This window comes from Dyadobacter sp. HNCC25DJ183, assembly GCF_056895175.1.
Window position 1 is genome coordinate 288,357 of record NZ_JBXHAP010000001.1, and the last position, 461,373, is coordinate 749,729.

At 48.1% G+C, this 461,373-nt stretch carries 384 protein-coding genes, 1 tRNA gene, 1 pseudogene and 1 riboswitch (2 of these 387 running past the window's edge); of the genes and pseudogenes, 200 read left to right on the forward strand and 186 right to left on the reverse strand.

The features are described from left to right. From AC1XTG_RS01110 to AC1XTG_RS01140, 7 genes are all read left to right on the forward strand, one after another. Positions 1-503, forward strand: partial view of a hypothetical protein gene (locus AC1XTG_RS01110; RefSeq protein WP_484840672.1) — the 3' portion only. The gene continues 160 nt to the left of window position 1, outside the view; 503 of the gene's 663 nt are visible here — the last part of the coding sequence; its start codon lies off the left edge, out of view; the stop codon is at positions 501-503. 68 nt (positions 504-571) lie between these two features. Beyond that, positions 572-2,053: an HsdM family class I SAM-dependent methyltransferase gene (locus AC1XTG_RS01115; RefSeq protein ID WP_484840673.1), complete on the forward strand. Its 1,482-nt coding sequence runs from the start codon at positions 572-574 to the stop codon at positions 2,051-2,053. Between the two features lie 94 nt (positions 2,054-2,147). Next, on the forward strand, positions 2,148-2,741 hold the full coding sequence (locus AC1XTG_RS01120) for a TetR/AcrR family transcriptional regulator (protein WP_056287851.1): 594 nt from the start codon (positions 2,148-2,150) through the stop codon (positions 2,739-2,741). Positions 2,742-2,777: 36 nt separating this feature from the next. Then, complete coding sequence (locus tag AC1XTG_RS01125) at positions 2,778-3,017, forward strand: hypothetical protein (RefSeq protein WP_056287849.1); 240 nt, start codon at positions 2,778-2,780, stop codon at positions 3,015-3,017. Between the two features lie 12 nt (positions 3,018-3,029). Further along, positions 3,030-4,283 carry an MFS transporter gene (locus tag AC1XTG_RS01130; RefSeq protein WP_056287848.1) on the forward strand — a complete coding sequence of 418 codons (1,254 nt, stop codon included), beginning with the start codon at positions 3,030-3,032 and terminating at the stop codon, positions 4,281-4,283. A 320-nt stretch (positions 4,284-4,603) separates the two neighbouring features. Continuing rightward, positions 4,604-5,368, forward strand: a complete 765-nt coding sequence (locus AC1XTG_RS01135; protein WP_031528003.1) for a ParA family protein — start codon at positions 4,604-4,606, stop codon at positions 5,366-5,368. A gap of 5 nt (positions 5,369-5,373) precedes the next feature. Continuing rightward, positions 5,374-5,670: a hypothetical protein gene (locus AC1XTG_RS01140; RefSeq protein ID WP_031528004.1), complete on the forward strand. Its 297-nt coding sequence runs from the start codon at positions 5,374-5,376 to the stop codon at positions 5,668-5,670. A 38-nt stretch (positions 5,671-5,708) separates the two neighbouring features. Here AC1XTG_RS01140 and AC1XTG_RS01145 read toward each other — a convergent pair whose 3' ends face one another. Next, positions 5,709-7,508, reverse strand: a complete 1,800-nt coding sequence (locus AC1XTG_RS01145) for a M64 family metallopeptidase (RefSeq protein WP_484840674.1) — start codon at positions 7,506-7,508, stop codon at positions 5,709-5,711. Further along, entirely contained in the window at positions 7,505-8,005 is a 501-nt protein-coding gene (locus AC1XTG_RS01150) for a hypothetical protein (protein WP_484840675.1), read from the reverse strand. The genes AC1XTG_RS01145 and AC1XTG_RS01150 overlap by 4 nt, the downstream gene beginning before the upstream one ends. Positions 8,006-8,218: 213 nt before the next feature. Between AC1XTG_RS01150 and AC1XTG_RS01155 the strand changes: the two genes are divergently transcribed. Next, positions 8,219-10,210 (forward strand): heavy metal translocating P-type ATPase, encoded by a 1,992-nt coding sequence (locus AC1XTG_RS01155; RefSeq protein WP_484840676.1) that lies wholly within the window; start codon positions 8,219-8,221, stop codon positions 10,208-10,210. Between the two features lie 55 nt (positions 10,211-10,265). On the opposite strand, the gene AC1XTG_RS01160 is transcribed toward AC1XTG_RS01155, so the two are convergent. Further along, complete coding sequence (locus AC1XTG_RS01160; RefSeq protein WP_056287840.1) at positions 10,266-10,544, reverse strand: hypothetical protein; 279 nt, start codon at positions 10,542-10,544, stop codon at positions 10,266-10,268. Between the two features lie 116 nt (positions 10,545-10,660). Here AC1XTG_RS01160 and AC1XTG_RS01165 point away from each other — a divergent pair, with 116 nt between their 5' ends. Continuing rightward, positions 10,661-11,047, forward strand: a complete 387-nt coding sequence (locus tag AC1XTG_RS01165; protein WP_484840677.1) for a helix-turn-helix domain-containing protein — start codon at positions 10,661-10,663, stop codon at positions 11,045-11,047. Here AC1XTG_RS01165 and AC1XTG_RS01170 read toward each other — a convergent pair. Both AC1XTG_RS01170 and pdxR read right to left on the reverse strand, forming a co-directional pair. Continuing rightward, the gene (locus tag AC1XTG_RS01170; protein ID WP_484840678.1) at positions 11,018-12,232 is read right to left on the reverse strand and encodes an MFS transporter; all 1,215 of its coding nucleotides are present in this window, start codon (positions 12,230-12,232) and stop codon (positions 11,018-11,020) included. The genes AC1XTG_RS01165 and AC1XTG_RS01170 overlap by 30 nt on opposite strands. A gap of 27 nt (positions 12,233-12,259) precedes the next feature. Then, entirely contained in the window at positions 12,260-13,720 is a 1,461-nt protein-coding gene (pdxR, locus tag AC1XTG_RS01175; protein WP_484840679.1) for a MocR-like pyridoxine biosynthesis transcription factor PdxR, read from the reverse strand. 79 nt (positions 13,721-13,799) lie between these two features. Here pdxR and AC1XTG_RS01180 point away from each other — a divergent pair, with 79 nt between their 5' ends. From AC1XTG_RS01180 to AC1XTG_RS01190, 3 genes are all read left to right on the forward strand, one after another. After that, positions 13,800-14,429: a pyridoxamine 5'-phosphate oxidase family protein gene (locus tag AC1XTG_RS01180; RefSeq protein ID WP_484840680.1), complete on the forward strand. Its 630-nt coding sequence runs from the start codon at positions 13,800-13,802 to the stop codon at positions 14,427-14,429. A gap of 68 nt (positions 14,430-14,497) precedes the next feature. Further along, positions 14,498-14,731 (forward strand): hypothetical protein, encoded by a 234-nt coding sequence (locus tag AC1XTG_RS01185; RefSeq protein ID WP_484840681.1) that lies wholly within the window; start codon positions 14,498-14,500, stop codon positions 14,729-14,731. A gap of 124 nt (positions 14,732-14,855) precedes the next feature. Next, entirely contained in the window at positions 14,856-15,722 is an 867-nt protein-coding gene (locus AC1XTG_RS01190; RefSeq protein ID WP_484840682.1) for a tetratricopeptide repeat protein, read from the forward strand. 38 nt (positions 15,723-15,760) lie between these two features. On the opposite strand, the gene AC1XTG_RS01195 is transcribed toward AC1XTG_RS01190, so the two are convergent. Next, positions 15,761-19,771, reverse strand: a complete 4,011-nt coding sequence (locus AC1XTG_RS01195; protein ID WP_484840683.1) for an FG-GAP-like repeat-containing protein — start codon at positions 19,769-19,771, stop codon at positions 15,761-15,763. A 165-nt stretch (positions 19,772-19,936) separates the two neighbouring features. Between AC1XTG_RS01195 and AC1XTG_RS01200 the strand changes: the two genes are divergently transcribed. Next, complete coding sequence (locus AC1XTG_RS01200) at positions 19,937-20,200, forward strand: hypothetical protein (protein ID WP_484840684.1); 264 nt, start codon at positions 19,937-19,939, stop codon at positions 20,198-20,200. Here AC1XTG_RS01200 and AC1XTG_RS01205 read toward each other — a convergent pair. Genes AC1XTG_RS01205 through AC1XTG_RS01215 form a run of 3 tightly spaced genes read right to left on the reverse strand, consistent with a single transcriptional unit; the run spans position 20,197 to position 22,057 of the window. Then, on the reverse strand, positions 20,197-20,472 hold the full coding sequence (locus AC1XTG_RS01205; protein ID WP_484840685.1) for a hypothetical protein: 276 nt from the start codon (positions 20,470-20,472) through the stop codon (positions 20,197-20,199). The two genes, AC1XTG_RS01200 and AC1XTG_RS01205, sit on opposite strands and share 4 nt — an antisense overlap. Before the next feature lie 53 nt (positions 20,473-20,525). Next, positions 20,526-21,047, reverse strand: a complete 522-nt coding sequence (locus tag AC1XTG_RS01210; RefSeq protein WP_484840686.1) for a YceI family protein — start codon at positions 21,045-21,047, stop codon at positions 20,526-20,528. A 5-nt stretch (positions 21,048-21,052) separates the two neighbouring features. Further along, complete coding sequence (locus AC1XTG_RS01215) at positions 21,053-22,057, reverse strand: helix-turn-helix domain-containing protein (RefSeq protein ID WP_484840687.1); 1,005 nt, start codon at positions 22,055-22,057, stop codon at positions 21,053-21,055. 186 nt (positions 22,058-22,243) lie between these two features. Between AC1XTG_RS01215 and AC1XTG_RS01220 the strand changes: the two genes are divergently transcribed. Beyond that, on the forward strand, positions 22,244-23,119 hold the full coding sequence (locus AC1XTG_RS01220) for a cytochrome c (protein WP_484840688.1): 876 nt from the start codon (positions 22,244-22,246) through the stop codon (positions 23,117-23,119). Positions 23,120-23,157: 38 nt separating this feature from the next. On the opposite strand, the gene AC1XTG_RS01225 is transcribed toward AC1XTG_RS01220, so the two are convergent. Continuing rightward, positions 23,158-23,997: a sulfurtransferase gene (locus AC1XTG_RS01225; RefSeq protein WP_484840689.1), complete on the reverse strand. Its 840-nt coding sequence runs from the start codon at positions 23,995-23,997 to the stop codon at positions 23,158-23,160. A gap of 140 nt (positions 23,998-24,137) precedes the next feature. On the opposite strand from AC1XTG_RS01225, the gene AC1XTG_RS01230 reads away from it, so the two are divergent. Beyond that, positions 24,138-24,941, forward strand: a complete 804-nt coding sequence (locus tag AC1XTG_RS01230) for a GNAT family N-acetyltransferase (RefSeq protein WP_484840690.1) — start codon at positions 24,138-24,140, stop codon at positions 24,939-24,941. Here the strand turns inward: AC1XTG_RS01230 and AC1XTG_RS01235 are convergent, their stop codons facing one another. Beyond that, positions 24,942-25,685, reverse strand: coding sequence for a thioredoxin family protein (locus AC1XTG_RS01235; RefSeq protein ID WP_484840691.1), 744 nt, complete (start codon positions 25,683-25,685; stop codon positions 24,942-24,944). It abuts the gene before it with no gap. Positions 25,686-25,825: 140 nt separating this feature from the next. Here AC1XTG_RS01235 and AC1XTG_RS01240 point away from each other — a divergent pair, with 140 nt between their 5' ends. After that, complete coding sequence (locus AC1XTG_RS01240) at positions 25,826-27,082, forward strand: putative DNA modification/repair radical SAM protein (protein WP_056287812.1); 1,257 nt, start codon at positions 25,826-25,828, stop codon at positions 27,080-27,082. Then, positions 27,082-27,852 (forward strand): TIGR03915 family putative DNA repair protein, encoded by a 771-nt coding sequence (locus AC1XTG_RS01245; RefSeq protein WP_056287809.1) that lies wholly within the window; start codon positions 27,082-27,084, stop codon positions 27,850-27,852. Before AC1XTG_RS01240 ends, AC1XTG_RS01245 begins: the two co-directional genes overlap by 1 nt. 1 nt (position 27,853) lies before the next feature. Here AC1XTG_RS01245 and AC1XTG_RS01250 read toward each other — a convergent pair whose 3' ends face one another. After that, on the reverse strand, positions 27,854-29,674 hold the full coding sequence (locus AC1XTG_RS01250) for a M61 family metallopeptidase (RefSeq protein WP_484840692.1): 1,821 nt from the start codon (positions 29,672-29,674) through the stop codon (positions 27,854-27,856). Between the two features lie 136 nt (positions 29,675-29,810). Between AC1XTG_RS01250 and AC1XTG_RS01255 the strand changes: the two genes are divergently transcribed. Both AC1XTG_RS01255 and lspA read left to right on the forward strand, forming a co-directional pair. Then, positions 29,811-30,503, forward strand: coding sequence for a 3-keto-disaccharide hydrolase (locus AC1XTG_RS01255; protein WP_484840693.1), 693 nt, complete (start codon positions 29,811-29,813; stop codon positions 30,501-30,503). Beyond that, complete coding sequence (gene lspA, locus AC1XTG_RS01260; protein WP_484840694.1) at positions 30,503-31,015, forward strand: signal peptidase II; 513 nt, start codon at positions 30,503-30,505, stop codon at positions 31,013-31,015. Before AC1XTG_RS01255 ends, lspA begins: the two co-directional genes overlap by 1 nt. A 158-nt stretch (positions 31,016-31,173) precedes the next feature. Here lspA and AC1XTG_RS01265 read toward each other — a convergent pair whose 3' ends face one another. From AC1XTG_RS01265 to AC1XTG_RS01280, 4 genes are all read right to left on the reverse strand, one after another. After that, positions 31,174-32,016, reverse strand: a complete 843-nt coding sequence (locus AC1XTG_RS01265; RefSeq protein WP_484840695.1) for an IS3 family transposase — start codon at positions 32,014-32,016, stop codon at positions 31,174-31,176. Further along, positions 32,013-32,531 carry a transposase gene (locus tag AC1XTG_RS01270; RefSeq protein WP_484840696.1) on the reverse strand — a complete coding sequence of 173 codons (519 nt, stop codon included), beginning with the start codon at positions 32,529-32,531 and terminating at the stop codon, positions 32,013-32,015. The genes AC1XTG_RS01265 and AC1XTG_RS01270 overlap by 4 nt, the downstream gene beginning before the upstream one ends. Positions 32,532-32,611: 80 nt before the next feature. After that, on the reverse strand, positions 32,612-34,879 hold the full coding sequence (locus AC1XTG_RS01275; RefSeq protein ID WP_484840697.1) for an aconitate hydratase: 2,268 nt from the start codon (positions 34,877-34,879) through the stop codon (positions 32,612-32,614). Between the two features lie 55 nt (positions 34,880-34,934). Next, on the reverse strand, positions 34,935-37,706 hold the full coding sequence (locus AC1XTG_RS01280; RefSeq protein WP_484840698.1) for a bifunctional aconitate hydratase 2/2-methylisocitrate dehydratase: 2,772 nt from the start codon (positions 37,704-37,706) through the stop codon (positions 34,935-34,937). 329 nt (positions 37,707-38,035) lie between these two features. On the opposite strand from AC1XTG_RS01280, the gene topA reads away from it, so the two are divergent. The 4 genes from topA to AC1XTG_RS01300 all read left to right on the forward strand — a co-directional run bounded on the left by topA (position 38,036) and on the right by AC1XTG_RS01300 (position 43,305). Next, complete coding sequence (gene topA / locus AC1XTG_RS01285; protein WP_484840699.1) at positions 38,036-40,465, forward strand: type I DNA topoisomerase; 2,430 nt, start codon at positions 38,036-38,038, stop codon at positions 40,463-40,465. A gap of 74 nt (positions 40,466-40,539) precedes the next feature. Then, positions 40,540-41,232 (forward strand): SIR2 family NAD-dependent protein deacylase, encoded by a 693-nt coding sequence (locus tag AC1XTG_RS01290; RefSeq protein WP_484840700.1) that lies wholly within the window; start codon positions 40,540-40,542, stop codon positions 41,230-41,232. A gap of 3 nt (positions 41,233-41,235) precedes the next feature. After that, positions 41,236-42,117: a bifunctional 5,10-methylenetetrahydrofolate dehydrogenase/5,10-methenyltetrahydrofolate cyclohydrolase gene (locus AC1XTG_RS01295; protein ID WP_484840701.1), complete on the forward strand. Its 882-nt coding sequence runs from the start codon at positions 41,236-41,238 to the stop codon at positions 42,115-42,117. 132 nt (positions 42,118-42,249) lie between these two features. Then, entirely contained in the window at positions 42,250-43,305 is a 1,056-nt protein-coding gene (locus AC1XTG_RS01300; protein ID WP_056287790.1) for a helix-turn-helix domain-containing protein, read from the forward strand. Between the two features lie 7 nt (positions 43,306-43,312). On the opposite strand, the gene AC1XTG_RS01305 is transcribed toward AC1XTG_RS01300, so the two are convergent. Continuing rightward, positions 43,313-44,092 carry a hypothetical protein gene (locus AC1XTG_RS01305; RefSeq protein WP_484840702.1) on the reverse strand — a complete coding sequence of 260 codons (780 nt, stop codon included), beginning with the start codon at positions 44,090-44,092 and terminating at the stop codon, positions 43,313-43,315. Further along, complete coding sequence (locus AC1XTG_RS01310; RefSeq protein ID WP_484840703.1) at positions 44,093-45,145, reverse strand: AMP-binding protein; 1,053 nt, start codon at positions 45,143-45,145, stop codon at positions 44,093-44,095. It abuts the gene before it with no gap. 118 nt (positions 45,146-45,263) lie between these two features. Here AC1XTG_RS01310 and menB point away from each other — a divergent pair, with 118 nt between their 5' ends. The 19 genes from menB (at position 45,264) to AC1XTG_RS01405 (ending at position 65,204) form a co-directional block, all read left to right on the forward strand. Next, the gene (menB, locus tag AC1XTG_RS01315; protein WP_056287785.1) at positions 45,264-46,088 is read left to right on the forward strand and encodes a 1,4-dihydroxy-2-naphthoyl-CoA synthase; all 825 of its coding nucleotides are present in this window, start codon (positions 45,264-45,266) and stop codon (positions 46,086-46,088) included. Between the two features lie 44 nt (positions 46,089-46,132). Continuing rightward, positions 46,133-46,546, forward strand: a complete 414-nt coding sequence (locus AC1XTG_RS01320; RefSeq protein ID WP_056287782.1) for an EVE domain-containing protein — start codon at positions 46,133-46,135, stop codon at positions 46,544-46,546. Positions 46,547-46,556: 10 nt separating this feature from the next. Continuing rightward, on the forward strand, positions 46,557-48,107 hold the full coding sequence (locus AC1XTG_RS01325) for a hypothetical protein (protein WP_484840704.1): 1,551 nt from the start codon (positions 46,557-46,559) through the stop codon (positions 48,105-48,107). A 233-nt stretch (positions 48,108-48,340) separates the two neighbouring features. After that, positions 48,341-49,228, forward strand: coding sequence for a class I SAM-dependent methyltransferase (locus tag AC1XTG_RS01330; protein WP_484840705.1), 888 nt, complete (start codon positions 48,341-48,343; stop codon positions 49,226-49,228). 75 nt (positions 49,229-49,303) lie between these two features. Further along, complete coding sequence (locus tag AC1XTG_RS01335; RefSeq protein WP_484840706.1) at positions 49,304-50,503, forward strand: tetratricopeptide repeat protein; 1,200 nt, start codon at positions 49,304-49,306, stop codon at positions 50,501-50,503. 60 nt (positions 50,504-50,563) lie between these two features. Beyond that, entirely contained in the window at positions 50,564-52,507 is a 1,944-nt protein-coding gene (thrS, locus tag AC1XTG_RS01340) for a threonine--tRNA ligase (protein ID WP_484840707.1), read from the forward strand. A gap of 112 nt (positions 52,508-52,619) precedes the next feature. Further along, positions 52,620-53,177, forward strand: coding sequence for a translation initiation factor IF-3 (infC, locus tag AC1XTG_RS01345; protein ID WP_484840708.1), 558 nt, complete (start codon positions 52,620-52,622; stop codon positions 53,175-53,177). Positions 53,178-53,313: 136 nt separating this feature from the next. Further along, positions 53,314-53,505, forward strand: a complete 192-nt coding sequence (gene rpmI / locus AC1XTG_RS01350; protein WP_056287769.1) for a 50S ribosomal protein L35 — start codon at positions 53,314-53,316, stop codon at positions 53,503-53,505. Positions 53,506-53,608: 103 nt separating this feature from the next. Then, complete coding sequence (gene rplT / locus AC1XTG_RS01355) at positions 53,609-53,953, forward strand: 50S ribosomal protein L20 (RefSeq protein ID WP_035333345.1); 345 nt, start codon at positions 53,609-53,611, stop codon at positions 53,951-53,953. A 156-nt stretch (positions 53,954-54,109) separates the two neighbouring features. Then, complete coding sequence (locus AC1XTG_RS01360) at positions 54,110-56,650, forward strand: phosphocholine-specific phospholipase C (protein WP_484840709.1); 2,541 nt, start codon at positions 54,110-54,112, stop codon at positions 56,648-56,650. A gap of 174 nt (positions 56,651-56,824) precedes the next feature. Beyond that, positions 56,825-58,741, forward strand: a complete 1,917-nt coding sequence (gene dnaK / locus AC1XTG_RS01365; RefSeq protein ID WP_484840710.1) for a molecular chaperone DnaK — start codon at positions 56,825-56,827, stop codon at positions 58,739-58,741. A 187-nt stretch (positions 58,742-58,928) separates the two neighbouring features. Then, positions 58,929-59,144, forward strand: coding sequence for a hypothetical protein (locus AC1XTG_RS01370; protein WP_056287763.1), 216 nt, complete (start codon positions 58,929-58,931; stop codon positions 59,142-59,144). Then, positions 59,141-59,965 carry an SDR family oxidoreductase gene (locus AC1XTG_RS01375; protein WP_056287761.1) on the forward strand — a complete coding sequence of 275 codons (825 nt, stop codon included), beginning with the start codon at positions 59,141-59,143 and terminating at the stop codon, positions 59,963-59,965. Before AC1XTG_RS01370 ends, AC1XTG_RS01375 begins: the two co-directional genes overlap by 4 nt. 291 nt (positions 59,966-60,256) lie before the next feature. Then, positions 60,257-61,597, forward strand: a complete 1,341-nt coding sequence (locus AC1XTG_RS01380; RefSeq protein ID WP_484840711.1) for a C10 family peptidase — start codon at positions 60,257-60,259, stop codon at positions 61,595-61,597. Between the two features lie 11 nt (positions 61,598-61,608). Beyond that, positions 61,609-62,130, forward strand: a complete 522-nt coding sequence (locus AC1XTG_RS01385; RefSeq protein WP_484840712.1) for a hypothetical protein — start codon at positions 61,609-61,611, stop codon at positions 62,128-62,130. Between the two features lie 398 nt (positions 62,131-62,528). Next, on the forward strand, positions 62,529-63,773 hold the full coding sequence (locus tag AC1XTG_RS01390) for a Spi family protease inhibitor (RefSeq protein ID WP_484840713.1): 1,245 nt from the start codon (positions 62,529-62,531) through the stop codon (positions 63,771-63,773). Between the two features lie 6 nt (positions 63,774-63,779). After that, a complete protein-coding gene (locus tag AC1XTG_RS01395) occupies positions 63,780-64,238 on the forward strand; it encodes a hypothetical protein (RefSeq protein ID WP_484840714.1) in 459 nt (152 codons plus the stop codon). 26 nt (positions 64,239-64,264) lie between these two features. Further along, positions 64,265-64,726: a hypothetical protein gene (locus AC1XTG_RS01400; protein WP_484840715.1), complete on the forward strand. Its 462-nt coding sequence runs from the start codon at positions 64,265-64,267 to the stop codon at positions 64,724-64,726. A 109-nt stretch (positions 64,727-64,835) separates the two neighbouring features. Continuing rightward, the gene (locus AC1XTG_RS01405) at positions 64,836-65,204 is read left to right on the forward strand and encodes a VanZ family protein (RefSeq protein ID WP_484840716.1); all 369 of its coding nucleotides are present in this window, start codon (positions 64,836-64,838) and stop codon (positions 65,202-65,204) included. Here the strand turns inward: AC1XTG_RS01405 and pgi are convergent. The 3 genes from pgi to AC1XTG_RS01420 form a co-directional block, all read right to left on the reverse strand. Further along, positions 65,183-66,832, reverse strand: coding sequence for a glucose-6-phosphate isomerase (gene pgi, locus AC1XTG_RS01410; protein ID WP_484840717.1), 1,650 nt, complete (start codon positions 66,830-66,832; stop codon positions 65,183-65,185). The two genes, AC1XTG_RS01405 and pgi, sit on opposite strands and share 22 nt — an antisense overlap. An 82-nt stretch (positions 66,833-66,914) precedes the next feature. Then, positions 66,915-67,754, reverse strand: coding sequence for a sugar phosphate isomerase/epimerase family protein (locus AC1XTG_RS01415; RefSeq protein ID WP_484840718.1), 840 nt, complete (start codon positions 67,752-67,754; stop codon positions 66,915-66,917). A gap of 64 nt (positions 67,755-67,818) precedes the next feature. Next, on the reverse strand, positions 67,819-69,012 hold the full coding sequence (locus AC1XTG_RS01420) for a DUF5009 domain-containing protein (RefSeq protein WP_484840719.1): 1,194 nt from the start codon (positions 69,010-69,012) through the stop codon (positions 67,819-67,821). Between the two features lie 220 nt (positions 69,013-69,232). Here AC1XTG_RS01420 and AC1XTG_RS01425 point away from each other — a divergent pair, with 220 nt between their 5' ends. Further along, entirely contained in the window at positions 69,233-71,047 is a 1,815-nt protein-coding gene (locus AC1XTG_RS01425; protein WP_484840720.1) for a glycosyltransferase, read from the forward strand. 12 nt (positions 71,048-71,059) lie between these two features. On the opposite strand, the gene AC1XTG_RS01430 is transcribed toward AC1XTG_RS01425, so the two are convergent. From AC1XTG_RS01430 to AC1XTG_RS01525, 20 genes are all read right to left on the reverse strand, one after another. Next, positions 71,060-72,241, reverse strand: coding sequence for a PP2C family protein-serine/threonine phosphatase (locus tag AC1XTG_RS01430; protein WP_484840721.1), 1,182 nt, complete (start codon positions 72,239-72,241; stop codon positions 71,060-71,062). 31 nt (positions 72,242-72,272) lie between these two features. Further along, complete coding sequence (locus AC1XTG_RS01435) at positions 72,273-73,103, reverse strand: sensor histidine kinase (protein ID WP_056287739.1); 831 nt, start codon at positions 73,101-73,103, stop codon at positions 72,273-72,275. Between the two features lie 38 nt (positions 73,104-73,141). Continuing rightward, a complete protein-coding gene (locus tag AC1XTG_RS01440) occupies positions 73,142-76,861 on the reverse strand; it encodes a sensor histidine kinase (protein WP_484840722.1) in 3,720 nt (1,239 codons plus the stop codon). 30 nt (positions 76,862-76,891) lie between these two features. Continuing rightward, entirely contained in the window at positions 76,892-79,735 is a 2,844-nt protein-coding gene (locus tag AC1XTG_RS01445) for a hypothetical protein (protein ID WP_484840723.1), read from the reverse strand. A gap of 1 nt (position 79,736) precedes the next feature. Then, positions 79,737-80,288, reverse strand: coding sequence for a GNAT family N-acetyltransferase (locus AC1XTG_RS01450; protein WP_484840724.1), 552 nt, complete (start codon positions 80,286-80,288; stop codon positions 79,737-79,739). A 40-nt stretch (positions 80,289-80,328) separates the two neighbouring features. Next, positions 80,329-82,953, reverse strand: a complete 2,625-nt coding sequence (locus AC1XTG_RS01455) for a TonB-dependent receptor plug domain-containing protein (RefSeq protein WP_484840725.1) — start codon at positions 82,951-82,953, stop codon at positions 80,329-80,331. Positions 82,954-82,960: 7 nt separating this feature from the next. Further along, a complete protein-coding gene (locus tag AC1XTG_RS01460) occupies positions 82,961-86,128 on the reverse strand; it encodes a WD40 repeat domain-containing protein (protein ID WP_484840726.1) in 3,168 nt (1,055 codons plus the stop codon). 2 nt (positions 86,129-86,130) lie between these two features. Then, complete coding sequence (locus tag AC1XTG_RS01465; protein WP_484840727.1) at positions 86,131-86,559, reverse strand: ATP-binding protein; 429 nt, start codon at positions 86,557-86,559, stop codon at positions 86,131-86,133. 11 nt (positions 86,560-86,570) lie between these two features. After that, the gene (locus AC1XTG_RS01470; protein ID WP_031528067.1) at positions 86,571-86,891 is read right to left on the reverse strand and encodes an STAS domain-containing protein; all 321 of its coding nucleotides are present in this window, start codon (positions 86,889-86,891) and stop codon (positions 86,571-86,573) included. A gap of 206 nt (positions 86,892-87,097) precedes the next feature. Next, a complete protein-coding gene (gene glgX / locus AC1XTG_RS01475) occupies positions 87,098-89,218 on the reverse strand; it encodes a glycogen debranching protein GlgX (RefSeq protein WP_056287725.1) in 2,121 nt (706 codons plus the stop codon). Positions 89,219-89,221: 3 nt separating this feature from the next. Then, positions 89,222-89,560: an STAS domain-containing protein gene (locus tag AC1XTG_RS01480; RefSeq protein ID WP_056287723.1), complete on the reverse strand. Its 339-nt coding sequence runs from the start codon at positions 89,558-89,560 to the stop codon at positions 89,222-89,224. 117 nt (positions 89,561-89,677) lie between these two features. Next, a complete protein-coding gene (locus AC1XTG_RS01485) occupies positions 89,678-91,501 on the reverse strand; it encodes an AGE family epimerase/isomerase (RefSeq protein ID WP_200942796.1) in 1,824 nt (607 codons plus the stop codon). A 52-nt stretch (positions 91,502-91,553) separates the two neighbouring features. After that, complete coding sequence (locus AC1XTG_RS01490) at positions 91,554-91,979, reverse strand: VOC family protein (RefSeq protein ID WP_484840728.1); 426 nt, start codon at positions 91,977-91,979, stop codon at positions 91,554-91,556. A gap of 7 nt (positions 91,980-91,986) precedes the next feature. Next, positions 91,987-92,556, reverse strand: coding sequence for a DJ-1/PfpI family protein (locus tag AC1XTG_RS01495; RefSeq protein ID WP_484840729.1), 570 nt, complete (start codon positions 92,554-92,556; stop codon positions 91,987-91,989). Positions 92,557-92,618: 62 nt separating this feature from the next. Next, a complete protein-coding gene (locus AC1XTG_RS01500; protein ID WP_484840730.1) occupies positions 92,619-92,951 on the reverse strand; it encodes a nuclear transport factor 2-like protein in 333 nt (110 codons plus the stop codon). Positions 92,952-92,997: 46 nt separating this feature from the next. Next, positions 92,998-93,390 carry a nuclear transport factor 2 family protein gene (locus AC1XTG_RS01505; RefSeq protein WP_484840731.1) on the reverse strand — a complete coding sequence of 131 codons (393 nt, stop codon included), beginning with the start codon at positions 93,388-93,390 and terminating at the stop codon, positions 92,998-93,000. 33 nt (positions 93,391-93,423) lie between these two features. Further along, on the reverse strand, positions 93,424-93,849 hold the full coding sequence (locus AC1XTG_RS01510) for a hypothetical protein (protein WP_056287712.1): 426 nt from the start codon (positions 93,847-93,849) through the stop codon (positions 93,424-93,426). 60 nt (positions 93,850-93,909) lie between these two features. Further along, positions 93,910-95,436, reverse strand: a complete 1,527-nt coding sequence (locus AC1XTG_RS01515; protein WP_484840732.1) for a GMC family oxidoreductase — start codon at positions 95,434-95,436, stop codon at positions 93,910-93,912. 27 nt (positions 95,437-95,463) lie between these two features. Then, entirely contained in the window at positions 95,464-97,170 is a 1,707-nt protein-coding gene (locus AC1XTG_RS01520; RefSeq protein WP_484840733.1) for a thiamine pyrophosphate-binding protein, read from the reverse strand. Then, positions 97,160-97,987, reverse strand: coding sequence for a type 1 glutamine amidotransferase domain-containing protein (locus tag AC1XTG_RS01525; protein WP_439559599.1), 828 nt, complete (start codon positions 97,985-97,987; stop codon positions 97,160-97,162). The genes AC1XTG_RS01520 and AC1XTG_RS01525 overlap by 11 nt, the downstream gene beginning before the upstream one ends. A gap of 537 nt (positions 97,988-98,524) precedes the next feature. Between AC1XTG_RS01525 and AC1XTG_RS01530 the strand changes: the two genes are divergently transcribed. From AC1XTG_RS01530 to AC1XTG_RS01545, 4 genes are all read left to right on the forward strand, one after another. Continuing rightward, the gene (locus AC1XTG_RS01530; protein WP_484840734.1) at positions 98,525-99,484 is read left to right on the forward strand and encodes a GAF domain-containing protein; all 960 of its coding nucleotides are present in this window, start codon (positions 98,525-98,527) and stop codon (positions 99,482-99,484) included. After that, positions 99,481-100,527, forward strand: a complete 1,047-nt coding sequence (locus AC1XTG_RS01535; protein WP_056287702.1) for a sensor histidine kinase — start codon at positions 99,481-99,483, stop codon at positions 100,525-100,527. The genes AC1XTG_RS01530 and AC1XTG_RS01535 overlap by 4 nt, the downstream gene beginning before the upstream one ends. Beyond that, complete coding sequence (locus AC1XTG_RS01540; protein WP_056287700.1) at positions 100,524-101,291, forward strand: LytR/AlgR family response regulator transcription factor; 768 nt, start codon at positions 100,524-100,526, stop codon at positions 101,289-101,291. The genes AC1XTG_RS01535 and AC1XTG_RS01540 overlap by 4 nt, the downstream gene beginning before the upstream one ends. Before the next feature lie 138 nt (positions 101,292-101,429). Further along, the gene (locus AC1XTG_RS01545) at positions 101,430-102,419 is read left to right on the forward strand and encodes a bestrophin family protein (protein ID WP_484840735.1); all 990 of its coding nucleotides are present in this window, start codon (positions 101,430-101,432) and stop codon (positions 102,417-102,419) included. A gap of 42 nt (positions 102,420-102,461) precedes the next feature. On the opposite strand, the gene AC1XTG_RS01550 is transcribed toward AC1XTG_RS01545, so the two are convergent. Together AC1XTG_RS01550 and rluF are read right to left on the reverse strand one after the other, a co-directional pair. After that, complete coding sequence (locus AC1XTG_RS01550; protein ID WP_484840736.1) at positions 102,462-103,166, reverse strand: hypothetical protein; 705 nt, start codon at positions 103,164-103,166, stop codon at positions 102,462-102,464. A 96-nt stretch (positions 103,167-103,262) separates the two neighbouring features. Then, positions 103,263-104,009 carry a 23S rRNA pseudouridine(2604) synthase RluF gene (gene rluF, locus AC1XTG_RS01555; protein WP_484840737.1) on the reverse strand — a complete coding sequence of 249 codons (747 nt, stop codon included), beginning with the start codon at positions 104,007-104,009 and terminating at the stop codon, positions 103,263-103,265. A gap of 159 nt (positions 104,010-104,168) precedes the next feature. Here rluF and AC1XTG_RS01560 point away from each other — a divergent pair, with 159 nt between their 5' ends. Both AC1XTG_RS01560 and AC1XTG_RS01565 read left to right on the forward strand, forming a co-directional pair. Then, positions 104,169-105,467, forward strand: coding sequence for an acetylxylan esterase (locus AC1XTG_RS01560; protein WP_484840738.1), 1,299 nt, complete (start codon positions 104,169-104,171; stop codon positions 105,465-105,467). A gap of 58 nt (positions 105,468-105,525) precedes the next feature. Further along, the gene (locus tag AC1XTG_RS01565; protein WP_484840739.1) at positions 105,526-106,830 is read left to right on the forward strand and encodes a Gfo/Idh/MocA family protein; all 1,305 of its coding nucleotides are present in this window, start codon (positions 105,526-105,528) and stop codon (positions 106,828-106,830) included. Positions 106,831-106,963: 133 nt separating this feature from the next. On the opposite strand, the gene AC1XTG_RS01570 is transcribed toward AC1XTG_RS01565, so the two are convergent. Together AC1XTG_RS01570 and AC1XTG_RS01575 are read right to left on the reverse strand one after the other, a co-directional pair. Continuing rightward, complete coding sequence (locus AC1XTG_RS01570) at positions 106,964-107,320, reverse strand: hypothetical protein (RefSeq protein ID WP_056287689.1); 357 nt, start codon at positions 107,318-107,320, stop codon at positions 106,964-106,966. A 179-nt stretch (positions 107,321-107,499) separates the two neighbouring features. Then, entirely contained in the window at positions 107,500-107,826 is a 327-nt protein-coding gene (locus tag AC1XTG_RS01575) for a tetratricopeptide repeat protein (protein ID WP_056287688.1), read from the reverse strand. Between the two features lie 92 nt (positions 107,827-107,918). Here AC1XTG_RS01575 and AC1XTG_RS01580 point away from each other — a divergent pair, with 92 nt between their 5' ends. The 13 genes from AC1XTG_RS01580 to AC1XTG_RS01640 all read left to right on the forward strand — a co-directional run bounded on the left by AC1XTG_RS01580 (position 107,919) and on the right by AC1XTG_RS01640 (position 120,347). Next, the gene (locus tag AC1XTG_RS01580) at positions 107,919-108,656 is read left to right on the forward strand and encodes an electron transfer flavoprotein subunit beta/FixA family protein (RefSeq protein WP_484840740.1); all 738 of its coding nucleotides are present in this window, start codon (positions 107,919-107,921) and stop codon (positions 108,654-108,656) included. A 29-nt stretch (positions 108,657-108,685) separates the two neighbouring features. Continuing rightward, on the forward strand, positions 108,686-109,660 hold the full coding sequence (locus AC1XTG_RS01585) for an electron transfer flavoprotein subunit alpha/FixB family protein (protein ID WP_484840741.1): 975 nt from the start codon (positions 108,686-108,688) through the stop codon (positions 109,658-109,660). A 228-nt stretch (positions 109,661-109,888) separates the two neighbouring features. Then, positions 109,889-110,482: a bifunctional nuclease family protein gene (locus AC1XTG_RS01590; protein WP_484840742.1), complete on the forward strand. Its 594-nt coding sequence runs from the start codon at positions 109,889-109,891 to the stop codon at positions 110,480-110,482. 135 nt (positions 110,483-110,617) lie between these two features. Further along, on the forward strand, positions 110,618-111,496 hold the full coding sequence (locus tag AC1XTG_RS01595; protein WP_484840743.1) for a cell division protein FtsX: 879 nt from the start codon (positions 110,618-110,620) through the stop codon (positions 111,494-111,496). A gap of 29 nt (positions 111,497-111,525) precedes the next feature. Beyond that, positions 111,526-111,741 (forward strand): DUF3098 domain-containing protein, encoded by a 216-nt coding sequence (locus tag AC1XTG_RS01600; protein WP_056287678.1) that lies wholly within the window; start codon positions 111,526-111,528, stop codon positions 111,739-111,741. After that, a complete protein-coding gene (locus AC1XTG_RS01605; RefSeq protein WP_484840744.1) occupies positions 111,738-112,517 on the forward strand; it encodes an undecaprenyl-diphosphate phosphatase in 780 nt (259 codons plus the stop codon). Before AC1XTG_RS01600 ends, AC1XTG_RS01605 begins: the two co-directional genes overlap by 4 nt. A 33-nt stretch (positions 112,518-112,550) precedes the next feature. Then, the gene (gene truB / locus AC1XTG_RS01610) at positions 112,551-113,252 is read left to right on the forward strand and encodes a tRNA pseudouridine(55) synthase TruB (RefSeq protein WP_484840745.1); all 702 of its coding nucleotides are present in this window, start codon (positions 112,551-112,553) and stop codon (positions 113,250-113,252) included. Then, complete coding sequence (locus tag AC1XTG_RS01615; RefSeq protein ID WP_484840746.1) at positions 113,249-114,175, forward strand: bifunctional riboflavin kinase/FAD synthetase; 927 nt, start codon at positions 113,249-113,251, stop codon at positions 114,173-114,175. Before truB ends, AC1XTG_RS01615 begins: the two co-directional genes overlap by 4 nt. Positions 114,176-114,261: 86 nt before the next feature. After that, positions 114,262-115,644: a mercuric reductase gene (locus tag AC1XTG_RS01620; protein ID WP_484840747.1), complete on the forward strand. Its 1,383-nt coding sequence runs from the start codon at positions 114,262-114,264 to the stop codon at positions 115,642-115,644. A gap of 73 nt (positions 115,645-115,717) precedes the next feature. Continuing rightward, positions 115,718-116,671, forward strand: coding sequence for an ABC transporter ATP-binding protein (locus AC1XTG_RS01625; protein WP_484840748.1), 954 nt, complete (start codon positions 115,718-115,720; stop codon positions 116,669-116,671). Continuing rightward, a complete protein-coding gene (locus AC1XTG_RS01630; protein ID WP_484840749.1) occupies positions 116,671-118,248 on the forward strand; it encodes an ABC transporter permease/substrate-binding protein in 1,578 nt (525 codons plus the stop codon). The genes AC1XTG_RS01625 and AC1XTG_RS01630 overlap by 1 nt, the downstream gene beginning before the upstream one ends. Continuing rightward, entirely contained in the window at positions 118,229-119,386 is a 1,158-nt protein-coding gene (gene egtB, locus AC1XTG_RS01635; protein ID WP_484840750.1) for an ergothioneine biosynthesis protein EgtB, read from the forward strand. The genes AC1XTG_RS01630 and egtB overlap by 20 nt, the downstream gene beginning before the upstream one ends. 16 nt (positions 119,387-119,402) lie before the next feature. Then, the gene (locus tag AC1XTG_RS01640; RefSeq protein WP_484840751.1) at positions 119,403-120,347 is read left to right on the forward strand and encodes an L-histidine N(alpha)-methyltransferase; all 945 of its coding nucleotides are present in this window, start codon (positions 119,403-119,405) and stop codon (positions 120,345-120,347) included. Positions 120,348-120,405: 58 nt separating this feature from the next. Here AC1XTG_RS01640 and AC1XTG_RS01645 read toward each other — a convergent pair whose 3' ends face one another. From AC1XTG_RS01645 to AC1XTG_RS01655, 3 genes are all read right to left on the reverse strand, one after another. Continuing rightward, positions 120,406-120,693, reverse strand: coding sequence for a hypothetical protein (locus tag AC1XTG_RS01645; protein WP_056287661.1), 288 nt, complete (start codon positions 120,691-120,693; stop codon positions 120,406-120,408). Between the two features lie 237 nt (positions 120,694-120,930). Next, entirely contained in the window at positions 120,931-121,494 is a 564-nt protein-coding gene (locus AC1XTG_RS01650; RefSeq protein ID WP_056287659.1) for a TetR/AcrR family transcriptional regulator, read from the reverse strand. Between the two features lie 78 nt (positions 121,495-121,572). Then, positions 121,573-121,980, reverse strand: coding sequence for a nuclear transport factor 2 family protein (locus AC1XTG_RS01655; protein ID WP_056287656.1), 408 nt, complete (start codon positions 121,978-121,980; stop codon positions 121,573-121,575). 311 nt (positions 121,981-122,291) lie between these two features. On the opposite strand from AC1XTG_RS01655, the gene AC1XTG_RS01660 reads away from it, so the two are divergent. Continuing rightward, on the forward strand, positions 122,292-122,813 hold the full coding sequence (locus AC1XTG_RS01660; protein WP_056287653.1) for a DinB family protein: 522 nt from the start codon (positions 122,292-122,294) through the stop codon (positions 122,811-122,813). A gap of 168 nt (positions 122,814-122,981) precedes the next feature. Beyond that, on the forward strand, positions 122,982-123,611 hold the full coding sequence (locus AC1XTG_RS01665) for a hypothetical protein (RefSeq protein WP_484840752.1): 630 nt from the start codon (positions 122,982-122,984) through the stop codon (positions 123,609-123,611). Between the two features lie 3 nt (positions 123,612-123,614). Here the strand turns inward: AC1XTG_RS01665 and AC1XTG_RS01670 are convergent, their stop codons facing one another. After that, positions 123,615-124,988, reverse strand: a complete 1,374-nt coding sequence (locus AC1XTG_RS01670; protein ID WP_484840753.1) for a TlpA family protein disulfide reductase — start codon at positions 124,986-124,988, stop codon at positions 123,615-123,617. A 188-nt stretch (positions 124,989-125,176) separates the two neighbouring features. Here AC1XTG_RS01670 and AC1XTG_RS01675 point away from each other — a divergent pair, with 188 nt between their 5' ends. From AC1XTG_RS01675 to AC1XTG_RS01700, 6 genes are all read left to right on the forward strand, one after another. Continuing rightward, positions 125,177-126,511 (forward strand): MFS transporter, encoded by a 1,335-nt coding sequence (locus AC1XTG_RS01675; protein ID WP_484840754.1) that lies wholly within the window; start codon positions 125,177-125,179, stop codon positions 126,509-126,511. A gap of 27 nt (positions 126,512-126,538) precedes the next feature. Continuing rightward, the gene (locus AC1XTG_RS01680; protein ID WP_056287641.1) at positions 126,539-126,916 is read left to right on the forward strand and encodes a VOC family protein; all 378 of its coding nucleotides are present in this window, start codon (positions 126,539-126,541) and stop codon (positions 126,914-126,916) included. A gap of 97 nt (positions 126,917-127,013) precedes the next feature. Beyond that, positions 127,014-127,436 (forward strand): secondary thiamine-phosphate synthase enzyme YjbQ, encoded by a 423-nt coding sequence (locus AC1XTG_RS01685; RefSeq protein ID WP_484840755.1) that lies wholly within the window; start codon positions 127,014-127,016, stop codon positions 127,434-127,436. A gap of 135 nt (positions 127,437-127,571) precedes the next feature. Continuing rightward, entirely contained in the window at positions 127,572-128,000 is a 429-nt protein-coding gene (locus tag AC1XTG_RS01690) for a DUF1579 family protein (protein WP_484840756.1), read from the forward strand. A gap of 15 nt (positions 128,001-128,015) precedes the next feature. Further along, positions 128,016-128,294 (forward strand): hypothetical protein, encoded by a 279-nt coding sequence (locus tag AC1XTG_RS01695; protein ID WP_484840757.1) that lies wholly within the window; start codon positions 128,016-128,018, stop codon positions 128,292-128,294. 61 nt (positions 128,295-128,355) lie between these two features. Continuing rightward, entirely contained in the window at positions 128,356-128,742 is a 387-nt protein-coding gene (locus AC1XTG_RS01700) for a DoxX family protein (RefSeq protein ID WP_484840758.1), read from the forward strand. Between the two features lie 38 nt (positions 128,743-128,780). Here AC1XTG_RS01700 and AC1XTG_RS01705 read toward each other — a convergent pair whose 3' ends face one another. Continuing rightward, complete coding sequence (locus AC1XTG_RS01705) at positions 128,781-129,764, reverse strand: GlxA family transcriptional regulator (protein ID WP_484840759.1); 984 nt, start codon at positions 129,762-129,764, stop codon at positions 128,781-128,783. Positions 129,765-129,884: 120 nt separating this feature from the next. Between AC1XTG_RS01705 and AC1XTG_RS01710 the strand changes: the two genes are divergently transcribed. Both AC1XTG_RS01710 and AC1XTG_RS01715 read left to right on the forward strand, forming a co-directional pair. Continuing rightward, positions 129,885-130,868 (forward strand): DinB family protein, encoded by a 984-nt coding sequence (locus tag AC1XTG_RS01710; RefSeq protein ID WP_484840760.1) that lies wholly within the window; start codon positions 129,885-129,887, stop codon positions 130,866-130,868. 49 nt (positions 130,869-130,917) lie between these two features. Next, positions 130,918-131,400: a TlpA family protein disulfide reductase gene (locus AC1XTG_RS01715; protein WP_056287630.1), complete on the forward strand. Its 483-nt coding sequence runs from the start codon at positions 130,918-130,920 to the stop codon at positions 131,398-131,400. Between the two features lie 10 nt (positions 131,401-131,410). Here the strand turns inward: AC1XTG_RS01715 and AC1XTG_RS01720 are convergent, their stop codons facing one another. After that, positions 131,411-132,787, reverse strand: a complete 1,377-nt coding sequence (locus AC1XTG_RS01720) for an enolase C-terminal domain-like protein (RefSeq protein ID WP_484840761.1) — start codon at positions 132,785-132,787, stop codon at positions 131,411-131,413. Positions 132,788-132,987: 200 nt separating this feature from the next. Here AC1XTG_RS01720 and AC1XTG_RS01725 point away from each other — a divergent pair, with 200 nt between their 5' ends. The 6 genes from AC1XTG_RS01725 (at position 132,988) to AC1XTG_RS01750 (ending at position 140,567) form a co-directional block, all read left to right on the forward strand. After that, positions 132,988-133,842 (forward strand): polysaccharide deacetylase family protein, encoded by an 855-nt coding sequence (locus AC1XTG_RS01725; RefSeq protein ID WP_484840762.1) that lies wholly within the window; start codon positions 132,988-132,990, stop codon positions 133,840-133,842. Between the two features lie 113 nt (positions 133,843-133,955). Next, the gene (locus AC1XTG_RS01730; RefSeq protein WP_484840763.1) at positions 133,956-136,514 is read left to right on the forward strand and encodes a TonB-dependent receptor; all 2,559 of its coding nucleotides are present in this window, start codon (positions 133,956-133,958) and stop codon (positions 136,512-136,514) included. 52 nt (positions 136,515-136,566) lie between these two features. Next, positions 136,567-137,283 carry an outer membrane lipoprotein-sorting protein gene (locus AC1XTG_RS01735; RefSeq protein WP_056287621.1) on the forward strand — a complete coding sequence of 239 codons (717 nt, stop codon included), beginning with the start codon at positions 136,567-136,569 and terminating at the stop codon, positions 137,281-137,283. A gap of 197 nt (positions 137,284-137,480) precedes the next feature. Continuing rightward, a complete protein-coding gene (locus AC1XTG_RS01740) occupies positions 137,481-138,128 on the forward strand; it encodes a response regulator (RefSeq protein WP_484840764.1) in 648 nt (215 codons plus the stop codon). A 109-nt stretch (positions 138,129-138,237) separates the two neighbouring features. Beyond that, positions 138,238-138,597 carry a BlaI/MecI/CopY family transcriptional regulator gene (locus AC1XTG_RS01745; RefSeq protein WP_056287616.1) on the forward strand — a complete coding sequence of 120 codons (360 nt, stop codon included), beginning with the start codon at positions 138,238-138,240 and terminating at the stop codon, positions 138,595-138,597. Positions 138,598-138,617: 20 nt separating this feature from the next. Next, on the forward strand, positions 138,618-140,567 hold the full coding sequence (locus AC1XTG_RS01750) for a M56 family metallopeptidase (protein ID WP_484840765.1): 1,950 nt from the start codon (positions 138,618-138,620) through the stop codon (positions 140,565-140,567). A gap of 51 nt (positions 140,568-140,618) precedes the next feature. Here the strand turns inward: AC1XTG_RS01750 and AC1XTG_RS01755 are convergent, their stop codons facing one another. Then, the gene (locus tag AC1XTG_RS01755; protein WP_484840766.1) at positions 140,619-141,407 is read right to left on the reverse strand and encodes a mechanosensitive ion channel family protein; all 789 of its coding nucleotides are present in this window, start codon (positions 141,405-141,407) and stop codon (positions 140,619-140,621) included. A gap of 182 nt (positions 141,408-141,589) precedes the next feature. Here AC1XTG_RS01755 and AC1XTG_RS01760 point away from each other — a divergent pair, with 182 nt between their 5' ends. Continuing rightward, positions 141,590-142,192 (forward strand): hypothetical protein, encoded by a 603-nt coding sequence (locus AC1XTG_RS01760; protein ID WP_484840767.1) that lies wholly within the window; start codon positions 141,590-141,592, stop codon positions 142,190-142,192. A gap of 27 nt (positions 142,193-142,219) precedes the next feature. Here the strand turns inward: AC1XTG_RS01760 and AC1XTG_RS01765 are convergent, their stop codons facing one another. The 6 genes from AC1XTG_RS01765 to AC1XTG_RS01790 form a co-directional block, all read right to left on the reverse strand. Next, positions 142,220-143,263, reverse strand: a complete 1,044-nt coding sequence (locus tag AC1XTG_RS01765; protein WP_484840768.1) for an AI-2E family transporter — start codon at positions 143,261-143,263, stop codon at positions 142,220-142,222. A 43-nt stretch (positions 143,264-143,306) separates the two neighbouring features. Continuing rightward, positions 143,307-145,547 (reverse strand): xanthine dehydrogenase family protein molybdopterin-binding subunit, encoded by a 2,241-nt coding sequence (locus tag AC1XTG_RS01770; protein ID WP_484840769.1) that lies wholly within the window; start codon positions 145,545-145,547, stop codon positions 143,307-143,309. 16 nt (positions 145,548-145,563) lie between these two features. After that, a complete protein-coding gene (locus AC1XTG_RS01775) occupies positions 145,564-146,583 on the reverse strand; it encodes an FAD binding domain-containing protein (RefSeq protein ID WP_484840770.1) in 1,020 nt (339 codons plus the stop codon). Next, positions 146,576-147,085, reverse strand: a complete 510-nt coding sequence (locus AC1XTG_RS01780; protein ID WP_484840771.1) for a (2Fe-2S)-binding protein — start codon at positions 147,083-147,085, stop codon at positions 146,576-146,578. Before AC1XTG_RS01780 ends, AC1XTG_RS01775 begins: the two co-directional genes overlap by 8 nt. 146 nt (positions 147,086-147,231) lie before the next feature. Further along, positions 147,232-147,702 (reverse strand): UBA domain-containing protein, encoded by a 471-nt coding sequence (locus tag AC1XTG_RS01785; RefSeq protein ID WP_484840772.1) that lies wholly within the window; start codon positions 147,700-147,702, stop codon positions 147,232-147,234. Positions 147,703-148,078: 376 nt separating this feature from the next. Then, a complete protein-coding gene (locus AC1XTG_RS01790) occupies positions 148,079-148,534 on the reverse strand; it encodes an NUDIX hydrolase (protein ID WP_484840773.1) in 456 nt (151 codons plus the stop codon). A gap of 119 nt (positions 148,535-148,653) precedes the next feature. On the opposite strand from AC1XTG_RS01790, the gene AC1XTG_RS01795 reads away from it, so the two are divergent. Further along, positions 148,654-151,488, forward strand: a complete 2,835-nt coding sequence (locus AC1XTG_RS01795; RefSeq protein WP_484840774.1) for a PQQ-dependent sugar dehydrogenase — start codon at positions 148,654-148,656, stop codon at positions 151,486-151,488. 10 nt (positions 151,489-151,498) lie between these two features. On the opposite strand, the gene AC1XTG_RS01800 is transcribed toward AC1XTG_RS01795, so the two are convergent. The 7 genes from AC1XTG_RS01800 to AC1XTG_RS01830 all read right to left on the reverse strand — a co-directional run bounded on the left by AC1XTG_RS01800 (position 151,499) and on the right by AC1XTG_RS01830 (position 162,054). Beyond that, positions 151,499-152,629 (reverse strand): metallophosphoesterase family protein, encoded by a 1,131-nt coding sequence (locus tag AC1XTG_RS01800; RefSeq protein ID WP_484840775.1) that lies wholly within the window; start codon positions 152,627-152,629, stop codon positions 151,499-151,501. 37 nt (positions 152,630-152,666) lie between these two features. After that, positions 152,667-153,986: a Gfo/Idh/MocA family protein gene (locus AC1XTG_RS01805; protein WP_484840776.1), complete on the reverse strand. Its 1,320-nt coding sequence runs from the start codon at positions 153,984-153,986 to the stop codon at positions 152,667-152,669. A gap of 60 nt (positions 153,987-154,046) precedes the next feature. Beyond that, on the reverse strand, positions 154,047-154,802 hold the full coding sequence (locus AC1XTG_RS01810) for an MBL fold metallo-hydrolase (protein WP_484840777.1): 756 nt from the start codon (positions 154,800-154,802) through the stop codon (positions 154,047-154,049). Between the two features lie 137 nt (positions 154,803-154,939). Next, the gene (locus AC1XTG_RS01815) at positions 154,940-155,725 is read right to left on the reverse strand and encodes an alpha/beta fold hydrolase (RefSeq protein ID WP_484840778.1); all 786 of its coding nucleotides are present in this window, start codon (positions 155,723-155,725) and stop codon (positions 154,940-154,942) included. A gap of 24 nt (positions 155,726-155,749) precedes the next feature. Beyond that, entirely contained in the window at positions 155,750-157,228 is a 1,479-nt protein-coding gene (locus AC1XTG_RS01820) for a DUF1501 domain-containing protein (protein ID WP_484840779.1), read from the reverse strand. 10 nt (positions 157,229-157,238) lie between these two features. Continuing rightward, on the reverse strand, positions 157,239-160,502 hold the full coding sequence (locus AC1XTG_RS01825; RefSeq protein ID WP_484840780.1) for a DUF1553 domain-containing protein: 3,264 nt from the start codon (positions 160,500-160,502) through the stop codon (positions 157,239-157,241). Between the two features lie 184 nt (positions 160,503-160,686). Next, complete coding sequence (locus tag AC1XTG_RS01830) at positions 160,687-162,054, reverse strand: glycoside hydrolase family 140 protein (protein WP_484840781.1); 1,368 nt, start codon at positions 162,052-162,054, stop codon at positions 160,687-160,689. Between the two features lie 89 nt (positions 162,055-162,143). Here AC1XTG_RS01830 and AC1XTG_RS01835 point away from each other — a divergent pair, with 89 nt between their 5' ends. Further along, the gene (locus tag AC1XTG_RS01835) at positions 162,144-163,760 is read left to right on the forward strand and encodes a M81 family metallopeptidase (RefSeq protein ID WP_484840782.1); all 1,617 of its coding nucleotides are present in this window, start codon (positions 162,144-162,146) and stop codon (positions 163,758-163,760) included. 2 nt (positions 163,761-163,762) lie between these two features. Here the strand turns inward: AC1XTG_RS01835 and AC1XTG_RS01840 are convergent, their stop codons facing one another. The 6 genes from AC1XTG_RS01840 to AC1XTG_RS01865 form a co-directional block, all read right to left on the reverse strand. Next, complete coding sequence (locus tag AC1XTG_RS01840; protein ID WP_056287578.1) at positions 163,763-163,993, reverse strand: hypothetical protein; 231 nt, start codon at positions 163,991-163,993, stop codon at positions 163,763-163,765. Continuing rightward, the gene (locus AC1XTG_RS01845; RefSeq protein WP_484840783.1) at positions 163,990-165,267 is read right to left on the reverse strand and encodes a S8 family peptidase; all 1,278 of its coding nucleotides are present in this window, start codon (positions 165,265-165,267) and stop codon (positions 163,990-163,992) included. Before AC1XTG_RS01845 ends, AC1XTG_RS01840 begins: the two co-directional genes overlap by 4 nt. A 33-nt stretch (positions 165,268-165,300) precedes the next feature. Continuing rightward, on the reverse strand, positions 165,301-165,714 hold the full coding sequence (locus AC1XTG_RS01850) for a DUF6157 family protein (RefSeq protein ID WP_056287573.1): 414 nt from the start codon (positions 165,712-165,714) through the stop codon (positions 165,301-165,303). Positions 165,715-165,789: 75 nt separating this feature from the next. Beyond that, entirely contained in the window at positions 165,790-167,106 is a 1,317-nt protein-coding gene (locus tag AC1XTG_RS01855) for a serine hydrolase domain-containing protein (protein WP_056287571.1), read from the reverse strand. A 183-nt stretch (positions 167,107-167,289) separates the two neighbouring features. Further along, a complete protein-coding gene (locus AC1XTG_RS01860; RefSeq protein WP_484840784.1) occupies positions 167,290-168,054 on the reverse strand; it encodes a methyltransferase domain-containing protein in 765 nt (254 codons plus the stop codon). 11 nt (positions 168,055-168,065) lie between these two features. Then, entirely contained in the window at positions 168,066-168,521 is a 456-nt protein-coding gene (locus AC1XTG_RS01865) for a glycine zipper family protein (RefSeq protein ID WP_484840785.1), read from the reverse strand. A gap of 320 nt (positions 168,522-168,841) precedes the next feature. On the opposite strand from AC1XTG_RS01865, the gene AC1XTG_RS01870 reads away from it, so the two are divergent. Beyond that, a complete protein-coding gene (locus AC1XTG_RS01870; protein WP_484840786.1) occupies positions 168,842-169,570 on the forward strand; it encodes a hypothetical protein in 729 nt (242 codons plus the stop codon). A 57-nt stretch (positions 169,571-169,627) separates the two neighbouring features. After that, a complete protein-coding gene (locus tag AC1XTG_RS01875) occupies positions 169,628-170,260 on the forward strand; it encodes an START domain-containing protein (RefSeq protein ID WP_484840787.1) in 633 nt (210 codons plus the stop codon). Positions 170,261-170,273: 13 nt separating this feature from the next. Here AC1XTG_RS01875 and AC1XTG_RS01880 read toward each other — a convergent pair whose 3' ends face one another. Both AC1XTG_RS01880 and AC1XTG_RS01885 read right to left on the reverse strand, forming a co-directional pair. After that, positions 170,274-170,879 (reverse strand): dihydrofolate reductase family protein, encoded by a 606-nt coding sequence (locus tag AC1XTG_RS01880; protein ID WP_484840788.1) that lies wholly within the window; start codon positions 170,877-170,879, stop codon positions 170,274-170,276. A gap of 126 nt (positions 170,880-171,005) precedes the next feature. Beyond that, positions 171,006-171,161, reverse strand: a complete 156-nt coding sequence (locus tag AC1XTG_RS01885) for a hypothetical protein (protein WP_157474823.1) — start codon at positions 171,159-171,161, stop codon at positions 171,006-171,008. A 258-nt stretch (positions 171,162-171,419) separates the two neighbouring features. Here AC1XTG_RS01885 and AC1XTG_RS01890 point away from each other — a divergent pair, with 258 nt between their 5' ends. Both AC1XTG_RS01890 and AC1XTG_RS01895 read left to right on the forward strand, forming a co-directional pair. Continuing rightward, complete coding sequence (locus AC1XTG_RS01890) at positions 171,420-171,842, forward strand: nucleotidyltransferase substrate binding protein (RefSeq protein WP_056287558.1); 423 nt, start codon at positions 171,420-171,422, stop codon at positions 171,840-171,842. Between the two features lie 2 nt (positions 171,843-171,844). Next, positions 171,845-172,177 carry a nucleotidyltransferase family protein gene (locus AC1XTG_RS01895; RefSeq protein WP_082489276.1) on the forward strand — a complete coding sequence of 111 codons (333 nt, stop codon included), beginning with the start codon at positions 171,845-171,847 and terminating at the stop codon, positions 172,175-172,177. Here AC1XTG_RS01895 and AC1XTG_RS01900 read toward each other — a convergent pair. Further along, entirely contained in the window at positions 172,135-173,106 is a 972-nt protein-coding gene (locus AC1XTG_RS01900) for a bifunctional helix-turn-helix transcriptional regulator/GNAT family N-acetyltransferase (protein ID WP_056287556.1), read from the reverse strand. The genes AC1XTG_RS01895 and AC1XTG_RS01900 overlap by 43 nt on opposite strands. Positions 173,107-173,269: 163 nt before the next feature. Here AC1XTG_RS01900 and AC1XTG_RS01905 point away from each other — a divergent pair, with 163 nt between their 5' ends. Beyond that, on the forward strand, positions 173,270-173,860 hold the full coding sequence (locus tag AC1XTG_RS01905) for a helix-turn-helix domain-containing protein (RefSeq protein WP_056287554.1): 591 nt from the start codon (positions 173,270-173,272) through the stop codon (positions 173,858-173,860). Between the two features lie 66 nt (positions 173,861-173,926). On the opposite strand, the gene AC1XTG_RS01910 is transcribed toward AC1XTG_RS01905, so the two are convergent. Next, positions 173,927-174,283 (reverse strand): SnoaL-like domain-containing protein, encoded by a 357-nt coding sequence (locus AC1XTG_RS01910; protein WP_056287552.1) that lies wholly within the window; start codon positions 174,281-174,283, stop codon positions 173,927-173,929. 289 nt (positions 174,284-174,572) lie between these two features. On the opposite strand from AC1XTG_RS01910, the gene AC1XTG_RS01915 reads away from it, so the two are divergent. The 3 genes and pseudogenes from AC1XTG_RS01915 to AC1XTG_RS01925 all read left to right on the forward strand — a co-directional run. Next, positions 174,573-175,703, forward strand: coding sequence for a T9SS type A sorting domain-containing protein (locus tag AC1XTG_RS01915; RefSeq protein ID WP_484840789.1), 1,131 nt, complete (start codon positions 174,573-174,575; stop codon positions 175,701-175,703). Between the two features lie 115 nt (positions 175,704-175,818). After that, positions 175,819-176,895 carry a spore photoproduct lyase family protein gene (locus AC1XTG_RS01920; protein WP_484840790.1) on the forward strand — a complete coding sequence of 359 codons (1,077 nt, stop codon included), beginning with the start codon at positions 175,819-175,821 and terminating at the stop codon, positions 176,893-176,895. Positions 176,896-177,339: 444 nt separating this feature from the next. After that, positions 177,340-177,723 (forward strand): annotated as a pseudogene (locus tag AC1XTG_RS01925) (acyltransferase family protein); the annotation flags it as partial. Positions 177,724-177,729: 6 nt separating this feature from the next. On the opposite strand, the gene AC1XTG_RS01930 reads toward AC1XTG_RS01925, so the two are convergent. Continuing rightward, positions 177,730-177,999 (reverse strand): SymE family type I addiction module toxin, encoded by a 270-nt coding sequence (locus AC1XTG_RS01930; protein WP_484840791.1) that lies wholly within the window; start codon positions 177,997-177,999, stop codon positions 177,730-177,732. A 150-nt stretch (positions 178,000-178,149) separates the two neighbouring features. On the opposite strand from AC1XTG_RS01930, the gene AC1XTG_RS01935 reads away from it, so the two are divergent. Together AC1XTG_RS01935 and AC1XTG_RS01940 are read left to right on the forward strand one after the other, a co-directional pair. After that, complete coding sequence (locus tag AC1XTG_RS01935; protein ID WP_484840792.1) at positions 178,150-178,359, forward strand: helix-turn-helix transcriptional regulator; 210 nt, start codon at positions 178,150-178,152, stop codon at positions 178,357-178,359. 29 nt (positions 178,360-178,388) lie between these two features. Next, entirely contained in the window at positions 178,389-178,634 is a 246-nt protein-coding gene (locus tag AC1XTG_RS01940) for a helix-turn-helix domain-containing protein (protein WP_484840793.1), read from the forward strand. Here the strand turns inward: AC1XTG_RS01940 and AC1XTG_RS01945 are convergent. The 5 genes from AC1XTG_RS01945 to AC1XTG_RS01965 form a co-directional block, all read right to left on the reverse strand. Beyond that, positions 178,631-179,623: a hypothetical protein gene (locus tag AC1XTG_RS01945; RefSeq protein WP_484840794.1), complete on the reverse strand. Its 993-nt coding sequence runs from the start codon at positions 179,621-179,623 to the stop codon at positions 178,631-178,633. The genes AC1XTG_RS01940 and AC1XTG_RS01945 overlap by 4 nt on opposite strands. A gap of 3 nt (positions 179,624-179,626) precedes the next feature. Next, the gene (locus tag AC1XTG_RS01950; RefSeq protein WP_484840795.1) at positions 179,627-180,004 is read right to left on the reverse strand and encodes an ASCH domain-containing protein; all 378 of its coding nucleotides are present in this window, start codon (positions 180,002-180,004) and stop codon (positions 179,627-179,629) included. Continuing rightward, positions 179,982-181,511, reverse strand: coding sequence for a PIN domain-containing protein (locus tag AC1XTG_RS01955; RefSeq protein WP_484840796.1), 1,530 nt, complete (start codon positions 181,509-181,511; stop codon positions 179,982-179,984). Before AC1XTG_RS01955 ends, AC1XTG_RS01950 begins: the two co-directional genes overlap by 23 nt. Continuing rightward, positions 181,508-182,038 carry an ATP-binding protein gene (locus AC1XTG_RS01960; RefSeq protein WP_484840797.1) on the reverse strand — a complete coding sequence of 177 codons (531 nt, stop codon included), beginning with the start codon at positions 182,036-182,038 and terminating at the stop codon, positions 181,508-181,510. The genes AC1XTG_RS01955 and AC1XTG_RS01960 overlap by 4 nt, the downstream gene beginning before the upstream one ends. A gap of 95 nt (positions 182,039-182,133) precedes the next feature. After that, on the reverse strand, positions 182,134-182,379 hold the full coding sequence (locus tag AC1XTG_RS01965) for a DUF3850 domain-containing protein (protein WP_484840798.1): 246 nt from the start codon (positions 182,377-182,379) through the stop codon (positions 182,134-182,136). 346 nt (positions 182,380-182,725) lie between these two features. On the opposite strand from AC1XTG_RS01965, the gene AC1XTG_RS01970 reads away from it, so the two are divergent. Together AC1XTG_RS01970 and AC1XTG_RS01975 are read left to right on the forward strand one after the other, a co-directional pair. Continuing rightward, positions 182,726-183,097, forward strand: a complete 372-nt coding sequence (locus AC1XTG_RS01970) for a hypothetical protein (RefSeq protein ID WP_484840799.1) — start codon at positions 182,726-182,728, stop codon at positions 183,095-183,097. A gap of 272 nt (positions 183,098-183,369) precedes the next feature. After that, entirely contained in the window at positions 183,370-183,687 is a 318-nt protein-coding gene (locus AC1XTG_RS01975) for a GIY-YIG nuclease family protein (protein ID WP_484840800.1), read from the forward strand. Positions 183,688-183,871: 184 nt separating this feature from the next. Here AC1XTG_RS01975 and AC1XTG_RS01980 read toward each other — a convergent pair whose 3' ends face one another. After that, positions 183,872-184,237 (reverse strand): DUF1304 domain-containing protein, encoded by a 366-nt coding sequence (locus AC1XTG_RS01980; protein ID WP_484840801.1) that lies wholly within the window; start codon positions 184,235-184,237, stop codon positions 183,872-183,874. 130 nt (positions 184,238-184,367) lie between these two features. Between AC1XTG_RS01980 and bla the strand changes: the two genes are divergently transcribed. Further along, positions 184,368-185,105, forward strand: a complete 738-nt coding sequence (gene bla / locus AC1XTG_RS01985; RefSeq protein WP_484840802.1) for a subclass B1 metallo-beta-lactamase — start codon at positions 184,368-184,370, stop codon at positions 185,103-185,105. Between the two features lie 128 nt (positions 185,106-185,233). Here bla and AC1XTG_RS01990 read toward each other — a convergent pair whose 3' ends face one another. The 3 genes from AC1XTG_RS01990 to AC1XTG_RS02000 form a co-directional block, all read right to left on the reverse strand. After that, the gene (locus AC1XTG_RS01990; protein ID WP_484840803.1) at positions 185,234-185,980 is read right to left on the reverse strand and encodes a ThuA domain-containing protein; all 747 of its coding nucleotides are present in this window, start codon (positions 185,978-185,980) and stop codon (positions 185,234-185,236) included. 78 nt (positions 185,981-186,058) lie between these two features. Further along, a complete protein-coding gene (locus AC1XTG_RS01995) occupies positions 186,059-187,369 on the reverse strand; it encodes a BNR-4 repeat-containing protein (RefSeq protein ID WP_484840804.1) in 1,311 nt (436 codons plus the stop codon). Positions 187,370-187,444: 75 nt separating this feature from the next. Further along, the gene (locus tag AC1XTG_RS02000; RefSeq protein WP_484840805.1) at positions 187,445-187,831 is read right to left on the reverse strand and encodes a winged helix-turn-helix transcriptional regulator; all 387 of its coding nucleotides are present in this window, start codon (positions 187,829-187,831) and stop codon (positions 187,445-187,447) included. 80 nt (positions 187,832-187,911) lie between these two features. Here AC1XTG_RS02000 and AC1XTG_RS02005 point away from each other — a divergent pair, with 80 nt between their 5' ends. The 3 genes from AC1XTG_RS02005 (at position 187,912) to AC1XTG_RS02015 (ending at position 190,889) form a co-directional block, all read left to right on the forward strand. Further along, positions 187,912-188,802 (forward strand): NmrA family NAD(P)-binding protein, encoded by an 891-nt coding sequence (locus AC1XTG_RS02005; RefSeq protein ID WP_484840806.1) that lies wholly within the window; start codon positions 187,912-187,914, stop codon positions 188,800-188,802. Between the two features lie 149 nt (positions 188,803-188,951). Beyond that, positions 188,952-190,073, forward strand: a complete 1,122-nt coding sequence (locus AC1XTG_RS02010; protein WP_056287515.1) for a Fic family protein — start codon at positions 188,952-188,954, stop codon at positions 190,071-190,073. Between the two features lie 234 nt (positions 190,074-190,307). Then, on the forward strand, positions 190,308-190,889 hold the full coding sequence (locus tag AC1XTG_RS02015; RefSeq protein WP_056287513.1) for a hypothetical protein: 582 nt from the start codon (positions 190,308-190,310) through the stop codon (positions 190,887-190,889). Positions 190,890-190,937: 48 nt separating this feature from the next. On the opposite strand, the gene AC1XTG_RS02020 is transcribed toward AC1XTG_RS02015, so the two are convergent. The 3 genes from AC1XTG_RS02020 to AC1XTG_RS02030 form a co-directional block, all read right to left on the reverse strand. Continuing rightward, a complete protein-coding gene (locus AC1XTG_RS02020; protein ID WP_484840807.1) occupies positions 190,938-194,396 on the reverse strand; it encodes a PVC-type heme-binding CxxCH protein in 3,459 nt (1,152 codons plus the stop codon). 216 nt (positions 194,397-194,612) lie between these two features. Next, positions 194,613-195,854: a GDSL-type esterase/lipase family protein gene (locus AC1XTG_RS02025; protein ID WP_484840808.1), complete on the reverse strand. Its 1,242-nt coding sequence runs from the start codon at positions 195,852-195,854 to the stop codon at positions 194,613-194,615. Between the two features lie 85 nt (positions 195,855-195,939). Next, positions 195,940-197,226 (reverse strand): MFS transporter, encoded by a 1,287-nt coding sequence (locus AC1XTG_RS02030; protein ID WP_484840809.1) that lies wholly within the window; start codon positions 197,224-197,226, stop codon positions 195,940-195,942. Positions 197,227-197,467: 241 nt separating this feature from the next. On the opposite strand from AC1XTG_RS02030, the gene AC1XTG_RS02035 reads away from it, so the two are divergent. Next, positions 197,468-201,352 carry a PVC-type heme-binding CxxCH protein gene (locus AC1XTG_RS02035; RefSeq protein ID WP_484840810.1) on the forward strand — a complete coding sequence of 1,295 codons (3,885 nt, stop codon included), beginning with the start codon at positions 197,468-197,470 and terminating at the stop codon, positions 201,350-201,352. A 10-nt stretch (positions 201,353-201,362) separates the two neighbouring features. Here AC1XTG_RS02035 and AC1XTG_RS02040 read toward each other — a convergent pair whose 3' ends face one another. Continuing rightward, the gene (locus AC1XTG_RS02040; RefSeq protein ID WP_200942793.1) at positions 201,363-201,851 is read right to left on the reverse strand and encodes a hypothetical protein; all 489 of its coding nucleotides are present in this window, start codon (positions 201,849-201,851) and stop codon (positions 201,363-201,365) included. A gap of 123 nt (positions 201,852-201,974) precedes the next feature. Continuing rightward, entirely contained in the window at positions 201,975-203,438 is a 1,464-nt protein-coding gene (locus AC1XTG_RS02045; RefSeq protein WP_056287499.1) for a Gfo/Idh/MocA family protein, read from the reverse strand. A gap of 107 nt (positions 203,439-203,545) precedes the next feature. Between AC1XTG_RS02045 and AC1XTG_RS02050 the strand changes: the two genes are divergently transcribed. Together AC1XTG_RS02050 and AC1XTG_RS02055 are read left to right on the forward strand one after the other, a co-directional pair. Beyond that, a complete protein-coding gene (locus AC1XTG_RS02050) occupies positions 203,546-204,094 on the forward strand; it encodes an O-acetyl-ADP-ribose deacetylase (protein ID WP_484840811.1) in 549 nt (182 codons plus the stop codon). Between the two features lie 60 nt (positions 204,095-204,154). Next, positions 204,155-204,832: a DUF2461 domain-containing protein gene (locus AC1XTG_RS02055; RefSeq protein WP_484840812.1), complete on the forward strand. Its 678-nt coding sequence runs from the start codon at positions 204,155-204,157 to the stop codon at positions 204,830-204,832. Between the two features lie 11 nt (positions 204,833-204,843). Here the strand turns inward: AC1XTG_RS02055 and AC1XTG_RS02060 are convergent, their stop codons facing one another. The 6 genes from AC1XTG_RS02060 to AC1XTG_RS02085 all read right to left on the reverse strand — a co-directional run bounded on the left by AC1XTG_RS02060 (position 204,844) and on the right by AC1XTG_RS02085 (position 212,999). Continuing rightward, positions 204,844-206,139, reverse strand: coding sequence for an amidohydrolase family protein (locus AC1XTG_RS02060; protein ID WP_484840813.1), 1,296 nt, complete (start codon positions 206,137-206,139; stop codon positions 204,844-204,846). 76 nt (positions 206,140-206,215) lie between these two features. Next, on the reverse strand, positions 206,216-207,106 hold the full coding sequence (locus tag AC1XTG_RS02065) for a DUF4097 family beta strand repeat-containing protein (protein ID WP_056287494.1): 891 nt from the start codon (positions 207,104-207,106) through the stop codon (positions 206,216-206,218). Positions 207,107-207,115: 9 nt separating this feature from the next. Further along, on the reverse strand, positions 207,116-207,685 hold the full coding sequence (locus AC1XTG_RS02070) for a hypothetical protein (RefSeq protein ID WP_056287492.1): 570 nt from the start codon (positions 207,683-207,685) through the stop codon (positions 207,116-207,118). Positions 207,686-207,694: 9 nt separating this feature from the next. Continuing rightward, a complete protein-coding gene (locus AC1XTG_RS02075; protein ID WP_056287490.1) occupies positions 207,695-208,198 on the reverse strand; it encodes an RNA polymerase sigma factor in 504 nt (167 codons plus the stop codon). Between the two features lie 190 nt (positions 208,199-208,388). Continuing rightward, a complete protein-coding gene (locus AC1XTG_RS02080; RefSeq protein WP_484840814.1) occupies positions 208,389-210,950 on the reverse strand; it encodes a T9SS type A sorting domain-containing protein in 2,562 nt (853 codons plus the stop codon). A gap of 372 nt (positions 210,951-211,322) precedes the next feature. Beyond that, the gene (locus AC1XTG_RS02085) at positions 211,323-212,999 is read right to left on the reverse strand and encodes a vitamin K epoxide reductase family protein (protein WP_484840815.1); all 1,677 of its coding nucleotides are present in this window, start codon (positions 212,997-212,999) and stop codon (positions 211,323-211,325) included. 150 nt (positions 213,000-213,149) lie between these two features. Between AC1XTG_RS02085 and AC1XTG_RS02090 the strand changes: the two genes are divergently transcribed. The 3 genes from AC1XTG_RS02090 (at position 213,150) to AC1XTG_RS02100 (ending at position 218,499) form a co-directional block, all read left to right on the forward strand. Beyond that, a complete protein-coding gene (locus AC1XTG_RS02090; protein ID WP_229238681.1) occupies positions 213,150-213,908 on the forward strand; it encodes a LytR/AlgR family response regulator transcription factor in 759 nt (252 codons plus the stop codon). A 1-nt stretch (position 213,909) separates the two neighbouring features. After that, entirely contained in the window at positions 213,910-215,118 is a 1,209-nt protein-coding gene (locus AC1XTG_RS02095; protein WP_484840816.1) for a sensor histidine kinase, read from the forward strand. A 303-nt stretch (positions 215,119-215,421) separates the two neighbouring features. Beyond that, entirely contained in the window at positions 215,422-218,499 is a 3,078-nt protein-coding gene (locus tag AC1XTG_RS02100; RefSeq protein ID WP_484840817.1) for a lantibiotic dehydratase, read from the forward strand. Between the two features lie 39 nt (positions 218,500-218,538). Here the strand turns inward: AC1XTG_RS02100 and AC1XTG_RS02105 are convergent, their stop codons facing one another. Further along, positions 218,539-219,405: an Rpn family recombination-promoting nuclease/putative transposase gene (locus AC1XTG_RS02105; protein ID WP_056288570.1), complete on the reverse strand. Its 867-nt coding sequence runs from the start codon at positions 219,403-219,405 to the stop codon at positions 218,539-218,541. A 244-nt stretch (positions 219,406-219,649) separates the two neighbouring features. Here AC1XTG_RS02105 and AC1XTG_RS02110 point away from each other — a divergent pair, with 244 nt between their 5' ends. After that, on the forward strand, positions 219,650-220,072 hold the full coding sequence (locus AC1XTG_RS02110) for an SRPBCC family protein (protein ID WP_484840818.1): 423 nt from the start codon (positions 219,650-219,652) through the stop codon (positions 220,070-220,072). Positions 220,073-220,640: 568 nt separating this feature from the next. Here AC1XTG_RS02110 and AC1XTG_RS02115 read toward each other — a convergent pair. The 6 genes from AC1XTG_RS02115 to AC1XTG_RS02140 all read right to left on the reverse strand — a co-directional run bounded on the left by AC1XTG_RS02115 (position 220,641) and on the right by AC1XTG_RS02140 (position 227,936). Next, positions 220,641-222,749: an outer membrane protein assembly factor BamB family protein gene (locus AC1XTG_RS02115; protein ID WP_484840819.1), complete on the reverse strand. Its 2,109-nt coding sequence runs from the start codon at positions 222,747-222,749 to the stop codon at positions 220,641-220,643. A 104-nt stretch (positions 222,750-222,853) separates the two neighbouring features. After that, positions 222,854-224,140: a hypothetical protein gene (locus AC1XTG_RS02120; RefSeq protein WP_484840820.1), complete on the reverse strand. Its 1,287-nt coding sequence runs from the start codon at positions 224,138-224,140 to the stop codon at positions 222,854-222,856. Further along, the gene (locus tag AC1XTG_RS02125) at positions 224,127-224,711 is read right to left on the reverse strand and encodes an RNA polymerase sigma factor (protein ID WP_056287470.1); all 585 of its coding nucleotides are present in this window, start codon (positions 224,709-224,711) and stop codon (positions 224,127-224,129) included. Before AC1XTG_RS02125 ends, AC1XTG_RS02120 begins: the two co-directional genes overlap by 14 nt. Before the next feature lie 47 nt (positions 224,712-224,758). Beyond that, positions 224,759-225,676, reverse strand: coding sequence for a hypothetical protein (locus AC1XTG_RS02130; protein WP_484840821.1), 918 nt, complete (start codon positions 225,674-225,676; stop codon positions 224,759-224,761). 197 nt (positions 225,677-225,873) lie between these two features. Next, positions 225,874-227,052 (reverse strand): hypothetical protein, encoded by a 1,179-nt coding sequence (locus AC1XTG_RS02135; RefSeq protein WP_484840822.1) that lies wholly within the window; start codon positions 227,050-227,052, stop codon positions 225,874-225,876. 161 nt (positions 227,053-227,213) lie between these two features. Next, positions 227,214-227,936, reverse strand: a complete 723-nt coding sequence (locus AC1XTG_RS02140) for a 3-keto-disaccharide hydrolase (protein WP_056287463.1) — start codon at positions 227,934-227,936, stop codon at positions 227,214-227,216. A gap of 172 nt (positions 227,937-228,108) precedes the next feature. Here AC1XTG_RS02140 and AC1XTG_RS02145 point away from each other — a divergent pair, with 172 nt between their 5' ends. After that, on the forward strand, positions 228,109-230,844 hold the full coding sequence (locus AC1XTG_RS02145) for a VWA domain-containing protein (RefSeq protein WP_484840823.1): 2,736 nt from the start codon (positions 228,109-228,111) through the stop codon (positions 230,842-230,844). 10 nt (positions 230,845-230,854) lie between these two features. On the opposite strand, the gene AC1XTG_RS02150 is transcribed toward AC1XTG_RS02145, so the two are convergent. Continuing rightward, on the reverse strand, positions 230,855-231,964 hold the full coding sequence (locus AC1XTG_RS02150) for a fatty acid desaturase family protein (RefSeq protein WP_484840824.1): 1,110 nt from the start codon (positions 231,962-231,964) through the stop codon (positions 230,855-230,857). Positions 231,965-232,234: 270 nt separating this feature from the next. On the opposite strand from AC1XTG_RS02150, the gene AC1XTG_RS02155 reads away from it, so the two are divergent. Then, complete coding sequence (locus tag AC1XTG_RS02155; RefSeq protein ID WP_056287456.1) at positions 232,235-232,702, forward strand: DUF7678 domain-containing protein; 468 nt, start codon at positions 232,235-232,237, stop codon at positions 232,700-232,702. A gap of 6 nt (positions 232,703-232,708) precedes the next feature. Here AC1XTG_RS02155 and AC1XTG_RS02160 read toward each other — a convergent pair whose 3' ends face one another. From AC1XTG_RS02160 to AC1XTG_RS02175, 4 genes are all read right to left on the reverse strand, one after another. Further along, positions 232,709-233,056, reverse strand: a complete 348-nt coding sequence (locus AC1XTG_RS02160) for a TfoX/Sxy family protein (protein WP_484840825.1) — start codon at positions 233,054-233,056, stop codon at positions 232,709-232,711. A 66-nt stretch (positions 233,057-233,122) separates the two neighbouring features. Continuing rightward, positions 233,123-234,022 carry a lysophospholipid acyltransferase family protein gene (locus AC1XTG_RS02165; protein WP_484840826.1) on the reverse strand — a complete coding sequence of 300 codons (900 nt, stop codon included), beginning with the start codon at positions 234,020-234,022 and terminating at the stop codon, positions 233,123-233,125. Positions 234,023-234,202: 180 nt separating this feature from the next. Further along, the gene (locus AC1XTG_RS02170; protein WP_056287453.1) at positions 234,203-234,574 is read right to left on the reverse strand and encodes a DMT family protein; all 372 of its coding nucleotides are present in this window, start codon (positions 234,572-234,574) and stop codon (positions 234,203-234,205) included. An 89-nt stretch (positions 234,575-234,663) separates the two neighbouring features. Then, positions 234,664-235,461, reverse strand: a complete 798-nt coding sequence (locus AC1XTG_RS02175; protein ID WP_056287451.1) for an SDR family NAD(P)-dependent oxidoreductase — start codon at positions 235,459-235,461, stop codon at positions 234,664-234,666. 148 nt (positions 235,462-235,609) lie between these two features. Between AC1XTG_RS02175 and AC1XTG_RS02180 the strand changes: the two genes are divergently transcribed. From AC1XTG_RS02180 to AC1XTG_RS02245, 14 genes are all read left to right on the forward strand, one after another. After that, complete coding sequence (locus tag AC1XTG_RS02180) at positions 235,610-237,364, forward strand: 7TM diverse intracellular signaling domain-containing protein (protein ID WP_484840827.1); 1,755 nt, start codon at positions 235,610-235,612, stop codon at positions 237,362-237,364. A gap of 229 nt (positions 237,365-237,593) precedes the next feature. Then, positions 237,594-237,911, forward strand: a complete 318-nt coding sequence (locus tag AC1XTG_RS02185; RefSeq protein WP_484840828.1) for a DUF4907 domain-containing protein — start codon at positions 237,594-237,596, stop codon at positions 237,909-237,911. 53 nt (positions 237,912-237,964) lie between these two features. Then, positions 237,965-244,060, forward strand: coding sequence for a right-handed parallel beta-helix repeat-containing protein (locus AC1XTG_RS02190; RefSeq protein ID WP_484840829.1), 6,096 nt, complete (start codon positions 237,965-237,967; stop codon positions 244,058-244,060). 234 nt (positions 244,061-244,294) lie between these two features. Further along, positions 244,295-245,086 (forward strand): tryptophan-rich sensory protein, encoded by a 792-nt coding sequence (locus AC1XTG_RS02195; protein ID WP_484840830.1) that lies wholly within the window; start codon positions 244,295-244,297, stop codon positions 245,084-245,086. Between the two features lie 89 nt (positions 245,087-245,175). Continuing rightward, positions 245,176-247,623 carry a heavy metal translocating P-type ATPase gene (locus AC1XTG_RS02200; protein WP_484840831.1) on the forward strand — a complete coding sequence of 816 codons (2,448 nt, stop codon included), beginning with the start codon at positions 245,176-245,178 and terminating at the stop codon, positions 247,621-247,623. 93 nt (positions 247,624-247,716) lie between these two features. After that, on the forward strand, positions 247,717-247,884 hold the full coding sequence (gene ccoS, locus AC1XTG_RS02205; protein ID WP_484840832.1) for a cbb3-type cytochrome oxidase assembly protein CcoS: 168 nt from the start codon (positions 247,717-247,719) through the stop codon (positions 247,882-247,884). Between the two features lie 26 nt (positions 247,885-247,910). After that, a complete protein-coding gene (gene ccoN, locus AC1XTG_RS02210) occupies positions 247,911-250,061 on the forward strand; it encodes a cytochrome-c oxidase, cbb3-type subunit I (protein WP_484840833.1) in 2,151 nt (716 codons plus the stop codon). Positions 250,062-250,189: 128 nt separating this feature from the next. Then, positions 250,190-251,215 carry a c-type cytochrome gene (locus tag AC1XTG_RS02215; RefSeq protein ID WP_484840834.1) on the forward strand — a complete coding sequence of 342 codons (1,026 nt, stop codon included), beginning with the start codon at positions 250,190-250,192 and terminating at the stop codon, positions 251,213-251,215. Between the two features lie 2 nt (positions 251,216-251,217). Then, a complete protein-coding gene (gene ccoG / locus AC1XTG_RS02220) occupies positions 251,218-252,552 on the forward strand; it encodes a cytochrome c oxidase accessory protein CcoG (protein ID WP_484840835.1) in 1,335 nt (444 codons plus the stop codon). Between the two features lie 143 nt (positions 252,553-252,695). Beyond that, positions 252,696-253,139, forward strand: a complete 444-nt coding sequence (locus AC1XTG_RS02225; protein ID WP_056287433.1) for a FixH family protein — start codon at positions 252,696-252,698, stop codon at positions 253,137-253,139. A gap of 15 nt (positions 253,140-253,154) precedes the next feature. Further along, positions 253,155-253,859, forward strand: coding sequence for a sulfite exporter TauE/SafE family protein (locus tag AC1XTG_RS02230; protein ID WP_229238678.1), 705 nt, complete (start codon positions 253,155-253,157; stop codon positions 253,857-253,859). Positions 253,860-253,981: 122 nt separating this feature from the next. Continuing rightward, positions 253,982-255,346, forward strand: coding sequence for an oxygen-independent coproporphyrinogen III oxidase (gene hemN, locus AC1XTG_RS02235; protein ID WP_056287432.1), 1,365 nt, complete (start codon positions 253,982-253,984; stop codon positions 255,344-255,346). A 108-nt stretch (positions 255,347-255,454) separates the two neighbouring features. After that, complete coding sequence (locus AC1XTG_RS02240) at positions 255,455-256,693, forward strand: PAS domain-containing sensor histidine kinase (RefSeq protein ID WP_484840836.1); 1,239 nt, start codon at positions 255,455-255,457, stop codon at positions 256,691-256,693. 30 nt (positions 256,694-256,723) lie between these two features. Further along, positions 256,724-257,788, forward strand: coding sequence for a response regulator (locus tag AC1XTG_RS02245; RefSeq protein WP_484840837.1), 1,065 nt, complete (start codon positions 256,724-256,726; stop codon positions 257,786-257,788). A 30-nt stretch (positions 257,789-257,818) separates the two neighbouring features. Here the strand turns inward: AC1XTG_RS02245 and AC1XTG_RS02250 are convergent, their stop codons facing one another. Beyond that, complete coding sequence (locus AC1XTG_RS02250) at positions 257,819-259,609, reverse strand: hypothetical protein (RefSeq protein ID WP_484840838.1); 1,791 nt, start codon at positions 259,607-259,609, stop codon at positions 257,819-257,821. 219 nt (positions 259,610-259,828) lie between these two features. Here AC1XTG_RS02250 and AC1XTG_RS02255 point away from each other — a divergent pair, with 219 nt between their 5' ends. From AC1XTG_RS02255 to AC1XTG_RS02280, 6 genes are all read left to right on the forward strand, one after another. After that, positions 259,829-261,220, forward strand: coding sequence for an alkaline phosphatase (locus AC1XTG_RS02255; protein ID WP_484840839.1), 1,392 nt, complete (start codon positions 259,829-259,831; stop codon positions 261,218-261,220). Between the two features lie 100 nt (positions 261,221-261,320). Next, on the forward strand, positions 261,321-261,860 hold the full coding sequence (locus AC1XTG_RS02260; RefSeq protein ID WP_484840840.1) for a RidA family protein: 540 nt from the start codon (positions 261,321-261,323) through the stop codon (positions 261,858-261,860). 171 nt (positions 261,861-262,031) lie between these two features. Further along, entirely contained in the window at positions 262,032-262,739 is a 708-nt protein-coding gene (locus AC1XTG_RS02265; protein WP_484840841.1) for an RNA polymerase sigma-70 factor, read from the forward strand. 50 nt (positions 262,740-262,789) lie between these two features. Then, positions 262,790-263,785: a FecR family protein gene (locus tag AC1XTG_RS02270; RefSeq protein WP_484840842.1), complete on the forward strand. Its 996-nt coding sequence runs from the start codon at positions 262,790-262,792 to the stop codon at positions 263,783-263,785. A 45-nt stretch (positions 263,786-263,830) separates the two neighbouring features. Continuing rightward, complete coding sequence (locus AC1XTG_RS02275) at positions 263,831-267,169, forward strand: SusC/RagA family TonB-linked outer membrane protein (protein WP_484840843.1); 3,339 nt, start codon at positions 263,831-263,833, stop codon at positions 267,167-267,169. An 11-nt stretch (positions 267,170-267,180) separates the two neighbouring features. Next, complete coding sequence (locus tag AC1XTG_RS02280) at positions 267,181-268,800, forward strand: RagB/SusD family nutrient uptake outer membrane protein (protein ID WP_082489268.1); 1,620 nt, start codon at positions 267,181-267,183, stop codon at positions 268,798-268,800. On the opposite strand, the gene thiH is transcribed toward AC1XTG_RS02280, so the two are convergent. From thiH to AC1XTG_RS02310, 6 genes are all read right to left on the reverse strand, one after another. Continuing rightward, complete coding sequence (gene thiH / locus AC1XTG_RS02285) at positions 268,790-269,917, reverse strand: 2-iminoacetate synthase ThiH (protein ID WP_056287413.1); 1,128 nt, start codon at positions 269,915-269,917, stop codon at positions 268,790-268,792. The two genes, AC1XTG_RS02280 and thiH, sit on opposite strands and share 11 nt — an antisense overlap. Further along, complete coding sequence (locus tag AC1XTG_RS02290; RefSeq protein WP_056287412.1) at positions 269,907-270,674, reverse strand: thiazole synthase; 768 nt, start codon at positions 270,672-270,674, stop codon at positions 269,907-269,909. The genes thiH and AC1XTG_RS02290 overlap by 11 nt, the downstream gene beginning before the upstream one ends. Then, positions 270,668-271,858 carry a thiamine phosphate synthase gene (locus AC1XTG_RS02295; RefSeq protein ID WP_484840844.1) on the reverse strand — a complete coding sequence of 397 codons (1,191 nt, stop codon included), beginning with the start codon at positions 271,856-271,858 and terminating at the stop codon, positions 270,668-270,670. The genes AC1XTG_RS02290 and AC1XTG_RS02295 overlap by 7 nt, the downstream gene beginning before the upstream one ends. A 2-nt stretch (positions 271,859-271,860) precedes the next feature. Continuing rightward, the gene (thiC, locus tag AC1XTG_RS02300) at positions 271,861-273,744 is read right to left on the reverse strand and encodes a phosphomethylpyrimidine synthase ThiC (protein WP_484840845.1); all 1,884 of its coding nucleotides are present in this window, start codon (positions 273,742-273,744) and stop codon (positions 271,861-271,863) included. An 83-nt stretch (positions 273,745-273,827) separates the two neighbouring features. Then, positions 273,828-274,031: a sulfur carrier protein ThiS gene (thiS, locus tag AC1XTG_RS02305; protein ID WP_484840846.1), complete on the reverse strand. Its 204-nt coding sequence runs from the start codon at positions 274,029-274,031 to the stop codon at positions 273,828-273,830. A 69-nt stretch (positions 274,032-274,100) separates the two neighbouring features. Further along, positions 274,101-274,196, reverse strand: a riboswitch (TPP riboswitch). Positions 274,197-274,315: 119 nt separating this feature from the next. Further along, entirely contained in the window at positions 274,316-275,206 is an 891-nt protein-coding gene (locus tag AC1XTG_RS02310) for a response regulator (RefSeq protein WP_484840847.1), read from the reverse strand. Between the two features lie 352 nt (positions 275,207-275,558). Here AC1XTG_RS02310 and AC1XTG_RS02315 point away from each other — a divergent pair, with 352 nt between their 5' ends. Together AC1XTG_RS02315 and AC1XTG_RS02320 are read left to right on the forward strand one after the other, a co-directional pair. Next, entirely contained in the window at positions 275,559-276,095 is a 537-nt protein-coding gene (locus AC1XTG_RS02315) for a hypothetical protein (protein ID WP_484840848.1), read from the forward strand. 120 nt (positions 276,096-276,215) lie between these two features. Further along, positions 276,216-277,331, forward strand: a complete 1,116-nt coding sequence (locus tag AC1XTG_RS02320; RefSeq protein ID WP_484840849.1) for a hypothetical protein — start codon at positions 276,216-276,218, stop codon at positions 277,329-277,331. Between the two features lie 74 nt (positions 277,332-277,405). Here AC1XTG_RS02320 and AC1XTG_RS02325 read toward each other — a convergent pair whose 3' ends face one another. Next, the gene (locus tag AC1XTG_RS02325; RefSeq protein ID WP_484840850.1) at positions 277,406-278,014 is read right to left on the reverse strand and encodes a hypothetical protein; all 609 of its coding nucleotides are present in this window, start codon (positions 278,012-278,014) and stop codon (positions 277,406-277,408) included. 131 nt (positions 278,015-278,145) lie between these two features. Here AC1XTG_RS02325 and AC1XTG_RS02330 point away from each other — a divergent pair, with 131 nt between their 5' ends. Beyond that, positions 278,146-279,120 carry a sugar phosphate isomerase/epimerase family protein gene (locus tag AC1XTG_RS02330; protein WP_484840851.1) on the forward strand — a complete coding sequence of 325 codons (975 nt, stop codon included), beginning with the start codon at positions 278,146-278,148 and terminating at the stop codon, positions 279,118-279,120. 72 nt (positions 279,121-279,192) lie between these two features. Here the strand turns inward: AC1XTG_RS02330 and AC1XTG_RS02335 are convergent, their stop codons facing one another. Both AC1XTG_RS02335 and budA read right to left on the reverse strand, forming a co-directional pair. Then, positions 279,193-280,203, reverse strand: coding sequence for an alpha/beta hydrolase (locus tag AC1XTG_RS02335; protein ID WP_484840852.1), 1,011 nt, complete (start codon positions 280,201-280,203; stop codon positions 279,193-279,195). Between the two features lie 40 nt (positions 280,204-280,243). After that, positions 280,244-281,059 carry an acetolactate decarboxylase gene (gene budA, locus AC1XTG_RS02340; protein WP_484840853.1) on the reverse strand — a complete coding sequence of 272 codons (816 nt, stop codon included), beginning with the start codon at positions 281,057-281,059 and terminating at the stop codon, positions 280,244-280,246. A gap of 225 nt (positions 281,060-281,284) precedes the next feature. Between budA and AC1XTG_RS02345 the strand changes: the two genes are divergently transcribed. The 5 genes from AC1XTG_RS02345 to AC1XTG_RS02365 all read left to right on the forward strand — a co-directional run bounded on the left by AC1XTG_RS02345 (position 281,285) and on the right by AC1XTG_RS02365 (position 286,257). Continuing rightward, complete coding sequence (locus AC1XTG_RS02345; protein WP_484840854.1) at positions 281,285-282,493, forward strand: dipeptidase; 1,209 nt, start codon at positions 281,285-281,287, stop codon at positions 282,491-282,493. 126 nt (positions 282,494-282,619) lie between these two features. Further along, positions 282,620-284,629, forward strand: a complete 2,010-nt coding sequence (gene glgB, locus AC1XTG_RS02350; protein ID WP_484840855.1) for a 1,4-alpha-glucan branching protein GlgB — start codon at positions 282,620-282,622, stop codon at positions 284,627-284,629. Between the two features lie 89 nt (positions 284,630-284,718). Then, the gene (locus AC1XTG_RS02355) at positions 284,719-285,417 is read left to right on the forward strand and encodes a hypothetical protein (protein ID WP_229238675.1); all 699 of its coding nucleotides are present in this window, start codon (positions 284,719-284,721) and stop codon (positions 285,415-285,417) included. A gap of 11 nt (positions 285,418-285,428) precedes the next feature. Beyond that, the gene (locus AC1XTG_RS02360) at positions 285,429-286,100 is read left to right on the forward strand and encodes an NUDIX hydrolase (RefSeq protein WP_484840856.1); all 672 of its coding nucleotides are present in this window, start codon (positions 285,429-285,431) and stop codon (positions 286,098-286,100) included. Positions 286,101-286,185: 85 nt separating this feature from the next. Then, positions 286,186-286,257 (forward strand) — tRNA-Arg (locus AC1XTG_RS02365). Positions 286,258-287,185: 928 nt separating this feature from the next. Here AC1XTG_RS02365 and AC1XTG_RS02370 read toward each other — a convergent pair. Together AC1XTG_RS02370 and AC1XTG_RS02375 are read right to left on the reverse strand one after the other, a co-directional pair. After that, entirely contained in the window at positions 287,186-287,566 is a 381-nt protein-coding gene (locus AC1XTG_RS02370) for a hypothetical protein (RefSeq protein ID WP_056287392.1), read from the reverse strand. Next, positions 287,553-288,746 (reverse strand): FAD-dependent monooxygenase, encoded by a 1,194-nt coding sequence (locus AC1XTG_RS02375; RefSeq protein ID WP_157474810.1) that lies wholly within the window; start codon positions 288,744-288,746, stop codon positions 287,553-287,555. The genes AC1XTG_RS02370 and AC1XTG_RS02375 overlap by 14 nt, the downstream gene beginning before the upstream one ends. An 89-nt stretch (positions 288,747-288,835) precedes the next feature. On the opposite strand from AC1XTG_RS02375, the gene AC1XTG_RS02380 reads away from it, so the two are divergent. From AC1XTG_RS02380 to AC1XTG_RS02405, 6 genes are all read left to right on the forward strand, one after another. Next, on the forward strand, positions 288,836-289,828 hold the full coding sequence (locus AC1XTG_RS02380) for a helix-turn-helix transcriptional regulator (protein WP_056287386.1): 993 nt from the start codon (positions 288,836-288,838) through the stop codon (positions 289,826-289,828). A gap of 299 nt (positions 289,829-290,127) precedes the next feature. After that, positions 290,128-290,985, forward strand: a complete 858-nt coding sequence (locus tag AC1XTG_RS02385) for a metallophosphoesterase (protein ID WP_484840857.1) — start codon at positions 290,128-290,130, stop codon at positions 290,983-290,985. A 189-nt stretch (positions 290,986-291,174) separates the two neighbouring features. Continuing rightward, the gene (lgt, locus tag AC1XTG_RS02390; RefSeq protein WP_484840858.1) at positions 291,175-291,984 is read left to right on the forward strand and encodes a prolipoprotein diacylglyceryl transferase; all 810 of its coding nucleotides are present in this window, start codon (positions 291,175-291,177) and stop codon (positions 291,982-291,984) included. A 169-nt stretch (positions 291,985-292,153) separates the two neighbouring features. Then, positions 292,154-292,714 carry a T9SS type A sorting domain-containing protein gene (locus AC1XTG_RS02395; protein WP_484840859.1) on the forward strand — a complete coding sequence of 187 codons (561 nt, stop codon included), beginning with the start codon at positions 292,154-292,156 and terminating at the stop codon, positions 292,712-292,714. Between the two features lie 14 nt (positions 292,715-292,728). After that, positions 292,729-293,874, forward strand: coding sequence for a hypothetical protein (locus AC1XTG_RS02400; protein WP_484840860.1), 1,146 nt, complete (start codon positions 292,729-292,731; stop codon positions 293,872-293,874). After that, positions 293,855-294,985: a heparin lyase I family protein gene (locus AC1XTG_RS02405; protein WP_484840861.1), complete on the forward strand. Its 1,131-nt coding sequence runs from the start codon at positions 293,855-293,857 to the stop codon at positions 294,983-294,985. Before AC1XTG_RS02400 ends, AC1XTG_RS02405 begins: the two co-directional genes overlap by 20 nt. A gap of 56 nt (positions 294,986-295,041) precedes the next feature. Here the strand turns inward: AC1XTG_RS02405 and AC1XTG_RS02410 are convergent, their stop codons facing one another. From AC1XTG_RS02410 to AC1XTG_RS02420, 3 genes are all read right to left on the reverse strand, one after another. Next, complete coding sequence (locus tag AC1XTG_RS02410; RefSeq protein WP_484840862.1) at positions 295,042-295,569, reverse strand: DinB family protein; 528 nt, start codon at positions 295,567-295,569, stop codon at positions 295,042-295,044. A 13-nt stretch (positions 295,570-295,582) separates the two neighbouring features. Next, positions 295,583-296,005, reverse strand: a complete 423-nt coding sequence (locus tag AC1XTG_RS02415; protein WP_484840863.1) for a response regulator — start codon at positions 296,003-296,005, stop codon at positions 295,583-295,585. Positions 296,006-296,097: 92 nt separating this feature from the next. After that, positions 296,098-297,519, reverse strand: coding sequence for an alanine/glycine:cation symporter family protein (locus AC1XTG_RS02420; RefSeq protein ID WP_484840864.1), 1,422 nt, complete (start codon positions 297,517-297,519; stop codon positions 296,098-296,100). A gap of 154 nt (positions 297,520-297,673) precedes the next feature. Here AC1XTG_RS02420 and nhaA point away from each other — a divergent pair, with 154 nt between their 5' ends. Beyond that, positions 297,674-298,990 carry a Na+/H+ antiporter NhaA gene (gene nhaA / locus AC1XTG_RS02425; RefSeq protein ID WP_484840865.1) on the forward strand — a complete coding sequence of 439 codons (1,317 nt, stop codon included), beginning with the start codon at positions 297,674-297,676 and terminating at the stop codon, positions 298,988-298,990. 31 nt (positions 298,991-299,021) lie between these two features. On the opposite strand, the gene AC1XTG_RS02430 is transcribed toward nhaA, so the two are convergent. The 3 genes from AC1XTG_RS02430 to mgtA form a co-directional block, all read right to left on the reverse strand. After that, a complete protein-coding gene (locus AC1XTG_RS02430; RefSeq protein ID WP_056287376.1) occupies positions 299,022-299,699 on the reverse strand; it encodes a potassium channel family protein in 678 nt (225 codons plus the stop codon). A 6-nt stretch (positions 299,700-299,705) separates the two neighbouring features. Beyond that, entirely contained in the window at positions 299,706-301,478 is a 1,773-nt protein-coding gene (locus AC1XTG_RS02435; RefSeq protein ID WP_484840866.1) for a TrkH family potassium uptake protein, read from the reverse strand. Between the two features lie 181 nt (positions 301,479-301,659). Continuing rightward, a complete protein-coding gene (gene mgtA, locus AC1XTG_RS02440; protein ID WP_484840867.1) occupies positions 301,660-304,173 on the reverse strand; it encodes a magnesium-translocating P-type ATPase in 2,514 nt (837 codons plus the stop codon). Between the two features lie 239 nt (positions 304,174-304,412). Here mgtA and AC1XTG_RS02445 point away from each other — a divergent pair, with 239 nt between their 5' ends. Continuing rightward, positions 304,413-305,258, forward strand: a complete 846-nt coding sequence (locus AC1XTG_RS02445) for a universal stress protein (RefSeq protein WP_484840868.1) — start codon at positions 304,413-304,415, stop codon at positions 305,256-305,258. Positions 305,259-305,406: 148 nt separating this feature from the next. Here AC1XTG_RS02445 and AC1XTG_RS02450 read toward each other — a convergent pair whose 3' ends face one another. The 4 genes from AC1XTG_RS02450 to AC1XTG_RS02465 all read right to left on the reverse strand — a co-directional run bounded on the left by AC1XTG_RS02450 (position 305,407) and on the right by AC1XTG_RS02465 (position 311,371). Further along, positions 305,407-306,306 carry a DUF4249 domain-containing protein gene (locus AC1XTG_RS02450; RefSeq protein ID WP_484840869.1) on the reverse strand — a complete coding sequence of 300 codons (900 nt, stop codon included), beginning with the start codon at positions 306,304-306,306 and terminating at the stop codon, positions 305,407-305,409. Continuing rightward, on the reverse strand, positions 306,306-308,648 hold the full coding sequence (locus tag AC1XTG_RS02455) for a TonB-dependent receptor (RefSeq protein WP_484840870.1): 2,343 nt from the start codon (positions 308,646-308,648) through the stop codon (positions 306,306-306,308). The genes AC1XTG_RS02450 and AC1XTG_RS02455 overlap by 1 nt, the downstream gene beginning before the upstream one ends. A 65-nt stretch (positions 308,649-308,713) precedes the next feature. Then, the gene (locus AC1XTG_RS02460; protein ID WP_484840871.1) at positions 308,714-309,700 is read right to left on the reverse strand and encodes a hypothetical protein; all 987 of its coding nucleotides are present in this window, start codon (positions 309,698-309,700) and stop codon (positions 308,714-308,716) included. A 441-nt stretch (positions 309,701-310,141) separates the two neighbouring features. Next, positions 310,142-311,371: an exo-beta-N-acetylmuramidase NamZ family protein gene (locus tag AC1XTG_RS02465; RefSeq protein ID WP_484840872.1), complete on the reverse strand. Its 1,230-nt coding sequence runs from the start codon at positions 311,369-311,371 to the stop codon at positions 310,142-310,144. Between the two features lie 304 nt (positions 311,372-311,675). Between AC1XTG_RS02465 and AC1XTG_RS02470 the strand changes: the two genes are divergently transcribed. Together AC1XTG_RS02470 and AC1XTG_RS02475 are read left to right on the forward strand one after the other, a co-directional pair. Then, positions 311,676-313,292, forward strand: a complete 1,617-nt coding sequence (locus AC1XTG_RS02470; protein WP_484840873.1) for an ATP-binding protein — start codon at positions 311,676-311,678, stop codon at positions 313,290-313,292. A gap of 156 nt (positions 313,293-313,448) precedes the next feature. Continuing rightward, on the forward strand, positions 313,449-313,751 hold the full coding sequence (locus AC1XTG_RS02475) for a hypothetical protein (protein WP_484840874.1): 303 nt from the start codon (positions 313,449-313,451) through the stop codon (positions 313,749-313,751). A 123-nt stretch (positions 313,752-313,874) separates the two neighbouring features. Here AC1XTG_RS02475 and AC1XTG_RS02480 read toward each other — a convergent pair whose 3' ends face one another. Next, positions 313,875-314,516 carry a T9SS type A sorting domain-containing protein gene (locus AC1XTG_RS02480; RefSeq protein WP_484840875.1) on the reverse strand — a complete coding sequence of 214 codons (642 nt, stop codon included), beginning with the start codon at positions 314,514-314,516 and terminating at the stop codon, positions 313,875-313,877. A gap of 95 nt (positions 314,517-314,611) precedes the next feature. Further along, entirely contained in the window at positions 314,612-318,142 is a 3,531-nt protein-coding gene (locus tag AC1XTG_RS02485) for a PAS domain-containing hybrid sensor histidine kinase/response regulator (protein ID WP_484840876.1), read from the reverse strand. 317 nt (positions 318,143-318,459) lie between these two features. Between AC1XTG_RS02485 and AC1XTG_RS02490 the strand changes: the two genes are divergently transcribed. The 4 genes from AC1XTG_RS02490 to AC1XTG_RS02505 all read left to right on the forward strand — a co-directional run bounded on the left by AC1XTG_RS02490 (position 318,460) and on the right by AC1XTG_RS02505 (position 322,116). After that, complete coding sequence (locus AC1XTG_RS02490; RefSeq protein WP_484840877.1) at positions 318,460-319,404, forward strand: hypothetical protein; 945 nt, start codon at positions 318,460-318,462, stop codon at positions 319,402-319,404. Between the two features lie 144 nt (positions 319,405-319,548). After that, on the forward strand, positions 319,549-320,436 hold the full coding sequence (locus tag AC1XTG_RS02495) for a helix-turn-helix domain-containing protein (protein ID WP_484840878.1): 888 nt from the start codon (positions 319,549-319,551) through the stop codon (positions 320,434-320,436). A 63-nt stretch (positions 320,437-320,499) separates the two neighbouring features. Next, entirely contained in the window at positions 320,500-321,486 is a 987-nt protein-coding gene (locus tag AC1XTG_RS02500; RefSeq protein ID WP_484840879.1) for a quinone oxidoreductase family protein, read from the forward strand. Positions 321,487-321,573: 87 nt separating this feature from the next. Next, complete coding sequence (locus AC1XTG_RS02505) at positions 321,574-322,116, forward strand: DinB family protein (protein ID WP_484840880.1); 543 nt, start codon at positions 321,574-321,576, stop codon at positions 322,114-322,116. Positions 322,117-322,128: 12 nt separating this feature from the next. Here AC1XTG_RS02505 and AC1XTG_RS02510 read toward each other — a convergent pair whose 3' ends face one another. Continuing rightward, the gene (locus AC1XTG_RS02510; RefSeq protein ID WP_484840881.1) at positions 322,129-322,764 is read right to left on the reverse strand and encodes a Crp/Fnr family transcriptional regulator; all 636 of its coding nucleotides are present in this window, start codon (positions 322,762-322,764) and stop codon (positions 322,129-322,131) included. 114 nt (positions 322,765-322,878) lie between these two features. Between AC1XTG_RS02510 and AC1XTG_RS02515 the strand changes: the two genes are divergently transcribed. The 5 genes from AC1XTG_RS02515 (at position 322,879) to AC1XTG_RS02535 (ending at position 327,406) form a co-directional block, all read left to right on the forward strand. Then, positions 322,879-323,700 (forward strand): sulfite exporter TauE/SafE family protein, encoded by an 822-nt coding sequence (locus AC1XTG_RS02515; protein WP_484840882.1) that lies wholly within the window; start codon positions 322,879-322,881, stop codon positions 323,698-323,700. 91 nt (positions 323,701-323,791) lie between these two features. Further along, on the forward strand, positions 323,792-325,213 hold the full coding sequence (locus AC1XTG_RS02520; protein ID WP_484840883.1) for an MBL fold metallo-hydrolase: 1,422 nt from the start codon (positions 323,792-323,794) through the stop codon (positions 325,211-325,213). Between the two features lie 80 nt (positions 325,214-325,293). Beyond that, positions 325,294-325,857: a YeeE/YedE family protein gene (locus AC1XTG_RS02525; RefSeq protein WP_484840884.1), complete on the forward strand. Its 564-nt coding sequence runs from the start codon at positions 325,294-325,296 to the stop codon at positions 325,855-325,857. Between the two features lie 20 nt (positions 325,858-325,877). Beyond that, positions 325,878-326,378 (forward strand): DUF6691 family protein, encoded by a 501-nt coding sequence (locus AC1XTG_RS02530; RefSeq protein WP_484840885.1) that lies wholly within the window; start codon positions 325,878-325,880, stop codon positions 326,376-326,378. Positions 326,379-326,467: 89 nt separating this feature from the next. After that, positions 326,468-327,406, forward strand: a complete 939-nt coding sequence (locus AC1XTG_RS02535; protein ID WP_484840886.1) for an NAD(P)-dependent alcohol dehydrogenase — start codon at positions 326,468-326,470, stop codon at positions 327,404-327,406. A 29-nt stretch (positions 327,407-327,435) separates the two neighbouring features. Here AC1XTG_RS02535 and AC1XTG_RS02540 read toward each other — a convergent pair whose 3' ends face one another. The 3 genes from AC1XTG_RS02540 to AC1XTG_RS02550 all read right to left on the reverse strand — a co-directional run bounded on the left by AC1XTG_RS02540 (position 327,436) and on the right by AC1XTG_RS02550 (position 330,211). Continuing rightward, on the reverse strand, positions 327,436-328,602 hold the full coding sequence (locus AC1XTG_RS02540; RefSeq protein WP_484840887.1) for an FAD-dependent oxidoreductase: 1,167 nt from the start codon (positions 328,600-328,602) through the stop codon (positions 327,436-327,438). A gap of 30 nt (positions 328,603-328,632) precedes the next feature. After that, complete coding sequence (locus AC1XTG_RS02545) at positions 328,633-329,379, reverse strand: DUF6597 domain-containing transcriptional factor (protein WP_484840888.1); 747 nt, start codon at positions 329,377-329,379, stop codon at positions 328,633-328,635. A 67-nt stretch (positions 329,380-329,446) separates the two neighbouring features. Beyond that, the gene (locus AC1XTG_RS02550; protein ID WP_484840889.1) at positions 329,447-330,211 is read right to left on the reverse strand and encodes a LytR/AlgR family response regulator transcription factor; all 765 of its coding nucleotides are present in this window, start codon (positions 330,209-330,211) and stop codon (positions 329,447-329,449) included. A 312-nt stretch (positions 330,212-330,523) separates the two neighbouring features. On the opposite strand from AC1XTG_RS02550, the gene AC1XTG_RS02555 reads away from it, so the two are divergent. From AC1XTG_RS02555 to AC1XTG_RS02575, 5 genes are all read left to right on the forward strand, one after another. Further along, the gene (locus AC1XTG_RS02555) at positions 330,524-330,844 is read left to right on the forward strand and encodes a hypothetical protein (protein ID WP_484840890.1); all 321 of its coding nucleotides are present in this window, start codon (positions 330,524-330,526) and stop codon (positions 330,842-330,844) included. Positions 330,845-330,862: 18 nt separating this feature from the next. After that, positions 330,863-332,404 carry a T9SS type A sorting domain-containing protein gene (locus AC1XTG_RS02560; protein WP_484840891.1) on the forward strand — a complete coding sequence of 514 codons (1,542 nt, stop codon included), beginning with the start codon at positions 330,863-330,865 and terminating at the stop codon, positions 332,402-332,404. A gap of 303 nt (positions 332,405-332,707) precedes the next feature. Continuing rightward, positions 332,708-335,509 (forward strand): PAS domain S-box protein, encoded by a 2,802-nt coding sequence (locus AC1XTG_RS02565; protein ID WP_484840892.1) that lies wholly within the window; start codon positions 332,708-332,710, stop codon positions 335,507-335,509. Continuing rightward, the gene (locus tag AC1XTG_RS02570; RefSeq protein WP_484840893.1) at positions 335,506-335,904 is read left to right on the forward strand and encodes a response regulator; all 399 of its coding nucleotides are present in this window, start codon (positions 335,506-335,508) and stop codon (positions 335,902-335,904) included. The genes AC1XTG_RS02565 and AC1XTG_RS02570 overlap by 4 nt, the downstream gene beginning before the upstream one ends. Before the next feature lie 104 nt (positions 335,905-336,008). Then, positions 336,009-338,432: an ABC transporter permease gene (locus AC1XTG_RS02575; RefSeq protein ID WP_484840894.1), complete on the forward strand. Its 2,424-nt coding sequence runs from the start codon at positions 336,009-336,011 to the stop codon at positions 338,430-338,432. A gap of 18 nt (positions 338,433-338,450) precedes the next feature. On the opposite strand, the gene AC1XTG_RS02580 is transcribed toward AC1XTG_RS02575, so the two are convergent. Further along, entirely contained in the window at positions 338,451-339,434 is a 984-nt protein-coding gene (locus AC1XTG_RS02580; RefSeq protein ID WP_484840895.1) for an aldo/keto reductase, read from the reverse strand. 228 nt (positions 339,435-339,662) lie between these two features. Between AC1XTG_RS02580 and AC1XTG_RS02585 the strand changes: the two genes are divergently transcribed. Further along, a complete protein-coding gene (locus AC1XTG_RS02585; protein WP_484840896.1) occupies positions 339,663-340,568 on the forward strand; it encodes a helix-turn-helix domain-containing protein in 906 nt (301 codons plus the stop codon). Positions 340,569-340,633: 65 nt separating this feature from the next. On the opposite strand, the gene AC1XTG_RS02590 is transcribed toward AC1XTG_RS02585, so the two are convergent. The 3 genes from AC1XTG_RS02590 to AC1XTG_RS02600 all read right to left on the reverse strand — a co-directional run bounded on the left by AC1XTG_RS02590 (position 340,634) and on the right by AC1XTG_RS02600 (position 345,051). Further along, the gene (locus AC1XTG_RS02590) at positions 340,634-343,060 is read right to left on the reverse strand and encodes an ATP-binding protein (RefSeq protein ID WP_484840897.1); all 2,427 of its coding nucleotides are present in this window, start codon (positions 343,058-343,060) and stop codon (positions 340,634-340,636) included. A 232-nt stretch (positions 343,061-343,292) separates the two neighbouring features. Continuing rightward, positions 343,293-344,213 carry a helix-turn-helix domain-containing protein gene (locus AC1XTG_RS02595; RefSeq protein ID WP_056287314.1) on the reverse strand — a complete coding sequence of 307 codons (921 nt, stop codon included), beginning with the start codon at positions 344,211-344,213 and terminating at the stop codon, positions 343,293-343,295. A gap of 79 nt (positions 344,214-344,292) precedes the next feature. Beyond that, on the reverse strand, positions 344,293-345,051 hold the full coding sequence (locus AC1XTG_RS02600; protein WP_484840898.1) for an SDR family NAD(P)-dependent oxidoreductase: 759 nt from the start codon (positions 345,049-345,051) through the stop codon (positions 344,293-344,295). 199 nt (positions 345,052-345,250) lie between these two features. Between AC1XTG_RS02600 and AC1XTG_RS02605 the strand changes: the two genes are divergently transcribed. After that, positions 345,251-345,631 carry a YidH family protein gene (locus AC1XTG_RS02605; RefSeq protein ID WP_056287310.1) on the forward strand — a complete coding sequence of 127 codons (381 nt, stop codon included), beginning with the start codon at positions 345,251-345,253 and terminating at the stop codon, positions 345,629-345,631. A 27-nt stretch (positions 345,632-345,658) separates the two neighbouring features. On the opposite strand, the gene AC1XTG_RS02610 is transcribed toward AC1XTG_RS02605, so the two are convergent. From AC1XTG_RS02610 to AC1XTG_RS02640, 7 genes are all read right to left on the reverse strand, one after another. Further along, positions 345,659-347,077 carry an SDR family oxidoreductase gene (locus AC1XTG_RS02610; RefSeq protein WP_484840899.1) on the reverse strand — a complete coding sequence of 473 codons (1,419 nt, stop codon included), beginning with the start codon at positions 347,075-347,077 and terminating at the stop codon, positions 345,659-345,661. A 21-nt stretch (positions 347,078-347,098) separates the two neighbouring features. Next, entirely contained in the window at positions 347,099-347,740 is a 642-nt protein-coding gene (locus tag AC1XTG_RS02615; RefSeq protein ID WP_484840900.1) for a flavin reductase family protein, read from the reverse strand. A gap of 178 nt (positions 347,741-347,918) precedes the next feature. Then, a complete protein-coding gene (locus tag AC1XTG_RS02620; protein WP_484840901.1) occupies positions 347,919-350,003 on the reverse strand; it encodes a sulfatase-like hydrolase/transferase in 2,085 nt (694 codons plus the stop codon). Positions 350,004-350,032: 29 nt separating this feature from the next. Then, complete coding sequence (locus tag AC1XTG_RS02625) at positions 350,033-351,532, reverse strand: RagB/SusD family nutrient uptake outer membrane protein (protein ID WP_484840902.1); 1,500 nt, start codon at positions 351,530-351,532, stop codon at positions 350,033-350,035. A gap of 20 nt (positions 351,533-351,552) precedes the next feature. After that, positions 351,553-354,957 (reverse strand): SusC/RagA family TonB-linked outer membrane protein, encoded by a 3,405-nt coding sequence (locus AC1XTG_RS02630; RefSeq protein ID WP_484840903.1) that lies wholly within the window; start codon positions 354,955-354,957, stop codon positions 351,553-351,555. A gap of 85 nt (positions 354,958-355,042) precedes the next feature. Then, on the reverse strand, positions 355,043-356,095 hold the full coding sequence (locus tag AC1XTG_RS02635) for a FecR family protein (protein WP_484840904.1): 1,053 nt from the start codon (positions 356,093-356,095) through the stop codon (positions 355,043-355,045). 60 nt (positions 356,096-356,155) lie between these two features. Next, entirely contained in the window at positions 356,156-356,761 is a 606-nt protein-coding gene (locus AC1XTG_RS02640; protein WP_484840905.1) for an RNA polymerase sigma factor, read from the reverse strand. A 277-nt stretch (positions 356,762-357,038) separates the two neighbouring features. Between AC1XTG_RS02640 and AC1XTG_RS02645 the strand changes: the two genes are divergently transcribed. After that, the gene (locus AC1XTG_RS02645; RefSeq protein ID WP_484840906.1) at positions 357,039-357,440 is read left to right on the forward strand and encodes a DUF2147 domain-containing protein; all 402 of its coding nucleotides are present in this window, start codon (positions 357,039-357,041) and stop codon (positions 357,438-357,440) included. Between the two features lie 35 nt (positions 357,441-357,475). Here AC1XTG_RS02645 and AC1XTG_RS02650 read toward each other — a convergent pair whose 3' ends face one another. The 3 genes from AC1XTG_RS02650 to AC1XTG_RS02660 all read right to left on the reverse strand — a co-directional run bounded on the left by AC1XTG_RS02650 (position 357,476) and on the right by AC1XTG_RS02660 (position 358,900). Further along, positions 357,476-357,613 carry a DUF2256 domain-containing protein gene (locus tag AC1XTG_RS02650; protein ID WP_439559395.1) on the reverse strand — a complete coding sequence of 46 codons (138 nt, stop codon included), beginning with the start codon at positions 357,611-357,613 and terminating at the stop codon, positions 357,476-357,478. 58 nt (positions 357,614-357,671) lie between these two features. Further along, the gene (locus AC1XTG_RS02655; RefSeq protein WP_484840907.1) at positions 357,672-358,364 is read right to left on the reverse strand and encodes a GAF domain-containing protein; all 693 of its coding nucleotides are present in this window, start codon (positions 358,362-358,364) and stop codon (positions 357,672-357,674) included. Positions 358,365-358,468: 104 nt separating this feature from the next. Further along, a complete protein-coding gene (locus tag AC1XTG_RS02660) occupies positions 358,469-358,900 on the reverse strand; it encodes a response regulator (RefSeq protein ID WP_484840908.1) in 432 nt (143 codons plus the stop codon). Between the two features lie 201 nt (positions 358,901-359,101). On the opposite strand from AC1XTG_RS02660, the gene AC1XTG_RS02665 reads away from it, so the two are divergent. Beyond that, complete coding sequence (locus AC1XTG_RS02665) at positions 359,102-362,095, forward strand: T9SS type A sorting domain-containing protein (protein ID WP_484840909.1); 2,994 nt, start codon at positions 359,102-359,104, stop codon at positions 362,093-362,095. Positions 362,096-362,158: 63 nt separating this feature from the next. On the opposite strand, the gene AC1XTG_RS02670 is transcribed toward AC1XTG_RS02665, so the two are convergent. From AC1XTG_RS02670 to AC1XTG_RS02750, 17 genes are all read right to left on the reverse strand, one after another. Further along, on the reverse strand, positions 362,159-362,533 hold the full coding sequence (locus AC1XTG_RS02670; RefSeq protein ID WP_484840910.1) for a hypothetical protein: 375 nt from the start codon (positions 362,531-362,533) through the stop codon (positions 362,159-362,161). Between the two features lie 148 nt (positions 362,534-362,681). Further along, positions 362,682-363,869: a glycosyl hydrolase family 28-related protein gene (locus AC1XTG_RS02675; protein ID WP_484840911.1), complete on the reverse strand. Its 1,188-nt coding sequence runs from the start codon at positions 363,867-363,869 to the stop codon at positions 362,682-362,684. A 117-nt stretch (positions 363,870-363,986) separates the two neighbouring features. Continuing rightward, complete coding sequence (locus tag AC1XTG_RS02680) at positions 363,987-365,447, reverse strand: RagB/SusD family nutrient uptake outer membrane protein (RefSeq protein ID WP_484840912.1); 1,461 nt, start codon at positions 365,445-365,447, stop codon at positions 363,987-363,989. Between the two features lie 12 nt (positions 365,448-365,459). Further along, positions 365,460-368,552, reverse strand: coding sequence for a SusC/RagA family TonB-linked outer membrane protein (locus AC1XTG_RS02685; protein WP_056287285.1), 3,093 nt, complete (start codon positions 368,550-368,552; stop codon positions 365,460-365,462). Between the two features lie 70 nt (positions 368,553-368,622). Next, on the reverse strand, positions 368,623-370,119 hold the full coding sequence (locus AC1XTG_RS02690) for a PQQ-dependent sugar dehydrogenase (RefSeq protein ID WP_229238670.1): 1,497 nt from the start codon (positions 370,117-370,119) through the stop codon (positions 368,623-368,625). Position 370,120: 1 nt separating this feature from the next. Continuing rightward, positions 370,121-371,182 (reverse strand): dihydrodipicolinate synthase family protein, encoded by a 1,062-nt coding sequence (locus AC1XTG_RS02695; RefSeq protein ID WP_056287281.1) that lies wholly within the window; start codon positions 371,180-371,182, stop codon positions 370,121-370,123. A 41-nt stretch (positions 371,183-371,223) separates the two neighbouring features. Beyond that, positions 371,224-372,240: an NAD-dependent epimerase/dehydratase family protein gene (locus AC1XTG_RS02700; RefSeq protein WP_056287280.1), complete on the reverse strand. Its 1,017-nt coding sequence runs from the start codon at positions 372,238-372,240 to the stop codon at positions 371,224-371,226. Between the two features lie 6 nt (positions 372,241-372,246). Further along, positions 372,247-373,473: an Nramp family divalent metal transporter gene (locus AC1XTG_RS02705; protein ID WP_056287277.1), complete on the reverse strand. Its 1,227-nt coding sequence runs from the start codon at positions 373,471-373,473 to the stop codon at positions 372,247-372,249. 198 nt (positions 373,474-373,671) lie between these two features. Next, the gene (locus tag AC1XTG_RS02710; RefSeq protein WP_484840913.1) at positions 373,672-374,730 is read right to left on the reverse strand and encodes a LacI family DNA-binding transcriptional regulator; all 1,059 of its coding nucleotides are present in this window, start codon (positions 374,728-374,730) and stop codon (positions 373,672-373,674) included. Positions 374,731-374,825: 95 nt separating this feature from the next. After that, a complete protein-coding gene (locus AC1XTG_RS02715; RefSeq protein WP_484840914.1) occupies positions 374,826-376,991 on the reverse strand; it encodes a PKD domain-containing protein in 2,166 nt (721 codons plus the stop codon). Between the two features lie 40 nt (positions 376,992-377,031). Then, positions 377,032-378,483, reverse strand: coding sequence for a SusD/RagB family nutrient-binding outer membrane lipoprotein (locus AC1XTG_RS02720; protein WP_082489252.1), 1,452 nt, complete (start codon positions 378,481-378,483; stop codon positions 377,032-377,034). Between the two features lie 11 nt (positions 378,484-378,494). Continuing rightward, positions 378,495-382,070, reverse strand: a complete 3,576-nt coding sequence (locus AC1XTG_RS02725) for a SusC/RagA family TonB-linked outer membrane protein (protein WP_484840915.1) — start codon at positions 382,068-382,070, stop codon at positions 378,495-378,497. Between the two features lie 373 nt (positions 382,071-382,443). Further along, the gene (locus tag AC1XTG_RS02730) at positions 382,444-383,550 is read right to left on the reverse strand and encodes a FecR family protein (protein ID WP_484840916.1); all 1,107 of its coding nucleotides are present in this window, start codon (positions 383,548-383,550) and stop codon (positions 382,444-382,446) included. A gap of 124 nt (positions 383,551-383,674) precedes the next feature. Beyond that, positions 383,675-384,280 carry an RNA polymerase sigma factor gene (locus tag AC1XTG_RS02735; protein ID WP_484840917.1) on the reverse strand — a complete coding sequence of 202 codons (606 nt, stop codon included), beginning with the start codon at positions 384,278-384,280 and terminating at the stop codon, positions 383,675-383,677. A 25-nt stretch (positions 384,281-384,305) separates the two neighbouring features. Next, positions 384,306-385,133 (reverse strand): class II fructose-bisphosphate aldolase, encoded by an 828-nt coding sequence (locus tag AC1XTG_RS02740; RefSeq protein WP_056287268.1) that lies wholly within the window; start codon positions 385,131-385,133, stop codon positions 384,306-384,308. Next, positions 385,130-386,083: a carbohydrate kinase family protein gene (locus tag AC1XTG_RS02745; protein ID WP_484840918.1), complete on the reverse strand. Its 954-nt coding sequence runs from the start codon at positions 386,081-386,083 to the stop codon at positions 385,130-385,132. Before AC1XTG_RS02745 ends, AC1XTG_RS02740 begins: the two co-directional genes overlap by 4 nt. A gap of 3 nt (positions 386,084-386,086) precedes the next feature. Beyond that, positions 386,087-387,241 carry an SIS domain-containing protein gene (locus AC1XTG_RS02750; protein ID WP_484840919.1) on the reverse strand — a complete coding sequence of 385 codons (1,155 nt, stop codon included), beginning with the start codon at positions 387,239-387,241 and terminating at the stop codon, positions 386,087-386,089. 222 nt (positions 387,242-387,463) lie between these two features. Here AC1XTG_RS02750 and AC1XTG_RS02755 point away from each other — a divergent pair, with 222 nt between their 5' ends. The 15 genes from AC1XTG_RS02755 (at position 387,464) to AC1XTG_RS02825 (ending at position 404,005) form a co-directional block, all read left to right on the forward strand. Beyond that, a complete protein-coding gene (locus AC1XTG_RS02755) occupies positions 387,464-389,503 on the forward strand; it encodes a S9 family peptidase (RefSeq protein ID WP_484840920.1) in 2,040 nt (679 codons plus the stop codon). After that, complete coding sequence (locus AC1XTG_RS02760) at positions 389,484-390,368, forward strand: EamA family transporter (protein WP_484840921.1); 885 nt, start codon at positions 389,484-389,486, stop codon at positions 390,366-390,368. The genes AC1XTG_RS02755 and AC1XTG_RS02760 overlap by 20 nt, the downstream gene beginning before the upstream one ends. A 104-nt stretch (positions 390,369-390,472) precedes the next feature. Continuing rightward, a complete protein-coding gene (locus AC1XTG_RS02765; protein WP_484840922.1) occupies positions 390,473-391,681 on the forward strand; it encodes a hypothetical protein in 1,209 nt (402 codons plus the stop codon). Then, a complete protein-coding gene (locus AC1XTG_RS02770; protein WP_484840923.1) occupies positions 391,678-392,880 on the forward strand; it encodes an NHL repeat-containing protein in 1,203 nt (400 codons plus the stop codon). Before AC1XTG_RS02765 ends, AC1XTG_RS02770 begins: the two co-directional genes overlap by 4 nt. Before the next feature lie 52 nt (positions 392,881-392,932). Continuing rightward, entirely contained in the window at positions 392,933-394,825 is a 1,893-nt protein-coding gene (locus AC1XTG_RS02775) for a hypothetical protein (protein ID WP_484840924.1), read from the forward strand. 30 nt (positions 394,826-394,855) lie between these two features. Beyond that, complete coding sequence (locus AC1XTG_RS02780) at positions 394,856-398,122, forward strand: DUF5107 domain-containing protein (protein WP_484840925.1); 3,267 nt, start codon at positions 394,856-394,858, stop codon at positions 398,120-398,122. A 12-nt stretch (positions 398,123-398,134) separates the two neighbouring features. Continuing rightward, positions 398,135-400,138, forward strand: a complete 2,004-nt coding sequence (locus AC1XTG_RS02785; RefSeq protein WP_484840926.1) for an alpha/beta hydrolase — start codon at positions 398,135-398,137, stop codon at positions 400,136-400,138. Positions 400,139-400,142: 4 nt separating this feature from the next. Next, complete coding sequence (locus AC1XTG_RS02790) at positions 400,143-400,421, forward strand: ACT domain-containing protein (protein WP_056287243.1); 279 nt, start codon at positions 400,143-400,145, stop codon at positions 400,419-400,421. Between the two features lie 75 nt (positions 400,422-400,496). Next, a complete protein-coding gene (gene agaR / locus AC1XTG_RS02795; RefSeq protein WP_056287241.1) occupies positions 400,497-401,261 on the forward strand; it encodes a transcriptional repressor AgaR in 765 nt (254 codons plus the stop codon). Between the two features lie 73 nt (positions 401,262-401,334). Further along, the gene (locus AC1XTG_RS02800; protein ID WP_484840927.1) at positions 401,335-401,559 is read left to right on the forward strand and encodes a hypothetical protein; all 225 of its coding nucleotides are present in this window, start codon (positions 401,335-401,337) and stop codon (positions 401,557-401,559) included. Then, complete coding sequence (locus AC1XTG_RS02805) at positions 401,556-401,912, forward strand: type II toxin-antitoxin system PemK/MazF family toxin (RefSeq protein WP_484840928.1); 357 nt, start codon at positions 401,556-401,558, stop codon at positions 401,910-401,912. The genes AC1XTG_RS02800 and AC1XTG_RS02805 overlap by 4 nt, the downstream gene beginning before the upstream one ends. A gap of 141 nt (positions 401,913-402,053) precedes the next feature. After that, positions 402,054-402,365: a helix-turn-helix domain-containing protein gene (locus AC1XTG_RS02810; protein ID WP_056287235.1), complete on the forward strand. Its 312-nt coding sequence runs from the start codon at positions 402,054-402,056 to the stop codon at positions 402,363-402,365. Between the two features lie 72 nt (positions 402,366-402,437). After that, positions 402,438-402,785: a type II toxin-antitoxin system RelE/ParE family toxin gene (locus AC1XTG_RS02815; RefSeq protein ID WP_484840929.1), complete on the forward strand. Its 348-nt coding sequence runs from the start codon at positions 402,438-402,440 to the stop codon at positions 402,783-402,785. After that, the gene (locus AC1XTG_RS02820) at positions 402,782-403,105 is read left to right on the forward strand and encodes a helix-turn-helix domain-containing protein (protein WP_484840930.1); all 324 of its coding nucleotides are present in this window, start codon (positions 402,782-402,784) and stop codon (positions 403,103-403,105) included. The genes AC1XTG_RS02815 and AC1XTG_RS02820 overlap by 4 nt, the downstream gene beginning before the upstream one ends. 30 nt (positions 403,106-403,135) lie before the next feature. After that, positions 403,136-404,005 carry a HEPN domain-containing protein gene (locus AC1XTG_RS02825; protein ID WP_484840931.1) on the forward strand — a complete coding sequence of 290 codons (870 nt, stop codon included), beginning with the start codon at positions 403,136-403,138 and terminating at the stop codon, positions 404,003-404,005. Positions 404,006-404,024: 19 nt separating this feature from the next. Here the strand turns inward: AC1XTG_RS02825 and AC1XTG_RS02830 are convergent, their stop codons facing one another. Continuing rightward, entirely contained in the window at positions 404,025-404,936 is a 912-nt protein-coding gene (locus tag AC1XTG_RS02830) for an Rpn family recombination-promoting nuclease/putative transposase (protein ID WP_056287225.1), read from the reverse strand. A 386-nt stretch (positions 404,937-405,322) separates the two neighbouring features. Here AC1XTG_RS02830 and AC1XTG_RS02835 point away from each other — a divergent pair, with 386 nt between their 5' ends. The 3 genes from AC1XTG_RS02835 (at position 405,323) to AC1XTG_RS02845 (ending at position 412,434) form a co-directional block, all read left to right on the forward strand. Next, positions 405,323-408,538 (forward strand): SusC/RagA family TonB-linked outer membrane protein, encoded by a 3,216-nt coding sequence (locus tag AC1XTG_RS02835; RefSeq protein ID WP_484840932.1) that lies wholly within the window; start codon positions 405,323-405,325, stop codon positions 408,536-408,538. A gap of 33 nt (positions 408,539-408,571) precedes the next feature. Continuing rightward, positions 408,572-410,047 carry a RagB/SusD family nutrient uptake outer membrane protein gene (locus AC1XTG_RS02840; RefSeq protein ID WP_484840933.1) on the forward strand — a complete coding sequence of 492 codons (1,476 nt, stop codon included), beginning with the start codon at positions 408,572-408,574 and terminating at the stop codon, positions 410,045-410,047. A gap of 101 nt (positions 410,048-410,148) precedes the next feature. Then, positions 410,149-412,434, forward strand: a complete 2,286-nt coding sequence (locus AC1XTG_RS02845; protein WP_484840934.1) for a glycoside hydrolase family 20 zincin-like fold domain-containing protein — start codon at positions 410,149-410,151, stop codon at positions 412,432-412,434. 18 nt (positions 412,435-412,452) lie between these two features. Here AC1XTG_RS02845 and AC1XTG_RS02850 read toward each other — a convergent pair whose 3' ends face one another. Then, positions 412,453-412,872, reverse strand: a complete 420-nt coding sequence (locus tag AC1XTG_RS02850; RefSeq protein WP_484840935.1) for a BLUF domain-containing protein — start codon at positions 412,870-412,872, stop codon at positions 412,453-412,455. 204 nt (positions 412,873-413,076) lie between these two features. On the opposite strand from AC1XTG_RS02850, the gene AC1XTG_RS02855 reads away from it, so the two are divergent. Both AC1XTG_RS02855 and AC1XTG_RS02860 read left to right on the forward strand, forming a co-directional pair. Next, on the forward strand, positions 413,077-415,539 hold the full coding sequence (locus AC1XTG_RS02855) for a TonB-dependent receptor (protein ID WP_484840936.1): 2,463 nt from the start codon (positions 413,077-413,079) through the stop codon (positions 415,537-415,539). Positions 415,540-415,550: 11 nt separating this feature from the next. Further along, positions 415,551-416,891, forward strand: a complete 1,341-nt coding sequence (locus AC1XTG_RS02860; protein ID WP_484840937.1) for a hypothetical protein — start codon at positions 415,551-415,553, stop codon at positions 416,889-416,891. A 78-nt stretch (positions 416,892-416,969) separates the two neighbouring features. Here AC1XTG_RS02860 and AC1XTG_RS02865 read toward each other — a convergent pair whose 3' ends face one another. Further along, the gene (locus tag AC1XTG_RS02865; RefSeq protein WP_484840938.1) at positions 416,970-417,869 is read right to left on the reverse strand and encodes an SDR family oxidoreductase; all 900 of its coding nucleotides are present in this window, start codon (positions 417,867-417,869) and stop codon (positions 416,970-416,972) included. Positions 417,870-418,013: 144 nt separating this feature from the next. After that, on the reverse strand, positions 418,014-420,383 hold the full coding sequence (locus AC1XTG_RS02870) for an ABC transporter permease (RefSeq protein ID WP_484840939.1): 2,370 nt from the start codon (positions 420,381-420,383) through the stop codon (positions 418,014-418,016). Between the two features lie 302 nt (positions 420,384-420,685). On the opposite strand from AC1XTG_RS02870, the gene AC1XTG_RS02875 reads away from it, so the two are divergent. After that, entirely contained in the window at positions 420,686-423,082 is a 2,397-nt protein-coding gene (locus tag AC1XTG_RS02875) for an ABC transporter permease (RefSeq protein ID WP_484840940.1), read from the forward strand. 8 nt (positions 423,083-423,090) lie between these two features. Here AC1XTG_RS02875 and AC1XTG_RS02880 read toward each other — a convergent pair whose 3' ends face one another. Together AC1XTG_RS02880 and AC1XTG_RS02885 are read right to left on the reverse strand one after the other, a co-directional pair. Further along, the gene (locus AC1XTG_RS02880) at positions 423,091-423,765 is read right to left on the reverse strand and encodes a response regulator transcription factor (protein WP_484840941.1); all 675 of its coding nucleotides are present in this window, start codon (positions 423,763-423,765) and stop codon (positions 423,091-423,093) included. Positions 423,766-423,768: 3 nt separating this feature from the next. Then, positions 423,769-425,151 (reverse strand): sensor histidine kinase, encoded by a 1,383-nt coding sequence (locus AC1XTG_RS02885; RefSeq protein ID WP_484840942.1) that lies wholly within the window; start codon positions 425,149-425,151, stop codon positions 423,769-423,771. Positions 425,152-425,310: 159 nt separating this feature from the next. Here AC1XTG_RS02885 and AC1XTG_RS02890 point away from each other — a divergent pair, with 159 nt between their 5' ends. The 3 genes from AC1XTG_RS02890 to AC1XTG_RS02900 all read left to right on the forward strand — a co-directional run bounded on the left by AC1XTG_RS02890 (position 425,311) and on the right by AC1XTG_RS02900 (position 430,266). Further along, positions 425,311-426,084: a GLPGLI family protein gene (locus AC1XTG_RS02890; RefSeq protein WP_484840943.1), complete on the forward strand. Its 774-nt coding sequence runs from the start codon at positions 425,311-425,313 to the stop codon at positions 426,082-426,084. 3 nt (positions 426,085-426,087) lie between these two features. After that, a complete protein-coding gene (locus AC1XTG_RS02895; protein ID WP_484840944.1) occupies positions 426,088-428,874 on the forward strand; it encodes an outer membrane beta-barrel protein in 2,787 nt (928 codons plus the stop codon). Positions 428,875-428,946: 72 nt separating this feature from the next. Continuing rightward, the gene (locus AC1XTG_RS02900; RefSeq protein ID WP_484840945.1) at positions 428,947-430,266 is read left to right on the forward strand and encodes a hypothetical protein; all 1,320 of its coding nucleotides are present in this window, start codon (positions 428,947-428,949) and stop codon (positions 430,264-430,266) included. Positions 430,267-430,313: 47 nt separating this feature from the next. Here the strand turns inward: AC1XTG_RS02900 and AC1XTG_RS02905 are convergent, their stop codons facing one another. Then, a complete protein-coding gene (locus AC1XTG_RS02905; protein WP_484840946.1) occupies positions 430,314-430,685 on the reverse strand; it encodes a hypothetical protein in 372 nt (123 codons plus the stop codon). 118 nt (positions 430,686-430,803) lie between these two features. Next, complete coding sequence (locus tag AC1XTG_RS02910) at positions 430,804-431,154, reverse strand: nuclear transport factor 2 family protein (protein ID WP_484840947.1); 351 nt, start codon at positions 431,152-431,154, stop codon at positions 430,804-430,806. A 222-nt stretch (positions 431,155-431,376) separates the two neighbouring features. Here AC1XTG_RS02910 and AC1XTG_RS02915 point away from each other — a divergent pair, with 222 nt between their 5' ends. Then, complete coding sequence (locus AC1XTG_RS02915; protein ID WP_484840948.1) at positions 431,377-432,636, forward strand: erythromycin esterase family protein; 1,260 nt, start codon at positions 431,377-431,379, stop codon at positions 432,634-432,636. 94 nt (positions 432,637-432,730) lie between these two features. Further along, on the forward strand, positions 432,731-433,390 hold the full coding sequence (locus tag AC1XTG_RS02920; RefSeq protein ID WP_056287182.1) for a carbonic anhydrase: 660 nt from the start codon (positions 432,731-432,733) through the stop codon (positions 433,388-433,390). An 80-nt stretch (positions 433,391-433,470) separates the two neighbouring features. Here AC1XTG_RS02920 and AC1XTG_RS02925 read toward each other — a convergent pair whose 3' ends face one another. Continuing rightward, positions 433,471-434,607: an AI-2E family transporter gene (locus AC1XTG_RS02925; protein WP_056287180.1), complete on the reverse strand. Its 1,137-nt coding sequence runs from the start codon at positions 434,605-434,607 to the stop codon at positions 433,471-433,473. 222 nt (positions 434,608-434,829) lie between these two features. On the opposite strand from AC1XTG_RS02925, the gene AC1XTG_RS02930 reads away from it, so the two are divergent. From AC1XTG_RS02930 to AC1XTG_RS02940, 3 genes are all read left to right on the forward strand, one after another. After that, the gene (locus AC1XTG_RS02930; protein WP_484840949.1) at positions 434,830-438,051 is read left to right on the forward strand and encodes a SusC/RagA family TonB-linked outer membrane protein; all 3,222 of its coding nucleotides are present in this window, start codon (positions 434,830-434,832) and stop codon (positions 438,049-438,051) included. A 36-nt stretch (positions 438,052-438,087) separates the two neighbouring features. Continuing rightward, the gene (locus AC1XTG_RS02935; RefSeq protein WP_484840950.1) at positions 438,088-439,536 is read left to right on the forward strand and encodes a SusD/RagB family nutrient-binding outer membrane lipoprotein; all 1,449 of its coding nucleotides are present in this window, start codon (positions 438,088-438,090) and stop codon (positions 439,534-439,536) included. A gap of 176 nt (positions 439,537-439,712) precedes the next feature. Continuing rightward, positions 439,713-441,281, forward strand: a complete 1,569-nt coding sequence (locus AC1XTG_RS02940; protein WP_484840951.1) for a M12 family metallopeptidase — start codon at positions 439,713-439,715, stop codon at positions 441,279-441,281. A gap of 76 nt (positions 441,282-441,357) precedes the next feature. On the opposite strand, the gene tal is transcribed toward AC1XTG_RS02940, so the two are convergent. The 6 genes from tal to AC1XTG_RS02970 all read right to left on the reverse strand — a co-directional run bounded on the left by tal (position 441,358) and on the right by AC1XTG_RS02970 (position 448,030). Further along, positions 441,358-442,449, reverse strand: coding sequence for a transaldolase (gene tal / locus AC1XTG_RS02945; protein WP_484840952.1), 1,092 nt, complete (start codon positions 442,447-442,449; stop codon positions 441,358-441,360). A 109-nt stretch (positions 442,450-442,558) separates the two neighbouring features. Beyond that, positions 442,559-443,245 (reverse strand): DUF421 domain-containing protein, encoded by a 687-nt coding sequence (locus AC1XTG_RS02950; protein WP_056287163.1) that lies wholly within the window; start codon positions 443,243-443,245, stop codon positions 442,559-442,561. Further along, positions 443,242-443,958, reverse strand: a complete 717-nt coding sequence (locus AC1XTG_RS02955) for a DUF421 domain-containing protein (protein WP_484840953.1) — start codon at positions 443,956-443,958, stop codon at positions 443,242-443,244. The genes AC1XTG_RS02950 and AC1XTG_RS02955 overlap by 4 nt, the downstream gene beginning before the upstream one ends. 143 nt (positions 443,959-444,101) lie before the next feature. After that, complete coding sequence (locus AC1XTG_RS02960) at positions 444,102-445,196, reverse strand: PepSY-associated TM helix domain-containing protein (RefSeq protein WP_484840954.1); 1,095 nt, start codon at positions 445,194-445,196, stop codon at positions 444,102-444,104. 11 nt (positions 445,197-445,207) lie between these two features. Next, complete coding sequence (locus AC1XTG_RS02965) at positions 445,208-447,577, reverse strand: TonB-dependent siderophore receptor (protein ID WP_484840955.1); 2,370 nt, start codon at positions 447,575-447,577, stop codon at positions 445,208-445,210. A gap of 75 nt (positions 447,578-447,652) precedes the next feature. Then, complete coding sequence (locus AC1XTG_RS02970; RefSeq protein WP_056287150.1) at positions 447,653-448,030, reverse strand: hypothetical protein; 378 nt, start codon at positions 448,028-448,030, stop codon at positions 447,653-447,655. A 115-nt stretch (positions 448,031-448,145) separates the two neighbouring features. Here AC1XTG_RS02970 and AC1XTG_RS02975 point away from each other — a divergent pair, with 115 nt between their 5' ends. The 3 genes from AC1XTG_RS02975 (at position 448,146) to map (ending at position 451,237) form a co-directional block, all read left to right on the forward strand. Then, entirely contained in the window at positions 448,146-450,002 is a 1,857-nt protein-coding gene (locus AC1XTG_RS02975) for a T9SS type B sorting domain-containing protein (RefSeq protein WP_484840956.1), read from the forward strand. A 62-nt stretch (positions 450,003-450,064) separates the two neighbouring features. Then, positions 450,065-450,394, forward strand: a complete 330-nt coding sequence (locus AC1XTG_RS02980) for a DUF4174 domain-containing protein (RefSeq protein WP_484840957.1) — start codon at positions 450,065-450,067, stop codon at positions 450,392-450,394. 81 nt (positions 450,395-450,475) lie between these two features. After that, a complete protein-coding gene (gene map, locus AC1XTG_RS02985; RefSeq protein WP_484840958.1) occupies positions 450,476-451,237 on the forward strand; it encodes a type I methionyl aminopeptidase in 762 nt (253 codons plus the stop codon). Positions 451,238-451,350: 113 nt separating this feature from the next. Here the strand turns inward: map and AC1XTG_RS02990 are convergent, their stop codons facing one another. Together AC1XTG_RS02990 and AC1XTG_RS02995 are read right to left on the reverse strand one after the other, a co-directional pair. Further along, positions 451,351-452,088 carry an SDR family oxidoreductase gene (locus AC1XTG_RS02990; protein WP_484840959.1) on the reverse strand — a complete coding sequence of 246 codons (738 nt, stop codon included), beginning with the start codon at positions 452,086-452,088 and terminating at the stop codon, positions 451,351-451,353. Positions 452,089-452,155: 67 nt separating this feature from the next. Then, entirely contained in the window at positions 452,156-453,034 is an 879-nt protein-coding gene (locus AC1XTG_RS02995) for an AraC family transcriptional regulator (protein ID WP_484840960.1), read from the reverse strand. Between the two features lie 84 nt (positions 453,035-453,118). On the opposite strand from AC1XTG_RS02995, the gene AC1XTG_RS03000 reads away from it, so the two are divergent. Together AC1XTG_RS03000 and AC1XTG_RS03005 are read left to right on the forward strand one after the other, a co-directional pair. Next, complete coding sequence (locus AC1XTG_RS03000) at positions 453,119-454,069, forward strand: helix-turn-helix domain-containing protein (protein WP_484840961.1); 951 nt, start codon at positions 453,119-453,121, stop codon at positions 454,067-454,069. Positions 454,070-454,147: 78 nt separating this feature from the next. Beyond that, the gene (locus tag AC1XTG_RS03005) at positions 454,148-454,900 is read left to right on the forward strand and encodes an SDR family NAD(P)-dependent oxidoreductase (RefSeq protein WP_484840962.1); all 753 of its coding nucleotides are present in this window, start codon (positions 454,148-454,150) and stop codon (positions 454,898-454,900) included. Positions 454,901-454,970: 70 nt separating this feature from the next. Here the strand turns inward: AC1XTG_RS03005 and AC1XTG_RS03010 are convergent, their stop codons facing one another. After that, positions 454,971-456,569, reverse strand: a complete 1,599-nt coding sequence (locus AC1XTG_RS03010; RefSeq protein ID WP_484840963.1) for a family 43 glycosylhydrolase — start codon at positions 456,567-456,569, stop codon at positions 454,971-454,973. 257 nt (positions 456,570-456,826) lie between these two features. Here AC1XTG_RS03010 and AC1XTG_RS03015 point away from each other — a divergent pair, with 257 nt between their 5' ends. Continuing rightward, a complete protein-coding gene (locus AC1XTG_RS03015; RefSeq protein ID WP_484840964.1) occupies positions 456,827-457,381 on the forward strand; it encodes an alpha/beta fold hydrolase in 555 nt (184 codons plus the stop codon). On the opposite strand, the gene AC1XTG_RS03020 is transcribed toward AC1XTG_RS03015, so the two are convergent. Continuing rightward, on the reverse strand, positions 457,359-458,633 hold the full coding sequence (locus AC1XTG_RS03020) for a hypothetical protein (protein WP_484840965.1): 1,275 nt from the start codon (positions 458,631-458,633) through the stop codon (positions 457,359-457,361). The two genes, AC1XTG_RS03015 and AC1XTG_RS03020, sit on opposite strands and share 23 nt — an antisense overlap. 270 nt (positions 458,634-458,903) lie before the next feature. Here AC1XTG_RS03020 and AC1XTG_RS03025 point away from each other — a divergent pair, with 270 nt between their 5' ends. The 3 genes from AC1XTG_RS03025 to AC1XTG_RS03035 all read left to right on the forward strand — a co-directional run. Continuing rightward, positions 458,904-459,782: a DUF808 domain-containing protein gene (locus tag AC1XTG_RS03025; protein ID WP_056288509.1), complete on the forward strand. Its 879-nt coding sequence runs from the start codon at positions 458,904-458,906 to the stop codon at positions 459,780-459,782. A 134-nt stretch (positions 459,783-459,916) separates the two neighbouring features. Then, complete coding sequence (locus tag AC1XTG_RS03030; RefSeq protein ID WP_056287118.1) at positions 459,917-460,252, forward strand: PadR family transcriptional regulator; 336 nt, start codon at positions 459,917-459,919, stop codon at positions 460,250-460,252. Then, a protein-coding gene (locus AC1XTG_RS03035; RefSeq protein WP_484840966.1) for an ABC transporter permease crosses the window boundary here: on the forward strand, positions 460,249-461,373 show its beginning. 1,500 nt of this gene lie beyond the right edge of the window; only the first 1,125 of its 2,625 coding nucleotides appear in the window; it begins with the start codon at positions 460,249-460,251; its stop codon lies off the right edge, out of view. Before AC1XTG_RS03030 ends, AC1XTG_RS03035 begins: the two co-directional genes overlap by 4 nt.

Sequence of the window (461,373 nt, forward strand, 5' to 3'; positions counted from 1 at the left end):
TCCGCTTCACGGGCACGCTTGGCGAAATCGTTTTTGCCGATTCTTTTCATCTGCCCCGCCCCACCCGGTCTTTCGGAGCGGTCGATGGGCAGGATTGGGGACAGGATTTTCTGATTAGGTCGGACCTGATGGACTTTGCAGTTGATGTGAAGTCCATGAAGCGCCGGGCGGGGAATCTCGCGGGGGACTATGTGCTCAACATTCCTTCTTCTCAGCTGAACAAGCCGGGTTCAAAAACGACGCATTACTTCTGCATTTCATTTCACCAATCTGAAACAGCCGGCACCGTCGCTTCCTTGCTCGGGTTTATCGATAAGTCGGCGCTGCAAATCGGAGAGATCGGCAGGTTTTATGCCGCTGCTACCAGGCGCGTCAGGGCTGACGGAACTGCATTTACATTCAACGAGGACACTTACGAAATCCTGTTCAGCGAAATTTCCCCGGTGACACCAACCGCCTACATCAGATCATTGAAAGGCTTTCGGATTTGCGCTTTGAAATAAGTAGTTTTAAGCACATTCTGTCCCAAAACCTGTCAGCTGGGAAACTTACCAGGATTTTATTCTCGTCAATGGCATCACAGTCACGCACTTACCAGAAAAAAAAGCTCCTTGGGCAAGTTTACACACCAGCACATATTGTCGAGAAGATTCTTGGATTGTGCGGGTTCTATCAGGCAGATTTAACATCGGCATCAATCCTGGACCCCGCCTGCGGAGACGGCCGTTTCCTGGTCCCGATCGCCGCCCATATCATCGCAACTACACCTCCTGAGCTGCTTCCGGAAAGACTCCGGCAAATCCATGGCTGGGACATCGATCCACTTGCAATTGCAGCCTGCAAAACTAACCTGAACGCATTACTGGAACCACTTGGCATTTCCATTGCCTGGAACTTATCAGTGCGTAATGCATTGACACAGAAGGGTAAGAAGCAGCGGTTTGATTTTATCGTTGGCAATCCGCCGTACATCCGGATACAGCACCTGGAACAACAGCAGCGTACTTATATCAAAGATCATTACGCATTCTGCCGCTCAGGGTCCACCGACGCCTACGTCGCATTCTTTGAGCTCGCTGCCACGCTCCTGTCGAAAAATGGCATATGCGGCTTCATAACGCCCAATTCCTTTTTTATTTCAGAAACCGGCAGGCCACTCCGCTCCTATTTTCAGGAACAGCAAAACTTGATTCACATTACCAATTTCGCCGGGATCAGTGTATTTGAAAATGCTTCTACTTACGCTGCAATAACCGTTTTTGGCAAGAAACAGGCTACGGATTTTACCTTTGAAAAATGCACTTCCACTGACTTCTCATACGCTTCCAGGCGCATTGCATTTGCAGAACTGACTGACCCTTGGCAGTTGTCCGTATCTGCTGCCGAAGTGCGGGAAGGAAGGAAATTGGGTGATATCTGCAAGATTTCAGTCGGACTTACGACGCTGGCAGACGCGTACTACCTGTTCTCTATTTTGGAGGAAAATGACGGGATTGTGTATGCAAAAAACAAAAACGGCGAATTCGCATACCTCGAAAAAGCGCTTCTCAAACCGGTTATCAAAGGCTCCAAACTGAAAGCCGCAACAGATCCTGTTACCGAGTACATTCTTTTTCCATATCAGAAAAATGAATCAGGAAAACAGCAGATTATCAACGAAGAAACGCTGCAAACGCAATTCCCGAAAACTTTCTCCTATTTTCTTAAAGTAAAATCCGCGCTCGATCGTCGTGATAATGGAAAGCCCAATCCTGTTGCCTGGTATGCATTCGGCCGCTCGCAGGGTTTGGACAGCTCATTTGGGAAAAAGATCATTTTTTCTCCGATGAACAAGAAGCCGAATTTTGTGCTGTACGAAAATCCGGATGTTACCGTGTATTCCGGCTACTTCATCAAGTACGACGGCGATCATGAACAGTTGCTGGCTCAGCTCAACTCGCAGCGAATGGCCGATTTTATTGCTGTGGCGGGCAGGGATTTTCAGGGTGGATACAAAGGATACAACAAAAAAGCCATTGAAAATTTCATAGTTACTAGCCTGGTACCAGCCTGATATTCAGTCGGGAAATATTGAAAACAATGCATTTTAAAACTCTTAAATAAACGAACGTTCATTTATATTTGCCTCATGAAAACATGTACAGGAATTGAGAACAAGAGACGTCAATAAAGAAGCACTGATCAGGCAAAAAGCGGTCGAAATGATCGTAAATTATGGTTTTGATGGTTTGAGCATGCATAAGCTGGCCAGGGCGGCGGGTGTATCTGTGGCCACTATTTACATTTATTTTCACGACCGCGAGGATCTGATCCAACAGCTTTACACCGACGAAACCAACAAGATGTTCGACGCAACATTAAAGAACTTTGATCCCGAATCGCATTTTGATGAAGGATTAAGGGTACAATGGCTCAACCGGATGCATTACTGTCTGGAAAATCCTTTCAGCCACACGTTTATAGAACAGTTGCGCCACTCTCCGCTGGTCAGCCGCTCCAATGTAGGTACCCGATTTACTGAGGCAATGGGAAGGTTCGTACATAAGGCGATTGAGCGCAAGGAAATTGTGCCGCTTCCCGTTGAGATTTACTGGTCGGTTGCATTCGCCCCTTTGTATCAGCTGGTTAAGTTCCATATCGCGAAGTCCAGCATGCCCGGCAGGCCGCCTTTTATTTTCGATGAAGAAAAAGTAAACCAGACACTCGGACTGGTACTGAAAGCTTTGAAGCCCCAACCTTAGAAGCACTCAGGATCATCCCGAAACAACTACTTAGCTATGAGCCACCACGTTTACAAAGAAGAATACGTCCTCGTTTTCAGGACGAATGTCAAAAACAAGCGGCATGTTAAATCGATATCGCCGCTGCTGGACGGACATACCAGTATTATCAAGTGGAATATAGACCTGGGAGACATTGATAATGTGCTCAGGATTGAGGCCACGCAGCCGGAATGTGCGCCGGTTATCGCGCTTCTGCAACAGGCCGGTTACGCATGTGAAGAGTTAACAGACTAATCGAATTGATACATGACAGAACAAAAAAAGCCGACTTTCACCGGCTATGAGAAATTTATTATCGCATTGCTGGCCTTCTTACAGTTCACGGTTGTACTGGATTTCATGGTACTGTCGCCGCTGGGCTACATTCTTTTGGAAAAACTCTCGATTACAACCAGCCAGTTCGGGCTGGTTGTTTCGGCTTATGCATTCAGTGCGGGAGCGGCGGGCCTGATTACAGCGGGCTTTGCCGACAAATTTGACCGGAAAAAGTTGCTCCTCTTCTTTTATACGGGATTTGTGATCGGGACTTTCTTCTGCGGCATTGCACCTACTTACCATTTTTTGTTGGCCGCAAGGATTTTCACCGGACTTTTCGGCGGAGTAATCGGCTCGATCGGCTTCGCGATTATAACCGATCTTTTCCCAATACAGGTCCGTGGTCGCGTGATGGGGTTTGTTCAAATGGCATTTGCGAGCAGCCAGGTTCTGGGAATTCCAATCGGATTGTATCTCGCAAAAGAGTACAGCTGGCATGCGCCATTCCTGATGATCGTCGGGCTGAGCATTATCGTTGGTGTGCTGGTCGTATTTTATATGAAGCCGATCAATGCGCATTTGAAGTTGCAAGCGAAGACGAATGCATTCCAGCATTTGGGTAAAACTTTGGCGAAACCTTCCTACCTGCAGGCTTTCGCTGCCACTACCCTGCTCGCCACCGGCGGCTTTATGCTGATGCCTTTCGGCACTGCTTACGGAGTTAACAACCTTGGCATTCAGGAGGCGCAGCTTCCTACATTATATATGGTGACCGGCTTGTGCATGCTTGCATTCAGTCCACTGATCGGGAAGCTGAGTGACAAGATCGGGAAGTACAAAGTGTTCCTCTGGGGCTCCGCCATTGCGTGCGTGATGACACTCATTTATTGCAATCTTGGAGTTACCCCACTTTGGATTATTATCATATTGAACATTCTGCTTTTTGTTGGTATCACAGGCCGGATGATCTCCGCCTCGGCGCTGATGAGTGCTGTTCCCGAGCAGCAAGACCGGGGCGCTTTCATGGGGATCAACTCCTCGGTGCAGCAAATTTCAGGCGGGATTGCTTCCCTGATCGCCGGGTTCATCGTGCACGAAAGCAGCACCGGCTTTATTGAAAATTACCCTTTGCTCGGAAATGTGGTTGTATTCGCCATCGTTGTTACCGCTTTTTTGATGTATCGTATTCATAAGTACGTTACCCACAAAGTACAGCCTACTGCTGCACCGGGATCAGCCATTTAGCTTTTAGCAAACAGTCCACCAGCTCGGCGACATTGTTTTTCCAGTTAACGGAACATCAATAGCCAGCTGGTGGATTTTTTATGTAAAAACTATTTGGATCTAGCGCATTCTTTTTCAGTGAATTGTACTCAGCAATCCAGGATCTTCAAAATAAATTCTTTTTATACTTTTCAATCTTTTAAAAAGATTTATACATTTACAAAGACAAAAACTTTTGAAGCATTTTATTCATTCAGATTAGTAGTAAAATTATTTTACGTTTATTTACGTATCCGATGTGAAATAAACGACAATCATTTTATACTAATAATACTTTTTAAATGAAAATCATCAGTATTGTCAACAACAAGGGTGGTGTGGGAAAAACTACGTCTGCTCAGAGCATTGCTGCCGGTCTCAGCAAATTTGCGAATGCAAGAGTGCTGGTTATTGACCTGGATGCACAAGCGAGTCTTACAAAAAGCTTCGGCATTCAACACGCCGGCTTGAAGAAAGACAGTGGCTCGTTCATCACCGGTGAATATGAATTTGACGAGATTGTTAAGCGTGTTGGCGACATTGATGTATTGCCCGGATCGGCAGAAATGATCCACCGTGAGGACACGATCAGGTCGGCACCCGTTTTTCCATTCAACCTGAAAATTGCATTGGAAAAAGTAAAAGAGTTGTACGATTTCGTGATCATCGACTGCCCTCCTGCCCTGTATGGTAACACGAGGCTGGCGCTTGTTTCCTGCCACCAGTATTATGTTCCGCTGCAGGCTGAGTTTTTAAGTTACGAGGGTTTGAGAAACTTCCTGGTTTACTCTGCCGAGATCAAAAAAATAAGTCCGAGTACAAACCTTGGCGGAGTTTTCGCAACGCGTTACAACCCGAAGATCCGCAAGAAGATCAGCCACGAACTGATCAATGCGACCAGGGAGCAACTTGGTGAAGTATTTATGGATTCGTACATTCGCGATAACATAGCCCTGTCTGAGGCTCAGGCAAACGGCACAACGATATTCGATTACGCGCCCGACAGTAATGGCGCAGAAGATTATTACAAGCTAACTAAAGAAATACTCGAACGAATTAATAACTGACACTTATGGCAAAAGAGAGGAAATTTGATTTTGCGCCACTTCCGCTGGTAGCTGATGTCCAGGAAGAGCCAAACAAACCCACCGAGGTGATTGAGGGAGCGCCAACCAAAGTTACATTCGATTGTGACTACATTCTCATGGAAAACATGAAGGATTACGGGTACTGGGAAGGGCTTACGCAAAAAGACATCATCCTTGAATCTTTAAAGCTGTATTTTCAGGATAAAGAGATCCGTCCGCGGCCAGACAAAATCCGCAACCGCACAAAGGTGGGACGGAAGCCTAAATCACTTACCGACTAGCATTCATAAAAAGTCTCCTCCCGGAGACTTTTTTGTTTTTACTGGACAGCCAGCTTACCCGAAAACTCTCGCTCGCCATTCGTAACCTTATACAAATACACACCAGCCTGAACCGGCAGCTTTAATTCAGTTTCCCGCGTGAAAGTTTTTGTACGGATAATCTTACCTGAGAGATCCAGAAGGGTAAGGGTCGATTTCCCGGAGATATTCGTTGCAACCTTGATAAAGTCACTGGCTGGATTAGGCGAAACACGGACCCATTCTTCCGGATCATTTCCTACCGCTAACAGCCGCTCGACCAGTAAGTCCGTCTCTGCGCTGGCTGAACAACCGCAAACATCAGTTCCTTTCACCGAGTACTTCCCTGAATGTTCCTTGATCGCCAGTGGAATGGTAATCTCTGCACCGGTCGCGGTGAATTCACGTGGCCCTTTCCAGGTGTAGTTACTCGCACCTGTCGCATTCAGGACAACGGTACTTCCTTCGAGATAGGGACCATTATTTGTCACCTCAATCACCGGGAGCGGCAGAACGGTGATCGTAATACTTGCTTTCTGGTCGGTGGCCACGCAGGATGCTGTGTAGGACGCTGTTTTGTCCGGCTGGATCCGGATCGAATTGGCAGTATCGTCGGTTGACCAGCTTACTTCACCCGGGCAGCCGGAGGCAGTAAGCGTTACAAATCCACCCACGCACAAGCTGTCGTCACTTGCATTGATCTTCAATATGGCCGGTGAATTGGAATTCAGGTTCCATTCGATCTTCCTCACGCGCTGCTCCGCTAGCTCTTCCGATCTGCTCATGTGCGTGGAGTCAAAAACGGAGGCTGTCAATTTCCCAGTAGCAGGCAGGTCAGAAGGCGCGAGTGTAATTTCATCGACGCCCGCAGCGATTTTCTTTCCGTCCAGGTCCCATTCAACATGCAACGAATTGGGCGCAGGTTTCAGCAAGCCGAGTCTGAATTTGGCTGGCTCTGTAACCAGGTATTCCGATGCATTGCCTGGCTCTATTTTCTCAACCGGATTGACCAGCGACAGGATCGTTTCAGTTGTCGCTTCGCGGCACACGACACAAAACTGCTGGTTCAGGTATTCCATTAAACAGGTCGCATTCGAGGGCTTATGCCAGGTGGCAGCAGGGCCGTCTTCCCCGTGCTTATAAATCCCTATCCCGGGTATATCAAGCCAGTTTTTCCATTTCACCCGGGAGCGATCGGTTACAGCTGTCATATTCGGCGCTTCCCTTCCATATTGCGGGCCGGCCCAATACTCGTCATTTAATGCAGCAAATGTGTGTCCGATTTCATGCGCACCGATGGTATTGGCGCTTTGGTTCAATGTATGTACCGCAATGGAACCGCCCGAGCCGCCGTAAAACTCTGTATTTACCAGCATTACCGTCAGGTCGTAAGTAGGAAAGTTGGCGGCAAGTACATTGAATGCGACGCCGTAATTAACAGTGACCAGCCGGTGTATTGAGGATCCGAATGTACCGCCGTAGAATGTTTTCTTCTGTGTGACCGGCTGGTCCGGGTAAGCATCGGGCGCAGTACCCGGGTTCGTCACCCCGCTTTCTTCTGAGGGCGTTGGAATGGAGAAAAAATTGAAGTAGTTCCGGTACTTATTATAGGGCGCATAATCGAGAAAAAACTCGGCAAATTTACGCGCCTCCTCGTTGAACTTTGGCAGCTGCTCTTTCGTAAAACCGTCACCTAGTATAACAACATTAATACGATTGTCGACCGGCCCCGATTTGTATAAGGTATCGACGGGGAAAGTTTGCCCGAAAACCCGGGATAAAAGCAGGGTAAATAATAGTGTGGTAAAGGTTCTTTTCATTGTTTCAAATTAAGTGTATAAATCTTGACTGGTTGCTGTCCTGGTTTTACGCTATAAAAATCTAACTTTTCGATATTAGGATCGGCTTGCATGCGCATGGTAAATGAACCTTCCGACGCAAATTGCTTCTTACGCGTGATCGTTCCGGAGGGATCAGGCACTTCCACTTCTCGAAAAAGCGGATGCTCAAAAATCATCGGAAACTCAAATGCGCTAGTCCGGTACCTGGGAACAACCTGTATCTGATAAGGGTACTCCGCCGAACGGCGCCGGTTCTTCAATTTTCCTGTTCCTGACACAGAGCTCACCAGACTGATCTGTTCCAGACTCCCCTTCTCCGGCTGACTGACCAGAAATTCAAGAAAGAGTATCTGATCTGCGCTTTCCGGGTTAAACATCCTCACATCATTTAAGTCCAAAACCGCCGCTCGTTTGCTGCAACCGCCAAAAAGCGAGGCGATGATAAGTACGTATATAAAAGAGAATTTAAGCTGCATGCAAACGTGTGTTCTGTCCTGCCTTAGTAAACTTACATCTTTCCAAAGCAAATTCACAATGGATCAAATGCCGATTATCAAACGTAGGACTCCAAGGCTGATCTAACGGTTGCATTAGCCTGCAACAACATTGCAATTACTTGATTTTCAGCACCTGAAACCCTGTTGCACGCCTTTCAACCCTATCTTTGGAAATCAAACAACGAGTAACCAATGGAATTAGAGAATAAAAATAAGGCACAAACCGAGGCAGATGATTGCTGCTCAGGGCCGAACGCACATCAACACAAAAAATTACACGAACACAGTCACGATCACGATCACGATGGCCACGATCACGGAGATAGCGGTGATACGGGATTGCTGCAAAGTCGCTGGATGCTCTGGCTCAGCCTGGCAATACTGCTCGGTACGCTGTCCGCCACATTCATTTTTAAGATTGAAATTATACGCCCGGTAGAAATCGCATTGATGCTGATCGCCTACCTGCTCGCAGGAAACAAGACCATCCTCACAGCCGGACGAAGGGTAATGCGGGGCGACTTTTTCAATGAGTTTACATTGATGACCATCGCTACACTGGGCGCGTTTTACATTGGCGAGTTCAGCGAAGGTGTGGCGGTAATGATCTTTTACGAGATTGGCGAGCTCTTTCAGGACCTCGCTGTCAGCAGGTCGAAAAACTCCATTAAAGCACTACTTGATATCCGCCCTGATTCGGTTACGGTGATCAGAAATCTGGAAAATGTACAGACCACACCCGGCCAGGTCCGCATTGGCGAGTCAATTCTGGTGAAAGCCGGCGAAAAAGTAGCTTTGGACGGAAGATTGCTCTCCGAATCAGGCGTTTTTAATACCGCCGCATTGACCGGGGAGCCGCGACCGGATGTAATTACGTCGGGTAAGCCGGTGCTTGCCGGCATGATCAATACCGAAAAAGCAGTTGAAGTTGAGGTTACTGCGCTTTTTAAAGACTCCAAATTGTCACGAATCCTGGAAATGGTGCAGGATGCAACTGCTAGAAAAGCACCTACTCAATTGATGATCAGCAAACTGGCTAAGATCTATACTCCGATCGTATTCCTGCTGGCTGTACTGATCATCTTTGTCCCCTATCTTTTCACACCGGATTACAACTTTGATCAATGGCTGTACCGCGGGATGGTTTTTCTGGTGATAGCCTGTCCCTGCGCATTGACTGTGTCCATTCCGCTTGGATACTTCGGCGGGATCGGTCTGGCTTCGCGAAATGGTATCCTTGTAAAAGGCGCCAATTTCCTGGATGTGATGACGAAAATCGATACGGTGGTCTCAGACAAAACGGGTACCCTTACCAAAGGTGTATTTCAGGTCCAGCAAGTGCAAACCACAATGTATGAGGCCGATTTTGTTCAACTGGCCGCCTCGCTTGAAAGCTACTCCACGCATCCCGTCGCCAAAGCAGTAGTTACCTTTGCAGCGGAACAGCGTCTGGACAAACCCGCGCAAGTAGAAGAGTTGTCGGGGCTTGGGTTAAAAGGAGTTGTAAACCAAAAGCAGGTACTTGCCGGCAACCTTCGATTATTAGAAAAATTCTCTGTCACCTTTCCCCCGTCACTTTCGGATATCCCTGAGACCATTGTAGCGGTGGCAGTTGACGGCACCTATGCCGGGCATTTTATTATTGCTGACGAGATCAAGGAGGATGCAGCCGCTACTGTGAGTGAGCTCGCCAAAATGGGCATTGAAACCATTATGCTTTCGGGCGATAAGCAGGCGGTAGTTACCAGTACGGCCAGCCGGCTGAATATAGCCAAAAGCTACGGCGGATTACTGCCTGAAGACAAGGTACGGGTAGTTGAGCAGCTGAAAGCAGAAGGCCGACGCATTGCATTCGTAGGCGACGGCGTCAACGATGCTCCCGTGATCGCATTGGCTGATGCGGGAATCGCCATGGGCGCGCTTGGGTCCGATGCTGCGATTGAAACCGCAGACATTGTGATCCAGAATGATCAGCCTTCCAGGATCGTCTCGGCGATCAGGGCGGGAAAGGTGACACGCAGTATTGTGTACCAGAATATTACGCTGGCAATGGGCGTCAAACTCGCCGTCATGATCATGGGCGCAGGCGGCATTGCCACCCTTTGGGAAGCTGTGTTCGCAGATGTTGGCGTGGCGCTACTTGCAATCCTGAATGCTTTCAGGATCCAGGGCAGGAAAATTTAAGAATGCTGCCGGAGTCAAATGCACCGGCAGCAATCAAACGCCTTTTTACAAGGAATCAGACAATCGGCACAGACCGGATACCCGCCGCTTTTTCAAGCGCCAGTGTGACGCGCTCGATGCGGTCAACATTACCGCGGCTACTGTCGGACACCGCCTGCGCGACGGACGTCAGATAGTCGCCTCCCAGCTTCGTGTTAAAGAAAGGATCATGCGCCGCAAGTACGCCGCGCCAGTTCTTCCCGACAATGTTCCTTGATTTTACAAAACGTATTAAAAGGCGCTCTTTGATGGACAATCCACCATACTCGGAAACTCGTGTCTGCAGTTCGCTCATTTGATGTGAAGTTGTGTGTGTTAATTTTGTAATTTCCGCATTACTAAAAACGGTATATACAAAAGTATATATTTCTTATTACAAAGTCAAGTATTCGTATACTTTAAGTTAAGAAAATGTCAATAGTTGGTCAGAGAATTAGAAAATACCGCAAACTAATGGGATGGAGCCAGGATCTGCTGGCAGAGAAAATTGACAGGAAGGACAAGCAAACTATCTCACATTGGGAAACCGGCAAGAGTGACCCTTCTCTTAAAGAGTTGATCAAATTGGCAGAAGTCCTCAAAGCCACTGTCGCCCAGCTCGTGGGCGAAGCACCTATGTTTGAAGAGCCCAGGGAAAATTATGTGATGCTCAAAAAAGATGACCTCATTGAGTTGCAGCGGAAAGCACTGGAACTTGAAGACGAGCGCATTAAAAACCTGACAGATCAGATTAAAGCATTGAAGCCTTCTGAAACGGAAGAGCCTGAGTCAGCTGAGCCGGACAGTTCTTTGGAATAACATCTTGAATCCCAGCGCGCAGGTAGCATTAACTACTATCAGCGCAAGCCAAAGTACCTGGTAACCCCACATTGCAGCGACATAGCCGCCCAGCGCGGGACCTATGATTTGAGCCACAGCCTGTGCCACAGAGTAAGCAGCGGAATACTTTCCCCTGCTCATTTCGCTTGCGCGGTTCATAACAAAAGTGCTGATGTAAGGAATTGCAAGCATTTCGCCGATTGTAAACAGCAGAACTGCGATTCCTGCAAGGACCACGGGCAACACAAATGGGACGACCAGCGCAAGGAAAGACAATGCACTGAAAACCACGCCGGCCACAATGTAAGCTGAATCCGACCACCGGTCTCTCAGGTTTTGTATCAGGATCATTTCGAACAATGCAATAACTAACCCGTTCATTCCCAGCAGCAACCCGATCGTTGACTCTCCAATGTGCATTTGTTCTTTCCAATACACAGGTACCAGTCGGAACAAAAGCGAAAAGCAAACCATATACAGGGTTACCATAATCAGGAAACGCAGGAAGAACCCGTCGGTCCAAGGTGATTTCCCGAATACCGCGTCAGCTTCGTTGACCGTCGCCTCCCGGTTGATCTTCGCTTTTGGCAGTAATATAATGATCAACACACCGGCAAGCATATACACGATACCGTCAACCTGGAATAGTAAATGGTAATTAATGGCAGCAAGAATGCCGCCCATTGAAGTACCGAAACCAAAACCAATGTTGGTTGCCAGGCGGTTCAATGCATAAGAGCGGGTAAGATTGGCGGTGGTCGAGTAAGCCGCAATGGCGGTACTATTGGCTGGTTTAAAGGCTTCCACAAAAAAAGCGAGCACTATTACCAGCACACAGATCCAGAAAAAACTGGTAATCAGACTAAAAACAATAAAGAAGACTCCGCTGAGGATCAGGCTGAAAATCTGCACCGGCCTGAAACCCCATTGATCTGTAAGGTAACCGCCTGCCATGGCGCCCAACACCGACCCTACTCCAAACAAAGTAATGACCAGCCCGGCCTCGGCGATGCTCCGGTGCAGGCTCTGGGTAATGTACATGCTCATAAACGGAACCGCCATATACCCACATCGATTGACGAGTATGACGACACTTAATAGCCAGGTTTCCCTGCTGAGCCCGCTAAATGCGGTACGATAACTTGCGGCAATTTGACGGTACATAAACTCACGGCATTGATCCTGCAAATCTCACAACAAATCCCTGATAATCGAGACACTTTCTTCCAATTCATTCAGGTTGGAAGATGCAAAGCCCAGCCTGACCATGTTCGCGAAGTCTTTGGACTGGCTGAAACCCGAAGAGAAATACAGGTCTTTCTGCAATGCTTTTGAGGCAAGATGGGGTAAGTCAATGGCGGGATGAAATTTTGCCCAAACTGCCATTCCACCATCAGGAACGTCAAATTGAAGGTAGTTACCGAGCTCAGATTTCAATAATCCGGTAAAATGATCGCGGCGTTGTCGGTATATCCTCACCGACTTTCTTAAATGCCTTTGTATAACACCCGTCTGCATCAGTTCAGCAATTGCATTTTCCAGCATCTGATCGCCTTGCCTGTCAACAATCCGCCTGAGCAGCGCTAATTCAGAAATAATATCCTCCGGTCCCACCAGAAACCCCACCCTGAATGCAGGTGAGATTGTTTTGGTAAACGAGCCGCAATAAAGTACCATCCCATGCTGATCCGCACCCGCGAGCGGCAGTAAGGGTTTACTCAAATAATGGAAATCGTAATCGTAATCATCTTCAAAAATGGCGAACCGGTATTTCGCGGATAACTGCAACAAGGCAATCCGTCGATCGGCACGAAGCGCTACCGTTGTCGGATAGTGGTGGTGGGAAGTCACGTATACCAACCTGACAGGCTTCTCGGCACAAAGCATCTCCAATGCTTTCACATCCAGCCCATACTGATCAACAGGGATCTGCACAACACTCGCCCCAGCGTGAACAAAATTCATGTTAGCCCCAAACCAGCCGGGCGCATCCACGGCCACGCAGTCTCCCGGCTGCAACAATGCGGTACTCACCAGATGTATGCCCATAATGACGCCACGGGTGATCAGGATGTTTTCTGCACTGGTTTTTAAGCCGCGGGTTTCATTGAGGTGCATTGATAGCTCCTGCCGCAGCCAGGCTGAGCCTTTGGTATCCCCATAACCTAATCTCACATACGGATTTCCGTGGAGCAGCTGGCTCCGGTAAGCGCGTGAAAGATCCTCTACCGGGGCAAGTCGCGCGTCGGGAAAACCATCATCCAAATGCAAGCGGCTGCCCGATTTTAACACAGCGCGGTTCAGGTGTGTCAGCTTTCGGAAGGTAAAACCGGCTTTTCGGGAAGTATTGCTATTATCGTGTTCCGGCCTGGCAGGTTTTTCAGGCGCCATTTCGGGCAAGCTGCGCGCGACGAATGTGCCACTTCCGGTTTGACTTTCAAGCCAGCCTTGAGCCAGGAGTTCGTCATAGGCCTGCACGATCGTTCTGCGATGCACTTGCAAAAGCGACGCCAATTGCCGGGAACTTAGCAGCCTGTGTCCCGGCTGCAAAGTCCCGTTGCGGATCAATGCAGTGAGTTGACCGGCGATTTGCAGGTAGAGCGGGCTCTTGCCGGATCTGTCAGGGATAATAAGAGATGAAAGCGGTTGCATAAATTGGACTACCTGAATTCTATATATTGGATCTTTCCAAAAGTCCAATTAAGTCGGAATTTTGAAGAAAAACAAGATCATGAACAACATACCATCCCACCTCATTCCCAGCAGACAGGCTAAAAAAGCCGGCTACGACCGCGCAACGATTGATCCCATTCTCGACGAAGCGCTATACTGTACGATCAGCTTTGTGGTTGACAACAAACCTTTCGCCATTCCCACTGCATTCGTCCGGTATGAGGATAAAATTTACATTCACGGTTCCGTCGGAAGTCATTTTATCAGGGAAATCGAAAAGGGCATTCCGGTTTGCATTTCAGTGATGCTGACCGACGCGCTGGTAGTTGCAAAATCTGCATTCAGCCACTCTGTGAATTACCGGTCGGTGATCATTTTTTCAAAAGCGGAGAAAGTGGAAGATCTTGACACGAAGAGAGCTGCATTTGAGTGGCTTACCAATAAAATAGTCCCTGATTCTTGGGAGTATCTACGGCCGATGACAGATTCGGAAGTTCGCAAAACAACCGCATTGGCATTTTCTATTTCCGAAGCGTCTGCTAAAACGCGGACTGGTATGCCAAATGATGAACCGGAGGACCTGGATCTGGCGATATGGTCTGGCCTGATCCCCACACCTACCCTCCGCCAGGCACCGGTACCTGATGAGAGCAGCAAATTGATTCCACTTCCTAAACATTTGAGATAGGCGTGCAACCTTGGGCGCAGATCGGTCATCTTTCGGAAAAAGGAAGCCAGATTTAAACAATGCAAACCATGTCAGGAAAGGAACTATTCGACCGATACCAATTGGCTGCACTTACGAAAGGACTTGGATCTCAGGAATTTCACTACGGCAACGTATTATATCAGGCATTGAAAATAGAAGGAGAAGAGAAGGTTTTCCAGTTGCTTGAAGCAGCCGAACAAAGCGGAAAGCGGATTATGCTCAGCTATTCAGCGTCGGATCAAACCAATTTAATCGAACCCGACATCGCCATAATCGGCTAAATTCAGAAAAGAGGCTGTCGCAAGGCAGTCTCTTTTCATTCGAATGCAAGAAAATTCTTTTCATTTTCAAAAAGGCATGTTTCTTTTGATCCCGGTTTTCTCTGGGCTGCCTAATTGCGCGAAAATGGAATTTCTTATTGTTATAGCTTTTTTTGGCTACATATTTTACCTCAAAAACTACGCTGATCTGCGTTCCAAGTCGGAGAAAGAGGAAGCCATTCTGTCGGCCGGGATCGGGCTGTATAAGAATGGGAAAAGCGAGGAAGCTTTTCAATACTTTGATCGCAGGTTAGCTGAAAAGTCTAAATCTGCGGTTGCTTACCTTTATCGCGGGCTTTGCAATGAACGTTTAGGTTATCCTTCTCAGGCAGTTTCCGATCTCGAAACCGCGGTAAGTCTTGATGACAGTTTTTACGACATTCAGCTTGAACTGGGCAGATTGTATCTGAAAAACGGGCGTTGGGAAGACGCGCAACTGGCATTCACGAAGGCGATCGCGATATCCGGCGGCGACACTGCCGAACCGTATGAACTCCGCGCCAGCTGTTATTTGAATTCCGGACGAAATGAGCCTGCACAATCGGACCTTCAAAAAGCCCTGGAATTAAAAGCCCGACCTGCTACGAAACATTCAAAAAGTAAAATAAAACAGCCGCTCTTTGATAAACGCCTTCTGGCGAGTACGCTGCTTGTACTGGCGACCAGTTCAATTATCGTATATGTAATTGAAGATGCAGAGGGGATTCACCTTCCGTATCTCGTGGCTGTGTTTTCTGCCATATCAATCGGTTTTGCAGAACCTTACCGGGGCTGGATGCTGGCGATCCTGCAATGTGTGCTGATTTACCTGGGCTACCATTTTTTTGCCACTCCACCGGAGGGAAATGCATTAAAAGAGCTGCACAATTTCAGTCTGTACGGATCGATGATCCTGACATTCGCCGGCAGCTTCCTCGGCGCATTCATGAAGCGAGCATTGAGTATGAAGTAGATACCAGACCTCCTCATCAGCCTGGTATCTCTTTACGTCTACCTTGAAATGAGTATGCTGTGCGAGCTCTGACTTCCATCCACTTTCCTTACCAACACAATGTACTTCCCGGGAGCAAGCTTACTTACGTCCACATCATGCTGTGTATCCGTTTGCAAAACCAGCTTACCATCAGATGTCAGTACTCTCACAAGCGAAGCGTTTCCACCTTCTTTCAGATCAATACTAAACCTATCGCGAGCGGGGTTAGGATACAAGACTACGGATTCACTTGTGGCCACTTTACGCTTTATCGTTTCCGCCATTGGACTAGCTGCGTCGTCAGGCGCAGGCGACACGCCCCCGCCGCCCAGGCTAGAAGACAGGTAACGCCAGGGCCCATACGTTTGCCCGGTAAGAGCCAGTGCGGGATCATACTTCACACGCACCCTGACTTTGGTTGCATTCCCTTGCTTGCTGATTACGTTCTTTAACTCTGTACCCGCCAAGCCTAAACTTGCATACACATTCTGCGAACCAGATGATTGCGTACTGTTGGTGATTACATTGTTAGCCCCTTTCGAAAATCCCTGCCCGGCAGCTTTCGTTTCCCAGACCAACTTACCTTTATTCTGACCCAAGAAGGACTTCGCATAAAGCCCTGCCCCGAAGCTATTTTGAGCAAACTGAGTTTGGTTGATTGGGGTTGTGAGGTCGGTGTTGTAGAGGCGGAGGTTGTTGCGCTCACAAGGGCCACTATTACCATAGCAGACGAATGCTGCGCCGCTTCCAAAATAAGGATCACCAGCGATAATATCACTGTAACCATCAGCATTAACATCACCTGCCCCGGAAACAGACGTACCAAAGGCCGAGTTTTGAACTCCGCTGTTTGCTAAAAGTTTTACGCTTATTCCAACTCCTGTTTTAGAACCGAAGTACAAGTGTGCCGCACCTGTCCATGCCTGCCCACTAAAGTAGGAAGGATTCCCAACAATGATTTCGGCATATCCGTCACTATTTACATCTCCTGCACCTGACACCATTAGCCCAAACTCTGATTGAGGTTGATTTTGCTCAATTAGAACACCTTGGACGCCAAGTCCCTGTGCGGATCCATTATATATAAAAGCGACACCTTCATAATTTTGACCGTTGCTGTAATAGGGAGCACCTACTGCGACATCATTAAATCCATCGCCATTAACATCGCCAACGCAACTTACAGAATGCCCAAAATTGGCATTCGCTTGGTTCACCTCATTCTTGATAAAATTCAATAAACCATTCGAAGATCCGTAAGAGATAAAGAAAGCACCTTCATCAACTTGTCCATTTGAGTATTTGGGTGCACCACAAACTACATCAGAATATCCATCGCCATTCACGTCGCCAGAGGATAATGAAAAGCCAAAAAACGCATTTACGTTATTGCTTTCAACTACCTTTTTCGAATTCTTTACTATACCAGTAGTAGAACCTAAATAGAAAATGACTGCTCCTTCATTAAGTTCAACATTCGAAAATGTCGGAGCACCGACAATAATATCAGCAAATCCGTCATTGTTGACGTCGCCAGCACTTGATACTGCTACTCCCATCCAGGCGCTGGGAACATCTGATTCTAGCCTTGTAGCTACATTGAAAATCCCGTTAGAGGATCCGTGATATACAAATACAGCACCTTCATTAACTTGTCCTCCGTTATACGACTCAGCTCCGACTAATATATCAGCAAATCCATCACCATTTATATCCCCTGCTCCGGATACAGAAATTCCGAAATCTGCTCCTATCTGGTCGCATTCCAGGATTACCTTAGGATTCATCTGAATACCTTCTTTCGATCCGTGATAGATGAAAACAACCCCTTCATCTTCTTGTCCACGATCATAATGCGGTGCACCAACTGCAATATCATCAAAGCCGTCGCCGTTAAGGTCGCCCACTCCCGAAACAGAGTAGCCCATTTTGGAATCTGCTTGACTTTCCATAAGCATGGTGGCTGTAACCAAATCAATACCACCGGCCCCGCCCGTCCAAACAAACACCGCTCCTTCATCATCATGCCCGTTGTCGTAAGTAATCGCGCCAACGATTACATCGCTGTAGCCATCGCCGTTGATATCCCCTGCGCTGGCAACCGAGCTGCCGAACTGCGCGTTGACTTTGTTGCTCTCAAGGGTAGATACAGGGTTGCCATCAAGACCGTTCTTCCCGCCCTGAAACACAAAAGCCGCCCCCTCGTTAGAATGCCCCTTATCGTAATAGTTGGAGCCAACAATCACATCCGCATACCCATCGCCATTCACGTCGCCTGCGCTGGCCACCGAGCTGCCAAACTGTGCCTCCGCCTGGTTCATTTCCAGGATAACGGTTGCTACCGGATTAATGCCCTGGGCTGAGCCGTGGTGCACAAATACCACACCTTCATTAGTTTGCCCCTTATCGTACATATTGGCTGTGACTATGATATCGCTATAACCATCCCCGTTCACATCTCCGGCTGTGCTGATTGAGTGGCCTAAATACGCATTTACCTGGTTGCTTTCCAGGGTAACAGCAGGTACATTGGCATTGATGCCCAATGCAGAACCGTGATAAATGAACACTGCGCCTTCGTCTGTCTGGCCTTTATCGAACAATCTGGCACTGACCATGATGTCACTGTACCCGTCACCATTCACGTCCCCCGCTCCTGACGCCCTGCAACCAAACATCGATTCGGCCTGGTTACCTTCTATTTTCACAGGATTGTTTGCAGTCAAACCCTGAGCAGAGCCGTGGTACACATATGCGACACCTTCGTTTGTCTGTCCGCTATCGTAAGCCTGGGCGCCGATCACTACGTCGCTGTAACTATCCCCATTCACATCTCCGGCAAGGCCCATTGCATTACCAAAGTTGGCCTCGGCCTGGTTACCTTCCAGTATCAGCGAAGCATTCGCGCTGATCCCTGCCGCTGAACCGTGGTACACGAACACAGCGCCTTCGTTGGTCTCCCCTTTGTCGTAAAAAGGCGCGCCTACCAGGACGTCGCTATATCCATCCTTATTGACATCCCCGGCAGTGGATACAAAGCACCCGAACCTTGCACTGGTCTGGTTACCTTGCAGCATAACTGCGTTGCCCAGCTTCAGTCCCGAGGCGCTGCCGTAGTACACCCACGCTGCCCCTTCATCAACCTCACCATTGTCGTACTTGGATGCAGCCACGATCACGTCGCTGTAACCGTCCCCATTGACATCGCCGGCAGTCGAAACCGAGCCGCCCAACCAGGCCTGGGTCTGGTTTACCTCAGGTACCAAAATTGCATTTGCAGGGTTACCATTCGCTATGATCGGGTCGATCGTTACGGGGAATGTGGCGCCTTTTACATCCACTAAAATCGTGATCAGCTCATTTTGACTGGACATTCTGGCTGCAAGCTCATTTCCGTCTGCATCCCAGCATTTCAGGTCTTTGTAGGTTAACGTATTCCCGGCAGCGCCCTCTGGGGATAGTTCCAGCTCATTGTTTCCCAGGTCTGTTACGGCTGCCCCTTCGACGGCAAGCTGCACTTTGACTTGCTCACTTCCCTCCGCCGGTTTCCCGATGATAAAGTTTTGCCGGATACCTGCTTCGCTATTGACATATTGCTCAACAACAGCATCGTACCGGATTTCCGCCGTATTTGCTTCAAGCACAAACCTGGGGCTTTCCGGTTCTATTTGGATCCGCTTACCATCAAGAAATATCCCTTTGTTGACAATCTTGAATTTAAAGTTGTGGCCAACAGAATCTTTCCTGTTGCGGACTGTCAGCGTGCCCGGCTCATAGTAGGCCCGCAGGTTATGCTGCCGGTTAGGACTTTGATAAACATGCTTTTCAGCATCGTAGCTAACGTGGTACTCTCGCTTCGCAAGGCTTTGTTCAATACTGCTGACTGCTGTATCGGGCAGGGAAGAGTTAGCAATAGCCTTAATGGAAGGGCTTTTCGTAGAAAGCGGGCCCGGAATTAAAAAGGAAGATAACCAGGCAAGCACTGCCAGAGAAGGCAGCAGCAGCCAAATTTTGTAGCTGTGTTTCATGTAACGGACGGTTTAAAAGATCGAAAACCAAATAGGTTGACCAAATCTTAAAACCGTAACAACAACATACAAAAGCAATTATCAAAAGGCCAGTTCAATGAGCAGAAGGCAACCTAACTGTTTGGCCTGGTTTTTTCCTACCATTATTTTAAAACATGATTGAAAATGAACGAACCGCTTAGCAGAAGAGACCTGGAAGAGAAGATTTTGTCTAAAAGACAGCAGATCGAGTTTGAGGCAAATAGCCTGAGGTTTGAGAGGGATACGTCTTCCGATAACAGGGAAAATCCGGATGTAATGGAGGAGTCTAAGAACTTTGATGACCCGGCAGAAAATGCCGTCGAATCTGCTGATTTGAAGGCATTAAGATCTGCGGAAAATGACTTGAATGAGCTATTGAAACAGCTTAAAGATCTTGACGAGGATTAAAGAGCCTGGACTCGGTTTTCGAGTTCACGCTTTGTGTGCATCAATGCAGATACCACTTCGTTCCAATTGCCGTGGTTCACTTCAAAAGGATCGTAATTAACCGGCAACCTGCCGATCACATTGAACGATTCTCCTGACTTTAAACGAATTCGCGAATTGAGCCCTACGAGGTTAAATGCGTCAAGCACTTCATGTGCTGTGGCATATGAATATGATTTTGTTGTGCTAAAAACCAACGACCCGTCTTTGTAATGACACTCAATATTTTTCATGGCTTGTAAATGATGCTTTCAAATTTCTCAACAAAATATCATACCAAGGTTTGTCACCGGGCTATTACAGGTACAGAAATCTCCACAGTTGTTGAGTCTGACTCTTTTCCATTGACCTTCCCAATGCCGAAATCTCCCCGGTTTACTTTCAGAATTCCGTAAAATGCAGGTTGTGTTTCCTTGAAAATGAATGGGATAGCAACACGTTTGATGATCCCGTGCATGTTCAGGTCTCCTTCCACGACATATCCGCTGTCAGCTTTAAAAATCTTCACAGATGTGAACCCGATAGTAGGAAACCGCTCCGCGTCAAACCACTTTTCACCTTTTGCGTGTTTATTTTTCAACTCAATCCCCGTATCAATGGAATTTACATCCACAGTTACATCAAACCTGGCACTTTCCGGGTTTAAAGGATCGAAACTGATATCGCCCGCAAGCTGGTTGAATTTTCCGTGCGCGTACTTTCCGTCAAACCGGATCATATATCCTTCTGCAATCTGCCAATCCTTGGAAATGAGGATAGTAAAGGAGCAGAACACTAGGAAGACCAGTAAAACACTTAAATGTTTCATACTTCTTAATAATTTGTGTCAGCCGCTTTCCGCGCGTGCAGGTTAGAAGGACTTATTCCTTTGAATTTTCTAAATGCCGTGGAAAAATGGTGTGCGTACTCGTATCCCAGTTGTGAAGCTACTTCTTCCACAGTGTTCCCCGAATCGAGCAATAAGCACTCTGCATACTCCATCCGCAGCTTACGCAAATACCCGAACACGGTGTCACCGAACAATTCCTTGAAGCCCTTTTTTAGTTTGAATTCATTCAGCAAACAAATCCTGCTCAGCTGTGAAAGCGATAGTTCATCCAGAAAATGGGTGTCCAGATATTGTTTGAGCATTCTCAGTTTTTCAATTTCATCCATGCGAAGTCCGGTACTCTGACCAACCGGCCCGCGGAATTGTCCGATCTGTAATGCAAGCAGTTCCAGCAGTTTGGACTGGATCAAAAGCCCGCTCATAGGAGTGCGCACATTGGAGTTACAGACTTCGTTGATCAGGTTCATCATCAGCGGCGTAATGTCGCGGGTACCTTCTACGGCGACAAACGGCCTGTTATGTACCAGATCATTCTGGATCCTCTCACTCCAGTGATCGTCGCAGCCAATGGAGTCAATGAAAAAACCCTTTTCAATGCTCAGGTGAAACATCTGCAAAGACGAATGAGGCGCGATCCTGTTGGTAAAACCACCTTCCGGCGCATACACAAGATTGTGCTTCCGCGGTCTCATATTGAGTTCATTTCTGATCCCCGAAAAGCGTGTATCCAGATCGCCGGACAGGTGAAAATTAATGTTGATCGTATCAGAAGAAGCCGTGTCCGCCAGCTCCACCAGCTCCTCACTTGACCATTGAATGTTCATCAGATGCATGTGCGGGAGCAGATTGCTCCGGAATTTCAACGCGCCGATTCGGGGATAGTAGCAATCTACAAAACCGTCGGACTGCCTGCCTGATGGCGCCCGCTCCACTAACTGCGGTTTTGGAAAATTGTTGAGGTCGAGGATGTCGTAGGAGTTGTTTACCATAGTAAAAGTTATAATGCTGATTTCATGACTATTTGCCCGCAAATCTATTTTTTTAGATGAACCAGTATTCTAAAAGTTACTAAACGGATCACGTAAAAATCCGTTTTGCGTAGTTATAAATCCGCCTTGCGTAGCCTTCCCGGCCATTTAGAAATGGATCTTTGCCGAAAACTAATTAGCAAAGCCATGATATTGAAGATTTTAAAATGGGTCGGAATTGCCCTGGGAGTGATCCTCGTCGCATTGGTGGCAGTGTACGGTTATATTGCAGTGAACATGAATAACCGCATGGAGCGTACCTACAACTTTGAAGCCGAGCCGCTCCGCATTGCGAGTGATAGTGCAACCCTCGCGCGCGGCCGTCACCTTGTTGCGATCAAAGGGTGCCAGGACTGCCACGCAGCGGATTTAGGCGGTAAAATTATGAACGACGACACGCCTGTGGGGAGACTGGTGGCCAGTAATCTTACAAAAGGAATGGGCGGTTTACCAAAGGATTACAATGAAGCCGACTGGATCAACGCGCTCAGGCATGGGATCGGAAAAGACGGTAAACCACTCATTTTCATGCCTTCCCACGAAACAACGCTGCTTTCCGAGCAGGATATGTCGGCGCTGATTGCATACTGCGGACAAATACCCGCTGTGAACAGGTCTTTACCAGGCAATGCAATCGGGCCTGTCGCACTGGTAATGAGCTTTATGGGAAAAATGCCGCTGCTTTCAGTCGAGAAAATAGACCATCAAAAACCGATGGTAGCAAGTGTAGATTCTGTTGAAGGAATTGAGTTGGGCAAATACCTGGCCGTATCCTGCTCAGGCTGTCACCGTTCGGATATGAAAGGCGGCGAACCGCTAGCTCCCGGCTTCCCGCCGGTTCCTGATATAACCAGTTCGGGGCATGTAGGTAAATGGTCTGCGAAGCAATTCATCACTACACTTACTACCGGCAAAACACCCGAAGGACATGTTCTGAAAAATGAAGATATGCCCTGGAAAATGACTGCACAATATACACAGACCGAGCTCTCGTCGCTTTATAAGTACCTGCGCTCCATTTAAACAAATGCCGGACAAATTCACCTTTGTCCGGCATTTTACTAGTTATTTCCGAAAGCAATCGGCTTGTTATTCCGCGACCATTCGCTCCATGAGCCTACGTAAAGCGCGGCGCCTTCAAGTCCGGCCTCTGCAAGCGCGAGTAAGGTGTGGCAGGCAGTCACCCCTGAGCCACAATGCACTACCACTTGCTCGGGGCCTCGGTTACCGAGCGCTTCCTTGTATTTTGCAGTCAGTTCCTCTACCGACTTGAATTCCCCGTTTTCATCCAGATTGCTCGTATAAGGAATATTCACCGCGCCGGGAATATGGCCGGCGACAAGATCAATCGGCTCACTTTCACCTATATACCTGTAATGCTCCCGCACATCGATTACCATAAAGGCCGGGTCAGTAGAAATTTGGGAGATATAATCAATATCTACAGTAGGCAGCTGCCAACCTGATACGGGATAGTTTGTTGGAGCTGGCTGTTCGGGTATTTTGTCGGTTACGAGTACGCCTGCCTCTTTCAGCGCGTCCAGGCCTCCGTTTACAACATATACTTTGTCGTGCCCGGCAGCTTTCAGCATCCACCAAAATCTTGCAGCTGCATTTGCTCCTTTTTTATCATCATAAACCACAACAGTTTGCTCCGGTGAAATGCCCAGGCGCTCAAGTAATTCGCTAAACTTACCCGGTTGCGGCAGCGGGTGCCTGCCTCCTTTTGCTGCATCTTCGCCTTTGTCCGACAAATCCGTTTCCAGATCAACAAGGAATGCATTTTCAAGATGCCCGGCCTGGTACCTTTCGGCAGCGTCGGCTCCTCCCCTGGCGTCGATCAGGGTCAATGCCTCACCGGCGCGCATTGATTTAAAATTGTCAGCTGTGATGATGTTCATAATGGATTCTTTTAGGAGCAGTAAATAAAGTAGATTTTACTCAAAAAAGTCCAAAAGCGCAATGAAAGAAAAACCGGCGTGTATTTTTGATCAGATGCGGATTTTTAAAGATGTTTACCAAGTCAAGTATATAGTCCTTTATGATCACCACTTCCGATTTTTTGCTGAAAGACCTGGACCAGCTACCGCATTTACAACCACCTGACTGGGGCGATCTCGCACCGCGGTTCCGCTATTTTATTGAATCACCGCATTGTACACCTTTGAAGATCAGCGAAAACAACCAAATCGTGGCCATTGGTACAACCATGCGACATTCCGATTCGGTCTGGCTTGCGTGCATTATCGTTCATCCCGATCACAGGAACAAAGGTCTGGGTAAGCTGATCACCCAAACGCTGATTGCGTCCGTAGATCCGAAACGGTACACAACAATTTACCTCGATGCGACTGAGTATGGATATCCGGTTTACACAAAGCTGGGGTTCACCCTGGAAACCTGCTACGGTCATTTTGTCCGCGAAGACAATGCGCCCATTGAAGATATATCGGCGAACATCATCCCATTCAACACTGGACTTAGCCAGCAGCTATTTCATCTTGACCGCGAAGTAAGTAAGGAAGACAGATCGGGTATCATAAGCGACTTCCTGCAATCCGCAATGGTGTACGTCGAAGCGGACCGGGTACTCGGTTACTACATCCCCGGCTGGGGCGACAGCCCGATTATCGCTTTGGATGACAAGGCAGGTGTCGAGCTGATGAAGCTGAGGTTTCAAACAGAAGCCAAAGCAGTACTCCCGCAACATAACCTGCTTGCGATAAGCACGTTAGAACAATACAATTACCGACAGCGCCGCTTTTCCCGAAGAATGTACCTGGGCGAAAAAAGAGAATGGAGAGCAGATAAGATCTTCAACCGGATCAGCGGCCAATTAGGATAATTATCTCAGCACCAAATCGCTGATCTTGGAGAATTCAGTATGCGGTGCCATAGCGCGTATAATTCCTTTTTTATCAATAAGGATGAAATAAGGCGTTTCGCTGATCTTGTAGCGATGGTTGAAACCAAATGAATCGGGTACCGGAACAAACCCGCAATTGCGTTTGGGAATCGCCTGCAGGCATTCCTCTTCGGTATTCAATGTGGTACCCAGGGAAACGATCTCCACGCCCTTCTTTTTATTCTCGTCAATAAAATCGGAGATCACTTTCGTTGCTGCAAAAGAGTAAAGCGGTTTTTCATATTTCACCCAAAAACCCAGCAGAATATACTTTCCACGCAGCTTTTCTGAATTATATTCCTTCCCGTCCAGGCCTCTCATGATGAATGGGGAAATTGGCTCGCCTATCTCGGGCATGAGGTCGGGGTTATTCATTACGGAACCATCTTCCTGAACATAAATCTGGCTTTTCTTGATCAGTTCAAAGGACGAAGGCTTTCCGTATTTGTCAAAAAACGGGAGCGTCTTGTACATTCCCGGATTTCTTTTCAGCTTTTCATCATACTCCGTGTAAGAAATGCGCTTACCGGTTGCATGATCAATGATTACCGTCTCGCGGTTCATCACGAACTGCTGACTTACCTTTCCATTATAGCGCGTCACCTTTGGCTCCTGCGCCTGGCTGAAACCTGCAACTAAAAAAGAAAAGAAGAGTGTAAATGTAAATTGGACTTTACGGAACATGAAGAGCGTCCTTGCAGTACTTTGATTTAATCAGTATCAAAACTTTGATATTACCAGAAACAATTCCGATATTTATACCGTTCTAATAACTGCCGAACCCACCTCAATATTTTAGATTAAAATAAATTATTGACTGAATTATGTACGAGAGGATCCGAGAGAAGCTGGGAATTTTGGCAGACGCTGCAAAATATGATGTGTCCTGTTCATCGAGTGGAAGTAACAGGAAGAACGAAAACAAGGGACTGGGCGACGCGGAAGGAAGTGGGATTTGTCACACTTACACCGAAGACGGTCGCTGTGTTTCATTGCTCAAAATCCTGCTGACAAACCACTGCATTTTCGATTGTGCTTTTTGTGTTTCCCGGCGGAGCAATGATATCAAAAGGGCTGCATTCACAGTAGAGGAAGTAGTCGAGCTCACGATCAACTTCTACCGCAGAAATTACATTGAAGGGCTTTTCCTAAGTTCCGGTATCTTCAAAAATGCCGATTATACCATGGAAAGGCTCGTTCGCATTGTTAAGAAGCTGCGGACTGAGGAGCGGTTTAATGGATATATCCACTTAAAAACAATCCCGGGAGCGAGCGAGGAGCTGTTGAAGGAAGCAGGAATGTATGCAGACAGAATGAGCATCAATCTTGAAATGCCAACTGAAACAGGGCTGAAAATCCTGGCGCCCGAGAAGTCGCACGAAGAAGTGAAGAAGCCGCTGGGGTATATTCAGAAAAGTATTGCTCAATTCTCGGACGAAAAAGCATTGATCAAGAGTGTACCGAAGTTTGTTCCTGCCGGCCAGAGCACGCAGATCGTCATTGGCGCTACTCCGGACACGGACAAGGAGATTATGCACACAGCCAATACGTTTTACAAGAATTTTTCGCTTAAACGGGTTTACTATTCCGGCTATATCCCGATCAGTAATGACAGCCGCTTACCTATAATCGGCTCGCAACCTCCATTGATCCGTGAAAACCGGCTCTATCAGGCCGATTGGCTTATGCGATTTTACGGGTTCAATGTTCAGGAAATAGTAAATGATACCCATCCTAACCTGGACGTGGACATTGATCCAAAGCTAAGCTGGGCACTTCGGCATTTGGAGCAATTTCCCGTAGATGTAAATACGGCGGATTACCGGATGATCTTGCGCGTGCCGGGAATTGGCGTTACTTCTGCATTAAAGATTGTACAGGCCCGGAAGTTTGGCAGACTTTACCGCGACCATCTGAAAAAGATAGGTATATCCTTTAATAAAGCGCGGCATTTTATCCGCTTTGCCGACAGTCCCATGCAGCTAAATGACTACGAGGCAGGGCATATCAAAGGAATTATTTTGTCCGAAAGTCACAGTAAATACCAGAAAACGGCGCATAGCCAGCTTTCACTCTTTTGATGGAAACATTCGTTTTTGACGGTACGCTGGAAGGTTTGCTGACTGCCGTTTTTGACTGTTACCAGAAAAAGAGCGCGAATGTCAAACTGGTGAGCGAGCAACATTTTCATCCGGATGTTTTTCAGCAGCATTTTACGGTAACAAGTGAGGATGAAAAGGCAAAAAGGGTGTGGGCAGGATTGCGTAAAAAGCTTGATAAGGAGTGGCTGCTGAACTTCTACAAAACTTTCCTTTCCGAGCAGCCGGAAGCGTTTCAGCATTTATTGATTTTCGCCTGCTATATCATTGACAATCCGCAGGGTGCAGAGGAAAATTATGGGCATCCGTCTGTGCTGGCAGTCTCCCAATGGGCGCGGAAAGTGCATCGTGAAAAGCATCGGATGGAGGCATTTATCCGGTTCCAGAAAACTTCTGATGAAATCTTCTACTCGCATATCGAGCCTGATTTCAATGTGCTGCCTTTACTGATCACCCATTTCAGAAATCGTTATGCCGATCAAAAATGGATTATTTATGATTTGAAAAGAAAGTACGGGCTATCCTATGATCTTGAAAAGGTGGAAGAAATTGTGTTTGACTTTTCGGAAGAAATGTCGCCTAGCCTGAATGCATTACCTGCCCAGCTTTTGAATGAAAAGGAAGAGCTTTATACAATTCTCTGGAAGGATTATTTCAAAAATGTAAACATTCCGGCACGCAAGAACATGAAGCTTCACATTCGTCACGTGCCGAAAAGATATTGGAAATACCTGTCTGAAAAACAGCCTTAACCTACCTGATCTTGCTGCTCAGCCAGGCATTTCTGAACTGTTGCATTTCGGGAGTAACAGGCTTGCCGACTGTTTCATTGGTAACAACAAGCAGTCGCGGGTTTTCAGCCAGTGTGATTTCTGTCATTTTTGTTTCTTCCCTGTGCTTGTATTCTACATTGAGTTTGTCTCCTGGCCTATGCGCTTTCAGGATGTTGCCCAGCTCATTCTGAGAACCAACTGCCTTGCCTTCGATTTTCAAAATCTGATCGTCCACATCCAGCCCGGCTGCGTAAAGCGGCGAGCCGATCAATGTGTTACTGGCAATCGTGAGCTCATTACCATCCTTATACCGCATATCCCCGATCCAGGCTTGCCCTTCCGACTGCTTTTTCAATGTCAAACCTGCCTTTGCCAGCAATGGCGCGTAATCCATGGATTCGTGTCCGTTGACATACTTCCGGAAGAAGTCTGCTGCGAAACGCTGATCTTTGGAGTAGGCCGCAAGCACCGCTTCAAGATCAGAAACCACGTAGGGTATCTCCGGCTTTCCGTGCTTGGCCCACACCATCTTCATAAAATCATCCAGGTTCAATCCTCTTGACCTCAGTTCCAGATCCAGCGCCAATGCAATGGACGCGCCGTAAGGATAGTAGGAAGTGTAAAAATTGGGATAATTGGTTTTGTCAATAGCCACACCTGCGTCCACAAATACCGCCATGCAGCTTGCTTCCACGGGAGATATCCGCTTTGCACCTGCTGTATTTTCTTTGGTATTTACCAGAAAAGTAAGTGTCTGACAATAGTCATTCAATGGATCAAAACCGGCGCGGGCGAGGATCAGGTCGCCATAATATTGCGTGAATCCCTCCGCAAACCAAAGCTCGAAGCTCATATTGCTTTTCTCGAAGTTGAAAGGTTCCAACGTTTTAGGCCGGATACGCTCCACATTCCAGGTATGGAAAAATTCGTGTGAAAATACGCCGAGCAAATTATCCGATCCATTGAATGCCACGGGAATGCTGATCATCGTACTGTTGCGGTGCTCCATTCCGTCGCCTCTCACATACGGATTAATGCTTGCCAAAAAAGTGTATTCCGGAGAGTCGAAAACAGGATATTCACCAAAAACCATTTTCGCCTCCTGCGTTACCTTCTTCACCTTATTGGCAAAACTGCTTGCAAGCGAGTCACTTGCATTGGCTTCGAGTGCCAGCCTGAACTTGGATTGCTTACCTCCTGCATTGTCGAGTGTCCATTCTTTCCAGATCAGCTTTCCGATCTTTGTAGGCGAATCCATGAAGTATTGCAAGCCCGGCGCTGTAAATGTATTTGGCTCTTTACCCTTTAATAACTGCGTAGCAATGGTCCATTTGGAATCCTGTGGCAAATTGAATTTAACTTCAATAGGCGCATTTTGCAGCTCTTTGACCCACATGAATGTAGCCGGCATATTTAGGTGCACGCTCGAAGGATCCAGCCCGGCGTAGGTTCCGTCTGCGTGGTTGGCGTAAAGGGTATATTCAACCCGCGCAAAACCGCTGATTCCTGAAACCTTGTAAACATCACCGTCGATCCGCTGCACCGGCAGTGCTTTCCCGGATTTGTCGGTCGCTTTCACATCGTACACGTTCTTGCCGTACTCGTGGGTGGCATACCTGCCCGGCGACGACCGGCTCATTCTGAAAGTCAGTTCCTTTTGGGCTACATCCGAAACGCTGAGCCTGATATTGGCTTCGTGGTGAACCAGGTTGGGAAACGAGACATCGTAGGAAAGTTTTTGTGAAAAGGCATTCCATGCAATGAGCTGCAAGGTCAGGAGAGAAAGTAATTTTTTATTCATAGATCAGAAAGTTGCTTTAACAAAGACCTTCAATTTATACCATAACTTCCATATTTTACAATCTCCTGAATGCATTCAGATTTTAATTACTTAATTTTTCCATCTCAATTCTACTTAAACCTAAAAACATCCTGAAATGATGAAAATTCTGCTGGCGCCAGCTCTTGCCCTCTCCCTCTTGATCTCACAAAATAGTTTTGGTCAGTCGAAAGCAATGTTCAACGGCAAGGATTTGAAGGGGTGGCACGCGGACGTTCCGGAAATGGACAAAAACCCGGATGTAAAATCACCTTTTCTGATCAGGAATGGAAACCTGGTGAGTTTAGGAACGCCCGGCGGACATTTGATCACAGACGATCAATATGAAAACTTTCGTTTTACTTACCAGTACCGCTTTGTAGGCAAGCCTGGCAACTGTGGCGCATTGGTATTTGTATCCAAGCCGCGCGACTTGTACGATATGTTCCCAAAATCCATTGAAATTCAGATGATGCATCAAAATGCAGGAGATTTCTGGTGTATTCAGGAAGATATTACCGTTCCCGATATGGAGAAGCGCCGAGGCCCCAAAGAGAAATGGGGCGTAAACGGAGATAAGCTCCGCCGCATTCCCAACCTGACTGACGGAACAGAAAAGCCACTTGGCGAATGGAATACAATGCGGATCGAATGTGTGAAAAACTCGATCAAAGTGTGGCTCAATGGTGTTATGGTAAATTATGGATACAATGCCACAGCACAAAAGGGGCAGATTGCGCTGCAATCAGAAGGTGCAGAGGTTGAATTCAGGGATGTGATGGTCACTTCTATCAAAACGTTGTCAAAATAATGTCAAAATTCAGTACCAACAGGGTTTTTAGAAATACAGTCATTTTGCTGATTCTTGTCGCCAACATTGGCTGCGACCAGATCTCCAAAGAAGTGATCCGCAAAAACGTGGGTTTCTACGAGACGCGGCGCGTAATCAAAGACTATTTCGTCATTACCTATGTGGAAAATTCAGGCGCATTTTTGAGCATTGGCAGCAACTTGCCCGCCACTATCAAGCTGATCGTACTTTCAGTTATTCCATTGATCGCACTGCTTTTTGGCGTCTATTATATACTTACAAAAAGAAACCTGACCCCGCTCAGCGGACTGGCATTGAGCTTTGCAATCGGAGGCGGTATCGGCAACATCTACGACCGCATGATCCACGGATCAGTAACCGATTTCATGCATATCAACCTGGGTTTCGTACAAACCGGCATTTTCAACATGGCAGACGTGTCCATTATGACAGGAATGTTTATCTTTTTGTATCAATCGTATAGCAGGCAGAGGGAGAGGATGTTGGGGTGAGGTTTTACTTCAGCTGTCGGCTGTCGGCTTTTTGATGTGGGGCTGTTGGCAGTTAGCTATTGGCTTTTAGCTGTTGAAGTACACTTTTATATAGAGTCGAATAAAAAAACGCCGATTGCCGACTGGACTGAACCCCAAAAGTTGGACGAGTTTAGAACTTAACGATCAGTGTGATGAGCCCGGTATTGTGCCGGGCTCATTCCATTTAGATTGAGTCTGATCCTGTCGTTGTTGTAATAGTGAATGTAATCTTTGATGTCTTTTTTGAGCTCATCGATGCTTTGGTATTTGTTCAGGTAGAACAACTCTGATTTAATTGTTCCAAAGAAATTTTCTATAATAGCGTTGTCCAGGCAATTACCTTTTCTGGACATACTTTGGGTGATGCCTTTTGATTTGAGCATTTTTTGATATTCGCTCATTTGGTATTGCCAGCCCTGATCCGAATGTAGCACCAGGTTTTCTGGCTTATTTATCTTTTTAAATGCAGTTTTGAGCATTTGTATGACTTGCTTAAAAGTAGCCGATTCGGACAGGCTGTAACTAATGATTTCTCCGTTAAACAGATCAATGATAGGGGACAGAAAAAGTTTTTTGTCTTTCACCCTGAACTCAGAAACATCCGTTGCCCATTTCTGTAATGGTTTTACAGATTTAAAATCCCTGTTGAGAATGTTGGGCGCAACCCTGCCTATCTGGCCTTTGTAAGAACGGTACCTTTTGAGACGGATTAACGATTTTAGGCCCATAGTCTTCATCAGCTTTAAAACCGTTTTGTGGTTGAGGCTGCTGCCCATCTTCCTGATAGTAATAGTAATGCGACGGTAGCCGAACCTTCCCATATGCCGGTCGTAAACTTGCCTGATCTGCTTTTTTGCGTCCTGGTACTTGCTGGCCTGAGCGCTATTTTTGATATGATAGTAAAAATTACTCCTGGGCATTTCAAAGAGCTCCAAAAGCAATTCAAGCGGATATTTCTGCCTTAACCCATGGATTGTCAACGCTTTCTCTTTTGCGCAGCTTCCTTCTGCCGGATTAAGGCATCCAGCTTTTTTAGCAAGTCATTTTCTGCCCTTAGGCGAAGGTTCTCGTTTTCGAGCTCCTCTAGTCGGGTCAATGGACCGTATGTTTTAATGATCTTGGGTTTGTTTTTCATAGACCTTGGCCTGCCACGGGCCGTACTAAAACCATCTATACCAAACTGCTCATACTGCTTGGTCCAGACATGTAAAGTACTTACACTGGGTATTTGAAATTTGAAGCAGCACTCATTCAAAGATAAACCCTGCTTTTGATAAGCATACACGACTTGTTGCTTAAATTCTTTTGTGTAAACGCGCCCGTACCGGGGCAAAAGGCTTGAACCGCCGAACTGCTCGTAATGGCCCACCCATTTCTGTATACAAGACCTGGCAATCCCAAAGCGCCTGGCCAATTCATTGATACCACCTACCGCTTTATAAGCTTTCACAACCATCAGCCTGAACTCTACACTATGCTTTCTGTTTTTACCCATAAAAATGCCCCCAAGAAGTGTCTAACTTTTTGGGGGCAGTGCAGATATCTGCGCGACTTTTTTACTTTTGGAACTTCTTTTTATGCTCCCACTGACTTGCGAATGATATTCAGAGCTGAGCCTGCTTTAAACCATTCGATCTGTTGCTCATTGTAAGTGTGGTTTACCGGAAATTCATCGGTGGTACCATCATTGTGATGCAACACGATCGTTAGTGGCTGGCCTTCGGCGAACGTTTCCAGTCCTGTGATATCAATGGTATCGTCTTCCTGTATCTTGTCGTAATCGGCATTGTTCGCGAAAGTCAATGCAAGCATACCTTGTTTTTTCAGGTTTGTTTCGTGGATACGGGCAAATGATTTTGTCAAAATTGCACGAACTCCCAGGAAACGAGGCTCCATTGCTGCGTGCTCGCGGGACGAACCTTCACCATAGTTCTCATCACCAACAACGATCGTACCGATTCCGTGCGCTTTATAGTCGCGCTGAACTGCGGGTACTTCGCTATACTGGTTACTTAGCTGGTTTTTTACTTCATTGGTTTTCTCATTGAAGTAGTTAACCGCGCCAATCAGCATGTTATTGGAGATATTGTCAAGATGGCCACGGTATTTCAACCACGGACCTGCCATTGAAATATGGTCAGTTGTACATTTACCTTTTGCTTTGATCAACAGCTTCAATCCTTTCAGATCTGTTCCTTCCCATTCAGGGAATGGAGCAAGCAATTGCAAACGGTCTGAGGTCGGACTTACCAGCACTTGTACCTGGCTCGGGTCCTCTGCCGGTGCCTGGTAGCCTGCATCCTCCACCGCATAACCTTTGATCGGCAGTTCCAGTCCGCTTGGTTCGTCCAGCATCACTTCTTCTCCGTTTGTATTCACCAGTTTATCGGTGCGGGGATCAAAAGTAAGGCGACCTGCGATCGCCATAGCAGTTACAATTTCAGGTGAAGCTACGAAAGAGTGCGTATTGGGGTTACCATCGGCACGTTTTGAGAAGTTCCTGTTAAATGACGTGATAATGGAATTTTTCTCCCCTTTCTCAGCACCGTGGCGCGCCCATTGACCGATACAAGGCCCGCAAGCGTTTGCAAGAACCACACCGCCGATCTGCGCAAATGTATCCAGGTAACCATCGCGGTCCACTGTATAGCGAACCAGCTCTGAACCCGGCGTGATTGTATATTCGGAACTTACTTTGAGCTTTTTGTCAACAGCCTGCTGTGCAAGCGAAGCCGCGCGGCTTACATCTTCATAGGAAGAATTGGTGCACGATCCGATAAGTCCAACGGAGAGTACCTCAGGCCAGCCATTTTCCTTTACCGCAGTCGCGAACTTAGAAAGAGGCCAGGCCAGATCCGGCGTAAATGGTCCATTGATATGCGGTTCCAGCGTAGACAGATCAAGCTCGATCAGCTGATCATAATAGTTGGCTGGATTTGCATAAACATCATCATCAGAACGCAAATGCTGTTGAACTGCATCGGCAGCGTCAGCAACATCAGCTCTTTCGGTAGCACGAAGGTACGCGGCACTTCTTCTGTCGTAAGCGAAAATCGAAGTGGTAGCGCCAATCTCGGCTCCCATATTACAGATCGTTGCTTTTCCTGTAGCTGAAATGCTTTCTGCACCATCTCCGAAATATTCTACAACGTATCCGGTACCGCCTTTTACAGTCAGCTGACCCGCAACCCAGAGGATCACGTCTTTCGCAGCTGTCCAGCCGCTCAGTTTTCCGGTCAGCTTCACACCGATCAGGCGCGGCATTTTCAATTCCCAGGCAAGTCCGGACATTACATCGGAAGCATCGGCACCACCGACACCGATCGCGATCATTCCCAATCCACCTGCATTAGGTGTGTGAGAATCCGTACCTATCATCATACAACCCGGAAATGCATAGTTTTCAAGTACTACCTGGTGAATAATACCCGCACCGGCGCGCCAGAAACCTAATCCGTATTTATTGGAAACAGAGGACAGGAAATCGTAAACTTCCTTGTTCTTGTCAACCGCATTCTTCAAATCCTGTGTTGCGCCTACTTCCGCCTGGATCAGGTGATCGCAGTGTACAGTAGAGGGAACTGCGACCTGTGGCCTTCCGGCCTGCATAAATTGTAAAAGGGCCATTTGGGCAGTTGCGTCCTGCATTGCTACGCGATCGGGAGCAAAGTCCACATAAGACTTCCCTCGCTCGTAGCTCTGAGAAGGCGTTCCCTCCCACAAATGAGAGTACAAAATCTTCTCTGCCAAAGTCAAAGGCCGCCCTACAACTTTACGGGCAGCTTCTACTCTTTCTTCCATGCGGGCGTAAACGCCCTTAATCATATCCAAGTCAAATGCCATATCTCTTATATTATTGCTTATACATTCACAGTTCTCAACAATTGTACCACAAATGTTATCTGCTCAACTGCTTCACCGGAGGCGCAAATTTGGTGAGGTCAATACCCACAACTGCTGCCTTATATTCATCCACATTCGGAATGCGGCCCAGGATTGCAGATAGCACAACCACCGGCGTGGAAGCAAGCAGTGACTCTCCTTTCTTACGTTCTGAATCCTCAACAACCCTTCCCTGGAACAGACGCGTTGACGTCGCCAGTACCGTATCGCCTTTCGCCGCCTTTTCCTGGTTACCCATGCAAAGGTTACAGCCCGGACGTTCCAGGTACATCATATTTTCATACTCTGTACGCGCCGCAACTTTCGGTGCATTGTCGTCGAATTCGAACCCGGAGTATTTCTGCAATACATCCCAGTCCCCTTCTTTTTTCAATTCTTCGATAATATTATAAGTAGGCGCTGCTACCACGAGTGGTGCATTAAACTCAACTTTGCCTTGCTGCTCTTCCAGGTTTCTGAGCATTTGAGAAACAATCTTCAAATCACCCTTATGCACCATGCAGGAACCGACAAATCCAAGGTCAACCTTTTTGTCATCTCCGTAGAAAGAAATCGGGCGGATTGTATCGTGGGTATATCTTTTCGATACATCCTTATTATTCACATCCGGATCTGCAATCATCGGTTCAATGATCGCGTCAAGGTCGATTTCCACTTCGGCGTAATATTTCGCATTAGCGTCGGGTACCAGTGCCGGCTTCTCACCTGACTTGATCTCCGCAATGCGTTTATCCGCTTTGTTGATCAATCCCTGTAAAACCTGCTTGTGGTTCTCCATTCCCTTATCGATCATGATCTGGATCCTGTTTTTCGCTATTTCCAGTGATTCGATCAAAGTATCGTCTTCCGAGATACAGATAGAGGCTTTCGCTTTCATCTCTGCAGTCCAGTCTGTAAACGTAAATGCCTGGTCAGCTGGTAATGTGCCAAGGTGCACTTCGATAATCCGGCCCTGGAATACGTTCTCGCCGCCAAACTTCTGAAGCATTTGCGCCTGTGTGGCATGAACCACGTCGCGGAAGTCCATGTGCTCCTTCATTTCTCCCTTGAATGTCACTTTCACTGATTCAGGGATCGGCATGGAAACTTCGCCGGTAGCCAGCGCAATCGCCACAGTTCCCGAATCAGCTCCAAATGCAACACCTTTCGACATCCTTGTATGAGAATCACCACCGATGATGATCGCCCATTCGTCCACGGTAATGTCGTTCAGTACCTTATGGATTACGTCGGTCATCGAGTGGTATTCACCTTTCGGGTCGCGGGCAGTAATCAGGCCGAAGTCATTCATAAACTTCATCAGCTTAGGAATATTCGCCTGCGCTTTCTTATCCCATACCGATGCGGTGTGGCAGCCGGACTGGTAGGCTCCATCTACAATCGGAGATATCGTTGTCGCCGCCATTGATTCAAGCTCCTGTGCCGTCATCAATCCCGTAGTATCCTGCGATCCCACGATATTTACTTCCACACGAACATCAGAACCGGCGTGCAGCACTTTACCCGGAGTAGTACCCACCGCATTTCTGTTGAATATCTTTTCAACGGCAGTCAAACCTTGTCCTTCATTCGAAATTTCCTTTGAAGGAGCGAATACCGGCGTAGGTTCAATTCCCAATATCTTAGCCGCTACGGTCTGGATCTTTTTACCAAATACAATGGCGTACGATCCTCCGGCGCGGATAAATTCCTTTTTCTGAGGCGTAAGTGCTTTTGAAATATCAATCAGCTCCTGATCACCATTATAAAGTTTCTTTGTCTTTGTATTAATGGTCAGAACAGTGCCGGTAGCCACCGAGTATACTTCTTCCAGAATAGGGTCGTTGTTCTCATTGCGAACCACATTCCCATTCTCGTCGACTTTCTTCACCCAGTTTTTCAGGTCAATACCAATACCTCCTGTCACGTCAACCGTAGTCAGGAAGATCGGAGAGATACCATTAGTACCGCCCACGATCGGAGCAATATTCACAAATGGAACATACGGGCTGGCCTGCTTGCCGGTCCAAAGCGCCACGTTATTCACACCCGACATCCTGGATGATCCCACGCCCATGGTACCTTTTTCGGCGATCAGCATCACGCTCTTGTCAGGGTGCTCTGCCTGCAATGCTTTGATCTCACGCTGAGCTTGTGGTGTGATCATGCATTGGCCATGCAGCTCACGGTCAGAACGCGAATGCGCCTGGTTTCCGGGAGAAAGCAAATCTGTTGAAATGTCGCCCTCGCCCGCAATAAACGTTACAATCTTGATTTCTTCCGGTACTTCGGGAAGTTTGGTGAAAAACTCAGCTTTCGCGTAGCTTTCCAGGATTTCTCTTGCAATCTCACTTCCGCTTTTGAAAGCATCTTTCAAACGGTCTGTGTCCGCATCGTACAGATAAACCTGCGTTTTCAGTACCTCAGCAGCTTGTTTTGCGATAAACAGGTCTTCACCTAATGCAAGGTCGAGCAACACACCGATAGACGGCCCGCCTTTCATGTGCGACAGCAGCTCAAATGCAAATACAGGTGATATCTCCGCAACTATGGATTCTCCGAGAATGATCTCTTTCAAGAACCTGGCTTTTACGCCAGCTGCACTAGTGGTACCTGGTAATGTGTTGTAAATAAAAAAGTTAAGTGAATCAGCGCGGTGCTCATTTTCTGAGTCTTTGATCTGGGCGATGATCTCTCCCAGCAATTCTGCGCCATCAATCGGCTTCGGATGAAGCCCCAGGGTTTTTCTTTCTTCAATCTCTTTAATGTAATCCTGATAGATATTCATGATGAAATCTTTTCAATGTTAAAGGCAGTATATGATGCTTAATAAAACGGGCGAAAGTACGAATTTACCCAATATACGCAGGGGCGTCAAGCGATTTTCGCTGCTATTTAGCATTATTATATACTACTGGTACATATTGATAACCCGGCTCCATTTCTTTTTGTTCTCACCGTCTCTTTAATTCATTCGTTATTTAAAACATCTGACAGGATTGCTTCACTCCTACCCTTATATTTTGCCCCTCCTTTTCCCGCAACTTTGATTTTTTGTTTGATTGTACCCTATATTTGGACGTTCAAAGTGCTACCAGATTCCTTAAATCCAAAACTATGTCGAAAAATCTGGTGATCGTAGAGTCACCGGCGAAGGCCAAAACCATTGAAAGTTATTTAGGGCAGGATTTCACGGTCAAGTCCAGTTTCGGACACGTCCGCGACCTTCCCGAACATGATATGGGCGTGGATGTTGAGCATGAATTTCAACCATCTTACGAGATTTCGTCGGACAAAGTCAAAGTCATTTCCGAGCTGAAAAAGCTGGCCAAAGACGCAGAAGTGTGGCTGGCAACGGATGATGACCGCGAAGGAGAAGCAATTTCATGGCATTTGAAAGAAGCACTTGGCCTGCCTGATGATACTAAACGTATCGTGTTCAGGGAGATTACCAAAACTGCATTGCAGAATGCCATCGCAAAACCGCGTGTGATTGACGCTGACCTTGTTGATGCGCAACAGGCACGAAGGATACTCGACAGGCTTGTAGGATACGAGCTGTCACCGGTACTTTGGAAAAAGATCAGAATTGGGAAATCTAACCTTTCAGCGGGACGTGTGCAGTCTGTTGCAGTGCGGATCATTGTTGAGAGAGAGCGTGAAATAGATGCATTCAGAACAAAGAACAGCTACAAGATAACTGCCCACTTTGACCTCGTAAACGGCAAGGTGCTCAATGCAGAACTTCCCAAAAGCTTTTCTACCGAAGAAGACGCCGTCAAATTTCTCGAAAGATGCATTGGCGCAGAATTTTCGATCAAAAACCTTGAAGTAAAACCAGCTAAAAAAACACCGGCTCCCCCATTTACTACTTCTACATTACAACAGGAAGCTTCAAGAAAGCTCAGCTTTTCAGTTGCACAGACGATGACAGTTGCACAGCGGCTGTACGAAGCTGGTAAGATCTCCTACATGCGTACCGACTCTACCAACTTATCGGAAGAGGCTTTGGAAAAAGCGCGTCAGCAGATCACAAAGGAATACGGACCGGAGTACTATAATAAGAGGATTTTCAAGACCAAATCAGAATCGGCGCAGGAAGCGCACGAAGCTATTCGCCCAACTGATTTTTCAACCTTGTCGGGAAGCAGCGACCGCAACGAGCAGCGCCTTTACGAGCTGATCTGGAAGCGGGCAATCGCATCCCAGATGTCGGACGCGCAACTTGAACGTACTACGGCTACGATCGGCATTTCAAGCACGTCGGAAGAGCTGGTGGCTCAGGGTGAGGTGATTAAATTCGAAGGTTTCCTGAAAGTATATATGGAATCCAGCGACGAGGAAGGTGACGAAGAACAAAAAGGAATGCTACCTCCATTGAACATCGGACAAAAGCTGAACCTGGCAGATATGAAGGCAACGGAGCGTTTTACGCGCAACCCGCCGAGATATACCGAAGCAAGCCTTGTTAAGAAGCTGGAAGAAATGGGCATCGGTCGCCCGTCCACCTACGCGCCTACGATCTCGACTATCCTGAAAAGAGAGTACATTGTGAAGGAAGACAGACCGGGTACAGAAAGAGAGTTCAAGGAGTTTACACTTGCCGCTAACCAGATCAAAAGCAAGGTAAATAAAGAAATATACGGTTCTGAGAAAGCCAAGCTTTTCCCAACGAGCACCGGAATGGTCGTAAATGACTTCCTGGTAAGCCACTTCCAGGATATTATCGATTATTCTTTCACTGCGAGCGTCGAAAAAGACTTCGACCATATTGCCGAAGGACAGCTCGCGTGGCGTCAGATGATCAAGAACTTTTACACGCCATTTCAGAAAAAAGTAGCTGAGGCACGTGAAGAGGCGATCGATAAAAGCCTGACCTCCCGTGATTTGGGTGAAGATCCGACCACCGGTAAAAAGGTATCCGTTCGAATTGGTAAATACGGGCCTTATGTGCAGATCGGTGATGTGGAGGATGAAGAAAAGCCGAAGTTTGCTAGTCTGCAAAAGGGCCAGTTGATGGAAACAATTACGCTGGACGAAGCTTTTGAACTGTTCAAACTGCCGCGCACAGTGGGATTATATGAGGACAAAGAACTGATCGTGAACATTGGAAAGTTCGGCCCATACGTAAAGCACGATGGTAAATACTACTCGCTGCTGAAAACCGACGATCCAATGGCAGTGACCGAAGACAGACTGGTTGAAATCATCATCCAGAAACGCTTGCAGGATAGCAGCCGTACCATCAAGGAGTTTTCAGAAGACCCGGATTGTAAAGTACTGAATGGGAAATACGGACCATATATAGCATTTGGCAAAAAGAATGTAAAAATCCCCAAAGGAACAGATCCGGCTGCATTGACCTACGAAGAGATCGTGAAGCTAGCCGCTGAAACACCTGACAAACCCGCCGGGCGAGGATTCAAAAAGGCAGCACCGAAAGCAGCAGCAGAGAAAAAGCCAGCCGCAGAAAAGAAGCCAGCCGCCAAAAAAGCGACAGCTGAGAAAAAGCCCGCGGCAAAAAAGGTAACCAAAAAGGCTTCGTAAAAGCGTTCAGCTGACATTCGTGTCCATTCGTGCATTCGTGGCAAAACAAAACACACATTAAAACCGCCAAAAGAATGAAAAAGCTAGTAGTACTCTCCGGAGCGGGAATCAGTGCAGAAAGCGGTATCAGTACCTTCCGCGACAATGGCGGCTTGTGGGACAACTATCGGATTGAAGATGTAGCCACGCCCGAAGCCTGGGCAAGAAACCAGGAACTGGTGCTGGATTTTTATAACCAGCGCAGAAAGCAGGCGTACGAAGTGAAGCCGAATGCGGCGCATTATGCATTGGTTGAGCTTGAAAAGCATTTCGACGTCAGCATTATCACCCAGAATGTAGATAACCTACATGAAGTGGCGGGCTCCTCAAATGTGATCCATTTACATGGAGAGTTGTTCAAATCGCGCAGTACCAAAAATCCTGAGCTGGTTTACCAGATGGATTCCTGGGAATTGAAGACCGGCGATTTATGCGAACTCGGAAGCCAGCTTCGTCCGCATATTGTATGGTTTGGCGAAGAGGTACCGATGATGGAGAAAGCAATCGATGTGACCGAGACTGCGGACATTTTCCTGGTAATCGGGACTTCGCTGGCTGTGTACCCAGCCGCTGGCCTGGTACATTACGTGCGGCCTGGGCAACCCATTTACATCATTGACCCTGCCCAGCCTGATATCCGAATAAAACCGAACATGGTTTTCATTCAGGAAAAGGCGTCGACGGGAATGGAAGTTTTGACAAAGCAATATTTATTATCAGATCAATAGCGAATGCAATTACTTGACGGGAAGGCTATTTCCTCCCAAATCAAAGCTGAAATCAAAGAAGAAGTAGAAAAGTGGGTGGCCGGTGGCGGCAAAAAGCCCCATTTAGCTGCTATACTCGTAGGAACTGACGGCGCAAGCGAAACTTACGTGGCTTCTAAAATCAGAAGCTGCGAAGAAATCGGCTTCTCTTCTACCCTCCTGCGCTTCGAACCCACCATTTCGGAAGCAGAGTTGCTGGAGGCGGTAGCGTCGCTCAACAACGATCCCGATGTGGACGGATTTATCGTGCAACTCCCATTGCCCGCACATATCTCGGAAAACACGGTAATGGAAGCGGTAGACCCGGCCAAAGATGTAGATGGTTTTCATCCGGTCAATGTCGGCAAAATGTGCAAGGGACTTCCTGCGTATATTTCGGCAACACCTTTCGGTATACTTGAAATGATCATCCGCGCCGGTATCGAAACGAGCGGAAAGCATTGCGTGGTAGTTGGCCGCAGCCAGATCGTGGGTTTGCCGATGAGCATCCTGATGCAGCGTAACAGCTATCCCGGAAACTGTACCGTGACTATCACGCACAGCAAAACGCAGAATTTGAAAGAGATCTGTCAAAGCGCAGATATCCTGATCGCTGCACTTGGAAGAGCCGACTTTATCAAAGCGGACTACGTGAAGGAAGGCGCAGTGGTCATAGACGTGGGCATTACCCGCGTAGTGGACCCTGCCAAGAAAAGCGGATACACGATTAAAGGCGACGTGGATTTCAACGATGTGGCGCCAAAAGCCAGCTACATTACGCCGGTACCAGGCGGTGTGGGATTGATGACGATCTGCGGCTTGCTGACCAATACATTCAAAGCTGCGAAAAAGGAGATCTATTCCTGATCGATTTCACATAACTATTTTTGAACCGGATAATGAATGCGTCCCGCACGCTGCATTATCCGGTTTTTTGTTGTGCTTTTTGTTTTTTGCTAAAAGATTTGTCAATTAGTAGCAGATTTCAAAGCAGGGATTATGAGCATTGTAAGCAACAACATCAAATATCTACGCAGACTTAACGGACTGACGCAGGAACAATTTGCGCGCAAAATCGCTATCAAAAGATCATTGCTGGGCGCATATGAAGAAGCCCGCGCCAATCCGAATTTGACTAATCTGAAAAATATTGCAGCTTCCTTTGGCATTACGGTCGACAACTTGCTAAAAAACGATCTGAGAAAACTAAGGGAAACACCGGATATGTCGTTGCCACTTGCACAGTCCAAACCTATGACGGTCTCGCATTCAGGCAATGTAACTCCGCCTGCTCAGCAACGCGCTGCCACTTATGCAGAACCGCAGCCTCTGGCCAAAGTAATAGAACAATTTCAGCAGCCCGAACAGCCTTTGCGGATGGTATCCCGGCAGGTTAACCTGAAACCAATCAGCGGAGAAGCTCCACCGCAGCAGCCTGCGCGTAACATGCACTACAAGCAACCGGAACCGCAGCCCGCTTTCAACAGCGCGCCTGCTAATCAGCTGCCTGTATTTAACAATCAATTCCAGACCGGTCAATTTAATGCGCAGCCCGAAGAGCGGCCGAACATCTACCAGAATGTGCAGTGGATTGCTTTGAATATGCAGCAGCATTATCTAGCCAATTTTCAGAATCCCGCCTATCTGACCAATCTGCCTTCTTTTCAGTTGCCCAATTTACCAACAGGCTACTATCGTGCATTCGAGGCAGGTGCGGATTACACTTACCCTGGTGCATTACTGATCGGTACCTTCGTGCGGAACTGGTATGATATTCACGATGGAATGCAGTACGTTTTCGTGCTAAAAAGTGCCGGTATTATCTGTCGTACTGCATTCAATCATGTAAAAACGTCCGGCTACCTGTTGCTGACTTCTGACAATGGAGCAGCTCCTGAGCTTGAAATCCCGTTACAGGATGTACTGGAAGTTTGGGAAATAAAGGCGTTTGTCAGTCTGCAAATCCCGGCACCACAGCCTTCGCTCGAACGCATTTCGCAGCTTGTCGACGAACTCCAGCTGGAACTTAGTCAATACCGCCAGCAGGACATTTAGCAATACACTAAATTTTGCTTGCCAGTGTGCTAAACAGCGCATCTATCTTTTCAAGATCCCTGCTTTTCGAAGTAGTTTCCAAAACAGCTACGCCCATTTGATACCACAAACCGTCGCCGGCTGTGAGGTACTTGCCTCTTTTCGAAGGCTTTGACTCCGATGCATTGTCAGCAACGAATTCCGCGCGGTATACAGTATCCATTATTTTTTGAAGCTGGTCCCATTCAAGCGGGTGAGCAGCGCCGCTGTCTTTGCTAATTGTAAATGTTTTGTTAGCAAACGATGCTTTCAGGTCTATGCGGCTTTTATGATCGCCGTCTATTTCGAGGTATGTAAGTTCAAAAGGCTTTTCGCGGCCGCTGGCTTCGAAGATCGCCTGCATCATTTCCTGCAAGAAGTAAGACCAACGCTCCTTGTCAACAGGATAAATGGTTACCCGCTTTTCATTTTCTTCCAGCTCTATCTCGACGAAATCCTCATACTCGTTTTCTTCACGCTTACGGATTGTTTTGGAACTCGTGAAAATTTCCTCAAACTCTTTCAACCAGATTACCGGAACATTCCCCCTCCATTTATAATCATCGTCGGTGGTAAAACCCTCGTCGTAAATTTCGTCTTCCGAGATCTCGTTGCGATCTGTGTACCGGAGCTCAAAATCGACATCGAGCTTTGTTTCTGATACAATATGCAGTTTTAAAGCATAGTAATGCGAAAAAGGAGCGGGTACCACGTCGGCGGTTTCGTACCTGATAATGTACAGTCCTGGTATTTGAAGATTTTTATCCATTTAAGATGCTGAGACAGTTGAAAAAGACCGGCGTTTGTCAACCTTGCCGGTAGGTGTTTTCGTAAATTGTTGTACAAAGTAAGTATGTTTCGGAGTTTCATAAGCGGAAACCTGCTTCCTTATTTCTTCCATTATGGTGTTTTCGCTGATAGATTGCAATTCACCTTCTATGACCAGCACCAGTTTTTGCCCCAATTTCTGATCAGGCTGCCACCAGGTAAAATGGGCATTTGCGACGTCCAAACGGGCAAATGCAGCTGCCACTGCGGCGTCTATCTTATCGAGTACTATTTTCACGCCGCCCGAGTTGATCACATTATCAGCCCGCCCGATCCATTGAAAAGTATTATCTTCCATGTCTACAAGATCGTTGGTCTGAATAACCTCGCCATTTGTTACGTCACCGGAAACAAAAAGGCATCCCCGGTCATCGGTACCTGCAATGATGCCCGGCAGGAATGTATATTTGGTTTCCTCTTCCGGACAATTCAAACGGCGTAATGCAATGTGCGAGACCGTCTCCGTCATCCCGTAGCTTTGATAAACGGGTACTTTCAATGCGGCAATCTGCATTTGCAAACCCGCATTGACCGGCGCGCCGCCCAGGAGGATTTTACCCAGACTACTTACCTTATCACTGGTCGCGGGGTTTTCGAAGATACTCGCTAACTGCATGGGTACTAACGCGGTGAAGTCAAACTGCGCACCCTCTTCTGTGAGCAGAAGCGGATTGGCGGCGGGCTCTATGATACAGAGTTGCCAGTTCAGTTCCATTCCCCGCACGAGCATCATCAAGCCGGCAATGTACTCGATGTTCAGGCACACCAATGCGCGTGTGCCGGCACTCAGGTCCAACGCTGCTCCGGTGGCCAGTGCACTGGTAGTCATTTGCTTTCTGGTTAAAACAATCGGCTTGGGTGTACCGGTTGAGCCGGAGGTATGCAGGGTAAATTCTGTCTCTCCTGATTTCCATTGACGCATAAAATCATGTGCTTTGCCCAGGTAAACATCCTGCGGCCGCGGCCTCTCCCAAAAATCTGCTGGTAGGAACATCTTATTTGTTTGCTTTTTGAAGGATACCCAAACAATCAGTATTTTCGCACTTTCTGGTGCAAGAATATCCTTCTTTCCGATTCTTCTTGCCTTCTTTTATTAAAATTTCATTTCAGATATGTCCAGTCAAATTCAATGGGAAACCATTAAAGAATACGAGGAAATCCTTTTTACCATTCACGAAGGGATTGCAAAAATAAGCATTAACCGTCCCCATAAGCACAATGCATTCACGCCGCTCACGGTAACAGAGATGATCGACGCAATGCATATCTGCCGCGAGGATCCACGGATTGACGTGATTATCCTCACGGGCGAAGGCGGAAAAGCGTTCTGCTCGGGCGGCGACCAGTCTGTACGCGGGCACGGCGGCTACATTGGTGATGACCACGTTCCCCGCCTGAATGTACTCGACCTGCAAAGGATGATCCGCTCCATTCCCAAAGCGGTGATCGCGATGGTAGCTGGCTGGGCGATCGGCGGCGGACACGTACTGCACGTGATCTGCGATATTTCCATTGCAGCAGAAAATGCGCGATTCGGACAAACCGGTCCGAAGGTAGGCAGCTTCGACGGTGGCTTTGGTGCTTCTTACCTGGCACGTGTGGTAGGTCAGAAAAAAGCGCGTGAGATATGGTTCCTCTGCGATCAGTACGATGCAAAGGAAGCATTAGATATGGGTTTGGTAAACAAGGTTGTTCCGCTTGAAGAACTTGAAGCTACGACGGTAGAATGGTGCAAGAAAATTCAGGAGAAAAGCCCGCTATCGATCAGAATGCTGAAAAGCGCATTCAATGCAGAGCTGGACGGACAAGCCGGGATCCAGGAGCTTGCGGGCAATGCAACGTTACTGTACTACCTCAGCGAGGAGGCTAAGGAAGGTCAGAAATCGTTTCTTGAAAAGAGAAAACCTGATTTCAGCAAGTATCCTAAGTTTCCCTGATTTGTATCCAACCATTTATCCCGTTAAGAACCTAAGAGACGAACATGAATTACTGGCTTGTAAAATCTGAACCCAGCGCTTATTCCTGGGACCAACTTGTGAAGGAAAAGGAAGGAATGTGGGACGGCGTTCGTAATTATGCCGCACGCAATAACCTGATGGCCATGAAAAAAGGGGACCAGGTGCTTTTTTACCACAGCAATGAAGGCAAGGAAGTAGTGGGCCTGGTGGAAGTTTCGAAAGAACATTACCCTGATCCTACTGCCAAAGAAGGCAACTGGGTAGTAGTGAATGTAGTTCCGGTTGAAAAATTCCCGAATACAGTGACACTGGCGCAGATTAAGGCAGACCAACGTTTGAAAGAAATGGCATTGGTGAAGTTGTCAAGATTGTCTGTTGTACCAGTTCGGCCAGAAGAATTTGACGTTATTGTCGGACTAGCCCATGATTCCAAATAGAAACCGCGGATTGAAAACGACATTTTTCCTGTTCGTTCTTGCATTGATGTATGTGCAAGCCGCCGCGCAGAGCGTGAAGCGGATTGAGCTGCCACTATCAGGCAACACTGCGTACCAGACGGTTCCGCTGGGAGAAAAGGGCGTGCTCCTGATTTCCAAGCCGGACCGTGGTACATTCAATGTACAGAAGTTTGATGCGAATCTGGAAAGAGTCTGGTCCATTGACGGGCCCATTGAATCTAATCTTGATTATGTAACGTCTTCTTACGACGGACAGGCTGTGTTTTTGCTTTTCAGCAAGTACCGGAGCTCGCTGTATCAGATCGTGAAAGTGAATGTGGGTCCCGGCTTTGTGGAAACTTTCACGATCAACACGCTCGACCGTTTTGAGATAACAGACTTCAAAACATTGGGCTACTCCGTTTTTATGGCAGGAATGGTGCGCAACGAACCGGTACTGATTTACACGCAGCTCACGACAGCGCAGACGAAGGTTTTGCCTTCGGCGATCAAAGGCTCCAATGCGATCCAGACGGTGGAGGTAGATACGGCACACCATTTGGTAAATGTATGTTTTGCAGTAAAAAAGGGGCGGCAGACCAAAATCGTAGCGCGGTCCTATGAAGAAACTGGTGAATTGTACACGCAGGTTTCGGTAGATCCCGAGGATGATTTCTCGCTGCTGAGCGGCCGTTTACAGGTTTTGAATGATTCCGTCCGGATTATCATAGGTACTTACGGATACCGCAATATGCAAAGCAGCTCCACTGCGGCTTCGCAGGGATTGTATATCAGTAAAATTGTGGGTGAAGAGACCGTTTTTACCAAATACCACAGTTTTACCGACTTCAAGAACTTCTTCAATTTCATGAATGAGCGCCAGCAGGAAAAAATTGAAAGGCGTATCAGGAAAAAGAAAGAAAGTGGCGACGATCTGAAACTCAACTATCGGCTTCTGGTGCATGATATTGTTCCCAAAGACAACCATTATCTGCTTGTCGCAGAGGCATTTTATCCTGAATACAGGTATAATAATAACAATATGATGGGCGGGTTTGGTTATGGAGGTTTCGGCTATCCTTTTGGAATGGGCCTTTATAATCCTTACCTGTGGAACCCTATGTACGGAGGTCGCGGCTACAATCAGCAGGTTTTCGACGGTTTCACCTACACCCACGCCATTGTTACGGATATTGACCAGAATGGAAACCTTGTCTGGGACAACAGTATCAATTTCGATCATGTAAAAAGCATGGACCTGCGCGAAAAGATCCGTGTACAATCCTTCCCAAATGGAAACTCCCGGCTCGTTTACAGCCACAATGGTGCGATCAGGAGCAAAATCATCAAGGGTAATCAGGTAATCGACAGCGACCATATTATCCCGAATGAAACCAATGTGGAAGGCGACAAGGTCCGTAAAACAAGTACCGACGACATTGATTACTGGTATAACAACTTCTACCTGGCTTGGGGCGAACAAAGAATCATCAATGCAGCTGGCGATCCGCAGACGAGAGGAAGAAGAAATGTGTTTTATTTAAACAAAGTCGCATATTGAAGAGCTATTTTCCGCTATATCTGGCAAATGAAATGTAATCCCGCCGCCCCTTCTTCCGTTGGCTGAAGCCAACGGAAATGGATATGTCGGCATGGCCGACATAGATTTCGATACGCGCCAAAAAAATACATTCCCGTCGGCTTCAGCCAACGGACAAGTACGAATACAACAACAACATATCCAAGAACAAGTACAAACAAATACAATAACAAATACAAGCAAATCCAACACACGTGATCCTACTTACACCAGACCAACATACTGACTACCAGCTAATCGATACTGGTGGCTTTGAGAAGCTTGAACGATTTGGACCCTACATAATAACCCGGCCTGAGCCGCAGGCGATCTGGGATAAGTCGCTGCCCGAAAGTGAATGGGAAGATCGATCCAATGCGGTTTTTAAAAAGGACAAGAATTCGCAGGAAAAAGGCCAGTGGGTCACAAAAGGAGATATGCCGGAGAAATGGGTATTCCAATACCGCACTAAATCCCTTCACCTGCGGAGTAAGCTTGCATTATCTTCTTTCAAGCACGTGGGTGTATTCCCAGAGCAGGCTACCAATTGGGATTATATCTCCAAAAAGCTGAAACAGATTCCGGAAGAAAAGCCGAATGTACTTAACCTGTTTGCCTATACCGGCATTGCTTCACTCGCCGCCAAAGCTGCGGGCGCAGATGTAACCCATGTTGATTCCGTGAAACAGGTAATCAGCTGGTCCCGAGAAAATATGCAGCTGAGCGGACTTGATAACATTCGCTGGGTAGTAGAAGACGCGATGAAGTTTGTACAGCGCGAAGTACGCCGTGGCAACCAGTATAATGGGATCATTCTCGATCCGCCTGCATATGGTCGCGGCCCTGACGGTGAGAAATGGTTATTGGAAGAAAGCCTGAATGAAATCCTGCGGCTTTCTGCATTGCTTTTAAAGAAAGAGCATTTCTTCTTTATCATTAATCTCTACTCGCTCGGCTTCTCGGCTTTGATCGTCGAAAACCTGATCAAAGCGCATTTTGGAACAGATATAAAGCATGAGTTTGGTGAATTGTTCATTCCCGATTCATTTGGTAAAAAGCTGCCGCTTGGTGTATTTTCCCGATTCTCCGACCAAAATGATTGAAAGACGGGAAGATTTTCCAATTTTGTATAATACCCTGCTGCACTGCAATGCGTGGTATTACACACTTTTGCTTGTATGAGATTACCTTTTTTGAACTACCTTCTAGCCTTCTTTTCGATCGCTTTCACCGGCTTGCTGCAATCCTGCCAGAGCGACGCCAGGAATGCTACGCGTATTCCGCCGGTAGTAAAAAAATCGCACGCGCAGTGGCAGAATGACGCATTACTTTCCTTAACCGAACTGATCAACCGGGGTATAGATTCTGATGTGAATTATTTCAAAAGAGCCAGGATCTACTTCGACCGGGAGCAGTACACCGAGGCGCTGGACGATATCAATGAATCTATTTACGAGCAGGATAATGTAAGTGATTACTTTCTGTTGCGGGGAAAAATAAACCGGGAGCTCGGCAAGATCGACAATGCGCTGGAAGATGCGCAGCGCGCAGAGGCATTGCAGCAAAGCAGCCCTGAACTTTACGTGTTGCTCGCCGACATTTTACAAGCAAAAAATCGCTTCGGCGAATCGGTCAGCTATCTGAACCAAGCCTTGAAAATGGCGCCTTATGATGGTTCTGCCTATTATGTAAAAGGTATGTTGCAGGCGCGTCAGGGCGATTCGCTGGCTAGTCTGGCGAGCCTGGATTACGCAATCAACGCTAACCCGAGACTGCTTCGTGCTTACCAGCAGAATATCCTTATTTTACGTAAACTAAAAAACATCGATAAAGCGCTGGTAGTGAATGACAAAGCAATCAAACGCTTTCCTGCTGATCCTACCCTGTATTTTGAACAAGGGGAGATTTTCATGGCACTGGCCAGACCCGATACTGCATTGATCAGCTTTCAGAAAGCGGTAAGCCTCAGTCCGGATTATGAAGATGCGCTCTGGCAGGTAGCGAATACCAGCATTCAGCTGCGGCATTATAATAAAGCACTGCCTGCATTGAACAAGCTTTTGAAAAAGAAACCACAGTCCAAAGAGATCAACAATTTGATCGGGTTATGCTACGAAAAGAGCTTTGACTACGAAAGGGCGCGGGAATACTATACCACTGCATTGGCGTTGAGTCCGGGAGATCAGGATGCGCGTTATGGTCTTTACAGGATCAGGCTGCGTGAGAGCGAGGGGAGCTACGATTCGTATTATCCTCAGGAAAATGCAGGATCGGGTTACAAGCTGCTTGATACTGCCCGTGTAAAGATCAATGTACTGCAACCGCGCGGTACTACAAATATCCGCGTTGACTCAACACGAAAAGCTAAAATTGAATAGCTTTGTATTTTACCGCTTGCCGAAAAACCTTTGAATTAAATCCACAGAATAGATTTTTGAATGAAAGACGAGTCTCAAGTAAAAATTACCCTGCCAGACGGTAGTGAAAGATTTTACCCGAAAGGAGTTACTGCCCTCGAAATCGCACTTAGCATCAGTGAAGGACTTGCGCGCAATGTAATCGCGGCGAAAGTGAACAATGAAGTGTGGGATCCTACCCGCCAGATCACGGAACATTCGCTGGTGAAATTGTTGACGTGGAACGACGAAGACGGCAAATCTACATTCTGGCATTCATCTGCGCACTTACTTGCCGAGGCATTGGAAGCATTGTATCCCGGCATTAAGTTCGGTACCGGGCCTTCCATTGAAAAGGGCTTTTACTACGATGTGGATCTGGGCGAACAGTCGATTTCCCAGGAAGATTTTCCAAAGATCGAGGCTAAAATGCTGGAACTGGCGCGCCAGAAAAATGAGTATGTCCGCAAGCCTATCAGCAAAGCAGAGGCGGTGGAATATTTTACCAAAAAAGGAGATGAATACAAGCTGGAACTGATCGACGGTCTCGAAGATGGTTCCATTACTTTATATGAACAAGGCGGCTTTACCGATTTATGCCGCGGGCCGCATATTCCGAATACCGGCTTTATCAAAGCAGCCAAGCTGACCAACATTGCCGGCGCATACTGGCGCAATAAGCAGGACAACAAAATGCTTACCCGCATTTACGGGATTACTTTTCCAAAGCAAAAAGAGCTGGAAGAGTATGTAACGTTAATGGAAGAAGCAAAAAAACGCGATCACCGCAGACTGGGCAAGGAGCTTGAACTATTTGCCTTTTCCGAGAAAGTGGGCCAGGGCTTGCCATTGTGGCTTCCGAAAGGCGCGATGCTGCGTGAGCGGCTTCAATCTTTCCTGAGCAAGGCACAGTCGCGCGCAGGTTACCTTCCTGTAATTACGCCCAACATCGGCAGCAAGGAACTGTATGTTACCTCCGGGCACTGGGACAAATACGGGAAAGATTCATTCCAGCCGATCAAAACACCAAATTTGGGTGAAGAGTATCTGCTGAAACCAATGAACTGTCCGCACCACTGTGAGATATACAAAACCTCACCTCGCTCCTACAAAGACCTGCCACTGCGATTCTCGGAGTTTGGAACTGTATATCGTTACGAACAAAGCGGCGAGCTGCACGGACTGACGCGCGTGCGTGGCTTTACACAGGATGACGCGCACATTTTCTGCCGGCCCGATCAGGTTAAAGAAGAGTTTATTCGTGTGATCGACCTGGTATTATATGTTTTCAAATCGCTTGGTTTCGAGGATTACAGCGCACAGGTTTCGTTGCGCGACCCTAACGACAAGGTAAAATATATCGGAAAAGACGAAGATTGGGAACGTGCTGAAAATGCGATTGTTGAGGCTGCGCAGGAGCGAGGGCTCAGTACCGTGACCGAACTAGGCGAAGCTGCATTCTACGGGCCGAAGCTGGACTTTATGGTACGCGATGCATTGGGCAGAAAGTGGCAGCTGGGTACAATCCAGGTTGACTATCAGATGCCAAAACGTTTCGGACTGGAATATACCGGATCTGACAACCAGAAGCACCAGCCAGTAATGATCCACCGTGCTCCTTTCGGGTCAATGGAGAGGTTTATTGCAATCCTGATCGAAAACACGGCGGGACAGTTCCCGCTTTGGTTATCTCCTGATCAGATAGCGATCTTGCCGATCTCAGAAAAGTTTGCCGATTATGCTGAGGAGGTATTTTTCAAATTGCAAGACAATGATATCCGCGGGTTTGTAGATCACCGAGACGAGAAGATCGGCAGAAAAATCCGCGATGCGGAAGTTACCAAGGTTCCATTCATGCTGATTGTGGGTGAAAAAGAAATGGCAGAAGGGAAAATTTCAGTCCGCCGGAAAGGTGAAGGCGACCTTGGAAGCATGACAGTGGACGAATTTGCCAGCTATTTCAAGAAAGAAGCAGCACTGATTTGATGTTTTTCGGAATTTTTAGTATAATTCATTCAGGAAGGCACTATTTTTGTTGGCGCACTGTTACCAATTTCGATTTTTACACAAGAATACAAAAAACACCAAACCAAGTTATATGGCATTAAGACCCCCTAGTGGACGGTTAAGAGTTCCCGAAGAACCTTATAAAATAAACGAACGAATTGCAGCAAAAGAAGTGCGTCTGGTTGGAGAGAATATTGAGCCAGGCATAGTGGATATCAATACAGCCCGAGCTATGGCAAAGGCGCAAAGCCTTGACCTAGTTGAAATTGCACCTACCGCAGTGCCACCGGTTTGCAAGATTGTCGACTATTCCAAGTTTAAATACGAGCAGAAGAAAAAGCAGAAAGAGATCAAGGCGAAAGCTCAGAAAGTTGTCATCAAGGAGATCCGTTTCGGCCCGAACACAGATGATCACGATTTCGAGTTCAAGCTGAAACATGCTCAAAACTTCCTGAAAGAAGGTTCTAAGGTAAAAGCTTACGTGCATTTTGTGGGACGTACGATTGTCTTCAAAGAAAGAGGTGTGAATCTTTTAAATAAATTTTCGGAAGCGCTTTCGGAATTTGGTAAAGTTGAAATGGAGCCGAAACTCGAAGGAAAGAGAATGACGATCATTCTGGCACCAGCTCCTGCAAAAAGTACCAAGTAACTCATTTACGAGGTTATATATAGATATTGAAGATCGTGTCCATGACGCCAAGTCGCGGACACGATTTTATTTTATAAACATTTTACCTAATTTTGCGCGCTGTTTTATATTTTATCAATTAACAATTCTTTGAATCATGCCTAAAATGAAAAGTGTTTCAGGTGCCAAAAAGCGTTTCAAGCTGACCGGTACTGGAAAAATCAAACGCAAACACGCGTTTCACAGCCACATCCTGACTAAAAAATCGAACAAGCGCAAGCGTGGTTTGGTTAAAACTGGTCTGATCGATGTGTCTAACCACAAGCAGGTATTGGCAATGCTTGGATAATATCCGAAGCCAATAAAAATTAAATAATTCAGGTTTCTTTGTTCAACCCGGTAAAAGGCTTTTAAGACTCAGCAGAGCGCCAATTATCAAAAACAGTTAAAACATGCCACGTTCAGTAAATCACGTTGCGTCACGTGCAAGACGTAAAAAAGTAATGAAGCTTGCGAAAGGCTATTTCGGCCGTCGTAAGAATGTATGGACAGTAGCTAAAAATGCGGTAGAACGCGGTTTGGCTTACGCATACAAAGGCCGTAAACAGAAAAAACGCAATTTCCGCGCATTGTGGATCCAGCGTATCAACGCAGGAGCCCGTGAGCACGGATTGTCCTATTCTGCTTTCATCGGCAAACTGAGTGCATCAGGCATCGAGCTAAACAGAAAAGTTCTCGCTGACTTGGCGATGAATCATCCGGAAGCTTTCAAAGCGATCGTTGATCAGGTAAAATAAAACAGCAATCCCGCCTCTCCGGCGGGATTTTTTTTGCTCCTCCCAGCCAAGTCCGGCATCTTCACAATTAAATAATCCTCCATAATAGCGAAAGCTTGGTACTTTAGCAGCCCTGTCCGGTATTACAGGAAAGTACTAACTCACCTACCCTATTCAATGGAGTCCAGAAGAGCATTTATCAAAAAGGCAACCATGCTGACCGGTGCCGCCGGGATGTTCAGCGTGTTGCCTGCCTCAATCCAGAAAGCCCTTGCTATAGATCCTCAAAAAGGAAGCACTTACCTCGACGCCGAGCACGTAGTGATCCTGATGCAGGAAAACCGTTCCTTTGACCATTCCTATGGTGCGCTCCGTGGTGTCAGGGGCTTCAACGATCCGCGCGCGATCCGTTTACCAAATAAAAACCTCGTGTGGATGCAGACCAATGCATTTGGTGAGACCCACGTTCCTTTCCGGTTGAATATGCGTGAAACCAACGCAACCTGGATGGGCTCGCTGCCGCATTCGTGGACCAATCAGGTGGATGCCAGAAACAATGGAAAATACGATCAGTGGCTGATTGCAAAGCAGCCGGGGCACAAGGATTATGCTAAAATGCCGCTTACGCAAGGCTATTACAATCGGGAAGATATCCCGTTCTATTACGCGCTCGCGGATGCATTTACCGTTTGCGACCAGAACTTTTGCTCGTCGCTTACCGGTACCACGCCCAACCGTCTTTACCTGTGGACTGGTACCGTGCGTGAAAACCCCGATCCGAAACATTATGCCAATGTCAGAAATGAGAACGTAAGTGACGATGCCGAAGCAAGCTGGACAACTTTCCCGGAAAGACTGGAAGACCACGGTGTGTCCTGGAAAATTTACCAGAATGAGCTGAGCATTCCCACCGGCCTGACCGGCGAAGAAGAATCGTGGCTGGCCAACTTCACTGACAATCCGATTGAATGGTTTACACAATATAATATCCGTTTTCACTCGGGATACCAGAAGTACCTGAAATCGCAGCTGGAAACTCTGCCGGGAGAAATTGAGAATGCAAAGGCAAAGCTTAAAAGCGCGGCGCCGGGTAAGGAAAAAGATACCATTGAAAAAGCACTTGCGGCAAAACAGTCGAGCCTGAAACTTGCGAAGGAGGAACTGATCAAATGGAGCCCGGAGAACTTTGAGAAGCTTTCGCAACGCAGCAAGAACATTCACCAAAAGGCATTTACAATTAATAAGAACGATCCGGACTACCGCAGGATTACAACTGTGAAGTATATGGACGGCGATATAGAGCATGAAGCAAAAGCGCCCCTCGGCGATGTGCTGCACCAGTTCAGGAGCGATGTGAATACCGGGCAACTTCCGGCAGTATCCTGGCTTGTGGCCCCGGAGAATTTTTCAGATCATCCTACTTCACCCTGGTATGGTGCTTGGTACGTTTCAGAGGTAATGGATATTCTTACTGCCAATCCTGAGGTTTGGAAGAAGACGATTTTCATTCTTTGTTATGATGAAAACGACGGCTACTTCGACCACGTACCACCTTTTTCTGTCCCAAATCCATACAAAGAAGACACCGGAGCAGTTTCGGCAGGGATAGATTGCAAGACGGAGTATGTAACGCTGGAACAGGATATGACGAAAAAGCCAGCGAAGGAAAGTCGCGAAAGCCCGATCGGACTGGGATACCGCGTGCCGCTGGTGATAGCTTCCCCTTGGAGCAGGGGTGGTAATGTATGTTCAGAAGTCTTTGACCATACATCCATTCTGCAGTTCCTGGAAAAGTTTGTTGCTAATAAAACCGGGAAGCCGATCAAGGAAACGAACATTAGTGACTGGAGAAGAACAATCTGCGGTGATCTTACTTCGACATTCCTGCCTTATAACGGTGAGCAGATCCAGTTGCCTACTTTCCTGGAACGCGACGAATTTATGGAAGGTATCTTCAATGCGAAGTTCAGGAAGTTGCCAAATGCATACAAAGCTTTGTCGCAGGAAGAAATTGACAAGATTAATCAAGACCCGCTCGCTTCTTCTATTTTACCAAATCAGGAAAAAGGAACACGGCCCGCCTGCCCTGTTCCTTACGAGATCCATGCAGATGGCGCGATCAACTCTGACAAAACTGCATTTGAAATAAAACTGGAAGCCAAAAATGACATGTTCAAAGACAGGTCAGCTGGCGCTCCATTCATTGTTTATGCACCGGGTAAATACAAAAATGAAGAGTTTAAAGTCTGGAACTACGCAGTAAAGGCAGGCGATTCACTGAAAGGCTCGTGGAAGATCAGCGATTTTGAAGGCGGAAAATACCATTTGTGGGTATACGGACCGAATGGTTTTTTCAGGGAATATACTGGTACCAAAGCTTCCGGCTCCGTAAAAGTGGGTACGCGCTATCAGCTGGACAGAAATAACAAATCCCATGCGTCACTTGCATTCAGCTTTGCGAATGGAGATAATGAAAACGATACTATAATCACCATCACGGATAATGTGTATGGCGCTGATAGCAAGACGATTGATATGCGGCATTTATCAGAAGGCAATGAGCTGCTCATACCCTTTGATGTAAGCAGCAGTTCCAACTGGTACGACTTCTCCATTACCCTTTCCAGCGACCCGGACTTTTTTCAGCGGTACGCTGGTCACATTGAAACAGGTACCCTCAGCGAAAGCGACCCGTTTATGGGACAGGCGCTGAGCTAGCAATTCAACAGGTCAGGCTGGAACCCCAATGCAATTCCAGCCTGACACTTTGTCACTTCCATTTTCCCTTCTGTATTCTGGTACGGGGTTTTTAGAAAACCTCAGAGCGACCGCAATGCTGGTCACCAAGCTCAACAGAACGAATCAAATTATACTTAACTTTAATATAGAACAATGGGAAAAATTATTGGCATAGACTTAGGAACAACGAACTCCTGCGTGGCTGTCATGGAGGGTAACGAGCCGGTTGTAATTGCAAACAGCGAAGGTGCCCGTACAACTCCGTCTGTCGTTGCATTCATGGATAATGGTGAACGCAAAATCGGAGCACCGGCCAAACGTCAGGCGATCACTAATCCCAAGCATACTATCAGCTCCATAAAAAGATTTATGGGCAAAAAATACGATGACACAACCGGTGAAATGAAAACCGTTGCGTACAGCGTAGAAAAAGGACCTAACAATACACCGCGTATTCCTATCGGGGACAGGCTATATACACCACAGGAAGTTTCTGCATTCATTTTGCAAAAAATGCGACAAACTGCGGAAGACTATCTTGGTCAGGAAGTAACTGAGGCGGTTATCACTGTTCCTGCATACTTCAATGACGCAGAACGTCAGGCTACCAAAGAAGCTGGTCAGATTGCAGGTCTGGATGTGAAAAGGATCATCAACGAGCCAACTGCTGCTGCACTTGCTTACGGTCTTGACAAGCAGCACCAGGATATGAAAATTGCTGTGTTCGACTTGGGTGGTGGTACTTTCGACGTATCTATCCTTGAACTGGGCGACGGTGTTTTCGAAGTAAAATCTACTGACGGTGATACCCACCTTGGTGGTGACGACTTTGACCAGGTAATTATCAACTGGCTTGCTGACGAATTCCAAAAAGACGAGAACGTCGATTTGAGAAGAGATCCAATGGCGCTTCAACGTTTGAAAGAGGCTGCTGAAAAAGCGAAAGTTGAATTGTCGAGCTCAACGCAGACTGAAATCAACCTGCCTTATATCTTCCCTGTTGATGGTATTCCAAAACACTTGGTTCGTACCCTGACACGTGCGAAGTTCGAGCAGCTGGCTGATACATTGTTCCAGAGAATGATGGAGCCTTGCAAGAGAGCGATGAAGAATGCAGGCTACTCTAACAGCGATATTAATGAAGTAATCCTGGTGGGTGGTTCTACACGTATTCCACGCGTACAGGAAGAAGTTGAAAAGTTCTTTGGCAGAAAACCTTCTAAAAACGTTAACCCTGACGAAGCTGTTGCAGTTGGTGCGGCAATCCAGGGTGGTGTTTTGACAGGTGAAGTGAAAGACGTACTGCTTCTGGACGTAATTCCATTGTCACTGGGTATTGAAACGCTGGGTGGTGTATTCACCAAGCTGATCGATGCGAACACAACCATTCCAAGCAAGAAAACAGAAACATTCTCAACTGCTGCTGACAACCAGCCTTCTGTTGAGATCCACGTACTGCAAGGTGAGCGCCCGATGGCTACTCAAAACCGTACGCTTGGCCGTTTCCACTTGTCGGATATTCCGCCAGCACAACGCGGTACCCCACAGATTGAAGTAACATTCGATGTGGATGCAAACGGTATCCTGCACGTTTCGGCGAAAGATAAAGGAACCGGCAAAGAGCAGAAGATCCGTATCGAGGCTTCAAGTGGTTTGACTGACGCTGAAATCAACAGAATGCGTGAGGAAGCAAAAGCCAACGAAGCAGCTGATAGAGCGGAACGTGAGCGAATTGAAAAAGTAAACGCAGCTGACAGCCTGATCTTCTCAACTGAAAAACAATTGAAAGAATTTGGCGATAAGCTTTCAGAAGGAAATAAATCAAGCATTGAAGGTGCATTGGCTGAGCTGAAATCAGCACACCAGAACCAGGATCTTTCAGGAATTGATGCTGCAATGGAAAAGCTGAATGCTGCATGGCAGGCTGCTTCTCAGGAAATGTACGCACAAGGCGGCGAAGGTCAGCCAGGCGGCGCACAGCCGGGAGCAAATCCGGGCAGCCAGGGCGCAACTGACAACGGCAATGCCACTGACGATGTGACGGACGTCAATTTTGAAGAGGTCAAATAAGGCCCGCTCTTAAAAAATCCCCGTCTGTAAAGATGGGGATTTTTTTTACACCCAATAACGAAAAATGGGGCGCGTAAAACTCAAATTGAAACAGTATTCAAAATGAGCTAACTGGCACCAAATTTTAACTAAATACGATACACGAATTCATCAAATCAAAACCTGTTACTAAAATTCAAGCTAACATATGGACGCAAGGATCGCATTACCTGAACTGATGTACTTATCTCCTACTACCCGCGAAAAAGCGGTAGTGATTGCCCAGGAACTTCTCAGATCTCACAACATTTCACCACGCGACGCTGTAGCAAAAGCCATATTGATAGCTAAAAACTGGGCTGTCAAAAAGGTTAACCGCAGTGTTTGGCAAAAACTAAAATCCATCGAAAAAGAAATCATATGATTGGCAGCGAACTGAAATTCAAAGATCAGGTTGCTATTGTAACCGGTTCAAGTTCTGGAATAGGTAAAGCCTGTGCAGTTCATCTGGCAAGTTTAGGTGCGAAGGTTGTAGTCAATTACAGCTCTAATGCAGCAGAAGGCCAGAAAACAGTGGATGAAATCAAGGATAGAGGCGGAGAAGCAATACTTGTTAAGGCTGATGTAAGTCGCGAAGATGAGGTACTTGCCATGTTTCGCGAGACCATCTCCACGTACGGTCGACTGGATGTGCTGGTAAGCAATGCTGGCTTGCAGAAAGATGCACCGTTTCTTGAAATGACATTGCAGGAGTGGCAAAAGGTGATAGATGTAAACCTGACTGGTATGTTTTTATGCTGCCGCGCCGCTGCAAGACAGTTTCTTGCGCAGGAGAAAGAGGCTGGCGAGACTAATCACAGCGAGCTGTCTATTGGTAAGATCGTAATGATGAGTTCTGTACACGACATTATCCCATGGGCCGGACACGTGAATTATGCTGCTTCAAAAGGAGGTATCATGATGTTCATGAAGTCTATCGCTCAGGAACTTGCCCCTCATAAGATCAGGGTTAATTCGGTAAGTCCTGGCGCAATCAAAACACCTATTAACAAGGAAGTATGGTCTGACCCCGGTAAATACGACGAGTTAATGAACCTGATTCCATACAAAAGAATAGGTACTCCACAGGATGTGGCTAAGGCAGTCGCCTGGCTCGCGTCAGATGAGTCTGACTACGTCAATGGAGAGACCTTATATATAGACGGCGGCATGACGCTCTATCCGGAGTTTTCGGATAATGGCTGATTCGTCACCAGAACGATTATACTTTATCCAAATGCAAAACGCGCGGTTTTCAACCGTGCGTTTTTTTGTTTGTAATAGCAACTTACCCGATAATACATTACATCTAAACGTTCCTACACCAATAGTCGCCACTTGCACATCGATAGCTACCGGCTGCACATCGATAATGTCAATAAGTTGCATTATGACTATATCTCATTGAATTTTTGGAATATTATACCGCACTTTGTTCATGCCACGAAGCTGTACAAATGAGTACTTCAGGAGGGCGGAATCTAACATGCTATGATAATGAAAATCAAGTTTTCAGTGCCCTCATTTTTAACATTAGCTGCATTCATTCTTCTTCTTAGTGCATGCTCTCAAAATGATTTATCAGAACCACCTTCAAACGAGAGAACGAATGACAAGAACAAGTTTTTCGTCGACCAGGATGAAGCGGTTAGCCTGCTCGCCGGTGAAAAAGCTACGAAAATTGAACGTAATGCCCGGACAAGTGCCGATGAAAGGCTGTATGTAAAAGCTGTAAGGCGGTTTGATGACAATGCAGGCAAGACGATGTTCTACATTGTCGAGTACGAAGAAGACCAAGGCTTTACGCTCCTTTCTGCTGATAAAAGGATGAAGCCCATCCTGGCTTTTTCGGAGAAAGGCACCTTTAACGAAAAGACAGATAACCCGGGGATCCAGCTCTGGCTTGATATCATCAGGGAAAACTTTGAAGGTGTTCAAAAGCAGAAGGAAGCGCACGTTGACATTATCAATCTGTGGGAACAGCTCAGACAAAACCCAAACGGCAACCGAACCACAGAGGCACCTGTTAACACCCCGGAAGCGAGCTGCGAGTGGTTTGTAACCCATCCCCTTCCGGCGAATTCCACGATTGCGCATTTGACTCATACGCTTTCCCAATGGCGGCAAGGTACAGGCTATAATGCGTATTGTCCGTCAGGAATTAATACATTGAATTGTAGTGGACAGTATAATTGCGGGAAGGCGCCAACTGGCTGTGGACCTATCGCGGTAGCGCAGGTGTTAAGATACCATCGAAAGCAAATCACTACCAATGGGCATACTTACTCGGCATCCATGTTTAATGCGATGCCCACAACGGCGCCAAACAACTGCGTTCCTGTAAATCCAAACCATATTGATTTAGCAAACCTTATACGTGATACCGGCAAAGATTTGGATGCAGTATACAATACCGTAGTTCCAGCATTAGGTATTCCACTATCAGGTTCCGGCTGTCAGACATGGAATATTCCGGGACACATTGATAATTTCTTTTCAAACCGTGGATACACTTCCTTTGATAAAGATTTCTTCACCAACATCGGGATGATAAGCTCCGAGCTTCGCGCCCTCAGACCCGTTATCGTATTCGGATCGAACTGTGCCGCCTGCGCGGCGAAACAACACATTTGGGTCATGGATGGGATTAGAGATTTGTATGCCATTTTCAATGATCAAAATGGATTTTGTTACGAAAATCATTCAGTATACTATCAAATGAACTGGGGTTGGGGAAGTGATCCTGAAAATGAAATCTGGTTTGCTTATGACGGCATAGTCGGTAGCGGCACTTTGTATAACAGTTCAAATATGAGAGCCTACATTGTTAAACCATAATTCGCATTATTATGAAAGTCATAGCACTAATACTAATCATTGGACTCATTGGATGTTTCCCCAAACGATTCTCACCTGAGCCTACTGGTGACGTTGTCCTAGGCGAAAAGCCCGGATATTGGATGTTAGTTGGTTATCAAAAAAAAGGTAAGAAGGAAGATTTAAACAAGATCCCAGGGAAAGCTCTACTTGAAGTGCAATATATCCTTTCAGAAAAAGACAGCTTGGAAGAGCCTCAATATCAGAAAGGTGTCCCATATTACTTCTTTTCATACTTTAATTCGGCATTACACAGGACAGACTCACTACAAGCTGTGCTATATGGTAGTAGGTATGACAGAAAGCATAAGAGGAGCCAATATTGGTATCACATTAACAAAGGATCAGGTTTCGCTGCTTTTCTGGATGTTGAGCTTGGGAAAGAAACGATAACCCACCGCATCGAGCTCAGCAACATTATGAAAAGTGCAACCTACAAGCCCGAGCTGGATTCATTGCGGTACATTTACGAGCCTACTTCAAAATTTAAATAATCCAGCATTTACAACCATCCTTCACTCTTCTGGGGAGAAACTTGTATAACTTGTTTTGATACATCGCATCTGGATACGCAATAGAGACTTCTAATTATAAGGCTGATCTGTCACCAGAACGATTATACTTCATCCAAATGCAAAACGCGCGGTATCCAACCGTGCGTTTTGCATTTGGATGGGACGATTTGCAGCTAAATTTGCTTTTGACATTTATCAAGAAATTTCTACTATATACGTCGCTCCAAAGCTCAATTTGGCACATCTCAACCAAAAATCGTTGTATTATAAAATTACCGAATTGGATTATACGATTAATTTCTCTCACCTTTGTAGCACATCACAAGGTCTTCCGAACGGATCAGATAGGATGATGGAATCTAACACATACTTGTATCATGAGAAACAAACTATCACCAGCCAAGTGGCCCCTCCTCTTATGTTTGTCAATGCTCATCTTCTTTCAATGCAAAAGAGAAGAACCATTAAATACCCCTTCTTCCCCCATTGAGACTCAAAATGATCCGAATTTATTGTCCCTTGTTGAAGCGACGGAGGTAGCTTCTTCTTCCATTACTTCGATGAATCGGTTGAATGCAGATTCCACTGAGGCCAGGCCGACCGACAACAATGTGATTACAGACCAGCTCACGATCGCTGATTCTGTCAATGGGTCACCCCTCCTTTACATCTTCCAAAAGAAACGAGGCTTTGTAATTGTAGCAGCCGATCTCCGTGTGATGCCGATCCTTGCATTTTCTGAGACTTCTAAAATAGATGTAAGAAATATCCCAAACGGAGTTTCTCTGTGGATTGATATGGCCAAGACGAAAGTGAGGGAAGCCAGACGCCTTGGAGGTGAACCTGATAATATCATAGCCAAAGAATGGCAGAAGTTCTTGTCAAGAAAACTTCGGGTTCAGCATACCAATTGCATTGAATGGTATCAATATGGTCAGTTTCAATGCAAGAACAAGATGACAATAGTCGGGCCGTTGCTATCGACAGTGTGGGGGCAAAGAGCACTGTCTACTACCAAACTCAGTACTGCGGGGGATTGTGATGGATGTGGGAGAAGGAGAGCTGGCTGTGGCCCGGTAGCAATGGCGCAACTTGAAGAATTTTACCACCCCGACCTGGCTCGCCCAAGAGAGTCGGACGTTACTTGTACTGCATCCACTGCCGGTGAACATAGCCTTGGTTCGTTAATGAAAACTATGGGTGACAAGGCCAAAGCGAGCTACAACTATATGGGATCCTGCAATACATTTACCTGGCCGGGAGATGTGAAAAGCGGATTGCAAAGCTTCGGGTTTTCTAGCGGAGGGTCGGGAAATGAAGCTTATAATGTCACTCTAATCAAAACCGAACTAAAGACAAACCATCCTGTAATCTTTTGGGGGTCAACCTGCTTAACCTGTTTTGACAATTATCACATTTGGCTCTGCGAAGGATATCAAGTCAACGATTACAGTGAATTCGACTGCTCCACTAAGCAGTGCAAGGAATGGTCATTTACATATTTAAGAATGAACTGGGGTTGGGATGGAGACTGGAATGACTACTACGCTTTTGGTCAATATAATCCAAAAGGCGAAGATTATAACGGCAATATGCATGTGATAACTGGAATCAGACCTTAAATAAATATGAAAAGCTCCAAAACAACTTCTGTGGGTTTCACTTTGATTCTCTGTTTGATCTGTGCTTGTGACCGTGACGATGGTTGGGATGCGGGTGTGCCTTTTGAATCTCGTTTATTCGTTAACTGGAAATTAGAAAAAGTAGTTATGCCAACCCGCGTTCTGTCAGGTACTCAAATTGGATTCACGGAAATAATGAACATTACCAACAAAGATGGCTATAACATCGAAGAAATTTTCAGAAATGACACACTTTTCACTACATATTTTTGGAGAAGAGATCCACCCCCAATTGCGAAAACAAAGCAACAAACCGTATTGATAACGTACCGTTATGGCTTGAAACGCTTTTACAAACTTTATAGCACAGTCGGGCAGCCGTCAACTCTGGAAGCAACCGACTACTTGCCGGAACTCGGTGGAGCCGCAGATACTGTTAAGTTCTACTATAAGCAAGTTTGGTAGTACAGTTATGCAAAACTTCAAAAGCTATGAAAAATGCAACCACATTCTCGGGAATTTTGATTTTCATGTTTTTACTAATCTGCGCATGCGAGCGGGATAATGGCAAAATTGGCGGTGAACCCATTTCAACAAGGCTCAAAGGAACGTGGAATTTAGAAAGAATAGAGACACCTACACGCTCACTGAGCGGATCACAGATAGGCTATTCAGAAGTGCTTAAAAGCTACCATGAAGTGGATGACGAGGTAGAACGAGTCTTTCGAAATGATACACTCCATGCCAAGCATATCTGGACGAGAGTTCCCGGCACCATTTCCAAAGTAAAAACTATGACTGTCTCAATTACCTACCGTGGGAGTGGGCTAAAACGCCTATACAAGATCATCGAAAAAGTAGGCGAGCCAACGAGATTGGAAGCCACCGACTACTTGCCGGAACTCGGTGGAGCAGCTGACTCGGTTAAGTTTTACTATAAGCAAGTCCGGTAGAAGGTAGTGAATGCAGTACAAACAATTTACCAGACAGCTACATTGAAACGAGTGAAATAAGAGCGAAACAGGCTAAATTTGGGCATCTTTTAAATTGTTGCCTGAAAGTATGAAGCGCTTTGCCTCCCTGTTTAAACGTCCCTGGCTTGCCTGGTTCTGGACTCTATTGATTCTTGTTGCCTGCACCTGGCCTGGCAAAGATCTGCCGTCCGCTCCCACTGTAGGATTTGATAAGATTGTACATGCAGGGTTGTTTATTGTTTGGATAACCTTGTGGCTGCTGGTTTATCCGGAAAAAGCCCGCCTGTTTGTAGTACTCGGAATGGCGTATGGACTCGGGCTGGAATTTTACCAGCAGCTTCTGCCATTCGATCGCACTTTTGACTGGTGGGATGCCGTAGCAGATGCTGCTGGTGTAATATTGGGGTATCTTTTTGTGACTTTCGTCTTCAACCGTTACCGCCAGCGCTTGTATTGATTGATAAGGCTGTTGGTTGAACTATCGTGGTTATTAACCGGCCAGTCATTTTGCAGTTCAGGGTAGATCTTGTTTGCTAGCTGTTTCCCAAGCTCAACGCCCCATTGATCGAAACTGTAAATATTCCAGATAATACCCTGAACAAAGATCTTATGCTCGTACATGGCGATCAGGCTGCCTAGTACTTTTGGAGTGATCTTTTTGACCAGGATCGAATTCGTCGGCCGGTTACCCGAGAATACTTTAAATGGTGCGATCGCATCAATTTCCTCAGCAGATTTGCCCGAAGCCTTCAATTCGGCACGTACTTCCTCGTCTGTTTTTCCATTCATCAATGCTTCCGTTTGCGCGAAGAAGTTGGACAAGAGCATTTTATGATGATCACCCAGCGGATTGTGGCTGATTGCAGGCGCAATGAAATCGCAAGGGATCAGCTTGGTACCCTGGTGGATCAGCTGGTAAAATGCGTGCTGCCCGTTTGTACCCGGCTCTCCCCAAATTACCGGCCCGGTCTGGTAAGCTACCGCATTCCCGTCGCGCCCTGTGCTCTTACCATTACTCTCCATATCGCCCTGCTGAAAGTAAGCAGCAAAACGATGCATGTACTGATCGTAAGGCAGGATCGCCTGCGTTTGCGCGTCAAAAAAGTCATTGTACCAAATGCCGATCAGGGCAAGCAGTACCGGAATATTTCTCTCGAATTTGGTAGTCCTGAAATGCTTGTCCATTTCATGCGCCCCTGAAAGCAGCTGCTCGAAATTTTGAAAACCTACATAGCAGGCAATGGAAAGACCAATCGCAGACCAAAGCGAGTACCTTCCTCCTACCCAGTCCCAAAAACCAAACATATTCTCAGGATCAATTCCGAATTTTTCAACCTCAGTCCGGTTTGTTGAAATCGCTACGAAATGCTTTTTAACAAAGTTCTCGTCTTTCGCTTTCTCTAAAAACCAATTGCGTGCACTATGCGCATTCGCCATTGTTTCCTGGGTCGTGAAAGTTTTGGAAGCGATCATAAACAATGTCGTTTCCGGATTAAGCGACTTCACCGTCTCGGCAATGTGCGTTCCGTCTACATTGGAAACGAAATGCACATTCAATCCAGGTTTGCTGTAAGCTTTCAGGGCTTCCGTCACCATCACAGGACCCAGGTCGCTGCCGCCAATACCTATGTTAACCAGATCAGTGATCTCCTTGCCTGAGTAGCCTTTCCAGGAACCCGAGCGGACTTTACCTGAAAACTCTTTCATCTTGTCAAGTACCTCGTTTACATCGGGCATTACATCCTTTCCATCCACCATCACAGGATCGTTGGACCGGTTTCTGAGTGCAGTATGCAACACAGCCCGTCCCTCGGTCACGTTGATCTTTTCGCCGGTAAACATCTGCTCAATGGCCTCGGCCACGCCAGCTTCCTCAGCCAGCTGTACCAGGTAAGACCGTGTGCGGGTCGAAATGCGGTTTTTGGAATAGTCAACCAGGATATCGCCAAAGCGTACCGAGAATTTCTTCGCACGCTCAGGCTCCTCTTCGAAGAGCGATTTAAGGTGTTTTTGAGAAATGGTTTTATGGTGCGTTTTCAGCTTTTTGTACGCGGGCAGTTTATCAAAGGGTACGTTACGGAGCATCGCTTGTCAGATTAGGTAAGATTCAAATCAATTCTGAGCTGCAAAAATAGGGTTTTGTGGCACTTTAAACCATTTTAACGCATTATACTGCATCACAAACCCCCTTGAAGTACCCGACGGACTCGGCTATTCCGGCAAGCGGATCTTTCATATCTTTCTCATATTCAAGCGCGCACACGCCCGGGTATTTCACCTTGCGCAGCATCTTGACGAACGCAGGAATATCGATCACTCCCCTGCCAAGCTCCACTGCTTTTCCGTCTTTTGTAGCAGCTGTTACATTTTTAAGGTGCAGGTCGAAAATGCGTTTGGAATATTTGTTGAGGTCGGCAATGGAATCCTGGTTGTCACGACGGTTGTGCCCCATATCAAAGCAGATTCCTACACGTGGGTCCAGGTCTTTGATCAGGTTGTTGATAGAAGCCGCATTCGGGTACAGCTTGTCTTCGGGCCCGTGATTGTGGATCGCGTATTTGATATCATACTCCTTTACTTTCTGATCCACGTATTTCAGGTCTTCATGATTGGGGATACCGATAATCAGCTTCACGCCTACTCTTTTGGCATAATCGAATGCATTGTCGATATCCTTTGGAGTTTTTGTGTAAATCGGTCCGACAGCATAACCCGTCACACCCGACTCCTTCAGCTTCTCGTGAAATGCGGTGATCTGCTCGGCTGTGCTGTTGTAAGGAAGGTGAAAATCCTTGATACACAAATAATGCACGTCAGTCCGCTTCATCATAGACAGCGCCTCGTCCAGCTTGAAGTTTACAAAGCTGAAACCGGCTATACCCAGCTTGAACGTATCTTCTTTTCTATCCACAACACTGGCCGCCTTGCTCTCGCGGGTTACTGAAAGCAAGCTTCCGGCAACGAGGCCGGCTATTCCTTTTTGTACGAATCTTCTTCTTGAATTCATTTATCTGAAATTTTGATTAGCTCTACATCTATAAAGACGAGGTACTGCGGTTTTACCACCCACTTTATATTTTCAGTCTGATCCCAATTCGATTGATCAGCCCGGTAATGATGATGACGAGCAGTGAAAAGCATAGCGATTTGATCAGTCCGACGATTCCTGTACGCAGGAACAAAGGCAGGCTAAAACTCAGCAAAGCGAGCACCGCGTACCAGATATAAGGTATCAGGTAGCAGGTTAATGTGGCTGTTCCGGCAGGTTTCAAGATGTTGGCCCAGCTCCTGATCTTTTTCAGGTCTACAAGCCAGAACATGAATGCAAAAGCAAGAAAGCTGATCCCGCTGCAAATCCCGACCCAGGCGGGAGTGGCGCGGATCTTGGATATTCCCCAGAATGGACGCGTGCCAAATCCGTAAACCAGCGCCGCAATCCCGAGCGCTATCAGAATCCATATATAGGTTTGGCCAAGCCCACCGCGCGAACCCAGCCGGCGGTAAATAACAGAAGCAGTCACACCCGCCATCACAAAAGCCGGCATTGAGCCGCTGCCGACAATCCAGACGTACTTTCGCACGGGGTCAAGAAAATCCAGCATTCCCGCGAACGCGGCCAGATTAAACAAGACCAGAAACAACCATCCCGCCACGATCAGCGGCAAATTGTCTTTCATCAAAAAATAAAGCACCGCGCAGATCAGGTACGACCAGCCGATCAGCCCCAGTATCCCGTACCAGTGCGCGCCCATCCACGAAGGATTTTCCGGGTCGCCGCCCTTGTATACCACAGCCAGAGCGGCAAGAATAATGTAGCCGAGTATTTTATAGCTGGTAGTACGCACATCATTCTTACCGTACACATTCCAGATCAGGAAGAATGCGATCACCATGGCGATACTCCACACGTGCTTGCTCACCGGCATTGCACTGCTGAGAGCACTTTCCAGGTTGACCAGGTAAATGCCCATTAATAACAATGCGAAGGTTCGCTCGGCAATGTGAAACAGGATGATCCCGTTACTGTCACCTTTTTTCCTGCGGTTGGAAATTGCGAAGGGAATGGAGAGGCCGACGATAAAAAGGAAACACGGAAAAACGACATCGGAAAGCCCCATGGCATCTTCGCTACCTTTGCTGTGCTCCATCCATTGCGGTACGCCTTTCAGCGTCCAGAAATCGTTTACAAAAATCATCAGGAACATCGTCAGCGCTCTGAAAATGTCGATGGAATCCACACGTGCGGTGGCTGAGCTCGTAGTCATCGTGTAACAGGCAGGGGTTAGGATTCCGAATATATCACGAATTTGAACAAATACAGTGCATTTCACGCCGATAATCGCCTCAGAGGCACTTTTTTCGGTTTGGCCCCTCATTTTTTCCGGTTAGCACAATCAGTCTGGCATTGACTTTGCTGAGTAATTATTTTTATTCGAATTATCCTGCGCAGGCAGGTGATTCCTCAACGAAAACTCTCCTTCAGCTTTGAGACCGGAAACATTTCTGCTTGAAATTTCATGGGAAGTCTGCAATCAGGCAGGCGGTATTTTCACCTATATCAAGTCGAAAATCCCGACGATGGTCGATACTTACGACGATCGTTATATGCTGATCGGACCGTATTTTGCGGAAATGGCCGAAAGCCACTTCCGGCCTTTGCAGGAAATCGACCAGCCTGCCCTGGCGGAAGCAGTAGCATTTGTGCGCTCACTTGGGTTTGAAGTCCATTACGGTTACTGGCTGCTCGACGAAGCCCGTCCCAAAGTGCTGCTGATTAATCCGGTCGTCAGCAGGAATGTTTTAAATGAGGTTAAAGGACGTTTCTGGCAGCGATTTGAAATATCTTCTCTCGAAACTGACGAACTGCGCGATCTGGTACTTGGCTTCGGCGAAGTAGCCAGGATACTATTGAAGAAGCTGGTAGACAAGCTCGACGCGGACCAGGACGTGATCGCCCATTTTCACGAATGGATGTCAGCATCCTGCCTCGCCGACCTCGACTACGAAAAAATCAGGATTGCAACGGTCTTCAATGCGCATGCTACATTGCTGGGCAGGTACCTCGCTGCCAACGAAGAGCCGTATTTTCATCACATGCCGTACTACGACTGGCAGCAAAAATCAAGAGAGTACGGGATCTTGCCGCGCGTAGCACTGGAACGCTGCGCAGCACAATCCGCTCACGTGCTGGTTACAAACAGCGAAGTTACCGCATGGGAATGCGAGCTGTTTTTGTCGAGAAAGCCCGAGTACATTATCAGGAACGGAATTCACAGGAAACCGGAGGGAGGCCACGAGGTATTTGAGCTGCATCTCCAAAACAGACAGAAAATTGACTCGACCGTCAAAGCGCTGATCACCCCGAGTTACCCTTTCAAAACAGATAACACGCTCTACTTCTTCACGTCGGGCAGATATGAATTTTATAACAAAGGTTTTGACATCACATTGCGGGCAATTGCGAGACTAAACGAAATGCTGGCAAGCCAGGATACCGATATCTCCATTGTGTTTTTTGTTATTTCAAAACAGCCTTTTTCAAACATCAGACCTGACATACTCGAATCACGTCAGCGTTTTCAGGACTTACAGAAAATATGCAAAAAGATCAGTAAGCAGCTTGGCCCTGACTTGTACTCCAATGTCATCAACAAGCAAAATGCTGCGTTGCCAAACCTGAACACGCTGATCGACGAAGATCTGCACGTCACGTGGCGTGAGGCCAAGGCGCAGTTCAGGCGCGACGGCTTACCTCCTGTCGTTACACACTTGCTCAACGAGCCTGACGAAATTTCCAATTTCCTCTCTGCCCACCAGCTGGATAACCGCGAAGAGAATAAAGTGAAAGTATTTTACCACCCTGATTACATCGAGCGGGCCACTTCTGTATTTTCAATGGATTATTCCGAATTTGTGAGAGGCTGCCATTTGGGGATTTTCCCATCGTTGTACGAGCCCTGGGGATACACTCCGATGGAAGCTGCATTGCAAGGTACGCCGGTGATTACCAGCGACCTGTCTGGCTTTGGTAGGTACATTCAATCCGTCATACCGCCTGAGAGCGAGGACGGGATCAAGATGTTATACCGCCGCTACCATTCTGACGAAGAAGCAGTTGAAACACTGGCGAATATGTTGCTGGATTTTGCTCAGACCTTTGAGCGGGAGCATTATGTGCCGAGGGTAACCCTGCCAAAAACGGTAATAGATACGGTTTGCTGGACAGAGCTGATGCGTTACTATCGCGATGTGTACCGGCTGGCGCTCATGCGTCACCAGCCGGCCGGTGATTTGTATTAAGAGTCAATGCAATCAGTTGGTCAGGTACCTGAGCGACAGCATGGTGATATCATCAAACTGGTTGGCCGCACCGATAAATTCGACCAGGCTTTCCAAGGTAGCTTCGTTCATTTCACGTGCCGAAGTTTTTGTTGAACCTTCGCCGGTTGTGAAGAAATCCTGCAGGTAATGCAAACCGTAACGCGCGCCTGCGAGGTTGTTCGCGTCGGTTACTCCATCTGTATAAAGTACAAACTTATCCCCCTTGTTCAGTGTGAATGAATGCGATTCGTACTCAAACGACGGATCAAAGCAGAGCGCCATTCCACCCAGTTTGGGAACGAGCTCAGTGGTACCATCTGCACGGATGATGATCGGAGGCTCGTGGCCTGCGTCCACATACTCAACAACTCCCGTTTTTACATTCATAATGCACACAAATGCGGTGACGAACATATAAGTGGAATTATCCTCGCTTAGGAACTGGTTTACGATCTTAACCTTTTCACAAATACTGTCGTCATTCCTGTTTGAAAACTGGCTTTTGAAGATCGCTTTGCAGATCGCCATAAACAACGCAGCCGGCACTCCCTTGTCAGAAACGTCACCGATCATAAAGAACAGGTGCTCGGAGTCCATCATGAAATAATCATACAAGTCGCCGCCTACTGCTTTTGCCGGGTGGATAAATGCATGCAGGTCCACGCCCGCCTTGCCGATGTTGGCAGGTACCGTTTTGGGAAGCATCGACAGCTGTATCTCACGTGCCACGCTCAGGTCATTCTGGATCGCAATCAGCTGCTCACGGCCTTTCTCGAAATTGGCTAGCATTTCAATGTGCTCCACCGTTTTCGAAATGGTAATTTCAAGATCCTCAAAATTCACAGGCTTGGTTACGAAATCAAATGCGCCGCGGTTCATCGCCGTGCGGATGTTGTCCATATCCCCGTAAGCCGACACCATAATAGCCTTTAAAAGCGGGTTCTGCTTTTCATTGATTTTGGAAAGAAAGGTCAGCCCGTCCATTCCCGGCATGTTGATATCGGACAGGATCAGGGTAATATCCTCTGTTTCTTCCAGTTTCTGAAGTGCCTCAATCCCGTTGTTTGCAAATACGAATTCATATTTCTTGTCTCTGATCTGCTTTCTGAACAGTTGAAGAATGAGCATTTCCATGTCTTGCTCGTCGTCCACACTTAATATCCTGATGGCCATTTTTTAATGTTTGTTTTGGTAAAAATCCCGTTTAGGCAGGAATGAGTATTTTGAATTCTGTTTTTTCTCCCGGAACCGAAGTCACACTGATCGTCCCTTTATGCGTATCCACAATGCTGGTGTAAGTAAGCGATAATCCCAGTCCCGTCCCTTTTCCCTGCGGCTTTGTAGTAAAAAAAGGCTGAAAGAGTTTGGCTACAATTTCCTCGGGAATACCTATCCCGTTGTCGCACAGCAGTATCTCTACTTCATTGTCAATCCGCCGCGTGGAAATGGAAATCACAGGATCAAACCCCGCCACCTGTTGTTTACGCTTTTCATTAATGGCGTAGCAGGCATTATTGACCAGGTTCACGATCACGCGCCCGAACTCCCCACGCGAGATGCTGACATTCCCTACCGCAGGATCAAGCACATAGTTCAGTGTCACATTAAATTCCCTGTCCTCTGCACGCACGCTCTGATAAGCCAGCTTGCTATACTCTTCGAGCAGCTGGTTCAGGTCGGTCTTTTCGAAAACAGCACCCTCGGAACGCGCCTGTGCGAGCATACCCTGGATAATCCGCTCAATTCGCTTCCCGTTCTCGTTGATCTTCACCAGGTTTTTAGATAAAGTTTCCAACAACTCCCGCTCGTCCGCCACATCGTCCTCACTCAGCTCGTTCAGCGGCTTGCCTACCAGCTCACGCATTTCGTCGATCAGCCCGTTGGACAGGCGCGAGAAATTGTTTACGAAGCTTACGGGATTCTTGATCTCATGTAAAATACCTGCACTCAGCTGTCCGATCTCGGCTAGCCGGTTGAGTTCGATTATTTTCTGCTGATAAATCGCGATGTCCTTATCAGTAATTGCGGGCTCCATATTCGTGTCTATTAGTAGTACGGGTAACTGTCTGCGGGTTATTTGACAATGGGAAGAGAAATTTCAATCTCAGTAAAATCCCCTTCCTTTGAAGTTACCGACATTCTGCCCTTGTGAAATTCTATGATATCCTTGCTCATGTAAAGTCCGAGCCCGGTGCCTTTTGAAGTAGGTTTGGTGGTGAAGAATGGATTAAAAAGCTGTTCTGTTTCTTTCAAAGGGATACCCTTTCCATTATCCCTCACGAAAATCGAAATAGCTCCGTCTGCGCGCCTTGTCGAAATGCGGATTTCGGGTTCAAATACCTTGTCGAACTTTGTCTTTTCAATGACCGCATAACACGCATTGCTGATCAGGTTGGTGAGTACCTGTGCAAATTCGTAAGGCAGCAGACTGACGCGCACCGGCTCCGCATTCAATGCAAAAACCAGCTTGATCTTCGCGTCCTTATATTCCGCCAGCACTTCCTGGATCGCTGATTTCGACTTCGATTCCAGAAAAGGATTAAGATCTGTTTCAAAGAACTCCGTTGATTTCCCTTTGAGCAGCTTCTGCATATCCTTCACAATGCGCGTGGTACTGTTTCCGTGCTCGTATATCTTTTCCAGGTTTTTTTGCAGCATTTCAAAGCCGCTTTCCAGGTCATCTTTTTCATCTTCCGATAAAGTATCCTGATGTTTATCAGTCACTTCCGTAATTTCTTTCAACAGCTTGCCCGACGACTGCGAGAAGTTGTTGATGTAATTCAATGGATTGAGAATTCGGTCCACAATACCCTTTGTAAGACTACCCACAGAAGCCAGGCGCTCCTGCCGGATCAACTCTTCCTGTGTGGATTTCAGGTTTGAAAGTGTGTTTTCGAGATCTTCAAGAATGTTTGTTTTGATATAAGCCCCGATCAAATGCTCTTTCAGGTTCTTGACCATATTAAAGTCGCGCTCACCGAATGCGTTTTCGCGGTCCATATTTTCGAGGGTAATGTAACTTTTTACGTCCCCATCCACCCGGATCAGGATACTGATCAGTGACTTTGGCGAGAATACCTCGCTCACCGACCGGTTTGTATTCTGGTGCCTGAAATTGTTTTTCAAAAATATATCCTCGTAAACCTCGTCTGCACCGGCTACGTAGCGTTGTTCTGCCTCGGCTGCGGAGAGCTGTACATCTTCCACATCGGCACGCTCAATCACGCCAGCCAATGCGATAAACTGGTAACAGTCAGTGGCTTTATTATATATCAATGCAGAAGCGCCGTCCACATTCTGAAACTCACAAAGCCTGTCGAGTACCAGCTGGAACAACTTCCCGGTATTTACTTCTCCATTGATCGACTTCACAAATTCATCAATCCTTTCCAGCTGATCATTCGTCGCAGACAGTTCCTCGGACTGGTGTTCGAGTTCTTCTTTCTGGCTCACCACTTCCTCCGTGCGCTCGCGGATCAGGTTTTCCAGTTCCTCCTTTTCGCGGATTATGGCCCGCAGGCGCCAGCGCACGACATAGTAAATCATGACCGCAAACACGATGGCGTAAAGCGCGATCATGTACCATTGCCTGAACCAGGGTGTTTGTATAAATAAGGGAAATGCAGCCTCTTTGGAGATGTTACCATAAATATCCCGCGCCCGCACCTTGAAAACGTAGCTTCCGGAAGGCAGCCCGCTGTATTCCTTCCGCGCAATGGTACTCCACTCTGACCAGCCTTTGTCATAGTTTTCGAGCAGATACTGGTAAGATACTTCCTGGTTACTGTGGAAGCTGGGCAATGCAAATTCAAAAATAAGGCTGTTCTGTTTGTGGTCGAGACTTAGCCTGTCCCGATCCGCATCGCGGGCAATGGGAAGGTCGCCGTCTGGCGTGCTTACATTTCTGATCAGCACGGGATAGTTGAGAAGATGCTGTTCACTCAGGCGCATATCGAGCCGGTACAATCCCTGGTCACCACCCAGCCAGGCTACCCCATTGTTATCGGGATAAATCACCTGGAACGGGATAGCGGCAATGGGCAAAAAAGGTTTTTCAATCAGCTCAAATACATTGCTTTGCCCCTTTTTCCTGAAAAAAGTTACCGACTTCTTGTCTCCGCGCGTGGTCCAGATATTTCCTGCACCGTCGCCCTGCACCCGATCAAACCAGGCTTTTTCAGAGAGCCAGCCGGCGCGTACAAAGCGGTCTGCATTGGACTGGTATTCAAAAAGCCCATCCTTGTTGGTAACAATCAGCCGGTCTCCAAAAACGGCCAGCTTATTGTAAAGCGGGCTGCTGATACCCTGCGTGGCGGAGAACTTACGTGCCGAGCCCGTCGCGTAGTCAAATTTGAAGATCCCGTTCGAAAGCGTTTCTAGCCAGAATGTACCAGCCGGAAATTCAGTAATGCCGGTAATCTGTTCAGTAACCGACTTGATCCTTTCCTTTTGCCAGCCGCTGCCCGACTTTTTGTAAACAGCCAATCCATCCTGCAAGCCTACAAAAAGCCTGGTACCATCCTGGGAAGCAGTTACAGTGAGCGAAAAATCATTGGATAACGTCGTCAGCGCGCCGGTTTTACTTAGCTGAAACAACCCTTTATTTGAGGCAATGTACAAATACCCGCCCGCCTCACTGAACCCCAGGCAGCTCCCCGGAAATGCAGTAAAATGTGTAACCCGGTTATTTTCAATGGCGTGAAGCCCGTTCAATGTTCCTACGATCAGCTTGTTATCAAATCGCGTTACCGCAGTCACGGAGCCTTTTAACCCTGAGTTACCGTCGAAAACGGATATGGGAGAAGGCAGATCGAAACGTGCAATTCCGTTGTTCAATGCAAGCCAGAGATTGTGCTCGCGGTCGCTGAACATAGCAGTAACCTGACTGTCTTCGATATCTCCGTAAGCATAAACCGGGTATGCGATTGTCCCGTCCGGGTTAACGATCAGCATTCCGTTTGCCGCCATACTGATCGCGATCTTGCCGTCCTCCATCTTCACCGCGGTGGTGGCTTTGTTGCTGATCAAAACCGGGTTGGCGTTTCCGGCGATGTTTTCAATGCGGTTACCTTTCAGGAGATAGGCGCCCTGACTGGTGGTGAGCAGCATAGCCGAATTTGCGGTAAGCGGCACAACCGCAACCAGATCCAGCAATGCAGCTACGTCGGGCGCGATCGTCACCCCTGAAACTTTACCTTCATTCAACAACAGAAAACCCTTGTTTTTGGCATAAATCACGGCACCCTCTCCAAACGCAAATGCGGATTGAATGGACAGCCCGTGTTTGTAAGCTTTCACATTCCTGCCGTCCCAAAAAAAGTTGGTCTGATCGGAAATAAACCAGGCGCCGGCTTTCGCAGGCAGTATCTGTATGATCTGGCCGGGCTTATCTTTCAGTTTCGCAGAAAGGCTCACAAAGCGGTGCACACCCAGACTGTCATGAGCGAGGTACCCGAATTCTCCATTAGCCCCCACAAGCACGCGGCCTTTTCTGTCGGTTTTCAGGGCAGATACCCGCGTCACATTTTCAGTTTGAATGGTGTTCCAGGAAACGCCGTCAAATTCCAGCACGCCGGCGAAATTGGCAAAATACATCATGCCGGTACTATCCTGCGTAATGCCGAAGTTCTGGTCGTGTGCGTGGTATTCGGAAGATTGGTAAAAGCCGAACATCGGCCGGCCCGTCTCCCGCATAGCCGCGCTTCCGCCCTGCGCCAGTACTGACACAGCACTCAGGCAAACCAGCCAAAATCCAAGCCATAAATTCTTCATCTGATCAAACCTTCGGTCCATGTACTTATTAATGCTAATCCGTTGCCTCCGTTATGCTGTTACTGTTTCCGGTGCCACGTGATGTCTGATGTTCAAATCTTTTAACAGATAGTCTTCTACAATGTAAAACTCCGTTTCCTCCAACACATTAGGGATCATTGCCGCGCCCAGTGCTTTCAGCTCGTCCACGCTCCTGATCTCACCTGCACCGATCACCCCGGCTTTCGAGAAGAGCAGCTTCCCGCAAGTAACCAGCACCGACAAGTCCGGCCGGCTGGTATGTTTCCGTAAATCGATCACCTCGCCTTCATCTTCCTTGAAATACTCCGAATTGAGCAGGATCTTCTGCAATTCTCCATTGAGAAGCTTTTCCAGGCCCGGCGTATCCCGCAGGCGGCGCAGCTTGCAGATCAGCAGATCTTCTTCCGTAGCCAGCCATTCAAGCGGCTTCATGATTTGTATATGAAACTTGTCATTGTCCCGTGTCATCACATGCATCACCGAGCGAAACCGAGGCGGATTAACGATCCTGAGCACGTAGAAAGCAGTTTCTGAGATTACCTTGGAATGTGAAACCGCATTGGAGACCAGTATATCCGTCACATTTCCGGCAGGAAAATGTTTCAGTTCTTTAATCGCAACCGCCTTTGTCCACCTTGAAATGCGCGTATAATCCTTGTTGATCACGTCCTTCAAACGCTCTTCGACGGTGAGCTGCGCCTGCGGGAAAATCTCGTTATACCTGCGGAACATCTCTTCGCGAGAGTCGCTGTCGAGATAAGGCAGCACCTTGTTCTTTACATTCTCCGGCAGCATTAAATCGGAAATCTCCGTGAGATAGTCGCGGGCGTCGGTAGCCTGCTCGCCTCTCAGCAAAGTAATAGCGTGAAATCTTGAACCAAATACCACTTCCAGCACCGTAAATGCCTTGAAAATAATGCGCTGCTTCTCACGTTCCAGGTTCTGCATCATTTGCGAAGACGCGTCATAATCCTGGTCAAGATCAGTTTGCGCTGCCAGCAGCCAGGTGAATGTTTTCAAATGCTCATCGAGCTCGTTCAGCAGGTATGTCCGCTCGGTGGTATTACATACATAATGCAGGTTGCGGAGCGCGTCGAGTACCTTATCTTTCACAAACCGGTTAGGACTTTCAAGATTTCTCCTCAAAAACCGCAAAGCCTCGGCATTGCCAAATTCTTCCACCAGCTTGATCAGGTGAAGCTGCCGGTACCGGTTGTCATTGTTGCTCAGAAAGGTCTTTTCAATGTATTTCAAAAGCGGTGTGCCCGATTTGGCCAGTGCCGCGAATGCAACGGAATAGTACCTGTCTATCTCCATTTGCTCCATCAGATAAGGCCACAACTCAGGCCTGCGTAACTCGCCCGCCGTGTAAATAGCCGCCTTGCGAACAGCAGGACTTGGGTCCTCCAACAGTGGGATCAGGTATTTATAAGACAAAAAACGATTAGACCCTCCGAACCCGACAGCCGCTTCAATCCGCTCCTTTTCATCTTTGGAAAAAACCTGCCTGATCAGCAGATCAAATGGCTTTTCCACTTCCTGTAGCTCAGGTTTGTATTCGGCTGAGCGCTTTGAACGCGTCGGGAATACGAAAGCTTTGTCACGCACCGCTTTCTTGTAAGCATTCTGGCCCGTGAATGAAGCTACTGCCCAACCGATTGCGACGATCAGGAACACAATCGAAAGCTGCAACGCACTCAGATTGGCGAAATTGACCAGTATCAGCAGCAATATCCCCGCCGCCAGTCCGCCGATTGCCTTGGCTCTTCCTTCGATCCTGCCCTGGATATTGAGCCTGAATTTGGCAGGAATGGGCTGGTACAATGACTGGTAAGCCGGCTCGCTGATCGCTTTCCGAATGGCGCTCATGAAAAATCTTGACAAAGCCACACAGGCGAAAAATATCCCGGCAGTATCGTAGCCGAGACCGTAGATCACGGAAACGGCAAAGCTGAAAACCAGGCTCGCGGGCAATATCAAAATACCCAGCTTCAAACCGAACTTGCTGATCAGGCGGTTATAAAGGAAGGTTTTTATAAAAAATTCGAGAATAGAAGATATACCGAAAAACACCCCGAGAAAGCTGGCAAGTGAACCTTTGTCCGTGAAAATTGCCCGGGATTCTGTGAAAAAGATGTACTCCACATAGAACAGCGCAAAAACTGGCAGCAATGCAAGCAGGAAGATATTGCGGTAATAAGACGGGTCCACCGCCGCCTCGCCCGCCTTTTCGACGGTACTTGTCTCAGCAGGTTTTGTGCTTGCATTGGCTACGTATCTCTGATGGATTTTCCTGAGTAAAAAACTGCAAACGATCAGGAATGCGACGGCTACGACGAGCAGTGAGTCCGTAGGAATGATCTTAACCAGGCCAGGCACCGCCAGGTACATGATCACCGAGGAAAATACATCGCCGGTGTTGATCAGCGACGAAAGTCTTTTGGACTGTTGCAAATTGAACAGCTTCACAACAACCGCCCAGAAAGTAACCCCATTCACAAGTACAAAAACGCGGTTCCAGATGAAGAGTACAAAGAAAACCCATCTGCTGCCGGTTAAATGGTATGTAACCAGAAAAACGACAATCGAACTGATCAGAAAAAACAGCATTCTCTCGGCCAGCTTGTCAAATGCCATTAACTTTTGTAGCCGCGTCACACCCAGACCGAGCAGGTAAGTAAAGACGCCACCGACAATGTACACCTGCGGCAGCATGAGCCGGTCGAAGCTGATCAGGAATGAGGAGGCTACTACCGTGTAAAACAAGGCAGTAGCCCCTCCCATGAAGAAAGAGTAAGCCATCAGTAAGGTGACGAGGTTACCCTCCCCTTTTCTGACGTTGAGCATCAGCGATATGTCCGCCAGTCTTTTCAAATTAATGAACCAGTTCTTTGATCATGAAATAAATTTGCCGCTCCGGCATCTGAAAAAGGGGCTTGATTTTGCCCAGGTATATAAATCCAAGATCTTCCAGCGGTTTAATGCGCGACTCGACAGGTTGTGCAATGATCGCCCGCGCGCCTTGCGCCCTGGCAAATTCAATCCGCGTTTCATCGAGAATGGAAGAAAACCCATTGCCACGGTATCCCGGCGCAACTACCAGCCTGTTCAGCGAAGCAAACGGACCCTGCGCATAAGCGCCGAGCAGCGCCTCATCGAACAGATTTGCATGGGGTACCGAACTATAATCTTTATGAAAACTCAACCGGGCGGCCGCAACGATTGTTTTTTCATGCGTAATAATCCAATGGTGTGCACGCAGGTCGTCGTCGTCAAGCCAGGCTTTATGCGAGAAAAAATCCTGACTGATCCCTTTTTCATCTTTCCAGGCGAGCACGCGCAATGCGCCCATTTCATCCAGCCGCTCAGGGTAGTCCAGCTTCGTGAGCAGGAATTCTGAGTTTTTGATTTCAAACCTTGTATTCATTAAAAGAGGAGCGTTTACTATTGCATTCATTTGTTGAGTATCATTTTCGGTTTGTATCGATCAGCAAGCCAATAGAAAAAGTCCTGCGTTCCTGGGGATACCGCGAAGCAGAGGTTACCCCTTCCGCCGCACGAATGCCAGGCACAAAATATTCGGTGTTCAACACATTGGATATCTGCACCTGCAAGCTGAGATGGTTTAGGATATTCTGGTAAGTAATTGCGGAATTGAGCAGGTATATAGCGGGAAAACGCGTGATCGGGTTGCTGCTGCCCGAAGTACCCGCGCCTGATTTCCGCGCGCTGATGTAATTGTTGGTAATGCTGATGCTCAGGTTTTTGACGGGCTCGTACACTGCGCCGAGGTTGGCCGACCAGGGCGCCACGTCGCTGACCGGGATTTTCTGACCTTCCACCTTGCTGAGATCGCGCGGGTTGCTGTATGTGAAATTGCCCCAGATATTCAGGCTTTTTACATCATAACGCGCCTCCGATTGCAGGCCGATAATGCGCTGCTTGCCTAATGCCTGGAACTGGGTAGTACTTCCTCCGCCAGGCGCCTGAGCAGTTGCTAACCCCACCGCATTGCTGTAATTGGCAATGTAACCTGCGATGTTTGCTGAAAGCGCTTTGCTGAACCGGACTGCCACACTACCTTCCACATTCTTCACGCGCTCGGGCTGCAGCGTCGGGTTGTTGAGCAAGCGCTCGCGGCTTGTTGCGTATTTTTGAAGATAAGACGCGTCTTTAAATGCTTCTGCATAAATCCCTTTGAACACAAACATGCCCCGCGAATAGATAAGGCTCAGCCGCGGATTGAATACAAAACCGTAACCGCCATTCGATCGGATCTGGTTATAATCCAGCCTGCCGGCAAGTACCATTTTCAGGTGATCGGACCAGTTATAAGTCCCCTGACTGAATACGCCCATATCAAACACTCGGAAATTATCGCCGCCGGCCAGTGTCGAATCGGGCCTGCCAAATTCGTCGGCACCCTCCACCTGCGAGGTAATGTAGTTGGCCTGAATAATGCTGTTCCTGATTTCAATACCGCTGTTGATATCCAACTTAGGCAGCGGTGTCCAAAGCACACGGAACTCGTTCCTGAGCTGGTTGGAAACACGGTACCAGTATGGCGTCGCGTAAGTAGGTTTTATTTCGTTCAAAAGGTCAATAATCCCATAGCTTCCATTGAAATACCCGCGGTAAGTCGGCAGGTTCGTCGCGCCATTCAGTTCATGAAGACGGTAGGAAGTCAGGTTCAGGATCTGGACTTTGTCAGACAGGTATTTGTTATAAGTCAATGAAAATGCCTTGTTGTTAGCTACCCACCTTGAAAGGTCTTTGGTAACAATACGGGAGCGGTTGGTGTACCAGGGAGTAGCACCTTCATCTGTTTTCCAGGTCAAAAGCGACAGCATGAAATCCTTGAACTCGATCTTCGCCCGAAGGTAGAAATTACGAGAATCATCATTGAACTCAACGGGGTTTCCATTCACATTGGCTTGAAATAGATACTGATTGTCCAGTGCAGCCGCTTTTGCCTTGCCAGCCGGCGTCAGGCTCAATGCATTCACCGCGCCAGCTGCATCGGTTCCCACCTGGTACAAGTCGCTGTTCGGGAAAAGGGTCGATAGCTTGTTATTGTTATAGTAGGTCTGCGCGGCAGCGCCCGATAAATTTTGCTGACCGGGATAACTGTCCACTGTCCTCGGCGAATAATCCCACTCACGGTACTTACTGTAATCCAGCTCATTGGATGAAAAATAACGGGAAGTGACAGAAACTGCGACGTCCTTGGTGCGCATGGTTACCACACCATCTACAAGCTTTGTGTTTAAAGACCCGTACCGCACCTGGCCGGTAGCCGAAACGTCCACTTTCTTGCCTTCCGGCATTTCCCTGTCCAGATACCGCTTCGTGATCAGGTTTATTACCCCCATAAATGCATTGGCACCGTACATAGTCGAAGCCGGTCCGTAAATGACTTCCACCCGCTCGATATCCGACAATGCATACTGACGTGAAATGGGGATATTGTCTGAATTCAGGTCATTTTCTTCTACGCCGTCCACCAGCAAAATCGTGCGGTCATTGGAAGTGGAGCGGTACCCGCGCTGATAGAATGTAACATATGAAGGCCCATTGCCCCGTATCACATCAAAGCCCGGAATGTCGCTCAGCATCTGGGTCAGGTCCTTGTAACCTCTTTTGATAATGTCAGACTGCGTCAAAACTGTTACGGTAGCAGGTACCTGCAACAGGTTTTCCGCTTTTTTCGAAACCGATGTAATCTGGATAATGCGGTCCATCAGGTCCTTTTGCTGTGCCACCAGGTCTTTGAACTGCGGCAAGGCCGAAAACTCAGGTTCATAGTTTTGGTTGGCGATCAGCAGGTTGCGTACAGCCTGTGCCGCCTGGGGAAGCGAGTCGAGCGCCAGGTAAGTCAATGCAATGATCTTGTAGCCCTGCACCTGCGCATTGGGAGAGAACTTTGTTTTCAGACAAGGATTCAATGTCTGAAATACCTCATCGAAATTGCCGGTCCTGTACTTCCTGTCAGCCTCGGGAACGATCACCGACGCGTCGCAGTCGCCTTGCGCGAATGCACTTTGGGTAAGTGCCAGTATGCCGGTAAAAATGAGTAGTAAAAATTGCTTCATCGCGTGCCTATCTGATATTTCGGGAAAGCTTTTCGTAAGGAATATCCTTGCCGATATATTGGTCCCATTCTTCTTCTGTCAAATCCCTTTTAACTTTCCTGGAAACCTCGGCAAACAGGTCCGCGGAATTGATATCCCATACCCGAACCGTTTTGTCGGCACCGGTTGCCAGTAACTTATTTCCGTCGCCGGTAAACCGGATATCCATCACCCAGTAATCGAAATCGTTCAGTACCACCGGTTGCTGCTTCGAAAGATCTTCCCTCGTGCTCCAGATCCGGATCTTCCAGTCATAGCAGGCCGTTGCAATGCGGCTTCCGTCAGGGGTAAATGCAATTTTGGTGATCCCGGAAGTATGCGTTCCCTGCGTTCCCGAAATTGAATTGGCCACAGGTTCGTCTCCCTGCATTCTTGCATTATAAAGCATTCCCGTACTTGTCCCGAAATACAGCTGCTTGCCGTCGGGCGCCAGTGCCATTGAAATCAGCCTTCCGCGCATATTGCCGGTATTGTATTCCGTGGGTTTTGCATCGGCCTTATCCAGGTCCAGTCGCATGATCTTACCGGTTCCCGTACCGAAAAACAGGTACGGACTGCCTGGCAATGCAGCCACGCAGGAAATCTCCGCGCCAAGACTGATGTTTTTAATAATATCCAGCTTTTTATCACTGATATCCCATATTCTCACCTGTCCCGAAGAGCTGGTAGAAATCAGGCGGGGCTTGCTGTTCACTTCCCTGTTTATCAATGAAAGAATGATCCCGTCGTGCGCCACCAGCGTTTTTGTAGGTGCGCTGCCGGGTGCAAAATTATCCCATCGGACAAGCTGCCCGTTTGATGAACCTGTAAATGCGGCTTTACCGTCGGGAGTGAGATAGAGCGAGCGGATACTCTTGAAAGTCTGCCGCGGGTTCCGGAATGTGACCGGCCTGGTGGCAGGTACGAGGTAGTTCCAGAGATTGACAACGTCATCGTCGCCCGCACTTGCAAAAGTCGGGTTACCGGGCCGCGACTCGGCCACTACCCGCACGATATCATTGTGCCCGATCAGCGTAGCCTTCGCTCCCGCTGCTTTGGACAATGCATTAAAAATGTCCGGGTTTTCACGTTCACCGCCATTTTTCAAATTAAAATCATAAGCTTTCAATGCCAGCAATGCAGCCAGATCGTCGCCGGCCGGCATTTGGAAAGACTGAATGGCAATAAACCGCGCAACTGCTTTCGAGCGCTGTTTCAATGCGTCGTTACGTGAAGTTTCAGCTTCCTTTTGCGCGCGCTGCGCCAGTACTTTCTGGCGCTCCGATTCTTGTTGTGCAGTTACTGCATATTCCTTTTGTACTTCGGTTTCTTTTTGTGACTGAACTGCCGCACGCCGCGCATTATCCGCCTGTACCTTCTGTTCCTCAGCCACTTGGCGTGCCGCTTTGGCTGCAATGCTTTCCTTTACTGCCTTCTCCTGCTCTCTTACTGCAATCGATTTTTGCTCCTCTGTCAATGCTTTCTGAAGTTCGGCAAATGTACCTTGCTGCTCGGCGATTTTCTTTTGAGAAATGGCTTCGCGAGTTTGGTCTTCGGCTCTTTTTCTTTCTTCCAGTGCCAGACTTTCCTTTTCCAGTGCCGTTTTCTCACTTTGCTGCGCCTGCGTCCGGAGTACCAATGCCACGATCAGGAACAACAGGGAAACCAGCGAGCTGATCCCCAGTACCGAGGCAAATACCCGCGCCTTCCGCAGTTCCCTTTTCTGACGGTCTTCTTTGAGCCTTACTTCAAGCTCATATTGCTTTTTACTATAGTCGAGAAAATTAATGGCGCGCTCAAAAAACGGATCATACCGCTGCGCCCATTCCAGTGTAGGCTCGCTTTCTTTCAGCCATTTCAATCCCATTGCCAGCTCCGGGTTCACCCATAACCCAGTACGCCCTTCCTGGTAGAGAAGGGCTGAATAACTCAGTTGTTTGTATAGTTTGGCAGATTCCAGTTCCTCCTCAATCCACTTCCGGCACCTGTCCCAGAAGGTCAGGATCTTCTCTACGGAAACGTCGATAATGGAATCGTGATCAATTTTAACACCCGGTTTCGGGGTCAGGAACGAGACGCCGTTTTTCCTAAAAACCATGATCACATCAATGAGCAGGTAGTCGGGTATCCCGGTGATCTGGATAATTTCTTTTAACGCGGTCGGGTGCAGGGACGAAGTGTCACTCGGCCCGAGCACGATCAGCGATTTGAAAAGTTTTGCTGCCGCGATCCGTCGTTTTTCATCCAGTTGCTGGGTGAAAATTTCTTCCGCGTGCATGGTAATGGACTGCTGCATCGTCCCGATCGCCTCATAATCCGAGCGCGACACGGGTACTGCATTGGCTTTGGTACTACGCCAGCGCTCCCAGGTGCGCATCAGCGCATGCTGCAGAATGGGCAGGTAGTCGGGATTTTCGGCAAGTTCCCGCAGCAGAGTGGCTACTAGTTCGGGCTCGATGGTTGCGCCAAAAGCACTCACCGGACCTTCAATCACCTGCTGCAACTCGGCAGGGTTCATTTTCGGCAACAGGTAATAGCCTCTGTTGATTACTTCTGTCAACCCGTTAAACTCCGTGCAGTGATCGAGGTAGTCCGACCGCATGGTGATCACGGCGTGAATAGGCAATTGCCGCTGGTTTATCAAAGCCAGCAGCAATTGAACAAATGCGGCAGTACTGCTTTTCCCGGTGTCCTCATCGGCAAGCTCGTACCTGAAAAGCTCCTCAAACTGGTCTATAACCAGCAAAATCCTGCGATCGCGAATGGTCGAAAGCAGGTTAAGTGCTGATTGCGGATTTTTGGAAAACTCTTTTTCAAGCTGCGCAGGGTCCCGTTCGTCCCATTCAGGATCTTCGGTGCGCATGGCAGCTTTCAAAGCAAGCGCAAAGCTCCTGACCGGATTACCACCCGGTCTGAAAATCACAACTTTCCAAAGCGAGCCACCCGCCTGACCTTCCAGGGAGGGAATAAGGCCCGCCTTGATCAGCGAAGACTTACCGCTGCCAGATGAACCGATTAATGCAAGAAACCGCCCATCCAGCAATTTACCTGTCAGCTCACGGATATGCGAATCCCTTCCGAAGAACAGCGCGTGATCTTCATAGTCGTAACTTCTTAAACCGGGAAATGGATTCGTGAGCGTAGACTTATCAACCATACTTACTCGGTTGCACCTATATTCATAACAAACTTATTTCGGTTCTTTCCATTCACATACTCATAGGAAAAATCATCCACTCCATTGATTGTGAGGAAAATACCCAGGCCGCCGATTTCGCGCTCCTCCAAGGATTTGGTAAGATCGTCGGAACCGGGCAGCTCTTTGGCCAGCGGATCGAAAGGCGCGGCAATATCTTCGAGGGTCACGATCAGCTTACTTTCGGTTATCTCGCTCAGCACATCAAAGTCTGCTTCCAACCCTGCATTCTGGTATCCATACAGGATGATGTTGGTCGCGATTTCATCGATTGCCAGTTTGAGGGCGTAAGTCGGCTTTTTAGCCAGCCCCGCTTTTTCCGCAAGCTCACCTACGTATCCCCGTAATGAATCCAGCGAATCCACATTGCCGGGAAAACTTTTCGACTCCATTTTTTCGGTTGTTAAACTGGATATTGATCAACAATTGTCACGCTGTGCTGCAGACCTGTTTTTGTCAGGGTATCTACAATCAGCTCCTGTGGTTTGACGATGTAGATAGCCAGTTTCGGACCGATCTTTTGTTTGGAGTAAATCAACACGCGCAAGCCCGCAGACGACATAAAGTCGAGCTCTTCCATATCGAGCACGAGTGAATCAATGGGCTGATTAGCGATTTTCTCTATTTCAGTTTGAAATACACGCGCCGAAAGCGAATCCAGCTCGCCATGCAAAGTCAACCTCGCAACCTGATCCTCAATAACTGATTCTATTTGAAATGCCATGATAATGATGTTTTTGAATGTTCTAATTTTTAAGAGTTCTTCTCAATTAATTGACTTTGTCACCCTGAGCGGAGTCGAAGGGGAGAGCGACAACGCCGTCCGGAAGTGCCCTTCGACTCCGCTCAGGGTGACAAAAGGGACTGCGCTCAGGGTGTCAAGCATTTCCTTTCCTCCATCCTCCCTTTCCTCCGTCCTCCTTTTACATCCTACTTCCCAACCAAAATCACCGTCGCCCTGCCACCTACCAGGAATCTTCCCTGATCGTCTAGCTTTGGCTCTTTGCCTATTTCGTAAATGTCCTGGCCTGAGGGCATGTCGGTGTTTACGGAGAGGTACCAGCTGCGGCCGTTTGGCAGCTGCGGGAGCTCGTAATAAAGTGCGTCCCAATAGGAATTGAGTGCAACGTAAATGGTATCGTCTACGATAGTGCCACCTTTGGCGTGCGCACCGTCGAGCATGAATGCAAGGCAGCGGCTTGATGCAGAGAAGTCTGCATGCCAGGCTTGTGTACCATGAAAACTGATATCAGGATAGCCGCTTCCTACGTAGTCGCGGTGCTGGAAGTGCGTCCGGCTGCGTAGTACAGGGTGCGCTCTCCGGAAGTGCATGATGTGTTTTGAAAAATTAAACAAATCCGCATTCTTTTCCAACAGGCCCCAGTCCACCCAGTTCAGTTCGTTGTCGTGACAGTAGGTATTGTTGTTCCCGTTTTTGGTCACGCCCATTTCGTCGCCCGACAAAATCATCGGTACGCCCTGACTTACCATCAGGATCGACAATGCATTCTTGATCTGCTTGTGACGGAGCTGGTTGATGTTCGGATCATCCGTTTCACCTTCTACGCCGCAATTCCATGAATGGTTGTCGTTACCTCCGTCGTTGTTATTTTCCCCATTCGCTTCGTTATGCTTTTCGTTATAGGCAAAAAGATCATAAAGCGTGAAGCCGTCGTGGCAGGCGATGAAATTGATGCTGGCTGTCGGGCCGCGGTAGTAGTACAGGTCCGGCCAGCCCTGAATGCTCTGGGCAATATCGCCGATCATACCTTCATCCCCTTTGAGGAATTTGCGTACGCCGTCGCGGTATTTACCATTCCATTCAGCCCAGCGACCGTATGCCGGGAATGACCCTACCTGGTACAAACCGCCTGCATCCCAGGCTTCGGCCACGAGCTTGCATTTGGCAAGGATCGGATCGTAAGCGAGTGATTCGAGCAATGGCGGGTTGCTTAGCGGCGCGCCGTTCTGGTCGCGGCCGAGAATGGCGGCGAGGTCAAAACGGAAGCCGTCAATGTGGTAGTCAGCAGCCCAGTAGCGCAAACAGTCGAGTACCATGTTGCGCACCACGGGATTGTTACAGTTCAATGTATTCCCGGTTCCGGAGAAGTTGAAGTAATAACCTTCCGGGGTAAGCATGTAGTACGTTTTGTTGTCGATTCCTCGGAACGAAATCGTGTGTCCCCGGTGATCGCCTTCAGCTGTGTGGTTAAAAACCACGTCGAGCATGACCTCGATACCGTTCTTGTGCAGCTCTTTGACCAGCGTTTTCAGCTCATCCACCTGCATTCCAAACTTCCCGGTAGCAGCATAACCTGCTTTGGGAGAAAAGAAGTTGACAGTACTATAACCCCAGAAATTGACGATCAAACCGCCGGTTGCCGGGTTCTCACGGCTGTTTTCCCATTCGTCAAACTCATAAATCGGCATCAGCTCCACACAGTTGATACCCAACTCTTTGAGATAGGCTATTTTACTGCGGATCGCGGCGAATGTTCCCGGATTTTTGACATTTGATGAAGGGTGCTGGGTAAACCCGCGCACGTGCATTTCATAAATTACCAGGTCCTCAATGGGCGTTTCGAGCGGGTGGTCATTTTCCCAGTCGAAATCCTCAAAAACAAGCCTGGAACGATACGGATAAATGTTGTCCCAATTGGGTGTAGCCAGCCAGGTATCACGACCCGCGATCGCTTTCGCGTAAGGATCGCTGAGTATAATGTTTTTGTCAAAACGGTGACCTTCCTCGGGTTTGAACGGACCGTCCATTCTGTAACCGTATTCAAGCCGCTCGTAATCCAGATCAAAAACGATCATGGAATACACGTTACCTGTGCGGAACTCTTCCGGAAAACGGATCTCCGCGAAAGGCTGCGCTTCACCTCTTTCAAACAAAACCAGTGTACAATCGATTGCTTCACTGGAATAGATGCTGAAATTGATCCCGTTGGGCACCATGGTAGCTCCGAAAGGAAGCACGTGTCCCCTCCGGAATTTAATGCCCTGCTGCTCATGGGTCGGGTAATAGTCGATCCTGATATCTGTTGCCATAGCTTAGTCTTGTTTAAGAATGACAAGCGCTTCGTCCACCGTTTCAACGATCGTGAAAAAGTTGATAAAACCGGTAGTCGACATCACGTCCTGGATATCCTCGGAAACACCGACCAGTACCACATTCCCGTTCTGGGCGCGGATGTTTCTGTACACCATCAGCAGCACACGCAGCCCTGCACTCGACATAAATCCGACTTCCGTCAGGTCAATGGCGATCTTTTTACTTGAATCAGTCGCCGCACGTGCGTTTCTCTCAAACTCGGGAGCGGTCTTGCTGTCAATATCACCCGTTACCTGTAGTACCGTAATATCGTCCTGTTCGGTAATAGTTACTTTCATAGTTTGCAGCGGTTAGTTTTGGCTGTCGGCTTTCGGCAGTCGGCAATCAGTAATCAAAGTCTTTTATTCTCAAAAAAGCCGATGTCTGAAAGCCGATAGCCGAAAGCCGATACCCATTTACTTACTAGGACTGATTTGTACTTTCACCCGCAGACGCTCCTCTGTTTCCGGAAGTGTCACCGTCAATGCCTGTGCATCGAAGTTATCGTAAGGCTGATCATTGATAAACACTTCGCTGATGTAAATGCTGCCCTCAGGAAGGATATCCGGTGAAACGCGGAGGATATTGTCCGGCCAGCCGTTTGGATAAGGCTTGAAGTAGAAGTACGTAGGCTGTTTTGTGATCAACAGGTTAATGTAAACCGCTGACAGATAGCATAGTTCCGTACTGTGGTAAGCGCTCATTGAGTGGCTTCCCTTGAAACGCTCTGTACCCAGCAGGTAAGGCATTCCATTCGAAAGCACGTTGAAGTAAACACCGCCATCGTCATTATCAAGGAAGAATGCATTGTAGAATGCAGCTGCTTCGCGTGCTTGTTTTTCATATTCTTCGTCTCCCAGAACCCCGTACATGATCAGGTAAGCAAGGATCGCCTGCTCCTGCTGCCACCACGCTTTACGGTCGTGCCACACAAACTGGTGCTTTCCGCCGGTTTTTTTCACTCTTTCCACCACATCGTACCAGCCGCCGCGCTGCTGATCTGATCCTGCTTCCGGCATCAGGGAAGCGATTTTCTTGGCGAAGTCTACGTACTCATCTTTTGGTGTCAAAGACTGCTGACGCATCAGGTTCCATGCAATTTTGAGGTTGTGACCTACTACTGCGCGGTTTTGCTGCCATCCCCAGGTCTGGTCTTTACTCCAGTCTTCGAAGAATTTCTCCTGAACGAACGGGCTGTTTTCGTAATCTGGGAAATACTTTGTAATAGTATCAAAAGTATATTCCAGAAAGTCTGCATGCTTTTTCTCGCCTGTTGCCAGGTACAGGTTGATCAGGTACGCAGGCGCGTGGTCTCCTACCGAGTTCCAGTTTTTGCGCGCCCGGTTGTGCGCGAGCGATTCTTCATGCGCGTCCAGTGTGATCGGGTGCAGGTGAGAGAAATAACCTTCGCCATTGTGATCTTTGAAGTATTTTTCGAAAAGATCAATGGTCTTGTCGATATCATCGCGGATGCGCTGGTCACCCGTAATGCGGTAAGTTTGTGTTGGTCCTGCCAATGCGTAGATCTGCTCGTACATTGGAAGTGCGTCCAGGTCGTCACCGAACTCGGAAGTAAGCAATTTCGTCTCCTTCTGACCTTCCACTTTGAGTCCGTGGTACCAGTAAACCAGGTCATCGTCCTGATCGAAGAAGCGCATGTGGTCACGCAGGTATTCGGTACCCAGCTCTGCACCTTCGAGGAACTCGTCTTTTCCTGTCAAAAGGTAAGCGGATGCAAATCCGTACACCATCCGTGAAATCGTATCTGTCTCCTGGAGGTAATCTCCTTTTTTAGAACCTCCCAAATGCAACATGGTGCGGTAGTTCTTGTAGTTGATTTCCTCCTTAGGGTAGTCAAACTGCCATTTCAGATAGCTGGAAGCAATGGAGCTGATCTGGGTGATCCACCAGTTCTGCTCCTCGTGGCGGTAAACCTTAGGTTCTTTGCCAGGGAAAATCAGCTGCTGTGCTTCAAATGCAGCTTCGTTTTCACCTGCATTCGGATAGAATGTTCCGTAAGCGAATACATACTGTCCGTTTGTTGAAAGGAATGCCGTAATGTCGCCCGGATCCTGCCAGCCTTCTGTCAGGTTCTGAACACTGCGCGCGTAAGTGGAGGGGATCAGATTTAACTTGAATGGTCTTTTGTCGGAAGTTTCCAACGTGAACCACCGTTCCTCTGCATTATATCCCGTGATATAACCTGCAATGGTATCTGAAAAAGTGAAATCTATATTCATGCTCAAATAGTTAAGGTGTTCTGATTATGAAGTTTAAATGGCGGTCGAAGGGTCATGCGCCCACGCCTTCCTGGTCTCGATACCCTTGGGTGATTTCAATAATGTTTCCTTCCGGATCTTTCAGCCAGACTGTTTTCCAGCCTTCGATTACCTCGTCAAAATGAAGCGGGCCGAGTGTGATCACTGCATCATCACCCATTAACCTGAGCTTTTCGTCGATGTCCTCCACCGAGAATGCAATGTGGCGCAGGCCCGGGTAGTGCGGACCATCCGCTTCCGCCATCGCCATGGGACGTTCTTCCTCGGGCGGAAAGACCTCGAAGTAAATATTGTGGTCATTTTTAAGGAAAACGAGCTCAGCGTCATCGCCCAGACTGATCGTCCTGGCACGTTTAAAACCGAAGTGCTTAGCATAAAACGCTTCGAATTTTACCAGGTTTTTGACGGTCAAAGCCAAATGGAAAAAAGTTGTGTCCATACTGATATCAGTTTGCGGAAAGGGTTTCAATGATCTTTTTGGCAAATAAATGGGCATGTCCGCCCGACCGTCCCGTAATCAGGTCACCATCCACGACCACGTCTTCATTCGTGTAAATGGCGCCGTAGGCTTTGGCATCGCCGATCAGGTTGTTGTGGCAAACCAGCTTTCTGCCTCTCACGAGCTCCGTTGCAGGAGCTACCAGCCAGAGACCGTGGCAAATAATGCCTTTCAGGATACCTGGCTCAGCAAATACGCGTTTCAGAAATTCAGTAGCAGGCGGGATTTTCTCAACATCCTCCGTGTAACGCAGTCTGTCGGAAACCATTCCTGAGGGAACGATAATGGCATCATAAGTCCTGAGCTCTTCATCGCTCATGTTCTCGAATGTCTCCCAGCAATCCATTGGCGCACGGTACTCGTGGCCCATGAATGTCAGCTTGTCCTGGCCCCAGAGACGGGAAAGGAAATGCACTTCTGCACCTTCCTCGGGGAACCTGAACTTGTAGTAGAAGATTTCGTTCTCAAAGAAGTCGGCTTCGAACAGAATACCGATCTTTTTTCCGGCAAGTTTCATAGAGAAACACGTTTAGAGGAGTTACGTAAAATTTAGATTTGGAAAAACCCAGATCCGCCAGGCTATTTCAGACCTGAATAATGTCTGATGATCTTTCCGTCTTTCAGCAACATCGCGTCGTAGATCCTGGTTGGCCCGTTGACTGTGTCAATGGTTGCTTCAAACATGATACTGTCGTCGGTAGTCGCAAATTTTTCTGTTGAAATGAAGCCGCGGTATACATATTCAAGGTAACCTGAAAAGAGGTTCTTGATCGCTTCCGCTCCTTTTGCAACAATGGGCTCCGGTCCGCTGAGCACGATCATTTCTGCATCTGCTGCATAGTGCTTGTCAACCAGTACTTCTGCATTACGATCTGCCAGCAATGCTACCTGCTCGTCATAAAACGCTTTCATATTTTTAAGATATAGTTGAGAATAATGTTCTGAATCAATCGGTTTTTCAGGCCAGCGTTCCGTCCGGATGCTGTACCATTCCCGCGAAGTGGATCGCTATCTTGCCATTTTCAAGTACCCAGCTATCGGCAAAGCGCATTTCGCTTTTTTCGCCGCCTACTGTCATGGTGATCTGCTCGGTGATCATCAGCGTTTCGGGGTTCTCGGTCTCAGCCCAGAAAACGATTTCAGTTTCCAGTCCGTCGATACCCAGAATGCCCTGCATGTGCTCATTCACCTGATCACGGCCTTTGTAAATGACCGGCGATTTGGAGAAGCTGCTGATCAGCGTCGCATCGTCTGTATATTGATCCAGAAGCGCATCGATATTCTTGTCCAGAATGTGCTGGATGTGCTCTTTGTACATTTTACCCAGTTTGGTATCAGGTACGTTCTTCATGATGTGAAAAGGATAAGGGTATGAATGATCGTTTTAAAGTGTAGCTGAACCTTCGTGGTATTCGAGTCCGTCTACGATGTATTTGCTGATGATGACTTTGCCTGCATCATTCAATTTCACTTCCCAGGTCTGGAAAGCATCGCATTTAATGCGTTTGCTGAAAGGCTCAGGTGCATTCCACACGCTTGCTTCCCATTGCACTACCACTTTCACGGTAGCCTTATCACCCGAAATCTCCGACTCCACACTTTTCACGGTATGTACTTCATCGAAGAAAATGCGGATCACGCGCTGGAACCAACCTTCAAAACCGGCATAACCGTATACTGTCGCTTCGGGAAATACCATTTCCAGCTCTGCATCTGCAAGCAAGGGCAATACCTCTACCATGGGAACATGGACGTCCAGTTTCTTGTACCAGTCAATGGCCAGTTCTTTAATCGCTTCTTGTGTCAACATTGTATTTGAATTGAGGTTATGGGTCTTTTTTGTAAATCAATGCGCTGCCTTTCGGGTAGTTCAGCGGTCTGCTGCGAGGATCATATCCGCTGCTTTTTCTCCAATCATAAAGCAAGCTGCTACTGTATTTCCGCTTGTAACCGTCGGCATTACCGACGCATCTGCCACGCGCAGGTTCTGTATCCCGCGTACCCGCAGCTGCGGATCTACCACGGCCATTTCATCGTTTCCGATTTTACAGGTACCGGCCGGGTGCCATAATGTGGAGCACTGGCTGCGGATATAACTTTCAGGATCGGCATCACCGGGCACCATTTCGCCTCCGTTAAGCGGTTCAAACTTGGAGGTACCGGCTATTTTCCTGACAATCTCAATTGCTTTGATAAGAACCTGCACATCTGCCGGCTCACTCAGGTAATTGGGATTGACAATTGCCGCGTCCCGGATATTGGAAGAGCGCAGCGTAACTTCTCCCCTGCTCTCTGCTTGTACGAGGATTGGCAGGAAAATGCAAATCGGTCCGCCAAAATCAGGTAACAAAGGTGCTAGTGGCTGGGGGAGACTGGGTGTAAAGTTGATTTGCAAATCCACCTGTCCTCCCTCCTCTTTCGTACACAGGAAAATGGCATTGCCCGTCAGCAAGGTTGTATTCGGCATCGGTATTTTCGACCGGAAAATCATTGGAAGCTGCAAATGGTCCTGCAAGTTCTTCCCGACACCAGGTAAGTCGGCGATCACCGGGATTTGAAGTGCTTCCAATTCAGCGGCGGGACCAATACCCGAGAGCAGCAACAGCTTGGGCGATGCCAGTGCACCGCTGCTGATAATGATCTCCTTTTCTGCAAGTGCATTCCAGGTAAGCGCTCCGGCTTCAAATTCAACTCCGAATGCCTTGTTTTTTTCAATCAGAATCTTGCTGACCAGCGCATTAGTAAGGATAGTCAAATTAGGTCTTGATTGAATGGGATCCAGAAAAGCAGATGCGCCATTGTCCCTGCGGTTGTTCTTGTCAATATGGAATTGTAAAAGGGCGGCGCCGTTTTCCTGGCGTTCACCATTGTAATCCCAATAAGGTCCGTCGTAGCCGAGCTCTGTTGCGCCTTCCAGGAAATGCGTAGAGCGCATTACTTCGTCAGGACAGTCGCGGATACTGAGCTCCCCGCTGGTGGAATGGTATTCAGAAGCGCCGTTTTCGAAGTTTTCCGATTTTTTAAGAAATGGTAAAACATCCTTGTAAGACCAGCCTTCTGCGCCAAGTTGCTCCCAGAGATCGAAATTGGCAGGATTACCGCGCACATACATCATCGCATTGATCGACGTACTGCCGCCCAGCACCTTACCCTGATTGATGGTGATACTGCGGCCACCCAGACCAGGCTGCGGCGTGGTTTCCAGTTTCCAGTCCATTTCGGATCCCCAGAGACTTACAAAGCCAGCCGGATCTTTAATTGCGGGATTTTGATCACTGCCGCCCGCTTCTATCAGCAAAACCCTGTTAGCCTGATCGGCACTTAACCTGTTGGCCAACACACTTCCGGACGCGCCGGCTCCCACAATGATGTAATCGTAAACTTGATTATTCAACATTTTACAAGTGGAGGTTTAGGTAATCGCTTATTGTGAACAGTTCACTTTCACCCAGTCAGATTTGTGGTCACCTTCCAGGACGAGGTCAATCAGGAATGGCTTATCATCTGCCAGCATGCGTTCGATTGCCGGTAAAATATCTTCTTCTTTTTCAACGCGCACCGCTTCTACGCCCATTGACTGCGCGAGAATGTCAAAACGGATTGCCGGATAAGACAGGTCAAATGGAAGCGGGAATGGATGTTTATCAATTTCGCGCTCTTTCCAGTATTGGTCGATATTGAGCTGTAATAGCTTGTAGGAACCGTTGTTGCAGACTACGAATTTGGCACCCGCATTGTGACGCACAGCCGACCATAATGTCTGGATCGTGTACATACTCCCGCCGTCGCCGGAGAAGCCGATTACGGTTTTCTCAGGATTGGCAAGCTTCACCCCGATAGCGCCCGGAAATCCTACCCCCAGCGATCCTCCGCGGGTTGTGAAATACTGTCCGGCTGCTTTTTGAGGAATGTATCTGCTCACGGCGGGCGAGCTGGTGAGGGCTTCGTCGAAGATAACGGTCTCGTCCAGGTTCAGCTTCTCTGCAAGTACTTTCGAGAACTGCGCCATTCGCAACGGCGATCCTGAATATTGCTTATCCGCTTCTTTTTCCTTCGCTATTTTCTCGCTTTTTGCAGTACCGATCTCCTCTATACGCTGTATCACTTCGGCCATTTGGTCCGTCGAGATCATCGCTTCAAGTACCTCGGCGAGTTCTGCCAGCGAGAGCTTGGGATCACTTACCACGCCCAGGTCAACCCGGTGGTTTTTGGCGATCTCGTATGCATTCAGGTCAAAATGGATCACTTTCGCTTCTGGTGCATAAATGTCACCGAGCTCTGGGAACACTTCGGGTACCATATAAGTACCTACGATGAGGTTCACATCACCTTTTGTTGTGATCGGGTGGCTGTAAGATCCGAACATGTGACCGGTCGTACCCTGGTAAAGCGGGTGCGTATTATCCATCACCACGTCACCGAATTCCACGCCGTAAACTTCTGCGCCGAGCAGCTCTGCCACTTTGGTAAGCTCAGGAATCGCGTCGGAATAAGCTACGCCGTCGCCGACGAAGATCATGGGCTTTTCTGCATTGAGCAATATCTCGGCAGCTTCGCGGATCAGGTCTGAATGTGGTAAAACGCGGGTTGACGGAATGCAGCTTGGAAATACCGGCTCATCGTTGAGCTCGTCCAGCACGTCCATAGGCAAACACACATAAACAGGCCCCATTGGTGCAGTAGTAGCAATCTTGATCGCCCTGCGTAATGTTCTCAGCAGTGATTTGGACGAAGTTGCCATGGTAGCATACTTGGTCACAGGCGCCATCATTGCCACCAGATCGTTGGCCATTTGGGCATCCATATTCATGTACTGCACACCGGCATCGGACCCGATTACAACAAGCGGCGCGTGGCCTCTTTTTGCCTGGTAAATCGCTCCTACTGCGTTTCCGATCCCCGGCGAGCTGTGCAGCTGCACCAGGGTTGGTTTTTGTGTAGCCCTTGCATATCCGTCGCCCATCATTACTGCGATGGTCTCCTGCAGGGTAAGTATATACTTCATGTCCGGATATTCGGCCAGTGCATCAAGGAAACCCTGCTCCACTGTACCCGGATTCCCGAACATGAAGTCCATTCCGTCGGCCAGGAACTGTTCAATAATCTTCTGATTTCCGGTTTTACCAGCCATAACGGGTGAGCCCTTTATCCAATACGTTTACAAACTGTTCTCCGAACTCAAATGAGCATTGCAGCGAGCGCGCGGTAATGAATGGATAGTCGACGATGACAGAAGTTTCCTTACCGAAATTGCCGTGGTACTGTCCGTTCGGCCCTACTGCATCTGTCAGGATGTATTCTAGGACATATGGTGGCGGCCCCATGTTCAGGTCTGTGTGCAGGAAGCCGGTACCGTCGTGGTAATCGTATTCAATGCAGTGACCAGTCACGTGCTTGCCGTTGATGATCGATTTCCTTTCGTTGAAATCCCTTGCGAAAACAAGTGGTGCCACGCCGTAGCAAATTCCTGCCACAGGCATTTTCTTGTTGTAAAAAGCAAGTATCAGGTCGTGTACGCGCTGGTTGTTGACCATGTCGATTATCGGCCCGCTGCCGCCTACGAGCAGCAATGCAGCATACTCTTCGGTTACATTTTCCTGGGCGGTTTTCAGGTCAGCATAGTACTTCTCGAATGCTCTCAGAAAGTCGGGAGTTGAGAAATACGGACGTTGTGGAATTACTTCCGACAGGTTAAGCCTGTTTTCAAGTCTGTTGCTTGCTTCAAACGCTTTTACTTTTTCAGCTGCGATTGGTGTCGTTACACAAACACCTAGAGGAGGGTCTACATAAGTAGTGTCATAGCTTGGCGGAAGGGCTTCTGCCTTTTTGCCATTGGGGGTGATGAATTCAACAGTGTAACCTGCTTCTTCCAGCTTTTCGAGCGGTCCAACCAACTCAATACCCCAATATCCGTATTCTGACAGGACGGCAAGTATTTTTTTTGACATAGATAATGAGTGTTTTTAAGGGTAGTTGTATTAAAACAAAAAAGGAACGTTGAGTAAAATAGTAGCGGCGTGTGTGCTTTCGGTGTACAAATATGTCGACACGGTTAGCGAGCAGGATTCAAATAATAATCGAAACTGAAAAATACCACGGTGAACCGGTTGTTTCCAGACCTCAAACCGCCGGGTATTTGCTGAACCGTTTAAATCGATATCTGAACCTTCTGAAAAGTCTGCGAAGCCGAAAAGTAAAGCATTGAAGAAAAAAGAAGCATTTTGGAGAATTGACTTTTTGCCGCTTTTTTGTGTGGTTATCCGTGAAAACAATAGTAATATTTCTACCTTTATCAGTATACTTGCAAAACACTAGTTTGCTGCGCACTGCGTTGTAAACTGACAGCCCCCACACTTGAAACACACGCACCGGGAAAAATCAGACCTTCATCAAGCGAACCCGGTAATTCTCAGACCGGTACGATTTTGAGAAGATTCAGGCGCGATTGCCAATACAATCTTAAAGAATACACCTTGCTCTAAGTTATGAAACCTTTGAACCTCCTGATCGTTGCCATCCAACGCGAGTGGCTGAATCTCCTGGAAGATTCCCTGAGCTATGCCGGTTACCAGTTTCAGATCAAAAAGGTAGATTCCAAACAATCGGCGATCAAAGCATTCTACGAAGCCAAATACGACCTGCTTATATCTAATTGCGTACTGCCCGACGGTAAGATCACCGACCTGGCCGACCTGCTTGGCAGCCAGCTGCCCTGCCTCGTGATGTCGGAAACGCATTGTCCGGTTACCTCACAGCTCACGCTCGCTGTAACTGACACCAATTATTACATGAACTGTTACGATAAGCTCGGCTGGATCCCGGCTTTGGAAAATACATTGGCCAAATGGCGCAGCAACGCAGAACAGAAGATCAGCCAGCATTTACAGAGCAACGATGATCTTTACAGAAAGGTACTAGCCCGCTGCGCCGAGCTGCTCGACAGTCCGGAGCTGTCAGCCTCAGAAGCCGCTACCAGCACATTTGAACTGGTGACGGAAGTAATGAGCCTGGGCAGAATGTACCTGTGCGTGGCGCAAAATGCCGGCGACGGCGGATTGCATATCGTGAAAAAAGCAGAAGCTGCGGGTTCGGGCGTCTCTCTCAAACATTCGCTTTCCCAAAGCCCCCTTGATATCCCCTACTTTTCCAGGTGGCGACCCCTGTTTGAGGCAGGTAACGTAGTTACTGAACTGGTATCCGAACTGCCAGTAAGTGAATGCAAGTGGCTGAGCCGCCATGATATTCAATCGCTGCTGGCTGTACCGCTGACGCTGGAAGGCAAATGGATCGCCTACATCGCAGTGGAAGATACATTTGATCTCAGGATCTGGTCAGAAGCCGAGATCGAATTGATCGTTCGTCTCGCTGCATTGATCCAAAACAGTTTATTTACATCAAGAAAATCAACTTTGTCGGAAGCAGCAATACTTAGCAACGTGGCATGACCCCCGACATGAATTACCGGAACGGGATGTCTTTGGGCTGGCGTCTCTGTTTCATTTTAAGTCTTTTTGCCACAATTCCCCGGCTGATATTCGTGTGGCCGGCGCTCTTCAATCCCGCGCGGATTGGGAGTGGTCTTCTCGACATCTGCATTCAGTTCATCATCAGCTTCGAGTTCGCCTGGATTTTCATTTACATCTGTCTGCATTACACCTATCAGAAGCCGAGCTGGTTTAACCGGCAAAGCAAGTGGGTACAAGCCGGGCTCCTCGTCTTACTATTCTTTGCGATCAACGAGATTCTCTTTCAGCTGAAACTCGCGCTGGACGAGGATAATACCAATATGATCATTTTCAGGGTAGTTTATTACCTCTATCATATATTATTGCTGCTCGCGATCCTGGGTTACCGCAACTTCTTGCTGACCACCCAGGCAAACCATGAGATCGGGCTGGAAAATGAGCAGCTCAAACGGGAGCAGCTTAAAGCGCAGCTCGAAGCATTGCGCAACCAGCTTAATCCGCATTTCCTTTTCAATGCATTAAACATCCTGAATATCTCCATTGCCACCAATCCCGACCTGGCACAACGCATTGTACTCGACTTGTCGGATATCCTTCGTTACAATCTGAAAGTACAAAACCAGGGACTTGTGCTGCTTACTGACGAGCTGGCGGCGGCGCGTGCTTACCTCGACCTGCACAAGGCGCGCTTTGGTGATAAAATGGCTTTCGATTTCATTGACACCGAAACGGGAAAGGAATGGTATGTGGTCCCATTGTCCCTGCAGATATTGATTGAAAATGCGATCAAGCACAATGTGATCACAAGTACGCAGGTCCTGTTTATCGAAATCCGGCTGAACGAGCAGGAAAAGCAGGTGATTGTAATGAATACGATTAACAAAAAAGCCAATTCGGGAGGAACGGGCATCGGGTTGCAAAATCTCGACAAGCGCTATAAGATACAGACCGGCCAGAAACCCTCCCTGATTGAAGACGAACAACAGTTTACAGTAAAAATTCCTCTGATTGAAGCTCCATGACAAGAATCCTGATCATTGAAGACGAACAACCCGCAGGGCAATACCTGACACAGCTGATCCAAAAGATCGATCCGAAAACTGTAATCCTGGATATCCTGGAAAGTGTTGAAACGGCTGTAAACTGGCTTAGCAACAACATTGTACCCGACCTGATCTTCCTGGATGTACAGCTGGGCGACGGTACCTGCTTTCAGGTTTTTGAACAAATATCAATCGGCTGCCCGGTAATTTTTACTACCGCACATGACGAATATGCATTGCGCGCATTCAAGCTCAACAGCATCGATTACCTGCTCAAACCCATCAGGCAGGAGGCATTGAAATTCAGTCTTGACAAGTACTACCAGCTCAATGAGGAGAATGCGATCAACAAGGTGAAGTATCTTGAAGAATTAATGCATACCCAAATCCTGAACCGGCGAAACCCTCGCAAGAGCTTCCTGGTCCCCTATCGTGACAAGCTGATCCCGCTGCGCGATGTGGATTTTGCGTGGCTTACAATCCGTAACAGCGTGGTAGTAGCTACCCTGCATGACGACCGTAATTTTGTCATAGACAAATCCCTCGAAGAACTCGAAAATCAACTGGACCCCACCAACTTTTTCCGTGCAAACCGCCAGTTTATCATCTCACGACAATGTATCCAGGAAATTGAGCTATACTTCAATGGAAGGCTGCTTCTGCGCACAAACCCGGTTTCGCCGAACCAGATCCTGATCAGCAAGGAACGCGTTCCGGTGTTTAAAAAGTGGTTTGAAGACTGATATAAGGATACAGGAAGCCCGTTTTACACTTGCAATTTGGCTGTTTGATTTGCATTATTTCCGCTTCGCCCAGAAAGTCGGCTCGGCTTAGGAGAAAAAGGGAAAGATTTGCAGCATTACAATTTCTACTAAACTACCATGTATACTGCCCGCGAGATCAAGCTGGGAATCGTCCTTTCCTTCGCCTGGAAAACCCTGGTGTTCTTTTTCCTTTACGCCTCCGCACTTTGCGCGATAAGCTATTTGTCGGGCCACACGCTCGGCGTTTCATTTGTCCCGATTGGTCTGATCGGTACCGCGGTTGCCTTTTACGTGGGTTTTAAAAACAATTCGTCTTACGACCGGCTGTGGGAAGCACGCCGCATCTGGGGCGCGATCGTAAATGCGAGCCGCACTTTCGGTGCAACAACTTGTACCTACATTCAATCCGAAGGGACGGGTAAAGGATCAGTGAAGGCGCAACTGATCCACCGGCACATTGCTTACGTTAATGCAGTCCGCATTCAGTTGCGGTCTAAAAGCGTTTGGAACGATCCGGGCGCGACGGCCAATGCAGTCGTGGAAGAACAGCACATTCCCGCCGACCAGTCGATGCCGGATATGCTAAACCGCTTTTTACCTGCCGACGAAGCCGCCTTCTACCAGACCCGCAAAAACCCGGCGACCCATATTATGAAAGCGCAGGCGAAGCAGCTCGACGACGAGTTCCGGGCGGGGCGGATCAATGAGCTGTTTTACTTTCATATGATGAACCTGGTGCAGGAGTTTTACAACCAGCAGGGCGCTGCCGAGCGGATCAAGAACTTTCCTTTTCCCCGCCAGTATGCATATTTCAGCAAAGTGTTCGTGTGGCTTTTCATTCTTGCCCTCCCATTCGGGCTGATCAATGAATTTGCCAAGCTGGGCGACGGATTGATTTTCCTGGCGATACCAAGTTATGTGCTGATCGCGTGGGTTTTCCATACAATGGAAATTGTGGGAGATACCAGCGAAAATCCCTTTGAAAACGCCATTAACGATATCCCTATGACGTCGATCTGCCGCACGATCGAGATTGATTTGCGTGAAATGCTAAATGAGACTTCCATTCCTGCGCCTATTACGGCGGTGAATAATATTTTGATGTAGTTCAAGTTGACGGTCTGATACAGCCCGTCAACTTACCGCTTGTTATAATGCATTGCAAAAAACAATCGCTTTTTCCAGGTCTGCTGCTGATTCGAAGTTCACCTGGTTTTCCCGGAGGTATTTGTTGACTGCGCTCTTTTTTGATGGGAAAACTTTCAGGAGGTTGTTCCGGTTGGCAACATATAATATGTTGTTTTTATCAATAAAGAAAAAGACTGCGCGCTTGGCGAGCATTACTCTCTCGTTGACATTCAAAAATTGGTATTCACCAGTTGAGTTTACAAAAGTAGAGTAGCTGGAAATCGCGGAAGTAGACGAGTACTGCCCGTAAGCAGCATTTTTTTCGTGATCCATTTTGGCAAGAAACTCTTTTCTGCCCAGCTTCACATTACCGAGATCGCGTTCGAGTCGCACGTGTCCGTGGCCCTTTTGATAGTAGAAAATGTCATTTGCAATCAGAATGTGATTGATGTAATCTGCGTTGGCGAAAAGCATGGTGTCACGTGCCGGACTGATAAACATCACTTCTCCGTGCACCCTGTTGTAATTCATCTTTGCCCTCGAACTATTACCATTCCTGAAAAATACCTCCCCGTCGCGAAAGTCAGGGAACTGGTACCGGCCTTCGTAGGGTATCACCTTATTTGCATCATTTCCTGTTTTTACCTGGTAAGCGTTTTTGCCGGATTGTGCATTTGCGGAAACAGCCAGCAATGTAGTAAACAGAAAAAGCGGGAGGTACTTCATGGCAGTAAGTGACTGGCTATATGAATATTTACGTTTAAATTTAAATAAATCCGATAAACTTTTCACGCCGCCAGCCGGCTACAACCCGACATTTTCTTATTCTTCCCAGTTGTCAATCACCGAACCTTCCTGTGTTTTAACAGAACTCTCGACGGCCGCATTGATTTCCGCCATTTCCTCCTCAGTGAGATCGCGCCACTTACCTACCGGCAGACCGTCAAGTGTCACATTCATAATACGCACTCTTTTCAATTTAGTCACCTGGTACCCCAGGAATTCGCACATTCTGCGTATCTGCCGGTTGAGTCCCTGTGTAAGAATGATCCTGAACACAAAGCTGCCCTCCTTTTCTACGACGCACTTCCGCGTGACCGTTCCGAGTACCGGAACGCCGGCGCCCATTCTTTCGATGAACCCGTCGGTAATGGGTTTGTTGACCGTCACCACGTATTCTTTCTCGTGGTTATTGCCGGCGCGCAGGATTTTGTTGACGATATCTCCGTCGCTGGTCAGGAATATCAGCCCTTCGGAAGGTTTGTCCAGCCTGCCGATCGGGAAAATGCGTTCCTTGTGGCGGATATAGTCAATGATGTTACCTTTTACATTTTTCTCCGTAGTACAGGTAATTCCCACCGGCTTGTTGAATGCGATGTACACTCCTGCCTTTTTCGCTTTCAGGAGTTTTCCATTCACACGTACATCGTCAGCTGCCGAAGCCTTGTCGCCTAGCACCGCCACTTTCCCATTTAATGTAACCTTTCCCTGCTCAATCAGCTTGTCGGCCTCGCGGCGTGAGCAGTAACCTGTCTCGCTGATAAACTTATTTATTCTTGTTAATTCCAATTTGTTGCGGATTTGAATCAAAAAACAACTTCGGTTGACAAAGCAAATTTGGGTTGATTTTGAAAAATTATCATCGTTCAGACAAAGAATTCGTGGTTTTGCAACTTTACCCTTCATCTCTAAATCTATTTACAAATAAGAAAGATCATTTATTATTCTATGAAAAATCGTCTCCTGCTCTGCCAGCTTTTCTTTTGGCTAACCGTCCTGACACTTCAGGCACAGCCCGCGCGCCGGCCCGTGGAAGTAATTGTGAGTACCAATCATGAGGACTGGACTTACAAAACGGGCGAAAAAGTGCAGTTCACCGTACAAGTCCTGAGAAATGGATTTCCGGTCAAAAATGCGCAGCTGCGATATGAAATTGGGTTGGAGAAGATGGACCCGACTATTAAAGAAAGCAAAACTGCTGCCGATGGAAAACTGACCATTGACGGCGGCACATTGAAAGCACCCGGTTTTCTGAGGTGTATTGTTTGGGCCAATGTAGACGGAGGCGAGTTCCGCGGTCTGGCTACTGCCGCATTTGAACCACTGAAAATTCAGCCGACGGTTTCAAACCCGGAAGACTTCGATACATTCTGGGCCAATGCAAAAAAGGAGCTGGCTGCTGTACCAATGGATGCAAAAATGACGCTGCTGCCTGAGCGCTGCACAGAAAAAACAAATGTGTATCACCTTAACCTGCAAAATAACAGACCAGGTGTAAGGGTTTACGGTATTTTGAGTATCCCGAAAAAGGAAGGTAAATATCCTGCATTACTGCGGGTACCTGGTGCGGGAGTCCGTGGCTATTATGGTGACGTCGCCACTGCTGATAAGGAGATTATCACACTCGAAATCGGCATTCACGGGATTCCGGTCACAATGGACCCGTCGGTTTACATTGATCTTGGACAAGGTGCTTTGAACGGGTATCCTGCTTACAATCTTGACGACAGGGACAAATTCGTCTATAAAAAGGTATATCTCGGTTGCGTGCGTGCCAACGATTTCCTGGTTAGTCTGCCGCAGTTCGACGGCACCAACCTTGCGGTTACCGGCGGCAGCCAGGGTGGCGCATTGTCAATCGTAACAGCCGGTCTTGATCCCCGCGTAAAATGGCTGGGCGCATTTTACCCTGCATTGAGTGATGTAACGGGTTACCTGCACGGCCGGGCAGGCGGCTGGCCTCATTACTTTGACAAAAACGGAGTTAGTGTCAATAACACGAATGCGAAAGTGGCGACTGTGGGCTACTATGATGTAGTTAATTTTGCAAGACGCGTAAAAGCGCCTGGATTCTACATGTGGGGCTTTAACGACGAAACCTGTCCGCCTACATCCATGTATGCTGCCTACAATGTAACCACCGCGCCCAAAGAACTGAAACTGTACCAGGATACCGGCCACTGGACTTACCAGGAGGAGAGAGATATTATGAATAACTGGCTGGTGGAGAAGTTGAAGGGGAAGTAATGAGAAATGATTGAATGAGTGAGCATCTTCCAATCCCAACAAATGATATTATAAAATTATGGATCGCAGGAGTTTTATTGAAAAATCGGCCTTGGCGGGGGCGGCGTTTTCTTCGCTGCCGTTATTAACTGCCCTGAGGAGAGCATCTCCGTACAAAACTGCATTGATCGGTGCGGGCTGGTGGGGTACCAATATCCTGCGCTGCGCCATGCAGGCCGGCGAGTCAAAGCTGGTGGCGCTTTGTGACATAGATCAGAACCAGCTGAAAACGTGTGCGGAAGTTTTTTCCAAGCTCTCGCCAGATAAGCCGAAGCTGTACAGGGATTATCGTGAAATGCTGGCGAAGGAAAAGCCCGAGATCGTGATCGTTGCCACGCCGGACCATTGGCACGCACTCTGCTGCATTGCGGCAATAGAGTCAGGTGCGCACGTGTACGTGGAAAAACCCATTTCGCACACCATTAAAGAAGGACGTGCAATGGTAAACGCCACGCGCAAACACGGCAGAATTGTGCAGGTAGGTACGCACAGGCGCGTCTCGCCTCATAATGTTTCAGGAATGCAGTTTCTGAAATCCGGGAAAGCGGGCAAGATTGGAATGGCGCGTGCATTTGTTCATTATGGCGGAGGCCCGGGACAGAAAACGCCCGATCAGGAGCCGCCACAAGGTCTTGACTGGGACTTTTACTGCGGACCTGCGCCTTTGGTACCTTATAATAAGACGATCACACCAAGAGGGTTTCGTAATTACCTCAACTTTGCCAACGGTACGCTGGGCGACTGGGGAATTCACTGGCTTGATCAGGTTTTGTGGTGGTCGGAGCAGAAGTACCCGAAGAAGATATACTCCACCGGAGGTCGCGCAATTCGCCAGGATAATACGGACGCGCCCGATCACCAGGTAGCTGTTTACGATTTCGACGGCTTTACGCTGGAATGGGAACATCGTAATTTTGCCGCAAACAATGCGGAGAAAACCCACCCTCAGCAAGCTGTTGGCGTTTATTTCTACGGAACGGAAGGTACTTTCCACATGGGCTGGCTAGACGGATGGACATTCTATCCGACTGACCCGAAAAAGCCCGTTATCCACGAAGATGCGAAGCTGAATAAGCCCGACGATCAGAATATCCAGGAACTCTGGGCCAATTTCCTGAATTCAATTAAAACCAACAAGCCGCCGATCTGCGAGATCGAGGTGGGCCAGCGTTCGACAAACGTGGCGCTGCTGGGAATGCTGTCTTACAAGCTCGGCAGAAGTATTGTGTGGGACGGAGAAAAAGAAACGATCGAAGGCGATGCAGAGGCAAACAAGCTGCTAAGCCGGGAGTACCGCGGGGAATGGAAGTATCCAGAAGTGTAGAGTTTTGTTTTTGTCATTTAATGACACTTCAATGACAAAACCTGACTATTAACAAACCATTCAAAATCCCAGGATGCACAAAAAACAGGTGACGCTCCTTAGAGAAGCGCCACCTGTTTGCATTTCAATTTGGTCAGTCAATTTTCACCACTTCTGCGGGAATGTTGTACTGGTCAATGATCTCACGTGTGAAACGTACGTGCCCGCGTGGCGCCATAAGATACAGCTTTGCCCCTTTCATTCCTGCCAATTCACTCAGCAGTTTCCATTTGGAGATATTGCCTCTCATCTGATCGCTCTTGATAGAGACTTCCAGGTAGTGTCTGTTGAACATATTCACTCCCGTAACGTCAGGAGTAAACTTAGCATTGTCGGCTGCCCTTTCATAGGATTTCGGGGTTTCGTAGCCTTCTATATTAGCCTGAATGTCCTTAAATCCGTGGGCTTTGGCCCACTTTACTACTTGTGGTATAAACAGTTCTTTTTCCATAATGCTGTGCATAAGTAAATGTCTCTCCCGGTGACCTACAAGGAAAGCTATTTTAAAAAATCGGGCTAAATATTGATGAGGAAGAATTATAAATGCCGGAGAGTCGCTGGCAAAATATAGAACTATACACGAATATAGCGCATTTTAGGGCATTTATCCAAATTTTTACACAAAATAACTCAGTCTTCGAGCTCGTCGAGTAAATTATTGTAAGCACCCTGCAACTCACGTAACGCTTTGGCATTGTTTTGCCTCCGAGCAAGTTCCACACCTTTCTGATAAATTTCCTCAGCTTTTTTAACCTCGCCACTTTCTGCAAAAAATGCGCCAGCGTGATAGTAAGTTGGAAGATAATCTGCGTGACCATCCAGCAGTTTGTTAAAATACACTTCCGCCTGACCTGCATCCGATTTCATGTACTCGATTGCAAGTGCGTAAATGTTAAATGGATCGTTGGGATCCTCCTCGTAAAATGCCAGTAAGTTGGTCAGTAATGTGCTGCTCATTGCAAAGTATTATGCTTGCATACTATTTCTATTTCCTTTAATTTGCCCGTCAAAGGTTTTGTCACAAACATAATACAGGTAACCAAATACTCATGAAAATTCTCGTTTGTATTACCAATGTACCCGATACAACATCCAAAATAACTTTCACCGATAACAATACCCGGCTGAACAAAGCGGGGGTACAATATATTATCGGGCCTTACGACGATTATGCACTCGCAAGGGGTGTTGAATTGAAGGAAAAAACAGGCGGTACGCTCACGGTGCTGCACGTAGGAGAAGCCGATGCAGAGCCGCAGATCCGCAAAGCGCTGGCTATCGGCGCAGATGATGCTATTCGTATCAATGCAGAGCCGCTGGATTCCTACTTCACTGCGGTGCAGATCGCGGCGATTGCCCGGGAGGAAAACTACGACCTGATTTTAATGGGCCGGGAATCCATCGATTATAATAGCGGCGTGGTGCACGGAATGGTCGGTGAAATGCTGGGGATCAACTCCTACTCGCCCGTCATGAAACTGGAACTGGAAGGCAGCACAGCCACGATCACGCGTGAAATTGATGGTGGAAAGGAGATCCTCAAAGCCAACCTGCCGCTTGTACTCGGCTGCCAGGAACCGATTGCAGAATGGAAAATTCCGAATATGCGCGGGATTATGACAGCCAGAACAAAGCCTCTCAAAGTGGTGGAGCCGGTGGCGACAGAGGAAATGAGCGCGCCTGTAACCTACTCGCTACCTGCCCCGAAAGGAGCCTGCAAGATGATCCCGGCAGAAGAGGCTGAGACACTGATTCGGCTGCTGCAATCAGAAGCAAAAGTTCTTTAAGCTTCATCCAAAATCTAAATCAAGAAATCATGTCCGTATTGATCTTTATAGAACTGGATAACGGTTCAATCAAAAAAACTTCACTGGAAACAGTCGCCTATGGTGCGAAAGTGGCCGCTCAGGTAAACGGAAAAGCGGTTGTACTTGCAATTGGCGATGCAAGTTCTGCCGAGCTCGAAAAGGCCGGCCATTATGGCGCTGAAAAAGTGCTGCACGCGGCTGGTGAAAAGCTCGCTCATGAAAACAGTCTGGCCTATGCCGATGTGCTGGTGCAGGCATCTGCTCAGGAACAAAGCCAAATCATTGTTTTACCAAAATCCGGACTAGGTGACGCCATTGCTGCCAGGGCCGCGGCCAGGTTGAAAGCCGGTGTAGTCTCGGGTGTAACTGCATTGCCCGAAACAGAAGGTACATTTAAGGTAACCCGCAGCATTTTCACCGGCAAGGCATTTGCGACAACTGAGATCAAGTCGGAGATCAAGTTCCTGGTGGTAAGAAAGAATGCAATCGAAATAGACGAAGCCGGACTGAATACCGCCGGTGCGACCATAGAGCCGTTTTCACCTGCATTGCGCGATGCCGATTTTCAGGCGAATGTAGTTGATGTAGAAAAAGCAAGTGGTGAATTGTCATTGACTGAGGCCGAGATCATTGTATCGGGAGGCCGCGGAATGAAAGGTCCGGAACACTGGCAGGCGTTGCTAGACCTGGCAAGCGCACTCGGCGCAGCTACCGGATGCTCCAAGCCCGTTTCCGACCTTGACTGGCGACCGCATCATGAACATATCGGCCAAACCGGCATTAAAGTAGCGCCCAACCTTTATATCGCCTGCGGTATTTCAGGTGCGATACAGCATCTGGCCGGCGTGAACGGGTCCAAATGCATTGTAGTGATCAACAAAGATCCTGAGGCGCCGTTCTTTAAGTCGGCAGATTACGGAATTGTTGGTGACGTATTCGAAATCCTGCCCCGGCTTACTGCTGCTGCAAAGGCGATCAGATGAGAATTCGCGCATTTTCAGCGTTTAAATGAATATTTGCCAAAACAGAAATAAAAAATAGCTTCTAAATCAGTCCCTTAACGAGGTATATTTGAGAGCATTCGGTTTTAAGGCCGATGATAACCCGTGCACGATTTTTTTATGCAGCACGGGTTATTTATTTTTGCATCAAAAATTCCGCCCAGGCACAATTCACACAGCTGTTAACCATATTTGCGCATTTAGTTTAACGTGAAAAAAATCAAGTTAGAAATTCTGGGACTTTCACCGAGCCAATCACAGGCCGGATCTTTCGCTCTTGTTCTAGGGGAGGAATTGGGCAACCGTCGCCTACCCATTATCATCGGCGTTTTCGAAGCCCAGGCTATTGCCGTGCAGATAGAAAATATAGTCCCCAATCGCCCGATGACGCACGACCTGTTCAAGTCATTTGCCGATGGAATGAATTATACATTGAAGGAAATCGTCATTTCGGACCTCAAAGAAGGTATTTTCTATGCAAAAATCGTTTGCACGGATAATCTGAGAGAAGTTGAGATTGACGCCAGACCTTCCGATGCCATCGCGATCGGCTTGCGTTTCGATATCCCCATTTTTACCTACGAAGGCATTTTATCCGAGGCCGGTATCGTATCCAGTTCATTATCCGACGAAGAAGATGAGGATGAAGATGCCGTGCGGGAAACCGTTAAACCTTCCGGCTCCAAGGATGTGATCCGGGATTTGTCACTGGACGAATTACAGCGCATGCTGGACGACGCACTTTCGAAAGAAGATTACGAAAAAGCGGCGAAGATCCGTGATGAAATGGGAAGAAGGAACTGATCTGTTACCTGCTCATTTAAGTTAAAAATAGTTAAGGAAAGCCGCTTATCCGGCTTTTTTGAATTATAAATCCCTATTTTTGCCGCTGTCACTTTGTGGTAGCCCGCATTCACAAAAGCGAAATTCAGAGCCGCTATGCCTAAAAAGAAAAAGATTGGAAGTTACCCGAATGCAATGATTGTGATGAGCCTTACGGCCGCCCTGTTTCTCATTGGTTTTTGCGGACTTCTGGTGATCCAATCTAAGAAACTGGTTTCGATCATTCGCCAGAATATTGAGGTTCGTATTTTCCTCGACAAGCAGTTGACGAAAGCCGCAGAAGACTCTATTCTCAATGTTGTGAAAGTGAAGCCTTTCGTTCTCAACTCTGCTGAGGCCAAAGCCATTACTTTCGTCTCCAAAGAAGAAGCAGCCAAGGAATTCATAGAAGGTACCAAAGAGGATTTCGCTACTTTCCTCGGCGAAAATCCATTGCGGAACAGCTACCGTGTCAAGATCCACGAAGACTATTTTGAAGAAGCCAAGCTCGCCCAGATCAAGAAAGACCTGGAACAGATCAAGGGTGTTTACGAAGTGGTTTATCAGGAAGACCTTGCGGATAATATCAACCGGAACGTTACAAAGATTTACATTGTACTCGCCAGCTTTGCATTGATCATGCTGATTATCATCGTGTTGCTGGTAAACAATACGATCAAGCTTGCTATTTACTCGCAGCGTTTTCTCATCCGGAGTATGCAGCTTGTAGGTGCTACAAACGGCTTTATTCAGCGACCTTATGTAGTGCGCGGCGCCATTCAGGGACTGGTTGGTGGCGTTTTAGCGGGCGTTCTGCTGGTCGTGTTGCAGCAGGTTGCAGTGCGGAATGTGGAGGGACTTGCAATGTTGCAGGAGTACGATAAGATTGCGATACTCGTCGGAACAGTGCTCGTGCTGGGAATCCTGATCGGCGTTTCGAGTACATACCAATCGCTGGCGCGGTACCTGCGCATGACGCTGGATGATTTATATTGATAAGAATAAGCTTTCAACAAGAACAAGATATGAACAGCAAAAAGAATGAACTACCGTTCTCAGCGTCCAACTACACGACGATGCTGATAGGTATTGCAGTAATCCTCGCAGGTTTCCTGATCATGAGCTTTGATTCAACGGAATTTGGTTTCGGCTTCCTCGGACTAACCCTAGGCCCCATTGTGACGGTTGTGGGCTTTGTCATCGAGTTTTGGGCGATCTTACGTAAACCGGCAAATTCATGAGTATTTGGCAGGCCATTATCCTGGCAATCGTTGAGGGAATAACAGAATTTCTACCTGTTTCTTCTACCGGGCACATGATCATCGCTTCCTCCTTCATGGGGATCAGCCACCTGGAATTCACAAAAATGTTCACCGTGAATATCCAATTCGGAGCGATCTTGTCGGTATTGGTTTTATACTGGAAACGCTTTTTCCAGACCACCGACTTCTATATCAAGCTTTTCGTTGCATTCCTTCCGGCCGCAGTAATCGGCTTCCTGCTGAATGATTTCATAGATGCGCTGCTGGAAAATGTAGTGGTAGTGGCAGTATCCCTGCTTGTGGGAGGTATCATCCTGATATTCATCGACAGAATTGCAAACGATACAAGCAGGGAAAAGGAAATTACCCTGCCTACTGCATTGAAAATCGGTTTTTTCCAGTGCATTGCAATGATACCCGGCGTTTCCCGCTCGGCTTCTACCATTATCGGCGGAATGTTGCAGGGGTTGTCCAGAAAGCAGGCCGCAGAGTTTTCATTCTTCCTTGCCGTGCCTACCATGGCCGCTGCCGGTGGCTATAAGCTGTTGAAAACGTACGATACGATCAAAGCGGAGGATATTCAGACGTTGCTGATCGGAAATGTGGTAGCATTTGTTGTTGCGATGCTTGCGATCAAATTTTTCATCAGCTTTCTTACCAAATACGGTTTCAAGGTTTTTGGTTACTACCGCATTATCCTTGGATTGATTTTACTGGGTCTGCTTGCTTCGGGTTACAAGCTCGATGTCGTATAAGCCAGGCTCTTCGCCCACCAAAATGATTTTACATTGAATAGTGATACCAATACACCGGATGAAGGAGAAGTCATTTTAGTTGACAAACCTTTAACCTGGACTTCATTTGATGTTGCTAACAAGCTCAAAAGAGCCTGTAAATTCAAAAAGATCGGTCACGCCGGCACACTTGATCCCCTGGCGACGGGTTTATTGATTTTATGTACCGGTAAAAAAACCAAGCAGATCGATACCTATCAGGCGCAGGAAAAAGAGTATACGGGCACATTTGTGCTGGGAAAAACAACTCCCTCCGTTGATCTCGAAACTGAATTCGACGCCGAATACCCTACCGACCATATCAATGCAGAAGTGCTCGAAGCCGCACGTAAAAGGCTGACAGGACTGATCGAACAGGTACCACCTATTTACTCTGCCGTGCGCGTTGATGGCGAGCGGCTTTACAAAAAAGCAAGGCGCGGCGAAGTAGCTGAAATCAAGAAACGTACTGTGGAGATCTCCCTTTTCGAGATTGATGCTGCGCGCTTTCCGGAGATTGATTTTAGGATCATTTGTACAAAAGGTACTTATATTCGCAGTATTGTTCGTGATTTCGGTGAGTGCGCCGGAAGCGGCGCGTACCTGAGTGCATTATGCAGGACCAGAATAGGCGCCTTCGAACTAAAAGATGCCTGGAATCTGACCGATTTCATTCATCAGAAACGAGTAGCTCTGAAGTTAGATGTTGACGAATGAAAATTTATCATAGCCTCGATTCCTTCTCCAAACTGGAATACGGCGTAGTTACAAGTGGCACTTTCGATGGTGTTCACCTGGGACATCAAAAAATACTCTCGCGCCTGCTGGAAATCTGCCGGCAAACTGGCGGAGAGTCCGTGGTGCTGACTTTCTGGCCCCACCCGCGGACGGTTGTTTCCGAAGACAGTCAATCCTTACAGCTTTTGTCGACCGTTGAGGAAAAGATCGAGCTTTTTGCCCAGCTCGGAATCCATCACCTCGCCATTGTTCCATTCACCCGCGCATTCTCCGAACTGTCTTCCGACGAATTTATTCAGCAGATTTTAGTTGATAAAATCGGGACTAAAAAGCTGGTTATCGGTTACGATCACCGTTTTGGCAGGAATCGGGAGGGCAGCTTTGAATTCCTGCAGGAAAACTGTTCAAAATATGGGTTTGAGGTGGAAGAGATACTGCGCGCTGACATTGAAAATATGGCGATCAGTTCTTCCCGCATCCGCAAAGCATTGATCACCGGCCACATTGACGAAGCCAATGAGCTGCTCGGCAGGGCGTATACGCTTTCAGGGACTGTGGTGAAAGGCAAACAGCTGGGCCGCACGATCGGATTTCCGACTGCGAATGTACATCTTCATGAATCGTACAAGCTGGTGCCGATGAATGGTGTTTACGTGATCCGCGCCACCTACCAGGATGTCAGTTACAATGGAATGCTCAACATTGGCGTGCGCCCGACAGTTGACGGGACCGTACGCACGATTGAAGCGCATCTTTTTGATTTTGACAAAGAAATTTACGGAGAAGACCTGAAACTGGAATTGTTACATTACCTGCGTCCCGAGCAGAAATTCGGGGGTTTGGATATGCTCGTCAAGCAGATCCAGATCGACAAAGAGAGCACCCTCGCCTACTTCTCCTGAGCAACTGATTTTACTTAGCTTACCAAAAGCGTGTCTTAACGGCACGCTTTTATTATTTTAAGAGAAAATAACACGCAATTCCAAACATGAAACACTACGACGCGATTGTAATTGGCTCGGGCCAGGCAGGAACTCCCCTATCCAGAAAGTTGGCAGAGTCCGGAATGAAAACAGCTCTCATAGAAAGACGCTTCGCCGGAGGAACTTGTGTTAACGACGGCTGCTCCCCTACAAAAGCCATGATCGCCTCGGCCAAAGCTGCCTGGGTCGCGAACAACAGCGCGGAACTCGGAGTGAATACGCAGCAGGTGAATGTGGATTTTACTACTGTCAGGAAGCGTAAAGACGAGATTGTGAAAAGAATGCGCGGCAACCTGGAGAAGGGATTTGCCAATACCAAAAACCTCGATGTGATTTACGGAAACGCTGCATTCAGCGGGAATAAAGAGGTAAGTATTCAATTAAATGATGGTGAGGAGGAAGTACTTACAGCCGATCTGATCTTTATCAACACAGGTTTGAGCCCGGTAGTACCGGATGTGGCGGGTATCAGCGGCATTGATTATCTCACTTCCACTACGATACTTGACATTGATGAAGTTCCGGGACATTTGCTAATTTTGGGCAGCGGCTACATCGGACTCGAGTTTGGTCAGATGTTCAGTCGCTTTGGTGCGAAAGTTACCATTCTTGAACCTTCTGAAAGGATCCTGAAACATGAAGATGAAGATATTGCCGAAGCAATCACGGACATACTGGAAAAGGAGGATATCGAAATTCTTACAAACACCAAAGCCGTAGAATTCACTAAGAGCAAAAAGGATATTCTGATAACGGTTGACAGCAATGGCGAAAACCGGACAATAGAATGCACACACGTACTTGTTGCAACCGGAAGAAAACCGAACACTGATCAACTCGAACCCGAAAAATCCGGCATTAAGGTGGATGAGAAAGGGTTTATCAGTGTAAATGATGAACTGGAAACCAATGTGAAGGGAATTTACGCAATTGGCGACGTAAAAGGCGGACCTGCATTCACGCACATTTCTTACGATGATTACCGCGTTGTATCCAACATTGTAATCGGGAAAAAGAAAGATTCCATTGCCGGCAGACAGCAGCCTTACTGTATGTTTATTGATCCGCAGCTTGGCCGTGTCGGGATTACCGAACAGGAGGCGCTGGAAAAAGGACTTGATATTCAGGTGTATGCAATGAAGAACGACAGCGTGGCGCGTGCAATTGAAACAGGTGACACACGCGGGATGATGAAAGCTGTGGTAGATACCAGTTCTGGTAAAATCCTGGGCGCGGCAGTACTGGCAGAAGAAGGCGGCGAGATCGTGACTGCGATTGAGCTGGCGATCATGGGAGGACTTACGTTTGACCAGCTGCGTGATGGTATCTTCGCCCACCCCACCTATTCGGAGTCGCTGAATAACCTGTTTACGGAACCTGTTCGCTAATTTGCCTGTATAGGTACATATTGCCGCCCATTGCGGTAAACAACTCAGCTACCCAAGCAGCGAAGTCACATTTATGATCCTGGCCAAAAACATCAGTAAAAATTACGGAGAAATCCAGGCGGTCAGGAACATCTCGTTTGAGGTCAGGGAAGGTGAAACAATGGTGTTGCTCGGCACAAGCGGTTGCGGAAAGACCACAACGCTCAAAATGATCAATCGGCTCATTGAGGCAAGCTCTGGGCAGATCGAGATCAATGGCGAAAGTATTTTTGACAAAAGCCCTGAACAGCTCCGACGTACAATCGGCTACGTTTCCCAGAATAATGGCCTGTTCCCGCATTTCACGGTGCGCGAGAATATTGGGATTGTACCAAAACTACTGAAATGGGATCAGCAAAAAACCAGGCGGCGAACAGAGCAGCTACTGGATCAGCTGCAACTTCCAGTCGGAGAGTTTGGCGATAAATATCCGGATGAGCTCAGCGGAGGACAGAAACAGCGTGTTGCTGTCGCGCGTGCATTGATTGCCGAGCCGGCTGTTCTGTTAATGGATGAACCCTTCGGCGCTCTTGATCCTGTGACCCGTGCCGGTATCCGCCAGGAATTCCTGCGCTTACCTGAGCTGAAAAAAACAACGATCGTGATGGTTACGCATGATGTCCAGGAGGCATTTGAGCTTGGCGACCGCGTTTCGATCATGGATAAAGGGGAGATTGTGCAATCGGGTAACCCGTCGGAACTGCTGTTCAAGCCTGCAAATGCATTTATCAGTTCATTCTTTGATCATCAGCGACTTTTCTTCGAACTAAGTGCTATTAAATTCAGCCAGGTCTGGGATTTATTGCCTGATTCGAATGGAGACAAACAACCACAGTTTGATCCCGGTCAAAGTCTCTGGGAGGGATTAGGCTACTTATCAGATCACAACTTGCAGGAGTTATTTATAGCTGATTCTGCCGGAATTCAGAAGCGGGCCGACCAGGCTGCTATTTTCCGGGTGTTCAATCAAATCAAAAGCGTGCATTAATGGAGCAGCAACAAGGTCTTTGGGATTTTATGACCCAGCAGTCCGACAAGCTGCTGAGCCAAACCGTGGCGCACATTGGTCTTACCTGCATTTCACTCCTGCTATCGGCAGCAGTGGCACTGCCCCTCGGCATCTGGATAGCCCGAAAAAACAAAGTGGCCTGGCTTGTGCTGGGGATTGCCGGCATTTTACAAACAATCCCAAGTATCGCGCTGCTCGGATTTCTGATCCCGCTGCTCGGTATTGGCGCAATGCCCGCGATCACCGCGTTATTCCTTTACGCGTTGCTTCCGATGATCAGGAACACTTATACCGGTATCAGGAACGTAGATCCGGCAGTTACAGAAGCAGCCCGCGCAATGGGAATGCGCGCTTCCGAGATCCTGCTGAGCGTGGAGCTTCCGCTTGCATTGCCCGTTATCCTGGCCGGCGTTCGTACGGCGGCGGTCATCAATGTTGGCGTGGCTACGCTGGCGGCGTACATTGCAGCAGGTGGACTGGGCGAGTTTATCTTCGGCGGCATTGCATTGAACAACAGTAATATGATCCTCGCAGGCGCGATTCCAGCCGCATTGCTGGCAATCATTTTCGACTTCCTCCTATCGCTTTTGCAAAAAGCAAATTTCCAAAAAATGAGATTGCTCCTTTTTGCCTTTCCCGTTCTGCTGGTTACCCTTTCCTCTTTTTACCTGCTTCCTGTTGCCCAAACGAAGCTTTTGGCAGGATTTACACCCGAATTCATGGGACGGGAGGATGGTTATCTGGGATTAAAATCAAAATATGGACTGGATATTTCTACTGTTGTAATTAGCGACGCGGTTATGTACAAGGCTGCATTTGAAAAGAAGCTCGATGTGATCAGCGGGTACAGTACCGACGGTCGCCTGAAAGCTTTTGACCTGATCACCCTGGAAGATGACCGCCACATTTTCCCCCCATATTATGCCTCGCCCCTGATCCGGAAAGATGCACTGGAACGCTACCCTGAGCTGGAAACTGCCTTGAACCTGCTCGCGGGCAAGATTAACGACTCGATCATGACAGAGCTGAATTACCGCGTCGACTACCTGAAACAAGCTCCCGAGCAGGTTGCCGCAGACTTCCTCAAATCCGTTGGATTGTACAAGAGATCGTTGAATGGGAATAAAGGCATTGTGCGGCTAGGTTCAAAGATTTTCGCGGAACAGTACATTCTGATCAATATGTATAAAATACTGATCGAGGGAAATACAATGCTGAAAACCGTCACGCGTACCGGACTGGGCGGGACGAAAATCTGCTTCGACGCACTCACCAACAACGAAATAGATATGTACCCCGAATACACGGGAACCGGTTTGCTGGTTATCCTCAAACCCGACCCGCAAACTATCAAGAGGGTAAGTGGCAACCGGGAAGAAACGTTTCAATACGTAAGTGAAGAATTCGGAAGACTTTACAACATGCAGTGGCTCACGCCGATCGGGTTCAACAATGCCTACGCATTAATGATGCGAAAACAACAGGCACAATCATTGCATATCAATTCCATAACCGCATTAAAACAGTACCTGTCTGATGACCAACCACAGCATTAGGGACGATTTCAACACTGTCAGAAAGTATAGCGAGCAGATTTGTGCTCCTCTTGCAAATGAAGACTATGTTCCACAGCCCGTTCCTTTCGTAAGTCCGCCCAAGTGGCACCTGGCGCATTCCACCTGGTTTTTCGAAACCTTTATCCTGAAACAGTTCCAGCCGGGTTATAAAGAATACGATCCTGATTTCAATTTCCTGTTCAACAGCTACTATAATAACATCGGGGAACGTACAATGCGTACCGACCGCGGCAACATGACGCGACCAACCACGGAGGCTGTGTACGCTTATCGCCGCCACGTAGATGCATGTATGCACGAGCTACTGGAACGCGACCTTGATCAGGATACCCTTTCGCTGATCAGGCTGGGGCTTCATCATGAGCAGCAGCACCAGGAACTTTTGGTCACGGATATCAAGTACATTCTCGGCCACAATCCGCTTTTTCCCGTTTACAAAGGCGGCCACAATCTTGTCGGTTCTGGGAATACAGAAATTGGCTTTTTAACTGTACCTGAGGGAGTTTATGACATTGGGTTCTCCGGCGACGGTTTTTGCTTCGATAATGAATTGGGGAAACACAAGGTATACCTGCACGAATTCGAGATCAGCAAAGGACTGGTTACCAATGCAGAATACCTCGAATTTATGAATGCGGGCGGCTATGCCGATTTTAACCTCTGGCTGGACGAAGGCTGGTCTTGGGTAAATGAACATGCTGTTAATGCGCCGATGTATTGGCATAAAGTCTCTGGCGAGTGGCATTACTTCACACTGGACGGGCTGCAAAAGGTGGATCCGGACGCGATCTTAAGTCACGTGAGCTTTTATGAAGCTTCTGCATTTGCGCAATGGAAGCAGATGCGTTTGCCGACTGAATTTGAATGGGAAATCGCTTCTGTTAACCTTGACTGGGGTCAACGTTGGGAATGGACTAATAGCGCCTACCTTCCCTACCCCGGATTTACCAAGGCACCCGGCGCGGTTGGCGAGTACAATGGTAAGTTTATGATCAATCAAATGGTATTGCGCGGTGCTTCCGTGGCTACTTCGCCGGAGCATAGCCGACGTACTTACCGCAATTTTTTTCACGCCCCTGAACGCTGGCAGTATACCGCGATCAGGTTGGTTAAATAATCGTTTCACACCAGATATGTCAGAGAATTCATTTGCAACAGATATACACATTGGCCTGACCGCCCCTTTAAAACACATTTCTTCCAAATATTTTTACGACGATATTGGCAGCGGGATTTTTCAGGATATCATGAAAATGCCCGAATACTATCCGACACCCTGCGAGTTTGAAATCCTTTCGCTGCAAAGTGACCAAATTTTTAATAGGCTGGGCTTTGACAAGGCTTTCAGTGTAGTGGAGTTTGGTGCCGGTGACGGAGTGAAGACAAGGCAGCTGCTGAAAAAACTGATCGAAAACGGCGCTGATTTCTCTTATGTACCCATTGATATCTCCAAAAAAGCGATTGACGAGCTGGTGGAGAATATGCGCACGCATTTACCCGAGCTGAAAATCGCGCCGAAAGTGGGCAACTACTTTTCGATGATGGAAGAGCTTTCCGGCTCGGATACGCCCAGCTTGTTTTTGTTTTTGGGCGGAAATATCGGGAACTATGAGCAGGAACAGGTAAAGGGACTACTTTCGGACTTCCGCCGCAATATGAAAGCAGGTGACAAGCTGCTCACCGGCTTTGATCTGCAAAAAAATCCGGCTACGATCCGCTGCGCCTACGACGATCCGCAGGGGATCACAAAAGCATTTAACATTAACCTCCTGCACCGCATTAACCGGGAGCTCGGCGGGAATTTCAATACCACGCAGTTTGACTTTTACTCCCATTATAACCCGTTGAATGGCGAAGTGAGAAGTTACCTGGTCAGCTTGTCGCCGCAAAAGATTTTTGTACAGGAAACGAATCACACGTATTCTTTCGAGCGCAACGAGCTGATCTGGACGGAGCTTTCCAAGAAATACAAAATCTCGGAAATCGAGCAGGTAGCTATGGAAAACGGATTTACCGTAGTGGAGCATTTCCTTGATTGCAAGCATTACTTCAACGACAGCCTCTGGACATTATCCTGATCACAAAAAAAGCAGGCTCTTTGCGGGGCCGGCTTTTTCGTGCATTATCAAAGCTTTCTTAACGGGAAACAAATTTGTTGAACCTGCTTTCCTTCCCGTCGGCTGTTTTATCCTGATACAGGAATTGCAGATTGCTCTCGTCAAACTTCTCGAAAAACTCTTCCCACGTAATCTCTTCCAGCTTTCCTTCGCCGCTATATCCCGGAAAATCTATCCGGAGAATGCCGGTATGTTCGTCCTTATCTCCTGTTCCTTTGACAGTTGCAGGTTTTCCGCCGCGTTTTTCAACCCAGGCTTTGATTTCTTTGTGATCTGTTGTGCTCGATGAAGTGCTTTTAGTAGCCATGATCTTCGTTTTTGGTTTGTTCCGAAAAGATCTAAAAAACTGTGCCCCAGCCAGCATTCCTAGTAAGCTATCTGGCATAGCTGCATTGGGCGTCGCAGCAGGTGCGCCGGCGATATTTCATAGATTAATCTGACTGTAAACTTTAACGATAAATAGCCTCGAAAGCCTCTTTTCAAAGCCAGGCATACCAATCATTCCTGTGGCTCCCGTGACTATTATTGTTATTTTCGTTACGCATCAGCGTTCAATCATTTTCCAAAACATAGAGAATGTATCCTCCATGATTTTGTGCTGTTCTTTTCTGGTGAATTTATTTGACGAAAGGTATTGATTTACACCAAATACCTGATTACTGATCAAAATGTACAATAGGTTTACATCTGTGTCAGCGATCTGTTGTTCCCTGATAGCCAGACGAAAAAGTTGCAATACAGGAGCTATCTGAGCTGAAATCTCATCGTTGTTAATTTTTTTCAGATAAGGAGAATTGGAGAATTGCGCCAGAAACAAAAATTCGTTGGGACTACGGAGCGACCATTTAAGTGATTCTTCGTAATACGTCCTGATAGCTTCCTTTGTTGATTTAACTTCTGCTAATGCAACATTTATACTTTCTGCTGCCAATCCTTTTAATTTTAAGTAGAGTGAAATGATCAAGTCATCTTTAGTCGGAAAAAAATAAAACAAAGTACCCGTTGCTATCCCTGCCTCCTTTGCAATTTTACTTGTCGGTGTATCATTAAATCCTTGTGATACAAACAATTCCAATGCGGTTTGAAGTAGTTTTTCCCTTTTATCCATAGGTTAAGATTATTTTGAATGCAATCGAAGTATAAAAACACGTATATACCCCAATTGCATTCCTGGTATTGCTGACTTTTACCTTATATCATCCATTGGGCCGCAGAATAGTTCATTTACCATAATGGTATCCAAATATTCATAAAGTCCGCTAATTAAGCCATTCTTAAAGGTTAAAAGCAACATCACATCGTTTTCGTAAATACGCCCATCCTTTCGCGTTCCCCGAATATGAACATAAAGTGCTGCCCGCTCCTGGTCTGCCGTGATAGATCGAAGCGTCATTTTCATTCCCTCCGGGAATCGTTCTGCTACCGTGCCCCATAATTTTACCTGGTTTTCTAGTGATTGGTAACCGCCAAACGGCCAGGATCCATCACCACTCAACCAATACACACAATCAGGCGTTTTTAATAAGGCCATTTCATCGAAGTTCCCTTCCACCATTGCATTGAAATATTTTTCTGCTATTTCTTTTGTTTCCATGCGTTTGTAATTTAGTGACTGTTTAGTCAGTCGCTACAAATGTACAATAATTTATTTGCCAGCAAAATCCGCAAGTCTTTAAAAAACTTCTTACACCGGATTGCGCTATTCTACCTTGTTACTATTATTTGTGACTCAATGGAGCCACTTCCGGAAGTGTATGATGTGTCAATTGAAACAGTGCAAAACAATTCCAAACCCACAATCTGACAAATATTTTAAGTACTCCAAACGCTGCTGACATACTGCTGTCACTTCGCTGCATTTAGTTTGTACTGTAACAAAAAACCAAAACAAAAACTGCCTTAAACATGGAAACCAACAGCATTCAGACCGGCGAAGTCAACACACAAATTCCCATTTTGACACCGGAAGACCTCCTCGCGCATTGGCAGGGCCACCGCAGGATTACAAGAAGAGCCATTGAAGCTTTCCCTGAGGAACAGTTCTACAATTTCTCAATCGGAGGAATGCGCACTTTCGCGCAACTGACCATGGAGATGATCGTGCTGACCGCACCGGGTATCCGCGGTATAGCAACGGGTGACTGGACTTTTGGTGAGCCTAAAATGGATTTCTCTACGCCACCGCCTGCTACAAAACAGGAAGTACTTGCATTGTGGGACCATATTACCGAATATATCAACCTGCTCTGGCCGCAAATACCGGCGTCTCGCTTCCGGGAAACTGATACCGCTTATGGGATGTATGAAGGCACTGTGCATTCCCTGTTCATGTACATCATCGATAATGAAATCCATCACCGCGGTCAGGGATTTGTGTACCTGCGCGCGCTGGGTATTGAACCACCTGCCTTCTGGGACAGATCGTAGTCTATTAGCCACTTTAATTTTCGCAGCCGGAGATCAGGATTTTGCCGCTCGCAAACCCTGATCTGCCGGTTGGAAAACCAACATAAGAGATCGCATATTTTTCTGGAATAATTTTAGTACTTACCTTCGTACCAGTAAGTTCTACACAATTATTTAAAATCCAGAACAATGAAAAACACACACCTGGTTGTGGCCATTTCCATTGCATTGCTAGCCACTGCCAACGAATCTTTCTCGCAAAACAAACCTGCGCCGACAGGCCAGGTTCCACGCGCTTATTCAGGCCAGCAACAAGGTACCTCCTCTTACTCGGGATACCAGCCCCGGCCCACCGGCCAGATCGCACCAGCAGTAGCAGGTCAGTCTCCTGCAAACTTGCCGCGCCCTGCCAACCTCAGCCAGGTACAAAATCTGGGCTTTGAGCCGGCCAAGGCTGACGTTGCAGCCGAAGGTCAGGTACCGAAAGTAAACTCAAATCAGGATCCGCGGACTTTCCCGGAAAGATATCAGTCAACTACCACCACTCCGGTAGAACAAACCGTGACGGTACAAGGCACGCAGGTAGTGCCGGTTCAGGGGGGGCAGCAGATTATCCCGGGGCAAACCACTCAGACCAGTATAACCACACAAACGACCACTGAACCTGGAACACAGCCGGTAAATGCCCAGCCGGGACAGGTTGTGCAGCCAGCGCCGGCCGCAAATGCCCAGCCCGTGCAGAGATCCCCTAATCAGATCTCTACCCAGCCGCAAACGCAGGCACCAGCAGCGGGTGCTCCTAAAAGAATGGAGCCCTGAGCATCAGGGGGAAGGAATAACTGAAATTTCGCGCAGCTTTTCCCTCAGTGCATTCCCTCTCAGGTCCCGCGCAGCTACGCGCCCGTCGGGACCAATCAGAACAGTAGTGGGATAGCTTTGAATATTATAAGTTTCAACCAGCTTGTTGACGCTATCGGATAAAATCTGCGGCCATTCAAGCTGGTTTTTTCTTAGAAAGCGGTCGAGGCGCTCGCGACTGTCTTCTCCAACGATACCAACAAACTGAATGCGCTGCTTATCAGTCTCTTTATAAATCTCCCGCAATGCAGGCAGGTCTTCCACGCAAGGTCCGCACCACGTTCCCCAGAAATCAATAAAAACGTACTTACCCTTGAAGTCGCTCAGCTTTAATGCATTGCCCGTTTTAAAATCACGCTCTGCGAAAGGTTTGAAGCGGTATCCTTTCTGCATTGAATAGCTATCCATATCGGGGTCCTCCCATTTAAGCTGGATAGCGCCTGTTCGCATATTTACACCCGCAAACCCGTATTTGGACTTACTCAGCCAATTTCCCACCTCAATGATCTCTCCCTGTCCCACGCCCCTGCCCGATAATCGTTTCCCGTTTTCGCGGTGCGCGTCGGTAAAAAGCTCTGATTCGTAGAATGTGGCGCGGTCAAAGTCATTATTTACCAGGATGTCAAATGCTTTGCCGGCCCGGTTCAAAGTTGCCTTTCCGTGTCGTGGAATGGAATACCAGAAGCTAAGCCGCTCTTCATGGTCCACGGCATGTTTGACGAGCATGGGTAATGTATCCTGCACAACTTCCCCATTTTCCACCCGCTCGAATGCAACACGCCAGAGCTTCTTAACGGAGCGCATGGAGTCAAGGCTCATCCCCTTTCCCTGCCCGTAAAGCTTCTCGGGATAAAAAGCTTCTTCGTCACTAAAATCGAGATCGTTATTTGTATCGATCATCACGGCAGCTTTTCCGTGCTTGTCTGTGCCGCGGATGGTATACACAAAACATTTAATCGGCTTTTTGGACAATGCGATTTCATCCGGTACCCATTCCCACGACTCCTGCATTTCCTGGTACATTTCCCTGCCGATCTTTCCCTCATGAAAATTCTGGTATACCAGCTGATATATGTTGAGAAATATCATGGATTTTACAACATGACTCCAATCTGACGGGATACCTTTCACCGGCCGGTAAACAGGGAGCCAACCCGCTGCTCGCGGGTCTTTTCCGGTATGTTCAGCGAACATGACCGAGTACCGCGCTTCAAAGGGACCAAAGCCTTCCTCTATTTTAACGGGAAGTTCGATATCCGCTCGTTCCTCAGCCGCATTGTCCTGGCAGGAGGTCAGCAGGAGTAGCGGCAAACTGGAAAGCAAAAGATTCCGGATCATAGCGGTATATTATAATATCTGAGGAACAATTTGAATAAATTTACGAGAATTCGGCAATCAGGCGACAAAATGCGCATTGTTCTTGTTCAAAATCTGTCACAAATTCACCCGCTCATTGTCCTGTACTGCCTCCTGAATGAGTGACTTGCGGCGGTATCTTTGCCTTAGGAACGAACATAATTGCTATTATGAAAACGTTTTATGCTGTTTTAGCAAATTCCCTGGCTGCTTCCCTGACCAATAACTTCGTCTGGTTTGCAGTCACATTCTGGGTTTACCTGGAAACAAAGTCGGTGATGGCGACGTCGGTGATGGCGGGTGTATACCTGGGTACTGTCGCAGTTTCGGGCTTTTTCCTCGGTTCGCTGGTGGATCGTTACAAGAAGAAAACCTCCATGATGCTGTCCGGCATTGTTACGCTGGGCCTGTACGTGGTTGCATTACTTATCTACATCAACACACCCGAGTCAACCTTCAAAAACGATCATAGCTTGCAGCTTTGGGCATTTGTTACGCTCACGCTATTCGGCGCCATCACAGGAAACATCCGCACCATCGCATTGTCAACCGTAGTGACGATCCTGATCAGCGAAGATGAGCGCGACAAGGCAAATGGAATGGTGGGTACCGCAAATGGCGTTTCCTTCCTCATCGCATCCATTTTCAGCGGACTTGTTATCGGTTTCCTGGGCATTACCTGGATGCTTGTGCTGGCGATTGGTCTCAGTACAATGGTGATCCTGCATTTACTGACCATTCATATCCACGAACCGGGCATTGTACACGCAGAGCCACATACGCAGCAGGTGGATATCAAAGGGACCATCCGCATTGTGGGTCTGGTACCCGGACTTTTCGGGCTGATTTTCTTCAATACTTTCAACAACTTTCTGGGCGGGGTATTCATGTCGCTTATGGATGCGTACGGATTGTCACTTGTGTCGGTGCAAACCTGGGGTACATTGTGGGGCGTGCTCAGCCTGGGTTTTATCGCGGGCGGACTGGCGGTTGCCAAAGTTGGTTTAGGTAAAAAGCCGCTTCGGACGCTGTTTCTCTGCAATATTTTCATGTGGGTTATTACGCTCATTTTCCCCATTCAGCCTTCCATTGTGCTCCTGAGCATTGGCATGTTCGCCTACATGTGCCTGATCCCGGTCGTAGAGGCGACTGAGCAGACGATTTTGCAAAAAGTAATTCCCCAGGAGCGGCAGGGACGTGTGTTTGGCTTTGCACAAAGCATCGAGCAGGCGGCCTCCCCTGTTACCGCATTCCTTATCGGGCCCATTGCCAAATTCATTTTCATTCCTTTTATGACAACCGGAGCTGGTGCACGCCTGATTGGTCCGTGGTTTGGCACTGGCACGGCGCGCGGGCTGGCGCTTCTCTTTATCGTCACCGGCATCATAGGACTGATCGTGACTTTGCTGGCTATGCAGTCTTCCGCTTACCATTCGCTTTCCAAAATCTACAAAAAACCTGAGCCGCAAATGGACACTGATCCTGTTGCATTGCCCGGTTCCTGAACTGTTCACAATCAACCATTTTCAACTATGTTCACACCATCAAAAGCATTCAATGGATTTTCAGTTGACAACCTGGAAAAGGCAAAGGCATTTTACGGCGAAGTACTCGGACTCGAACTCACCACTTCGGAGATGAGAACACTGGACATAACCGCACCAGGCGGAAACCATTTTCTGATCTACGAAAAACCAAACCACTCCCCTGCCACTTACACGACGCTCAATTTCCTTGTGGCTGACATTGATCATGCCGTCGCCGATCTTAAAAGCCGGGGCGTACAATTTGAAAGCTATGATTTCCCCGGGCTTAAAACCGGCGAAGACCACATTGCAAGAGACAACGGCCCCACGATCGCGTGGTTTACAGATCCTGCCGGTAATATCATTTCCGTAATTCAGGAGTGAAGGTACAGTGCATTCATTTGCGTGAAGAGGGTACTTTCACGATGATGCGGAGTTGACTAATTTGTAACTTTATACCGAACATCAACTCCGGAAAAGTATGAAATTGTTTCAAACAGAAATCCGCCTGCGAGAGAAAAGGCGGGGATTCCACCTGATCACCAACGAGATCATTCATGCTTTTCCGGAAATTGCGCAGATCAATGCGGGAATGTGCCAGGTGTTTATCCAGCATACCTCGGCTTCACTGACGATCAATGAGAATGCCGATCCGACAGTCAGAAAAGACTTCGAAATGTTTTTCAATAAATCAGTACCTGAAAACGATCCGGATTATGAGCACGACTATGAAGGTTCCGACGATATGCCGGCGCATTTGAAAGCTTCCTTGCTGGGCAGTTCAGTGATGATACCTGTGAAAAACGGGCGTTTTGCCTTTGGTACCTGGCAAGGAATTTACCTCTGTGAGCACCGCGATGCCGGCGGTCCCCGCAGCCTGATTCTTACTGCCTGGGGCAACTAAGGGGGTTGTCACAATCACCCCCTCTTAATGTCGCAAATCACATCTCTTTTTTAGGGTATTTCGCTGTTAGTTTGTCTTAGGGAAAATGGCTCATCAGAATAGTGACCGGTTCCCGCATTCAGTTTCAGAAAAGCCATGGAAAAAACGCCGGAACTAAACCTGCTCAACAGACTGGCAGGTAAATGGAAAACAACGGGAAAGCTCGGAAAAGAAGCGACTACCAACAACATTGAAGGAACAGATACTTACGAATGGATTCCGGGAGGCTTTTTCCTCCTGCATACAGTGGACGTGATCATGGACGGGGAACGCAAGCAGAGCATTGAAATAATTGGCTATGACCTGCTTTCAGGCACTTACCCGATGCATTTCTACGACGACATTGGCGAGTCCGGTGGTATGTCGGGCAGCTTTGACGGCGACAAATGGACGATCAGTTCTCCGGAAATGCGGTTCCATGGTGCATTCACGCAAAATGATCAGGTATTATCTGGTACCTGGGAGCGGTATGTAGGCAGTTCATGGCGGTACCTGATGGATATCAGACTGGAAAAGATGCAATAACTAACGCTTTTTACAATGGTAGAAGTTTTCAAGACGAACATTTCGAAGCAATCTCAGGCAAACCTGATCACTGCATCCATCGAGCGGACTCTTCCCGACCATCGCGCTTCGTTCGACCTGGAAGATTGCGACAAGGTTTTGAGGATCAAATGCGACGGGATAATCTGCGCTGAAAGGATCCTGAAGCTGGTAAAAGACCTCGGCTACGAAGCGGAAGTGCTTACCGATGAACTGAACTACTTTCCGTCCATGATGGAACTGGGTTTTCAACCTTTTGAAACATCCGAAAGCTGAAAATCAACACACTTTCGAAGCAATTTATTATCAAATCACCTTTACTAAAACACTTGACCCGATGAAGAAAACGACTATCATCTACTGGATCCTCCATGTCCTTCTTGCACTGCTGATGGGTGTAGGCGCTATTTTTGACCTGATTTCTGCGCCTGAGGCGGTTGCCCATATTACCCACATCGGCTACCCTGCCTACATTGTTCCCTTTCTGGGTTTAGCCAAAATTCTGGGCGTGATTGCAGTGCTGGTACCAGGCTATCCGCGGATCAAAGAGTGGGCTTACGCCGGGTTGGCCTACGATCTGATCGGGGCGCTTTACTCGCATATTGCATTCGGTGAAGGAATCGAAACCTGGGGCGGGCTGATCGTGGGACTGCTGCTGATCGCGGCCGCTTACTTTTATTATCATAAAAAAACCAGCGAGGTACCGCTTAGATATTCCCATTAGCTTTAACCAACAAACCAAGTGACACAGAGCGCAGTTACTCAGGCAGTAATTGCGCTTTTGTTGTATTTGTTCCGGTATGCAATGGGCGATAATCCCGTGATCTTTTTAAATGTACTGCGAAAAGCCTTTGTATCCGTATAGCCTACCTCGTACATCAGTTCCGTTACATTCTTTCGGGTAACTTCAAAGCTCTTCTTGGCTGCCTCGATCTTCACGCGCTGAATGTACTCGACTACCGAGTTGGACGTGGCTTTTTTGAACCTCCTTTCAAAACTGCGGCGGCCGATCGCAAACATATCCGAAAGCTGATCCACTGTGATCTTGTCCTGAAAACGTTTTTCTATATAATCCTGCGCTTTTCTGATCACATCGTCTTCGTGCTCCTTTTGTCCGCTGAACATGATAAAGGGCGACTGTGTGTTCCTGTCAATTTCTATCATGAAGAATTTGGTTGTATAAATCGCCATTTCGCGGTCAATGTACTTTTCAATCAGGTACACGAGCAGGTTCCAGAATGAATTCGCGCCCCCGCTGGTATAAACGCGGTTTTCGTCCGTGATCACGCGGTCGTCCATCAGGTTCACATCGGGGAACATCCTTTTGAAGTCGGCCGCTGACATCCAGTGCGTGGTGCAATTGCGTCCTGCGAGTAGCCCGGTTGCTGCGAGCAGAAATGCCCCTACACACAAGCTCGCCACCTCTGCCCCATTCTTGTGCTGGGACGAGATCCACGGAAAGAACGCTTTATTGGCCTCAATCACAGTATCCCTGTCCCCGTTAACAGCCGGAATGATCACCAGGTCTGTTTTGTGAAGTGTTTCAATCGTTTCCTCCGGCGTTACTGCAAAAACGCTGGCGTAGCGCTGCACTTCCGGCGTAATGCCCACCAATTGTATTTTGAATGCAGGCGGCCTTCCCATTGCAGCGAGAAAATCATTGACAAACGAGAAAAACTTAAAGGGGCCTTCAATAGTGCCGAGGGCAACATCACCTCTTGGAACGAGAACAGATATGTGCTTCATGAATCAAAAATAGAAAATTAGTATGTCGTGTTCAACCCTAAACTTGACGGCTTTGCCCCCTTTATTTCTCTCTCCTACCGGCTAAGTTTGCAATATAACTCATTAACAGACACATCTATTATGAACACAAAACGGATTGAAGAATCGATACTGATCCAGGCTCCTGACTACCGCATCTGGCAGGTTATTACGGATAAAAGATACAATGGTGACTGGCTGGTGGTATTTGGTATGGGAAACATTGCTGAAAGTGATTGGCAGGAAGGCAGCAAGGCACTGTTTATGGATGAATCAGGAAACGGGCTAGCCGGTACCATTGATGTGAGCCGCCCCTTTGAAGAGATCAGAATCGTTTATAACGGCATTGTTACAAAAGGTGTTGAGGATTATGAGAGTGACATCGCAAAGCAAATGCGGAATTTTGATGAAGTATATCTCCTCAGCCGAGAAGGTGACAGTGTACGAATGCGCGTTTTCTGTGAGATGGACGAAGTATATTTCGACGATCTGACGCAAGCCTGGAAAAAAGCATTGGAGAAAATCAAAGAGCTTGCCGAGAAACCAATGGACGACAGTGACTTGCTTGACAATGAAATGCTCGCCAAAACACTTGAACAAGCAACAGCTGAATACCTGTCGGCACTTACATCATTTAGCGAAGATCAGGTGAATATTGTTCCTTTTGAAGGAAGCTGGACAGCCGGGCAGGTAACAGACCATTTATTAAAATCTGAAACGGGCCTGCCCAAAATGATGATGGGAAAAACCGCACCGACAACCCGCCCGGTCGGACAAACAGTGCCGCAAATAGAAGATATCTTTCTCGATTTCAGCACCAGACTGCAAGCGCCTGACTTCAATATCCCAGACAATGGGCCCTATGATCTGGATACGATTATAGGAGAGTTTAAGGCAGAAAGAGCGGCCATCGCGGAAATTGCCCGCTCGCAGGATCTGACACTTTCCTGCGCTGAGTTTCCATTCCCGCAAGTTGGTGAATTGACACGTTACGAATGGATCTATTTTGTAGTGTGCCATTCCCGCAGACATGCGCATCAGCTACGCAACATTCTTGAAAAAGTAACCGAAAAAGTTGCGGGCTAGAAGATCAAAAGATTAATATCTTGCAGATTCTTACAAAAGAATCCAGGAAATGATCCAGAAATTAACGCTTAGCTTTTTAATGTTCGCAGCCGTTTCAGCTGCATTTGCACAATCGGTACCCAATAAAATCGCGCCTTTTCAAATGCGGCTGACCAGCGGTCAACAGTACTCATCCGCACAGCTGGCAAAAGGACCGGCAGTGCTGATCTACTTTTCGCCGGATTGCGAGCATTGCCAGGATTTCACCAAAGACCTGATCAAAAATTACCCGGTCGTAGCTGACAAGCAGGTGATTATGATCACATTCCAGTCAATGGACATGCTGAAACCTTTCGTGACGCAGCACCGTCTTGCCAGCTATCCTAACTTCAAAGTAGGTACGGAGGGCACATCTTACCTCGTGCAGCGCTATTACGGGATCCGCTCTTTCCCTTATATCGCGATCTACGACAAAGCGGGTAACCTCGTGAAAACCTACGAAGGCGAGCAGCCGCATGCCGAAATTTTCAAAACGTTAAAGCTGGTCAAGTAGTAAAACCGGCTCAGCCAATTGTTTCAAAAAGGCCGTCGTAATGTGCGGAGGGCGCAAGTATACCGCCGCTCTCCGCATAAAACGATGCGTCAGTAAGATAAACTCCCTTTTTAGTCCGCGTCCACGTGCTTTCGGCTTTCGGATGGTAGCTCATCAGCCGCTCCCAGTTTTTGTAATACTGATGTCCGTTCGTTTCCTGTAAACCCACCGACATGCCCGGAAAAGGTTGCAGCCTGGCAGCCACATTCTTGTTCCAGTCCACCAGGATCGGACTCACAGTGAGGTCGGCGCAAAAGCAGGGTACCTTTTTTTCGTATGCGAGCTGGGTAATTTTCATGGTCATACTCAGCGTCTTAGCGATCGCTTTCACCGCTATCGCAGAGTAGCCCAGCTCGATCCGCCGCGCGGCATCTTCCACAGTGTGTGCACTTTCATCGGCTGCTACTCTCACGCCCAGGTCGCCCACAAATGCTTCATTCGCCTCTTCAAAAGGTTCTTCAATCACCGCTATCTGGTCGAATGCGCCTATCTTTTTGGCATGATCAAGGAACCGCAGCAAGGTTTCCTTTTTCTCGTACCGCCCATTTGCGTCAAAATAGTACGGGATCTTTCCGTCTTTTGTATAAGGTGTTTCAAAATGGCCTATCGCCTTGTGCACCGCGGTTAAAAATGCGATATCTTTTTCGATCATCTCCTGCTGGGTACCCGGCGCGCCGGTTTTCAATTTCATAATAAAATAGCCTTCGTCGGCCGCCTGCCTGATCCGCTCCGCAGTGGTACCCACACTGAAAGAAGGGATACTTGCCACTTTTTCGTGCCGGTACGAAAGTCCGGGTTTGTAAGCTTCGGGCACCAGTTCGTCAAATTGCTTCAAGCCGTTTTCCTGGGCATACAGCAGCCACGCGGCATTATCTACGCAAACGAGCGCATTCAATGCGAATGTTTTTCTCAGGTCCGGGTTGCCTGTGATTTTTTTTCCGTAAGCCAAAACTTCCGGCAACAGGTCGTCGAGCAATGTAACCGGGTTTGTGAATGAGGTACCTTTCAGCATTTGCAGCGCGTGCTCGCTCATCGCGTACATCAATGCATTGCCTGCACTTTCGGAATGGGCGGCAAAGACTTTCGAGTCCGACCAGAGCACACCCTGTGTACCCAGTCCCACTTTCCTTATCCCCGACTCCGATTCCAGCATGGCCACAGCCTGCCAGCTGTCGGTAATTGCGCTGCCTTTAAACCGGTAAGGATTAAGCGGCTCACGTTCAAAATTTGAACTTACCTTGCTGATCTTGATCTTTTTCATGGTTGCAGGTTTAGTATGTAAAGTCGGTACAGTTACCCCGGCGGCGGCCAGCGTAATCGCAGATTTGGTAAACTCCCGTCGGTTCATCTTGTGCAGGTTTAGCTGGGTTCAGTGCTGTACAGATCGTGATATCTGCCCGTACTAAGACTGCCTCTCTCCTATTTCTACCCTTACCGCAAGCCAGAACGATGCGGACAATTTCGGCAGAAAACTGACACAACCGCTTTTAGGTTAGATCATGCAACCGTAAGGCTTTGATTAGAAAAAACGCTTCGACTATTCCGGATATGAAAAATACATTTTACACAATCCTGCTTTTACTCGTTTCCATTTCGGGCATTGCGCAGCATAGCAATGCACCGCGGCTCATCGTGCGCGGTGATGATATGGGATATTCGCATTCGGGGAATGTTGCTCTGCTGAAATGCTCCCGAGAAGGTATCCAAACCTCCATTGAAGTGATCGTACCCTCTCCCTGGTTTCCCGAGGCAGTGAAAATGTTGCAGGCAAATCCGGGTATCGATGTTGGCATCCACATTGCGCTCACCAGCGAGTGGGACAATGTAAAATGGCGCCCCCTGTCCGACTGTCCGAGCATCCGGGACGAAGACGGTTACTTTTTCCCGATGGTAAGAGCAAACAAGAACTACCCTAAACGATCTATACTGGAAAACAACTGGAAACTGGCCGACATTGAAAAGGAAATGCGCGCGCAGATTGAAACAGCCCTGCGCAAGCTGCCAAATATCAGCCACATATCTTCACATATGGGATGTACCGGACTCAGTCCGGAGGTACGGGAGCTGACAAAGCGCCTCGCCAAAGAATACAAAATCCCGGTCGATGCAGAACCTGCCAACCTCAGTTATGCCACTTATGAAGGTCCGAAAAAGACTTCGGCGGAAAAGATCCAAAGCTTCATCAAAATGCTCGGGAAACTGGAAGCAGGTAAAACTTACCTGTTTGTTGACCATCCCGGGCTGGACGATGCCGAGTTGCAGGCGATCAGTCACATCGGGTACGAAGATGTGGCCGCTGACAGACAGGGCGTAACCGATCTTTTTACGAGTGAGAAGGTAAAAACAGCTGTTAAGGAAAAAGGCATTCGTCTGATTGCCTATAAAGACCTGTTGAATCCGTAAGTATCACCCATCGGCGGCAACGCTGCATTTATCCCGTATATTTCGGCTTTCGTCATATTTTATTTTCCGGCGGTAAGTTTCTGTCGCATTTTTATGCTGTTAATAACAAAACCATGAAAATGTCGAAACTTCTGCTCGCTATTACCATCATTCTGGCTTCACTTCAAACTCCTGCATTTGCCCAATTCCCGATAGGCGGAAGTACACAGCCCAAAGCGCTTCCGGGTACTGCCGGTGACCAGGCTCTGAAAGGATCCGCACGGATCAGCGGATCTGTAATTGATTCAACATCATCACAAGGAATCGAATTCGTAAGCATTGCCCTCTACAATAAGAAAAGCGGGCAGGCTATCGACGGGACCGTAGCTGACGAAAAAGGTAAGTTCGCACTGACCAAAATTGTCGAGGGCGACTACAAAGTCCTGCTTTCATTTATCGGTTACGGGGACAAGACCATTGACAATATCAAACTTGGAAAAGGCCAGGAACTGGATTTGGGTACCATCAAAATGAGCTCGAATACCAAAACCCTGAACGAGGTAACCGTAACAGGCCAGGCTGCATTGATCGAAGAAAAGGTTGACAGGCTTGTTTACAATGCAGAAAAAGACATTACTGCAAAAGGCGGCGACGCAACAGACATTTTGCGCAAGGTACCTCTGCTCACTGTTGACCTCGACGGAAATGTGTCCCTTCGCGGCAGCCAGAACATTCGCGTGCTGATCAACAACAAACCGAGTACCATTATTGCCAACAGCGTGGCAGACGCATTAAAACAAATTCCTGCCGACCAGATCAAGAGCGTGGAAGTGATAACCAGTCCGTCTGCCAAATACGATGCGGAAGGTTCGGGTGGTATTATCAATATTATTACCAAAAAGAACAGCTTGCAGGGATTAAACCTGAATGTGGATGCGGGTGTAGGTAACAGAGGTTCGATGCTGTCGCTGAACGGAGGTTACCGCAAGGGAAAAGCAGGTTTCACGATCGGCGGTTTCGGTCGCGGGATGTACAATACAGTTACCAAAACTACCCTGGAACAAACCAGCGTGGTTGAGAATGTAACCTCAGTGACGCGCCAGACCGGCGATGGTAGCAGCCGGGGCTTGTTCGGGAACTACAACCTGGGCTTCGACTATGATATTGCCAAAAACCAGAGCCTTACGGCTGGTGTGAAATACGGCGTGCGTAATTTGAGCAACCAGCAGGACCTGATGACGCGCATTACCAGGAATGGCGAAACGGATTTCAATTCGACCCGCGACGTGGATGCGAGGAACCTCTCGGGTACTGTGGATGTCAACGTGGATTACCTGCATACTTTCAAGCCGCAGCAGGAATGGAGCATTTCGACCTTGTACAGCCGGAATGACCTGACCAATGATTTTGACGCAAATATCCTGAATGGAAACAACGAGCTGACTTCCCGTCAGCGTAACCTGAACAAAAACCTCAACCAGGAATTTACATTTCAATCGGATTACCAGACGCCTATTAAAAAGAACCAGCTCCTGGAATTTGGTGGAAAAGGTATTTTCCGTCAGGTCAACAGTAATTACAACTTCCTGATCGCAGAAGCAACCGGCGATTTCCGCCCGGAAACAGACCAGCCCTCAGGCGAGCTGCTTTACCACCAGAACATTGCGGCGGGTTATACATCCTATACTTATACCACCAAATCGCGCTATACATTTAAGGGAGGCGTGCGTTATGAGCATACATTTATTGATGCGAGTACCAACGAAGGTTCTGTGGGCGTGGGTAACTACGGCGTGCTGGTACCAAGCTTTAATGCATCTAAAACCATCAAGGGAACTACGGTGAAGCTGGCTTATAACAGAAGGATACAGCGCCCGGGCTTGCAGCAGCTGAACCCGAACTTCAACTCTGCCAACCCGCAAAATATCACGATCGGTAACCCTGAGCTGCGTCCCGAGCTGACGAACAACTTTGAGTTAGGTCTTTCCAAAAACATCAAGAAAACATTTGTAAATGCCACATTCTTCGGCCGGATCACCAACAATGCGATCTCGCAGGTACGCCAGCCTTCCGATACTCTCGCAGGCGCCATTGTGACTACTTACCAGAACATCGGAAAGCAGCATGCATACGGTACCAACATTTTCGCGAACGTGGCAGCCACTTCTAAAATCAACTTCGGTGTATTTGCCAATGTTTTTTACACCAAACTGACCGGACAAACGATTGGGCAGAATGGGAAATCCCAGGAGCTGACCAACACCGGCTTCAATGTAAGCGGCGGGATTTTTTCACAGGCTACTTTCAAAAATGGCTGGGGTGCGCAGGCATTTGGGTTTATGCAGGGTAACCAGGTGCAGCTGCAAGGTATGCAGGGTGGCTTCGGCTTCTATACGCTGGGTGTGAAAAAGGAATTTGGAAACAAGAAAGGAAGCGTGGGTATAGCTGCTGAAAACTTCCTGAGCAAACGCTATAAAATTCATACAGAGCTGAACTCGATTCAGTTCAATCAGGTGAATGATGTTTATCTTTATAACCGCGGGATCCGCCTTACTTTCACTTATAAAATTGGTAAAATGACTATGGATGCTCCAAAACGCAAAGCGAAGTCTGTCAATAACGATGACGTGAAAAGCGACGGCGCACAAGGCGGGGGCGGCGGTGCTCCTGCTGGCGGCGGCACTCCGAAATAAGCATTTGCCCGTTCATTCTGTAACTTCAATCAAAACCAATAAAACTTTAAATATGAAAACGAACAAACTTTTCCTGGCTGTTGCAGCGACTTTGATTTCGGCAGGCTCTTTTGCGCAGACTGTCGACGAGATCGTGGACAAGCACGTGGCCGCACTGGGTGGAATGGATAAAATCAAGGCAGTTAATACATTGGTGACAGACCGCTCCCTGGCAGTTCAGGGAATGGAAATCCCGAACAAAACGACGCTGGTTGTCGGCAAGGCGGTGAGAAACGAATCAACTGTAATGGGCAATTCGATGGTACAGGTTGTTGCGGATTCAAAAGGCTGGATGATCAGGCCGACGATGATGGGCGGAACCGGCGAACCTGAAGATATGCCGGCAGACCAGCTGAAACAGCAAATGAGCTCGCTCGATCCTTTTGGCGGGCTGGTAGGATATAAGGAAAAGGGCAACAAAGTTGAGCTGGTAGGCAAAGAGCAGGTGGACAAAAAAGATGTATTCCACCTGAAACTGACTACCCCGGAGGGACAGGTTGTGGACGAGTACGTGGATGCAAACACGTACCTGATCACCAAAGTGAAGGCGACCATGAATGGACAGGAAGGTGAAATTGACTTTTCCGACTACAAAGAGGTACAAGGCGTGAAGTTTCCGAACACAATGGACATTTCAAACCCGCAGATGGGAACGATGTCGTTCATAACGAACAAAATAGCCGTGAACACTCCTGTTGACGAAGCAATCTTTAAAAAACCGGTCAAATAGCTGTTTTCAGATTCATTAAAAAAAGCGTTGCCGAGGCAACGCTTTTTTTATGCGTGAACCATAATTAGTTGTATAATTGCAGAAAGTAATAAAGAAGTTATTACGTAAGTATTGAAGAAATACTACGCACTCCTCCCTCCTTCCATAAGCATTTACATTAGACAGCCCTGAAAGCATAGACTTGTCCGTTCGTACAGATGAAGCAGATTTTACTTGTTGAAGATCACGCAATAGTAAGACTGGCTACCAAGTTCCTGATACAGGATCTTTTAAATCCGGTTACAGTGCATGAAGCAGCTTCATTTGGCGAAACCCTGATACAGGTTGGCGCACATCCGCTTGACCTCATATTGCTGGACATCAGTATCCCTGACGGAGAAGGTTTCAATATGGTGCCGAGGATCCGCGAGATCCAGCCGAAAGTGCTGATCCTGGTTTTTTCCAGCCTGGAAGAACAGATTTATGCACTGCATTACATCAAGGCCGGTGCGAATGGTTTTCTCTCGAAAAGTTCGTCCCAGAACGAGATCAGAAAGGCGGTTACCTCCATGTTTGAAAACGGGAACTACCTAAGTATGGCGGTACAGCAGCAGCTGCTTCGCAATACGCTGGAAAGCAAAACGAGTTCCGAGAACCCGCTTGAACAACTCTCCCAGCGCGAGCTTGAAGTAATGGATATGCTCATAGACGGCTTCTGGACCAAAGAAATTGCGATCCAGCTGAACCTAACCGAGAGCTCCGTCAGCACTTATAAAGCGCGGATCTTCGAGAAGCTGAATGTAACTACCCTGATCGAGATGTTCAAAAAAGTGCAGTTTTACAAAGCCCAGCACGCCGGCTACTAGCATTCACTGGCCATCCCGTTTCCCTGATTTTTCATTTTTATCTAAAAAATATTTCATACACTTGCTCACATCTACGAAAATCTCGTAGATTTACGAAAACGTCGTAACAATGGAGAGATTAACGCAACAGGAAGAGGATGCCATGCAGGCAGTCTGGAAAGCAGGCGAAGGAAGTGTGAAGTCATTTATGTCTGAAATGGCGGCTCCGCTGCCGCCCTATACTACTCTCGCTTCTACCATCAAAAACCTGGAAAAGAAAGGCTTTGTCGCCAGCAGACTGGTTGGTAATGTAAACTTGTACGCGCCGGTGATTACGGAAGAAGCGTATAAACAGAGGTTTATGGGAAATGTAGTCAAAGACTATTTTGAAAACTCCTATAAAGAGCTTGTCAGCTTTTTTGTACAAAAAAACAAGATCTCGGCGGACGACCTCAAAGAGATCATCGGATTGATCGAAAACAAGAAATAGCAGTTTAAACCTTTTCTGCCATGTCGCCTTTATTCGAATATCTCATCAAACTTTCAGCCAGCCTGGCTGTGGTGGCCATTTTCCATTACCTGTTTTTACGCCGGCTTACCTTTTACAACCTCAACCGCATTTACCTCCGGTATTATTCCCTGCTTTGCTTCCTTGTACCATTTATCAGCATTGAAAATACGGTTAAGCACATTCCGGCAATCGGTAATGCGACTATTCTGCGGCAAATCCCGGCGATCTCTACCCAGCCCACGCCGGTTGTCGCAGGAGCAGTGGAGCCTGCAACTGCAGCAGACATTGACCTGGAAGCGTGGCTGGTCAGGTTGCTCGTGGTAGGTATGGTCTTCATGCTGGGGCGCCTCGTGCTGCACATTGTTGCTTATGTGAGGATATTACGGCAGGCACAGCTGGTTTCGGATGATGATGTACGTATTTACCACATAGAGAAAAATATAAGCCCGTTTTCATTTGGCAATGCTATTTTCTACAATCCCGCCATGCACAGCGGGGAGGAGCTGAAAGAGATAATTCTGCACGAGTATATTCACGTCCGGCAGCGGCATACGCAGGATGTGATCTGGGGCGAGATTCTTTGCATTCTCAACTGGTACAATCCATTTGCCTGGCTGATACGACACGAAATCCGCCTGAACCTGGAATACATTGCCGACCAGTGTGTCCTCGAAAATGATGTTGATATCAAACAATACCAGTACCTGCTGCTCAAATGTGCGGGTGGGCCGGATTTCCGGATTTCCAATGCATTCAACATTTCGTCGTTAAAGCAGCGGATTGTGATGATGAACAAGGAACGGTCATCACGCTTTCTTTTGATCAGCTTCCTGTTTGCTGTTCCGCTGCTGGTGGGTTTACTCATCTTTTTCGGTCCGGGTAAGGCACGGAACGAAGGGGATCCTTTTCAGATGTTCTGGCGGGATGGTCAGGGAAAACTAACGCATCCACGGTTTTCGTCAGAGGAGATCCACACGGCCGGACTAATCCTGGAAGCGCGAACCGGCAAGCCACTTGCGAACATGCCAATTGAGATTAGCAGATATGGAAAGCACATCAAATCAGTCAAGACTGACGCGCAGGGGTACTTCTATGCATTGCTGCCAGCCAAAAACTCAAATGCAGGTTTTAACCCAAAGAAGTTTATGCCGAACAGCTATACGATAGCTTATAAAGGCGGCCAGTTCAGTCCGTTTAGTCTAACAGAATTTCCTGTATACGACGATTCCTATATGGGATACTTTCAAGTTGTGTTTCAGAACTCTGAGTCGCAAACACCGGATTTCTATTCCGTCAACAAAAACCCGTTTTTTGAGCAATACAATGGTGAGAACAGCAGAGACGACATCAAAGAATATCTGCTGAACAGTCTTCCCCCGGTTTTGGCAGAACATAAGCTGAAAGCCGAGTTCAGGGAGAAGGTTGCTTACCCCACTGAGGTTCTTACCAAGTTTAAAAATGGCCTTTTCGATAGAGAGAAAAAGCTTGTAGGCTATGAGGACCGCATTAAGCTGTACCTCGATGGAAAGCCGGCCACCTACCAGGAGATCAATGAAGCTTTTCAAAGCTATCCTTACATGCTGGACGACACGAAAGAGCACCGCGACTGGGATAAGAACGAGCTCTGCAAATCTATTGCCTACCTGACATTTGATTTGTACAAAACTCCGCCACCCGCTACGCTGCTCGCGAACAATGTAGAATGGCAGCGCATTGAAGATTTTGATCTGGACAAATTGGAAAAGGAAGCTTACTTCCTGGATGGCTTTCGTCAGACTTACGGAATTGGCAGCAACCTGATGCCGCGCAAAGAGGATATCCGCAAAATTGCGCTGTTCAAAGGGAAGTTAGCCAAATACTACGACCCCAAACTGGAACGTGTCTGGTGGATTGAGACGCGGCCTGAGGCGGAGGTTTTTGAGAGGCCCGATTTGGCGGTTGCACGATAGATTAATGCCCACGAATGCACCGCAGCAGCGCATTCGTGGCATAAATAATCATTAAGGCATCCCAGGCAGCTTCAACCCAGAGCTTCTTAAACCTTGCATAATCTGCTCCTGAATGTCCATTTTGGTATCTACAAAGCCGTCCGCATTCAGCCACACGCTGATCATTACCTTGTATCCGTCCGGCTCGATTGAAGAAATTCCAATGCGTCTTTCGGGAATTTTCAGGGCATTTTGAGCACGATCCAGGACATTGTCAATCGTTTTTCTGACGTCCGTGAACTCTATCGCATTGCTGAATTTAAGCTCCACATCCAGTCGCCTGCTGCCTGATCCGCTGATATTGATGATTACTTCATTGGACAGCTTGCTATTCGGGATTACCACCATCCTGTTGTCAAATGTATTGACGATCGTATAAAAGATCTTGATCGCCTTTACAGTACCTTCCTGCCCTTGCGCCAGGATGTTATCCCCTACTTTAAAGGGTTTCAGCAGTAAAATGAGGATACCGCTCGTAAAATTTTGCAGGGTTCCCGACAACGCCAGACCAGCCGCCACACCAATTGCCCCGATAAGGGCAGCGAAAACGGTCATCTGTATACCGATGATCTGCATTACCGAAATGATCAGCAGCACACGTAATGCAGTGATGGTGAGGCTCAGCAGAAAAGGCGTAAGCGAAGGATCTACATTGCGCCGGTATAAATGGTTGGTCATCCAGCGGGATAGTATTTTGATCAGCCAAAAACCGATGATCAGTACTGCAAGCCCCAGCAGAAAAGACGGGCCTGTACGCAAAATCCAGGCATAAGCCTGGTTATAGAATTGTTGAAGCTTCATTGTTTGTAGCGGGTTCTTTAAAACAGAATACGGCGGGAAGCTAAAAATCCGTTCCAGCGCGGCATATTGCGGCTTTTACAAAGCTCCATTCATTCCAATGGCATATTTTTTGATTCAGGTAGTAAAAAGCATTGACGAAAACAGGTCGTCAGCGGCTGTAACTTAAACTAACAAATCAGGCTATGGAACCCGAAAGAAAAAAAGGGAAGGTTGGAACATACATTATTGTTGCATTATTAATCGCAGCCGTAGTGGGTCTGGGAATACATTTCCTGACACCCAAACCGGTAGATGTTGCCTCTAATGATAACATGACTTTGTTTATCAGAAACAAGATCATTGATATTGACCAGAAACTAAGTAAAGGCGAAGATGAAACGGATATTGCGACAAGACTTTCCTGGCACAAATCCAACACGGCGCTTTATAACGAAGTGAAAGATGCAAAAGATAAAACGATCAATGCGGAACGGGAGGAATTGAAGCAGAAGATCGTGAAAATCCAGACCAAGGAATTTCCAGAATTGAGAAATGCGTATGTATATTCGAAGAAAGAAGTACTAGGCCAGGAGCACATTGACATTTCACTTTCCGGTGATAAAAACGATGTACTGACGTTCAGCGGGGAAATGTTTGAACCAAAGAAAACGCAGAAAGACTTTATGAAAAACATACGTGACATTGTATACGATCTCAGATTTAAGAAAGTGGTATACAAATGGTCGGATAACAAAAGTGATATCGCGGATTATGAAATAGATTCGAAGAACGATACTGAAATTTAAATAGTGAAGAAACCAGCAAGAGCCGGCCTAGTTTGCAACTGGACCGGCTTTGTGTTTTTCAGCAGGTTCGCCGAATTCTGTTTTATAAATTTTTATCAAAAGAAGCAGAATACTGATCATGAGCGGACCGAAGATAAATCCCCAGAAACCAAACAGGCGCAAGCCTACAATTAACCCGAGGATGGTAGTAACCGGATGCACGTCTCCGATCTTCTTTAAAAAAGTAACCCGGGCAAGATAATCAATATTGCCCACCGCAACCATGCAATATATACCCAGACCTATCGCCTTTCCATTATCTCCTTTTGAAAACATAAAAATGACAATTGGCAACCAGATCAATGCAGTGCCCACCACCGGGAAAAAGGCACAAATGCCGGTGACAAGTCCCAGTAACACAAAGTCTTTTACCCCGAAAATCCAGTAACCCAGCACCGCCACGATACCCTGTATGATGGACACCAGCGGAATGCCGATCGCATTGGCACGCACCATACTGATCGTTTCGTCGGCAAGCAGGTCGATATTCCCGCGGTGGAGCGGGATAAACTTGCGCAGATTCTTTTCCAGCGCGTGGCCGTTGGTAAACATAAAAAAGGCCAGGAACAGGATCATCAGCAGATTGCCCAGCATGGTTGCGGAGCTGTTCAGGACGCCCGGAATAATGCTGCCTGCCTTTTCACGTACATTGGTAGTTGCTTCCTTGGTAAGCAGGTCCTGGCCGGTCCATTCTTTGAGCTGTTTTGAAACTGCCTCCACCGCCTGGTTCACCTGCGTCGGATCTTTAATGATCGCCTCGACTTTGGTGTAAACCATTTGCAGCGAGAAGTAAATCGGCGCGACAATGCAGGCGAAGAACAAAGTCATGAAAAGCAATGCCGTCAGACTTTTATTCCAGTTTCTCCTGATGGTTAAATTGAAATAATACTTCCGGCAAAGAATATAAAGGGTAAGCGCACCCAGAAACCCGGGGAAGAAGATGTATAACTGTTTGAAAATGATAACGGCAAGTGCAATTACAACGATCAAATAGAAAACCTGCCTCAGCCTGAAGTTAAAATCCGGAACCATCTATGGTATGTTTAGTGACTTCAATACGCCTTCGATTCCCTCGTTAAAGCAGCGAATCGAAATGAATGGGCAGCTGATTGATACGCTTGCCCGTTGCATGGTAAATGGCGTTGGCAATAGCAGGCGGCATCGCCACAAGCCCTATCTCTCCGACCCCCTTCACCCCCAACGCATTTACAATCTCATCATTTTCCTCGACAAAAATCACATCCAGCTCATGAATGTCCGCATGTACCGGTATGTGATATTCGGCCAGGTTCTGGTTCATGTATTTACCCAGGTTGAAATCCTGGATTGCTTCTTCCCTCAGTGCCTTGCTGATCCCCCAGATCATCCCGCCCAGGATCTGGCTGCGTGCTGTTTTGGGATTGATGATTTTACCCGCAGCTACTGCAGTAATGGCCCGGGTTACATTTACGATACCGAGCTGCTCATCTACTTCCACTTCCACGAATGCAGCACTGTGGGTAGCGCGTGAGTATTTCTTCTGTTTCAGAAGCGAGGGTACCGAGAATTTCGACACTTTGATCGGCTTTCCGCCATTCGCTTCTATGATTTCCAGGAACGAAACCGACTTGCTGCGGTCGCTTCGCAGGAATATCCGGCTGTCCTCAAATACCACCTCTTTCAGATCCGCTTTGCTAAAAACCGAATCTTTCATTTTTTTAGCAATAGAAAACAGCTTTTTCTTCAAAGCAGCACCTGCCACTTTCACCGCAGACCCCACTGTTGAAACAGTAAAAGAACCTCCCTGAATGGGTGCAAATGGCTTTTTGCTGTCTCCGTACAAGAATTCCACGTCCTCAATCTTCATTCCCAGCTCATCGGCGGCAATCTGCGTCATGACGGTCAGCGTACCCGTTCCAATATCCGTCACCGCGCTGTTCACCCGCAGCTTTCCGTCGGTAGTAAGTATCGCATCGGCTTTGGCAGGCAGCTGATTGGCCTCCCAGATTCCCGTCGCCATTCCGTAACCTACCAGCTTGTTGCCCCGCCGCATACTGCGCGGCTCAGGACTGCGCTTGTCCCATCCGAATTTCTCTGCGCCCTGAAGATAGCATTGGCGCAGCTCCTTGCTGCTGTAAGGCCGGTTCAGGCTCACATCATCTTCCGAATAGTTGATCAGCCGGAGTTGCAGCGGATCTATTTTGGTCTTGTATGCCAGCTCGTCCATCGTACTTTCGATGGCGTGCATGCCAGTACTTCCGCCGGGCGAGCGCATATCCAGCGGGCTGTATACGTCCAGCTCCACAAGCTTGTATTGCATCAATGTATTGGCTGCCGGATAAAGCATGTGCGACCAATTTACCACTACCTCGGTATAGTCCTCAAAGCGTGAAGTTTCTCCAATTGCCAGGTGGTTCATCGCGGTAACTTTTCCGTCCATATCCGCGCTGAAACGGGTTTGCTGAATGGTAGGCGGCCGGTGGCCGAAAGTAAACATCTGCTGCCTGTCCAGGGTCACCAAAACCGATTGTTTCAGTTCCAATGCGGCCATGACAGACAGGAAAAGCTGGTACTGCGGCCGCAATGCAGACCCAAACGCACCGCCCACATAAGGCGAGATAACACGCACATCTTTGTATTTCAACCCAAAAATGTTCGATACATAGAGCTGACTGTTGATCGTGCCCTGCGTTTTGTCGTAAATCGTCAGTTTGCCGTCGCCTTCGTAAATGGTGGTAGTAGCAAACAGTTCAAGCGGATTATGATGCTCGGTACCGTGGTAATACTCCGCCGAAACCTGCGCGGGCGATTCCTGATATGCTTTTTCAAATTTGCCTTTCGGCCTGGGTGGCAGGGGCTTCAGCATGGTCGCCATTCCGATCTTCGGAGAGCGCGCTTTTGACGCTTCCTTTCTCAGGTCTGTTTCAAATGCCTCCTCTTCACACTCCACTTCCACCAGCGTAGCCCCGTATCTTGCCAGCTCAAAAGATTCGGCAACAACCAGGCCGATCGGCTGTCCATTGTACAATATCTCCTCATCCTGCAAAGGCCGGAACGGCGAACCCGGAGGCGCGTCCATATCCGCATATTGCAGATCAAACCACGCCAGTGAAGGCCGGTTTTCGTAGGTAAATACTTCCACTATCCCGGGTACCGCTTTGGCCCTGCCCGTGTCCAGCCGCGTAATCTTCCCTTTGGTGATTGTGCTGTTGATCACATATCCGTACAGCAGGCCCGGCACCTGATAATCGCCGGAATATTTGGCTGTGCCGGTTACCTTAAGTTGTCCTTCCAGCCGGCTCAGCGGCTGACCAACTTGTTTTTGAGATGCTTCCATTTGTTGATGTATAAGGTTAAGCAGAAGGTAAGGCGCCCGGAAGTTGTGTTTCAGGGTGCAGTGCCATCATTCCATTCCGGATAATGGCCCTTTTTGCCAGCTCTATTTTGAAGTCATTGTATTGATAGCCCGTCGCGCCACGAAGAATGATATCCGCCGCCTGCGCAAAATTCTCCTCCGAAGCAGCTTTACCAACCAGGAATTCCTCAGCTTCGGGCACGCGCCAGGGCTTATGTGCTACTCCGCCCAGCGCAATCCTTGCATTGCGTATGATGTCGCCGTCCAACTCCAGACCGTTCGCGACAGATACCAATGCAAATGCATACGAATTACGGTCCCTCAGTTTTAGATAGGAATAATTATCAGAAAATCCCTGCGGAGGCAGGTCGATGCTGGTGATGATCTCGCCTGGCAAGAGGTTGTTGTCCAACTCGGGCGTATCGCCTGGCAAGCGGTGAAAGTCAGCAAAGACAATGCTTCTCGGGCCATTTGGTCCCTCCACATTAACTGTCGCTTCCAATGCAGCCAGCGCAATGCACATATCTGATGGAAACACCGCAATGCAATGCTCGCTGGTACCTAATATGGCCATAATGCGATTATAACCCTGAATAGCAGAGCAGCCCGACCCAGGCTCACGTTTGTTGCAGGGAACATTGGCATCGTAAAAATAATAACAGCGGGTACGTTGCAGCAGGTTGCCTCCATTGGTGGCCATATTCCTGATCTGCGCGGAAGCCCCGGCCAGTATCGCTTTCGAAAGCAATGGATATCTCTCCTCGATTAGCGGGTGCCAGGCAGTATCTGCATTCGTGGCGAATGCACTGAGGCGAAGTCCGCCGTTTTCCGTTTCTGTGACTGCGTCCTGCGTTCCTGCGTGGTTGATATCAATGAGTGTGGTCGGGTGCGCGAGATCATACTTCATTAAGTCCAGCAGGTTTGTGCCGCCTGCGATGTACGATGAATCTGTGCCGCTTTTCGACTTGCCGATCGCATCCTGGATGTCGCCGGCTTTGAGATAATCGAAGTTATTCATGAGCGCCCTGGTTTTGAACTTCCATGATCGCGTCGATGATGTTGGTATTGGCGCCGCAGCGACAAAGGTTACCGCTCATGAGCTCTTTTACTTCTTCACGCGACTTTGCTTTTCCCTCCTTCATCATCCCGATCGCGCTGCATATCTGTCCGGGCGTGCAATACCCGCATTGAAATGCATCGTGCTCAATAAATGCCTTTTGTAAAGGGTGCAGGTCGCCTTCCGGCGCAACGCCCTCGATCGTCGTGATCTCCGAACCATCTTTCATGACGGCGAGAGTGAGACAACTCACAATGCGCTTTCCATCGCAGATGACAGTGCAGGCGCCGCATTGCCCGTGGTCGCACCCTTTTTTGGTGCCGGTAAGTCCTGCATGGTCCCGTATTGCATCCAGTAAACTGACCCAGGGAAGCAGGTTTAATTGGACAGGATTTCCGTTCACTTTCAAGCTGACCTGTCCGCTTCCGATCAAACCTGGCTTTTCTAAGATTTCAGTTAACATGGTGATATAGCATTGGTAAACATCAATGCTGACTATAACAATTATGCCAAGTAACTGTGTGCTTCTTAAAAAGAGAAATCCATCTTCAAAACTGAAAATGGATCCCATTACTATCAATAAAATTGCTTGTTTCAGAGCTGCTGTGTTTACTCAGCTGCAACATCTTTCTTCGGCTTGCGGCCGCGTGGCTTTCCGGTATACTCGGGCTTTGGCTCGGCAGTTCCCAACGCGAGTTCATAACCAACTACCCCTTCTTCATAATTGAAGATCGTGATATCGAATGTGTATTTTGTTTTTTCAAAATCCACTCCGCCTTTTTTCAAAATTACGTCCAATGGAATAGAAAATCCACGACCGCTTTTTGTCATTGCAAAAGTTCCTTCTTCGTCTGAGCTGGGTATCAGGTAAAGATATTTCAAAGTTCTTTTACCATCCGGAGCACCAATTTTAAAACGGGTTGACAAAGGTTCAACGCCTAATTCTTCGAGAGTTTTAGGAGGCAATACCAACTTACCTGTTGCTGAAATGTAACCGGTAGGTTTGGTTTGTGCCTTCACTTTCTTCGTAGCTGGCGCATTCTCTTCCGGGGAAAAGAACTTGATAGTGTTTGCTTTCATAAAAATATTCTCTGGGTTATTGTGATTGTTACCTGCAAAAATAAGAATGAAATGTTCTTATTAAAATCTTTGCTATTAATTAACCTAAACAGGAATATGTAATTATCACAAACAGATAAACTCAATTATATTTAAATTAGAATTACGGCCGCATTTTGAATACTTATTTGCACCAAAAAGAACCTGTAAATTCTCCTGCAATGCGACCGTTGGTTAAATTGATTTGCCTGTAAAAACCTGGTAATAAATTGCTTAACCCATCCGAAAAATAAATATCCATTTGAAATGAAAGTCCCGGTATTGTTTATTGTAAATGTCGATCGCTTCAACATTTCAGGAATTGAAGTTTCTAAAAAACCAGGCGGCCCACAGGCACTTATTCCAATATGGATTTCAGTTCGTCCAGGAATGCAGCTTGTTTCTCATTGATTTTCTCGCGCGCATTCTCAATCGTAAACCATTCGGCTTTGTCGATCTCGGGGAAAGTCTGCCTTTTACCTGAACGCGGCGGCCATTCTATTTCAAATGTATTGCTCACTATATTCTCCGTGTCGATATCACCTTCAACTGCCCAGGCTTTTACTTCCTTTCCACCTTTTTGTTTAATCGCGGTCAATGCTTTTGCATCGCCTTTTACTTCATAACCTGTTTCTTCCAGGAACTCACGGCGGGCAGCATCAAGCGGATCTTCGCTGTTCTCATATTCCCCTTTTGGTATTGACCAGCTCCCCAGATCTTTCCTGCTGAAAAACGGCCCGCCCGGATGTACAAGCAGCACCTCAATTTTTTCTTTCTGACGGTACATCAAAATACCAGCACTTTTATTAGCCATAACTCAATCGATTTTAGAAGTACATCACTGTTCAACAAAAACAGGAAGCTAAAATAAGATCCTGTCAGTTTTTTATCAGAATATTGCTATATTACCCGTATACTCTTTCCTGTTATTTTATGACCAGACTTTTCCCATTGAAGACCGGCGCCGGCCGGGTTTTTACAACCATTTCAAAGCTTTCGCTGCTCTTCGGAGTAGCCGCATTCACATTTCAGGACAGTCCGCCCAAACCTGACGACAGCCGTTTCACCCCCATTGTGGTGTCCGATAACCTTGACGAACCGATGGTTTTCGAGGTACTTACCGACGGTTCTGTTTTCATAGCTGAAAGAAAGGGCGCGCTGAAAAAATACAATCCGTCGACCAAATCTACCGATCTCATTGCTACCATTCCGGTAAACACCAAATATACGAGTGCAGAAGGGGTAGTACGTGAAGCGGAAGAAGGATTAATGGGGCTGACAATGGACCCGAACTATGACAAAAACCACTGGATTTACCTGTACTACGCACATCCGAGCGAGAAAAAGCACATTCTGGCGCGGTGGGAGGTTAAAGATGAACAGCTGGTAGAAAGCACCAAAAAAGTGGTGCTGGAAGTCGATACACAGCGCGAAGTTTGCTGCCACACGGGAGGTGGAATGACCTGGGACAAAGCAGGTAACCTGTACCTGACTGTCGGCAACAATACCGGTAACCAGAAGGCGGCGCAAACCGACGAGCGGCCGGGTAGAGCGAGTTGGGACGATCAGGGGCACGCGGGGAATACGAACGATTTGAGAGGTAAAATCCTTAAAATCCACCCTGAGCCAAATGGGACCTACACGATACCAGCAGGAAACCTTTACCCGAAAGGAACACCAAAAACACGTCCTGAAATTTACTCAATGGGGCACAGGAATCCCTGGCGCATTGCAGTGGACAGCAAGACAGGATACCTTTATTGGGGAGAAGTAGGGCCTGATGCCAGTGAAGATTCTGAAATTGGTCCGATGGGATATGATGAGCTGAACCAGGCACGGAAGCCGGGCAACTTTGGCTGGCCGTGGTTTGTAGGAAATGACCAGGCTTTCCCTGTTTACGACTATGCAGCGAATAAGCCCCTCGCCAAAAAAGATCCTAAAAACCTTGTTAACACATCTCCTAACAACACAGGTTTGCGGGAGCTGATGCCTACGTCGCCCAGCTTCATTTACTATCCTTATAATATCTCCGAAAAATTCCCGCTTGTAGGCTCAGGCTCACGCAGCGCCACCGGCGGGCCGGTTTATCACCGTACGGACTTCAAAGCGCCAAAACGCCCTTGGCCTGCCTATTATGAAGGTAAATGGATCGCGGCTGACTTCTCGCGTGGCTGGATCATGGCCATTTCCATTGACAAAAACGGAGAATACGCCGGCATGGAGCGCGTTGCACCTAACTATCACCCTGTTCAGCCGATTGACATCAAATTCGGACCGAACGGAGACTTGTATGTACTGGAATATGGTAGCAACTGGTTTAAGAAAAGTGACAACTCGCGCCTGATCCGCATTGAATATAATGGCGGAAACCGCAAGCCGGTGGTTCAGGTTTCTACAGATAAAAAGGGCGGAACGGTACCTTTCAAAGCAACATTGTCCGCAGAAGGCACAAAGGATTTTGACGGTGATCCACTGAAATACAGCTGGAAAGTAATGGGACCGGGCGGCGTTGTGAAAAGTTACAATACAGCCAACCCAACTGCAAGCTTTGACAAACCCGGCATTTACACTGCAAACCTGACCGTAACCGATTCCAAAGGCGCTGCCAACAGTCAGTCGCTTAAAATCATCGCAGGCAACGAGCCGCCGAAAGTAGCAGTGAATATTGATGGAAATAAAACCTTCTTTTTCCCCGGCAAAGCAATTCCGTATGCAATTGATGTGAGCGACAAAGAAGACGGCAGTCTCTCAGACGGAAAGATCAGCGCCGATCAGGTTGCTGTGAGCATTGACTATGCTTCCGAAGGTTTTGATTATGCAGAAGTGATCCAGGGACAGCGCAGTGTGGACGCATCTACGCAGTTTGCTGTTGCCAATGTACTGATCAACAAAAGTGACTGTAAAGTTTGTCACCAGCCCGCAACCAAATCGGTAGGACCTTCTTTTGCAGACATTTCGAACAAATACAAAGGTCAGCCCGGAGTTACGGAAAAGCTGGTGAAAAAAGTACTGGAAGGCGGCTCCGGTGTTTGGGGCGAAGTAGCTATGGCCGCCCACCCTGCCCTGCCGGTCGCTGACGCTGAGGTGATCGTCAAGTACATTCTGAACAGTACCGACAAAACGCTGAGCACATTGCCGGTAAAAGGAGAATATACACCTAAGATCCCCGCGCAGGACAATGGAAGAGGAACGGTACTGATCCGCGCAGCATTTACAGACCGTGCGGTGAGTGGCAGCAAGGCGGTACCTTCGCAAACAACCGAAGAGATGATCGTACTTCGCAGTCCCGAGCTGACGGTTTCGGACGCGGCCATAGTAAAAGGTGCTGAAATGAAAGCGATTGGCTCACAAGGTGCAGGTTTCCTTGCAATGCCTTTTGCAAACAGCTTCCTGGCATTTAATAACATCGACCTGACCAGCATCGATAAACTGGAAATCGTAGCAACAGCTCAGAAACGCGAAGGCGCAGTAGGCGGTACGATCGAGCTGCGGCTTGACTCGCCAACCGGAACTTTGATCGGTAAAAAAGAGGTGGAACTTGCTCCCGAAGTAGATATGGCCAAAATAATGGCAGACCTTGAAAATCAGAACAAAAACCTGAAACCTGGCGAGAAACCAAAGACCTTTTCACGTCCGACGCGCAAGCCTGTGGAAATTGATATCGAGCCAACTAAGGGTAAACATGATATTTACCTCGTCTTCAAAAACGACACTGCGCAGCCTATTCAGCCTCTGATGTCACTGACTAAAATCAAGTTCATTCAATAACAAATGCAGCCTACACCAGCATAGAAAAGTGATCAGCCAGGTCGGCGTCAATACCCGGCCGGCTGCGCTTTTCGTGTGGTAAGGTGTAAAAATTCACCCGCACCCCTATTTTCCCCTGCTTTCTCTCCAAAGTCACTGTCAGAAATCCGTGCTTGGTATCGCAATGATTTTCAAGCGCCACACCTTCAAATAACTTGTGCTTTTCGGTAAAGCGCGTATCATAAGTAGTAGCCACAGGATGCAGCTCGTCATAACCTCCGCCGCCTGCCACAATGAACGGTACTGTCTTACCATCTGCGTAGGTTTTTGAAAAACGCTGGTAATTATGAACGTGCCCGCTAAAAACAATGTCGGGACGCACGCCGGCTTCGGCAAATGCCTTGTCCAGGAAATCAATCATATACAGACTTGATCCGTGGTTAACATCCGCTGAATAAGGCGCGTGGTGCACCGTGAGTATAATGGCCTTTCCGGGTCGCTGCCTGTCCGCAGCACGCAGCTCGCTGATGAGCCACTCCCGCTGCTCGGCCGTGATCGTGCCAAACTTTGTCACGTTTCCATACATGCCGATGATCGAAGCGATGGACGTTTCAAGCGTCCAGTACACATTGGGCTGCACCATACTCTTGCGCGCTGCCCCGTTGCTGAATGCAACTGTACGTTGCTCCGGAGTACAAAACACAGCGGTGAACGGATCAAGACTTTTGTAGGAGATCCTGGAATCAGGATTTACGTCGCTGTCGTGGTTTCCGGGAATGGCAAAAACGGGTCCGGGATACTTTTGAAAAGGCTCGAAAAATTGCCGGTGGTACTGGCTCGCCTCACCGTAGTTGTAAACTATATCGCCTAAATGGTAGAGAAACCGGGGTTTGTCTTCGGTATCATCCTGTGCTTCATACTGCTTCACCATTTCAGCCACGACCAACTTCTGAAAATCAGGATTATGTACACTGCCCGTGTCGCCCAGCATGTGAAAAACAAGCTTGTCGGGATCAACTTCCGGCAGCACCTTTTCCAATGCAAGATGGTAAGGGTATTCGCCGGAAGGTTGGGGCAAAGGCTGAAATTTATAAGAATCGTCAGGTTGGTTTTTCTTCAAAACCGGTGTAGTGTGCTTCTGAGGCCGATAAGATTTCATCATGAGTAACGGAGTTCGGTAATTTGAACACCAAAACAAACTAGCTGAGTTCCGGCTCCGGACCGTGCAGCGATTGATTGGTAACTGCCGAGGCGACTTTTACTGGCTTTCCTTCTTTTGCGGATTGATAAATGGCCTCCATAAGTATCTGGTCCTGCAATCCTTCTTCTCCCGGTGTAAACGGTCGTTTATTTTTGATAATACAATCAGAGAAATGGTCCATTTCCAGGGCAAACTGGTTTTTCTCTGCAAGTCCGATATTCTGTTGCAACTCCATCATGCCATCTGCTTTGGCAGTCATCAGATCCTGGCCTTTATAAGCGTAAGCTTTGTTCATATCCAGCCAGCCCCGCTCGCACATCACACGGTAACGCCTGCTTTCGTGCACATTATAATGTGTCGCGCAACTCGCCACGACGCCGGAAGCAAACCGCATTTGCCACGAAACCATTTCCTCCACTTCCTTGAACAGCGGATTTCCCGGAGTGCTGTACTGGTAAGCGAATACCTCGGTCGGCTCCTCGCCTAAGACAAACCGGGTCGTGTTCAGGCAATACAAACCGATATCGGGCAATGCACCTCCGCCAGCCAAAGCCTTTTTATGCCGCCAGTGATCCGGATTTGCGCTGCTCTGACAGTTGAATGCATCCACAAATTTCACCTGCCCAAATTCCTTTTTCTGCACCAGCTCGCGGAGCTTGCGGTTGTGTGGTTGATATTGAATGCGGTACGCCACCATCAGTTTCACCTTCGCTTTATTGCACGCATCGATCATTTCCCGGCATTCAGCCTGACTCACCGCCATTGGTTTTTCGCACAGAATGTGCTTTCCAGCGGCAGCACCTCTCACCGTAAATTCCTTGTGCATGCTGTTTGGCAGCACAATGTAAATTACGTCTACTTCCTTGTTGTCTTTCAGCTTATCATAGGTTTGGTAGCTGTAACAATTTGCTTCCGCAATCCCGTATTGCGCGGCGACCTTTTTCATTTTATCAGGCGTGCCGCTCACCAGTGCAACCAGCTTGGATTTCTTGCACGAGCCCAACGCAGGCAGGATTTCCTCCAGCGACAAATGTCCGAGACCTACTACTGCATAGCCAATGCGACGATCGGGCGGCAATGGTGTAGGAACCGGGCCGCTTTGCTGGTCGTACTCCGACTTCCATTTTTCAAGAACAATGGGATCTTCAACGTCTTTGGGGATATTGCCGGGTGCCTGAGCATGCGCCTGATCGGCTTTAATAGAAGCAGCGATGGTCCCGATAGCTCCTGCCGCGAGGTACTTGCCGGTCGCGGACAGGAATTTTTTTCGGGAAAAATGCTTGGTATTCTGGTTCGTGTAAGGTGTAGCTGAATGCATCTCTTTCGTTTGTTGATGATGAAATTTGAAAGAGACTTGGCAATTACTGTGCCTCAGCCATTATTTGATGGTATACCAATCGCGCAAACGCACGTCAATGGATTTGTTGCCTTCATTAACCAGTTTCTTGAAAGCCTCCGTATCACTTAGTCCGTTCTGGCCGCGATAGTGATAGGGATAAACGATCTTTGGTTTGAAATCAAGCACTGCCGAAGCAGCCTCTTTAACGTCCATCGTGTAAGGCAAATTCATGCAAACGAAAGCTACATCGATGTTTTTCAATGCGCGCATTTCAGGAATACCCGAGGTATCTCCGCTGATGTAGATCGTTTTATCCCCAAATTTCAAAACATATCCGTTGCCCCTCCCTTTGGTATGCCGCGATTCAGCCGATTCGGGCAGATTGTACATTGGAATCGCAGTAATCGAAATATCCAGCTTGCTGACGGTTTGTCCATTTGCAACCGTCACCGCTTTCGCTTTCATTGCCTCAGACATTTTCTCAACCACCGCCGGAGGCGCTATGATAATTGCTTTACTCAGGTCAATTGCATCCAAAGTAGCCGGATCAAAATGGTCGCCGTGAATATCAGAGATCAGGACCAAATCAGGTGCGGCGATTCCCTGGAAGGTTTTGGCGCCACCATAAGGGTCCGCGTAGATGGTCTTTCCATTCCACGTGAGGGACATGGTCGCGTGGTTCAAAGGCTGGATTTTCAATGGGCCTTTGGAAGTTTTCAGATCATCAGCCGCAGGGAGTTGCGCCCACGCAGCCGTGCCGATCAGGAGCAGCAAAAAGCTTAAAACAGTTTTCATTTCAGTAGTATTTGAGTTACTACGGAAAGTACTCGTTTAAGCTTGTAATTACAATTTTCCATTGAGCAACCGGTAGCTAATTGAGACGCACGCATTCTCCACGAGAAGCTCGGTATCCCTGCGAAGGTATTTCTAGGTTAACTATTCTCCTTCTCTAAAAACTCCTCAATAACGTAAGCCGTAAACTCCGGCAGTTTGCTGCCTGGCTGAAATGCGCAGATCTCCCCGATACATTCTCCGTGAACTCCCGGTAAAATGAGCAACTCCGCTGCGGGGATAAGGTTAGAGATTGCTGTGGTGTGCTCGATGGTAATTACGTCCCGGTTGCCGGCGATGATCAGAGCGGGCGCTTGAATGGAGCGCAGACTTTCTTCCGGCCAGTCTGTGAATGCGAGCATTCTGTCACGGTCTTTGTCGTGCATAACCTGCAAACCTTCCCTGCTTTCCGCCACTTCGAGGTAAGCTTGCTGCAATGGAGCAGGCATGTTTTCCAGCGAAGCCGTTTTCATAAAATCAAAAAAGCCTTCCATTAATCCCGAACGCCTCGTGCAGGCAGCTACTGCAACTATCTTCCTTACCAATGCAGGATGCCGGATCGCAATTTGAAGCACTGAACTACCTCCATTGCTGAATCCCATAAAGTCAGCCTGACTAATACCAAGATTCTCCATCAGTGCGGCAACATCATCTGCGTCCTGCACAAAACTGACTCCCGCCTCCCGGTCGCCCGTGCGGCCGTGGGCTTGCAGATCAACACCAATTACCTTCCGGTTATTCGCCAGAAATGGCAGTATATTGGCAAATGTCGTTTCAATCGTCGATCCGCCACCGTGCAGTAAAACCAGCGGAATATCTCCCGAACCGTGAATCTGATAATACATTTTCAATCCATTCACAGTCGAATAACCACTTTCAAAATACATTGTTGATCGCGTTTAAGTCTACAATTAGACCAGCAGCGGCTTCACTACTTTTCCATGCACATCGGTAAGCCGGTACCTGCGTCCCTGATGCTTGAATATCAGCTGCTCGTGATCAATGCCCATCAAATGCATGACAGTAGCCTGAAAATCATGAACATGCACCGGATCCTTGATCACATTATAGCCAAAATCGTCGGTTTGTCCATATACAAATCCCTTCTTCACACCAGCGCCCGCCATCCAGATCGTAAAACTGCGCGGGTGGTGGTCGCGGCCGTAGTTGTCCCTCGTCAGTTTACCCTGAGAATAAGCGCCCCTACCGAATTCACCACCCCAAACCACCAGTGTTTCATCAAGTAACCCACGCTGTTTCAGATCGGTGATCAAAGCCGCAGAAGCCTGGTCAACGCTTTTGGCCATAATTTTAATATCATTCGGAAGATTCCCGTGCTGATCCCAACCCTGGTGATACAGCTGGACAAACTTCACATCTTTCTCGATCAGCTTGCGCGCGAGCAGACAATTCGCAGCGAATGTTCCCGGTTTCCGGGACTCTTCCCCATACAGATCAAAAATGTAGTCGGGTTCTTTGGATATGTCCATTGTTTCCGGAACGGCGGTCTGCATGCGGTAAGCCATTTCATACTGCGCCATCCGGTAGTTGATTTCAGGATCCAGTATCTTTTCAAATTGCCCATGTTGTAGCTTCGCAAGCGAATTCAGCATTCTTCTCCGGCTGCTCTTATCAATTCCTTCCGGATTATTGAGGTAAAAAACAGGATCCGGGCCTGAGCGAAAAACCACTCCCTGGTGAATGGAAGGCAAAAATCCATTGCTCCACAACTTGGCATAAAGCGGCTGGTCGCCTGCCCTCCCTTTGGAAAGCAGCACCACAAACGAAGGCATATTCTTGTTATCTGAACCCAGCCCGTAACTCACCCACGAACCCCACGAAGGCCGCCCTCCCTGCTGGCTCCCTGTCTGAAAAAACGTAACCGCCGGATCGTGATTGATCGCCTCCGTGAACATAGACCGGATGAAGGTAACATCGTTCACTATGCTGGAAGTATAAGGCATCAACTCGCTGATCATCATATCATTGTCGCCGTACCGCTGAAACTTGTATTTGGAAGCGGCCAGCGGAAAGCTGCTTTGGCCGGCCGTCATACCGGTGAGCCGCTGTCCTTTCCGGACGGACTCGGGCAGGTCTTTACCCCACATTTCTTCCAGCTTGGGCTTATAGTCGAATAATTCCAGCTGCGAAGGTGCGCCGCTTTGAAACAGGTAGATCACCCGTTTCGCCTTCGGGGCAAAATGCGGGTGTCCCAATGGCAGGCCAGCCGCTTCACCTCCGGCCACTGCGGGCTTTTTAGCAAGCAGGCTGTCCGCATTCAAAAGAGAAGCCATCGCCGCCGCACCTAATCCCAGACTGGTTTTAGAAAGAAAATTCCTTCTGCTCAGCTGTTCGTGGACGTGGTTTTCAAATTCGTTATATAAGCTCATGCTGTGGTTTTTACCTTTTGATCAAAAATTCATCAAAGTTCATGACGGTACTGGCTACAATGGTGCCCGCCGCCACCTGAACGGGATCCAGCGACTTGTCAACCGGGTACTCCCCTGCTGCCAGCACGAATTTAACGCGCTTCGGATTTTTGCTAAAATCGGCATATTCTTCCTGGTACAATTCCTTCAAAATAGCACGCTCCTTCGCGTCGGGCTGCCGGCTGGTCAGCGCCGTGAATGCGTAAGTGATCTGTTCGTCCAGCGTTTTGCCTTTTTTGAGCATTTGCTGCGCCAGCACGCGCGAGGCTTCTACAAACTGCGGATCGTTCATGACCACCAGAGCTTGCAGCGGCGTACTCGTTTTTTGCCTTTTAGTCACACAAAAATGACGCTCGGCTGCATCGAAGTTCAGCATCATCGGTGGCGGCGAACTTCTCTTCCAGATTGTGTAAAGACTCCGCCGGTACAAGCTGTCACCGTGCTGCTGCTTGTAAGTAACTTCGTTTCGCGTCGCCAAAGCTTCCCATAAACCCGCTGGCTGATAAGGATATGCACTTTTTCCGCCGATCCGTCTGGTAAGCAGGCCGCTTGATGCAAGTGCATTGTCCCTGATCTGCTCCGCGCTCATGCGATAGCTCGGCCCATGGGCATAAAGCCTGTTATCCGGATCAACATCAGCAGATTTGGGATTGACGCGCGAAGATTGCCGGTAGGTAGCCGACATGACGATCAGTTTCTGCATTGCCTTCACATTCCACCGCGACTCCCTGAATGTACCCGCCAGATAATCAAGCAACTCAGGGTGCGTCGGCAGCTCTCCCTGGTTGCCAAAGTCGTCACTCGAGACCACTAACCCTTTTCCAAAGTAATTCATCCAGAAACGGTTTACAGTAACCCTCGTAAAAAGCGGGTGGTCTTCATGGGTGAGCCATTTGGCAAGACCCAGCCTGTTTTTTGGAAAATCCTTGGGGATCTTGAAGAAGCTGTCGGGCGTATCAGTGGTAACAGCTTTGCCTGGCGCATCGTAAGCGCCCCGGTTAAGTATAAAGGTTTTACGGGGAAACTTCCGCTCCCGCATGACCATCACATCAATTTCTTTATCCAGAATCTCGGTTTCGTCGGCGATCAGTTTTCGGATGTCGGACATCAGCTTCTTATATGCAGGATCTATATGATGGAGGTAATAATCTTTCAATGCGGCAAGCTGCTCCGGTTTGAGCTGGGTCGGCAGCGTTTTTAACGCATTTACCACCTCATTTTTAAAACTGTACATACCCAGCATTTCCAGCGGGGTCAATGCTTTTGTGTAAATTTTAAATTCGTCTACCTCGAAGTTTTTCGTCCGCTGGTCAGAAAGGCGGCCGATATTTAGCTTGTCAACATACCAGTTCGTTTTGTTCTTTCCATAGAGAATACTTTCGGTTAGCTGGTCATTGTGCACGGTTACTTTTGCGGGGCGGCCATTTACATACAACTTCAAGCCGGCTGCTTTGCTAAGTCCGTCGTAAGAAAAGCCAATCTGTGTCCATTTGTTCAACGGGAATTTCTCAACGGTCTGAATCTCGATTGCATTCTCCGGCCAAACGTGGCTCATCGTGAGCTTAATGCGCCCGTCTTTCTCACGAAATACATTCCAGCCCCGGTATCCATTCATCACCCCATTTGATTTATGAAACAAAGATCCTGTTACGGAAGGATCGTGAAGATTAAGCCAGATACTGATGCTAAATGCCTGGTTCCGCTCGAAAAACGCGAAGTTATCTGGGAACGAAACCGCATTTTCCCCAAAAATATACCGTGCCTTTCCTACCCGGCCGGTGCGTGAAGCCACATTGGACAAGCTATCATCCCCCTCGGCTGTCGCTTTTTGCTTTGGATCTGCTAGGTTTTGAAATTCTTTGCCTTTGGGTTCGTCGAATGTGAAGTAACCTGCGAGTCCTTCCTTGTCGTCACCGACCGCCTTTTCTGGATAAGTGCGGGCTGTTGTGAGCCAATTATTAAAATTTTGTTCGGCTGTTGTGGTGTACGCATTCAGCTGTGACTTTTCTTTCGTCAGGTTCTGATGGATATATTTCAGCTTTGCGTCAGCTTCCGGCGAAGGCAACGTAATAGCCGGGCTTGCTTCTCCATTGTAAGGGATTTGCCCGTTTTCATTGTTATTATTAAAAAACGCATATAACGAATAGTAGTCTTTATGGCTGATCGGATCATATTTATGATCGTGGCAGCGGGCGCATTCGACTGTAATCCCCAGGAATGTTTTACCAAAAGTATCAGTCCGGTCAGCTACGTAGGCTACGCGATATTCTTCCGGCACAATCCCGCCTTCCTGACTTTGCTGGTGCATCCGGTTGAAGCCCGTTGCCACCAGCTGATCACGTGTAGGATTTGGCAGCATATCACCGGCAAGTTGCCAGGTAACAAACTGATCATAAGGCTGGTTCTGGTTAAAAGACCTGATCACCCAGTCGCGGAAAGGCCAGGCTGTCCGCAATCCGTCGTCCTGATATCCGTGGGTATCTGCATAGCGCGAAGCATCAAGCCAGGGTACCGCCATATGCTCGCCATAATGCGGGGAGGCCAGCAGCCTGTCGATCACCTTCTCATATGCATTCGCCGAATTGTCGCTCATAAATGCGGTGACTTCCTCGGGAGTCGGCGGCAGGCCTGTCAGGTCCAGGTATACCCTGCGTAAAAGCGTGGTTTTATCAGCCTCCCGCGCCGGGATCATTCCTTTGTCTTCCAGCTTTTTAAGGATGAAGTGATCAATGGCGTTCTTTGCCCATTTCTCATTCTTGACCGATGGTACCTTGGGCTTTTCAACTTTGGTAAATGCCCAATGCGGCTTATACTCAGCGCCTTCTTCTACCCATTTGATCAAAATCGCCTTCTCCCGTGCTGTTAATGTAAGGTGCGATTCAGGAGTCGGCATCACGACGTCGGGATCGGCCGACAGGATGCGATGGACGAGCTCGCTGCTTCCGGGCTTACCCGGCTTTATTGCTTTCAACCCGCTTTCAGTCTCCTTTTTGTATGCAACTTCCGCCACATCCAGGCGCAGGTTCGCCTTCTGATGATTGGCGTCTGGTCCGTGGCACGCAAAGCAGCGGTCAGAAAGGATCGGCTTGACATCGTAGGTATAATCAACGGGCTGCATGAGCATAGACATTTCCTGCGCTACATCATCCGGCAAGTCGATTTTCTTGTCGCAGGAGGTAAAAAGCAGTCCCGCAACAGGAAGAATAAAGGCGTATTTCAAAAGGGTTTTAGGCATCAATCGTATTTGTTACCCGGAATGAACAAGTATACCGTTTCCCGGTTTTTACAAACTAATTATAACAATTGTTATACTAATTTAAGCATAAATGCCGGTCTGCCAAGCCAAAAGGGCGCTCGTAGTGGTATTTAGTCATTTAGCAGCCAACCTTTTGCACGCGGTTCAACCGTCCACCCCTTTTTCAGGGCTTCGGATAATTCTTTGAAGCATCGTCGAGCACCAGCACCCAGTCTTTCCCATAGCCGGAGTCAGGAGGAGTAAACTTGTTGATGATTTTGCTATCCACCTGCCCGGCATCTTTGATCTTGCCATTCCTGGGATCAAACCAGAATGCATTCAGCTGGTTACCTGTGATCTTCCCGGGATTAACTGAGAAAGGTTTGCCGGTGGCGGTATAAATGAAAAGGTAATCCTTTCCACGCGTCGCCTGAATGCGCTCGTAGGCGGGCAGGTCGCTTTCAACTACAATGGACTGGTCGGGCACGCGATCGGTTATCGGCCGCGATTCGATCAGCTTTCTCACATATTTCATTTCGTTAGCGCCGGGCAGGTCCATTGCCTGCTGCCAGAACACGTGCGGATTGTTGACAGCTTCCCGGTTGGGCGCGTACATCTGCCAAATATCGTGACAGCCGTAAGTGTGCCCGAATGCACCCGCGAACAGATCCAGGTACGCCGATTTACGCACATCGTAAGCGTTGGAAATACCTAATTCCTTTGCATTGAAACAAACGGGATGATCTTCATAGATTGGCTCGCCGTCGATTACCGGCTTGATCAGCTGCCTGTCGTAAGAGCGTTTGATATTGTTGTAAACCTCCGCATCGCGGCAATGCCCTGTTTGGAACATATTGAAGTCGAGCCATTCGTCGTCGTGAAACCATTCACTCGCTCCTTCCCGGTTGGGCTGCGGGTGATAGGTCATCATCACTTTGTCGGCGCCACCGCCACCGGCTGTGATACCCGCCGCCATAGCCCGCCATATTTCGGTATCGCGGGTACCTGCTCTCGGATTTCTGTCGCCGCCGAGTACCCAGATCAGGTTCTTGCGGGTTTTATACCGGTTACCGAGCCATTTTCCATACACTTCTGCATTGGATTCATTGAAAACTTCCGGCCCTTTTCCCCAGGTGGATTTAAATACCTTATCTCCCCAGGTTGGCAGAAATGCAATGTTTATTCCAACTTCTGCGGCTTTGTCAATGATAAAATCCACGTGCTTGAAATAGGCTTCATTGGGCTTTGTGGGATCATTGTTAACTAAAGGCCGCTCGCCGTAAGGGTTAGGAACTTCAAGCCCGTCGAACTCTGCCAATGCAACTGCCTGGATCACCGTAAAACCCTGCGCCGCACGCTTTTTCAGATAATATTCAGCATCCTCCCGGTCGAGGCGGTGAAATAGCTCCCAGGCGGTATCGCCCAGCCAGAAAAATGGTTTGCCCTCTTTCATCAGGTACCTTTTATTGGTACTGACAGTAAAAGCCTGCCCGGAAGCAGTGAAGCAGATGAAAAGAAAGAAAAGGGTCTGGGAAATGCGGGATAGCCTCATTGGTCGGCGGGCAGAGATATAGTTCAACGCTTTTTTGCTTATGTTTAAACAAAATAAAACCCTTAATCCGGTTTGTTAAAATTTTATATATGAAAACTACATTTTTCGCGGTTTTTTCTTTGCTACTCGGCGCATTTCAGCCACTTTCTTCTACGTTAACCAGGAGTTTTGATGAAGAAAAAACGAGTACTGAGACAACCCGCATTTCCATCGCTCCGAAAGCGGCGCCCCGCATTGCTATTGCCGGCCTGGGTATCGAATCCAGCACTTTTTCACCCGCGTTAACAACCGAAGAGGCTTTTCACGCCCGCTATGGCGACCAGGTTTTCGCAGCCTATCCATTTATGTCCCCCGATTCGGGTATCCGCCCGAAAGCAACGTGGCTTCCTGCATTGGTTGGCAAATCGCTACCTGGTGGCGCGGTTACGCGTGAAGCTTATGAGTCTCTTGTAAAACAAACGCTTGAATTATTAAAGAAAAATGCGCCCTACGACGGACTTTTCTTCGATATCCACGGCGCAATGAGTGTGGTAGGCCTGGACGATCCGGAGGGCGATTTCATTGTCCGGATCAGGGAAGTAGTAGGTACCAAAACGCTCATTTCAACTTCAATGGACCTGCACGGCAATGTATCCTGGCGTTTGGCACAAAACACCGACCTGATTACCTGCTACCGGATGGCGCCGCACGAAGATGCCATGCAAACCAAAAAACGCGCAGTTGTGAACCTGCTGGACAGACTCGAAAGCGGCAAGGGAAAACCTGCATACAAGGCGTGGATACCCATTCCTGTTCTGCTGCCAGGCGAGAAAACATCAACCCGCATTGAGCCCGGAAAGCGGATTTATGCAGCAGTTACCCCAGCTTCCATGCAAAAAGGGATTATTGACGCTGCCATGTGGGTAGGTTACGCCTGGGCCGACGAACCCCGCAACCACGCGGTGGTAATGGTGACCGGCGATGACAAAAAGGCTGTAACAAGTACCGCTGAAAAGCTTGCGAAAAGCTTCTGGGATGTGCGGAAAGAATTTGCATTTGTAGCACCGACCGGCACATTGAAAGAAGCACTGGACAAAGCTGTTAACAGCGACAAAACACCTTATTTCATCAGCGATTCGGGCGATAACCCGACTGCGGGCGGCGCGGGGGATGTGACGTGGACTATTACTGAGATTTTGAAAAGACCGGAGTTCCAGAAGGAAAATGGTAAGACGCTTATCTATGCTTCCATTCCGGGCCCTGAGCTGGTCGCGAAGGCAGTGGAAGTTGGGGTGGGTGGCCAAATTGATGCATTGGCCGGTGCGAAAGTAGATTCCCGCTTTGCTCCGCCCGTTCGCTTGAAAGGAACCGTAACTGCTATCGAGCACGGCGACCGGAATGCGGAAACGGAAGTAGTTGTGAAGGTGGGCAGTGTGAGTGTGATCGTGACGAAAAAACGCAAGCCTTACCACAAGGAAGCGGATTTTACGAGACTCGGATTAAACCCGCGCAAGGCGGATGTGGTGGTTGTAAAAATTGGTTACCTCGAACCGGAGCTTTACAACATGCGCGCTGACTGGACGCTGTCACTTACACCGGGTGGCGTGGACCAGAACCTTGAAGGTCTGGAATACAAGCGGGTGAAAAGACCGATATTTCCATTGGATAAGGATATGAAGGAGCCCGACTTGAAAGCCAGGCTCGTTCCTTCCTCAGACAGTAAATAACATTATTGAACCGGAGCATCAGGCGGCGCAATGTGCGCCGGCCTGTCTTCGGTCAATGAGACCACTTCCTTATGCCCGCGGAGCTTGTCGATCACCTGATCCTCGGCCTGGCCCGTAATTACGCCAAACTCGAACAGGTTGGTGATGGTAAGTCCCTCCTCACAAAGTTCGTCCGCAACAGTCTTCAAGCTGCCCCGGTAAGTCTCCGAAATGGTGATTACAATGCTTTTCATACGATCGGATCGACAGGTGCGATAGCTAATCCAACTCCTACATCCACATTAGAGATCGGCAGCCTTTTTGCGAGGTTGCGCAGTTCAGTCATAATCTGGTAAGGAGTCGCGTTTGGTAGTTTTTCCCATAACAAACCAGCCAACCCGGCCACGTGCGGAGTCGCCATGCTTGTTCCTGAAATGGTTCGGTAGCGCATCGGCATGGGCCAGCTGGAATATATCTCCACGCCGGGACCTGCTATATCCACTTCTCCGCCATTAGGGTTGATCTTACGGTTTGAGAAATCTGCGACGTTCAGGCTTGAATCGAGCGCGGCAACCGCCATAATAGACGGACAATCTGCCGGGCTGCCCACTGGACTGAACTGGTTCATTGAGCGGCGGCTCTCATTTCCGGCAGCTGCAATGACCACAGTACCTTTTGAAAGTGCATATTGCGCTGCTCTCTCGTAAGCCACATCATAGCTTTGACCGGGAAATACACGTGAGCCGAGCGACATCGAAATCACATTGCATCCGTTGTCGGCAGCCCAGGTCATCCCGTTCAGGATCCACGCCTGCGCACCGCTTCCTTCATTGCTGAGTACCTTGCCTGCATATATCTCGGCATTTCTTGCCACACCATAACGCATTCCGTTCACATCCACATTGCCGCAGGCACTTCCGATGCAGTGGGTTCCGTGGCCGTGCATATCCTCGCCGGATTCTTCCGGTACAAACGAGTTTACAGTAATGTTCCTTCCGGCAAAATCGGGGTGGCTGGCGTCGAAGCCGGTATCCAGTACAGCGATTTTTACGCCATTTCCGGTATATCCTGAAACCATTGCCTGCGTTACATCTATCCCCCAGGTGGAGGGGACATTCAGCACTGCGGGTATTTCGTCGGGTACATATACCACCTTCTCGGGTGCGATGATGTAGCTGGTTGCAGAAGCTTCCAGTATCCGGATCTGGTCTTCTTCTGCGCCGACGAGCGCAATGCCGAGATCTTCGTAAATCAGCGCGTCGGCCCCTTCGAGGCGGGTTTCGTCAACTGCCGTGCGCACGAACTCTCTTGTGTTGGCAACCGAAAACCCGCATTCAGATTTCAGAAAGCTGGTTGCTCTTGAAGAAGCAGCAACTCCCTCCCTGAAAATCACGAAGTACCTGCCTGTGTAAAGCGGCTTTTCGTCGCGGTTTTTGTCGTAAACCTCCCTGACGAACTTCTCGAAGGCTTCCACCCGCCCGGTGTTGTCGGGCAGGAATGTTTGTTTCCCTAAAACAGGCTTTTTCATTTATTATCTAGTTTGTTGAAGTGTAATGAAGTATTATCTGCTTGATTTCATCGCTTTGACTTTTTTCAGCGAGCTGTCGCTGGCCAGGGCTTCGTACTTAGGGGATTCTCTGCCGTAAATCGCTATTTTCCCTTTGGCATCATTGTGAATGCCCCAACCATATCGCTTGGCAAGTGGCGAGGCGCGCATGCAGGCCTGGCCTTTTGAAAAGAACATCTTTCTTGCACCTTCCAGCTCGGCCTCGGTCAGGTCATTTTTTTCAGCATAAATTCGGAACAGCACATCGTCAGACGTGAATTTGTATGGATTCTGGCTGACGATATCGAATGCAATGTTCGCCACAGTGCGCTTATCTCCCTTTACCGGAGGCACTTCTCCCTCCACAGCCGGACAATCCTCGGCCACTTCGATGAATGTGTTTTCGTAGTTTGTTGTATGTACTTTCATATTGATGATGTGGTTTTATCAAAAATAAAAACGGTGAGTGACAACCCTATGTCAGCAGGCTTCACAACCAAAACATTATTCTTTACGAAAATCGAACACGCCGCCTCCCTGCCGTAACAGCATTTTCTTTTCCGCCGGGATGAATTCCATCGATAATCCGCCAGCTTCGAACTTGAACTTGTCTTTATCTGTCGGTTCGAGCGTGAAAGAAGGCTGCCCGCTGCCCTGCGCCGTGAGTACATTCCCTGAACGGCTTACTGTTATTTTGATCGGGATCTGATTGCTCGCGTAAACGCCCGTATACTTATCGAAATCGGTCGGATCGGGGCTGTATGTTTTGAATTCAGGAATATCAACTGACTTTCCGTACACTGCGCTCAGCATGGCGATTGCCACATTGTTCGGCTGAATAACGGACCCGTTTGTAACATATGAATACGCGATTTTATCATCCGGAAAATAACCTAACAGTGATCGAAAACCGTCAATACCGCCCGTATGCCCTAAACTCTTCTTTTCATAAAATGGGATTTGAAATAATCCCATTCCATATCCGTCGCGCATGGTCCTCATTTTTTCCAGGCTTTCAGGCGTGATCAGCTTACCGCCAAACAATGCTTCCGCGAATTTCGTCAAATCTGTTGGTGTGGAAATCAGCGCGCCTGCTCCCGCCGGAACGGACATATCCGTCTCTGGCTGCTTCACCCATTTGCCCTGGTACTCATAGGAATAACTCTCATTGTCCGGATTGATTTTGCCACCCAAAGCTGTATGGGTAAGTCCGGCGGGTTTGAAGATCTTCTCATTCAGCAATGTGCCGAAAGGTTTTTTATTGACCTTTTCGAGAATGTAGGTGAGCAGCAGATAATTGGAATTGCTGTACGCGGCTTTGGAATCGGGAGTAAAGTCGCTTCCGCCTTTCGTTACAATCTCTACCATCTCGGCTTCGGTTTTCTTTTGCGTGTTCCATTTGAGGTAATCAGCGCCGTCGGTAAAATTGTGGATCCCGCTGCGGTGGCTTAGCAGATGCGCAATGGTAATCTGGGGAGCATTTTTAATGCCGGGGAAATACTTGTCGAGCGTTTCAGTCAGGCTCAGCTTTTTTTCTTCAATGGCCTTGAAAACGAGTACTGACGTGAATGTTTTGGAGATGGAACCAATGCGGTACCGCGTATTTTGATCGGGTTTTTTCTTCGTTTCCACATCAGCGAAGCCTAATGTGCGGCTGTATACCACATTTCCATTCTGAGAAATTGCAACGCTTCCCATGAACTTGTCGTTTTTTTCAAGCGCATCGAAATAGGCGTCCAGCTTTGTTTTGTCAATCTGCTGCGCAAATGCGGGTATCGACGCGAGGAAAAGGAATGCAATGTAAAATGCCTTACGGATCATGTAGAAGTGGTTTTTGTTGTTTACTGAATATACTTTAAAATCGGGAAAGCGAAAAACGAGTTACAAAGCAGCTGTCGCGACAAGCTCAGCGATGATAGCACGTACCTATCTGGCCGTGCGTTGCCAGGATCATTGAGGTGTTAAATGCTTTTACCACTAATAATAGGCAAAGCGATCCAACGATCAAAAAGAAGCTTCAAGGATAATTCTTTTGAATGGATAAAAAACGGGTTGCTTGGGAAATGCGGCATTCAGCCTGTTCTTGTATTCTGCAATGAACTGCTCGCGCGTTTCTCCTTCCAGCCTTTCGAGATACGGGATTATTGCAGTGCCGGAAACAAACTCGAACAATGCATTCGCATCCTGCAAAACCATCGGATAGATCTTCTCAAAAACGGTCATTTGCCGACTTCTGTTTTCAAAGAGAATCTGCGCATAGTCCTCAATATCAAGCACGGGAGATTGCCTTACCCAGCCCTGCAATGCACTACTGAAAGGTTCTTCTACGGCAAGCTCGTTGAGTATTCTGTTGGAAATGTTGTGATTTTGCGCGGGCAGCTGGATTAGCAATTGTCCGTTCTGCCTGATCCTGGCGATCATGTCGGCGAGGAGTTGAGCGTGATTGTCAACCCACTGTATCGCAGCATTAGAGAAAATGATGTCCCACGTTTGGCCAATCTGCAATTGCTCTTCAATGGAGCGACGTTCAAAACTCAGTTTGGGCCGGCGGAATGCGTCGGACATATTCAGCATTTCCGGGGAGGAATCAATGCCGAAGACATTTGAATTGGGAAGTTTGTCGGCGAGCTTACGTGTAAGCTCGCCGGTGCCGCAACCCATATCTATTGCATGCAGGCCCGGTTTGACCCTCACCAGCTCCAACAAATCGTAAAAAGGGGCAAAACGCTCTGATTTAAATTTGTTGTAGGTGTCGGGATTCCAGGCCATGATGTTTGAAATTATTGTCTGCTCTGCTTCTTCTTCTTTTCGTGGTCAACAATTGCGCCGGTACCCAGACCAACACCTGCACCTATCAAGCTGCCCACCAGGGCGCCTTCCGCGCGGTTTTTGTTGATGATCGCGCCGGTCACTGCGCCGGTACCCGCTCCTACCACTGCACCTTTGGCCTTGTGGTTCCATCTGGATTTTTTCTGAGCGACAGGTTGGGGTGCCTGATTAGAAGTCGCAACCATTTGCTGCTCTTCTTTTACCTGTTCTTCCTGGCGTGTCTGTTCTTCTTTTTGCTGCGCCATAACGTTGTTCATAGAGTCGATGATCGCCTGCTTTTCCATTGCAGTTTTCATTGAGTCAATGGTCCTTTGCTGGGCTTTCAGCGCCACTTCCTGCTGCTTAGCACTATTGTTACATGCAGACAAAACGGAGGCTGCGAGTAACACTGAAACTAACGATTTCATGTTTTTATTGGATGGTTCTACGGGTATATTGATCTAAAATCATGCCACCGTTAGATGCCCACGGTTTCCAGGGAATCTGGCCCGTGAACCAGCTCTTAAATGGCGAATATCTCTACAAATGCAGCAGCCAGGTCGTGAATTGTGCCTTTGAGGGCAGGTAAGAGGCCCATTTCTTATACCCGCGTTATGTTAAGGAAAAAATGAGCCGGCCAGAGGAAGTGAGATGATCAGTAAATGAAGATGATTGTTATCTTTAAAGTACCAAGCGCACCCAGCAACATCCATTCTTTTGAAATCCGATCACCTAACCATTTCTGTTTATGAAAAGGTTTGCGCATATTTTATTACTGGGGCTGATTATTTCCTGCAAAAAAGAGAAAGCTGACCCTGAAATCCCGGCAGGGGCTTTGTCTGAAATCATTCAGAACGGGAAGGTACAGACCCGCTTCGAATATGGTGACGGCAGGGTTACCCGCATCCTTGTTTACAGTTCCTGCGATACTCCTTATGAAACCAGCGAGTTTAGTTATTCCCGCGACCGGATCACGTCTATTCGTAAAGGCAGCCGCGGGATGTACTCTTCGTGGAACGGCGCGCTGTGCGACCCCAATGGGAAGTTTGACTACCAGGACTACACAGTCGAGTATAACGCCGAGGGACGCCGAAGCAAAGTGGTTGGTAAAAACCTGACCGCAGATATCGAATATACCGGCCGGAATGCGCGTGTGAGTGTGCTGTACCATGCCGAAAACACAAGGCGGCTAGATCTTTTCAAATTTGATGATCATGGAAATGTAATCGAGCGACAAAATGGTGCGCCGAACAGTGTCGGACCTTCGAGGTACGAATATGACAATCATCCGAACCCGTTTGCCGGATTGAACACGAATGTTTGGCCTGATCCTTTCACCTCTCCAAACAATGTAATCCGCGCATTTGACTACAACGGCGACCTGCAATGGGAGCGCAAGTTTACCTACGATGCCGCCGGCCGGCCCCTGACCTGCGATGAAGGCAACGGGGTACGAATGGAATTTCATTATCGCTGATCCGACGCACTGAATGCAGTTTCGTTGTAAGTTTGCAGCTCCTCTACAAGCTTGGTGATGAAAAATACTGTTTACCTGATCATTCTATTTGCGCTCATCTTTTGCGCATTTCAAACTGCAAATGCGGAGGAAAGCTGGAAGTTTGTAACTGAAAAAGAGGGGATCAAAGTGTATGCGAGAGAGGTACCCGGCTCCCGGATCAAGGCGTTGCAGGTACAATGCAAAGTGAATGCGCCTACCGCGGAGATTGTGGCGTTGCTGATGGATGTGGATGCGGCAACCGACTGGGTATCCCATACAAAATCATGTAAGCTGGTGCGCCGGGTATCTGCATTTGAACTTTACTACTACTCCGAAATAAGTCTGCCGTGGCCACTCGAAAACCGCGATTTCGTTGCAAGGATCTCGGTCTCGCAAAATCCGGCAACAGGTATAGTTACTGTGGATGCGCCTGCGGTCGGCGGAATGGTGCCCGTAAAAAAGGGAGTTGTGCGAATTTCCAAATCGACCGGAGTTTGGCATTTAACTCCTTTGAATGCGAAGCAAACGCAGGTTCAATACACATTGCAGCTGGATCCCGGCGGCGCAATCCCTGCCTGGCTGGTTAACTCACTCTCGTCGCAAGGCCCGATCGACAGTTTTATGAATATGAAAAAGCGGCTTGCCAGGGCCGCCTCCTCAGGTAACTAGCAGCACGAATCAGTTATTCGCCTGCATTCCCAAATTCCACTTCACCATCGGCCTCGTAAGTAGTCAGGATAACGCCTTTGGTTGAAACGGCATGCCTGGTCAGTTTGAAATTGCCCGGAACAGCTCCGTCGCGAAAAAGCTTTTTGCCTTTTCCTAAAATGATCGGATGGATAAAGATGTTCATCTGGTCGATAAGACCTTGCTCCATCAACGAATGGATGAAATCAGCGCTGCCCCACATTTGCAGATCGGGACCATCGCTGGCTTTTAGTGCTTTAACCTGCTCAACTGCGTCGCCATTGAGGAATACTGTACCCTTCCAACTCCCCTCCTGCCGGGTGCGGCTGGCTACGTACTTCTTTACCTGAGTGAATTTCTCGGCAATCGGACCCGTTTGCGCCGGCCAGTATGGTTCCCATATCTCGTAAGTAACACGCCCGAGCAGCAGGTCATAAGGCTGCATCATAATCTCCATCAGGATTTCATCCGAAATGTCGTCTGACTTTTTAGCTACCCATCCTCCCAGCTCGAAACTGCCCGTAGTATCCTCCCCAGGGCCGCCCGGTCCCTGGATCACGCCGTCGAGGGTCAAAAATTCATTGATGATGATCTTTCTCATGTTGTCTGGCTGTTTAAAGTTTCTTCAAACCTGATGATGCAAAGCTACATGCACTTTCACAAAGAGCCGGGCGGGGAAAACGACATCTATAAGGGTGGATTGCGACAAACATCGGAAAAGCAATGCTCATTTACGATAACCTTCCACTTCACGGAGCAACTTCACCGATTTCAGCACGGGATCCCATTCTCTTCCATTGAAGATCAGCCTGAACCATTTATTGTCCTTGTTTTCGTATTTGATATTAAAAAACAGCCAGATTGCAACAACTGTAAATATCAATGTGACTGCCAGATTCAGGCCTTCCGATCCTCTTCATCCCGGCAGTACGCATTCGCTACTTTGTAAATGATGCCTTTGTTGGCCTCAATCACATTGAGAAAATTGGTTGCGTCGCGCGGAAGATGCATGGTTGCTTGCGTTTGTTATGGTTTAAAGTCAGATTAAGAGACTGTTTACCAATTATTCGCGGTGGTGGCGTGAATGTCACGGGATTAAAGGAAATTTATATTTTTGAACTCATTTCTAAATTCCACTAAAATGCGAATCGATACCACATACTACGAAAGATGCATTGAAACACTTGAAAAGGCATACTCTCTGCTTTTAAAAGCTGATCCAGACGAGATTGACTACGACATGTACCGATCGGCCAGTGTAAAGGAATTTGAGATTATTCTTGAACAGAGCGGAAAGCTTCTTAAAAAGGCTCTGAAACCATATTTTCACTCAACAAAGGCAGCTGATCAGCTTTATTTTAAAGACATTTTCCGAAACGCGGTACTACGTAGTTTGATCGATGCCGAAACATGTGAACGCTGGCTTAAATACCGTGATAACAGAAACAACACCGCACATGATTACGGAGTCAATTTTGCGGAGGAAACTTTACGCATTCTGCCCGAGTTTATCAAAGATGCGAATCATTTAGCAAGTGTAATACGAGAAAGTAAGGGAGAATAACGATGATAATCCGACAAAAAGATCTTGAAGCGCTGCGGCAAATCTTTGCTTCCATGGACACTCCTCTGGACGTTTGGGCGTACGGAAGTCGCGTAAACGGGACCGCACACGAGGGGAGCGACCTTGACCTGGTTGTCCGTTGCGAAAATTTGACAAGATTAGATCCTGATGTTTTCTTCGATCTTAAAGATAAAATTCGTGAGAGCAACATTCCTATCCTGGTAGAGGTTTTGGATTGGGCCAGGATACCTGCCAGTTTTCAGCGTAACATCGAAGAGAAATATGAGGTAGTTTATGAAGGTAAACCTGTAGTATCAAACCTCAACTCCATTTGAATATTAGCCCGCTCGTACGGCGTTGGCCTCCCTGTTACTTTCTTAAACCCAAGTTTGTGATACAAACTGATTGCAGGTTTCAAAATCGTATTGCTTTCCAGGTATAACGCATTTGCGCCCAAAGATTTGGCCTTTTCAATCGCTGCATTTCCGAGCTTCCAGCCAATGTTCAATCCCTGTGCTTTTGGAGATACGGCCATTTTTGCCAGCTCAAAATCATAATCCGGATCATCCATTTTAATCAATGCGCACACGCCGACGGGCTCGCCTTTGTATAAGGCAACCAGAATGGAGCCGCCACGATCTAGAATATACGTTTGCGGATGGTCGAGTGATCTGTAATCCGCCTCTTCCATTTTGAAGTAGGCTGAAATCCATTCCACATTTAAATCACGGAAAGCAGATTGATATTTCGGTTCATAGGGAACAATCTCGACAGCGCTGCTTTCACGCAGTTTACGCTGTTCGCGTACGCGCTGGAAAAGCGACTTCTGTTCCAGCAAAAACTCCCATTCCTCTATTGCCTTCCAAAGATCATGGTTCGCTTGCGCAGAGAGCTCCTCCACAGCATTGTTCACGTCTTCATATTGATACTGAATCTTCTCAATAATCTCCCTCCCCATCGCGGAAAGCTGCACCACATTACGCCGACCATCTGCCGCATCTTTCTTCTCGATCACCAAACCCTTTGTCGCCATTTCCCGCACAATCTTGCTTACCGAAGGCTGCGAGTGTCCGATCTCCGCCGCGATGTCCGTAATCGTCACATCATCCCGCTCCGACAATACGTAGAAGACTGGAAACCATTTGGGCTGCATATCGATATGATAGAGGTTATAAATGGAAGACGCATCGTCCGTAAACTTAGCGGTCAACATTCTCAGTCGGCTACCCAGCGCCATTTTACCCGTTCTTTTAAATATATTCATACTGATAATAACTAATTACATAACTGATTATGCAAATGTAAAAGTTTGATGGATTTTTGTAACATATACTTAACCTTTTTTTTACAATTCGTACAAATGCCGCAGAAAAGCCGCAATCAAATCGTATCTTCTAACCTTACATTTGATGCAAACAACTTTACAGATGAGCACATTAACAATCGCCGATCAGATCAGGACTTTGCGTAAGAACAGAGGTCTTTCACAGGAAATGCTTGCTGAAAATGCCGGCATTAACCTGCGCACTTTGCAGCGCATTGAAACAGGAAATGTTGAACCCCGCGGCGAAACGTTGCGTATGCTGGCACAGGCGTTGAATGTTACAATGGAAGAGCTGATACCAGTTCAAGTCTCAGCTACCGTGCAAATTGAAGAAGATCCGGGATTTTTGAAATTGATGAACCTGTCCGCCCTGACATTGTGGTTTATCCCTTTCGGAAATATCTTCATTCCGCTTGGACTCTGGATTTACAAGAAAAACAAAGTACATGGTGCAAATGAGTTGGGCAAGCGCATTCTCAATTTTCAAATTACGTGGACAGTATTCACCTACGGTTTGGCATACCTGATCATTTTCCCAACATTCTATGAGGAGTTCTACATTGATCCATTTATAATGCTCGCAATAATGCTGGCGCTATTCCTCGGCAACACGATTTTTATAATCGTTACACACAGCAAAATTGTGAGAGGCGATGAGAATGTATATCCATTTAGCCTGAAACTAATCAGCTAAAAAAGAAGTGATACAGGTACGAGAAACCTGCATCACTTCTGGCTTATTCGAACTTCGATTTAAAGCTTAATAAAAGAACTGCTCGGAAATGATTTTCCCATTCTGCACTTCATACATCATGATCTGGTTCATCTGAATCCGGCCAAAATCTTTTAAAGTAATATCCGTCTCCCGCGCCACAGCGAAGTGATTGCCTGTGACAATTGGTGCCGAAGTATAAGCCCGATGCCCAGCAGTGATCTTGCTAATAAACTCCTCCCCCTTCCTGCGCACATTTGCGAATCCTTCGGCATAACCCAGATAAGGCGAATGCGGCGGATCAATGCTCTTCACATTGTCTGCAAAAAACTCATCCTGGATTTGAAACCATTTTTCTTCCTGCGCAAGCTCGTGATAGCGGGCGGCGACTTCCTGTGTTGTCATTGTTTGATGTATTTAAACTTATTTAAAGGAAAATTGGCACAATCTATACTACATTAAAAAATGTGAGATCCTTCTATTTTGAAGTATCTTGAACCTAACTATAAACCCAAAAATGATGCAGATTTAACTATGTAGGTTGCGCCTGCCGTTACTAAAAAGTAAAACCGTGCTCAATCTGAATAAAACAAATCACATAATCTTAGATTTCTGTCACAGGTTGCAACAAAGAAGTAGTAATTGACACAGCGTTTCTTTACGCTTCAGAATAAATCCCGAATTAAAAAAAGCCATGAAATTAAACTCTAAAATAATAGGATTTCTCGCCTTATTAGGAACGATGCCCGTTTGGGCTACTGCTCAGATCAATTTATGTCACCCGCAAGTATACGCCTATGAAAATGGCCAGCGCGGCACCTTATTTAACTGGGGTAGTGTAGAAGAAATAGACTTTGTTGTACCGGCGAGCTATGAAGGCCAGATTTTTATAGGTGGCCCGGCAAGTGGATGCGGCTCAATTTCACAGTTTATGTTCGATGAATGGGAAGTCCTCAACCCTGACAACACGATTTCAGTCGTAAGATCAAACACTAGTGTTCAGGTTGTATGGACAGGCGAAAACATACTAGAACAGGGCTACCTGAGGGTATCGGATCAACGATGCCCAGCTCCTTCTGGCCCTTTCTGTGACACAGAAGTTTCAACAGTTCCCACAACTCGTCCCGCCGATGATATCGGAGATGACGATGTATATATTCCTTACCTGAAAGTACTTCCGTCAACGGGAACGAAAACTTATACGATGTACTATGAGAGTAAATATACCGACATCAATGGACGAGAATACATCACACCAAGAAATGCAAATGTCGTAATCCAGTTCGAGCAAACGTTCCCTGTTACACTCACTCACTTTGAAGGAAAACAAAACGAGAATGTGATTGAACTTAATTGGGGCACGGCTTTGGAAAGTAAGAGCAAGAATTTCGAGATTCAGCGTTCCGGAAACGGGAAGGTTTTTGAAAAGATCGGGACAATCTCGGCAGCAGGTGAGTCTCATTCACATAAAAGTTATGTATTCCGCGACAATCAATTTATGAATGGTAACAATTACTACCGCCTTAAAATGATAGATTTCGACAATACGTTTGCATTTAGCAGTATCGTGGCGGTCAAAGCTGATATGAAGCAGAACTGGTGGTTATCGACAGATTATAACACAAGATCAATTCAAGTTTTTACAGATATAGATGAGAAAAGTCAAGTTGAAATCAGGCTATTTGACATATCTGGTAAACAAGTATTTTATGAAACCTTAAAACCAGGTAGACAACGAACCAGGGCCACCAATCTGCCAAACGGCCTTTACGTTGCACAGCTCACTTCCGGAGCAAGCAGGATAACAAAGAAAATACTGCTTTAATATACATCAGTTTGTTACATCGATCAAAGTAACGCCTAACCACACCAAACAACAAAAGACCACCAGGAGCCCAGATGGCAGACTTTTAGTATGAGAAACAAAAACGCTAAAAGTTATGCTTCATCAAAAAACCATCACCGACCTCCTTACCATCCACAAAATATTCATGGAACCCTCCGTCCCCACCTACGAGCGCGGGCGAGAGATCCTTGCCAAATACCCTGACGCCGAGCGCATTGAAGTGGATTCACACTGGAAAATCCCCGAGCTTTTCGGCTTTGAAGGCTCCGTTGACGACTGGCTTTGGAACAAAAAGAATGTACTTATTCTCGGTGCAAAGAAAGGTCTGACCTGCCGGCCCAATACCCGCAGCTCGCATTGGGTGGCGCCTTCGCAGTCCAATGGTTGCACCATGTCGTGCTCATATTGCTACGTGCCGCGGCGGAAAGGTTACGCCAATCCCATTTCTATTTTTGTGAACATCGAGCAGATCATGGGCTACCTCACCCGCCACGCCGCCAAGCAGGGCATCAAAGCCGAGCCAGATGCCATCGATCCGGAATATTGGGTGTACGAAATCGGCGAAAATGGGGATTGCTCAGCCGATGCGGCCATTTGTGATAACATGAAAGACATGATCAACCTCTACAAAACGCTGCCCAATGCCAAGCTCACTTTCGCCACGAAATTCGTCAACCGCGAAATGCTCAGCTACGATCCGCAGCTCAAAACGCGAATCCGGTTCAGCCTCATGCCGCATCAAATGTCCAAGCTTGTCGACGTCCGCACCACGCCCATCAGCGAGCGCATCGCCGTCATGAACGAATTCCGGGAGGCTGGTTATGAGGTGAATGTAAGTTTCGCGCCGGTGATATACTACGAAGGCTGGCTCGACGACTGGTACGCGCTTTTCGAGGAAATCAACCAGGTCCTCGACGAACAAACCAAAGCCCAGCTCGCCACCGAAATCATCTTCCTAACCCACAACGACCGCCTCCACGACGTCAACCTGGCCTGGCACCCCAAAGCCGAAGAAGTCCTCTGGCGGCCAGATATTCAGCAAGTGAAGTACAGCCAATCGGGGCAAAGGAATGTGCGGTATAAGAATAATATCAAGCGGGAGATTGTGGGGGAGTTGGTAGAGGCAGTGAAGACGCAGTTGCCTTATTGTCAAATTCGCTATGCGTTTTGACTTGTCACCCTGAGCGGAGTCGAAGGGCGCTACCAGCTGGGCAACCCGCTTTGTCATGCTGAGCGGAGCGGCCGCCGCTGCGGTCGAAGCATCGTGCACAATGCTTCTTACATGTTTGGTAGCGGTGCCTGCCCTTCGACTCCGCTCAGGGTGACAAGGGTAGGTGGTTGCTGCCGCATCTGCCCTTCGACTGCGCTCAGGGTGACAAATGAGGGGCACAACAACAATTTAAGCAAGTAAGCCCGTCCCCATCTCACCTTTGTCATGCTGAGCGGAGCGGCCGCCGCTGCGGTCGAAGCATCGTGCACAATGCTTCTTACATGTTTGGTAGCGCGGTGCCTGCCCTTCGACTCCGCTCAGGGTGACAAGGGTAGTAACTTAGCGTTATTACTAGCTTTGTCATGCTGAGCGGAGCGGCATAGCCGCAATAATGCCTTTCTTTGGTGCAGCCTCCTCGTAGCGGCCGTGTTGCTCATGCCCCGAATTGGCGGCACAGATCGCCTCTGGCTCAATGGTTTGTACGAAGCATTTTGCATCATCATCGTCTTCCCGGCCATCGTCTACCTCGGTGCCGGCGGCGTGGCGCGCAGCCAGGCGGAAGCCAAAATCTGCAAATTCCTCGGCGACCTTTCCTATCCCTTATACATGACACATTACGTGCTCGTCTATTTCTACGTCGCCTGGGTCAGCCGCCACAAAGGCATCACATTATCCGAAGCCTTCCCCGCCGCCCTGCTCACCTTCTCCGGCGCGATCGTGCTGGCGTACATCAGTTTGAAATTTTACGACGAGCCCACCCGGGCCTGGCTCCGCAAAAAGCTGAAATAGAGAAGCCTAAGAAAGCACCTCACTCCGCCGCGACCTACGTTTCCGAACCGGCGCAGGTTCCGGCTCCGGCACCGGATTGAGCGTAATCTCCAATTTATTCCCAAAACACCGCACCGTCACCTCATCCCCACATTCAAAACCGGCATCCAGCAGCCACTTCCCGCAAAGCCTGATCTCCGGCATCACCACATACCGATACCAAGCCCGCGGCACATATTTGCTATAAACTGTCAACTGCCTTTCCGAAGGCGAAGAAGATTTTTTTTCGTGTGTCATAGTTTGTAAGTTTGCTACATGGTCAACAAAGATAGCATTATTTACAAAAACATTATGCACCAGATTATAATTTATGCGCGTAATAAGTGTTTTTAATGTAGGATAAAATTTGTATTATATTGACACGAAACAGCTATAAATAGGCTTCTCGTGTCAAAACTTCGTCTTAATAGAATAAAATTAGTCCTAGTAGAAAAGGAAAAAACCGGCCGAGATTTGGCTAAGCATTTGAACAAGACAGAATCAACCGTTTCTCGCTGGTCGAAGAATGAGATTCAGCCTACATTGGAGACATTGTATGAGATTTCAGTTTTCTTAAAGGTTGATATTAGGGAGTTGTTGGTTTCGACAAAAGAGTAGAGTAAAATTTAGCTTCACAAACGCCCACTATGGAAGAGAAAGCGCATGTGAATCCTGCTGTGCTGAAATGGGCAAGAATTCGAGCTGGAATGTCATTATTAGCAGCGGCGGCGAAATCGGCAACTTCGCCAGAAATTTTGCGTAAATGGGAGAATGGAACAGCTTATCCCACGATTAAAGAGGCGCAAGAGCTTGCAAAAGTATACAAGCGCCCATTCGCTGTATTCTTTCTGCCAGGGATTCCAAAGGGTTTTAGGGTTTTGAAAGATTTTTAATTTAACATATTTAAATGGACAGTATTTATTGCTAATGATGGAATTCCCCTTGCCTCAGCCATCAATTTACCTACGTAAGCCATAACCAAATCATAATTGTTGAATAGTGTTTCTTTGTACAGATCTACAACATTGTTCCCAAATTCGTTGACAAAGAACTGATTACTTATATCCAGGGCTTCATTTAGGATATTTCTATGGTCGAAATTTTCATTAAAATCTCTTTTAGCCATATCAAGGAATACTGCGGACACATACGCGATTCTTATAATAGGATGCGGATGACTTTTTTCCTCAAAATAAATCTCTCTGAACTGTATATTCAGTAAAAACATAAAGTGTGAGAATACACCCGATAATGCTAGAACCAAAATTCTCTGCAAATTTTCTGATATCCTGTCATTCTCGTCAAAGCCATTCCGATAGTTGACTGCGTGAAAAAAAACGCTGTTTGAACCATGCATATCAGAATCGAACTCTTTCAAGTGCTTTGGCATTGAGAACTCTTCACTTCCATCAGCGTACTGTTCATCAATCCAATTTGTCAAGTCTTGGGACTTTTGAATCAAATGAGCCAATTCATGATAGTAAGTAAAAATCGTTGATGATTGAAAAAGAAGAAATTCAGGAGTTATATTTAGTAATGCGAGTAGCCTCGTAAATTCTTCAACACCTCCAACATTTGTAAAAACTTGGCTTGAATGAAAGAACTGATGTAGTCTGTATATGTATGCTTTGTTAACGCAAATAACATAATACTCGCCTATTTTTCCGGCCCCAGCATTCACACTATTATTTTCTCTGAAAAAAAATCTTGCCGGTTGAATGTTGTAGTCATTACAATGTTCAGAAAGATTGGTTTGGCAAAATTGAAAATATTTCTCACATACATCTTCAATTAGCGTATCGGTATAATCAAATATCTCAGACTTCGGAATAATATTTGCGCTGACAAGCTCACCAGCAATTTTATAATATTCATATCGCATAATCTAATCCTCAAGATACATAAATGATTGTGGGGGATATTGGATATTAAAATCTTTCTTCAAACACAATGGTTCAGGATATTCGTAGGTTTCGTCAACGTGTATAGCAAAAGCTAGTTCTCTCTCTGCAAAATATGCATCAAAATACTCCTCCGAAATTCCTGATTGTGTCTTCGTCATGCTCCATAGCGCCTTAGGGCTCTTAGATATAACTTTACCAACCTTGAATTCCCCAATTACCTTTTGTACAGGATACGACGCATAGACGACAATGGTCTCTATGTTTTTATTTTTATAAATCGCCTTGCGAAATTCATACTTTTTAGTTCCGGCAAATATTTTTTCAGCGAACTGCGGCTTAATGGACAATAATACTTTCATCTGTGTTGGTTTTTTCAATTATTGATAAAAAATGATCGGTGCTAATCTTTTCAAAGCCACGCGGAACATTATAAATACTAGATATTACTCCAATTTCTAATAACTGCTTTAAATTAATTCTTCTCGGAAACGAATAAGTGTATAGAAAGTTCACAATAAATGGCCTACTATTCTCTTTATGGTTCCATTGAGCTCTTAGTTGATCATCTGTAAAAACACTTCGTTTTCGACATAATCTGACAAAATCGTTTTCGTCGGCGATGTTTGTTACGACCGACTCAACAATCCCTATTGTGCTTATCACACTTGTATATAACTTCGGATCAGTGTCGCCGGTGCGGTAAAATATAATATTATCTCCAACTTTCAATGACCGATTTCTCCCCCTTGACACATACACTTTGCTGATAGAATTCCTATGTGGCTCATTCTCAACAAAGTCAAGCGGACTCTCAGTCTTTAATATTGAATCTGGAAGCAAATCTGTATGATAAGATCCATAGATAGGGATAATGTAGGTATCTGAGTTCACACTGATATTTGGGTAGGAACGCTTTGGATTTTTTGAATCATAGGCTTTCGAAAAATCTCTTATGTAAACTTTCTCTTCGCCTGATCCTGATTTCTTTGTTCCCCAATGATCAAACCCCCACTCTTCCAGTAGTTCTATTAACCTTTTCTGTTCCTGTGTATTTTCAAAAATAGTAACGTAAATCTCGTCAACCTTTTGACTTACAGCATTATCAAATATGATTTTCAAGAAACGTTCACCAAGTTTGAATCCATTTAATGTAACCTTAAACGTTCCAATTTTTAAGCGTCTCTTACTGGTAAACTCTGGCATTATATCCTTATAGTTTTCGCCTTTTTCTTCCACTTTAAGAAAAAGAAAGGCCATGACCTGATCTTCCTCATAACATATATAAGCGATCTCATCAGACTTTTTCCCAAACCAATTATCAAAACCATTATAGTCTCTTCTGAATGAATCAAAAAAATGATCATTTACATCGATATTGCCGAAATATTCCTTTTTGACGGCCAGCACTTTATAATTTACAAAATCAGGATTTTCACTATTCATTTTTTCGAGGTATCGTTCGATAGTAAATATTTTGTTTGCAATCTCTTCTCCCAGCTTTTTGCCCTTTTTATGGATGTTTTTATCCTCAGTGATCAAAATATCCACGCGGTCAGCTAGCAGCTCATTGAGCAATTTTGAATCATTGATATCATTTTCTGTCTTATCTGACTGACTAATAATGTCTTGAATTCTCGCATCCAGCGGCGCGAGGGTTTTTAACAAATAATAATTGTCAAGCTTCACAGACATCGTCTTAACAACATTCTCATCTTTATGGGTCTGAATTTCTTGAACTGTCAGTGGGTGAATTGACTTTCGATCACCCAGCTTGTCAAACCAACCGAATAACTTTCCTATTCCCGGGTTGACTATCTTACTTGTTTCTCGGTGAATAACAATATTGGTGTCTAATAAAACTCTCATTGAATATAGGTTAGAAGGATTTCGTGAATGTCAGATTTATTATCCGCGGGAAGGATGTGAATTGGTATGCCTAACTTCGCTGACAATATTCTAGCATACTCAATTTCCTCTTGCTGCATTTCAGCCAGATTGGAATCAATATACTGTCGATTGTCTCGCTGTTGGAGCCTGGTCGCTATTACTTTGGGATCATTCACTACTACAAGAAAAGCAGCAGGGTTCATTTGAACAAAGGTAGACTCAGGTATTCTTGTAACTGTGCCACTGGCGTCAAACAGACAAAAATGCCCATCGAGAATGTAGGCCTTATTCTCTTCAATAATATTTTTAAGTCCTGCCACAAGTCTATCCTGCGTAAAACTCACGTTTTCGACATTCTTGTTTTCTACACTGGTGGAGATTTCCTTCCAGCGGAGAACTTCGCTGGCAGAGAGGTATTCTATTCCAAGGATTTGAGCTTCCGGAATACATAATGTACTTTTCCCGACACCATGAATCCCGCCAACAAAGATGATATTTTTGAACATTGCAGAGGGTTTTCTGCCATCAAGTCATATCTTCTAACCTTTTACTTAAAACTTCAAATCCATTTATTATTCGGTAAGATTTCGGAAATATTCGGTTAGACACTTAACTCGAGAATCACGTGGTCACTATCCAATCCAAATTGTCCTCCGTAAAGAATATGTTCGATTTTTCTTTCCAACTCCCTACCCAGATAGGAATTTTTAGCTAAATCGTACTCTTGAAGTACTATCCTATCCCCAATCTGAAAGTTTCTGTCATTCAGCCTAATTTCATAGTTTTTCAGTCCGGAAGCGCTTCTGTTAAAGTGTTCAGTAAGACATTTCAGGTAATGGGTCGTCATCGTTGCTGTTAGTATTGGTAGAATAATAGACTACAAAGCTACTACTCTCAGAGACACCAATCGCAAAAAATTGTTGGTCATCAGCAGACACCAAAGATGCATTTTTCACTTTCGATTTAGCTGCTGAACTTATATCAAAATTGCACTATTCCACCAAACACCTTCAAGATCAGAAGAACTTTCGCCTGTATGGGAATTTTGTTAAACTATTGAAATACAAGATGCGTTTATTGTTTTGAGCGGCACGAAATGCTGGCTTGAAACTTGAAACATCTCCGTTCATTTTATCACTTTTACAATAAGCAGATTACGGCAAGTTGTGGACGGAGACACAAACACAGAGATCATGAAAAAATTGCAAAATTCCCTCAGACAGAACAAGCAGAAAGCGCAAGGAAACGAATTTTCGAGAAACCGTTACTCGGTACTATATACGCTGAAAGGGCAGTACCAGCACGTGGGCTGCTCGTCGCAGGAAGAGGCGCAGCACGTCCTGGGCACGCTCCAGACCGACGGCCACCGCATCCCCATCGGCATTTACGATTCCCAAACCGACACTTTCGAGTGGGAAATCATCGGCCAATACTTCCACAGCCAAAACCTCATGAGCGATCCCGAGGGCCGTTTGGAAGAAGTACTTACCGTTTCGCGGGCATTAAGAAGGCGAGATGGGAGTTGGCAACCGGGGGTGCTGGGGAGGGCGAGCTTTTTTGCGTAGTAGCATTGTGCACGTTGCTTCGACTGCGCTCAGCATGACAACGGCTGGCGCCTATTAGGCAGGTTACCTAACCTTTGTCACCCTGAGCGCAGTCGAAGGGCGCTGCTCCTCGGCACAATGCAACAAGGCGTTGCGCTTAAGCAGTGGCGTGCTTCGGCCGCCCGGCGGCCCGGTCCGCTCAGCATGACAAAGGCGGGCTGCTTTGCCTTTTTCCACAGAACTACCGTTACCTTTCACGCATTGGCACGTCTAAACCGAAAAAGACAACGCCAATGCACCACAAAACCTATCACGTTTACATTCTCAAATGCGCCGACGACAGCTATTACACTGGGGTCACCAATAACGTTGAGCTACGCTTCACTCAACATAATTCAGGCGTGAATCCTGAATGTTACACTTACCCGAGGCGGCCGGTAGAGCTTGTTTTTGCTTATCAATTCAAGTATGTGAATAATGCGATTACTTTTGAGAAGCAAGTGAAAGGTTGGAGCAGGAAGAAGAAGGAGGCGATAATTGGTGGGAATTGGGAGGCGTTGAGGGAGTTGGCAGAGTGTATGAACAAGACGACCTGGAAACGTGAACGGTAAAGTCAGTTATTGACAACTAGGCTGGTCAAATTCCAAGTTTGTCATGCTGAGCGCAGTCGAAGCACGCTACCAAGTTCGCTACATTTTAGCATTGTACCTGCCCTTCGACTGCGCTCAGGGTGACAAAGGTTAAACCGCGTGACCCTTAGGTGACAAAAAAGAAAGGCCGGGCTTATTTGTAGCCTCACCTCAAATGCAACACCACCAACGCCACAATCGCTGGCAGTGCCTGCACCCAGAAAATCTTCTTACTTGCCGTAAATGCCCCGTAAATCCCGGCTACCATTACGCAGGTCAGGAAAAATACGGCGATGTAAAATGACCAGTTGGGATCTTCGATGAACAAGGTCCAGATCAGGCCGGCGGCCAGAAAACCGTTGTACAGACCTTGATTAGCTGCCAGTGTTTTGGTGGGGCCGAAAAGCTCTGGTGCGAGGGAGCCTTTGAAGGTTTCTTTGCCCTTCGTCTCCCAGGCGAACATTTCGAGGTAAAGAATGTAGATGTGTTCGAGGGCGATGAGGCCGATAAGGATTTTGCCTAGTGTTTCCATTTCGTTCGATTCAGGTTGGTTCGGTGAATATAGAAATTCGTGCACGCTTTGCCGCATAGTCTGCTGTACTCGAAACAAATTTTGCGTTATCTTGCAGCTAACCATCGCCATTTACTTCACTCCCATTCTCATGATCAAAAAAAGTTGTACGCTATTCCTGTTCATTGTTGCCTGCTGCGCCGCATCGGTTGTTTCAGCTCAGAGCCTTAAATCTGAAAACCTGATCATTGAGAAGGTAAAAGACCATGTATACCAGCATATTACCTATCTCCAAACACAAAGCTTCGGGAGGGTTCCCTGCAATGGGATGATCGTTTTTGACAAAGGTGAAGCTATTATTTTCGACACGCCCGTCAGCGATTCGACTTCAAACGCAGTGATTGACTGGGTGGAAACAAATTTAAAATGCAAAGTAAAAGCAGTCATTGCCACGCACTTCCACGAAGATTGTGTAGCCGGATTAGATGCATTTCACAAACGCGGCATACCTTCCTACGCGACGAACAAAACAATTGCATCTGCCAAAAACGCGAAGTTTAAAGTACCTCAAAAAGGTTTCGATGATAAGCTGGAACTAACAGTAGGCGACCGCAAGGTGATTACCGAATTTAATGGCGAGGGACATACGCGCGACAATGTTATAGGCTACTTCCCAAGTGAAAAAGCCATGTTCGGCGGCTGCCTGATCAAGGAACTCGATGCAACAAAAGGTAACCTGGCGGATGCCAATGTGAAGGATTGGTCTACGACTGTCACGAAAATCAAACAAAAATATCCCGATACCCAAGTCGTAATCCCAGGCCACGGTGACGTGGGGAATACGGCGTTGCTGGATTATACGATCGCGTTGTTTGAGATGAAGAAGTAAAGTGGCTTTTAAAGTTGTCATGCTGAGCGCAGTCGAAGCAACGTGCACGATGCTTCGACTGCGCTCAGCATGACAAAGAGATTAGCATGACAAAGGCTTAACACAGCATCGTCTGCTCGCTGCGTCAATTATTTCACCCCTTTCCCAGTCGCGGCCCAGAAAATCCCGCCGTATAAATGATCCAGGAAAGTCTGGTCTGAATAGACAAGACCGATGTGGCCTAAGCCTGTGTAAAATGCGCGGCCGCCGTCGTAGTTATGGTACCACGCCATTGGGTGCTCTGCCCCCATTCCGGTGCCTTGGTTGGTTTTAGGATCGTAAGTTTTTTCGTCCAGTGTCACCAATATTTTCAGATCGTCGGCATTGTATGGCTTTTTGTATTCATACCATTCGTCCGTCCACATCAGGCGTTTTGGAAAGCGCTCCAAGCCTGGGAAATTGCTGTCTTTTACGTCCAGAAAGGCAGTTTGCTGCGCTGGGTGCGTTTTGAAATACATCCCAACCAGCTTACCGTACCACGCCCAATCGTACTCGGTATCAGCCGCTGAGTGGATACCTACCCAACCTTTTCCGCTTTTAATGTACTTTTCAAAAGCCGCCTGCTGCTGATCGTTGAGGATATCGCCCGTTGTATTCAGGAAAATCACTACCTGATAATTAGCCAGGCTTTTTTCATTAAAAACATCCGCATTCTCCTGCCAGTCAACACTGAAATTGTGGCGGGAAGCTAGGTTACGGATTCCGGCTACGCCCTCGTGAATGGAGACGTGGTGAAATCCGGCTGTTTTGGTAAAAAGTAAGGCTTTAAACTGCTGAGCCTGAGCAGTAAATGTCGCCGCCAGAAAAAGAGCAAGCGCGAGTAACTTTTTTTGCATGATTATAATTGAATTGTTGAATGGATTGCAAAACCGAATTGTAAGTAAAACAAGCAGGCAGGCGGAATATACTTTCTGTCATTTGTTTAAAACTTCCCACATAATGCGCGTATCATAATCTGTGTAATGCACATATTTCTTGTTCTGCATCCAAAGCAGGACGTGCTGATCGCTCTTCTTTTTATAGCGCGGCACCATTGGTCTCACATTATCAAGCTGTGAGTTGCGGGTAACAGGTGTGATTTTCCAGGTTTTGCCAAGGTCGCTGGTCTGCCCCTTCGATATCTCGAAAACGCCATTGATCTCGTGAGAAAAATAAACGATCTCCGGATTCAACGGGTCAATTGTTAAACCGCCTGAATAGTTCTCTTCACGCTCCGGCTTTCCTTGCGGCGTTTGCGGAAACCATTTGCCTGAGTCAATGAGGTGATTGTCTACCCACTTTTTCCCGTCGAAAACGGCATAGTAGTACTGGTGCTTTTCGCTGCTCGGGTAACGCGTGTAAGCCACTACCGGCCTGCCCTTTTTATCAATGACGATATCAAAAATCCACGCTCTTCCCGTTTCAGGTGAGGCTTTGTAAACAATGGAAGCATCTTCGGGGTGGAATGGAAGCTGGTCTACGTCCTTTATTTTAGAATCGTCGGCGCGCCAGAATGCCCCTTTTTCGTAGTAGCAATAATAAACAGAATTCAATGCCTCATTGCGCGGGTGCCCGTCTGTAAAAATCAGGTGGATCTTCGATTTTCCATCTGAAAAGTACTTGACATAAGGCCGGTTATTGGTGTCGAGCTTTTTGGAAGTGATAATTACTTTCGGGTCCGACCACGTTTTTCCATTATCAATAGAAGTAATGTAATTGGGCTTGAAACCGATCCAGCGGCCGAAACTGTAAACTTTGTTGTTCTCGGAACTCAGCAAAAAAGGATTTGCATAAGTGTAAGTCTCGCGGACAAACTGCTTCAACAATTCATCCGTTTTTGGTGTAAAAACAACCGAATCCGAAAAGCTGGCGACATTCCCGGGCTTTGAAGTAACATGCTGGATCACGCCCATTCCGTTCTTCCCTCCCCCGTGCCAGGTATATTGTGTCAAAATGTTCTGATCGGGCAATTCCAGGAACGCGGGATTGTCGTGATCGTCAACTTCAAGCTTGGTATATAGCCGCTTTTGCTCGCTTTTTCCGGATTTCAGATCCAGAGAGGCTGCAACAATATCACCTGTTTTGGTAACCCAACCAGTGACAACCGAGCCGTTTTTTGTATAAATCGCCCTCGGATCACTGAACCAGCACCAGGTACCATCGTCAGTCAGAGCTTGTTGTTTTTGGGCAAAAACGGGAGTTATTGCATTGAAGAGCAGAAGAAAATAAATACTGGTACGCTTCATCGGTCAGGAATGTCAGTTGTGAAAGGCTGTAATTTACCTCTTGTGACGATTTCTTCCGGTGAAAACCACGACTTATTATGCATCCGCTGCTTCCAGTTCCCCTGATTTCACCCGTTCCATATCCTTCAAAGCCCATTCAGCCATTCCGTGGATCACCGATTGCAGCTCCTTACCTGCCTCTGTCAACGAATAAGTCACATAAGGCGGCACGACCGGTTTTGCTTCTCTCGAAACCAGATTATCCGCTTCTAGTTGTTTCAAATGCTGAATCAGCATCTTTTCAGTGATATGCGGCATCGCCTTTTTTATCTCGCTGTACCGCTTACTTCCACTAATTAAATGGTAAATAATGATCGGCTTCCAATGCCCGCCGATCCTGTTCATCACATAAGTAACCGGACACGCAGCCAATGCAATCTGCTTATTGGCATGGATCGTCGAGCTTTCTTTGATCTTAGTCATAGATACATACTTTGGGGTAAGTACTTGTCAGAAAGTAAGTACAAATATAGCTTTGTGCCAACAAAAAACAACTTACAACTATGAAATATATCATCACAGGATCACTCGGCCACATCAGTTTACCCGTAACCAAAAACCTTGTAAACGCAGGACATGAAGTGGCAGTAATCAGCAGCAGCGCTGACAAGAAAGCGGAGATCGAAAGTCTCGGAGCGAAAGCAGAGATCGGTTCGGTTACTGACCTGTCATTTCTTAAAAATGCGTTCAGCAATGCGGAAGTGGCATATCTGATGATCCCAAGCAGCTTCTCGCTGTCGGATTACGCTGCTTTCCAGATCGAAGTAGCCGACAAGTACATTGAAGCATTGAAAGGCAGTAGCATCAAACATGTGGTTCTGCTCAGCAGTATCGGCGCGAACTTGCGTAAAGGCGCAGGGCCGATCGACGGACTGGGTTACCTGGAAGAAAAGCTGCTTGCATTACCCGGTCTTCACCTTGATTTCCTTCGCCCCTCCTACTTTTACAACAACCTGTTCAGCCTGGCCGGATTGATCCAGCAGGCCGGGATTGCAGGTAACAACTTCGGAGATACCGACGAAAAACTGGTACTCACCCACACCGACGACATTGCCGAAGTAGCTACCGCACATTTGCTGCAACCACTTAGCGGCCAAAATATCACCTACATTTCCAGTGACGAAAGACACCCGACTGAAATCGCCAACATACTGGGCAAAGCGGCAGGTAAAGACAACATCCCCTGGGTTACATTCTCCGACGAACAGGCTTACGAAGGCATGCTGGGTGCAGGTTTGAACGAAAGCTTCGCCACATTATACCTTCAAATGGGCCAGTCACTGCGTAACGGAACTTTGCAGGAAGATTACTGGAAAAACCACCCTACCACACTCGGCAAACACAAGCTGGAAGATTTCGCAAAGGAATTTGCAGCAGCATTGGCGAATTCCTAGGTATGTTTTAATGCCAAAAATTGAGCTAACATTAAAATTACATACATTTTAATGTTAGCTCAATTTATTTACCTACATTTGATGACATAACAGCTACTAACCTTAAAGTGAGCTAATTTTTAATGTTAGCTTAACACATAGGCAATCTTATGAAGTACCAGATTAACCCTGACCGAAGTGTTCCCTGGAATGATCTTCCAGATCTGCCACTTAATCCTGAATTATACAGAACTGTCGAGATATTTGAACAACTCGGCAGCGCGAAAGCAGCTTTAGGAAAACTTCAAGGCAGAAGCATTGCAATACCAAATCAAGGGATGCTGGTTAATACAATAAGTCTGCAAGAAGCAAAAGCTTCAAGCGCAATTGAAAATATTTTCACGACGGACGACGAGCTCTACAAAGCTTTCAGCGAAGACCAAAATGAACGGATCTCAGGCCCCCTTAAAGAAATCTTAATGTACCGGGAGGCGCTCTGGGAAGGCTTCCAATATCTAAATGAGCGGAAACAGTTTGATCATAACTATTTCAGGGACATTTACCGCCAAGTTAATCAGGCTAGCGATGACATTCGCCCCCCGTTTATTCATACATATATCCGGCAAGGTGGAACCGGGCCAAATGCTGGAAAACCTATATACACACCGCCGAGAGGCACTGGAATTGTAGACGCGAAGCTTGAAAACCTAATCCGATATTTAAATGATGATGTAAACTTCGCCGCTGATCCGCTCATAAAAATGGCCATTGCACATTTCCAGTTTGAAGCAATTCACCCATTTCGTGATGGAAATGGCCGGACCGGTAGAATCATGAATATTCACTATCTCACTCACAAGGGTTTGCTCGACTACCCTATTCTTTTTATGAGTCGCTATATTATGGATCATAAGGATGATTATTATAACGGCTTAATGGGTGTAAGTCAGCGAGGCGACTGGCATACATGGATACTATACATGCTCCGTGCCATTGAAGTTACCGCCAACCTAACCTATGATAAGATCAACGATGTTATCAATACGAAAGATGCGATTTTGAGAGCGATCATCGCAGAAACTGATGTTAAAAGACCGGAATCACTTGTAAATGTGATATTTACGCAGCCGCTCACGCGGGTAAGATACATTACCGGCCAAAAACTGTATTCCGAAAACACAGCAAAGAAATATTTAAATCAACTGGTTTCGATGGGAATTCTGGAACGCAGAAGTATCCAGGGTAACCACTACTATCTAAATAGTGAATTATACAGGATCCTAGCAGAATAATACTTTAAGTATGCACATCAATCGCATTATTAAAATATTATACACTAACATTAGGCAATCTAAAATTCGAAGAAATCCAAGATGATATGTGCTAACCGCCCGGCCGTTGTCAGTACTCACATTATGTTTCCGTTAAAATAACCCGTAAGTATAAGAAGGTTACAAAGTAATTGTTAACTTAAATTCCGTTATCAGACGGAGTGAATTGTTGAACTTGTAAACCTGATACTTGCTATGAAAAACAAATACATTTCAGTACCCCTATTCTTTGCGGCGGTTAGTTTGGTAGCCGGGTGCAGATTGGAGAAGGAAATTGATCCGGAAAGACCTGAAAAATTCGATTTACAGGCCGCCGAAGTGCAGCTCATGGACACTGTAACGGAGAACATTACCGGGGAATGGAAGCTCAGCAGCGTCGAATACGATATCAAGTACACAAACCCGAACGGTTCGGTTAAGAAGGATACGATTTTCACAGATTTCGCGACACTGGATATTCAATACGTTTCCCGGGAGGAGTCGCTGCGTTATCCAACTGTTAAAGGAGAGCTGCAATTTGGAGAGAAAACTTACCCCGTCCGATTTGGCATGATTGCGAATGGAGAGCGCCTGGTAAAGAAAACAGGCCCGCAGGCATTTATGTTGCTGGAATACGCATTCCCGGGTCCGCACGTCTGGCAAAATGATGAAATCTTCTTCCGCGACTCAGGACTGATTAATGAAAACTATTCGATTTTAATTGCTCCCGATTCTAGGACTATGGTCTGGAAAGGTCTTAACAGGGATATTAAACAGATCATATTCAAAAGGCAATAAAAAAAGCTTAGCATTTCTGCTAAGCTTTTTTTACGTTTTACCATGAAGTTACTTTCCCATTCGCAGGCGCGTCTGAGCGCCGCCGGGAGCGTCTTTCAACTCTACTTTGAGGCCGTTTTCCTTCACAACATCTCTATCAATAATTAACGAGAACTGCTGCATTCCCTGTGGTAATGCTGCCGTGATATTCCCGTCCGTGACCTTGATCTGCTTGTTTCCGGCATAAGCGATTACCCCGCCCGGCGTGTTCAAGGCCAATGTTACATTCCCTTTCGTCAATACCTCCACATCAAACCTTACCACGCTGAACCGTTTTCCAGGTGCTTCCATAACTGAGAGATTGTCGATCGGAAGCTCGCCCGATACTTTGCTGTAAACAGGCTGGTAAGTGATCTTTGTCCCTTTTCCAACATTGAAAGATTCACCGCTCAGCATTTTGGCCGCAAGCTGTTTGTCGGCAGTCACATTCTCCCATCTTCGTACAAATCGCGTATTCGGCACCCTGTAATCTCCTGATTCACCCAGTTTTGTCAAAAACCCGATCAGGTTGATAAATTCTTCCTGACTCAAACCGGCAGTCAGCCCCGGAGGCATCAGCGAGCCCGGCACTTTCTCCATTACCTGCAACTGACTTTTAGGAATGGAAACCTCCTTACCCGTCACATCACGGATCACCACGTCCGACGCGCCGTCAGAAGCCAGGTACCCCATTAACTCAGATCCGTCTTTCTTCACAACACGTTTCAGATCATAACCTTCTTTAATCGACTCACTTGGGTAAAGGATTGATTTGATGATCGTCTCGGCCGGTGAACTTGTTCCCAAACTGCTCAAATCAGGTCCGATCAATCCTCCCGCGCCTCCAATTGCATGGCAGGTGGTACAGCCAGATTCCACTTTTCTGAAAATCAACTCACCTTTCGCGGGATCCGCTTTTTCATTGACCAGCTTGGCAAGTCCCGCAATTTGTTGCTCGTTCAAATCCTGCGGCATTTTCTGCGTCGGCAATGTTCCACCAGAAGCTTCCAATGCACTTACCAGCACTTTCATTTCATCAATATTCTGCCTCGTCCAGCCAGCGCGGGAGCGAACAAGCTGTCGACCAGTTTTCGCGGCCGCTTCCGGGATTTTCTTGGCGGCAATAGCCTCACCCAATGCAGCTGCACCCGGATTTGTACCGATGAAAGCTACAAAAAGCTCAGTCAGATCAGTGTCTGCGGGTAATGTGCGGATCAGGTCAGCAGCTATCGGCGCTCCCGCTTTGGGATCAACCGAAGCCAGTTGCGCAGCCGCAACAACGCGTACGTCTGCGGGGTTTTTAGGTCCCGTCAAATCCATCATCAACTTCTGCGCTTTTGCTTTATCGATAGCAGCCAATGCGCCCAATGCCGCTTTTTTAGTATCCGTATCTCCTGATTTTACAAGATCCGTCAGCTTGCTATTCAGCTGATTGAGCTTCCACAAACCGGCCAGCCGGATCGCAGCCAAACTTACCGCATCGTCGTCACTATCGATGAAAGCAGCAACAGCCTCCGGATTTTTATCGGGTTGCACATTACGCTGACGCGCCGCATCTTCCAATGCAGCCAGCTGCGCACCCACATTCTTATCTTTATTTTGAAGCGATAATTCAAGGAGCATATTCAAATCGGCAGGTTGGCCGGTTCTGGCAATGGAGCTCAGTACATCTCTTTGATAATCCTCAGGTACCTGCCCTTTCTGATATAATTTCACCAGCAAAGTAGCCGCCTCCGGACTTGTCGCAGATTTTAATGCATATGCGGTTTTCTTGGCATCGCCCAGGAATTCAGGAGCGGATTTCAGCTTGCCGAGCCAAATTGGTTCCAGCTCGCGGATGGTTTGCCACAATGCAAAGTCTAGGAACTCGTCCATTTGTCCGTCCAATGCAAGCAATGCAGTTTTCGCAGCCTCGGGCGTTTTGGTTTTACGCAATGCGATCACCGATTCCAGGCGTACCTGTGCGTGTTCGTCTTTTACTGATTTGGCAAGAAGCGCGGGTACATTGTTCATTTTAGGGTACCAAAGTTCCAGCGCACGCAAAGCTGCCGCACGTGCATTGTGGCTTTTTGCATTCAAGAGTTCAAGTAAAATCGGCTGGTTGAAAGTTTCCATTGTCTGGTAAACCCACAATCCTTCCAATAGATTATGCTCGTAATTGCTATCATTTTTATCCAGCGCAGTTACCCATTTCTGCAAAGCCGGAATGACTTCTTTCGCACCTTTGGCTTTCAAAACCTGCTTGGCCTGCAAGCGCGTCCATTCTTCCGGGAGCTTCAATGCGTCTAGCAGCTCAGCTACACTTGCCTTCGACAGCTGCGGCTTGTTTACCAGCGGACGGTTCTTGGCAACAATACGCCATATCCTTCCATGCTGCTGGTCGCGGCGCGGATCGTGGAAATCGACCTCCCCGTGCTGGATAATCGGGTTATACCAGTCGGCCACATAAATGGCGCCGTCCGGACCTACGTTAATATCCACTGGGCGAAACGCCACATTATCTGTCCACATCAGGTCGTCGGTCTGCTTGGAAGCGTAGCCTGAGCCTTGTTCTTCCAGCCGGAAGCTGTTAATGCGGTTTGCACGAAAATCGTTGGTAATCATTCTTCCCTGCCACGCATCAGGCAAATGTCTGCCCGAAACTACATCCAGTCCGCTGTGCTTGGGCTGGCCCGGATTTAAGCCGCGGATAATGCGGGCTGCACCCGGTGCAGTCACAAACGTGGCGCCCGGAAATCCGTAATTAATACCTTCTCCACCTGCACCGTCCGTCAGGAACGATTGTCCCCAACGGTCAAATTGCAGACCCCATGGATTCACCAGACCGCGCACATACACCTCCATATCCAGGTTACGCGTGTTCAAAGCCCAGGTACCACCACCTTCCAGCCTTTTTATACCAAATGGCGTTTCCACGTGGCTGTAAATGTAGATCGACTGATTGAAATACATTCGTCCCTCCGGTCCCCAGCGGAATGTGTGGATCAAATGGTGGGTATCTCCGGTTCCAAATCCATTCAGAATGCGTCGTTTCTTATCAGCCTTACCGTCTCCATCCGTATCCGAGAAATGAAGGATTTCGGTTGAGTTAGCCACATAACAGCCGCCGTCGCCTGGCAGGATACCAGTTGGCTGGATCAATCCTTCTGCAAAAACGGTAGACTTGTCAGCCTTGCCGTCGCCGTCGGTATCTTCCAAAATAAAGATTTTGTCATTCGCCGACTCCCCGGTTTTCAAATGCGGGTAAACAGTGCTGCTTACTACCCAAAGTCGCCCCTCTGCATCCCAGTTCATCTGAATGGGCTTCGCAACCATCGGATCGGCCGCAAACAGGGTTACTTCAAATCCTTCGGCAACCTTGAATGAAGCAAGTTCCTTCTGCGGGTCCGGATCGGGATCTTCTTTAACTACCCTGTACTTACTGGAAGAAGTCGCCAGCAACATCGTCGCAATCAACGCGGCTCCATATATTGGTTTAGTGATTTTCATATTCTGGGTTTAGCTATTCAATTCTGTTACTTTCTTTTTTCGCCTTTTTAAGGCTTCGGTCTTATTCAGCTGAGCTGACAATTTTTTGTCACCCTGAGCGGAGTCGAAGGGATTGTGCAGGATGCCCCTTTTTTGTCACCCTGAGCGGAGTCGAAGGGAGTTCTTCAAGGAAGCATTACGCATATGCTTCGACTCCGCTCAGCATGACAAAGTTTCCTACTCCACCTTCCTCAACTCATACACAACTTCCTTCGCTTCGCTGTTCAGAATAATTTGTCCTTCCAGCCATTTGATGAGGATGTTCTGCTCTTCGAGACCCTTTACGTGCCTGCCTTGCTCGTACCTGCGGAAACCGATGATGTACGTCTGGTTTAAAGGGCGGTATTGGAAGAAGTGCAGCTCGTTCTTTTTCACAATCATATTCTGCACGCTTTCCGACTGGGTGTACTGCGGTCCCTGCTTAATCTCCACTCCTTTTTCCCAGTCTTTGGCAGAACCAACTGCCACCTGGTTATTCTCAGATGTTAAAACATAGTAACCCTTTTTCAATCCTGAAATGCGGATTGTCCTGGCATTGTCAACCACATCTGATACTGATTTTGGCGTTGGTAGCGGCAGGTATTTATTTTCCACTGCGAATTTGACTAGCGTATTCGCGGCACTCCCATTCAGCACTCTCGCATTCGAAGCTTCTGCCTTGTCCTTGGCAAAACTGATGGAGGTTGTTGCTTTGGCAGCATCGAGACCGAGTGCCTTTTCCATGATGGTAGCCAGTTGGTAATAACCTAACTCGGTGAGATGCACTGTGTTTTCGATGATGCTGTCCTTTTTGCTCGCAGCAAGTACCGGCTTGTAAATATCCAGGTACTGTTTACCGCGGCTTGACGCAACTTCGGAGATTGCATTGGAATACAGTTCCAGATCTGCATTCCGCTCGGCAATGCGCTGGGCCGTATCTTTTGAAACAACCGGGATAGTCGAAAGTAGCACAGTTTGCGCGCCCAGGGAATCGATTTTGTCAAGCAGTTTGTTCAAACCTTCCTTGAACTTTGGCAAACCGTCGCGCCCATCCTGCGCTTCAACACCGCCGTAACCAAGAAATACCACCGTTGGCTTCGCATTGGTGATATCCTGCATCAAATGCTGGTAAGGCGTAGGAGGATTGGTGTAAGTGGACCGGCCTTCTCCCCACACATTGTCACCTGTCCAGCCAAGATTACGGAAAGTCACTCCTTTATCAGAGAAGCGGGTGGTTAACATCATTTCCAGGTAACCAAACTGGAAATCGTTCTCGAAAATGGAGTTGCCGAGGAAGACAATCCGGTCGCCATCTTTCAATGTAAACCGGGATGAGCCGGTACTTTTAGACGGGTCCTGGCCGGAAACAAAACCGCCACTCAGGAAAAAAAACAGCAATACAATGTGACCGGCGAGAACCGGCACTTTTAAACTTCTCATGTATTTATGGGTTTAGGTAATAGTTTGTAAAGGACGACAGCAACGGAAATTAACCATTGCGTGTCAAAACATGCAGGTGTTTTTTTCAATGATCAAAGGTCTTCACCTCTGCCGGACGAACCTGCCGGCGAGCTGGCGCGGGGATTACAATGATCGTAATAATCGTAGCGAGCACCAATGCAACTGCCATTAAAGTATAAGACGCATTGAAGTTTCCGGTGGCAGTATTCAGGTATCCTACCAGGTAGGAACCGGCAAATGAACCCAGCGCACCCAGACTATTAATCAGCCCGATTGCGCCCCCAGCTACATTTTTAGGCAGTATTTCAGCGATAGCCGCAAAGAAGGGGCCGTATGGCGTATACAATGCACCGCCCGCCGCGACAAGCAGCGCATAAGAGATCCAGAATTGGTCAGGGCCAAGCCAAACCGCGCCATACAAGCATACAGCCGCGATCAGCAAAAAAGGCCAGACGAAAATTTTCCTGTTACCGGTTTTATCAGAAAAATAAGAAGCAGCCAGCATTCCGATCACCGCAAAAAGGTACGGAACTGATGAAAGCCAGCCTGTATTTACCATATTCATATCCGGCGCAGCCTTGATAATCGACGGCAGCCACATCACGAAGCCATAAACGCCCACACTCCACAGCAGATACTGCAGGCAAAGCAGAATTACTTTTTTGGATTTAAATGCCTCCGCATAATTCTTTACCGGCTTAATGCCTGCCTGTTCCTCGCTCAGCCTCGCTTCCACGGCGAGCTTTTCCTCGGTAGTCAGCCAATCGGCATTGATTGGGCGCTCGTCAATAAGCTTCCACCAGATAAATGCCCACACAATGCCCGGAGCTCCCTGTAAAATAAACATCCACCGCCAGCCCATTGACTCGATCAGATAGCCTGACAGTACCGACATCCACAGTACCGTAACGGGGTTACCCAGGATCAGGAAAGTATTCGCACGCGAGCGTTCTTCTTTGGTAAACCACTGGCTCAGCAGGATCAGCATCGCGGGCATCACTGCACTTTCAACCACACCCAGCATAAACCGGATCACGATCAGCGTGTTTGTATCGGCGACCATTCCCGTAGCGGCCGCAAGTCCTCCCCAGAGTATCAGTGAAATGAAAATCAGCTTTTTAGCAGTGCGCGTTGCGGCGTAATGCGCGCCGGGTATTTGAAAAAAGAAATAACCCAGAAAGAACAGCGAGCTGAGCAAAGTCGATGTATTTGGCGTAATCCCCAGGTCCTCTGACATTCCGCCTGCTACCGCGAAACCAAAGTTGGCGCGATCGAGGTATGCAAGACTGTATGTTACAAAAACAACCGGGATAATGCGGAACCATCGACGTCTGGCTAACTGTGGCTTCATCTGGATTTGGGGTAAATGGTAAGGAAATGTTCTTCTTTAAAACCTGACAGGATGGAATTCTACCGTGCGGACAAACATCGAAGTATATTCCCGAATAAAGCAAATCTAATTATTTCCAGGAATCCTGCAATCGTCAGTAATATTTATAAATCAGGACAGCACAGGATGAGACAGCAGCATTAAATTACTGAATTGCAATAAAAATTATTGTTTTCGTCATAATGCAATCATAATACCTTCCATGTGCTACCTCCGCATTTGTCTCCCGATACTTCTGGCAGTATTCATTGCCTGTGGCTCTGATACCAGCGCACAAGCCCCTAATCCCGGCTTTTCGCCGAATCAGGGCGACCGGATCATTCTTTTAGGTAACACATTTGCTGACAGAATGAGGCACTACGGCTATTTTGAAACCGCTTTACAATTGCGCTTTCCTGGCAAAAACCTGTCGCTGAGGAATATGGGATGGAGCGCCGACGAAGTAGGCTTGCAGCCCCGCCCTCTGAACTTTCCGGGTTTTGGAGAAAAAACAAAGCGGCTGACAGAGGGCGAAAAAGAGGTAACATTTAAAGGTTTTACGCACGAAGGCGAGCCGATCGTCATGCCCGTCGGACTCAACTTTGCAGGATTAAACCAGGATTTATACGATCAGAAAGCGGATATGATCCTCCTCTGCTTCGGGATGAATGAAGCATTTAAAGGAGCAGCAGGAATTCCGCAGTTTGAAAAAGATTTTTTGACATTTATCAAAAATTTGCAAGCCAATCAATACAATGGAAAGTCTGCGCCGAAGCTCGTGCTGGTATCTCCCATTGCCCAGGAAAACCTAGGTATTCATTATCCTGACCCAACTAAGCACAACCAAAATCTGTTGCTCTATACCGAATCCATGAAGAAAATGGCTGCTTTGACGGGGCTGTTTTTTGTAGATCTTTATACCCCGTCTCTGGCGCGCATGCAGGAAAAGGGCAAGCCAAAGATCACGATCAACGGCATTCACCTGACCCGCGAGGGGTACCAGCTGGCAGCTGAATGGATGTCGCAATCGCTCGGTTTTGGAAAGGCAACTGACTTTAAGTCTGAGGCAAGCAGTCGGCTTACGGAAGTCATTAAAATGAAAGACGACCATTTCTTTTACCGCTGGCGGGCTGTAAATGGCGAATATATCTACGGTCGCCGACGCGAGCCTTTCGGTGTGATTGCATTTCCGCCGGAGCTCCGGAAGCTCAATCAAATGGCGGCTGCGCTTGACTCGGTGATCTGGGAGCTCGCGAAAGGGAACGGGAAGGATAATTACCAGAGAGCACTCGATATAATAGACAGGCGCGGAAAACCCGTTGATCCCATGCTTCAAACCGCAATCCCGATGACCGGGCGACAGGGGGAAGCAGCCAGGGCCGCCGCACACAAACACCATGAAGAAAGCTGGCCAGCAACAACCGAGAAGTTCAAGCTGCCGGCAGGTTACGAGATCAACCTGTTCGCTTCTGAAAAGGACTTTCCGATTGAAAAGCCGGTTGCCATGAACTTCGATGCAAAAGGGAGGCTCTGGGTAGCCACAATGCCCACTTACCCGCAGTACTTCCCGGGCGTTCCCGTGCACGACAAGATTGTGATACTGGAAGACACCGACGGCGATGGAAAGGCTGACAAGCATACCATTTTTGCCGATGACCTGTACCTTCCACTGGGTTTTGAATTTGCAAATGGCGGTGTATTCGTATCCCAGGAGCCCGATATCCTTTTCCTTAAAGACACAGATGGCGACGATAAGGCGGATGTGCGGGAAGTGGTACTGACGGGATTTGGCTCAGAAGACAGCCACCACGCCACCCACGCATTCACTTACGGACAAGACGGCGCGCTTTACTTCAATGAAGGCACTTTCCTGAACACGCAGGTAGAAACCCCGTACGGGCCGGTACGCTCCTATGCAGGCGCGACTTACCGTTTCGAACCCAGGACAGGGCGGCTGCAGCACTACATCTCCTATCCTTACTTCAATCCCTGGGGAAGTGTTTTTGACAAATGGGGCATGCACCTGATCGGCGATGCCTCTGACGGATCCAACTATTTTGCGCCTCCGATGACCGGAAAAGTTAACTATCCAGACAAGCACCCGCGCATTAATATGTTTACAGAAACACGCGTGCGGCCTACCGCCGGCATAGAGATTGTTTCCAGCCGCAACTTTCCGGAGGAGGTGCAGGGCGATTTTCTGGTCAATAATAACATTGGCTTCCAGGGTACCAAGCAGCACCGCATTGTACATGAAGGCTCGGGCATTGTAGGGAAGGAAGTAGAGCCGCTGCTGCAATCTGCCGATCCGAACTACCGCCCCATTGACCTTGAATTTGGCCCCGACGGTGCTTTATATGTTGTTGACTGGTACAATCCACTGATATCCCACGGAGAAAACCCGCCCCGTGATCCGGCGAGGGACAAATCGCACGGGCGCGTGTGGCGGATCAGCTACCACGACCGGCCTCTTTCAAAAGTGACTGACCTTTCCCAAATGCAAGTTCCGGAGCTGCTTGAAAACCTGAAAGCAACGGAAGACAGGCTGCGTTACAGAACGCGCATTCAGCTCAGAGCCAGGCAGGAAAATGAGGTGCTGCCGGAATTGAAAAAATGGCTTGCTGGCCTGGACAGCAAAGGCCGTGAGTATGAACATCACCTGCTAGAAGCATTGTGGCTGTACCAGGATTTTGATGTGGTTGATGAAAATCTGCTGAAAACGCTGCTGAATGCAAAAGAACCCAAGGCGCGTGCTGCTGCGACGAAGGTACTGCGTTTCTGGCATGCACGTGTTCCAGGTGCGGTTGGTTTGTTGAGACAGCGGATCAATGATGAATCAGCGCGGGTAAGACTGGAAGCGATCGTAGCCGCCAGCTTTTTTGAGAATGAGGAAGGTATATCTGCTGCATTCGATATACTCCGGCATCCAACCGACTACTATCTTGACTACGCCATTTCCGAGACTTTCCGCCATTTGAAGCCGGTGTGGTATGCAGCAATGCAGCGTTCCATGTTTCTTCCTCCCATTGAAAAATATTTACTCCCTTTCTTATCCGACAGCGAGTTGCTGGCATTGCCCAAAAATCATGGGGCGATTGTTGAGATAATAGGACGGGGATCAATACCGGAGGCAAAAAAGAAGCAGGCACTGCTGACCCTGGCAAAGGAGCTTGAATTGTCCGAAACGAGCACTTTGCTTTACGCGCTTAAACAGGAAAAACGTGCAGACAGACAGCAGGAGCTGATATTACGCGTTTTGAAAGCCGATAAGGCCGAGCTTGCCAGGAGCAAGCCGCAGTTTGAACGTTTCATCAAAGCAGATAGTAGCCTGTTCATCAAGCAGATGAGCTACGCGGTTATCATCACGGCGGAAGGATCGGACCAATCCATTCAAAAGTACATTGGCTCAGATAAGGATAATTATGTTAAAAGCATTTCCCTCTTGCAGGACAAGCCTCTGCAAGCCACATTTTTTGAAAAACTAAAAACACTCGCTCCGGAGCTTCCCGAAACCGCCTATCCTATCCTGATGGAAATGGTTATCGCGCAGCCTGCGAAAACACAGTCTGCCGAGCAGTTTGTGTCTTCACTAAAAAACCTCCCCGAAAACACCCTGAATTCGGAAGCTTTTGGCAGCGCATTGAATGCAGTGAAGACGATTGTGAGTCAATCTGCATTGTCCGAAAAACAGCATTTAATGCATTTCCTGGAAAGTTTGGGAACGATAGAAGTCATACTGACGGCTGTGGAAGCGAAAATGGCCTTTGATAAAACAGCCTTTGATGTTCCCGCTGGCCGGAAAGTTTCACTTGTGTTCAACAATCCGGATTTAATGCCTCATAATGTGGTGATTACAAAACCCGGAGCTGAACAGCATGTGGGAGAAGCTGCTGACGCGATGGCACAACTGAAAGATGGGTTTGAGAAGAACTTCGTGCCGGCTACTAATGATGTGCTTTTTGCCACACCTCTGGTCAATTCAGGAAAAAGCTTCCGGCTAAACTTCAAGGCCCCGGAACAACCCGGGGCTTATCCGTTTATCTGTTCATTTCCAGGACACTGGCGTGTGATGAAGGGCGTTATGCACGTTACCTCGCCAACCCGGTAAAGTTGTATTTTTAAAACAGTCCGAAGGAGCTGACGGAGCTTACCAGCTTATTGAGCTCGGGCTTTTCACTGATCTTTTTCGCTACGAATGCAGCTGCAAGTCCGCCAAGTACGTACCAGGCGACAGTTAGGATCTGCGTTTGAACGGTTCTGTTTACAGGCGCGTCGTTTAACCCCAGCGGCTTGGTCAATGTAAGTGCGCCTATACCGGCAGCAAAACCAAAACCTGCACCACGGAGGAGAATGTTTTCTTCTTTCCCGCTGCCCACCATACTATAATACGCGGCGTTGCTGAGCAAATCGCTGGCGAGTGTGAGACCGAACAGCTTTTTACCTTTTGGCGGATCGATGTTGATCGTTTTAAGGGATTTTGAGAGAGCCTCTTCCCCTACTTTGTTGATCCTCGGTGCTTTGTCGTAAAACTGTCTCGTCCCTTCGTGAAGCAGGTTCAATACAACGGCTCCTGCAAGCCCTGCTGCTATATTTTTTGTTGCGTCCATAAAACCACGGAATTTAGTTGTCAATGTGGTATGGTAAATATTATGCCAAATACTTATTTGAATGCGGCACCAAACAAAGAAAGGGCAGCTCATTTCTGAGCTGCCCTTTCTTTGTTTCATATTCTAAACTCCCAGGCTCCAGCCTTCGCGGTAGTTCCTTTTTACAAATTGGTTGACTTCGTCGAAGTTCGTAACCTTCATATTTTGGGCATCCCAAAGCATTTTCATGTTGCTGCCAGGGTACGTAAATCCTTTTCCATCCTCGCGCGCTTTTGGCATATCCGCACCACGAATGGCGAGATTGGCACCCAGTATCGCTTCGGTGAGAGGTCCGGCCAGCTCAAAGGGTGAGCTCAGCTCCATTTTGCCATAGCCGGCAATGCAGCCTTCAACCCACTGCGCATAGTGACCGTCGGCACTGCCGGGTACACGTGCAAATTTCTGTTTTACTTTCACTTCCTGCATCCGGCTAAGTGGCAGCAATCGTGGGTTGGCCGCATATTCGCTCGCCATCATCTTACCTTTTGAACCTACAAACAGGATCCCGCTGTTGCCATCACCGAACAATTCGTTAGGTCCCAGCTCTTCCGGACGCTCAGGCTTGATCCCGCCATCCATCCAGTGCATGGTTACCGGGCCTTTTGTTCTCGGCGTTTTAGGGAATGTCAAAGTTGCGTGGCTTGAAGGCGGACAGCTGTCAGGGAAAATACCCCTTTTACCAAAACCTGTGAACACACTTCCCACACTTGCCTGCATGTCGGTTGCATATTTGAGTCCAAGCACGCGGAAAGGAGCTTCCATCAGGTGGCAGCCCAGATCGCCCAATGCGCCGGTACCGTAATCCCACCAGCCGCGCCAGCTGCCCGGAATCAGTCCGTCAACATAGTCTTTATAAGGAGCGGTACCCAGCCATAAATCCCAGTTCAGTTCTTTGGGAACGGCGGGCTTGTCGCTCGGCCAGGGAATACCCTGTGGCCAGATCGGCCGGTTGGTCCAGATATAAACGGTATCCACATCCCCGATCACGCCGGCATCATACCATTCGTGCAGCTGTCTTACGCCGTCGCCGGATGAACCCTGGTTACCCATTTGTGTCACTACCTTGTATTTGGCAGCTGCTTCGGTGAGCTTCCTGGCTTCCCAGATATCGTGCGTCATTGGCTTCTGCACATACACGTGCTTGCCCATCTGCATGGCGGCCATCGCTACCACGGCGTGGGTATGGTCTGGCGTTGAAACCGAAACTGCGTCAAAGTTCTTTGACTCCTTTTCGAACATTTCACGCCAGTCTTTATAGTATTTGGCTTTGGGATAAGTTTGCACAGTTTCCGCAGCTCTCCTGTCGTCTACGTCACACAAATACCCGATGTTGGCTTTGCCGCTTTTGAAAAAGCTCGCAATGTCCGACCTGCCTTTTCCTCCCACACCAACTCCGGCAACCGTCAGCATATCGCTGGGTGCGCGGTAACCCTTGCCGAGCACGTGACGCGGTACGATCATAAAACCTGCTGCAGCCGTTGCTGAGGCTTTGATAAAATCCCTCCTCGACGACGCCGGACTGTCTTTCTGTGTATTCGTTTGGTCCATTTTTTGATTAAGGTTTTGCTTTTGAATATATAAAGGAAGAATAGGTTTAATTTAATGTAAGTAACCGCCGTTATTCTCAAAAAAGAAGCTGCACCTGCCCGTGCAGGATGCGCATTACCAATACGACATTTACCGACTTTGAGGCTATGATAGAACTGACAAAAGGTGACATTACGAAGATAAAAACGGACGCGATCGTCAACGCGGCTAACTCCTCACTGCTGGGTGGCGGCGGTGTAGACGGGGCTATTCACAGCGCAGGCGGCAAGGCGATCCTGGATGAATGCATTGCAATAAGGAATAAGCAGGGTGGCTGCAAAACCGGAGAGGCAGTGATTACAACGGGAGGAAAATTACCAGCCAGATATGTGATCCACACAGTGGGCCCGGTATGGAATGGAGGCGGCAAAAATGAGGAAGCACTGCTTGCTTCGGCTTACAGGAACAGCTTGCGTGTGGCCGTCGAGAACCAGGTTAAAACAATTGCTTTCCCCAACATCAGCACCGGCGTTTATGGTTTTCCCAAACAGCGCGCGGCAGAAATTGCTGTTCAAACCGTTCAGGAATTTTTAAAACAAACAGCCGACATTGAGCAGGTGATTTTTGTATGTTATGATGATGAAAACTTTGGCATTTACAAAAAACTCCTGTCTTAGCCGCCATAATTGTTGTTTAAAAATTTGAATTTTGCAGCCCAACTCACTGCAACAGCTTCTATGATCCCAGCTTCAAGTATCGACTTCCTGAAAAAGCTCAAAGACAACAATAACCGCGACTGGTTCAATGCCCACAAAGACGAATACCTGGAACAGCTCGCATACATTGAAGCATTTGCCGACGCCTTACTGGGCGAAATGAACAAGCATGATGTGATCGAGACCGTTTCGGGCAAGAAGAGTTTACAACGCATTTACCGCGATACGCGGTTTTCTCCGGATAAAACACCTTACAAGACCAATTGGAGCGGCGGATTTACCCGAGCAACAGCCCAGCGAAGGGGAGGCTATTACTTCCACATTGAACCGGGTAATACTTTCGTAGCAGGCGGGTTCTGGGCGCCGGAGCCCAGGGATATGAAGCTCATCCGCGATGATATCAGCTTTGATCCGGCACCAATCCGCAGAATTATTTCAAGCAAAGAATTTACAGATACATTCGGCTCACTGCGCGGTGAGCAGCTGAAAACGAAGCCAAAGGGTTTTGACCCGACAGATGAAGGGATCGACCTGCTGCGCTACAAACAATTTCTGTTGCAGCGGAAGTTCACCGACAAGGAAGTGCTCAGCCCGGATTTTGTTCAGCAGGCAAACCTCACATACATGCGAATGCGGCCGTTCTTCGACTATATGAGCGAGATACTGACCAGCAATGCAGATGGTTCTGTGGCAGATTAAGGAGGTATCATTTACTTTCTCAAATGGATTTCCCCTTCTTTCATCACCATTTTAACATTGAGTAAGGAAGTTTTGAAGTCCTTCTGGAGATCTCCCTCAAAGACCGCGATATCAGCAAATGCGCCTTCCTTGATCACTCCGATCTGGTCTTTCATTTCAAGCGCGTGAGCTGCATTGGCAGTGGCGGATTTCATTACATTTTCGGGAGAGATACCGAAATCATTATAGCCCCAGATCGTCTGCTTCGCCAGATCGCCGCGGGGCATCTGCATCTCAAAATAGGCGTCCGAACCTGCCACCATCAACACCCCCGATTTCTGGATCTGGGCCAGCCACTTGCGGTAAGATTCAAGATCGGCGCGTACATCTTCCAGCTTGTAAGGCATCCTTTGTACTTTGTAATACTGCTCAGCCACATTAATCGAATTGTACGTGGGCACGAGGTACACGCCCTTTTTGGCCATTAATTCCAGGGTAGCTTCCTTAAATCCATAACCATGTTCAATGCCGTCGACGCCCGCTTCGATTGCATTGTGCACCGCCCAGTCGCGGTCGCAATGGGCAGTTACTTTTACACGCTGTGCGTGGGCAGTTTCAACGATCGCTTTCATTTCTTCCAGTGTGAGCGTGAGCCGGTTTCCTATCGCCAGAATTTTGATCACGTCCACACCACGCCCAATATGTTCCAGAACAGCCTGCCGCGCCTGGTCCACGCCGGTAATCATGGATTGCTCCTGCCGCGAAACCCTGTCGAAATCTTTGAAAGGCAGTCCGTCGAGTTGACCGTCCATTGAACCGATGATCGGCCCGGAAACTAACATGCGCGGCCCTGCAATATAACCTTTGTTTATTGCCCTGCTCACTTCAAGGTCCAGGTACTGACCTGAATTCCCCAGGTCCCTAATGGTTGTAAAACCTGCATCCAGGTAACTTTTCGCAAAACCTGCCGCACGCAGCACGCGCTTTTCAGAAGAATTCATTACTGCGTCAACCGACAAAGCATCGGTAAGACCCTGGTTCGTGAGTATGTGGGTATGCGCATCGATCAGGCCAGGCGTGACGGTTGCATTGCTGTAATCCAGCACCTCTGTACCTTTTGGCACTTCCAGCTTCTCTCCGACTTTGATGATTGCCTTTCCTTTAATTAAGATCTGCCTGTTTTTAACGAATGCATTGGCATCCGAATCATACATCAGGCCGGCTTTGATGAGGTAGTGCCTTTCGGTTTGAGAAAACGAAACATGACCCGAAAGAATGAATATAAATGCGAATTGAACAACTAGGCCAAGTCTGGCAAATGGAATCATAAAATGGAGGTGAGTAAGTGATGAGTCTCTGTAAATGTTTCAACAGAAAGTTACATCCCGCCATTTCTACTCATTGTTACCTGATGGTCACATTCCCAAACTCAGCACTGATCAGCACATTGGCAAGGCGGTTTCCTGAGAAGAATGCCTCTTTGAAGTCGGGTGTGTTCTTCTTCCATTTGAATCCGTTCGGCAGTTTGATCGATGTGTAGGCACTGCTGATATTGTAGTCAAATTGCTGCCAGTTTTTCTGAACGAGCATTACTTCTGTTTTCTTCGAGCGTATTGCGAGGCTGGTAAGTCCGGCAGAGGGATGAATTTCAACGTTGCCAAACTGCGAATCGACTTTCAATGTACCTGCAACATCTGTGAGCACAACCTTCGTGTGATCGCTCGTAAGCGTGAAGCTGCCGGATAGCAGACTGCCTTTCAGCTCTCCGAAGCTGGTATTGAACTGGCCTTTGCCTTCAATGTCAGCCAATGTAGTATTGCAGAAATCTGCCTTGATTTGTAAGCCGCGGAGCAACCCTTTGAGCAAAATGGTACCGAATGTATTTTTAAGATCCACTTCGCAGGTTGCCGGCAGCTGGATTTTATAATGCGCTTTTACATTCGACTGCGGCTTCATTTCTCCATCTTTCAGCAATATATAATTGCGGAGAAAAAAGTCTTTTCCCGTACGTTCAGCCAGGTACTGGATTTTCGCCAGATCCCGCGCTGCCACAGCTCTGTCGGGGTGCCGCGCTGAAAGCTGCATTACAATGGAAATCTCGTTTTTATCCCACGTACTCACCTCTATATCCGCCTTTTCCGCATTGATATGCAGGACACGGACCGTAGATGCTGCTACATTCTTTTCAATGGTGCGCGTTGCTACCTGCAAAGTTCCCTGTCCGCGAAGCTGCACAGTGAGGCAGCATAGCAACGCGCAAACGGACGTTTTCAAAAGCAAATGCATTTGTTTCATGGGATTTGACTAGATCATTTTGGCCATTTCATTCAAAATAGCCGCTTTCTGTTTTTCAATGGTATTCAGCTGTTTCATCAATTCGGGCTCGGTATTATACTGCCCGATCGCTTCCTGTAACTGGCTGGACGCTGAATGCAGCGTTTCAAACTCTTCCCTAAGCCGCTTGTACCGGCCGCTGTTACACACCAGCGTTTCTGTTTCGCAGTAAGCTTTTAAAAGCTCGTAATGCTGGTCGGTACCCATTTCACCGCTTACCTGAAGTCGCGGGTCAAACTGTTCCTGCGCAAAATATACGTGCGTAACCCGCACTTCCCGCCAGACCAGCAGCCCGGAAATACCTGCAATCAAAATCGCCGCTGCATACTGCCAGCCCGCAAACCGGCCTCTACCGGGCGCCTTTCGCTCGATCGCGTCCCACACCATCGGAGCTGGGGTATATTCCGGTAGGCTCTGCAGTGACTTGCGTAGTGGTTCCTCGCCCAGCTTCTCCCCGATCGAGTCCCAGGTTTGCGGCGCCGGCGTGTAGCCGGGCAGCTTGGCAATCGCGTTCTTTAATGTATGCTGATTCTTGTCCATTTTTCCAATTCATGAAAGCATTCCGCGCAACTTCCTTTTCGCATGAAACAACTGTGATTTCGAGGTCCCTTCCGAGATACCAAGTGTTACGGCAATTTCGCGATGGGTGTACCCCTCTACTTCTGCCAAAACGAAAATCGTCCGGAATCCGTCAGGCAATGCCAGAATGGCCGTTTCCAGGTGAGATGCATTGATTTCCTGTTCTCCCCAATCAACCCCTCCCACTGCTACATCATCGATATTCTCCCAGATAACAATCCGCTTTTTCTTGGTCGAACGCCTGATTACGATCGTTTTGATCCAGGCTCCCAATGTGGACTCACCCCGAAACTGGTCGAGGTGTCGAAACACGTCCAGAAACGAATCCTGTATGACATCGTTTGCATCATCAAAATCACCCGTGATCCGGTAAGCGAGGGTGTACATGGCATTTTTGTAGCGGTCGTACAACCGTCGCTGCGCAATCCTGTCATGTAGAAGACACCCAGAAATCAATTCTGCCTCCGTGGTCATAGTCAATGTTGATTTGTAATAAAGAGGTACGCCGGTCGCTGAATGGTTGTATCAGATGGGAATAAATGAAAATAAAACGGGCGTACCCTGCATGAAAGCAAAGGTACGCCCGTTGTCCTTCCGCCTGTTGAAACAGACGGGTAGGGATTTTTTTAGGCTCCGCCTTTGAGACAGGCGGATGGGATTGTTGCTAATTTGCTACCAGCACTTTGTGCCGCATTTGTTCTGTGCCGTAGGTAGCGGTAAGAATGTACAGTCCCGGGGAAAGCTTTCCGCGCGCTCTTACTGCAAGCTTATTACCTGCCGTTTTCTCCGTGCTCACCGCTACATCACGGCCCAGGAGGTCGGTCAGTTTTACTTTGGGTTCCTGACCTGCGAATTCCAGGTTGATAACACCCGCATTTACCGGATTTGGATAAAGTACAAGCCCGTTACCAACATCCATTTTCACCGCATTGATCCTGGACAGGGCAAAGCTGCTGTCACGGTCTACCATTTTCAACCGGTACAGGTTTTCGCCTGCAACCGGGTTCTGATCTGTGAATGTATAGTTTGTAGTGATTTTACTTTCAGTCGCAGCTGTTACTTTCCCGATTGAAAGCCAGTTTTTTCCATCAAGACTGTGCTGAACAGCGAAGTGGTCGCTGTTTGATTCCTCGGAAGTCTGCCAGTTGAGCTCTACTGCATTCTCTTTTTTTGAGGCAGTAAAGCTTACGAGCTTCACCGGCAGCGGCGTCGCGTTATCCGCAGTGAGATAGTAGGAAGAAAGATCATTGGCTGTAAATGTAATCTTCCACAAATTCAGCATTGAATCCCATCTTACATCCTGATCCGCAGGATCAATGGAAGCTTGCATTGTTCTCGCGCCGCTTGTACCACCCGATTGAATGATACGCAGCTTCTTCTTGAAGTTTTCAGGATCGGCAGGATTTACCGGTAATTTTTCTGAACTCACCGCATTGAATGCATTGAACTCATCCTGGCTTACATATAATGTAACAGTAGCCTGACCTGCATTGGAGTTACCCGGCACAAATCGCCAGTGGCGTTGAACAAAAGGCTGACCTTCGCGCATGATCACCTCATCTTCAATCGTAACATAAGCCCGGAGAGGCGAATTGTTGTCCGACAGTCCGTTCCCTTTTACGGTACCGATCACGCGGCAATCGTCTGCCGTCAAATGGTAATCTACATTATTAGGTACAATTGCAGCCGCCTGCTCCCCATCGCGGGATAGTTTCAGGTCTTTGTAAAAACAGCCTTTGGTAGTTACATCGTCTTTCATGTAGATATTAACCGGCTTGTTTCCTGCATTACCATAAGCATTTCGCCAGTTTTTGTAAGCGTCGCAATCATTTGAGTAGCTGTCACGGTTGGTATAGCAGCCATCGCTGCTGATCAGATTCGACAATGTGAAGCTGTCGTTATTGGAAGGCTGAGGTGATGTTACCTGCTTGTTTTTAACCCAGTTGGCTGTCAGGTTCTTGATTGCATTCACTGCGTCAGGCGACTTCATTGCGTTTTCCAGGTAAAACAATGTCACGATCTGCGCGCCGTGTGTGTAGCTTTCCTCGGCAAGCCTTACTACGGAAGATGCGTCCGTCACGTAAGCTGCCTCATTCACGTACAGCCTGTTAGGCAGGTTGGAACGCAGCAGGTCGAGGGCAAAACGGTGGTCGTAGTAAATGTCGTCATTGATCTTGATCCCGTCGAGGTCTTTCCCGATTTCGTTAAAAGGAAGTGTACCGCGAGCACGCGCCAGCTTATCGTACACTGATCCGTGGTGCGTAATGACCTTGATGTTGGAATTAATGCCTTTTACTGTGTTTTTGAAAAGAACATTGGTTTCTTTCAATACGTGTGTGCGGTAGAGAAACCAGTCTGTCCCGTCAGCCTGGGTGAAAGTACTTCCCGACGGCTTTTTGGGATTAACCTCGTTAAATGAATTATAGCTTTTACCCCACGCTGCATTCAAAGCCGAGATTTCACCATATTTCCCGATCAGCCAGCTGCGGTAACCCTGTACCATAGGTGCAGAATAATCGGTCAATGCGTAAGCCATATCCAGCGGGTCTTCGTAATGGTATTTAGTCGATCCCATTTCAAATTCCCCTTCTCCCTGTCTTGTATATACGAGATTTACATAAAGCAGGTTTCCGTCATCCTGCAGGTATTTGTAGCGCTGGATTACCTCATTTGTAAAGCCTGTAATCCTGTCGCGGGTAGACTGTGCAACCAGCGACGTCATCACGAACTGCAGACTAATATTAGGCCGGATCGGACCTCCCCATTTCTGGAAAACGGCCTCTTCGCCGCTGTAATTGGCCACCACCATCCGTTCCTCTTTGCGCCAGCCGTCGCCGGTTGTAATACCGTAACGATCTGAGGCACTGTTGGTAACATCATCGCCGGTACTTACTGCAATATTGAGCGCAACCTTCATATTCAGCGAAAGCGCCAGTGCGATCTGATCGTCGTACTGCTTCCAGACGCTGTAACCACCTCCGTTTTCATCTTTCAGTATCCGGGAGATCTTGCCGTGGATCACGCCCCATTGTACCGTCATCGCCACTGCATTACAACCCACGCTTTTAGCTTGCCGGATTGCGTCCAGGGAAGGTTTGTCGTTTTCATTTACCAGCGAAACCGCAAAGTAACGGGGCTGGGCCGATAGTGTTAGTGAGGAAACTAAAAGAGAAGAAATACAATAAAGTCTTACAATACTTCTGTTGAAAAGTATCAGTTTTTTCATAGTACAGTTATTCCAAATTTTAGGTTGTGCTTTTTAAAGAGGCGTCTTACAACGATGTGGGGGTTCTGTCATATTCAAGCTTCACAATCCGATTAACGCGAGTAGTAATTTTACACATAAATGTAAATTAATTTCTACCAAACTTCGGTTAAGGTAAGTTTAAAAATGGTCACATTCTTTGAAAGTTTATCTATTTTATTGCCAATAGTGCAATAAAAATGGGAAATGTGTAGTGTAGATTCTACACAAACTACAACCAGGCTGGTTATTTTCAATCATGAAAGAGCGAAGCCGAAGGTCGCTGAATGCGGCATTTCACCGGCGTTGTTCCGGCGATTTGGGAAGTAATCGGATAGACGAAAAGGTGGCTTTTCAGTAGCGTACCAGGTCGGGGTTAACCTGGATTATGCGGCAGAGTTTTTCTACATCCCGCACGGAATAAAGCCGCGGGAGTTCATGCCCGTTGAGGAAGAGCGCGGGTGTGGCACTAATCCCGGCCAGCTCGATCCAACCCAGGTGCAATGCAAGCTGATGGTCCGCTGAATGGTCGGAAGGAATGGTATTAATGGACTTTAACCACCTGCTTTTACCTAAAAACCTGAGCAGGAACCACTTTTCGAGCAAGCCCGGAATTTCAGCCTCAGGCACGTTTAACAGCTTTTTTACGATCATACCCGATTCGTCGTCGGGCGCCGGAGAAGCAGAGAATACAAACTGAACCCGCACATCGGTCGTTACAGCAATCAGCTCGCGGATTTGTGCCTGCACCTGCGCGCAGACTTCACACAATGGGTTTGTTACCACAGTAAGCACATTGGTTGCGTGCGGGTTACCCAGCTTCCCTACTTTCATTTGTTCAAAAAAAGCGGGAATGTATTTGTCTTTGCCAAAAAGCGCCTGCACATAGTTCATGTCGAATTTGAGCTGCTCTATCGTTTTTTCAATGGCCGGAAGCCGGAGTGAAGCGATCAGGCCTTTCTTGATCATCCACCAGAATAACATCAGGATCGGCACAACGATCAAGAAAACGGGTAATACGTTGGAGACAAGCAGCAGAGAACGCTCGCTTGTGTAATGGTACCCCACCCAAAACTCTGCCCAAAGCACCAGCTGTACTGCGAGGCACAGCAGGCACCAGCGACGAGCCACAAACGCCTGATAGTAAAGTGAGTAGAATGTATAAGGGATAGTAATCATATTGACCAGGATCAGCCAGGCGAGCAGCTCGGGCACATTCTTCGAAAGCAGCGAAAAAACCATCATGCTGAGTGTAGCAAGAAAATAGATCAGCCCGATCTCAGACCAGTTGACACCTAAAAACCGCCCCGCAGCCGATTCAAGCAGGCTTCTGCAATTAAAATGCTGACTATTTTGGCAAATGCGCCTCAGGAAACTATGGGAAGAATCGAGATTGTACCAGACCAGGATCAGACTCATGGCCAAGCCCAGGCATTTGAGCACAAGCAGCTCAAAAAATGGTGCTTTCACCTCCACAGCCAGGTGGCCGGGAGAATAAAAGAGGGTCCCGCAAAGCGAAACTGCCGCCGCCATTGCGAATGCTACCATCCGGAACTGGTCCTGCCTTTCAATCCTTTTCTTTTTGTCGAATTCGGGATCCCCGGCTCCCTCGCAGTATTCCGACATCAGAACTACCCCGGTCCATTTTTTACCAAAATCTTCAACCGGCTCTCTTCTGATCCCCTCGCCTGTATGCAGCCACTCCACCTGTCCTTCACTCACGGAGCGGACTGTCGCCATGATACCACCGTCTACATTCAGCATCAGCAGCGCGGGTACGGGCATGGTACTGAGCATGTCCGTACTTAGCTTGGCGGTCATGTGCGGCACATTGAGCTCGTCGAGAACGTCACTTACTGCGGTAAGACCTGGAAAATCGGGGTGATGCCACAGCTTTTCTCGTACTGTTGCGGAAGTAACCCTTACTTTGTTCATTTGGAGAAGCGCATCCACCGCACGGTAGACGTTTTCTTCGGTCGCATTGAGCTTCATAACGGTTAAACGGTGGTGAATAGCAATGACATTTGTCATTAATTTCAAAATAAAAAAATGCGCGACGGTACCGAAAATAAATTCGTCCAATGCTGCATTAACTTCGACAAATGCCTATATTATTGCGATAAATTTTAAGCCTTCCAGACTTTCAGCGCCATTATGATCTCTTCTCCAAGGTTACGCTGCATGATTGTAGACGATGAGCTCGTCGCGCGTGACCTGATCCAGAAATATGTGAGCAAAACACCCGACCTGGAACTTGTATCTGTTTGCAGCACAGCCACTGAGGCGTTGTTCCAGATCCGCGCGCTGCAACCGGAACTGATCTTCCTGGACATTGAAATGCCTGGTATTACGGGCTTCGAATTACTGAAATTGCTACCCGCTGTCCGCCCGGCTGTGGTCATGATCACCGCGGACCCGTCGTATGCTTTGGAGGGTTACGAACAGCAGGTGACTGACTATCTGATGAAGCCTGTTTCTTTCGAACGTTTTTCAAAAGCGGTAAATAAAGCACTTCAAAACCGGCCGGCTGTCACAGTTGCAGCGCCAGTTGAAAGTCCAAAAGAATGGCAGCCAGCGGAGCAACAGGTCGCAGAGGCGCTGAATGCAGCCAAACCGCAGTCGGACTTCCTCTTATTGAAGGAGAACAAAAAGCTGATCAGGGTGAGGCCGGAAGAAATCCATTTTATTGAGGGAATGAAAGATTACCTGAAACTCTACTGGTCGGATCGCGTATCGGTCATTCACATGAAAATGTCGACGATCGAAGACATACTTTCCAAACAGCTGTTCCTGCGCGTCAACAGGTCTTATATCATTAACAAAGACGCCATTCATGAGATCGAGGGCAATGAGATTACGACCCGCAATGGAAAGAAAGTACCTATTGGAGTGACTTACCGCACCGACGTAATGAGCGCCCTTCTGAAAAACAAGATCTGAAATGATAGCGAGGGACAAGATTACCCGGTTTTCTCTTCACTTCCTGACCTGGCTGATAACCTGGGCAGTACTTCGTTACTCTTCAATTCCGTCACTTACAAAGGATAATCTGGCGGTTGTTTGGCACGCGAGTACTGCGATTTTAATCCAGTCCTTGATCGTATTTTACCTGCTCGGCTACATTGTTTTTCCCAAGTTTTTATATCAGAAGAAAGTAATAGAGCTGATTCTTTGCCTCGCAGCCTTATTTCAGCTCATCTATATCAGCAATTTCTACGAATTCGAGTATCTTGTTTCTATCAGCAATGGCTATGTGGACGGAAAGCCGTTGTATGTCGCAAGACTATGGAATGATTTCCTGAAAGTAAATGGATGGACTGCTTGGGTAACTGACTTCAAATTAGCCTACATCAACTATGCTTGGAGCCTGTTCTTCGTGACTCCTATCCTGGCAATGAAGATAATGCGGGATACGATCAGCATTCGTACGCAAAATTTGCGCCTGGAACGCGACAGACTGCAGCTTGAAAAGAATAATCTGGACTTGCAAAGTCAGAGTTTGGAATTGCAGCGCGATAACCTCAATCTGGAACTCAGCTTTCTCAAATCACAGATTAACCCTCACTTCCTGTTTAATACGCTGAATGCAGTGTATGCGAAAACAGCCGATCTTGATGAGGACGCGGCAGAGCTGGTGCTACGTCTCTCCAATCTCATGAGATATAGCCTTTATGAATCGAACCGTGATAAGGTAGTACTAGCAAAGGAAATCGACTATATTGAAAGTTATATTGAGTTAGAGAAAGCCCGTTTTGGCGAAAAGGCGAAGATATATTACCAGTTGGATGGCGATCCCGACAGATGTATGATCGCGCCATTGCTACTCATATCACTTGTTGAAAATGCCTTTAAACATGGAGTGAGCAAAACACTGGAATGTGCTTTTGTGAACATTACCATCATGCTGGAAAATTCTACGCTTTATTTTTCTGTCGAGAATAGTACACCTCCCAGTCCGACATCGGCGCCCTCCATTCCGAAACCGGATGAAATAGGAGGATTTGGTCTTAAAAACACGACAAAACGACTAAATCTGCTTTATCCGGATCGCCACACCTTTACCGTAAGCAGGACTTCCGAAACATTCCATACCTATCTTCGGATCGACCTCGCTTTTGCGGCCGTTGCGCAAGTTCAGCCTGTCCTGTAATTTGTCGCCCTTCTTGCTTCATTCGTCGAAATAATAGCCCCATCGGTCTAAATAATTATTTCACGGCTTCTCATTTGAATATTTTCACCATCAGAATTCACACAGCATCGAATTTCTAACCAAAAACAGCCATGAAAACGAAAACAAAACATGAACAACAACTACAAGTTAAAAAAGAGCGTCTAGTAAATCTTACTCCGACAAAACAGAATGGCCGCATTACTGACATGGAAACAACTTTGCAAAGTACCTATGTGTGCCTCAATATGTAATTCAATCTATTAGCCAAAAACATTATGTCAAATGATGGATCACCTGGGTTTTTATATGATCCGCAGGCCTGTCAAGTCAGTTGACCACCTATTCCATATTCATCAACAACTAGCAGCGAGACCGCTTGAAATGCTTTTAAAAGAGTATTATGAGCGGGATCAGCTGTCACGAGAGGCGATCCTGGTCGCCTCTCCTTATTTATTTGAAAGAATGATGCGCTGGCTGCGCGGTGAGCAGGTCAGTGAGAAAAAGCAGCTCTTATCTACACTATACAAATACCTGGTCCGGAGTACGTCGCGCTGCACGCCCTTCGGACTTTTTTCATGTTGTACCACCGGAGAGATCGAGCGTGCCAACAGGCTGGGTTTGTCGGATAACGTACTTACAAAGCACGTTACACCTGACACGGAGGTACTTTCGGCATTGAGCGCAAAGCTGCTTCAAATACCCGAAATCCGTGCCCAGCTCCGGTTTTCTACTAATACTTCCCTTTTCGACGCGGGCAACAAATACCATTATGTAGAGCTGCTCAGTAATGGAAACCAGAGTAAATACTTCATTAGCGGACTTGAAAAATCGGAGGCATTGTCGCTGGTACTGGAAGCCTGCCGCGACGGTGCTTATGTGAGGGACCTCGCGTTGTTGCTGATGTCCAAAGGAAATGACCCGCATGAGGCGCTTCGTTTTGTGGAGTTGCTGATTGAAAACCAGATTATAGTTTCTGACACCAATCTTACCATTTCAGGCCCTGGCTACCTGCCTTACATTATTTCCGTACTGGAAAAGCTGGACGATACCGGTGATTTGCTACTGTCGCTTCAAGCCATTCAATGCGCGTTGCAGAACCCGGAAGACCTCCTGGCAACCAATGAAAAACTTACTGCCGAACTGGTAAGATTAGCGCTTCCGCTTCAAAAGCCGGCTGTCATGAAAGTTGATACTTTCTTTCATACGGATCACAACCAGTTAAGTGACAAGCTTATAAGCGAAATTGGCGCGAGCGTTGAGAAACTGATGGTGCTCAACCAGTCCAGGCTGCCCGGCGATCTGCTGCATTTTAAGAAAAGACTTATTGAGCGCTACGGCGGAGAAGAGGTTTCCCTCGCGGAAGCATTGGACGAAGAAGTTGGTGTGGGATACGGTGCAAAATGCGGCGGGGCCAGCTCACCTATGATCGAGGATCTTGACCTGCCGGCCAATGAACCCGCATCCGCGCAATCTGAGATCTGGTGGCAGCAATTTTTAGCCGGCAAGTACTTCAATGCAGTGCAGGCAGGAGAAAACGAGATTAGGCTGACAGAAGAAGACCTCCTGTTCATCGCTAATAACCGCTCTGGCGAGCCACGGGCCAGGAAAGCTGGCAGCTTTTTTCTGTTTGGAAACTTGCTCGCTGCCTCAAACCAGACGCTTGACCAGGGTAATTATAAGTTCAACTTACTCGCTTGCCAGGGACCATCTGCTGTGAATATGATGAGCCGGTTTGCGCAGGGTATTGACGGGCTCGACGAAAAGCTGCGACACTGCGCGCGGGCTGAACAACAAATGCACCCGGAAGTGCTCTTTGCCGAAATCATCCATCATCCTGATAGCAAGGCCGGTAACATCGTAAACAGACCTGCGCTTTATAAGTATGAAATCCCCTATCTGGGACAGGCGAGCGTAAGTGAAGCTTTCAGGATCCGTGTTGACGACCTGATGGTTTCCGTGGTAAACAATGAGATTATCCTTCGGTCGAAACGTTTGAACAAACGGGTAATCCCGCGCCTATCAAACATGCACAATCACCGGAAAGGGTTACCCGTTTACCGCTTCCTTTCCGATCTTCAGGAGCAGGATGCTAATCTCAACCTGATTTGGGATTGGGGATTTCTGGCCAAACAGCCGCATTTACCGAGGATTAGCTTTGATAACATTATTGTCGCTCGCGAAAGCTGGGTGCTGCAAACCAATGCATTTGCCTCAGGAAATATGCAGGCACTTCAACAGCAGCTACTGCAATTGAAGCTACCGGGCCGATTTGTGGTGGCGTCCGGCGATAATGAACTGCTGATAGATACCTCGCTGCCCGATTCCATTCAATTGCTTGCCGATATTTGTAAAAAAAGTGAGACTGTGAGGCTAATGGAATTTCTCGGTGAGCCTGGGCAATGCATTCTTTCAAATGGCAGTGAAAAGTTCGTATCGGAGCTTGTGATTCCCTTTATTGACCGAAGCGTCGCTCCTGTTCGTGGCGTGTCGGTGGTTGAGAATGATAATGTTCCTACCAACCACATTCTGGGAGATGAATGGCTATATCTAAAACTCTATACACACGACAAATCAAACGAATCGCCGCTGATCAGCCAGCTGTATCATACCGTGGGCAAGATGCTCCGGGCTGAAACGATTGAGTCGTTTTTCTTCGTGAGATACCGGGATCCTGATCCGCATCTTCGCCTGCGCTTCAAGGGAAATCCGGCCGATCAGTTTCACATCAAGGTCATCAGGATCATCAGAAAGGCGCTTGAACCCTTTATCAAGTCGGGCGTTGTTTATAACATTCAAACCGACCTTTACCAAAGGGAAATTACCCGGTACGGTAGGCAAAACATGGAACTCTGCGAGCAGTTTTTTCACCTGGATTCGCTGGATACCATGCGGTTCCTGGCCAGCAGGACCTGTGAAGAGCACGAGCGTTTTTTGTTTGCTGTGAAAAAAACCGACCTGATTCTTACCCGGGCAGGACTGTCATTGAAACAGAAGCATACATTGCTGGAAAAGCTTAAAGATGGTTTTTTTCAGGAATTCAAAGGAGACACTGCATTGCGTAAGAAGTTGAACGTCAGATTTCAACAAAGCAAAACAGAGATACACCAGACGCTTTTGCTAGCCGAGTTTGATGTATGTCCGGAACAGCAGCAGATTCTGACAAAGCTGGCATCAGCGGACGAGCTGCAAAAAGAGTCACTTCTTGCGAGCCTGATCCATATGAGTATCAACCGCATTTTCGCAAGTCAGCAAAGAACTTACGAGCTGATCCTGTACCATTGCTTGCTTAAATATTACGACGCCCAAATTGCGATCAGCAAACCAGTTGCAAACCGAAATATTTCAATCGGATCGCATTGAGCAAGAGCTAACGCATCTGCAGGAGCTGCGGACGCAACTTCAAGCATTTTTGACTTCTTCAACCGACAAACCTGTAAGCTCGCGGATGAGGTCTTCATGCAGTCCCTTCGCCTTCATTTTCCTGGCGGTTTCAAGTTTTGCTAAAAGGATCCCCTCCTCTATTCCCTTCCTTTCACCCTCATTCAAAAGGGACTCCGTAGTTGCGTACCAATCTCTTTGTTGTTTCAAACTTGCATCATATGCCATCTTTTCTTCTTTGGTTAAGTTACTGACCTCAGCGATCTCAAACAGTTTTTCAAAAACAGGCTTACGTAAAAACAATGGTAATTTATCCAATTCATTCATATGTTTCAATAAGAACAGCCAATTATCCATGGAAGAGCAAAGTTGTTCCTCCTCCTTATTAAACCTGGGGATTTCGACGTATACAAAACCCAGCTTGTTATAAAATATTTCCCCTGACGGATATCGCAAACTGATCCTGTGAATGAAGTCATGATCGGATGCATCATCAAAGCAGAAATCCATAATCCCGATCAGGTAAACTGGTTTCAAGAGATAATTCCATTTGCTCAAGCTGACCGGAACCTGGTCCCTGATCAGCGAAGAAACGTAATAAAGGCACCTATCTTTGAAGTAGTCCTGGCGGATACGCTGCATTTCTATAATAAACTGTTCTCCATCAATTCCTTTACACAGCAGGTCAAAGATCACTTTACGGTCGCCGGGAAGCGTTCCATTCTGCTCGGTTTTGTCGTAAGTCAAATCAGTAATAACCCGCTCGCCAGCCAACAGCGCATTCAGGAAATCAATAAGCAGATCCTTGTTCGGCTCGGAACCAAAAATCCTTTTGAAACCAAAATCGGTAAACGGGTCAATAAATCGGCCGGGTCTCGGTGTATGCATCGTCATAGTGTGGTAAGTGCTTGCACAAAATTGCATATTTTGCCACTCGCCGCTCCTGGTTAAAAGCAGGTTGGCGCTAATACTTAGCAGATGGCTGCACGCGATGTGCAAAAGGCAGGTATCAATAATCATAGCGAACGGGTGATTGACGCATTTTACCCCCAGCTTTGTCATGATCAGCACCCACTGATTTCGCTGAGTTCTGCCAACTTTGTAACATCATCAATCACAAAAGAACAAAGACATGGAAACGCAAGCTCAGAAAGTAACGGTATCAACAACAATCAATGCACCTGTCTCAAAAGTCTGGACCTACTTCAACTCGCCGGAACATGTAACACAATGGTGCTTCGCGTCAGATGACTGGCATGCGCCCAAATCCGAAAATGATCTTCGAGTAGGCGGATCCTTTATGACTACCATGGCAGCGAAAGACGGCAGTTTCAGCTTCGACTTCGGTGGGGTGTACACACAGGTTGAAAATGAAAAGCTGCTTGATTATGATCTGGCAGACGGCCGAAATGTCAAGGTAATGTTTGAAAGTGCGGGCGACAATACGACAGTGACAGAGGTTTTTGATGCCGAAGGTGAAAATTCCGTAGAAATGCAGCAGCAAGGCTGGCAGGCTATCCTGGACAACTTCAGGAAGCACGTCGAAGCCAATTAGCAAATATCCACTTCCGGAGAAAAGCTCCTTCCTGCTCAGGATGGAGCTTTTTATTGATTTTGGGCGTACCGAATAAGGTTATAATATCTCTCTCGAAAATTTTTCAGAAAATAACGTCGTCGCATTTGCTTATTCCGGAACTATAAATTTACTTTGTCTATCAAATTAATAGACTATGGCTCTTGAACCACCCGACTGCCATATAGCAAACAGCAAATTTATTCGCTCATGAATGCGATTGTTTTTCAAGACGCACGTCTGGCTGCACGGCCGGGCAAGGTGGTATTTTTTACAATGCCTTTAACGAAGGCTGGTAATTGTAGCTGCTGCACTGCGTACCTTTTATAACATATCCGGAAATATCCCTGCTGGCAGTTCGCCGTTGGGAGAAGGTTTTCGGTGGTTGGGAATTTTCCGCCCGACGATCGCGCTGCCGCGGGATATTTCCGGATATTCTTTATATTTCTTGTTCAACAAACCGGTGCGTATATACCTGTTGGTTGACCAAGCGATCTTTCAGGTTAGCACCTGACTGAACTAATCTTTTTCCGGGAAAAAGAAAGTACATTCAATTTTCTGTCAATGCAAATGCGACATAACGGTCACCTGACCTGGTCTTCAACTTCCCGCCGCCACAAGCGATGACTACAAACTGCTTTCCATTGACCGTATAGGTACTTGGCGTAGCATAACCAGCGGCTGGTAAAGCACTTTCCCACAATATCTTTCCGGTCTTTTTGTCAAATGCGCGGATCTTCTCATCGCGGCTGGCTGCAATGAAAACGATCCCTCCTGCTGTTACAAGCGGGCCTCCGTAATTGTCCGTCCCCGTCGGCGGTATCCCCTTTTTGGTTAATTCCGGATACTCACCCAGTGGAACCTGCCAGCGATGTTGTCCGGTATTCAGGTCCACTGCCGTGAGCGTCCCCCAGGGCGGCGCGCTAATTGGGTACCCGTTCCTGTCGTACCACCGGTTGTATCCTGTATGCTGGTAAGGAATTGCCAGTTTTTGCGAAACCGCCACATTGTTGCCTGATTCTTTTTCAAACAAGAAGTCGACGATCGCGTCCCTTTCTGCCTGCGAAATATGCGAGAAAGAAGGCATCATTCCTCTCCCCTTTTGCAGTACCTCGTGCGCCTGGGCTGGTTTAAACCGACTTCCCAATTGCAGCAGTGAAGGATATGAACCGTCATGATTTCCCTTCTGATCTGCACCGTGACAAGCTGCACAGTAGAGCGTGTACAGTTGTTTCCCGCTGTTACCGCCAGCACTTTTTGCATTCGGATCTGCTCTGGGAATCAATGTGGTATATACAGGAATTTCTTTCGCGGGCACGTACATGACGCCTTCCGGATCAGTGGCCGCCCCGCCCCATTGCGCCCCACCATCGGTGCCCGGGTAAAAAATGGTCAGTTTTTCGGTAAGCGGAATGTACGGCGTTCCGGTTCTCGCTTTCCGGATCACCTGAATCAATGAATCTTTATCTGCCACAAACGGACTGAGATCCTGTTCATTAAAAGCCTGTCTGGTAAATGGGACTGGTAAGGCAGGTATTGGCTGTGTCGGGCTCACCTTTTCACCCGCAACGCCATCCTGCGGAAATGGCTTTTCGTCGATCGGAAATACGGGCTTACCCGTAACTCTGTCGAACACAAAAATGTGCCCCTGCTTGGTTGTGATCGTGACCACGTCCACCTTTTTCCCATTCCTGGTAATGGTCAGCAGATTGGGTGGCGAAGGCGGGTCCCGATCCCAGATATCATGGTGCACAAGCTGGTAATGCCAGAGCAGCTTTCCTGTTGAAGCGTCAAGAGCGAGCAGGCAGTTTGCGTACAGATTATCACCGTGCCTGTTTCCCCCATAAAAATCGTAAGCGGCCGAGCCGGTCGGTACGTACACAATCCCGCGTGATCTGTCCACCGCCATTCCCATCCACGCATTTGCGCCGCCGAGCCGCTCACGCGGATTACCCGGCGACCAGGTTTCGTAACCGGGCTCTCCGGGCGTTGGAATGGTATGAAATGTCCAGACCAGCTTGCCCGAGCGCGTGTCAAATGCGCGCACGTCGCCCAGCAATGCAGTTTCCCCTTCGGCCAGCCGCCCACTTGTAATAATCAGGTTCCTGAAAATTGTATTGGGTGTATTGGCAGTAATGTACTCGTCAGAACCAGGACGTTCGATGCCGGTTTTTAGATCAATACGGCCATTTTCACCAAATTCGTCAATCAGCTTTCCGGTGACCGCATTCAATGCGTAAAGCCAGCGGCCGGCACCGAAGAAAATTCGTTTGTCGTTTCCCTCAGCCCAGTAAGTCACGCCGCGGCTGAGGGTACCTCCGTTGTCTTTCAGGTTAGTCTTCCAGAGCTCCTTACCAGTAGCAGCTTCCACAGCAAAAGCCTGAATACCAGCCGAAACGCCGTAGAGAACACCATTAATAATGATCGGATTGCATTGAATTTGTGTGCGGCCGTGCAGGGTATCTGCTCCGCCGGAGGCGTAGGTCCAGGTAACTTCTAGCTTGTCCAGGTTACCCGCGTGGATTTGCTGCAATGGTGAATAGTGGCTGCGTGCGCCATCGCCATAATATTCAGGCCAGTCGGAGTCAGTTGCAGACTTCCGAAAACCCATTATCAATACTAAAACCAGCGCTGCGGCAGCGAGTAACATCTTTGCCATAAAATCCTGATCAGTTACAGTTAACCTGAAATCCCGTCCGGATATTGAAGCGCGCAATGCCGTCAGCCTACTGCAATAATAATTTCATTTAGTAGTAAAATGCCCTATCTCACCAGTTTATTACGTAAAACAATGGAAAGTCCGATCTGGTAAGGTTTCACCTGGAAGGAACCTTCGGCATTCAGCAGTTTGGTGAAGCCGTACTCAAAATAGGGGCCGATATGTAAGGCCGTGTTCCGCCCTACCCGCACCTGGCGACCAAAACCAGCATTGGCCCAGACAATGTTCTTGCCTTCGGTAAATTCCCTGGTGAATTCGGCTCCTGCAACCGCGTAAAATGCGCGCAATGCCGGCGCGCGGGGCACCAGCTGTTTGCGAATTCCCAGTCCAACCAGATTCAATGTACGCCCGGAGCTAACTGTCGCATACTTTCGCCTGGCTTCTGCATTGCTGCCATTTGGAACAATCTCAAATTCATTCCCGGCCACTTCGTAACTCACCGACTGCCGGTAGTGCCCGTAGCTGACCAAAAATTGCAACCCGTTTTTCTCCACACCTGCATTCAACTTATAACCCAGCGACTCGAAAGAAGCCGAACGGGGAAATTGAAAATTGCGATAGAGTTGGCCTTGATTTGGTAAAATGTTTAAGATCTGAAAAGACTGAACCGGAGTCACGCCAGCCAGTAATGTCCACTCAGTACCCGTTTTTGGCTTTTTCCAAGAAGCAGCTTCAAAGTAGGCAACGGAATCAGTAATCGCGAGTGCCGGAGTGTTCCAATGCGCAGGGAGGATGTTCAGGTATGAGATATCCGTTATTTGAAACCTTTCACCCAGGTTTTCAATGTCATCACTTTTAGCAACAAATTGGTTTGCAGTTATCTGAGATACTTCACTGCCAGTATTTGAAGCAGCAGCCGGTTCGACAATTTTATTTTCTACACCCTCAACATTCTGTTCTTTATCTTCATTCGAAACCTTTAGTTTTTCGCGTACAATCCGCAAAGAAGCCTGGACAGTTTCCTTCTTCACTGCTGCCAGCGGCTCGGTACCTGCATTGACTTTACTAGCATTAGGTACTTCTACTTTTGCCAAAGAGCGCACCGCATTTCCTTGTGCAGCCGCTTTTTCTTTTACTGCTGTCGCTTTCGCAGCAACTGCTCTCCCACCTATTCCCTGCTTGGAACTGTAAAACAATGTGCCTGTAAAAAGAATGGCAAAAAGCAGGCTCGCGATCAACGTACGCTGAAACGCCTGTTCGTGCTGCCAGGTGCGCAGTTGAGCGAAAATGTTTTTTTTCAGCTCAGTGCCGGGCTGCAGTTCGAAATCATCGAACCGGTTGCGCAACGCATTGCGCAATTCGTCATCTATATGATCGTCAGGAGATTTCATAGTGCGTTATTCCTTTTTTTTCCAGTTTTTTGATTAACAAATTCCTTCCCTTGAAAAACTGGGAGCGCGAGGTACTTTCTGTAATTTTTAACATTTCGCTAATTTCCTTGTGCGTGAACCCGTCGATCAGGAACAGGTTGACAACAATGCGGTAACCGTCCGGCAGACTGTTGATCACTTCCAGCAAAACAACCATGTCGAGCTGCTGGATAATGCGGGTATAATCTTCTGATTTGATTTCATGGTGCATTTCGTCGACTGCCGAATGCATCTGCTCCATTTTGGTAGTGCGGTGATAGTAGTTGATCGCAGTGCGGATCACGATGGATTTCACCCAGCTGCCGACCATATTGATATCTTTCAGGTCATTAAGGTTCTTAAAAACCTTGATCAAAGCTTCCTGAAAAATGTCTTCTGCTTCGGCGCCGGTTTTGGCATAACGGGCGCAAACACCCAGCAGCTTGGATTTATAAAGTTCATAAAAAGCAGTCTGTGCGCTGGCGTCCTGCCTTTGACAGGCTTTGACCAGTTCTTCCAGCGAGCTGTATTTTCTGCTTTTAAAAAACTTCATGCAATCAATTCAAACTTTTATAAAGGTTCGGAATACCCGGTGTGCGCTTACCAGTTTACATAAATCATCTGGACACGGTCCACCTCCCGCCCATCCTTGTCCAATTTCACTTCCAAACTTTCCTGAACACCTTTTTGCAGGAACAAGCTGTACCCGCCAGTGTAGTATATTTCATATCCTGAGCCAAGCTTGTATCCGTATTCAGCTTCCATTTGCTGCAGATATGCCTGAATATGAGCAGGCAGGTTCAGTGTATTCGTAATTTCTTTCCGGTTGAAGCTGGTCCAAAGCAATGTACCTTTTGAATCAAAAATGAAGTCGTAAACATTATTACCTGCGTGCTGCGCATTCATGCGGTACGTTCTTTCATTTTTATCGTTGATGAACATGGCGCCGCCGATGCTCCTCAGGCTTTCTGCCGCTATAAAAGCTTGTATGTTTTCCGGAATGTAATTGGGATACATCCGTCCAAAAAACTTGTAATGGGGCACACAGTTCAAAACGTAGGAGCGTAATCCGGGAGTCCACATCATTTCGTATTCCTTGTTCTGGTAGGTATACCGGGCAACAAATTGCTTCTCTGTATCAATAAATGATTCAACTTGCTCCCGGTAGCCGGTTAGCTCTACATTTGCTAGTGATGTGTTTGTCAATAAGCTACGTATTGAATCCGGCACTTCCGAATTTACAAGCCGCAACCCTCTTAATACCTCCACAGAATCCAGCCCGGCATAGTACCGGTCGCTTCCGAGCTTAAAATCTGCTTCCCAGAAGTTTCCCTTTTCGACTACGCGCATCGTGGTTTCCGTCGCGTCAGGATACTTTTGTTTAAATATATTCGCTACTCTTTCGGGCACCTCGGGCAATTCTACGGGATCGGGCGGCTCGATCACCGTGTTACACCCCAGCAGGCAAACCCCGATCACGCTTACAACAAAGAGGCTGATAAAGGAGGATTTTGACAAAACACAATTTTTAAAACGGGAGATCATACATTTCCGGCTCAAAGCGTCCATTGATTTCTTACCTGTGGAATGTCATGACAACACAACTAACCAGACACAAGTTAGCAAGTTACCGCTGCCTGACATTTCAATATTTCTTAAAATTTTTTGATTAGATACAAAAAACAAGCAAGTACGCGCATAACGCGTCCACTGTCTCAATTAAACCAGACTGCCCGCTGCAAACTCTCCAGCAAATGCGGGATGGAAAATACGGTCATCGGAATTTGTTGGGGCATGAAAATGAGGTAGTGTGTGGGTATAAACACGCAAAGTATACAGGCAACTGGCAGATAATCACCTTGGAGCACGCCTTTATTTCTGAAATAGATAGCAAATGAAACCAGCATCATCGGGAATGCATAAATCAAACTACGGGTAATATCATATACGCTGTAAGCCACAATGATTTGCACGATGATGATACCCAGACTAGTCAAGAAAATCACATTGTTCCGACGGGAAATAATGTACAATGCACAGAAAAACAAGATCCATAATCCCTCAAATGAAAGGAACACACCCAAAAACCTGTTTTCAATCTGAAAGGGAATCAGTGCGGGACTTACACCTTCGTTTTTTCCCAATGGCGTGTGCAAATCAAATTGAACGGTAAGCAACATACGCGCTAGTCCATAGGCGATAATTGCCAGAACACAAACATAAATCTGTGGCTTAAATAATTGCTTTAATAATTCAATTTTTGGTCCGGTAATAGCAAAGTTGTTCAGCTGTAATAAATGGAACAACACTATTCCTGGCAATGCGATTACCGCTCTTTCATCAGTCCAGAATGCTAATTGAAGCGCCATAAAAATCAGCAGCGGATTTCGGAAATAAATGGCTGATAAAATGAAAAAGTAAGCATACCCATCAAACCAGAAGTCGTAATCCCAGAAGAACGCCTTACACAGATAAGTACACGCACATGCCCAAACAAACGTCCAGGCGCTGATTTGGTCAGCAAACCTTAGACAGACGTGTACAAGCATATAGATAAAAGGGTACAATAAAGCCGACTGGATAATATACAACCACATCATATTACTTCCCGACTTCTCTACATCCAATCCTAGCGATTTTCCTATTAATGGAACCGTTAATCTGAATACTACTTTTGAACCATGTGTATCTGTTGAAAGCTCCTTGGTAGGTTGTAATGGATCCGCAATTTTTTTGAAATAATAAGAATAGGTTTTTGCAAGATTAGGGTCGCTTAATAACTCAACATATTTTGGAAATGTGGTTAAAAAAACAAAAACAAAAACAATAAAAACCAGCTTGTGATTAATCTCTCTGCTATCCGAAGAGAGACTATTCCAAAAGTAGTTTTTCATCAAAGAGGAAGTAGATATAAGTGCCATTCATAACCTATGACACCTATTCCTAATTTCCCGCTGCCTGAACGTTCATTATTTTCTGATTTTTTTTAAATGATAATGCGAATGGACTTCTTTGCTCACTTACATTAAGAATGTACAATAGCAAATAGTATTTACTATAATTTCCTCAGCTTGATATTTCTGTACCAAACAGTACTGCCCCAGTCTTGCAAACCAAACCTTCCTTTGTAAATACCTTTTGAAATCGGCGCCGCTTTCAGTCCACTTCCAGCAACCCGCTGCTTCCAGTCCGCGCTACCCAGATCGTGTTCCTGCACCATAAACTCATTTTGATATACCGTCAGTTTTCCATTTCTGACAATAAAATGGATCTGATTCCATTCACCCTGCGGTTTGCCCTCGCGAAGTCGCGCATTGGCGATACCAAAGAAGTCGCTGGCGCGGTGCGTGTTTTCCTTCGCGCCATCATAGATCTTGTCGTCGATCACCTGCAACTCCAATCCGGTATCGTGCATGTTCTTGTTCTTCGGCGTTTCCTCGACAAAGAAGAAAATGCCGCTATTTGCAAACTTGCTCACTTTCCATTCTGCTTTAAACTCAAAATCACCGGTAATCTGCTCATCGGTAACAATATCTCCGCCATTTTTAGCTTTGTTGCCGGCACGTTCGGGTACATTCAGCTTGATCGCACCGCCGTCGATTACCCAGGCCGACCCGGGCGTCTTTCCATTGTAGGCGTGCCAGCCTTTCAAATCTTTTCCGTCAAAAAGCAGCTTCCAGCCCTCCTTCTTTTCGGCGGCCGATAAGGTATTCAAGCTTTGGGCGGACACAACGGAACAGGAAATCAGCAACAAAAGGGCAAATACAATTCTGGACATGAGATTCACAGTTTATGGTTTATACATTTGACAAGGAACAGACCGCCCCGAAATACTTGGCGAATACCTCATCCAGCCAGAATCTTTTCTCAATTATTTACCGGTAAGTATCCCCAAACCAACACACACTTTCAAAAATGAACCTGAGAGTCAGGCAACAGCTGATCACGTTATGAAACACCTATTAAAATTGGCGATCTTTTTCTATCTCTCGACATTCCGCGCCTTCTGCCAGGAAGCTCCCCGGTCGCTTAATGCTTACATTGAGTTGATGAGCCAGTCCGCGGACGTGGTTTCCAGTCGATTCGAAATGCTGAACCGCTACCACGAGGAAATTGACAGCTACAAGAAGCGGCCCGGAATGTCCCTGAGGCTGCCTTCTTCTGGCCCGCTGGAAACATACTATTATAAGAAGGCGAAAGAACCACGGAGTCTCACGCCGGCTGAGAGGCAATTGCTGAATGCAGCCGCCGACTCACTGTGGCAGCTGGTGAATGAACTGGATGAAACCGCCAAATCGCTCGAAACATACGTGCGGCTGGATGCATACAAGGATGATAACTTCAAACAATCGGCTGAAATCGTCGCGAAAATGCACGCGCTTTTCAGGTCTTTCCAGCGGCAGCGAACCGGATTTTACCGTCAACTCCGCAAGGTGTACCAGCGTTACCAGCCCTACCACGCCGCGGATCCATACCTGAGCACAGAGCGCGAAATGGAGCTGGCGATCGCCAATCAGCAGACATTGCTCGATTCACTACCTTTTTACGCCGACAAATCAATACGCGCGCCGTGGCCGGTTGAAACTGTCCAGCGGAGTATGCTCGCGGATCAAAGGCTGCTGAATGCATTCGGCAAGTCGCAGGCGGGCCTGGCTTATCCTGCTTCGGATATGGTTGGGAATTTCAAAGAATCGCTCATCGCCATGCAGCAGATCAAACGGGACGCGATAGACAGCTATAATCATGCTGCAAAACAATCTGCCGAGCACGGAAATGCCGTTTATCTATCACTCTGGAAACGGTTTAACCAGGATATGCTGGTGACGCAAAAGGCTTTTGTCGATTACAGCCGCCAGCAAAAAGGGCTGCTTTATTATCCTTCGTACAGCGTGGCAGTGGCCGAACAGCCACAACAGGAACAACAGCAAAGTTCAGCCACAAAACCTTTCGAAGATATTACTGTGCCTCGCCTGACAGTCAAAAAGACAAGTACACCAGCCTCGCCGGCAACGATCAGGACGTTAAACGGATTCGTAGAGCTGATCAATGAACTGCTTCGGCAAATGCACTTGATGCAGCTGCTGGTGCGTAATTACCAGTCCGCAGCTGAATATTACCGCGAGCCCGTAAAGGCGGTCAAACGCTCCGACCTCACCTACTCTCACCAGGATTTCAAGCTGCCGCTTTCTGCTTATCAGCTCCTGGTCAATGCAGCTACCACACTCCCGCCCGCGTACCGGACACCCGTTTACGCCCAGGCAGATGTGCTGATAAACATCATGAAAGAAATGGATGCGCTGAGTATCGAGCTCACCGGCTATACAAGTGAAAAGAAGTACCTGAAAGACCAGCTCCTGCGCTCCGACGAAATCCTGGACAGGTACGCAGCGCTGTTTCAAATCTTCGATACTAAAAAGGAACAGCTGTACAACGACGTTCGCAAAATACACGAAAGCTACCCCAATACAGCCGCGGCAACTTCCTGGAACACCTCAGGCAATGCACTCCTGAAAACACTCGATGATGATAAAGCACTGCTATTCGGCATCCGCGCCTTTTATCAGGGAGATCAAACGTCGGTACCTTCTACTTCAAGCCTTGAATCAGGTGCCAAACAGCTGATTGCAGACGAGTACAAGAATATGAAAGGGTTGCAAAGGTATGGGCGCAACAACGGCCTTTGTCCGTACACACCCTACGAAGATCTCGCCGGCAACTCACTGCGCTTCGTCGAAAAAGCGGCTAAAATCAAACCTGTTGCACCGGGCACAAGCAACCATCCTTATGAATCATTTTACTATTTCTATAATGGAGAGTTGGTGTATTTGTATAATCAGTTTGTCGAGCTGGCCAATTCCGGTTTGCTGAAAGCGATCAATCAGCCTGATCTTTTTGCATTCAGAAGAGTAGCTGCCGATCGTGGCAGTGTAGCGAAAAAAACAGAAACGCTTCCAGCTGAAACGCAGCAAGCACGTGAGTCAGAGCATACTGCTACCACGCAGCAGGCGGCAGCTACTGGAAGCAGCGGGATCAAAACACCGGGACGGGATACTGTGTACGTGGAGCGGGTGCGGGTGGATACGGTGTACGTAGACAGGAATGCAGGCCAGCAAAATGTCACGCGTACACTGGACGGATTTGCACCGAACAACATGATCCTGCTCCTCGATGTTTCCTCTTCCATGAACTCGCCACTGAAAATGCCGCTTTTGAAACGTTCCATTAAATCGCTCCTCACATTGCTGCGACCGGAAGATCAGCTTTCCATTGTATTGTATTCGGGAAAGGCGCGCGTTGTTCTTAAACCTACCTCGGGAGCAAAGGCGAATGAGATAGCTCGGATGATCGATCTGCTGCAATCAGACGGAGATACTGACGGAAATGAGGGACTGCGATTGGCTTACAAGACAGCAAACAAAAGCTATATCCGGGGAGGAAATAACCGCATTGTGCTGGCAACGGACGGTGAATTCCCGGTGAGCGACGAGGTAATGTCAATGATCGGTCAACATGCAAAGCAAGATTTGTACCTGACTGTACTCACATTTGGACGCAATGCCCACACAGGCCAGAAGCTGCGAAAGCTTAGTGAACTCGGACAAGGTACCTACGCGCACGTAACAGAAGAAAGCGCCGATTTACAGCTTATCATAGAAGCCCAGGCGCGGAAGCTTTCAGGTAAGTGACACGCTAAAATCAACCGATTGCGTCATTAATCGAAGGCATGCCAAAGCGGCGGAGACTGGAAATGTGAGACCTCAATGCAGAAGTAAAAGACTTGTTTTCCATATAAGGCACTCCGAACTCGTGCGCTGTTTCCTTTACGATCACGGCGATCTGGGGATAATGGACGTGGCAGATTTTTGGAAAAAGGTGATGCTCAATCTGGAAGTTCAATCCCCCCAGAAACCAGGTAAGAAGGCGGTTTTTAGGTGCAAAATTAACTGTCGTTTCCAACTGGTGAATCGCCCAGTCTTTATCCAGATTGCCTTGTCCGTTGGCGACCGGATAGCTGGTACCTTCTACTGAATGTGCAAGCTGAAAAACGATCGTTAATACCAGTCCGGATGTAATGTGCATCACGCAGAAGCCTGCAAATACCTGCCAAAACGGGATACCTGCAACAGCAACAGGAAGTACAAAAAGGATGGAGAAATAGATCACTTTCATGATGATCAGTCCCGCCAGCAGCTCATTGTTTTCACGCCTGGTCTGCTTGTTAACGCCGGATTTTTTGAATTCATGATACTGTATAAAATCTTTGGCAGTAACCCAGTACAACGTCAAAATTCCGTAGAACAGGAACGCGTAAAGCCACTGAAAACGGTGCAGATGCTGCACGCTGGAGTGCGGCGACAGCTTGACAACGCCGCGGTCGCGGATATCTTCGTCCAGGGTTGCAATGTTGGTGTAAGTATGATGTAATACATTATGCTGCAATTTCCAGTTGGTTACGCCGGCACCCGCCAGGTAAATGGTGTAACCCAGCCATTTATTCACCCAGGCTTTTGTAGAATATGCCCCGTGATTTGCATCGTGCATAATGCTCATCCCAATGCCCGAGATCCCTAATCCCATCAGAAACCACAGCAGAAGCGCCACCCAGAATGGCGGCGTAAAAAGTAAAAGCGCACAAAATGGAAGAATGTAAATACCCAGCAGAACGATCGTTTTTACGACCATTGTACTGTTAGCGTGACGGGATATTTTGTTTTCTATGAAGTAGCTCTCTATTCTGGTTTTCAGAGTAGGGAAAAACTGGCTTTTTGCTGCTGGAGTGAATTTAATTCTTTCTTTGGCCTGCATAGGAGTTGGGTTGACTGGTCGGTTTGATCGACGAATGACCAAATGGATAGAGAAGTAAAATCTTTTCTGAACAGCAAGCCTTTCGCCGTAAATAACGGATTTTTTGGCCAAATCGTATCAAAAAGTTACCATTGTTTTCTGCTTCGGGCTGCGTCAATCTATACTAAGAATAAATCCAAATTTTCGAATTGTGGGGCTAAATTCTTGTTCGGCTGAAATATCGGCTGGCAAGGTGCGTATTTTTGATATCAGTCATGAAAAAGTCAGATTATGCGGAAAATGCTTCGGAAAAACATACGTCTCAACGAGGAACAGATTAAAAAACTGCGAGACCTGAGCGAGTTTGATGGCTCCGATCCGCTTGATCACGTCACCAGGGCGATAGACGATTACCTCAGAAAACAGAAAACAGATCTGACCCTCCCGGCGGAAAAGGAAATCAATGCACAGATAACCGGAAAATCGCCGGAGCCTGCTTCACCTGGTGCATTCTGGGTAAACGGGATCGTCGACAGGTACGAATTTTCCGCGCTTATTCTCAAAGAAGCTTCCAAGTCGGCGATCGACAAGGATAAAGTTTCCAAGCTTTCCATACTCGACCCGATTATCCGCGAGAATACCAACAGCTTCATTGCAGCCTGCATTGTGAACTACGACAGAGGCTGGGATATCCGTCCAAGCAAAATCGCTGAACCCTATTACCGCAAAGTAAGAGAGCTGATCGACGCGCTGACCTGAAAAAGCTTACTTCGCTTTTCTTTTGGCGGCGGCTTTGGCGTGCGGGTTAAAGGCAAGACAAGTATCTATCCAGTACCGGAAATCACTGTTGGTCAGCATACCTTCCTCTGAAACAAGTACATACGCTTTCATAGGCCGGCCATTCATCTGCATTTGCTCGCAGCCGGGTCTTTCCTGCACTGCTTCCAGGTTCTCCTCTCCCACGCGGCACATCAGCTGATCGCGGATCACGCCCACGCACATTTTGTCATTTACCATATAACAAACGCCGCCGAACATATACTTCTCTTCCACATGCGGCAGCTCGGCAAGTGCTTCCCTGACCCTGTCGTTCAGTTTTTCGTTGATTGGCATAACAGGCTTTTTCTGCATTTTAAATAAAAAATGAATGCGAACAAACCGTTCAACTATAAACGCGCCTCAAACAAAGACTTGCTCGCGCCTGGGCTTAGTTGTTTGTTGCCGCAGACGAAACTGCCAGCGTTTGTGAGACCAAAGCCAGAGTTCAGGCTTGCGCCGTATTGTTGCTTCCAGTGCTTTTGCATAACACTGAGTCAGGTAGCCTTCATCCTGCCTCCCGGCATCGGAAGTGATCAGATCGAAACGGAAGGAATATGCATGACGGGCTTGCTGAACCACGTCCAGGTACACCAACGCACAGTTCAGGTTCGCGGCCAGGCGCGCTGCACCAGGTTGGAAATACGTTTTTTGATTCATGAAATGCATATTATGCCCACTCGGTGTTTCGGGACGCTGGTCGGCGATGGTAACGAAAATGGCGGGCTGTTTGTCCCGGCGTCGCATAACGAAGCGGTACCAGTCGCGTTTCGCGATCAGCTGTACGCCAAACCTGCCGCGCATTTGCATCAATGCTTTGTTGACAAACTTGTTTGCTACCGGTGAATACGCCGCGAAAACCTCACAACCCGTAAATGCAGGCAATAAGTGCAGGTACTCCCAATTGCCAACATGCGAGGCGACGAGTACAATGGATTTCTGTTCGTCAAGAAGCTTTTTGATCAACCCGAGATTTTCAAATTCAGTCAATGCGCGCAGCTGGCTCTCTTTAAGGTTACGGATCAAAAACGGCTCTACAATCAGGTCTGCGAGGTGTTTGAAATAGCTGCGTGCTGTTTGTTTGATCTGGTCCGCGTCAAGTTCAGGAAAGCTGGCGGTGAGATTGTCGAAAACCACTTCCCTGCGATAGTGCCAGATCTTGCTAAAAGCGAAGAAGAGAATGCCTGATAACGCGCGGCAGAAAATAAGGGCCAGCCTGAGACCAATGCGCTCCCAGGGTGATAAATGCTGTAAGTTGCTCAATGTAATGTATTTGAAAGTGAAATTTCAGATACATACACTCGCGCTGATATTCATGGCGGGCCCGGCAGAAAGCAGTTTTGCGATGTATGTGACATACCGACAACTTCATCCGCCTTTACCCTGATTTTTTGGTCACTTACCTGTCGAGAATCTCACAGCAGGCTTGTACACCATTCAATATCAGCCTTTAAAAATAAAATAAACAGCCGCAACAAGCAGCGCGAAACCGATCAGGTGGTTGGTTGTGAACTGGGTATTCTTGAAGAACAGGGTTGAAAAAATCATAAAAACGATCAGCGTGATCACTTCCTGGATGATTTTCAGCTGCACAAGGGAAAACGGCCCGCCTGTCTCGGAAGAGCCGATGCGATTGGCTGGTACCTGAAAACAATACTCAAAAAAAGCCAGTCCCCAGCTCAGCAGAATGATCATGTAGAGCGGAGTTGAACTGTGCGCGCCTTCTTTGTTGAAGAATTTAAGGTGACCGTACCAGGCCAGCGTCATGAATGCATTGGACAGGAAAAGCAATGCGATGGTTGAGAAGTATTTCATAGAATAAAGAAACCCTGCTGGCGCGAAATTTCAAAATGCTGTGCAGCAAAAAGCCGGCACTTACGCCGGCCTTTTGATACCTGAAAAGTCTACTTTTCGTCGACCGGCTTTTGCTGCTCGCTGATCTGGTGGGCTACCATCGGGTCGCTCATGAAATTGCTCAAACCCATCTGGACTTTGTTTTTCAAGCCCGAAATTACCTTGTCTTTTCCCTCCATTAATGCCTCATAGCCGTCCTTCGCCACATCCGCAGGATCGGCCATGCTGTCGGGATCCTGCACAGCTTTACTGTCGTTCATATCGGCTTTGTTGAAAAAGTCCGTATCTGTTACGCCCGGCAGCAATGCGGTCATCGTCACATTGGTATCTTTGATCTCGTACCTTACCGCCTCCGTGAATGACAGTACAAACGCTTTTGTGCCGTGGTACACCGCCTGCCACGGTCCCGGCGTTTTGCTCGCAATCGAGGCAAGGTTGAGTATCCTGCCCGAGTCTCGCGCGAGCATATCTTTGAGGAAGAGCTTCGTCGTGATAATAGTGGCGGCCACATTCAGGTCAACGATCTTCAACTCCCGGTCGAGCTCATTGTCCTGAAACTTACCATATACACCCTGCCCTGCGTTATTTACAAGAAAATCGATCTGCAAACCTCTGCTTTTTACCTCGTCATACAGCGCAATTGCCTGCTCTCTCTCAAACAAATCCTTGGCTATTGTGACAATCTCCACATTGTACTGCGCAAATTCCGCTGCTGTAGCATCAAGCTCCTGCTGGTCCCTCGCAACAAGCACAAGCTTGTACTGGTCCTTTGCAAACAAACGCGCAAGTTCAAGGCCGATCCCGCTCGTTGCGCCGGTGATTAATGCATAATTTTTAGTTGCTGACATGATATCTGTTGTTTGTTGATTAAGCCGCCATTGCTAAAAAGTTATGCCATTGCCGAATTGCTGAACAGTCTATTTTTGAGCTGATATTCGATAACTTTGACAGAATAAGTTGTAATTTTCAGAACAATTAACCTGCAAATAACGCTATTTGGAAAAATATATACTGTTCGCTTTTCTCTGCTTTTTACAAGCTTTTTCTTTTGCCCAACCTGTCAAAGTACTTAGTGACCAATCTGCCGCGCACACGATTGACTATCTCGTCGTGCGTGACCGGGGCTACCAGATCGAGAAAATCCGGGATGGAAAGGGGATTGATTTCAGGTACAACGATTCACTTTCGTCAGGATATAATTACTGGTTTAAAATCGTCGTAAACAATCCCTACAATGCGGAGCGTGAATATGCAGTAAAAGTCTGGCCTTATTTCAGGAATGTAATCTATCATACTGACGTTGAACACAATACCTGGGAATCGGATACTGTCGGTGTATTTACAAAAAACGCGTCGCGGCTAACAGGCAGCCCCATTGTAAAGCTGGCGGCAAAAAGCATAAACACGATATACGTCAGAATGGACCTGTCGGAAGTAACTGATGCAGATCCGAGGTTCAAACCGGTGATCGAGTTCCACCAGAAAGCGCTTGTCGATTACCATGAACAATCGATTCTGACAGTCTGGATAGCTTCAATGGCGATTTTGGTTGTCTTTTTCCTGATCAATCTAAATGTATATCTGACATTCCGGGACAGCTCCGTGCTCTACTATCTTCTTACTCAGATAGGCGGGATGATGTACATTACTGCTTACAGATTTTACTTTCAGGTTCCGTTTCCGAAGCCGGTTTTCAGTTTTGCGCTGCACGAAATCGTGAGTACTTACGATATTAACAGGATAATTACACACCTGGGAATCGTGTTCGTACTATATGGGTTAGTCCAGCTGACCCGCTCGTATCTGAACACCGCCCAGACTCTGCCGAGCCCTGATAAGGTAATGAGGTATTCTCTTTACAGCTACATTGTACTCAGCGCCCTCGCAATGGCGATTAATCTGAGCGGTTTTCAACTGGAATACTACACACTCCTGGCCGACAATGTATTCTGTTTGACAATCCTCGCGGTCACGCTGGCGACCTGTATCATGGGTTATATACGGAAAATCCCGTCTTCGGGTTACTTCCTTGCAGCCCAGATCCTGCCATTGCTGTGTTTGCTTGCGTTGCCCATTTACCACATTTTTGTGTCTTTCGATAGTGAAAAAGGCGCCTTCATAGCCGAAATCGCCATTGTTTCGCAAGCATTTACATTCTCCATGGCGCTAATTGCAAGAACAAAGGCGATCCAGAATAGCCTGCTCGCCAAAGAGCTGGACAACAAACAGCTTGAATTTGAATTGAAGGAAGTAGGCTACGTCAACAAGCTAACCCAGCTTGAACTTGAAAAAATGAACATGGAAATTCAATCTGAAAAGTCAAGGAATGAGCTGCTGCAGGAGCGACTGGAGACGAACCAGCGCGAACTGGCTTCCTCTACCTTATATATGGTGCAAAAAAATGAGCTGCTGAACCACCTGAAACTGGAAGTCGACCAGCTTAGCAAGCCGCATCAAAATAATACGTCACGCGGTTTGCGGGACATTACCTCGCTGCTTGAAAACAACATCCAGCTCGACACGGACTGGAATAAATTCAAACTCCATTTCGAGCAGGTACATCCCGATTTTTTCGAAAACCTTAAAGCAAGTCACCCCAATCTCACGGTGAAGGAAGTACGCCTGTACGCCTACTTTCACATGAAACTTTCGCACAAGGAAATCGCCACATTACTGAATATCGACCCCGCGAGTGTGCGACGGGCGAAGACAAGGCTCTACAAAAAGCTCTCTCTGCAGGAAAATGACTAGTTACTGAGCTGATCATGCATCGCTCAGTGCATTTGACCGGCGGAACGTATATAGGTTGACGTCAAACTATTTTTAGCAAAACGGAAATTTATTCTATTGACAATCATGGAATTGACAAAGCTGTCTACGCTTTGTCTACGCTGCGTTTTTGGCGAAACAAATTTTAATATTCTCTTTTGTTTCAAATGCCTCATAACGTAAACCCTACCCTCCATCTCCCTCATTCACGATGCCACATCTGCTCTTACTGGTAAGTCTGCTTTTCTTTGGGCTGCCCCGGAACGTCCACAATTACAATGAAGAAGATGGACGCATTTACAGTTACAAGATCCTGAAAAACGGTGATCAGACCTTCGGTTATGACGTATATGCCGACGGTAAACTGCTGGTACACCAACCCAATGTACCCGCGCTGCCGGGCAACCGCGGGTTCGTGAGCCGGGAATCGGCCGAAATTGTTGCCAGGCTCGTGCTGCGCAAGCTGCTGAATGGCGACAAGCTGCCCACTGTAAGTGTAGACGAAATGCGAAAGCTGAATGCGATTTGAGTGCGAATGCCGGCTGGTACTGATAAAATCTAACCTCTTCTTAATTACTTTTTATGACAAAACTCTACAATGTTCTATTTTCTGCGCTACTCCTGATCTTTTTTCAAAGTCGGGCACAGGCGCAACTAATTTACCTGGTTGACGCAGGCAAAACAGGCAATACAACTGCCACTGGCGTCGGCTCAGTAGATGCGGCTGCATGGGAAAATGCAGTAGGTTCACTTCGGGTTGCTATTACCGTCGCAAACGCCGGTGATGAAATATGGGTTAAGGGCGGAACTTACGAGACTGTCCCGTATAACCCTTTCGTATTGAAAGAAGGTGTCAAATACTATGGACACTTTACTGGCAACGAAACCCAGGTTTCACAGAGAAACCTGCAAAGCGAATCCAGCATCACGCAAGTTGTTGGCCAGGACTATGGGACCTTCGTAGGAAGGGATATCACTAATGCAACCGTACTCGATGGATTCAAGATGACGAGAAACCAGAACAGTCCTCAGGGTCAGGGATTCTCTTTGGAAAATGCATCACCAATCATCAGAAATTGTCTTTTCGAACAACTAAGCAGTTCAACGCCACAAAGTGGGATTATTGTGACAAACGGGTCTCCGGTGATTGACAACTGTGTATTCCGCTCCAACACTGGAACTAGCGGCGGCTTGCTTATCATGTCTGGCACTTCTCCCACAATCACCAATTCGACTTTTGAAAATAATAATGGCACCATAGTAAGTATTGACAATTCCAATCCCGTTTTTACAAGCTGCCTTTTTACCAACAATAATGGCACTTCGATAGACAGCCACGCAAACTCCTCATCTACAATTACGGGATGTAAATTTTTGAATAATTCGTACACAGCCATATCGGCAGCACAATCATCCGTTACACTTTACAGCTCCGTTATTAGCGGCAACACCGCGTCAAGATCTGCGGGCGGAATCCGCGGCTCTATATCGTCTACAATTACACTTTTTGACTGCCTGATAGAGAACAACACGAGCACAGAGGATGTGGGAGGCGGCATCGCCAGTTACGCAACATTAAATATGACAAACTGCGTTGTTACCGGGAACAGCGCACCACAGGGTTCAGGTGGAGGAATTTACTGGTACAAGCGGGATGACAGCGCAAGTATGTCTATGATCAACTGTGTCATTTCAAGAAATTCTGCAGGTAGTGCTGGCGGAATGTTTGGCGCGCAATTACTTAAAAATTCAATCATCTGGGGTAACGCGGCGAGATTAGCGGATAGCAATGTATTTTTTATTGATGCTCCTGAAGTTGTAAACAGTATTATCGCGAACGGGTACGAAGGAGAAGGTCGCATTGATGTCAATCCGCAATTTGTTAACATAGACAATCCGAAAGGGAATGATGGCGTCTTTGGAACAGCTGATGACGGTTTGCGGCTTCAAAGCTGCAGTCAGGCTATCGATGCAGGTACAAACGAAGGTGTCACAGCGACTACAGATGCAGGTGGTGCGCCGCGTATTTACAATTCGACCATTGACATAGGTGCCTACGAATTCAATGGATCCCGCACGATCATCCCGAACATTATAGCCGAGGGACCTGCATCCTTTTGTGAAGGGGGCAGCGTGGTACTTCGGGCACCGGAAGGTTTTGGCGGCAATTACCAATGGAACCCTGGCGGTAGCACCGATTCGAGGCTAACCGTCACCACAGCCGGATCTTACACAGTTACGCTTACCACAGGCGAAGGATGCGTAACTACATCTGCGCCTTTTGTGGTAACTACAACTGAGGCACCCGCGACACCATTGATCGCCGGAGAAGCATCGCGTGAAATTTGTCCTGACGGTAGCACCACGCTGGCACTTTCAAACCAAGAAATAGAAAACTGGACTCAAAAGGCTGCTTTCGGCGGTGCCGAACGGCGCCAGGCAATTTCCTTTACTATTGGAAACAAAGGATATACCGGAACAGGAGTCGCGCCCGACAGAACCAACCTGCGTGACTTCTGGGAATATGATCCTGCTACCGACAGCTGGACGCAAAAAGCTGATTTTACCGGATCCCCGCGCAGTGTAGCTGCTGCTTTTGCCGTGGGTGGTTACGGCTATGTAGGTACCGGTTATAATGGTGACCAGACCAAAGATTTCTTCCAATATGATCCTGCCGCCAATGCCTGGACCCAAAAAGCTGATTTTGGTGGCGCAAAGCGCTACAAAGCAACCGGATTCAGCATTGGAAATAAAGGTTACATAGGATTTGGCTTAACCCCATCGGGTTACGACGATGATTTGTGGGAGTATGATCCTGCCACAGACAGCTGGACTGAAAAAGCCTCCATTCCAGGCGGTGGAAGGGAAGCCGCAGCGGCTTTCAGCATGGGTGGCGCTGCTTACGCCGGAACGGGTTTTCGGAATGGATCTGTGTTGGCGGATTTTCACAAGTACGATCAGGCAACCAATTCCTGGGAAACAATAGCGGACTTTGCAGGAGGAGGCCGACAGTATGCAGCAACTTTTGCCATTGGTAATAAAGGCTATATGGGTGCCGGAATAAGCCCATCGGGAAATGTGGGAGACTTCTGGATGTACGATCCGGCTGCAAACACCTGGAACCAAAAACTTGCATTCCCAAGTGGGGAGACTTTGATGTCACCTGGTTTCGTAGTCGATGAAAAAGCGTTTCTCCCTGTTCGTACAAACGCATTTTACGAATATACGGATGGTGAAAACTATACGTGGAGCAACGGAAAAACCACCCCTTCCATTACAGTGTCCGCGTCTGGTACTTACACGGTAACCGCCACGAATGCATCGGGATGTACTGCTACATCAGCAGCTACAAGTGTTACAGTCTTTGAATATCCTTCCGAAGAAGTATTGGTAGTTACGCAACCGTCCTGCTCAAAAGCGACCGGCTCTATTACGGTTGATCCCGGCAATGCAGCTGCTACCGGCTACACCTATAAAATCGGTGAAGGTGAATTCCAGTCGACAGCTGATTTTCAGGACCTCGCACCCGGTACATATCAGGTGCAAATCAAAAACAGCATCGGCTGCCTCACTACTGCATCCGTTACCATTAATGCACAGCCGGAAGGCACCACAATTCCTGTTATCACAGCCGGTGGCCCCACTACATTCTGCGCGGGTGGAGAGGTTACATTGTCAGCGCCGGAAGGATACAGTGCATATACCTGGAATCCTGCCGGAGGCAATTCATCCTCCGCTATGGTAAGCACAACAGGCAATTATACGGTGACCGTCACCAATTCGGCAGGTTGTACAGCCACATCCGCGCCCATTATTGTGACCGTTTCAAACTATCCTGTAATTGAGGCAACTATAACACAGCCCACCTGCACCGAGAGAACCGGTACCATTACCGCATCAACCGATCAGGATGGTAGTGAAGAGATACTATACACACTAGATGACGGAGAGTACTACACCGAGAACGTGTTTCCAAACCTCGCACCTGGTACCTACGTCATTTATGTGGTAAATGAGGCGCGCTGCCTTAGTACAAAAGAAGTAACGGTCCTTGCTCCGGAGCCTGTAATTACCACGTCAGGAGCAACCGGTTTCTGCGTCGGCGGTAGTGTCGTACTCTCTGCACCGGCAGGATTTGCTTCGTACAGCTGGAATCCGGGCGGCGCAACTTCATCTTCCATTACAGCTACATCGCAGGGAGATTACACAGTGACGGTTACGGACGGAAGTGGCTGCTCCATGACGTCGAAACCAACCCGAGTTCTTGTCGGCTTACCTGTGATGTATGTGGATAAAAATGTAACTACGCCGGGAGACGGAAGCAGCTGGGCAAATGCACTGGCATCTTTCAGCGACGCCGTTTTTATGGCAAAAAACATCAGCTGTGTATCTGAAATCCACGTAGCACAAGGTACCTACTACCCTACCAGCGACACGAACCGGGATAGCACATTTACCTTTTACAGGGGAGGTATTAAAGTTTACGGCGGATACCCTACCGGCGGAGGTACTCGGAACATTGCCGCCAACCCTACCATTCTCAGCGGAGATATCGGCGTGTCGGGCGATAAAGCAGATAATAGCTTCCACGTCGCTACCATTGCGGGCCTGAATGCCGCTTCGGACAGTCTCGTTATTGACGGATTTTCCTTTCAGGATGGCAATGCAGATGACCCAAACAAATCTGCATCCTACAATGGCGAAACGTTCCCACAGTCCAGCGGCGGTGCAATTATGGCGATTTCGAACCCGAATTTTGACAAGCTTCTTCTCGCCAACTGCCGTTTCACTAACAACTCCGTCGCGGTAAGCGGCGGTGCTATCATAACGACAGACACACGTATAACCATCAGGAGTTGTTACTTTGCTGATAACTCTGCGCAGTCTGGCGCGGCAATTCTCACTTCAACTTACAATGGCTCGCCAGTAGGCCGCTTGCGGATTGAAAATTGCGTTTTTACCTCCAACTCATCTACCTACCTGGCTGGTGCTGTCGGCGTAGTACAAACCCCGACCGAGATCAGCAACAGCTTATTTAATGGAAATTCAGGCGGAGCCCTGGGAGGCGCATTCATTTCTTCGTCCGGAGCCGCGAAGATTACGGGATCTGTTTTCGAAAACAACACAGCGGAAAATGGCGGCGCCCTGCTGCAGTTGTCGGGTCAGCTTGATCTGATCAACAATACATTCCATTCCAATACTGCAAGTGCCAGCGGTGGTGTGCTGTACGCGCAGCTTGCTGCAGCTACACTGTATAATAACATTCTGTGGGGAAATCAGGCAGCACAAAGTGCTAACAATAACTTTTTTCTTTACGCAGGGTCATTCACTGGCAGCAACAACATCATACAAGGCGTGCCGCTTGACAATGGGGATGACAGCCCTGATCCGCTTTTTGTAAACCCGGCCCAGCCAGCAGGTGCTGACCTGATTTTTGGCACAGCCGATGATGGACTTCGCCTGCAGCTTTGCAGTCCGGCGATTAATGCAGGTAATGCAACTTACCTGCCTTCGGGTATAACCACCGACTTGTCAGGAGGCGCACGCATCCTGGGTGGCAGCGTTGATATAGGCGCTTATGAATACCAGGGCAACGCATCGGGATCGGAGCTTCTTGCTAGTGATGAAGCCGTTTCAACCAAGAACGTAGCAAGCGGAGAAGCGGCGATACTCAATGCCGACGGTTCGGAATGCCAGATCATCGCAACGGTACAATCCACCGGTGACGCGCCGGTTTCGGGCAGCATTACTGCCAGAATCTGGATCGAAAGCGACCAGCCAGGCCAGTATGTAAAACGGCATTATCAGATCGCACCTGCCGTAAATGCTGACAATGCAACTGCGCGCGTCACGCTTTATGCGACCGACGAAGAGTTCAATGCATTCAACACGCAAAGTCCGGCACCTCCTATACTCCTCCCTTTAAGCACGGACAGTGACGAAGTGAAAGCACAGCGCATTGCCAATCTGCGGATTGAAAAACGGAGCGGAACCAGCAACAACGATACAGGCTTACCCGACAGTTATGACGGCATAGCTGTCAACATCGATCCCGCCGACGAATCCATTGTATGGAATGCAGCAGCCCAGCGCTGGGAGATCACTTTCGATGTAACAGGTTTCAGCGGCTTCTTTATCAAAACACAATCGAGTGCGCTTCCCGTACATTGGATTTCCGTCAGGGCGTCGCTCAATGTAGAAAGTCAGCCGATCATTTCCTGGAAAGTGCAGGAAACCGACGTAGCATCCTACTCCATTCACAAAAGCGTGGACGCAAGGCGTTACGAAATAATCGGCCAGGTGCAAGGTATCGGTGACGGAATGCATGAATACCGGTTCAATGAAGCTTTGCCACTGACAGGAACAGCTTACTACCGCATCAGCCAGACTGATCTTGACGGGACTACCACTTTCAGCAAGATCGTCACATTGAGCAGCGAAACTATGCCTGACCCATCTTCGGTATACCCTGTTCCAGCCAGGAAAGATGTCATTCTGATGGTTAAAAAAGTGGTAAAAGAAGATGAAACGCTCACGCTGACAGACCTTGCCGGCAGAAGTCTGCAAGTGCAAAAGCTGCAAACAGGCGCCAACAAAATTGACATAAGCAACCTGCAAATGGGCATTTACCTGATCAGGACAACAGGCGGCGAAGTCTTTAAAATCATCAAGGAATAATTTCGCTCAACGTTCACAATCCCCTCCTCTCCCCGCAAACCGTTGGTTTGCGGGGTTTTGTTTTGGCTGTTGGCTACTAGCTGTTAGCTGTTGGCCGTTAGCTATTGGCTGTCAGCTAAGGGCTAATCGCTAACTGCTAATAGCTAACAGCTGTTGGGGCTTTTCGAACCTTGATGTCCTTTGGCACCTTTTTATTAGGAGTTTTTAAAACAACTTGTAACACGTGAATACCCTATGAAAAAGACACTCCAAATAGCAAACATAGTTGCGCTGCTTGTTACGATTTTTGTCAATTACCTATCAAATACAGGCGTTTTTAATGGAAATACAATGGCAAGCGTTTCCGGCGAATACCAGAATCTTTTTACACCCGCCGGCTACGCATTTTCAATCTGGGGACTCATTTACATTAGTCTGGCCGGGTTCATTGTTTACCAGAGCCGCGGCCTTTTTAACAACAAACAACCAGATCACGATGTGGCGAATATCGGCTGGCTTTTTGTACTTACCTGTGTGGCCAATTGCCTCTGGATCATTGCCTGGCTTTATGATTATACAGGCGTTTCGGTGCTGATTATGTGCGCATTGCTGTTTTTCCTGAGCCAGATCATTCTCAATACAAGAATGGAAATGGAGCTGATTTCATTTAAAAAAGTGGCATTGCTATGGTGGCCGTTTGCATTGTATACCGGCTGGATTCTGCTTGCATTGGTTGCTAATGTAGCCGCTTTCCTGACCAAGATCGAATGGAACCGTTTCGGACTCTCCGAGGTGACCTGGACACTCATTATGATCACCGTTGCCGGGCTCGTGTACCTTTATCTTACCTGGACGCGTAACCTGCGGGAATCGGCTATGGTAGGGATTTGGGGGCTGATCGCGGTGGCGGTTGCCAACTGGGACAATGAACAGACCATCGCTTATTACGCGATCGCGATGTCGGTCATTTTGTTTATCAGCAATGGAATTCATGGTTATCAAAACAAGGGACGTGCGTTTGTGCTGCCTAACGGGAAGTCGATGTAATTCCTGACCAAAATCATTTTCTGGCATAAGGCCCGTCAGCCACTTCCTTTGCGTGATGCTCCAATTTTGTTCTGGTAAAAAAGAAGACCATGAGCAAATCCGTAATGGAGCCACCACATGAAGTGGCTGAAAAACATACCTGCTATCACTGCGGGGAAGATCTTAAAAGCGAAGTTATCTTTCTGGACGAGCACGAATTCTGCTGTGAAGGTTGCTCTGTAGTATACGATCTGTTGAAAGAAAATGACCTTTGCGACTATTACGCCATCGACGGCTCACAAGGTATATCTCCCGGTAATTCCTTTTTTGATGGTAAATATGATTACCTGGATTTACCCGAGGTAACCACTAAAATTCTCGAATTTACCGATGGGAAACTTTCCTGTGTCAACTGGCATATTCCCAAAATGCATTGCAGCTCCTGCATCTGGCTGCTGGAACAGCTTTACCGGTTCAACCCGGCGATCCGTAGCTCGGTAGTCAATTTCCCCGAAAAGAAGCTTCGCATTACATTTGATTCAACCAAAATAAAACTAAGTGAGCTTGCCGCCGTGATCACACGCGTGGGCTACGAACCTTACATCAGCCTCAACGATCTGGAAGGGAAACGGATCCGGCAATGGAACCGCATTAAACTGTACAAAATCGGTATCGCGGGATTTGCTTTCGGCAATATCATGATGCTGAGCTTCCCCGAATATTTCCACCTCAGCTCCTCCTCTATTGACCAGGATCTGCGCAAAACGTTCAGCTATATGAATGTGGCGCTGAGCCTGCCTGTTCTGTTCTATTGCGCGGCAGACTTTTTCAAATCGGCCTGGAATGCATTGAAAGGCAAATACATGAACATCGAAGCGCCGATCGCATTGGCACTGATATGCATTTTCCTGACCAGCCTCTACCAGATTTTCACTGAAACCGGGCCGGGTTACCTCGACTCTTTTGCGGGTGCGATCTTCTTCATGCTCGTCGGCCGCTTTTTTCAGGATAAAACCTACGCGGGTATTGCATTCGACCGGGATTACAAATCCTACTTTCCCATTGCGGTTTCAGTTTTAAATAATGGTACCGAAACGCGTACACCTATTACCGATCTCAAAAAGGGTGACCAGCTGCTGGTGCGCAACCAGGAACTGATCCCCGCCGACGCGGTACTCCTCAGCGCAGAAGCTTTGATCGATTACAGTTTCGTGTCAGGCGAAGCAGAACCTTTGCGCCGTAAAAAGGGCGATACCATTTACGCAGGCGGCAAACAAACCGGACCTTCTATTGAGCTCGAAGTACTGCGCGAGGTTTCTCAAAGCTACCTTACCCAGCTCTGGAACAATGATACCTTCGGCCGCGAAAAAGAGGATCAGAACAATACACTGGCCGCCCGGATCAACCGATACTTTTCACCAACCGTACTGGTAATTGCCTCACTTACCTTTCTGTTCTGGTACTTTATAAATGACAATCCCGAAACTGCATTCCGTGCATTCACTACCTGTTTGCTGGTAGCTTGTCCATGCGGACTGGTCTTTTCTTCCACGTTCACCAATGGAAACCTGGTTGCATTGTTTGGCAAAAACCGTTGTTACCCCAAAAACTCCGACGCCATTGAACGTTTATCAAAGATCGATACCGTGGTTTTTGATAAAACAGGCACTATTACCAAGTCGAGCGAAGTGGAGATTGCATTTGTGGGGGACGACTTGTCGCCGGAAGAAATGGTGATCGTCAAAACAGTTGCTGCACAATCCTCACACCCGCTGAGCCGCGTTATCGTTGATTTTTTGTCAGAGGTAAAAGCGAGCCGCAGGGGCTTAATGGGGTACCAGGAAGTACCGGGCGCAGGGATTAGTTGTCAGTGGGGAGACCAGGAAGTGAGACTGGGTTCAGCCCAATGGGTTGGACTTCAAAAAACGGAAGCGACCGCGGGATCATCACAGGTATTTGTATCTATTGACCGGCAGGTACCGGGTTATTTTTTGGTCAAAAGCAAATACAGGGCTAACCTGCCGCTCACGATCTCCAAACTGCAAAGCAAAGGTTTTGACACCTACCTGCTTTCAGGCGACAAACCCACCGACCAGGATTTTCTCGCGCCTGTCTTTGGAAATAAATCCAACTTGTTATTTGAACAAAAACCCGAAGAGAAACTGCAGTTCATCCGGCATTTGCAGGAAACAGAAAAAAAGAATGTACTCATGGTAGGCGACGGCCTCAACGACGCCGGTGCATTGCGCCAGAGTAATGTAGGTGTTGCCGTTTCGGACGACATCAACAACTTCTCGCCCTCCTGCGACCTGATCCTGGAAGGTAACCGCCTTGCTCTGCTGCCCGCCTACATCAAGCTTGCAAAAGCCGGTCAGAACATAATTAAAGCTAGTTTTGGTATTTCGGTGGTCTACAATGTGTTCGGACTTTCGCTAGCGATCGGCGGACAGCTTTCACCTGTGATCGCCGCAATCCTGATGCCCGTCAGTCTGGTTACGATCGTCGCATTTACCACTTTCACCAGCAGCCGGGCAGCAGCACGATTGCTCAAAAACTGACCAAAGTCATGTGAATTGCTCCCGTGCGTCATCATTTAGCGAAGCCGCGCCCAGTAGTTTTGAACATCGGAATTAATCAAAATCACCACCGCCATGACAGCCATTTTCGTGATGCTAGCAGCCAGCTTATCCATCGCCATCGCCTTCCTGGGTGCATTCATCTGGTCCGTCAGAAAAGGACATTACGACGACGATTACACGCCATCGGTCCGCATCCTGATGGACGATAAAATGCCTGCTACCAAGAATAAAACCACATAAACGCATTACTAAATTTTACTTTACCAATGTCAAACGTTCCTCACGCTGATCTGGCTCAGGTTGAACTGGATGAGTTTCAATACGACAACCGCATCGTCCGCGACTTTGCCATCGCGACGATCCTATTCGGGTTAATCGGGATGCTCGTCGGGCTGCTCGCCGCTTTACAGCTCGTGTACCCCGACCTCAACATGGATTTACCTTTTCTGACATTCAGCCGGATCAGGCCGCTGCATACCAATGCGGTGATCTTCGCATTTGTCGGAAATGGATTTTTCACCGGTCTTTATTACTCCGCGCCACGTGTGTTGCGCACGCCGATGTGGAGCCCGGTACTGAGCCGCTTCCACTTCTGGGCCTGGCAGTTTATCATTCTCGCCGCAGCGATCACGCTGCCAATGGGCTTAACCACATCCAAAGAATACGCCGAGCTGGAATGGCCGATTGACGTGGCGATCGCGATCGTGTGGGTTTCTGCATTGATCAACCTGATCATGACCACGATCAACCGCCGTACCGAGCACATTTATGCGGCTGTTTGGTTTTACATTGCTTCTTTTGTCACCGTCGCCATGCTGCACGTGGTCAACAGCATCGCATTGCCGATCTCATTGTTCAAAAGCTACTCGGTATATGCCGGTGTGCAGGATGCATTGGTTCAATGGTGGTACGGCCACAATGCGGTCGCGTTCTTCCTGACTACGCCGTATCTGGGTTTGATGTATTATTTCCTCCCGAAAGCAGCCAACAGACCGATCTATTCATACCGGTTATCAATCGTTCACTTCTGGGCTTTGATCTTCCTGTACATCTGGGCTGGTCCGCACCACTTGCTTTACACTGCCTTACCTGAATGGGCACAAACCCTGGGAACCGTATTTTCAGTGATGCTGATCGCACCTTCATGGGGCGGGATGATCAATGGATTGATGACACTGCGCGGTGCCTGGGACAAAGTACGCGACGATGTAGTGCTCAAATTCATGGTAGTAGCGATCACCGCTTACGGTATGGCTACTTTCGAAGGCCCGATGCTTTCTTTCAAAAATGTAAATGCCATTGCCCACTATACCGACTGGATCGTAGCACACGTGCACGTAGGGGCGCTGGGCTGGAATGGCTTCCTTACTTTCGGGATTTTATACTGGCTTTTCCCACGCATATATAACAGACCGTTATACTCACAAAAGGCGGCCAACTTCCACTTCTGGATCGGTACGCTGGGTATCCTTTTCTATACTATTCCAATGTATTGGGCTGGCTGGGTACAGAGCTCCATGTGGAAAGAATTTACGCAGGAAGGACTTTTGAAATACCCTAACTTCCTGGAAACAGTTACTCAGCTTGCGCCGCTTTATTTCCTGCGGTCTGTGGGAGGCACCCTATATATTATCGGGTTTATAGTGATGATCTACAACCTCTGGATGACAGCGCTGAAAGGCAATCTGGTAGCAACTGAAACTGCAAAAGCAATGCCGCTCAACGCGATCTGGCATGCTGAAAAGAGCGAATACTGGCACCGCAGGCTGTTTGAACGCAAACCATTGGCGCTGACGATCTTCGCACTGGTAGCAGTGGCAATCGGCGGGATGATTGAGATGATCCCGACCTTTATGATCAAATCCAATGTACCTACTATTGCGGCAGTAAAACCTTATACGCCGCTGGAATTACAGGGACGCGATGTGTATGTCCGCGAAGGCTGCTACGTATGTCACACCCAGATGATCCGCCCGTTCCGTTCTGAAATTGAGCGTTATGGTGAGTACTCCAAGTCAGGCGAGTTCATTTACGATTACCCACACCAATGGGGTTCCAAGCGTACCGGCCCTGATTTGCACCGGATCGGCGGCAAGTATCCCGACTCGTGGCACTACAACCACATGGAAGACCCGACCACGATGTCACCGGGTTCCATTATGCCAAGATACGGCTGGCTACTTGAAAATGACCTGGATACCAGCACTACCGGAGCGAAGATCCGCGCCATGCAGACCCTGGGAGTACCCTACGCAAAAGGCTACGACAAACAGGCAAACGATGACCTGCACAAACAGGCCAAGCAAATCCAGGAAAACCTAAGCAAAAGCGGCATCAAAACCAGCGAAAACAAAGAGATCATAGCGCTGATCGCGTATTTGCAACGAATGGGGACGGATATTAAGGGCGAGAAATGATGTAGTCTTATCACCCTGAGCAAACCGCTCCCTTCGACCGCCCGGCGGCCCGGTCCGGTCAGGGTGACAAAGCTGATCATTCACTAACTCGCTCATTCAGTCATTCAAAATTCAATTACTGACTCAAAATGAAATTCAGAACTTACCTTGAAACCATAGCCGGGATCGGCATTTATCCGATGATCTCGCTGGTTATATTCTTCGTCTTCTTCCTCGCACTCCTGATTTTTGTTTTCAGGATCGATAAGAAATCGTTGTCCAAAATGGAAAGTATCCCGTTGCAGGATGGCGTGGTACGGAAGGGGATCTTGTCTGCATTGTTCTTTTTCCTGATCCAGACTACTGCTTCGGCAGCAGCGCCGGTGGATGAAATCCGGGCAATTTCAGGAATGGAAATCCTGCTGATCGTGCTGCTCGGCGTGCTCGTGTTCATCGCTGTCCTTGTTGTAGTCACATTGGGCAATGCGATCTCGCTTTTACAAAAAGTAAACAGGATCAAAAATCCCGAAGCTGCCGCAAAAGCGGATGCTACCAGCTGGTGGAAGAAGTTCGCCGGAATGGGCGTTTCGATCGGCGACGAGAAACACATTCTCATTGACGGGCACGATTACGACGGCATCCAGGAACTGGATAACCGCATGCCGCCCTGGTTGCAGTCACTGTTCCTGGGAACGATCGTCGTGGGTGTTGCATACGCGGCATTTTACTTCGGCGGACTGGGTGACAAGCAGCTCACAGAACTTGATAAGGAAATTGCGCAGGCGGAGGTTGAGAAAAAGGCTTACATGGAAAAAGTGGGCGCCTCACTGGACGAAAACACAGTGACCCAGCTGACAGAAGCGCCTGTGGTGGAACAAGGCAAGGCTATCTTCCAGGAGAAATGTACCGCCTGCCACGGTGTGGACGGTGGTGGCTCTGTGGGCCCTAACCTCACCGACGCATACTGGCTGCACGGAAGCGGCATTAAGAACCTGTTCAAAGTGATCAAGTACGGTGTTCCCGAAAAAGGGATGATCTCCTGGGAAAAACAGCTTTCACCCACAGATATTCAAAAAGTAGCCAGCTACGTGCTGACTTTAAAAGGTACCAAACCAGCCAATCCGAAAGAGCCGCAAGGCGAGATGATCTCGGACGAGCAGGTTGCAACTAACTGATTATGGAAGCCCGCGAATGGATTTATCCGCAAAAACCGACAGGTAAGTGGCAAACCCGCCGCACCTGGTTCACAATCGGCATACTTGTATTGCTTTTTGCCATGCCTTTTGTGAAAATAGACGGCCAGCCTGTGCTGCTGCTGAATGTTTTGGAAAGAAAATTCATCATTTTCGGAATCTTCATCGGGCCCCAGGATTATTGGTTGTTTGGTTTGATGATGTTGTCGTTCATGGTATTTATCGTACTTTTTACGACGGTGTTCGGCCGGTTATGGTGCGGCTGGGCTTGTCCTCAGACAGTGTTCATGGAAATGGTTTTCCGCAAGATCGAATATGCGATCGAAGGTGATGCCACCAAGCAGAAGCTGCTGAACAAAGCACCCTGGACTTCGGATAAAATCATCAAAAAAGGGACCAAGTACTTCCTTTTTCTGGTCATATCCTTCCTGATTGCCAACCTGCTGCTTTCCTATGTACTGGGTGTGGATGAGCTTTCAAAAGTAATTTCCGAACCGCTGGAAGATCACCTTACCCTGTTCGCCGGCATTGTAGCATTTACCGCCGTATTCTATTTCAACTTCGCGTGGCTCCGCGAGCAGGCTTGTACGGTAGTATGCCCTTACGGCCGCCTGCAAAGCGTGTTTATCGACCGTAATACCATTGCGGTAGCTTACGATCACGAGCGTGGGGAACAAAGGGGTAAGTTGCACAAAAACCAGGAACGCACAATCGGAGACTGTATTGATTGCCATCAGTGCGTAGCAGTTTGCCCGACCGGCATTGATATCCGTAACGGGCTACAAATGGAATGCGTCAACTGTACTGCCTGCATTGATGCCTGCGATTCGATCATGGACAAAGTGGGTTTTGAAAAGGGATTGATCCGGTACACTTCCGAGAATGCAATTGAAAACAAGACCAGAAAACTAATCACGCCGAGGGTAATCGGCTATGCCGCGATATTGCTCGTACTCTGGTCGGGACTGGGCTTTATGGTTGCTTCAAGAAGCGATACGCAAACCAGCCTGCTGCGCGCGCCGGGTACCCAGTACATTGAGAACCAGGACGGAACCATCAGCAACCTGTACACTTTCAAGATTTTTAACAAAACAAACAAACTGATCAAACCGACGATCAAACTGAAAGACCCGGCTGGAAAACTAATCTTCGCCGGCAACCCCGACCTCACCTTACAGCCCGCCGGAATGTCCGAAGGAACCGTATTCATCAACATGCCAAAATCAGCAATCACCCAAAGAAAGACAAAACTCTCACTGGCAGTCTATCAGAACGGAAAGCAGCTGGAAGGGTTTGAGACGATGTTTTTGGGAAGGTAGATTTGGCTGTCGGCTTTCGGCTTTCGGCCGTCGGCTTCAAACGATTACAGTCTGGTCCGACTTCGAATATTTGAAACAAGAGAAAAAAACACTAACAGCTAAAAGCCGATTGTCGACAGCTAACAGCTAACAGCCAAAAAACCATGAAAATCAACTACGCTACCGCTATTGTAACCCTTTATCTTGGCTTTGTGGCCATGATCATTGTGCTTGTGACTATGAGCATGAGCCAGAAGGTGGACCTTGTAACCGACAAATATTACGAAGAAGAACTCAGCTTTCAGGAGAAGATCGACAAGCGTGAACGCAGTGCTGCATTGCGGCAGCAGGTTAGCTGGCACGTTTCCGAGGAGGGTATCTCTATTTACTACCCCCAATCCATTCCCGACTCGGCGCTTTCAGGAAAGATCAGGCTGTACTGTCCGGCCGATGAGAATCATGACTTGACTATTCAGGTCAGTGCAAAAAACCACACGCAGCTGATCCCGGCATCAAGTGTAAAAGACGGCAGCTACCAACTGCAGATCGACTGGAAAAGCAGCGGGCAGACCTATTGGGACGAAGGCACCGTTTCTATCCGGCATTAAAACCAAAGACAAATCATGAACCCCGCACTTCCCTATCTGGCATTGACAATGGGCTTTATGAGCAGCTTTCACTGCATTGGTATGTGCGGGCCGATTGCGCTCGCATTGCCCGTTCAGGGCGGCAGTAAATGGCGGCAGCTTACGGCATTGATCGTCTACAACCTGGGCCGGATACTTACTTATGCGGCGCTGGGAGCTGTTATCGGACTGTTTGGTACTTCCCTCGCCTTTTTGGGTTATCTCAAATATTTGTCCGTATTCGCAGGCGCATTGATGCTGACTTACATGATCTGGCCCGCGCGCCTGAATGCAGCCATGCACGTTCCTTTGTTCTGGCAGCAATGGGTGGGCAGGATCCGGAGCAATATGTCAAAAGTGATCAGGAACAACCGCTTGAAAGGCCGGCTGATACTCGGCTTGCTGAACGGGCTGCTTCCCTGCGGCCTCGTATACCTCGCGCTGGTCAGCTCTGTCGCGACGGGCAGCTTTACCGGCGGCGCCATGTACATGCTGCTTTTCGGACTGGGTACCTTCCCTGCGATGATGCTCGTGGGTATTTTCAAAAACAGGATCAGCAGCACGGTCAGAACGAGATTACATCAGATTACCCCCATTATGATCGCCATTGCCGGCATCTGGCTCATCGCCCGTGGTCTTACAATCGATTACCCCACTTCCAAGCAGAACAAGTCCGAAATTCCGGTTTGTCACGGTAAGTAGCGCCTTGCAAAATACAGCGCAGACTGGCAAAGGTTAGTCGCGCAACTGACATTCGTCATGTTTTTGCCCGGGCCGCCCTCCTAATTTTGATAGGCAATCAATCAGGAAAAAAACAACTTGTCATGGATAAGGATTTGCTTTTCAAATACAATACGGCAGGGCCAAGATATACCAGCTACCCTACTGTTCCCTACTGGCAGGAAACGCCGCCAACCCAGGCTGAATGGATGAACTTCGTCAAAGATTCATTTGCTGTTTCGAACAAAAAAGAAGGGATCAGCATCTATATACACCTTCCGTTTTGCGAAAGCCTCTGCACGTACTGCGGCTGCAACACCAGAATTACTATCAACCACGCCGTTGAAGCAAAATACATCCAGGCTGTACTGAAAGAATGGGAAATGTACTTTTCTGTTTTCGGGGACGAAAAACCTGTGATCCGCGAATTGCACCTGGGCGGCGGTACCCCTACTTTTTTCAGCCCTGAAAACCTTCGGAAGCTGATACTCGGTGTGCTCGCAAATGCGGAAGTGCACCCGGATGCGCAGTTCAGCTTTGAGGCGCACCCCGGCAATACCACGGACGAACATCTGCAAACCTTGTATGAAGTAGGTTTCAGAAGGATCAGCATTGGTGTGCAGGATTTTAACCCGCTCGTGCTCGCTGTAATCAACCGCCAGCAGACTTACGAACAGGTAAAGCACCTTACTATCAAGTCGCGCGAGATTGGCTATACTTCGGTTAACTACGATATCGTGTACGGATTACCGTTGCAGAAATCGTGTTACATGATGGAAACAATGCTGAAAGTGATACAGCTCCGTCCCGACCGCATTGCATTTTACAGCTACGCCCACGTGCCCTGGATCAAACCGGGACAGCGCAAATACACCGAAGCCGACCTGCCCGATCCGGACAAGAAAATGGCGATTTACGAAACCGGCCGGAATGCGCTGGAACTGATCGGATACAAGGATATTGGAATGGACCATTTTGCATTGCCAACCGACAGCCTTTACGAAGCCCAGCAGGAAGGCAGGCTGCACCGGAATTTCATGGGTTATACCGATACGCGCACGCAGCTGCTGATCGGTTTGGGTGCATCGTCGATCAGCGACAGCTGGTGGGGATATGTGCAGAATGAGAAGAAAATTGAAGATTACTATAAAAGGATCGACGCAGGTGAGCTGCCTATTACAAAGGGACACGCGCTTTCCCGCGAAGACCTGATCCTGCGCCGCCATATATTGAGGTTAATGACCGAATTTGAAACATCCTGGACCCAATCCAGTGAAGTTTGCAATGAAATTTTTCTCGCAGCCGAGCGCCTTTCCGAAATGGAATTTGATGAGCTGGTTGAATTTACACCCTTGCATTTGAAGGTTACGGAAAAGGGAAAACCCTTTGTCAGAAACATTTGCATGGCATTTGACGCGCGGCTCTGGGCCAAAAAGCCGGAAGCCGACCTGTTTAGCCAGACCGTCTGAATTTTCCCGAAAACATCATTCAGTATATTACAATGCCACCTTGTTCGCTCACTTTTGTAATTTGCCTTTTTTATGTTTGATAGCGATATCTTAACTCAGACCAAGGTGATGACAAGGCATATTGAAATGCTCGACGCGCTGTTCAAACACGCGACGGAGGGCATTGTGGTAGTGGACAAGACCGGAACAATCGTCATGCTGAACCCGAAAGCGCGCGAGCTGTTCGGTTATGCGGACACGGAATTGATCGGCAAAAAGATAGAAGCATTGATTCCGCAGCGGTACAGCAAAAACCATGTGGGCTACCGCAATGAATACCTGGAAGAACCCAAGGCGCGCGGAATGGGACATTTGATGGACCTGTTTGCAAAGCGGCACGACGGCAGCGAATTTCCGGTGGAGGTTAGCCTGAGCCCATTCAAAACGAGTGTGGGCGAGTTTGTGGTGAGCTTTATCGTGGATATTACCGAGCGAAAAAAACAGGAAAAGCGCATTATTGACGCAAACCTTGAAATACAAAAACTGAACGCGGAACTCGAAGAACGTGTGGAACTGAGAACGAAAGAACTGGCGAATGCCTTGCAGAAGATCGAGGAATCGCAGGAAGAAGTGCTCCGGGCATTGAAGAAGGAAAAGGAGCTGAATAATATGAAAAGCCAGTTTGTGACCATCGCTTCGCACGAGTTTCGTACGCCGCTGGCCACCATTCTGTCCTCCGCCTCGCTCATCAGCCGGTATACTACCACTGAGGAGGAGGAAAAAAGACATAAACACGTGCAGCGGATCAAGTCCGCGGTGACCAACCTCACCGAGATACTGAATGATTTCCTGTCCATCGGCAAGCTGGAAGAGGGCCACGTGCACATTGTTCCTGTGGAAGTGAACCTCGCTGCATTTGGCAACACGCTGGTGGAGGAAATGCAGGGACTCTGCAAGGAAGGTCAGCAAATTCAATTTCAGCTCACCGGGAATGCGGAAGTTTGGCTTGACAAGCAGCTTTTACGCAACATTCTGTTCAACCTGCTTTCCAACGGGGTGAAATACTCCGAGCCCGGAAAGATGATCAGCCTGAATATCAAAGCAGATAGTGAATCCGTGGTGATCGAAGTGAAAGACCAGGGCATAGGCATACCTCTGGCTGACCAGTCCAACGTTTTCGACCGGTTTTTCCGTGCGCAGAATGCAGGTACCGTACAAGGAACCGGCCTCGGGCTGAATATCGTAAGCAAATACGTGGACTTAATGGGCGGGACAGTCTCCTTTTCGAGTGAAGTGGGTATAGGTACTACCTTTGTAGTGACTTTGCCTAACCTGGTACCTGCCAAATCAAAGTCCATTTCCCTGTAAGTGAATCTGAATCATTGAAACTGACGCAAATTGGAAACCAAAAAGATATTACTGATTGAAGACAATCCCGAAATGCGGGAGAATACGGCCGAGATCCTCGAACTCGCTAACTATAAGGTAGTTACCGCGAAAAACGGGAAAGAAGGTGTGCAGGTTGCAGCCGAATTTGGCCCGGATATGGTCATTTGCGATATCATGATGCCCGAGCTCGACGGTTACGGCGTGCTGCACATGCTCAGCAAAAATGAGAAAACGGCCAATATCCCATTCATTTTCCTCACTGCCAAAGCCGAGAAAGAGGATTACCGGAAAGGCATGACAATGGGCGCCGACGATTACCTCACCAAACCTTACGACGACATTGAGCTGCTCAACATCGTAGAAATGCGACTGCAGAAGAGCGAGCGGCTCAAACGCCAGTTCGAGCGTTCAGCCAGTGGACTGGACCAGTTTATCGAGGACGCGCAGGCTTTTGATATGATCGCGAAACTGGCCGAGGATAAGAAAACGAGAACGCTGAAAAAGAAGGATACTATCTACACCGAAGGCAGCTATCCTTCTAATATCTACTTTCTCAGGAAAGGAAAAGTGAAGTCCTATAAATCGAACGGCAGTGGTAAAGAGTACATTACCGATTTGTACAAAGAGGGCGATTTCTTCGGTTACCTCGATCTTTTACAGGGCGAACCTTACCAGGAAACCGCCATTTGCCTCGAAGAATCGGAGCTTTCCATGATCCCCAAAGATGACTTTTTCAACCTGTTGCAGGCCAACCGCGAGGTATCTTCTAAGTTTATCAAAATGCTCTCGAACGAGATCAAAGACCGGGAAGACCGTTTGCTGCAACTGGCATATAACTCGGTGAGAAAGCGGGTGGCGCAGGCGCTGGTGATGCTGGTGCAGCGTTATCAGGAAGATAAATCGAAACCATTTTCCATGTCCATCACCCGTGAAGACATTGCTTCCATTGTAGGTACTGCCACTGAAACGGTGATCAGGACTTTATCAGATTTCAAAGAGGAAAAGCTGATCGATATGAAAGGAAGCCTGATCACTGTTTTTGAGTACGAAAAATTGGCAAGAATGCGCAACTAGACTTTTGGTCCAGCTGCGCATTTGAACTTCTCAGGCGCAGATCGCGAGTTCAGCAACCGTCAAACCGGATTCAATTTCCGTCAATTGCCTTAACATTTCCGCACGATAAGCTTCATCCTGATTCTGCATTTGCGGGATCAGGGTTTTGTAATAATCGATACCTGCCAGCAACTGTTCGCGGAACCTGGTCAGGTATTTTTGCTTTTTGTCAGTGAAGTTGCGGAGGTGCAGTTCCACGTCTTTCCGGTAATGCGTCACATATAAATTGAGCTCATTGATAAACATATTCGGCCGGGCTACGTGGGACAGCAGGTTGATCTTGCCATAGATATGCGCCACCATTTCGTCGAGCGAAGCCACCTCAGAGAACCAGGCCAGGTTGGGGCCGGGACAAATCGCAACGCCGTGGTTTTCTCTCGCGCCCAGCAAACCATGCTTGATCAGCGTGCCGGTACTCAGTCCGTCGCACAGACATACTTTCTCGGTAACTGCATTGAATTGCTCCTGGTATTCACTTTCCTGCAGGTTCAGGGATTTCAATTGCTTGATTTTCAAATTCTGATACTCACGCGAGGCGGTGCAAACAGGTTCCTGGGTGAATTCGGTATTGGACACGAGGTACTTCTTGGTACACGGACTTCCCGGCCTGCCTTTCGCAATCCTTTCCAGTCGCTGCTTTTCAGAACTGCTCTTTCTGAAATTATTAAACAAAACACCCAGCGGGGAAGAATTGCTTACATAATAGTCTGACTCATCGGCACCCGCGAGATTACGCAGAGTTTCCTGATCCACATTGGTCGCCTCGGGAACAAGTAAGAAGGGGCTGCCCCAGCCGGTAGCATCTACCTGGTAATGTTCAAGCAAAAAGCTGTCTTCCTTCGCCGTTCCGATTCCACCCTGAACGGTAATGCGAAGTGCAGGCGCATTGGTTAGCTTAATATCCTTTGCTAAAAGCGCATTTTGGTACAAGCCAAAAAGTTCGTCGATAAGCTCCTGCCTTTTCTCTTTGAACTCTTCGAGGATAGGCCCGAGAAGATAACCATCGGTAGCAAACGCGTGGCCGCCGCAATTCAGCCCAGACTCAATCCGGAACTCCGAAATCCATATTCCTTTTTTGGCGAGGTACTTGGCCTGGATCAATGCAGAGCGAAAATCACTGACTTTCAGAATGATCCTTTTACCAAAATTCCCATCGGTATCGGGCAGAAAAACATCAAACTGATCCAGGTAATTGTACAACCTCGGGTTCATGCCGGCCGAAAGTACGAGCGATGCATTGAGGTTGCTGTTGGCAAAACCGCGCAATGCAGCCGACGCGTCAGAAAATTGGTCAGGAAGCTTTTCGCCGTATACATCCTTGTTCAGCTTGTCGACCTTGGACATGATATTCACATCAATCGCGCCTTTGACCAGGCCGTTTCGAAGCTGTTCTTCCATTTCAGCACGTTCGGCCGGGTTTTCTGTGGCCAGCATTTGCAGGTACAGCAGTTTGAGCGGAGCGGTATCGGGCAGCAGGGTAAAGTAGCGGGTGATTTCTGTTCCGTTCTCAAAAGGCGAATGGCGGAGATCGTTGAATTTCCTGTTGACGATCCTGTCGAGCAGATTGAGGTATTCCGTGATGCGGCGGCTCCTGAAATCAGGCTCATCCTTCTTGATAGGCGTATAAACCTCGTTGTTTTGGAGCGAATGAAACCTGCGCATGCGCTCGATCATCTCGTCGTCGACAATTGAAGCAACTGACGAAATGCCGTAATGCGCGACTTTGGCCGGTGTATCCACCGAATAACCTAACCCGAGAACGGGAATATGGAATGTATGCATTGTTTGACTTTGGATAAAATTCTGATAAAATCCCAAAGTCAAAACTAGGCGCATTCGCCTTCCCGAAACCTGACCAGTATCGCGTCGAAATATGAAAAAGATCAGTTTGAAAATCTTAACAAATCCATAATCGCCCATTTAGCTTCTGTTTACATTCAAATCCGTCCTTTGCGGCTGCGTTGACGCATTGTAGCCAATGCATTTACATTCACTCAGGAAATGAAAAGAAGGGATTTTTTTACAAACAGCTCGGCGGCACTTTTGGCTGGTCCAGCATTGTTCGGCGGCAATAGCAAAACTTCGGCTCCCATTAAGAAAGGCAGCATAGCCAGGAATATCATCTTCATGGTCAGCGACGGTATGAGTACCGGTACGCTGAATATGGCCGACCTGTTGCTCAAACGCAAAGAAGGGCGCGATACCAGCTGGATGAAGCTGTACCTTGAACAAACCGGCAGCCGCGCATTCATGGAAACTTCTTCTTCCAATGCGTTAGTAACCGACTCAGCAGCAGGCAGCTCCGCCTGGGGCGGCGGCAAAAAAGTACCGAACGGAAACCTGAATGTGAATGCCGACGGCAGCTTCAATAAGCCCATTCTTCAAAAATTCAAGGAGGCAGGCAAGTCGGTAGGCTGTGTTACTTCAGTGACGATCACCCACGCGACGCCGGCGGGTTTTTGCATTAATAACAAATCGCGGGGAGACGAATCGGAAATCGCGTCGCAATACCTAGATCTCAAATTTGACGTGATGATGGGCGGAGGCGCAGAGTTCTTTTCAGGAGAAAAGCGCAAAGACAAAGCCGACCTTTTTGCAGATTACACAAAAGCGGGTTACACCGTCGCCCGTGACCGCAATGCGATGCAGGCGCTCAATAACATTCAAAAGCCCATTCTCGGTATTTACTGCGAAGGCGCACTTCCCTATTCCCTCGACACGTTCGAGAATAAGGACCTTCAACGAAAAGTACCTACCCTTGCAGAAATGACGGCAAAAACGCTTGAACTGGTTTCCAAAAACCCGAAAGGATTTGCGATCCAGATTGAAGGCGGCAAGGTAGACTGGGCTGCGCATTCAAATGATGCGGCCGGTTTGCTCTACGATCAGATCGCATTTGACGAGGCGATTAAAGTGGCACTCGATTTTGCCGCAAAAGACAAGGAAACACTCGTGATCATCACCACAGATCACGGCAATGGAAATCCCGGATTGTTCGGCAGCGACAAGCAATTTGATCTTTTTCAAAAATTCAGACATACCAACAACTGGATCCTGGGTGACCTGAAAGAAATCCCAACGGCCGCACAGCTCACCGAGCGCATTGAGTTCGCACAAGGGTACGCGATCAAGCAGGCGGAAGCTGAAAAACTGATCGGATTGTTGGGTGATAAAAACGAAAAAGGACTCTATATCACCAATAAGAAGCTTTTCCGGGAGCTCGGCGCTATCCAGAGCAGCTATACCGGAGTCGGCTGGGCCGGAATGGACCATTCCGCTGATTATGTGGAACTCGCCATGTTCGGTCCCGGCAGCGAAGCGCTGATACCTTTCGTACATAACACAGAACTGCACAACTTTATGCTTGAAAAAACAGGAATAGCAAAAGTTTAAAATGCATTAATACCGGCCGCATTTCACCAGAAGTGCGGCTTTTTTTATGTTTGAAGCATAAAACGGGCTATTTTTGACGATCACATCTTAATTGTTGATCATGTCAAAAACCGCTTCCAAAATTATCCTCGCCTTTATACTGGCCGTATTTGCAAGTCCCTCATTCGCGCAGTCACGCCCCGACGTGGAGAAGAAGCTGACAGAAATGGGCATTACCCTGCCCAAGCTGAATGCTTCCAAAGGTAACCTGCTGCGTGCTGTCCGCGTGGGCAACCTGGTGTACCTGTCAGGCCACGGACCAGACAAGCCCGGTGGCGGACAGATCCTCGGCAAAGTGGGCGATGACCTGACGGTGGAGCAGGGAAAAGAAGCTGCCAAACTTTGTGGTATCGCGCTGCTGGCTTCCCTGAAATACGAAATCGGTGATTTGAATAAGATTAAACGAGTTGTTAAAGTACTCGGAATGGTCAATTCAGCGCCTTCACTCACACAGCAGCCGCAGGTAATCAATGGTTTTACCGATTTTATGGTCGAGGTTTTTGGTGAAAGCGGCAAGCATGCCCGCTCGGCTGTTGGTGTAGCATCGCTCCCTTCGGGTATTGCGGTGGAGATTGAAATGATCGTGGAAGTGGCTCCCTAACCAGCTGTATATACTTTTCAAAACGCCCGGGTCTGCGATCCGGGCGTTTGCATTAAAGGCGGGCAAGCTGCTTTCGGGCAAAAAATGATTTTACAGAAAAATATTTCGTGAGCGGCTAGGTAATTAGTTTTGGCTGTCTGTCATATCAATACAGAGCCAAATCATTGCAATATGGGTGGATTTACCAGGCCGGATCATTCAGAAGACGAAGAAAGCAGCCGTTTTGCGACGGGCAATGCGGCTGCGCGTGCAGGCAACGGAGGCGGGCTGTCTGACGGCGAGTTCTTCATCCGGAAAACCTTTGAAACCGACGTGCAGAAGGGTTGTGAGTTGCTTTTTCAGCGATACTACAAGCCGATGTGCAGCCACGCGGTGCGTTTTGTTTATTCCAAAGACATTGCTGAGGATATTGTCGCCGAGATCTTCTGCAATTTCTGGGACAACGAATCCTACCACACCGTGCATTCGTCTTTCGGCGCTTACCTGTTCGGTGCGGTGCGAAACCGCTGCTTTAATTACCTCCAAAAAGAGCAGAACAAAACGCTGTCGCTCGATGCGATCGGTGAAAACGATCCCGTCCATTCCATTCTGCCCGAGAAGATCATGCAGTACGAAGAGCTTTATCAGCAGGTAAATACGCTGGTAACCAGCCTCTCGCCCCAATGCCAGAAGGTATTCATCATGAACCGTTTCGAAGGAAAAGCCGGCAAGGAGATCGCAGCAGAGCTTAATCTTTCCACGCGGACGGTTGAAGCCCACATTGCCAAGGCACTTTCCATTTTGAGAAGCGGCCTGCGGCATTACTGGACCGAAATCCTGCTGCTCGCGCAATCGGGGATCCTGATGAAAGAATTTGAAAATATCATAACCAGTCTTTAGGTAATCACTTCTTCCTGCCTGTCTGTCAGTCAGGTTATCCATACCATGCCATGTCATTAATCAACAAATCCTTCCTTTTCGAACATTTCGCCGGCCGGACTTCTCCATTGCAAAAGAAGCTCATTGAAGAATGGCTGCAATCGGAGGCGGCCCGTGAGCAGTTTTACAGCTGGCTTGCCGAATGGGAGACTACTTTTCCGCTCTACGATCCGGAGCTCGCCGCGCCGCTGGAACGTTTCAGCGCGTATATGCGCACGCCGCGTGAGGCTGCTCCTGCCGGAGATCTGAAACCTGCGGCCCGTCGGTCTGCGTTTACAGGCTACCGTTTTGCTGCCGTTATTGCATTGTTACTGGCCGCATTTGCCGGCTGGCTGGGTCGCGATTACCTGGTATATGCGCATTATCACGCCGATTTTGGTAAAACAAACACCATACTGCTCGCCGACGGAAGCCGCGTTACGCTGAATGCGAATTCTGTATTGCGCGTTCCCCGCTGGACTTTCGGGAATTCCAACCGGAACGTGTACCTGGAAGGTGAAGCGGAGTTTTCGGTCAGGCATTTGCCCGATCACCAGCTTTTTGAGGTGCATACCATGGACAATGCGCTGGTAACTGTGCTCGGTACAGAATTTACGGTTTATACCCGAGAGAAACATACAAATGTGGTCCTTAACAAAGGAAAAGTACGGTTGTCCCCTCCCGCGCGCGGCCAGTCGCACACAATGGTACCCGGCGAGCGCGCCACGATTGACACCGGTGGCAAGATCAAAGTAGAAAAGCTGACCGCCGCCCAGCTCGAAGCCGGGCTTGCATGGAAACAGCACCGCTTCATTTTTGATAATACGCCGCTGAGCGAAGTGGCCGAGCGTATCCGGGAAGTATTTGGCGTGCAGGTACAGATTGCCGACAAAAACCTGGCTATACGTACTGCCACAGGCTCTTTCCCTGCTGAAAGTGCCGAGGAGCTGCTGACCAATATGTCGGTGATGTACGGCTTTGAAATCGTTAAAACCAAGAAGCAATTACAGATTATTCCTATTCCCTGATCCTTTCCATTTCATCCTAACCAACCCTTAAACAACCCACTGATTATGCATAAAAGACTACATTTGGTCCGGCGGCTATTCCTTTTGCTTGCAGTCAGTACATTACCTACCCTGGTATCGGGCCAGCTGCTGGCCAAGCTGAAAAGTCACCCGGCCCAGCAACGCGTAGAACCTCAGCGCGCTATGTCGCTGAAAGACATGCTGCTGCTGTTGAAAGACCGGTACCACGTAGACCTTCTGTTTGAAGAAAAGATATTGCCGGAAGTACTTCTACCGGGCAATGCGATCCGCTCGGGTGTATCTTTTGAAAGTAACCTGAAAACGCTGCTGCAATCCACAAGCATCGGTTTTTTGAAGGTAAAAAAGGGTACTTACGTGCTGGTTGACCAGCGTAAAAGCAGGGATTTCATGAAACCTGCGCCTTTGAGCCCGCAGCAGAAAGAAACGCAGCCGCAAACTTTTCCAGCCATTCCGGCGCGTCCGGAGCCGGCAGCTGCATTGGTTCCTGAAAAAGCGCGGATTGCTGCGGACAATATCACGATCAAAGGAAAGGTATTCGACACGCACGAGCCGCCGCGCGAACTGCCTGGCGTTACGATCGCTGTAAAAGGTACTACCGACGGTGCTTCGACGGACGAAAACGGCTACTTCGCTATTGATGTTCCCAGGGATGCAATACTGGTATTTTCAATGGTAGGCCACAAGAGCGTGGAGCATCTTGCCAAATCTGCCAATTCCAACCTGATCATCGCATTACAGGAAGAAGTAGCCAGCCTCGACGAAGCGATTGTAGTCGGACAAACCGAGCAGAAGAAAAAGCACATTGCCGGTTCAATCTCTTCCCTGAACGTAGCTTCGCAAATCAGCGGAAAACCCATTACTACACTCTCGCAGTCGCTGCAAGGTGGTGTAACCGGCTTGCAGGTGCAGCAAAGCTCGGGTATGCCGGGCGGTGATGCGGCGGCGATCAAGATCAGGGGGATCAGTACACTCGGCAACTCCAATCCATTGATCCTGGTAGACGGTATCCCCATGGATATGAACCACATAGACCCGGTTACCGTAGAAAGTGTGACCGTTTTGAAAGATGCGGCAGCTTCGGCAATGTATGGCGCGAGAGCCGCGAACGGGGTGATCCTGGTAACTACCAAAAGGGGAACGCCGGGCAAGATCAGCGTGACTTACGACGGGTACGTGGGCAGCCAGTCCCCTACTTACCTGCAGGAGCTTGTGGATGCACCGCAGTACATGCGGATGTACAATGAAGCGCGCGTCAACTCGGGTAACCAGCCTTTTTACTCCGAGGATGTGATCAGCAAAACCCAGGACGGCTCCGACCCTATCCTGTACCCGAACACCGATTGGGTCGACCTGATCGTGAAGGAAAACTCACCCATTACCAGCCATTCAATCTCACTTGACGGCGGTAATAACCTGGCGCGGTTTGCGGTGACAGCCAACTATATGTTTCAGGATGGAATGATCCCCCTGAACAAAATGAACCGTTTTAATATCCGCGCGAATACCTCCATTACCGTCAACAAAAGCTTTGTTTTTGATGTAGATCTGTTAGCCATAAAAAGAAATACCCGCAACAACTTCCGGCCCGACGAAGGTTCAGGCTTTGGTAACCGGATACTGGAAGATGTGTACAGGGTACCTCCTACCATTTTACCAAAATACCCTGAAAAAAACGGCAGGACCATGTACGGCCGCTATGCAGACATTGTGAATCCGCTGGCCTATGCTGAGAAAGGTGGGTACCGCGACTTTGAAAGTGCTCAGGCGATGATCAATATGCAGCCTAAATGGGAAGTTTTCCCGGATTTCAATCTCAAAGGACAATTCAGCTTCCGGCTGAACAGCGACCAGCGCCGCTCAGTGGCAGATGCTTACAACTTCTTCGACTACGGCACCAACCAGCTTGTGCAAAGCTGGGGTGTAACGCGCTCGGGCACTTTTGAAAGAGCTACTTACATGTACCTGGCGGCGAATGCGGATTACACTTTCACCCGCAACGATCACCGGCTCTACGCATTTGGCGGGTTCTCAACTGAAAAGAACAGTGCAGGATCATGGGATGTAAATACAATGGTTTCGGGTTATACGAAGCTGAACTATTCTTACAAAGACAAGTACCTGATCGAGGCGACTGCGCGCGCGGATGGTTCATCCAAATTCGGCCCGGGGCACAAATGGGGCTTTTTTCCTTCTACGGCGATCGGCTGGAATGTGCACCAGGAGGAGTTTATGAAAAACGTGAAGTTTATCAACAACATGAAAGTGCGGGCGTCGTACGGATTGTTGGGAAATGAGAACATCGGGCTTTACCGCTACCAGACGCTTGTGCAGGGTACCAACGGATACGAAAACATCTGGGGCAATCCGGATATCACCTGGGAAACCGTCGGGCTTTTTGATGTTGGCCTCGACCTCGGACTGTTTGGTAACTCGCTTGAACTGATCTTCGATTATTATGACAAGATGACCAAAGACATTATCCTCAATCCGCAGGTTTCCTACGTGGGTGGAATGGGAAATGTGCCTATTAATGCAGGAAAGGTGAGAAACCGCGGCTGGGAAGTTTCGCTCAACTACTTCAAAGAACTTGGCTCTAACTGGAATTTGTCTGTAAAGCCGGGCGTCTCGTACAACAAAAACCGCATTATCAAACTGCAAAATGGTCCGTATCTGACCAGCACGTCAATTAACCAGGAAGGCAGTCCGATCAGCAGCATTTACGGCTACCGCAGTGCCGGGCTACTGCAGGAAAGCGATTTCAACAGTGAAGGAATGCCATTGCTGCCAACAGTAGTCGGTGCAAAACCTGGCGATATCCGGTATGTGGACCTGAATGGAAACGGACAAATCGACGCGCCGGATCAGGAAGCGATCGGCAATCCGGTACCGATGTTCAACTACTTTACCAACCTGCGGCTGGCGCACAAGAAATTTGATATCGAAATACTGGTGCAAGGTACCGGCAAAAGCGATCAGCGGCTCACAGGAATGCTCGCCTACCCGCTCGACCAGACGGCAGACGGCGGTGTACCCACCATTTACTATTCGCAGCGCTACTGGACTCCCGAACGTACCAATGCAAGTTTCCCGAGGCTGTCCAACACGCCTGCCAACAACAAGCTTTCGTCCGATTTCTGGATTCAGAACGGAGCTTATTGCCGGGTGAAATACATTCAGCTGGGGTACAACCTGCCTGTGAATGCAGTGCGGAAGGTGGGCGCGTCGGCTGCGCGGTTTTACCTGAATGCACAAAATCCGTTCGTCTTTACACCTATGAAACTGATGGATCCCGAGAGTCTGGGTAACCAATGGACTTACGGCATTATGAAAGTGTACACGGTGGGTATCAACGTAAAATTCTGACAACTTCCAATATGAAACAGATAACTAGGATCTGCCTGACGCTGGTACTGCTGACCGCATTCACCGGCTGCGAAGATTTTTTGACCCAAAATCACCCGACTGGTATAACAGATGATAAATTCTGGGAAACGGAAACGCATGCGCGGGATGCTTTGAAAATCGTCTATGATGCATTGCCCGGTGGAACGAACGGTCGCGATATGCCGCTGAATACGAGCAATATCATGATTATCTCCGGCCTGAGCGACGAGGCCGTACACCGGGCCGACTACATTGGTGCCTATGAGGAATTTACACGCGGGGTACACAACAGTAACTGGAGTACCGCACTCTGGTTCTGGAGTTCCGACTTCTCGGGTACCCGACGCGCGAGCCGTTTTCTCGAACACGTTGATAAATGCTTTATGGACGAGGGCCTGAAAACGCGCATGAAGTACGAAGCGCGGGCATTGCGGGCTTACTATCACATGGAGCTGTTCCAGTTTTTCGGTGCAATTCCCATTGTAACGAAATCACTTACACCCAATGAAAATACGCTTTCACGCAATACCGAACAGGAAGTGTACGATTTCATTATCTCAGAACTGACCGAATGCGCCAAGAACCTGCCGGATACTTACACGAATGACGAGTTCTGGCGGGTAAACAGCTCGGCCTGCTGGACATTGATCGCGCGGCTTGCATTGTTTTACAAAGATTTTGAGTTGGCTAAAAATGCATCCAAAGCTGTTATCGATAAGAACATATACCAGCTTTACACCAGCAAAACCGCAGGGGCCAACCACCTTGCAGAGCTGTTTACCTACACGGGAATGCTCAACAACGAGCGGATCATGATTCGCCCGGGCGGTGCCAGCATTGCCTGGACGCGGTTTGCACCTTTTGGTATTGGCGGAGAAACTTACACTTCGCCAACCAGCACAGTAGTGGAGAACTGGGAAACCAGACAAGGAAAAACATTGGCCGAACTCGGGGCTGATTCATTAGCTATTTACCGTAAAAACCCGAATTACCGCAACAACCGCGACCCGCGACTGGTAGCTTCAGTCCTGTTCTCGGGGCAGAACTTTGTTGACAATACCTACAAAGTAGATCCGTTTAACAGCTCTCCCACCAACCCCGACCGCATTGGTCTGGAGAAGTCGACTGCAACAGGTTACTGGATCAAGAAGTACCTCGACCCGCGTGACCGGCAGCCAAGAGGTGGCTCGCTGGACTTTATGATCGTCCGGTATGCAGAGGTATTGCTGAACTACGCCGAGGCATTGATTGAGTCCGGTGAATGGAACAATCCCGATGTGACGAAGTACATCAATATGGTCAGGAACCGTTCCAATATGCCCAATGTGGATGTTAAGGTGTATAATTCACAAGCCAAAATGCGCGAGCTGATCCGCCGCGAGCGCCAGGCCGAGCTGGCTTTTGAAGGACAGCGCTACTATGATATCCGGCGCTGGGGGATTGTTGATAAAGTAATGAACGGACAGGTTTACGGCGCTACAAACCCGGAAACGGGCGTGGCGGTAAAAGTAGAGGAACGGGCCTACAATCCGCAAAGGGATTACCTCTGGCCCATTCCCCAAAGTGAAATCCTCGCCAATCCGAATATCAGACAAAATCCTAACTATTAGCCATACTGCCCTGCATATAAGTATCCCAATCCTTCCAAACGGGCTCATAGCCGCTGTTTCGTATCACCCGGGCGATTTCCCCGGGTGAACGTTCGTCTGAGATCTCAAATTGTTCCAGCGAGCCCGCTTCCACCGCATAGCCGCCGGGGTTGGTCTTGGAACCCGCACTGATCGAGGTAATCCCCAGCTGAATGCAATGGTCCCTGAACTTCTCCGACTCCCGGGTTGAAAGGGAAAGCTCCACTTCTTCATTCATGATCCGGTAGGCACAAATCAGCTGAACCAGTTCCCTGTCCGACATTTCAACTTTTGGTTCGAGTCCGCCGGAGAATGGGCGGAGGCGCGGAAAAGACAAGCTGTACCGCGTTTGCCAATATGTTTTTTCAAGATATTGAAGGTGCAATGCGGTGAAAAAGCTGTCTGTCCGCCAATCTTCCAAACCGATCAGCACACCCAATCCCATTTTGTGAATGCCCGCTTTGCCGAGCCGGTCGGGTGTTTCCAGCCTGTACAGGAAGTTGGATTTTTTGCCTTTGGGATGATGTTTACGGTAATCTTCCTGGTGGTAGGTTTCCTGGTAAACCAATACGGTATTCAGTCCCAGCGGAATCAGCTCTCCATATTCCTCGGTGTCGAGCGGCTGCACTTCCATCGAGATCATTGAGAAATGTGGCCGCAGCAGGCGCAGCACTTTTTTGAAATAATCCACGTGAACAGTCTGGTTTGCCTCTCCTGTTACCAGCAGCACATGTTCGTAGCCCAGCTTTTTGATCACCTCTGCCTCCTGCAAGATCTCAGCCTCCGAGAGTGTCCTGCGCCGAACCTTATTATCCAAACTGAATCCGCAATAGGTACAGATATTGGTACATTCATTCGAAAGATATAGTGGAATGTACATCTGAATAGTCTTGCCAAAACGCTTCTGAGTCAGCTTGCGGCTCAGCTGCGCCATAGGTTCAAGGTAGGCGGTAGCAGCAGGAGATATCAGCGCTTTAAAATCTTCCAGTGTTCGCTTTTCCGATAAAAGTGCCTTTTCTACATCCGAGGCGGTTTTTGCGTAAATACTGGCCTTCACCTCTTCCCACGGATGTTGCTCAAAAACTTGCTTAAAGCTCATCTAAAAACGCTGTTAACGGGCTGCTGGCAGAAGCCTGGCTTCCCTGTTTTCCTAATTTTGCTTCAAATGCCATTCTGCCTGCCTCTACGGCCATGCGGAAGGCACGCGCCATTTGTACCGGATCTCCGGCAGAGGCTATTGCTGTATTTACCAGCACTGCATCGGCTCCAATCTCCATTGCCCTGGCTGCGTCCGAAGGAGCCCCGATTCCCGCGTCGATCACCACGGGTACCTGGCTTTGTTCAATGATGATTTCGAGAAAGTCAATCGTCTTCAATCCTTTATTACTGCCTATCGGCGAGCCCAACGGCATTACGGCGGCTGCTCCTGCTTCTTCAAGCCGCTTGCAAAGCACCGGGTCGGCGTGTATGTAAGGAAGAATGACGAACCCAAGCTTTGCCAGCTCCTCTGTCGCTTTCAGTGTTTCAATAGCATCGGGCATGAGGTACTTGGGATCGGGATGGATTTCGAGTTTGAGCCAGTTTGTCTCCAATGCTTCCCGGGCGAGCTGCGCCGCGAAAACGGCTTCCCTGGCTGTCCTTACCCCGGAAGTATTGGGCAAAAGGTTGATTTGGGGATGATTTAAATGCAGGAGAATGTCATCCTGGCTACTATGAATATCCACGCGCCGTAAAGCGACGGTTGCCAGCTCGGAACCAGAGGCAAGCAGGGCTTCTTCCATGATTTGCGAAGAGCTGAACTTACCCGTGCCCGTAAAAAGGCGGGAATTGAATGTTTTATCTGCAATTTTCAACATAATGCTTTCTGAATTTGGTGAAAAATAACCTGCGGATCAGGTACATTGAGAAGCGCCGACGACATAGCGACACCGTGTACTCCGGTTGCGAGCAAGGCCGGTACATCATCAGGAACAATGCCCCCGATCGCGATAATAGGTGTGTTGTACCCTGCCGCAGCCATTTTTTGCATTAGCGCAATGTAACCTTCCAGCCCAAGTACCGGACTGAGGTTTTGCTTGGTAGTAGTAAACCGGAATGGTCCCAGGCCAATGTAGTCACAGCCTTCCTGCACGCGGAGAACGATATCTTCCCAGGTATTGGCCGTGCCGCCGATTACCATTTGGCTTCCCACCAATGCACGCGCCTGTGGAACAGCCATATCCGTGAGTCCAAGATGCAGCCCGTAGGCTTCCACTGCCTGCGCAACCCTTGGGAAATCATTGATGATCAGCTTCGCGCCATATCGGTCGCACAGCCGGGTAGCTTCCCAGGCGAGTTGCAGCACTTCCTCCTCGGGCTTGTTCTTCACGCGAAGCTGTATCCAGCGGCAACCCGCCTCCAAAGCCCTGCTGATACTATCCAGATGCGAGATCGCTCCATTCTCCTGAGAAATAAATTGCAGCCTGCCAATTCTGTTAAGAGAATTGTTGGGATCTAGCCAGATGCTGCCGAGGAGTGCGGCGCCATTGAAGCCCATTTGATATACAGCCTGCAATTTAGAGTCATTAATCCCGCCGATTGCGATTACTTCCCCTTTGAAACTGAGACGATCTAGCTTGAAATTCTCCGGCAATGCGGCGCGGTAATTCAGTTTTGAAATACTATCGAAAACCGGGCCTAAAAACGTATAGCTGAATGCATTGGATAACCATGCCAGTTCATCAGGATTGTGAATGGAAGTACTGAGTGTAAAGCCTCGTAATTTTTGATCTTGAAGCAATTCTTCTGTTTGCGCCAAACGAAGCTGCTCCGGAAAATGCAGCCTTTTAATACCAAACTCCTCTGCGAGTTCATGGTGCTGGTGCAATGCGATCTTTGGATAGTTGACAGGATTGATGTCACGCAGCAGTGAGGCGAGCTCTTCCCTGCTACAATCTGGTTTCCGCAAATGCAGCAGCTGCATTCCCTGATCAAACAGCGCATTGATCCGTGTTGCTTCGTCCTCAAAGAAGTCGGGCCGGGATATGATGATGATTTTCATACTTATAAATAGATCTCGCTGCCTTTCTGTGCAAACTCGCGGGCTTTCACCTGCATACCTTCTTCAATGTCTGCGCTGGTCAGCATCCCATTCTCTTCTGCATACTCGCGCACATCCTGGGTGATTTTCATCGAACAGAAGTTAGGGCCGCACATGGAACAGAAATGCGCGATTTTGGCACCTTCGGCAGGTAATGTTTCGTCGTGAAACTCGCGGGCTGTGTCGGGATCGAGGGAGAGGTTGAACTGGTCTGCCCACCGGAACTCAAACCGCGCCTTGCTCAATGCATTGTCGCGGTACTGTGCACCCGGGTGACCTTTGGCCAGATCCGCTGCGTGGGCGGCAATTTTGTAGGTGATCACTCCGTCTTTCACATCCTTTTTGTTGGGCAAGCCGAGGTGCTCTTTCGGCGTCACATAACAAAGCATGGCGGTACCAAACCAGCCGATCATCGCGGCGCCAATGGCGGAGGTAATATGATCGTAGCCGGGTGCAATGTCGGTAGTAAGCGGGCCCAAAGTGTAAAAAGGTGCTTCGCTGCAATGTTCCAGCTGCTTTTCCATATTTTCTTTGATCAAATGCATCGGCACGTGACCCGGACCTTCGATGATCGTCTGCACATCGTGCTTCCAGGCAATTTTGGTCAGCTCACCCAGTGTTTCCAACTCTGCAAATTGCGCGGCGTCATTTGCGTCGGCAATGCAGCCCGGCCGCAGTCCGTCGCCTAACGAGAAAGCCACGTCATACGCTTTCATGATCTCGCAGATCTCTTCAAAATGCGTGTACAGGAAGTTTTCCTTATGATGCGCCAGGCACCATTTGGCCATAATGGAACCTCCTCTTGACACAATACCCGTGATGCGCCTGGCGGTGAGCGGAATGTAGCGGAGCAAAACACCGGCATGGATCGTGAAATAATCCACTCCCTGTTCCGCCTGCTCGATCAGCGTGTCGCGGAACAGCTCCCACGTCAGGTCCTCCGCTTTGCCATTCACTTTTTCCAGCGCCTGGTAGATCGGCACGGTACCAATGGGCACAGGCGAGTTGCGGATGATCCACTCGCGCGTTTCATGGATATTCTTACCCGTTGACAGGTCCATGATCGTATCTGCACCCCAGCGGCACGCCCATACGGCTTTTTCCACTTCTTCCTCAATGCTCGACGAAACCGCAGAGTTACCAATGTTGGCATTGATCTTGACCAGGAAGTTGCGCCCGATGATCATCGGTTCGCTTTCGGGGTGGTTGATATTGGAGGGGATCACTGCCCGGCCTGCGGCAACTTCCTGTCTCACAAACTCGGGTGTAATGAAAGATTGAGGGGTATTTGCGCCAAAGCTCTGGCCGGGATGCTGGTGCGACAATGCACCTGCCCGCCCATTCATTTCACTAAAATGCTGGTCGATCCGCTGGTTTTCACGAATGGCGATGTACTCCATTTCCGCTGTGATAATCCCCTTTTTGGCATAGTGAAGCTGTGATACGTTGTGCCCGGACCTGGCGCGCAGCGGTTTGTTGACATGCGCAAACCGAAGATGGTCCAGCTGAACATCGGACAGCCGCTGCCGCCCATAGCTGGAAGATATCGTTTCAAGCTGCTCTACATCCTGCCGCGCGCGGATCCATTCCGACCTGAGTTGCGGCAGGCCTTTTTTTACATCAATGTCAATGTGCGGGTCGGTGAAAGGGCCGCTGGTATCGTATACGGTTACAGGCACATTGGGTTCCGTCGCGCCGGGCTTTCCGTGTATTCTGGTGTCGCTCAACGCAATTTCGCGCATTGCTACCGAAATGTTGTGCAGCTTGCCTGGCACATACACTTTACGCGAATTAGGAAAGGGGGTCCTCGTGATCACGCCGCTTTCAGGTGTTTTTTCAATTTTCATAACATACAGGATTGGACAAACCGCAGCTGGTACAGCGTGGTTCGGGTGAAGATTGGTAAACTGAATTTTGAGAAAACGGTCGGTTATCCTCCCTGAGTGGCTTTGATCAGGGTAATGCGGTCGTGAGGCTGCAGCGTGCGGCGCTCCCATTCAGACCTCGCCAGCACTGACTGGTTGATCGCTACGGCAACGCCTTTCAGGCTGTCGGGAAAGAGCCCGGATAATAGCTGATGCACCGAATAATGGTCGGGAATTTCGCGGGATTGATCGTTAACTGTGATTTCCATTCTGAAAAACGTTTTGTGAGAAAAACTTCAGGAATGGACCTTTATGGAAAGATTCATTGAGATACAATAGCAGTATCTCTTACTTTTCCCTTCGGCAGTACTAGCTGCATCAGGTTCAAAGGGTATTATCTCAGTCCGCATATCGGGACACCCCTAAAGTTTCGACAAAACTATCTGAAAATGCGGGTTATCAAAATTTTCAGAAAATAAAATGCCTGCCTGCAAACCGTTTCGAGCGAATGCAGCCGCCCATTTAACTAACTAAAAAGCTGAGGTAAAGCACACTAAACCCGGGCAGGCGACGAAATCGTATTCCACCAGAAATCACACAGCTGGCGGAAGAGCTGCATGGATTCTCTGAGGTTTTTTCCCTTCATCACAAATGCATTTGCCTGATGCGAATAACTTTCGCGGATATCGGCCGGGTTATCTGAAAAGCTGAAAACAACTACCGGCACAAAAGGCAGCTTATTAACCGAGTTTTTCATCGTACTCAGAAGATCAAGCCCCTGCTGTTTGGTAGGTAAGTACAGGTCGAGAATGATCATATCAATCGGAAACGGGGATACGTCGATGTTGTCGCGCAGGTACTCGCGTGCCGCGGTATCGTCGCTGAAACGTGTGAAATGTACATCAGGCAGGATCTTTCGCAAAGAAATATTCATCAGTTCCCAATGATCGTCGCTGTCTTCCACGATCAGGATGTTCTTGCCTTCCAGGTTTTCGGGCAGTGCAACTTCCTCCTGCACAGGATAACTGTTCAAAAACGAGACGCTTATCGACTCGGCAAGTTTGCTGTATGCATTGTAGGATACCGGCTTTGTGATATACGCATTGATCCCCTGGCAGTAGGCTTTGAAAATCAGGTCCTGATTGGAGGAAGTCGACAACATTACAATGGGCACGTGCCGGAGTTTGCTGCTGCTCCTGATCACGGACGAGGCTTCCAGACCGCTCATTCGCGGCATGTTCATATCCATGACAATCAATGCAGGCTCGTGCAGGCTGGTCCGGCGGTTCATCAGTTCAAGCAGCTCGACGCCGTCGTTTACTTCGATGATAGTGACGTCCTGCATCACCTGTTCAAGGGCTTCTTTAATGAGCATTCGATCATCCTCGTCATCATCAACAAGAAAGATAGATTTAGGGGTTTCGAGCGTGGGAATACCCGTCATGATGGTGGTTAATAGTTTTGTGATGTCGCGTAACAGACGCAAAAGTATCAAAAAAAGGGAATCTGGTGTAACTTCGGCTATCGGCTATCGGCTGTCGGCTGTCGGCTGTCGGCTATTGGCCGTTAGCTATTGGCTGTTAGTTATTGGCTGTTAACTGTCGGCTGTTGGCAGCGTAATCAAAAAAAGCCGAAGTATGATAGCCGAAAGCCGAAGTATTATAGCTAACAGCCAACAGCTAATAGCTAACAGCCAACAGCTAACAGCCAACAGCTAATAGCAACCAGCTCCCCATAAACATTCCCTCCTTTTTTATACATTTGAAAAATCAATCACTTTCAGTTTGAACCGGCTCTTGTCACTTCTGCTTTTTGGTCTGCTGCTGTATAATACAGCGGGCTATTCGGTTGTGTATTTGCTGGAAGAAACACCCGCAATGTCGGGCGCGGGTGGAAACTACGGCGGGCAGGATGATTTTGGCGGGGATATCGTGATCAAAGTGCCTGTAAATGTGCCTTATCAGGTCAGCTGGGACAATGCGGAGCCTGCCGAGGGTGAAATCCGGCACAAGGGACTGCATTACCAGATGAAGACCAAGCAGCTGATCAATGATACACTCTACGTACACTGCGAATTTGACCAGAATGCGCGTGACCGTTACACTGCATTAGTGTCGCGGATCCAGGATGAGATTGCAGGAGCGCGGCCGCAAAAGGGCGCTCATTCCGTCCTCCTAAAATCCTTCCTTAAAGATTATCTTGCCAATAACAGAAAGCACATTTTCTACATCCTGGAATGGATTCCGGCGGATGCGCAGATCAGTGACAATTATCTGCTTTCGGCAGGTAGCCCTTTTGCACCCCCTGTTTGTCCCCCTCCTAACCAGGCATAAGCCCCTTTTTCTTTTTACACAAAACATCCGGCAGACCAGGTAACATGGCGGCATTGCGCTCGCTTTGAGTTTCCGTGGCTGTCGTGCTAAAATCTCCTATTTGGCTTATTCCATTCAAACATGAAAAAATATATATACCTCGCGTTCGCATTGTTGTTTGCTTCTTTGGTTTCCTTCAATGCTCATTCACAAGGCTGTGTGGCGATCCGGAGCACCGGAAATGCCTGCATGCTCGCTCACGCAGACAGCACCGACCACCCGCAATGGGTTTTGACCACCAGTGCACGCTATTTTAAATCTTTCCGCCATTACTCAGGTACCACCGAGAACAAGGAGCGGCTCGTGCAGCATACCGAAGTGATTAACCATACTGCGTCGCTGGACATCAACCTGACACGGATTTTGAATGACCGCTGGTCCATTATGATCGACTTACCGATTATTTCCAATGCACGCTCCTCGCTTTATGAGCACGGTTTGATCAACGGCTCCAACAAATTCAATCAGCGCCACAGCATGCATTCTTTTGGTATCGGCGACTTGCGCGTGGCAGCTTACCGGTGGCTTTTTGATCCTAAAACAAGTGCACGCGGTAATGTGCAGCTGGGTTTGGGTATCAAGCTGCCAACCGGCGATTATAAATACGAGGACTACTGGTACAATGTGGGACCGAATGGAAGTAAGGAACTGCGCCCGGTAGACCAGTCCATTCAGCTGGGCGATGGCGGGACCGGCTTCACAGTGGAGGCAAATACCTATTATAACCTTACGCACAACTTCGGCGTGTACGGAAATTTCTATTACCTGATCAATCCGCGTGAGCAAAACGGGGTGAGAACTTACCGCGAGACGCTTTCTCCAAGACTTGCCAACGAGGCGATTATGAGTGTTCCTGACCAGTATATGGCCCGTGGTGGTGTCAGCTATGCGATCAACGGACTGGTACGCGGAATAACAGCGGCAGCCGGTGCCCGCCTCGAAGGTATTCCTGTGCACGATCTCGTGGGTGGAAGCGGTGATTTCCGCAGACCCGGATATGTGTGGAGCATTGAACCGAGTATCAGCTATTCTTCGGGTAAATTCGGCTTTTTTGTGAGTGTTCCGGTCGCATTATCCCGCAACCGCACGCAGAGCGTAACGGACAAAGCTTATTCAGCAGCCACGGGCACCTTTGCAAGAGGCGATGCTGCATTTGCCGATTACTCTGTGAATGCAGGGATTTCGTTTAAATTCTGATTTTACCAAAAACCATACAAAAGTGCCACGTGGTCAGAACCAGGTGGCACTTTTGTCTTAAATCGGCTTTACAACTATTTGGAAGCTTCTTTTTGCAGGATCTGGATGGAGCCGCCTGAACTGTATCCTGAAAATTGAATGAACACATGGTCGCCGGTTTTTCTCCTGATCGCATACACTCTCACGAGCGTGTTGGGATAATCGATCGATCCTTCTTCTCCGAAATAGCTGGCCTCGTCCTTGATCCTGTCCAGCTCTGACTGCGGCACTTTCCCACTGAAAATCAGTACACCGCCGGCAGCGATGATCTGCTCCCGATAGGTTTTTTCAAAATAAGGAAGCGACCATTCTTTTCCTTCCACGCTGGTCATAAATGCTTTGTAAACGTGACCCTCAACCGGGATCATCACTCCTTTATAAGGAAAAAACAGGCGATCAAACTCCCGTGTAAGTGGTTTGTTGAGCGTGGTGATGTTTGCCGGAAGCTTCAAAAAGGGGAATTCTCCCAGTTCTTTCTCGCTGAAGGGAATTTTTGACAAATCAAGGGAATCGGGTACCGTTTGCCCGTGATCTGCGACCGCTCCCGTGTGATTGAACGGCGCCTGCTCTGCCTGTGCAAAATGGACGTATGTGGCTAGTGACAAGGCATTTGATGCAAGAAATACTGCTGTTTTAATTTTCATGACGAATTGGCTAAGTAACTGTTTGAGGACAATTATAGATATTTTACATTCATTTTTTAATACGAATTGAATTTACATTATTGCAAAACAGAATTCCTGATCCTATTACTAACCACCAACCTTTTTCAACAATGGAAAATTTTACAACTTCTGAAACGCCGGATTCAAGAAGAGACTGGCTTAAAAAATCGGCTGCGATGGCGGCTGGCATATTGACGGGAACTGTGGCAATGGCCGCACCTGAGAAAAAGCCGGTTGTGACCAGAAGATTGCCTATCGCAGTTTCCAGCTACTCCTATTGGCCGCTGACAGGTACCAAGTACCCAATCGAGAAAGTGATCGAGCATGCTGCGAGGATTGGATTTGACGGCGTGGAAGTACTCCACCGCCAGATGACCGAAGATTCGGTGGCTTACCAGAACAAATTGAAGCGGCTTGCATTTGACAGCGGCCTCGCCATGCCCCTGCTATCCATTCACCAGAATTTCCTTCAACCTGATGTAGCAAAGCGGAAAGCGGATATCGAGCATACCTATAAATGCATCAATATAGCCTCGCAAATGGGTATTCCCTGCGTGCGCATGAACACGGGCTCCTGGGGTACCATCAAAAACAAACGCCAGACCGACTACTATACCCACGGTGTAGAGCCGCCGATCGAGGGATACACCGATGAAGACGGGATCAAATGGACGATCGACGGAATGGGCGAATGCCTGCAATATGCCGAGAAAGCAGGGATCGTACTTGCTCTGGAAAACCACTGGGGACTGTCTTCCAACATCGAGTACCTACTCAGAATGTACAATGCGCTGAAAAGCTCACCGTCCATGGGGCTGAATGTGGATACCGGCAATTTCGTGGGAGAACCTTATGCCGGACTCGAAAAGCTGGCGCCCTACGCGACCATTGTGCAGGCCAAAACCTACTACGGCGGCGGGACGTTTTACGATAAGGAAATGGATTATACCCGCATCGGCAAAATATTCCAGAAGGCGAACTACAAAGGTTTTGTATCGCTCGAAATGGAGGGCAAGGAAAACCCTGAAACTTCGGTACCTAAAAGTTTAGAACTGCTCAGAAAGGCATTCACATTCACAGCCTGAGCTGCCAGACTATCACCAAGAAAAAAGCCGGAGGTACCTGGGGTACTTCCGGCTTTTTTGTGAGTCGCACACTCACTTCACCGTTCTTTTCGCCCAGTTAAAAATCGTTGAATATACCTCTTCTCTCACAGGCTTTCGCGAAAGAACGAGATCGTGCATGCCGCCGGGTACCGCCTGAATACTGTACTGGCCCACGATATTCTGCGCGCGCCGCGCCACTTCATTCACGTCCAGCACTGCGTCGCCAGTGAAAAATACGTCGCTCCATTTCTTTTCGTCAATGGATTTGGAAGCATGCAGTACGAGTACCGGCTTGTCGATCTGCAAGCCTTGCAGCAACTTTTCCTGCGCCAGATGCACCGCGCGAACCCAGCCAAAGTTGACGGGCGGCGCAATAAGCGGCTTGAAGCCCAAGCTATAAGCCCATTCTCCATGATAATCTTTATGCAGGCTTTCTCCGTAAAGCGGATTGATCCCGAGGTCTATACCCGTTTCCGGATGTTTTTCGGCGCGTTTGATCATCAATGGGAGCGCTGTTTTTTTCAATCCTGATTTGATGTTTAATGCGAATAGCGGACTGTTCAGCAGAACTGCATCAAACCGCTCGCGTCCGTTCCGGGCGTCTGCATACACCGACACGATCAACCCGCCGAGCGAATGCCCCATTAAAAGTACTTTATCATTTCCCTCGCTGTGCATGATATGCAGGGTAGTATCGATATCGGGAAAATACTCAGACAGTTCTCTTACGTTATTAAACTTCTGGTGCGCGAGCCACGAGCGTCCGTATTTCCGCAGATCGACTGCATAAAAGTTGTAGCCTTCTTTAAGAAAGCGCTCGGCCATTTCTTCCTGAAAAAAGTAATCGTTGAATCCGTGTACGTATAAAACCGCTTTGCTGCTTTTTGGAGTCGCTGTTTTCCTGATGATCGTACAGGTTACACTGCCTTCATAGTCGGCGGCTTGTACAATGGTGGCCTGTTTGAATTCTTTCCCGAGTATATCTCCGAAATAAGTAACCTGCCCGAACGCAGAGCAGGCGCTCAGTCCGATTAAAAGCAGGTATCCCGCAATTTTTTTCACTGGCTGTAAATTGAAAAATGAGGCATAAATATAGCTTCAACTATTCAATTTTCTTCAACTCTTCCCCGCGATCCGGTTTAAGGTTTACTGTCCGGAATTCGGGATTTGTGTTGTTTTCGATGACAAAGCCTTTTGCAATATCAACCTCAATGCGAACGGAACCCGTGGTAAACTTGAATATGTGTCCGCCCGCTTTCATATCGCCCGACAGGTAATGCAGGTGAAAGCCCGGCACATTGGTCCTGGCGAGGTACGGAGGCAGCAGAAATCCGTTGCAGGTACCTTGCGTGTTTTTGATTTCAAACACCGCCTGGTTTGTTTTCAAATGCTGGGTCAGTGTATGATAAGGAGGCTTGGCTGGCCGCGCGGCGCGGGTTGTCATCGTCGTGAAGTTACCTGTGATCCGCAGCGCGTATATACCATTGGGATTAAGGATTTTGAGTAAATGCTCCTGTACATTTTCATAGCTCAGGTTCTCGCCGGTAAGTGTGATGACGGTATCTGCTTTGAAGTATTTGACAAATGCGGCTGAGGTACTGTCTGCATCGCTTACTTCACTCACGGAGCCGTCGAAGGATACTTTATACACCCGGCCCTTGTCCATGATCAGCTCACCGTCGACTTTATTGAAGGTACCTACCCCAAAGTCGCCGCGCGTTTTCAAACCGGCGATATTCAGGTCTCCGTCAAATACGCCCGCCATTAATGCATCGATGATGGAATACTGGTACATGAGGTCTTCATTTTGCAGGTTCTGCAGTCCATGCCGGGTGGAATTTTTAGCGACCTGGCAGCCGCCGCAAAGGAGCAGAAGCAATGCAAATGAGAAAAAGATGGTCTTGGAGAAAGGGTTCACAGATGTGTTTGGGTAGATGAATTGAATATAACCTAAATACGGCAGCAGTCCTGCCTTACTTACCTGACTGGCTTTAAAGCACAAATACACAGTCAGAATAGGCGGGATTCGGGTTTAAATTGAAGTAAATAAAGGATTGCACTGACGCAGTTGACTTTGCAGAAAAAAAGGGGCAACTTAAAAACATTGCGCTTTCCTGACCATTCACCAATTACAACCCGTTCAATGAAAAAGACACTACTCCTGTTACTGTTGCCCGCCCTGTCCATTGCACAGACAGCACCTACTCCAATGTCGCCCAAAGCGGCCAAGATCCACGCGAAAGCGCTGACGATCGACACCCACGCCGACGTGCCCATTAACATGATGAAGGAAGGCTTCGACATCGCTGTCGAGCACGATTACGAGAAAGACCGTTCACAGATTGACTTTCCAAGGATGATCAAAGGCGGCATGGACGGGATGTTCTTTGCGGTTTACCTGGGCCAGGGCAAGCGAACCGACGAAGCGAATGCAGAAGCAAAAAAGAAGGCGCTCGCCATTTTTGACAAAATACATGAAACTGCCCGCCTGCACCCGGATATCGCGGCGATCGCAACTACCTCGAAAGATGCCTACCGTCTTCAAAAAGAAGGAAAACGCGCCATGTTTATAGGTATGGAAAATGGCTGGCCGGTTGGAAAGGATATCACGAATGTGAAACAATACTATGATCTTGGATTGCGCTATATCACGCTTTCACATTCGCTGAACAATGATATCTGCGATTCGTCTACCGATGGCGACGGTCCGGAACACAATGGACTCAGCAAGTTTGGAGAAGAAGTGGTGAAGGAAATGAACAGGCTCGGTATGATGGTAGATATCTCGCACGTGTCGGATTCAACCTTTTACGATGTGATCAGGCTGACCAAAGCGCCGGTGATCGCCTCGCATTCAAGCTGCCGCGCATTATGCGATGTTCCCCGGAATATGACAGACGAAATGATTAAAACACTGGCCAAAAATGGCGGTGTGATCCAGATCAACTTTGTACCCGGCTTTGTAAAAAAACCTTCCCAGCCACACGAAATGTCACTCAAAGCGCTACGGTTGAAAATCCGTCAGACGGACCTTTCGGATGCAGACAAAAAAGCATTGCGTGATGAAATGAAGGCGATTAACGAGAAGTACAAAGGTGATATGCCGACTATTCAGGATGCTGTCAACCACATTGAGCACGTGATCAAGCTTACCAGTGTCGAGCACGTTGGTATCGGAATGGACCTCGATGGCGGCGGCGAGGTAATTGGACTGAAAGACGTGAGCCAGATCGGCGCAATTACCGAGGAACTGGTAAAAAGAGGCTATTCAGCGAAGGATATCGAGAAGATCTGGGGAGGCAATATCATGCGTGTTCTCGACCAGGTAGAGAAAGCGGCGGGGAACATCTGATACCCTGCTTTTTGCGCGATTTTCAAAGGAAATCGCGCAAAAAAATATATACATTTAGAGAAATAGTTTAATAAAATTGCAAATCTTACACTCTCTTAATGATTATCACAAATTGCGTTCAAACAAATGGCTAAGTCAGCGGATAATAAAAAAACAAAGTCAGCAAGCGACCTTCCGGAAAACGGAACATTGAAAACCGAGGGTCAGGAGCTGAATGCGGTCGAAACAGTTAGCCGTTTTACAGATTTTGATATTCATCTTTTTCGTCAGGGAAAACACTTCAAGCTTTACGAAAAGCTCGGCTCGCACGTGATGGAACACAAAGGCGTGGTAGGTACCTACTTTGCAGTATGGGCACCGAATGCGACCTACATTTCCGTGATCGGTAATTTCAACGGCTGGAACAAGGGCGGCCACGCACTGGCGCCGAGGTGGGACAGCTCGGGTATCTGGGAAGGCTGGATCCCAAACGTGGGTGTCGGAGAGGTTTACAAATATCATATTGTATCTCAAACCGGCGAGCACCTTGAGAAGTCTGACCCATTTGCACTCTGGTGTGAAGTGTCACCAAAAACCGCCTCTATCGTATGGGATAACTGGTACGAATGGGGTGATTCGGAGTGGCTGAAAGTGCGTAAGGAAAAAAACAAGCTGAATGCGCCGATATCCGTATATGAAGTCCACCTGGGCTCCTGGCAGCGCGACCCTTCGGACCCGCTTCGCTTTTTGACCTACAAAGAAATAGCGGCGAGCCTGGTACCCTATGTAAAGGAAATGGGTTTTACGCACGTGGAACTGATGCCCGTAATGGAACACCCCTACCCGCCTTCGTGGGGATACCAGATCACGGGTTACTTCTCGTGTACGGCACGCCACGGTACCCCGCAGGAACTGATGTACCTGATCGACCAGCTGCATCAGGCAGGGATCGGTGTGTATATAGACTGGGTTCCCTCCCACTTCCCGGGCGATTTGCACGGACTCTACCGTTTTGACGGTACAGCGCTTTACGAACATGAGGATCCGAGGAAAGGATATCACCCCGACTGGAAGAGCTATATTTTTAATTATGGAAGAAATGAGGTCCGCTCGTTCCTGATCAGTAATGCCATTTTCTGGCTGGACAGGTACCATACCGACGGACTTCGGGTGGATGCAGTTGCTTCCATGCTTTACCTGGATTATTCAAGAAAGCACGGCGAGTGGATACCGAATGAGTTTGGCGGAAGGGAAAACCTGGAAGCTATTTCGCTGCTGCGTGAAATGAATGTGGCTGCGTACACAGAGTTCCCTGACATTCAGACGATCGCCGAAGAGTCTACCGCATTCCCAGGTGTATCGCGCCCGGTTTTCGTGGGCGGATTAGGTTTTGGAATGAAATGGATGATGGGCTGGATGAACGATACATTGAAATACTTCCAGCTGGATCCTGCATTCCGCCGCTGGCACCAGGATCAGCTCACGTTCAGTCTGGTGTACTCATTTTCAGAAAATTTCATGCTGCCCTTCTCGCACGACGAGGTGGTTTACGGGAAGAAGTCACTGATCAACAAAATGCCTGGCGACGAGTGGCAGAAGTTTGCGAACCTGCGACTGATGTTCGCCTACATGTTTACACACCCCGGCACCAAGCTGCTTTTCATGGGCGGGGAATTCGGACAGGCTTCTGAATGGAATTTTGAAAGAAGCCTGGACTGGCACCTGCTAGAACAAGCTCCTAATAAAGGTTTAAAGGATTGTGTTAAAACTTTAAATCAGCTTTATAAAGACGAGCATGCATTGTTCGACCATTCTTTTTCAAGTGAAGGTTTTGAATGGATCGATACCCAGGACAGAGAGAACTCGGTGCTTGTATATGCAAGAAAAGGGCTTGATCCTGCACAAAGTCTGATTATCGCGCTTAACCTGACGCCCCTGCCCAGAAAAGGGTATCGCGTCGGTGTACTTTCGGAAGGCAGCTGGCAGGAGATCTTCAACTCTGATGCGGAAGCTTTCGGCGGCAGTGGCGTCATCAACTACGATCCTGTTACCTCGGAAGCGCACAGATGGCACGGAAGAGCGAACTCATTGTTGCTGGACCTGCCACCGATGGGCGCAGTCGTTTTAAAGAAAACAACCGCCAAAAAGCTTCTTTAAGGCCGGTAACTTACTTTATTTCAATCTTAGGCAGAGCTTTCAAACTCTGCCTTACTTTTTTTGCACATTTTTTTACCTTTGCCCATCACATGACCAAGGATCAGATGAAGCGTTTAAGGATAATAGTACTTTTTTTGTTTTTGGGTTCGGTTTCAGGTTATAGTCAAAGCTTGTCCCGCGTCACGTCCGGTATTGACCTCGGACTTGGTTTTCAGGGCGATCAGTGGGTACCTTCTGCATTGTACCACCAGGAGCTTAGCCTAAATCATTTTCCATGGTTCCGCATCGGCTGGGGCGTGCGCGCCTGGGGCTATTATGCGGGCAGAACAAACCTGGTACCGCAAAGCAATGCATTCTCGGACGATACTTTGAAGTTTGGCAAGCTGAGCGCGAACGGAGCCAGCTTTGTATTCGGGGCAAATGTACGTGTATGGAGATTTGACATCGGCGCGAATACGGACATTTTTGGCATTGCATTCGGCACGAAGCGCAGCGGACTTTATTCAAAATCAACTTTCTACGAAGGAGAAGGCGCTGAATATTATAATGCCTACATCGGCAGCAACCCGGCTACATTGAATGCGCTTCCATTGGTAATGGACAAGCAGAACGGGCAGTCGGAAGTATTCCTTCGCTACTGGATTGCGGATCGCATCGGCTTGAAGCTGGGCTATGTGCACGGTCGCATCACTTACAGCACACCTGAGAAGCTTGACAATGGCCAGCGCCGCTTTTCGGCCACTTACGGCGTCCCTTATGTCGGCATATCATTTCCCTTATACAACTGATCATTCAAGAGATGCCTGAAAAGCTGGTTGACTCGCATAAATACAACCTCTGGAAAAACAAACTTGAAGGAAACGGACTTGCTATACACCGTGTAGACGAGCTTTACAGCCGCCGGAACGGTCACGGAGAAGTACTTTTTTCATTGCTTTACACAGACGCTACTACGCCGGAAGGCCACAAAATTCCACCAATCTGTTTTTTGAAAGGTGAAGTGGTGAGCGTGCTGGTTTGCTTTATAGATTCCGAGACGAAGGAAAAGTACCTCCTGCTTGTGCAGCAGCGCCGCATTTGCGACGGTTCCCTTACCTACGAGCACCCTGCCGGCATGCTGGACAGCGAAAGTGACGCAGCCGCAGTTGCAGCGCGTGAGGTGTTTGAAGAAACAGGTATCCCGGTGGAAGTATCGCAGTTGATCAGCGTAAACAAAGCACCATTTTATCCGTCGACAGGCACGAGCGACGAGGCGATGTACATGTTTTACTGCGAGCTCGAATTAAGCACTGAGGAGATCCACAGCTACCATAACAAAGTGCAGGGTGTAGTTTCCGATCACGAGTTTATCAATACCTATGTAGTGCCTTTTGTGGAAGGCCACAAGCTGATCAATAATTCGAACGGAGTGCTGCTGGACTACCTGTATTTGAAGGATGTAGGAGACTGGGAGTTGCTGAAAAAGCTGTAATACGATCATTAGGCCAGAAAAAATTTTCAGCAAAATGGCCGAAAATCAAAATAGGGGCTATATTTGCACCCCATTACCGAGAGAAGCACCCGTAGTTCAATGGATAGAATTGTGGTTTCCGGTACCATCGATAGGGGTTCGAATCCCTTCGGGTGCACTATTTGACATAACAAAATCAATCATAACCCTGCAAATCAACTGTTTGCGGGGTTTTTGTTTTTGAAATGGGTGCCAAAATTTTCAATTATTACCAAATAAAAGGTGAGCAAATCGAGAGCAGCGTTACACCCAACGATGTGCTCACCAATTTGAGTGTAACTTGTTGATATGCAGCCTGTCCACGAGATGGACATTTTGACTTTTTGGAGCTTCAAACCTAATTTTCATTCACTAAAACTGGTTTGTTATGCTTACAAAAACATTCAATTTGCACTTCTATCCTAAAAAAAGAAGTGGCCATTCAGGAGGCAAAACGACGTTCCAATGGAAACTGTTTCGAAAATGCTTGGACACAAAGATTTGAAAACCAAGCAACACTACGCCAAAATCGTTGATCTAAAAGTACGAGCTGACATGGAAAAGCTGGGTAGGAAGTTGAAATAACTCAAATCAAAAGAATCACTTTGATTATCCCAAAATAAGCCCCCCACTACGTGAGCTGATCGAAGTCTCATGTCTCTCTACTAATCTTCATCATATCAGAAATTTTACCGTAGGCTTGTGAAGTGGGATTATTAATAGAATATCCCGGAAAAAAGTGAGCTGTGAGGAGATCGTTTAGCACTTCAAAACAATGTCGGTTAGCTTGGTTTAAAACCTGTCTGACCGGCATTATCGTGATTCGCTGTGAGCTTATCTCAGCTCTTTAAGAGGGGCATACAGAACCTGAGATTTTACATTTTCCCGCCAATTTTGGCTACCGTTCGACCTCTTAACTCAGGACAAACACAAAGACGGTGATTGCAGCATCAGGGCGTTTATTGCCCAAGGTATAACGAGAAGATTACGCAAAGTAAGCGTTTGTCAATAGAATGAAGAAAAAGCGCAAACGAAAAATGAACCAATACGTTATAGAATATGATTCCCTATCTCCTGATAATATTATTGCGGCTTCCAAAAACTGAAAAAGGGAAAACACCCGAAACTAAGAACGTCCAAAACCAAATAGGTTGTCCCACACTCAGCCATAACCAGCCAATTACGATGGTAATACATCCGGCAATAATTAGTATTTCCTGCTGCCCCCCTTTCAATGAAGCACATACAACTCCCCCCATAAAACAACTGATGTACACGCAAAATAGCTTAATGACATACTGAGTAATATCGTGGCTCCCGGCGATAGAATTATCAAACAACTCCAATGAACCGGGGAATACATATCCCTGGATTTTTGCTAAGACGGAGCTCAACAGTCCGATCGTTCCGAATCCTAACACAACGGATAATATCTTACTGAATTTCATGACTTATCTGGTTAATTATAAAATTTTCCTGATCTTTTGTAAGCACGATAGGCTCAGTCATAATCTTTTGAACATCTTTATCGCTTGCAGACCGGAATTTTTTGACAAATTTCTCTAAATCGGCTTTGTCTTTTGGTATGAAAGATGCGGCATTATTTTTTGCATTGGTTTGAAATTTTTTGATAATCGGCTGCATCAGTCTATTGTACTTTTCACAGGCTTTTAAAATATCGTCAGGGTATTCCGCTATAAAATGTGCCAGTGCCTTCGCCCCGAAAATAGATAATGATGCGCCCATGCCCGATAGGGCTGTTGGACAATAGCCTGCATCTCCCAGCAATACCAGGTTTCCACTCACTAGATCTGAAGCATTAATCATCCCCATTTTATCAACGAAAACCAAGCCGTTATCCAAAAGATCATCTAACAGCTTCTTTACTTCGGGATCATAATCAGGAAAAGAACTCTTAAGAATTAAAGAAGCATTATTTTTGATCGTTCCGATATCTTGTGTACTATGGATGTAGCACTGAACGGCAATTTCATCTGCCGCAATTGGATATATAGACAACATCTTATCGACGTCAATATATATCTTAAAAACACCAACCTGATACGAATGTATATGCTTCAATTTTCCTCCCATATAAAGCATATTAAAATCTTCTAATTGGCAATCATTAAAGTAACGTTCTCTGGTAACAGAACGCAATCCTTCCGAAACAACTACCAAATCAACCACTATTGTATCTCCGTTTGAAAGCGTAATTATCGTCTTACCTGCTTTTTCCTCCAGTTGTGAAATCGTTGAATCGAAAAGTATATTTACATCGTTGTTGATAGCCTCATACAAAACATGATGCAGCCCGCCTCGGGATATGAGTACCGAACGTTCGATATTTTCATTCATTTTATCATAATTGATGCTTCGAATGATTTCCTCATTACTATCTATAAAATGAACTGTCTCAGACGGGGACGATTCTGCCTGAAGTTTCTGGGTTAACTCCAGTTCATCCATGATTCTAACCCCGAAACTTTTCAGTGAAATAAGAAATCCGGCTTTACTGAACGAGGTCGACCTATCAATAATCGTAATAGTATGACCTTGTTTCGCTAAGAAATTGGCTGCCGTTAAACCAGCTATTCCCGCGCCGGATATTAGAATGTGTTTTTTCATTTTTTCTGTTTTTTCAATTTGGTAATGCAAACTTATTCATACTTTTAATGCTAAAATAGCTCTCTAAGTACAAAAAATAGTTCATAAAGATGACCAAGGAGAACAACAAACAGGAAATGATTTATTGGGCGGAGCGTTTGGGGATTTCGCTAACTCAATATGCAGAGGAATTGGAAGTGCTAGAGCTTAATGAGATTAAAATCGTAGATCTCTTACCCGCAATGTTATTGATGATTCGCTCTGTTATAGCAAAGAAAACATTTCGCTTCCGGAGAAAACCGATAAAGCTGATTGAAAATGGGATCTTAATTTCATTTATAAATATTGTCAACTTACCATTAAACTCATCCGCTGCTGGCAAAAATATATTGAAGCATGTACAGCCACACGTCCGCATTGTACCGCTGAATACAGACAGTGAAGTTGTCTTTCCTAAAGACATGAATATTCAGCAGATAACGATCATCATAAGCCTTGATTATTTACAGACGTTTATAGGAAAAGATCACGGGCGGTTTGATTACCTTTTTGATAATGAAAAAACACTTTGGATAGAAGAGTTCATGTCGCCCGAATTAGCAGCGTTGGTAAACGAAGTCGCAGATATTCCCTCTTCACAAACGTTACCGGACGCTTACTATCGATTGAAGTCACTTGAGTTAATATTTTATCTATTTAAAAATCTATTGATAAGAGAAGAAACTCCGCATCAAAATTTATCGAAATACGAAATAGAATCCGTCTATCGCGTCAGAGACAAAATTGCTGCTTCGACGGACCAACCATTTGTGCAGGAAGAATTGATAAAATTAAGTGGTATGAATATAATTAAACTTCGAAAAATTTTTACGCAAGTATTCGGAAAAGGCATGTATCCATACTATCAATATTTGCGTATGCAGGAGGCCGCTAGACTTTTAAGAGAAGAACATTTATCCGTTTCTGAGGTGGGTTATCAATTGGGTTTTAGCAATTTAAGCTATTTCGGAAGATTGTTTGAAAGGCACTTCGGTGCCAAACCCAAGAAATGGAGTCAGAGTGAAAAGCGACACCATTTGTCTAAAACAGCATTTTTCAGGTGAAGGTACGGAGCTGAAGCCCGGGACGTATTGTAAATTCTGCCCTTTTACCCGCTGGGATGCGAACCTAGGATATCTGTTGCTTCGTGGTTCACATCGTCAATCCTGTTTATCTGAATTGTAATCCTTATTTAGCGGGCACTTAACATGCGGATAGTTCATTATCCATTATTTTTAATAAGGTTTAAGCTCATAAATGTTTGAGCGAGCAAATCGAGAGAAGTAAGTACTATTGCGGCTAAATTGATGATTTGCAGTATTTTGTCTTTTGATAATTCTAAACCCAGATAAGTTTTATGATTATGATGAATGCGTTAAAAATTCAGTTGGTCGCAGGTCTGCTTTGCATGATTAGCATTGGTGGATTTGCTCAGAAAGGCCAGTCGTTCTTCTTTATCCAGATGACGGATACGCAGTTTGGTTTTTTTACCGATAATAAGAGTTTTGAAAAGGAAACCGAAAATTTCGAGAAGGCTATTGCAGCAGCAAACCGCCTGCATCCCGCGTTTGTCATTATCACCGGAGATCTGATCAATAAACCCGCCGACCAGGCGCAGTTGCGTGAATACAAGCGCATTGTAGCCCTCCTTGACCCTTCAATCCCCATTTACCACGTGGCAGGTAATCACGATGTAACCAATGATCCCAAGCAGGGTGATATCGAAAAATACCGCAAGGAGCTTGGCAAAGACTATTACACCTTCAAGCACAATGGGATGCAGGGAATCGTTTTGAATTCTTTGTATTTTAAAAGTCCGGCTGGTGTAGAGAAAGAGGCTGCTGCCCAGGAAAAATGGTTAAAAAAACAACTGAAAACAGCCCGGCGTTCATCGGCTGCGCCTGTGCTTGTATTTCAGCACCACAGCTGGTTTTTGACTAATCCGGAAGAGAAAGACGAATACTTCAACATCCCTGCTGCAACCAGAAACAAGTTTTTGGCCCTTTTCAAACAGTATGGTGTGAGCCACGTATTCGCAGGGCACTACCACCGCAATGCTTTTGGTAAGTCAGAAAATATGGAAATGGTGACTACCGGGCCAGTGGGAAAACCATTGGGTAAAGATCCTTCCGGGTTTCGTATCGTTACTGTGTCAGAAAACAAAGTGAGCCACCAATACTACGAACTGGACAGTGTTCCTCAGAAAGTTCTTATAAAGTAGTTAATGCCGGTTGTGACATTTTCCTGTTTTGTTATACTAATTGAGAAAATGGTTTTGAATGTCACGCGATATGTCCTTAAAAGAAAATTTTCTTATTGCCATTCAGCAACACTCAGGTATAATCAACAGTATCTGCGCGACTTATTATGCCAGCCCGGATGATTTTAAAGATGCCCGGCAAGACTGCTGATGCTGCAATATATCATATGGGATGTCAGGCCGGAGGTGTTCTCATTTATGGACATCCCGCGCTGGTATGGTGTATTTTGGGCGATTGGTGTATTTCTAAGTCTCTCGTTGGGACATTATATTTTCAAGGTCGACGGGCAGAAAACGTCAGATACCGACCGCCTTGCAGTAATGCTGATAATCGGTACGCTGGTGGGAGCACGTTTGGGCCACATTTTATTTTATGATCCCCTATACTACTGGCAACACCCGATCAATATCTTACCTGTTTCATTTGAGCCGTCATTTCACTTCACAGGCTTTTCCGGACTAGCAAGCCACGGGGGCGGACTGGGCATGTTAGCAGCTGCATACATTTTCACCGCACGCAGAAAAAAAGACTTTTTATGGATACTGGACCGAATTGCGGTAATCGTACCGTTATGCGGCGCTTTCATCCGTTTGGGTAATTTGATGAATTCGGAAATGATTGGTATTCCGTCCGATTTACCATGGGCGTTCATTTTTACAAACATTGATAACATTCCCAGGCATCCGGGGCAATTATACGAGGCGATTTTATACGCGCTGGTTTTTGCATTGATGTTCTTTTTGTGGCGAGAGCGCCGTATGCGGATGAAGAACGGGGCCCTGCTAGGAATTATGATCTCTACTCTCTTCTCAATCAGGTTTCTGGTGGAGTTCCTAAAAATCAATCAGGAAGTTTTCGAAGACAGAATGGCTTTGAACATGGGCCAACTGCTGAGCATCCCCTTCATCGTGGTTGGCATTGTATTGACTATAACGCGGCTTAATCTCAGGCAGACCTGATCCGCCTGCCAAAACAAGAGTTAATAATACCTCATTGAAAATATTAAGTATCCCACGTTACGATTTAAGTAACCGGTAAATCAATAAAGTATTAGGCATGGATTTATTATAGAATTAGTTTTTAATTTAATAGAATTCAAACTACATATCTAAAAACCAATGCAGGCCTATGAACAAACACTTTCGAAGAACATTTCTTTATGCAACCTGCTGTCTCGGCATAAAGGTTGCCGCCATGGGACAGAATTCCAACGTGAATTACCCGATCACAAGCAGCACGGTAGTAACAGCAGTTCAGACAATAACTGCATCAAGCACGATTTCGGGGCCGACAAGCGTCGTTACATTTACCGCCGGGCAAACAATTAACTTCATCAACGGATTCACCGTTTCCGGAGTGTCCAACTTCACAGCACAGATTGGCGTGGCTACCGGGAGGACTTCCGCTGAACAGTTGTTGCCCGAAGATGAAGGCAGCAGTATTAAGATTTACCCCAACCCTATCCGGGACCTGGCGACCATCCAGATTTCCGGCAGCCGGAATACTTCTGCTGATATTGTCATTTATAACCTCAAAGGAGAAGAAGTGTCGCGCCTTGCAGCCAAAGAATCTAAGATCCACGGCGAACGGGAGGCAACATTTGACGCTACCCCCCTTCCCCCCGGACTTTATATCGTCGAGATCACAGAAGGTGAAAAAAGGACAATTAGCAAACTACTCAAACATTAAAGCTCATCAACAACATGAAAATTCAAATTTTACTTGCGGCACTTTTGATGTCCCTTGGCGCGTTCGCCCAAAACCAAATCTCAACTCCTTCACAAAAATCACTTAAAATCAATAGCGACACTTTACGACTATCATCCGGATATCTTAAGCTAAACGATGCCAGTTTGATTTCTGTGAAATCAACCAGCGGTGGGCAAAACTTATCAGTTGGAGTAAATAGTGGCAATTATGTAATCACAGGAAAATCGAATACTTCGCTTGGAGACAGCACAGGTAATGCGCTGACATCCGGATATGAAAACACGTTTTTAGGTTTCACTACCGGTAAGATAAATACCTATGGAAGAGAGAATACGTTCATAGGTGCCAATGTTGGTAAGAAAAACACGGGTGGTCATTATAATGTCTTCGTAGGCAGTCAATCCGGTAAAGCCAACGTAACGGGCGGAAATAACATTTTCATAGGCAGAGAATCAGGAGGTGCTAATACAGTTGGGAATAATAACATCTATCTGGGATATCAGTCCGGGGCAGCTGGCATTGATGCCGAAAATAACGTGATTATCGGGCACCAGGCGGGAAGGTCCTATGCAGGATCAGGAAATGTTTTCATAGGTTTCAAGGCAGGTTCCAACAGCGGTGGAACGCCCACGGGAGCGGCAGTCGATAACAAATTGATTATAACTAACAGAACCATCGACGGAAAGCCATTGATTGAGGGAGACTTTGCCAATGGAAGTAATCCGAGCAGGTTAATTTTATATGGCAAGACTGGTGTCACATCCAGTACCTCAACTTTCGTTTTTCCGGCTACGACCTATGGAACTTACAGCCTGTTTGTTAAAGGTGGCATTTTGGCCGAAGCAGTCACTGTATCAACAACCTGGGCGGACTATGTTTTTGACAAAGAATACAAACTGAAACCTCTATCGGAAGTTGAAAAGTACATCCAGGCAAATAAACACTTGCCAAACATTCCGGCAGCTGCCGAAATTGAAAGTGCAGGCATGAACGTTGGAGAGATGTCGAGATTGCAGCAAGAAAAAATCGAGGAATTAACGTTATATCTGATAGAACAGCAGAAGGTCGCAACCGCTCAGCAGAAAGAAATTGACGAACTGAAAGTTCTGGTAAAAACGCTTGTGGAAAGCCGTAAATAAAAAGCGCTATATCTTTTTCAGTTTACCAAAACAGATATTTTTGATGAAAAATATTCTTCAATTCTTTCTTTTTGCATTGTTAGCCTGCCCGGCAACAGCGCAATATGCTCAGAATACCTGGGACGGGTCCAGCAGTGATGACTGGAATAATAAAAGCAATTGGTCGCTTGATTCTGTACCAACACCTTGTCATCAGGTTGTCATTCCAGCTACTCCGCGCAATCCCAAGCTGACTTCTGATGTGTACCTTTCCAACCTTTCTTTTTCAGGAGGTGATCTTGTCACGAATGATTATAGTTCGAATTTCATTGTTGGTGGTGCTGGTTCGCCTCTGATTTATAAACGACAGACTTCCGGGCCAAGGGTTTTCAACACAGTTTATACGGTTCATAATGATCCTACTAAAACTTACGCGCTGCAGAAGTCAATCAATACCTGCGCTCCGATATTCCGTTTTGAAGTACAACCCGGTGATAACTGGCCCTCCGATACCGGTTCAACTCCGGGGAGCATCACAGATGGTAATCGCCAAAACGGTAGAATCAAGGAGCGTAGCGAGCTTTCACAGCCCAATATGAACATACCATTCAATGCGACGACTGACGTTACAATCTGGATGGCCTATTCCATGTATATTGAACCCGGAGCAAACGTTACGTACAACCTTAAAGACCATTATTGCTTTTTGGGGCAGTGGCACGGGTCCGGCAATGCTGATGCTTCATGGGATTTTTACTTCCGGGGGCAAGATTCTCTGGTATTGCAGACGCGCGGAATAGATCTATTTACCGGAAGTGAAAACTTGCTTGCGGTCAATCGAAAAGTATCGACGGTTTCGAGAGGAAGCTGGCACAATTTCGTAGTCAAGGTAACCCATAGTTTAAAGGGCACGGGAGCTGTCCAATGGTGGTTGGATGGAATCGAGCAATGCAACATTAACAATATATATGTTGGGTGGAATCGCACTACTGTGGGTTATTGGAAATTTGGGATTTATCGGACTGCCGCCAGCACAAGTGTACAAACGGACCTGGGAGTCCGATATGCCAATATGGAAGTCGGCACTTCAAGTTTGATCGACAGGGTGACCAATCCCAGGCCGCTGGAGTAAGCGGAAACAAGCCCCGGCTTCATTTGGTAAGATATAGGCTTGTTTAATTGACAAGCCTATATCTTAGACAGCTTTAAACCAAAATCATATCGCTTTTCAACAACCCGGCTGATCATTCCGATCTGTCCGCAGTGATACATGGTGTGTTTGATGTTCCAGTCAATCGCCTCCAATTTCGTGGTCGCAATAGGGTGCGGCGTTGGTGTCGGCTCCAAAGGGTCGCCGAGCTCAGCATTGGATAGCGACGTTAAAATAGCAATTGACTTTTGCTGCATTACTTGCAAAGCACTGAATAAAACATCGGCATTTACCTTGCCAACGGAAGTATGCGGACCGGCTACCGTAAACATATCGCTATACTCTTTGATGGGAAGCTTTTGGAGTATATCCATTTGATGCCCTTTGATGACCATTATCGAATGGAAATAGTGACTGACGATCAGATGTCCAACCTGCCAGTTGATACTGGAGTCAACCACTTCCGGGATGATTTCCCATTTGTCAGACGGCACAGCTTCAAGCAGCCGGTTTGTCCACTGATAGGCGTTAAGTGTCTGATCGATTAGCAGGTCAATTTCCGTCATAGCGGCGAAAAACTTAAAAGTTATTAGGTGCCGCGCACTTTGTCCAATAACCCATTATTACCCGAAGGGTATCACGCAATTCATCGAAATTATTGGGCTTGACAAAAAATCCCTGAGCGGAAGTGCTATAAGCATCGATCACCACTTTGTGGTTTAAAGCAGTAGTAAAGTATAAGTATGGAATACACTTAAGCTTTAATTCAGCATCATTATTGAGCTTCTCGCGTAACTCAAAGCCGCTAAGCCTTGGCAGGTTGATGTCAGACAGGATGAGAAACGGTAACTTGTCAGTGCTATGTAGGTATTCGAGCGCCACCTCCCCGTCCGGGAAGTACCTGCGCGCATTAGAATATCCTAGCACTTCAAATGCCTCTTCGAGTATAAATTGATCATCTGCATCATCTTCTATGATAATAATTTCTCCGTTTTTATTCATAGTATCGTAATGAATCCGTACTCCGCACAGCAGCAAAAATCATTCCCCTGTCCACAGTCGTATATTGTTGCGATCGCAAAAGGCTACATATATTATTTCCACTCTTCTGTTCCGGTGATCCCCAGTTCCTGCGGCCGGAACACGGGATCTTTGCCTGCGTCCTTTTGTTTTTGGTAATCCTTAAGTGCATCTAATGCGGGCTTTCTTAGCAAGAGGATAGCAATGATGTTGAGCCACGCCATGATTCCTACACCTATATCGCCAACCGTCCAGGCCAGGGCAGCTGTTTTGATAGAGCCATAGAACGTGGCGGCCATGATCAGGATACGTAGTCCCCAGAGCGCTGCTTTACTGTTTTTGTCACCGAGCAGGTAGCTCAGGTTCGTTTCGGCGATGTAGTAATAAGCCATCACAGTTGTGAATGCAAAAAACAAAAGTGCAACCGCGACGAAGCCGCTGCCCAGTGAGGGGAAATGGACATTAATAGCAGATTGAGTAAACTCGGCGCCCATCGCGGCTCCCGGAATGTGCTCCACCAAAAAGCCGCCTTCGGGATTAGCTACATTATATTGGCCTGTAAACAGGATCATCAATGCCGTAGCAGTGCATACGAAAAGCGTATCGACATAAACTGAAAACGCCTGAACAAGTCCCTGCTTGGCCGGGTGGCTTGTTTCGGCCGCTGCTGCTGCGTGGGGTGCTGTTCCCTGTCCGGCTTCATTGGAATAAACTCCGCGCTTCACGCCCCATAGTACCGCCATTCCGAAAATGCCGCCAAATGCCGGTTCCATATCAAATGCGCTGCGGAATATCAATGCAAACACTGCTGGTACCTCGGTGATGTTCAACCCGATTACGATCAATGCCATCAGAATGTAAGCGCCAGCCATGAACGGGACTACAAATTCGGCCACCTTGCCAATGCGCCTTACACCACCGAAGATGATCAGCCCTAGCAGCACAGTAACAAATCCTCCTGTAACCTCGACAGGAATATCAAATGCTGTCAGCGAACTGGTGGCAATGCTGTTGCTTTGCACCCCGGGCAAAAAGAGTGCAGTGCTGAGTATAGTAGCAAATGCGAACAGGTTGGCATACCATTTCATACCTAAACCTTTTTCAATGTAATAAGCCGGTCCGCCCCGATACTGACCATCCTGTACGGTTTTGTAAATCTGACCCAATGCTGCTTCCACGTAAGCCGAAGCAGCGCCTAAAAATGCAATGGCCCACATCCAGAACACCGCACCCGGCCCGCCCATAGCGATGGCCGTGGCTACGCCGGCAATGTTTCCCGTGCCGACACGACCCGAAATCGCAATCGCAAATGCCTGAAATGAAGACACTCCCTGCGCAGAAGCTTTTCCGCCAAACAGCAGCTTTACCATATCCTTGATATATCTCACTTGCAAAAACCGGGTTACAACAGAAAAGTAAATACCGGTCGCAAGACAAAGTCCGATTAAAGCTTTGCTCCAAATGAGATCATTAATAAAATTGACTGTTTGCTCCATTTTGTTGGCTTAAATAAATATAGGGGAGAATTTTGTTTGGCAGAATACCAAATAAAGCGAAATAATATCAAAACCAAGACAAGAATTTTGTTCTTTCCTAAAATGCATTTAGACCTATATTTGCCAAAAACAGCATTACACTTACCTCATCCACATGGCCAGAACCCCCATCGATCGCGTCATCCAACCTGTCAGCAAGTTCATCCACCAGGAATATACCAGTGGCATTGTGCTGTTTCTATGTGTCGTTGCAGCGCTGATCTGGGTCAATTCGCCATTTGGAGCGTCTTACCACCATGTCTGGGAAACGAGCCTTTCGGTTGGTTTTAATGGAAGCTTGTTTGATCATCCGCTGCACATCTGGATCAATGACGGACTGATGGCGATCTTCTTTTTTGTGATCGGGCTGGAATTGAAGCGGGAGTTTATGGCGGGGGAATTATCGAGTGCAAAAAAAGCTGCATTGCCCATGGTGGCTGCGCTGGGCGGGATGCTGGTGCCTGCGGGCATCTATTATGCATTCAATTACGGCACGGAATCAGCAGGCGGCTGGGGAATCCCGATGGCGACGGACATTGCATTTGCGCTGGGCTTGCTCTCGCTTTCAGGCAAGCACATTCCGCCTTCCGTAAAGGTTTTTTTATCTGCACTGGCCGTGGCGGATGATCTGGGTGCAGTGCTGGTGATCGCGTTTTTCTATACTGCCCACATCGATTTTAGCTATCTGATGTTCGGTTTCGGATTGCTTGTATTACTGCTGGCTGGCAATTTGCTGGGCATCCGCAGCACGCTTTTTTATCTGCTGGTGGGCATTGCGGTTTGGGCTTGTTTTCTGTTTTCGGGAGTTCATGCGACCATTGCGGGTGTGCTGGTGGCGTTTACGATTCCCGCACGCACCAAGATCAATGAATTGGAATATATAGAGCAGATCGACGAACAATCCAGAGCATTTGAAGTGGCCATTCCGCTGCACGGACCGCTGATGACATCTGACCAGCACCAAATTATTGAAGAAATAAAGAGGATCAGCATCGACGCACAAACGCCTCTGCAAAAGATCGAATATGCCTTACACCCCTGGGTGGCTTTCCTGATCATGCCGCTCTTTGCCATCGCCAATTCGGGTATGCACATTGGCAGCGACTTTTTTTCCGCGCTCATTAATCCGGTCAGTTTCGGTGTCATGTTCGGACTGGTAATCGGCAAGCTGGTCGGAGTTTTTGGTTTTACCTGGCTGATGGTCCGCCTCGGCATTGCCGACCTGCCGCGACTCGTAAACTGGAAGCACATTTTCGGGGTCGCATTGCTCGCCGGTGTCGGATTTACGATGTCATTATTTGTTACAAACCTCGCATTCGCCGATGAGCTGCACATTGATGCTGCCAAGTATGGTATCCTGCTTGCCTCGGTTGTTTCAGGCACGGCCGGAATTGTCTATTTGCGCACCACCTCCAAGCCGGTATTAAGTTAAAGTAAGAGCTAATAATGTAAGTGCTGCCCAGTTAATGCATCAGCCGCTCAATGTCTTCGAGCTCGCCAAACAGCACCAGCACCTCATTTTCGCGCAAAACCGTATCAGGTGTGGCGATGCCGGAGGCACGTTTGAAGATTTTGGCCAGCCCTCCCTCTGAACCTTTGGATAAGGTGAGCACTGTCAGCACGATCACATTGTAACGCTTGGTCAGGTCGGCTTCGGCGAGTGTCATGCCAATGTAGCGTTCAGGGACTTTGGTTTCGATAATGCTGTATTTTTCGGAGATTTTAAAAGAATCTACAATGCCCGAGTTGTCAAGCCGCATGGCCAGACGCTCGGCCGATTCCTCTTCCGGCACCACGTATTCTTCAATCTGCATGGCTTCCAATACAGTTCGCTGCAAGTCCGATACTACCCTTCCGATGATCTTTTTTACATTAAGCTGTTTGAGCAGCGCAGTTGTAAGCAGCGATGAAGCTTCGTCTTCCCCGATGGCAACAACCACCGCGTCGCAATCTTTGAGCGGCAGCGAACTGACTGCATTTTTATCCGTACAATCCATACACACTGTGTGCGTGATCTGTTCTTTCAGCTGCGAGACTTTCTGCATGTTCTTATCGACGCCAATGGTTTCGTGCCCAAGTTCGGTCAGTCTGGTTGCAAGCGCCTTGCCGAAATTTCCTAGTCCTAAAATGATGTATTTCATAGTGTTTTAAAGATTAACCTGCTCTGGCGGAAGGTGGTAATTTTGCGGCTTGGCCTTTTTGATCAATGCAATCAAAAGCGTCATCGACCCTACCCGGCCCACGAACATGGTCACAATGATTACCAGTTTGCCTGCATTGCTCAGGTTTGGCGTAATGCCCAGACTGAGCCCGGTGGTCGTAAATGCTGAAAAGCTCTCAAATGCGAGTGAAAGCAATGTCTTTTCGGGATCGGTGATGGTGAGCGTAAACACAGATACGCCCAGAAAGACCAGCGAAAGGCTGATGATCCCGAAAGCGCGTGCAAGCGAATCTTCGGAAACCATTCGTCCCAGCACTTCAATGCGGTCGCGCCCCCTTGCCAACCGAACAATGTTCAAAGCCGCAATGGCAAATGTAGTAACCTTAATACCGCCACCCGTTGAACCCGGCGCCGCACCGATCCACATCAACAGCAAAATGAGCATGATCGTAGAAAATGCCAGGCCCTCCATAGGCACGGTGTTGAACCCGGATGAGCGCGGACTGGTGCCGATAAAAAGTGCGGTTACCATCTTGCCCGTCAGCGTTTCATGGTCTTGCAGCGTATGATTGTATTCGAGGATAAATGACAATGCAAATCCCACCAGGATCAGCCAGAAAGTGGTATAAGCAATGATCTTTGAATTAAATGCAACAACGACCAGGCGGTGCTTGATAGGCCGGCCGTGAAATACCTTGCGATAAACATTTAAAACACCTCTTTTCAGGAAATCATATATGTTAAAAATAACAGCAAACCCCAGCCCACCCAAGACGTAAAGGAGGATAATACCGAGCTGAAAAGCATAATTAAACCGGATCGCCGGGTGATGCAGCCCGTGCTCGAAAGTGGAAAATCCAGCATTACAGAAGGCGGTGATCGCATGAAAAACAGTAGCGTACAACCGCTCGCCTTCGCCAGGAAATAGGCTGCTGTCCAACGTAAAAAAGATCACAATCCCGCCGATAATTTCAAACAGAAAAGTAACGAAGACAATCTTGTAAAGACTCGAAATTACTGTGCTGACTTTGTTTTCACCCAGCAGTTCGGTGAACATCAGTTGATTTTTATACGAGAATCCACCCGAAAAAAAGTAGCCAAAAAATCCCGTAAAGGTCATAATACCCAGCCCGCCAACCTGTACGAGCATCAGCAGTACCGTTTGTCCAAACCGGGTCAGGTCGGCAGTAATGTCAATGCCCGAAAGTCCGGTAATGCACACGCCGCTGGTTGCCAGGAACAATGCATCGATGAAACTGAGCTGTTGCTGATACGTGGATTTAGGGAGTAAAAGCAGGGCGGTCCCGATCAGGATCAGCAGCAGGAAACTGATCACAAACAGCAATGTAGGGTTGAAATAAAACTGATCAAAAAACAGTGTTTGCTTCGAGATCTCCACCACCAGCAATGCAAATATCCCCAAATACATCCATTCGGGCTTGACAAGGTGCGTCCCGGCTGCACCAGCAAAGTGATAATTATCGATCAGCGTTACAGCCAGGAAATAAAAGCACAAGATCGCCTCACTGACCCTGGATGTTATGGTGGACCGGCTTTTGAATGCAGTAACGGTTTTGAGGATCAATGCCAGCGTAAAAAAGTAGAAGCACCACTCCAGGCCCCTGTTCACAAAGCGTTCGATCACTTCGTCGCGATTGTAACCAATGTGAAAGATCACTGTGAGGGCACAGATCACGCTCATGATGAGTATGACCTTATCCATCGATTTTCTCAGAAAAAGGATAGATTCGCTGGTCATGGAATGTTTGCTGTGATAATCATGTCTGGCTGCTTTTCCCGGGATAGTAGGCTTGGTATTTTTGCAAAATAACAATGCCCGTGCTATTCCCAAGATTTTCAGGCAAACTATCCCTGACATTAGTCAGATCACACAGTTCCGGATAAGCAAATGCGAATGGTTAGCTACATCGGCCAAAACGTTAAACGGCTTTGTTGAATTTAAAGAACCACACCTTTAACCAGTCGGCGGTGAGCATGTACGCTGTCAGGATACCGAGTAAAATCAACACCTGCTTTCCTGCAACAGCTGTCAGCCCAAGCGAAGAGGAGACGGGAGACCAGGGAAGGTAAATGGTCAAGATCAACGCAGTAACCGTGATAGCTAATAGCAGGTTGCCCGGCTTACTTTTGAAAAAAGATACATTCGTACGGATTACCAGCAAAATCAACAACTCGGTAATCACCGATTCAAGGAACCAGCCTGTACGAAAAGCAGCCCCTGTCAGGTGAAAATGAAAATACAAGACATAGAACGTCAAAAAATCAAACAGGGAACTATGCAGCCCAAATACGATCATAAAATTCCGGATCAGTTTCATGTTCCAGCGACCGGGCGAAGCAAGCTGCTGATCATCTACGTTATCGGATGCAATTGCCAGCGCAGGCAAGTCTGTGATGAAGTTTGTAAGCAAAATCTGCTTGGGCAGCATTGGCAGAAAAGGCAGTAAAAGTGAAGCCGCAGCAACACTGAACATATTCCCGAATGTGGCACCTGTTGTGATGAAAATGTATTTCATCGAGTTTACAAATGATTTTCTTCCCTCCTGGATCCCATCCGCCAATACGGAAAGATCTTTTTCCAGCAGAACAAAATCAGCCGCTTGTTTAGCAGCGTCCACGGCATTACTCGTTGAAATACCTGCATCAGCTGCATTAATCGCTGCCACATCATTGATCCCGTCGCCGATATAGGCCACAACCTGTTTGGCCGCTTGCAGTGCTTTCACAATCCGGACCTTCTGATGAGGCTCTATTTCTGAAAACACATCTGTTTTGAGTACCCTGTTCAGAAGCGCTTCCGGCGACATTTGGTTCAGCTCGTCCCCCGTCAGTATCTGGGGCTGGCTGATGCCAAGTTGCTGCGCGATATGCGCCGCCGCATAACGGTTGTCTCCGGTAATGATCTTGAATTGCACCTGCATTGCTCTAAGCCTCTCAATAGAAGCGAGGCTGGATTCTTTCAACGGATCTTCCAACAGCAGATACCCCATGAATGTCATAGATCTTTCATCATCGCGGGTCATTTTATTTCCTCCAAACACCTTTGACGCAATGCCGAGCACACGGTAGCCTTCTTTGGAAAAATCTTGGAAACGATCATTGATATTGCGTCGCATCTGTTCGTCAAGAGGCTGTAACTCCCCTGTTTCTGACTTCACAAATTCACAAACTTCAAGAATATTAGCCAGAGCCCCTTTGCTGATAATGGTTGCCTTTTCTTCAAAGCCCACCAGAATACTCAGCCTTTTCCGGATAAAATCGTAAGGTATTTCTCCGAGCCTGACATAACCGTGTTTATCGATATCCAGCGCGCAGATCGCCTCATCTACCGGGTTTGTAAAGCCTTGCTGCATGGATGCATTCAAAAACGCAAACAACCGGACCTGCTCATCCGATCTACCGTATACGTCGACAAAATCCTTGGCGACTACCGTGCCCTCTGTGATGGTTCCGGTTTTGTCCGAGCATAAAACCCCTACCTCGCCAAAATTGAAAATGGATGAAAGCTTTTTAACAATCACTTTCTTTTTCATCATTCTTTGCGCTCCGGAGGCCATTGCCACAGTCATAATAGCCGGAAGCAACTCTGGCGCCATTCCGATTGCCAGGGCGAGGGAAAACAGCAGTGAATCCAGAAGGGGTTTGTGGAAATAAATATTAATTGCAAAAATGATCAGCGTCAAACCCGCCGTGATCTGCAACAGGAAATAACCAAATTGTTTGATGCCCCTTTCGAACGCTGTCTCCTGTGTATCTGAAAGGCTGGCGGCTATTTTCCCAAAAATGGTTTCCGATCCGGTATAAACTGCTACTGCTGACGCGGTCCCGCTGACGACATTGGTACCTTGCCAGAGGCAGTTCAAGGTTTTCGCCAGAGGAGCGTCCTCGTCGGATATGCCCTCCATTTTTTCTGCGGGGTAACTTTCACCGGTAAGACTGCTTTCATTCACATGAAGCTCATTGCTTTCGATAATCCGGCAGTCTGCGGGAATAATGTCACCGGCTTTAAGGCGAAGAATATCTCCTGGCACAATTTCATCTGTATTGACCATTTGCTCAGCCCCATTGCGGACAACAAGGCTTTTGATTTCGATCATTTGCCGAAGTTTCTCAACTGCTTTTCCCGCGTGAAGCTCCTGCCAGAAACTCAGCAAGCCCGTGATGATAAGGATAAAAAAGATGATCAAAGTATCCGAAACTTCTCCAAAGAAGGCCGAAAGCATGACGGCAATCACAAGCAAGAGCACCAGCGGACTGGTAAATTGCCTGATAAATATTTTCAGGCTTTGTTTAAACTCCGAGTCGCCGACAGTTTTCTTTAAACTTTCCTTTTGCCGCTCCCTGACAAGCTCATCCTTCAAACCTTGTTCATTACTGCTAAGTAGTTCAAGAACATTGCTTAATGACAGGCTGCGGATATTGTTTACGTACATGATTTGCAGAACATTTAAATATTGGCATGCAAGATTTAAATGCAAAGGTCATCAAGGTATAAGGCTGCATATATGATTTTGGTCAGCTAAGAATATGAGCTGAAAACGGGCAAAATAACGGGATTGAGTGATCAAAATCATAATCTGGACTAAGCCCCGTCAAAGCATTAAAGTCCACGATTCCGTTATTTTATTTTTGAAAATGGACTGGCTCCGCAACTAACCAAAAACATGATGTTATGAAAAATATTCTGGTTCCCTGTGACTTTTCGAAAGCCTCTGAGCAGGCACTTCGATTTGCTGTTGAAATTGCGGCTATTAGCCAGGGAGAAGTAACCGTTCTACACGTCATCAACCTGACTCCCAATTACATTGAGACCCTTGAAACAAATCCTTATTATGTTGATTCAATGTCAATTCTTGCTGAACTGAAACGACAGGCCGCTGCTGATTTTGATGAATTAAGGCAGAAGGTAGATACCGGAAATGTTCCTGTGAAACTCGCTATTGAACAAGGTCTGTTCAATCACGCCATTTTGAAATCTATTCACCAGCAGAATGCTGACCTTGTTGTAATGGCAACAAAAGGTGCCAGCGGGCTCAGCGAAATGCTCATTGGCTCCAATACTGAGAAAATTGTCCGAAGCGCTCCGGTTCCTGTTTTCGCCATTCACAAAAACCAGAAAGTACAGCAAATCAAAAACATCATTTTTCCTACCAACATCGAATTGAATCAAAGCGGCTTGCTGGAAAAAGTGAAAGCATTGCAAACGTTTTTCAATGCGAGACTTCATTTACTTCATGTGAAAACCCCTGAATCCAAACAGAAGGACCAGGAACTGAAAATGGCATTGACAAACTTTGCGCGGTTTTACGAATTGGAGAACTACCTGGCAGTGGTCAAACAAGCGAAAACAGAGGAAGAAGGAATTCTAAAATATGCGCGACAAGTCGAATTCTCAATGATCGCGATGCATACGCACGGGCAGACCGGCCTGACACACCTGATCCTTGGCAGCATTGCGGAAAACATCGTAAATCACTGCCCCGAAGCCGTCTGGACCTACACTGCGCACGAGGCCTAGATTCCCCCGGTTTGCCGGACAAACAGCTTCTCAGGAACATCTATTAACCTTCGAAGCCAAATTGTGATATATGCTATGCGTTTCAATTTGTTTTATAATATCTGGCGCCGCAAATCTTCACATTGAATACCTGCGGCAATTAAATCGATTACTTCTTAAGGATGAATTCCTTCGTAATTTCATTGTAGCCGGAAAAAATTCCGTAGCCCCCAGTAATGTTTGTATATCTTGGAAAAGGTGGCATAAAAGCCGTAATAAGTTCAGTTTCGGTATAATAGGTTTTGCAAAATTCATAATAGCTTTTACTGATCTGTCTCGTGGACACTGTAACTTTATCCAGCGCAGTCCAGTCAACTTCTTTGCCAAATTGATCATTCAGCTCCACCCCTTTTCTCAATATTATCTTTCCGTTTTCAGCACATAAATCTGATAATACGATGTTGGACCGGTAACGGAATTGGCAGGGGTCTTCGAAATCATCCATCGGCCTGTCCAGGTCGAATATGCTCGTTCCAAATGTATCCTTGCCAATGCTCCTTTTAACGATTACCATATAATAGTTCTCTTCATTTGGGTGGTCCTGTATACTGATGATCAACTCTTTAGAGGGTGTTCCCGGGTTGAATTTCGAATCGATCGATCGGCCGAATTCATAATTGATAACAACCGGCGCAGTCGGCATCATTTCCAGAGCCGTTGAAGCCGGCGGCAACCCGAGTGCTTCTACTTCGATTCTGTATCGGCTCCCTGACAGCCATTTGCGACCGGAGCCGGACATGTAGATACCTTTACTATGGTACTTGAGTGTTTCCAGGAAGCCGTGCTCATCGAACAATCCGACCGTCGCGTTTGCAATCCCCTCGATGTAAGTAGATTTACCGGTTGGCGGATAGGTTTTCTGTACCTCTATCCGCACCGTATCGGTGGTGTTTACCTGACCGAAAAGCACCAGTTTGTCACCTTCATAAGGCAGCTGCAGGTTGACACCCCGTTCTTTGCAACCGACCAGGATCAAAAATGACAACAAAATAATAATCAGCTGTTTCATCAAAATGTAACTGTATGACTGAAATAAGGTAGGAACGGAAGTACGCCGACCTTGTTAACGGATCCAACAAAACCGGTAAAAGGCTGAGAAGGAGCGGGTCTATTTGAAGGCTGAAGATGAACAGTCAAATAATAGGGATTTAGCCTATTGTAAAGATTATAGACACCCAGTGTCATGCGGCCGCGCCGTTTAAGGTCAAAGCTGGCGCTGAAATCGAGTCGGTGATAGGCGGGTAGCCTGACACTGTTCCTGTCCCCGTAAATGAATTCCGGATAATTGGGATTAAGCTGACCTTCATCGAATTCTTTGTACACCGCTATGGGCACAGTTACCGGCGCTCCTGACTGGTATACCCACGCTGCGGAAAAAGTGGTATTTGTAATAGGGCCGGTATAGCTTCCGACAAGCGAGATTACGTGCCGGCGGTCAAAATTAGAAGGATACCATGTCCCTCCGTTGATCTTATCGAAGCGCCGCTCATTTCTGGACAGGGAATAGCCAACCCATCCAGTAAAATCTCCTTTGGTCTTGTTGATGAACACTTCTATCCCGCGAATCCTGCCCACCCCGTTTTGTTCAATAAGGCTTTGCCAGGATTTGTTGAAGCTCATCAGGAAACTGCTGTTAGCAGAATAGTCTATCAGGTTGGATAACGATTTGGTATAGGCATCAATGCTGACTTCTATCTGGCTTCCGACCGTTTTAGAAATACCTGCCGTATATTGTTCGGAGGAAGAAGGTTTGATATGTTCGGTTGCGGGCACCCACACATCGTTGGGCAGGCCAACGCTATTGCTAGTCAGCAAATGAATGTATTGGTTCATCCTGGAATAGGCGCCTTTTAACGCAAAATCTCCCGGCAAGATAAAATTCACAGTAGCCCTGGGCTCGAAGTTTTGATAGTTTTTTGTGTTGACATGCATATTTACCACCCTTCCGCCCACATTCGTCTTCAACCATTTGCCAACAGCTAGTTCATATTCCAAAAACGCCGCAGCTTCATTTGTAGAAACGGACGCATTCATCTTTGACAGTGAATCAGCAGGAAGCGCAATGCTAGTCTTGACCGACATCGGCCTGTACCTGTACAGCGAAGCCTGCACCCCGGCGCGGAGCGTGTGACCGGATCCCGGAAACCATTCGATCGAAGTCTTGTTGGTCAGGTCATTCACAATGGAGGCTGATTTGATAAAGCTCGTCTTGTCCCACTTCCGCCCGTCCTTTTCAAAGCTTTTTGTAGAAATTCCATAATGGTACCTGGAAAAAGACAGGATGCTTTTGAGGAACAGTTTGGGCCGGATAATATAGTTATACCTCGTTGTCATCGTTGTGTTTCCCCACGTAAGGCCCATTCTTCCGCGGTTATCGTCAGACCTTTCTCCGGCAGAATAGAAGTCGTTACCATGGTAGAGACTGAGAAATACCTGGCTTTTAGGATTCAGCTGATAGTTGATTTTTGCATTCAAATCATAGAGCCAGTAGTTGAAATAGTTGGCCGATTTTCCGGCTTTGTATAACAGGTATTTTGGGAGCAGAAACAAGGTAAGATAGGATGTTCTTGCCGCGATTAGGTAGCTGGATTTGCCGTAATGTTTTTCCTTCATCGACAGCGGGCCTTCCCAAAGCATCCGGGAGCTGACCAACCCGATGGTGCGTTCGGTTTTTCGCTCCATTTTGTTCCCTTCCTTCATCGAGATATCGAAGATTGACGAAAGTCGGCCGCCATAACGAGCCGGGAAGCCGCCCTTGTACATTTCGACGTTCTTGACGGCATCCGTATTGAATATTGATACGAGCCCAAACAGGTGGGCGGTATTATAAACGGGCGCGTCATCGAGCAATATTAGGTTCTGGTCCGGCGTGCCGCCTCGTACCAGCAGCCCCGTTGTTCCCTCGTTCCCGGTAGTGACGCCCGGGGTAAGCGCTAGGGCTTTTACGATATCGGCCTCACCAAACAGGATCGGAACAGCCTTTAACCTATTTACGGGGATGCTCAGGTACCCGACACTGGATTGGGAAAGGGTGCTCTTGGCTTTGACCAACACTTCGTCGAGTTTGAAGCTGGCAGGGGACAGACGGATGTTCAGCGTGGTGTCGGTAGTCGTATGAAGATCGAGAGTCAGAGATTCATAGCCTACGCAAGAGATGTTCAGCCTGGAACTACCCGAAGGCGATGTCAGGATAAAATACCCGTAAGTATTTGAAACCGTCCCTGATGACTTTCCTTCGTTGCGTACATTCGCTCCAATTATAGCTTCCCCAGTCTCCGCATCAGTAACATGACCGTTGAGGATGACATTCTGGGAAAAACAAAATGTCGAGTTAAGAAGAAAAACAATCAAAAATAATCTGTGAACGTGTCCGGCAATCTGTATCACCGGGCACGTTCTAATCAAAACTGCAAGAATTAGCGCGTTTCTGTACATGCATGAAATTGTCCATCAGTACCAATCCCGCTTGCTGTTACCGAAGCTGTTGCCCGGTAATTATTCCCCCAACCGTTGGCCGTTGCAATTTCATCTTCATTATAAGCAACAACTTCGGTCAAAGTTCCCGGAAAATACCCACCATTGTCATCCAGGTAAGCTACGTTACCATTTATCCTTAACTCACTTGTCTCACTATTATGCCATACGAACGCTGTCCTTTTCCTATGCTGAGCAATCATTATCACCGAATTAAACTTACCACTGAAATCGGCAGTCCAATTACCCGACGGGTTGACGGAAGTTGAGCCTATTAAAATAAAAATTCCCTTAAACCTATATTTAGTGTCGTATGTACTGGTACATGATTTATCTAAATCCAAAACGCCGTTTTCTCGCAGATTTTTAGATTCCTTAGTAATTATCTGATTCGCTATTTTGAGATGATTACTATTCTCGTTTGGAGATTTAAAAACCTTTTGAATTTTTGCCTCATTATAGGAGTCGATTTTTATCAACCTATCCTTTTGCAGTTTAAATGCATCTTTACCGATTAACAGCAATCCCTCGTGATTGAAGAGCCTTGCCATAATAGGGTGATCTGTAACTGCTGCCGCTTCTTTTTCGCCGTTTTCCATCCTTATCTGTAGTACGTTCTCATACCCCTTGATCGAATTCTGTTGAGCGATTTTTTCAAAGTCTGTGTCTTTCAGGTTATCGTATGCGGATTTCATCGAAGTGAATCCCTTATGCTGACTCTCCCATGCATCTAAATACTCGTGGTCTTGATTTTTCATCAATTCGTCGAACACCTTGTCAAAATGGGCTTGATTTTCAAAGCTTAAACGCCCCGACTTAACTTCTATTGTTTCCAATTTGTCTACTACTGGATGTTCATCCTTGGAACAACCTTGAAACAAGCCGCAAAAAAATGCTAAAGCTAGCACCTTAGTACAAGTGGTTTTCATACGTTTTTGAAGTTTAAATTGTGAAAGGATATGATAATTTTTTTGACGTCTCTTAATGATGTATTCGACTGGTGATTTGCTTGAATGGATCGTTCAACCCGTGTTTGTGGAATTGAATAGTGCGTAGGAGCAATTACAACTGTGCGATGTTTAACTTGGAAGAAAGGTACTTCAACATTAAGCTCCCTTTAAAAAAAAATCGACCATTAAGGACGGACATTCGACGAACGCAACATCGGCTTCGATGAAAGCTATGGCTGCATTGATGAAGCGAGATCGAAAAGCACGCGAAGTACTTACAATTCAAAGAGGTACCCGTTGTTTTCTAAACCTGAATGATGGAATGATAATGAATTGTTCCGGGCTTCGCGCCGGCGTTCCTGAGCATGATGCGACAGGAAAGTGAAGTATGGGGAATTTACCGCGACGTTAATCTACTCATTACGGATATAGAAGATACTTCATCCGGATTGCCTTAAACTTCTGCAATCCAGGCTCCCAGCTTTTCCTGATATCGGCTTCCGGGACGCCCGCGATGATCTGTTTTCTTAACTGATCGGTGCCAATGCGCAGATCGAATGCTGATATGTCCTGGTTCGCTCTTCCGGGAGTAAAGAAGTGAGCTTTGTCAGGATAGGCATTGTATAGTTCAATTAACCAGGAAAGATTGATCTGGCGGCTGTTACGAAGTTTTTCAATATCAAAATCACGGAGGTCCAAGCCGTAACAAACCGAGTCTTTGTGATTGGGGCGTTCGCTCATTCCGGGAATACTTACAGGTTTGTATGAGAATGGATACTTGCCTTTCAATGCGGGCGCTCCCAAAACAGTAAACGGCATATAAGTCCCCCGCCCTTCATTGATCGCAGTTCCTTCAAACATGCATAAGCTAGGGAAAAGCATTACGGCTTGCTGTGTATTTAAATTCGGAGAGGGATTTACCGGTAGTACATAGGGCATGTCGTGATTATAATTGGCAACCTTGATGACCTGTATTTTACACGGCTCATTCAGATATCCTTCCCCATTCAGGTATTGGGCAAATTCACCGATCGTCATGCCGTGCGTCATGGGGATATAGTGGATCCCGATCGCTGATTTGAATTTATCATCGGTCATCACAGGTCCGTCAATTACATATGCATTGGGATTAGGCCTGTCTAGAATGAGTAGTTCTTTCTTGTTTTCGGCACAGGCTTCCATTACATATTCCAGCGTATTGATATTGGTATAGTAGCGACAGCCCACATCCTGAATATCAAAGACCATCAGGTCGACATCCGCCAGCTGCTCTTTTGTTGGTTTCTGATTTTTACCATATAATGATATGATTGGGATTCCGGTCTTCGCATCGACCTCATTGCTTACCGCAGCCCCATTACTGGCATTACCTCTGAAACCGTGCTCAGGTCCAAATACCTTTACAATGTTAATTCCAAGGCTCAGTAAGCTGTCCACACTGCTTATTGAACCGATCAGCGAGCTCTGATTGGCCACCATACCAATGCGTTTTCCTTTCAGATATGGTAGGTATCTCTCAGTTTGATCCGCACCTGTAATGATTCCCTGCTTACCGGATTTACCATGGCTTGGCAATGCCAGTTGTGCGGTACATGCAGTGCTTCTGATTACCAGGGCCGTGAAGAAGAGAATAGAAATATATTTGATCATCTATACAGGACTATCATTTCGCATTACCATTAACGTTTGGTAAGATATCAAAAAGTCAGCATTTAAAGCTCCACCAAACGCCACCCACAAACTTAATATGGCGTTAATGCGCCCGGGAACAATAATTTTAGCAGTATACAACTTAAAGTTGTATACTGTGGTTAACATGCCGGAATTACTCAACCTGTTAGAGAAAAAGTATCCCAATTACTGGAGTCAGCGAGACGACATTACTGACATCAGGACAAGAACACTGGAGTTTTTACTTATTGCTTATTGCGTCTTGGGTATATGCTTATCCGTCATGCATTATTTTGAACACAAACTGCTCCTGATCGAGGTTGTGCTATTCTTTGTAAGCTTGTCCCTGCTTGCTGTGGTAATGCTTCGCAAAGGTGTACCCATGCAAAAGGTGGCACATTTCGCATTGGTCAGCCTGAGTGTCGCCATTATTTCAACCTCCCTGCTTTTCGAGCCGGGAAACCACGTTGCTACGCTTCAATACATCTTCGTCCTGCTGAGTGCAAGTTTTTACCTTTTGGGTGCCAGGTGGGGACTGATCTATTCCGTTACCAATGTTGTGGTTACCTGCGGGATCATGCTCGGTCAAGCTTATCATTTTGTACCGGTTGTCGATCATCCATTCTCTGTGGAGCCCCCTACTCTGTTTTTCGGTGTGATTTACAATTGCGCAATGCTCCTCTATATTCATTTCCGCTATTTCAAGGATTCTGAATTGTCAGATGCGAAGGAAAAGGTTCTTTTGGGAGAATTAAAGGTCGCGGCAGCAGACGCGCATGACATGGCGGATTATAAGTCCAATTTTCTGATGATGATTTCACATGAGATCCGTACTCCACTGCACGCCATTGTCGGAGGCATTGATATCTTCATGACCGAAAATCCTCAGGCGCGTCGCGACCAGTCGCTTGAATCGATCAGACTTTCTGCCGCTGTACTCGACTCGGTCGTAGAAGATGTTTTAAATCTCAATGAACTCGAAGTAAGCAAGATAACACTGCGAAACGAACAGTTTAAACCACTTTCCATTGTTACGGACATTGGTCAGGTTCTTCGTGCACAGGCGGCCAGGAAACACCTTTCTTTAAACATCACCAGTTCGCCCGAGCTGTCTGACTTGTCTGTGATTGGAGATCCGGTACGTCTTTCACAGATCCTGATGAACCTGACCAGCAATTCCATCAGATATACCGAAGCTGGCCGGATCGAGATCGATATCAGCGCCAGGCGAAGCAATGATACAATGGTAAATATCACCTTCAAAGTGTCCGATACCGGAATCGGCATTCCTGAGGAATTCAAAGCTGATATTTTTGAGCCTTTTAAGATAATCCATTCAACATCCCGTAAGCAGTACCACGGTACTGGATTTGGGTTACCGCTTGTTAGAAAACTCGTAGGTCTGTTAGGTGGAGTAATTGAATTCGACAGCGTGGAAGGAGTCGGCACCTCATTTTATTTTACCGTCGCTTACCCTTTGCCGGGCGTTGCAATGCAGCGAGGCGCAGACCCGGTCGGTAAATCAGAGCCATTGAAATTGAATGTACTGGTTGCAGAAGATGACAAGATGAACATATTGGTCCTTTCGCATTCGCTCAAAAAGTGGAACCTCAATTTCGATATTGCAGAGAATGGATTATTGGCTGTGGAATTAATGAAAAGCAAACATTATGATGTCATACTGATGGACATCAACATGCCTGTCATGGACGGAGTCGAGGCAAGCCGGCAAATCCGTGCGCTCGATAGCCCCAAAAGCAAGGTAGCAATCATTGCGCTGACGGCGGCCAACAAAAAGATGTTTGAATTCAGCGACGACCTGGCACTCTTCGACGACTGGATGTCCAAGCCTTTCCAACCTGAGCTGTTGTATTCAAGGCTACTGCAATTAGCTACATAGCAAGAACTTAGGGCACAAATTATCAAAGCCGCCCCGGCTCAACAAGCAAGATTATATCCTGAATTTAAGGCTATAATAACTTCATCTGAGTAGTTAATAATAGCCTCGAACTTACTAGATTTACGAACTAGTTTTACACGATATACCCTCCTTAAAATGATTAAGCTTTTTATCGCGCTCGGTGCACTTGCACTTTGCTGCTGTACCGGATCTGAAAAGCCTATTGACAATGATACTGTCCTTCTTACTGACAGTATCGGCTTATACGCTCAACCAACTTTCTCTCCAAATACTAAGGTAACTCACCTCTTGTCTGATATACCGAAATCAATGGATTCTGTGTTAAACAGGCTATCACCCCGGGAACGGAAGCTGTATATCAAGCACATGACCAAATTTTACAATGACCTCGAAGAAACGAGCAAAAATGCATATGTCAGTGCCTCTACCAGAAAATAGCTGTCAGGTTAAAAGCCCAAGAGCGTGGACGGATACATTCATTAAATACTAAAACAAAACCCTGCAAATTGTTGATTTGCAGGGTTTTGTTTGCTTTCGAAGCGAAGTAAAAGCTTTTTCAATTCAATGTCTTTCGACTAGCAACTTTCGGGTGAAGGAGGAGCTGTCTTTCTTGACTACTTTAACAACATAAGAACCGTCAGGTACATTGTTGAGCCTGATACCATCACTTGAAATCATGGAAGTCACAAAAATAGATCGTCCGTTGAGCGTGAAGACTTCGATACTCGCCGCATCACTTGTAGTTTGATGATCTAACGAGAGCAAACCTGCGTTAGGATTCGGGAACAGCCTACCGTGAGTTGGACCGGAAATCTTGATCTGTTTGATGTCGCTGTAAGCAAAGCTCCCATCGTTGTCGACCATTTTTAGCCGGTAGTAATTGCTTCCGCTTACCGGCTTATCGTGAAAAAACTCGTAAGGGCGGTCGATAGAACTTTCCCCTGCACTGGTAACAGTCCCAAATGATAACCAGCCCTTTCCATCAGCACTATGCTGCATCTCAAAATACTTGCTGTTAATCTCTTCACTTGTTTTCCAGATTAGCCTGATTCCATTCTCTTCACTCCGAACATCAAATGAGATAAGTGAGACCGGCAGGGACGGTGATTGCTCCTGACTTGTTGCTAAAATTCCTTCTGGGCCTTGGGCACTTGCAGCAAAAAATAACGAACAAAGAACTGAGGTAAGGTAAAGTGTACGCATTAGATAGTATTTAGATGATTTAATCCCACAAACTACTACATAATACCAACTAGTTCTAATAAACTTACTAACCGGAAAATAGTGAATGCGACATTTTACTTATCAGCCTGCGCAATTACACCTTCAATCAAAATAATAGCCTTAACAACAGCAGCTTGCAGATTCTCAAAAATGCTGGTAAATACCTGAGGATCGTCTTGCTGAACATGTTCCAATTCTGCTGACAGGCGATTTACATTTGGTAAGCATGCGTAACCCGCTATCCCTTTCAGTTTATGCGCGACAAACTTGACGGATGGAACATTTCGAGCTCTTACATGCTCTTCCAGTTCTTTCATAGTGGTTAAAAGCGAAGTTCTGGTCACGATCAGGTACTCCTGAACAAAATCTTTATCACCCAAAAATGTTTCTGTCAATCGGTCAAGATCAAAGTCGGCGGGTTGTTCAGCGGTAACATTGCCGGACTGGTATGCCGGACTGCTTGTAGCCGCGGCTGCTGTACCATTCAGCTGTTCGGATAAAACCTGTCTGAGAGCCTGCTCATTAATGGGTTTGGTCAAATAAGCGCTCATACCTGCCAGGACACTTTTCTCCCGGTCCTCTATAAAACTACCCGCGCTGAGTGCGATAATCGGAAGTTGACTGGCTCCTGCCAGTTTTCTGATCTGCCTGGTCGCCTCGTATCCGTCCATTTCCGGCATTTGAATATCCATCAGGATCAGGTCCGGCATGCTGGTGGTACAAATGCCAAGAGCTTGTGCCCCATCTCTGGCTTGTGAAATAATGGAATTTGGTAAAAGCCTTTTCACCAGGATGTTTGTCAGGAAAAGGTTGGCATCGTTATCGTCAGCAATCAGCACCTGCAGCTTCGCACCGGAAACTGGTGTGGGCAGTTTTGTTTTTTGCTCAAAAACAGAAGCGATTGTTTTCCTGGAAACCCTGTTAACAAAACCAACGATATCGTCAATCTTAACGGGTTTGCTCAGATGTTCCATGATGCTCAGGCGGCTTACCGCTTCATTGACTAGTACATCGTCTGCAGAACTGTGCAGAAGCAGGATTGGCAACTTACCCGGATCAAGCTGCTCCCGGACCTGCTCAATCATCTCAATTCCATCCATCTCTGGCATGTGAAAATCAACCACCGCCGCGTCATACTTGCGCGTTCTGAGCAGTTCCAAACCCTCTTCACCGGACGGAGCGGAATCCGTGCTGATGTGAAACAGATCGAAAATAGAAGCCAGGATCATCCGGTTATGCTCATTGTCATCGACAATCAGCACATGGCGGACTTCTTCCACTTTTTCAAATGCAAATGGGTGAGAATCGTCGATCTTCACCTCAATATCGAACGAAAAAGTACTTCCCTGGCCAACCTGGCTGCTCAGTTGCAGGCGGCTTCCCATCATTCCCAGCAGCCGGTTGGAAATTGTCAGGCCCAATCCTGTTCCGCCGTACTTCTTGGCCACGCTTCCGTCTTCCTGGGCGAAGGCTGAAAATATTTTCTCCATTCTATCCGCCCTGATGCCGATACCGGTGTCCCTGACCGAAAACCGGATTGCCTGATGCATAGGTCCGGCCAGTCCAACCGGGGTAACACTTAGTTCGATTTCGCCGCGGTCCGTAAATTTGGCCGCATTGCTGAGCAGATTTAGCAGAACCTGTTTCAATCTGATCTCATCCACCCAGGCAAACCTCGGCAGCGAAGGCGCCAGATTGAGAAGGAATTCAACGCCTTTTTTCTGAATGGAGTAAGAAACGATATCAGTTGCCTGTGACACAACTTCAATCAGGTCGCACCTCGCGATGTCCAGTTCCAGCTTTCCCGCTTCGATCTTCGAGAAATCAAGAATGTCATTGATCACCGCCATTAATGCGGCTGCCGACTGGTTGACGATGTTGAGATACTGGCTTTGCAGCGCGGATATTTCCGTTTTTAGAAGTAGATCAGTAAAACCTATGATTCCATTCAGCGGCGTACGGATTTCATGGCTCATGCTTGCTAAAAACTCCGATTTGGCTACACTTGCCTGCTCGGCAGCCAGCTTCGCAGCATTGAGCTCCTGTCGTTGCGCTACATCGGAGGTTACGTCGCTTGTGAACATCATAATCCCGCCTATCTGGTTATCATGTAAAAACCAGGGTCTTACCTCCCAGCTCAGGTATTGATCATGATCCCATCCGGGTGGTCGCCAGCATTCTTCGTGACTTTTTACAATCTCGCCTTTTAGACAGCGCTGGTGAATTGCCCGCCATTGCTCGCTGATATTCGGGAATACTTCATAATGTGACCGGCCCATTACCTGTTGATTTTCCAGACGGTAATCTTCAATCCATTTCTGGCTGGTGGCCAGGTAACAGATATTGGTATCGAACATAGCCACTGCCGCCGGCGCGTGTGTGACAAAAGCCGACAACCTGGCTTTTTCCAGTAACAACTCATTTTGCGTTGTCTGAATTTCGGTCATATCCGTCGCAATGCCCAGGTAACCAGCTATTTCACCATCCTCCGAGCGGATCACAGTTACTGTCAGGTTGACGGGTATCAGAGACCCGTCCTTTCTTTTGTAAGTCCAGTCGCGCACGTCAGAGCCATGCCGTTCGGCGTGGTGTACAAACGTGCGGAAACCTGAAATGGGAATATTGTATTCACCGGAAAGCTGCACAGCCCTGTGTTCGAGCTCATTTCCGAGATGGACCAATTCCGGTGAGTGAATGCCGACGAGCTCTTCGGCTTTGTAACCCAGCATGTTCTCGGCACCCTTGTTAAAAATGGTGATCGTTCCCTGCGGGTCCGTTGCTATAATGCTGATTTTCGAGGCGGAGTCGAGTACATCCTGCAGCAGTTTACGCGATCTGGAAATTTCCATCTCCCGTTTTTTTCTTTCATTGATATCCTGAAAAGTACCGAAAAGCCTGACACACTTTCCATTCACAAATTCAGTCTTGCCGATAGACCTCACCCATAAGTGGTTACCTTTTGCTGTGATCAACTCCAGTTCCACATCATATCCCTTCCCCTCAGTAATGGCATCGTGCACGCAAGCCTGGATGAGCTCTTTGCTGTAACCCTCTTTGTAAAAGGAAAGCCCCTTTTCAATGTCAGGGGCGAAATCCGGGCCGACTTCATGAATTTCCCTGGTGACCTCCGTCCAGAAAACTCTGTTGTTCTTCAGATGCACTTCCCAGCCGCCTACCCTGGCAGTCTTGTTTGTTTCTGCCAACAGCTCCTGCAGTCTCTCCATCTGCACGGCCATTCTATGCGAGTCTGTGATATCGACGGCATTGCCGATCACAACGTCCTCCTGCCCCTGCTGACGGATCAGGTTGTTCCGGTACCGCCATACCATTTGTCTGCCATTTTTATGCAGGATGGGCATAACGCCTTCGGCATACCGGTTCTGGTGAACCCTCTGAAGATAATCCTCGAAAGCAGGTCCGGAACCTTTTGGCATCAGATCTACCAACAGCTTACCTTCCAGCTGGCTGGGCTCGTAGCCCAGGCTTTCTGCACCTGAGGGATTGACAGACAGCAAAACACCCTTGCTATCGTGCATACACATCAGGTCGTGAGAATGCTCAAAGAAGAGCTGGTAAAAGTCTGAAATCGATTGTTTATCTGGCATTAGTGGGAGGGCGAGATCGTGTACTGTATTCGGGCGTCAGCGCAAATGTTAATGTGCAAAAATTTCAGGAATATTCGTTGCGATCAGCGCAATCCTGTTTGTGATTTATAATGCAATTTACGCGTTCCCACAAGCAATATCAATCTATTTCTACAAGGCAATCGAATTTCGTTAAAGATTGGAGCGCAAGTTTGACCGAGGCAACCGGTTCCTCTTTCTTGGGCAGTAATCGCTGGATGGAAGAAAAAGTGCTAAATTGGCGTGAACATCGCAGTCATTTTATTGACCTGCTTCAACCCTCGCGACTACATTTAAATATGGTGATTCTCCGGCTTGCATTCTCGCTTATCCTGCTTCTGGCAACCCGCATTGTTTACGCGCAGAATGTGATTAATAACGTTTCAACACCAGAGCATTTGCCCGTTACCGGAACAAAAGTGAGTCTTGTACCGCCGAAAGGTTTTGAAAAGGCCGAGAATTTCCTCGGCTTCCAGCAAACCCAGAGCGGATCAAGTATCCTCGTAATGAGCATTCCCGCACAGTTTGAAAAACTTCGGGCAGGATTAACAAAGGAAGCATTTCTCTCTAAGGGTGTCGAGATCAGCAGCATTGAACCACTCACGCTGAATGGTATGCCCGCCGCTTTCCTGACCGGCACACAAAGTGCGTATGGAAACGTGTACGCCAAATTAATTCTCTGTTTCGGCAAAGACGATGAGAGCGTGATGATCAATGGAGCTTACCCGCAAGATTTACCGGAAGTTGGAAAACAGATTAAGGAAGCAATTCTCGGCGCATATTTTGATGCCGGGAAAAAAGTCAATCCTTTTGAAACAGTTGATTTCGAAATCAGCACCACAGGAAGCAAGCTGGTTTTCGCCAAGAACGTAGCGAATGCGCTGGTTTATAATATGGACGGAAAAGTACCGACCCAGTCCACAGACAGAACATCTTTCATTCTCTCAAAATCGATGTCCAGATTAGACATTGAAGACAAGAAACTCTTTTGTTTAGGCCGGGCCAGGCAACTATACCCGGAGCTCAGCGTAGATTCGGTGAGTGCAGTAACCATTGATGGAATCGAAGGCTATGAATTGAGCGGTATTGCCAAAAACAAAAACACGGGTCAGGATGAGCAAGTTTACCAGGCTGTCCTGTTTAGCGACAATATGTACTATATAATAATCGGCTCTTCAAACAACGATTTCGCAAACAACCTGCAAGCGTTTAAATCGATAACTAAGTCATTCAAGCGTAAATAAATTTCGGCATTGCACCAGTTCAACCCGCACAACTAACATTTCATAGCTGATTCCAAGCATTTGAAATACCTCAGTATTTACCCGAATGCACCTGTTTCTCAACTTTGTGCCATTGAAAATGCGGGTGAAAGATCAATTTAACAAATGCGCATATCTTATCAGAATGAACTGCTCTACCCCGACCAGCGCACGGATATTGTAGCGACAAACCAGCTTTACCGGCACTATGAGCAGTCACCGGTTACTGGTTTGCTGGCTTCGCACGTGCATTGGTTTGATTTCAAAACGCGCCGCGCGCATCAGTTGAGCGTCAGTTATCCTGAGCCACTTTACAAACTGGTGCTTTGCGTTGCAGGGAATTCAAGATCGGTACCTAAAACGTCCGGGGAATATGGTTTCACTACCGGAAAAGCACTTTTTTACAAAACAGAAGAAGATCCGTACACTTCGCTGCTCCCTGCCGATACAGCGTTCAAAGTAATACACATTCATTTGTCAGACCTGCATCTCGCATTGCTTCACAACGAATTGCCACAGCTTTTTGAAAAGCCTGTCCAGGTAATGGACCTCTCTGCCGATTGTGCGGCCGCCTTTGTCCGGTTAAAGGTAATTTCAAAGGAAAACCCTGGCTTGCTACGCCTGTTTGAGGAAAAGCTCATCACTGACCAGCTGTTTAATCTGGCTTCACAAACGTTGCCGCGCAGCAACAAAAAGGATCTTTTACAGGAAGCAATCTGGCACATTCACCAGGCAGGCCGATACCTGACGATTTCTGAACTGGCCAGGCAATGCGGGACAAACAGCTTCCGGCTCAAACAACTTTTTCGTGAGCAGCTGGGCAGTTCTGTTTTTCAGTATCAATATGATCTGCAAATGGAGCGGTCGGCGCAGCTGTTACTGGATACTGCGTTGACGGTCTCGGAGGTAAGTCTGCAATGCGGCTATGAGAGCGCTGCCGCTTTTTCCAATGCATTTATGAGAAAATATGGTGTGCGGCCAATGGATTTCAAAAATGCCCGATTGCTCAAATAACGCTCCCGATCTGACAAACCCGGCTACCAGGCGCAATGGTAGATTTGCTCAAAAACAATGAGCATGAAAGCAAATGTAATTACAGCGCACGGTCCGGCAGCGACAGTTTTTGAGCTTTGTGAAATGCCGGAGCCCGTTGCAACGGTCGATGACCTGGTTATAAAAGTTTTGACAACTAGTGTAAATCCGCTCGACTGCCGGATAAGGAACAAAGCTTCCGTCCCGCGCAACTTTCCGCTGATCCTGGGTTTCGACGTTTGCGGTGTAGTAGTTGGAATGGGAAGCAATGTGAAAGGTTTCAGGATCGGAGACAGGGTAATCGGATCTCCTACTCCATTTCGGAACGGCGCGAATGCGGAGTATGTGGCCGTGGATTACCGCTCCTGCGCTTTGGCAGGAAACCTTTCCGATGAGATGGCGGCCGCCATTCCGCTAGTCGGAATAACAGCGTTTGAAGCGCTGCTGGACAGGCTGCATATCCAGAGTGGAGACCTGCTCGTTATTCATGCAGGCGCGGGCGGCGTCGGACATTTGGCCGTACAGCTTGCCAGATACGTGGGCTGCAAAGTGGTTACCACAGCCAGCCGGAAGGAATCAATGGAATATTGTACAACCACGCTCGGGGCAGACTATGTTCTGAACTACCGGGATGAGGACGTAAAAGCCGCCATCATGGATTTGACCGATGGACAAGGCGCCGCTCTGATCCTGGACACGGTTGGAGGTTCCACATTCAGCCAATGCATTGAGTATGCTGCGTACAACGGACATATCTGCTCGATACTGCCCGTTTCGGTCGGCGCGCAAGAAGGTTACCGGCTGCTTTTGAAGAATATTACATTGAGCTACCAGTTTATGGGCGGGCCTTTACAAAATCCTTCTCAAAACCGGCAGAGCATTATCCTTAAAAGACTAGTTGAAATGGTGGAAAACGGAACATTGCAGCCGCATGTATCCAAAGTGTACCCTCTGGAAGAATTGGCGAAAGCACATGAAGAGATAGAAACCGGGCACACGATTGGAAAAATTGTTATTCGTAACAATAATTAACCGTTCCCGATCCTCCGTTTACGGCTTGGCGCAGGACGTTAATCCCCGATTGAACTTTCAGATGATACCCGTAACTCAAACAGATTGATGATACTGAAACGAGATTTCCACATCAGATTCGGCAACGCGCCGGACCATTCCATTGATTACCTCCTGGGAATGCTCAAAGACGCGCGCCTTACGTCGATCCAGAGTATTGAAAAATTGCCCAATGACCTGATCGACTGGCAGTATAGTCAGAACTGGAATACGGTTGGCGCGCTGCTATCCCACATCATTGCCATAGAGCATTATTTCCGCATTGAATTCGTAGAAGGCCGACCGCTGACCACGGAGGAAAATGACGAACTTTTGCCAGCCCTGGATATGGGCGAGCACATCCCGAAGCTGCTGTTAAAGCAACCGGTTCGAAGCTACATCGACGCATTGCATGCTTCCCGGAAGCTGTTGATAGAGGCTGTTGAAAATATCAGCTTTCATGATTTCAGCAGAAAAATCGAGGGCTACGACCCGGAAGGAGGCTGCAACCTTGCCTGGGCGTTATATCATATGATCGAAGACGAAATTTACCACCGCGGCCAGATCAGCATGATCAGGAAGTTGTATCAGCACAACAGGACAAGAAGTTGAGTAAGAAGCAGTTTACAGCCAGGCAATGTGGCTGCGGAATAGCTGTATCTTTTTGTTTTGCTCCATCTTTTTCAGTAACCTGGAAACCACTTCACGTGAAGTGTTGAGGTCATTTGCTATTTCAGAATGGGTCATAAAAAGCTCCTTCGTGCCCCGGTTCTTTACCTGATTTTTAAGGTAAAATTCCAGCCGCTCATCCATGCCTTTGAAAACTACACTGTCGAAAACAGTTAATAGTTCTTCAAATCTCGACCGGTAATTATCTATCACAAAGTAATACCAGCTTCTATACTCCTGCATCAGATTGTCCATCAGCTGAATGGGCACCATAATGGCGACGGTATCTTCGAGGGTGACGGCGGTGATCTCGCTCGTCTGCTGGCGGGTGTTACAGATCATCGAAAGCGCACAGGCATTTCCGGCTTGCAAGGTATAAATATAGGCTTCCTCCCCATCGTCGCCCTCCCGGTATAGCTTTACTTTCCCGCTGGCAATCAGCAATGTATACTTGAAGTATTGACCAGTACGCATAATTACTTCGCCCGCTAGGATCTGTTTCAGCGACGATTCTGCTGCAAGCCTTGCTTTTAATTCCGGCTCAAAATCGGGAAAAACCGTGTCCAGGTAATGTGCTATGTCCGCATTCATAACATCGCTTTTTACATTCCAAAGATAGGATCAATTCATTCCCTGCTATGTGACAAATATCACTGACAGGCAAATTCAAGACTGGCAATTTTGTGTCTGACAAATAACATTGATATGGAAACACTTGCATACCTGGCCTCCATCCTGATCGGCGTATTGCTGGGACTGATTGGCGGCGGAGGCTCCATTCTGACGGTTCCGGTGCTGGTCTATCTTTTTGGTATCAACCCGTTAATTTCCACATCCTATTCGCTTTTTATTGTGGGCTCAACCAGTCTGGCGGGTGCATTTACCCATTTCCGCGATGGACAGATCAACCTTCGAACAGCTGCATTTTTTGGCACGATATCCATCACAACGGTCTATCTGACACGGAAATTCCTGATGCCGATCGTTCCTGATAATCTGTTTCAGATAGGCAATTTCACGATCACCGGGGCGCTGCTGACCATGATCCTTTTTGCAATACTGATGGTGGCTGCCTCACTGGGTATGATCCGGGACAAAGAAAAAACGCCGGGCTGCCTGACTTGCGACCTGAAAGGCAATGTGATCCGGCTGGTGCTGAGCAGCGTGGGGATCGGGCTTACGACCGGGTTGCTCGGAGCGGGAGGCGGTTTTCTGTTGATCCCCACCTTGGTTTTGATAATGGGAATGCCCATGCGCGAGGCAGTCGGCACTTCATTACTGATTATCGCGCTCAATTCCCTGATCGGCTTCCTCGGCGACCTCGGGCATTTTGCGATCGACTGGCTATTTCTTATCAAAGTCACCAGCATTGCTATGGGTGGAATTGTGATCGGTACGTGGCTCGGCAAGCGTGTAGCATCCAGTCAGTTGAAAAAGGGTTTTGGCTGGTTTGTGCTGGCAATGGGGCTATTTATCATTACAAAAGAACTGGTCTGGCCGTTGCTAGGAGGCTTTTCTCCTGTCTGACAAAAAATTTACAGCTGGGTGACAAATGTCACTGACCCGGCAAGCTGCAAGGCCGAAATTTGCACATACAATGAATCAACTCAATAGAATTATGAAAATCGAACAGATCTATACCGGGTGTCTTGCCCAGGGTGCCTATTATATCGAAAGTAATGGCGAAGCTGTGGTAATTGACCCGCTCAGAGAAGTGGAGCCCTACATCAGTCGCGCAGAAAAGAGCGACGCAAAAATCAAATATGTGCTGGAAACGCACTTCCACGCCGACTTTGTCTCCGGGCATCTGGATCTGTCGGAAAAAACAGGCGCAAGGATCGTGTTCGGACCAACTGCGCAGCCGGGATTTGAAGCACATATTGCAGTAGACGGCGAAGTACTGACCGTCGGCAATGCAACAATCAAAGTTCTGCACACGCCGGGCCACACGATGGAAAGTACGTGCTATCTGCTCAGCGATGCAGCCGGCAAAGACCTCGCCATTTTCACCGGAGATACCCTGTTTATCGGGGATGTAGGCCGCCCTGACCTGGCGCAAAAAGTAGTGGCTGACCTCACGCAGGACAAGCTGGCCAGATATTTATTCAACTCGTTGCGGACGAAGATCATGCCGCTGGCGGATGACATTGTGGTATATCCCGCACACGGTGCCGGCAGTGCGTGCGGTAAAAATATGAGTAAGGAAACGACCGACACGCTGGGCAATCAAAAGCGCTTTAACTATGCGCTGCGCGCGGACATGACAGAGGAAGAGTTTGTAAAAGAAGTTACCGACGGACTAACACCTCCCCCAGCCTATTTCCCCGAAAATGTGATGATGAACATCCAGGGGTACGATCGCATCGATACCGTGATGCAGCGTGGAAATCGTGCGCTTGATCCCGATGCATTTGAAGCAGCTGCCAACGAAACCGACGCCATTCTGCTCGACACGCGTGATGCCGGGGTTTTTGCAAAAGGTTTTATCCCGAATGCGATCAACATCGGCATTGACGGAAGTTTTGCGCCATGGGTAGGTGCAATGATCCCCGATATCAGACAGAAGATCCTGATTGTTACCGAGCAAGGCAGAGAAGAAGAAGTGATCACCAGATTGGCGCGTGTCGGGTATGATTATACGATCGGCTATTTGGACGGCGGTTTTGAAGCCTGGAAAGAAGCCGGCAAAGAAATCGATCAGATTGAATCCATTACTGCGGGCGAAATGGCTCAACGACTTCAAGAGGATCCGGCATTAACCGTGCTTGATGTAAGGAAAGCCAGCGAGCATTTCTCCGAACATATGATTGGTTCCGGGAATATCCCATTGGATAACCTGAATGATCATCTTTCAGAAATTGACAAAAACAAAACCTATCTGGTGCATTGCGCGTCCGGTTACCGGTCGATGATTTTCAACTCCATTCTGAAATCAAGAGGATACGATCGCGTAATCAATGTAACGGGCGGCTTCAAGGCAATGAAAGAATCAGGACTCTTTCAGATCAGCAATTACGTCTGCCCGAGTACCATGTTATAGCCCGCCTCTCATTTTGTCGAGTTAAATTTTTCACGTATTCCGGTTATGCTGAACAGGAATTTCAAACATAAAATACATTCATGCTGGACTTAATTAAACAGCCGTGGCCCTGGTACATTGCCGGGCCGCTGATCGGGCTCACGGTACCTGCCTTGCTCATAGCAGGAAATAAATCGTTCGGGATTTCGTCATCGTTGCGTCACGCTTGCGCGGCCTGTCTTCCGGCAAAAATCCCCTTTTTTCAATACGAATGGAAAAAAGAGACCTGGAACCTTGTTTTCGTGCTCGGCATTTTTCTGGGAGGTGTAATTGACTCGAACTTTCTGGTTAACCCCAACGCAATCCAGGTCACGGAAAATCTCACAAAAGAACTTGCCGGGTATGGTATCACGGACTTTTCATCCCAGGTACCTGTCGATATCGTGAGCTGGGAAAGCCTTCTGACCTTACGCGGCATAATCATGCTGGTTGGCGGTGGATTTCTGGTTGGCTTCGGAGCGCGTTACGCCGGTGGCTGCACGAGTGGTCATTCCATTATGGGCCTTTCCACATGGCAGTGGCCCTCGCTGGTCGCCACGATCTGTTTCATGATCGGCGGGTTTATCATGGCGAACTGGATTTTACCCTTGATTTTAAGTTTATAGAACAGGTAACACATTTGGATATGCAACCCATTGTAAAAGAAGAAAACGAATACGCCATCCGCGCGACAGATGCCATTTGCATCAACGAAAGTGCGCAGAATCACGCCTGGTATGGTAACATTAAGTACCTGATAACCGGCATTCTGTTCGGGATCGTCTTTATCAAAGCCGAGGTAATCAGCTGGTTCAGGATACAGGAAATGTTTCGCCTCGAATCTTTCCAAATGTACGGCGTAATCGGCAGCGCCGTGGCCGTCGGAATGTTGTCCGTATGGCTGATCAAAGCATTCAACGTCAAAACAGTGCACGGAGAGCAGATCACTTTTGCCAAAAAGCAATTTAACAAAGGACAGATTTATGGCGGTTTGCTGTTCGGGTTGGGCTGGGCACTAACAGGCGCTTGTCCGGGGCCGTTGTTTGCGCAGATCGGGTTTGGGGCCACCGTCGTGATCGTGCCGCTGCTCAGCACCATAGCGGGCACCTGGGTTTACGGCTATTTTCGGGAGACGCTTCCGCATTGATGTAATCATTCCTCTTATCATTTGCGATTTTCAGTTTGCGTCAGGGCACAACTTTTTAGGTCCTGTACCTAAACATTTCATCCAAAATCATGAAAGCCGCAATTATCACCGAATATGGTTCCCCGGAAGTTTTCGAAATAGCAGATCTGCCCACGCCTGAAATTGAAGACGGCCAGGTATTGATCCAGAACAAGGCATCCTCTGTAAACCCGGTGGATACGCTCGTACGGCAAGGTAAAACGAGGCTCATCACCGGTTTGTTCGGCAAGCACGTTTTGGGCGCCGATTTCGCCGGTGTTGTTATCGAGTCCAAAAATCCCGCATTCAATGTCGGCTCAGAAGTGTACGGAATGCTGAGCGCCGTAAAAGGTGGCGCTTATGCTGAAATGCTCGTGGCGAAGCAAGATAATATACACTTCAAGCCTGCAAACATCTCTTTCGCAGAAGCCGCCTCCATTCCGCTGGTAGGTTTAACAGCCTGGCAGGGATTAATGGCAGATGGAAAAATGCAGTCAAGACAGCATGTTCTGATCACCGGATGTACCGGCGGAGTTGGTTACATAGCTGTTCAGATCGCCAAGCATTTCGGCAATACCGTAACTGGTACCTGCAGCGAAGCCCACGCTGATTTTGCAAAGCAGATCGGCGCAGACCACATCATTATATACGACAAAGAAGAAATCCCGGCAGATAAGCAATTCGACCTCATTTTTGATGCCAGTGGCCATTTTACGATCTCCGATCTCAAAGACAGTCTCACCGACACGGGCCTTTTTGTTACAACCCGCGGCGGAGCAGACAGTCTGGGTGGCGTAGTTGATGCGGCTATCGATATGGTATTTCAAAAACGCATGAAAATGGTCGGAGTGAAACCAAATTCCGAAGACCTCCTTCAACTGGCCAAGCTCATTGAAGCAGGTGTGATCAAACCCCAGGTCTCCAAAACGTTTGCATTGGAAGACCTGGGACTGGCGCATCAAATGGTGGAAGAGGAAAGCTTCACCGGGAAGGTAGCAGTTGAAATTTGATGGAAATCCCGACTCTGCCGGGCAGCACGTTATTGTTCAATATCGTGCTGCCCGGCATTTTCAAACATACTTAACAGATTGCTTACAGCATCTTCCGAATGCAGCATCTCCGTGGATTCAAGCGTTATTTGGGTAACGATACCGCCGCGCTTACACATTTGCTGTTCGAAACTGGCAATAGCCTCTTGAATTGTGACATACGCATCACTTACTAAATGCGACGCCAGTTCCATCGCGTCCTGCATGGCCATATTGACGCCCTCGCCGGCGTAAGGCGGCATCCGGTGTGCAGCATCGCCGATCATCGTGAGGTTAGCGAGCGGTTCCCATTGCTGATCTGTCGGATAATGATACTGCGGCCGCGGCACAAACCATAGCTCGTCACCCGCAAATAGCTCCTGCCAGATCTCGTCCCACGAGCCGAACGCTTCTTTAAACCAATGCAGTACCTCCTGCTTGTTTGCAAAGTCAATCCCGCTTTCTTTCACCCAATACTCAGGCGACTTGCAGCCCGTGTAAAATGACAGGCTACCGTCACCTTTTGCGCTCAGTATCAGCGATTGTTCATGACCGAATGCAAAAACCTTCCCTCCTTTCGTCAGCTGGTGCAAATGCGGCGCATTTTTCTCGGCATGGTACACATTGCCTTCCACGATTGTAATGCCCGAATAGATCGGCTGAATGTCGGTGATATAAGGTCGTATTTTGGAGTTAGCCCCGTCGGCTGCGATCACGATATCGGCGTAGGCACTGGTGCCGTTTTTAAAATGCAGCAGCCAGCCCGACCCGCTTTTGTCCATAGACAGGAAGTGACTGTTCCAAACGATCGTTTCATCATTTAGCGAGTCAATGAGTAAACGCCGCAATGGGCCGCGATCGATCTCGGGGCGGTCTTCGGTCACCGATTCTGATGTGTGGTCATCTAACTGAATGCGCGCGTGCTGATCAGTAACGCGCAGTTTGCCGGCGTCTGGCCGATAGTTCGCGAAGAATGCTTCGAGCAGTCCTGCCTGGCCTAATGCCGCGAGACCCGATTCCTGGTGAAGGTCGAGCGTTGCGCCTTGCACGCGCACATCTTTATTGATATCACGCTCATACACTTTAACCTGAGCGCCACGCATTTGAAGCAAGCGGGCTAATGTTAAACCACCGGGCCCGCCGCCGACGATTGCAATTGTTTTATTTTCAATGACCATAATTTGTCTTGTTTGATTTACAAGACAAAACTATGCGGGCGGAAGGGTCGAAAATTGTATAAATCGGTCTTCCCGGTTCCTGGCCAGCTCTTTGGGGATAACACCCGCATATTTCCGGATCTCACGGATGAAATGAGATTGGTCAGTATAATTTTCCTCCGGGAAGAGCTTGCCGGCTTTTATATGCCCGAAAGAAGACCTGAAACGCAGTACGTTGCAATATGTTTTTAGCGACAAACCAAATGTATCCTGAAAATAGCGGTTGATCTGCCTGCTGCTCCAATCCGACTGATCAGCAAGTTCTGCAACGCTCATAGCGCCGTGAGATTCATATATCAGATCGAAAAGCCTTTTCTTGCGAGGGTCGATATCTGCCTTTAACATGTCCAAAAGCGCATTTGTCAACAGCGCTGCAAACTGCCTGACATCGTCGAATTGCCCGATTGTGGCATTGAAAAAGTCCGCGGGTAATAAGGTGACGCTATCGGGTAGCACCGGCAAATGGGCCTTGAATAGATATTCCGCTGCCAGAGGCCGGAAGCTGATGCAGAACATCCTGAAATGCGGCGCAATTTCCACCTGCGACGGACCGGTTTCCAGTCCATGCAAACCCAGGTACTGCCGGTTATCAAAATGAAAGCTCACATCCAGCCGACCATCGGGCAATACGACAGCAGGCTTCTGCTCGTCCGACTCATTCGTCAGAATCCAAAAGCTTTCCACCAAAGCTTCCAATGCTGCCACGGGCTGTACCGTTTCAAAGCTGATACCCTTCATTGTAATGCTGTTTTACACAAAATCCCGAATAATAAGTCTTTGTTTCAGAATCCTGAATGCGACCCCATTACAAAATATTATCGCCCAGACCTTTCAGGATATTATCCCGGTAGGTGGATCCGATCGGGATTACTTTTCCGGTGGTCAGGATCATTTCGCTGCCGTTGATTTCCGCTATGATTTTCCTGCTGACAATAAATGACCTGTGAACGCGCAGGAAAACCTGACCGGGCAGCTTTTCCTCTATCCTTGTCATCGTCTGGTGCAACACCGTCACGCCGTTCGACCAATAGATTTTGAGGTAGTCTTTCATGGCTTCAACAACCTGAATCTTCTCGATATCGATCCTGACAAGCCGCTTACTATCCCGCACCAGAAGATAATCGTCTTCCTCTACATTGATTTTCTGGTTATTCGCATATTTGGTTTCTGGCTGAGGTTCACTCTGGCCGGAAACCTGATGCCGAAGCTCGCCATACGCTTTCAGGACTGCGCGCGCAAACCTTTCGAATGAGATCGGCTTCAGGATATAATCGGTCACCTGGGAATTAAACCCTTCGATGGCAAACTGGGGATCGCCGGTAACAATGATGATCTTCGGACGGGGCTCGGGAAGCAAAGAAATCAGTTCCATTCCGCTTAGTCCGGGCATCTGAATATCCAGAAAAACAAGATCCGGCTTTTGTGCACGAATCTGTATCAGCGCGTCCATTGCGTTCGCACATTGCCCGGTAAGTTTCAGATAAGGGATTTTTTGAACATGCTTTTCAAGGATTTCCCTTGCCGGTTTTTCATCGTCTGCAATAATGCACTTCAACTGATCAATCTCCATTATACGCTATCGTTGAGAAAAAAACTTGCCGCGCAAGATACGTTCATTCATCGAAAGCACCACATGAGCTAAATCCTGCACGCCCCAAAGTCGCATTCAAGGCGGCTTTTGCGCACGGCCGTCGTCCCGGCAGCAAGCATTTTGTAACCGGAAAAACGATTTCGTCGAAAACCCGGACACGTTCGTCTAAAAAAAAATAGGTCAACGGCAGGATGACCTATTTTTCGTCGCATTTCGCATTTCAGGACCGTCAGAATGCACCTGGCGGTACCCCACAGATTTAATTGTTTACATTTTCTTAATCAAACGTTCATGAAAAGACTACTACCAAAATTATGGCGGCAGCTGCGCAAGCCTGCTGTTGCCGGTTTGTACCTGACTGCCGGTTTATTTACCGCCGGAGTGGAAGATGCCGCTGCACAGGGCTGTTACGCATTCCGGTTGGCGAGCAACGGAAAGTATTTAACCGATATCAATGGCCTCAGGGTACAAGCTGCGAATAACCAGGCCAACCAGATTTTCCGACTGGAGCCTGTCGGTGATTATGTAAGAATTACCCCTAATGGAAGTCAATATGCCGGTCAGGATGCATTGACGCGCCGCTGGGATGACGCGGTCCTCATCAACAAATAACCCTCTATCTACTTTATTATGAAAAAACAGATCAAAACAGGTGCTGTCAAATCGGTCGTGGGACTGCTTTTCCTGGTCTTGCTGAGTTACTACAACGCTTTCGCACAGATTACTACAGGATGCTATGAACTCCGGCCCGCGAGCAGCGCAACCAAACGCCTGACCAATGTAAATGGCGTTCTCAAAATCCAGGAGGGAAATAATTCCGACAGCCAGATATTCCATATAGTCTACTACGGTACCGACAGGATCACGATCATGGCGCAGGGCAGCGATCAGGGTTTTTTAGCGGCAACAAATTTCAATGCCGGCACGCCTATTTACCTTAAGAAAACATACGAATTTCCTCCGGCTACTGCCATTTACCAGGACAGGGGCGTTCCATTCTGGACACCTTCGGCTGTAAATGACGCCAACCCGGGTGCGAAGTATAATATGATCAAGTTCAATGACGCAGGACCTAATACTCCGGTTGTCGGATTTGGAGCTAACAACTGGGGAGACGGAATCCCCGGCTCTTCTCTGACAGACATTTATCTGGCTTCATCGAGCGACATGGCCGTATTTGGAGGAGCTAAATGGTACCTGGTTCCTAAATCCTGTCCTTCCAATTTCTGTGATTTCAATTTTACCGCCACGGTTTCGAACTACACGCCAGTAATAGGTTCAAGTGTGACCTTTTCAGTAAATTGTCAGGGTGCAGGCTGTACGGGCGTGACCTACCACTGGCTAGGTACCCACGCGTGGGGACTTGGAACCAGCAGAGATCTTTATGCAAACCCAGGCGGTCAGCCTGGTCCCTACACTGTTCCCATTGACGCCACCAAACCGGGCTGCCTGACTAAGAGCCAGTCCGTGACCATCAATGTGGTTGGCAATAACACCAGTTTCTCGCAGTGCCTGGAAGCGGAAAGCTCAACCGGTAACGGCGTCATTTCCGGTGATCCCAATGCGTCTAACCAACAAACCCGCGGAGACCAGAATACCCCAAACCACTATGTAGACTACCAGGTTACCGGGGTACCCACCTCGGGAAGCTACAATGTGACGCTGCGCTACTACTCCGCCAGTGCACCTACCGTAAATGTCTCGGTAGCAGCTTCCGGTTTTTCGCAGAACGTCAATTTGCAAAATTCAGGCTCCTGGAACATCGCCTGGCGCGAGCAGACATTCCAGGTCAATCTGAATGCCGGTACAAACATCATTAAAGTCTCTGGTGTGGGGCAGGCAAGCTGTCGCCAGGATAAAATTTGTGTAAGCAGTATCAACAGCGGGCGTATCGGTGTGGAGGAACTGAATGCTGAAATGGAAAATGAAACCGAGATCGCGCCTAATCCAAGTACTGGTGAGTTTACGGTCAGTTTCTTTTTAGCCCAGGGCAACAATGCCACATTGTCCGTGATAGATATGAAGGGATTGGTTGTACAGGAGCGGAAAGTAGCCGGCCGCGGCAACCACAAAGAGAAAATTTCGCTTTCCAACAATTCATCCGGGACTTACCTCGTGAGAATCCTTCGGGAGAACGGACAGCAGATCAAGAAGGCTGTGGTGATTAAATAGAATTTTAATGAGTTCAAGAAAGGGCGTTCAGCAAACACTGGGCGCCTTTTTTTATCTGAAACAAATGCGTGGAATGCTACCGGGTTTAATCCTTTGAAATACCCGCAACCAGCTTGACCCTTAGGCGGCATTGTGCTTTTATCAGGATCCTGTACCACCAGCACTACTATATTAAAACCGGAACGGTTCAACATTTGCATTAGAGTAAAACTTAGCCGACTATTACATTGTAGAATGATCCGTTGCGCAAATCTGAGATCGTCCGGGTTCTGGCTATTTGTCACAATATCCAATGCATTTGAAATGAAGCGTATGTTGAGAGTAGTATTACTGGAAAATTCAGAGGAGCAGGAGGATATTGTCAGACAGTTACTATTAAAAGCTCAACTGCACGCCGAGATACACGTAGTTACGACCCGTGATGAATTCGTCGGCACCATCTCGGAATCACCCCCGGATATTGTAATCTCGGAATACAAGCTACCCGGCATTGACTGCTCTCAGGCAATGGAAATACTGCGGGAGCACCAGGTAATAATCCCCTTTATCGTCTTTTCTGACGCCGTAAGCGACGAAATAGCCGGGGAGTTGCTGTTAATGGGCGTTGAAGATTACGTAACCAAGTCACAGGCAGGCAGGCTGCCGTTTGCTATTCACAGGGCGCTGGAAGCATATGGCGTAAAACGGGAACAGCAGGCGCTGCTGCAGCAATTAAGCAACCGCGAAAAGCAATTTCGCACCTTAATCGAACATAGTACCGATGCCGTTGTGATACTCGATAAAAACGCCAAGTCCACCTTCGCTTCCCTTGCCGTGAAAAACGTGCTTGGATATACGCCCGAGGAAGTGATGAGTATGGACATTTTCACCAAGGCGCATCCCGATGATCTGAACAGCCTGTACGAAATCATGGCCAAAGTGTTCGCCAACCCTGGCAAGGCAATCCCTGGACATACCGGCAGGATGCTTCACAAGGATGGTACCTGGCGCTGGATCGAAGCAACGGTAACCAACCTTTTACACGAACCTACCATCAATGGGATCGTAGATAATTTTCGTGATGTCACCAAACAGAAGGTCAGCGAGGAAAACCTCCTGCACCTGAACAGGCTTTATGCATTCCTGAGCCAGGTTAACCACACACTTGTACACGCGCCCGACGCCCAGACCGTTTTCGCAGAAGTGTGCCGCATTGCGTGTGAGACGGGGAAGTTTGAAGCTGCCTGGATCGGCATGTTTGTCGATCATAATGATACAATCAATGTGGTAGAGCAACAGCATATCTCTGCCGAATGCCTGCTGGGCTTCACCAGCGCCACAGAGGAACAGCATCTGCTCCGTACAATGCTCGATTCCAGGCCGTATTATGTTAGCAACAACACCCGGGAAAGTTTCATATCCGAAAGCTGGAAAGCACTTGCGGCTACTGCCGGGTACCAATCCTGCATGATCCTGCCCATTAAAAAATCCGGGATTGTCACAGGCACGTTTAACCTGTACGGTTCTGAAACGGATACTTTCACCGATGCTGATATCACATTGCTGAAAGAAGCTGCATTGGGAATCTCATTTTCACTGGACCTCTTTGAAACGGAAAGATTGAAATTGATCGCGGACGAACAGCTCAGACATAAAGAAAGAAGATTACGTCAGGCCCAGGCTATCGCACACTTAGGCAGCTGGGAAACAGACCTTGTGACGAATATGAGCCTATGGTCTGACGAAGCCTGCAAGATTTACGGTTTGCCGGAAGGCGACAATGTCCAGTCTATCGGATCCTGGCTGTCGTTCGTCCATTCCGACGACCTGGAACACGTAGTTGAAAAGAACCAGCAGGTTTTTGCCTCCATGCAGCCCGCAGATTATCACCATCGCATTGTCCGGCGCGACGGTCAGATCAGGCACTTGCACGTGCAAACGCACCTGGAACTTAATCATCTCGGCGAACCCGTGAGTTTGTTCGGCGTTTTGAATGATGTTACCGAGCAAAAGCTGGCAGACGAAAAGGCGATCAAGGCACTTCAGGAAAGAAACATCATTCTGGAAAGTATCGGCGACGGATTTTACGCACTTGACAAAAACTGGGTCGTAACTTACTGGAACAAGAAAGCCGAAATACTGCTGAACCGCCCGAAAGAGTCAGTACTCGGGCGGAATTTGTGGGAAGCATTTCCGGATATTGTCAATACTGCCATTTATCACTCCTACCAGCGGGCAGTGGAGAACAATGCAATCCATCATTTTGAATATTATTATGAAAGTGACCGGACCTGGTTTGAGATTACCGCCTACCCTTCAGCAAATGGCTTGTCCGCATATTTCAAGGACATTACACAGCGGAAACGGTCAGAAGCACAGCTCACGGAACTGAATGAAAGCCTGAGAAACTACGCGAATGAACTAACTGAATCGAACAAGGGACTCGACCAGTTTGCCTATATCGTATCACATAACCTGCGGGCACCGGTCGCCAATATCATCGGGTTGGGCGAGCTTATTACGCAAACGGACTATCCTCCGGAGGTGAAAGAACAGTTTCTGGAAGGGATTGTAGTGAATGTAAAAAGACTGGACAACGTCATTTCAGACCTTAATACCATTTTGCAGGTAAAACAGGGCGTCGGCGAGAACAAGGAGCTGGTGAATCTGCAAAACCTGACCGAGAATATCAGGTCGAGCCTGCTGAACATTATTGAAAAAGAGCAGGTCAGCATCGTCACCGATTTCAACGCGAGCAACGAACTGTTTACACTGAAAACATACCTGTATAGCATCTTCTACAATCTGATTACCAACAGTATAAAGTACCGCAGCCCCGATCGGTCGCCCGTGATCCACATTACCAGCAGAGTAGAAGAAGGCAGGCTGAAAATTTCCTTCCGGGATAATGGCATGGGAATTGACATGGACAGGAAAGGTGCCCAGATTTTTGGCTTATACAAGCGGTTCCATAACCACGTTGAGGGTAAAGGTTTAGGATTATTCATGGTGAAAACACAGGTGGAAATGCTCGGAGGGAAGATCAGTATAAGCAGTCGTGTTAATGAGGGTACAGAATTCAATATCGAGTTTGGCTCAGATTTGTTCCACAATCCTGTCCTATGAAGTTATACTCTCAATTCATCGTTGTAGACGACGACCCTGTCAATAACATGGTCAGCAAATATATGATCGCCAATGTGGCCCCCGACGCTCGCATTCAGCTTTTCGATGATCCCGACCAGGCTTTGGCCTCTATTAAAAACGAGCTTAATGCTGGCTCAGACTACCCGGATACGGTGCTCTTTCTGGACATTAATATGCCAACCATGAGTGGCTGGGAGTTCCTAAACCAGATTAGCCTGTTCCCCGCAGAGCTGACAGCCCGTATTTCTATTTTCATCCTTTCTTCGTCCATTGATCCGAAGGATAAGAAAAGTGCTGAAAGCCACCCACTGGTCAGCGGATACTTCTCCAAACCGTTGAACAGGGAGATGTTGAAAGCACTTTTAGGAGGCTAAAAAACGCGTTTTCCGTCCACTTTCTTCATTAAACTAACTATTTAGTTTTTAAACTAACAAAGAAGTTATACATTTAGCCAACATCCGCATTCATTCCGTTGGCTATGCTCTACAATTACATCAAAATTGCCTGGCGAAATCTGTTAAAGGACAAATCGATTTCGTTTATCATGATTTTCGGGCTGGCATCCGGCATAGCTGCTTTTCTGCTGATCACGCAGTATGTTTTCTCTGAGCTGAGCTATGATGCGTTCCACTCCAGAGCAGATCGCATTTCCCGCATCCGGCTTGATGATTATAAACAGGACGTTCTGACGAACAGCAGTGTGATCAGCTACCACGCCGAAGCGCCCGCGATCAAAGAGGCATTTCCGGAGGTGGAAGATTTTGTGCGGCTACACAGGGCCGACGGCATGATCAGTTACCGGAAACCGGCTGGCGAGCTCGTCAGCTATCACGAGAAAAAAGCCTTTTACGCCGATTCTTCTTTATTCAACGTGTTTTCATTTCCGCTGCTGAAAGGCGACGCGGGCCAGGTGCTGCGTCGACCTGAGTCTGTTGTGATCTCGGAAACAATGGCGCGGAAATACTTCGGACAGGAAGATCCGGTTGGCAAAACGCTCCGGTTAAGCTCCGAGTGGCAGGGAGGGGATTACGTAGTGGAAGGCATTTTTGCAGATATCCCTTCAAACAGTCACATTCACTTCGACTTCGTATTTTCCATTCAAAACCTGCTTAAAAATAAGCAGTTTGCCACGGGAGGCTGGTACTGGACCAATTTCTATACCTATCTGCTCCTGAAACCGGGCACCGCTCCTGCCGCACTGGAAGCCCGGCTCTCCGGTGTGATCGAGAAGAATATCGGTAAGCGGCTGAACAGGTACAATATCCGGCAGGCATTCGTTTTACAACCCCTGCGTTCCATTCACCTGCATTCGCAAACTGCCTCAGAAGTAGAAGCGAATGGAAAGATCGTCATCGTTTATGTGCTGATCCTGGTCGCATTCCTTATTCTGGCAATCGGCTGGCTTAATTACATCAACTTATCCACGGCAAAAGGAATTGAACGCGCGCAGGAAGTTGGTATCCGCAAAGCGCTGGGTTCTGAGAAACGGCAGCTAGTCCAGCAATTCCTGGTTGAATCTTTGGGGTTTAACCTGCTGTCCGTGCTTATCGGAGTAGGTCTTTTTGCATTCGGACTGATGTTCTTTGCAGACTGGATACAGTCGACAAACGGCTTCTCCATGCTGCTCAGCCCGGAATTCTGGCTGGTATCCCTGACGGTAATCTGCCTGGGTTTCTTCCTTTCCGCATTCTATCCTGCTTTTGTGCTTTCCTCGTTCAAACCGATTGCCATTCTGAAAGGATATCTGCCGAAGAAAGCCGGTGGCGAATCCTTCCGTAAAGCTTTGGTGGTATTTCAATTCACGATCTCGGTATTCCTGATCATCGCCACGCTGGTCATTAACCAGCAGCTCACTTTCATGCAGGCGCAGGATCTTGGAATGAACATCAATCAGAAACTGATTATCAAAGCTCCGAAAGTGCTGCGCACCGATAGCTTTACCAATGATATCCGTTTTTTCAAAGACCAGGCACTGGCACATACCGGTATCCGCCAGGTAACAGCCTCGTCCGAAGTGCCGGGTCAGGAGATTTTCTGGACAGACGAGTGGCAAACGTTCCATCAGCCTGCTTCCGAGTATAAGCTGTGCAGTATGCTGGCGATCGACGAGGACTTTATCCCTGCCTATCAGATCAGGTTATTGGCAGGACGAAACTTCCACAAAGATCTGTCGCTGGACGACGGATCCGTGATCATCAATAAAAGTGCATTAAAGGCTTTCGGCTTTGCAAGTGCAGCACAGGCGATTGATCAGGAAATTGGAAACACGACACCCAGAAAGATAGTCGGCGTAGTCGATGACTTTCACCAGCAATCGCTGAAAACAGCCAACCGCCCCATCATTTTCCAGCATATCCCCTGGAACAGCAATTTCATGACGGTTGCGCTCGGCAGCAACAATGCAATGCAGACCATTAAAACGCTGGAAGCAACCTATGAAGAAGCCTTTCCGGGCAATGCATTTGAGTTCTTCTTTCTCGATGATCACTTTCAGCAGCAGTACGAATCCGACGAGCGGGTGGCAACACTTTTCAGCTGTTTCGCAGTGATAGCTATCAGTATTGCGTGCCTGGGCTTATTAGGTCTGGCGATGTTTACGGCTAAAAACCGGACGAAAGAAATCGGCATCCGGAAAGTACTTGGCGCCAGTGTCGGCAGTGTTGTCGTGCTGCTTTCCAGGGATTTTCTTAAACCGGTCGGTATCGCCATTCTCCTGGCTTCTCCCCTGTCCTGGTATGCAATGACCTGGTGGTTACAGGACTTTGCGTACAGGACGGACATTCCGTTGTGGACCTTTGCAGCAGCCGGTCTGCTGGCGATTGCGATTGCCCTGGTAACAGTCAGTTTTCAAAGTATCAGAGCCGCGCTGATGAATCCTGTCAGGAGCTTGCGCGGAGATTGACACGAGCTGGTTCCCGATTTATCTGTCAATGTGCTTCTGCATTTCTCCGGGATACCTTCCGCCTTGTACGTCAATACCGGCCAGCGCCTGAGCAATGTTCGTCGAATCAGCTTCTGAAAGATTGATTTCGGCCCCACCGAGGTTTTCTTCCAGTCGGTGCAGTTTGGTTGTTCCCGGAATCGGCACTATCCAGGGCTTTTGGGCCAGGAGCCAGGCCAGCGCAATCTGCGCAGGCGTCGCCTGTTGTTCCGTCGCTATTGTTGTAATCACATCTACCAGGCCCTGATTTGCTTTCCGGTTCTCTTCTGAAAATCTCGGTACAGTATTCCGGAAGTCACTTTTGTCAAAGGAAGTATCCTCATTGATTTTGCCCGTCAGAAAGCCTTTTCCCAACGGACTGAACGGAACGAAGCCAATGCCCAGCTCTTCCAATGTGGGCAGAATGCTTTCCTCCGGCTCCCGCCACCACAATGAGTACTCACTTTGCAAAGCAGTAACCGGCAATACTGCATGTGCCCGGCGGATGGTAGCGGCGCCCGCTTCTGACAAACCAAAGTGCTTTACCTTTCCTTCCTGAATTAACTCTTTTACCGTTCCTGCAACCTCTTCAATGGGAACGTTGGGATCCACGCGATGCTGGTAAAAAAGGTCTATTGTATCTACATGGAGTCTTTTGAGCGAAGCTTCTGCCACAGCCCGGATATTTTCAGGGCGGCTGTCTACACCTTCTGTGGGCTTCCCATTTCTGAACCCGAACTTGGTGGCAATAACTACCTTATTACGGAACGGCTTCAAGGCTTCCCCTACCACCTCTTCATTTGTATATGGCCCATAGGCTTCGGCAGTGTCAAAAAACGTAACGCCGCGTTCAAATGCAGCACGGATCAGCCTGATTGCGTCTTGCTTTTCTGTGGCCGGACCGTAACCAAAACTCAGCCCCATGCAGCCTAGTCCAAGTGCTGAAACTTCCAGACCGCTATTTCCTAATGTTCTCTTTTTCATAATCATTTCTGTTTACAAATCGCGCCACTTATTCCGCTCAACATGCTAACATTTGCATGCCCGGCGTCAGTGTTGATGCTACTTAAACAATGCAAATGTCATACACTTCCCGGGCGCAGCTGGTATACAGATTCCTGAAATGTCTACCATTATTCCTGATTTGCACGCGCAATTGAAACGCCATCTTACGAATCCATTAAATTTGAATCAGTTAAAAAACAAAGTGATATGGAAAAGCTGATCCGGTTTGACTCCGTGAGTCAATACAATGCATTTAACCAACAGGAAACACTGCATCCGCTGGTTACCGTAATTGATCTCTCCAAGGCCAATAAGCGCGGGAACAGCAATATGTACCTCGGTATGTACTTTGTGTTTTTGAAAGAGGTCCATTGCGGTGACCTCCGGTATGGAAAACAGCTTTACGACTACCAGGAAGGAACATTGGTATTCTTCGGGCCCGGTCAGGTGGTACAGATTGAGAATAATGGCGAGCTCTATCAGCCCAAAGGCTACGCGCTCGTTTTCCACCCCGACCTGCTGCACGGGACTTCACTCAACCAGCACATACACGATTATAATTTTTTCAGCTATCAGAACAGCGAGTCGCTTCATATCTCGGAAAGGGAAAGGCAGATTGTTCTGGACTGCCTGGGCAAAATCCGGTACGAGCTCGAACATGCGATTGACAAGCACAGCAGAAAACTGATCGTCTCCAACATCGAGCTTTTTCTGGATTACTGTTCCCGCTTTTACGACCGGCAGTTTCTCACGAGACAAACCGCGCATTCGGGCATTCTGGAACGCTTTGAGTCGCTGCTAAAAGATTATTTTCTTTCGGATAAACCGGTATTGAACGGCCTTCCATCCGTCGGGTATTTCGCAACAGCGCTAAACCTTTCTGCCAAGTATTTCGGTGATCTGATCAAAAAAGAGACCGGACAAACGGCGCAGGAATACATTCAGGCGAAGGTAATCGATACTGCGAAAGAGAAAATTTTCGACAGGAACAAAACGGTCAATGAGGTTGCATTTGAACTGGGTTTCAAATATCCGCAGCATTTTACCAGGCTCTTCAAACAACGCGTAGGTCAGACGCCCAATCAGTTCAGGGCATTGACGCACCCTAATTAAAGTAACCCGGCCGGAAGCCGAACATCAGCGTTTGTAAAAATCAATATTGGCGCAAAGAGCTTTCCTTACTGACTATCCGGAAGGTATATCTGAAAAGTTGATCCATTCCCGGGGCTGCTGATCGCCGTGATCATACCGCCCATATTGACCACAATGCGCTCACAAATGGCGAGGCCGATACCCGTTCCCGTGTATTCACTGCGGCCGTGCAGTCGCTGAAAAACCTGAAAGATGCGGTCAAGATAAACCGTGTCAAAGCCGATACCGTCATCGGAAATATCAATGCGGTAATAATGCATGTCCGCCGCGAGCGATTGTTGCGCTTCCGGCAGTTCCTCGTGGGCGATCCGCTGCGAATGGATTTTCACGGTTGGAGGTATGAAGTTCCCATCGGGATCAACTTTACGAAATTTGATCGCATTGCTCACCAGGTTTTGAAAAAGCTGCGTCAAATGCGTTGTATTTCCCGGCACGTCGGGTAACGGTCCAATCTCGAACGTAGCGTCTGCCTGACTGATCTGCACTTCCAGGTCTGTAATTACCTGCTCAACAATGTGTTTCAGGGATGCACGCCCTGCGGGGCTGTCGCTGGTAGAAACGCGCGAGAAGGTAAGCAGGTCGTTGATTAATGACGACATTCTACCTGCGGCTGCACTCATCCTGCTCAGGTAGTCCTGTCCTTTCGGTGATGTCGTTTCAAACTCGGCCATTAACCTGCTTCCGAATTGCTGTATTTTCCGGAGCGGCTCCTGCAAATCGTGTGAAGCTACGTATGCAAACCGGTTCAGATCCTCATTGGAACGGCGCAGCAGCAAATTAGCCTGCTGCAATCTCTGATTACCTTCCGCAAGCTTCTTGTTACTGGCGTCAAGCTCCTTGGTACGCAGCTCCACCAGCGCTTCAAGCGACTGCTGCTGTGTCCGTAGCATCGTCACATCCTGCGCAATGCCTGAGATACTTACGGCTTTTCCGGAAGGATCATAGTTCGTCTGTCCCTTCGTATGAATAATGTGCGCTTTGCCCGTTTTGCCGTGAATAATCGTGTATTCGGCTTCAAACTTCCCGTCGCTGCCCGGTTTTAGCGCATCGAAAAATGCATTGACCAATTGTGCCCTTTCACTTTCGACGACGTGGTTGATAGCGGTTTCGAGGTCCATATCCCGTGCGGTCACGCCAAACATACTCAGGTGGCGCTGGGAGAAAGTTGCTTTTTGCGTCGCAATATCCATGCTCCAGGTACCGAGTTGCGCCACTTCAATGGCATCCAGCAACGATTGTTGCTGCTGCTGCATTAGTATCTGCTGCTGTTTGCGTTCGGTAATGTCAGGGCTTACAGTCGCCAGGATAGCTGGCAAACCCGTGGAAGGATCATCGATGACCATCACATTCCATTGTACCCAAAACGGCTCTTTGGTAACCTCATTCCATAACCGGATTTCATAGCTACCGCCTTTTCGGGCATAAATCTCAGGAAGAACTTTCAGCACAAAATCACGGTCTTCGGGATAGACCGCATCAATGAGCGTCCTGCCTTTATTATGCTTCCAGCCCAGTCTGTCAAGGGTATACTGATTGTTATACAGCGGCTCCGGCATAGGTTCCAAATGGCTGATACCGATGATCAGCTCGCAGTATTCCAGCACCGAAGTTTTAATCTGGCTGTTCACTTCTGATTCTCTTAGCGCGGCTGCACTTCTTTTTGCAGCCAGCTCTGCCTCTACGGTTTCGGTCACGTCCACAGAAATGGCCATAATGCCGTAAGCATCACCATTAGCATCCAATAGAGGTTTATAGGTAAAATCGAAGTAGTGATTTGTGGTTACGCCATCTTTCGTCAGGTAACCAGGCATTCCCTTGGCCTTGTAGCTTTCTTTGGTCTTTAATACCGAAGTAAGGATATCCAGATAAGGCTGTACAGCAATCTCCGGAACCGCCACGCTTGCAGGTTTGCCGAGTATGGAAGCATCTTTCCCGAGCATTTCAATCATACGCTCATTGGCAATTGAAATAATATGATCGGGGCCTGACATCACCATCATGGCAACAGGCGCATTCTCAATAATTGCTTCAAACAATGCCTGTCTGTCGATTTTCAACGTTTCGGGGGTGACATTCAAAATTTCCTGATGCAGTGCAGGGAGCTGAAGTATTTCGTCCAGTTTGCGGGTGAGCTCTTTATCCAGCGCAACGACCTGTTCAAAGACAGCTTTTGCTTCGTTATTCTTTTGCTCAGAAATAAGCAGGTTTATCTGCGCTGCGAGTTTGTGGATACCTGCATGCAGTTCTTCAATCTCCCGAAGCTGGTCAATTTCAGCATAGGCTACCATCGCGTGTGCATACAACCATGGACCAAGTCCGTGCGCATATTGGGTCAGCGCGGCTGCATTGACAGGCTTTTCGGCTTGCCCGTTGATCTTCAAGCGCAGGGCTTCTACAAACGAATGGTGATCGTGTCTTGCCTGCGCCAGGCCGGGAATGTTAAGTGAAATCAACTGCAGCTTCTGATAAAAATGTTTGTGTTTTTGGCCCGCCTTCCACAAGGCTTCAAACCATAACTATCAGAAATTTATTAATTCCATGCCAATGCGTAGTCCGGCAGTCGAAAAGCCGGTATCACCGGTTTCCTACCGTAGCAATACGTATATAGTGTTCTTCGAAGTAGAATGACAACCGCAATGATTCTAAAATCACCTTAATAGTTGTAAGATTTTCTTCCTACCGATTTTAAACATTCATAAAAGATTGCCTGAATTCCAGGGGAGATTGCCGCGTTTTGTTCTTGAAAAACTTGTTAAAACTCTGCGAGTGCTCAAAGCCGAGCTCATACCCGATCGCGCTCACGGTCAGATCTGTTGTCGAGAGTCTTTCCTTGGCTTTCTCTACGAGCTTTTCATGAATGTATTGCTGTGCATTCTGCCCGATCAGCGAACGAAGTATATCGCTCAGATAGCCAGAAGAAACATTCAGTTGTTCCGACAGGTACTGCACAGTAGGCAGTCCATTATCGAGCGCCTTCTGGTTGTTGAGATAGTCATTGATCACGCATTCTGTTCTTTCCAGAATGGTATTGCAGGTGGCTCTGCGTGTCACGAATTGTCTTTTGTAAAACCGGCTGGCGTAGCTCAGCAGTAGTTCAAGCTGGGCCACGACGATCTCCTGACTGAATTCATCGACGCGACTATTCAGCTCACGTTCAATGATATGGTATATCGAAAGCACGATCTCTTTTTCCTGATCGGACAAATGCAAAGCCTCATTGACCGAATAAGAAAAATAGCTGTACTGCCTGATCTTCTGCGCCAAAGGATAACCCAGCAGAAAATCGGGATGAATGAGCAGCACATAAGATTCGCCACCAGCCTGATCGTCGGCGGCACCTACCAGCTGCTGCGGTGCCATAAACATCATACTCCCCTCTTCAAAATCGTAGTAATGCTGCCCGTATTTGAGCCTGCCGCTATTTTGTGCATTGAATTTGATTTTGTAAAAATCCAGTACGTCATAAACAGGCGCCCTTCCCATAGGGAATTGATTGTTCTCATTGAAATGTGTGAGGCTGATCAACGGATGCTGCGGCTTTGGCAACCCAAGTGCCTGATGTATAGAAGAAATGGAGCGAAACCGGAGGAGATCTGACTTTTTCATTGTTGGCGTTTAAAATTGAAAAACAAAATCTGCGGCGAATTGATCGCCGCAGATGCGCATTTCTTACTAGCAATTAAGTTTACCAGGGATAAACTTCCTGGTTTGGTCCTGTAAAGAGTGCGGTGGGGCCGTCTTCTTCCAGAGCTACCCGGATCGGTTCGAGGGAACCTACTTCCACTGAATCCGTTCCTTCGAAGTTGTTGAGGGCAGTGGCCGTAAAGCCCGGGCTTACTGCACTTACCTTGATTCCGCTTTTTTCCAGTTCATTTGCAAAAGCAACTGTAACTGCATTGAGAGCTGTTTTGGATGCGCCATAAGTCATTTCAAAGTTCGACGCGTAAGGATTTCCCGGGTCTCTCGCCAGGGTAAGCGAACCCAGTATGCTCGATACATTCACAATGCGCGGCGCTGTGGCTTCGCGAAGCAGTGGCAGGAATATCTGCGTGACCACGACTACTCCAAACACATTGGTTTCCCAGACGGTACGCATTTCATCTACCGACGAAATGCTTGGGCGGTTGCTGGCCATGATTTCTGCCAACGTTCTTCCGGGCGTTCCGGCATTTGAAATGGCTGCATTGTTGACCAGCAGGTTCAGCCGGCCAAAGTCTTGCTGCACCGTCGCAGCCGCATTTTCAACAGATTTCCTGTCTGTCACATCTATTTGGATTGCCCGTGCATTGCCGCCGATCTGTTCTGCAGCGGCGAGGCCGTTTTGCAAGTTACGTGAGCCAACATAAACGATATAGCCGTTCTCTGCGAGGGCTTTGGCAACCTGAAATCCTACTCCCTGATTGGCACCGGTAACCAGTGCTACTTTACTTTCCTGTGCTTGCATTTTTGTATCTGCTTTAAATTTGAGAAAGCAAATTTCGGGTGATGCAGCACTGCGTTTGTAGCCAAATCAGGGCGATTTGTAGCCAGAATGAGGGTTGTTAAAGCAATTATGTAAGCCGTGAAAAGTCGCAGGAGCAACCTGTTGATAGCAATCGATTGACAGAGCGGCTATATTAGCAATTTGTGAAAAATCTTTAACAATGGAGCAGCAAGCTAAAAAGCATAACCCAAACGACCATCTCGCCAATGAGCGCACCTTCCTTGCCTGGATCCGGACAAGCATCGGGATTATGGGGTTTGGTTTTGTGGTCGTGAAATTTTCACTTTTCGTGCGGCAGATCACAGCCGTACTGGGCCACAAAGCGGAAGTACCTTCCACGGGATACTCGCCCTTGATAGGGATTTTGCTGGTGGGAATGGGTGCACTTACAACGCTATTCTCCTACATCAGGTACATCGACACCAAACGCCAGCTGGAAGCGGGGCAGTATTACCACTCCACGCTCCTGGTAAAACTGCTTACTGCGGTTATTTTCGTGATAAGCATACTGTTGATCTGGTATCTGATGCAAAGTGTATAGGTAGCCCAGGTCTGCGAAACAGCTGCCTTATTCTGCAATCCTGTCGATCATTCCATTAAAAATAAAATAGTGAAATGGCAGTACGGCGTACCAGTATAGCCTGCCTCCCAGTCCCAGCGGCCTGAATGTGGCCGTTTGCCTGATCTGATCGCCTTCAATGCAAAATTCCAGCCAGGCTTCTCCCGGCAGCTTCATTTCTGCATACAATAACAGGCGCCGTTCTTCCCGGTTCGCGTAAATTACCCGCCAGAAGTCAAGCGTATCCCCGATCACTACCTGGTTCCTGTTTTTTCTCCCGCGACTCAGTCCAACGCCGCCGAACAGCTTATCCAGAAAGCCGCGGAAACGCCACAGCCAATCGGCGTAATACCAGCCCGACTTGCCGCCGATAGCAAAGATGCGATCTGTAGAGCGGGACACATCGGTGGCGGTGCGCGTTTTCTTATCCTGAAAAACGCCGTATTTAGGCGGACTCAGCTGCTTGTCGACCATCTTTTTGGAGTAGGTACCTCCCCAGGCATCCTTCCAGCTGGATAGTACCAGGTTCTGTTCTATTTTGTCAAATGCAATGCGTATCGCCTGCTGGTAGCTCACCGGCGTGACCCCAAGTTTCTCGCACAGTTCATTCTCCCGCGCCACCACATCCACGCTCATACTCGCCACCAGGTTTTTCGCCAGCACATAGGAAGTGGATGTAACGAGATACAACCAGTACGAAGACAATTTCGGCGTCATCACCGGCACAGTATAGATCGACCGTCGCAAGCCACGCGCGTTCGCAAAGCCGAGCAGCATTTCTTTGTAAGTAAGGATATCAGGACCGTAAATGTCAAAATGCCGGTTGAAGGTAAATTCTTTCATTAACACCCCCGACAACAGCTCAATCACATTTCTTATGGAAATGGGCTGACAGCGCGTGTGAAGCCACTTTGGAGCGATCATGACGGGAAGCTTTTCTACCAGGTCCCGGATAATTTCGAAAGAGGCGCTGCCGGAACCAACGATTATACCTGCACGCAAGCTGGTGAGCGGCACGCGCCCCGCGCCCAGGATCTCTTCCACATTTTTCCTTGATGAAAGGTGCACGGACAATTTACTGTCATTGATGATCCCGCCCAGGAATATACATTGCCGGGCACTTGTCTTATCCAGCGCTTTGATGAAATTTCTGGCTGACTGCTCTTCGCTGCTTGAAAATGCACCTGCAGTGGACATGGAATGCACCAGATAATATGCCGCATCGATATCCCGGGGAATGGCATCCAATGTCGCTTCCCGCAGCAGATCCACTTCGATCACATGCAGCGACTCCCCGTTCTCGAACCGGCCCTTGTCAAACCTGGATGCATCCCGGACTGCACACACAATCTCGTGCCCTTGTTCCAGCAGTACAGGCAGCAAACGCTGTCCTATATACCCTGTCGCACCTGTCAGTAAAATTTTCATGTCAGTCGGAGTAAAAGAGAATTAATGCATGGGGATTTCCCTGGGCTCGGTTCCCGGCTTGGCGTAAGCGAGCCTGCCGATCGGCTGAGGGATGAAGTAGGCGTCCAGTCCGGCCACTGTCATGGTACTTGCTTTCTCGTGATCGATCGTCCCGTCCTCCCCTATCATCGCATCTTCCGCAACGATCCGCACAATTTCACCGATTACAATGGTGGTACCATTCAGCTCAACGTCCATCATCTGCCGTAATTTCAGACCAATGCGCACGGTGGATTGTTTTACAAACGGAGCCGAAAAGCCTTCGGAATAAAAAGGATCAAACCCGCAGGCATCAAATTCCGAAATCCCGGAAGGGTAGCTGGCGCTTGTCTGATGCGCTTTTTTGTACCAGTCGGGCAGCACATTGTTCAATGTATATTCGCCAGTTGCCCTGATATTTTTCAAAGTATCATTGTGCTCCCGCTGGGGCCGCATGACCAAACCGACCAGCGGTGGATTTGCGCCCAGGTGAAAAGCGGAACTTACTACGCAAAGATTAGTCACTTTATCTTCACCCGCCGTGCCCAGCAGGTTCAGTGATTTAAACCCTACCAGGCTATTGATCAGATTGATACGGTAAAATTTCTCCATTCCGTCAATCTGCTCGCGGTTAAGATGTTCCATGTAAATGTGGTTGTTTTTAGAAATGCCTTCTTCAAAGATGTGTTACATCATTCAGAACACAATAATCAAACCACACCTACTGAAACAGCTACAAAAAAGAATGCTGCGCAATCATGATCTATGACTGCGCAGCATATTTTCTTAACGGCGATTGGAGTTATCGTTACAAACAGCTCGTTTAGTAACGGAAAAGTGTCTCAACCGGCATGGAGCTGCCTTTATCTCCGGCAAAGTTACATTCCAGCGAAAGCTTTGGCGTAATACCCTCTTTTAACTGGTAGAAGATCCTGATAGGATGCTCACCCGCTTTCAAATGGACTGAACCTGTAATCCGCTGGTCTTTCTGCACGTCAAAACTTCCATCCAGTACATTCGCCTGGTGCAGTTTTAGCAAGAAACCGCTGCTGCCCGACATCGCCATTTCGTAGGTACCATCTTTTTCAATATGTATCAAACCTTCGATCACAATCAAACCTTTCTTCGTCTTCAAGTCTGAGAAGTCCAAAGAAGAAAGGGTACCCTCGCGGGCAGGTTTTGTGTCTTTTAAATCCGCGATCCACGGAAAATCACCTTCATAAACCCTGAACTTCAAACCCTGCTTCGCTCCTTTCTGCGACACGGGCGGGATCAGCGCATTGTCGTACGGACGGGGTGCTTCTTCATCAGGTCGCCGGACTTGCAGTACCTGTGCTTTGAAATCCTGCTGCATTTGTTTGAATGCCGGATCTGATGCCAGGTTCCTGGTTTCCTGCGGGTCCTTTGCAACGTTGTAAATCTCGAAATCATCCTCTGCCGATTTGATCCCGTACCTTACGCCTGTATAATCCCCTTTCCGGATCTTTTGCATCTGGTTTCTCTGCCGCGATCTGTGGTTGGCAGAGAACTCTTCGAAGTCGGGCGTTTTGCCATTCTGGTCATATTCAATGTAAACCAGACTCTCGGTTTTCCTGCCTTTTCCTGTCAGATGCGGCAATAAGGTCACACCATCCACGCGCGCGGGAGCGGGTATGTGGGCTGCGTCGGCGAAGGTGGAGAGCCAGTCGTGGGAGGCACTTGGGGTATCGATCACCTGGTTGGCCGGGATTTGCCCGGGCCAGCTCACGATGGTAGGAACACGCACGCCGCCCTCCCAAACATCCCGCTTGATCCCGTCGAAAGGACCAAAACTGTTGAAAAACTCCGGACTGTAATCCACGTGCTCTTTTGGAAGATACGATTCGATCGAAGGTCCATTGTCCGAAGTAAATACGACCATGGTATTCTCGTCGATTTTCAGGTCTTTGAGCAACCTGAAAATATCACCGATACCATCGTCAATGCGGCGGCAAAGTGTTGCATACCTTTTGTAAGTATCGGGCCAGGGTTTTTCCGGGGTTGAGGGATTTTTATCATCGTCGTAAGTCGCATTGGCGTAATCGGGATGAATGTACGAATCCGGCGTGCCGCTGGCTGTATTGATCATTTTACCCGGCGTTCCCAGCCATTGAAGTCCCCCCTTCAATCCGCCGCCTGCTGGATATTGCTGAGTAGGAAGTTCCAGCACTGCGTGGGGCACGTCGTAGGCGAGGTACAGGAAAAAGGGCTGGTCCTTATTGCCGGCATTCGTTTCTTTTACGATCCAGTTCTTGGCAGCCGCAGTCCACAGGTCTGTTGTAAAGCATTTATCCAGCCCGTCGGACACTTCGGTTTTATTTTCCCAAACCTTCTTTTTGCCTCTGTAAATCCCCTCTTTCGGATAATGCTCGTGACCGTCCACGTGCTTGATATAAGCATAGGAATAGTCAAAACCACGGCTAAGCGGGTGAGCGGGCCACTCAGGCTCGGTAGCTTTTAAACCCTGCAGTCCCCATTTGCCCACCAGCCCCGTTTTGTACCCGGCCTTTTGCAATACGTTTCCGATCGTAAATGTATTCTGCAGTTCCTTGTCAAACTGGTTGTCGCGCACATTCGCGTGACCCTGACTTACCCCAAGCATGATCGACGCCCGGGAAGGCGCGCAAACCGGCGCGGCGCAATAATGGTTGGTGAGCATCGCCCCCCCTTTCGCCATCGCGTCCAGGCTGGGTGTAAACTGCCAGGGTTCGCTGCGGTCATTCTTTTTATTCCGCTGATTTTGCCAGAAAGCCCCCACATCACCCCAGCCCATATCGTCGACGAGAATGAAAATGATGTTTGGCTTTGCGGCCTTCTTCTTTTGTGCATCAGCAGGAAGAACCGCCAGCACAGCAAGCACCAGCAAACATTTACTTACTACTGATCTCATTTTAAATCCATCCATTATACTTGATTTTTTTACCGGTTGTAGTTCGGGTTTTGGTCGAGGTTCGGGTTAGTCTGCAATGCGGTGGTTGGAACAGGCCAAAGATAGTCGCGCTGCGGATTGAAAGAACGGTTATCCACTACTTTTCCGAGGTAATTAGTTACATCGACATTCAGCTCCGTATCGGCCGTTTTCCATCTTTTTACGTCAAAATAATAAAGCCCCTCTCCTACAAACTCGATCCTTCTTTCGTGCCGAAGGCGCTCGCGCATTGCCGCCTGTGTCAGTCCCGCCGGTAACTCAGGCATACCCACACGTTTCCGAACCAGGTTCACCGCCTCGTAAACGGACGCCTCGGGACCAGCTGCCTCGTTCTGCGCCTCCGCGTACGTAAGCAACACCTCCGCGTACCGGATCAGGATCACATTCAGGTCAGAGATATTATCGACCTTTCCTGCGGGCGAAGCTTCATTATCCTTGTAAGTTGTTCCTTTTTTCAGACCATAACCCGTTTGCGGATAAGTCGTCGCGACCACCGGTTTTCCTTTAAACTGGCTTCCGATATAGATAACCGTATTCTTCAATCGGGAATCGCGGTTTTCAAATGGCTTTGCAGGATCGTAAAGCGGCGAGTCTTTAATAGACTTTCCGTCGGTAAGCTGGTACTCGTCGATCAGGTTCTGGGTCGGGGCAAAGGAATTGAACTGGTCAAACTGAATATCATTGCTATGCACAAACTCGGGCTGCTTGTACTGCACGTCGAGTATCACCTCTGAGTTTCCTTCATTTTCCAGCATAAACAGCCCGCGATAATCGGGGAACAACGCATTGGATTTCAGGTCGATCACTGCCTTGGAAGCTTGCGCGGCGGCAACCCATTTGCCCCCGTACAACAAAATACGCGCCTTCAATGCAAGCGCAGTCGCCCTGCTCACGCGGCCTTTATTGGAGGCAGAAACGGTTGCAGGTAACACAGCAGCTGCGGCGTCAAGGTCGGCCAGCATCTGGGTTTCGATTTCTTCGGCTGAGTTGCGGGGCAGCTCGCCCTGCTCTTTCACCGGCGGATCGGTGATCAATGGTACCCCACCGTACACGGACCATAAACTGAAATAATAAAATGCACGCAGGAATTGCGCCTCGGCGACAATGAGCTTTTTGCGCGTTTCGTCCATTGCAATGCCGGGTACCCGGTTGATGACCGAGTTCGCCCGACCGATACCCTGGTAAGCATTGCCCCAGCGCGAATTAATGATTCCGGTATTTGCCGCATCGTGAATGCCGCGTGCAATGTTACCAGCTCCTGCCTGGTTGTCGTAGCTGTAAAAATTAGGCGTGATCGCGTCGAATGTGGCAGGGATATTATTTCCATAAACCAACATCAGTGAACTGTAAGCAGCTGTTATTCCTGCATTTGCGTGCTCCTCCGTTTTCCAGAATGTAGTTTCTGTAAAACGGTCTGTCGGATTTACGTCGAGGTAATCGGAGCAGCCGGAAAGCAATAATGTGGCGAGAACGAGTTTAGATAATTTCATATATAAATGCTTTGAAAGGGTCAGAATGAAACATTAAGTCCGAAGGAAACCACTTTGGCGATCGGGTAAGCAACCACGCCGGCAGCAGAAGGATCGCGCTCGGGATCGCCCAGGCGGAATTTGGAAACGGTGATCAGGTTCTGCCCGTTTACGTACAGCCTTACCCTCCCAAGACCCAGTTTTTTCACCAGCTCCAATGGTACCGAATAGCCCAGCTGAACGTTTTTCAAACGTAGATAGGCAATGCTTTGCAGCCAGAAATCAGATACCTGGAAATTCTGGGGATACCCGTTTGCGGTAGTCAGCCGTGGCAGCGACGCATTCGGATTTTCCGGTGTCCACGAGTCGGTAAGCCAGTCGCGGGTTACGCCTGCGCCATTTTTGTAGGGCTGCGCAAGATTGGCAGTTACATAGGTGTCAATCTTGAAGGTACCCTGCCAGAACATCGCAAAGTCAAACCCTTTGTAATCGGCCCCGGCGGTGAATGTGTAAGTGTAGCCCGGATTAGACTGCCCGATCACAACCCGGTCGCCGCTGTCAATTTTCCCGTCGCCATTCTGGTCTTTATACCGGATATCCCCCGGATTGGTCACATTATTCTGAAAAGGCGCTGCGTCAATTTCTTCCTTGGATTGGAAAAGACCTGTTGATTCCAGGCCAAAAAACGAGTTGATCGGCGAGCCTTCCTGGATGATCCGGTTGGTGTTGTACAAAATGGCGCCGTCGGTATTTTCCACGTTATTGACCAAATGCGTAATGTTACCTGCCAAATTGTAATTCACGCCGCCGATCCTGTCGCGGTAGCCCAGGGTCAGCTCGTAGCCTTTGTTGGACACGGAGCCTATGTTACTCAGCGGGCCTTGCAGGTTTCCTACCTGCGCAGGCAGGTTTACACGGGCGAGAATGCCGTCGGTGTATTTACGAAAAAGGTCGAATTCGAATGTCAGCTTGTTGTTGAAAAGCCCCCCATCGATCCCGATATTACTCGCGGTGGTCGACTCCCAGCCGACAGTCGGGTCAGCCAGTGTTCTCACAGCCGCTCCGCTGGAAATCACGTTATTGAATGAATAGTTGGTATTATAGCCGGACTGGTTCAGCTCCACTGCATTGATATAGCTGAACAATGGAATGTTCTGATTACCCAGCTGGCCCCACGAAGCGCGCAGTTTCAGGTTGGTGATCGCGCGCACATCTTTCAGGAAATTCTCTTCGTTGATACGCCAACCTGCCGAGAACGAAGGGAAGAATCCCCAGCGCCGCGACTGATCAAAACGGGAAGAGCCGTCAAACCGGAAATTGGTCTCAAACAGGTATTTGTCATTAAAAACATAATTAACCCGCCCAAAAGTGGACATAATGCGCGACTTGGTTGAAGTACCCGTCACGAGCGGGTTCAAACTGCCGCCATTGAGCTCGGTGATCTCATTGCCGAGATACCCCTGGTTTTCGGCTGTAAACCTGCTGATCGAGAAATGTTCGAGACTGAACCCGCCCAGCACATTCAAGTAGTGCTTTTCCTTTAAAGTTTTTTCCCAGTTGAGTGTGTGAAAGTTGGTGAACGAGAAATTCAGCCCGCTTCCCTGCCGCACTCCCCGCGGCGGGATGTTACCCATATTTGCGATGTCGCCCGTTTTGGTATTAGTCAGCGGGATTACTGGATAGTTGTACTTCTCGTTTTCAAAGTAAATGTTGGGCGCAACCGTGATTTTGTATTTAATGTCAAAAGGGAGGTTCACCTGTGCGTACAGGTTTGCTATTCCTCTCAGGCTCTTGTTGGTATGCCTGCCTTCCAGCGATAATGCATACGGGTTCCGAAAGAAATTGTGGCCCGGCACGCGGATCCACTGGTCGGCATAGGCACCGCTGGCGGTAAGGTTGGTCTGCATGGGAAGCCCGCGGTAGATCAGCCCCATAATCCCGCCTTCACCATTGGCATCGTTTACTGTGTATGCACCTTCGTAATTGTCCCACCAGTTGGCGATCACATTGCTTCCAATGGTCAGCCAGGGCGTCACCTCCGAGTTGATATTGGTACTGAAAGAATACTTCTGCGCCCCGCTTCCCGGCAATATCCCCTTTTGATTGAGGTAACCGAGTGAAACCGAATAGGTGGATTTTTCGCTGCCGCCTGACAGCCGCACATTGTGTTCCTGGATAGCCGCATTCCTGAACATCAGCTTAAACCAGTCGGTATTGGGGTAAATATAAGGATCGGTCCCATTCCGGTATTCCTGCATCAGCTCGGGGGAATATTCGGCGGCGCGGCCTTCATTGGCGAGGGCGCGGTTCTTGCCTTCCATGTATTCCAAAGTATTGGTAACCACATTATCTGGAAGCCTTGTCGCCTGCTGCACACCCAGGTAACCCGAATAATCTACCCGCACTTTGGTGTTCTTCATACCCGTTTTCGTCGTGATCAGCACAACGCCGTTTTGTGCGCGGCTACCGTAAATAGCAGCAGAAGCAGCATCTTTTAACACAGTTATCTTTTCAATATCATTCGGATTGACATCCCGCAGCGAAAACTCGATCCCGTCCACAAGCACGAGCGGACCGGTGCCGGTTTCCAGGTTGTAGGAGCTCGCACCACGAATGGTAATGTTCGCGCCGTCTGCGCCGGGGCGGCCCTGGTTCATATTCACATAAACGCCGGGCAATCCCTGCAATGCCTGCGACGAATTGGTGATCGGGCGGTTCTCTATTGCCTTGGAGTCAATGGACGTGATCGCGCCGGTGAGGTTCACTTTCTTCTGTGTGCCATAACCTACCACTACCAGCTCGTCCAGTTCTTTGAGATCGGGTTTCAGCGATATGTTCAGCACCGACTGGCCGGCAACTGCCACTTCCTGCGCTATGTAGCCGACGAACGAGAAGATGAGCACAGCCGCATCGTCCACATCATCGAATGCAAAGCTCCCGTCCACATTCGTGGTCGTACCGGTAGCGGTACCTTTCACCAGAATGCTCACGCCGGGCAAGCCTGCACCTTTTTCGTCCAGTACCGTTCCCGAAATTTTCTTAACGGGCGGCGCCTGCGTTTTTGGGACAATGTGGTCCGGCTGGACCAGCGACTTGTCAAGACTGAGCACAATGACCTTTTCGGTAGCCTGGTAAGTAATCCCGAGCGGCCTGAAATTCTTGTCGAGTACATCGAGTACGGTCTGGTTTTGCGCTGCGACCGACATCATCCGCTGCGCCCCGATCATCGACGGGCTGAATACAAACCTGACATTGGAACCCCGTTCAATGGCATCCAGCACAGACTGGATAGAACGGTTTTTCATTTCGATACTGATCCTTTTCCGCAGCAGGTCCTGCGCGTCGACGTCCAGCGCGATGGCGCTGACTGTGCACGTCAATGTGATTAGAAATGGAATGGCGCTGATTTTCATTAGCCAAACAAAATTGGAGTAGCATTTTTTCATACTTAGATGTGGTTAAGAGTTTAGGAATTTTGAGTTTATGAGTTTTGAGTTTATGAGTTTAAAGTTCAGAGTTTATGAGTTGGGGTTAGCAGCCGGGGGATTTGATCTGGATTCCTCCGTTACCCAGGGTGTAGTTTGCGTTGATCGCTTTGCAGATCGCGTCGATCTGTTCCATCAGGTGCATTCCTTGAAAGTTCGCGCGGATTTTGCAGGTTTTCAATTGCTTTGGATCAAAGGAAATATCGATATCGTAGGCCTTGCGGGCGATTTCAAGGTAATGGACAACCTGTATGTTTTTACCGTCCGCGGCAGACCTCAGGAATGCGCTGATCTCGTCATCCGAGGCTTGTGTTGCTTTTAGCACGTTGCGGTTCTTTTTGCCGACGGTTACCTGTTGCCCCGGCGTCACCTGAACCGATTGGCCGGGCGTATCCTGATCTGCCCGTGATACATTCACCTTTCCGGAAACTACCGCTACAACCGTTTCGCTTTCCGCATTCAGTGCCCGCACGCTGAAACTGGTACCAAGCACTTTGGTGATGGTTCCGCCTGCACTTACGTAAAATGGTTTTGACTTATCGGGCGCAACTTCGAAGAATGCCTCTCCCCGCAGCTCCACATCGCGGCGATCAGGCCCGAAATGTGCAGGGTAACGGACAGCGCCACCGGGTTTGAGAAAGACGGTACTTCCGTCAGCCAGCTGGATCAGTTTCGAGCGGGGCGTATTATTGACAATCCATTCCCGGTCAGCACCCTGCTGCGACTGCTGCGCGCTGGCAAAGCCCGCCTGCTTTTGAGAAGGTATCATATAAAAACCGATGATAACGGCCAATGTAGCAGCTGCGCCGAATGCCCAATAGTAGAGCGGACGGAGTTTGGCGGTCTCCTTCTTCCGGCTTGTCAGGTCGAAAATACGCTCAACCGCCTCCGCATGGTCGACTGGTGAAAGTGCATTGTTTTCAATGCGGACAGCCCTGACCAGATCCGCAGCAGCCATCAGTTTCTGGCTTTCGGCAGGATGCGCTTCAAGCCACTGTTCAAACTGGGTTTGCTGGCGCCCGGTCGGATGAAGTATGAGATTGCGGAAAGATTCGTTCAGTACCAGTTCCTCAATCGTCTTTTGGTAGTATTCTTCCATGCACGCTTTTTTGCTTTTGGCGTACTATAGACAAACCCTGCTGGCAGATACCCTCGCTTATTAGAAATTTTTATAAAAATATTTACAAAAACCAGCCAGCATTACAAAAACGACTGACGACCAGTTGGTTCTCAGCCACTTTAAAGATTTCTGTAAGGTGTTGGAAACCGACTGCGGGCTGATCTGCATGATCTCGGCAATCTCCTCACGGGACAAATTTTCAAAGTATTTCAGGAGAATGATCTCTTTCTGGCGGGAAGGGAGGTTGTTGAGCAAGGCTGCAAAGCGGAGCCCCAATTCTGTGGCAGCTTCCGACCGGATCATATCTTCCTCGACAGTGAATGCGGCCTGGAAGTAATGGTCTTCCCATTGCGCATCGAGGGTATCTGTGTGCGGGTCGGTTTGCCGGTGGATCCTCCTTCGTAAAGCGGCGAACAGATATGGAACGGGCGGAATGCTGTCGTTGAGCTTGCTTCTGCTTTCCCAGATTGTTAAGAATACATCCTGAATGCAGTCGCGGACCTGCTCTTTGTCCCTGCTGAACTTGGATCCGTAGTGAAAAAGGGAAGGATAGATCTGGTTGACGAGCGACTCAAAAGCCTCATTATCACCGGCTATAAACGATCTCCAAAGCGACTCTTCGGATTGACGGGAATTCGTGCTCATTTATACCGTGACTACAAACAGACAATGATCCAATGAAAAGTAATTACTACAAATAGCTGAAAACGTAGCTGATCTACTTGAAGCCTGCCGCTGTATTTACATCATATCAGCGCTCCCGGCAGCTCGTTTTCTGTAATATACCGGCGAATTTCTGTACAAAGCAAAACTTACCTTACCTGCGCCGTCTCCATTTGGCCGAAAAGAACGTTAATCAGGTATAGAATTTTTGTTAACTACATAGCTGGTTAATTCATTACCAAACTGACACTGAACTTCCATGATGCGTACCAGATTTTTGTATTCTCTTATTATACTGAGTAGTTCCGTTTTCATGTCCATGAACCCAAGGGCAAAGCACATTACCGAAGGCAGCTGGTATCCCGGACGGACAACTTCCAAAGTCACGATAGCGCCTTGCGGCAACAAATTTTGCGGTACAATCACGTGGATCAAAGACCCTTCCAAGGCAATCAAGAACGGGGAAGTAGGCGCGGTGATCTTTAAAGACTTTACGGTCACTGATCAACATACGCTTGAAGGCGGCAAGATCTATGATCCGCGCAATGACAAATGGTATAGCGGCAGGCTGAAAGTCGGGAGCGACGGTCGGCTGGAAGTGCGCGGCTGGGTGGGTATGCCTACTTTCGGGAAGTCAATGCATTGGACGCGGGCAAATTAGCGAAGTTCTGCTTTAAAAGAAACTTGTCTGCCGGGTCATTTGGAGCGGCGGCATTTTTCGCTGCAATACTTGACCTCGTCCCAAACCTTTTCCCACTTTTTACGCCAGGTAAACGGCCTTCCACAAACCACACAGATCTTTTGCGGCAGGTCCTGTTTTTTGGTCATGGCCATATTTCCGGCAATTAGAGGTACTTTCTTTTTTAGGATCCGTTAACTCCAAGAATGGCGGTTACAGCTTTTCAAGCAGCGTACGCATTTCTTTCAGTGTTAACGAGATTTCGTTGAGTTTGTGGGTGTTGCCGACAACAGGGGTGCTGGAATTCTCATTCTGCAACGTTACTACGGCTACTTCCAGGTCCTGGCAAAATCGGTCGCGCATCAATAAATGCACCCGCTCAATGTCATTGTTTCTTTCCGTCAACGCCTTGTGCATGGCCTTCATCGCACGGTCTGCCTTTTTGAGTTCAATGAGATTGACCACGTGCCGCGCCAGTACTTGCAAAGCCGATATCTGCTTTTCGGTTAGCTCCCGCGGCTGATTGTCGATCACGCACAATGAACCGAGCGCAAAGCCCCGGCTGTCAATGAGCGGCGCTCCGGCGTAAAAGATCACATTCGGGTACCCTGTTACCAACGGATTCGCTGAAAACCGGATATCATCTCGGGAATCGGGCACGATGAAAACCTGTGAGGGGTTCTGGATTGTGTGGGTACAAAAAGCGTACTCCCGCGGCGTCTCCCGCACCGACAAACCAAAATTGGATTTGAACCATTGCCGCGAATCGTCCACCAGACTGATGAGGGAAATGGGGGTCTGGCAAATCTCCGACGCCAGTTCTGTAATATCGTCGTATTCCTTCTCGTGCAGCGTATCCAGGATATCATAGCCTTTCAATGCATCTAACCTTTCCTGCTCTGCCATTTTAAATCATTTTCTGGATTCTATGCAAGATCTGAATCTTTTTGTGAACAAGTGCGGAAAACAACAGCCAAGTGTCTGTATTACTTCAAAATACAATGTATTTCTCAGCTGTAACTGGTGCGTTCGCCTGGTAAGGTTGCTTTTTCCCAGTAATCGCAGATCGCGGCGAGCTGTTCTTTAAGGCCTTCGTAAGTTTTTGCTTTGAGGTAAAATCCCTGAACCAGGGACATATACGCATCCTCCACATCGCGGGGATGCACTGCATCCGAAAGGAAAATAAATGGTATCGAACGCCTTTTAAGCGTCTCGTCGGAGTTGATGATCTCTTTCAGTTCAAGGCCCGACATTTGAGGCAAATGCAGGTCACATAAAATAATAAATGGTCTTTCTGTTACAGCACGCAGATAATCGATCAGTGCCTGCCCGTTGTCGAAGTTGATCACTTCGCTTGTGCAGCCAATGTCTTTCAGTGCGTCTGCAACAAGGTACCGGTCATCGTCATCACCTCCTACGTACAGAATAGGTCCGTTTTGCATGTTCTATCAATTTTAACTTACAAATTAAAAAATCGCGCCAGGAAACAAGGCTGCATGTGCGGTTCTTCTACTTTCCTGCGAGGCCTCCGGCACATTGCCAGCTCCGGCATGCAGGCGGTGCGTGCATTGCCTAAATAGTTCTGATATATATGAAGTTTGTTTTGTACTTTTCTAAAATCAAATTATACTCAACCGTTTTTTATGAAACAACTCTACTGCTTTATTGCGTTGTTGCTTCCCTTCGCTTCTTATGCACAATGCCCCAACGAAGTAATGTTACAAGACCAGGCTTCGGTCAACGACTTCCCCACCAACTATCCCGGATGCACCACAATACCGAACTATGTCGTCATCGGAGGGGGATTTGGATCACCAATTACAGACCTTACCCCATTGAGCGGGCTCACCTCCATTGGAACATCGCTCGTGATCAGCTACAACCAGGAGCTGACTACGCTGGCCGGATTGGAGAACATTGTGAGTGTCGGAACGGACGTTCAGATTTATGAAAATTCAAAATTAAGCGAGGTAGGTGCCCTCACTGGCATCACGGCGATTCCGGGTGAGTACCTGGTGCAGAACAATGCCGCGCTGACCACCCTGGCCGGGCTGGGGAATGTGCAGACGATCGGCGGCATTACGACCATTGATAATAACCCTGCACTGACTACGCTGGGAACAATGGCGCTCACCAGCACAAATGAAAAGATCCATATCCAGAATAACCCAGCACTGACCGACCTGGCTGGCCTGATTAACCTCACGAGCGTCGGCGGGCATCTAGTGATCCTCAATAACAAATTAATGACATCGATCGGGGGGCTGACCGGGCTCACGAGCATTGCCGGCGATCTCTTTATCGAGCAGGATTCCTCGCTCACGAGTTTGGCCGGTCTGGAAAATCTCACCTCCATTGGCGGAACACTTCAAGTGAGCGAAAATGACTTGCTGGCCAGCATTCAGGGGCTTTCGGGCATCACTTATGTGTCAGGCGAATTGAACATCTATGCTAATCCGTCCCTGACTTCGCTCGCCGGTTTGGATGCATTAACAGGTGTTGGTGCGGATTTGGATCTGGATGATCTCCCGGCACTGACCACGCTAGGCAGCCTTTCTTCACTGACCAGCGCAGGCAACGTTTACATTAACAACCTCCCGCTGATTACAAATCTGCAGGGATTGGAAAACCTCATCACCGTAGGCGATGAACTTGAACTTTCGAACAACGATCTGCTGGCAAGCATTCAGGAACTGTCCAATCTTGCCTCGGTGAATTCTATTGATATTGACGATAACCCGGTGCTCACATCACTTACCGGTATCGAAGGTATCACGGTGTATAATGGGGACCTTAATATCGAGGACAATAATTTATTGGCCGATTTGTCTGCCCTGTCAGGCGTTACCCAAGTTGTTGGTACACTCAACATTGAGGATAACCTGTCATTGACAAGCCTGAACGGACTTGGCCAGATTACTTCCGCCGGTGAGCTTGACATTGACGGAAACGATGCACTGACCTCGCTTAATGGTTTGACGCTCACGTCTGCCCCGGCCGTAAGAATCAGTTATAACAAGCTGCTTGTCAATTTGACGGGGTTGGGTACCATCACAGATTTGACCAACCTGAATATCCTGGAAAATGAATCGTTGGTGGATCTGTCAGGCCTGACGGTATCTGCAACAATGAGCTACATCGACATTGAAAACAACCCTAACCTGTCTACCCTGCAAGGATTGGAAGCAGTTACGACGGTTGATAACCTGCTGATCCTTGGCAATGAAAAGCTGACCAGTCTGCAAGGGCTCGATAACGTCACCGAAATACCTTTGGGATTTGCACTCGCAGATAACAGGGCTTTAACGGATATTACCAGCCTGTCGAAGCTCACTACGGCCGGCGTATTATTCATCGTATCAGACAGCTCCCTGGTTGACCTTCAAGGTCTGGAAGCTTTGCAAACCATCGGAGGACAACTTGCAATTCTGAATAATCCGGCGATGACCAGTCTGAAAGGTTTGAATGGACTTACCGAGATTGGCGGGTTAGGCGATGTGAGCATACTGCTAGCCAACAATAGCGGGCTGACCAATATTGATGATCTTTCCGCATTGACCAGAATCGACGGCGGGCTGGTCATTTTCGGTGACAGTGCATTGACGAGCGTTCAGGGCCTGAGCAACCTGGAAGCGATCGGGCCTTACGGGACTTTGTCAATTGTAGGGAATCTCGCTTTGACCAGCCTGTCGGGCATAGGAAAATTCCAAAGTGTCAGTGATCTGGAAATTGTGCTGAACGACGCATTAACTAACCTCGCCGGCCTTGAAAACCTAGGTACGGTAATCAACGACCTTACCATCGGAGGAAACAAGGCACTTACCTCACTCACCGGACTGAGCGGTTTGACCCAGATTGGTGGTTATTTCACCCTGGAATCCAATGTGGCACTTTCCAGTCTCAGCGGTTTAAGCGCGCTGACTTCCATTGGCAATACCCTGAGAGTGACAGACAATACCGCGCTGAGTACCTGCGCGGTAGCCGGGATATGTGCATATCTGGAAAACAATGCGCCGGGTTCGGCGATCTTTTCGGGTAATGATGCAGGCTGCAACTCAGAAGAAGAGGTGAAAGTTGCCTGCGCAAGTCTGCCCGTTACATTGGTTGATTTCTCAGCCGCAAAACAGGAGGCGTCGGTGCAGCTCCGCTGGTCGACCAGCAGTGAAGTGAACAGCGGCCACTTTGAAATTCAGCACAGCCGGAATGAAGGTCGGTCGTGGGTAACGATCGGTCAGGTGCAGGCGAGCAAGGAAAGCTTTGAATTGAAAAAATACGAATTCATGCACCTTAAACCTTCCAGAGGCGAAAATTTCTACCGTTTGAAGATTATCGACCTGGACGAAACATACGCATTCAGCAGCATTCACAACGTGAATATGGGCGGATTGAATGAATTCCTGGTTTACCCAAACCCGGTAGCAGACCAGCTGACCGTTGAGGTGGAGAAAACGGTTACTGCGGGCAAGGTGCAGGTTTACAATGCTGCAGGCAAAATGGTGCTTTCAAAGAACATGACTTTCTTGGAGGAAACTTCTACGCTGGAAATTGCGACACTGCCTGCCGGAATTTACACGATCCAGATGCTGGATTTGCAGGGTAAAAAAGAGGTGAAGAAATTCATCAAACTCGCGCGATAAGGCGACTTGGCCACATCTAAATAAACAAGGTCGTTCGCTTGAACGACCTTGTTTATTTTAAAATCAAAGCTCCGTTTTTCCGCTAAGTTTCTCAATGTGGCACTGATCGGCTTTGATGGCATATTCCTCGCTGACAACCACGTTGCTGCCGCGTTTGCCGATGAAACGGAAGTTATCAATTTCACCCTTTAATTTCGGATGGTAAGAATCGTCGAGAACGGTGTAATAGTTGGCTCCAAGGCCAACATTCTTCGTGTAGCGGATCGTGTCGTTGTTAGATAACCGGACCGTGTAAAACGAAGTCAGCGAGTCGCCGGGCACAAGCAGCGTTACAGATCTGAATTCTTCGGTACAGTTTACAGGCTCGTCTTTGGAGCAACCATGTACCGAAGCGGCAAGACAAAAGGTTAATTCGAATGCAAGTGTTCTGGCTGTCATATCGCTCTTTCAGTTTGAGTAATCGGATATCTGCTGGCAGAGACAAAAACAAGATGCTATCCGTTGGAAGCGCCTGTCATCGATTTATACTTCTGCGCCGCTAAGACTTGAATAATCACTTAAAAGTGGACTTGACTTCAACGGTAACTTACTTCTCTGATCGTTGCACTTCAATACCGGAGAGAGATACATTTCCCAGACTCGCCTGCGATGCGCTCAGGAATATTTCGCCCGGAAAACCACCGTGGGTGATCTTCACCTCCCTGATTTCCAGGTTCTGCACCGACGTTTCCTTGTCAAAACCAAACGTAGGATTGGAATATCGCTTTTCGGTGCGTTTTACATTGCTGATCGTCAGCTTGTCGAAATCTGAATTTTTGAATGCAAGTACCGCATAGGTTTGAGGTAAGTTGCGTTGGCTCGCGCGACTGTACACATTGGTACCCTCCACATTCGAGATCTTCACGTTCGAAAAACTCCCTTTTTTATCAAACAAACTGTAAAACAGCACAGACGCCATCGCGGTGTTTCCCTTCACATTTTCAATGACGACATTGGATACGCGCGTGTTTTCAAATGTATAAAATGCGACACCTTTCAAAGACGGAATAGAATCGTAGATCATCTCCGGAAAGATATTCCTGACCGTTACATTGCTGTAATCCCGCGCCGGGAAAGGCGACATCTTACCCTGAAAGCTGGCGCCGCCAGAAGCGAATGCAATCAGGTCGTCATTGGTGAATCCTGAGATATTTTCGATCAGTACATTGTTGCCTCCGCCGGTCACGCCGTCGCCATTGTGGGTCAATGCACTGGTATGTTTACTGTCCCGGAAAGGATTTTGCTGGAAGCGCACATCGTGTACATGCACATCGTCGCATTCCATATAAGCAATGCCCCAGCTGCGCGTGCTATCGATCTGCATGCTGCCCACTTCCAGGTTTTTGACCTTGTAAAAAAACATTCCGAAACAGAAATCAGAGTTTTCGACCTTGTCCCGGATCGTGCGTGTTTGCGTAAATGCATTTCCATTCCATTTGCCGCCCAGTACTTTGATATTCTCGTTTCCGTTCACAATATCCCTGTTTCGCAGCAGGTACTGATTGCAGGATTTTTTCAGTTCGATATACGCTTTCTGATCCGCTACCAATGTGAAGTTGGAAGGAATCAGCAGCGGCGCAGAAATAAGGTAATGCCCGGCAGGGATCTCATAGCGGTTTGTGCCGTTTTTAGCTGCTTTGTCAATGCCATTTTGCAGCATTTTGGTCATATCCTTTTGCCCGAAAACACATTGAACAAGAAGTAAGCTGAGTGCGATAGTGAATGAATATTTCAATTGCAGAGAATTTAGATGAAGCCAGCCGGTTTCCCGGATTTTGCTTAAACATGAAGTTTATTTAATAAAAAAGCGGCCTGACGTTTTTGAGGCGCAGGCCGCTTGGGTTCACAGCTACTAGTATCCGTTATTTTGTTTTAAACCCGACGACAAATCGATCTGCGCCTGCGGGATCGGATATACGCTCATATAGGCTTGCGGGGCGAGATTCACCACAACCGGACTTTTGGAAGCATAGTTGTACAGCCTTTCTTCCTGCTTCATCACCGTCGTGAATTTGCCGGTGCGTACCAGGTCAAACCAGCGCTCGTGCTCGTAAGCCAGTTCCAGCTGGCGTTCCAGCAGGATCAGGTCCATCAAGTCTGCTGCTTCGGCACCTTTGTAATTGTGCGTTGCATCGCCGAATGCACGCTGGCGCACGCGGTTAAGCTGGGTCAATGCACCCGCTTTATCGCCCAGCGCATTGAGCGTTTCGGCGTAAAGAAGCACTACATCTGCAAACCGCAACACCGGAATATCGATCCCGGAAGCACCATAGGAATGCTTCACGGCATATTTGCTCACGTAAGGATACCAGATCGCCGGCGCGTTGGGCTGTGCGGGCGACACCCACCATTCCTGAATCGTAGCCGCTTTGCGCTTGTCTCCTTCCTCATATTTCTTCATCAGGCTCCACGAAGGCAGCGACGTTTCGGCACCGCGGTCGGTCACGCCTACGATCCCTCCATTCGGTGCGTAGTTGGTCGATAAGCTATGTCCGTTTGTACCGTCAATGTATTTTACCGTAAAAAGCACTTCGCTGTTGTCCTCGGTCGCAAGCTGCCAGAGCGAGGCAAAATCGTTCACCAATGCATAATCAAAATCCTTGATCAGCTTCTCAAACTGCGTTTTTGCATTGGCATAATCTTTCCGGTACACATACACTTTGCCGAGCAAACCTACCGCCGCTCCCCTGCTCGCGCGCCCTGTCGCAATCGCATTTCGCAAGGGCAATTTCGCTGCAGCGTCTGTCAGATCAGCGATAATCTGTGCGTAAATTTCTTCTTCGCTCGCTTTCGGCAATGCAGCCGCTTCGGGGATCGAGATTTTCTCGGTCACCTTGGGTACTCCGCCGAAAATACGCACCAGATCAAAGTAGTACAGCGCGCGCATGAACTTGGCTTCGCCGATGTACTGGTCTTTGGCACCCGCCGCATAATTCGTAGGGTTGTCGATATTCATCAATACCGAGTTTGCGCGGAAGATCCCGTTGTAAGTCGTGTTCCAGAACGCGGCTGTCAATGCATTATCCGAGTTCAATGTCAGGAAATCGACGTCGTTGGAGCCGGCAATGGTCGTGTTGGTCGACATATACAGGTTGTCGCTTGGCACTTCCATGAGCAGGTAATCGGACGCGCGGCGGGTTTGCAGATTGTTGTAAATCCCCAGTACCGCCTGGTTGATATCGTTGGCAGTTTTGTAAAAGTTATTGGCTGTCAGTACCGATTCGGGCGTCGGGTTAAGTAGCTTGTCTTCGCAGCCGGCCAATCCCAATGCCAGCGCGGCAAAGCATTTGATGAGGTTATTTCTGATTTGCATGGTCGGTTCAGTTTAAAAATTAAAGTTGATACCCAGCGTGTACACCCGGTTGATTGGCGCTGCTCCATTGTTGAAACCCGGCTTGCTGCCCGTTCCCGCAATTTCACCATTTGTATATCCTTCGGGATTGTAGCCGTGAAATCCTTTTTTGGTGAACATGAATGGATTAGCCAGCGAAGCGTAGATCCTGAAATTGGACAGATGCGCTTTTTGTACCAGGTCGAGCGGCAGGGTATAGCCCAAATTGATGTTCCTGACAGCCAGGAAAGAGGCGTCTTCAATGTAGGCAGAGGAGGAAGACTGGTAGGTAAGCTGGCTCAGCGAGCTGCCCGGTGTGATACCATTTCCTGTCTCCGTTTGCGACCACCATTGTCTCTCCACCAGCGGCCTTCTCATAGCACCCAGCAATGCACCTTCGTAATATTCATTTTCAAAATTGTAGATCTTGGCACCTACCGAAGCTTGCATGGCAATGCTCAGGTCAAAGCTCTTCCACGCAAAATTGTTGATCAGACCGAAATAGGCTTTGGGTTGGAAATTACCGAGAATCACCTTGTCGGCCGAAGTGATCTTACCGTCGCCGTCTACATCCTGGTACTTGGGATTACCCGGCTTGGAGCCTGACAGTACTGGCGAATTGTTCACCTCTTCCTGGTTTTGCAGCACGCCAATTACCTTGTAGCCAAAGTAAGAGAACATCGGCTGGCCAAGACGCAGGATCCAGCCCATTCCGTAAGTGTCTGTTGTAATGCGTTCCTGCACGCCGCCGAGGTCTTCCACGGTATTGACATTCTTCGCCATATTGAACGAAGTTTCCCATTTGAATGCACCCGTCAGGTTTTTGGTAGTCAGTTCAATTTCAAAACCCTTGTTACGCACGGTTCCTACATTGGACAAAGAACTTGTAAAACCGGTAATGGAAGGGATGGAGACATTGTAAAGCAGACCATTGGTTTTCTTATCGTAATAATCCAGGACAAGACTAATGCGGTTTCTGAACAAACCTAACTCAAGACCCACGTCGTAGCTCGACGTTTTTTCCCAGCTCAGACTGTTGTTACCATAAGAAACCTGCGTCTGGCCTTTGGTAAGGGTGTTATTTGGCGCATAATACACGTCGCCGATCTGCCCGAGGTATTCAAAATCACCGATGTTGAAGTTACCCGTCGCGCCGTAGCTGGCACGCAGTTTCAGTTCACTGACAGCCGAAATACGCTTCATAAATTCCTCCTGCGACACGCGCCACGCTACCGAAGCAGATGGGAAATAGCCCCATTTGTTATCCGGTCCGAAACGCGAGCTGCCGTCTGTACGGATCGAGGCAGATAGCAGGTATTTGTCTTTGAAACCATAATTCACGCGGCTGAAATACGAGATCAGGCCCCACTGCGACCGTGTGGAATTCGTCGCGGAAGGATTGATGATCGCATTATTGAGCGTGCGGATAATGTCGTTATTAAACGATCCGTTCACCGCCGCCATATTTGACGCATTCGAGTTGAATTTCTGGTAAGATGCACCCGCGATTGCGCTTAATGTGTGCACATCCTTGAAAGTAGCGCTGTAACTCAACACGTTTTCGTTCGCGATGCTATAACTGTTGCTCTGCGCCAGCGAACCCGAGTTAAGGTTGGTGCTTTGCGCCCAGGAAGCCTGGAAACGGTCTGTCTGGTTGGAAGCCAGGTTGGTACTGATCGACGAGCGTAATGAGAGTCCTTTCGCCAGGTTCAGGTTCAAGAACGCTTCTCCCAGGTTATTGACCGTGGTTCCGTAGTAATGCGAACCTTCCAGTGTCGCCATCGGATTGGCCTGTCCGCTTACCACTGCGCCCCAGTAAGAGCGGGAATTGGGATAAGTACCGTCCGGATTCTGGACCGCTACAAAGCTTGGAAACTTGATATAGTTATTAATGTCGGTCGAAGCAAATCGACGCTTGGAATACGAAGGGTTCAGCATAAAGCCCAGGCTCACCACCGAGTTGACGGTCACATCCACATTGGCGCGCACGCCGTAGTTTTTGTACCAGGTGTTTTTCAAAGTTCCCTGTTCATCTTTCAGCGTACCCGACACATAGTAACGCACATGGTCCGTTCCACCACCTACCGACAGGTTGTAGTTCTGTACCATGGCGCTGCCAAGTACCTCATCTTCCCAAACCACATTGTTTCCGTTTTTCAAAACATCACTCACCTGGTATGCATTGGGCCTGCGCGGGTCGTTCCAAACGGGCAAAGTAGGATCTCCGCCTATCCAGGTGTATTCCCTGTTTTGGTAGCGTACCGCATAATCGTAGTACTCCTGCCCTACCAGCCAGTCGCCATGCTTTTTCGGACTCGCGACACCTGCGTATGCATTGAAATTGAATTTCGCTTTACCTGATTTTCCTTTTTTGGTCGTGACAATAATCACCCCGCCTGCACCGCGTGATCCGTAAATCGCCGCCGCCGAGGCATCTTTCAACACTTCAATGGACTCGATATCATTGGTACTGATGCTCCCCAGACTACCGCCCGGAAATCCGTCGATCACCACCAACGGATCGTTACCTGCGTCAATGGAGCTTGCTCCGCGGATCCTGATCAATGGCGCGCTGCCCGGCGAAGTATTTGTTTGTGAAACATTTACACCCGCAAGTCGCCCTGCCAGCACGGATTCAGGCCTGCCCACGGGGATCTGGTCGAGCACGGTGTTTTCTACTTTGGATACTGCTGCCGTGACAGAGCTCTTCTTTACAGCTCCGTAACCCACTACCACGAGTTCATCCAAAACCGTATTGTTCTGGCGCATTGTCACATTGATAACCGATTTGCTTCCTACCGGCACTTCGTTTTTCTCATAGCCAATAAACGAGAATGTGAGCACATCGCCCGCGCCTGCCTGTATCCGGTACTTACCATCCGCATCGGTGGTAACCCCTTTGCTTGTGCCTTTGATCACAACGCTCACACCGGGCAGCGATACATTGCCGACACTATCGACAACAATACCGGAAACCTCTCCGGCATTTTGCGCATAGCCGGTGACGCTCAGGAGCATCGCCAGCAAAAAGACAGGCAATTTCAATTGCGGCAATGTCCATTTTTTGTAGAATTTCAATCTGTTCATACGGAATTGGGTTTATTGGTTATGTAGAAAACACCGTCCCGTGCACGTGCCCGGGATACTTGAAAAAAATTTACCGGGACCTCACGGTCTTGACTTCACTCCCGGAAACTGCACTAAGCTGGTTGCCAAAGCTTTGTCGTACATAGGTTGCAATACCTGCAAGCGCATCATCGGTCAAAAATGACATAGCGGGCATGTGCTGGTCGTAAGATTTCCCATTCACTTCTATTTTGCCCGAAAGTCCGTTGAGCATGATATGGATAAGCTGCTCCTTATCCTTAACCTGCCCGGTTCCTTTTAGCGGAGGAAATACCTCGGCTACTCCTTCCCCATTTTGTTTGTGGCAAGAGGCGCAATACTGATTATACAGCCGCTGTCCCTGGGGTACCTCGGGCAATGCGGCTGTTTGCGGTGCAGGATCTCCCTTCATGCCGGGCGTGATCCGCAGGATCTGATCGTCTGCAGGCTTGGGAAATCCCGTTGCCGGGTTCCAGTCGCGATTGCTTGTGGAAACATAGATACTGCCATCGGGAGCTACACAAATGTCCCGCAGCCTGCCATACTGTGCGTCCAGTACAATGGTTTCCGATTCGATCTTTTTACCCGTTTTATCCAGTTTGAGAATGCGCAGATCGCTTTCTTTTAAGGTTGTCAGTAAAATGGCATTCTTCCATTCCGGGAACAGGCTCTTATTGTAGAAAGCAATTCCTGCCGGTGCAATCGTCGGTGTCCAGGCTTTTACAGGTTCAGTGACTTTAACCGAATCACAAAACTGCTTCTCGGCAGGCTGATCACAGAAACCTTCTACTTTGGGCCAGCCATAATTGCCGCCTTTCTGAATGATATTCAGCTCGTCTTCCAGCGCGTCGCCGTGTTCTGAGGCGTACAGCATTCCGTTTACCCCGTAAACCAGCCCCTGGATATTGCGGTGTCCCCACGACCATACCAGGCTTCCTTTGATGGGATTATCTGCTGGTGCAGTACCGTCGATGTTCATGCGCAAAACCTTCCCATTCAGCGACTTTGTGTTCTGTGCATTGGTGATCGTGATCGCATCCCCGGTCGCAAACATCAGTTTTCCATCGGGTGCAAAAACAATTCTGGATCCATTGTGGCCGGTATGCGCCGGAATTTCAAGCAGCGTTTTCGGATCGGTTAGCTTATTGTTTTTATAGGTAAACCGGACCAGCTTCGTTGTAATCAGCGAATCCTTTTTACACATATAATCAACGAACACAAACGGTTTGTGCTTGAAATCGGGGTGGATCGCCATTCCGAGCAATCCCAGCGAGCGATACCGGTACACTTCATCAATTTTCAAAAGCAGCGTTTTCGCACCTGTTTTCGGATCCACTTTGCTGATTGTGCCGCTTTGTTCCGTCAGCCAAAGCTGATCGTCAGGTCCCCAGCTCATTTCCCAGGGCACATTCAAACCGGAAGCTACGGTAGTAACCTTCAATGGAGTATCGACAAATGCATCCCGCTGCTGCGGTACGTTTTGACTGTCCCTGAAATGCCACATGCCCGCCAGGATCAATCCTGCTGCTAACCGATACACCAATGTCATACTAGATCAGATTGACTTCCTTCTCCAAAAATGCACTTACAAATTCATCGTCCACCAAATGCGGATAAGCCTCGGTAACCCTTGTAATTTCCTCGGCCTGACCTGGTGAAAGGTCTTCTTTGGGGTTCAATGTCCATATTCCTTCCATTAGCCCCTGCCTTCTGAGCACTTCGTGAACACCGGTAATGCAGCCGTGAAAGTTGTGCGCCGGGTCGAAAATTGCGGCATTCATATCGGTCACCTCCACATTGGCACTGAGCAGTTTTTCAATATCTTCTTTGGTACCGTTTATGGCTGTTTTAATATCTGCCAATAACTGCACTGATCTTTCTGTCCAAACAGCATAATGGCCGAGCAAACCACCTACAAACCGTTTTTCTACCTTCTCTCCATTCACATCAAACACAAACGGCGTCAGCAGGTCGGCCACGATATTATCGTCATTTCCGGTATACAATGCAATCTCATCTTTCCTCGAAGAGCAGGCCACCGCGCGCACCACGTCCAGTGTCTGGTACCGGTTAAATGCAGCTACTTTGATCGCAGTCACATTCGGTATCTCCGCAAATTTCTGCCAGAATTCGTAGCTGAAAACCCTTCCTCCTACTGCCACCTGCAGGTAAAACCCGAACACCGGAATCTTCTCAGCCACCTTTTTTACATGTGCAATAATTTCATCCTCAGGCTCTGTCCGGAATGCGGCCATGCTCACGAGTCCGAGATCGTAGCCGTATTGAATGGCGATGTCCGCTTCTTTGAGCGCCTGCTCCGTTTTACCACAAATCCCTGCCACTTTGATAAATGGTCTGTCCAGCGCTGCCTTGTCGATTTCTTCCGCCGTCATCGCAAGTACTTTTTCAAACAAATTGATCTCCGGATCACGGATCTCGAACTGCGTCGTGTGCACGCCGATCGCCACTCCACCCGCGCCACTGGCCATGTAATACCGCGTCAATCCGCGCTGCCTGGTCTCATCCAGTTGAAGCTCACGTGTCAATGCAAGTGGGTGTGCCGGAATAACCGTTCCTTCAAACAGCAGCTTTTTCTTCTGTTCGTTCAACATTTTGTATGCGATTTTACTGATATACCAACTCTATTTTCTTCCTAAAACTGTCCTTTTCTTTCCTGGAAATGGGTGGGCTTATTGATGGTCTTGCCACCTTCCAAAAGCCACTGCGCAGTAATGCCGATCATCTCTTTCAATGTGGTGCGCGGATAGCCGAATAAACGGAATGATTCCGCAGCGTTGCTCAGCAGTGCAGTGGACTGTTCCTCGCCCAAAAATGTCGGTTCGGTATTGAATATACGTCCGAATTCCATAGCCAGCCAGCGGAGCGAAACCGTCTCCGGTCCGGTAATGTTCAAAAGCTTCGCCGGCGCTTCACAATGCAGCAGCGAACGGATCGCCATTTCGTTGGCGTCGCCCTGCCAGATCACATTCACGTGCCCCATACTTACATCGATCGGCTTTCCATTCAGTACCGATTTGGCGATTTCAAGCAATACGCCGTACCGGAAATCAATGGCGTAGTTAAGGCGGTAGATCAAAAGCGGTGTACCGTAAACGGATGAAAAGTATTGGAATAACCGCTCGCGGCCGAGACACGACTGTCCATACTCTCCTACCGGATTTGCACGCACCTCCTCGGTAGCGCCGCCCGAGTTCACCGGCGTAAACGGATATACATTGCCCGTTGAATACACCACAATGCGCGATCTGCGGAACTTCTCAGCCACACGGCCAGGCAGGTAGGTGTTCATGGCCCAGGTATAAGGCTCGTTGTTAGACGTACCAAACTTGGTACCAGCCAGATAAAGGACATTTTCGATTTCAGGGAGGTCGTGCAACTGGGTATCATCCAGGATATTGGCAGAAATGGTGTCAATACCCTCTGCATTCAGTTCTGCGGCCAGGCCGGGTTCGCTGAAACGCGATACTGCCACCACACGCTTGTCGAGACCGGCGCGTTCTATCGCCTGTTTCGCGAGCCTGCAAATGCTCGGACCGATTTTGCCTCCTGCACCCAGCACCATGATGTCGCCGTCGATGCGCTTGATATCCTCGATCAATGCCTCTGACGGGCTCAGCCATTTTTCTTCCAGTGAAGCGATGTCAATCATAAAAGGTTATTTGAAAAGCGGATTATTAAAGAATAGTTCTTTCGAATTGATGATCGCCAGTCCGAAAATCACCAGCAGGCCGATCCCTGCCACAACTTTTACCAGCGGACTATTGACCTTGTCGCCCATGATCTTGCTGTCATTGCCGACCATATAAATGGCAGTACCTATGAACGGAACCACGAAAATGGTAACGCTCTGTGCAAAAACGATGAGTTCCAGCGGCAGCTTTCCGAAGCGGATCGCAATGAATGCTCCGACGATCATGACCAATGCAACCAGGTAACGTACTGACTTTGAACTGAAATTACTTCCCAGCCCAAGTGCATCACCTAACAAAGTCCCGCCCACTGAAGCATTTCCGATCAGCGACGAAAACGCCGCACCAAACAAACCCACCAGAAATACCGTCGACGCATTTTCACCAAAAATCGGTTCCAGCGCCTTGGCCATATCCGAAGCCGAGTTCACTGCAATGCCTTTCGGGTTCAGGATCGCTGCGGCGCAGATGATCACAATGCTGCACATCACTCCCAACAGGATAATCCCGGTAGAACTATCGTTTCTGGCATTGCGCAATGCAGGATTGATACGGATTCTTTCCTGTATCAGGTACGACTGGTATAAGGCGCCCACGATGGAAAAGCAGGACGCCATAAAGGCAATGATCAAACCCTGCGAACCTTCCGGGATCACGGGTGTTGTAAAGCCTTTTACGATCTTAACAGGATCAGGATCAGCCCAGAACAGTGTCGTAATAAACGAAAAAAGCATTAAGAAGATCAGGAGGATCATGGTCCGTTCCAGAACGGAATAAAAGCTTCGGAAGAACAACAGGCCGATGCCTAATCCATTGAAGACAATGATCCAGGGTACCGGTGAAGTATCATACAGCTCGCCCAGCGCAATACCCAGTCCGATCGAATTGCCCGCCTGAAACGAAGTGGCTACCAGAAAAACACCCAGGCCCATTGCTACGGAGGCCGCATTGCCCCACTTATGCTTTACCGAAGCCAGCAAAGACTGATTGGTAGCCACCCCGATGCGGGTCGACATGGCGGTGAATACTGCCATGAACAGGATTGCCACCACGACGATCCATAAAAGGGAATAGCCGTAAACCGCGCCGAGCTTCGAAGTAATGGTCATCTTGCTCGGTCCGAAAACCAATGCGGCAGTGATCATTCCCGGGCCTAGTGATTTGAGCCACCTGAGGGTTTGTTCTTTCATCATATTGTTCGAGGCAAAAGGTGTTTTGAGAGACGTCCACAGGCTTGTTAAAAGAATTTACGGGCACGTGCCCGTAAAGATAGAAAAGAATTTAATAATTCTAATTTCAGAGGATTTATATCCAGAAAATTCTGCAAGTTTTTTTGATCGGCCTATGTTCTAGCGCGAAGAGACCGTATTGCATTATGTAGTACTGAAAGGCTAATTCTGGTAAAACTCGTAGTTTTCCTTGGTAACGATGTCAATGGGCATATAGCTCAGCTTGCTCACAGGCGCATTGACAACCAGTTTCTGATAAAGGGCCATAATACCCCGATACCCCTGCTCTTCGGGGCGGTGGCAGATCAGGAAATCGATGACATTGTTTTCAAGATAGGATACATTTTCCGTCACAAAATCAAAGCCGATCAGCGATACATGCGTGCGGTGACTGTTTTTCAGGAAAGAAGCGACCGTATGCACGCGTGAATTGGTCACGAATGCAGCGCCTATATCTTTATTCAAATGAAAAACATAGGTAAGGTGCCTGGCGACGGACTGGTAGTCGGTTTCCCGGATATCAATCCTGACAATCTCCATAGGCTGTCCACGGTCGGCAAAGTAGCCTCTGAAACCTTCCTCTATTTTTTGGTAGTTGAAATTGTCAATCTCTTTGGAGATGTTGATGATCAGGATTTTCTTGTTGCGGTCCAGCCGGTAAGTGAGCAGCTTCGCACCAACATAGCCGCTCTTGAACAGGTGCGGGCCAATGTAGGAAAGGCTGTGAAGATCGGGAATGTCGGAATCCAGAAATACAAAAGGGATTTTGCGCTCGGCGCATTGTGCCGCAAACTTCTTGGTCTCTTCAATATAGGAAGGTGAGATCAATACCCCCTGAAAATCCCCGCGCAGTACCTCGGCGATCGTGTTTGAAAAAGAGTCCTTGTCGTTCAGATCAAAAAAGAAGACCTGCGTGTGTACGCCATATTGCTTAATTTCGGCTTCCGCCCTTTTCACACCACGCAAAGGCGCCTCCCAGAAGTTGGTTTCCTCCGATACCTTCGGGATTACCGCAGCGATACTGATGATCTTTTTGGAAGCAAGGCGGCTTGCCAGCAGATTGGGCTGGTAATCCAGTTCCTTGATGATCTCGTTGATCCGCTTTTTGGTTTTTTCAGAAACACCGGTACGGTTGTGCAGCACACGGTCCACGGTTGCGGTGGATACATTAGCACGTCTGGCAATTTCTTTTACTCCCTGCGAGGTACTCTCCTTTTTCATCTGGCGCTTGGTTTCGGTGCCTTGCGTCTTTTTGATTTAAGACTTCAGGGTAAATATAGCCTACCCGCCAATACCTCCAAAACTTTCGGGTTTGCTTACTGCTCTACTTTCCTGAAAATAATAGCGTCGACCAGCACCTGTCCTTCGGAACCTTCGCTCAATATCTCGACATAACCATCCATTCCCTCCCAGAACTCAAACTTTCCAAGCGAAAGCGATTCAGTTGACTTTACCCGGATATTTTCTGTCCCCTTTTTAGAATGGATCTTTACTGTGAATGCAGGAACTGCATTCAGCTTGCTATCTACGGCGTACTTTTTATCACCAATCGTCGCACGTCGCTGCGGATCAAAGGGGGTCTGTTCTGAGAAGAGCAATTCATAAGTGCCCGCCGCCAGGTCCGGTCGAAAACGGACGAACTCACCTGCAACGGCGCGACTCCCATTGGTCAGGTACAAATCGCGAAATCCTTTTTCTTTCCATCTTTTAAACTGCGGCGCAACCCAGAAATAGGGCGTGGCGTAAAACCGGTTTTCACGCACATCGGCATTGTCCACGATCTCCTGTTTTAAATTGCCCGTTTCGTTATGCGCAGGTGGATACGTCGGGATGGTCAATGCAACATTAAAATATTGAACCGCATTTACAGCACTCTGACTTTCAACCCGAATGCGTGCGGCATACACACCCGCTTTCAGCCCGGTTGCATTCACGGAAACCTGTATTTTTTGCTCATTCCCCTGCCCTTCCACTTTTAAATCCAGCCAGTTTTTTCCCTGCAGATATTCAATTTTCGGAGCATTTACTTTTGATAAAACACCATTGCCATTGTTCATGATCGAAAGCGTTTTCGCATTCGGCTGCGGCCTGGTCGGGCGGGCTAAAAAGTGAATCGTATTTGGAATAAATTTTCTTTCCAATGCATACACATCCATCACGTGCGCTGGACGAATGCGGAATGAAGGTTCTTCGTCACAGGCCAAGGTGAGCAACGGCGATTTGAGCGCACTTCCTGCAATGGTAATATGCTGCGTAAAACTGCTTTTTGAGATACCATCTTCAACCAGAAGTGTCACCGGGTAAATGCCGGGTTTGGCAAAAATGTGCTTTGGGTTTTTCTCAATGGAAATACTGCCGTCACCAAATGTCCAGTAGTAAGATAAATCCTTACCTGTATCCTTATATTCATTTCTTGACTTTTCACCAATAAACAGAATCGCCTCGCCCGTTTTGCCCGGACGAAATGCATTCGTGATCGCCTTGGTTTCACCAGCCCGCTCACGGTTATCTTCAAAAGTCTGCCAGAAAAGTATCCAAGGGTCGAGCAGCGTTTCCGTTGCTTCTTCCTTTGCTTTTACCCGGAATACAAAATGCGAATGGTTGTGCGCGCCGACATGTACGCCCGATCCGTCGGAGTACAATGCGCCCGCAGGGATCGGCGTATGCTCGGGTACGCGCAAGTTGAGCATGTGGTGGTTTTGAATGCTCCATACATCGCCGTTTTCCCAGGTATGAATGCCCCGCCAGCGATTGTTGTTGTCGCCTTTCTCCAGACTGAATACAAAATAATGGTCGTCGATCGGGAAAGGCGTGAAATGCGGCGTCCCGGCGGGCTTGTTCAGATCTAGTCCGCCATGGAGCTCAAATCCGTTGTATGCGCCCATCCAGCAATCGTCGGCATTATAACTGTCCGAAATGCGGATGAGATTTTCTGTCATGGGGAACATCGGATAAAGCCTGGACGGCGCAATGCGCTTGGTCATATCAGCCACGGCAAAACGAGCGTGCTTTTTCGGAACCGACTCACTGCTTTTTCCGCCGTGTTCGTCCTTGATGATCTGCCCGATGGTGTTCACGCCGTCAAACCAGATCCGCATTCCGTTGATGACGTAAGGCTCATAAAAGCTCTCCTGCGAACCCACGTAACGTTCCATTTCTATCAAATGCCCGTCTATCAGCACCTGGCAGGTGAAATGATAAAGCGTTGCACCCCCGGGCTGGTCTGCGCGGAGTTTGCCCAGGTTCGTAATAATGATATCGGAAGAAATTTCTTTCAGTACCATCGTTCGCACCTCACCATTCTGGAGCACAAACTTCAATGTATCTTCCCTGTTCATTTCCACGGGCGTCAGCGTGGCTTTTGCCTTGCGGTGAATGGTTTCGCTGAATGCAGGAATCCCGAAAAGCATAAGCAAAACAATGGGTATCCACGAAATGCGACGCGTTGAAACAGAAAAATTTAATATTGGTTTGTGCTCCATTTTTGATGCTGATTCTATCAAACTGATTTTACTGAAATGCTTATTTATTCACCTGCGTGGGTTCAAACAGATCGGGCAGCGGGCTGGGGGCATTCGCATTGGAGTTGATCTCATTTTGTCCGTAAAAAAACCTCTCGGGCAGGCGGTTTCCGGCTGATGGTGTCAGCTTGATACCGATCCCTTCTTTCCTTGTGCGCCTCACATCATTGAAACCGATCAGCCGCACATAAAAAGTGACATACCTTTCTTCCAGGATTTCTTCCAGAAGCGCCCGCGCTTTGTCCCATTGACCCGGATTGGCCATTCCTCCCGGAACGAAATCGGCCTCTGTGTAGGCCTGGTATTTCAATGCATACCGCGAGCGGTAAGTAGGGTCGATATACCCGCCCGAATTCATGAAGCTGCGGAAGCTGTTCAGGTGTCCCAATGCCGCATTGAAATCCGGTTTGCGGGCTGCCGCCTCAGCCAGGGTCAGCAGATTTTCCTCATAGGTAACCATCGGCGAAGACGCATTCATCGCGATTGCCCCATTCAAAGAGTCGCCACGTGCCACGGAAAGATAATTGGGCTCAATTTCCCCCGTAATTCCTTTGGTACCCAGGTTGATATAGTAAAAGTTGAACCGCGCCGTTTCATCCGTTTTGGCATTACCCCGGTAGGTTTTCGAAGCAGGATCCAGAATGGTCGTCAGGTAGGCATTTCGCGCACTAACATCGCCCGCCCGTTCTTCCACATTGTGCAGATAATACCGGTTGCGCGTGCCCGCGGTGGCCGTGTGCGGACTGAGCAATGAGCCTGCCGGAGCAGCAATTCCTTTCAACGCTTCACTGTAAGCTTTGTCGTATTCACGCGTTTCCAGGTACATTCTCGCTTTCAGCGTATGCGCCACGCCCAGCCATTTGGCCGCGTCCCCATCGAAAAAAATGTCCGATTTGCTTCTCACAGCACCTTTCCCCGATTCGAGCGCCGCAATGCCCTCGTCCAGCAGCAATTGTACGCCCGCGTAAACGCTTGTCTGCGGGTCAAATACAGGATTGGGAAACCGTTGCGGGTCGCCGAACTGCGAGAACGGAACATCCCCGTAAAGTGCCGCCGCAGAACTCATCGCGTAAGCCTGAATTACCCTCGAAATGCCGATACCCCGCTGATTTTCCGCTGCCGCATATTTTTCGATCGCTTTTTCCAGCTGGATGTAGGTTTGGTTATAAATGTAAGTCCAGGCATCGTCCGTTTCCACCGCCGTGTACTGGTAATTCTGGTAGTTCAAATACTGCCGTTGAATACCCGTCATATATCCCGACCACATATTGGCAATGATCGCAATGCGCGACCCGTTGAAGTTGACCGAAGCCACCTGTGCGCCCGTCAGCATCATATCCGCCGGCGCGTCGGTCACATTATTCGGGTCTACGTTCATGTCCTTTACAAAATTCGAACAGGACGTGGCGTAAACAAAAACAGTAGTTATGACAAACTGAAATAGTCTTTTCATGAGATAACTAATTAATAGTTAATGAGTAAAGAGAACAAATAAGATTGGGTACCGGGGTTATCAAAGTAATCCAGCCCGCGTCCCAGCGACACCTGCGTGTGATTAGAGTCCGGATCAATTCCACGTACGCCGGTCCACAGGAAGAGGTTACGGCCTGATAATCTGAACTCCACGGATTGCAGCTTCGTTGCTTTTCTGAAAGTGGCAGACTGTAATGTGTAGCCCAGCGAAAGCTCGCGCAACCGTGTCCAGCTTCCGTTTACCACAAATTGTTCTTTCAATCCACTGAAACCGCCGCCCAATGTGGTGTAATACGATTCGTCCAACAGCACTTCGCCGGCGCCGAGGTCTGCAATATTTCCTCTGACCGTGGTTCCGGCGGGTACTACTGTCCCTTTAAAGTTTTTGAGATCTCTGGTCAACGTCACCTCTTTGCCCACATCCTCGTGGGTACCATGCGAATACATCACGCCTCGCGTCCCTTCGAAAAAGTCCCCGCCCTGAAAGGTTTCAAACAGCAGGCCGAGCGAGAAGGATTTGTAAGAAAGGTTCGCCCCGAAACCGCCTCTCCAATCCGGATTAGGATCACCGATTTTGGCATTGGCCGCATTCACCGTCGGAAAACCATTGGCATCGAAAATCTTATTGCCCTGATCATCGCGGGCATAATGTCCGCCCATGAATACGCCCACAGGTTGTCCTTCCAACGCATTGATCGTCATGTACCCGCTGATCCCACCGACCTGAACTGCCGTGGCACCGGCCAGGTCGGTGACAAGACTGCGGTTTCGGTTGAGGTTAAAATTGAGCGAAAGTGTCAGGTCTTTTTTTCTGAAAATGTCATAGTTCAGGTCGAAGTCGATACCCTTGTTCTGCATTGTTCCGGCATTCTGGTAAGCGCTGGAAAAACCAGTGGAATTGGGCACCGGCACAGACAGCAGCAGGTCGGTCGTTTTGTTTTTGTAGTAGGTGATCTCCGTTCTCAGCCTGTTTCCCAGGAACCGGAGGTCGGCGCCTACTTCATATTCTGTTTTTCGTTCGGGCCGGAGCTGGTCATTCCCGAAGTTGGCACTTTGCAGGTACGATCCGTTTCCATAGAGCGAGTTACCGGGCACAAACAGCGTTCTGGTACGGTAAGGCGCTGGCTGCGAGCCCACTACTCCATACGAAGCGCGGAGCTTTCCGAAAGACAGCCAGTTGGCTCTTTCAAGAAATTTCAGCTTCGTAAACTGCCACGCCACATCGCCGGAAGGATAATAGAAAGTGTTGTCAGAAGCTTCGCCGAAAGTGGACGCTGCCTCGCCGGCGAATGATAAGTTGAAGAACAATGCTTCGTAAACCGACAGCCCGAGTACCGAATATGCCCGCGCACTTCGAATGTAGGTCTTGCCGTTGTTCGGATTTTTGTTGACCGTCAATGCATTCGAGAAATTCCAGGGACCGTCCGCGATCAGGAAATCAGACATTTCCCCGCCCAGATCAGCGTATTTTCGGTCGTTCAGGTTAAAACCTGCAATCAGGTTTGCCGAGAAATTGGTGTTGAAATTGTGGCTGTACCTTCCGATCAGATCATAGTTCAGCTGGTTTTCCAGAATATTCACTTCACCATACCTTCCATTCAAATTCACCGCATCAGCCTGCGCGGAATTAACCGGGAAATAGGTTTGGCGCACGTCCGAAGAATTGTCAATCCCGATCCGATTGATGATATCCAGACCTTTGAACGGCGTGATCGTGAGCTCCGCGCTACCAATGAAACGATTGACAGAGTTCGGATTTTTCTGCTCGATCATCGTCCATAATGGATTGTTATACACCGGATTGGAGCTATTACCCAGATAATTGCGGTACGAACGCTGGCGGTTTACGATCGGTGCTGCATTAGGGCCGCTGTAATAGTTGCCCTTGTAGTCGGTAATGTCAAAATCGGGCGTCATCCGGTAATATCCCAGCAGCATACCCGCTGTATTATTCGATCGTTGCACACGCTCAGAGCGGATCATCGCATAAGAAGCATGCGTCGAAAGCTTGATGATTTCGCTCAGCTTGCTTTCGATATTCAACCTGATCGTGCTGCGTCTGTAATCGCTGTTTTCGCGAAAAACGCCTTTCTGGTACACATCGCTCAGACTGAACAGGTAATTGGAGTTCGCGCCGCCTCCGCTCAGGCTCAAACTGTTATCAAATGCATATCCATTTCTGAAAATGGCGTCGAACTGTTTGTCGGCAAAAACTTCCTGCGAATTTTTCCTGATAATTGGGTAATACTTTTGTCCGGTCTGGTAACCTTCAAAGAACTCGCCGGATTGGTTCACTTCATCCGCACCGCCTGCTCTTGAAGCGATTTTATCGCCCCAAGCATTCCCCGAAGCCGGATTGAATTTTCCCTGATCGCCCTGACCATAAGCCGTTTGGCGCTGGTGAAAGCGGTTGATCTCATCCATTGAATAGCTCGATTTGAATGAAATCTTCATTTTATCATTATAAGAACCGTTTTTGGTGGTAATCACAATCACGCCATTCGCTGCCCGCGAGCCCCAGAGCGCAGCTGCCGACGCGCCTTTTAAAACCTGGATGGACGCAATGTCATCGGGATTAATGTCATTCACACGCGACTGCTGCACTACGCCGCGAATGTTGGTTCCCCCATGAACGGAGCTGTTTATAGGTACACCGTCGACAATGTAAAGCGGCTGCGACGAGCCCGACAATGTGCTTGCCCCGCGGATCTGCACGAACGAACCGCCGCCCGGATCGCTGCCGGAAGACCTTCCGATAAACACGCCGGACGCTTTTCCGGCCATTTTGTTAAGCAAACTGGTTTCGCCGGAAGCGGCAATGCTCTTATCCGTGATTTTTGAACTGGTAGAACCCAGCTTGTCCGCCGACTCTTTAAAACCCAGCGCGGTAACCACCACTGCATCCAGCATTTTGACGTCCGATTCGAGCACGATATTGAAGGTAGTTTGCGCGCTTACGGCAATTTCCTTGTTGACATAACCCACATAGGATAATATCAGCGTCGCATTTTCATCCGGCACGTCTATCTCAAAGGCACCGTCGGTGTTGGTCAATGTCCCGCGCTGCGAGCCTTTCAGCATTACGCTCACGCCCGGGAGTGCCTCCCCCGCTGCATCGCGGACAATGCCCCTGATTTTCCGGTCTGCGCCGGGCGAGACCGCATTCGACGTTTCGGCCTGGTCTCCGGCTTCTTTTGTCGGAGGTAGCGCTTTTTGCAGGATAATCTGTTTGCCTTGCACCTTGTACCGGATGCCTGATCTCAGCAGCAGCTCATCCAGCACATCGGACAGCGGTTGCTGGCGGACGGCCAGGGTTACCTTCTGGTCAGGCGCGATCAGCGTGGCATTGTAGGTAAAATGCACATCGGTCATTTTTTCGATCTGGCGAAGCACATGACGCAATCCTTCGTTTTCGGCCTGAATGGTAATTTTCTGGTTCAATGCATTTTGGGCATCGGCGGGCCGGGCGAGGCTTACGCCGGTAAACAGAAAAACCAACAAAAACTGGTGTATTGATATTTTCATAATTGTACGTGCCAGCCAAAGCGCTTGTCTTTGTTTTTTCATAATTTTGATCGTTTTGTCGAAATCTTGATTAGGGTTGAAGGCAAAATAATCCCGTTCATCTTCTTTGAAGATTTGCATGCTTACAGGTGTACAATGGTTACGGGACCGGGTTGGTGGTGGCTCAAACACCGCCAGCCCTTTTTTGTGGGATCTGGTAAGAGGTTTAGTTCATAGGCAATTTTTGGTTTAGCTTCTAGCTTTTGTTGCTGGCTACTAGTTGTTGTGTTGTTGTTATTGCCTTGTCACCCTGAGCGGACCGGGCCGCCGGGCGGTCGAAGGGTAACGTGCTGCATGTTCCCTTCGACCGCAGCGGCGGCCGCTCCGCTCAGGGTGACAAAAAGCGGACAGCCGACAGCCGAAAGCGGATAGCCCCCTACTCCCTGCACCCACTACCGGAGATGACGATTGCCCCACCCGCTGGCTCGTAACTGGCTTCGATGGCCTGGCAAATGCTGTTTACACGTTCTATCAGCGTTTCTCCACGGAATGATGTGATGATTTTACAGTCTGCAAAAACACGTTCGTCGAAGCTGATCTGAATACCGTAAATGCTTTCCAGCTCTTTAAAAACCTGCGTTACCGGCGTATCGACAAATACCTGCGCCTGCGAATCGGTATTTTGCGTGATGACTTTCAAGTCCGTCAACTGTGTTTTTTCCAATGCATCAAGCGCTTTGTCGAATACGACCTGCTCGTGCCTGGTGAGCATTACGCCGGGAATTTCGTGTTTTTCGGAAGGTTTGGGAAGGATAAATTCGCCGGCTTTGTGAACGGATACTTTTCCGCTTTTCACACTAACCTTCACATCCTTGTTTTGAGGAAAGGCTGTGACGCGGAATTGCGTGCCCCAAACGCGCGTCACCGTTTCGCCGGCGTATACCAGAAATGGCTTGCCGTCGTGAGTCACTTCGAAAAATGCGTCGCCAACTAAGGTCACTTTCCGACTTTCGCCCCTGAATGTTTCCGGGAATTGCAGCTTGCTTCCGGGGAAAAGCGTTACAATGCTGCTGTCGCTCAAAATGAGCGTCTGGCTGTGCTTTGTGGTATTTTCTCTGGCAATTAATTGGGTTGTAATGTCAGAAATCTGTGCGGTTTCATCTGTTGAAAAGCCGCCTTTCGGATTGTGACGCCACGTCCACAGCATAAAACCCAGACCAATGATCAGCACCGCCGCGACCCGCCACCAGTAATGAAACAGGAAGGATTTTGTGGTATCGGTCGCTCCGTCTACTTCACCCAACTTACCGAGCAACTGAGCTACGCGACGCTTTACTTCGGCTTCCGGAAGTTTTGTGTGAAATTGACTTTCCAGCGCGATCACCAGCAAACGCGCTTTTTCAAAACGCTCCCTCTGGCCTTCTCCGGCCAAAATCCACGTTTGCCAGAATGCATCCGACTCGCTATCCGGCTGCAAAACCGAATGCCGGAAGTAGGCGTCGCGGGCTAAATCTTCAATCGTATAAGTGTTGTAATCGGGCATGAATGCAATGCATTTGACTTAGGAATCACCTTATAGTCCGTTTTGATGCATTACATACCCAGGGTAGTTCAATTATTTTTTCAAATAATGATATAAATGCCCCAAATACGCTGATTTGCGGGTTTTAATGGGAAGAAAAAAGAAGAAGTACGGACAAAAACAAAACCACAGCCCAGCCTTCCTTGATCTTTTTCAGTGTACGGTGAAGCAAATTGGCCACGCTTTGGCGCGAAAGACCCATTATATGAGCGATTTCGTCGAATTCCAGACTTTGGTAAAAGCGAAGGTATACAATCTCCTGCTGGCGGGTGGTAAGTCCTTTCAAAACCGCATTCAGCTGCTTGGCCTGCGCCGCTTCTTCCTCGTTCAAAACCAGCATCGATTCTATGGAAATGTCGGAACCCGTGGCGAAAGGCACATCTTTGGGTTCCTTGAAGCGTTTCAGGCGGATGCTCTCTTTGAAGATCTTATTTCGCAGCGCGCGGAGCAGGTAGGTTTTTACAAAGTTGGTTTGTGAGAGAAACGTGCGTCGCTCCCATAGTTCGAGGAAAAGCTCCTGAATGCAGTCGGAAACAAAATCTTCGTCAGAATTCAGATTGAACCCGTAGTTGTACAACAACGGATAATAATGCAGCGCAAGCTTCCCGAATGCTTCCCTGTTGCCCGCCCGAAACCGGTCCCACAACAACTCATGCGAAACCTGTTCAGATATGTCGATAGTACCATTCAAGCGCCTGTCCGATTATAGGATTATTCTACACCGTCACATTCTCAACCATTTCCAGTTTGGTTTTCACCAGCTCGGTGATCTTGCAGGTTGCTTTTGGGAATACCTTGCGCAGGTCGATGTCCTGGTTATTGGTCAGTTCCGTTTTGAGCGAAGCCATGAATATATTCTTGATCTCGGTAGCCAGGTTAACCTTGCAAATTCCGTTGGAAATCGCCTGCTGTACCTGATTGTGCGGCACGCCGGAGCTGCCGTGCAAAACGAGGGTAGCGGCCGTTTTTTCTGCGATCCGGCGCAGCAGGTCAATGTCGAGTTTGGGCTCCTGTTTGTAAAAACCGTGGGCGGTACCGATTGCGACTGCCAATGCATCCACACCCGTTTCCTCTACAAAAGCCGCCGCTTCATCAGGCTGGGTAAATCCGCTGCCGTCATGCGACTGGCCCAGCTTGGCCACATAACCCAGCTCCGCTTCTACGTGCACACCATAACTTTTCGCCCGCTGAACAACCTCTTTGGTAAGCTTTACATTTTCTTCAAAAGGCAGCTCACTCCCATCGATCATTACCGAATCAAAACCTGCATCCAGACAACGCTGCACCAGGTCTACCGACCCGCCATGATCCAGGTGGATCCAGCCTTCGACGCCGAACTCTTCCAGTCCGTTCCGTCCCAGACTGACCGCCGTTTTCAACCCCATATAGTCAATGGAGCTTTGGGTAAGTTGCAAGATGACAGGCTGTTTCAAATCCGCTGCTGCCTGTAACACGCCGTGAAGGGTTTCCAGATCATAATAATTGGTGGCCAGCAAGCCTTTTTTAAGCTTCGTAAGTTCCCTTAATTTTTCTTTCAGTCTCATATCAGGTTTAGTTCCAGCCCCCAAAAGGCTTGTATGTTTTCGCTCAGCTTTTGTCGGTCGCAGAATGCACCGGTGCCTCCCGCGGCGGTCGTGTTGACGGCGCCCATCAGATTTCCCTCCCGCAGACAGTCTTCCAGACTGCCGCCAGCCATATATTTCCTTATAAACCCCGCATTGAATGAATCGCCCGCGCCGATCGCGTCCACAAATTGCGTCCCCTCGAAAGCAGGTACGGCCACCTGCTCGTCGCCGCGGATACCCATACTCCCGTTCCGGCCCATTTTCAAAGCCAGCGTATTCAAATAGGGTTGGATCATTTCAATGGCGCTGCTGACCGAGCTGGCTCCTGTAAGTGCGAGCAGTTCGGCTTCATTGGGCATGAAAACGTCCACATAAGGAAGGCAGCGCGCATAGTCGAATGCCCATTGCTCGGCAGGGTCCCATTGCAGGTCGAGGGAGGTCGTCATCCCGGCTGCTTTGGCCTGGATCAGTACCTGCTCAATGTCCTGTTGGATACCCTGCTGCAAAAACACACTCGACAAGTGCAGATGCTGGTAAGCCGCGGCTTCATTAAATGGTATATCGTGGATGGTCAATGCATTCATTGCACCCGGAAAAGTCACATTGGCGCGGTCCTGCTCGTAGCTCATGACGAGTGTGCAGCCCGTTTTCTGGCCTTTTTGTGTTTTAATGTGCACGCAGTCAACCGATTTGCTCCGAAGTTCCCGCAGGACAAATTCCCCGAAATAATCATCACCCACAATCCCGCAAAAGGCAGTATCAACACCCAGCGCAGCACTGTTCGCTGCCATAATCGCCGAAGAGCTGCCGAGACAGATATTCATTTCTTCCGCAATCGTCTCCTTGCCTACCTTCGGAAAAGCATGGATTTCGTTCAATATGAGGTCGACGTTGAGTTCGCCTACGACCAGTAACTTCGCGTTTGACATGGTTTACTCCTGATAAATATTCACTCCCTGCACTACCCTGCTGATCGAGCCCGATGTGGACGGACTGTCGGGATTAAGTCCCGCATGCAGCGCGCTGTAATAGCCCATCAGCTGCCCCACGAGGGTGGCGGCGATCATTTGGTACTCGTTTTCGGGATCCATTTTCAATGTAATTGTATTGCTGTTCGGCAGTTCAAGTCCGCCCGCGCGTCCTATTTGCAGCGACCTGATAGACCTTGCATCTCTCGCGGTATCTTCCGCCAGGTCCCGCTCGTAGCGCAGGATGTGCGGGTTTCTTGAAAACAGGTATACCAATAGCGTATTTTCATTGACAAAAGCCCGCGGCCCGTGTCTGAAGCCCAGAAAGGAATCCGACATACATACCTGTTTTCCGTCGGTCAGTTCCAGCAATTTCAAATGGCACTCTCTGGCAATTCCCAGCATTTCACCCGAGCCCAGAAAAACTACCCTTTCAAAGCCCTTTTGTACCAGGCTTTCGAGTAAAAATTTATTTTCAAAAATCACTTTTCCCTGCGCAACTATGTGCTGCACTTTGGAATACGACCCTTCAATCGTAGCTACATTCGCCACCAGCAGCGCCGTAAGCAGCATGCAGGTAAAGCTGCTCGTCATCGCCAGACTTTTATCGTTGGTCGCTTCGGGCAATATGATACAGTAAGCTTTATCCGGGTTAGCGGCGCCCGTGTGAGCGAGCGCGCCGTCGCTGTTGCAGGTGATGATCAGATGGTATACTTCATCACAGCATTGATCCGCCAGCTTCACGGTCTCCACACTTTCCGGACTGTTTCCCGAGCGGGCAAATGAAATGAGCAGCGTGGGCACCGATCGTATAAATGTAGCTTGCGGCTGTGTGACAATCTCGGTCGTTGGTACTGCCTGCACGGACTTCTGCCAGGCTTTTTGCAACGTTCCCTGTGCGGAATCGCCGATATAGCCAGAGGTACCTGCGCCGGTGAGCACAATGCGCAATTGTTCCTTTTCGAGAATCGGGTTCAGAAAACCCGCGATCGCTTCACTTTGCTGATGGACTAAATGGTATACTTCTTCCCACAGCGCAGGCTGTGACAGTATCTCTCTTCGCGTGTGTGCTTCCCCATGGCTTTCGGGCGCATGGATGCCACTGTTAATTTTTATCATTCCCGCAGTATCAGAGGATGGTGGTTTTGTAAAATTTTGAAGTATGCTAATATGACGATTCAAATTAAACATCATAAAACGAAAGTAAAAAATATTACTAAACCTTTCTTTTAATTTATTTAATCTTACCCCTATCTTGCAAGAAAAATAAAGGCGTATATTAAGCAAGCAACAACCGGTGACCGGCTTGCCATGCAGACAATCGCTTCCTGACCCACATTTATGATCCCTACTGAAAAGGCCTCGCCACAAGGACTTGTAATAGCAGACTTATGCAAAATCAGAAAGGCAGGCACACCATTATTGTCGCCCGATAACCGATATCTTGTTTATCACCTTGGATTAGCCGATTTCAATGCGGACAGCCGGTACGATGAAATCATTTTAATGCAGCTGGAAGGTAAAACCAAAACAACCGTCGCCCGCGGCACTGCCCACGCCTGGTCGCCTAACGGGACGGCATTATTATACGAAACCGAAGACGGAGCGCTGCATATATATGATGTAGCCAATGCAAACAGCCGCTTTCTGGTGCAGCGTTATGAGTCTTCGTATTTCATCAATCATCTTGCCTTAAATAATTGCCTCTGGTCGCCGGATGGGAAATACGTTGCTTATGTAAGTGCTGATGTTTCGGTGACAGAAACAGAAAAACCAGCTGTGCGCGTATTCGACGACTTGCTATATAAAAGCAAAGGCGGCCGCGGCAGACCGACCTATGCGGACCAGGCCGGAACGCACATTTACCTGATCCCGGCTACGGGCGGTGCGCCAGAGTTAATTACGTCTGGTTCTTACAACGAGCATTCCATCACCTGGTCACCTGACAGCCAGCACATTGCATTTGTCAGTAACAGAACCGAAAGACCTGATGATATCCAGCAGAGCGAAATCTGGATGGTTGATATCAATACAAAAGCAATTACGCAACTGACTGACAGCAAAGGCCTCGCTTACCAGCCAGCCTGGTCGCCCGATGGACATCATATTGCATTTCTGGCGATATCAGAAGCAATCGGCACCAACGATAGTCCCGCCGAAGACACGCACATTGCGCTGGTTTCGGCCAATGGCGGAACATCAAAATACATCAGCAAAAGCTTGGATCGACGCATCGAGCATATTCGCTGGCATCCTGCGGGACAGCATATTTACTTTACTGCCGGCGACAGGGGGGACACTTCTGTTTTTCGGGTTGATATTGAAAATGAAGAGATTGAGATTGTGCAGGGAGGAGCGGGTTGTGTTTCGGAGTTTTGTTTAGATGCGTCGGGTGAGGGTTTGGTGTTTGTGAAGTCGAGTTCAAATTGTCCGGCCGAGATTTTTATAGCTAGAAATCAAAATTTGGGTACTGAGCAGCATTATGGCAGAGGCCCTTCGACTGCGCTCAGGGTGACAAAACATATTGAACAAATTACTCAGGAGAATACAGCTTTGCTTGCGGTGAAAACGTTGCAACCGGCTGAATCATTCTGGTTTGAAAGTTTTGACGGTACTCAGGTTCAAGGTTGGCTTGTGCCGCCGGTTGATTTTGATCAAAAAATAAAGTACCCGCTCATTCTGGTGATCCACGGCGGTCCGCACAATATGTTTGGCCAGGATTTCGATGAGCGAATGCATTTGCTTTCACAGGCAGGTTATGCGGTGGTTTACATTAATCCCCGAGGCAGCCACGGTTATGGACAGCAGTTTTCTAATGGGACCCTGAATAAATGGGGAGGGGCTGATTATCAGGATTTAATGGCCGGTGTTGATTTTATTTTAGGTCAAAAAACCTGGCTGGACGATGAGAAATTGGGGGTTACTGGACAGAGTTATGGAGGTTATATGACCAACTGGATCATCACCCAAACTCCCCGTTTTAAAGCCGCGGTCGCCGATGGCGGACTGAGTAACCTGGTCAGTTTTGCGGGCACTTCGCTGTACCATTCTTTAATGGAAGCGGAATTTGGCGGCCGTGCTTATGATCGTTTTGACCTGCTCTGGCAATGGTCGCCGCTGCGGAATGTGGCCCAGGCGACTACGCCAACGCTGATTTTGCACGGCGAAACAGACAATGAAGTTCCATTTACACAGGCCGAAGAAATGTACATCGCACTCAAAAAACGCGGCGTGGAAACACAGCTAGTACAGTATACCAGCGAAGGTCACGGCTGGCGGCCCGACCTGCGGCCAAGCAACCGCGCCGACCTGAGTGCGCGGATGATTCAATGGTTTGACAAATATGTAAAAGCAAGTGTTAATGAGCAGCAAGACAAATAGTTGGTTAATTTATGTAATTATTCACGTCCTGTTCATCGGCGTATGGGGCGCGGTCATTGAGATTCCCGAAAAAGCTGGTTTTCCCGCCACGCTCGGCTATGTTATCTGGGCGCTGACGATGATTCCGGCTTCATTGGCGGCCTTAAAAATCAAAGGCTGGAAGCTGGATTTCAACAGAAAAGCCATGCTCTGGGGCGGCGCAGCGGGACTGCTCGGCGCGGGCGGCCAGCTGGTACTTTTCTTCGTGCTGCGCATTGCGCCGGCTTACCTGGTATTTCCGCTCCTTTCGCTCACGCCGGTGGTAACGATTTTAATGGCGGTTTTGCTTCTACACGAAAAAACGGGCAAACTAGGCTGGATTGGCGTGGCACTGGCACTGGTTTCCATTTTCATGCTTTCTTACCAACCTGCGGGCGCGACGCAGGTGAGCGGTTACACGTGGATGCTGCTGGTGGCGATCCCGCTTTTTGCCTGGGGCGCGCAGGGGTACATCATGCGCTTTGCGAATGAGATTATGTCCGCCGAAAGTCTGTATTTCTATATGATGGCGACTTCTGTGACGCTCATTCCCTTTGCGTTGTATCTCACCGATTTCAGTCAGCCGATCGAATGGAGCTTTAAAGGCCCGTACTTGTCGGCGATCATTCAGTCGCTGAATGCATTTGGCGCATTGTGCCTGGTGTATGCGTTCCGTTACGGCAAGGCAATAATTATTGCGCCAATTACAACCGCTCTTTCTCCGGTACTCACCGTTGCCTTGTCACTAGCTATATATCAAACAATCCCACACCCTGTCATTGTAGCAGGTATCGTTTTGGCTATTGTTTCAGCCTTATTTATGGGATACGAAGAAGTTTCAAATTGAAATGAAATAAAAAAGAAAGATTTCGAAAGTTTTGTTATTTTATTTATGCCGGACTAGTTATATTAGCATAATCAAAAACAATAACTACCTAAACCTTTAACTTCTTGACACGTTCATTACACCTCTGGCTGTATTTGATGTGCGCCGCCACTTCTTTTGCCCAGAAATCGCCCACCGAAGATAAGAATACCGTCTTCATCGAGTACCCTGATTTTCCTGAAGCGCATTCCACCTGGGGTTCGATCGGGTACAATGCCGCTTCCAATACCGTGCACATCGGAGTCACCAATCACGCCAATAACATTGGTCTGTACACGTTTGACGCTTCGCAAAAAACGATGAAACTCAACGGTTTCATCAAAGAAATGGCCAACCTGCGACCGTATCAATGGCAGGGAAAAATACATTCCAAGATCGTATCGGCTCCCGACGGTTCCATTTATTTCTCTACCGACGGCGGTGAGTCGCGGGAAGAGTACTTGATGGAGCATCCGCAAGGTTATGCCGGCGGTTTTTTCATGAAATGGGATGCCAAAGACGGTTTGAAAAACCTGGGAATCGGAATGCAATATGAAAGCATTAAAGATGTGGATATTGACCCGAAAACAGGAACATTGTACGGCATTACCTATCCTCAGGCGCATTTCCTGGTTTACAATCCGGAAAAAAATCAAATGCGCGACCTCGGTCGCCTGGCCAGCTCGCACGTGCCGCGTGTATTGTTCACCGATTGGTGGGGAAACTGCTATTATGTCGACTGGCGGCAGCGGCTGGTGAAGTATGAAAAGGATAGCGACAGTCTGGTTTTTGCCCGAGAAGCATTGCCCGCATTCCCCGGCACGCCCGGTTCCAAGATCATCACCGGCGTAACGGCCTATGCCAAAGATGAAGCAAAAGGCATTATTTACCTGGTTACCTACGGCGCAAAACTGATCGCGTTCCATCCTGAAAAACAAGGCATTGGCAAAGTGGAAGACCTTGGCGGTGTGATCGAAACAGGAAAGGCGCCCGCCTGGGGACCTTATGTTCCGAACCTGAACATTGGCCAAAATGGCAAGCTGTACTACATCATCGGCGGACACGGTAACTATGTTTTGAAAGACAAAACGGTGCTGGTGGAATTCGATCCGGCGACCAAAAAACCGACGATTCTGCGCGAGTACCCTACCACTTCCATGACCGAGGCCACGGGTTCGGATATCAGGGACAAAGACGGGAACCTGTATTTTGCAGCCCGTCGCCGCACAGGTGAAGGCGATTCCAGCCGGCCGTTTATGATCCAGTTCAATCCCGAAAAAGAAATCCGGAAATGAGAAATCTTATCCAAAACATACTCATACCCGCGCTGACGCTGGCCAGCTCAGCCCCGCTTTTTGCGCAATACGAATTCTTCACGCCCAAAGATGCATTTGCCATCGAAGTGTCGCTTCCTAATAGTAGCGAAAAGCGGCTGCCGATGTACCGGAATGCGATCACATCACTGCACGTACAGGGCGACAGGGTAATCGGTGGCACTACCGCAAAGGAAGGATTGTCGCCTTACCTCTTTGTCACCTCACTTTCCGGTCGCAAAATGCTGGCTATGAAAGATTTGCAAGAAACCATTCCCGGACAGAAAAGCATTCAGACAGGCTTTTGTAAAGGCGCGGGAAATGTGCTTTATGCAGGTACCTTGTCACATTCGACCAAAAACCAGAACGCTGGGCATTTATTGCAAATAAGTATCGGCACCGGCGACGTGATTGAAGTGAAAGACCTGGGCTCCCCCATTGCCGGAGAAGACATTTTCACATTGTTAAGCAATGCGCAAGGCACAGCGCTTTACGGCATCAGCTACCCGAGCGGAAAGTTTTTCACCTATGATATCGCTTCAAAAAAGACACAGGTTTTCGACGAAGTAGCACCTAAGGAAAAGGAGTTAAAAAACGCGCACGATTTTGCGGTCGGCCCGGAGGTTTATTTGTGCAAAGCACTGATTCAGGATAGTAAAGGACTGGTTTACGGCAGTGCCGCGGGAAACAGGATCTTCACTTTTGACCCTGCAAAAAAGAGCATTTCTTTCCTGGAAACGCCGCTGCCCGCCGTTTGGGGGCGCGAGGTTTTAGGTCAGGTGGAAGCCTGGGCTAAGGCTCCGAATGGAAAATTGTACGGCGGTAATGCCGGTGACGGTCAATTGTTTGTGCTGGATCCTGCCACTAAAAAGATCAAAAATCTGGGCAAACCGACGATGATGCCGCGTTTGCAGGCTTTGGCTTTTGGCGGTGATGGGAAATTGTACGGGTTAGCTGGCGGCGCGCCGGGCTACTCGCATTTGTTTTCTTACGATGAAAATGTTGGTTTTGTTGATCTTGGAAATCCCGAGTTTAAAATGGTAGAGCCGGGCATTGAGCAAGGCATTTTGTGGCGCGGCTTCCAGCTGAGCACGCTGGCTGCGTCGGCCGACGGCAAGTATATGGTGATCGGCGAGGATGAGGCATTAAGCCAGCTGATGATCTTTCCTACCACGAAATAGCGACCCCAAACCCCACTTCAAAATGTTAAGATTTACAACAAAAATGCTTTGCATGATTGCATTCTCCGCATTCAGCAGCATCAATAACACTTTCGGCGCAGACCCGTGGCAACTGCGCGCCCTACCCTCCTCCGTCAGGCTTGATCCCGTTTCAAATGAAATTATAGAACATCGGTTCAAAGGCGTGCCTTCCAGTGCATCAGCCAAAGGAAATTTGCTGGATAAGAACTGGATTTACGACGGGAAACAGGTTTCCCTGCATGCTGCGCGGGGTGAATATGTTTCTTTTCAGCTGGTTCTGACCAATGAAGCCGATGCCGAGCTGACCGGGATCAAATTGGAAATGGCGCCATTCAAAAATGGTAATGCAGAACTTGCCATTAAGCCTGAGCTCTTTTTGGAATGGTCTGTCAATGTGCAAAGTACGAGCACGGGTTACCTGAAAGCGAGCTTGGGAAAAGGCTGGTATCCTGACGCGCTGATCCCCTTTAAATTTATCCAAACCGACTCCGCCAAAGTGCGCGGGCGCTGGGTATATCCGTTCACATTGCCCGACTTTAACAACCGCATCCCCAACCAAAAATCACAGATCATCTGGGTCGACCAGTTTGTTCCCATTGACGCGCAGAAAGCAAAACCTGGCACCTATCAAAGCGTCATTTCGGTCACAATCGGCGGACAGACGAAGCAGATTCCGGTGAGCATGACGGTCTGGGATTTTGAGCTGCCGAATGAAAATGCGTTCAAGGCCAGTCTGCAACACGAAGGTTTCCTGAGCCGCATGGACCCAAAACAGGAACTGGCTGTGTACCAGCTTTTCAAGCGAAATAGAATCTCATTAATGGACCCGACTTACGATCCTGAGATCCAGGTGAAAAACGGAAAGGTCGAAATCCAGTGGGACAAGTTTGACAAACAACTCAAAAAATACCTGACCGGCGAAGCTTTCACGGCTGCACAGGGCTATGCTTACGGCCCCGGCTACGGCGAGCCGCTGGAAACTTTTGCACTTCCATTTGATGTGTACGGAAAACATGGTACTGCCGGCTGGCCGGATATCGGCAAACCCGAAGTGGAGCGCAATGCAGCCAATCAGGCTATTTATAGCAGCGCGATCAAACAGGTACGTCAGCATTTGCTGCCAATGGTGAATCCTAAAAAGACGCTGCTGACGGTGTATCTGAACGGTCTGGACGAATCGTACTTTCCCGAAGCCTGGTCGCGGATGGTGTTTTATGGTAATCTGTTCAAAAAGGAATATCCCGAGGCAAAATTCCGCGTGGACGGCGCTTATACCAAAGAAGCGATGGACGTGATCGGCAAATCGATCACCGACTGGGCGTCGCATACCATCAACTACAACATCGATACGGTAAAATCGTATCAGCAAATGGGCATCAAGGACTGGCTTTACGGTCCGATGCTCTACGAAGCGAAGCTCAACAGCTGGGTAGGAAGCTCGACATTCATTGACTTGCCGCTGGTTAACGACCGTGCGATCAGCTGGTCTTGCTGGAAATACAAAACCTTCTCGTGGATCAGCTGGGGCATCGGTGCGGGCTGGGAACGCGGCTGGTACGATCCCGAATCGTGGAAAGACTTTTATAAAGAAGCCTCTGAGGCCGACGCGGAATTTACCTACCGCGCATTCAATGGAAACGGCTCGGTGATTTACAAACCCGGCATGGTGCCCAATGTATCCGAACCTTGCCCGTCGATCCGTCTGAAAACAATGCGTGACGGTGTCCAGGAGTACGAATATCTCCGCCTGCTGGCCAAGCTCGATGGCGACACCAAACGTGCGGATGCGCTTGTGAATCAACTCATTAAAGAACCTTTCGGAGACAGATCCATTGGTAACCTCGATGTGTGGAGTTACGATCAGGAGCAATGGCATAAGGTCCGCATGGAGCTCGCAGGGCTTATTTTGAAAAGCAAAAAGTAATATCGCGACTATTTAAAATTTATCATCTGCGTGAGTGCCCTCTCCTCTTTTTCTCTGCCGTTGAATGCCAGAACAACCCGGTTTGTTCTGGCTTTACTGGCAACTTCGCCAGCGTTAATCGCGCAAAAAGCCAGTATCACCGAGCAGGTCCAGGCGATGAAAACATACCCGTTTTCTGATCCCAGCCCGCTGCCGGTGATGGGAATCGGCAAAAAAGTTGCGCCGTTTTATCCATATTATGTTTTCGACGGCTATACGGACAAAAGCACGACCAAAAACTGGAAAATCGTAGAACTGGAAAACCCGTACATCAAAGTGCAGGTGCTGCCGGAAGTGGGTGGGAAAGTCATGGGCGCGACTGAGAAATCGACGGGCGAGGAGTTTGTATACACCAATCACGTCATGAAATTCCGCGCGATCGGCATCCGTGGACCATGGACGAGCGGCGGCATTGAGCATAACTTCGGCCTCGACCTCGGTCACGCTCCCTGGGCAGCTGCGGCGGTGGATTATGTGATGCAAAACAATCCCGACGGCAGTGTAACCTGCGTCGTAGGCGGCCTGGACCTGGCTTCGCGAACGCAATGGCGCGTCAAAATCGTGCTCCCGAAAGACAAGGCATATTTCGAAACGCAAAGTCTTTGGTACAATCCCCTACCCCTGCACGATTCCTATCTTTCCTGGGAAAATGCGGCTTTCCGGGCTTCTGATGATATGCAGTTCTTTTTTCCGGGCACGCATCATGTGGGGCACGATGGCAATGCAAGTCCGTGGCCCGTGGATGAAAAAGGCGTGGATCTGTCTTTTTACAAAAACAATAATTCGGGCGGCGACAAATCTTATCACGTCGTCGGCACGCATACGGAATGGTTTGGCGGCTACTGGCACGACCGCAAATTTGGCTTTGGTCACTGGGCACCTTATTCGGATGCGCCAGGCAAGAAACTGTGGATCTGGTCGCGGGCGCGTGAAGGTGGCATCTGGGAAGATTTGCTGACGGATAAAGACGGGCAATACATTGAGGCACAGTCGGGTGTGACATTCAACCAGGCGGCGGAGCGAAGCGGGTTCCATAGTCCGTATAACCAGAAGTCACTGGGACCATTTTATTCTGAGACCAAAACAGAATACTGGTTCCCGGTCAAAGGCGCGGGCGGGATGGTGGATGCATCGCCTTATGGTACGCTGAATGTGACATCTGCTGGTGATAGTTTGAAAATCATTATCAACCCGATTTCTTTCATTCATGATACGCTAAAAGTGACGGTTAGCGGAAAAACGATTTTTCAAAATCCGCTGCACTTGAAACCGATGGAGGTGTTTGTGAAAACAATTCAGTTGTTGGGTATCGATCAAAAATCAGTTCGCGTAAGTGTTGGCAATGATCGGTTGGTGTATGCTGTTCAGCCCGAAAAGATTTTAGACCGACCTATTATTTCAGCCGAAAAACAGGATCCACATTCAGCGGAGCGCCTTTTTGAATTGGGTGAAGATGAAAACGCGATGCGCAATTTTCAAGGCGCACATCAGCGTTTCCTGGCCGTCTTGGAAAAAGAACCGACGCACAGCGGCGCGTTGGTTAGGCTGGCGGAGTACCATTATCGCAAAGGTGAATATGCGCAGGGTCTGGATTTTGCAAGAAGAGCTCTGGCTGAAAATACCTATCACGGCGGCGCGAACTATTTATATGGAGCACTTCATCGCAAGCTCGGCGACCTGACGAAAGCGGAAGAAGCATTGTCGGTTGCAACCTGGACAATGGAATATCGATCGGGCGCCTACGCGCAGCTGGCGGGTATTGCATTGCAAAAGCAGGATTATGAAAAAGCGGAGCACGATGCGAGGAAAGCACTGGATTACAACCGCAACAACCTGACTGCCTATCAGTTACTTGGAACTGCATTAAGAAAGCTGAACAAACCGGAGGAAGCTGCGCAGGTTTGGAAAGAACTGCTGGAAGTCGATCCGCTTAGCCACTACGCCCATTTTGAGCAATATCTGCTTGCGCCCAATAAAGAAAACCAGACCATTTTCCAGCAGGCGATCCGCAACGAGCTACCACATGAAACGTACCTGGAACTGGCGATGGATTATGTCAATCAGGGCCAGAATCAGGAAGCGAAACAGGTGCTCGCATTAGCACCCGCCTACCCTACTGTTTCTTACTGGCTAGCCTATTTAAATCGTGATTCCGCGCCTGCTGAAAGTAAAAAGCATTTGCAGGATGCCATTGCAATGTCGCCGGAGTTTGTATTTCCTTTTCGTTTGGAAACCATTCCCGTATTAATGTGGGCTGAAAAGCAGCTTCCTTCCTGGAAAAACCGCTATTATCTGGGTCTGATTTACTGGCATCTTGCGGATAAAGAAAACGCGAAGACGCACTTTGCAGCCTGCAAAAACGAACCCGACTTTGCACCTTTTTATATGGCGAGGGGAACACTTTTTCAAGGCGACGCTGCTTCCAAACAACAGGCGCAGCTTGATCTTGAAAAAGCAAACCAGCTCAATCCCAAGGAGTGGCGCACATGGCATTACCTAACCCAGCATTTCAATACTGGGGGCGAGAGCGTGCGGGAAAAAGCCTTAACCAACGCGCAGAAGGCGTACGAACGTTTTGCTGATAACCCGGTAATCGGAATTGATTATGCAAAATCGCTATTGAATGCAGGCAACTTTTCGGCAAGTTTGCGTGTGCTTGAAAAAGTGAAAGTACTACCGCAGGAAGGTGCGCGGGAGGGACATACATTATATGTAATTGCAAATCTGGCAAATGCGCTTACTTTGGTTGAAAATAAAAAGTACAAGGAAGCATTAAAATCACTTGAAAAGGCCCGCCTCTGGCCTGAAAACCTGGGCACCGGAAAACCCAACGAACCGGATACGCGGCTGATCGATTACCTGGCTGCCTATTGCGAAAAGCAACTTGGCCACGCGGAAAGAGCCCGCCAGTACGAGCAAAGAATTATTGACTATTCCCTTAATCCTGACAAAGCAGGCAACCGCAATGCATTCAGCAACTACCTTGGCGTGAAGCTGTTGAGGGATTCCGGCAAACCGGATCTGGCATCGAAATACCTGACTGAGTTTAAAGCAGAGCAGGATTCACTGCGCAAATGGGAAATTTTACCAGGCTCTGACGCGCCGGAAGTGAAATGGATTTTAGCCAAAACACAGGAAGATAAAATGCTTGCCGACAAGCTTAGACAAGATTTAACAGCAGACAAGAAACACAACCTCACTACCCTCTTTTTCAAAACGCTGGATCTGGCCGAAACGCGTAAAAAGGAGGAACAGTAATGCATGAATGCGATGATTTTATATAAAAACAAACATTACCGGACGCAGCTTCTTGCCTGCCTGTTTTGGGCGACAAGCCTGATCGCACACGCTCAGCAAACGCGGCCGAAAGGAATTATCGAAGACGCGAAGCATTATAGCGAGGTATTCAAAGAGGAGCGCAATTTTCGGCTGATTTTGCCGGCTGATTACCACCAGCATCCCGAGCATCGCTACCCGGTGATTTACTATTTTCATGGGAATGCGGGGCGGTTTAATGGTCCGGCGGAAGGTGAGGTTTCCCGCTCTGGTGAGGCACGCTACTATGATGATTTTAATGGAAACTACGCCCGCACCGGACCGGATTCGCTGGATAACTTTACGAGCTATGTAGCAGATAACGATGTGATTATTGCCAAATGGGACGGTTTTGTGCCCGCGCAATATCCGCGCCCTTACGACATTGCACCGGTGAAAGAAGACCGGCAGTTTGTGGACTACTTCCCGGAGTTTGTTAAATACATTGATACGCATTACCGCACGAAAGCTTCCCGGGAGGCGCGGGCAGTTTCGGGGCTGAGCATGGGTGGATTTATGTCGATGCTGGTGGCTTCCAAATATCCGCATTTGCTGTCGAGCGCTTCGTTTTTCTGTCCGTCGGCTTCGTTTACAGTCGGACCAAAGGCTTTGCAAATTTTTACGCCGTTTAAGGAAATGGGGCGCAACTTTGTGGGTTTGCCGATCAGAATGCATCTGGGCAGCAAGGATTTTTTACGGCAGCACGATCAGGAAATTGATGATGCTTACAAAACCTTGGAGCTGAACTACGAAAGCTGGCATTACGGGATCGGCTACTTTCGCGGCTTTCACAATGCAGTGAATATCAAAGGGCAGTTTGATTTTCACATGAAGTACTTCCGGATGCCGCTGGCAAAGCCTGAAAAGTGGCATCACATTGATCTTTATCCTAATTTTTCAGTCTGGAATTATGATGTGAAAACAGATCGGAAAATACCAGGATTCAGCATAATGGACGATGTGCGTAAAGAAGGATTTGGTTTACAAACCAAAAAATGGCTGCCCGACGGTCCGACGGTTTCTGGTTTGTCAGTGAAGATTGTTACCGATAGCATTTACACACCGAATACGCGCTACGAACTCATTCAGCTGGATGTTCCTACCCGTAAGATTTCTCGCACCAATGTGCGGAGCGATGCAAAAGGCCGTATTCAATGGCTGGGAACAGGAGAGCAAACAAATGTTGGTATTTATAAAAACGGCGATCCCGGCCACATTACAATGGCGACGTACACGCTCGACCGACAGATGCCTGCTGTTGGGGACATTATCCCGCTGTATCCGGTGCTATTCAATAAAGGCGGCGCGGCGGTGGATTCCATTCGGGTTGAGCTGATTGCACAGGATGAAGACGTGGAAGTGATCAGTCCGGCGATGACGATTGCAAAGCTGGCGCAAGGAGCTTTGCATGAAAAGACAGGTTTCAAAATACGCTCGCGGAATGCCACCTTAGACCGCGCGAAGCTGAAATTAGTATTGAATTATAACGGTAAAAAAGACCAGTTTTTGCTGGAAGTACCATTTTATTCATCCGAAAAAAGACTCACAAATTTCATCATTGCAGACGGGCGGAATGTGAATCTGGAAGTCGAAAAGCAAACGCGTGTCGGTGAAGGAAATGGGGACGGAATTGCTAATCCCGGCGAATGGATCAGCATTTTTACCAAATCTGACCTGGATTCGCTGCATGACTTTGGTCTCCGGCTTTATACCGAAGATCCTTATGTGGCCATGGAAAATCGCCGGATGTTGTTCTTGGCCCGGGCCGATTGGTCGGGTGCGGAGCGGCTGACTTCGCAGGTGCAGATTAAGCCCAATTGCCCGGACGGACATGAAATTACGTTTTACGGCATTTACGAATATCCCAAAACCGGCAACACGCGCCGGGACAGCCACGGGGCGCATTCGTTTATCTCGGAGACGAGGCGGGTTGCATTTAAGGTGAAAGTCAAAAGATAGTTCGATGGAAAATCAGCCAGCCGGTCCGAGCCGGATATCGATCTATGCCAGCGACGTGAACAATGTTTTGAGCCGCATTTTGCATACTTTCGGCAAAAGCCGGTTTGACGTGCATTACATTCAGATCTTCAAAACCGAAGATCCTGAATTGAAACTCATTATTGTGGAAGCCTCTTTCCCAAAAGAAATGATGACGCTGATTATCAGCCGCATTGAAAAGATTATCGAGGTGCACCGTGCTTTTGCGCATTTGGAGGAAGAACAGGAAACGAAGGCACTCTGATTACGTTCCGACCCGTTTTTGCACAACCATCTGACTGAATGTTGCTACATTTACGAATCAAAAGATTTTAATTCCATGAAAAAGACTGCGCAGCGCCGCTCGCTCATACTTCAAAAACTGGACGAGCTGGGCGAAGTGAATGTGAACGATTTGAGCGAGATGCTGGAAGTGAGCGAAGTGACGATTCGCAACGACCTCGACAAACTGGAAAATAGCAACCTGCTCGTGCGGGCGCACGGCGGGGCTTTTAAAACAAATAACATCGCGCTGACCGTCACCGAAAAACGTAAGATCAACCATGACACCAAGCGCCTGATCGGCCGCAAAGCCGTGTCGCTGATTAACGAAGGCGACAGCATTATCCTCGATTCGGGCACGACGACTTTTGAGATTTCGAACAATCTCGAAAAATTCAAAAGTCTGACTGTGATCAGCAACGCGCTGGACATCGTCAACAACCTGGCCCAATACGAAAACCTGCAAGTGTACATGCCAGGCGGCTATCTGAAAGAATTCTCGATGTCACTGGTTGGCCCCATGGCCGAGCGGAATTTTAAGCAATTGTATTGCAACAAACTCTTCCTGGGCATTGACGGCATGAAAGCCAATGCGGGCTTTTTCACGCACTATATGGAAGAGGCGCACTTGAACCAGATCATGATCGACATCGCGGAGGAGGTCATCATTGTTTCCGATTCATCAAAATTCAAGAAATCGGGGCTGGCATTTATTTGCGGTTTTGAAAAAATTCACAAAGTAGTGACGGATGATAAGATCGAAGAGGCGGATTTGAAGATGTTGAAGCAGCATAATATTGAGGTGATTGTGGCGGAGGGGTAGCCATATGTATGGGAGGAACTTGAAGTCAGGCTTAATGAGTTAAGAGTAGTGTAATTATCAGAATCAAACAACTATGACTTATAAAATCGTTTGTCCGGTAAAAAATAATCAGGTGATCCTTACTTTGCCGCCCAACTTTCGTGATAAAAAGGAAGTAACGGTATTTGTTGACGATCAGGTTGATATTAAATCTCAAAAGCTCGACGCAATGAAAATGGCCGCGAAAGATCCATTGTTTCTTGCAGACATTCGTGAGGTTCAGTCCGATTTTGACTCTATTGATGACGAGACATTATGAATGTAAGGAGATGGTCAATATATCGCGCGAATCTTGATCCGGTCATTGGTTCGGAGCAAGGTAAATCCAGGCCGGTTTTAGTGATAAGCGAAGATGCGATCAATAATCTTTTGAATATTGTAAACGTCATTCCGATTACCAGCAGAAAGCCTGGCAGAAGAATATATCCAAATGAAGTGCTGATTCCTTCTAATAACTTTGGCCTGAGTAATGAGTCTATTATTCTATGTCATCAAATTCGGACGTTGGATAAGCAAAGGCTTTCTTCGATATACGGAACAGTGTCGGACCCAGGAAAACAAGCTGAGATTTTGAATGCATTGTGTTTTCAGTTGGGTATTGAGCAAGGGTAAGTGGAGGATTGAATCTGAATGGGAGAGATATCTTACACGCGTGTTAGGAAATGAAAAAAGGCAATCAGTTTTGCACAGATTGCCAGAACACGCCCAAAAGCGAATTGTATCTCGCGGAAAAACTCAAAAAACAGTACTTCAATGAGCAACGAGACTCCAAATAAAAAGTTAACATCCTTTTCCGCACATTTGGATGACCAATATGGAAAACGGGGCACAGCCGAACGAGAGCAATACGAAGAGGAATTTGAAGCCTTCAAACTAGGCGCAATGATTCAGGAGCTACGCAAGAAACAAGGCCTGACACAAGAGCAACTCGCCGACAAATGCGGCACTACGAAAACGTACATTTCAAGAATCGAAAACAATGCGAGCGACATCAGACTTTCTACTTTGATGCGGATTGTGAGGGAGGGTTTGGGAGGGAATTTGAGGTTGAGCGTGACGGGGTGACACCAAGAACAAAATTAAAGAACAACACACTGTTTCCCAATTGGGAAATTTATGACTTTGATCTATCTTTGCATGAAAGCACACTTTGAAATTGAATTTTTGCCAGACGCTGTCAAATTCTTAGATAATCTTGATGAAAAGACAAGAGACAAGATTTATTACAACATCAGAAAATCTCAGTTTGTAAATGACAATGAGCTATTCAAGAAATTGAATGATTTTATTTGGGAATTTCGAACGCTATATAATGGCAAAGCTTATCGGCTTTTTTCTTTTTGGGATAAAACTGATGGTGACGAAATAATGGTTGTTGCAACTCACGGAATTTTAAAGAAGACTCAGAAGACGCCGGCAAAAGACATTGAAAAAGCTGATGAAATAAGGAGGCAATATTTGAATCACAAAGCAAAAGGGAAATGATCATGGATAAATTTAAGACAGTTTCGCTTGATCAAATGATTGATAAACACATTGGTGAGCGGGGAACAGAAAAAAGAGAAGCTTTTGAAAATGAGCTTAGAAATGATTTGCTAGGCCACGCCATTAAACAGGCAAGACAAGAGCGCAATTTGACTCAGGAACAATTAGGCGAACTTGTTGGTGTACAAAAGGCTCAAATTTCAAAGATCGAAAATAGCGTGAAGAATGCGAGGTTTGAAACTATTTTGAAAGTGTTTGACGCATTGGGAGCAACAGTTCATTTTAATGTGGAACTCAACAATAAAAAGCTGGCTTTCTGATAATTTTATTTAACTAGATACCCACACTATATGAAAACCTCCCTCTCCCACCTTCCCGAAGAAAAGCAAGAAGAATTACAAACAATCACCCAGATCATCCTCGAAAAAATCCCAGCCGAAATGATTATCCTTTTCGGTAGTCACGCGCGTGGTGATTGGGTGGAGGATTTTCAGGAGCATACTCAGTATGTAAGCGACTACGATATATTAGTTATCGCCAAAGACAGGAAATCTGCAAAAGCTGACGAAAAGTGGTGGAACCTGAAAAAGGTTATAAATAACAATGGTGAGCAAACAAATATCAGCCTTATTCATCACGGTATTGGCTTTGTCAACAATGCGATTGAGCAAAATCAATATTTCTTTGTCGATATTTTAAAAGAAGGGATAATGCTTTTCAATTCGGGAAATTTTACTTTATCCGAGCCAAAGAACATGAATCCTGAGGAAAGACAAAGAAAAGCATTGGATCAGTTTGGCCCTTGGTTTAAGTCTTCAAGCCGGTTTTTAGAAGGCTTTGAAATGTATTTTCAGAAAGGAGAAGATGATCCCGAGTATTATAAAGAAGCTGCTTTTTTACTACATCAAGCTACTGAGAGATTCTACGTTGTCATTCTTTTGGTCTTCACAGATTACAAACCAAAAATTCACGATATAGAGGAATTGGGAAAGCAAGTTGAAAAACTTAATTCCGCCTTTGAATCGGTTTTCCCGAAAAACACTCCTGTGAAAAAGCGATTATTTGAGCTTTTGCAGAAGGCGTATATCGATTCTAGGTATAATATGAATTACAAGATTGAGAAAGAGGAATTGGAATATTTATCCGAGCGCGTGAAAGTGCTGCGGGATTTGACAGAGCGGATTTGTATGGAGCGGATTGGGGAGTTTATGGAAAAATAAAAATGATAACCTTAAAGCTTTATAGCTCAGAGGCAACCCTTTTCCGAACATTTGCGACATAATTTACAGTTACATCTAGAAAGACAGCGATCTGCTCATCAGTGAGCGATGATAGCTTGATCATTCTTTTTATAGCATCAAGGGCTTTTTCCTCCTGGCCCTCCTTCCGGCCTTTTTCTACGAATTGTTCTAAGGTGTCCATAATCGATTCTTTGTTTGGAAATGGTGGTAACGATGTAATCAGTTCTAAAAATTGTTCCCTACCTAGCGGATTCCCTACTAATGTATAAACTATCAAAGTGTTTAGCAAGTTCTTCTCCATGTCGCTTCCCAGCGTTAATATCGTGGGAATTAGTGCATTCAAATGTTCTTTAAACGCACTGTATTTCATCGCCAGAAACGATGCAGCCAGAAATCTGTTATGCAATGCTACAATATCCTCATCTGGAATCTGGCCCAGATTGTGAAAAATATACTGATAGTCAGGCACAAATCCTTGCAACACTGGTTCCAGATCTTCGAAGAGATCCACCAGCGTTTTGTACTCCCAGCGGTCTTTGCCGTGATAAAGTAGTATTGGGATGATCAGTGAGGGGCTTTCCTTGTTGCCGATTTGTTTCAGAAGTCCGGAGAAAATGTAACTCCCAATCTGGATCGGCACGTATTTGTCGACGTAGCTCTTATGCTCCACTAACAGTGAGATTTTTACTTCGCCTTTCCCGCCTGCCCTCTTGCAGGTGTACACAATGTCCGAAATGGACTTTTGCAGCTCCTTAGAAACGTATGTGTCCGGAAGTTGTTCGAGAGTCGAAAAATCGAGCAGATCCTGGATGTTTTGCGGGAGGCAGGTCCGGAAATAGTCCAGGGCGATCTCCTTGTTGGCCATGATGGCTCTTAGGAAGGTGTCGTGTTTTTGTGTGTGTTTGTCCATGCGGCAAATATAGAAGTTTGGCACGTATCTAATTCCAAGGCTGTGATCTCTGGTGTTTGCAAGCTCTGCGAAATTCAGGATATACTATATCAGGAAATTAGGTTGAAGGCAGGCAAGTTAAAAAGAACCATTTGCAGCCCACGCCTAGCTCCGGAGGAGCACCCTGCCGCTCTGCGGCTGACTTCTATTTCCACGTATCCGCCGGATACCTTCTATATTTTACCATTTCACAAACAGGAAATTTCCCAAAAACCTCCGTTACCTTTCTTTTTGGATCGACAATATTATTTTTTTCTTACGAAAATATTTTACTTTTGATAAAAACATTATATTTGTTTCGATACCTTTCGATTCAATCATTTCTAGACCACTAACCTTCCTATCTTATGGGAAACAAAATGTTTACTGAAAGTTTTAGTTATTTCCGCAGTACTGGCGGAGTGCCGCTGCGGATGCTTTTCGCAGTGTTGTTTCTGTTTTTATGTTGCAGTCCAGGACAGGCGCAGAATGCCGGACGGGCGGGGCAAGTTGCTGTAAGCGGACAGGTTACCGAGAAATCTACCGGCGAGCCGCTGGTCGGTGTATCGGTTCGTGTAAAGAATAGCACCGACGGGGTGGTTTCCGATGCGGATGGAAAGTACAGCATTCAGGTGCCGGCAAACAGCACTTTAGTGTTTACGTATATAGGCTATGGTGATGTGGAAGAGGTGGTAGGAAACCGTTCCAAAATTTCACCCCAGCTTGAATCCAGCGACAAATCGTTAAATGAAGTTGTCGTAGTTGGTTACGGAAGCCAGTCCCGGCGTGAGGTTACAGGTTCGGTCGTTTCAGTCGGCGCGAAGCAGATCCAGGACAGACCCGTGGTTTCTTTTGGTGAGGCATTGGCCGGACAAGTGGCCGGGGTGCAGATCCAGCAGACGTCGGCAGCACCGGGCGGTGGTTTGTCGATTAAAATCCGCGGTACAGGATCTATTACGGCAGGTATACAACCTTTATATGTGGTCGACGGCGTGCCGCTCGATAACTCGGTAACCAATGCGGCGGCACAGGGCGGTGATATCGGGAGCCAGTCTCCGGTAAACCCGCTGGCCAGCATTAACCCGGGCGATATCCAATCTATCGACATCTTGAAAGATGCAGCGGCGACTTCCATTTACGGATCGCGCGGCTCCAATGGTGTGGTGATTATTACTACCAAGCAAGGTGCGGCAGGTAAATCGCAGATCAGCGTGAATGCGAGCTACGGTTTCCAGCGGATTGCAACGAGAGTTGGCCTGATGACTAACGAAGAATATGCACGCCGCCAAATCGATATCCGGAACAACGATTGGGTACGCGCAGGCGGAAAAGCGACAGACCCTAACTCGGTTCGAAGCGGGCCGGGCTTCAAAATTCCCGAAGAATTCAAAAATCCATCCGCCTACCCTTATACTGACTGGCAGGATGAACTTTACCGCAGCGCGCCCATGCAGAATTACCAGATCGCGGCTTCGGGCGGAACGGAAAGTGCACGTTATTACGTATCCGGTAACTACCAGAACCAGGAGGGGATTATTGTCAATTCCGGCTTCAAAAAATATGCATTCCGTTTGAATGTAGACGCAAAAGTAACGGATAAAATCAGGGTTGGCGCCCGCGTGGCCCCATCTTACACCAACAACCGCATTGCTACGTCGGGTGGTATCCAGGATTACGGCGCGGTAGCTGTAACGGTGATGTCGACCCCGGGCTTTTATCCGGTTAGAAATGCGGACGGCTCTTATGCAAGATCTTTCACACTACATTACGACGATGGTACCACGCAGAACATCATTTATAACAATGCACTCGCATTTGGTGAAGGGATTCAGAATACAATGAACCAGTTCAGCACCGTCGGAAGCTTGTTTACTACTGTTGATATCTTGAAAAACCTGCAATTCAAAACCAGCATCAATGCGGATGTGAATACATTCAGTAACAACAAGTTTTCTCCGTCATACATCAGTGTAAATCCGTCTAACGGTCAATCTTTTTCATCCGCCAACATCAGCTGGATCAATGAAAATACGCTGACTTACGACAATTCGTTTGCAGAAAAACACCATGTAAATGTTTTAGTGGGTGTGACAGGACAAAAATCCTCATTCAATTCTACTTCGGTCAGCGCAAACTCATTCCCGAACGACCTTGTGCCTACATTGAATGCAGGTATTATTACTGGCGGAGGTTCGAGCCGCTCGCAGTGGACGCTCCTCTCCTTCCTGAGCCGCGCGACTTACAATTACGACGAGAAATATTTCCTGACAGCCACTTTCCGCCGCGACGGTTCATCACGTTTCGGAGCTGACAACAAATGGGGTAATTTCCCTTCTGTTTCGGCCGGATGGAGGATCGGACAGGAGAAATTCCTGGCTAATGTACCAACCATCAGCGAGCTGAAAGTCCGGGCGAGCTATGGGATGATCGGTAACAACCAGATCCCCGACTACGCATCTGTGGGACTGATCTACGGATCCAATTACATTCTCGGATCAGGGGACGGCGGGATCGTCAATGGTCTGGCGCAGGGCTCGCTGGGCAACTCGATTTTGGGTTGGGAAAAAGCCAGAGAATTTGATTTAGGAATTGATCTGGGATTATTCCAGAACCGCCTGTTCCTGAATGTCGATTACTATAACAAGCTGACTTCCGACCTTCTCCTCAATGTGCCCGTGCCGCTTTCAACCGGTTTTGAAACTGCATTGCGTAACCTGGGAAGTCTGCGTAACAAGGGGCTTGAATTTGCCGTGGAAACAAGAAATTTTGCGCGGAAAAATTTCACCTGGAATACCAACGCAAACATTTCATTTAACACGAATACCGTAGAATCACTCGGAGCAAGCGGCGCGCCGATCATCGTGGCCAACCGTGCGCAGGAAAACTCCCTGACCCACATTACGCAGATCGGCAAACCACTGGGCAGTTACTACGGCCTTGTTTTCGAAGGCATTTACAACACACGGGCGGAAATAGACGGTTCTGCACATTTGCCGAACACATTCCCGGGTGATGTCCGTTTCAAAGACCTGAACGGAGACGGGCAGATTAACGATCTTGACAGGACGATCATCGGAAACAACCTGCCGAAGTTCACCTACGGTATTACGAACACCTTGAATGTCGGTAGTTTCGACTTCGGTGTATCGCTGCAAGGTGTACAGGACGTGGATGTGCTTAACCTGACCAAGCGGAGCGTTTACCGCAACAATGCGTCGATTTCCAACAACTACTGGCGCTCACCCGAAGAGCCTGGCGATGGCAAAACGTGGGGACCGAATAACAACGCGATCAACCGCAACATCTCATCGTACTACGTAGAAGATGCGTCTTTCCTTCGCGTCAGAAACGTGACGATCGGATATCGTTTCGACAAGATATTTGGTGGAAAAGTGGTTAAGAATGCACGGGTATATATGAACATTCAGAACCTGTACACTTTCACGAAATACAGCGGATATAACCCTGAGGTGAATACGACCGAAGGCGACCCGTGGATTTCTTCTGCACTGACGCCGGGTATGGATTATGGTACCTACCCCGTGGCAAGAGCATTTGTATTTGGCCTTAACCTTGGTTTCTAATTCAACCCGGACCACCCTTTAACATTGATGATGATGATCTCAAAAAATATTAAAATAGCTGTCGCTCTGGTTGTTCTGGCTTTTTCAGGAACCTCCTGCGAAGACTTTCTCGAATCAAAACCTATCTCACAAATCGGCGAAACGGACTTTTTCAAGACTGAGTCCGACTTCGGCCAGGCCGTCGTGGGATCTTATTCTGCGCTGGCACAGGTGTACTCCGGCAATGGATACTATCACCTGCTGGTAGACCTTCGCTCCGACAATACCAGCGAGCTGGTAGCCGGAGCCTCGGGTAATGATGCAAAAAAGAACATTGACGAATTCCGTGAAACAACCGACAATGAGCACCTTACCGCATTCTGGCAAAACAGCTACAACCTGATTGCAAGAACAAACAGCATCCTCGTCCGCATTGATGCCTCCCCCGTGGCGGACAACATGAAAAAGCAATACACCGGCGAATCACTTGCCATGCGGGCACTCGCGTACTTCAACCTGGTGCGTTTCTTCGGCGGTGTGCCGCTGGTAACGGAGCCGGTTACGGATATCGATGCGAGCTACAATGTGGGCCGTGCGAGTGTTCAGGAAGTGTATGCACAGATTGAAGCGGATCTGGTGAAAGCACAGGAACTGGTACCTGCCTCCTACGATGATGCCAATGTGGGAAGAATTACAAAAGGTGCGGCGCAAAGCCTTCTGGGACAAGTTTACCTCACGCAGAAAAAATACGCCGAGGCGGCGGCAGAGTTCAAAAAGGTGGTAACGTCTGGTACTTACAGCCTGCTTCCTGTGTATGCGGACTTGTACAAAGCCGGTCAGCAGGGAAACCCGGAAGCTATTCTGCAGATCCAGTACAAAGGTGCGGCAAATGGTCTTGGATCAAACCTGCCCAACCACTTCGCGCCTACCGGCTCGGAAGGTATCACCATTCCGTCGGGTGGAGCTTACGGGTTTAACCAGCCTACTGACGATATCGCTGCGGCTTATACCAAGGGCGATGTACGCAGGAACAATATCGCTGACGGTTATATGCTCAATGGTGCGATGGTGGCAGCGAAATATGTGCGCGGCTATGTGGAGCGCGAAACGGGCGGCGGGTTTGGTGACTCAGGAGCGGATTGGTACGTAGTCCGCTATGCCGACGTGCTGCTGAATTACGCCGAGGCGATTAACGAAGCCGGCAAAGCACCCAATGCAGATGCTTATGCGGCGATCAACCTCGTGCGCAAACGGGCGGGACTGACGGACCTGAGCGGGCTTACCTACGAAACGTTCAAGACAGCCGTTTACAATGAGGAAAGACTCGAATCACCATTTGAAGGACACCGCTGGTTTGATCTGCTGCGCACTGGTCGCGCGATGGAGGTGATGAATTCAAAACTATCCGGTCCAGGCAAGCCGACGGTAGGCGTCTCCACGCCGATTAAAGAATACCAGCTCCTCTACCCGATCCCTACGCTTGTGGTTACGACCAGCAGTCCGGCCATCACGCAAAATCCGGGGTATTAAGAGCTATCCAATTTTTATAGATCCTGAACAAAAGAGTAGCTGGCGCGAGCTGGTTACTCTTTTACTTAACCATTAAAGATTTTCTTTTGAACACGACTCACATGTACCGGAAGATTTTTCTATTGATCCAATGCTGCTTTCTGATCCAGTTTGCGACCTATGCGCAAATGGCGGCTTCTAAAAAATTACCAATCAACAAAATGCAGCCCGGATCTGGGTTACTGCCGCTGCCGCAGCAAATGCGGCTGGGCGATAAAAGGTTTGTAATTGGTAAAAACTGGACCGTTGTAGCAGATCCTTCACTGGTAAAAGAACAATCTGTGCTGAGCTTGCAGGAGGGACTCAGGGAGGTAAACCTTCCATTGAATGTAGTCGGAAACATAGCCGCTGCTGGCAAGTCGCCTGTGATCCAGCTTGTTGTTCAAAAAGGTTCGGTTGAAATCGGAAGCACTGTTGATACGAACAGCGTGGCACTGGCGCGGCAGGCTTATAAGTTGAGTTTGAAGCCCGGGTCAGTGACCATTTCAGCCAATGCGCCGCAGGGTTTGTATTATGGTGTTCAAACTTTTTTACAATTACTTAAAACAGAAAAGCAGCTTCCCGAGGGTGAAATCACCGACTGGCCGAATGTGGAATTGCGCATGATTTACTGGGACGACGCGCACCATTTGGAGAAAATGCCTGCCTTAAAGCGCATTATCAAACAAGCTTCTACTTATAAAATCAATGCATTTTCCATTAAGCTCGAAGGTCACTTCCAATACAAATCCGCGCCTGCAATTGTAGAACCCTATGCATTAACCCCGCAGGAATACCAGGAACTGGCCGATTTTGCCAAAGCACATTACATTGATCTGGTGCCTTTTCTCGACGCACCCGCGCACGTTTCGTTTATTCTGAAACACCCGGAATACAAACATTTGCGATTAATCGAGGATATTAACTACCAGTTTTCAGTCACTAATCCGGAAACATACAAGCTGCTCGACAACATGTTCGGCGAGCTGATCAATGCAAGCAAGGGCAGCGAGTACATTCTGCTTTCCAATGATGAGGCTTATTATACGGGTAAAGCACCTTCGGAAAAAGCGATGGCAGATAGCCTGGGTGGAAACGGGAGGTTACTGGCCTGGTTTATCAAGAAAATGGCCGACCGGTTGCACGAGCAGGGCCGCAAGGTTTTGTTCTGGGGCGAATTTCCGTTGCGGAGAGAAGATATCACTGCGCTGCCTTCGCATCTGATCAACGGGGTTTATAATAAGTCGATAGCGGCTGACTATAAAAAACATGGCATCAGGCAAACCGTCTACACAGCCACGCAAGGCGCCGAGCCTATTTTTCCAAATTATTACCCGTTGCACACCAAAACAGAGACAATGGCCGACGGGAGCGACCGCTCCTCGGGCCGGGTTGCTGGTATGTTCCGGGAAATCGGAACTGCATTCCAGGATAACCTGTCCTCATTTATGGGTGTAATTATTGCCGGCTGGGCAGATGCCGGGCTGCATCCCGAAACATTCTGGCTGGGCTACGCGACGGCCACAGCCGCAGGTTGGAACAATAAAAACCTCACGCCGGCAGACGCTTCCGCTCGTTTTATGACTTCATTTTACGGCCCCAAACAAAAAGATATTGATAGCATTTACCACGTTCTGAGCGAGCAGGCAGAGTTTCATACAAACAGCTGGGACTGGATCCCGTCCAAATGGCGGCCACAAATCAAGGGTAACTCGGACAGCCTTTTCCTGCAGGATGAAAGAGACCAAACCCTGCCCCTGCTGCCTGTTCCGGCGGCTGGTACATTGGCCATCGCAGACAGCGCATATCCCGTGAACGCAAAACGTTTGGCAACCGCAAAAGCAATGCTGCCGCGCAATGCTTACGCGCGTCAATTGCTTCAAAAAAATAAATCGCTTGCCAAAAACCAGCTTTACAACCTGGAAGTACTGGAATCGGTAGCGGCGATTTGCGGACAGAATCTTCGTATGCTGGTTGCATTGAACAAGGTAACGGACCTTTTGAAAGAAGCCGCTGCGGCGAAAGCGAACCCTAAAATGGCGGTTCAGAAGCTGGACGCGGCGATGAATCTGGTCAGCAGAATGAAAACGCAACGCGACAGTACATTTGCATTGGTTGAAAAAACGTGGTTTAAAGAATGGCAGCCGCTGGTAGAAGAAGCCAACGGACGCAAATTCCTGCACCAGGTAGACGATATCAAGGATCACCAGCCTGTGCGTACCACCGATCTCAGCTACCTCATTTACCGCGAACTACACTACCCGCTCGATCAGTGGTGGAACGATGTAAAAAAGGTAAGGAACGAATATGCGCAGCAACATCAGTTACCGCTGATGAACAAGGATCTGGAATGGCAACAGTACAGATAAGCCGGAATTGGAAAGCTTTCAATTCCGGTGATTGTTACGGAAAAAGGTTTGCAGCAGCGACAGGATCTTGTTTTCTGAATGTTGGTCGATGTACGGATTATTTACAAACAGAAGCTGATCCTTCAACTCGTCCATATTCCGGGTATTGGTTGTAATGTACCCCATAGACCATTTTTCAAACGATCTCGCATTTACCTCGCCCTGAAAAAGCGTGATCACCTGCGTGTGGCGCCCATCATTTTTTATTTTGTCAAATAACGGAGTCACAGTATCCTTCGGTCCTTCGAGGACTTGAATGATACTGCCGTTACAATACAGCAATGCACCCGTAATATCCAGCGAAGCATTGTTCTTTCGGCTTTGTTCGAGTATTGCACCTAACTCCGGCTCGTCTGCGAGCGTCTTCGCTGAACTCAAATAAACTATGGAGTGAATCATGAAGTAGTTTGTAGAATAATATGTCACCTAAGGTAAGATAAAGTTTTGTAGGCAACATTCGTACCAATGCTTTATTGACCGCAATGCACATCAGCGCGGGCATTGCTGCATTACTCCCTCTCGCGTCATTACCATTCCCTTAAACGTCATTTTTGCTATTTGGCGGCACCTATATTTGCACTCAATATAATTAGTCTAAATAAGGTGCAACTAAATTTACTCTTCACGGCATTACTTACCCTGCTACATATCACGTCCGCTGCACAGACTGCACCGAAAACGGCAACGATCAAGGGCACAGTAAAGGATGATAAAGGTTCGGTGATCAGCTTCGTGACGGTCCGCATTGACGGTACCAGCATTGCTACTTTCTCTGAGACCGATGGTACGTTCCAGCTGAAAGAGGTGCCTTACGGAAATCAGGATCTTGTAATCACATCCGTTGAGATCAAATCAAAAACAACGAAAATCCACGTTCACAAGCCTCTGCACGAGATTAATCCGGTGGTAACGCGGACTGCTCTGGACCTCAATGAAGTACAGATCGTTCAAAAAACCGAAAAGAAGAAAATCGAAACGACGGGATTTGCCGTGGCAGTCATTGAAACCAAAGAAGCCTCCCTACGCAACCTGACCACCAACGAACTGCTCGACCGGGCCGTAGGGGTGCGTGTTCGTCAGAATGGCGGTATTGGCTCGCGGGTTGAGTATAACTTGAATGGAATGTCGGGCAGTGCTGTGGGGATTTTTCTTGACGGGATCGAAATATCCACTTACGGGTCTTCCTTCAATCTGAACAACATTCCGCCGGCGATGATCGAACGCATTGAAGTGTACAAAGGAGTACTACCCTCCCACCTCACAGGCGATTACGTGGGGGGCGCGATCAACGTGGTGTTGAAAAAAGATGCTTCGCAGAACAACATTACGGCCGCTGTGGCTTACGGTTCGTTCAATACATTCCAATCTGACATTTCAGGGATTTACCGTAATAAACAAACCGGCTTTTCGACGAGGGTTTCGGGATTTTATACGTATACAGACAATAGTTACACTACCTGGGGCAAGTTTTCCAAGTTTGTACATCCGGACAGAACATTGGAGCGCTACTATCGCGCCAGGAGGTTCAACAATCAGTACAAATCCATCGGGGGGCGGTTTGAAGTCGGGTTTACCAATGTAAAATGGGCTGACCAGTTCTTCCTAGGTTACAATGTCTCAGATACTTACAGCGAAATACCGCACGGAACTACCATGGCGCGGCCTTATGTCGGCAGGTTTGGCGAGTACCGCGCCAATGTCGTGAGCCTGAACTACAACAAAAATAACTTCCTGGTGAAGGGATTGGCAGTCAATGTGAATGCGGTAAGAAGTTACCGGAGCACTTACGTGCAGGACACGGTCGGGCAGGTTTACAACTGGGACGGAAACCCTAGAATGCTGATCAGAAACGGGCAGATCGTGCCGGTGCCGCCTACGCCGGGAATGGGACAGCAGGGCGAAAAGAGCATTGTGGAAGTGAACCGGCAAATCACCAACATGCGGACCAACCTGGGTTACACGCTTTTCCCCGGTCACCGCATTTCCCTGAACCACAAGCTGGAAACGACCGACAGGGACGACAATGACCTGCTTAATCCTGAGAAGAAGGAAATGGTAACGGTAAGCAGCGTGATGAATAACATCCTCGCGATGAACTACGAAGCCCAGTTTTTTAACGATAAACTAAAAACCAACCTGCTCGGAAAATACACTTCCAACAGGACCATTCAAACACGGCCGGAGCTGGTGGAACAAGACGGCGTGAATGTGGTGAACAGGGTGCAGAACAAGACTGTATACCACAACAAAGGCTACGGGGCGACGGTATCTTACAATGTATTTTCCAAAATGCATATCATCGGGTCCACGCAAAACGCCTACGTGGCGGCGACTGAAAACCAGCTTTACGGTGATCCTGAGAACAATATCCTTGAAAGTCCCGGCCTGATACCTGAAAAGAATGTGAACTACAATCTGGGTTTCCGGCACGGGCCGGTTCAGCTGGGCAAACACAAGATTACACTTTACGCCAGCGCATTCTGGCGCAACGGTTTCGACAAAATCACCCAACAGGCTGTGGAAGACCAGATCGTGCCGGGCCGGGAAAGTGATGCCGATATTCAGGTGACCAAGTTCGTCAACCTGGGCAGGACACAGTCGCGGGGATTTGAGGGTGAGATCATCTATGTGTATGACAATCGCCTGAATGCGCTCTTCAACTTTTCCAAGTTCAATACGCTGTTCAAGCAAAAGTTCGACCCGAAAGGCAAGCCGCACGACCTCTACAATTTGCAACTGCCCAACGAGCCTTTCTTCACCATGAACGGAAGTGTGCAGTACCGACTGAACGATAAAATTCAGAAAAGATCAATCCTCAATATCTACTATAACACAGGCTTTGTCGCTCCATTCCGGACCGTTTGGATGGAATCTGAGTGGTTTACGACGCCCACGCAGTTCTACCACGACTTAGGCGCGAGCTACCGGTTCCCGAATGGAAAGATGGTGGCCAGCTTCGATCTGAAGAACATTTTCAATGCAGAGATGTACGACAATTTCGGAGTGCAAAAGCCCGGTAGAAGCATTTCAGTTAAGTTAAATTATACAATCAGTAAATTTTTATAATCCCTTTTAAGATGAAAAAAAATCTGTTAAGTGCTGTGATACTAGGGTTTGCGCTGACGCTTTCGGGCTGTAAAGAGGACGTTACAGATCCGGATGGAGGCGGCGGCGAAACGCCGGCTGCAAGAGAATTCGTTTCACTCACAGCCTCGATCCCGGATGAAGCCGGAACAGCTGGTAACGGGGGTACAATGGCATATGCGATCACCCACGCACAGGCAATCGACCCCAACTTTTCGATCAATATTTACCAGAACGGATTTGGGTTAAGATCAGCGCGTACTGCCCGCGTGCAGGCTTCCGAAAACGGGACCGAACTGTACAACATTCAGTATACCGGCGAGGACGGCGGTGTTTTCAATAAATACCTTGTAAAAGGCGGCAAGGATTACCAGGATACAGGCAATGAACTGGACTTGTCGGACATCATCGGGACTTCTCCGCGCTGGACGAAAGCGGCTGAGAACATTGGTATCGGCGTGCATTTGACAGGGAGTACGACGGTAACGGAGGGTGCCGCTCCCAACCATATTTTTAAATATACGAGGGGAAAAGTAAGGATCGCAGTAATCGATCTGGAAACAGCGAGGGTACCTAACTCCACTGAATTTGACTTCCCGCTCCCGGCAGAACTGGAAGCGCAGGGTTACTCGGTAGGACGCATTGATGTGCCGGTTTTGAATGAGGATAAGTCCAAAATTTTCATTGGTTGCAATGTGAGCAAAATTGACCCGACCAAATTGTCTTACAATGCAAGCGGAGCGCCGGTATGGGCGAATGACGCCGAAAACAGAACAATCGGAACTACAACGCTCGTGGTGGATTATCCTTCTTTGCAAAATCCCAAACTGATTTACTCCACCCTTTCGAAAACCAACAACCATTCATACCGCACCATGACGCAGTATGTAGGGAATGATGGTCACGTTTATCAGGCTACTGCCACGGGCGGAAAAGATATTTTACGCATTAATAAAAGCACAAACGATTACGACAGCGGCTACCATTTCAATCTGGATGAGGCGCTTAACCTGACAGATACCCGCATTCAGGCTTGGAGGTACATTCAGGACGGGATCGGTCTGGTACTGTATAACATCGCAGGCGAAGGCGGCTACATTGCCCTGATCGACCTCAATGCAAAAACCGCGACCAAGATCAGCAATGATTACGAAGCAGGACTGGATTTTGGTCAGTATCAAAACCTCGCTGTGAGCGGAGATTACGTTTACGTACCACTTACTCCGACTGGCGCAGCAGGTAAATTGTACGTAATCAATTGGAAAACGAAGGAAGTGATCAAAGGAAGCACATTGACCGGTCAGTCAGGATCGAGTTACCTGGGTTCATATTAACAGAATGCGACTCACGCATTTAGCAAAAAAAGGCCTGCTGGTGAGTCACCGGCAGGCCTTTTTTGTTGCATTGAAAAATCAGGGATGGCCACTGCCACCAGCAGCGCCGTAGATTTGCCCCGTAGAATAGCTCGCACGTTCGTCGGCAAGCTGCACGTATATCGAAGCCAGCTCTGCCGGTTGGCCTGGTCTGCCCAGTGGTGTAGCCTGACCGAATTCAACGATCTTATCCTGTGGCTGTCCACCGCTCACCTGCAGCGGCGTCCACACCGGCCCCGGCGCAACGCCGTTGACGCGGATACCTTTAGGTCCCAGCTGTTTGGCAAGTGATTTCACAAATGCGACATTCGCTGCTTTGGTCTGCGCGTAATCAAACAGGTTTTCCGAGGGATCATAAGCCTGGACAGAAGAAGTTGCAATGATCACCGAGCCTGCGCCGAGGTGCGGCAAAGCAGCCTTTGTAATCCAGAATGGAGCATAGATGTTGGTTTTGATCGTAGCATCGAAACCTTCGGACGAAATGTCAAGCAGCGACTCGACAGCCTGCTGGTGCCCGGCATTGTTGACCAGAATATCCAGTCCGCCGAGCTTCTCTACTGCCTGAGAAACCAGCTCTTTACAAAATGATTCATTGGTAATATCTCCGGGAATACCAAACCCCTTCCTACCCTCTGCCTCGATCAGCGCGATCACCTCGTCGGCGTCGGATTGTTCGTCGGGCAGGTAATTGATGACCACATCGGCACCTTCTCTTGCATAAGCAATGGCAGCTGCACGCCCGATACCAGAGTCACCGCCGGTAATCAGCGCCTTTCTGCCCGCCAGCCTTCCTGCACCTTTATAGCTTTCTTCGCCGTGATCAGGTTTGGGGTCCATTTTGGACGCAAGTCCTGGTACCTGCTGTGGTTGTTTGTTAAATGGTGGTTTCGGATATTTTTCTACCGGATTTTGAAGCGATACATTGATTGTTTCAGACATGTTGATGAAATTATATTAAGAAAATAATTACACAGGCCAGCGAACCAGCCTGTTTCCCTATCTCCTAATAAAACTTTGCCAACTGTTGTTCCGAACCGGATATTACCTCCTCCAAACCACGGGAAGAAAGCGCAATCGATTCCATTATTCACTTCTGAGAGACTTAATAGGGTTCATCAGTGCTGCTTTGATACTTTGGAAGCTGATGGTTAAAACGGCGATCAGCACGGACAGCAAACCTGCGAGAACAAACATCCACCATTCGATATCGATCCTGTAAGCGAAACCTTGCAGCCACTTGCTCATCAGCCACCACGCGGCGGGAGAAGCGAGCACGATGGATATGGCAACCAGTTTCAGAAAGTCTTTGGATAACAGCCCCACAATCCCGGCCACCGAAGCGCCCAGCACTTTACGCACGCCGATCTCCTTGGTACGCTGCTCGGCAGTGAATGTCGTCAGGCCAAACAAACCGAGACAAGAAATGAAGATTGCCACGAATGCAAAATAGCTCGATAGCTTGCTCACCACCTGCTCACTCTGATATTGTCGCGCATATGCCTCATCAGTGAACGAATAAGTGAAAGGAAACCTGGGATTGAGCTGTGTGCAAAGCCTCTCCATCGCAGTAATCGCTTCCGTCGTTTTCCCTGCTTCAATGCGGACGATCGCATTTCCCGAAACCCTGTTTGCGCCGAGATATGCGATCAGCGGGCGAATGCTGGTGTGCAGTGACTGAAAATGAAAATCCTTCAAAATGCCAACAATATGCCCCTTCCTGCCTCCCCAGCTCAGTTCTCTCCCGATCGGGTCTTTGTACCCGATTACTTTGAGCGCCGCTTCATTGATCAGGAACCCCGACGAGTCTGTCGGGAATTGTTTTGAAAAGTCGCGTCCTTCGGCCACTTGCAGGTTCATTGTTTTGACAAAATCATAACCAACTCCCAGAGGCGTAAACCGTACCTTATCACCGGGATCGCTCCCCAACCACGTGATTCCCTCCGTTCCTGAACCATTAGAGGCAGGCGATTCAGTCATGTGGGATACCTCTTTGATGCTCGGGATATCCAGCAGCGCGTCGTGGAGCAAGTGATAGTTTTTAGCCAAATCACCCTCCAATGGAAAATAAATGAGGTTTTCGCGGTCGTAGCCCAAGTTTTTTGTTTGTACAAACTCTACCTGTCTGTAAATAATGATCATTCCCACGATCAGGATAATTGACAAACCGAACTGAAATACGACGAGTCCTTGTCTCAGGAAAACGGATTTTGTGTCGAACCTCAATGTGCCTTTCAATACCCGGACGGGGCTGAGCGAAGACAGGAAAAAGGCGGGATAGCTTCCGGCAACCAGCCCGGTGACCACAAGCAAACCTGCCAGCGCTCCCCAAAATGAAGGCTCCCGGAACGGCAGCATAATCTGCTTCTCTGTAAGATTATTGAATGCAGGCAATGCGAGCGCAACCAGCAAAACGGCCAGCAGCACAGAGAAAACCGTCAGCAAAATCGCCTCCCCCATGAACTGCCCCACGAGCATGGAACGCATTGCGCCTACTACTTTACGAACACCCACTTCTTTCGCGCGCTTCGCCGAACGCGCTGTGGCCAGGTTCATGAAATTAATGCAGGCAATAAGCAGGATAAAAATCGCTACAAAGCTGAACAGACGCACATATTCAATGCGCCCGCCGTCCATTTTTGCGTCCTTGATATTGCTGTTGAGATAATATTCGTGAAATGGCTGCATAGCCAGCTGCGTTTTAAAACTCTTGCCCGGGTCACGGTTTAATTTATCCAGAAGGTGAGTAAGCTTGGCTTCCACTTTGGCAGGATCAGCATCCGCGCGGAGCATAAAAAAGGTTAGCGGATCGGTAGTACCCCAGTCTTTGGCCCAATCATTATCGGCTACAAAACCGTCCCAGTTTTGAAGGCAGTCGAATTTCAATGTGCTGTTTCCGGGTATGTTTTCAAAAACCGCGCTCACCATGAGATCTTTCCGGTTATCGAGCCGGATTGCCTTGCCCATTGCCGCCTCCGGACTCCCGAAGAAAGTAATGGCCATATTTCTGGAAATCGCCAGGTTGTTCGGGTCTTTCAAGGCTGCATCAGGCGTTCCCTGCAAGAGTTGAAAGCTGAACATTTTGAAAAAATCGGCACTTACTGCATTGGTAAGCTGTTTGTTGATCTTATCGCCTACCGAAAAGGTCTGGTTACTGGACCATTCAAATGGCGTTGAAAGTTGTATTTCGGGCACCGATTTCTTTAACTCCTCTGCCAACGGACCGGGTGTCCAGATCACACCCTGGACTTTTCCACTGAAATATTCCTTCATATAGATCCGGTACAACTGCTCCTTGTTAGCGTGAAAAGCATCAACGCTCAATTCGTCTTTGATCCAGAGCATGATCATCAGGCTGCACGCCATTCCCAATGCGAGACCAAGCACATTGATGCTTGAAAAAGTCTTGCTTCGGGCAAGGTTGCGGAAGGCGATCTTGAAGTAATTGCGTAGCATATTGGAGCGGGTTAAAGAAGAATGGCTACTCACACGGAGATTTCTCCTATGTGATCAATTAAATGCCGTGCCATTTTTCGAACGTACCTTAAACGGCTGTCGACAAGCGTATTTGACCTATTTTCCAATACAAACCAGTCGCCGCATTGTTCACAACCGAACGCGGCGCTGTGCACTAGCGGACATTCTGTAAGTACAAACCGGGGTTTATGCGCCTTCCGGGCACATCGCAGAAATGGTAAGGTATTTGCCGGGATCCAGTGGCAAAGCGCTTGAACAAAAAGGACCTAACCCTGATCAATATGCTACAAAACTACATCAAAGTCGCGTTTCGGAACCTCGCTAAAAACAGCACGTATTCCGCGATCAATATCGCCGGTTTGTCCATTGGTATGACGACGGTCATCCTGATCAGTCTTTGGATGTGGGACGAGCTTTCCTACAACAAATACCACCGAAACTATGACCGCATTGCGCGCGTCATGCAACATCAAACCTATAACGGTACTACTACCACGACGCAGGCCACTCCCCTGCCAATGCGGCAGGCGCTGGCCAATGAGCATGCCAGCGAATTCAGCCGCATTGCGTCCTCTTCATGGACCGAGGACCACATACTGGCTGTCGGGGACAAGAAAATTTCCAGAAAGGGAAACTGCGTGGAACCCGACTTTACCGCAATGATGTCACTCAGCATCACCAAAGGCACAGCAAGCGGCCTCAAAGATCCCTCCTCCACCCTGCTCTCCGAGTCGGTGGCTAAGGCGCTGTTTGGTGATGAAGATCCCATTAACAAGTCTGTCCGGGTTGACAACAAACGCTTTTTCAAGGTGACCGGCATTTATGAGGACATTCCGTTCGATACCGAGTTCCGGGAAGTGTCTTTTCTGCTGCCCTGGAAATACTTTGTAGAGGAAGAGCCCTGGGTCAAACGCTCCGAAACCAATTGGGGCAATAACTCATTTTTGTTGCTCGTACAAATCGCGCCACATACCAGCTTTGAGCAGGTAAGCGCCAAAATAGAGAAAATCAAAGCGCGTCACGCCAAAGAAGAAGCGAGATTTGATCCAAAAGCATTCCTGCACCCCATGAGCCGCTGGCATCTTTATTCGGAATGGGAAAATGGCGTGGCAGTCCGGGGACAGATTCAGTTTGTCTGGCTTTTCGGCATTATCGGCTTGTTTGTGCTGCTGCTTGCCTGTATCAATTTTATGAATTTATCGACCGCACGATCGCAAAAACGCGCGAAGGAAGTGGGTATCCGCAAGGCAGTAGGTTCACTGCGCAGCCAGCTCATTGCCCAGTTTTTTAGCGAATCCATGATGGTCGCTGTATTCGCATTTGTACTTGCGTTGCTGCTGGTGCAGCTGCTACTGCCGTGGTTTAACCAGGTTTCAGATAAACAGATCAGCTTTTCCTGGGACAATGCAGTCAGTTGGCTCGCCGGACTGGGCTTTGCATTGTTAACCGGTTTGCTTGCCGGAAGTTACCCTGCCTTGTACCTGTCGGGATTCCAGCCGGTGAAGGTGCTTACCGGTGCCGGCTCATCCTTGCTGGTCCGCGCAGGGAAGTTTGCGGCTATCCCGCGACAAACGCTGGTCGTCATTCAGTTTACCGTATCAGTGACACTGGTGATTGGCACGCTGGTGGTGTTGCGGCAGATCGATTATGCCAAGAACAGGCCCACAGGCTTTGACCGCTCAGGATTGCTTTCTGTGGCAATCAACACGCCCGATCTGCAAAAACATGCTTCGGCACTCCGCCAGGAACTACTGCAAACCGGCGCTGCCGTGAATGTGGCGAAGTCGTCGAGTCCGGCATCTGAAGTATGGAGCAGCGACGCGAGTTTCAACTGGCCGGGTAAAGATCCTGATCAGCTCGGCGATCTCGGAACTGTAGGCATTACCCCCGAATACGGCAAAACCATCAACTGGCAAATCAAGGAAGGCCGCGACTTCTCCACCGACTTTTCCTCAGACCGCCTTGGCATGGTAGTAAATGAAAGCGCAGTTCGGTTTATGGGGCTCAAAAAGGCGGTAGGTACTAATGTGCAGTGGAATGGCGATCAATATACCATTGTGGGTGTCATCAACGACGTGATTACTGGTTCACCGTTCATGCCCATTCAGCCCACGGTTTTTATGTTAAAAGAAGATTGGACCTCTTTCATCCACATCAGGCTTAATCCTGATCTCAATACAAGGGACGCACTTGCCAAACTTGCACCTGTTTTCAGGAAATACAATCCGGGAAGTCCGTTTGAATACAAGTTTGCCAGCGAGGAATACAAACGAAAGTTTTATGCAGAAGAAAGGATTGGCCAGCTCTCCACCACGTTTGCGTCACTGGCCATTTTCATCAGCTGCCTGGGTCTTTTTGGTTTAGCCTCCTTTTTCGCAGAACAACGGCAGAAAGAAATCGGCATTCGCAAGGTATTAGGCGCTTCGATAGCCGACCTTTGGCGGATGCTGACCAGGGATTTCGTGATTTTGGTATTGATCTCCTGCCTGCTTGCCACGCCGGTTGCCTACTACCTGATGCGCGACTGGCTGCAACAATATACTTACCAGACGAGTCTGTCCTGGTGGATTTTCGCAGCTGCGATCATGGGCGCTATGGCGATTACATTGCTCACCGTGAGCTTCCAGGCGATCAGGGCCGCATTGCTGAATCCCGTAAAATCATTGAAAAACGATTAGTCCGCTGGTCAGACTATCAACTTATACCCGATTCCGCGGATGTTAACGATCTGAATTTGCGGGTCTTCTTTAAGGTAGCGGCGCAGCCTGGTGATAAAAACATCCAGGCTGCGTCCATTGAAGAAGGAATCGTCGCCCCAAAGCTCCAGAAGCACCACATTCTTTTTCAGCACCTGGTTACGTAGCTGGTACAAACGGCGCAGCAGCTCTGCTTCCCTGTGCGACAATGCAATATCGTGTCCATCGATTGACAGGCGCTGCCTGGCCGGGTAGAAGGTGTACATGCCAATGTTAAAATGCGCATCATGCTCCGTTGCCGCGTTTCTTGGCCGGAGCAGCGCCTGAATGCGAACAACTAGCTCGTCGAGGCTGAAAGGTTTTTTGAGGTAATCATTCCCGCCCAGCTCAAAGCCTCTCACGACATCGGAAGTTTGCGAGCGCGCCGTCAGGAATATAATCGGTACATCTCTGTCCTGCCTGCGGATGTGCTCGGCCATTGTAAAACCGTCCATATCCGGCATCATCACATCTGCTACTATGATATCGGGCTGGTGCTCGGCAAACAGTAGCAAACCGGCGCTTCCGCTTTCCGCATAAAAAACGGTGAAGCCACGGTAGATCAGACTGTCTTTCACGATCATACCCAATGCGGCTTCGTCTTCGATAAGCAGGACTTTTGACATTGTCTAAAATTTAAGGATAAACTCACTTCCCCTGCCCGGTTCGCTTACCAGCTCAATCCGGCCGCCATGCCGCTCCACAACCTGTCTGACATAAGCGAGCCCCAGCCCAAAGCCTTTCACCGTATGCAGATCGCCTGTGGGCACCCGGAAAAAGCGGTCGAAAACTGCCTGCTGGTAATGTCTAGCAATGCCGATCCCATTGTCAGCTACCGAAAGCTGCCAGTGATCCTCCTCTTTTTTGTATTTAAAATCAATTTGCACCTGATCATTCGAGTACTTAACGGCATTATCGACCAGGTTGCTCAGCACATTGCCAAAGTGCATTCTGTCGACTGATATTATGTCGTGATCGCTAACATCCTGATTGAAATGCACGGGCTTTGCGGCATTCAATGCATAAGCTGCTGTGATCTCACTGATCAGTTCGCGGAGGTTAACCGGCTCGCGGTGCAGTTGCAGCTCCTGCTTGTCTTCCACAGCGAGATGAAGCACTTTCTCCACCAGCTCCGACAAGCGCCCGAGGTTGTTATAGGAAATCGAAAGGTAGTTTTTTGTCTTTTCAGGATTGTCAAGCACGCCGTAATTCATCATCGCTTCCACGGCGGCGGTTACCGTCGCAATGGGCGTTTTCAGCTCGTGGGTCATGTTGTTGATGAAATCGCTTTTGATCTCCGAGAGCCGCTTTTGTTTCAGGATAGTCTGCAACATATAAATAAAGCAGCCGCTGGTGAGTGTCAACAGCACAAAGCTCGCCGCCAGCAAGCCGCCCATTTTTTTGAACAAATAAAAAAACGGCATATCGAATGTAGCCTGCACAAACAGGTTTTTGACAGGATTAATGGGAACGGGGAATGTTTTAAACTGATTTGCTGCATTCAGTCTACCCGTTTCCTTATCAATAAAAATGGAATTACTGCCCGAAACCTGGGGTACAATGCGCAGTGTGTCGATCAGAAATGCAGCCTGTATGCCGCGCTCACGCAGTTCGTACCGGTATGCCCTGAATAATTTCCGCTTGTCAATCTGATCGCCCTCGGCCCAGCCCATCACCAGCATTCTGGAAATCCGGTCGGCCAATGTATCGCCCGGAGCTATGCTTTTCTCCTCCCCGATCTCCGACCGGATATATAGTCGTGCCTGTGCATCCGGACCTGACTGAAACTTGCGAACGATCATCCGGGGCTGCGAGGTTGGCGGCGGGCCCGGTGCGCCGGGCTTCTGTCCGTTACGGCCGAAGAGCGCATCCGCGCGCGTGATCTGCTCCCTTTCCACCACCCGGAACAAGGCTTCCTGTACGGTGTCCTTAAACTGCGACCGGTGCAGCCGGTAGTTTGTCAACAACCAGTAGCCTTGAAATACATTGATCGCTACAATGCAAGTGGTCATTAACCAGAAAATGAATCTGATACGGGAGCTGCTCATGTTACAAAGCTACATTGCGGCACGCACGATTGGCGCGGCTGTAACACTATTTAACACTAAATAGCAGTGCCTAACATAGCTTCTGTTCAATTTTGAATCGTCAAATCAAAACAGGAAAATGCTATGAAAATCACAATTCTGCTGGCCGCATTGTGGCTGGCCGCCGGGCAGGCTTATGCACAGTTTTCAGGACAGATCAGCTACGAGATCGTTCGCAAAATTGACCCTTCGCAATTAAGGATGGTTATTAATGGAGAACCCGTAAAACCCGGCGACCCCAACTTCCCGACAGACCTTCCCGACTCGCGCACTTTTGGACAGAAATCTTACTTTTCGGGGAATTATGTCAAAGAGGTTTTAGACGATCAGAATACAATTGTCAGCCGGGTTTCGGCAAATGGCGGTCCCGGCCGCACGATCAACCTCGGCCGCCCATTCGATGAATACAAGCTGGTAGACCTGGAAGGCAGTAAAATCGTCACCTTTCTGACGATGAAGGGCCCGGAATCTAAAAGCTACCAAACTGAAACGCCCATTGAACGCGCATCCGGCTGGCAGGTCACAGGTGAGACAAAGAAAATAGCAGGTTACCCTTGTAAAAAGGCCGTTGTAAAATTGAAAAACGAACCCTACTCAGTGTGGTTTACCGAAGCGCTTCCCGTCACCTACTCGCCTGTGCATGAGCTTACACCGGAGAAGGGCGTTGTGTTGCTGATTGAAGGTACCCGCGAACAGTTCAGGGCGGTGAAGGTGCAATCGGGCGATGTAAGCGACAAAGATGTGGCACCGCAGCCAGACGCTCAGCCTGTTTCCAAAGAAGAACTGAACGACATTCGTGAAAAGGCGCTGGCCGACTTCCGTCAGCAGAAAATGATGCCCGGAGACGGCGGGAGATAACCTATGAAATTCGCATTCCTATTAGCCATGATCCTGACCTGCTTCACCGCCTCGGGACAGAAACCTGCTGTCCGGGCGGAAGTGTCGGGAACCATTCTTGACTCGATCAGCCAGAAACCTTTGCGTACGGCGTCGGTATCACTGCTGACACAAAACGATTCCGCCTATGTTACCGCGGGCATTACCGATGGCGCCGGCCATTTTAAACTTAAAAATGTGGCCGCAGGCAGCTATCGGTTGCTGGTAACGTTTATAGGGCATCGTAACAAATCTATGCTCTTTGAAGTAGCAGCGCAAAATGTGCGGCTCGATACATTATGGATGACCGAGCAGGGTACCGATCTGCAGGAAGTGGTCATCAAACAGGAAGCCCCTCCGGTATCGGTGAAGGGAGATACGGTGCAGTTCAATGCAGACGCATTCAAAACCGAGCCGAATGCACAGGTGGAAGAATTGCTCAAAAAGTTACCCGGCGTGGAAGTCTCGCGCGACGGACAGATTAAAAGCAATGGACAGGCTGTGCGCCGGGTGTTCGTGGACGGGAAACCGTTTTTCGGCGACGATCCCAAAATGGCGACACGTAACCTGCCCGCGGGCATTGTAGATAAGGTACAGGTTTACGACCAGTCTTCTGACCAGTCGCAATTTTCAGGGATCGATGACGGTAACCGCGAGCGCACGATCAATATCACTATCAAGAAAGACAAAGGGAAAGGTTATTTTGGCCAGAATGCGATTGGGGCCGGCCGGAATACCGAATTGAATGCAATGCGCTACCAGGGAAAGCTGAGCCTCAACAGGTTCAACAACCGCAATGGAGGACCGGGCAGGCAGATATCACTGGTAGGTGAAGCCAATAACCTGAACCGGCAGAACTTTTCGCTCGGTGACGGAAGTCTGCCCGGCGGGGGAATGGGCGGGCCGATGTTCACAGGCCAGCCAGGGTCTTTTGGGGACGAGGACGGCCAGGGTCCGGCGAATATGACCGAAGTTCGGGCAGGCGGCTTCAACTATCGGGCTGAGGGTGAAAAAGTGCGTTATGGAAAGCGGGCGGAGATTTCTGCAAGCTATTTTGCCAATCAGGCGATCACGACCACGGACCAGGAAAGCCGGCGTGAATACATTTTGCCGGGGCAGTCGTTTGTAGCGGACCAATCCAGCTACAACAGGAACAAGGCTTTTAACCAGCGTTTTGCGGGCAGGTTCGAGTTTCAGCTGGATTCACTGACAAGTCTCCGCTTCACACCTCATTTTTCGTGGCAAAAGGTCCGGTACCAAAGTGATGTACTGAATGCTGCGAATACAAAGGCAGGAGATTCGCTGAATGCCGGAGAGACGCATTACCGCTCGTCGGGGAAAGGAATGAACGGGTACAACAACCTGATACTGATGCACAAATTCGCAAAACAGGGCCGCACATTTTCCGCTAACCTGAACACGGTCTTGGCTGACGGAAAAACCACCGGCTACAACCAGTCGCGGAACATGTTTTACGATTCAGCCGTTATTGAAAAACTTTCCGACCATATCGATCAGCAAAACAGGCAGAGCAGCTTTTCGGCACAAAACAACCTGAATATCTCCTATACCGAGCCGCTTTCATTTCGCCAGAAACTGGAAGTAAGGTATGCGCTGATCAATCATCAAAACCGGCAGTCGCGGTTTGTTTTTGATAAAAATGAGGAAACAAACAGCTATTCTGTTGCCGATTCAATGCTTACCAACCGGTTTGCGGGTACGTTTGCGGCGCACAAAGCCGGCGCCACATTACAAACTCAGCGACTCCGGTTCAGCTACACGCTGGGCATCGATGTACAACGCGCGCGTCAGGTCTCTGACAATCTTTCGCAGGAATCGCACATTGACAAAAGCTACTTCCATTGGCTGCCTAACGCATTGTTCAGCTATACCTTCCCGGGCAACCGGCGTGCACGGCTGCAATATCGCACGCGCATTGCGCCAGCAAGCATCACGCAGTTGCAGCCTGTTGTTGACAATACCAATCCACTGGATGTAAAAAGCGGCAATCCCGCGCTTCGGCCAGAGTACTTTAACACACTTACATTGACCTACAACAGCTCAGACAACAGCGGCGACCGCAGCCTTTTTCTTTTCGCCAACCTCAATCAGAGCAACAGCCGGATCAACAATGCCATGTCGATCAGCGACAATGGAGCCAGGTTTTCGATACCGATTAACACGCATGGTTTCTGGGCGCTGAACAGTTTTCTGTCGTGGAGCCGAAATTTGAACCCGTTGAAATTGAACCTGACGCTGAATTCTCAGGTGAATATGTCGGGAAGTGAAAGTTTGATAAATAACCTCGAAAACCGGGCGAATACCACTTTGCTCAGTCAAGGAATGCGCATTCAAAGCGCATTTAATGGTAAAATCGACTATGGAATGGGCGCGCGGATTAGTTACCAGCAGGCCTGGTACTCGCTTTTGCGTGAGCAGAATACACATTACTGGTCACAGTACCTCACAGCAGATTTCCATTGGCAGCTGCCTTTTCAATTCACATTCAGTTCAGACCTGACCTACAACGGGACGACGGGACGCGCCCGCGGCTTCAACCAGCAGTTCACGCTCTGGAACGCAGCATTGTCCAGGCAGTTTTTGAAGGGCAAACAGGGAGAAGTGAAGTTGCATATTTTCGACATACTCAACCAAAACCGCAGCCTGACGCGCAACACCACCGAGACCTACATAGAAGATGTCCGGAGTATAGTTTTAAAGCGCTATTTCCTGGTGAGTTTCGTATACAATCTTCGGAAGTTCGGGATTTGACATTATTTTGATTTTCGTACAACCATTGTTGTGGTTCCTGGCCACTTTAAGCCGGAGCCTAAATAAGCTTGTATGATCAACCGACAAATCCTGACCTATTTTACGTCAATAAGATGTATCTGCTTTTTCTGTGTTCTTCTTTGCTGCTGCACTGCGTATAGTCAGGACAGTACAGCTATAAAGTTCAGTGAAGAGCCGGATACGCTGACCAGGCAACGCTTTATTGACCGGTACGAAAATGTTTTTATGACAAAGGTGCCAACCAGACACATGTTTAAGTTTGGCTTGTCACAGTACTATCAGGCCGTGCCTTACCCGCTGACTGATGATAAAACTTTAAATAATTTATCACTTCACCTAGGCTATGAAGTCAAATTCCTCCCTGCATTCTCGCTTGCCTTGTCGGGGCACTTTCCACTTTACGGTGTGCAGGCGCCTTTCAGAGAATCTGTACAGAACACGGTAATGGATGCGCAGCTCCGCTGGTTTGTGGATATGCGCAGGCGGATCAGGAAAGGCAAGAGCGCGAATAATTTCAGCGGAAACTATGTTGCGCTCTTCTTTAATATGCCCGGCGCATTTGATGATGATCCTAAGGCTGGTATCAAATTAGGGTTTCAAAGGAGGTTCCTGAATCATGGCTATATGGACTTCTCTTTTGCCATCTTCAAGTCTGTCTTTGACTATCATTCTTATGGATTAGCGACCGGCCTGTCGTTCTCGACACAAGCAAGCTTCGGCTTCGCGCTGGGAGATTGGAAAAAGTCTGCCGTCGCTCCGCTCTGTGAGATTCTTCTGTGTGACGAATTTCAGCCCCAGCAATGGAAAATACGGCTTCCCGAAATCACCGTCGGCTATTATCTCAACAGGATCAGGACCGGCGTCGCTTTTGAACGTAAGGTGAAAGCATCTTCCTGGACGATCAATGTACAGCTGGATGCAGCCATGAACAGGGGTTTCAATTTTCTCAGATATGATCATACCGTCGATTTGTATGATGGGAATACAGTAAATCAGCGCACGTTTAAATATGCGCAAGTTTATTCCCGCGAGGGTATTGTCATTTTTTCGGTACAGCCAAGATATTATTTCCTTCAGAAGCGGCAGCGACTTAACGGCAAAGGCGGGAATGGACTATCAGGCTGGTATACCGGCCTGAATACGGAGTATAGCTACTATAAAGGGTGGCATGGCGGCTGGGCTCTTGCCGGCGGTGAGTTTCGAACTGAGACCAATACTATACAGGCTGGCCCACTGGCAGGATTCCAGCTACGGCTTTTTCGCCGCGGCTATCTCGATCTGAACACTTCGTACAATTTCAAGCAACAGCTGGGCGATCAGAAAACATCGTTTGGACTGAGATCCAACATCGGCGTCGGCCTGGCACTTTAGCCAAGCCGACGTCAATATCCCTTGCACAATTGGTACGTTCCAACAAGCTACTTCTTAGCTTCTCTCACCGCTTTGATCGGGAATTCTCCGTATTGGGAGGAGATCATGCCGGTGAGCGTGTCGCCTTTTTGCATTAAACTGTACTTGAATTCGCTGCCCTGGTTTTCGGTCATAAAAGTGACTTTTCCCTGATCTACCATCAGGTTTTTCACCTCCTGCCGCTCCGTTGCCTCCACGTAACCGACTGTCTTATTTTCTTTTTGTTCGAAAATCAGAAATCCCGATTCGTATTCAGGCGGAACGTCGCTGATCATGTATTTCCATGTTCCAAGCAGATCGTCGGCTGTAAATGCTTTTTGCGCGGCAATGGAGAAGACCGCCACCGCCATGATCATCAGAATGTAAAGTTTTGTTTTCATGTTCATCCGGGAGTTTATGTTGAATGCACCGGTAATTAATACAAAAATTAACACAAATTCTCCGCATTGTAATAATTATCCCTGGCATTGGTGCAGTTTCACTTTCCCGGCACTTACTTTACTCCGCCTCTATCACGAATGCATTGAGTTCGGCCATCTTGCCATCGCGAAACCGCCATACATCGCAATAACGATAATTGGTCAGCTTTCCGGCTGCATCCTTCAAGGCGATTTTGCCTACCGCAGTAACAAAGTCGCCTTCCGCGATCAGGTGTTCCACCATGAATTTCGGCGGTTCCTGGTAAGTGGCTGCCATATATTGCCGCACAGCCTCTTTACCCCTCAATACCTGATCTCCCACAAAATTCCATTCGGTGTCTTCCGTACAGAAAGTCAGAAAGCCCTCGTATTCGCCGCGTGTAATTGCAGCATTAGCTTCTTCCAGTATTTTTTTGTTGTTCAAATCCATAAATACATCTGGTTTGTGTTTCAAAAGTTTGTCACGGCTGATTACTTCGCGAAATGAAGTATCACGTAAACGAATCGCATTTTACCGCTTACAAGTTCCATTAGCACGGATAGCAGCGCGGTTTTGAAGACAAAAAAACAGCAAAGATTTAAGTTGATCAGAAGTATAGTGGAGCACTTTTTTTCTTTTATATAAAATTAAATTAGATGACCATTGATACGTATGAACTTCTGCCGCTCTGCATTCCTTGTTGTTTCCGCATTCCTTACATTCATTCGATGGACGCACGCGCAGCCAGGTTCATTGTCGGCACAGATCAACAAGGTATCGATCAGCCTGGATTCCTCTGCCCTGATGCATTCCGCACCTTTTAACCTGCAAAATTCCATTGATACCGATTTTAAAGTACTGGGAATCGGCGAGCAGTCGCACGGTACTTCCGAATTCTTTAAAGCCCGGATCTCTCTGATTAAGTCGCTGGTTAAATCGGGCGGCGTGACCAGAATTGCGCTGGAAGCGCCAGTGGCCGAAGTAGAAAATCTGAATGCATATCTGCTCACAGGATCCGGGGATCTCAAAGCTGTGCTGAAATCCTTCCGGCTGTTTAATTATGAATGTCAGGAGTTCGTAGATCTGGTAGCGGAAGTGAAAACATTGAACAAAACGGCAAAAAAACCGATCACATTCTTCGGCGTTGATATGCAATCCCCTTTTCAGGCATTGCAAAATATTTCAGCATCCTGCTTTTCAGCTGATAAAGCAGCCGCTGATTCGGTCACGAAGCTGACAGGCAATTATAAGGCTCTGGACAATGAACTGTACAGCCACAACATCAGCGGGGAAGATTACCGGGAGCTACTCGGGCTGAGCAATGCGATTTTTACGCGAATGGAACAGAATGGGTCCGGGTGTTTGAAAAACAGTCTTGTCAGTCGCAGCGTAGCCATTTACAAGCAATTTTTGCAATTGAATAAACCGGGTAACTTCTACGATGTGCTGTCTACATTAAGAGACTCGCTGATGGCGGAAAACCTGCTCAATGCTTTAACAACAAATGACAAGGTAATCCTCCTGGCCCACAACGGACACGTACAGAAAACGCCCAATGCATTCTCCCGAAGCATGGGACTTTTCCTGCAAAGAAAGCTAGGCAATAAGTACCAATCCCTGGCACTTACTACTTCTACGGGATTCTTTACGGCATTCACACCCGAGGCTGGCAAGGTTACCGACAAAAATCCGATCCCGACCGCGGAAGCAGGGACTTTCGAAGCGCAGTTTTCTCAAGTTGGAAAACCTGTGTTCCTTTTCAAAACTTCGCGTGTCAGCCGGAAGGATATCAGGGAACTGCCTGCGAGGTACAAGCTGCTTCCCTTCGGGATCACCGACAAACCCTTCGTGACCGGGAACCTGCTTGACGATTTTGACTATGTACTTCACATTGAAAAAACAACCGGCAACCAAAGCTTTTATTTAAAGTGATGCGCCGCTTCTGAGGGTTTTACGTTCCAAAAGTAAGTTCCTTGACGTAACTTGGGGGCTGATAACGGGTACTCTTAACTTAAAACCTCACTTAATGGATATTTCACAGATCTTTCAAAACAATCAGGACTGGGTTCAGAAAAAGCTCAACGTTGAACCGGACTATTTCAGTAACCTGGCCAAAGGACAAACGCCAGGCATTCTTTATATAGGCTGCTCCGACAGCCGCGTTACTGCCGAAGAGCTCATGGGCGTAGAGCCAGGCGAGGTATTCGTGCTGAGAAACATTGCCAACATGGTCCCCAATACGGACCTGAGTGTGATGTCCGTGATCAACTATGCAGTGGATCACCTGAAAGTAAACCACATTGTGGTATGCGGCCATTATTACTGCGGCGGTGTGCAGGCGGCGATGAAATCGGGCGACCTGGGTATCCTCAACCCCTGGCTGAGAAACATCCGTGACGTGTACCGGACGCACAAAGAGGAGCTTTCGGCGATCGAGAATGAAGAAGAACGCTACAAAAGACTGGTTGAGCTGAATGTGGAAGAGCAATGTATCAATGTGATCAAAACCGCAGAAGTGCAGAAAGCGCAGCGCGACCGCAACCTTACCGTTCACGGCTGGGTGTTTGACGTGCATTCGGGAAAGCTCATCGACCTGAACATTAATTTCAAAAAGCTGCTGGAAAACATCATGGAGATTTACCGGCTGGACCTGAAAGATCCGGAGGTACAAACTGCAAATCCCTGATTTTTTGGAAACATATAAGTAACAAAAGCGGCCGGGCAAAATCCCGGCCGCTTTTGTTTTATGCATTGAACATGCAAAGGTTATTTGCTTTCACTCTCAGGTGAGGTCTGATTTAATTTCCATCGTTTCATGATGATGCGCCCGGAGTACTTTTTCAAATGGTATTTCTCAGGTTCTCCGATCAGGAATCCGTATGCTTTCATCGATGGAATGGCGTCGAATACGACTTTCAAAACGGCTGTGATCGGAATGGCGAGGATCAGACCGGCAAGTCCGAAAAGCAACCCTCCCAAAAGCAGTCCGACCAGCGCCATCAGCGGGTTAATACTCACTTTTCCACCCACGATATTCGGTGTCAGGAAGTTACCTTCGAGGAACTGGACTACCTGAAACCAGATGATCACACCAACTGCGTACCACGCACTATCTTTGGTAGCCAATGCAAATAGCGCAGGCAGCACCGAGCCGATCGCAATACCGATGTAGGGCAAAAGCATCAGCAGCGAAGCCAGAATGCCGAAAAACCATGCGTAAGGAATGCCAAGAACCAACAAGCCAACAGTGTTCAAAACTGCCACTATCCCCATCACAGTCACCAGCCCGATCAGGTAGCTCTGAACGACATAATAGATTTTGTCAAGTACCCCGCTGACCAGTTCTTTGGGTGTAGATAAAAATGCGTGAAAGAAGAATTCGCGGAAGAAATCACGGTAGTACAGGAGGAAGAAAGTGAACAAAGGCACGATGATCACGCCTGCCAGTATACTTCCCATTGAACCAAAGGCCGCGCCCAGGATCACGCCCGCATTGGACACCGCCCTGTTGGTAAAAGCAGTGATCTGTTTGGTAATCTCACCTTCTTCAATACCAAACCGCAGCACTACCCATTGCTGAATGGTGTCGAGGATATGTTTGAATTTCAACTGCAGATCATCTCCGTTTGCACCGATAACAATCACCTGATGCACGATAAACCAGATCAGTCCGCCGATGAGGATAATGGCGATAATAACCGCCAGCAGCGAGGCACCCACCCGGTTGATCTTATACTTTTCAATAAAGCGTACGATCGGGAACAGGGAGATGGCCAGCAATATGGAAAACATGAGCGGCACCAGCACGCTTTGCAACGTATATAGCAATGCGATGATCAGGACAAGAGACAGCAGCGAAGCCGCAATGTCGACGCTTTTTGACTTAGCGGAAATATTATTCATGACAGGTGTAAGTGAGATTTACAACCAAACTGAAAATTTCATGCCCGGCCTCCTCTATCCTCTTTTTTCGGTTGCCAAACTGCATTTACAGGATTATACCCTTTTCACTTTTTTTTATAAGTATTCCAAGCATCCACCCGGGCTTTTAAGGATGTTCAACTTCCTAACCCTTTAACAAATGTTCGTATGCGAATAATATGTAGCTGTTTACTCACGCTGGCTATGCTTGTCATTTATGCCATACCGGCCCGTGCCCAATCCCGGCAGGTGTCCGGAAAGGTTGTAGATGAGACCAATGCAGCTGTGCCCGGCGCAAGTGTGCTGATCAAGGGTACCACTTCGGGTACCAATACCAATGCAGACGGAGCCTTCTCGATCAGCGTGCCTGACGGGAACCAGAAGCTGACCGTCTCGTCAATCGGATTTCAAACGGTGGATGTAGACGTACCGCGTTCCGTGTCGCAAGTGACCGTGCGGCTTTCTGCTGATGTGAAAAGTCTGGGGGAAGTGGTAGTAACTGCGCTCGGTGTGCAGCAAAGCACGCGGAATGTAGGCTACGCGGTGCAGCAGATCGGTGGCGGCAGCATTCAGGAAGCCAGGGAGGTCAACTATATCAATGCATTGCAGGGTAAGCTGGCCGGTGTGCAGATCGGTGGTAACAGTGGCTCCATGGGTGGCTCGTCGCGGGTTACCATACGCGGACTGAAATCGATTTCAGGTAACAACAATGCATTGTTCATCGTGGACGGCGTACCGATGGCCAATATGAACATGAATTCGTCCAGCGTAACCGGCGGCCAGGGAACAGGCGGCGGCGGTTTTGACTACGGAAACCCTGCCCAGCTCATTAACCCGAATGATGTGGAGAATATCTCCGTACTGAAAGGAGCAGCGGCAACCGCGCTTTACGGGAGCCGCGGTCAGAACGGGGTCATTTACATTACCACCAAAACGGGTAAAGGATCGGGTAACCTGTCGCTGAACTACGATTTCAACATTCAGATGGACCAGGTTTCGTACCTGCCGAAATTCCAGAATGCATACGGAGGCGGCGGCAGCTCGAATTTTACCAAATTATATGTCAATCAAAACCCGGGCGGTTTCCTGCCGGGCGGAGGTACTTATGATGACAATGATGGAAAAGGCAGGTACGATTTCATTCCCGATTATGGAACGGATGAATCGTGGGGACCAAAAATGGACGGTACGCTGGTGCGGCATTACTGGTCGTGGGACCAGGACCGCAACAATCCCAACTTCGGTAAGACCGCGCCTTGGAGCCCGCATCCTGACAATGCCAAAGATTTTTTCAAAACAGGTATCACTTTCTCCAACAACCTGTCTGTGGCCAGCAGCAGCGACAAAGGTTCGATCCGGTTTTCCGTGGGACAGACGAAGCAGAACTTCATTTATCCCGGAAGCGAGCTGAAACGCTTCTTTATCAGTCTGAACACTACCTACAAATTCACTGAGAAATTCACATTCAGCGGGGGGATCAATTATGTCAACGACCATTCCAAAGGCCGGCCGGGAACGGGCTTCATGGGTAACAACCCGATGCTTTTCTACGTTATGTACGGTCAGCGGCAGATTGATGACGCTTATCTGAAAAATTACAAATATGCCGATGGTACCGAACAGTCCTGGAACCGTACTGCATGGAACATTCAAAAACCCGCATTCAGCCAGAATCCTTACTGGAACCAGTACGAAAACTACAACACGGACAGGAACAACCGTTACTTCGGTAATGCGGGATTGACCTACAAGTTTGCCGACTGGCTTTCCGCCGATGTACGCGTGTTCTCCGATTTCTTCGACCACCTCGACGAAGTCCGCAGCGCGAAGGGATTCTTCGTGGGCAGCTACGCAAAACGCGCATTGCGTAACAACGAGAACAACTACCAGGCTACATTAAACGTCAATAAAAACCTGGGCGACAAATTCAGCCTGGAAGCTGTGGCGGGAGGTAATATATTGAGTATCAAATCGAGCATCGAGTCGGGCACAACGAATGGCGGCTTGCAAACACCGCTGGTATACGTGCTGCAAAACTCCGTAACGCCGGCAACTGTATCGACGACTTATGGAAACAAACAGATCAACTCGCTGTTCGGGTCGGTTACATTGGGCTACAACAAATACCTGTACCTGACCGCTACGGGCCGGAACGACTGGGCTTCGACGCTGAAACAAACGGGCAATTTCTCGTACTTCTATCCGTCGATCGCAGGTTCGTTCATTTTCTCCGATGTGATTGCGAAAACATCCTGGCTCACGCTCGGCAAAGCCCGCCTTTCTTACGCGCGTGTCGGCAATGACGCAGATCCTTATTCGGTATCGCGGTACTACGATATCGTGACGCAATTCGGGACATTCCCGCTGCAAAGCACGCCAGACAGGCTGCACAACAGCCGCCTGAAACCGGAGCTCTCCGCAGAAGTGGAAGGTGGGGTTGATTTCAAATTTTTCAATGAGATCCTCGGCGTCAATTTCACCTACTATGACCGCCGCACCGAAAACCAGATCTGGAATGTGCAGATCCCTGCGGAAAGCGGTTTTTCAACCAAAATCGTCAATGGTGGAACCGTGCAGAACAAGGGTATTGAACTTTCGGTGAATGTAATGCCGGTGATGACGAAGAATTTCAGCTGGCGTGCGTCCCTTAATTTTTCCAAAAACAAAAACAAGGTACTGAACCTGAACAGCTCGGATGAAAGCATTCAGGGAATTGAACGGTTTGTAATTGGTACTGAAAGGCGGACCAACCGGGTGTCCATGGTGGCGCAAAAAGGCATGTCGCTCGGAACCATGCTCGGTACCGACTATGTGTATGATGCAAAAGGAAATAAGGTAGTGGTAGCGAACGGAACCTACGCGGTAACGCCCACGCCGGTGATCATCGGCGATGCCAATCCTGACTTTATCGGCGGATTGAACAACACATTCAGTTACAAAAGCCTGTACCTGTCTGCACTGATTGATTTCCAGAAAGGCGGCGATTTCTTTTCTTACACCAACTTATACGGTAACAAATCGGGGATGTTTGAAGAGACCGCATTACCTGGTATCCGCGAAAACGGCCTGGTTAACCCTGGTGTGAAGGAGGATGGAAGTCCTAACGACATTGTCGTTCCCGCCCGTACGCACTTCAACTCCGACGGTGGTAACCGGATCAGTAAGGCCAATTTGTACGATGGCAGCTTTATCTACCTGCGCGAAGTAAGACTGGGCTGGCTACTGCCGGATGCATTGGCGAAAAAGATCAAAATGCAGGCGCTGCGCTTCACATTGACGGGTCGTAACCTCTGGCTGATCAAAAGCAATGCACCGAACGTGGACCCTGCGAACATCACCAACTCCATCGGCAACCAGATCGGCTTCGAGGGCGGCGCATTACCGCCGGTCCGCAGCTTTGGCGCCAACCTCAACTTTACATTCTGACCCCTTTTCCAGAACCCATTTTAGATCGATTGAGATATGAAATTGAAAATAACTATTCTGCTGCTGACGTGTGTGCTTGTGCTCCCCGGCTGCGATAATTTTGATAACCTGAACAGCGACCCGGCGCGGTCAAGCGAAACCCAGCCCGAGTTCCTGATGGCCAATGCGCAAAAACGCGCTTCCGATTTGCTGTACGATACCTATTTCAATGGGCGCGTCGGCATGCAGCTCTCGCAGTACTGGACGGGAACGGATAAGACAGGCGAAACCCGCTTTCTGTTTACCAACGACGGCCTCTGGAATGGTATGTACGCAGGGCCGCTGATGGACCTGCAGGAAATTGAAAACTATTATAAAAGGCATCCCCAGGAGTCGAGCGAGCACATGCTGGCTGCCACGGCGATCATGAAAGCCTGGCTTTTCCATATTCTCACAGACGTTTACGTTGACATTCCCTACTCCCAGGCACTCAAAGGCGACGAGATCGTGCAGCCCGTTTACGACAAAGGAAAAGATGTGTACGCCGCATTGCTTACCTCATTAAAAACACAGATCGATATCCTTGCCGGTCCTACTTCGGGAGCGATCCGCGGTGATGTGATCGCAGGCGGAAATGCAGCACAGTGGATCAGGATCGGGAATGCACTGCGCATGCGGATTGCAATGAGAATGGCCGATGCGCAACCAGCCGAAGCCAAAGCGATAATTGAAGATGCGGTGAAAAATACGCTCACTTCAACAAGTCAGGACGCGTTTTTCCCCTATAACACGGCAGCAGCCACCAACCGCTTTCCATATAATGATGTGGACCGGCCGCTTGTTGAATTTGCAGTTACTTCCACGCTGGTCGATTACCTGCAGGAAGTAAGTGATCCCCGGCTGCCAGTGTATGCCCGCCCGGATGAAACCAATGGAAAATATGTGGGTAAACCGTACGGTGTGGAGGCCAATACGCCGACGATGATCGGCTTATCAAAACCGGGTGTGCTCGCTTACAGCGGCTCGGCGCGGGGTAATATAATCACTTATGCGGAGGTTGCTTTTATCAAAGCCGAGGCTACGGCGCGCGGAATGAATGTGGGTACTGCCACTGCCGCGGACCTGTACAAAGAGGCCGTGACCGCTTCCATGACACAATGGGGCATTACAGATGCAAAGGCCATTGAAGCCTACCTGATAAGGGTGCCGTACAAGGCAGCAAACTGGAAGAATGTAATTGGTACACAAAAGTGGCTCGCGCTGTACATGCAGGGCATTCAGGGATGGATGGAGCGGTTGAGACTGGATATCAAAAAACCGGACGGAGATACGCTGTTCATCGCGCCGGTTTCGGGAAGCCTGGATCAGGAAGTGAAAGACGGTATCGTAAAACGCCTCAAATACCCGAGTGCCAGCCGCGCATCCAATGCAGCGAACAGCGAACAAGCCGCGAAAAGCATCGGGGGCGATTCGCAGGCTACAAAAAACTGGTGGGATATCTATTAAGCTGACATCATCAGGCAAATCGTCGAGCGCGCGGCTAAGTTTCTTCCATTCCGCGATTATCGACCGCCGTTCGTCGATTATTGAACCTTCTGGCCTGCTGGCTGCGGTAGTTTTGAATCGTACAGTAACAAGCTGTACGATTCAAATTCCGTATCCACCCGAAAACCAGATTGATCATGAAAAACATGCTATTTTTTATCAGGACATCATTCACCATTTTGTCCCTTGTTTACCTGACTGCCTGCTCCGGGCTGAAAGAAGAAAAAGCGCTGGTCCCGACAGTTGAAAAGACTTCTGAGCAGGTGGTGCCGGAGCTGGCCTACCCGGGCGAAACAGGGGAAGAAAAGGAAGGTACCTTGTTCGGAAGAAACATCAAATACGCTGAAATCAATGGAGAGGCGGTATTTGAAGGCGACATTATCCTCTCCAAAAAGCAGCTTAACGCAGCAGCCGGCGCACGCACGGAAGGCACCGGAGTATCCCTCAATGCGCAAAAGTGGGCGAAGGGAATTGTTTATTACACCATCGAGAAAACAGTTACAAACACTTCCGCGATCTATGCGGCTATGGCGATCATTGAAGCTTCAACGCCCATTACGTTTGTTTACCGTTCCAATCAGTATAATTATGTGACCTTCAAGTACGGACGCGGCTTTTCCTCCTCCGTAGGCGTGACCGGCGGGCAGCAGTTCATTACGCTCGGACTTGGTTTCAGCAAAGGCGGCGCGCTCCACGAGATCTGTCACACGCTGGGGCTTTTTCATGAACATACCCGCGACGACAGGGACCAGACCATCACCGTCAACTTCCAGAACATTGCGCCAACATTGCAGGTCAATTTTCTGACCCACAAGCAATCGGGCAGTGCAGGTTTCGGCTTTGATAAAATGGACCTGAAATCGGTGATGATGATGAATTCCGATTACTGTTCCAGCAACGGACTGCCTTCTATGACCACCAAAGACGGACAGCCTTTCTCTGTTCAGCGTACGGAATTATCACCCAATGATATCCGGTGCCTTACCGCGATGTACTCCAACATCTATTCTATTTCAGACGACGGCCTTTATGCTTCGGATACACGAAAAGGCAAAAGGGCTTTGCTATCTCAGGGCTGGTTTTACACGCGGGCTGTCACTGCCGATCCCTATTTTGTTTATGCATGTAAAGGCGGCTCGCTCGTCAGAATACGTCCGGATAATGGAGATACAAAAGTGATCGCAACGGGCTTCTACTATGTGCAGTCGATGGTGCTCCTGAAAGGTTTCCTGTATGTAATTGACAATGGGGTGATCAAAAAGGTGAGCACTGATACGGGTGTAACCACGACGGTCGGCACGCAGCTCTGGCTTCCGGCCACTGACATTGCCTACATGGATGGATTCTTCTATGTTATGACCAAGAATGCCATTTTCCGTCTGACTCCCGACACTGAGAACTTCGTCCAGATTGCTGCTGTAGCCGACGCAAGAGAACTGGTAGCGATGGGTGGAAGGCTCTACTACGTGAAGACTACGCCGGGCAAAACATCCGGTATCTATAAACTGGATCCGGCGGTCGGATTTGCGCTCCTCTTCTCACCGCTATTTACGCCAACTGCGCAGATGGTCTCCTCGGAAGGCTCTTTGTACATCGCTGATATGGGCAATTTGTACAAGATAGAAGCCAATGGAAACAGCGTCAACATTTCCCCGGGATGGTCATTCACAGCCCAGCTGGCTGCACTTAACTACTACAACTACTAGCATCTATTAGCCCAAACACGCGCAAAGCCGCCCCTGGCAACAGGAGCGGCTTTGCGCATTTATCAAAAAGGTTTTCCTATTTCTGGTTTTCGATCGCGTCCAGTAACTTTTGGAAAGGTTTGTTGAATTTCTCAATTCCTTCTTCTTCGAGCTGTTTGGTGATCGCGTCGATATCAATACCAGCGGCTTTTACCTTTTCCATTACACTGGTTGCTGCATCCAGATCCTCTTCAAGCCGGCTCGCCGGATCGCCATGGTCGCGGTAAGCTTCCAGCGTTTCCATTGGGATTGTGTTTACCGTGTTGGGACCAATGAGCGCTTCCACGTACCTGGTATCTTTGAAAGCAGGATTTTTGTTACTGGTACTTGCCCAGAGCAGCCGCTGCGGAACCGCGCCTTTGTCGGCCAGCTTTTTCCAGCGATCGGTGCTGAACATGCGTTTATAGATCTGGTAAGCTAGCTTGGCAGAGGCAATGGCCACTTCGCCTTTCAGCTCGGCCAGTCCTTTTTCTTCCAATATCGGGTCTACCAAAATATCAATGCGGCTCAAAAAGAAGCTCGCTACCGATGCAACATGGTCTACCGGCAATCCGATTTCCGCACGCTTTTCCAGACCGGATATATAGGCTTCTGCCACCGCTTCATACCGGTCAAGCCCGAAAAGCAATGTCACATTGACATTGATCCCTTCGCTGATCGCCGTTTGTATCGCGGCAAGTCCCGGCTGTGTTCCGGGGATTTTGATCATTACATTTTCACGGTCTACTGCCATCCAGAGCTCACTCGCCTGCTTGATGGTACCCTGGGTGTCCAGCGCAAGAAACGGGGAAACTTCCAGGCTCACATACCCGTCGGCTCCTACCACGTCTTCTTCATTGTAAACCGGCCACATCAGATCGCAGGCAGACTTGATGTCCTCGATCGCAAGACTGAAAAATATCTCTTCGTTGGTACTATCCCCTTTGGAAAGTTCTGCGATATCGGCATCGTAATCCGAGCTGCTGCTGATTGCCTTTTCGAAAATGGCAGGATTGGAAGTAACGCCCCGTACGCCATCTTCCTCGATCAGTTTTTTCAATTCACCGGAGTCGATGATTTTACGGTCAATGAAGTCCAGCCAGATGCTTTGGCCGAAGTCGTGTATTTGTTTTACTTTACTCGTAGCCATAACAAACTTGTATTTATGATTAAAAACGATGAACAGGTAAGTGCTGAAATATCATGCCATGCATGTAGCCGATTGGCTGCTGACCGAAGGCGCTGGATGGAGCTATCTACTACTCTACCGCTTTGATAAATGAAGTACCCTCGCAATTTTCGCAGGATTTGGTAGGCTGAGCAATGCCGCGATCGTGACCACAATTGGAACAAACCCAATTATCGGCAACGGCGCTGATCCTGTGCTGAAAATCCTGGTCCCAGATCGGCAGAATGGGCAGGCCGGGTACCGATTCGTGCCGCTTGACCAATGTAAATGTGCCGCCTGCCTCGAAATACAGTCTTTTTACTTCTCCCAGGTGGCGGATCCTTTTGCAGCGAAGCTGGGCGAATACCCGTTCCCTGGTTATCCCCGCCCTTTTCATCAATTGCAAATTCAGGCGCGAATCCTCAATGAGGGGCGTAATATCTCCCTGTGTGATCTTTTCAAGCGTTTGGTTTCGCATTGCCAGTCGGGCGATCAGCTGCTGCACGAAAACGACAATCCCGGCGATAACAACAGCTGCCAGAATGCCCCGGTCGGGCGATTGCAGGGGTACCCCTATCGCAGCTGCCAGCGAAACCATCGCCGCCATTTCGTTCCGGCTGAGCTGAGAGGCCATTCTTTTGCCCATCAGTCGCATTGCTACCATCAGGATCAGGTAAATGACCGCCACGCGCAGCACAACTTCCGCGTAAAATGCACCTGGTACGTCACCTACAAAAATGCGCTGCCAGTCGTTAATGAATATTTCTTCCGGCTTCATTTGTCGATGAGATCATATTTGACGGAAACAGCTGCGGGTATGCAGACGTCGGAACCGCACGTTTCACAGGGTTGAGACTCTTGCGCGCCGGGCGCTACATTGCCGCAATTGATACAGGCGCTGTGTTCCTCCACGATCCGCTGTGAGTAGCATTCGATACTGGTATCCGAAGGTGGGAAAATACATAACCCTGCCGCCGGCTCGGCATTCATGTAAATGCTGAAACAACCGAATGCCTCCATATACACCCGGCCTACATCACCGAGGTTAAACACATTCTCGTCCCGGAGCGCGGCAAAGAGCTGCTGCCGGGATACTTTGACCTTTTCGAGCTGGTCTATCTGGATGATCCCGTCTTTGACGAGCATCTGCGTGGTTCCCTGACTGATTTTTTCAAATTTCCTGCTCGAAAACTCGGCAAGACTTACACCCCGGCGAAACACCAGCGCACAAACCAGGATCATCACGCCCATCAGCAATCCAAGCTGCGGGATCTGCATAGCCGGCGAGACAATCGCACCAAGGGTGACCATAATGGCCATTTCCGAAATGCTCAACTGTCCGCCCATCCGCTTGCCCATCGCGCGGATGATCACGAGCAATGCAATGTAAATCAGGCTGGTTCTCAGGAAAACTTCTATCAGGTATTCAGGCGGAGCTTGTCCGAAAAGAATGCGGTGCCAGTCCCAGGGGATTATATCATCTTTCTTCATACACCAAGGCTGCAAACCCTTTTAAATAATCCATCTGCTCGTACACACGTTAAAATCAGACACCTCTTAAATAAATTGTGTGCCAGTAACTACCCTACAATGCAGGAGTGCAACATTTACGGCAAATGTTCATATTCAATTGTTTAGATACGCCGCCACCATAGCAGAAAGCCGCTCACAGCAAGTAATCCGGGCGTGAGTCCCAGAATTACGTAGAAGATCTTAACCCAAAATCCGCCAAAATTGCCCACGTGTACCGGTTGTACAGCTGCTTCAATGCGCTCGCTGACAGATTTATCGGCAAGCCGGGTAATTTTCAGCAGTTCACCGGTTTGCTGATCAAAGCGTACCGAGTTGGACGCGCCCCAGATTTTCCATTGACCCTGATGATATCCTCTTACTTCAAACTTGCGCTCCGGCTGCGTTGGCAGGTAAACATGGGTTGGTTCAAGGTCCGGCATTGCGTGCAATGCATTCAGGTACATTTCGTCGGCAGGTACCTGCATCACCGTGTTGGGCCGTGCGGGGGCGAGTTCCTTTTCCCAGGTTTTTGCCTCAAAAGCAAACAGGTTCATCCAGAATCCGGTAAAGAAGATCACCGCATTGAAAAGCAGTGACCACACACCTACTATGCGGTGCAGCCCCGAGCTGATGGTGCGCCAGTTTTTCCAGTTGATTGAAATCCGGAAGGTCAGGACTTTCCAGATCATTTTTTTGTAAACAACCATCCCGGTCAGCAGCGAAAGCAGCATGGTAATGCCAAAGATTGCGGTAAGCGCCGCACCGGGCATACCCAGCTGGAAACTGAAATGGAACTGGAACAGCCACTCAATAAAGCTGGGTGTAAAGTCAGTTGCCGGTCCCTCGCGCAGAATAGCGCCGGTATAGGGATTGAAAGAAATCAGCGCCAGATCATAGGTGAGCAGCCGCGCATCATTGAAGTAAATCCTGAAATTATAGGCCTCGCCAGGCCCCGCGTCGGGATTGAGCCAAGCGATACCGTCGAGATTGGGATACTTGCCGGTGATCTTTTCATAGCAGCGCATCAATGCGTCTGCGGGCAGTTTATTGCCGGCATTTGAGACGTGCAGTAACTCCCGGTTTGCAAGCGCATCGAGCTCCGTTCTGAAAACCAGAACGGAGCCGCTTAATCCCAGCAAAATCAGAAAGACGCCTGTTACGAGTCCAAGCCAGCTATGCAGCCTGAACAAGCTTCGGTTCGATGTGATCTTTTTCATAAAACCTGAGCTTACCAAAGCTGATAACTAACCCCCACCCTGATATTGAACGGATCGCCCAAGCCTGCCGTCGTCACGCCCGACCGGCTTCCCGTGAAATAATGCCTGTTGGTCAGGTTATATGCATTGATTTGTACCTGGTACCGGTTCCGAGAGTAGGAAAGCGCCGCGTCGAGCACGGTATATGAAGGAAATACAAAGTTCTGATTGCTCAGTAACCCAACCTGATCACTTACATAACGAACGCCAGCAGCAATGCCGAGCCCTCTCAGCGCGTGTTCAGCCAGTGTGTATTTACCCCAGAAATTGATCTGGTGCTTCGGTGCATTGGCAAAGCGGTCGCCCTTTTTGCCGTAGGTACTCGTGCTCACCAGCACATGCTCGTTGAATGCATATCCCGCGATCAGGCTCAGGTTGCGGAGACTGCCCGTTACCGAAAACTCGCCACCTCGGCTGCGCGTACCGTCAATGGCTGCCTGGCGGTGGGAGTTTTCTTCGGTAGGTGCCGCCGTGAGAATATTGGCGTAGTTGATCTGGTAAAGCGACAAAGTAGCCGATAAACGGTTACTGATCAGATCTGCCTTGCTGCCTACTTCGTATTGTGTAGCCCGGCGCGTGGGGAACGGGCCGCCAGCAAGTACATTGTTGGAAGTTTGCGGATTGAAGGATCTGAGGTAGGTACCATACACCGAAAGGTTCTTCACCGGCAAATACACAAGCGCCAAGCGCGGTATCCAGCCCGACGTTTTCAGTTCGTCACCCTGCTTGTTATCACGTTCCGATAATGGCGTTTCTCTTCCATTGTAGCTATCAAAACGGACAGAAAGAAGCACTTTCAGCTTGTCGCCGATACTCACCTGGTCCTGGACGTAAGCACCGATCAGGTTGGTAATGCGTTTGTTGTCGTCGGATTCGTCTGCCGGAACGGAATGGTCGGGAATGCTGCCCGTGTAATCAGGATGCAGAATGGAAATGCGGGTGGACGATTTGTACTGATAATCATTCTGCGTCCAGCCATAGCGGTTATAGTCTGCCCCGGCAATAAGCTGGTGCCCTAGCGCGCCCGTTTTCGCGTTGTAAGTTGCAAATGCAGTGGTCTGCAGACTAAACCGGTCCGTTTCCCAGTCCTGGTATCCCCTGCTGATCGAGTCATTCCTTATTCTTCCCACCGGAATATGGTCTGTATAATCCAGCACATTCCGCACCGCGCGTTCCACGACCGTGAGTCTCAGTTTTTGGCTGAATTGATGGTTGAAGGTCAGCGTAGCCGAAGTATTACGCGTTTTTCCATAATCCGTCGGACTTTGGATCGTCAGATTGTCCGGGTAATAGTTAAAGTCGAATGTACCGTCGGGCCGGGAAAGAATGTAGCTCCCATTGTCGTATTGCTGCACAGCTTTTGCATAGGCGTAGTTGAGTTCGAGGTTCAGGGAAGTTCTTTCGCTGGCCAGGTAAGTCAGCGAGGGCGCGACGAAAAGATTCTGTTTTTTCTGATAATCCCTGAAACCTTCAGTCCGGTCGTACCCGACAATAGCTCGGTACAATAGTTTTTTACTGCGGGAAACAGGTCCGGTAAAGTCAACAGACCCCCTGCCGAATCCCCAGCTTCCCAGCGACAGATCAACTGACGCTCTTTTCTCGGCAAGGGGTTTTTTTGTAATAAAATTAATAACCCCACCCGGCGAACCTTCGCTGAACAATGCGCCCGAAGGCCCGCGCAGCAGCTCTACCGATTCAATATTATACAGCAAAGGCTGCTGGCTCCACAAGTACAGGTTTCCTCGAATCCCGTTGAATAGCAGAAAACTGGCATCATTTGGCGAGTATGCCGTGAATCCGCGGATCTGGAAATTGCCATTTCCATTGTTGGCCTTCATGCCCGTGAATGTACCGGCGATCTCATTGAGAGTAAAAGCCTGCCGGTCACGCAGGGCGGCCGAGGATACCACCTGCACAGACTGTGGTGTTTCGAGCAAAGGAACGTCCAGTCGCGTTGAGGTGCTAGACGCAGCTACCTGGTAGCTGCTCCTGGCCGCGCTGACCGTCACTTCTTTCAGCTCCTGCCTGCTTTCGGAGAGTTGGAGGTTCAGAAAAGGATTTTTCCCTTTCGAGATCTTCATGGTCTGCGTGTGAGCGGTATACCCTATGTTGGACACCGTCAGGATATAGGAGCCCGGTGTAATACCTGCAAGGGTAAATTCCCCGTCAGCATCGGTAATGGTTCCCCAGCCCGTGTTCAGAAAAGCAATGGAAGCGCCGGCGACAGGTTCGTGTTCTGCATTGACAATGCGGCCGGTTAATGTGCCCGTTTCAGATTGGGCAGCAGCTTTTAAGCCACTTGTTAAAATGGCTAGTAACAAAATCAGATATTTCAATTTCATTGGGATACAATTGTAGATACAGCCCGTCGGAAAGCCGAGCGGGTGCGGTTAGGTAAAAAATACAAGAAGTGTGACCTAAGCGCAGGGTGGCGGAACTACAACTGTAAGCGGGGCCTGGTAAGCGGCCAGATGATAAGGAAAGGTATGCTGCTGATTGGGAATGAAAATACGCGGCAAAAACTCGAATGAAGCGAGTGGAGACGCGAAAAGATGCAGTGAAGGAAGATTCTGAACGCGTTCGCTGGTTTGCTGGTCTTTCTTCGCCTCCTGGGCTTTCAGCTTTTTAGCCAGGAAACAATGCCCGTCGCAATGGAGCTGCGGTTTGTCTCGATTTTCGCAAAGCACACGTGTAATGTACTCTTTGTTGATCTGGTAATATGCGATGGTACCCCACTGACTGAATGTCGGCAGGATGGTTGCGATTAGCCATATGTATAGCAGAGTGGTACGCATCGTTAGCGAAGCAAATATAGTTACGGAATGTTTGCGACATTTATATTAGATAGAGATTTACCCGATCTTTTACGCAAAACCTCCCGCTTGTTCGTAGGCTCACGTTCGTTTTAATATGAAAAAATCATTACAGTGCCTGATCCTGCTACTATTTACCGGGCTCCATTTGCTCCCCCTGGCCGGACAGGATCTGTCGGGTTACTGGCAGGGAATGGACTATGGGCCGAGACCAGCGACGGTTTCCTACTGGCCTGGTGCCATGCAGATTACCCAAAACGGCAACAAGCTTACCGGCGACTTTTTACAGCAGGTAACCAGTCAGACGAACTACTTTGCCAGGTGGGATATCAGCAATGGAACTGCCAGCGGGAATGCAGGCGAAATGCATTTCGCCGTCATCAAAGAAATAAATGTGGCCGACCCTGCCCTGTTTTGTTACAGTAAATATTCTTTCACCTATGATCCGCGGGAAGAAAAGATAACGGGCTTGCGGGAGTTTGACTGTGCGGGCATGAAGCTCACACTTGAACTTTACAGACTGCGGCTGAAATCACCCGATACATTTTGTAAAGGAGAAGTTGCCAGGCTCGAAGTAACCGGCAAAGATGTACGCTGGTACGCGGACCCAAAAAAATCAAAATTGCTTTATCGGGGCAACATTTACCAGACACCGATCACCGAAACTGATACCTTTTTTCTCTCCCAAACCTTTCACGACACAGAAACGCCTGTAGTACCTGTGATTATCAAGGTTAATGAGGCCAGGATTACGGATATCGGGCTGACAGATGCCAATTGTGGGAAAGACAACGGGACTATCACGGTAGCAGCCACAGGCGCTGAACCTGTTACTTACAGCATCGATAATGGTGCATTTCAGACATCGCCGGTTTTCCAGGGGCTTTATCCTAAAACATACAAAATAACGGCCCGGACATCTGCCGGTTGTACAGATACCCGGGAAGCGACGGTGGGAAAGCGCTTTATGCCCAGCTTTTTACAGTTACATACCTTGAATCCGTGCGAAGCCGGTTCAAATGGTATCAGCGCAGTTGCCCAGGGCGGTTATGACCAATTTTCTTATGCATTGGACGATGGTCCATTCCAGGGAACAGGCTATTTTCCCGACCTGCCTGGCGGCGAGTACCTCGTGAGAGCAAGAGATTTAGTAGGTTGCGAAGTCAGTTCGATGATAAGAGTACCTGATGCAGCGGAGAGAGGAGTAACATTGCAGAATGTGGAAGTGCAGAACGGAAACTGCGGTGCGAAATTTGGCTCCGTTACGATCACCGCCTCGGCTACGGGATTACTCAGCTACTCACTTGACGGACTTACTTATGTAAGCTCGCCATTTTTCGGTGAAGTTGAACCAGGCACCTATACTGCTTATGCTAAAAATCAGGGCGGATGCGTTGCCAGTAAACTGATCACAGTCAGCACAGCTCCTGCTCCCGTGATCCACCATGTAACCGAACGAAATCCTAGCTGCAATGGAAGCGACGGATCTATTTCAATCTACGCGACCGGCAGCGGCCCCTTGTTGTACTGGATAGACGCAGGTGATTTCAGAAGTGACACACTATTCACCGGGTTATCGGCAGGTAGTGGGACCGTATTCGTCGCCGATACCGCAGGTTGCAATGTAGGCCGCTCTTTCCGAATAGTGGAAGATTGTTTGGCGCAGGTATTTATTCCAAATGCATTTTCCCCTAACCTCGACAGTAAAAATGAATCAATGGATCTCAAATTTTCGGGAGACGCATTGAAGATCCGGTATTTCAGGCTGTATAACCGCTGGGGCAGTGTGATCGCCCTGCGTGACGAGCAGACTGTCGAGAGTGGCTATGCTTTATGGGACGGTTTTTACAAGGGCACCAGGGTGCAGCCAGGGATTTACCCCTATGAACTCATGATCGAATTCACCGACGGCCGGACTCAGGTTATCCGCAAGACCATTACCCTGCTGCGTTAACAGTACGCTGGCAGCATTTTTTTGAAGGTGGCATTATGAAAACTATAATCATAATTTTTCTCATGATGGTCAACCTAGCGGAACAGCCGCGCAAGGTTTTGCTGTTTCATAACGCAGCAGGCCAGCAACTCCTGAAATCACAGTTGAAAAAACTGGAAGCAGCTCAGGACGGATTTCGGGAGCGGGACATTGAAATAGAGTCCATTGCGGCTTCTGCACAAAATGCCGGCAAATGGAAAAAGTGGCAGGTCGACAGCTCCGAGGCATTTACTTTCATCCTGGTTGGCCGCGATGGCGGCGAAAAGCTGAGGTCCACCGAAGTTGTGAAAGTGAGCAAGCTCTTCGGCCTGATTGACGCGATGCCGATGCGGAGGAGAGAAATGAATGAGTGAATGAGCCACCGTGGAACGGGGAATGAGTGAATAAAAAAATATCTTGGCCGTGGCAGCGACGGCTACATTAAAACACAATTTATGTCTATTACAAAAGAATCTGATTTACAGGGAATGCAAAAGGCGAGTGAGGCGGTTGCACAAACATTGAAGAAAATGACCGACTACGCGCAGCCCGGAATGACCACGAAAGAACTCGACGAGTATGCAGCGAAGTTGCTGTCGGAGTTTGGAGCAAAGTCTGCGCCGCATTCGACCTACAAATTTCCAGGCTGGACCTGTATCAGCGTCAATAATGAATTTTGCCACGGAGTACCTTCCACTAAAAGGAAATTGCAGGAAGGCGATCTCATTAACATCGACGTTTCAGCCGAGCTGGACGGTTTTTGGGCGGATAATGGCGGCTCGTTTGTTCTTGGACTGGATATTCACAGACACCAGAAGCTTGTGGACGCTTCGAAAGAGATTTTGCTGAAAACGATCCATAATATCAGGGGCGGCGTCAAAATAGCGGACATTGGTTACCTGATGGAGTCGGAAGCCAGAAAACGCGGGTTTAAAGTAATCAGGAACCTGGCTGGTCACGGTATTGGCCGCGGGCTGCACGAACAGCCCAATGAGCTGATGAATTTCAGAAACAAAGCCGATCACAGACGTTTCAAGAAAAACTCGGTTGTCGCAATCGAAACATTTATTTCAACCACATCCTCCTACGCTACCGCGCTGAATGACGGCTGGACAATGGTCGGAAACAAAGGCGGTTTCATGGCACAACACGAACATACCATTGTAGTAACCGACAATGCACCGCTGGTACTAACGGCAATGAATGGGATCAACTGACTACACAAGGTTACGCCACTATAATGAAACAAAACAGCGCCCCGGTATCCCGCGGCGCTGTTTTGTTTCATTGCTCTATTTCACTTTTGCATTAAGCCAGCTCCCACTCTCTCCTACCATGGACAATTGGCTGGTGCCGGGAAGTATTCTTCACTGAAAAATTGGCCGGTTGGTCCTTGCTCGTCGATGAATGCGAACTTGATAATGCGTTGCGCGGCTTCTTCTGCTGTGCTCGTGCCCTGATGACCGGTGAAGTCGGTTTTTGTCCAGCCGGGACAAACTGCATTGACTTTGAAAGCGGTGTCACGAAGCTCATACGCAAGATTGATCGTGTACATATTGAGCGCAGCTTTGGAAGATTGGTACGCCACATACCGCGTTGGATAACTGGCATTGCTGAGGTCCGATGCCAGGTTAAGGGACGCCATACTGGTACTTACATTCACAATGCGCGGCGCTTCCGATTTTCTCAGCAAATCGATCATCGCCTGCGTTACATCCACCACACCGAATACATTCGTTTCATAAACGGTTTTAAAAACATCGCTGGCGGTTGCAAGTGCCGACTGCTGAAAGCCGCCTGAAATCCCCGCATTGTTAACGAGAACATCCAGGATACCTGTTTCAGCAGCGATCAAATCCTTCGCCGCGCTGATCGATTGCCGGTCCGTAACATCAAGCTGCACCGCCCTGACATTGTCAAATCCTTGTTCCCTGAGCTTTTCTGCTGCGATTTGTCCGCTGCTCAAATTCCGGCTTCCGATGTATACTAAAAATCCATTTTGGGAGAGCTGTTTGGCTACTTCCAACCCGATCCCCTTGTTTGCGCCTGTCACTAATGCTGTTTTCATTTTTGCCTGTTTTAATTAACAGGTCAAAAGTAGCGGTAAGCTGGAGAGCACGAATGGACGAATCATTTCACTTGCTGGACAAATCGCGCAAATCCTCCAAAAAGGCGCTTACACTCTTGCCCGTGCTCTTTTTGAAAAGTCGTGAGAAGTAATCAGGATCATTGAAACCCAGATCATAAGCAAGTTCTTTAACCGGAACGGGCGAATAATGCAGCTTTCGCTGTGCCTCCTGCATAAGCCTGTGCGTGATCCATTCTTTGGGTGAAAACCCGGAAAATTCCTTCACAACACTGTATAGGTTGCTCGTGGTCATCGCGAGCTTATCAGCAATCGTGTGTACATCCTGCTGCTCGGTCAGGTGTGTTTCCACAGCCAGCTTGAAGGCGACATACTTTGAAAGTTTTGCATTCGTAATGCTATCAGGATAGCCCTGCTGCTGATATGCGCTGTTGATCTCGGTGAGCAATGCGTGCAAATGCGCCAGGATAATATCCGCGTTCCGCTGCTTGCCGGGCGAATGAAGCAATTTGAACAAAGTAGAAAACAGTCCTTTCACGCGGATCTTCGATTCTGCGTCAAACGAAACGGCGTTGCTTCCAAAAGGATTAACAAGAAAGGAATAAGCGTGCGGCAGCAGCGCCAGCGTATTTTCATCAAAAGAAACTGCATAATGCTGGTCTTCCGGATTGAATGGCATGTTGGTAAAGATCTGGTTCGGCAAGCCAAATACCAGTTGCCCGTCCGACAATGTGATTTCCTGCAGATCTGCCTTGAAGGTTGCACTGCCCTGGTCCACGTACATCAGATAATAAAATGACAATCTGTGTGGGTTGAACAGCTTTTCAAGAACATTCTCCGGCAGTGGTATCGCGCAATTTTCATTGACAGCAATCGACAATTTCTCGTGATGCCTGATCTGATCCAGTAAGCCCGTTGTTTCGCGCATTGTTAATTATTTTACGTAAACTAAAACCAAAACCGCACTAATAAATTCCATTGCAGGTTATATTTGTTTTTTACATATACGCTCATGTACAAGACAACTTTCGAAGAACTCTGCGAACGCTTTACGAGCGGCGACTCGGCCGATCTGAGTGCGTTGCTACCCGAGGGGATACAGGACGAGGTCGGACATTTTAATGTGTTCAACCTGGACGAGATTCTGCCGACACAGCGCGAAAGGCCTACGGTATCCTGTGCGTCCCGCGCATTCTACAAGATCAGCTTCCTGACCGGCCGCTCGCAGGCAGACTACCCCGATCGCAGCATTGAAATTTCGAAGCCTACACTCGTTTTTACAACACCCAAAAGTCCGTTCTACTGGTCACCGGCGGGACAACAAACCGGCATGTTCTGCGTATTTACCGCTGAATTTCTGCATCCGGCAAAAAGTGGGGTGATGATCGACGAGCTGCCCATTTTCAAGTCGCCCGAGCATCCTATTTATGCTTTGTCCGATGACGATATCGCCCGTACCCAGCGCATTTTTGACAACATGAATGAAGAAATCAACTCGAACTACGCTTATAAGTACGACTTGCTGCGTGCCTACACGCTTGAACTGATCCACCTCGGACAGAAGCTGCAGTCGACCGTCATGCTGCATCCTAATCAAAGCGCTTCGGCACGCACTACTTCCCTTTTCCTGGAATTACTGGAAAGACAGTTCCCGCTCGAAAGTCCGCAGCAGAAAGTAATGCTCCGGACTGCCAGCCAGTTTGCAGACCATCTGGCGGTGCATATCAACCATTTGAACAAAGTACTTAAAGAAACCACCGGACTGACCACCACGGAGCTCATCGCCGGACGGATTGTGCAGGAAGCCAAGGCGCTGCTCCGGCATACCGACTGGAGTATTGCCGAGATCGCCGAGAGTCTGGGCTTTTCAGACTTTGCCCATTTCTCCAAATTCTTCAAAACAGAAACCGCCATTGCTCCCGGCGCTTACCGCAGTCAGACAAAAAGTTTGAATTATACATAAATCTGATTGGTTGTAACAAACCGGCTTTTCGACGAACAGGGGACATTTGCATTGTTTTAAAATCAATTCAAAAGTCCCATGACAACTCAGAAAATAGCATTGGTAACCGGCGGAAGCCGTGGAATAGGCAGAGACATTGTACTTAGTCTTGCCGGAAAAGGAATTGACGTCATCTTCACTTACCGCAGCAAGCAGAACGAAGCCGAGAAAACGGCTGCCGCTGTGAAGGCACTTGGTCAGAAAGCAGTTGCACTTCCTCTCGACACCACTGATACCAGCGGATTTGAACCCTTCTTTGAACAGGTTGCAAACGCATTGCAGACTACATTCGGCACCGACAAATTTGACTTCCTGATCAACAACGCCGGAACCAGCCTCACAGCGCCTGTCGCTGAGACCACGGAAGCGCAGTTCGATGAAATGATGAACGTCCATTTGAAAGGGGTTTATTTCCTGACGCAAAAAGCATTGACGCAGCTGCGTGATGGCGGCCGGATCGTCAATATATCCTCAGCGGTAGCGCGTGTCAGCTTTCCGGGCGTATCTGCTTATGCGATCATGAAAGGCGCGATAGATGTGTATACGAGGTACCTTGCACTGGAACTTGGCAGCCGGGGCATTGCCGCCAATGTGGTTGCGCCGGGAGCGGTATTTGGCGGCAGCACCATGGAGGATACCCCGGAAATGCGCGCATTTGTTGCAGGCGCAACTGCGCTGGGGCGCGTGGCTACTCCCGAAGATATCGGCGGCGTGGTGGCATTCCTTTGCAGTGATGAAGCACGCTGGATAAATGGACAGCGTATCGAGCTGACCGGCGGAATGAATCTGTAACAAGCATCTGCACAAAGGCCGTGGCAAACCTTCCGCCTAAATCACTGAGCCGTGAGGTTTGCCGCGGCTTTTACCTGCTGATGTAAGTTTCAAATTTCAGGCTGCGATTTTTCTCAATTACAAAAGCCGCGTCGGTTTTAACAGCGGCTGCACCTTGCGGATAAGGCAGGGTATCGTTAAACTGAAATCCGTAGCATCCTTTCGTTGTTCCGGAAGTAAATGAAACTGCATACCTGCTGCCTTTTTCAACGTTGATCTCAGGCGCGAAATGGAGCCGCTTTGCAGCCCAGCCTATGGAATCAGGTGATGCTACCGTTGAAAACAGCGGCTTACCCTCCGGAATGCCGGGTGTTGTTGCGCGGTAAATGTTTAACGTGAGTCCCGCATCAGGATCGCCGTCGCGGAATGTCGTGATGTTGACCGAAGTCAGCTTACCCGTTTTTGTTGCGGTAAAAGACTGGCTCCGCTCCTTCCCGTTTGCTATATCGCATTGTCTTGTAAAACCATTCAGGCCCGATGAAGTCTCAGGTTTTTTCAGGTTGGCCGGACTGCTTTTTTCACCTAACCTGATCCTGATATTTTCAGCCGGATTACACGGGATCGGCTCGATAGCGCCGTCAGCAGTGAACTTTAATGGCGCCCAGAAGTAGTTGGCAAGTGCCTCATTCCTGGCTGCATTGTTCCAGAGATCGCTGCCGTACAGGTATACTGTTTCCGAATCAAACTGAATGGTCGAAACGAAAGAAGGCTGCCCGCCGCAGGATTTGTCGCTGATGCGGATACCCTCCGACCACGGCCCGAGTGGCGATCTGGCAGTGCGGTACGAAGTGCCCGTACCCGAGCAATAACCGCAGTTTGGATCCGAATAGAGCAGATAATAAATGCCGTTTCGCTTCATCAAGCCCGGCGCTTCCGTTTTGCCCGGCGTTACAGCCTTCACGTGCCTCCCGGTACCTGAAAGAAAATCGGGCGTCAATTCTTCTATCACGATTGTACCTTTCGTCCGCCAGTCGGTATATGCTACATATCCCTTTCCATCCTCGTCGACGAAAGTATCGTGGTCTCCATTGTTCAAGCCTGCTACTTCTGCATCATTATTGACCGCCAGCTTGGGATTGTCTACTTCGGTAAAAGGTCCCGCAGGGCTGGTGCTTGTAAATACCCTGAAACCGACGCGGTTGTCATATACATTTACCCACAATACATATAAACCTGTTTGTTTGTTGAAGATTACGTGCGGACGAAAGCAGCCGTAAGTACTTCCATTGCACCTGCTTTGCCAAACCGGATTTTTGGCGTCAAACAGATAGCCTCTGTCAGTCCAGTTGACCAGATCAGGAGAAGCGTAAACTTTGAAACCGCAAAACGGCGCGGACTTGTTCTGCCACGCAAAACCGCAATCGTAGCTCGTCCCGTAGAGGTAGTAAGTGCCATCAAAATAGGCGATTTCGCCATCATGCGCATCCACAGCATCGCCTGCTACGTCAAAGCGTGTCACCTGTTTGCCCGCTTCGTTGAAGTTTACAATACTGACAGGTGAAAGCGATTTCGTTTTCCTGCCGCGCGACTTCTGCTTTCCCTGTGCATTTGCGTGGTGATTCGAAGCAATGAACAACAACAGGCAAGAGGCGAAAAGCAGTTGCAGAACTGTACTGATTTTAGATTTCATCGGCTTTTTTAAAATACGATCCGGTTGGGAATGCAAACCTAGAAGCCCGGACGAAGGCGACAAATGGCCGAATTGCATGATCTCTTACATATTTTGCTCAGGAACGTTTCAGGTAACTGGCGACTACCCTCCCGGCCTTACCGGAATATTGGCACGCGCGCCCCCTGATATTGGCCGGATTGCCCAGCTCCGCCCGAGATTATAACAGGTAATTTTGATGTATATAAATGGTGTCAAGGTGATTTAACACATTCATTATGAACAGAGAAATTGTTTTCTTTCACGGCGGCGGATCAAAGGAAGATTATGAGGCAGACCAAAAGCTGGTCGATTCGCTAGTTACCGAGCTTGGCCCCGGAACCGCGGTTCATTATCCTTACCTGCCTAATGACGCCACGCCGGACCTGGGCAGGCGCAGACAGATTGGTCAGGAAATTGCAGAAAGTCGTGATGGTGTAATCCTGGCCGCCCATTCACTTGGGGCCTCGATGCTGCTGGCCTATCTCTCCGAAAACACAGTTGAAAAGTCAATTGCCGGCATATTCCTGCTGGCAACACCATTCTGGGACGGGGACGAAGATTGGGTTGAACCGTTCAAGCTGCTGCCGGATTTTGCGGCCAGGCTGGATACGCAGGTACCATTGTTCTTTTACCATTGCCGCGATGACGAGGAGGTGCCATTGGCACAGTTCGACATTTACAAACAACAACTTCCATGGGCTACTTTCCGGCAGCTTGAAACCGGAGGCCACCAGTTCCTTCATGGTTTAGAGATTGTTGCAGCAGATATCAGGGCGCTACAATCACGCTGAAATAGCCAGGTTTGCCTTGTTGACTACCCATGAATATCAGCTTGTTATTCCCCTGCCAGCGCGGCTGGTAATCCGGCGACGGGATAAGACCCGGCAACAAGCCGACCTGCCTTACCTTGCCTGTCGCCACATCGCGCACCCACAGGCTGTACGCAAATGTAATGGGCTCGGTTCTTGTACTCAGGAATGCAACTTGCTTGCCGTCAGGCGAGAAAGAAGGAGTGGTATCGAGCCAGCCGGGCTGCGTTTCAAAATAGCGGGACTCGCCGGTGCCCTCGGGAGAATAGAATGAAATGGCGACGCGGTAATCTTTCCCACCACCTTCACTGCGGGCCCGGGCTACGGCAATGGAGGCTCCGTCGGGAGACCAGTCTATCTCTGCCTGCCTGATGCCGTTAAATTCACTGGCTGGCATCTCGGGTGTTAGCGGAATCGCATTTCCGCCTGCTGTCGACACTTTCCACAGGCGTGACGTTTGCTCCGAAAGCGTTGCAAAAGCCAGCCACTTTCCGTCCGGCGACCAGGCTAATCCATATTGCTGCGCTGGCGGCACACCAGGAATTACCCGCTTCTGTTCCGACGCTATATCGTAAATCACGAACCCGTTTTCTGCGGAAGAATAATAAGCCAGTTGCTTCGCATCAGGTGAAAACCTGCCGCCGCTTACCTGCGTGCCGATACGTTTTACAGACACCTCTTTTTCATTTTCAAGCTTGGCCAGATACAATGTAAAATCGGACTGACCGGCCCCATTTTGAGTGAAAGTGGCATAAAGCGCCCACTTTCCGTCTTCGGTCACATCCCCGCCGCCTACATACTCCGAAGTTCCGAATGCGGGATAAAGCGCAGATTGCGATAAAGATCCGCTGCTAACCATAATCACATTGGAATTCACGTCAGGTGCGCCTTCGGCTTTGGATACAATGCGCGCAACAAGCTGAGCGCCCTGAGCGGCAACGGGGATACTGATTGATTTTTGATCCGCTTTAACGGTCCGGTAAGTTTTGAATGGGCCCAGCTCGCTGTTGGCTATCTGAATCTCATATTCCTCAGCTTCGGTATTTGCAACATCGGGACATGGACTGGTGATGCAAATAATGCGATATTCTTCCCACGTCAGGTTATAATTCCCATCACTAACAGCGATCCGCAGCCCGACCGGCCTCACCAGCCTGGACGGATCCACCGTTTTGTCTGAACATGAAAGGAGGATTGAAAATGTGACGAGCAGAAGTAGGGCGCGGCGTTTCATAGAAGATCGTTTACAGGTTAGCCTTTGCAAGACGCATGGCGGTCCCAAATGGTTGGTAATGCGCACCTTCAATTCTGCTGGATTCACCAGGGCGCGTATCCCGGTTCACATTTTCTTTCTTTATTGCATATTACAAAGTCGATTCCGGCAATGGGAGTGATTTGAGTATACAGCCGGTTTATTACCTTCGTGCCAAATCAGTTTCCGGAACATGGTTTTGGAGCTACTGGATCAGTTTTTGTTAATGGATTTGAGGAATTAAAAAATAATATGGCATCAGGATTTTTTGCGATTTTAGACGATATAGCCTTTCTAATGGATGACGTCGCGCTGGCGACGAAAGTGGCGACCAAAAAAACGGCGGGTATTCTCGGTGACGACCTGGCTGTGAATGCAGAAAAGGCAACAGGATTTTTGTCCGAACGCGAGTTGCCGGTCTTGTGGGCAATTACAAAAGGTTCGCTGCTGAACAAGCTCATCATCGTACCGATCGCTTTACTGTTAAATGTATTCCTCCCGGTCGCTATTACCTATATCCTCATCTTAGGTGGTTTATACCTGGCTTATGAAGGAGTAGAGAAAATCGTTGAATACTTCTTCCATCATCCTAAAAAAGAACAATCCGTTGTTGAACAACGCGAGCAGGAAAGCCCGGAAGCCGCGGCAATCAATGAAAAAGCGAAGGTTAAATCGGCAGTTACTACCGACTTTATCCTTTCCATTGAAATCGTCATCATCGCACTAGGCAGCGTGCTGGAAGAAAGCCTGGCCATTCAGATTATGACCGTTTCTGCTGTCGCATTGGTAGCCACGGTCGGCGTTTACGGCATTGTGGCATTGATCGTGCGGTCTGACGATGCAGGTTATAAGCTGATCAAAAAATCCGACGACAAAGGTTTCCTGTCCAAAGTAGGCCACGTACTCGTGAAGGCACTACCTATTATGATCAAGGTTCTGGGCTTTGTTGGTACTATCGCATTAATACTGGTAGCAGGCGGGATTTTTGTTCATAATGTCAAATACTTCCATCACATTCTCCCTGATCTTCCTTCTATCGTCAAAGAGGCTGCCCTTGGCCTCGGTGCGGGACTGATTGTCTTTCTGCTGGTAAGCATTTTCCAAAAAGTATTTTCCCTGGGTAAACACTAGGCTGCATTTAAGGCTCTCCTGCCTGTCACGTCAGTAAATTCATTGCGCTGAATAACCCAAAAAATTATTTTACATACAAAACATGAATTTACATTTTCATTTTACATACATTTAATGAATTAATTGCTGATCCAATGAAAGGGACCAATCTGGGTGAATTTGAGGAACTGGTACTGCTGACTATCGCCGCCCTCGGCCAGGAAGCTTACAGCGTCGCCATTTGCGACGAACTGGAAAGATATACCGGCCGCTCCGCCAAACTCGGCGTCGTACATGCGGTATTGAACCGTCTTGAAGAAAAGAGCCTGAGTAAAAGTTACCTCGGCGATGCAAGCGCAACCCGGGGCGGAAAGCGGAAGCGGTTTTATGAAGTAACCCACGCAGGCAAGGTCGCACTCACCCGTGCCAAAGAAGTGCGCGAGAACATCTGGAGGAACATTCCCGGCTTTAATCTCGAAGGCTCAATATGAAAGAGACTACCCCCCGGCCCCCCAAATGGGCGACCGATTTCCTGAGATGGTACTGCCGGCCAGGCCTGGCTGAGGATCTGGAAGGCGATCTGTTTGAGTATTTCACACGAAACGTGCGTAACAAAGGAGCCAGGCGTGCGCGCCTGATCTATATCATAGACGTGATCAAGTTCCTGCGGCCTTATACCATCCGAAAAATAGATCCACTCACCTTTTTGTCTCATTTCTTTATGATCGGCAGCTACTTAAAAACGTCGCGGCGCAGTCTGGTGCGCAACAAATTGTTCTCGATGATCAATATCATTGGCCTGGCTGTGAGTATGTCGGTAGGGCTGCTGGTGATTTCCATTGTGAGCGACCAGCTGGCTTACGATGATTTCCATGAGAAAAAAGATCGCATTTACCGGGTAATCACGCGTTTTCAAAACGACGGACAGTCGCCTATCAACCTGGCTTCTACCTCGGTGAAAGTGGCGCAACGCATTCCTGATGCGGTTCCGGGCATCGAGAACTTCACCGTGATGCGCACGGGCTTCTCGGGTGACGCGCAGGTGGGGCAAAATATCTTTCCGATTGAAGCGACCTGGGCCGATCAGTCCTTTTTCAAAGTCTTCACTTTCCCATTGATCGCAGGCGACCCGGCGACGGCGCTCAAAGAACCCTACTCGCTGGTACTTACAGCAAAAACGGCCGAAAAGCTCTTTGGAAGTACGGACGCGATCGGGCGCACTGTACGTTTCGATTCCCTCGACTACCAGGTAACCGGCATTGCCAAAGATGTACCTCACCTATCCCATATCCGCTTTGACGCGCTCATTTCCTTCGCCTCCGCAGACGCGCTGATCGGCAAGAAGGACAATAACTTTTATGCATGGAACAGTGTATGGTCCAACTACGTCTATATTACGGTTCCAAAAGGCGGCTCAACGGCTGGCATGCAGCGCGCGCTAAATAAGCTGAGCGCGGCAGAAAACAAAGCTTTACAAACCGCGAAAGTGACTGTTTCGCTGCAACCGCTGCACGATATCGCAATGGGGCAGGATCTGTCCAATAACATTGGACCCAAAACAAACCCTATGATCCTGTGGGCGCTGGGCGGGCTCGCCTTCGTGATCATTCTT

Coding starts and splice junctions, on each gene's coding strand:
- AC1XTG_RS01820 (WP_484840779.1), bottom strand. CDS start 157,228: ATGAGCTTATATAACGAATTTGAAAACCACGTCCACGAACAGCTGAGC.
- AC1XTG_RS02970 (WP_056287150.1), bottom strand. CDS start 448,030: ATGCGTACCACTCTGCTATACATATGGCTAATCGCAACCATCCTGCCG.
- AC1XTG_RS01725 (WP_484840762.1), top strand. CDS start 132,988: ATGAAAAATACATTTTACACAATCCTGCTTTTACTCGTTTCCATTTCG.
- AC1XTG_RS01255 (WP_484840693.1), top strand. CDS start 29,811: ATGATGAAAATTCTGCTGGCGCCAGCTCTTGCCCTCTCCCTCTTGATC.
- AC1XTG_RS02410 (WP_484840862.1), bottom strand. CDS start 295,569: ATGACGGAAATTGACCTGCTAATCGATCAGACACTTAACGCCTATCAG.
- AC1XTG_RS02100 (WP_484840817.1), top strand. CDS start 215,422: ATGATGGATCACCTGGGTTTTTATATGATCCGCAGGCCTGTCAAGTCA.
- AC1XTG_RS02595 (WP_056287314.1), bottom strand. CDS start 344,213: ATGAAAAAGTCAGATCTCCTCCGGTTTCGCTCCATTTCTTCTATACAT.
- AC1XTG_RS01215 (WP_484840687.1), bottom strand. CDS start 22,057: ATGGTAAACAACTCCTACGACATCCTCGACCTCAACAATTTTCCAAAA.
- AC1XTG_RS01875 (WP_484840787.1), top strand. CDS start 169,628: ATGAAAAATACTGTTTACCTGATCATTCTATTTGCGCTCATCTTTTGC.
- rpmI (WP_056287769.1), top strand. CDS start 53,314: ATGCCTAAAATGAAAAGTGTTTCAGGTGCCAAAAAGCGTTTCAAGCTG.
- AC1XTG_RS02900 (WP_484840945.1), top strand. CDS start 428,947: ATGATCAACCGACAAATCCTGACCTATTTTACGTCAATAAGATGTATC.
- AC1XTG_RS01805 (WP_484840776.1), bottom strand. CDS start 153,986: ATGCATTCAGCTACACCTTACACGAACCAGAATACCAAGCATTTTTCC.
- AC1XTG_RS02275 (WP_484840843.1), top strand. CDS start 263,831: ATGCATAAAAGACTACATTTGGTCCGGCGGCTATTCCTTTTGCTTGCA.
- AC1XTG_RS01705 (WP_484840759.1), bottom strand. CDS start 129,764: ATGAAGCACATATCTGTTCTCGTTCCAAGAGGTGATGTTGCCCTCGGC.
- AC1XTG_RS01795 (WP_484840774.1), top strand. CDS start 148,654: ATGACCAGACTTTTCCCATTGAAGACCGGCGCCGGCCGGGTTTTTACA.
- AC1XTG_RS02320 (WP_484840849.1), top strand. CDS start 276,216: ATGAAAAAATATATATACCTCGCGTTCGCATTGTTGTTTGCTTCTTTG.
- AC1XTG_RS02720 (WP_082489252.1), bottom strand. CDS start 378,483: ATGAAAAGACTATTTCAGTTTGTCATAACTACTGTTTTTGTTTACGCC.
- AC1XTG_RS01170 (WP_484840678.1), bottom strand. CDS start 12,232: ATGTACCGTCAAATTGCCGCAAGTTATCGTACCGCATTTAGCGGGCTC.
- AC1XTG_RS02435 (WP_484840866.1), bottom strand. CDS start 301,478: ATGACCAGCGAATCTATCCTTTTTCTGAGAAAATCGATGGATAAGGTC.
- AC1XTG_RS02430 (WP_056287376.1), bottom strand. CDS start 299,699: ATGAAATACATCATTTTAGGACTAGGAAATTTCGGCAAGGCGCTTGCA.
- map (WP_484840958.1), top strand. CDS start 450,476: ATGTCTATTACAAAAGAATCTGATTTACAGGGAATGCAAAAGGCGAGT.
- AC1XTG_RS02355 (WP_229238675.1), top strand. CDS start 284,719: ATGACCAAGGATCAGATGAAGCGTTTAAGGATAATAGTACTTTTTTTG.
- AC1XTG_RS02605 (WP_056287310.1), top strand. CDS start 345,251: ATGGAGCAGCAAGCTAAAAAGCATAACCCAAACGACCATCTCGCCAAT.
- AC1XTG_RS02480 (WP_484840875.1), bottom strand. CDS start 314,516: ATGCGTACACTTTACCTTACCTCAGTTCTTTGTTCGTTATTTTTTGCT.
- AC1XTG_RS01620 (WP_484840747.1), top strand. CDS start 114,262: ATGAAACACTACGACGCGATTGTAATTGGCTCGGGCCAGGCAGGAACT.
- AC1XTG_RS02095 (WP_484840816.1), top strand. CDS start 213,910: ATGATAGCGAGGGACAAGATTACCCGGTTTTCTCTTCACTTCCTGACC.
- AC1XTG_RS01710 (WP_484840760.1), top strand. CDS start 129,885: ATGAACACAAAACGGATTGAAGAATCGATACTGATCCAGGCTCCTGAC.
- AC1XTG_RS01580 (WP_484840740.1), top strand. CDS start 107,919: ATGAAAATTCTCGTTTGTATTACCAATGTACCCGATACAACATCCAAA.
- AC1XTG_RS02840 (WP_484840933.1), top strand. CDS start 408,572: ATGATCTCAAAAAATATTAAAATAGCTGTCGCTCTGGTTGTTCTGGCT.
- AC1XTG_RS01205 (WP_484840685.1), bottom strand. CDS start 20,472: ATGAAAAATATTGAGTGTCATTACAAAGACGGGTCGTTGGTTTTTAGC.
- AC1XTG_RS01450 (WP_484840724.1), bottom strand. CDS start 80,288: ATGAATACAAGGTTTGAAATCAAAAACTCAGAATTCCTGCTCACGAAG.
- AC1XTG_RS01405 (WP_484840716.1), top strand. CDS start 64,836: ATGAAGCGCTTTGCCTCCCTGTTTAAACGTCCCTGGCTTGCCTGGTTC.
- AC1XTG_RS02700 (WP_056287280.1), bottom strand. CDS start 372,240: ATGATTGACATCGCTTCACTGGAAGAAAAATGGCTGAGCCCGTCAGAG.
- mgtA (WP_484840867.1), bottom strand. CDS start 304,173: ATGTACGTAAACAATATCCGCAGCCTGTCATTAAGCAATGTTCTTGAA.
- AC1XTG_RS02770 (WP_484840923.1), top strand. CDS start 391,678: ATGAGAAATCTTATCCAAAACATACTCATACCCGCGCTGACGCTGGCC.
- AC1XTG_RS01660 (WP_056287653.1), top strand. CDS start 122,292: ATGGAAACCAACAGCATTCAGACCGGCGAAGTCAACACACAAATTCCC.
- ccoS (WP_484840832.1), top strand. CDS start 247,717: ATGACAGCCATTTTCGTGATGCTAGCAGCCAGCTTATCCATCGCCATC.
- AC1XTG_RS02550 (WP_484840889.1), bottom strand. CDS start 330,211: ATGGAGATTGATCAGTTGAAGTGCATTATTGCAGACGATGAAAAACCG.
- AC1XTG_RS01750 (WP_484840765.1), top strand. CDS start 138,618: ATGTCGCCTTTATTCGAATATCTCATCAAACTTTCAGCCAGCCTGGCT.
- AC1XTG_RS01460 (WP_484840726.1), bottom strand. CDS start 86,128: ATGGTTGATAAGTCTACGCTCACGAATCCATTTCCCGGTTTAAGAAGT.
- AC1XTG_RS02710 (WP_484840913.1), bottom strand. CDS start 374,730: ATGAAAAAGGAGAGTACCTCGCAGGGAGTAAAAGAAATTGCCAGACGT.
- AC1XTG_RS02020 (WP_484840807.1), bottom strand. CDS start 194,396: ATGAAAATCACTAAACCAATATATGGAGCCGCGTTGATTGCGACGATG.
- AC1XTG_RS01515 (WP_484840732.1), bottom strand. CDS start 95,436: ATGTTGAATAATCAAGTTTACGATTACATCATTGTGGGAGCCGGCGCG.
- AC1XTG_RS02850 (WP_484840935.1), bottom strand. CDS start 412,872: ATGATTCACTCCATAGTTTATTTGAGTTCAGCGAAGACGCTCGCAGAC.
- AC1XTG_RS01575 (WP_056287688.1), bottom strand. CDS start 107,826: ATGAGCAGCACATTACTGACCAACTTACTGGCATTTTACGAGGAGGAT.
- AC1XTG_RS02290 (WP_056287412.1), bottom strand. CDS start 270,674: ATGTTGAAAATTGCAGATAAAACATTCAATTCCCGCCTTTTTACGGGC.
- AC1XTG_RS01825 (WP_484840780.1), bottom strand. CDS start 160,502: ATGCCTAAAACCCTTTTGAAATACGCCTTTATTCTTCCTGTTGCGGGA.
- AC1XTG_RS01615 (WP_484840746.1), top strand. CDS start 113,249: ATGAAAATTTATCATAGCCTCGATTCCTTCTCCAAACTGGAATACGGC.
- AC1XTG_RS02725 (WP_484840915.1), bottom strand. CDS start 382,070: ATGAAAAAACAAAGACAAGCGCTTTGGCTGGCACGTACAATTATGAAA.
- AC1XTG_RS01230 (WP_484840690.1), top strand. CDS start 24,138: ATGATCACCACTTCCGATTTTTTGCTGAAAGACCTGGACCAGCTACCG.
- AC1XTG_RS01430 (WP_484840721.1), bottom strand. CDS start 72,241: ATGGCCATCAGGATATTAAGTGTGGACGACGAGCAAGACATGGAAATG.
- AC1XTG_RS02175 (WP_056287451.1), bottom strand. CDS start 235,461: ATGTCAGCAACTAAAAATTATGCATTAATCACCGGCGCAACGAGCGGG.
- AC1XTG_RS02010 (WP_056287515.1), top strand. CDS start 188,952: ATGAAGTACCAGATTAACCCTGACCGAAGTGTTCCCTGGAATGATCTT.
- AC1XTG_RS02820 (WP_484840930.1), top strand. CDS start 402,782: ATGATCATGGATAAATTTAAGACAGTTTCGCTTGATCAAATGATTGAT.
- AC1XTG_RS01250 (WP_484840692.1), bottom strand. CDS start 29,674: ATGAATAAAAAATTACTTTCTCTCCTGACCTTGCAGCTCATTGCATGG.
- AC1XTG_RS02185 (WP_484840828.1), top strand. CDS start 237,594: ATGCCACATCTGCTCTTACTGGTAAGTCTGCTTTTCTTTGGGCTGCCC.
- AC1XTG_RS01465 (WP_484840727.1), bottom strand. CDS start 86,559: ATGGAGTCGAAAAGTTTTCCCGGCAATGTGGATTCGCTGGATTCATTA.
- AC1XTG_RS01690 (WP_484840756.1), top strand. CDS start 127,572: ATGGAAAAAACGCCGGAACTAAACCTGCTCAACAGACTGGCAGGTAAA.
- AC1XTG_RS02395 (WP_484840859.1), top strand. CDS start 292,154: ATGAACAAACACTTTCGAAGAACATTTCTTTATGCAACCTGCTGTCTC.
- AC1XTG_RS01665 (WP_484840752.1), top strand. CDS start 122,982: ATGAAAAACACACACCTGGTTGTGGCCATTTCCATTGCATTGCTAGCC.
- AC1XTG_RS02310 (WP_484840847.1), bottom strand. CDS start 275,206: ATGACGGGTATTCCCACGCTCGAAACCCCTAAATCTATCTTTCTTGTT.
- AC1XTG_RS02250 (WP_484840838.1), bottom strand. CDS start 259,609: ATGCATACATTCCATATTCCCGTTCTCGGGTTAGGTTATTCGGTGGAT.
- AC1XTG_RS02955 (WP_484840953.1), bottom strand. CDS start 443,958: ATGAAGAAAGATGATATAATCCCCTGGGACTGGCACCGCATTCTTTTC.
- glgX (WP_056287725.1), bottom strand. CDS start 89,218: ATGGCAACAGATATCAGGATCGACTATTACCCGACCCATGAGCAGCAG.
- AC1XTG_RS01375 (WP_056287761.1), top strand. CDS start 59,141: ATGATTGGCAGCGAACTGAAATTCAAAGATCAGGTTGCTATTGTAACC.
- AC1XTG_RS02915 (WP_484840948.1), top strand. CDS start 431,377: ATGAACTTCTGCCGCTCTGCATTCCTTGTTGTTTCCGCATTCCTTACA.
- AC1XTG_RS01435 (WP_056287739.1), bottom strand. CDS start 73,103: ATGGAGCCCGCAATTACTGATAAGGACATCGCGATTTATCAGCAGAAA.
- AC1XTG_RS02030 (WP_484840809.1), bottom strand. CDS start 197,226: ATGAAGCCACAGTTAGCCAGACGTCGATGGTTCCGCATTATCCCGGTT.
- AC1XTG_RS02920 (WP_056287182.1), top strand. CDS start 432,731: ATGGATATTTCACAGATCTTTCAAAACAATCAGGACTGGGTTCAGAAA.
- AC1XTG_RS01785 (WP_484840772.1), bottom strand. CDS start 147,702: ATGAAAGCAAACACTATCAAGTTCTTTTCCCCGGAAGAGAATGCGCCA.
- AC1XTG_RS02375 (WP_157474810.1), bottom strand. CDS start 288,746: ATGAAAAAACACATTCTAATATCCGGCGCGGGAATAGCTGGTTTAACG.
- AC1XTG_RS02110 (WP_484840818.1), top strand. CDS start 219,650: ATGGAAACGCAAGCTCAGAAAGTAACGGTATCAACAACAATCAATGCA.
- AC1XTG_RS01800 (WP_484840775.1), bottom strand. CDS start 152,629: ATGATGAAATCTTATCGGCCTCAGAAGCACACTACACCGGTTTTGAAG.
- AC1XTG_RS01400 (WP_484840715.1), top strand. CDS start 64,265: ATGAAAAATGCAACCACATTCTCGGGAATTTTGATTTTCATGTTTTTA.
- AC1XTG_RS02035 (WP_484840810.1), top strand. CDS start 197,468: ATGTGCTACCTCCGCATTTGTCTCCCGATACTTCTGGCAGTATTCATT.
- AC1XTG_RS02075 (WP_056287490.1), bottom strand. CDS start 208,198: ATGACCACGGAGGCAGAATTGATTTCTGGGTGTCTTCTACATGACAGG.
- AC1XTG_RS02950 (WP_056287163.1), bottom strand. CDS start 443,245: ATGAAGCCGGAAGAAATATTCATTAACGACTGGCAGCGCATTTTTGTA.
- AC1XTG_RS02225 (WP_056287433.1), top strand. CDS start 252,696: ATGAAAATCAACTACGCTACCGCTATTGTAACCCTTTATCTTGGCTTT.
- AC1XTG_RS02270 (WP_484840842.1), top strand. CDS start 262,790: ATGTCATTAATCAACAAATCCTTCCTTTTCGAACATTTCGCCGGCCGG.
- AC1XTG_RS02255 (WP_484840839.1), top strand. CDS start 259,829: ATGAAAAGAAGGGATTTTTTTACAAACAGCTCGGCGGCACTTTTGGCT.
- AC1XTG_RS01965 (WP_484840798.1), bottom strand. CDS start 182,379: ATGACGACCCATTACCTGAAATGTCTTACTGAACACTTTAACAGAAGC.
- AC1XTG_RS02170 (WP_056287453.1), bottom strand. CDS start 234,574: ATGAAATACTTCTCAACCATCGCATTGCTTTTCCTGTCCAATGCATTC.
- AC1XTG_RS02115 (WP_484840819.1), bottom strand. CDS start 222,749: ATGGCAAAGATGTTACTCGCTGCCGCAGCGCTGGTTTTAGTATTGATA.
- AC1XTG_RS03015 (WP_484840964.1), top strand. CDS start 456,827: ATGAACAGAGAAATTGTTTTCTTTCACGGCGGCGGATCAAAGGAAGAT.
- AC1XTG_RS01585 (WP_484840741.1), top strand. CDS start 108,686: ATGTCCGTATTGATCTTTATAGAACTGGATAACGGTTCAATCAAAAAA.
- AC1XTG_RS02495 (WP_484840878.1), top strand. CDS start 319,549: ATGCGCATATCTTATCAGAATGAACTGCTCTACCCCGACCAGCGCACG.
- AC1XTG_RS01245 (WP_056287809.1), top strand. CDS start 27,082: ATGGAAACATTCGTTTTTGACGGTACGCTGGAAGGTTTGCTGACTGCC.
- AC1XTG_RS02830 (WP_056287225.1), bottom strand. CDS start 404,936: ATGGACAAACACACACAAAAACACGACACCTTCCTAAGAGCCATCATG.
- AC1XTG_RS01695 (WP_484840757.1), top strand. CDS start 128,016: ATGGTAGAAGTTTTCAAGACGAACATTTCGAAGCAATCTCAGGCAAAC.
- AC1XTG_RS02800 (WP_484840927.1), top strand. CDS start 401,335: ATGACTTATAAAATCGTTTGTCCGGTAAAAAATAATCAGGTGATCCTT.
- AC1XTG_RS02665 (WP_484840909.1), top strand. CDS start 359,102: ATGAAACAACTCTACTGCTTTATTGCGTTGTTGCTTCCCTTCGCTTCT.
- AC1XTG_RS02755 (WP_484840920.1), top strand. CDS start 387,464: ATGATCCCTACTGAAAAGGCCTCGCCACAAGGACTTGTAATAGCAGAC.
- AC1XTG_RS02400 (WP_484840860.1), top strand. CDS start 292,729: ATGAAAATTCAAATTTTACTTGCGGCACTTTTGATGTCCCTTGGCGCG.
- AC1XTG_RS02105 (WP_056288570.1), bottom strand. CDS start 219,405: ATGCATACACCGAGACCCGGCCGATTTATTGACCCGTTTACCGATTTT.
- hemN (WP_056287432.1), top strand. CDS start 253,982: ATGGATAAGGATTTGCTTTTCAAATACAATACGGCAGGGCCAAGATAT.
- thiH (WP_056287413.1), bottom strand. CDS start 269,917: ATGAGCTTTAAGCAAGTTTTTGAGCAACATCCGTGGGAAGAGGTGAAG.
- AC1XTG_RS01305 (WP_484840702.1), bottom strand. CDS start 44,092: ATGGATAAAAATCTTCAAATACCAGGACTGTACATTATCAGGTACGAA.
- AC1XTG_RS01195 (WP_484840683.1), bottom strand. CDS start 19,771: ATGAAACACAGCTACAAAATTTGGCTGCTGCTGCCTTCTCTGGCAGTG.
- AC1XTG_RS02585 (WP_484840896.1), top strand. CDS start 339,663: ATGGAAAAGCTGATCCGGTTTGACTCCGTGAGTCAATACAATGCATTT.
- AC1XTG_RS01765 (WP_484840768.1), bottom strand. CDS start 143,263: ATGGTTCCGGATTTTAACTTCAGGCTGAGGCAGGTTTTCTATTTGATC.
- AC1XTG_RS01235 (WP_484840691.1), bottom strand. CDS start 25,685: ATGTTCCGTAAAGTCCAATTTACATTTACACTCTTCTTTTCTTTTTTA.
- AC1XTG_RS01500 (WP_484840730.1), bottom strand. CDS start 92,951: ATGAAAGCGTTTTATGACGAGCAGGTAGCATTGCTGGCAGATCGTAAT.
- AC1XTG_RS01865 (WP_484840785.1), bottom strand. CDS start 168,521: ATGAAATCGTTAGTTTCAGTGTTACTCGCAGCCTCCGTTTTGTCTGCA.
- AC1XTG_RS01440 (WP_484840722.1), bottom strand. CDS start 76,861: ATGGACCGAAGGTTTGATCAGATGAAGAATTTATGGCTTGGATTTTGG.
- AC1XTG_RS01220 (WP_484840688.1), top strand. CDS start 22,244: ATGATATTGAAGATTTTAAAATGGGTCGGAATTGCCCTGGGAGTGATC.
- AC1XTG_RS02000 (WP_484840805.1), bottom strand. CDS start 187,831: ATGACTAAGATCAAAGAAAGCTCGACGATCCATGCCAATAAGCAGATT.
- AC1XTG_RS02680 (WP_484840912.1), bottom strand. CDS start 365,447: ATGCAAATCAGAAATAACCTCATCAAATGCTTTGCCGCGCTGGCATTG.
- AC1XTG_RS01835 (WP_484840782.1), top strand. CDS start 162,144: ATGAAAACTACATTTTTCGCGGTTTTTTCTTTGCTACTCGGCGCATTT.
- AC1XTG_RS02885 (WP_484840942.1), bottom strand. CDS start 425,151: ATGACCACTTGCATTGTAGCGATCAATGTATTTCAAGGCTACTGGTTG.
- AC1XTG_RS02505 (WP_484840880.1), top strand. CDS start 321,574: ATGATACTGAAACGAGATTTCCACATCAGATTCGGCAACGCGCCGGAC.
- AC1XTG_RS02135 (WP_484840822.1), bottom strand. CDS start 227,052: ATGAAAAACTACTTTTGGAATAGTCTCTCTTCGGATAGCAGAGAGATT.
- AC1XTG_RS01455 (WP_484840725.1), bottom strand. CDS start 82,953: ATGAAGCAATTTTTACTACTCATTTTTACCGGCATACTGGCACTTACC.
- AC1XTG_RS01995 (WP_484840804.1), bottom strand. CDS start 187,369: ATGAAGCGTACCAGTATTTATTTTCTTCTGCTCTTCAATGCAATAACT.
- AC1XTG_RS02510 (WP_484840881.1), bottom strand. CDS start 322,764: ATGAATGCGGACATAGCACATTACCTGGACACGGTTTTTCCCGATTTT.
- AC1XTG_RS02990 (WP_484840959.1), bottom strand. CDS start 452,088: ATGAAAACAGCATTAGTGACAGGCGCAAACAAGGGGATCGGGTTGGAA.
- AC1XTG_RS01210 (WP_484840686.1), bottom strand. CDS start 21,047: ATGAAACATTTAAGTGTTTTACTGGTCTTCCTAGTGTTCTGCTCCTTT.
- AC1XTG_RS02070 (WP_056287492.1), bottom strand. CDS start 207,685: ATGGACAAGAATCAGCATACATTAAAGAACGCGATTGCCAAGCTGCCC.
- AC1XTG_RS02750 (WP_484840919.1), bottom strand. CDS start 387,241: ATGATAAAAATTAACAGTGGCATCCATGCGCCCGAAAGCCATGGGGAA.
- AC1XTG_RS02810 (WP_056287235.1), top strand. CDS start 402,054: ATGAGCAACGAGACTCCAAATAAAAAGTTAACATCCTTTTCCGCACAT.
- AC1XTG_RS02645 (WP_484840906.1), top strand. CDS start 357,039: ATGATGCGTACCAGATTTTTGTATTCTCTTATTATACTGAGTAGTTCC.
- AC1XTG_RS02715 (WP_484840914.1), bottom strand. CDS start 376,991: ATGGAGCACAAACCAATATTAAATTTTTCTGTTTCAACGCGTCGCATT.
- AC1XTG_RS01915 (WP_484840789.1), top strand. CDS start 174,573: ATGAAATTAAACTCTAAAATAATAGGATTTCTCGCCTTATTAGGAACG.
- AC1XTG_RS01530 (WP_484840734.1), top strand. CDS start 98,525: ATGAAACCTTTGAACCTCCTGATCGTTGCCATCCAACGCGAGTGGCTG.
- AC1XTG_RS02925 (WP_056287180.1), bottom strand. CDS start 434,607: ATGAATAATATTTCCGCTAAGTCAAAAAGCGTCGACATTGCGGCTTCG.
- AC1XTG_RS02490 (WP_484840877.1), top strand. CDS start 318,460: ATGGTGATTCTCCGGCTTGCATTCTCGCTTATCCTGCTTCTGGCAACC.
- AC1XTG_RS01970 (WP_484840799.1), top strand. CDS start 182,726: ATGAAAAAATTGCAAAATTCCCTCAGACAGAACAAGCAGAAAGCGCAA.
- AC1XTG_RS02485 (WP_484840876.1), bottom strand. CDS start 318,142: ATGCCAGATAAACAATCGATTTCAGACTTTTACCAGCTCTTCTTTGAG.
- AC1XTG_RS02995 (WP_484840960.1), bottom strand. CDS start 453,034: ATGCGCGAAACAACGGGCTTACTGGATCAGATCAGGCATCACGAGAAA.
- rplT (WP_035333345.1), top strand. CDS start 53,609: ATGCCACGTTCAGTAAATCACGTTGCGTCACGTGCAAGACGTAAAAAA.
- AC1XTG_RS02200 (WP_484840831.1), top strand. CDS start 245,176: ATGAGCAAATCCGTAATGGAGCCACCACATGAAGTGGCTGAAAAACAT.
- AC1XTG_RS02965 (WP_484840955.1), bottom strand. CDS start 447,577: ATGAAATTGAAATATCTGATTTTGTTACTAGCCATTTTAACAAGTGGC.
- AC1XTG_RS01855 (WP_056287571.1), bottom strand. CDS start 167,106: ATGATCCGTAAGGCATTTTACATTGCATTCCTTTTCCTCGCGTCGATA.
- AC1XTG_RS01150 (WP_484840675.1), bottom strand. CDS start 8,005: ATGCAGCTTAAATTCTCTTTTATATACGTACTTATCATCGCCTCGCTT.
- AC1XTG_RS02065 (WP_056287494.1), bottom strand. CDS start 207,106: ATGAAACAAATGCATTTGCTTTTGAAAACGTCCGTTTGCGCGTTGCTA.
- AC1XTG_RS02240 (WP_484840836.1), top strand. CDS start 255,455: ATGACAAGGCATATTGAAATGCTCGACGCGCTGTTCAAACACGCGACG.
- thiC (WP_484840845.1), bottom strand. CDS start 273,744: ATGAAAATTGAAAAAACACCTGAAAGCGGCGTGATCACGAGGACCCCC.
- AC1XTG_RS02325 (WP_484840850.1), bottom strand. CDS start 278,014: ATGAAAATTAAAACAGCAGTATTTCTTGCATCAAATGCCTTGTCACTA.
- AC1XTG_RS01670 (WP_484840753.1), bottom strand. CDS start 124,988: ATGATCCGGAATCTTTTGCTTTCCAGTTTGCCGCTACTCCTGCTGACC.
- AC1XTG_RS01655 (WP_056287656.1), bottom strand. CDS start 121,980: ATGGAAACAAAAGAAATAGCAGAAAAATATTTCAATGCAATGGTGGAA.
- AC1XTG_RS02760 (WP_484840921.1), top strand. CDS start 389,484: ATGAGCAGCAAGACAAATAGTTGGTTAATTTATGTAATTATTCACGTC.
- AC1XTG_RS03025 (WP_056288509.1), top strand. CDS start 458,904: ATGGCATCAGGATTTTTTGCGATTTTAGACGATATAGCCTTTCTAATG.
- AC1XTG_RS01680 (WP_056287641.1), top strand. CDS start 126,539: ATGTTCACACCATCAAAAGCATTCAATGGATTTTCAGTTGACAACCTG.
- AC1XTG_RS02155 (WP_056287456.1), top strand. CDS start 232,235: ATGCGGAAAATGCTTCGGAAAAACATACGTCTCAACGAGGAACAGATT.
- AC1XTG_RS02150 (WP_484840824.1), bottom strand. CDS start 231,964: ATGCAGGCCAAAGAAAGAATTAAATTCACTCCAGCAGCAAAAAGCCAG.
- AC1XTG_RS02385 (WP_484840857.1), top strand. CDS start 290,128: ATGATGAATGCGTTAAAAATTCAGTTGGTCGCAGGTCTGCTTTGCATG.
- AC1XTG_RS01560 (WP_484840738.1), top strand. CDS start 104,169: ATGAAAAATCGTCTCCTGCTCTGCCAGCTTTTCTTTTGGCTAACCGTC.
- AC1XTG_RS02695 (WP_056287281.1), bottom strand. CDS start 371,182: ATGTTGAACGAACAGAAGAAAAAGCTGCTGTTTGAAGGAACGGTTATT.
- AC1XTG_RS01880 (WP_484840788.1), bottom strand. CDS start 170,879: ATGAGAAAGATCATCATCAATGAATTTTTGACCCTCGACGGCGTGATC.
- AC1XTG_RS01830 (WP_484840781.1), bottom strand. CDS start 162,054: ATGAGGCTATCCCGCATTTCCCAGACCCTTTTCTTTCTTTTCATCTGC.
- AC1XTG_RS02060 (WP_484840813.1), bottom strand. CDS start 206,139: ATGATTCCATTTGCCAGACTTGGCCTAGTTGTTCAATTCGCATTTATA.
- AC1XTG_RS01955 (WP_484840796.1), bottom strand. CDS start 181,511: ATGAGAGTTTTATTAGACACCAATATTGTTATTCACCGAGAAACAAGT.
- AC1XTG_RS02640 (WP_484840905.1), bottom strand. CDS start 356,761: ATGAGCACGAATTCCCGTCAATCCGAAGAGTCGCTTTGGAGATCGTTT.
- AC1XTG_RS01295 (WP_484840701.1), top strand. CDS start 41,236: ATGCAATTACTTGACGGGAAGGCTATTTCCTCCCAAATCAAAGCTGAA.
- AC1XTG_RS03010 (WP_484840963.1), bottom strand. CDS start 456,569: ATGAAATCTAAAATCAGTACAGTTCTGCAACTGCTTTTCGCCTCTTGC.
- AC1XTG_RS01115 (WP_484840673.1), top strand. CDS start 572: ATGGCATCACAGTCACGCACTTACCAGAAAAAAAAGCTCCTTGGGCAA.
- AC1XTG_RS01480 (WP_056287723.1), bottom strand. CDS start 89,560: ATGAAAGTAACTATTACCGAACAGGACGATATTACGGTACTACAGGTA.
- AC1XTG_RS01720 (WP_484840761.1), bottom strand. CDS start 132,787: ATGAACCGACGGGAGTTTACCAAATCTGCGATTACGCTGGCCGCCGCC.
- AC1XTG_RS01495 (WP_484840729.1), bottom strand. CDS start 92,556: ATGAAACTTGCCGGAAAAAAGATCGGTATTCTGTTCGAAGCCGACTTC.
- AC1XTG_RS02940 (WP_484840951.1), top strand. CDS start 439,713: ATGAAAAACATGCTATTTTTTATCAGGACATCATTCACCATTTTGTCC.
- ccoG (WP_484840835.1), top strand. CDS start 251,218: ATGGAAGCCCGCGAATGGATTTATCCGCAAAAACCGACAGGTAAGTGG.
- AC1XTG_RS01650 (WP_056287659.1), bottom strand. CDS start 121,494: ATGGATAAAAGGGAAAAACTACTTCAAACCGCATTGGAATTGTTTGTA.
- AC1XTG_RS01640 (WP_484840751.1), top strand. CDS start 119,403: ATGTCAGAGAATTCATTTGCAACAGATATACACATTGGCCTGACCGCC.
- AC1XTG_RS02080 (WP_484840814.1), bottom strand. CDS start 210,950: ATGAAAAAACTGATACTTTTCAACAGAAGTATTGTAAGACTTTATTGT.
- AC1XTG_RS02975 (WP_484840956.1), top strand. CDS start 448,146: ATGAAAAAATCATTACAGTGCCTGATCCTGCTACTATTTACCGGGCTC.
- AC1XTG_RS01895 (WP_082489276.1), top strand. CDS start 171,845: ATGATAATCCGACAAAAAGATCTTGAAGCGCTGCGGCAAATCTTTGCT.
- AC1XTG_RS02230 (WP_229238678.1), top strand. CDS start 253,155: ATGAACCCCGCACTTCCCTATCTGGCATTGACAATGGGCTTTATGAGC.
- AC1XTG_RS02980 (WP_484840957.1), top strand. CDS start 450,065: ATGATGGTCAACCTAGCGGAACAGCCGCGCAAGGTTTTGCTGTTTCAT.
- AC1XTG_RS01380 (WP_484840711.1), top strand. CDS start 60,257: ATGAAAATCAAGTTTTCAGTGCCCTCATTTTTAACATTAGCTGCATTC.
- AC1XTG_RS01125 (WP_056287849.1), top strand. CDS start 2,778: ATGAGCCACCACGTTTACAAAGAAGAATACGTCCTCGTTTTCAGGACG.
- AC1XTG_RS01905 (WP_056287554.1), top strand. CDS start 173,270: ATGAGCACATTAACAATCGCCGATCAGATCAGGACTTTGCGTAAGAAC.
- AC1XTG_RS02815 (WP_484840929.1), top strand. CDS start 402,438: ATGAAAGCACACTTTGAAATTGAATTTTTGCCAGACGCTGTCAAATTC.
- AC1XTG_RS01535 (WP_056287702.1), top strand. CDS start 99,481: ATGACCCCCGACATGAATTACCGGAACGGGATGTCTTTGGGCTGGCGT.
- AC1XTG_RS02470 (WP_484840873.1), top strand. CDS start 311,676: ATGCATTATTTTGAACACAAACTGCTCCTGATCGAGGTTGTGCTATTC.
- AC1XTG_RS01630 (WP_484840749.1), top strand. CDS start 116,671: ATGGAGCAGCAACAAGGTCTTTGGGATTTTATGACCCAGCAGTCCGAC.
- AC1XTG_RS02160 (WP_484840825.1), bottom strand. CDS start 233,056: ATGCCAATCAACGAAAAACTGAACGACAGGGTCAGGGAAGCACTTGCC.
- AC1XTG_RS02055 (WP_484840812.1), top strand. CDS start 204,155: ATGATCCCAGCTTCAAGTATCGACTTCCTGAAAAAGCTCAAAGACAAC.
- AC1XTG_RS02215 (WP_484840834.1), top strand. CDS start 250,190: ATGAAATTCAGAACTTACCTTGAAACCATAGCCGGGATCGGCATTTAT.
- AC1XTG_RS02535 (WP_484840886.1), top strand. CDS start 326,468: ATGAAAGCCGCAATTATCACCGAATATGGTTCCCCGGAAGTTTTCGAA.
- AC1XTG_RS03000 (WP_484840961.1), top strand. CDS start 453,119: ATGTACAAGACAACTTTCGAAGAACTCTGCGAACGCTTTACGAGCGGC.
- AC1XTG_RS02045 (WP_056287499.1), bottom strand. CDS start 203,438: ATGGACCAAACGAATACACAGAAAGACAGTCCGGCGTCGTCGAGGAGG.
- AC1XTG_RS02835 (WP_484840932.1), top strand. CDS start 405,323: ATGGGAAACAAAATGTTTACTGAAAGTTTTAGTTATTTCCGCAGTACT.
- AC1XTG_RS01300 (WP_056287790.1), top strand. CDS start 42,250: ATGAGCATTGTAAGCAACAACATCAAATATCTACGCAGACTTAACGGA.
- AC1XTG_RS01525 (WP_439559599.1), bottom strand. CDS start 97,987: ATGTCAAAAAAAATACTTGCCGTCCTGTCAGAATACGGATATTGGGGT.
- AC1XTG_RS02415 (WP_484840863.1), bottom strand. CDS start 296,005: ATGAATAAAAACGGAGAAATTATTATCATAGAAGATGATGCAGATGAT.
- AC1XTG_RS01845 (WP_484840783.1), bottom strand. CDS start 165,267: ATGAAAAAGCCTGTTTTAGGGAAACAAACATTCCTGCCCGACAACACC.
- AC1XTG_RS02685 (WP_056287285.1), bottom strand. CDS start 368,552: ATGAACAGATTGAAATTCTACAAAAAATGGACATTGCCGCAATTGAAA.
- AC1XTG_RS02565 (WP_484840892.1), top strand. CDS start 332,708: ATGAAGCGTATGTTGAGAGTAGTATTACTGGAAAATTCAGAGGAGCAG.
- AC1XTG_RS02615 (WP_484840900.1), bottom strand. CDS start 347,740: ATGGAACATCTTAACCGCGAGCAGATTGACGGAATGGAGAAATTTTAC.
- AC1XTG_RS01565 (WP_484840739.1), top strand. CDS start 105,526: ATGGATCGCAGGAGTTTTATTGAAAAATCGGCCTTGGCGGGGGCGGCG.
- AC1XTG_RS03005 (WP_484840962.1), top strand. CDS start 454,148: ATGACAACTCAGAAAATAGCATTGGTAACCGGCGGAAGCCGTGGAATA.
- AC1XTG_RS02575 (WP_484840894.1), top strand. CDS start 336,009: ATGCTCTACAATTACATCAAAATTGCCTGGCGAAATCTGTTAAAGGAC.
- thrS (WP_484840707.1), top strand. CDS start 50,564: ATGAAAGACGAGTCTCAAGTAAAAATTACCCTGCCAGACGGTAGTGAA.
- AC1XTG_RS01745 (WP_056287616.1), top strand. CDS start 138,238: ATGGAGAGATTAACGCAACAGGAAGAGGATGCCATGCAGGCAGTCTGG.
- AC1XTG_RS02610 (WP_484840899.1), bottom strand. CDS start 347,077: ATGAAAATTTTACTGACAGGTGCGACAGGGTATATAGGACAGCGTTTG.
- AC1XTG_RS02690 (WP_229238670.1), bottom strand. CDS start 370,119: ATGACATTGGTGTATCGGTTAGCAGCAGGATTGATCCTGGCGGGCATG.
- AC1XTG_RS02580 (WP_484840895.1), bottom strand. CDS start 339,434: ATGAAAAAGAGAACATTAGGAAATAGCGGTCTGGAAGTTTCAGCACTT.
- AC1XTG_RS01360 (WP_484840709.1), top strand. CDS start 54,110: ATGGAGTCCAGAAGAGCATTTATCAAAAAGGCAACCATGCTGACCGGT.
- AC1XTG_RS01165 (WP_484840677.1), top strand. CDS start 10,661: ATGTCAATAGTTGGTCAGAGAATTAGAAAATACCGCAAACTAATGGGA.
- AC1XTG_RS02905 (WP_484840946.1), bottom strand. CDS start 430,685: ATGAAAACAAAACTTTACATTCTGATGATCATGGCGGTGGCGGTCTTC.
- AC1XTG_RS01715 (WP_056287630.1), top strand. CDS start 130,918: ATGATCCAGAAATTAACGCTTAGCTTTTTAATGTTCGCAGCCGTTTCA.
- AC1XTG_RS02025 (WP_484840808.1), bottom strand. CDS start 195,854: ATGAGAAGTTTAAAAGTGCCGGTTCTCGCCGGTCACATTGTATTGCTG.
- AC1XTG_RS01920 (WP_484840790.1), top strand. CDS start 175,819: ATGCTTCATCAAAAAACCATCACCGACCTCCTTACCATCCACAAAATA.
- AC1XTG_RS02875 (WP_484840940.1), top strand. CDS start 420,686: ATGCTACAAAACTACATCAAAGTCGCGTTTCGGAACCTCGCTAAAAAC.
- AC1XTG_RS02620 (WP_484840901.1), bottom strand. CDS start 350,003: ATGAGATCAGTAGTAAGTAAATGTTTGCTGGTGCTTGCTGTGCTGGCG.
- AC1XTG_RS01740 (WP_484840764.1), top strand. CDS start 137,481: ATGAAGCAGATTTTACTTGTTGAAGATCACGCAATAGTAAGACTGGCT.
- AC1XTG_RS03030 (WP_056287118.1), top strand. CDS start 459,917: ATGAAAGGGACCAATCTGGGTGAATTTGAGGAACTGGTACTGCTGACT.
- AC1XTG_RS02475 (WP_484840874.1), top strand. CDS start 313,449: ATGATTAAGCTTTTTATCGCGCTCGGTGCACTTGCACTTTGCTGCTGT.
- AC1XTG_RS02040 (WP_200942793.1), bottom strand. CDS start 201,851: ATGGACGCAACAAAAAATATAGCAGCAGGGCTTGCAGGAGCCGTTGTA.
- AC1XTG_RS02745 (WP_484840918.1), bottom strand. CDS start 386,083: ATGTCAAACGCGAAGTTACTGGTCGTAGGCGAACTCAACGTCGACCTC.
- AC1XTG_RS01960 (WP_484840797.1), bottom strand. CDS start 182,038: ATGTTCAAAAATATCATCTTTGTTGGCGGGATTCATGGTGTCGGGAAA.
- AC1XTG_RS02330 (WP_484840851.1), top strand. CDS start 278,146: ATGGAAAATTTTACAACTTCTGAAACGCCGGATTCAAGAAGAGACTGG.
- AC1XTG_RS02005 (WP_484840806.1), top strand. CDS start 187,912: ATGAAATATATCATCACAGGATCACTCGGCCACATCAGTTTACCCGTA.
- AC1XTG_RS01225 (WP_484840689.1), bottom strand. CDS start 23,997: ATGAACATCATCACAGCTGACAATTTTAAATCAATGCGCGCCGGTGAG.
- AC1XTG_RS02730 (WP_484840916.1), bottom strand. CDS start 383,550: ATGCCCGATTACAACACTTATACGATTGAAGATTTAGCCCGCGACGCC.
- AC1XTG_RS01415 (WP_484840718.1), bottom strand. CDS start 67,754: ATGAATTCAAGAAGAAGATTCGTACAAAAAGGAATAGCCGGCCTCGTT.
- AC1XTG_RS01240 (WP_056287812.1), top strand. CDS start 25,826: ATGTACGAGAGGATCCGAGAGAAGCTGGGAATTTTGGCAGACGCTGCA.
- AC1XTG_RS01735 (WP_056287621.1), top strand. CDS start 136,567: ATGAAAACGAACAAACTTTTCCTGGCTGTTGCAGCGACTTTGATTTCG.
- AC1XTG_RS01790 (WP_484840773.1), bottom strand. CDS start 148,534: ATGGCTAATAAAAGTGCTGGTATTTTGATGTACCGTCAGAAAGAAAAA.
- AC1XTG_RS02460 (WP_484840871.1), bottom strand. CDS start 309,700: ATGAAAACCACTTGTACTAAGGTGCTAGCTTTAGCATTTTTTTGCGGC.
- AC1XTG_RS01135 (WP_031528003.1), top strand. CDS start 4,604: ATGAAAATCATCAGTATTGTCAACAACAAGGGTGGTGTGGGAAAAACT.
- AC1XTG_RS01975 (WP_484840800.1), top strand. CDS start 183,370: ATGCACCACAAAACCTATCACGTTTACATTCTCAAATGCGCCGACGAC.
- pdxR (WP_484840679.1), bottom strand. CDS start 13,720: ATGCAACCGCTTTCATCTCTTATTATCCCTGACAGATCCGGCAAGAGC.
- AC1XTG_RS01890 (WP_056287558.1), top strand. CDS start 171,420: ATGCGAATCGATACCACATACTACGAAAGATGCATTGAAACACTTGAA.
- AC1XTG_RS02190 (WP_484840829.1), top strand. CDS start 237,965: ATGACAAAACTCTACAATGTTCTATTTTCTGCGCTACTCCTGATCTTT.
- AC1XTG_RS01595 (WP_484840743.1), top strand. CDS start 110,618: ATGCCTAAAAAGAAAAAGATTGGAAGTTACCCGAATGCAATGATTGTG.
- AC1XTG_RS01550 (WP_484840736.1), bottom strand. CDS start 103,166: ATGAAGTACCTCCCGCTTTTTCTGTTTACTACATTGCTGGCTGTTTCC.
- AC1XTG_RS01545 (WP_484840735.1), top strand. CDS start 101,430: ATGTATACTGCCCGCGAGATCAAGCTGGGAATCGTCCTTTCCTTCGCC.
- AC1XTG_RS02960 (WP_484840954.1), bottom strand. CDS start 445,196: ATGAAAAAGATCACATCGAACCGAAGCTTGTTCAGGCTGCATAGCTGG.
- pgi (WP_484840717.1), bottom strand. CDS start 66,832: ATGCTCCGTAACGTACCCTTTGATAAACTGCCCGCGTACAAAAAGCTG.
- nhaA (WP_484840865.1), top strand. CDS start 297,674: ATGGCCAGAACCCCCATCGATCGCGTCATCCAACCTGTCAGCAAGTTC.
- AC1XTG_RS02825 (WP_484840931.1), top strand. CDS start 403,136: ATGAAAACCTCCCTCTCCCACCTTCCCGAAGAAAAGCAAGAAGAATTA.
- AC1XTG_RS02500 (WP_484840879.1), top strand. CDS start 320,500: ATGAAAGCAAATGTAATTACAGCGCACGGTCCGGCAGCGACAGTTTTT.
- infC (WP_484840708.1), top strand. CDS start 52,620: ATGGCATTAAGACCCCCTAGTGGACGGTTAAGAGTTCCCGAAGAACCT.
- AC1XTG_RS03020 (WP_484840965.1), bottom strand. CDS start 458,633: ATGAAACGCCGCGCCCTACTTCTGCTCGTCACATTTTCAATCCTCCTT.
- AC1XTG_RS01275 (WP_484840697.1), bottom strand. CDS start 34,879: ATGGCATTTGACTTGGATATGATTAAGGGCGTTTACGCCCGCATGGAA.
- topA (WP_484840699.1), top strand. CDS start 38,036: ATGTCGAAAAATCTGGTGATCGTAGAGTCACCGGCGAAGGCCAAAACC.
- AC1XTG_RS01760 (WP_484840767.1), top strand. CDS start 141,590: ATGGAACCCGAAAGAAAAAAAGGGAAGGTTGGAACATACATTATTGTT.
- AC1XTG_RS01510 (WP_056287712.1), bottom strand. CDS start 93,849: ATGTTGACACAAGAAGCGATTAAAGAACTGGCCATTGACTGGTACAAG.
- AC1XTG_RS02530 (WP_484840885.1), top strand. CDS start 325,878: ATGCAACCCATTGTAAAAGAAGAAAACGAATACGCCATCCGCGCGACA.
- AC1XTG_RS01840 (WP_056287578.1), bottom strand. CDS start 163,993: ATGAAAAGCATTGTAATCACCATTTCGGAGACTTACCGGGGCAGCTTG.
- AC1XTG_RS02540 (WP_484840887.1), bottom strand. CDS start 328,602: ATGGTCATTGAAAATAAAACAATTGCAATCGTCGGCGGCGGGCCCGGT.
- AC1XTG_RS02050 (WP_484840811.1), top strand. CDS start 203,546: ATGCGCATTACCAATACGACATTTACCGACTTTGAGGCTATGATAGAA.
- AC1XTG_RS01370 (WP_056287763.1), top strand. CDS start 58,929: ATGGACGCAAGGATCGCATTACCTGAACTGATGTACTTATCTCCTACT.
- AC1XTG_RS01470 (WP_031528067.1), bottom strand. CDS start 86,891: ATGGCATTTCAAATAGAATCAGTTATTGAGGATCAGGTTGCGAGGTTG.
- AC1XTG_RS02625 (WP_484840902.1), bottom strand. CDS start 351,532: ATGAAATTATCTAAACTCGTTCTCGCCACATTATTGCTTTCCGGCTGC.
- AC1XTG_RS01730 (WP_484840763.1), top strand. CDS start 133,956: ATGAAAATGTCGAAACTTCTGCTCGCTATTACCATCATTCTGGCTTCA.
- AC1XTG_RS02420 (WP_484840864.1), bottom strand. CDS start 297,519: ATGGAGCAAACAGTCAATTTTATTAATGATCTCATTTGGAGCAAAGCT.
- AC1XTG_RS02380 (WP_056287386.1), top strand. CDS start 288,836: ATGACCAAGGAGAACAACAAACAGGAAATGATTTATTGGGCGGAGCGT.
- lspA (WP_484840694.1), top strand. CDS start 30,503: ATGTCAAAATTCAGTACCAACAGGGTTTTTAGAAATACAGTCATTTTG.
- AC1XTG_RS02465 (WP_484840872.1), bottom strand. CDS start 311,371: ATGATCAAATATATTTCTATTCTCTTCTTCACGGCCCTGGTAATCAGA.
- AC1XTG_RS02785 (WP_484840926.1), top strand. CDS start 398,135: ATGATTTTATATAAAAACAAACATTACCGGACGCAGCTTCTTGCCTGC.
- thiS (WP_484840846.1), bottom strand. CDS start 274,031: ATGGAAATCACAGTTAACGATCAATCCCGCGAAATTCCCGACCATTAT.
- AC1XTG_RS01270 (WP_484840696.1), bottom strand. CDS start 32,531: ATGGGTAAAAACAGAAAGCATAGTGTAGAGTTCAGGCTGATGGTTGTG.
- AC1XTG_RS01130 (WP_056287848.1), top strand. CDS start 3,030: ATGACAGAACAAAAAAAGCCGACTTTCACCGGCTATGAGAAATTTATT.
- AC1XTG_RS01390 (WP_484840713.1), top strand. CDS start 62,529: ATGAGAAACAAACTATCACCAGCCAAGTGGCCCCTCCTCTTATGTTTG.
- AC1XTG_RS01505 (WP_484840731.1), bottom strand. CDS start 93,390: ATGAAGAACGTACCTGATACCAAACTGGGTAAAATGTACAAAGAGCAC.
- AC1XTG_RS02650 (WP_439559395.1), bottom strand. CDS start 357,613: ATGGCCATGACCAAAAAACAGGACCTGCCGCAAAAGATCTGTGTGGTT.
- AC1XTG_RS01180 (WP_484840680.1), top strand. CDS start 13,800: ATGAACAACATACCATCCCACCTCATTCCCAGCAGACAGGCTAAAAAA.
- lgt (WP_484840858.1), top strand. CDS start 291,175: ATGCTGCAATATATCATATGGGATGTCAGGCCGGAGGTGTTCTCATTT.
- AC1XTG_RS01900 (WP_056287556.1), bottom strand. CDS start 173,106: ATGAATATATTTAAAAGAACGGGTAAAATGGCGCTGGGTAGCCGACTG.
- AC1XTG_RS02360 (WP_484840856.1), top strand. CDS start 285,429: ATGCCTGAAAAGCTGGTTGACTCGCATAAATACAACCTCTGGAAAAAC.
- AC1XTG_RS01190 (WP_484840682.1), top strand. CDS start 14,856: ATGGAATTTCTTATTGTTATAGCTTTTTTTGGCTACATATTTTACCTC.
- AC1XTG_RS02195 (WP_484840830.1), top strand. CDS start 244,295: ATGAAAAAGACACTCCAAATAGCAAACATAGTTGCGCTGCTTGTTACG.
- AC1XTG_RS01810 (WP_484840777.1), bottom strand. CDS start 154,802: ATGAAAACTGTTTTAAGCTTTTTGCTGCTCCTGATCGGCACGGCTGCG.
- AC1XTG_RS02775 (WP_484840924.1), top strand. CDS start 392,933: ATGATTGCATTCTCCGCATTCAGCAGCATCAATAACACTTTCGGCGCA.
- AC1XTG_RS01990 (WP_484840803.1), bottom strand. CDS start 185,980: ATGCAAAAAAAGTTACTCGCGCTTGCTCTTTTTCTGGCGGCGACATTT.
- AC1XTG_RS01780 (WP_484840771.1), bottom strand. CDS start 147,085: ATGTTAACTGAAATCTTAGAAAAGCCAGGTTTGATCGGAAGCGGACAG.
- AC1XTG_RS01770 (WP_484840769.1), bottom strand. CDS start 145,547: ATGGAAGCATCTCAAAAACAAGTTGGTCAGCCGCTGAGCCGGCTGGAA.
- AC1XTG_RS02445 (WP_484840868.1), top strand. CDS start 304,413: ATGAAAAATATTCTGGTTCCCTGTGACTTTTCGAAAGCCTCTGAGCAG.
- AC1XTG_RS01645 (WP_056287661.1), bottom strand. CDS start 120,693: ATGGCTACTAAAAGCACTTCATCGAGCACAACAGATCACAAAGAAATC.
- AC1XTG_RS02085 (WP_484840815.1), bottom strand. CDS start 212,999: ATGACAAATGTCATTGCTATTCACCACCGTTTAACCGTTATGAAGCTC.
- AC1XTG_RS01335 (WP_484840706.1), top strand. CDS start 49,304: ATGAGATTACCTTTTTTGAACTACCTTCTAGCCTTCTTTTCGATCGCT.
- AC1XTG_RS02570 (WP_484840893.1), top strand. CDS start 335,506: ATGAAGTTATACTCTCAATTCATCGTTGTAGACGACGACCCTGTCAAT.
- bla (WP_484840802.1), top strand. CDS start 184,368: ATGATCAAAAAAAGTTGTACGCTATTCCTGTTCATTGTTGCCTGCTGC.
- AC1XTG_RS02790 (WP_056287243.1), top strand. CDS start 400,143: ATGGAAAATCAGCCAGCCGGTCCGAGCCGGATATCGATCTATGCCAGC.
- AC1XTG_RS02845 (WP_484840934.1), top strand. CDS start 410,149: ATGTACCGGAAGATTTTTCTATTGATCCAATGCTGCTTTCTGATCCAG.
- AC1XTG_RS01930 (WP_484840791.1), bottom strand. CDS start 177,999: ATGACACACGAAAAAAAATCTTCTTCGCCTTCGGAAAGGCAGTTGACA.
- AC1XTG_RS02910 (WP_484840947.1), bottom strand. CDS start 431,154: ATGGATTTGAACAACAAAAAAATACTGGAAGAAGCTAATGCTGCAATT.
- AC1XTG_RS02015 (WP_056287513.1), top strand. CDS start 190,308: ATGAAAAACAAATACATTTCAGTACCCCTATTCTTTGCGGCGGTTAGT.
- AC1XTG_RS02450 (WP_484840869.1), bottom strand. CDS start 306,306: ATGAAACAGCTGATTATTATTTTGTTGTCATTTTTGATCCTGGTCGGT.
- AC1XTG_RS02280 (WP_082489268.1), top strand. CDS start 267,181: ATGAAACAGATAACTAGGATCTGCCTGACGCTGGTACTGCTGACCGCA.
- AC1XTG_RS02870 (WP_484840939.1), bottom strand. CDS start 420,383: ATGCTACGCAATTACTTCAAGATCGCCTTCCGCAACCTTGCCCGAAGC.
- AC1XTG_RS01290 (WP_484840700.1), top strand. CDS start 40,540: ATGAAAAAGCTAGTAGTACTCTCCGGAGCGGGAATCAGTGCAGAAAGC.
- AC1XTG_RS02630 (WP_484840903.1), bottom strand. CDS start 354,957: ATGAAAAAATGCTACTCCAATTTTGTTTGGCTAATGAAAATCAGCGCC.
- AC1XTG_RS02090 (WP_229238681.1), top strand. CDS start 213,150: ATGATTGTAGACGATGAGCTCGTCGCGCGTGACCTGATCCAGAAATAT.
- AC1XTG_RS02370 (WP_056287392.1), bottom strand. CDS start 287,566: ATGAAATTCAGTAAGATATTATCCGTTGTGTTAGGATTCGGAACGATC.
- AC1XTG_RS02545 (WP_484840888.1), bottom strand. CDS start 329,379: ATGAAGGGTATCAGCTTTGAAACGGTACAGCCCGTGGCAGCATTGGAA.
- AC1XTG_RS01280 (WP_484840698.1), bottom strand. CDS start 37,706: ATGAATATCTATCAGGATTACATTAAAGAGATTGAAGAAAGAAAAACC.
- AC1XTG_RS01140 (WP_031528004.1), top strand. CDS start 5,374: ATGGCAAAAGAGAGGAAATTTGATTTTGCGCCACTTCCGCTGGTAGCT.
- AC1XTG_RS02935 (WP_484840950.1), top strand. CDS start 438,088: ATGAAATTGAAAATAACTATTCTGCTGCTGACGTGTGTGCTTGTGCTC.
- AC1XTG_RS01600 (WP_056287678.1), top strand. CDS start 111,526: ATGAACAGCAAAAAGAATGAACTACCGTTCTCAGCGTCCAACTACACG.
- AC1XTG_RS01910 (WP_056287552.1), bottom strand. CDS start 174,283: ATGACAACACAGGAAGTCGCCGCCCGCTATCACGAGCTTGCGCAGGAA.
- AC1XTG_RS01320 (WP_056287782.1), top strand. CDS start 46,133: ATGAATTACTGGCTTGTAAAATCTGAACCCAGCGCTTATTCCTGGGAC.
- AC1XTG_RS01775 (WP_484840770.1), bottom strand. CDS start 146,583: ATGAATAACTTCGATTATCTCAAAGCCGGCGACATCCAGGATGCGATC.
- AC1XTG_RS01490 (WP_484840728.1), bottom strand. CDS start 91,979: ATGGACACAACTTTTTTCCATTTGGCTTTGACCGTCAAAAACCTGGTA.
- AC1XTG_RS02520 (WP_484840883.1), top strand. CDS start 323,792: ATGAAAATCGAACAGATCTATACCGGGTGTCTTGCCCAGGGTGCCTAT.
- dnaK (WP_484840710.1), top strand. CDS start 56,825: ATGGGAAAAATTATTGGCATAGACTTAGGAACAACGAACTCCTGCGTG.
- AC1XTG_RS02740 (WP_056287268.1), bottom strand. CDS start 385,133: ATGAGACTGAAAGAAAAATTAAGGGAACTTACGAAGCTTAAAAAAGGC.
- AC1XTG_RS01155 (WP_484840676.1), top strand. CDS start 8,219: ATGGAATTAGAGAATAAAAATAAGGCACAAACCGAGGCAGATGATTGC.
- AC1XTG_RS01940 (WP_484840793.1), top strand. CDS start 178,389: ATGGAAGAGAAAGCGCATGTGAATCCTGCTGTGCTGAAATGGGCAAGA.
- AC1XTG_RS02140 (WP_056287463.1), bottom strand. CDS start 227,936: ATGTCCAGAATTGTATTTGCCCTTTTGTTGCTGATTTCCTGTTCCGTT.
- AC1XTG_RS01755 (WP_484840766.1), bottom strand. CDS start 141,407: ATGAAGCTTCAACAATTCTATAACCAGGCTTATGCCTGGATTTTGCGT.
- AC1XTG_RS01570 (WP_056287689.1), bottom strand. CDS start 107,320: ATGGAAAAAGAACTGTTTATACCACAAGTAGTAAAGTGGGCCAAAGCC.
- AC1XTG_RS01200 (WP_484840684.1), top strand. CDS start 19,937: ATGAACGAACCGCTTAGCAGAAGAGACCTGGAAGAGAAGATTTTGTCT.
- AC1XTG_RS01980 (WP_484840801.1), bottom strand. CDS start 184,237: ATGGAAACACTAGGCAAAATCCTTATCGGCCTCATCGCCCTCGAACAC.
- AC1XTG_RS02805 (WP_484840928.1), top strand. CDS start 401,556: ATGAATGTAAGGAGATGGTCAATATATCGCGCGAATCTTGATCCGGTC.
- AC1XTG_RS02635 (WP_484840904.1), bottom strand. CDS start 356,095: ATGGAAGAATACTACCAAAAGACGATTGAGGAACTGGTACTGAACGAA.
- AC1XTG_RS01625 (WP_484840748.1), top strand. CDS start 115,718: ATGATCCTGGCCAAAAACATCAGTAAAAATTACGGAGAAATCCAGGCG.
- AC1XTG_RS01485 (WP_200942796.1), bottom strand. CDS start 91,501: ATGAATATAGATTTCACTTTTTCAGATACCATTGCAGGTTATATCACG.
- AC1XTG_RS01185 (WP_484840681.1), top strand. CDS start 14,498: ATGTCAGGAAAGGAACTATTCGACCGATACCAATTGGCTGCACTTACG.
- AC1XTG_RS01685 (WP_484840755.1), top strand. CDS start 127,014: ATGAAATTGTTTCAAACAGAAATCCGCCTGCGAGAGAAAAGGCGGGGA.
- AC1XTG_RS02560 (WP_484840891.1), top strand. CDS start 330,863: ATGAAAAAACAGATCAAAACAGGTGCTGTCAAATCGGTCGTGGGACTG.
- AC1XTG_RS01675 (WP_484840754.1), top strand. CDS start 125,177: ATGAAAACGTTTTATGCTGTTTTAGCAAATTCCCTGGCTGCTTCCCTG.
- AC1XTG_RS02345 (WP_484840854.1), top strand. CDS start 281,285: ATGAAAAAGACACTACTCCTGTTACTGTTGCCCGCCCTGTCCATTGCA.
- AC1XTG_RS01850 (WP_056287573.1), bottom strand. CDS start 165,714: ATGAAAGTACATACAACAAACTACGAAAACACATTCATCGAAGTGGCC.
- AC1XTG_RS01420 (WP_484840719.1), bottom strand. CDS start 69,012: ATGACTACGAGCTCAGCCACCGCACGTGTGGATTCCATCGACATTTTC.
- ccoN (WP_484840833.1), top strand. CDS start 247,911: ATGTCAAACGTTCCTCACGCTGATCTGGCTCAGGTTGAACTGGATGAG.
- AC1XTG_RS02260 (WP_484840840.1), top strand. CDS start 261,321: ATGTCAAAAACCGCTTCCAAAATTATCCTCGCCTTTATACTGGCCGTA.
- AC1XTG_RS02125 (WP_056287470.1), bottom strand. CDS start 224,711: ATGAAGTTTTTTAAAAGCAGAAAATACAGCTCGCTGGAAGAACTGGTC.
- AC1XTG_RS02515 (WP_484840882.1), top strand. CDS start 322,879: ATGGAAACACTTGCATACCTGGCCTCCATCCTGATCGGCGTATTGCTG.
- AC1XTG_RS02145 (WP_484840823.1), top strand. CDS start 228,109: ATGAAACACCTATTAAAATTGGCGATCTTTTTCTATCTCTCGACATTC.
- AC1XTG_RS02670 (WP_484840910.1), bottom strand. CDS start 362,533: ATGACAGCCAGAACACTTGCATTCGAATTAACCTTTTGTCTTGCCGCT.
- AC1XTG_RS02865 (WP_484840938.1), bottom strand. CDS start 417,869: ATGTCTGAAACAATCAATGTATCGCTTCAAAATCCGGTAGAAAAATAT.
- AC1XTG_RS02525 (WP_484840884.1), top strand. CDS start 325,294: ATGCTGGACTTAATTAAACAGCCGTGGCCCTGGTACATTGCCGGGCCG.
- AC1XTG_RS02705 (WP_056287277.1), bottom strand. CDS start 373,473: ATGATGAAAGAACAAACCCTCAGGTGGCTCAAATCACTAGGCCCGGGA.
- AC1XTG_RS02655 (WP_484840907.1), bottom strand. CDS start 358,364: ATGGCAGAGCAGGAAAGGTTAGATGCATTGAAAGGCTATGATATCCTG.
- AC1XTG_RS02930 (WP_484840949.1), top strand. CDS start 434,830: ATGCTTGTCATTTATGCCATACCGGCCCGTGCCCAATCCCGGCAGGTG.
- menB (WP_056287785.1), top strand. CDS start 45,264: ATGTCCAGTCAAATTCAATGGGAAACCATTAAAGAATACGAGGAAATC.
- AC1XTG_RS01945 (WP_484840794.1), bottom strand. CDS start 179,623: ATGCGATATGAATATTATAAAATTGCTGGTGAGCTTGTCAGCGCAAAT.
- AC1XTG_RS02860 (WP_484840937.1), top strand. CDS start 415,551: ATGAAAAAAAATCTGTTAAGTGCTGTGATACTAGGGTTTGCGCTGACG.
- AC1XTG_RS02555 (WP_484840890.1), top strand. CDS start 330,524: ATGAAAAGACTACTACCAAAATTATGGCGGCAGCTGCGCAAGCCTGCT.
- AC1XTG_RS01520 (WP_484840733.1), bottom strand. CDS start 97,170: ATGGCTGGTAAAACCGGAAATCAGAAGATTATTGAACAGTTCCTGGCC.
- agaR (WP_056287241.1), top strand. CDS start 400,497: ATGAAAAAGACTGCGCAGCGCCGCTCGCTCATACTTCAAAAACTGGAC.
- AC1XTG_RS01860 (WP_484840784.1), bottom strand. CDS start 168,054: ATGGCCTGGAATCCCGACACCTACAACAAATTTAAATCAGAGCGTTTT.
- AC1XTG_RS01815 (WP_484840778.1), bottom strand. CDS start 155,725: ATGTATTTTGAAAGTGGTTATTCGACTGTGAATGGATTGAAAATGTAT.
- AC1XTG_RS02890 (WP_484840943.1), top strand. CDS start 425,311: ATGAAAATCACAATTCTGCTGGCCGCATTGTGGCTGGCCGCCGGGCAG.
- AC1XTG_RS01605 (WP_484840744.1), top strand. CDS start 111,738: ATGAGTATTTGGCAGGCCATTATCCTGGCAATCGTTGAGGGAATAACA.
- egtB (WP_484840750.1), top strand. CDS start 118,229: ATGACCAACCACAGCATTAGGGACGATTTCAACACTGTCAGAAAGTAT.
- AC1XTG_RS01395 (WP_484840714.1), top strand. CDS start 63,780: ATGAAAAGCTCCAAAACAACTTCTGTGGGTTTCACTTTGATTCTCTGT.
- AC1XTG_RS02295 (WP_484840844.1), bottom strand. CDS start 271,858: ATGAAAATCATCATCATATCCCGGCCCGACTTCTTTGAGGACGAAGCA.
- AC1XTG_RS02660 (WP_484840908.1), bottom strand. CDS start 358,900: ATGCAAAACGGACCTATTCTGTACGTAGGAGGTGATGACGATGACCGG.
- AC1XTG_RS01385 (WP_484840712.1), top strand. CDS start 61,609: ATGAAAGTCATAGCACTAATACTAATCATTGGACTCATTGGATGTTTC.
- AC1XTG_RS01950 (WP_484840795.1), bottom strand. CDS start 180,004: ATGAAAGTATTATTGTCCATTAAGCCGCAGTTCGCTGAAAAAATATTT.
- AC1XTG_RS02600 (WP_484840898.1), bottom strand. CDS start 345,051: ATGCAAGCACAGGAAAGTAAAGTAGCACTGGTTACCGGTGCCAATCAG.
- AC1XTG_RS01870 (WP_484840786.1), top strand. CDS start 168,842: ATGAAAAGGTTTGCGCATATTTTATTACTGGGGCTGATTATTTCCTGC.
- tal (WP_484840952.1), bottom strand. CDS start 442,449: ATGGCTACGAGTAAAGTAAAACAAATACACGACTTCGGCCAAAGCATC.
- glgB (WP_484840855.1), top strand. CDS start 282,620: ATGGCTAAGTCAGCGGATAATAAAAAAACAAAGTCAGCAAGCGACCTT.
- AC1XTG_RS02880 (WP_484840941.1), bottom strand. CDS start 423,765: ATGTCAAAAGTCCTGCTTATCGAAGACGAAGCCGCATTGGGTATGATC.
- AC1XTG_RS01160 (WP_056287840.1), bottom strand. CDS start 10,544: ATGAGCGAACTGCAGACACGAGTTTCCGAGTATGGTGGATTGTCCATC.
- AC1XTG_RS02265 (WP_484840841.1), top strand. CDS start 262,032: ATGGGTGGATTTACCAGGCCGGATCATTCAGAAGACGAAGAAAGCAGC.
- AC1XTG_RS02120 (WP_484840820.1), bottom strand. CDS start 224,140: ATGAAATCTCCTGACGATCATATAGATGACGAATTGCGCAATGCGTTG.
- AC1XTG_RS01700 (WP_484840758.1), top strand. CDS start 128,356: ATGAAGAAAACGACTATCATCTACTGGATCCTCCATGTCCTTCTTGCA.
- AC1XTG_RS01145 (WP_484840674.1), bottom strand. CDS start 7,508: ATGAAAAGAACCTTTACCACACTATTATTTACCCTGCTTTTATCCCGG.
- AC1XTG_RS02895 (WP_484840944.1), top strand. CDS start 426,088: ATGAAATTCGCATTCCTATTAGCCATGATCCTGACCTGCTTCACCGCC.
- AC1XTG_RS01310 (WP_484840703.1), bottom strand. CDS start 45,145: ATGTTCCTACCAGCAGATTTTTGGGAGAGGCCGCGGCCGCAGGATGTT.
- AC1XTG_RS01540 (WP_056287700.1), top strand. CDS start 100,524: ATGACAAGAATCCTGATCATTGAAGACGAACAACCCGCAGGGCAATAC.